Genomic DNA, 343,884 nt, shown 5'->3' on the forward strand with positions numbered 1-343,884 from the left:
GAGCGTCGCGCCGCCCGCGTTGTCCAGTCCCACGTACGGCACGTCCTGCGCGCAGGTGCGGTTGAACGAAGCCAGGGGCAGGCCCATTCTGGCCAGCGCGGCCGGCAGCGGGTCCGTGCCGTGCAGGGCCACGAGCATCACGCCGTCCACGTGCCCGCCGGCCACGTAGCGCTCCACCCTGGTCCGGCTCCGGTCGGATTCGGCGAGCATGAGCACGACCCGCTTCCCCGCGGCCTCCAGCTCCCTGCTGACGGTGCGCACCACGGTGGAGAACAGGGGATCGTCGGAGACCACGCCCTGCGGCGGGTCGGAGACGACCACCGCCACGGCGTCCGTCCGGCGGGTGACCAGGTTGCGGGCGGCCGCGTTGGGCACGTACCCCAGTTCGCGCACGGCCCGCATGACGACGTCCCGGATCCGCGGCGCGACCGTCGTCTCGCCGTTGATGACGCGCGAGACGCTCGACTTGGACACCCCCGCACGCGCGGCGACCACTTCCAGGGTGGGGCGCTTCATCCCTTCCCGTCCCGGCCGCCGGCGCCGAGGACGGTGCTCGGGGAGCGCTTTCTCACCAGGACGACCTCCGGCTGGATCTCACGGCCACGCCAGCAGGGTAGCGGCTGCCCCCGGGGGACGGAGGCACCCGGGCACGCCGCTTCCCGCCCCCGTCGACGTGGTGTCCGTCGCAGGGACGCCCCGTGAAACCGCTCCCCGGGGAGACGGTGTGGAGTCAGCGGCTTTCCTGCCAGATGAACCGATCCCTTGACAGTCCGTACGGGCCCGCCCATCCTCCCCTCAGGGAGCGCTCCCTCGCCCACCCCCACCCGAGGAGTCGCCCGTGCATCCGCTGCCCCGCCGCCTCGGTCCCCCCTTCGCCGCCGCGGCCGCCGCACCCGCGTCCACCGCTGCGTCCGTTTCCCCCGCCGGCGCCCCGGAGGCCCCGCGGCCCCGGGAACACGTCCGTCACCGCCTCCGGTGCCCGAACCCCTTCCGGTGCGCGGGGCCGGTGGCGGCAGTCCCGGCCCCGCGCCCGTAGCGCACCCGCACGTGCGGGTGCGGCGGTCACTCGTGCGACTGCCGCACCCACGGGTGTGGCCACCGCACTCGTGCGCGACGGCCGGTGCCCGTCCCGGGGCGTCCGGGGTCCCCGGGCGTCCCCCCACCCGAATCCCACCTCCGTGAGGAAGCGACATGCGCAGACACACCCCCCACCTCCACCCCCTGTTAGCGGGAGCGCTGGCGATCGTGCTGGCCGCCGCCCTCGGCATCGTCCTCACCGCCCAGAGCGCGCGGGCCGCCACCGTCACCGTTCGGGCCGAGTCCTACGCGGCGCAGTCCGGCGTCACCCTGGAGGCGACCGGGGACACCGGCGGCGGGCGGAACGCCGCCTTCCTCGCCGACGGCGACTGGATGCGCTTCGACGGCGTCGACCTCGGCCCCGCCGGCCGCCTGACGGTCTCGGCCCGCGTCGCCTCCGCCACCGGCTCCGGCTCCGTGGAACTGCGCACCGGCTCACTGACCGGCCCGCTGCTCGCGGCCGTCCAGGTCTCCCCGACCGGCGGCTGGCAGAGCTGGGCGACCCGGACCGCCGACGTCACCACCCACCCCACCGGCCCGCAGACGGTGTTCGCCGTGCTGCGCAGCGCCTCTCCCGGCGACTTCGTCAACATCAACTGGTTCTCCTTCGTCGGCGGCAGCGGCGAGGCCGCACCCGGCTGGGTCGACGTCGACCAGGCCGAGTGGGGCGCCCAGCTGGCGCAGTTCCGCGCGATGACCCCGGCCGCGGTGCCGTCCAACGCGGTGCGCGTCCCCGAGTTCAACGCCACCTGCACCTACGACCACTCCAAGCCGGACGACCCGATCGTCTCCCCGGGCCTGCCCGGCGCGTCCCACATGCACAGCTTCTTCGGCAACAAGAGCACCGACGCGTTCACCACGCTCCAGAGCCTGTCGGCCGGTGCGGGGACCAGCTGCACCCCCGCCAAGGACCTCTCCGCCTACTGGATCCCCACCCTCTACGAGCAGGGCAGGGCCGTCGAACCCGACGGTGTGATCGTCTACTACGGTTCCCGGCTCGTCGATCCCACGGCGACGGTGCCCTTCCCCCGGGGCTTCCGCATGATCGCGGGCGACGCCAAGCTGCAGGCGTCCACCCCGGCGGGCTCGCCCAACCAGTTCTTCTGCGCCGGACCCGGAGGTGAGACCGGCCGCAGCTCCGACGGCAACTGGCCGGTGTGCGCCCCGACCGCCAAGCTCGTCCACCAGTTGCTCTTCCCCGACTGCTGGGACGGCAAGCACCTCGACAGTCCGGACCACAAGTCGCACGTCGCCTTCACCCACGACGGCACGTGCAGCGGCGCCTACCCGGTCGCCATCCCTTCCGTCTCGTTCGTCATCAGCTACCCGACCAGCGGCAGCGCCGCCGGTCTGTCGTTGTCCTCGGGCATGGCGTCGTCCATCCACGGCGACCTCTTCAACGCCTGGGACAACGCGGCCCTGGGACAGCGGGTGAAGGACTGCATCGTGCAGAGGGCCAAGTGCAACTCCGCCGGCGCGTTCTGATCCTGCGGGCACTGGGGGTCCTGCTCGCGGCGCTCCCGGCCGCCGGCTGCACCGCGCAGCCGGCGGCCGGCCCGCCGCGGGCGGCGGCCTTCAATCCCACCGACACCGCCTGGATCCAGCTGATGATCCCCATGGACGAGCGGGCCCGGCTCCTGACCGGCCTGGCCCCCGCACGGGCCGGGGACCCGGCCCTGGCCCGGCTGGCGGCCCGGGCCGACGCCGGACTGGAGGACGACCTGGCCGGTCTGCGCCGGCTCATGGAACTCTCCGGCGTCCCCGACACCCGCCCCCACGAGGGGCACGACATGCCGGGCATGGTCACCCTCGGCGCCGTCAGGAGGGCGGGCACCGCGACCGGAAAGGAGTTCGACCGCATCTTCACCGACAGCCTGCGCGCCCACCTCGCGCAGTCCCGGAAGCTCTGCGCGAGCGAACGCACCTCGGGCGGGGCCGAGGAGGCGGGGAGACTGGCCGCCGCCATCGGGGGGAGGGCTGCCGAGCTGATCACCCGGCTCGACGCGCTGCGCTGAACCGGTCGGTGTCACCGGTCTTTGGCCATCCGCCACTGGATCCCGACCGGCGGCGGTTCGTGTCATGGAGGACGGATCGCGCTCCGGTGGGGCCGGCCCCCGCACCGACACCGGGCTCAGGGGGCCACCCGCCCCGCGTGGACCAGCCCGTGGGCCGGGAGGGCGAGCCCGCTGACCGACAGCAGCAGCCCGGCCGGGGCCGGCGGACGCGGGACGGAGCTGCGGGAGTCCGGGAGCAGCAGGGCGATCCCGATCAGTGACAGCACCGCGACGGGGACGGCGACCAGGAAGGCCGAGCCCCACCGGGTTCAGCGGCGCGCCCCGGAAATGCCTTCCAGCCACTCACGGATCGCGACGCGCTGCTCGGGCGTGAAAGCGGATTCCAGTTCCTCTTCGCAGCGGTCGACGGCCTTGCGGGCACCGACCAGGCGCGCCCGGCCGGACTCGGTGACGAAGATCTGGTGGCTGCGCCGGTCGGTGGGGTTCGTCCGCCGCTCGATCAGGCCCTCCTGTTCGAGTCCGACGAGCATCTCGTTGGCGGCCTGCCGGGAACTCGCCACCTCGCGGGCGATGTCCGACGCCGACATCCCCGGCTGCGCCGCCGTCATCAGCAGGGTGGCGTACTGCGAGGTCGACAGCCCGAACGCCGTGAGTTCCCCGGCGATCGCCGACCTCATGTTCAGCCAGACCTTGCGGACCAGGAAGGTCAGCGAGCCGACCGGGGCCCTGCGGGGATCCAACGCTCCGCCTCCTCGACCAGTGACAGGTTCTTGACGATGACCCGAGGCGGTCGGAATTGTCAAGTCCTTGTCGATCGGGCCGGACTCCCGGCCGCCGGGGCCCTGGGTGCGGTCTCACGGTCTTTGGGTCGGTTCCGGACCGGACAGCGGCGGCTCCCGCATCCGACTGCGGTCCGGAGCGCGGTCGTTCCCGGCGGGCGGCAGGTCCGTGCGGCCACGCCGGACGCTGCCGCGGAACACGTCACCACTGACGAGGCGTCGCCATCGTCGGGCTGCGGATGCCGTAAGGGGACACCGGAGGCCAGGACGGCGCGCAGGACGCGGGAGACGGGCTCAGGCGGATCGCCGCCCGGCTGGGTGTGCGGATTGCACCAGCCGTGGACGTGATCCGTGTGTGCGGAGGCGGTCTCGACGGGGCCGGCCCGCCGCTGGTGTCCGAGGACGGCGGCGCCGACCCGGTGGCGGCGGTCGTCGTCGGGACGTCGATTTCACCCGAGGGGCGGTTCCGCACGCCCGAGGAGCCGGGAACCCCCGTTCGGGTCAGCACTGATGGCGGCGGCGGCAGGATCCGGTCAGGGTGGGGTGGTACGCGACGTCGTCGTCGGCCCGCCCCTGCCCCCTTGTGAAGGAGCACCGCCATGTCCGAACGCAACACCTTCATCCGTAGCCTGCACGATGTGGGTCTGGCCGCCTGGTTCGGCGGTTCACTGATGGGCGCGGTCGGCCTCAACGGCGCGGCCAGGGACGAAGGCGGAACGGAGACGGCCACGGACCGGATCTCTTCGTCGGGGTGGGCGAAATGGACTCCGGTCAACGCCGCCGCCATCGGCGCGCACCTGTTCGGCGGCGGCGGGCTGCTCGTCGCGAACGCCCATCGGGTCGCCACCCAGGAGGGCGTGGCCGCCTCCACCACGGCCAAGACCGTCGTCACCGCCGCGGCTCTGGCCGCCACCGCCTACGCCCGGGTCCTGGGCAAGAAGGTCGAACTGGCCTCCTCGTCCGACCCCGAGGACACCGAGAAGGCGGAGAAGCACCCCGTCGACCTCGACAAGGCTCGGCGGCAGCTGGCCCGCGTGCAGTGGATGGTGCCGGCGCTGACCGGATGCCTGGTGGTGCTCAACGCCCTGCACGGTGAGCAGCAGCGTCCCGTCGAGCAGGCTCCTGGCATGTGGGGGCGGGCCCGCTCCGCGGCCCACTTCGGGTCAGGACGGCCCGCCGGGTGCCGGGGATGAGCCCTGACTGGGCACTGCTCGGGCGGGCGCGCGGGGTTCGCCGGCCGTGGACGCGGCCCGTGCGTGCGGCGGCGGGCGGAACGGGGGAGCCGTCCGGCCCGACGGGCACGTGCGGGCAACCGGACGAGGTCGGGCGGAGCGGGCGGTCCGGGCACACGACGGTGCCTCCGGGCCGCCGGTGAAGGGGCGGCAACGCCGGGGCGCCGCGACCGGCCGGGAAGGCGGGGCGCGGCGCTGTGGGGCGGCGGTGTCGGCGAGGAGCTGGCCGCTGCCGAGGTCCGTGACGACCCGGGCGTCGACCGCCCGGGTCCTGCCGGGCGGTTGCGTCAGCCGTGTTGCAGGGGCCGTGTGCCGGTGCCGGTGCCGTCGGGCGCGCGCCCGGGCCGGTGGTTCCCGTCCGGCCCGGGCGGTCATGCGTCACGCGGGGACGTGGCGGTGTCCGCGCTCACCCGCTCACCTTGCTGACCAGCTCGACGAGGGCGTCGGCCGCGGGGCCCGAGGAGGCCGGGTTCTGTCCGGTGATCAGCAGGCCGTCCTGGACGACGTAGGGCTCCCAGTCGCCGATCTTGGAGTAGACGCCGCCCAGGCGCTTGAGTTCGTCCTCGACGAGGAAGGGGACGATCTCGGTGAGCGCGACGCCTTCCTCCTCGGAGTTGGTGAATCCGGTGACCTTCTTGCCCCGTACCAGGGGCGTGCCGTCCTCGTCGAGGACGTGGCGCAGGACGCCGGGCGCGTGGCAGACCAGTGCGAGGGGCTTGCCCGAGCGCAGGGTCGTCTCGATCAGGCGCGCGGAGTGCGTGTCTTCGGCCAGGTCCCACAGCGGGCCGTGACCGCCGGGGTAGAACACGGTGTCGAAGTCCTCTGCCGCGACGGTGTCCAGGCGCACGGTGTTCGCGAGTGCCGCGGTCGCCTTCGCGTCCGACTCGAAGCGCCGGGTCTGGTCGGTCTGGTTGGCGGGCTCGTTGCTCTTGGGGTCCAGCGGCGGTCGGCCGCCCTTGGGGGAGGCCAGGGTGATCTCCCAGCCGGCTTCCTCGAAGCGGTAGTACGGCGCCGCCAGTTCCTCCAGCCAGAACCCGGTCTTGCGGCCGGTGTCGCCGAGCTCGTCGTGCGAGGTCAAAACGATGAGAACCTTCATGTCACTTCTCCCTTGATCAGTAGGCCGGTCGTCTAATTGAGGGTGAGGGGAAACCGCGTTCCCCGTCCGGGTGTGGAACCGCCGGCCTTCACGGGTGGAGGAGCCGCCTGGTCACGGCCGTGGCGGTGTCGAGTGGTGCGGGACTGCGGTGGATCTTGGTCATGACGCTTGCGCCGAGCCGCATCTCGTACAGGGTCTGCGCCGTACCGCGGGGATCGCCGCCGACCGCGATCGATCCGTCCGCGAGGCCACTGGTGATCGTGCGCTCGATGCGGTCGACGATCGCATCGGTGCCCTCCTTCAGGGCCAGCCGCATCGCCTCCGACAGGTCGGCGGCTTCGGCGCCGAGCTTCACGGTGGGGCGCTTGCCCTGGCACTCGTCGACGCCCTGCGTCTGCCGCCACTGCCGCCACTGCCGCCAGTAGGCCGTCAGCCGCTCGGCGGCCGGCTCGTCCGGCTGCGCGAGGACGCGGTCCGTGCCGGAGGCGTACTCGTCGAAGTGGCCCCTCGGGAGTGCTTCACCGAAAGCGTCCTTGGAGGGGAAGTGGTGGTGGAAGGACCCCTCGGGCACGCCGGCCTCCGCGAGCACCTCGGTGATGCCGACCGCGGAGTGGTCCTTGTGGGCCGTGATCCGCCGGGCGGCGTCGAGAATGCTTCGGCGGGTGTCGGTGCTGCGTGCGGTGACTGGCATGACGATGACTCTAGCGTATGAATAGACCAGTCGTCTACGCGCTGGGGGGAGGGTCCCGGGCCGTGGCCGGTGGATGCTGGGCACCGCGTACGCCGACGGGTGGTCTCCCTCCGCCGGGCAGGGGGTCGGCACGCGGGGCCCGGCCGGCCGGCGCGTACGGCCGGCGCCGGGACCGAAGGGGATGCGGCCGACCGGAACACGGCGCGAAGTCGTCCGGGGTGGGGCACCCCCCTCTGTCCGGTGTCGGCGGCGACATCCCTGACCGTCCTGGTGGCCGGATCCGGCGAGGGGTCGAGTACGCCAAGGACGGTGCCTCGCCGGCCGTTGCCAGCTGCCGCGTCCCGGGCCCAGCGGTTGGTGGAGGGGGCACCCGGGAGCGGGGCGGGGGTTCCGCAGCCTCCCGGGACGGCCCGGGCGGGGCGGGCGGAGGTGACGGAAGGCGGATTGGCATCGGCCGGTGTGCGGGCCCAGCCGAGCACCACCGCACCGCTCGCCGCGTCCGCCGTGCGCGGCGGGACGGGCACCGCGGCGGGGAACGGGCGGACCGCCCAAGGGGGCGGAGAATACTGGCCGGTGCGCTTGTCCTGCACAGGATCGCCGTCGGGATCCTCGATGAACCACACCAGCGGGCCGTTGTCCGACAGCCGCCGCCGGCCGGCGAAGGAGCCGTAGCGGTAATGCACCAGGCTGCGTGCGGCGCAGGGCTGGTCGGACAGGATCCGGGGGCCGGCCGGTTCCGCCGTGGCCCGGTGCAGCTCCTTCGCGAGCCGGGCCGCGTCGGCATCGGAGCGCGGGTGGACGGTGATGAACTTGCCCGAGCTTCCCCGGGGCGTGGCGCGGGAGTTGAGCGCGCCCACCTGGTCGAGCGACCGGGCGAACTTGAACGCCCGATCCTCCCGCAGCAGTACGTCCAGGGCCTTCGCGAGGACCGTCGGCGCGGAGGCGGTCGTTGCCGACAGGCGCAGCTTCCAGCCCTGCTCGCGTCGCGAGCCGGACCGGGGTGCGGCGCGGCACCACATCCCGTCCGTGTCGGCCGGCCAGCGCTCGCCCGTGCCCGTGGCGTGCAGTGCCTGCTCGAGCAGGCGCTGCAGTTCGACTTCGGTGGCGTGACTCGTCATGCGCGTCCCTCTCAACGGTGAGCCGCTGACGAAGATTCGTCCGATAATGAGAATCTAATTACTCCTTATCCTGATTCATGTTATTCGATAAGTGTGTGGGGCTCTTGTCCCAAGCCGAGGAGCGCGTCCGGCGCGGAAGGAAACGAGGACGCGTGCACGCCCCTCCTCGGCAGTGCCCGTCCAGCCGTCCAGCCGCCCATCGGCCCGCGGTCAAGGGGAGGTGTGACACGTGCGCCCGTCCGCGTTCGCACCGGTCACCGGTGCGTCTTCCTCGACCGGGAGTCGCGCCGAACGTTCCACGGTCCCCGTCGGGCGAGCACGTCAGCTCTTTGATCCGCCGCCGGGCGGCGCCTTCGGGATCCAGCCCGGGGGTCCCGGAGGGCCGCCCACCACCAAGTCGTACGTCAACGACTGGACCGACGTCGACAGGGCCACGGGCGAGGTGCTCTCCGTCGACAGGGCGAAGTACCTCGCCTTCGTCGCCACCCGGGCCACCCTCAAGACGACTCCCGCCTTCGACGCCGTGGGCGTCAACGGGAACACCGCCAGACGGCACCCGCGACCGGGACACCTCGTTCATCGTCTCGCTCAACCTCGACCGGGCGCTCGCTGCGGACAAGCAGGTCGAGGACGTCGACTGCCGGCTCGCCTGGAACCAGCCGCACGCCGGCAACTACGACGTGCCCGAGGCCATGGCGTGGATCCCCGAGGTGGTGCGCACGGCGGGCGACCCGCTCGCCCCCGGCCGCCACGGATGAGGCCGGCGGGGCACCGCGACCCGCCACGGCAGAACGCCCGACAGCCGCCTCACCGGACTCCGCCTCCGCGCAGCGGCCACGTGGATCAGCCACCCCCGGAAAGCCCGTCGGTCACGGCTAGGCCGGCTCCACGGGGTGCTCCGGCGGCGAGCGCGGTGCGTCATGAGCGGCCGCGGGCCGGTTCCGGCTCGTGCCGGGCCGTCCGGTCGCGTCGGGGAAGCAGGACAGGGGTGGCCAGGATGAGCAGCCCAGCGGCCGTGAGGGCGGCGCGTGGGCCGGTGACGTCGGCGAGCAGCCCGGCGAGCGTGGTGAGGACGGCGATGGACGCCTGCTGGCCGATGGACCAGGCCGACAGGGTTCGGGCGACGAGGTGCTCGGGGGTGTGTTCGAGCCGGTAGGTGGCGAGCACCGGGGTGTACAGGCTCATGTTGATGATGATCGCCAGCTCGACGGCCATCACGGTGACGAGGCCGACGACGCCGGGACGGACGAAGACCAGGCCGATCAACCAGACGGCGCGCAGGGTGCCCACGGTCCGGAAGACCGCGTGCTTGCCGTGGCGGGCCACGACACGGGCGGCCAGCCGGGAGCCGATGAGTCCGCCGACGCAGGGGGCGGCGAAGGCGAGGCCGTACTGCCAGGGCGGGAACCCGAGCTGGCGAAGGAGGAGCACGGCCAGCAGCGGCTCGGTGGCCATGATCAGACCGGCGACGAGCACCTGGTTGAGGTAGAGCGCCCGCAAGCCGGGATGGCCCAGGATGTGCCGCCAGCCGTCAAGCACTGCGCCCGCCCGGGCCGGGCTTTCTCCGGTTGCCCGCGGCGCTTCTTCCCCGCCGCGGATCGCGGTGATGCTCAAGGCGGAGAGCAGGTAGCTGAGCGCGTCGGCCACCACGGTGGTGACCGGCCCGAACAGGCCGATCGCCGCCCCGCCCAGCGGCGGCCCGACTGCGATGGAGCTCCAGTTCGTGGACTCGAACCGCGCGTTGGCGACGAGGAGGTCGTCCGGCCGCACGAGGGCCTTGAGGTAGGCGCCGCTGGCCGCGTTGAAGGCGATCTTGGCTGCGGCGACCACGGCCGAGACCACGAGCAGTTGGACGAAGCTGAGCCATCCGAAGCCGTAGGCGACGGGGATCGTCCCCATGGCCGCGAACCGGGCCAGGTCCATCATGATCATGACCGGGCGCTTGCGCCGGAACTCCACCCACGGCGCAAGGGGCACCGCGATCAGCGCGCCCACCGCGGGCCCCACCGCGGACAGCGCGGACACCTCGGCGGGGCCGGCATGCAGCACCAGCACGGCGATCAGCGGCAGCGCCCCGAACCCCAGCCCGGACCCGTACGCGCTCACCGCATATGACGCCCACAGCCAGCCGAACTGCCGGCCCAACCGTCTCCTGCCCACCATGCGCAGCGCGCCCCCTCGATGTCCCACCCGAACAGACCGACAGACCGACAGACCGACAGACCAGCGGGCCGGCGTCGACCAGCGAGAGCTAAGCGAGCGGCGGAGCACCGGGTCAAACAACCGCCCTGCCGGCGATCCACAACCGTTCGTTGTTCACTAAGGTGGACCGGCGTGGATCTCGAAGCCGTACGCACCTTCGTGGCCGTCGCGGAAGCGGGTCAGTTCCGGAAAGCCGCCGCCGACCTGTCGATCACCCAGCAGGCCGTCTCCAAGCGCGTCGCGGCGCTGGAGCGCGACCTCGGCGTGCGGCTGTTCACCCGCACGCCGCACGGCGCCGAACCCACCATCGACGGGCAGGCGTTCCTGCCCCACGCGCGCGAACTGCTGCGCGCCGCCGAGCGCGCGGTCGCGTCCGTGCGCACCGGCCGCCGTCCGCTGCGCGTCGACGTGATCAACTCACGCGGCGCGGCGTCGGGCCTGATGCGCGGATTCCACCGCGCCCGCCCCGAGATCGAGCTCGACGTGCTGATGCTGTTCGACATCGAGTCGGCCGTCACCGCCATCCGCTCCGGCGCGCTCGACGCCTCCTTCCGCGCCGTCGCCGCGCCCGGCCGTCCCCTTCCCGAGGACGTCGAGTCCGTCCGGGTGCTCGACGAGCCGCTCCAGCTCCTCACCGGCCCCGCCCACGCGCTGGCGGGTGCCCGGTCGGTGACCCTCACCCAGCTCGCCGGGCACCGGATCTGGATTCCCGGCATCGTCCCCGGCACCGAGTGGGCCGCCTACTACGACGACCTCGTCGCCGAGTTCGGCCTCACCATCGAGTCGACCGGCCCCAACTTCGGCTCCGACGCCCTCCTCGACACCGTCGCCGACACCCCCGCCCTGGCCACCTTCATGGGTGAGCACACCCGCCTCATCTGGCCCGCCGATCACGGTCTGCGCCGCATCCCGGTGACCGACCCGACCCCCGTCTACCCGCACTCGCTCCTGTGGCACCGCGACAACCCCCACCCGGCGCTGGCCGACCTGCGCGCCCACCTCGTCGCCACGGGGAGCGGCCACGACGCCGCCGGGACCTGGACGCCGGGCTGGGTGACTCCGCGCTGAACGGCTCCGCGCGTTCGGTCATCGCGGCCGGACCGACGGACGGTGAGCCGGGGTCAGGGCCCGGGACCGCCCGGCGCGACGAAGCACCACCGGGAAGTCTCGTCCGAACAACCGGTCGTTGGTCCGGGGGCGTTGCCGGATGCGCAGTGGGCGCGGATCGAGCCGTTGGCGCCGGAGCGGGCGCCGGAGTGGAGTGGCCGCTGCGGAACCGTCATGGGGTGGTCGACGTGATCGCCCGCATGTTCCGGACCGGGACGCAGTGGGTGCACCTGCCGGGGGAGTGCGGCAGGTGGAGGGGCGTCTGCGACCGGCTGCGGATGCGGGTCGTCGACGGCATGCGGGAGAGGGTGTCCACCGCCCTGGTGGTCCGGGCCGATGCGGACGGGGAACCGAGGCGGGCCGTTTCGTCGACTCCACGATCGTACGGACCCGTCGGCACGCGGCCGGCGCCCGCAGGAGGTCCCCCGGCCGGCGAACCGGACCACCACACCATCGGCCGGTCCCGCGGCGGACCGGCCACGGAGGTCCACCTCGCGTCCGGACCGCCCGGCTGACTTGCAGGCCCCAAGTGGCTGTACCAGTGTGGGGAGAGGTGGGGGTTCCTCGGGGACGTCGGGCCCGTTCGCAAAGGCAAGTACTCTTCCGTTCAGGGTGGTCCCATGTTCACACGTACGTTCCGCAGGTTCCGCGCGCTCACGGCCGGGATACCGCTCGTCACGGCGGCGCTGGTCGGAGGTGTCCTGACGGCAGGCCCGGCATCGGCGGTCGACACCGGAGAGGTGACCTACAAGGGCACCGTGACCTGTGACAAGGCTTTCCCCGCCCCCAACAAGTCCGTCCCCCAGCGGGTGGCGCTGGACAGCGACGAGGACGATGCGGCCGTCAAGGTCACGGGGGTGGAGGGCCGTCGGGCGAGGTACGAGATCACCAAGCTGGAGGTCCCGCTCGACTCGAACTTCAACCTCGCGGTCACGGTCACGTGCAAGCCGCCGAGAACGCAGGCCCAGGTGTTCACCAAGTCGCTCCCGCAGGCCGACCTGACGGAGAATCAGACGATCAGGCTGAACATCAAGTAGGTGTTCCCCGCCCCGTCGGCCCGTCGGCCCGGCGGGGCGGGCGCCCGCTCGGAGCGGAGATCCGCCTCGCCCGCCCCGCCCCGGCGGCGGGCACGGCGCGGCAGCCCGGTGGGGTGGAAGGAGGCTGTGGCCGGTGCCGAGGGGCGGATATGTGATTTGTGTGGAGGGGGCCGGGGCGGTGCCAGGGAGGGGAGCGGGGCTGCGAGACTGGCCGGTATGGAAATCGGTCGCAGGAGCGACGTCACCGTCGCCGGCAACCCACTGGGGCGGCCAGTGGTGCCGGCTCACGGGTTCGGCTGTGATCAGGACACGTGGCGGCCGACGATGCCCGCTCCGGGGCGTGACCACCGGGTGGTGCTGTTCGACCACGTGGGGTCGGGCCACTCGGACCCGGCCGCGTTCCCGGAGGACCGCTGCGCTTCCCCGGATACCTGTGCCCGCGACGTGGTTGAGGTGGGCGAGGCGCTCGACCTGCGGGATGCGGTGTTCGTGGGAGCACTGCGATGATGTGCCGCACCGGGCAGCAGTCCGACCCCCATGACGCCGACGGGGGGAGGACATCGGATGCGGCGTTCGCCGCACTGCTGGAGGACGACGTAGAGGAACTCTACGAGAGCGCGCCGTGCGGATACCTGTCCACGCTGATGGACGGCACCATAGCCAAGGTCAACACCACGCTGCTGGGCTGGCTCGGCCTGGAGCGGGACGCGGTGGTGGGCCGGATGCGGTTCACCGACCTGCTGACCGTCGGCGGCAAGCTCTATCACGAGACGCACTTCGCGCCACTGCTGCGGATGCAGGGCGAGATCAGCGGTATCGCCCTGGAGGTCAAACAGGCCGGCGGCGTCCGGATGCCGGTCCTGGTCTCCTCCGTGGTCAAGCACGGCAGCACGGGGGAGCCGCTGCTGATCCGTACCACCGTCTTCGACGCCCGGGACCGGCGCACCTACGAGGAAGAACTCCTGCGGGCCCGCAAGGCGGCGGAGGAAGCGCGGAAGCAGGCGGAGGCCGACCGCGCACGGTTGCAGGACGCTCTCGCCGTGCTCCAGCAGTCGCTTCTGCCCGACACGCTGCCGCCGGTCCCCGGGGTGGAGACGGCCGCCCACTACCGGACGGCCTCCCCCGACCGGCTCGGCGGCGACTTCTACGACCTCTTCCCCCTCGACGGCAAACGCTTCGCCTTCTTCCTCGGTGACGTGTGCGGCAAGGGCCCCCAGGCCGCCGCGCTCACCTCGCTCACCCGCTACACCCTGCGCGCCGCGGCCCTGCACGACCCCGACCCCGTTGCGGCCCTGTCGACCCTCAACAAGGTGCTGCACGAGCGGTACACCGGTGGCGATCCGCGCTACTGCACCGCCATCTTCGGCATCCTCGAACCCGACCCCGTGATCGGACGGGGCACCGTCCACCTCGCCTCGGGCGGCCACCCCCCGGCCCTCGTCCTGCGCGCGGACGGCACGGCCGACTTCCTGCCCACCCCCGGCGGCCTTCTCGTCGGCGTCCTGCCCGCCCCACGCTTCACCGCCGCCACCACCGTGCTCACCCCCGGCGACACCCTCCTGCTCTACACCGACGGCATCACGGAAGCACGGACCGGCAAGGACCGCACCACCCTGTACGGGGACCAGGCCCTGCGCGCCTTCGCCGCCGGCCACGCCGGCGAGCCCCCGCACGCCGTCATCCGGGCACTGACCGGTCTGCTGGACGACTTCGGCGACGGCCTCGACGATGACACCGCCCTGCTCGCCCTCGGCGTCCCCGCAACCGACCCCAGGACGAAGAACACCACATGAGCCCGTTGAAGATCACCACTCGAGACGCCGCAACCGGTCCCGTCCTGGCGATCCTCGGCGAACTCGACTACGACAACGCCAGCCAGTTGCGGGAGCTGCTCACCACGCTCGCCCTCCGGCCGGGCCAGCGCCTCGTCCTGGACCTGGCGGAGATGGAATTCTGCGACTCCAGCGGCATCACCGCCCTGATCGCCGCCCGCAACCTCGCCCACGCGGCCCAGGCCGACATCGCGCTCGCCGCAGTCCCCGGCCACACCCTCCGTGTGCTGCGCATCGTCGGCCTCGACCAGGTCTTCGCCCTCCATCCCGACAGCACCGCCGCCACCCGGGACTGACCCGTAAGGGCGAGGCGCACGCATCGTCCCCCGGCGACTCCGTGCCCGGGCCGGAGCGGTTCCCGGGCCGTCGGGCCGGGCCGTCCCCGGCCGCCGCACCCCGTCGTGCTCCGCGCGCACCGGCCGCGCCCTGCGCGCCACCGGCCGGGGACGGTTCCACCCCGCGCTCCCGCGACCGGCGGGTCCTCCACCTCAGAGGGTTGACATGGGCGCGTCATGGAAGTGTTCTATGGGAAATTTCGTTCGGCCGTGTTGGATCACGTGCCATTCACCTCGCTTGGAGCCGCATGCGCCAGACCGGCGACGCACCTTCGGGCAGCGCCTCGCGGCATCGGCCACCTCCCTCCTCCTGGCCGCGGGCGGCCTGGCCGGTGCCTCGGCGCTGACCGCGGGGGCGGTGCGCCGGAGGCGCAAGCGACCGCCCGCGGTCGGGGGGCGGGGGCGGCGGACGGGCGCGGCTGAAATCCGTTCACCTGCCGGGAACCGTGGAGTCACGGGCCCTTGCGGTTCAGCAGGGGGCGGCGGTGCGTCACTCGTGGAGGCGGCGGGTCCCTCGGAGGGGGCGGTACCCGGCTACGAGCCGGCCGGCGGGGTGAGGGCGGTGCGGTCGAACGGCCCGCGTCGCGGTGCGCGAGCAGCGCCTGCCGGTAACGGCCGGCTCCCGGGCCCTTTCCGGGGACTCGGCCGGCAACTCGTCAATTACAAATTGACGACCCTCGATCGTCAACTTAATATTGACGTATGAGTCCACTCGACATCAGCCTCGCCGACCTGATCGCCCGTCTCGACGAGGAGCTTCCCGACGCCAACGAACTGGCCCGCGTCAGCGAGGCGCGACTGCGCGCCCAGACCCTGTCCGACCTCGGTGACCAGCTCATCGACCACTACGTCAGCAAGGCCAAGCGGAACGGCGCGTCATGGACCGAGATCGGCGATGCCATCGGCGTGTCCAAGCAGGCCGCCCAGCAACGCCACGCCCCCGGTCCCTTCGAGCGGTACACCGACCTGAACCGGCACAGCATCGTGCTGGCGCAGGAGGCCGCCCGGACCCACAAGCACGACTTCATCGGCACCGAACACCTCCTGCTCGGCCTGCTCGGCGAGCCGCGGGGCCTGGCGTACGAGGTGCTGATCGCGAAAACCGGGTCGGAGCAACGCATCCGCGACGCGGTCGAGGAAGCGATGCCGCCGGCCGGGCGGAAGGCGCTGCGGGGCCACATCGCGTTCCGGCCGGAGAGCAGGGAGGCCATCGAGCAGGCACGTCGCGCGTCGGCCGACCTCGGCCACGACTGGGTCGGTACCGAACACGCCCTGCTGGGCCTGATCCGCGTCGAGGAGAGCCCGGCCGCGCGGATCCTGCGCAACCTCGGCTTCACCTCGGAGGAGTTGGGCGAGACGGCCAAGACAGGGATCGCCGAACGGTCCGCCACGCGCGACAAGCGGTAGCGGAACGACCGGTCGCAGCGACTGGTCCGCCGACGCGCTTCCCGGCGAGCCGGTGGTGCCCTGCACCCAGACCGCCGACGGCCGCGCGGCGCGCCCCGCGGCGAAACTGGGGTCCTGGCTGCCGCAACCCGACGGATGGGGCGAGATGTCCGTCGAGGCGCAGGACGCGGTCCCGGGGTTCCCGCTGGAGCTGTACCGCGCGGCACTGCGGCTGCGGCGCGAACTGGTCCGCGGCGAGGACCTGACCTGGATCGAGGAGGCGGGCGGGGCGACGGCCGGGGCCCTCGCCTTCGACTGCGGTGGCTGGCGGTGCGCGGCCAACCTCTCCGCGGTGCCCGCCCCGCTTCCCGCGGGCGAAGTGCTGCTCGCCTCCAGTCCCTGCGACGGGAGGGAACCGCCGCCCTGGACCACGGTCTGGCTGCGCGGCACCGAGACCGCCGACGCCACCGTGGGGTAGGCCACGGCCGGGGTGCGCTGCCGCGGCGGACCACCGCCACCGCCCGGACCGCCCCCCGGCCAGCTCCGGTCCGATGGACGGGTTACGCAGCCTCGTCCTGGAGGACCGTCAGGCACTTGGGACCCCCGACCGGGCCGGGGCTGTCTGTTCCACCCGCCCGGCGACGGCACGGGCGGACGGCCCGAGGTGCAGTGCGGCGAGCTGCGGCGGATCACCGCCGACGCGCTCAAGGAGGGGTACTCCCAGGACGGCGGCCGCCGCGCCGGCGGTCTGGAGGAGATCCGCTCCACCGACACCGAGCACCTGGAGTTCGACCCGTAGCCCACGCTTTCCGCTGTGGGGAGGGGACCCGTCCCGGGGCCAAGCCGAGGGAACCCGGTCCGGTGGCCCGGTGGACCTGGGCAAACAGCGGACGGCTTCCTGGAACGTCCCGCGAGGGCGCGCCCCCTGAGCGTCCTTGGCCGGCGGGGACACGGTTCTCACCGGCATCCCCCGGTGCCGGTGCATGACGCCGGCCGGACCCGGGAGGACCCCGGAGTTCCCCCAGCGGCGTCAGGGGCCACCACTGTCCGGCCGTCAGCCGAAACGGGTGCGGCACAGCTGCACGATCCAAGGATCGGCCACGCCGTCCGCCCGACGGCACAACTCCTGCAGCTGCTCGATTCCCTGACGGGGCGATACCGGTCGCGGTCGTACCGAGGGCCTCCGGTTGGCCGGCCGCGGGTGGGGGTGCGGCGGCCGCGGAACGACCGGGCCGGCCGCGGGGGCGGGATCAGCAGGCGCCCGCGGCGTCGGCCGTCGCCGGGACTTCCCCGGCCCGGCCTGCTCCAGTCCTCGCCCCAGCTGCGGCTTCCGTCCCGCAGTGCGGACCAGGGCCGAGCGTCCCTGCGGGGGCACGGCCGAAGCCGGCCCGGGCGCCGACGCGTGTGCTCCGTCCGGCGCGACCGGGCGGCCGGGGGCCGGGGCGGAAGGGGAGGACACGCCGGGGGCGACCGTCGTACAGCCCGCCGGGCCCAGGAGGAGGACGAGCAGCAGGATCAGTGATCGGCCAGACACCGGACCACTGTGCCGCCTTCGGTGCGGCCGCCGCCTCCGCCACGCGGCCCGTCCACTCCTACGAGGGAACCAGCCGGTGCGGCTCAGTACACGACCGGGGACGGCGGGCCCCCTCCCGGGGGGCCGGCGCGCGGCCGGCCCCCCGGGAGGGGGAAGAGGGAGAGAGGGGGAGAGAGGAGGGGACGGAGTGCGCGACCGGGTCGCCGTCTGGCCCGGCGGGCTCCTGCCCGTTCCACGGGATTCCAGGAACTGACCGAAAAAGAACGCAACCTTTCGCCTAATTGGGAACGTTGACTGTTTTCCGGGAGATTCCGGAACCGCGGTACGGCGCACGCGGTCTTAGCAGCCACAGCGGGCCGGGCAGTACCGGCCGTCACATCCCAGGGGGACCACCCGCATGTTCCAGCGTGTCCGCAACCGTCGCACCGCACTCGTCGTCACCCTCGCCGCAGCGGCGCTCTCCGTGGCCGCCGTGACCCCGGCCGTGGCCGGCGGCACCAGCGCCGCCGCGCCCGCCGCCCGGACGGTGTCCGGCACGGTCACCCAGGGCGACCCGCGCGGCACCGTCCAGCGGGTCGCCGACTTCTACGGCGCCTACATCGACGCCGTCTGGGACGGCGAGGACCCGTCGTCCGCCGCAGCGCAGAACGCGCTGCGCGGCTTCTACCTCTCCGCCGGGGCGCAGAAGAAGGTCGCTGCCTACGAGGCCGAGCAGCACGCCAACGGCATCCTCTTCGCGCAGAACGTCCCGGTGAAGTGGAGTGTGGCCTACACCGGCTCGGGCGCCGGCCACGCCACCAGCCGCGTCACCCTCACCTGGAGCGACGGCGCGAGCCCCGGGGTCACGGCGATCGACGTCCAGTCCGACCTGGCCACCCGGAAGATCACCGACCTGCGCCCGGTGAACTGACCGGGCCCGGCCTCCCGCCGAGCGCCGGTCACGCTCCGTCGCGCTCACCGCGGTGAGCAGGGGCCGGCCGCCGGGACCCGGGCCGAGGGCGGGCGCGGTCCCGCGGGCGGCAGCCGGTCCGCACGAGCCGGTTGCCCGGCCGGTGGCGATCGGGGTTCTTGCCGGCCGGGGAGACCACCCTTCTCCCGACCCGCACCTGGTCTCCCGAGTCAGGAGCCGTGCTCAGGCGCAGGGGCCGCGGGGTGGCCACGGGGTACGACCGGCCTGCCGTCCGCTACGGGACGACCGTGCCGGTAGCAGTGCTCGGCGCCGGCGGTCACCGCGAGACCGCGCAGGTGCGGACGGGCCGGCGGCCGTGACGACCGCCGCGCGCCGCTGCCCCCTGGGGACGCCGGCAGGCGGCGGCGTGCTCCCGCCTCCCGCCGGTGCACGGCACCAGCCACTCGCCGGGCCGCGGGTTCAGGCCGGGGACGGGGCCGATCCGTGCCGCTTCACGGCCAGGACGGTTCGTTGCGGGGCACGACGACCACTTCCGGCATGGCGCTGGTGGCGGGCACGGACAAGGCGCACAGCACCGCGTCGGCAACGATGCCGGGGGCTTGCAGCTTGGAGGTGTCGGCGTCCGGGAAGCGCTCCGTGATGAACGGTGTTTCCATGCCCCCGGCGACGATGCCGGTGATGCCGACGCCCAGGCAGTCGCGCTGGGCCTCCTGGAACAAGGTGTGGGTGAAGGCCCGCAGACCTGTTTTGCTGGCCGCGTAGGGACCGGCCTCGGTCCAGGTCCGGTTGGACGCGGTGGACAGGATGTTGACGATGTGGCCCTCCCCCCTGGCCACCATGCGCCGGTAGAGGGCCAGGCACAGGTACATCGGGCCCAGGAGGTTCGTGGTGACCACGCGGGTGACTTCGTCGGCGGTCAGGTGCTCGATCGGCTTGGTGACGTCGACGGCGGCATTGTTGACCAGGATGTCCGGCGACCAGCCGTCCTGCTCAAGGTCCTGGACCACCGCGGCCACGGCGTCGGCGTCGCGGACGTCGAGCTCCACGAACCGCGCCTCGTGCCCCTCCGCGGTCAGGGCGGCACACACCTTCTCGCCGTCCTCGCGGCGTACGTCGGCCAGGCACACGCCCGCTCCCGCGCCGGCCAGGCGGCGGGCGATGGACGCCCCCAGGCCGCGGGCCGCGCCGGTGACCAGGGCACGTCTGCCGGACAGGTCCGCGTGAATGCTCGATGTCAAGATCGTGCCTTTCGGTTGTGCCGCCGACCGGGTCGGTGCCACGCCGGACGGTCGAGCCGGTGGGTGGCTTCCTGTTCCCTCCCCCGAGGGGCGGGGCGTCGGACCGGGACCGGCGCGGACAGCACCCGGTTGGCGCAGACCCGTTCGGGGGCGCCCCTCGTGCCGGCGAAGCGCGTCCCGCGCGGAGGGGGCGACGGCTCCGGTCCGGCGCGCAGGGCCCCCACGGCATGACGGTGCCGACGAGCCGCCCGCTCCCGGCGGGGCGCGGTGGCGGCCGACACCGACGGCCACCGGACGCTGGCCCCGGTGGCCGTCGGTGGGACAGCGTGTGCGCCATGGCGTCGGAGACCGCCCGGATGACGGGCTCGGGGGTCCGCGTGCCGCCGGACCCGTCGAAGTGGGCCGTGCCGGTGACCCGGGCGGGGGACCCGGAGCGGAGGACGGCGGCGCCGTACGTCACGGAGTGCTTCCGCCGGACCGCGTGAGCACGGCGTTCCCCCGGCTGTTCAGCCCGCCACGGCGGTCCGCAGCAGCTCCGGTGGGCCCGGGCCGCGGTCATCAGCCCGTCCGGCGCCGCCCTGCCGACCAGCAACGCCCTGCTCGTCACTCTGCTGGAGCGGCAGCTGGTGCAACAGGTGGACGACCGCCTGCGCACCGCTGCCGCGACGACCGCGCGGCTGCCGAACCCGGCGGACGCGCCGGGCGGGACCGCACCGCACGCGCGCGACACGGTGGAGGGCGAGCCGACCGGCGATGTCTACGTCGCCCACGTCGATGCCGCGGGCCGCGTCCAGCACACGCTGCGGCCGGTCAGGGGCAGCGCCCCACGGCTCCCGGTCCTGAACGCCGCCGCGGTCCCGGCCCGCGACCGCACCCCCTTCCAGGTCCCGGACCGGGGCGACGGCGACGAGTGGCGCGTGATCGCCGTCCCGCTGCACCCCGTCCGGGGAACGGATGCGGACACCGCCACCGGCGGCAGCGTCGTCGTGGCCGTTGCGCTGGCCACCGTCGGTTCCACCATCCGGCACCTGGGCGTGTGGACGCTGGTGATCGATTCCCTGGTGCTCGCCCTCCCGGGCGTCATCGCCTGGTTCGCCGTGCGGGCCGGCCCGCTCCCGCTGCGGCGCATCGAGACGACGGCAGCGGCCATCGCCGGCGACGACCTGCCCAGCCGTGTCCCGCAGCCGGCCACCACCCGCACCGAACTGGGCCGCCTGTCCGCCGCTCAACGGCATGCGGGACCGCATCGAAGCCGCGACGCCGCCCGCGCCGCCACCAACGAACGCATGCGCACCTTCAATCGCCGACGCCAGCCACGAACTGCGCACCCCACTGTTCGGGATCAAGGGCTTCACCGAGCTGTACCGGATGGGCGGCATGCCCCTGCGGGAGGACGTCGGCGCCGCCATGAGCCGTGTCGAACGCGGAGCGGCCCGACTCGTGCGCATCGTCGAGGACCTGCTGCTCCTCGCCCGTCCCGATGAACAGGCCACCGCCGAGGCACGCCTGCCGCTTCGCCCCACACCGATGGACCTGCGCACCTTGGCCGTCGACGCCCTGCACGACCTGCGAGCCCTGGCTCCCGAACGTCCCGCCACCCCGTTCGCCCGTGGACCCGGTGCTGCACGAATATCCCGTTGTGGGGCCGGGGACCCGGCCATAGGGTCCCGGCATGTCCCTACGTGTTCGTATGCGTCAAGCCCTCCCGGAAGCGATGCGTGCCCGCGACAAGGCCGCGGTGAGCGCCCTGCGCTCAGCACTTGCCGCGCTGGACAACGCGGAGGCGGTGCCCGTGGGCGAAGCCGGTTCGCACGGCCTGGCCATCGAGCAGTCACCGGTCGGTGCCGGTGCCGCCGAAGCAGCGCGGCGTGAGGTGGGCGAGCACGGTGTGGTGGACATCGTGCGGGCCGAGGCCACTGAACGACTGGAGGCCGCAGCGCAGCTGACTGCGCCCGTGCACGCCGACCGGGTCGCGCGGCTCCGTGCGGAGGCCGCTGTGCTGCTGCGCTTCCTCGACGGCCACGGCACCCCGTAGGACACGGCGGAACCGCCGGTCCGCGCAACGGATCACGTCATGCCGGCTCCAGGGGCCGGGTGCCCCGCCGCGGGGCCGTCAAGGAGGTGATGGGGGAGGAAGGGAGGGTCGGCCTGCGCGGCCGGGGAGCACGGCCAGGGCCTGGGAGCGCTGTGCGACGAGGCCGTCGTAGGTGCCGTCGCGTTCGGCCCAGCGGTGCATGAGGACGCCCCTCACGAGGATTTCGTGAGGGGTGGGGTCCTCCGAGAGCAGTTGCACGACCTCGGTGGCGAAGTCGTCGAGCGGCAGCGCGTGCGGGTTCGCCTTTTCCTGGCCCGCCGTGGCGACGGCCGGGGGGACGAGCTCGACGACGTCGACACCGGTGCCGTCGAGCTGCGCGCGCAGTGCCTCGGAGTAGGCGTGCACCGCGTCCTTCGAGGCGGCGTAGGTGGGCATGGGCGGGAACGGCAGGAAGGCGATGCCGGAGGTGACGGTGATGGGTGATGGAGGTGCCGGCGCCCCGCCGGACCAAGTGGGGGGTGAAGGCGTCGATGACCCGGATGGTGCCGACCAGGTCGGTGTCGATCGTCGTCTCCGCCGCCTCGAAGTGCGCGGGGTCGTGCAGGTCCGCCAGGAGCATGACGCCCGACATCGTCACCACGGTGTCCAGCTCGGGGTACCGGGCGAGTACGGCGTCGCGGAGAGATGCGACGGAGGTACTGTCGGTGACGTCGGTGCTGAACGTGCCGAAACCCTCCCCGGCGAGTTCCGGGAGTGCCTGCGGGCCGCGGCCGCCGACGGCCACGGTGCTGCCCGCCGCGGCGAACCGCCGGGCCGGCTCCCGCCCGATACCCGAGGTCCCGCCGACGAGGAGGGCGGTGCGGTTGGAGAGATCCATGAGATCTTCCCTTCGTTCCAGGGCGCCGACGGCGTTCAGGCCCGCGGCGCAGCCGGTATGTCCGCTGCCCTTCTCAAGGCAGTGCCACCGCAGTCTTGACGTAATCCACAGAGTGTGATGTAGCTCCCGTCTTCCCTGGTCCTGCCAGGGCCCCCGCTGAGGCACACGCACCGCATTACGGTGTCGGTATGAAGGATGAGGAATCCGGCAACCGACTCGGCAGCTACCTGCGCGCCCGGCGTGAGCTGGTCTCCCCGGCTCAGGCGGGACTCCCGCCCGGCGGCAACCGCCGCGTGCCCGGCCTGCGCCGTGAAGAAGTCGCCCTGCTCGCCGGAATCAGTTCCGACTACTACCTGCGTCTGGAACGGGGGCGCGACAAGAACCCCTCACTCCAGGTCCTCGAATCACTCGCGCGCGTCCTGCGGCTCGACGACGTCGAGCGGGCGTACCTGCTAGGCCTCGCGGCGGCACGCCCCAGGGTGCCGCGCCGCAAGCGGCCCGAACACGTGCCGGCGCGGGTGCACGAGCTGCTCGCCCACCTTCGGATCCCCGCGTTCGTCGAAGGGCGCGCCTTCGACGTCCTGGCCTCCAACCCCATGGCCGTCGCACTCTCCCCCCGCCTGCGACCCGGCCAGAACCGGCTTCGCTCCCTCCTCCTCGATCCCGAGGAACAAGCCTTCCACCAGGACTGGGCGAGAGCCACCGCCGATTTCATCGCCACCCTTCGCACCACCATCGGCGACGACACCGACAACCCCCGGTTCGTCGAACTCGTCGGAGAACTCGCACTGTCCAGTCAGCGGTTCCGCACCCTGTGGGCCCGCCACGACGTCCGCAGTCTCGACGGAGGCACGACCACGGTCCACCACCCAATCGTCGGTGAACTACGCCTCCACCGGGACAAACTCCCCGTCGACGACGTCATCCTCGTCGTCTACTACCCCGACAAGGACAGCGACAGCGACGAGAAACTGCAGCTCCTCGCCGCACTCCCACACACCGAGTCCGCCGACACGGCACACGACAAGCCGGCGAACGATGCCCGCCCGAGGACACCCTGACGGACACACGCCGTCCCGGCGTCGCGACCGCGAAGCCCGCGCCACGGGTTCCGTCACCCGCGAGCTCCGCACCACCAGCATCATCAGCTTTTCCGGTGACAAGGACGCCACCACCGTCGCCGTACCGATCGAGCCCGTCCAGGGCGAGGCCGGCGTCATCGTGCCGCCCGACGTCTCCTACCACACCTTCACCCTGTTCTCCATCACCTACGTCACCCAGCAACTGGACCTGGACCTGGACCACTCCCCGGTGCTGAACGGCGTCATCGTGGCCTCGCTGCTCCAGCTCGTGGCCATCCCCGCCTTCGCCACCCTGCCCGACCGCGTCGGCCGGCGACCCGTCTACCTCGCCGGCGCCACCGCCGTGGGCGTCTGGGGCTTCGCCTTCTTCCCGCTCCTGGACACCGGAGCACCCGAGGCGGTGATCCTTGCGATCGCCGTCGGACTCGTCGGCCAGGCCGCCGTGTTCGGTCCCATGGGCGCCCACATCACCGAACCCTTCCCCACCCACGTCCGCTACAGCGGCTCCTCCACCGGCTACCGGCTCGCCGGCGTCGTCGGCGGCGGCGTCGCCCCCTCATCGGCGTCGCCCCGCTGAGCGGCTTCGACAGCGGCTACGCCGTGGCCGTCTACGCCGCGCTCGCCTCCCTCGTCACCATCGCAGCCGTCCGGTGGTCCAGGAAGACCCGCCACCAGCAGCTCCAGCGGCGCATCGGGGCACCCGGCCCCTGCCCGGGCAGGCGCCCCCGTACCCGCTCGGTCCGAGCGCCGTTGCCCAGCGGCTCCCAGGCCCCGGCCGCCCGCACCGCAGGGCGGCCGGGGCCACGCCGTGCGGTCGCGCGGACCGTCACGGCGGACGGTGTGCGGCCGCCGTGACGGGCTGCCCACTGCTTCGGCGACCTCGCACGGCGGTGCTCACCGCCGCCCGCGCCGCCCCGCCGAGGAAGCCCGCCCCGCAGCGCGTCCACCCGGCCGTCACGTCCCCCGACCCCGCCGGCGAGACCGCGCCCGCCGGACCATGCGCCGGAAGACCGCGCTGAACGCCTTCGGCGGCCGGCTCCCAGCACCCGCCAGTAACCACCAACCACTCCGGTTGCGCCGCTCATTTGACAGACCCCGATGGCCAAAGACGTCCTCACCGAAGGAGCCCCGCCGGTGAGCTTCGGCGGATAGAATGTCGCGCGCTGCTCGCGATGGCGGTCGGTGAGGTCGGTGGGGGGCGAGGATACCGTGGTTGACCTGCGAAAACGCACATTCCGGGGCGGCTCTTGCCGAGGGTCTGAACGCGTGTTCGCTTTTCCTGTCCCGCGACGCTTACGGCTCGCCCGCAATATCCTCACGCGATCACTGTAAAGCGGTCCACCCAGCAGCGGTGGGCCCTTTTCTTTGCCCCGGCGTCCGCGTTTTCAAGACAAAAGAAGTGTGGAGTGTGATGCCATGAAACGAGTCGGTGAAGACTCGCACCGGCCCGCCCGGAGGCTCGTGGAACCGCTGGCGCGCGTGGGGTTGTCCGTCCTCCTGCTGGCAGGCGGCGCCGTCGGAGCACTGGCCGCACCGGCCGCCGCTTCGACCGCCGACGGCACGCTGACGATTGAGGTGCTGCGCGACTTCTTCGGCACCGGCGTGATCAACGCGACGATGGACGTGCCACAGCGGGGCATGGAGGTGAAGATCTCCGACCCCGCCGGGCACGAGATCACCGGCGTCACGGATGCCACCGGAAAAGTCGCCGTGTCGGGGTCGACCGCGCTGAGCGGCGGCCGGTACCGCATCGACGTCAGCATCCCGGCACCGTACAGCGGCCATCTGCGGGCGGCGCCTGCGTCGACGGCGGAGAACCACTTCGACAGCTTCACGTCGTTCGTGGACGTGTCGGACGGAAAGAAGGCCTCGGTGGTGACGGGGGTGTGGGATCCGGCCGACTACACGCTGCCGGACTCACGGTACTTCGTGCCGGTCCAGAACGGCGCCAACGGAACCGACACCCGGGCCCTGGCGGCGTTCGGGACGGGGGCCCGGGGCACGTGTCCCACCGATGTGTCGTGCCCGGCCACGCTGGCCACGCAGGACCAGGTGGGCACGACGTTCGCGTTGGCGTACGACAAGTACCGGAGCCGGCTGTTCCAGAGCGCGTTCGCCCGCCGCTACGCCCCGTACGGGCCGCAGGGCGGGGGCGCGATCTACACGGTGCCGGTCAGCGGCTCGGGCGCGCCGGAGCTGTTCGCGCGGGTGCCGGACGCCGCGGTGACGCGGCACGACACCGCCCACATGATCAAGGATCCCGGGTTCACCGACGCGCCGGGCAAGGAGAGCATCGGTGGCCTGGCCCTGTCGGAGGACGGTTCCACGCTGTACGCGGTGAACCTGCGGACCCGCAGCCTGGTGAGTTTCGACGCGACAGGGGCCACCACCGCGGCGCCCAGGTCGACGGTCCCGATCCCGGACCCGGGGTGCGCGAGCCCCGACGACTGGCGGCCGTTCGGTCTCCAGGTCCACGACAACACGCTGTACGTCGGCGGCGTGTGCAGCGCGGAGAGCACGCAGCAGCGTGCGGACCTGAAAGCCTTCGTCCGCACCTACGACGGCAAGCGGTTCACCACGGTGCTGAGCCACCCGCTCACGGACAAACGCGGCAGCGTCTACGGTTCCAGCGACCAGGCCACCCACTGGAACCCGTGGAACACCAGCCTGGACACGTGGGACGAACGGAAGTCGGGCAACGTCTTCATCGATCCGCAGCCGGAGCTCGCCTCCCTCGCCTTCGCCCGCGACGGCTCGATGATCCTGGGTTTCCGCGACCGGTTCATGGACGTGCTCAGCTGGGGAGGGCTGGACCCCCGCCCGGGGAACGACACGGTGGAAAACGGCATGTCCGGTGGTGACATCACCATGGTCTGCGCCACTCCCGCCGGCGGATACGCGTGGGAGGGCACCGGGAACTGTCCCAACCACGCCACTCCCGCCAACAGTGGCGGCCAGGCCGCCGACACCGTCGAATACTTCCCGGGCGACTTCTACCGCGGCGCGCACCAGGAGACCGCGCTGGGGTCGGTGGCCTATGTCCCGCAGCAGCAGTGGGTCGTCAGCACGGAGTTCGACCCGGTCGTCAACGTCGCGACCTCAGGGACCGGGTACCACGACGTCACGACCGGTCAGGGCCCGGGCAACGATCCGACCGCCAACGGATTCCAGTTCGTCAGCCAGGAACAGGGGGGCGGGTTCGGCAAGGCCGGCGGGCTCGGTGACGTCGCGTACGCGGCGGCCAACGCGCCGGTCCAGATCGGCAACGTCGTGTGGTTCGACGGCGACCACAACGGGATCCAGGACCCGGGACACGTGCTGCTGCCGGGGGCGACGATCAACCTGCTGGACGCGGACGGCAAACAGGTCGCCACGACCCGGACCAACGCCGCCGGCGAGTACTACTTCGGCGGTGTCGGCGCCGCGTACGAGCTCACGCCGGGCGCGAAGTACACGGTGCAGTTCGACGTGTGCACCGCGGACACCAGCGAGGTGCCCGAGCAGCCCCCGGCGAGCGAGCTGAGGTTCACGCTCCCGCGGGCCGGCGCCAACCGTGCGCACGACTCCAACGTGACCCCGCCGACCACCGGACCGTCGTGCAACGGCTACGCGCCGGTCACGGCGCCGGACAAGCCGGGCGGCGTCGATCACACGATCGACGCCGGGGTGTACATCCCGAAGGAAACGCCGACCCCGACGCCGACTCCCACACCGACGCCCACGCCGACGCCGACTCCGACGCCGCCCGCAGTCTCCACGCCGCCGTCGCCCGCGCCGCCCGCCAACCACCCGGCCCCGGCCGGCGGAGGCGGGGGTTCGCTGGCGGACACCGGCACACCCGGGCTGACGGAGATGATCGGCATCGTCGGTCTGCTGGTGGGTACGGGCCTGGCCATCGTGTTCGTGACCCGGAACCGTCGCGCCCGGCAACACTGAACGAACCGCACAACGGTGATCCGCCCGTCCGCGATCCGGACGGTGCGGACGGGCGGATCACGTCTCGGCCGGTCCACGAGGGCCGGCCCCGGCGTGGTCTGCCACCGGACTGCCGGATGCCGCCGCGAGCCCGCGGCGGCCGGACGGCGTGGTGATCGAAAGGACGAACCGGAGAGTGTCAGCGTCGAACCGCGTGCGCAGCGTGAGAATCCGGCGGGTCCCACCGGGCCGTCCGGCTGACCGGCGCCGGCGGCCGCGGTCGCGCCGGGCCGCGGCCGTCATCGGCATCGCGGCCGTCGCGGTGGCCGCGGTGGCCGCGTTCCTGGTCGCCGACGACGGTTCCGGCGCCGGCGGTCCGCGCCCGCTGACGACGGACGAGGCGAACCGGCTGGCGGTCACGCGGTTCCGCAACTACGAGGCGCACGGCCGCGCGGTGACCGTCACCGTGCCGGGCACCGCCGGCTGGCTGACCGTCACCGGGTCCGTCGACTACCGGCGCAAGATCGGCTATGGCGTGGTGCACGGCACCGGGCGCGGCACGTCCAGCGACGGGCTGATCGAGTGGACGGCCACTTCGGTGTTCGTCCACCCGATGCCGGACGCCCCGGTGCACGCACCCGCGTCGCCGCCCCCCTCGGGCTGGTACGGCCGGTCGCTGCTGTCGTCCGGCAGCGCCCTGGACAGTTCGCTGGCCATCACGCTCGGTCTCGGCAGCGACCGGCCGGACAACGCCCAACTGCTGCCGCAGAACGGCGCCGCCTGGCGGGGACGGGACGAAGTGAACGGGCACCGGGTGGACGTCATGACCGGGCCGTCCTCCCCTGACCGCTCCGGTACGGCGGGCAACGTGCGCTACTGGGTCGGCTCGGACGGCACCATGTACCGGGTCCGCGTCGGCGTGGGTTCCGAACCGCAGCCGGTGGTCATCGATTTCGACACCCAGAAGTACGTTCCGGTCAAGCCGGTGCCCGGAGCCACCCCGCCCCGGTAGCCGCTGTTCAGGACGTCTGCACCCGTGCGTTCGCGGCGAGCAGGGACGCCGACGGCAGCCGGATGCCCGCCGTCTTCGGCAGGGCCGGGACGGCTGGGACGGCGGTGGCGCCCGTAGTGACGGGGCCGGGGAACTGCGGCTGCGGAGCGGGCGCCGCGACCTCGGTGAACGGGATGCCACCGGGCGCCGCCGGCGTCGCCCACTCGCCGGCCGGCGAGGGTGACCCGGCCGGAAGCGGGCAGGACGCGGTTGTCGCGAGCCGGGCGGGCACCGTGGTCCGCAGATCGTTGCCACGCAGGCAGTTGCCCCGCCCCCGCGCGGCGGTGGGGAACGTCCAGGCGACGTCGACACCGTTGCCGGTGAACGTGTTGTCCACGATCCGGTTACCGGCCGGAGGCAGGTCGGCGGTCGCGGTGATCACCAGTCCGGCGCGGCTGTTGTCGGTGATGCGGTTGCGGGTGAACTGGTTGTCGCTGCCGCCGTCGATGCCGATGCCGGTGCCCCATCCGCCGTCGGCCTGCTCCGGGGTGGCCGTCTGCTGGTTGGCGGCGATCAGATTGCCCGCGACGACGGCGCCCTGCTGCGGGAGCAGCTTCTCCTGGTGGTCCGAGTTGGTGGTCAGGCCGACCCGGTTGCCGACCAGGCGGTTGCCGACCACGTACATGTCACCACTCGCGTTGGTGCCTTCGTAACCGACCGCGTTCAGTTCGGCGACGTTGTCCCGCACCACGATGTGACAGGGTTTGCACTGTCCGACGTAGATGCCCGAGTCGGCCCCACCCGACGCGTACGAGTGCTCGATGACACCGTTCTGCGCGGAGAACGCGTAGATGCCGTACAGACCGTTGCGGGTCGCGGTCACGTACGAGACCAGGAACGACTTCAGGAAGGTGACGGGCTCCTCGCCGGTGTCGTAGCCGCCGCCTCGCCCCGGCAGACCGGCGGCCGCCTTCGCCGAACCGGTGACCAGGATCCCGTTCTGCGTGTTGTTCCGCACGGTCAGGTTCTCCACGGCCACCCCGGGCGCCGTGACGACGACACCGTTCGGCTGCTGCAACCGCCCGTCGATGACGACCTTGGCCCGGGACACACCGCGAAGCGTGACGTGCGCCGTGTCGATCCTCACCGACTCGTGGTAGACCCCGGGGGCGACCAGTACCAGGTCACCGGGCCGAGCCAAGGACACCGCGGCCGAGACCGTCGGGGCATCGGCAGGCACTCGGATCGTCACCCGCGCACCGGCCGGCCGCCGGCCCCTGCCCGATCCGTCATCGCCACCGCCGCAGCCGACCACAAGTGTCAGCGCGCCCAGTGCCGCCGCCAACACGCGAAGAGCTAATCGAGGCATGATCCCAGTCTGGCACGACGCCCAATTCCACGCCACGAGCCGGAGATTGACCGGCATGAGCGATTCGGTTGTGACACTCTGCACACCATGCACCGAGCCGATCACCGTCCGTCGCGCCGCACGTTCCTCGATGTCACGGGCGCCCTGGTGGCCGCCGGTCTGACCGCCGGGTGCACACCGGATCCCGCCCGGCCGGGCCCGCACGCCCCTTCCGCAGCGGCCACGCCCGTGCCGGTCGCGGCCACGGGCCGGCACCAGGCAGGCGTCACGCTTCCCCAGCCGGCCCAGCGCAACCTGCTGGCAGTGGTGGCCGACCTCGGTGCCGCCGTGGCTCCCGGCCCGTTACTGGCCGAACTCGGCCAGGCCATCCGCACCCTCGTCGCGGGGGCCGACCCGCGGCTGCTGGGCCTGCCGCCGGGCGACCTCACCGTGACCGTCGGCGTGGGTCCCCGGCTGGTGCGCACGGCCGGTGCCCCGTTGCCCGGTGCGGTCGACCTCCCGCGCTTCTCCCGCGAGCGGATCGCCCCGCGAGCACGCGGCGGTGACCTGCTGATACAGATCTGCGCCAGCGACGCGCTGCTCCCCCCGGTCGTCGCCGCCGCGCTCCTGGACCAGGCCGGTGACCGCATCCGCGAACGCTGGCGGCAGTCCGCACACCGCGGTGCGAACGTGCCCGTCGGCAACGGCCTGAGCGCGCCACGCAACCCGCTCGGCTTCATCGACGGCATCGTGGGCCCGCACACGACCGCCGAACAACGGCGCGACCTGTGGCTGGCCGGGCCCCCCGCGGTCGCCGGCGGCACCCTCGCCGTGCTGCGACGCATGGAACTCGACCTACCGCGGTTCGCCGCCCTGTCCGTGGCCGAGCAGGAAGCGGTCTTCGGACGGCACCGGGCCAGCGGCGTCCCCCTCTCCGGCGGCACGGTCGCCTCGGGCCCGGAGCTCGGCGCCAAGACACCGGACGGACGCTATCTCGTCCCCGTGGACGCCCACGTGCGCAGGGCGAACCCCGCCGTGGTCGGGGTCGGGCTCATGCTCCGCCGCTCCTACAGCACCGACGGGCCCGCCCCCGGCCTGCTCTTCATCGGCTTCCAGAACGACCTGCGGACCTTCACCGCCACCCTCACCCACATGGACGCCTCCGACGCACTGCTGCGGTTCACCACCACGACCGCCAGCGCGACATTCCTGATCCTCCCCGGCTTCGACCGGCAGCACCCGCTCGGTTCCACGCTGTTCGGCTGACCGCACCGCGCCCGCCGCCCCGGCCTGCTTCCCGCAGGAGGACAGCACCCTGCTTCGGCGGCGGACTCCTCCGAACCCTTTGAGCGGGGCCCTTCCGCTGCACCGGTCTCCCGTACGGCTGTCCGCGCGGGACCCGACCGCCATGGCGGTGCCGCGTCCCGCACTGCGCCGCTGCGAGCCCTGGCCTCCAGCGGACCCCGGGCATCCGCCCGCGCCCCCGCCCCGCCGTCTCCCGGCGGCTGGGCCGGTGCGCACCTGGGGAGCCGGCCGGTGTCCCGCGCCCCGACACCGCCGAACCGACTTCGGCCGACCTGCCCACCCCGCTCCCTGCGGCTGCGCGACGCGGCCACCCCGGACGGCCACCGGGTGCACACCGGGTGCGCGGGGGCATCGGCACCCCCGAGGCCGCCGGTGCCGTGTTCCTGCTCGGCGCCGACTTCGTGCCGACCGGCTCGGTCAACCAGTGCTCCGTGGAGGCGGCCACCAGCGCGGAGGTGAAGGACATCCTGCAGGAGGCCCACGAGTACGACGTGGACAGCGCCCCCGGGGAGAGCTGTTCGACCTCGGTGTCCAGGCCCGCTACCTGAAGCGCGGGCTGTTCTCCCCGGCCCGGGCGTCCCGGCTGCACGATCTGTGGCGCCGGCACGGCTCGCTCGCCGACCTGGACGCCGAGAGCCACCACGGCACGACCGCGCCGCGCGACCCGGGGGCCGAGGAACTGCTCACCGCTGTCCGCGAGCTGCGCGCCGACCTGGCCCGGGTGCGGGCCACCGACCGGACCGCGGAGCTGGACGCGGCCCTCGCCGACACCGAGGACGAGATCATCCGCACCGGACAGGCGACCCCGACCCGCCGCGAGCGGCTGCCCGGACTGCTCGGCGACTCCCAGGCACTGCTCGGCGTCCTCGCCTCGGCGGCCACGCTGGCCGGCCTGGTGGGGCTGTGAGAGGACGGCGATGAGCGGGGGAGCGCGTCACTGGAACGAGGAGACCCAGCGCTGGGAGGACCGAGGGGCTCCGCACACCGGCGCGCCGGCGACACCGCCGCCGCCCTTCATACCTGACGGCCCCCCGCCGGTGCCGCCCCCGACCGGAGACCGGACGGCCGCACCACCAGCGTCCGAGCCGACCCGGCCACCCGCGTCCGGCCCCACCGGCGACGGCTGGTCCGTGCCGGAGTGGTCCCCGCCGCCCGGCCCGGCGCCCGTCCGCGCCAGTGGCCTCAGTCGGCGGACGGTGTGGTCCGTGCTGGCGGGGGCGGCCGTGACCGGCGTCGCCGTGAGTCTCGTACTGACCCTCGTGACCGGTGAGGACCACCAGGGGGAGCACCGGACGGCGGCCGGCGTGAGCGGCTCGCCCGGTGCCTCCGCACCGTCCCCGGGGGACCCGGCGCCGACCGGTTCCCCCTCCGGGGCGCCGTCCGCGACCGACGACGCGGTCTCCCCGTCCGCCTCGGTGAGCGTGCCCGCGGGCTGGGAGGTGTACGAGGACGCCGAGCGGTTCCGGATAGTCCGCCCCGAGCACTGGACGCGTTCCTCGGTGGACTCGTCCTACGGGATGGCCGTCGTGAACTACCGCAGCCCGGACAAGAAGCACCGGCTGCAGGTCTACCAGGTGGCCGAGGCGTCGCCGGACGCGTCGTTCGAGCAGTTCCTGTCCGACCGGACCCCCAAGCCCGCGGGCTTCCGCGAGCTGGACCTGGCCGACCTGGACCAGGACGGGTTCACCGGCGCCCGCCCGGAATATCTGGCCGACCGCGTCAAGGGCGAACCCGACGTCGGCACCTGGCACGTCTACGACGAGCGGTTCACGGCCGCGGACGGAAACATCTACGCCATCGCCTCCTACGGCCCCGACGGCGACGGCCGCGACGACGAACTGCACTTCCTCGACACCGCGCTCAGCGGCTTCCGCCCGCCCGACACGAATGGTGACGGACCTGTGGACTGAGCGTGGACGGGTCCAGCGAACCGCCGCAGGACACGCTCGGCCATGGGGCAGGCGCAGCCGCGGCGGCGATCGGGCCGACAGCTCGCTTCACCGGCACCCCGTTCCGCCGGCGGTGACCGCCGGGTTCATGGGCGTTGACCACGACCGTCCGGTCGGCTCAGTCCGGCGATCCCGCCGGCGCACCGTCCCGCAGGAGGTGACGCCCCCGCTCGGGCATCAGCTCCCCGACCTCGCGGAACGGCAACGGAGAGCGGTGGTGCAGCCACACACAGTGGGTGATCACCTCGGCCGGGCACCGGTGCCCCCTGCGCGACGGCGACGCGGCCCCCACGGACAAGCCCCTCCAGGGTGCCGGTCACCCGCCCCCGCCGACCCGCCGGGGGCGGGCGGCCCGGTCCAGTTCCGGCTGGAGCATCCGCCGGAGGCGGGGGCCGGCCTCCGCAACGGCAGCGGGGCTCGGGGCCGGCAGGGGCGGGGCACGTGCTGCCGATGCCCTGGTGGGCATCGGAGCGTTCCCGGCGTGGTGCGTGCTACCGCGCCGTACCGCTGCCGTATCACTTGTTTGGAGGAGAGAGTATCGGGCATATGGCATTCATCCGGTAAACCCGGACGGACGGTACATTACGGCTGGAGGCGCATCTGCCATGTCGGCTGGTGAGAAGGCCAGGGCCAAGGCCGAGCAGGCCAAGGGAAAGCTGAAGAGGGCCACGGGGCGGGCCGCCGTCGACGACTCGACGGCCGCCAAGGGTCAGACGGAGAAGTCCAAGGGCAATGCACGCCATGCCAAGGAGAAAATCAAGGACATGTTCAAGCGCTGATCCCGGGCGCCGCTCATGAGCGCTGGGCCTTCACCCGCGACCAAGGGGGAAGGCCCTTCCCGTCTGCTGCCGGGTCTGATGCGGGATCCTGCAGCCGTGAGCCGTCTCCTTCAGCCGGTGGCGCTCGGTGGCGGTCTCGGAGGCGGTCGGCACGACGGGCACACTGGGCGCGAGGGGCGCGGGAGGAAAGCGACCGGCCCCTCGGGGCGACGAGGAACGGGCCGACACCGTGCCGCACCCGCCCCCTCCTGCGGCGCCCCGGCAACGCCCCCGGGTCGCCGGGGAAAACCGCTGGGCCGTCCGGCACGCCTCAGACATGATCAACTCGTGGACACCTACCTGGAGACCGAGCGCCTGGCCCTGCGCCACTTCACTGCCGATGACGCGGACCTGCTGATCGAGCTGGACAGCGACCCGGCGGTGATGCGCTACCTGACCGGTGGCGATCCGACCGCGCCGGAGCTCGTCCGTGAGTGCCACCTGCCGAACATCCTCGCCGGCTACGAGAAGTGGGGCGGCGACCTCGGCCTGTTCGCCGCACACGAGAAGGACGGCGGTGCGTTCATCGGCTGGTTCATCCTGCGTCCCGAGCCGGAGGGTCCGCTGGACGAAGCCGAACTCGGCTACCGGCTGCGGCAGGTGGCCTGGGGCAAGGGCTATGCCACCGAGGGGTCGCGGGCGTTGTTGGGCAAGGCGTTCACGGAACTCGGTGTGCGCATGGTCTGGGCCGAGACGATGTCCGTGAACCACGGTTCGCGCAACATCATGGAGAAGCTCCGGATGACACTCACGGGCACCGTGTCCACTCCCCCCGGCATGGAGATGATCGAGGGCTCCGAGCGCGGAGGCGTACGGTACGAGATCACCAAGGAGCAGTGGGAGCGGCAGTAGCCACGGTGCGCACGGCCTTCCGCACCCACGCCCACCGGAGCGGTCGGTGGGCGGCAGGAGTCGTACCAGGTCGAACCCGGGGCCCGTCATGGACCGCTGGCCACCGTCAACGGCCACCCCGCCCTGTCCGCAGCCTCACCCTGCGGCCAGGTCCGAATTCCGCAGCGGCCCTGGCCCGCAGTGCTGGTCCGGCAGGACAGGAGGCGAGTGGACCCGAGGTCCGCTCCTTTCCGGCCGGGGAACCGTACGCCGGTCCCGGCCCGGTCGGCGTGTGCGGCGAGCGGTGGCCAAACCGCAGCCTCCGAGCCCCATCACGATGACGGACAGCATCAGAGCCGTGACCGGGAGGATCGCGGCGCCGTCACGCGAAGAAGTGGCTGAGCTGATGAGCGCCGCCAAGCCGGCAAGCAGTACGACCGGCGCGTGCGGTCGGGCGGGGGAACGAGCTTCGAGCGGGTGTCGCTCACGCTTGCCTCCTCGGGTGGCCGACGTCGTCAGCTGCGCGCACGGCTGCCCCTGATGGAACCGATCACGCAGCCAACGCGAGCCATGTGCAGCGCAGTTGAGCCGCTCGAACACGGCGCCGGCCGTGGCGCCGTCCGCACGCCCGGCGCCGACCTCGTGCCCGGGCACACCGCCGCCGACGAGGACGGCCCGGCCCCGGAGCCGCCGGTCGCTCCCGACGTGCCGGACGAGATCGCCGGCTTCCCGTCCACCACCAGCTCCTCGCCCGCTGCCGGTCCCCCGGCGGCGTCGAGGGCGTCCCGGTGGTCCCGGCCCGGTGAAGGGCCGCCACGGGCGCGAGAACCGCGTCACCGCCCCACGCCGATCGGATCACGGCCGTTCCCGGCGCCAACGGCCGTACCGGCGGTGTTCCCGAGGCGGGACACCGACGATGTCTGACCGGAGTCCACGAGCTTTGAAAGTTTCGCCGAGTGAAGCGACCGATATCGCTCGTCGTCTGATTCCGTTGACACCGGGTCCGGCGCACGAACAAGGCCAAGGTGGGTCGTGTGCGCGCTTCTGATCACACATTCGAAACATTCGATAATTGACCCCGTCCAATGAGTTGCTAATTTCGAAGAAGTTTCGGAAACACACTCATTGACCGTCGTTCGGAACCGGGAGCATACTCACCAGCGATCGGCCTCTTCCGCAGCGGAAACGGCTCGTCGCGTGACATGACACGAACATGCCATTGCCGCGTCCGTCGGCCTCCGTTGTGGCCGTCTCGGTCCCGCCGTGCGTGTCTCGCCACCCGGCCTCCCCGCCACCCCTCACCAGGAGGAAGCATGGACATGGACACCCCCCTCGCCCACCCGATGAGCCGCAGGGGCTTCATCGCCCGCGCCGGCGCCTTGACGTTGGCCACGTCCGGACTGCTGCTGCCGGGCACAGCGCACGCCGACACGACCATCACCACCAACCAGACCGGCACCAACAACGGCTTCTACTACTCGTTCTGGACCGACGGCGGTGGGTCGGTCTCCATGACCCTGGGATCCGGTGGCAACTACAGCACTTCGTGGAGGAACTGCGGGAACTTCGTCGCCGGCAAGGGGTGGAGCAACGGTGGGCGCAGGACCGTGACCTACTCGGGCAGCTTCGCCCCGTCCGGTAACGGATACCTGGCGCTGTACGGGTGGACCTCCAACCCGCTCGTGGAGTACTACGTCGTCGACAACTGGGGCACCTACCGGCCCACCGGGACGTACAAGGGCACCGTCACCACCGACGGCGGCACGTACGACGTCTACCAGACGACGCGGTACAACGCCCCCTCCGTGGAAGGCACCAAGACCTTCAACCAGTACTGGAGCGTCCGGCAGTCGAAGAGGACGGGCGGCACCATCACCACGGGCAACCACTTCGATGCGTGGGCCCGCTACGGAATGACGATGGGCAGCTTCAACTACTACATGATCCTCGCCACCGAGGGATACCAGAGCAGCGGGAGCTCCAACATCACGGTGAGCGGGTGACCGTACCGGCCCCGGGACCTGGGGCAACGCCACTCGGCCCTGCGGCCGGACACCCGTCGCCGGGCGCAACGGCATCGGCGGCGCCGGCGATCCGGCCGCTCGATGAACCCCGACCGTGCTCACACCGCGGGCACAAGGAGGATCCACCCCGCATGCGAAACAAACCGCGTTTCCTGGTCATGGGACTGGCCGTCGTCGCGACGGCCGTGGCGAGCACCGTCACGTCCGCCGTCGACGCCACCCCGGCGCACGCCGCCACGTGCACCGGGTACGTCGGACTCACCTTCGACGACGGTCCGTCCAACGACCACACCCCCGCCCTGCTCGCCGCGCTCCGGCAGAACGGGCTCCGGGCCACGATGTTCAACGAGGGCCAGTACGCGGCCGCCTACCCGGCCCAGGTGCAGGCCGAGGTCAACGCCGGCATGTGGGTGGGCAACCACAGCTACACCCACCCCCACCTGACCCAGCAGAGCCAGGCCCAGATGGACTCCGAGGTCTCCCGCACCCAGCAGGCCATCGCCGCCGCCGGCGGCGGCACGCCCAAGCTCTTCCGGCCGCCCTACGGGGAGACCAACGCCACCCTGCAGGCCGTCGAGGCCAGGTACGGCCTCACGCAGGTCATCTGGGACGTCGACTCGCAGGACTGGAACGGCGCGAGCACCGACGCGATCGTGCAGGCCAACGCCCGGCTCACCAACGGCCAGGTCATCCTCATGCACGAGTGGCCCGCCAACACCCTCGCCGCCATCCCGCGCATCGCCCAGACCCTGGCCGCCCGGGGACTGTGCGCCGGCAGGATCTCTCCGCAGACCGGCCGCGCCGTGGCCCCCTGACGGGGGAGCCGGCGGCACCGTGATGCTCTCCGCCGGTCGCGGAGCCGGCGCCCACCCCGTGACGGCTCGGGACGGTTCACCGTCCCGAGCCGTCACGTGTTCACACCGGCGCCGGTCCCGGTCCGAGCCGGCCGGATGCAGGGTGGGGACGGCTTGGACGAGGCCGGTGGTTCGGGTGGTCGGGCATGGCCGCTTCACGGCGGGGCGCGAGCCGCCGTCCGAAGAGGGGGACGGCAGGATCGCCAGGAGCCGTTCGGTCCGCACGGCCGTGCCGTCCGGACCGAACGGCACGGTCGTGATCGACGGCCGCGCAGCTGTTCGCCCGCCGGTCCGTCCGGGCGCGGGCGGGCCGACCCGCCACGCTCCCGTGCGGTGCCGGCGCGTCCGGGGAGGGTTCCGGCAGCACCACGGTGTACGCCTCGAAGATCATGCCGTGCACCCTGGGACCGGACACCGGCGAGCGGGCCGGCCCGGGCGCGCGAACCGCTCCGCCGGGGTGCCGGGATCGGTTTGAATGGCCGGGTGGCGCGGATGGCGAACATGCAACTGGGTTCCACAGAAACGGATTCGAAGGACGCGGCAGGGCCGCTGCCCTTCGGCCGCGGCGAGGATTACGCGGGGCTCGCGCCGCTGAGGCAGTCGACCGGCGACCGGGCGTACCACGGGGTCGCCCGGCTGCTGCGCGGCATCCGCGCCTGCCATCAACGACTCGGCACCTCCGAGGAGTTCTCCGACATCTAAGCTGGCGCGGTGACTGACGAGCAGGAGCGGGTGCGACCGTCGGGAGTGTGGGCCACGGCGGTGGGGGTGGCCAGAGTGCGGGCGCTGGAGACCGAGCGGGAGAACGCGCTGTTCCGCGACCCACTGGCACGGGCCTTCGCCGCCGCCGGCGGTCTGTGGCCCTCCTCGCCGCCGCTGCCCGACGACGAGGCCGCGCGACGCCGTCGGCTGGCCGTGTCGTTCTCCATCGTCATCAGGACGAAGTTCCTCGACGACCTGTTGGAGCAGGCCTGCGCGTCCGAGGTCCGGCAGGTCGTGCTGCTCGGTGCCGGCATGGACAGCCGGGCCTTCCGGATGGACTGGCCCGAGGGCACCCGGCTGTTCGAGGTCGACACCGCCGCCCCGCTGGACTTCAAGGCTTCGGTGCTGCGCCAGGAGCGGGCCGTCGCGCGCTGCGAGCGGATCACCGTCGCGGTGGATCTGCGTGAGGACTGGCCGGGCGCACTGGCCGCCGCGGGGCACGACCCGGCCGTGCCGACCGCGTGGGTCGCCGAAGGGCTACTGATCTACCTGCCCGAGGATGCGGTGGAGCTACTGCTGGCCCGGATCGGCGCGCGGTCGGCGGCAGGCAGCCGGATGGGGCTGACGTTGGGCTCGCGCGGCGTGATCGAGCGCTTCGGCGCGGACGCCGCGCCGGGATCGGCGGCGTCCATGTGGGTCTCGGAGATGCCCGACGACCCGGTTGGCTGGCTGGCCGGGCACGGCTGGGAGGCCGACAGCCACACCCTGCGCGAGCGCGCTGCCGCCTACGGCCGCCCGGTCAGCACCCCGCCGCGGCGCGAGGAGCGGCCCGGCGGACTGATCTCGGCGGTCCGCCGGTAGAGCGCCGAAGTGGCGCGGTGCGCGGGACCGGGACGGCCCGTGCGTCATGCCGGGGACCGGGTTGCACCGGCCGGGGGGCGGCGGGAGAGGAGCCGCTGGGCGAGCAGCGCGAGGACGGAGAGGGCGGCGACCGTCGCGGCGTAGCAGCGCCGACCGCGCAACCGTCCCGTCGGCCCCTCAGCTCCTCCTGCCCGCCCGCGTCACGAACGCACAGCCCGACTGCGGCAAGCGCTGCCCCTTCCGGGGGCTTTCTCACACCAGCCAACTCAATTCAGGGGAAGCCATGATCTACCGCGCCCATGTGGCCACGGTCGGTGCCCTGGCCGTGGCGCTGCTGGCGACCGCGCCCGCCGTCGCGTTGGCGACCGACGCCGCAGAGCTGTACACCTGGACCGTGACGGCGCATGCCCTCTCCCCGGGCATGGCAGTCGGATCCGACGCGGCGCTGGGACCTGCAGGTCGCGCCCGCACCTCGTCCGCGTTGAACGCCGGCGTTCGCAGGACCGAGCGACCGCGTCGGGAACAGCCGGTCCGATCGGCACAGTTGTACGGCCGAGGGACCGGCGCCCACGGGCGGGGAACACGGAGACCACCAGGTCCTCCGCCCCACCGGGAGCCGGGCGCCGGGACCGCGGTACGCCCGCCGCACACTCGGACCAAGACGTATTTCCGCAGGAGGACTGTTCCATGACACACCGACCCCTGACGCTCATGGCGGTACACGCCCACCCCGACGACGAGGCCACCGGAACCGGCGGGGTCCTCGCGCGGTACGCGGCGGAAGGCATCCGCACGGTTCTCGTGACGTGTACCGACGGTGGTTGCGGCGACGGACCGGGGGGTGTCAAGCCGGGCGATCCCGGGCACGACCCGGCGGCGGTCGCCCTGATGCGCCGTCAAGAACTCGAGGCGAGCTGTGACGTCCTGAAGATCAGCGATCTGGAGATGCTGGACTACGCCGACTCCGGGATGATGGGCTGGCCGAGCAACGACGCCCCCGGATCCTTCTGGCGGACCCCCGTGCAGGAAGGCGCGGCCCGACTCGCCGAACTCATGCGGCACTACCGCCCTGATGTGGTCGTCACCTATGACGAGAACGGCTTCTACGGCCACCCCGACCACATCCAGGCCCATCGCATCACGATGGCGGCGCTGGAGATGACCACACTGGTACCGAAGGTGTACTGGACCACGATGCCCCGCTCGATGATGCAGCGGTTCGGCGAGATCATGCGCGAGTTCCGCGAGGACATGCCGGAGCCGGATCCTGCCGAGGCCGCCGCGCTGGCCGAGATCGGCCTGCCCGACGATGAGATCACCACGTGGGTGGACACCACCGCGTTCAGCGGTCAGAAGTTCGACGCGTTGGCCGCGCACGCCAGTCAGGGCGAGAACATCTTCTTCCTCAGGATGGGCAAGGAGAGGTTCGGCGAGTTGATGGGCGTGGAGACCTTCCTGCGTGTCCAGGACGCCACCGGCGCGGTCATCCCCGAGAACGACCTCTTCGCCGGACTGCGCTGACCCGCCTGTCCGACCGGCCGGGAAAGCGCATCGACCGCACGGCGTGACCGAGCGGGTCACACACCCGGAGGCTCGTCCACGCGAGTTCCGCTCCGGCGGCTCGGTCAAGGGGACCGGGCTGCCCCGGGGGCCGCCGCGGGGCAGCCCGGCGGAGTGTCCGATCTGTTGCGGGACGACGTCGAGTGCCTGTTGACCCTGATGAGATGGGACCGCTGCCGGAGGCGCGTGTTCCTGACGCCTCGGTGGCGGACTGGCAAGCGGTCCCCGGTCCCATCGGCGAGAGCGGCTGGAAGCCGCGGCCCGCCGCCCGGGGCGCACGGTCTCCGGCACAGCCGTCCGGTCGAACTTCCGGATGTCCCGCGGACCCTTTCACGAGTGGTGGTCCGGTTCGCGCACACTGGCACGATCGTGCGTTTGCTTTTATGGCTCGGGAACGGCTCGTCGCCGGACGTCCCGGGGCGCGCCGGTGATCCGGCCCGGCCCCGGGACGTGGTACGGCCGCTTCAGGCCGGTCCGGCCGCCTCGAGGGCCGCCGCCTCGATGAACCGGGCCAGCCTGCGCACGCCCTCGACGATGCGGTCCGGCGCCGGGGAACTGCACGAGAGCCGGAGCTGGTGCTCTCCGCCGCCTCCCGCGTAGAAGTCGCCCATGGGCGTCCACAGCACGCCGAAGGCGCGCGCGGAGTGTTCGAGGGCCTTGGCGTCGGCGGCGAACGGCACGTCGACGACGAGGAAGAAGCCGCCCGTCGGCTCGTTCCAGCGCACCCCCAGCTCACGGCGGCGATCTTCGGGGAAGTGCCGCTCCAGCTCGCCCAGCAGGGTGGCCAGGCTGGTGCCGTAGGAGGCGATGGCCTCGGCGTTGGCCGCGCGCAGCCGGCAGTCGCACTCCACCAGCAGTCCGCCGATGACGGCCTGGGCGACGGCCGAGGTGTTGACGGTCGTCATGCTCTTGATCTTGGACAGCTCGTCGGCCAGCAGGGAGCGCCGGTCGCCGGGGCCGACGACCTCCTGGTCGGCGACGACGTATCCGACGCGTGCGCCGGGCAGCGCGGTCTTGGCGAAGGACCCGAGGTGGAGCACCCTGCGGTCGCGGTCCATCGACTTCAGCGTGGGGCGGGCGGACCCCGCGCGGACGAAGAACCCGTACGGGTCGTCCTCCAGGATCAGCAGGTCCGCCTCCGCCGCCACCCGGAGCAGCCGCTCCCGCGCGGCCACGGTCATGCTCTTGCCCGACGGGTTGGCGAAGTCCGGCACCAGGTACAGGGCGCGCGGCCGGCCGCCCGCCTCCCGCACCCGCCGCGCGGCGGCCAGGAAGGCCTCCGGGTCGGGGCCGTCGGCGCCCTCCGGGACGGGGTGGACGGCGATGTCGAGCAGGCGGGCGGCGCCGGTGATGCCGACGGCGCGGAGCCCTTCGCACGGGCGGTCTGGCGCCCGACGACATCGGGTACGTCAACGCGCACGGTACCGCCACCAAACTGGGCGACGTCGCCGAGACCAGGGCCGTGCGGGCCGTGTTCGGGGACCGCTCGCCGGCTGTGAGCGGCACCAAGTCCATGACCGGGCACCTGCTCGGCGGCTCGGGCGCGGTGGAGGCCGCGATCTGCGCACTGGCCGTCTCGCGCGGCCTGCTGCCGCCCACCCACAACCTGGACGAGGTGGACCCGGCCTGCGACCTCGACCACGTGCGCGGCGGAGCCCGGCGCACCCCGGTCGAGGCCGCGATGTCCAACTCGTTCGCCTTCGGCGGCCACAACGTCAGCCTGCTGTTCGGCACGGCCGGCACCCGCATCAAGCGGTCGGAACAGGGAGAGAGCACGTGAACATGGAAGCCGTGGACCACGTCGAGTTCTACGTCGGCGACGCCCAGCAGTCCGCGTTCTACCTGTGCACCGCGTTCGGCTTCCGGGTGCGCGGCCAGGCGGGCCCCGAGACGGGCCGAGCGGACAGCCGGTCCCTGCTGCTGGGCCAGGGCGGCACGGACATCCTGCTCACCTCCGCGCTCACCCCCGACCACCCGGCGGCCCAGTACGTCTCCCGGCACGGCGACGGCGTGGCCAACATCGCCTTCGGGGTGAGCGACGCCGCCAAGGCGTTCGAGACGGCCGTCGAGCGGGGGGCGCCGCCCGTGGAGGAGCCCGTCGCGCACGGCCGGTGCGACGCCGAGGTCGTCACGGCGTCCGTGCTCGGCTTCGGCGACGTCGCGCACCGCTTCACGCAGCGGACCGGGGACCGGGACGATTTCCTGCCCGGCACGATGGACATCTTCGCCCGCGATCCCGGCCAGGGCGAGCAGATGCTGCACACCGTCGACCACGCGGCGATCTGCCTGCCGACGGGCCGGCTGCGGCCCACGGTCGCCTTCTACGAGGAGGTCCTCGGGTTCAGCCAGATCTTCGAGGAGTTCATCGAGGTCGGCGAGCAGGCCGTGGACTCCAAGGTGGTGCAGAGCCCGTCCGGCAAGGTCACCTTCACGCTCATCGAGCCCGTGGCCGACTGCCGGCCCGGCCAGATCGACGCGTTCCTGGCACGCCACGGCGGCGCCGGTGTGCAGCACCCGCCCTGCTCACCGACGACATCGTCGCCACGGTGCCGGCCATGGAAGCCCGCGGCGTCGGCTTCCTGGAGACCCCCGGCACCTACTACGACGAGCTGGCGCAGCGCATGGGCGAGCCCGACCTGCGCATCGAGGACCTGCGGCGCACCAACGTGCTGGTCGACGAGGGCCACTGGGGCCAGGTCTTCCAGATCTTCACCCAGTCCATGCACGTGCGGAAGACCTTCTTCCGGGAGGTCATCGACCGGCGCGGTGCCCGCACCTTCGGCAGCGGCAACATCAAGGCGCTGCACGAGGCCGTGGCCCGCGAGAAGGCGATGGCCTGACGCCGCGAGCGGCACCGCACGAGAGGGCGGCGTCGATCCCGGCCCAGCCCGCCCCGCACCCCCGCCCGTCCCGACCCCGACCGAGGCACCGAAGGAACACCGTGACTGCTCAGGACCTCACCCACTTCGCACTGACCGACGAGGAGCGCGCGCTCCTGCCCACCGACGAGGAAGTCGGCTTCTACGCCGAGCACGGCTGGTACCTGTCCAAGAAGCTCTTCAGCGACGAGGAGATCGACCTCCTGGAGTCGGCCCGCGAGCGCTTCCACGCCGGCCACCGCGACCGCACCCTGCCGGTGCGCCCGCCCAAGCTGGCCTACTGGGAGCCCGAGCACGGCCCGGTGCAGCGGCACAACGACTACATCCACTACGAGGACGAACACCATCGGCCGCGTCCTGCGCAAGCCGCTGCTCGGCGCGGTGGCCGCGCGGCTCGCCGAGGCGGCGGAGACCAGGGTGTTCCAGTCCACCCTGATCTACAAGCCGCCGGTGGCCGAGGAGCAGTCGAACATCGTGCCCTGGCACTTCGACCGGCACTACTGGGCCACCTCCACCTCCGAGCGGATGCTGACCGCGTTCATCCCCTTCCACGACTGCGACGAGGAGATGGGCACGATCACCATGGTGGACGGCAGCCACCTGTGGAAGGAGACCGCCGCCAACGACGCCACCTCGCTGCACTTCGCCGAGCGCGCACGCGGTGAACTCGAACCGGATGCTGGAGGAGAACGCCGCCTACAACAACGCCGAGGTCCGCAAGGTCCCGATGGTGATCCCCAAGGGCCACGTCAGCTTCCACCACTGCCGCACCCACCACGGCAGCGGTCCCAACCTCAGCGACCGGCCCCGCCGCGCCATCTCCTTCCACCTCCAGGACGGCGAGAACCGCTACCGCGCCTTCCGCCGCTCCGACGGCACCCCCGTGGCGTACAACCACGACGTGCTCGTGCGCAGGACCCCCGAGGGGCTCCCGGACTACGCGGACCCCGAGTTTCTGCCCGTGCTGTGGCGCACCCGCTGATGCGCACCGTCGTGGTGGTCGGGACGGGTCCGATCGGCACGTCGATCGCGCTGGCGCTGCGGAGCCGGGGCTTCACCCCCCACCTCCTCGACGAGGACCCCGGGGCCGCGCGCACCGCGGCCGCCCTCGGCGCGGGGGTGGTGGGAGCGCCCCGCGCCCCGGTGGACCTGGCCGTCCTCGCCGTGCCCCGCAGCACGTCGCGCCGTCCCTGCACCAGCAGCAGATGCGCGGGCTGGCCCAGGACTTCACCGACGTCTCCAGCGTCAAGGCGTGGCCCCAGCGGGAGGCCGCGGAGCTGGGCTGCGACCTGGCCCGTTTCGTGGGCGGGCACCCGATGGCGGGCCGGGAGCAGTCCGGGCCGCTCGCGGCGCTGGCCGACCTCTTCCACGGCCGGCCGTGGGTGCTGACCCCGGCCGGCAGCGCCGGTGAGCGGGCGGTCGGCCGGGTGACGGCGCTCGCCGAACTCTGCGGGGCGCGCCCGGTGGTGATGGACCCCGCCCAGCACGACCGGGCGGTGGCCCTCGTCTCGCACACCCCGCACCTGGTCGCGAGCCTGCTGGCCGGCCGGCTGCTGGACGGCGACGAGTCCCACCTCCAGCTCGCCGGACAGGGGCTGCTCGACGCCACCCGGATCACCCGGCGGCTGCCCCGGCCGGCCCCGCTCGCCGAACTCGACGTCCAGGACAAGGGGCACCTGGACAGCCTGGCCGACCGGATAGGGGAGCGGGTGGGGGGCGGTGCCCGCCTGGACGGCGTCGTGCACTCCATCGCCTTCGCCCCGCAGGACGCGATGGGCGGCAACCTCCCCGCCACCGGCTGGGACTCGGTGGCGACCGCGGTCGAGGTGTCCGCCTACTCCCTCAAGGCGCTCGCCATGGCGTGCCTGCCGCTGATGGACGAGCGCGGCGGGTCGATCGTGGGCCTCGACTTCGACGCGGGTGTGGCCTGGCCCGCGTACGACTGGATGGGTGTGGCCAAGGCCGCCCTGGAGGCCACCTCCCGCTACGTCGCCCGCGACCTCGGGCCGCGTGGCATCCGCTGCAACCTGGTGGCGGCCGGACCCGTCAAGACCATGGCGGCCCGGCACATCCCGGGGTTCGAGACCTTCCGCGAGGTGTGGGAGACCCGCGCCCCGATCGGCTGGGACCTCTCCGACCCCGAACCGGCGGCCCGCGCGATCGTCGCCCTGCTGTCCGACTGGTTCCCCCGTACGACGGGGGAGATCGTGCACGTCGACGGCGGTGTGCACGTCATCGGGGCATGACGGCGGACGCGGGCACGAAGGGCGGCGGCCTGCTCGGAAGAGCAGGCCGCCGCCCTGGTCGCCGGTGCCGGAGCCGGCCGTGGCGTTACGGAGCGGCCGGCAGCAGCGACGGGTCGGTGGTCTCCGACCGCAGGCGGTTGAGGATGGCCCTGGCCGCCTTGTCGTAGCACGTGAACTCGTTGTGCAGGACGGACTCGGCGTTCGCCATCTCCAGGAACGCCACGATCTCGAAAACCAGTTGCGGGATGTCGGCGTCCGGCGCGAGTTCGCCCGCCCGCTGCGCCTCCCGCGCGGTCTGCTCCAGGTACGAGAACCAGTTGACGCGGGCCGCGGCGAGCGTGTCGTGGACCCTGCCCTCGCGGGCGGCGTACTCGGCGGAGACCGAGTAGAAGAAGCAGCCGCCGGGGAAAACCCGGTCCTTGGAGTAGGTGAGCCAGCCGGTGCACAGGCGCCACAGGCGGCCGAGGCCCGCCGGCAGGTCCCGTGCGGGCTGGACCACGTGCTCCAGGTACACCGTGATGGCCGTGCGGATGGTGGCGAGCTGGAGGTCCTCCTTGGAGCCGAACAGGGCGAACACGCCACTCTTGCTGAGGTTCAGCTCGTTCGCGAGCTGCCCCATGGACAGCACCGCGAGACCGTCCACGGAGGCGATCTCCACCGCTCGTCTGAGAATGAGCCGGCGGGTCTGGTTTCCGCGCGCGATCCGGCCGTCGGCCTGCGTCCCTGCCACGCCCATGAGCACCCCCACTCTCCTGGAACCGGAATTTCCCGGCGCCGTTGAGGTGGTTCCAGTGTAGCGAATGCACAGACGTTCGTGCGGTTAACGTGCGACGAAGCGGAAGAGATCAGTCCACGGCGAGGGCCCGCGGATCCGCCCCGCCGCCGGTGTCCGAGGCCGCTCGTGACGACGAGCCGGGCCCGGTCGCCGAAGGCCGCGGCCAGTCGGCGGCCCTGGGCCGGCGCGATCCCGGTGTCGTCCTCGTCGTGGACCACGAGCAGGGGCGCGCGCACGATCCGCGGCATGTCCGTGAGCGAGAACGGCACCTCGTCCAGGGGCAGGTCGGGGAAGAGCCGCCCGCGGATCTCGTCGCGCAGACGTGCCTTGAGCCGGTCGCGCGCCTTCAGCTCCGTGCAGAACTCCTCGGCCGGGTGGTCGAGGTCGCAGACGCCGCTGATGGTGACGATCTTCCGCGTCTCCGCCCCGTGCTTCCGCCCGAAGAACGAGTCCGGCACGCCCATCGAGTGGGCGATCAGGCACTCGAACGTGCCGTACCGGTCGTGCGGCGCGGTGACGACGTCCCGGTACCCCAGGATCGTGGCGCTGCGGCCGCCGGCGTCACCGTGGCCGGGGCGTCGACGGCGATCACGCTGTGGCCGCGGTCGAGCAGCCGGGGCGAAGCCGGACAGCCGTGAGGCGTGCGACTGCCAGCCGTGCACCAGCAGCACGGGCCGGCTGCCGTCGTCCCAGCGGTACGCCACCGCGTGCTTGCCGCCGCCGGCGTCCACGCGGTCGACGTGCGCCTTCCCCGGCAGTTCGCGCTCGGCGGACCGCGGCCGGCTGCGCGCGAGCGGCATGTGGAACAACGTGAACGCGCCCCTGCCCACCAGCCGTCCCGGGACGAGGGAGGCGGCGTTGAGGACGGCGCTCGCGACGGCCTCGGTGGGTTTCACGCTCGCTGCTCCTCGGTCCGGCATCGGAAGCCTGATACATTAGCACGCACGATCGTGCTTTTTTGTATTCCCGAAGCGAAGTTTCGAGAGCCGCAAGCGTCCCGGAAGCCCCGGAAGCTTCGATCCGGCGCCGGTGCCGGCGCGGACCCGGTCCGGATGGCTCCGAGTCGTGTCCCGACCACCGGAACCCCGGTTCCGCAGAGGAGTCGCCGTATGCCGGTGTCCATCTGGTTCGCTCCGTGGAAGCCCGGCCCGGCCGGACGTACGGCCCCGGGCGGGGACCTGGGGGCGGGGCCGTAGTGAGCGTCACCGGCTTCGCTCCGTACCGCCCCTGGGCCGCCTTCGGCGTCGGCGTCACCGGCATGGCGCTGCGCCGCACCTGGGCCGGCACCGAGGGGGCGGCCGGACTGTGGCTGTGGAGCACTCCCGGGCTCCCGTGCCCGCGCTCCGGGTCCGTCTCCGTGTGGCGCGACGAGGAGCACCTGCGGGGCTTCGTCGCCCGCCCCGACCACGTACGGATCATGCGGGCCTACCGGGGCCGGGGCGAGCCGCACTCGGCGACCTGGCGGACGGACCACTTCGACAAGGAGGCGACGCGGGAGGCGGCACGGGCCCTGATCGGGGAGTGGTCCGCGCAACCGGCACCCCGGAGGTGAGGTCCTGCGTTCGGACGGGGATTTCGGTCCGGGAGTGCCCGCGCATCAGGTACGGCCGGCGCGCCGTCCCCACCCCGCGTGGTCCAGCAGCAGCCCGAGGTCGTCGTCCTTCACCCGGGTGACCCCTTGCGGGTGCCGGTTGGACAGGGCGTGCAGCGGGACGGGGTCGCGGTGCAGCCGACGGGTCGCCGCCGCGTCCAGCTTCGCCGTGAAGCGCCACGGCTGGCGCTGCCCGGCCGCCACCTCGTACGGCTCGTCCTCGATCTCGGCCACCGCGGCGATCTCCCGCAGCGGCGCGGCGAAGTAAATCCACAGGCGGTCGCCCGGGCCCATCCGCCGCCACCGCGACAGACACCACTCGCGGCGCGGCGCGGTCTCGGCGAGTTCGAGCATGCGGTCCCTGGCACGGGCACCCCCGTCCGGGGCGGTGTCGGCGGGTTTCACGATGAACAGCCAGTCCACGGGTACTCCTTCCCCCTGCGTGCCGGGTGCGTCCCCTGCCCGCACGGGTCCTGTGTGTGCTGCCCCGTACGGGCGCCGCCATGCCCGGCCGCCGGCACGCGTGAGGGCCCCCGGTGGCGCGGGCCCCCGCACCCGCCGTGCGTCCGGGTGCGTGCGCCGCCCGCCGTCGGCGCGCAGGCGGTGGACGCCCCGCAGGACGCCGACGAGGGCCTCCTCCGCCCCGCCGGAGCACGCCGGGTTCCCCCGTGCCGCGCCCGGCGTGCAACTGGGCGCCGGGCGCGTACCCGCCGTCATCACGGTGGCGAAGGCGACCTCCCGGCCCGGCGGCAGCTCCTCCGCCCGGGGTGCGCAGACCGGCGGCGGTCGCCGCACCGGGCGGCACGGCCGTGCCGCGTGCCCGCGCGTTCCCCCGCAGGAGGGCACCGCCCGGGGCGGGCGGCTCACCGGCTCGCCGCAGGCACCTCGGCCGGTCCGTCCTGAGCCGCCGTCACGAAGTCCAGGATGCTCTCGACCACGGCGGGACCGGACAGGATCCTGCGGTGACCGAGGCCCCGGGTGGTGACCAGGTGGGCCTGGTCGCCGAACACCTCGGCCGTCCTCCGTGCCTGGTCGACGCCGACCACGCGGTCCTGCCCGTCGTGGACGACCAGGACCGGCACGGTGATCCGCCCGGACGCGTACGTCGTCGAGAAGTCCCGCCAGAGGTCCTGCTCCCGGGGGAACAGGCGCTGCTCCACACGGGTGCGCAGTTCGCCGCGCACCCGGCGCCGCAGCGCGAGCCGGCCGCAGAACTCGTCGAAGAGGTGGGTGAACTCCCCGACCTGCCTGATCGTGACGAGCCGCCGGGTCCGCACTCCGGACCGCAGCGCCAGCACGGAGGCCAGCGCGCCCACGGAGTGGCTGATGACCGCCTCGAACGCGCCGTGCTCGTCGGCCAGGTGCTGGATCACCTCGCGGAAGGCCAGCACCGTCGTGGTGGCGCCGGCGGCGTCGCCGTGCCCGGGTGCGTCGTAGGCGACGGGGCTGTACCCGGCCTTCAGCAGCCCCGGCACGAAGTGCTCGAAGCAGGTGCCGCGCGACTGCCAGCCGTGGGCGAGCAGCACGGGCCGGGTCATGCCGGGGGCGTGCCGCTTCAGGGCGGTGGCCAGCCGGTCCGCCCAGGACTGGTCGAGGTAGCCCGGCACGGGGTCGCCGAGCCCCTCCGCCACGCTGTCCTCGAAGAGGGCGAACCGCTTCCAGGGGTGCCCGGCCAGCAGCCGGTCCGCCTCCCCTTCTTCCAGGCAGTACGGATCGACGCGTTCCGCACGGGCGCTCTCGCTGTCGCCGACGGGCATCACGTGTGCCGCAGTCCCTTCTGAGGGGTTTCGAGCCGTCAGATCACACACCGAACTGACACCGAACCGGACATCGTCGCGCTCGACCGCACCGCCGTGCAGGAGGCGACGCGCCTCGTCGACCTGGCGCAGGACAAGGACTGGGAGCGGGACAGCCCGTGCGCGGGTTGGTCCCTGCGCCGCCTCGTGGCCCACATGACCGCACAGCACCACGGATTCGCCGCGGCCGCCCGGGGCGCCGGGCAGGAGCCGGCCCACTGGCGCGAGTCCGAGAACCCGAGCGAGCCCGCAGCGCTGCACCGGGCGGCCGCGGCCTCCGTGCTGGAGGCCTTCGCCGAGCCGGGCGTCACCGGCAGAGAGTTCGCCCTGCCCCCGTTGGGCGGCGACTACCCCGGTCGGATGGCCGTCGGTTTCCACTTCATCGACTACGTGATCCACGCCTGGGACGTGGCGGTCGCGCTGGGCGTCGACGTGGAACTGCCGGACGAGGTCCTGCAGGCGGCGGTGGGCGTCGCCCGGCTGGTTCCGCGGGACGCCGACTACCGCAAGCCGGGCTCGTTCTTCGCGCCCGCGCTGGAGGTGCCCGCGGGCGCCGGCCCCCTGCAGGAGGCCCTCCTGCTGCTGGGCCGCGTGCCGGAGCGGTGGTCCAGCCAGGTCTTCTGACCAGCCCGCCGGTCGACCGGTGCCCCGGGCCGGCGGCCGGCCCGGGGCACCGGTCGACCGGCGGGCGGCGTCCGGCCGTGAGGCGGGACAGGCCAGGTGCGCCTGTGGGCCACAACGATGGACAGTGGCCGCGTTCAACGTGCCGACACGCCGATGAAGATCCACCACGAGAAGCACCAGGCGCTCACGGAGGCCACGCGAACCCGGTCGGTCCACCGCGTCTCAGATCCCTGCGCCGTCGAAGCGCGGATTCGGACCGGAGCAAGCGACGAGACCGTACGGACCTTCGCCCGGGAACTGATCGGGGACGGCTCGGAACGCGGGGCGGGGCAAGGTGATGTGACCGTGTGGCCTGAGGAGCCGTTGCTCCGTCGATCTCGGTGGGCGCGAGTCCGAGGTCGTCGGCCCCGGTCGGTGATCCGGTGGCCGGCCGGGCATGGAAGCGGGCCTCATGCACAGCTCGTGGGTGTCGAATTCATTTGAGGAACTGGTGTGCGTTCCAGGCGTACACGATCGCGGGCCGGACTACGGCTGGAATACCAGGTCGTGCTGGTACCAGCTGCCCGGCTTCCCGTCGAGGTCGTCCGGTTCGGCCGGGCCGACCCGGACGAACCCGGCTTTGGTCAGCACCTTCTGGGACGCGGCGTTCCCGTGGGCGGTGGCCGCCCGCAGTGTGCGCAGCCCGTGCCGCGACGCCCCCAGCCGGCACAGCTCCCGAACGGTCGCGGTCGCCACGCCACGGCCGGTGACCTGCTGCGCGACCCGGTAGCCGAGTTCCGCGGTGTGATCCTCGATGTCGGCCAGGTTGAACCTGCCCAGTACCGAGCCGTCCTCGGCGGCGAGCACGTAGCAGGCGCAGGTGCCGGCCTCCTGCTCGGCCAGCAAGGCGTTGTAGCGGTCGGTGAACTGGCCGAAGAAGTCGTCGCCGCGGTCAGAGACCCGGGCAGCGAAGGAGGCGCGGTTCGCCAGCTCGAAGGCCAGGACCGCCGTGGCATGACCGGCATGCAGCTGCTTCAGCGCGGGCACCGCCCGACTCTACCCAGACGGTGCACCGAGGCCACCTGGGTTTCCGCCAGTGGCGGACAGCCCCAATGCCAGGGCAGGGCACATGACGATCCACGTGTGAACAGACATCGGAACAGCGGTCCCGGGCGCGGGGTGTGAGAGTCCGGCAGTACCCGGCTTTCGCCGTACGGCGGGGAACAACGGTCCGCCCGGCGGTCCTGGCGCCGCTGCCGGTGTCCGGCCGCGGGCCTCCCGTCGGTGCGTGTGCCGGCGGTTGCCTGTGCGTGGGGGAAGGGCGGGGCGCCGGTGGGAATGCCTCTGGGGACCGGTGCGGCCCTGGATCAGAACTGCTTCGAGCAGGTCCCGCCCGCCTTGGCCCTGCGCTGGAACGGGTTCCGGGCGTTGGCCCTGCGCGAGGACGAGTCCCGGAGGCGACGGCGTGGCGTTACGTGCACGAGACCGCCGAGGGGCCTGGCTGTCGGGCGTCGGGCCTGCACGGGGCCCCGGCGGGCCTGGGCGGGGACAACACCGTCATGGTGGACGGCACTCCCCTCACTTCCGACCGCCTGGCGGCGGGCATTCGTACTCTTCGTTGAAACACCGCGGGCACGGGACGAACGTGCGGGCCGCCGCCCGCCCGGACGGCGCTCCGCTTACCCGGAAGCGGCGTGGGGCGAACGGGGAGGGCGGGGCTGCGACGGTGCCTGCGGGAGCCGGGAGCCGTCGCAGCCCAACGGGTTGTGCGGTGCCGGGTGGTGTGTCAGGCGGTGTGGAGTTGCAGACCGTAGCGGTTCAGGATGGGGTTGATGGGCTGGTAGAAGGACTGGCCTCCGCTGGTGCAGTTGCCGGATCCGCCCGAGGTGACGCCCTGTGCTTGGTCACCGCTGGTGTATGAGCCGCCGGAGTCGCCACCCTCGACGCACACACTGGTCTGCGTCATCGAGTACACCGCGCCCTGGGCGTAGTTGACGGTGACGTTTTTCCCCTGCACCACGCCGCAGTGCCAGTGCGTGGTGGAGCCGGAGCGGCAGATCGAGGCGCCGACGGGTGCCTCGTTCGAACCGCGGACCAACTGATCGGGGACCTGCCCCCAGCCGGGGACGACGGGTACGGTCCACCAGCCGCTGCCGACGCTGACCCAGGCGTAGTCGTTGCCCGGAAACGTGGAGCCCTGGAAGTTGCCGACGTAGGAGTGGTCCCAGCCGTACACCGCGGATCCGGTGCTGCCGCAGTGGCCTGCCGTGACGAAGCCGCCGTAGGCGGAGAACCCGATGGAACAACGGACGTTCCCGGTGTAGTACGGATCGCCTCCGACCGTGCCCGCCGCCATGGTCCGCGGAGTCCCAGCCTCTTCACGGACGGTGACCGGGCCCGCTTTGCCGGCGCGCGAGAGGAAGGCCCGGACGTCTTTGCCGGCGCGCTGTGCGGCGTTGACGTTGACGACGACGCGGTTGGTGCGCTCGTCGACCTGCCAGCCGTTGATTCCGCGGGGTGCCGGGTACCCGTCGATCCTCTTCTTCGCTGTGTTCAGCTCTCGGAGGGAATGTCGCACGAGGTGGGGCGTGGCGCCGGCCTCTCGGACTGCTGCTGCCTTCGCCTTGTTGGTGACGGCCACGGTCAGGGTGCCGCTGCGGGGGTCGAACCACGAGCCGCCGTAGGCGGACCCGGCGAGGCGTTTGACCCGGGACCCAGTGGCCGTGGCCTTCTTTTCCGCGGCCAGCCGCTTCACGGCCTGGGACTTGGTCAGGCCAAGGTCATGCTGCATCGCGGCGAGCATGTCGGCGGATGCGGGGGCTTCCGACGTAGGGGATCGCACCGGAGTCGCCGAGGCGGTGTTCATACCGGCGGAGACCAGGGCACCAAGGAGCAGCAGGGCGAGTCCGGCGCGGGCCGCCAAAACCTTTCTCACAACGTCGGCCTTTCTGCGGGGGGTGCCAAAGGCGTACGGGCCATCGGTGAGAGCGCTCTCAAATCAGTTCCGGCGTAGCCTGACCGAGATGGAATGGCAGGTGCATGCCAGTGAGTGTTTCCCAACCCGCAGATTGAGCAGGAAAGTTGGGCTGAAAGGCGGGTAAAGCCCTTGGTGAAAGGGTTTTCGACCCAAAATCCGTCCCCACCCGAGGCCTCGTGTGCTCGTCTGCCCGTCCGGTGTCGAGGTGCCCGGCCCCGCCCTGTGCTTCCCGTCCGCCGAGCTCCGTCGGGAGTCCGGTACTCGCCGGCGCGCCTGAGTGCCGGCCGGCAGGCTCTGCTCGCACCTCGAGCACGGAAGGACACGGAACCAACGGAGCCCCTCGGCCGCCGGTGTGACGGGTGGGATCACCACGCCGACGACCGAGGGGTTCTGCCGCGTCGCCACCCGCGCTGAACAGCTCATTTCATCCCTGCAGCACGGGATGGAAAAGGTCCGAGGAGGCCGGGCCGGCAGTTACGGAATCAAAAATTCCAGCTCGGGCCGGTCCCACGCCACCACGGGTGGGTTCGCGCGGGCGGTTCCGGTAAACAGCGCGCCCACGCTGCGGTAAAAACCCTCAGCCGGAGGATGCGACACCACCCGGACGCGGACCAGCCCCGCCGCGCGCGCCTCGGACTGCATGTGCTCGACGAGCAGACGCCCGATTCCGCGGCCCTGCGTCCCATCCTCGACGAAGAGCAGGTCGAGCTCCGGCGGCACGAGGACCAGCGAGTAGAAACCGAGCACCCGGCCCGCTGGATCATCGGTGTCGACGGCCACGAAGACTTGGTGGGCTTCGATGTAGTCGGGCCCGACGCGGTAGGCCGCGACCATCGCTGCGTACTGGCCCTCGTAGGCACGCGAGCCGCGCACGAGTCGCGTGAGCCGCTTGGCGTCCCGGGCGACGGCCCGCCGTATGACGATCTCACCACGCCCGGGCGTCGTACTCGACTGCATATGGAGCATGTTACGCACCCGTGAAGAGAGCTCACACTGGACGCGGAGGGCGGGGCGGCCCCCCGCCATGACCGCCCCGGGGCGGATCACCGCAAGCTGCTGGTCATGGATGAGCAGGGTGCCGGGCGTTGGCGCATTGGCTGACCGGCGTGGGACGGTCCTCGTGGAGTTCGTACCGGGGAGGGGGCCGCTCGTGTCGTCCGGGTCGTCCGTGCCGCTGTCGTACCGGGGACCGGTCACCCCGCCCCTGCCCGACGGGCGCCATGCGCTCCGGCTCCTTACCGACCCCGTGGACGAGGAACTGGTGTGCTGGTCGTGCAACACCCCGGGGAACCGCTCCACCGTGCGCGGCTTCCGGCTGGCACCGGCCGCGCCGGACCTGTTGCCCGTACTCGGATCCGGTGAGCAGGCCACGGAACGCCAGGCGCTGACGGCCGACGATCCGCGGCCGCTGTCCGCCCTGCTCACGTCACCCCTGGTCACGGTGCTCGTCGCCTCGGGCCCGCGGGCCCCGCTGATCGTCCCGGCCGGTGAGCTGTGGCGGGTGCCGTGGGGCGCGCTTCCCCTGGGAGGCGGCCGACTCCTGGGCGAGGCCGCACGGTTCGTGGTCTGTCCGTCGTTGACGATCCAGCGGCAGTTGGCCACCCGGGCGGGCGTCAACCGTTTCCAGCCGGACGCGGAGGAACCCTACGGGCCGCTGCGTGTCGTCCCGGGTGTCGAGACCCGGCAGGCGCGGCGTCTGGCCGGGCTGCGGGCCGGGCGGGCCCGCGGCGCCGTGGTCCTGGCCCTGACCGCGCTGGAGGAGGTGGGGGATGGCAACGTCCTGTACCCGACGAAAGGCGCACTGCGGGCGAGGACCACCGCGGAGTAGGCCCGCGGGACGTGTGGGGGAGTCACGTGCCGGGCGACGCGTTCTGGGGAACCGCACCGGACGCGATGTCGTACCCCGTGCAACACTCCTTGCCATGCTCGGCGTCATCGATCTCCCCACCTACCTCGCAGGCCTCGCCCTGATCGTCCTGCTGTCCGGCCCCAACTCGCTGTACGTGCTGTCCGTGGCCGCCCGCCGCGGCGTCCGGGCGGGATACACCGCCGCCGCCGGGGTGTGGTGCGGGGACACCGTGCTGATGACCCTCTCCGCCGCCGGAGTCGCCTCGCTGCTGCAGGCGAACGCGGTGCTGTTCGGGATCGTGAAGTACGCCGGAGCCGGGTATCTGGCCTGGCTGGCGGTCGGCATGCTGCGGGCCGCGTGGGGGATGTGGCGGACCCGGCGGGAGCCGGCCGTCGCGGACGCCGCGCCCGCCACGCCCACTGCGGTCACCGAGGAGCGGCCGTTCCGCCGTGCCCTCGTCGTCAGCCTCTTCAACCCCAAGGCGATCCTGTTCTTCGTCGCCTTCTTCGTGCAGTTCGTGGACCCCGGTTACGCCTATCCGGCCCTGTCCTTCGTCGTCCTCGGAGCCTTCGCGCAGCTGGCCAGCTTCCTCTACCTCAGCGCACTGATATTCGGCGGCACCCGCCTCGCCGCCGCCTTCCGCCGCCGCAAGCGGCTGTCGGCGACGGCCACCTTGGCGGCCGGCGCGCTGTTCCTCGGGTTCGCGGTGAAGCTCTCACTGGCCGGCGCGTGACACTTCGCTGGGACAGGACCGACAAGGTGAGGTCCGATTCCGGGCGCGGGCGCGTCCTGGCCGCTCGCGTGCGGCGGAGCCGGGGACTTGATCCAGCCACAGCAGGCACCGTGCCTCCTGCTCCGGGGCGGTGAGGCCGGCACGGACCGCTGCCCAGGACCGTTGGTCCCGGGGCGGAGGCACCTTCTTGCCCGGTGTGCGGTGCACGATCCGGCCGGTCGTCGCGGGCGCGTCCGACATGACCACACCGCGATCGAGTCTTCCCGGAAGGGCGCGGACTTCGGCACGGCCGCCGGCTTCTTCCTCCCCACGGCTGCCTTCCCTTCGTTCAATGCCACGGACCACGTCCCCTCACGTCCGGCCCGGCGTCGTCCGATTCGGCGACGCCGGGCCGCGGCATCGCCGGGAGCCGGCAGGAGCGCCGCGCCCGGTCGGCGGCCACCAGCCGTCCCGGACCTGCCCCCAACCGCTTCTCCCGACCAAGAGACCCATTCCGGCCTGCGATCATCACGATTCGTGATCGGGGTCAGAGTGGATTGCGTCTTGGCCGGTCCCGGGCCCGGTGCTGGACTGGACTCCACGACGGCCTCCCGGCTCATCACCACGGGGACCGTACGTCATGGGTACCACCTCGATCCCCGGAGAACGCGATGCCTCTCATCCACGTCCAGCAGACCCCCGGAAAGACGGCCGAGCAGAAGGCCGAGCTGGTCCGCGAGCTGACCGACGCCTACGTCAAGGCGACCGGCAGCAAGCCGGAGAGCGTCTGGGTCACCGTGCAGGAGATCGCCACCGATAGCTGGTCCATCGCCGGCGAGACGCTCGCCGCCCGCGCCGCCAAGCGCTGACCGCGGCGGCCCGTCCCTCGCCGCAGGGGGCGACGGGCCGGCCGCCAAGCCGCCGTTTCCGGACCGAACACTCCCCTCTCCGTCCGGAAACGGCTTCCCCGCCGGGGGCGTGCCGGCCGCGTCCCCGCACCCGGGCAGGGGCCGGTGGACCGCCGTGGGCGCCCCCCGCCACCGTCGCTCGTGCGCCCAGCCCGCCGTCGGCCGGTTCACCGGTCGGTACGGCGTGGCATCCGCAACCCGGCCGGTCCGCCTCCTCACCGTGCGCCGCCCCCGGCCGGCGCCCGCCGCGGCCGACGCCGGGCTCGTGGACCAGCACGTGGCGGCGGGAACGCACCGGGCCCGACCGCGGACCGGCACGACGACGCCCGCTCACGGGTGCCGCGTGCCGGCCGGGTGAGTCCCCCACCGACCCGTCCTTGACCGAGGAAGTTGCCACGTGCCATGAAGACCGCATCGACACGCACGCCCTACGCGGTGCTGCTCGCCGTACTGTGCTCACTGAACGCGGGCGGGCTGTTCGCCTCCGACATCAACCTGCCGGGCGTTCCGGCCACCGCGCACGCCTTCGGCACCCCGGTCGCGTCCGTGCAGTGGACGTTCAGCGCGTTCATGATCGGCATCGCCGTCTCGCAGGCCGTCTACGGCCCCATCTCGGACGCCTACGGCCGCAAGCGCGTCATCGTCTCCGGGCTCGGCCTGTTCGTCCTCGCCTCGCTGGTGTGCGCCGCGGCACCGACGGTCGAGGTCTTCGGCGCCGGACGGCTCCTCCAGGCGCTGGGCGCCGGCTCGGGCATGGTGCTGGGCCGGGCGGTGATCAGCGACCTCTACGAGGAGAAGGAGGCCGCCCGGATGTTCGCCACCGTCATGCCGATCGTCGGTGTCTCCCCGTCCGTCGCCCCGCTGGTCGGCGGCTACCTGACCACCTACGTCTCCTGGCGCGCGCCGTTCGTGGTCACTGCGCTGACCGGACTGGCGACCCTCGTGGTGATGGCCACCTCGATCCCCGAGAGCCTGCCGCCGGAGCGGCGCAGCAAGCACCTGGGCGCCACGCTCAGGGGCTACCCGAAGCTGCTGACCCGCCCGCTGTTCTGGGCCTACACCGTCAACCTGATGGTGGCGTACGGAGGTTACTTCGGCTACTTGGCGGCCTCCCCCCTGGTGTTCGAGAAGATGGGGCTGGCCACCGAGACCACCAGCTACTGCTACATCACCGTCTCCGTCGCCTACGTCGCGGGCAACCTCACCTCGCGCACCCTGGTCCGCACCCGGTCCGTCAACCAACTGCTGTGGACGGGCCACGGGTTCTTCCTCGTCGGTGCCCTGATGATGCTCGGACTCGGCCTGAGCGGGGCCGGTACCCCCTGGGGCCTGCTGGTGCTGGTCTTCATGCCGGTCATGACGTTCGGCAACGGCTTCCTGCTGCCGTTGTCGATGAGCGCGGGCGTGACGACGTTCCGCGCGACGGCCGGCTCGGCCTCGGGCCTGATGGGCGCGCTCCAGCTCCTGGCCGCCTCACTGGGCATCTTCCTTTCCAGCCGGCTGCCGGCGGGGGACCTGTTCGCCCTCGGCTGGTTCGTCCTGGCCGCCGCGCTGCTGGGCGTCTGCGCCTTCGCCCTGTTCCTGTCCCTGGCCCGCCGGCAGGCAGCCGCCGTGCCCGTGGACACCACCGCACTTCGCGTCGGCAAGGCCCGGGCCGTCGAATTGGAGGGAGCCGCCACGGAGTAAGGCCGTGGGAGCGGCGGCAGCGGGCCCGCCCGGATTACGGGTGCCGCTGCCGGGTGTGCGAGGATTCCTCCCGCGGAGCGGTTCCGACGGTGAACATTCCACTTTTCAACAGGGGTGGACACGTCTTTCTTTCGCAGGAACCGCCCGCTCTGGGGATTGGGGGATCCTGTGGAACTGCGCCAGGTTCAGTACTTCGTCGCCGTCGCCGAGGAGTTGCATTTCGGCAGGGCGGCTGAGCGGCTGCACATCGGCCAGCCCGCCGTCAGCCAGCAGGTGCGCCGGCTGGAACGGGAGCTGCGGACCCAGCTCTTCGACCGTTCCGGCCGCACCATCGCCCTCACCGCGGCCGGCCGGGCGCTCCTGCCCGAGGGCCACGAACTGCTGAAGGCCCTCGATTCCTTCGTCGTCAAGGCCCAACGGCTGGCCGAACGGAACGAGGCCACCATCCGCGTGGGGATCAGCTCCGCGCTGGGGCAGCGGCTGGACGACTTCCTGGACGCGGTGCCCGACTCCGGCGCCGGCTCCGGCACCCGCTTCGAATTCCAGACGCTCGATGCCCACAACCGCCTGGAGGAGGTGCGGGCCGGGCGGCTGGACGCGGCGTTCGTCCGGGGTGTCGAAAGCGCTCCGGGACTGCGTCTCCTGACGCTCTGGTACGACCCCCTGGTGGCCGCGCTCCCGGCCGCGCACCCCCTGGCCGGACGGGGGAGTCTGCACCTCAGCGACCTCGCGGCCGTGCCGCTGCGGATCGCGCCCCGCACCGAGAACCCGGTGCTCTTCGACGCCGTTCTCGCAGCCTGCCGGAAGGCGGGTTTCGAGCCCGCTTTCGGGCCGCCCTTCACCAGGCTCCAGGACACCCTCGCCGAGATCGGCGCGAGCGCCGACGGCTGGACGCTGATGTACCCGACGGCCGCCGACACGGTGTCCTCGCGCCGCATCGCGCTGCTCCCGCTGGACGGGGAGCCCATCACCATGCGGATGTTCCTCGCGCTGCGGGACAACGCCGACCCGGTGCGCCTGGAACTGCTCACCGCAACGGCCAGACGGGTGCGCCGGAAGGTCGCGGGAGAGGGCCGGCGGCGATCGGCCTGACCGAAGCCGTGTCCCGGCCCCCGCCGACGCACAGGTGCTCGGCCCGGCCGGCGCGGCCGAACTCCTCCATCCGCCGTGACCATTCGGCTGCCCGACGGTCAACTGCCGCCGGTCCCTTCCCGGCGCCGGCGACTGCACCACTTGTCGCACGGCTGGTTGTGAATGGCGTCCGTCGGACTCGCCCTTGTCCGGCGTGCTCGTGACGGTGGCGCTTCCCGGTGCCGTCGCACCGGAGAGTTCGGGGTCACCGGTCGTTCGCCCCTCCGGCCGCTGGGGCGACGACGGGGCGGACCCGGACACCGGGCCCGCCCCGGGCGGAGGAACGCGGTCCGCCGCCGTCTCACACGCGGAGCATCCCCAGGGGCGCGTCGCGCAGGATCTCGGTGACCCTCGCTTCGCCCAGGCCCGCCTGTGCGAACCAGTTCCGGCTGCTCACCATCCACTCCCCGATGTCCATCTGGGAGGTCTGCCCCAGGTCGGAGCTGTAGACGACCCGCGGGACACGGGCGAGGACGGCGGCGAAGTCGTCCCAGCCCTGGTAGCCCAGCAGGTGCGTCAGCGCGGTCTGCTCGGTGTAGACCTGTTCCGCCGTCGCGATGTCGAGGAGGTCGGAGCAGGTCAGACCGGTCATCGGGTTGGCCGGCTGGTTGAGCATCAGGCGGGGGACGTCGAGCTTCACCGCTTCCTCGACCAGCAGGCGCACCTCGCGTCCGTCGGCGTGGCCGGTGGAGACCACGATCGGCAGGTCGCGGGCCATGTGCAGGATCTCCCGCACCTCGGCGCGCAGCGTGCCGTCCCCGGTGGTGACGGTGAGCGGACGCAGACCGCCCCGGGCCAGCAGCGGGTGGGCCGGGGTGCGTGCAAGACGGCTCTTGTGGGTGCGGCCGGTCGCCGTCGGCAGATGGACGATGAGGCGCAGACCGCTGTCGTCCCCGTGCTGGATGACCGCCTGCTCCACCGCCCGGGGGTCCAGGCCGCCCGCGATGTCGTTGAGCACGATCGACCCCGAGACGGGCCGGCCCTGCCGACGGGCCTCCCACGCCTGCGCCGCGGTGGATCCCAGGTGGTTCTTCAGCACCACCCATCCGCCGAGTTCGGCGTAGCGGGCGCCGGCCGAGGCCGCGGTGTGCCGTCGTACGTAGGCGTCCGGGCCGACGTGGTAGTGGACGTCGACGAAGGCGGCCTGCTCGGCGGTGGCCGTGGGCCGTACGTCAGTGAGCGTCATCGTGCCCCTCCTCCCACGGGCGCGCGTAGCCGAAGCGGGCCCGGGCGTCGTCCAGCCGGGCGCCGTCCAGGGCGGCCTCCCGGATGCGCCGTTCCGTACGCTCCACCGCTTCCGCCCGGCGGACGACCTCGTCGACCAGGCCGGCGGGGATGCGCAGCGCACCGTTGTCGTCCGCGAAGACCAGGTCGCCGGGGGCGACGGCGGTGCCGGCGATGTCCAGGGCGACACCGGTGCGGTCCAGCACCACCCGGTTCTTGCCGCTGACCATGGTGACGGCGGTGCTGAAGAGCGGGTACCCGGTCTCGCGGGTCTCCCGCACGTCGCGCACGGAGCCGTGCACCACGGTGCCCGCGACCTCCCGGCGCAGTGCCACGGAGGTGAGCAGGGATCCCCAGTTGGTGCACGCCGCGGTGCCGCCGTTGTCGACGACCACCACGGAACCGGGCGGTACGTCGTCCAGGTAGTTGGCGGCGTTGCGGAACGTGCCGTCGTCCTCGACGGGCCGGTAGCGCACGGTGAACGCCGGACCGAACGCCACGGCTCCGGGAGTGCGTGCCGCGATGCCCGGCAGCACGCACGGCGCCGCCCGCAGACTGTCGACCGCGTCCGAGAGGGCCGCGGTGTCCAGCCGTGCCAGACGCGCGCGCAGGGTGCCGCCCAGGAAGGGGACGGCGGGTGCGGTGGTCATGCGGTCTCCTCCGTAAGGCGGCGGACGATGGTCCAGGCGGCGAAGTGACCGGCGTACCCGGCGACTTCCGGTCCCCGGTTGGGGACGGTCAGCTCACGGGTGTGCTCCTGTGCCCGGTCGCCGACGCCGCACAGCAGACGGACGGTGCCGGTGCGGCGCTCCGGGCTGCCGCCGTCCCAGGTCGCGTCGAGGGTCACGGGGATCCGGCCGGACTCCGTTCCGGTCCGCGCCGTCTGCCGTTCCGCGGCAAGCTCCGCCGTGAACCGGCCGCCGGTGACGCGGTCGTCCACGTCGAGGGCGAGGCCGCGGTCGTCGAGCAGGACGGCCAGCTCCTGGACGGCGGTGCGTTCCCGGCTGGTGACCACCCACGTCCCCAGCGCCTCGTCGAGCCGCTTGGCGAGTTCCGCGGCGCTGTCGGGAGGGCAGTCGATCCGGACGTCCACGTAGGGGTAGTGCCAGCGGTACGCGGGCTTGACGTTCAGCCCGAGGTCCTGCACGAGGGCGTCCACCGCGGCCGCGGCGTCCGCCTCGATGACGCCGAGGGTACGGCGGAACACCGTGGTGACCGCCTCCGGCTCGGGAAGGTGACCGAGGCCGTCGCGCAGTACGGTGTCGAGCATCGGCAGGCACTCGCGCGGCGGGCCGGGGAGCATCACGACCGTGGTGCCCTGCAGATCGATGCGGCAGCCCCAGGCGGTTCCGTTGGAGTTGGGCAGCAGGTCCGCGCCGCGGGGAACAGTGCCTGGCGGCGGTTGTCCTCGTGGACGGCGACCCGGAAACGGGTGAGCCGTTCGACGACGGCCTGCCAGGCACTCTCCCGGTGCTCCAGCGGGAGGCCGAGGGCGCGGGCGACTCCGGCCCGGGTCACGTCGTCCGAAGTGGGACCGAGACCGCCGATGACGACGACCACGTCGTCCCGGCCGACGGAGGCGCGCACGGCGTCCGCGATCGCGGCCTCGTCGTCGCCGACGGTATGCCGGATCCGGACCGGTACACCGCGGGCGGCGAGCCTGCGGGAGGCCTCGCCCGCGTTGGTGTCCTCCAGTGCGGCCCGCAGCAGCTCGTCCCCGACCGTGACGACGGCGCCGCTGTGGGCGCGCGGTACGGCACGGCAGGCGTCCAGGACGGACGCGGCGCACTCCGCGGTGGTCGCGGTGCCGCCGAGGTCGTACGTCACCCGGTCACGGCGGCGCGTGACGTGCGACACCGCGCTGCGCACCTCGCCCGCGGCCTCGCCGAACCCGAGGTGCTCCAGCAGCAGTCCGATGGTGAGGAAGGCGGCGAGCGGGTTGGCGCGGCCGGTGCCGGCGAGGGCCGGAGCGCTGCCGTGCACCGGTTCGAAGTAGTTGCCGTTCTCCCCGATGTTGGCGCTGGGGGCGAGGCCGAGCCCGCCCATCACCCCGCCGCCGAGGTCGGACAGGATGTCGCCGAACATGTTCTCGGCGACGACGACGCCGAAGCGCTCGGGGCGCCGGGTCATCCACAGTGCTACGGCGTCCACGTTGAGGATCTCGTACTCGATCTCCGGGTACTCCGCGGCGATCTCCTCCAGCCGCCCGCGGGCGAACGCGCTGCTGTGCCGCAGGACGTTCGGCTTGTCGGCGAAGGTGACCCGGTGGTGCGCGTGGGCGCGGGCGTGCTCGAAGGCGAAGCGCAGGATGCGGTCGAGGCCGTGCCCGGTGAGCATCCGCACGCTGGCCGTGGTGGCGTCGCGGCCGCTGCGGCGGGCGTTGGGATGGCCGGCGACGAGTGGCCACAGCTCCTCGGGCACCCGGTCCCAGTCGAGGCCCGCGTAGAGGCCTTCGGTGTTCTCCCGCACGACGCAGAAGCGGTACGGCGTACCGCCGAGGTGGTTCTCGACCGGCCGCAGGTTGGCGAACAGGTCCAGGCGCTGGCGGAGCTGGATGATCGGGGACACGTAGGCGGGGGCCCGCTCGCGCAGGCCCGGCCCGAGGTCGGCCAGGGCCTCGCGCCCCGGCTTGCTGGTGGTGGCGCCGAGGAGCACGGCGTCGCTGCGGCCGATCAGGTCCCAGGTACGCCGGGGCACCGGATCGCCTTCGGTACGCCAGCACTCCCATCCGATGTCCCCGTGTTCCAGGGTGACGGGCAGACCCAGTGCGTCGATCACCGGGAGGGCCGCATCGAGTACTTCGGGGCCGATGCCATCGCCTGGAAGCACTGCGACGGTCTTACTTGTCATGGGTCCTCTTCGTTAGCGGTGGTTCCAGGAACGCGGCGACGGCCCGCCGGGTGGCTTCCGGCTGGTCGGCGTGGGGGCGCATGCCCGCCTGCGGGACGCCGACGCACTCGTGTCCGGGGCCGGCGGCGAGGTGGTGGCGCCGGACGAGGTTCGACTGGGTGCCGTAGACGTGCAGCAGCCTCCCGGGGAAGGCCTCCACGCGGTGGCGGGCGTCGGCGTGGCGCAGTAGGCGCAGCCCGGTGGCCAGTCGCCATCCGGACAGCGGGTCGTCCACGAGGTGGTGGAGGTCTCCGGACGCCGGGCCGGCTCCCGCCGGACCGCGCACCACGTCGTGGAGCAGGCGCAGGGCCGCCGCCGTGCCGTGTGTCGCCACGGTGGCGGCGATGCGTTCCAGCGTGGCGTCGAGCAGATCGTCGGCCACCGTCGGGCTGGAGAGCAGGACGACGTCGGCCCGGCGGGTCCACGGGTGGGCGAGGAGGTGCTGGACGACGGCGCCGCCCAGGGCGTTGCCCACGAGCAGATCGGGTTCCTCGGCGCGGAGGATCTCCGCCCACCGGCCGGCGAGCGCCGCCAGGTCGTCGCCGTCCCGCAGCAGGGACAGGGTGTCGTACACCGTCACCCGGTGGCCGGTCGATGTCAGCGCCCCCACGACGGGTTCGAGGAAGGCGCCGCGGTCCCACTGGGCCATGACGGGGGCGAGCACCGACGCGGTGCGCGGTGCCCGGTCGTCGCCCAGACTCACGGCGACCGCCGGTGCCGGCGCGGTGGTCCGCGCCGGCACCGGTGTCGCGAGGTGCGAGGTCACGCCGCGACCGCCCTGGAGGTGAGCTCGCGTGCGGCGCTGAAGGCGGCGCCGATGTGGTCCGCGGGCAGCTTGCCCCGCTCCTCCACGGAGAGGTCGAAGTGACCGAGGACCAGGTCGGGCAGCGGCAGTGAGGGCTTGGCCTCGGCGATCTCGGACTCCATGCGGTGGGCGAGGGTGAGGATCCGGCCGAGGTCGTAGCGGTCGGCCCGGCCGGTGCGCCCCAGGTAGGCCAGCCACTGCTCGGTGATGAGGTTGCCGGGGCCCTTGCCCATGCCGAGGACCGACGAGTCGATCCAGGTGGCGCCGGCCTCGACCGCGGCGATGGAGTTGGCCAGGGCCAGCCCCAGGTTGTTGTGCGCGTGCAGGCCGGTGGCGGAGTCGGTGACCGAGCGCACCAGGGTGACCAGCCGCGACACCTCGTCCGGCAGCAGGCTGCCGTTGGAGTCCGCCAGGTAGATCACGTCCGCGCCCGCGTCCTCGGACAGCGTGGCGAGTTCCACGAGCCGCCGGCGGTCGAGCTGGCTGACGCGCGTGATGTTCACGGTGGTGGTGAAGCCGGTGTCCGCCGCCTTGCGGAGCATGGCCAGCCCCGGTTCGGGCGCCTTGGACGGCAGGCAGAACCGCACCAGTCGCACGCCCGCCTCGAACATCGCGGTGAGGTCGTCGTCCTCGATGTTCCTCGGGTGCAGGATCATGCAGATCCGCTCGGGAGGTATGACCGAGGCCACGGCCCGTATGTAGTCGTCGGCGCCGGCTCCCGTCAGTCCTACGCCCGGCTTGGGCTTGAAGGAACCCTTGCGGTATCCGATCTCGACCCACTCGACACCGGCCGCGGCGCTCTCACGGGCGTGGTGCAGGGCGTACTCCAGCGAGAAGTCGAAGTTGTTCCTGTACCCCCCGTCCCGCAGCGTCACATCAAGATTGGTGACCATGTCTCCTCCGTTGGGTGTCCGAGGTGGCGGCTGCGAGGGTGAGGGGTGCTCGGCATTGAGCACTCGGTCGCGAGCGATGGATTGCACCGTGGAACCGCGACGGAAAACCGGTGTCCTTCCGGTACTGACACATAGCGGCGATGTCCCCCGTGCCTCGTCGCCTTTGTTTGTGCTTCAACAGGCCCGTATGACACATCGGCAGATTCTCACGTGGAACAACTGCCGGACGGACCCTGATCTCTCCGGGTGCAGCGCTCATGCAAGGACGTTGCCGGCTGCGACTCCGGAAGGTGAAGTGAACGCTATCGTCGTTGGCCTGAGCGGTGCAAGACGCGCTTGTTTACGACCACGTGAAATCGAATTCCCCGCATTGGAGCCCGACATGAATAGTCGAATGTTCAACTGCTCCGTGCGCTCGGGAGCATTCCGCCGAGAATGACGACGCGGGTGTCCCGCAGGTCGGGCAGCGGTTCGCTTCGACCCGTGGCCGTACGGCCGACACGACTGTGACCAGCGTCTCGTACCGCTGGAAGGGTGACGTCACCCCCGGTGTGCCACGCGCGCCCAGGACGGGCGGGGCCGTGGCCTCGGCCCAGGAACCCGCAAGGTACTTTCGGCCGCCGAGTGTCCGGAATGCAATGCAGGTGTTTTCCCGTGCCGGCCGCAGGTGTTCGGAAACCGGCGGCTCGAGGAGTTCGGCCGCCCGCGGAATAACCCGCCCCCCAGCCTGTCCGGCGTCCGGCCGCTCGGTGAACCTCCCGCAATGCAACTTCCTGGTCGCGGTCGCGGCGTGTTCGGTCTTCCGCAACTCCATCCGATCCCCCCGTGTGTCCCCGTCTGACGCGAAAACGCCCGCGCGGCGTCGAGGTCCGTCCCTCGACGCGCAGGAGCTGCTGTCGCGAAAGCGATCCTCTCATCATGCACCGCATTTGCGGCAGGAATTTACCATCCATATACGTCGGGCCGTCCGGCGAGGCTCCGGGCATCCGGTCCCGGGCCGGCACGGGGGATTCCTGGCCCGGAACCGGCGGACGAGGCGCGCCGCTGTCCGTGGTGCGCTCCGCCACTCCCAAGTCCAGCATCCGAACGCGAGCCGTCCAAGACCCAATCCGTTCCGGTACCCATCATGATCGGTGATGAGCCGAGCCCGCGGCGGTGCCGGCCGGCCCGCTCGTGCCGGGGAAGGGTCCCACGCCGCACGATCGCGCCGTGCCCGCCGCGCAACGTCGATCCGCACGCCACCGACCCCGGTCTCCGGCGCCGATCGATCAGCGGGCGGCGAGGAGGCCCGTCGGACCGTGCGGCACGCTGGCGCCGTCGGTGGCGACACTGCGCGTCCTGTGCTCGACGGGATCCGTCCTCGTCCGGGCAGGAGAGCCGATGCCCAGCTCGATCTCCAGGCCCAGGGCCGTGGAACAGCGTCGTTCCGCGATCGCTCCCCACGGCCGGGTGAAGATCGGTGCGCCCAGCCCGAGGTCCGAAGCCCGGGCGGCCTCAACGAGATACCGGGACTCGTCCGTGGTGGGCGGGACGAAGTCGACGCCGGAGTCCGGTCGGGCGGTGTCGCGGGCGCAGGATCCCGCCGGGAACAGGCCGACGACGTCTTCGCGGCCCTTGACCACCGCGCCGAGATGACCTGTTGCTCCACCAACTGGAACGACGTCACCGGGTCGCCCGTGGCAGCCCGATCACAGAACCACCGCCCCCGGCCCACGGGCCGGCTTCGACCCACCCCACCGTGTTCGGAACAACGAAGCCGACCAGCTCGGGCGACGGTGCCAACCGGAGTACTAGTCGACGTTCACCGGGCCGTCGCCCGGCTTCCTGTCGTCGCCCGGGCCCAGCCGGAGCGGGGCCTTGTCCTTGCGCTCCCCGGAGTCCTGGCCGCCGAGGTTCTGCCGGACGGAATCGAGGATCGTCAGGCCCTGGGACACCAGACCGGCGGCGATCTCACCGAGGCCGTCCGCGCCGTTCAGGACGTTGACATTGGCACCGGCCAGGCCGCCGGCGGCCTCCTTCACGATCTGCGGGAGCTGGTCGATCAGCATGCGGTCCAGCGCCACCCGGTCGTACGAGGCGGCCGCCTCGGCCTGGATCTTCATCCGCTGCGCCTCGGCGGCGGCGACGATCCTGACCCGCTCGGCCTCGGCCTCGGCGGGCTTCACGACCTCGGCCACGAGCTGCTGCTGGCGCAGCTCGGCCTGGCGCTGGGCCAGCTCCGTCTGAGCGGCGAGCACCTCCTGCTGGGCATGGGCCTGGGCGAGCGGTCCGGCCTGTGCGGCCTCCGCCTGGGCGCGGTCCACCTCGGCCGAGTACTCGGCCTTGACGATGGCGGTCTGCCGGGCGTACTCGGCCTGCTTGCGGGCCGCCGCCTGCTCCGCCTCGACCGCGGCCTGGGTGGCCTGTGCCTGGGCTATCTGCGCCTGCCGCTGGATGGCCGCCTTGTGCGGCGCGGACATCGCGTCGATGTAGCCGGTGTCGCCGTCGTCGATCGACTGGATCTGCAGGGAGTCCACGATCAGGCCGATCTTGGCCATCTCCGTCTTCGAGGTGTCCAGGACCTCGGCCGCGAGCTTCTGCCGCTCGGTGACGATCTCCTCGACCGTCATCGAACCGATGATCGCCCGCAGGTGTCCCGCGAAGATCCGGCCGGTGAGCACGGACATCTGGTCCTGGTCGGAGAGGAACCGCTGACCGGCGTTGATGATGCTCTCGTGGTCGTTGCCGACCTTGAAGGCGATGACCGCGCGGACGTGCAGCGCGATGCCCTGGCGGGTCACGCAGTTCTCGGTGACCTCCGACTCGCACATCGACAACGTGAGGAAGCGGACCTTCCTGAAGACCGGCAGCACGAACTTGCCGTGCCCCGTCACCACTCGGAACGGCGCGCCCCCCAGTCCCCGCCTGCCCCCCGAGATCAACATCGCCTCGTCGGGAGCGGGAACGCGGTATCCGAACATGCTTGACTCCTCAGCCTGCGCCGACGGTACCCCCGTCGAGCGTGTCCAATGGATCCACCCACTCGATGACGCCGACTTCGCGGCATCCCCGTGATTCGATCACGAGGACCGTCGTGCCCACCGGCAGGGGCTCCTCCGACCAGGCGAGGAAGGTCTCGGAACCGCCGCGTACCCGTACCAGCGCCTCACCGGGGCCCGTGGAACCGCGCGTTCCGATGAGCAGCCTGCCCGTGCGGCCGATCACGGCCTCGTCCTTCGGCATCACCGGCCGTCCTCCTCGTCCTGGCCCCAGGATCCAGACGATAGACCAGGAGGACCGGCGGCCCGGTGCGGGAGCCCGGTGCTCCGCCCGCCCGGCCGCCACGGGGACTGCAGGGAGCGGAAGGGGGCGCCCTGGACGAGGCGAGTCGTCCCTCGTCCAGGGGACCCACCGGTGGCTGCCTCCGGCTGCTCCGTCCACCCTCACGCCGCGGCGTGGTCTCACGGCGGGGACCACCCGCCGCCGCGCCGTCGTGCCGACCGGCACAGGTCCACGCCGTCCCCTCGAGAGGAGGTACCCGTGCCCTCGGCCCCCACCGAAGCCCTCATCCGCACCACGTCCGGTGCCGACCGGTCCGGGGCCCGTCCGACGACGCGTCGCGCACCAAGCTGCCGGAGGTCCACCATGGTCGGCGGTGACAAGAAGAACCTGGCCGGCGAGGTGAGTGAGTTCCCGCGCACCCGGCGGGACATGATCACCCCGGGGCAGGCCGGGCCGCCCGTCACCGCAGTCGGTCGAATGCCCGGTCGGCGTCGGCCACGGCCTCGGGGTGGACGTCGCGGGCGGTCCGACCGTCGGCGATCCTCTGCCAGTTGGTCCGGGCGAGCACCCGTTGGACGGCGAGTACCTGGGCGGCTCGCAGTCGTGCCTGGACGCCTTCGCCGAGGGCGTCCGCCAGTGCCTCCTCGTCCTGGAGCTGGTACCGCGTGAGCCGTCCCGCCAGGCTCGGCGTGGTGAACACCAGCCGATGGAACGCCACCACCTCCGGATGATCGTTGAGGCCGGTGACGGGGTCGTACCGGTCGAGGCCGGCCCGGAAGTGCCGGTGCAGCGCCGTCACCGGCTTGATGCCGGGCCCGCGGTCGCGTACGACGCGTGCTGCTTCGCCCTGGTGGTCCGCGAACCGGTGCAGCACCAGGTCTTCCTTGGTGGGGAAGTACCGGAAGAGGGTCGGCTTGGAGATCTCGGCCGCCGCGGCGATGTCGTTGACCGAGACGCGGTCGAAGCCGCGCTCGAGGAACAGTGAGACGGCCGCGTCACCGATGGCGTCGCGCGTCCGTTCCTTCTTGCGGGCCCGCAGACCCGTCGGCTCACTCATCCGACCACCGTAACATTTATAACTGAGTTGCTTTTTTAACCGAGTAACGTTTCCCTGGGCGGGTGAATCACACACACATTCCTCCCGTGCTCGTAACCGGGGCGACGGGCCGGGTCGGCCGTGTCGTCATCGACCGGCTCCTCGATGCGGGCGTGCCGGTCCGTGCCCTCACCCATCGCTCCGAGGCGGCGGCGACGCTGCCGGCGAAGGTCGAGGTCTTCACCGGCGACCTCACTGTGCCCGGGACGCTCGACCCCGCATTGAACGGCGCCGGGGCGGTCTTCCTCGTCTGGACCGCCCCGCCTCGGACCGCCGCGGCGGTCGTCGATCGACTGGCGGCCAATGTGCGGCGGGTCGTCTTCCTCTCCTCCCCGCACCAGACGCCGCACCCCTTCTTCCAGCAGCCCAACCCCATGGCGGTGCTACACGCCGACATCGAGCGGCTCATCGCGGCCACCGGACTCGAGTCGACGATCATCCGGCCGGGGATGCTCGCGTCGAACTCGCTGGCCTGGTGGGCGCCCGCGATCCGGGCCGGCGAGGTCGTCCGGTGGCCTCACGGCGCTGCCGAGACGGCACCGGTCGACGACCGCGACGTCGCAGCCGTCGCGGCGCGCATGCTCCACCAGGACGGATGCGTCGGGGGCGACCACGTCCTCACGGGCCCCGAATCGCTGACCCAGGCTGCGCAGGTGGGCGTCATCGGCGACGTCCTGGGTCGCCGGATCGCCTTCGAGGAGATGACGCCGGACGAGTTCCGGAGCCTGTCGGAGGGTGCGGCGCCCGGCCCGGTCGTCGACATGCTGCTCGCCGCGTGGAGCGCGGCGGTCGGACAGCCCGCGTACGTCACCACTGCGGTGGCCGACATCCTCGAAACGGCGCCGCGAACGTTTCGCCGGTGGGCCGCCGACCACGCCACCGCGTTCACGGAGGGTTCGTGACCCCGTCGACCGCGACCTGCGCTCCCGGCCGCGGCCCTCAGTCCGCCGTCGTCCCGGCCCCGTCTTCGGGACGTGCCGGGCGCGTGCGCGTGAGGCTCGGACGGGCCGGGGCGTTGAACCTCCTTCCTCACCCTGGTTGCCAAGCGGTCCCACTGGGGTGGGTGGCGGCGACGGTCCGGCCGTTCCGGTTGGTGTTGCGGTGGGCTCGCGGAGGACCCGCCGTCGCTTGAGGTGGGGGAGGACTCGTTCTCGTGGTGCCGGCAGCCGGGTGTGGTCGGCAAGCCGTGGTCACTGAGTGTGATCCGTCTGCTTTCCCGCTGACGGCCGTGGCGAGAACGACGGCGGCGGGGCTGTCCGGTGAGTTTCCGGGTGACCCCGCCTGTGGGTGCCACTCGGGCCGGGACGGCGGCGGTCGCCGGCCCGGCCCCTGCCGCGCCACGGGCGGCGAGGCGACGCTCGGCATCCGGCGCCGCGGCCGCGCCGGTGCCGGCGGCAGTGATGGCCCGCCGGCAGGTGCGGTCGACGACGTCGCGCATCTCGCTCACGCCGTCGTCTCCGGCTCGGCCGGGGCGATCTCGGCGATCAGGCCCTGGACGAGGCCCTTGATCTCGTCGCGGATCGGGCGGACGGCCTCGACGCCCCGGCCGGCCGGGTCCTCGAGCTTCCAGTCGAGGTAGCGCTTGCCGGGGAAGACGGGGCAGGTGTCGCCGCAGCCCATGGTGATGCAGACGTCCGACTCGCGGACCGCATCGATGGTGAGGATCTTCGGCGTCTCCTGGGAGATGTCGATGCCCACCTCGGCCATGGCCTCGACGGCGGCCGGATTGACCCGGTCACCGGGGTGGGAGCCGGCGGAGCGGACCTCGACGCGGTCTCCGGCCAGGTGGGTCAGCCAGGCGGCGGCCATCTGGGAGCGGCCGGCGTTGTGGACGCAGACGAACAGGACGGACGGCTTGTCGGCCATGGTGGTCGTTCTCTCTCGTCGCACGGCGGACCCCCCGCCAATGACATCACCTCCCGCTGATATCAGCGGGAGGTGATGTGACAGTATCAGTGCATGCTGACTTCAGTCGATCCTGATGTGATCCGGGTGCTGGGCGATCCGCTCCGCCTGAAGATCGTGACCCTGCTGGCGTGCGAGACGCTCTGCACGACGCACCTGGTCGAGGAGACCGGAGCCAGGCAGACCAACCTGTCCAACCACATGAAGGTGCTGCGCGAGGCCGGGATCGTGGAGACCGAGCCGTGCGGCCGTTTCACCTACTACAAGCTCAAGCCCGAGGTCTTGACCGGGATCTCCCAGCAGTTCGCCGAGCTCGCCGCCTCTGCCCGCACCGCCGCCGAGAACAAGAGGGCCTGCCCGTGACCCCCACCGAGCCCACCACCGCCCGCTCCCAGGGCGCCGGCCCGGCCGGGGACGACTCGATCGTCAAGAAGCTCTCCACCCTCGACCGCTACCTCGCGGTGTGGATCGTGCTGGCCATGGCCGTCGGACTGGGACTGGGCCGGGTCGTCCCGGGCATGAACGACGCGCTCGCGAAGATCGAGATCGGCGGGATCTCCCTGCCGATCGCGCTCGGCCTGCTGGTCATGATGTACCCGGTCCTCGCCAAGGTCCGCTACGACAAGCTCGACCGCGTGACCGGCGACAAGAAGTTGATGGTCTCCTCGCTGGTCATCAACTGGATCGTCGGGCCGGCGGTGATGTTCGCGCTGGCGTGGATCTTCCTGCCGGACCTGCCCGAGTACCGCACCGGACTGATCGTCGTCGGCCTGGCCCGCTGCATCGCCATGGTCATCGTCTGGAACGACCTCGCGTGCGGAGACCGCGAGGCCGCTGCTGTGCTCGTCGCGCTGAACTCGGTGTTCCAGGTCCTCGCGTTCGGCCTGCTGGGCTGGTTCTACCTCGACCTGCTGCCGCGCTGGATGAATCTCGGCGACGGCCAGGGGCTGGACGTGTCCGTGCGGCACATCGCACTGAACGTCGCCGTCTTCCTCGGCATCCCGCTGCTGGCCGGCTTCCTCACCCGCCGCATCGGCGAGCAGAAGCTCGGCCGTACCGACTACGAGGCGAAATTCCTGCCGAGGATCGGCCCGTGGGCGCTGTACGGGCTGCTGTTCACGATCGTCGTCCTCTTCGCCCTGCAGGGTAAGACCATCACCTCCCGGCCGCTGGACGTCGTGCGGATCGCGCTGCCGCTGCTGGTCTACTTCGCGGTCATGTTCTTCGGCGCCTTCCTCCTCGGCAAGGGACTCGGCCTGGCCTACGACCGCACCGCGACCCTCGCCCTCACCGCGGCGGGCAACAACTTCGAGCTGGCCATCGCGGTCGCCATCGCCACCTTCGGTATCACCTCCGGCCAGGCCCTGTCCGGCGTCGTCGGACCGCTCATCGAAGTGCCGGTCCTCATCGGCCTGGTGCACGTCGCGCTCGCCTGGCGAAAGGAGTTCGCCCCTGGCGCGGTGACGACGGCCCCGTGACGCAGCATGCGGATGTGGTGGTGGTCGACGGCGGCCAGGCAGGACTCGCCGTCGGCCACCACCTGCGCCGCCAGGGCCTCGACTCCGCGATCCTGGACGCCGATCCGGCGCCGGGCGGGTCCTGACAGCACATGTGGCACTCCCCGCACCTGTTCTCCCCGGCCGAGCACTCCTCACTGCCTGGCCGGGTCATGCCCGCCCAGGTGAGCGAGACCTACCCCGGCGCCGGGCACGTGGTGGACTGCCTCACCGGCTACGAGAAGCGCTACGGCCTGTCCGTCCGGCACGACGCCCGCGTGCACGCCGTACGTCGCGGCGGCGACCGCCTGCTGATCGAAGCGGACACCGGCCCCTGAAGGTCGCTTCGGGAGGCACCTCGCGCGGGAGGGCTTGATCGATGTCAGCGGGTTTTGATGTCGCTCAAGCGTTTGGGAGTGATGTCGTCGTCCGCGGTGTGCACGGCGAGCGGGCCGCCTGACGGCCTTCGGGGTCAGTGGTGGGCGTGGACGACCGCGTGACCCTTCCCCCGGCCGATCATCCACTTGTTGACCGGGGTGGTGAGCAGGAAGGCCACGGCGAAGCCGCCCAGGAGCGAGGTCCAGAACAGGTGGTCGGACAGGTGGGCGTCCATGGCTCCGGGAACCAGGGCGATGATGCCGTTGTCGACGAGTTCCATCACGGCAACGGAGACCGTGTCGGCGGCGAGCGTGACCTTGATGGCGGTCTTGAAGTCCAGGCCGGCGCGGCGGACGGTGAAGAACGTGAAGGAGTAGCCGAACACGAACGCCAGGACGATGGCCAGGGCCATGGTGGGCACGTTGCCCCACATCAGGGCGGTGCCGATGACCATGCCGAGAATCTCGCCGATGGCGCAGCCGGTCAGGCAGTGCAGCGTGGCCTTCGCCGCCGTCGACCACGAGGCACCGGCGGGGCCGCGGTGTGCGGCCCGGCCGTGAAGGTCGGCGTGGTCGTGCACGGTGCCGGAGTGATGCGTGCTGTGGTTCATGGCCGTCTCCCCATTCCCGTCCAGTGTGGTCCGTCATCGGGCCCCGCACCCGTGAACCGTATACCCCCTGGGGGTATTCCGGGGTTCCGGAACCTGAACGAAGTGCCGCGCAGCGCCAGGTTCACGGCGGGGGCGGGCCGTCCGGGTCCGCCCCCGCCGTGGGAAGGGTCCGCTCTTGTCGAGGAGCCGGCTCATGGCGCCCCCGGCGGGCACGGTCCCGCCCCGGGACGTCAGTCGTTCCGAGAGGGTTTCGATCTCCGGGGCCTGGGCCTTCTTGACGTCCGCCGCCGGCGCCCTCACCTTCTCGGACTGGGCACGGCCGGGCGCCGGCCGGTTCGGCTGGCTCCGGGACTCCGGATCGATGCGCCGTTCCGCTTCGGAAGGGTCCAGCGGGGCCAGGTGCTGGTCGAGGCGGTCCGAAAGCTTCCTGATGTCGTGGGTGCGCAGACGCTTGTCCCACTGGCCGGGGCCGAGGTCCTCTTCTCCTGCACGGCCCCCGCGCGGCGCGCGCGGGGCGGCCTTGCGGATCAGCCGCTTCAGCGACAGCTCGACGCTGTGCCGGTAGTCGGAGGGGATCGGCAGGGGCGGCAGGTCGTCCGGGCCGTGGGCGATCCAGTGGCGGGCGGCGGTCTGGGCCACTCGCAGACGGCCGCCCGCGAGGGCGAGGTCGTCCCCGCGGACACCTCCCCGGACGGCGATCTCGGCATCGGCCCAGCGGGGCGGGGTCGGGGCAGGCCCAACCGGTCTTCTGATTCCTCCGTCCCGTCAGGGTGGCAACCGCCCGCCTCGTCCACCACCGCTTTTGGCGACTGCCCACCGCCGCGGCGTCCCCGGGTGTCGCGGCTCGAGTCCGGATGTGTCATGCCGTGGCCGAGGCACCTGCCAGCAGTTGGCCCATGGCGGCCAGCACGGACGGCTCGACGCGGTAGTACACCCAGGTGCCGCGCCGCTCGGAGGTGAGCAGCCCGGCCTCCTTGAGCTTCTTCAGGTGGTGGGAGACGGTGGGCTGGGAGACGCCGACGTCGGAGATGTCGCACACGCACGCCTCGCCGCCCTCGTGTGAGGCCACGGCGGAGAACAACCGCAGGCGGACCGGGTCCCCGAGCGCCTTGAACATCCGCGCGGCGGTCTCGGCCTCCTGGGCGGTCATCGGGCGTTCGGCCAGCGGCGGGCAGCACGGCGCCGCGCCCTGACCGTCGGCCGGCTCGAGAAGCGGCAGCACCTTCGCATTCGACATGCGTCTATGTTGACACGCGTCGAACCAGTGCGGGGGTCCGTCACCGGCGCGAGATGGGCGGTCGGGTGCTGGGCGGCGCGGTCCGCGTCCCGGCCCACACCGCGCGGCGGGTTCGACGGCAGGCTGCGCTCGCGGAGACGCCGCCGGTGCGGCGGACCCCGGTGATGCGACTGCCGGTGCGGATTCCGGCGCCCAGCCGGCCGGCGTGGGCGGTGAGGTGGGCGACGACCTCGTCGCGGTGCGGGGAGCGGTGCCCCGGGCAGGGAGCTGTACCGGGCGGGCGAAAGGAGCGTGAGGCTGTCGTAGTGGCGCGGCCGTGACCCGGCCGGGCGGCCGGACGCTTCCAGAGCGGCCGACCGCACCCCGTGCCGCGGCGGCGCCCCGGGGGTGGTGGGTCCGGACCGACCACCGCCGATGACGGTGACGTCGACGTGCTCCGTCGACAAACCCCCCGGTTTCGATAAATGTCTATGTTGACGCTTATCAATACAGATGTCATGGTGGGGCGCGCAAGCCATCGACGGATGTCGAAACACGCAAGGAGTCGCCGTGAACGCGCCCGCCACCGCCGAGCTGCCCGTTGTCGTGATCGGGGCCGGCCCCGTCGGCCTGGCCGCCGCCGCCCACCTGATCGACCGGGGCGTCGAGCCCCTGGTCCTGGAAGCCGGCTCCACCGCTGGCGCCGCGGTGCGCGAGTGGTCGCACGTGCGCCTGTTCTCCACCTGGGGCGAAGTCGTCGACCCGGCCGCCGGAAAACTCCTCGCCCCCGCCGGCTGGACACGCCCCGACCCGGCCACCTACCCCTCCGGCGGCGACTGGGTCGACCTCTACCTGCAGCCGCTCGCCGACATCCTCGGCGACCGCGTCCGTCTCGGCGCGACGGTCACCGGTGTCTCCCGGGCCGGCCGGGACCGCATCGTGGACGCCGACCGCGAGCAGCAGCCGTTCGTCGTGCACGTCGCCCACGCCGACGGCCGCGAGGAGCGCGTCTTCGCCCGCGCCGTCATCGACGCCTCCGGTACCTGGGCCACGCCCAGCCCGGCCGGCGGCAGCGGCCTCCCGGCGCTCGGCGAGAAGGCCGCCGCAGACCGAATCACCTACCGCGTCCCGGACCTGAAGGACCCCGCTGTCCGCGCCCGGTACGCGGGCAAGCACACCGCCGTGATCGGCTCCGGTGCCTCCGCCCTCACCGCCCTCGCCGACCTCGCCAACTCCGACAACGGCGCGGGAACGAAGGGCGTGTGGATCCTGAGGCGGGGCATCTCGGGCTCCACCTTCGGCGGCGGTGAAGCCGACCGGCTCCCCGCCCGCGGCGCCCTGGGCCTGGCGGCAAAGGCCGCCGTCGACGCCGGCCACGCGGACGCGGTCACCGGGTTTCGCACCGAGGCAATCGAGCGGGCGGACGACGGCCGTCTGATCCTGGTCGGCGAGGACGGGCACCGTCTGGACGCGGTCGAGGAGGTGGTCGTGCTGACCGGCTTCCGCCCCGACCTGTCCTTCCTGGACGAGCTGCGCCTGGGCCTGGACGAGCGACTCCAGGCGCCCGCCGCGCTCGCGCCGCTGATCGACCCCAACCAGCACTCCTGCGGCACCGTCTCCCCGCACGGCCACCGCGAGCTCTCCCACCCGGAGACGGGTGTGTACCTGGTCGGCATGAAGTCCTACGGCCGCGCCCCGACCTTCCTTGCGATGACCGGCTACGAGCAGGTCCGCTCGATCGCCGCCGCCATCGCCGGGGACCTCGAGTCCGCCGACCGCGCGGAACTCACCCTGCCCGAGACCGGAGTCTGCGGCGGCGCCGGAGTGTTCGACACCCCGTGACGGCTGCCAGCGCCTGCAATGCGGTGGTGCCGCCCGCCAGGCATGCGGTGGCGAGGAGTGCACCGGCGCCCAGGCCGGCGTTGCGCAGGGCGCGGTCCCCTGCGGGGGCGGCGTCGCGTTCCCGGCCGTGGGCGACCGTGGTCACGAGGGCGGCGTGGGCGGCCGGCCATGCCTGGTTGCCGATGCCGAGGAAGAGCGCCGCTGCCGCACGAGCCGGCGGTAGTGCTTGAAGTGCTGTCGGCGCGGCCACGTGTCCAGGTCGATCGGGGCAGGAGCGTCCATCCGCTCATCATGCCGGCCGTCGAGCTTCGGCCCGGAACGGTTGCCGGGACCGCCGGGCGCTGTCACGTCGGCTGGCGGGGTGGAGTGCTCTTCGGGTTGATCATGCCGGGAGGGGGCGTCCGTGGGAAGCACGTCGCCGTCGTACAGGGGCACCGGTAGCCGGTCGAGGTGTTCTCCCACTGCGTGTGGCTGCACCGCCGATTCCCGCTCGGCTTCCGTGAGGTCGAGGAGTCCGTGCTCCAGCGCGGTGTCATCGTCTCCTACGAGACCGTCCGCCGCTGGTGCGCCAAGTGCGGCCAGGCCTACCCGAACGGATTACGCCGTCACCGGCCCCGGACCGGCGGCAAGTGGCACCTGAACGAGGTCTTCATCAGGATCAACGGTGGGCTGGAGTACTTGTGGCGGGTCGCCGGCCAGGACGGCAACGTGCTCGGGATCCTCGGCAGAGCCGACGGGACAAGGCCGCTGGCGGGTCGAGACGTCGAGCACCTCCTTCAACGGTACGGGAGCCTCGTGCGTCGCGGTCCCTCGTCCCCTGCAACACCGTCACCCGTTCAGTAACCACACTGAAAAAGCTCACCAACGGGCTATCGGGGACAATTCCGACGCCGTAATCACGCCGGTCACGACAAGGTCGGCTCGCTACGGGCCGGCGGTCACGGGACGGCCTTTCGAGCAAAAAGCGCAGCAACCGGATGAATGGAGGCCGACTGGCGGTTCGGGGGAAAAATCTGGCGCCGATGAAGTGGTCGACCGGACGGTTCGTGTCCTGTGGGGGAGGATGGCGACCTTGGCGCAAAAGTGCTGCGCAACCATCGTGAGCCACCTGTAACTTGATCAAGGGCAATCGCTCGGCGTATGTGCCGAGCGGTTTGCCTCACGTTGGCAGCGACGGGGATGACTACCGTATAGAATCCGGGACGGCCTGACGTTTCCACGTACTGAAAATCCAAGGCCTCGAAGACTTTCGAGTGATCACACCCAACCGGATGAAATTCCGTCCCGGCGTGAACCTCTCGGAGGCGGGACCGTAGGCATTGAAAATAGCAGAAGAGTGGCTACTCGTCACCGGTCGATGCTCCACCCTGGGTGTGCCGGCCTGGTCGATGTGCCGGTCAGGCTTTATCCTGCATTGTCGGATCGCATCCCCTTGGAGGCGGAAATTTACAGGTCGACCGCCCTGTTTTCTGCTTCGATCGAGCGCTCCCGCCTCTTCGGGGGTTCCTGCAACTATGGTTTCCGCTGCACGTTCACTCCCCTGTACGGCTTTACCCGGATGGTTCGGCTTGCTCGAAGTAACCAACGAGGAAGGGCCTTCTTCGGCCGTGGATGCTTGGTTGGAGCGCACCAAGCGATTCCAGCGGGGCGGTCTTGCGTCAACCGGTCCCTCGCTTTCCAGGGTGAAAGTCGATGTTTACCGGGACATCTACGACTGCGCAACTGTCCGGCGAGGCCGCCGGTCGGGTCGTTCGGGTCCGGGATCCAGAAGGCGACTGTACGGCGATGAACCCGCGGGTGCATTCGCCGGCAGAATTCCAGATGTGTAATGAAATGTCACTGATCCATCGCCATTCTTCCCCTGAAACGAAGGGCGACCGCCATGACCGCGTCTGCCGTCAACACCGCTGTGGATACCGAACCCTGGCTCTCCCTCAACGGTCGTGAATTCCACTCCCGCCTCATTCTCGGTATCGAGCAGTACACCGACCCCGCCCTGGTCGCCGACGTCCTGCGGGCCGGCTCGTGCGACGTCTTCATCACCACCTTCGATCTGGAGCAGACCAGGCCGAGCCTGCTGATGTCGGACCTGGACGAGGCGGTGGAGCTTGACGACTACGTGTGGATCGGGACCACGTCCTTCGCCCGCTCCCGGAAGGACGCCCTGCTCACCGCACGCCGACTGCGCGAGTCCTACGGGATCGACATCATGAAGCTCGACGTCCGGCCCTCGGACAACCTGCCGCACAACGCCCAGACGGTCACGGCGGCGGCGGAACTGATGGCGGAGGGGTTCGAGGTCCTGCCGTTCATCCTGCCCGACCCCGCTACGGCCAGCGCGCTGGAGGAGGCCGGCTGTTGCGCCGTACGGATCATGTGTTCGCCCGTGGCCAGCGCCAAGGGTGTGGTGGACGAGCGTGCGGTGCGCGAGACCATGGCTGCCGTGTCCGTCCCGGTGATCCTGGAAGGCGGTCTGGGCACTCCCGCTCAGGTCGTCCGTGCGATGGAACTCGGCGCTGACGCCGTGCTGGTCAACACCGCGGTCGCACAGGCCCCCGAGCCCGCCAGACTCGCTACGTCCATGCGGCTGGCGGTGGAGGCGGGGCGGCTCGCGGCCGACCAGGGCCTGATCGGTCCGTTCGACAAGTAAGTAAGCAAAGAAGCACAACGGAGGTACCACCCGTGCAGTTCTCTGCCGTGCTGTTCGACATGGACGGTGTCCTCGTCGATACCGACCGGGCCATCGCCGACCTGTGGCACCGGTTGGCCTCGGACTCCGGACTGGTACTCAGCGACGGTGACTTGAAGGCCCATGCGTTCGGCTGTGCTCCCGAGCACACCGTGGAGACGCTCTTCGCTCCGCTGACGGAGCAGGACCGGGCCGAGGTGCTGGCACGGGTGCGTGCGGCCGAGCCGGACCTGGCGTGTGAGCCGGTTCCGCACGCCACCGACCTGGTGCGGGCACTGGCCGCCGCGGATGTCCCGCTGGCCCTGGTCACCGGCGCCTCAACGGTCCGTGCCTCACGGGCGCTGGACACACTGGGGCTGGCGGGCCTGTTCGACACCACGGTGACCTGGGGCGAGGCGGCCCGCGGCAAGCCCGCGCCGGACTGCTACCTGCTCGCCGCGCGCCGCCTGGGCCTGCCTGCCGCCGAGTGCCTGGTCTTCGAGGACACCTCCAGCGGGGTGCGAGCAGCCACTGCTGCCGGCGCCACCTGCCTCGGAGTGAGCCGCGGCGATCGGGGAGCCCTGCGTAGCAGCGGCGCCCGCCACGCCGTGCCGGGCTTCGAGGCGGTGTCCTTCCGTGGCAACCCGGCCGGTGCGGTGCTCACCGTGGCGGACGCCGAGGAGTTCTGCCTGCGCTCCACCGCGCACCAGCTTGACCCTGTCGGGGAGCCTGGACGGTCGGGCTCAGCTACCGAGGGCTCGTCACTGCTTTGACCGGGGGATCTCGTTCTGGTCCAGGAAGATCTGGAAGGTGTCCGGCGGTCTCGGCGAAGAGGGTGCCTCGGCCGCTGACCGACCGCTTCCCATCCTGAGTGCCAGGCGATCCCGGTGGCGTGAACGGCAACGACCGTGCGCCCGATGCGGTTGGTGCTGCACCGGGCCTTGCGGAGGATCCGCCATTGCTTGAGGCGCGCGAAGGCGCGTTCGCCCGGTGCTCGCAGCCGGGCGTGGTCCTGGCCGTACTGCTGGTAGTGCTCGGGAAGCCCGTGGTGGCGGTGGTGGGGAGCGCACACAGTGGCACCGGCGCCCTGGTGGGCGCGGTCGGCCAGGACGAGGAGCCGACGGGGCGGGCGGGCTTGGATCACACCGTGTGCGCGGGCTGCGGTCAGGTCGTGGGTGCGGCCGGGCGACGCTCGGCGGGGTGTGTGGGCGCGGTCGAGGGGATACGCGCTGGCGAGGTCGGTGGCCAGCGGCCACAAGGCGTGGCGGGCGGAGTCGCCGACGCTGTCGTTGGCGGCGTGGGCGAGGGCGGCGAGCACGGGGTGGGCGCGGGGCGGGCTGTCGGTGAAGCGGCCGGTGGCCAGCAGGGCGGCGGACTCCATCAGGCAGACGCCGCCGTCGGGGTGCAGACGGGCGAAACGGGCGGGCGCCGGAAGACCGTCCGGCAGTCCGGTTCGGGGTGGCGTGGGCATGGTCGGCCTCCTGCGCGAGTCACAGGCCGGTGACGGCGTTGCAGGATGAGGTAGGCCGCCGCTGAGGGCAGTCCGGCCCCTGGGAAGGCGAGGATCCAGGCGGTGAGGATGGAGCGCACCACCTGCCAGCGTACGGCTGAGGCGCGCCGGGTGGCACCGGCGCCCAGGATGGCGGCGGTGATGGTCTGGGTGGTGGGAAAGGGGGCTTTGAGCAGGAACGCGGTGGTGTAGAGGACGGCTGCGGCTGCGGTCTCGGCGGCGAAGCCGCGCGGAGGACCGAGGTGGACGATGCGCCGGCCCAGGGTGGTGGTGATGCGGCGTCCGCCACTGTGCAGGTGCCGGCCGCAATGGTGACCGGCCACAGCGGCGATTACCCGGACGCGCACGGCGAGTCGTCCTGCCGGCCTGCTGTGACCAGGGCGAGCACGATCACACCCATGGTTTTCCGTGCGTCCTGCAGCCCGTGGCCCAGACCCATGGCAGCGGCGGAGACGGTCTGCGCCATGCGGAAGTGCCGGGTCGTGCGGCGGGGCGTGGCGCGGCGGAACGTCCACAGGATGAGCGCGTGCAGTGTGTAACCGAGGGCGATGCCCACCAGGGGGACAGCAGCATGGGCAGCAGGACCTTGTCCACGGTGCCGGACCATCGCACGGTGGGGGAGGCTCCGGGGGCCGCACCGACCAGTCCGCCGATCAGGGCGTGGGAGGAGGCGGTCGGCAGCCCACGCCACCAGGTGAAGACGCTCCATCCGATTGCGACGATGAGTGCGCACATCACCAGCAGTAGTCCCGAGACCCCCCTCGGATGCGCCGATGATGCCGCTGCCGACTGTTTTGGCGACCTCGGTGCCCCAGGGTCTTTGAGGAGTGATCTTGTGCCCGGATGCGTCAGGTCGGCCCGAGGGCGGTGAGGGGCCGCAGGCGGTCGCGGGCGGTGTGGCGGAGGGCGGCGGCGGTGTTGGTGTGGCCGTCCTGGCGGTGGGCGCCGACGCCGAGGTTGCGCAGGCCGGCCATGACGCGGGGCAGGTGGCGGGTGCGGATTTTCGGGGCGTCCTCGCGGAGGGTGCGGTCGCGGACGTGGTGGAGCTGGTTCTCGGTGTGCCGGTGGCCGCGGGTCCAGGCGGCGGGTGCGCTGCCGGTGGCCGCGCCGGGCGGCAGGCTCGTGACCGGGTGGATCCGCTCGATCGTCGGTTCGCCCGTGCCCAGCTTTCGTCTCCAGCGCACGACTTGGAGGGCCTGGCGGGCGTATGGGTGGTCGAGGTGCGCGAACGCGGCCGACTTCGGACGGCGGATCTTCTCGCGGTGGTGGCCCCGTCCGCGTTCGTAGGGGTCCAGGCGAACGTCTCGCCAGGGCAGGCGCCGGACGCTTTCGTGGAGAGCGGGGTGGTTCCGTTTGGCCGCGGCCAGGTCGTGCGCTTCGCGTTCGTGCGGGTAGGTGGCGTGGTCGTGCTGCGTGTGCAGGGCGTCCGCGGTGACAGCGGCCCCGGTCGGGTCGGTGCCGTCCAGAAGCGGGGCGAAGGCGGGGATCTCGTTGCTCTTGCCGTCGACCTGTCGCTGGGCGAGGGCCTGGCCGCTGCGGGTCATCGCGGCGATCAGGGCAACGGCAAGACACTGCGCGGTGCAAGAGCCGCGCAGTGTCTTGCCGTCGACGCTGATGACCCGTCGTCCTGCGGCCGGGGCCGTGCGTTCCTGAGGGAAGTCGCCGATGGCCCGGTCCGGGGCGTCGCCGTGCGCGGCGGCCAGGACGAGAGGGATGGTCGTGGCGTGGGGCGGCCGGATCAGGCCGGTCAGCGGGTCGGGCCGGAACCCGAGTAGGGCCAGGACGCGCTGCGGCGCATCGGCGACCCACTCTGCGATCGCTGTGACTGGGGCGGCGCCGGCCACAACGGCGGCGGCCGCCGCGGCGAGCAGGGCCGCCCATGGGTGACGGATGCCGCGGCGTCCTCGTGGGTCAGGCACCGCGGCCAGATGATTCCGCAGGTCAGCTGCCGTCTCCACCGGGGAAGGGCCGGAGGTGTCCCCCAGTTGCCGCAGGCACAAGGGCGTGCGGGAAGACGGGGGCGCAGGCATGGACTCGCTTGGTGCTCATACGGACTCGACACCCACATGATCACCAGCGGCCATGCCCGTTCCGCGTCCAGGGTCGCCGCCGGCAGGAGTCGACAAGCCGTCGCATCCGGCACTCAGCAGGCGAACCGCCCACCTCGCGACTTCTCAAAGACCCCGCTCGGTGCCCAGGAAGGCGCCGCAGAAGTTCATCACGGCGGCCATGGCCAGCGCCACGCGGAGAGTGAGGGCTCTGGTGGAAATCGAGGTGGCGATCGTATTCGCGGCGTCGTGAAAGCCGTTGGTGAAGTCGAAGGACAGTCCCACGATGACGATCAGTGCCACCAGAGTGAGCTCCATGGCCGGATCGTCTTTCGCCGCGCAAGGTCAGGCGCCGGGCAGGCTATAGGTGCCTGCGGGCGCTTCTACGGTGCCGCGGAAACGCCGTCGGATCCGCGCACGCCGTCCTCGGCGTCATCACAGCTTTCCGCGCCACGGCGCGGGATCAACAACCTCGGCGACATCGCCGTGTCCGTTGCGTCATCGGCGCGTAGGTTGTCCGCCCGCCTGCTGCGCCGGGCGGACGCCGGTGCTGTCCACACACGGTTGCCCGGCGGGTGGTTGTGCGCATTCGGCGGTCACCTTGCGGGAACACCGGTCGGCGGCTCGGGGGGATCGCCTGGGTGGGCGCCGCGTGTGATGTACAGGAAAGGACGCCGGACGGGCCAGCCGGCAGGAACGTCCTGGAGTCGCCCGGTGCCGCGAGATGCCGCAGACTCCTGTGTAAGGGTCCGCGTACGGCGTACGGCCGCAGAGAGGATGACCGGCATGCTCGAGGTCCCGCTCTGGCTTTGGGGAGCGTTCGCCGCGACGGTGGTGGTGTCGCTGGCGGTGGATCTGCTGGCCCACCGCACCGCGCATGTCATCGGTTTCAGGGAGGCCGCTGCATGGAGCGGCGTGTGGGTGGGGCTGGCTCTGGTCTTCGCCGCCGTGGTCTTCCTGGTCCTCGGCACGACGGCCGGCACCGAGTACACCACCGCGTGGCTGTTGGAGAAGAGCCTGTCGGTGGACAACCTCTTTGTCTTCGCCGTGATCTTCGCCTATTTCAAGGTGCCCCGTGCCTACCAGCACCGTGTGCTGTTCTTCGGCGTGATGGGCGCGCTGGTCTTCCGCGGGATCTTCCTCTCCCTCGGGGTCGCCGTCGTCAGCCGCTTCACCGCAGTGCTGTTCGCGTTCGCCGCGGTCCTCTTCTACAGCGCCTACAAGCTCCTCAAGGACGAAGAGGACAGCTTCGACCCGGGAAAGAGCTTCGCACTGCGGCTGCTCCGCAGGATCGTCCCGGTTCGGGACGAGTACGCGGGCATGCGGTTCTTCGTCAAGGAAGCGGGAAGGCGCGTGGCCACCCCGCTCCTGGCGGTGGTCGCCGCCATCGAGGCGGCCGACCTGATCTTCGCCGTCGACAGCGTGCCTGCCGTGCTCGCCGTCAGCGACGACGCCTTCATCGTGTACACCAGCAACGCGTTCGCCATCCTGGGGCTGCGTGCCCTGTACTTCATGCTCGCGGGCCTGCTGGACCGTTTCCACTACCTGAACAAGGGCCTCGCGGTCATCCTCGCCTTCATCGGCGTCAAACTCATTTTCCAGGCGTCCCACAAGTTGATCAGCCCCGGCATCCCGGAGATCCCCTCACCGGTCAGCCTCGCGGTCATCGTCGTCGTGCTGGCCGCGTCCATCGTCCTCAGCCTGCGGCGGCCCGTGCCGCCGCATCCTGCGCCCGCCGGGGTTGAAGAGGAGGAACCACAACCTAATATTAAAGAATGAACAAAAAGAAGTATGGAGACGGTGGTGGAAGGGAGCTTGCGTGCCCGATCTGCAAGCATCCCGTAGGTGTGACAGTCCAAAGACGCCGAAAGAGCTTCGGGGTCTTCGTTCCCGTGTGGGGACCGGGTTCTTGCCACAACCCCGATTGCCCCGAGTACCTGGTGAAACCGGAACGCAGTTTCCACCGCCGCTGACGCGGCGGCGTCAGCCCCGAGAAGGCAGGCGGCTCGCTGGACAGCGCGCGGGAATCCTTCGGCGTGCCGGATACATCTTTTCCGAGCGGGAGGCGGTGGAGTGCCACGGTGGTGAGCGAACCAGGTAATCCGCCGGCAGCGGGCGATGCCGGTGGCAGCCCGCCACCGCCGGCTGCGGCCGCTGTCGAGCCCCTCGCCTCGCCGGTCTGTTCGCACAATGAGTGGGACCCGCTGGAGGAAATCATTGTCGGACGACTCGACGGGGCGACGATTCCCTCCAGCCATCCGGTGGTGACGTGCAACATTCCGCCGTGGGCGGCGCGGCTGCAGGGGCTTGCCGCCGGCTTCAGGTACCCGCACAAGCTGATCGAGCAGGCGCAGCAGGAGCTGGACCAGTTCATCGCGCTCCTGCGGTCCCTGGACATCACGGTCAGGCGCCCGGACGCGGTGGAGCACAGGCGACCCTTCGGTACCCCCGACTGGTCGTCGCGAGGGTTCTGCAACACCTGCCCACGTGACAGCTTGCTCGTGATCGGCGACGAGATCATCGAAACTCCGATGGCCTGGCCGTGCCGGTACTTCGAGACCCACTCCTACCGCGAAATCCTCAAGGATTATTTCCGGCGTGGAGCGCGCTGGACGGCAGCCCCCAAACCGCAGCTCACCGACGCATTGTTCGAAGCGGATTTTCGCGCCCCCGGAGAAGGTGAGCCCATGCGCTACATCCTCACCGAGTTCGAGCCGGTCTTCGATGCAGCGGATTTCGTGCGCGCCGGACGCGACCTGTTCGTGACCCGGAGCAACGTCACCAACCGCATGGGCATCGACTGGCTCCGACGCCACCTGGGGCCCGGTTACCGCATCCACGAAATCGAGAGCCGCTGCCGCACACCCATGCACATCGACACGACGTTCGTCCCGCTCGCCCCTGGCAAAGTACTGGTGAACCCCGAACACGTCGACGTGGACCGCCTGCCCGCCATCCTGGACTCCTGGGACGTTCTGACCGCCCCCGAACCCACCCCGATCAGCGAACGCCTGCTCAGGATCACGTCGATGTGCGGAAAGTGGCTCAGCATGAACGTCCTCATGATCGACGCCGAACGAGTGATCGCGGAAAGGCATCACACCGGCATGCTGCACGCACTCGAGCGATGGGGATTCGAGCCGATCCCGTGCGATTTCCTGCACTACGCGCCGTTCGGCGGCTCGTTCCACTGCGCGACACTCGATGTCCGGCGTCGCGGCCCCCTGCCCTCGCATGCCGATTGACCGGCCCACCGCGCATGAACGCCACAGGGCCAGCGTGTACTGACCCGTGAGGTCGGGGACGCGGCTGGCGGGTGGGTGGCCTTTGAGCGCGGTGTGTCCGCGGTGGTGATGGTAGGTGTGCAGTCGTTGGGAGAACGCTTCCGGCGCTCGCTTTCCAACGGGTGGGGGCGGGCGTAGGCCCACTCCTGCAGCGGGGTGCGCTCGAAACCTGACCTGCAAGTACACCGGTCGGCTCACGCTGTGAGCGCGCCGGGGTGAGCCCGCAACCGGCTCCGCACCGCCGACCTCGACTGGCCGGTCCCGGCCCGGCGCGCCACATCCGCCGATCGGAGTCTGTCCGGCCGAGGTTGTCGCGTGCCTGGGCTGCGGCGGCTGTGACCGGTGCGCAGTGCGCGGCGTTCCTGGAGTGGGGGCGCCGGACCTGCCCGCCTGCCGTGGTTCCGGCAATGGGGCATCGCTGCCGGTGGCCCCCGCGGCCGTGGGCGAGGTCGGCGACGGCGGCTGGGTCAGGAACCGCGGGGGCGGCGAGCCGACGGAATCAGTGGCGTAGCCGCAATCGGTCTCGCCAGGAAGGGAGGCGCGCGTCGCTCTCGTCCGCGTCCGGGTCCTGTTGAGAAGGAGCGGGCTCCGTGAAGTAGGCGCTGTCCTTGGGCCGCTGTCGGTCTGCGGCCGGGCGGGGGCGTGGGGCCGGCTCCAGGTGGGGGATGTGCTTGGAGCAATGGACGTAGGCCTCGTCGACGGTGAGGTGGACCCACAAATGGGGCTGGCGACCGGGCGCGGTGTCAGTCGGCAGGTGCGGGTACCACGTGCGTAGTTCGCGGTCGGTGTACAGGCGTACGGTGCCATTGACGTGAAGCCCTATGTGATCATGAGTGAAGTCCATGAACAGCATGCCGAGATGGGGGTTTTCGGTCATGTTCCCCGCACTGGCCAGAACACCGTTGCCCCGGTATTCGGGGTAGACCAGAGTGTGGTCGTCGAGGGAGATGCAGAATCCCGGCAGCCCGGAGCGGAAGCTGCTGTCGCAGGCTCCCCGGGAGTCCGCGGTCGACAGGAACACCATGTTCTGCCGGGATATGAACTCCCGCATGGCGGGCGTCAGGTACGGGTGGACCTGGCGGTCATAGAAGTCGGCTGCTCGGTCGGTGGTGCCGAGCTGCTGCTGCAGCAGTCGTTCACCGAGAGAACCGATCGTCTCGGGGCCGTTCACAGCTCGTCGGTCTCCTCTTCGGACGGGGGCGGCCCCAGGGGGGCAGTCAGGACGGGGACGTCCCAGGGGTCATAGTGGATGTGGTGAGGCGGGACACCGTGCCTTCGCAGGGCGTGCACGGCTTCGCCGAGCATCTGCGGCGGGCCGCACAGGTAAGCCTCGTGCCGGTACCAGGGGCCGAATTCCGCCAGTACCTCGGGCAGCGTGCCCTCCAGGCCCACGATGCGCTCGTTGGACACCGCAGCCCGGACGCGAAGCCAGTGGTAGCGCTGGGACATGCGCAGCATGTCATCGAGCCCGTACAGTTCGTCCGCGGTTCTGGCGCCGATGAACAGACTGACTTCCTGGCCGTTGCCGATGCCCTCCCGGGCCGCCTGTTCGATCAGGGCGCGCATCGGAGCGAGGCCGGTGCCGCCGGCCACGAAGAGCAGGTCCCGCTTGGCGGTCGGACGTAGCACCATGTCGCCCTCCGGCGGGCCCAGCCGGACGGGATCTCCTGGACGGGCGTGGTGGACCAGCGCATTACTGACTGCGCCTCCGGGCACGGCACGGATGTGGAAGGTCAGCTGGGAGTTGGGCCGTGGGGCGTGCGCGGGGGAGTAGTGCCGCCACAGTCTCGGTGCCCAAGGCGTCTCGATGCTCACGTACTGGCCGGCCACGAAGGGATACGGCAGTTGTGGCTGGACGGTGATCTCCGCGATTCCCGAGCCACGGTGCACGTGCTCGACGATGTGCGCGTGCCACACGGCCGGCCGGTGACGCGCGTCCTCCTCGGCGGCGCCGGCCATGACGCTCGCGGCAGCGGTGTAGGCCCGGTGCCATGCCGCCGCCGCCTCCGGGCTCCAGGCCGGCCCAGCGTAGTGAGAGAGCGCCTGCAGCAGGCATTCGCCGACGGCCGGGTAGTGCGCGCTCTGCGTGCCGAACTTCCGGTGGCCGCGCCCCAGACGGGAGCAGAACGCCACGAGGTTGGCGGGATCGTCGACCAGTTCCACGATGCGCAGCAGACCACGCACCAGCCGTTCCCGCTGGACGTCGAGTTCGGCCGGGAACAGGTCCCTGACCTGGGGGTAGCGAGCGAAGAGGATGTCGTAGAAGTACACGGCCAGCTCGGCGACGTGAGGCGCGACAACCGCCAGGCTGGCCCGCACCAATGCGACGTCCTCAGCGCTGACAGGAGGCTGTGCGGTTGCGGTGTGCTGGGCCATCGCGGCGGGGACGGGGCCCGGTGGAGCGGTCTCCCCCATCCGTCTGCCGGCCCCGGCGGCCTGTCTGTGTCCCAGGTGTGCTGCATGGATCTGAACCCGCCCGTCACCGTTGATCCCAGGCGTGCCCCGCCGACGCGCCACTGCCGTCAAGACAGAGCCCTTCGTCCAGTTCGGTGATGCGTGCAAGGCACCTCGGCCCAGTCCGCATTGCCCCGGGACGGACTCGCCCGTCCGGTCCGCTCGCTCGTTTCCGCGGAGAGAGGACGACACCCAGCCCGGATGAGCCACCGAAGTCCCGCGGGGCCACCCCTGAGGCCAGGCGAAGCCGACCGGACCCGGTCCGGATCCTGGACGGGTGCCCCGGGAGACGGCTCGTGGCGTGAATCTTACCAAGGTGCGGCTTGGGTGCGACAAGCGTGGTACCAATGCGCTGGCGAGCGCTGTACATGGAACACACGTACCTTTCTCTCACCACGTCGGCGCGCTCGGCAGGAGCAGGGCGACGTCGTCGTCGGGCGCTGGACCGAAGTTGCTGAAGGATCCTGTACGTGTGCGAACAGATTCTTTACGGACAACCTGGCCGCCTGGGACGGGCAACCGTCAGGCGCCTGTCACCCTAGCGTTATCCTCGCGCTTTCATGAAGCGAGCTGTCCGACAGGCGGTCAGACAGGAGAAAAGCGCCTCTGAGCAGCGAGAACGAGGATTGCCGAAGTCCTTGTTCCCGCCCCTGCGGAGGCGCTTTCCAAGCGGAGCAGCCCACCGGGTCCCACCTGCGTGTCCGTGTCCGGGACCACGGCCGAGCCGTGGTCCCGCAGGCCGGTTCGGTCCTGCTGGTCGAGACGGCCCGCAAGATCGGCCTTGACCGGGCCGTCTCCGCGGCACTCGCCCCCTGGCACAAGCCGCGGGCCGTCCACGATCCGGGCGAGGTCCTCCTGGACCTCGCGCTGGCGGTCGCGCTCGGCCCGGTGCCCATCCGACGCGGCACCCGGGCCGCCAACATGCCCATTATCAGCCACGGAAGGCGAAACGGTGCACCGACTCCTCCGGCGGACCGTCATGCAAGATCGAGGCTGGTGAACCGCGACCGGCAGCACCGGGTCCTCCAAGGACAGGCCCCACGGCCGAGCCCTGCGGACCGTGTCCGCACCCTTGCGTCGCAGCGCGGTCACCAGGTGTGCTGGCTGCCCATCCGCATCGCTCCCTGAAACGTAGGCCACCGGTTCGGCGGATCGGGAGACCGGACGATACCGGCACCGCGAACTCGGCAGCCACGGAGTTTTCGCACCCTGGTCGGCTCCATGACCGGTAATTACGGGACAGCCCCCGGGCAAGCGCTGATTCGGAGCACATGCTCGGCCGAAGGCCGCTTCCGTGCAAGGCAGTCACCGAACCTGGTGCCCGACAGACCGGGTGCCTCAGTCGGGACCGGTCAGGGAGGACTGCACCTGAGGATGGTCGACGAGCCAGTCCTGGAGTTCCCGGTGACGGAACTGGTAGGCCATGCCAGAGATGCGCAGAAGTCCCGTTTGGTAGGCCTGGTGGAGGAAAGTGCCGAGTCTCCAGGGGAGTCGGCCTCTGGGGCAACACAGGAACACCAGATAGCGGCGGCCGGCGCCCCCTTGCAGGTACATGCCCCACGTCAGCCCAACCGCCAGCCCGCCCGTTACGCCGCTCGTCGGCCCGAGTGTTGTCCCGAACGTCAGTCCGCCCGTCAGTGCAGCCCCCAGCATGATCATCAATCCGAATTGGAGATCGTCTCTGACGGGGTGGCGGGGGTCGGTGGGCGGCGCGATGCTGGTACGCGAGGCGGTGTTTGCCGCGGAATCGGTCAGCCCCAGCATCAGTCCGCTCGTTACAGCGCCGGCCAGCCCCAAGGCGAGCGCGCCCGCCAGCCCGAACCTCACCGTGCCCGCCAGCCCGCTCGTCAGTGCACCCGCCAGCCCGAGGTCGGCGGGATCCCGGAGGCAGGCGAGGGTGTCGGGGTGACGTTGCTCGTAGACGGTGACGGCCAGGTTGAGCCGCCACGGGGTGTCCAAGGAGTGGGCCAGGATGCTGTCGGGATCTGTGGCCAGGGTGTTGTAGACGGGTTGCCAGCGCCGGGGATTGGTGGTGCGGGCGGTGAGGTAGGCGTTGGCCTGGTTGTGATCGACGGGGTCGATTTGGACGCGGGCGGCCTCGCGCAGGCGTACGTCCACGGCTGCCAGATCCGTGTACTGCGCGGTGCGGCAGGTCAGGATGACCGGCGCGCTGCTGAGGGCGTTCTGGTAGGCGTTGAGCTGGTCCATGACCCGGGCGGCGCGGCGGCGGCCGACGGGGGTGCCGTCGGGGTCCATCTCGTCCAGGCCGTCCATGACGGGCAGGATCCGATGCTGGTCGACCAGGGCGCGGGCATCGGCGGGGGTGATGCCCCGGGCACGGAAGCGTTCGCTGATTTGCTCGGCGATCCACCAGCGCAGCGGTTGCACGGTGTCCCAGCTGGTGAGTGAGAGACGGACCGGGACTGGATCGGTGTTCGTGCGGGCAGGGTCGGCCAGGACGGCGAGTAGCAGGTGCAGGGCGAGCAGAGTTTTGCCGGCACCGGGTTCGCCGGTGATGACCAGTCGGGTGGGCTGCAACCGCCGGTAGTAGCGCAGTACATCGCTGAGACGACCCTGGGGCTCGGCGCCGGACGCGTTGTTGGCCGGGTCCGGATGGTAACGGAACGCCAGATCGATACGGTGGCCGCCCAGGCCGAGCAGCTGCTGAACTTGGTCCGTCTCGGAAGCGAGGACCGCCGCCGCCAGGACTCTGGCCTTCGCGTCCAGGTCCGAGGCCGCCTCATCGCGGTCGCCGCGGTAGGCGAACCAGGCCAAGACGGTGCCGGGCGCGGTGAGCACTACCCCCATGAGGGTGACGGCCATGGACGCCGCATGGAAGTGTTTGGACAGCCACAGTGCCAGCGTCAGGCTCGTGATCAGCGTCCCAAGAAAGATCAGACCCACGCGGCGCGTACGAGATCTCACCATGGGGGGCATCCTCCCCACACCATGCTGCCCGGTCAGGCACTCACTCCGACTGCCACCGGACCGTGACGATCCGGAGACAAGTCACGTCGATGAAGGAGCCGGTCCTTCAGGAGTCGTCGAGGACTGCCGCGTCATCGGGTGACAGTCGGGGTTCATGCAGCGACTGCTGGGTGAGGGGGCCATGGGGGTTTCGTACTCGACGGGTGTCAATTGGGCCGGACGCGCTGCGCCGCAGGCCTGGTGACACACGGCACCCGGACGAGGTCTTCATCAAAACCCATGGAGAACAGAAGTACCTGTGGCGGGCCGTCGACCAGGACGGCGACGTCCTGGACATCCTCGTGCAGGACCGCCGGGGCAAGGCCGCGGCCAGGTGATTTCCGCGCAGGCTGATGAAGAGGGCCGGTGCGGTGCCGCGAGTGGTCGTCACCGGCAAGCCCGTTCCTACGGCGCGGCCCACCGCGAGGGCATGTCTTCGTCGAGCACCGGCAGTCGAGGTACCGAACAACCGGCGGAGAACAGCCACCAGCCAACGAGGCAGCGTGGACGGGCGATGAAAGGCCGGGCGCTCCGTGGGCGCAGCACAGCGGTCTCCATCCGCGTCCAGTGGAATCTCACCCCACTTCCGGCCCGCCGCCTGGTGCCCGCACCCGAATGTCGAGCCGGGACGACCAGCCGCTTCGCGATCGGGGAGTAGATCAACGGCGTCACCAGCCCGGCCACCGGGCCGTGAGCGCACAGCCGGGACCCGGCTCCACCACGCCCCGGCACACCGTCGGCCCACACACGCCCGACAACGTGACAATGCCGTCCCGCCGCTTCTGTACGGGGCCGGGAGGTGCGGGAAGAAGGTACCGGGCGCGCCGGGGACGGGAGGGACGCGGTCACAGCCACGTGTGGACCACGGCGGCGGCCTCGTCGAAGCCGACGCGTTCGGTCAGCTGCCGTTCCGCGGGGATGTACGAGTGGCGGAACAGGTCGTAGACACCGCTGGAGCCGACCGACAGCAGGTCCTTGACCGGCGCGTTCAGCACCGACTTCACGTACTGTTCGGACACCCCGCCCTGGCTGAAGACGTCGGCGGCGTACAGGGTGCGGACCTTCGCGCCGGCGCGTGCGAAGAACATGGGCGTGCCCGCGATCATGCCCCCGGTGTCGATGCCCGCCACGAGGTCGGCTTCGGACGGCTGGCCGTGCCGCCGTAGCAGATCGGTCCAGCCGTCCCTCAGCCGGGTGGTGTAGACGAGGGAGCCGGGGCCCACCAGGGGCTTGACGCCGGCGTGGAGCAGGACGCTCACGCAGAGCGCCACGGACGGGATGATCTCCTCACGTCGCAGGTGGTCGCAGAGGGCCGCGCGCTCCAGCGGCACCCTGAGATCGCGGAACCGGGCGTCGGCGGGTACGAGGTCCGGTCCCTCGACGTACATCCTGAGCAGTTGCCGCCGGCCGGGGCGCCGGCGCCAGAAGAAGTGCGTGCCCTTGCCGGCGGCCTCGTCCCAGGCGACCGTGATGCCGCGGAAGGCGTCCAGGACCCGGCCGCGGAAGGAGGCGTCGAGGAGCGCGGCGGAGAGGGCGTTGTCCTCCGGGAGCAGGTCGAGCAGGCACTCACGCGTGACGTCCTCCATCGTGGCGTACAGCAGCTCGGGGAGTCGCGGTCGCAGCGCGGGTGAGAACAGCAGCGGCCAGGTCGCCCGTAGGGCGACGGCGAGCTGGTCGCGGTGCCGGTGGGTGTGCGCGTGGTCGAGGCCGTTCAGGGTGGCCTGGTACCCGGTGAGGAACTCCTGCTCGTCGGGGCCGAAACGGCTCCAGCGCTTGAGGGCGCGCAGCCGCTCCACGAAGTCGAACGGCCGCACGGGAGCGTAGTACATCGCGTCCCGGTGTTCCTTGGCGGCGAAGTACGCGACCGTTTCCCCCCGGTACCGGAAGCCGCCGCGCATGTAGTGGTTGCCGGGGGCCACGTTGCTGCACGACAGCGTGATGACGGGGCGCCGGGGGCCCGCTCCGGTCAGGCGGTCCGCGTTCGCGATGATGTTCGTGCCCAGCAGCAGCGGGTGGTTGAGCAACTGGTGGTGGTCGACGATGTTCACGGCCCGCACGTCGGCGGCGGTAACCGGGTTGGCCGGCGCGGCCGGGCCGAACGCCTGGGCCAGGACGCGGCCGACCGCCGCCGCGAACCGTCCCTGCCGCGCGGCGTGCACCGGGTCGACGTGTGCCGGGTGCAGTTCGGCCGCGTACTCGCCCAGGCTCGCCCCGATCTCGAAGTACGGTGCCATGCTCGGCACGTACCGCCGGATCTGCCCGACGATCTCGTCGAGGCTCGCCCGTACCTGCTTCTCGTCCATGTCCGCCTTCGTCATGCGGAGGCACGGGCCCGGGCGGCGGCGACCATCGCCTGACCGACCGAAACGCCCCCGTCGTTCGTGGGGATCCGGCTGTGGGTGTGCACCCGCAGGCCGGCCCCGGTCAGTTCCTGCTCACACCGGATCAGCAAGTGCTGGTTCAGGAAGACGCCGCCGCTGAGGACGACGTCCCGGATCCCGCTGTCCCGGGACAGGCGGAGACACACCTCGACCACCGCGTGCACCACGCTCTCGTGGAAGGTGCGGCTCACCTGTGCCGCGCTCAGTCTACGGTCGCCCACGTCCGCCAGAAGGCCTTCCAGCCACGGTCGGTGGTCGACGACGAGCCGGTCGTCCTCCTCCCGCAGACGCAGCGGCCACGGGGCCGCCGAGCTGTGGTCCCAGGCGATCAGCTGCTCGAGTTCGATGGCTGCCTGGCCCTCGTACCCGACCTCCTCGCAGACGCCGAGCAACGCCGCGTAGGCGTCGAACAGGCGGCCCATGCTGGACGTCTCGGGAGCGTTGATGCCGCGCTCGGTCATCTTCACCAGCACCTCGACCTCGAAGGGGTCGCGACGGCTCAGCAGGTCGAGCCCGAGGTCCGCCATGTCAGCGCCGAAGTGCTGGGCCAGCAGGGCGATCGCGACCCGGGCGGGTTCCCGCACGGCCCTGTCGCCACCGGGCAGCCGGAAACGGGCCAGGTGCCCCCGTCGTTCGAAGCCCCGGTAGTCGCCGATGAGGAACTCGCCTCCCCAGACGGTCCCGTCCAGGCCGTATCCGGTGCCGTCGAAGATGACACCCAGGACGGGTCTGTCCAGCCCGTTGTCCGCCATGCACGATGCCATGTGGGCGTGGTGGTGCTGGACGGCGACGGTGTCCACGGCGCAGGAGCGGGCGTAGCGCGTGCTGTGGAAGTCGGGGTGCAGGTCGTGCGCGACGTACGCCGGCGTGACGCCGAAGATGTCCCGCAGGTGGTCGATGGTGTCCGCGAAGAAGCGCTGGTTGCCCGGTGACTTCAGGTCGCCGATGTGCTGGCTGGGGTACAGGGAGTCGCCACTGCCGAGGCAGACGGTGTTCTTCAGTTCGGCGCCCACCGCGAGCACGGGGGGCAGCGGGAACGGCGCGGGGACGGGGTCGGGGGCGTAGCCCCGGGCCCGGCGGATGAAGGTGACCTTGGGCTCGGTCGTGCTGTGCACGACGCGCGCGATGGAGTCGTCGACGCGCATGTGGACGTCCCTGTCGTGGACGAGGAAGGCGTCGGCGAGGCCCCGCAGCGCGCCCAGTGCCTCCTCCTCGGTACGGGCCATGGGCTCGTCGGGGGCGTTGGCGCTGGTCGCGATGAGGACGGGCGCGACGGCGTCGAGGAGGAGGTGCTGCAGCGGTGTGGCCGGCAGCATGAAGCCGAGGGTCGGCGAGCCGGGGGCGACGTCCGGGGACAGCATCGTGTCCGGACGGGCCCTGAGCAGCACGATGGGGCGTCCGGGCGACTCCAGCAGCCGACGTTCCTCGTCGTTCAGCACGGCGTGGCGGGTGACGGTCGAGGCGTCCCGCGCGAGGAGGGCGAAGGGCTTGGCGCTGCGTTCCTTGCGGGCGCGCAGCTCGGTCACGACGGCCGCCTGGGACGGGTCGGCCATCAGCTGGTAGCCGCCCAGGGCCTTCACCGCGAGGATGCGTCCGTCCCGGAGCATCGCCGCCGCGGCGGTTACGGGATCCTCGCCGGACGCGGTGCCGTCCGGCAGCAGCAGGCGGACCCGTGGTCCGCACGTCCAGCAGGCGTTGGGCTGGGCGTGGAAGCGGCGGTCGGCGGGGTCCTCGTACTCGGCGCGGCACCGGGCGCACATGGTGAACGGAGCCATGGTGGTCCGGGGACGGTCGTAGGGGAGGCCGTGGATGATGCTGTAGCGCGGTCCGCAGTTGGTGCAGTTGATCAGCGGGTAGCGGTGGCGGGGGTCGCCCGGGTCGAACAGTTCCCGGACGCAGTCGCCGCAGACGTGGCTGTCCGGAGTGACCAGGGCTCCCGTGGCGCCGTCCGAGCGACTGTGCCGGATGGTGAAGGAGGCGGTCCAGTCGCCCACCGGTTCCTCGGAGAGCAGCGCGCACGAGTCGATGCGCGCCAGTTCGGGCAGGTGCTCGGGCAGGCTCTCCGTGAACCGTTCCGCCGCCCGCCGCGGCCCCTCGACCAGGATGGTGACGCCGCGGGTGTCGTTGAGCACCCAGCCGCCCAGCATCAGCCGGGTGGCCAGGCGGTACACGTACGGTCGGAAGCCGACTCCCTGTACGAACCCGGTCACCCGGAGGGTCCGGCGCACACCCGCGGCCATCAGCACAGCCTCGGCAACTGGGCGCCGTACAGCAGGTCCACGGGACGGACCCTGCCGTCCGTGCCGGTCATGGCCACGGTCCCCGGCTCTCCGGCGACGACCTCCCCCACGACCGCGGCCCGTGCGCACGGCGGGTGGGACCGCAGTGCCGCCAGTGCCGCGTCCGCGCGGTCCGCCGCCACGACCAGGCAGAGGTTGCCCTCGTTGGCGAGGTACATCACGTCGACGCCGAGCATGTCGGCGGCCATGGCCGTCTCCGGCCGCACCGGCAGGGCCGGTTCGTCCAGGAGGAGGGAGACCGACGACGCCTGGGCGAACTCGTTGACGACCGTTCCGAGACCGCCCCGGGTGATGTCGCGCACGCAGCGCACGCCGTCGCCGCACGCGTCGAGCACGTCGGCGACGACGTGGCTGAGCACCGCGCAGTCGCTGTGCACGCGCTGCTCGAAGCCCAGGCCCTCCCTGAGGGAGAGGATGTGGATGCTGTGGTCTCCGAGGTGGCCGGTGACGATGACGCGGTCGCCCCACCGCAGGTTCCGGCTGGACAGCACGAAGGGACGTTCGAGCAGTCCGACACCGGTGGTGTTCAGGAAGATCCCGTCGGCCTCCCCGCGCCGGACGACCTTCGTGTCGCCGGCGACGATCTTCACGTCCGCAGCCCGGGCGGTGTCCCTGACGGACCGCAGGATGCGGCGGAAGTCGTCGAGGGGGAAGCCTTCCTCCAGGACGACGGCGAGGGTGAGGAACAGCGGCCGGGCACCGCTGACCGCGAGGTCGTTGACCGTGCCGGCGACCGCGATCTTGCCGATGTCGCCGTTGCCGAAGAAGACGGGGTCCACGACGAACGAGTCGGTGGTCATGGCTATCCGGGTCCCGGACAGTTCCAGCAGGGCGCTGTCCTCCATTTGTCCGACGTAGGTGTCGCCGAGGATCGCGGCGATCGTGTCCGTGATGAGTTCCTGACTCATCCCGCCGCCGGCTCCGTGGTCCAGGAGCACCTTCTCTGTCACGCGCGTGGCCTCTCCGCTCGGCGTGGGGATGGGGTCAGGCAGGGGTACCGACGCGCTCCGGCATGGCCTTTTCCAGCAGGGCGTCCCACCACACCCGCATCACCTCGATGGCGTCCAGGGCTCCCCGGCGGACCCGCTCGCGGTCGATGGCCTCGCCCTCGGGGAACTCCTGGCCGCTCTGGTCGAGGTCGACGAAGGCGGCGAGGCCGTCCTTGTGCCCCTGCTCGATGCCGTCGTCGAGGTGGATGTCGTGGAACCGCTTGATGAGGCTGCCCTCGTAGGCGTGGCCGCGGCGCTCGCTGATCTCGCGGCAGATCTCGAAGAAGGTCTCGTGTTCGAAGATCGCCGCGGTCTCGGTCGCGTAGAGGGCGCCGAGGGAGCGGGACGGGTCCGGTGAGCACAGGTCCGCCACGTCGGACAGGAACGCCGTGGTCGCCGGGAACTCCACGCGCCGGTCCATGTCGGTCCCGACGTCGAGCATGCCCTGCTTGTACATCGGGGCGTGGCCGTCCTCCTCGTCCACGTTGCGCTGCAGTTCGGCGGACACCCCGTGTTCGGCGAGCTTCTTGGTGCACTCCACGGCGGTCAGGAGGAGGTCCTTGTTGGCGAAGGAGAACTGGTAGTGCTCCATGACCAGCCATTCCAGGGTTTCCGTGTCGAGGCTGGAAAGACTGTCGAGGATCTTGGTCTTCACCGCGCTGGTGAACGCGTCGTTCACGGCGTCGATCTGGGCTGACAGACGCTCGGACATGCTGCACCTCTGGTGGATTGAGGGAAGGGCACGGGATCGCGCCCCGATGAGCCCGCCGAGTCCGGCAGTTGGGCGCGACAGCACAGAAGTCGTGCGAGCCGAGGCGAGACTAGTCATACGCATGACCGTGCCGCAAGGGTCGGATTGCTCCTGTTCTCCCACGGCACTTCATGCGTTACAGTCGGGCTCGCTCATACGCATGACCAGCAAGCGTCCCGGGCGCCGGCAATGGGCGGGCGCCCCTTCTCCACGGGCGGAAGTGAGCATGTCCCGATACGCGATCCTGACCAATGACCTGCAGCGCGATCTGGTCGACAAGAACCCGCAGCGCAAGGCGAACGTGGAGCGGATGACTCCGCATTTCGTCCGGTTCCTGGCGGAGCTGCGCGAGCTGCACGTGCCGGTCATCCACCTGCAACTCGTCTACGACGTGGGTGACAAGAAGGTCGAACTGCACGACGGTCGGATTCCGGTGCTCCGGGGCACGGAAGGGGCGGAGCTGCTGCCTGAGTTCGTGCACCCCTCCGACGTTGTCATGGAGAAGAAGAAGGACAGTGGCTTCTTTGAGACAAAGTTGCACGAGTTCCTTCAGGAGCACGGCGTCGACACGGTGATCATCACCGGCATGCAGGCCCAGGTGTGCATCCAGACGACCGCCGCCGACGCCCACTTCCGCGGCTACAACGTGGTCGTCCCGTCCGACGGTGTCGTCTCCACCCGGGACGAGGACCGGGCGCGGGCCCTGGAATGGCTCGCCTCCTACTGCGCCGTGATCCTTCCCATGGCCGATGTGGTCACCCGTGTCCGGGAGGGCGCGGGCTTCGACTTCTCCGTGCCCGCCCTGCCGTAGCCGACCGTGTTCCCGAGGGAGTTGACCGCGTGATGGACAGCATCGGCCGCCCCGGCGCACGGATCTGGAACGGACTCGCCCTGCCGGCCGGCGCGGCGGGGAACCCGGACGTGGTGGTGGTGGGCGTGCCCTTCGAGGGCGGTGCGGGAGGTGCGGGTGGCGCGTCCCTGGGGCCGGCGCGCGTGCGCGAGCTGTCGGTGCGGCTGAAGACCACCGACCGCCGCGGCCGGGACGCCTCCCACCTGGACCTGCTCGACCTCGGCGACGTGGAGACCTGGCGTTTCGACCTCCCTCGCAGCATCGAACAGGTGGGCAAGACCTACCGGTCGCTGTTCGACGAGGTGTCCGTCCCCGTGCTGACCTTCGGCGGCGACCACTCGGTGACCTATCCGATCGTCCGTTCCGCAGCGCGCGGGCGCGACCTCGGACTGGTCTGGTTCGACGCCCACCCGGACCTCCTGGACGGCTATCAGGGGTCGCACCTCTCGCACGGGTCCCCGCTGCGCCGGATCATCACGGACGGCGCCGTCGATCCCGCGAACGTACTGCTCGTGGGGACGCGCGCCTATGACCCGGGCGAAGTGGAGTTCATCCGCGAACACGGGATCGGCGAGGTGTCGGCGGCCGCCTTCACGGACGACCCGGCCGCCGCCACCGCGGCGTACCGCCGCCGTCTCGAGGACATCGCCGGTCGGGTCGACGCGTTCTACGTCACGGTGGACATCGACGTCATGGACGCCTCCTGCGTGCCCGGCACCGGTACCCCGGTGGCCGGCGGCATCGGCAGCGGGCAGTTGCTCGGTCTGCTGGAGGCGCTTCCCGAGCCGGTCCTCGCCTACGACGTGGTCGAGTTCGCGCCGGCCCACGACGTCGGCGGTATGACCGGCCATGCGGTCCTGGCCCTCACCACGGCGGTCCTGGCCCGGATCGCGGCCGCCCGCGGCTGACCTGTGTGCGCGCACCGACCCGACATCCGCTCATCCCTTCGCTGAGGAGCCTCGCCTTGGACGTCGTGACGGCCGTCCTGACCCGTCGCAGCATTCACACGCTCCGCGACCCCGCCCCGTCGGACCGGGAGTTCACCTACCTCCTCAAGTGCGCCGCCGCGGCACCTGACCACGGCAGATTGCGTCCCTGGCGCTGGGTGCTGCTGCGGGACGCGGAGCTGGAGGCGCTCGGTGCGCGTCTGGCCGCCGACGCGGAGCCCGGGGAACGGGCCCGCGTCGCACAGGGGGCCAGGCGGGCACCACTGAAGGCGGTGCTCATCTTCTGCCCCCTGACGGACCACAAGGTCCCCGAGTGGGAACAACTGGCCGCGGCCAGCTCCGTCGCGTACGGCTTGATGTTGCTCCTACACGCTCGGGGTTTCGGCAGCATGTGGCGCACCGGACGGCTGTGCCGGAGCCCGGCGGCGCGTGACCTGCTGGGCGTCGGTCCGGCAGAACGGCTGCTGGGCGCTTTGGACATCGGGACGTCCGACTCCTCGGAGCGGCCCGTGCGCCGGAGCGTCGGGGACGTCGCCGACCGCGTGCGGCGCCTGGGCCCGCTCGCGGTGACGGGCCCGGTCGCCTGAGCCGGTGAGCCCGGACCGGTTCGGCCCCGCAGTCCGTGACGCCGTCCGCATCCCGGTCACCCAGCACGGAGGAGAACACCGATCATGCGTTCGCGGACAGGGGATTCACCCGGCGCGGCGGACACCGCGCCGGGTGCGCGGAACGGCCGCGGACGGGCCGGCCGGATGCTGGGCTGGCTCCCGGACTCGCGGGCGGGGAGGGCCTTCCTGCTCGTCGCGTTCGTCGACGCGTTCGGGAAGGGGTTCTTCCTCGCCGGGTCGACCCTCTTCTACACCCAGGTGGTCGGGCTGAGCGCCTCTCAGGTGGGGCTCGGACTGTCCGCGGCGGCACTGCTGGGTGTGTTCTGCGCCATTCCCATCGGCTGGCTCGCCGACCGGATCGGGGACAGCCGTACGCTGATCCTGTTGCAGGTGTGGCGCGGCTGCGGCTTCCTGGTGTACCCGTTCGTGACGGACTTCGGGACGTTCCTCGCGGTCGCCTGCCTGATCGGCACGGTCGAGCAGGCGGTCGGACCGATCATCCAGTCCGTCGCGGGCACGACGGCCGGGGAACGATCGCTGGTGCGGGCCATGGCCGTGATCGCGGCCGTGCGCAACGTGGGGTACACGCTGTCCGCCGTCATCGCCACCGCGGTCATCTCACTGGCCGGCACGCACACCTACGTCAGCTTCGTCCTCGCCAACGCCGCGGCCCTGTTCGGCAGCGCCGCGCTGCTGACCCGCCTGCGGACCGAGGCACGGTCCCCGTCCTCCGCCGGGCGCTCCCGGCCGGGCCTGCCGCTGCTGGTACCGCTGAGGGACCCGCGCTTCCTCCTGCTGTCGCTGGCCAACGGGGTCCTGTACCTGCACGTGCCGATCCTGTCGGTGGCGCTTCCCCTGTGGATCGTCAGCCGCACCGACGCGCCGCGCGGCGTGGTCGGCATCGCCCTGGCGGTGAACACGATACTGGCGGTCGTCCTGCAGGTGCGGCTGAGCAAGGGCGGCGAGAGCGCGACCGGAGCGGGCCGCAAGCAGCGCGCCGCGGGAGTGGCACTGGCCGTGTTCAGCGTGCTCACGGCCGTCACCGCCTCGATGGACGCCCGTGGGGCGGCGGCACTGCTGCTGCTCGCGGCCGTACCGCTCACCCTCGGGGAGCTGTGGCAGTCGGCCGGGGGCTGGGGCATCTCGTACAGCCTCGCGCCCGAGGCGCAGCGCACCTACTACCTGAGTGTCTACCAGCTCGGCGCCACGGTCCTCACCGTGGCCGGCCCGGCAGTGCTGTCCACCCTCGTCGTGGGCACGGGCGCGGCGGGCTGGTTCGCCCTCGCCGTCGTCTTCCTGCTGGTCGGCCTGTCCGTCCCCTTCCTCGCCCGCGCACCCGAGCGGGGAACGGACGGCGACCTCGCGTCCGCCGACTGACTGCCGCCCCGGTCCCGCCCCTCCTTCCACGAAGGGAATCCTCGTGCACGACACCACGGTGTACCGCGGTACCTCACCCGGACGGCGTCCGTGTCCCCGGTCCGGCCACGGCCGTGTCCGCGCACGCCGGCGCGGTGGGCCGCACCGGCCGCCCCTGGTGTGAGGGCGCCATGACACTTCCGCACGGCTGCCCCGACGACGAGCCGGAGTGGGCGCCGACCGCGCTGGCGGTCTTCGACATGGACGGCACCCTGCTGCCGGGCACCACGGCCTGCCGGCAGATCGCGCTCGTGGCCGAGGACCCGCTCGTGGTGGAACGCCTGGAGGGCGACTACCGCGACGGCCTCATCGACAGCACCGAGTTCGCCCGCCGCGCCCTGGCCTCGTGGGCACACGCCGGCCCCGGCCTGTACCGGCGGGCGTTCGACGCCTGCCCCAAGATCGGCGGAGTGGAGCGGACCCTCGCCTGGCTACGGGCCCGCTCGGTCGTCACGTGCCTGATCACCATGGCCCCCCGCCCGTTCGCGGAGTGCTTCACCGGCTTCGACCACGTGTTCGCCTCCTCGTACCCGGACGACATCCTCAATCCCGAGGACAAGCCGGAGGTGGTGCGCCGGCTGCAGCGACGGCTCGGGATCGACGGGATGCGGACGATCGCCTTCGGCGACTCCGACTCCGACATCCCGCTCTTCCGCGCCCTGACGCGGACCGTGGCGGTCAACGCCACCCCGAACCTGGCGGCCATGGCGGCCCGCCGCTACGACGGCGACGACCTCTGGGAGGCGTTGCGCACCCTGTACGCCCTGCGGGAGCGGCAGCCGTGACGCCCGCCCGCGTCATCGTCGGCGTCTGCCGCGCCTTCGAAGCCGACTTCCCCGGTCAGGCGCGCATCGTCGCGGGGGCCCTGCACCGGGCCGGCTGGGAGGTGGCAGTCCACCGTGACCTCGAGAGCCGGTTCCCGGACGGGGAGCTGCGGGTGGACCTGCCGGACGATCCCGCCGGCCGGACCGTGCTGCTCTGCCAGTCCACGACCGGCGACCACGGCCTCTCCGACCTGTCGCTCATGAGCCTGCTGGCGACCGCCCGGTGCTACCGGGAGCACGGCGCGGGCCGGGTCGTCGCCCTGCTGCCGCACCTGGCGTACGCCCGGCACGACCGGCACGTGCCGGGCCAGCGCAGGCCCGTCATGGCCGGCCTGCTCGCCGACCTCGCGACCGCCGCGGGACTCGGGGACATCGTGACCCTCGGGTCGGGCGCGCAGGACCTCGTGCGCGACCTGTTCGCCGGGGGCCGCACCCGGCTGACGTTCCTGCCCGTGCGCGACCTCCACCTGGGCATGCTCCGTGGCCTGGCCGGTCCGCGGACCGTCCTCGTCGCCCCCGACCGGGGCGCCGCCGCGCACGCCGGGGCGCTCGCCGCGGCACTGGGCCGCCCCGTATTGGTGGCCGACAAGCACCGCACCGGACCCGAACACGTGGACGTCGCCCTCCGGCTGGCACACGACGCCGACGAGGTGCGGCCAGCCGGCGGTGAGCGGGCCGGTCACGGTCCGTACGGGTCGGCCGGGACCGGGCCGGTGGAGTCCCGGACCACCAGCCGCGCCGGCAGTTCGACGGGAGCGACGCTGTTGCCGTTGCGCAGCTCGATGAACATCTCCATGCCGCGGCGGCCGAGGTCGCCGAGCGGAAGCCGCACCGTGGTCAGGGAGGGCACGACCAGGGGCGCGAAGGGCAGGTCGTCGAAGCCGACCACGGACAGGTCCCGGCCGACGGCGAGTCCCGCGGTCCGGGCCGCGACGTAGACCCCCATGGCCATGGTGTCGTCGTCGCAGATGACGGCGGTCGGCCGCCCGGGGGACGACAGCACGGCCGTCATGCGGTCCTTGACCTCCCCCAGGAGGAGGGGGGAGACGACACGCGTCCCCTCCACCCCGGGGTGGCCGAGCACGCACTGGTCGAAGGCCCTGGCGCGCTGGGCGAACGTCCAGGCGGGGCGTTCCGCCCGCAGGTGCGCGATGCGGCGGTGGCCCAGGGAGACCAGGTGGGCCAGGGCGTCCGCCATGCCCTGGCCGACGTCCATGCAGACGGTCGGTGCCCGCGGGACCGAGGCGTCGTCGAGGACGACCAGCGGAAGTCCCCTGGACAGATCGGCGACGGCATCGGCGGGCATCGAACAGGCGATGACTCCGTCGATCGCCTGTTTCGGAGCGGGAAAGGGCCCGTACCCGTCCTCCGCCGCCAAGGGGAAGACCACGACGCCCATGCCGCTCGCCGTGCCGACCGTGGCTATTCCGGTGTACACGTCTGCGAAGGCGGAATTGCCCAGTGTCGGAGTGACCAGGAGGACAGTTCCGGTGGCGCCGAGGCGCAGGCTGCGGGCGGCCTGGTTGACCCGGTACCCGAGGGTTTCGGCGGCGAGCGTCACGCGCCGGGCGGTTTCCTCGCGGATCCTGCCCTCCCACTTGCCGTTCAGGACGAGCGAAACCGTCGACTGCGACACCTGCGCCATGCGCGCCACGTCGTTGGCCGTGGCGGCACGGGACGGCGAACGGTATGCACTCATCCTGGTACCGACCCCTTGCGGTGACTGGGCCCCCGGCGCCGGAGCACGAGTGGTCGCAGCGAGGCGGAGCGCTCGGACATTTCACACCAGTGCTGCTGAACCATTTCCAATGACACGGGTGCCTGGAGGCGCGGAGGACGAATGCGTTCCAGGCGCGCCCCGCCGGTTCGCACGTCACCGGCGAAGAACGCGTCGATGATCCCTCCCGTCACAATGGCGCGTCAAGTCTCGGCTTTCGTGCACCGGGTACGGCCGGAGTTCCGCTCCGGACGCCAACGGAGGTAATGCACCGGTATTCCTACGACTCGGTGGGAAACGCGGCGACGACGCTCGCGCCGGGGAAATGGCGCGCACCGGAAACGGCGACGAAGACCCGGGGCGGGGAAGGTACCGGGTCCCGCCCGCCCGGTCCGGCGGGGGCGCCCGGTCCGGGGGAGGGCGCGCAGGCGGGCGGCCAGGTGGGGGCGGCGCCCTCCATCAGGGTGCCGGCGACGGCCTCCAGTGTGCGGGCGGTCCAGGGCCCCGGGTGTGTGCCCTGGGCCAGGGGCACTCCGTTCAAGGTGACCACCACCGCCGCCGCCAACGTCAATGACGTCACCCGGACCCTGGCCCTGGTCGACGGCATCCCGCCCGTGGCCGGCAACCCCGGCAACCCCGGCAACCCCGGCAACCCTGGCAACCCTGGCAATCCCGGCAGGCCGCGATGCCGGCCCGACGCCGTGCCCGGCGACGAGAGGTACGGCTCCAGCTCCAACCGCCGTGGACTGCGCAAACGCCGGATCCTGCCGGTGATCTCCCGCAAAGGCGCCCCGGACATCCGGGGCCCGGGCAAGCTCCGCTACGGCGTCGGGCAGGCCTTCTCGCTCCTCCTTCGTCGTGGTCACGTGCACCTTGGCCGGAGCACAGGATCAGACGAAGGCCGCTCCCATGTCCGGCGAACCCCCAGGTGGGCGACCCAGTACGAGACACCGTTCGAGGCCGAAAGGAGAAGAACAAGCTCAGCAGTCGGCCGGCGCGACGGCGTCGATCCGGCTCAGGAGCGCCTGCCGGGACGCGTGAGGCAGGAAGGAGGCGCGGACGCTGTTACGGGCCAGTTCTGTCAACGTTCCCCGGTCGAGGCCCACACCCTCGGCGGTCGCCGTGTACGTGTCGGCCAGGCCGCTCCCGAAGTACGCGGGATCGTCCGAGTGGAGCGAGACGTTGAGCCCGGCCGCCAGCATCCTCGGCAACGGGTGCTCGGACAAAGACGGGACCGTCCGCAGGCGCACGTTGGAGATCGGGCACACGGTCAGCGGAGTTCCGGCAGCTGCGACCTCGCGCACCAGATCCTCGTCGTCGAGGATCGTGATGCCATGGTCGACACGGTCCACGCCCAGCAGTTCGACGGCCTGGCGCACGTAGTCGGCCGGGCCCTCCTCGCCGGCGTGAACACAGGTCTTGAACCCCTGCCGTCGCAGTTCGGCGAAATACCGGACGAACTTCTCCGGCGGGTTGCCCACCTCCGCCCCTCCCATGCCGAAGCCGGCAATCCGGTCCGCCCAGGGCCCGACGCTGTCCAGCAGGGCGAAGGCGTCGTCGTCTGTGCGGTGCCGGTGGGCACTGACCAGGAGCGACGCGCTGATCCCGGTCCGCGCGCCGGCGTCCGCGACCGCGTCCAGGATGCCCTCGAGCTGGACACCGACCGGGATACCGCGTTCGATGAAGGTCTGCGGACCGAAGAAGAGCTCGGCGTGCGCGACCCCGTCCTGGTGAGCACGGTCGAGGTAGGCGGTGGTCAACTCGTAGAAGTCTCGCTGATCGCACAGCACCTGGCAGCCAGCGAAGTACAGGTCGAGGAAGGACCCGAGGTCGCGGAACCGGTACGCCTCCCGCAGCTGCTCCGCCGTCTCCCACGGCACCGCAACCTCGTTGCGCCGGGCGAGTTCCAACAGGAAGTCGGGCTCCAGACACCCTTCGAGGTGGACATGGAGTTCAGCTTTCGGCAGGCCCCGGCAGAACTGCCACAACGGCATACGCTGAGATTCGATGTCCCTGGTCCTGTTCACTCGGGTCGCCGGTCCCGCAGGAGAACGGCGGCGCTACCCCACCTGGAAGATGGTAACCACCACGCTCCGCGGATATGGGAGTCGGGCTTCCCCGCGCCGCACCCGACCCCGACGGCACACCGCCGGGCCACCGCGTGGCTGGAGCTGGCCCTGACCGCCATCGACCTACTCGCCTGGACCCAGACCCTTCTCCCGGACGCCGAGTTGGCCACCGCCGAGCCGAAGAAACTCCGCTACCGACTCCTCCACGCAGCAGCCCGCCTCACCCGCGGAGGCCGCCGCCTCCACCTGCGGATCTCCGCCACCCGGCCCTGGCGCCACGAACCGACCAGGGCCTTCACCCGCCTCGCGGCCCTACCCCGACCAGCCACCTGACAGACGCCACCGCCCCTGACCGCCACGGCCCGAGGAACCCTGGAGCACCCGACCCAGCGTCGCGTTGTGTCGTCCGTGTCTTGCGTGAGATCGGCTTTCACGTCGCTCCGCTTCAGATCTGGCTGTGCAGCATTCGCAGCAGGCGGTCGAGGACACGTCCTCCACTGGCGCGAAGCCCGTCGTGCTCGTACTCGTTGGTCGCCCACAGCCGTAGGCCCCTGATGGTCTCGGCGGTCTGCAGCGAGTAAGCGGCATCGACGTACATGTCGTCGAGGTAGACGGCGGCGGCCACGGGGACGTCGTTCGCGGCCAACCGCTGAGAATCGTAGAGGTCGGGCCAGTCCTCGCGGGCGAACAGCATCTCGGCGGGCCCGCGCAGGGGCGCGAGACAGGGTTGGTCGAAGTGGCACGGGTAGGTCATCTCGCCGGTGAACAGCATCGGGTCGTCCCCGGCCAACGCCGTGCGCGCGTCGAACTGGGGGAACTGGCCGCGCACGCGCTGAGCCGCCCAGTTCGTCGCGCCGGTGCCGCTCTGGGCATAGGTGAGTTCGTGCATGAGCGGGTTCAGCGGCAGTTGGGCGTAGCTGAGGAAAGCCGCGGCGCGGGCGAGGAAGCTGTCGGACAGCTCCGCTCCGGCCCAGGTGTCTTCGAGCAGGTAGTGCAGCACGTCCGCGCCGTCGCCCATGCCGAGCATCATCCCGAGCGACTGGAAGGCCTCGACGGTGAGCAAGGATCCGTCCGGCATTGGTGCCGGGCGCTCGATCAGGTGTGCGGCGATGCGGCGGACCGAGGCGGCGTCCTGCGGGTACCGGCGATAGTACGCGGTGTTCTTGCGGTGCACGCGCGGATAGGTGGCACGGTAGACCTCGTCGGCGGTGACGCGCAAACCGGGAAGACCGCCGGTGATTATTGCCTCGCGCAGGCCCTCGGGCGCGAACGAGAGGTATGTGACGGTGCACATGCCGCCGAAGCTCTGGCCGAGCACCGACCACGGTTCGTCGGTCAGTTCGCGCCTGATCAGTTCGGCGTCGCGGACAATGGCGTCGGCGCGGAAATGGGTGAGGTAGTCGGCCTGCGCGGCGGGCTCGCCACGGACCGGGAGCGTTTGGCGGGTGATCGGGCTGGAGCGGCCCGTGCCGCGCTGGTCGAGCAGTAGGACGCGGTAGTCGTCGAGTGCGCGGTCCAGCCAGGAGTCCCGGCCGACCGGCCGCGGCGACCGCATGCCGGGGCCGCCTTGCAAAAACAGCAGCCAGGGAAGCCGCTCGCGCTCGCGTCCGGTGGCCACGACCTCGCGAGCGTAGATCTCGATGTGCTCGCCATCCGGCCGATCATGGTCTAGGGGGACGGAGAAGAAATGATCGGTCAGCGTGACACCGGGCATGGAAGGCTCCTTTGCGGCAATGGAGTGATCTTGATACGGGTGCTGCTTCGGCGTGCGTTAAACACCGCCGCGACGTCAAGCGCGCCTCGGCTGTGCGAGGATGCTGATGGCGTTGGCCGCGATGATCGCCGCGATGCTCAACCAGGCGGCCACGTCGAGCTTCTGTCCCAGAACGAGCGCACCAACGGCTGCGGCGAGCACCGGGTTGACGCTCATGAACAATCCGAACGCCTCTGCGGGAACGCGGCGCAGCGTGAACAGGTCCGCGAGGAACGGCAGGGCGGAGGATAGCAATCCGGCCGCAACAGCTGCACCGAGCGCCCCGGCGGAAGGCGTGTGGTGTACCGCGACGCCGGCTCCGATGGGCAGGAAGACCAAGGCGGACAGCACCGCTGCGGCGGCCGTGCCCTGTGCCCCGGGGATGCGCTGCCCGATGGAACGATTGAGAAGGATGTAAGCGGCCCAACCGGCAGCGGCGAGCAAACCGAGCCCCATGCCGAGGTAATCGGCGGTAGGACGCGGGCGCATCAGTGCGACGACTCCCGCCACGGCGAGTACGGCGCAGCCCAGGTCCACGCGTCTGCGCGAGCCGGACAGCGCGATCGTGAGGGGGCCGAGGAACTCCAGGGTCACCGCCAGGCCGAGACCGATCCGGTCGATCGCGGTGTAGAGCGACAGGTTCGTCACACCGAAGTCGGCCGCGAGCAACAGCACCAGCCCCCACTGGCGCCGCGTGAAGGACCGAAGGCGGGGCCGACCGAGGATGAGCAGCACCGCCGCCGCGACGTACTGGCGGGCCGCGACGACGCCGACCGGGCCGAGCAGCGGGAAGGCCAGTGACCCGATCGCGGCGCCGAGCTGGGTCGAAAGGCCGCTGGCGAGCATCATGCAGACCCCGGCTATGGGCACGGCGCCCCGCTTCGTGGGCAGGACGGCGCGGTCTGTTGGGCGAGCGGGGGTTGCTTGCATGCATCGATCCTGCGCCGCGCCGGACCGTGCGCAAAATGCATGGAGCCCGCCCACTATACGATTCGGTTATGGATGTCGAGCTGCGTCAGTTGCGCTGCCTCACCGCGATCGTGGACGAGGGCACGTTCACCGACGCCGCGATCGCTCTGGGTGTCTCACAGCCTGCGGTCTCCCGCACACTTTCGGCGCTCGAGAAGCGTCTCGGCGTACGGCTGCTGCGACGTACGTCCCGCGAAATTTCGCCGACTGCGATCGGACTACGCGTCGTGGCGCACGCCCGGCGCGTGCTGACCGAGGTCGACAACCTGGTACAGGAAGCCACATCGGGCCACGTCGAACTGCGTATCGGCCACGCCTGGTCGGCACTCGGCCGACTCACACCCACCTTTCAACACCGGTGGCTGGAATCGCACCCGGAAACGCGACTGCACCTGCTTCGCAACAACTCCCCGAGCGCCGGCCTGGCCGAGGGCACCGCGGACCTTGCGGTCGTGCGCAGGCCGCTGGAGGACCGCCGCTTCGAGGGCGCCATCGTGGGTCTGGAAACACGCTGGTGCGCGATGGCCGCCTCCGACCCCCTGGCGCGGCGCCGCTCGGTGCGTCTGGCCGATCTCAGCAGCCGCGTCCTGCTCGTTGACCAGCGCACCGGGTCGACCACTGCGGAATTGTGGCCCGCGGACGCGCGCCCGGTGACACAGGAGAGCCGCGAGATCGACGACTGGCTCACGATCATCGCCACCGGCCGCTGCGTGGGGGTTACCGCGCAGTCCGTCGTTGACCAATATCCACGGCCCGGCATCGTCTACCTGCCGGTACGCGACGCCGAACCGATCGCCGTACGACTGGTCTGGTGGCGCGACGACCCCCACCCGGCCACCCGTACCGTACTCGAGCTTCTTACCGAGCTTTACCGCACATGACGGGACTGTAAGACGTTCGGGTCTGTTCCGTAGTCGTTGGTGACGGTGAGTGCTTGCCTGTGATCATTGAGCGTGCATGATGCGAACGCGCTCGTAGGAACGGTGTTTTCGGGGTTGTCGGCGTTGGTCATCGAGGATGTGGCGGACGGTGGCGAGATGGTCCGGGTTACGGCTCGGACCCGGGATGTTCCCGTTCCCTGTCCGGTGTGCGGGGTGGTGACGGGGAGGGTCCACGGGTATCACGGCCGGACGGTGCGGGATGTGCCGGTCGACGATCGGCAGGTCGTGGTCCGGGTGAGGATACGACGGCTGGTCTGTCCGGCCCTGCGCTGCAGGCGGCAGACCTTCCGAGAGCAGGTCCCCGGGCTTTTGGGGCGCCGTCAGCGCCGCACCACAGGTCTGACCAGCCAGCTCTTTGACCTGGTCAAGAAGTTGTGCGGCCGGGCGTCCGCCCGACTCGCCCGATCGCTGGCCGTGCCCGTGTCGTACGCCTCCGCCCTGCGGCTGCTGCGGCGGCTGCCTGTGCCGGCGGTGCGGATCCCGCGGGTGACCGGGGTCGACGACTTCGCCCTGCGGCGCCGGCACAGCTACGCCACGATCATCATCAACGCCGGGACCGGCCAGCGGATCGGGGTACTGCCCGGCCGTGAAGCCGCCACTCTGGAAGCCTGGCTGCGCGGACATTCGGGCATCGAGGCCGTGTGCAGGGACGGATCGGCCACCTACGCCGAGGCGGTCCGCCGAGCCCTGCCCGACGCGGTCCAGATCAGCGACCGCCGGCACCTGTGGCACAACCTCGCCGAGGCCGTCCGCAAAGAAGTCGCCGCGCACAGCACCTGCTGGGCGAAAGCGGGTCCACCCGCGGCCGGGGGAGACAGGCCGCCGCCACCCGCGAGCGCTGGCAGCAGGTCCATGCCCTGCGCGAGCGTGGAGTCGGACTTCTGGAGTGTGCACGGCGCCTCAACCTCGCCTTGAACACCGTCAAGCGCTACGACCGTGTCGCCGAGCCCGAGCGCCTCATCCGCGCCCCCAAGCACCGGCCCACCCTCGTGGATCCCTACCGCGATCATCTGCGCAAACGCCGACTGGAGAACCCGGCCGTCCTCCTCACCCATCTCCTCCGGGAGACCAGGGAGCTGGGCTACACCGGCAGCTCGAACCTGCTGGTCCGCTACATCAACCAGGGCCGTGTTGAGGCCGACCGGCCCGCCCTCTCGCCCCGGCGCCTGGCCCGCTACCGGCTCACCCGCCCCGACCGCCTCAAGGACCACCAGCGCGAACGTACCGAGGCCGCCCGCACTGCCTGCCACGGGATGACCGCTCTGGCCGACCCCATCCACCACTTCGCCGTGCTGCTGGATCCCGGCGACGGCAATGCCGCCCTGCTGAGCACCTGGACCACCTCGGCCCAGGCCGAGGACCTGCCCCACCTGCATGCCTTCACCCGGGGCCTCGAGAAGGACCACGCCGCAGCCGACGCCGCCCTCACCCTGCCGCACCACAACGGCGGCACCGAAGACGTGAACGACAAAACCAAGCTGATCAAGCGCCAGATGTACGGCCGCGCGAGCTTCCCCCTCCTCCGCCACCGCATCCTCCTGGGCCGACCACACCCTCCGTCACCACCGACTACGGAACAGACCCAGGCGTTCGGTGTAACTCCCGAGCATGGAAGATGCATCGACGACCAGTGAGAGCGTGTCCGGATCCGAGGATGTCGAGGAACCCGGAGATGCCGAGCCGGTAGTTGAGGGTGACCAGGACGACGCCGTCGCGGGCGAAGGCGGAACCGTCGTACCGCGTCGACCCGGCGACGAATCCGCCGCCGTGGACGAACACCATGACGGGCGGGTTGCTGTCACCGACAGCGGGCTGGAAGACGTTGACGGTGAGGTAGCCCTCGCCGCGGCTCCAGCCGGCGCCGAGGTAGGGGGCCATGTCGATGCTGCCGGGATTGCGCTCGGGCTGCGGAGCGCTGGGGCCGGGCGCGGTGGCATCCCGTACGCCGTCCCAGGGGTCGTGCGGCTGCGGCGGGGCGAACCGGCCGGCGCCCAGCGGAGGAGCGGCGTAGGGGATGTTCAGGAAGGTGGCGGTGCCCTCGTCCTGGCGGAGACCACGGACGGTTCCCTGTGCGGTGGGGACGACGGGTCGGGTTGGTTGCTCACAGCGATGCCTTTCCGTGGGTATCAGCCCTGCTCGGAGTAAGGGGCGAAGGGCGCCCAGCCCTTGATGTCGAACGTGTCGCCGTTACGCGTGATTTCGGCGGCGCCATGGCCACCCAGGTGCGCGGGGATCAGGAGCGCGTTGTTGTCGGCCGCCCAGCCCAGCACCTTGCGGCGGGTGGCGCGGGCGCCCGCGGGGTCCTCGCAGAAGCAGCTGTTGGCGTCCGGCTCGACGATCTGCACCGGGTTGTGCAGCATGTCACCGACGAACACCGCGCGGTCCGTCCCGGAGCTGAGGGTCAGCACGGAGGAGCCGGGGGTGTGCCCGGGGGCCGCGTCCAGGCGCAGGTTGGCGTCGATCCGGTGGCTGTTCCCCCACAGCAGCGTCTGGCCGGCCTCGTGCACCGGGGCCACGCTGTCCTCGAAGACGTTCTGGTTGCCGCGGCCGAGCACCGACTGGTGGCCGTTCGCCGGGTTCCAGAAGTCGAAGTCGTCCTTCGGCATCAGATACGTGGCGTTGGGGAACGTGGGAACCCACTGCCGCCCCTCCAGGTACGTGTTCCAGCCGACGTGGTCGACGTGGAGATGCGTGTTGATCACGATGTCCACGTCCTCGGGCTGGACGCCTGCCCGGGCGAGGTTGGCCAGGAAGTCCGTCTCCAGGTGGCTCCAGACCGGCGCGTACGGGCGCTCCTTGTGGTTACCCACACCGGTGTCGACGAGGATGGTCTTGCCCCCGCTGCGCAGCAGCCAGGTCTGGATCGCGGAATTCACGATGTTGGTCTCGGAGTCCAGGAAATGCGGGGCCAGCCAGTGGACTCCGTCCTTCCAGACTTCCTGCGAGCTTTCCGGGAAGAAGGCGTGGGGATCCATTCCGACGGGCCCGTAGTATTCCCAGACGCGGGTGATGGAGACGTTGCCGAGCATGATCTGTTCCATGGGGCTTCCCTGAGGATTCGGAGGCATTACCGGAACGGTAGGAGGGGCCCGGCGGGCGCGGTATCCGTCAGGTGACTGCACCTGCACGTACGGCTCTGAGCAGGGGCGTTTCCTCTTGTAGGCCCGGCGAAAGGCGAGGCGGCTGTCCGTTCCGAATTCTTTTCCCGGATACCTCGCGGACGAGCACATGACTATCTCGCCGCGTTCACGAGACGGCAGACGCATCCGTGTGCCCGCTTGTCGGCCGTGTCGAGTGCGGTGGCCGTCCCCGCCTTTCACGTCAGCGGCTTTGATGCCTGTCGATCAGCGAAATGCAACGGCGTGCGGTCACCCCGCGATGCGTTCTGGCGGGGTGTCAGCCGACTTGGGCACCTTCGCACTGGTCCTCAAGATCGGCGCAGCGCACCGCGGCAGCCGGGGCCGGCCCGTGCGGCGACGGGATATCGACGTTCTCGGACGGAACCATGGTGGTACGGCCGGGGCCCGAGACGAGCAGGTCCAAGGCTCGCACAAGCGCGGTCAGGGCGCACCGAGACGATCGACGTGCAGCAGGCGATACTTCGGCGACGGCCGGCTGCGGCTCACACGCCGCTCCTCCGAGAGCAGGGACAGTGCCCTGACGACTCCGGGGCGTGCCGTGTGCGAGGAGATTCCCGGTCGATGGCCGGTGGCGCGGATCAGGTGGGCCACGGTCTCGTGCGCACGGTCGGCCGTGGCGGTGAGGCGGGGGCGCACTCCGAGACACGGCCCGCCGGGAGGCGCTCGGCCGTGGCGGCCGGGATCCGTGCGTGGTACCCGCCGGCCTCAAGAAGTTCCAGCAGGTGGCGGACGTGGTGACGTCGGCCGCGCAGCGGACTGAGCGGATGGGTGAGAGTCAGACAGGCCTTGCGGAGGGACTCCAGCGCCTGGTTCGAGGTCGTGTGCCGCGCGCGCCCAGCTCGTCGGGGTTTCCGCGTCCCTGCTTCCTGACGCAATAGCCCGAAGGAGGCGGTCGGGTGCTGTCACGTTGGTTGACCGGGTGGGATGGTCTTCGGGTGGTCATGATGGAGGGGGTCCGCCCGTGGACGGTGCGCCGTCGGACAGGGGGCATCGGTACCCGGTCGAGGTGATCTCGCACTGCGTGTGGCTGTACGTCCGCTTCCCGCTCGGTTTCCGCGAGGCCGGGGAGCTGATGCTGGAGCGCGGCGTGATCGTCCCGTACGAGACCGTCCGGTGCTGGTGCCGGGAGTTCGCTCGGCAGTACGCCAACGGCCTGCGCCGCCGGCCGTCCCGGCCCGGTGGCAAGTGGCATCCGGACGAGGTCTTCATCAAGACCAACGGTGGGCGGAAATACCTGTGGCGGGCCGCCGGCCGGGACGGGATGGTGCTGGACATCCTGGTGCAGAGCCGCCGGGACACGGCTGCGGCCGAGCGCTTCTTGCGCACGCTGCCGACGAAGACGGGCGAGGTGGCGCGGGTGATCGTCACGGACAGGCCCCGCTCCTGCGGCGCGGCCCACCGAGAGGTCATGCCCTCCGCCGAGCGCCGTTGCCACAAGAGCCTGAACAGCCGGGCCGAGAACAGTCACCAGCCCACGCGGCAACGCGAACGGGCGGTGAAAGGCTTGTGCAGCGTGGGCGCCGCGCAGCGGTTCCTGTCCGCGTTCAGCGGCATCCCGCCCCGCTTCCGGCCCCGCCGCCACCTGATGACCGGCATCCAACAAAGGAGCAGACCGGGCGTCGTGCGTCCGGCAGGCGGCCACATCCGGGCGCTCGAAATCCTGCCGGCAGAAGAGGCGGCACTCGTAGGTGAGCTACCGGATTCGCCCGTTGAACGTTCGGACAGCCATCGGTCGGCTGTTGCTACTCGGCCGCAATGCAACGTCGGCAGATCGCCGATATCACCGGTCGCGCGTCGCTGACCAGCTCGTCGGCCCTTGTGTTCAGGCTCGGACGAGCCTCGGGCAACTCGAGCACCAGAAGCGCTAAAACTCTGGCAAAGGGGTCTGGGGCGACGGCCGGGCCTCATGCCATCGTGCCTGCCATGTCGACCGATCACCTCACACAGAACCGGCCCGCGGGCCGCACCCGTCACGCGGCGAGCAAGGTGCCGGAGGTGACCGTCTACTTCTGGATCATCAAGGTACTCACGACCGGCATGGGCGAGACGGCCTCCGACTGGCTCGCCCACCTGCTCGGCCCGATCCCCGCCGTCGGCCTCGGAGGTATCGCCCTGGTGGCCGCTCTAGCGGTGCAGTTCGCCGTCCGCCGGTACGTGGCCTGGATATACTGGACGGCGATCGTCATGGTCAGCGTGTTCGGCACGATGGCCGCCGACGTCCTGCACGTCGGCCTCGGTGTGCCGTACACGCTCTCGACCCCGGTCTTCATGGCCGCGCTGGCCGCCGTCTTCGCCCTCTGGTACCGCAGCGAACGCACCCTGTCCATCCACAGCATCCACACCCGGCGCCGCGAGACGTTCTACTGGGCCACCGTGCTGGCCACGTTCGCGCTGGGCACCGCCGCGGGCGACCTCACCGCCACGATCGGCCTCGGCTACCTGGGCTCCGCAGTCATGTACGCCGCCGCCATCGCCGTTCCGGCCGCCGCTCACCGGTGGGGGAACTTGAACGCGGTAGCCGCCTTCTGGGCCGCGTACGTCATCACCCGCCCGCTCGGCGCCTCCGTCGCAGACTGGATGGCCGTCGGCCGCGACAGGGGTGGACTCGACTTGGGGCTCGGACCGGTCACGCTGTCCTGGACGGTGGCCATCCTCGGCTTCGTCGGCTACCTGGCCGCCTCCCGCAAGGACGTCCAACGCGACATCGCACAGCGATGCGCCGGTAGCGCCTAGTTCTGGCCGGGAAGGTTCGCCGGGGCGGTGGTCGCTTCGTCGGTCTTGGAGCCAGCCGTGCACTCCCCTTTTGAGCGGCGGTAGCAGTCCCGAAGAAAATGGATCGCCTTGGGGACAGCGCTCACGTTGGCTGGGCAGCATGGCTGAACTGCGCACCGACCGCCTCGTGCTCCGTCGATGGCAAGACTCCGACCTTGAACCGTGGGCGGCGATGAATGCTGATCCCGAGGTTCGGGAGCACTTGGGCGGCCTGCTCACCCGTGAACAGAGCGATGCCTCCGTGGCGCAGTTCCAGGCCGAGTTCGACCAGCGAGGCTACGGATGGTGGGCGGTTCAATTGCAGGCCACGGGCGAGTTCATCGGCTTCGCGGGCTTGGACCAAGTGGACGATGGCACGCCGTTCACGGGGGTTGAGATCGGTTGGAGGCTCGCTCGCTCGGCCTGGGGCCAGGGTTACGCCACCGAGGCCGCCCTGGCTGGTCTGGCCTTCGGCTTCGAAACGCTTGAACTCCCCGAGATCCTTGCAGTGACGACTGCTGCAAACCTCCGTTCCCAAGCAGTGATGCGCCGGATCGGCATGACCCGCGATCCGGCTGATGATTTCGACGACCCCACCGCGCCCGAAGGGCCACTGCGTCCGAACGTGCTGTACCGAATCGCGCGTGGTGTGAGGATCTGACGCTCTCGGCTCGGTCGCTTGGTCAGGCTGCGGCGGTGAGCGGGCGTCCGCCCCAGCGGATGCCCTTCTCGCTGCGGATGCGGGCGCGTTCGCGACGCTGCGCCGTGAGTCGGATCACACGGCCGTGCACTTTCCGCGGGTAGGCGGCGGGTTTGCGGAGGGATCAGCGGGTGAAGGGCCGGCCGAGCTTGATCGGGCGGGTGGTGGCCGTCTGGACGACGAAGTCCTCGTCGTCAGGATCGAGCAGACGGGGACGGCCTCCCGCCCAGCGAGGGTCCAGGCAGGTCAGGCCGATCTCGTTGAACCGGTGGATCACGTCGCGGACGGTGTCCTCGTCGGCCTGGACCAGCCTCGCGATCACCGGGACCCGGTTTCCGCCAGCTGAGGCCAGCGGCATCATCGCGCGCCGGTAGTGCACCGAGCCGGTGCTGCCCCGGCGCACGATCTGCTGCAGCTTCTGCCTCTCCTGGTCGGTCAACCTGCGCACACGGACAGGCTCAGCCACCACACCCCCAACAGGAGGAGCGGGCTGACGATGCGTTCGAGGAGGGCGGGCGGGGCGCCGGCCACCAGAGGTGGTCCATCGGCGGTGACCGTCAAGTGGATTGGTAGGGCACGAGCGGGTTGACCTCGACGAGGACGGCGTCCTCACGAACCGGCACTTCCCACAGGCGTACGAGGACGTCGACGGTCTGCGGTGGCGGCCCGGCCGTCCCGGCGATCTCGGCGGCCCTCGCCGGGATGACGTCGCCGGCCGGGTCGATGTGGATAAGAACGACGGCTTCCGGCCGGTTGGCGGCGAGCCCGGCGCCGCCCGCCTTGTCGCGGCTCCCGGCCTTCACCTGGGCTTTCACCACGACACAGTCGCCCAGCCCACGAGGGATCTCGTGCGCTTCCTCGGACGAGTCGGCGGCCTCGGCTCCCGGCACCAAGGTGCCGTGTTCCTCGGAAAGTTCCCTTGCCTGACGTTCGGACAGGTCCATCTGGGCCCCCCTCTGCAAAGTCGTCTCGAGGCCGAACTCCGATGACCGAAAGTGCCGCACGCCCCCTGGACACCACCCACCGGATGCGGGATAACGAGCTTCATACAGTATTCGTCGACTGTATGCAATTTACCGTGAGAGTGTTCCAGCCCCCTACGAAGGGACAGGGCTTCGCCATGCCCGACAACACCCAGAACGTCATTTCCGGTGGTCATCTCGTTGCCAAAGCGCTGAAGGCCGAGGGGGTCGACCGCATCTACACGCTGTGCGGCGGCCACATCATCGACATCTACGACGGCTGCGTCGACGAGGGCATAGAAGTCGTCGACGTCCGCCACGAGCAGGTCGCCGCCCATGCCGCCGACGGCTACGCGCGCATCACCGGCAAGCCCGGCTGCGCGGTCGTCACCGCCGGCCCCGGCACCACCGACGCCGTCACCGGGGTCGCCAACGCCTTCCGAGCGGAGTCCCCGATGCTGCTGATCGGCGGCCAGGGGGCCCTCACCCAGCACAAGATGGGATCCCTGCAGGACCTGCCGCATGTCGACATGATGACCCCGATCACCAAGTTCGCGGCGACCGTGCCGGACACGGCCCGCGCGGCGGACATGGTGTCCATGGCGTTCCGCGAGTGCTACCACGGCGCGCCCGGCCCCTCCTTCCTGGAGATCCCCCGCGACGTCCTCGACGCCAAGATCCCGGCGGCCAACGCGCGCGTACCGAAGCCCGGCGCCTATCGCGCCTCCACCCGCTCGACCGGTGACCCCGGGGCCATCGAAAAGCTCGCCGACCTGCTGGTGCGCGCAGAGAAACCGGCCATCCTGCTGGGCAGCCAGGTGTGGACGACCCGGGGCACCGAGGCGGCCGTCGGGCTCGTCCGCGCCCTCAACATCCCCGCCTACATGAACGGTGCCGGCCGCGGCACCCTGCCGCCCGGCGACCCGCACCACTTCCAGCTGTCGCGCCGATACGCCTTCTCCAACGCCGACGTCGTCGTCATCGTCGGAACCCCGTTCGACTTCCGCATGGGCTACGGCAAGCGGCTCCCCCCGGGCACGACCGTCGTGCAGATCGACCTCGACTACCGGACCGTCGGCAAGAACCGCGACATCGACCTGGGGATCGTCGGCGACGCCGGCCTGGTACTGAAGTCGGTGACGGAGGCCGCCTCCGGGCGCATAAACGGCGGGGCGTCCCGGCGCAAGGAGTGGCTCGACGAACTGCGGGCCGCGGAGCAGACCGCCGTCGAGAAGCGGCTGCCCAGCCTGAGGTCCGACGCCTCACCGATCCACCCGTACCGACTGGTCAGCGAGATCAACGACTTCCTGACCGAGGACTCCATCTACATCGGCGACGGCGGCGACATCGTCACCTTTTCCGGGCAGGTCGTACAGCCCAAGTCGCCCGGGCACTGGATGGACCCTGGCCCGCTGGGCACCCTCGGCGTCGGCGTCCCCTTCGTTCTCGCGGCCAAGCAGGCACGGCCCGACAAGGAGGTGGTGGCCCTCTTCGGCGACGGCGCCTTCTCCCTCACCGGCTGGGACTTCGAGACCCTCGTCCGCTACGACCTCCCGTTCGTCGGCATCGTCGGCAACAACTCCTCCATGAACCAGATCCGCTACGGCCAGGCCGCCAAGTACGGCCAGGAACGCGAGCGGGTCGGCAACACCCTCGGCGACGTCCACTACGACAAGTTCGCCCAGATGCTGGGCGGTTACGGCGAGGAGGTCCGCGACCCCGCCGACATCGGCCCCGCGCTCCGACGCGCGCGCGAGTCGGGCAAACCGTCGCTGATCAACGTCTGGGTCGACCCGGACGCGTACGCCCCCGGAACCATGAACCAGACGATGTACAAGTGAGGTGGCTCCCATGACCGGCACGCCGACCAAGGCTCTCGAAGGCATCCGCGTCCTGGACATGACGCACGTCCAGTCCGGCCCCTCCGCGACCCAACTCCTCGCCTGGCTCGGCGCGGACGTCGTCAAGCTGGAGGCGCCGACCGGTGACATCACGCGCAAGCAGCTGCGCGACCTACCGGACGTCGACTCCCTCTACTTCACGATGCTCAACTGCAACAAGCGGAGCATCACCCTCAACACCAAGACCGAGCGCGGCAAGGAGATCCTCACCGAGCTGATCCGGCGCTCCGACGTCATGGTCGAGAACTTCGGGCCGGGCGCGATCGACCGTATGGGCTTCACCTGGAACCACATCCAGGAGATCAACCCGCGGATCGTCTACGCCTCCATCAAGGGGTTCGGGGACGGGCCGTACACCGACTTCAAGGCGTACGAGGTCGTCGCTCAGGCCATGGGCGGGGCGATGGCGACCACTGGTTTCGAGGACGGGCCGCCGCTGGCGACGGGGGCCCAGATCGGGGACTCAGGCACGGGCATCCACGCCGTGGCGGGGATCCTCGCGGCGCTGTACCAGCGGGAGAACACCGGACGCGGTCAGCGGGTCAACGTGGCCATGCAGCACGCCGTGCTCAACCTCTGCCGGGTGAAGCTGCGCGACCAGCAGCGCCTGGCACACGGCCCGCTCGCCGAATACCCCAACGACGACTTCGGCGACGAGGTTCCCAGGTCCGGAAACGCGTCCGGCGGCGGCCAGCCCGGCTGGGCGGTCAAGTGCGCGCCGGGCGGCCCCAACGACTACGTGTACGTCATCGTGCAGCCGGTCGGCTGGAAGCCGATCAGCGAGCTCATCGGCCGGCCCGAGCTGGCGGAGGACCCCGAGTGGGCCACTCCCGAGGCCCGCCTGCCCAAGCTCAACAAGATGTTCCAGCTGATCGAGGAGTGGTCCTCGGCCCTTCCCAAGTGGGAGGTGCTGGAGAGGCTCAACACCCACAACATCCCGTGCGGGCCGATCCTGTCCACGAAGGAGATCATCGAGGACCGGTCGCTGGTCGCCAACGAGATGGTCGTCACCGTGCCGCACCCCGAGCGCGGCGAGTTCGTGACCGTGGGCAGCCCGCTCAAGCTCTCCGACTCCCCCGTGGACGTGACCAGCTCACCCCTGCTGGGCGAGCACAACGAGGAAATCTACGTCGGCGAGCTCGGGCTCGACGACGAGGAACTGCGCCTGCTCAAGTCGAACGGAGTGATCTGACGTGACGGCAGAAGACCACGCCCTGAGGGTGCGCGCGCTGCTCGACTCCGTGCGGGCCGAGGGACGCAGCGCGCTCACCGCACCGGAGGGCAAGGTGATCGCCGACGCGTACGGGATCGCCGTACCCGGTGAGGAACTGGCGATCGACGTCGACGAGGCGGTGGCGTACGCGGCACGCTTCGACGGGCCGGTCGTGATGAAGATCGTCTCTCCGGACATCCTGCACAAGACCGACGCCGGCGGGGTGATCGTCGGGGTCGAGGGCGCGACGGACGTACGGGCCGCGTTCCACAAGATCATCGAGGACGTGCGCGCGTACGACGCGACGGCCCGTATCGAGGGCGTCCAGGTCCAGGAACTGCTGCCGAAGGGGCAGGAGGTCATCGTCGGCGCGGTGACGGACGCGACGTTCGGGAAGGTCGTGGCGTTCGGGCTCGGCGGGGTGCTGGTCGAGGTCCTCAAGGACGTCACGTTCCGGCTGGCACCCGTAAGCGCCGACGAGGCGCTGTCCATGCTGGACTCGATCCGGTCGGCGGAAATCCTGCGCGGGGTGCGCGGCGCGCCGGCCGTGGACCGGTGGGCGATCGCCGAGCAGATCCGGCGGGTGTCCCACCTCGTCGCGGACTTCCCGGAGATCGCGGAGGTGGACCTCAACCCGGTGATCGCGACGCCTCGGGGCGCGGTCGCTGCCGACATCCGCGTGATCCTCGCCGAGAAGCAGCCGCCTGTCCGGCGCACCTACACGCGCGACGAGATCCTCATCTCCATGCGCCGCCTGATGCAGCCGAGTTCGGTCGCGGTGATCGGTGCCTCCAACGAGCAGGGGAAGATCGGCAACTCGGTGATGCGCAACCTCGTCGACGGCGGTTTCGCCGGGGAGATCCTTCCGGTGAACCCCAAGGCCGATGGCGTTCTGGGCCGGAAGGCGTACAAGAGCGTCACCGACGTTCCCGGTGAGGTGGACGTGGCGGTCTTCGCGATCCCCGCCAAGTTCGTGGCCTCGGCGCTGGAAGAGGTGGGACGCAAGAAGATCCCGAACGCCGTACTCATCCCCTCCGGGTTCGCGGAGACCGGTGAACACGCCCTCCAGGCGGAGATCGTGGCGATCGCCGAACGGCACGGTATCCGGCTGCTGGGACCGAACATCTACGGTTACTACTCGACGTGGCAGGACCTGTGCGCCACGTTCTGCACGCCGTACGACGTCAAGGGCGGGGTGGCGCTGACCTCGCAGTCCGGCGGCATCGGGATGGCCATCCTGGGCTTCGCACGGACCACGAAGACGGGCGTGTCGGCGATCGTCGGCCTCGGCAACAAGTCCGACCTGGACGAGGACGACCTGCTGACCTGGTTCGGCGAGGACCCGAACACCCAGTGCATCGCGATGCACCTGGAGGACCTCAAGGACGGGCGCGCCTTCGTGGAAGCCGCGCGGGCAACCGTACCGAAGAAGCCGGTGGTCGTCCTCAAGGCGGGCCGTACGGCGGCGGGTGCCAAGGCCGCCGGGTCACACACCGGGGCTCTGGCGGGCGACGACGCCGTGTACGACGACATACTGAAGCAGGCCGGTGTCATCCGGGCGCCGGGATTGAACGACATGCTGGAGTACGCGCGCGGGTTGCCCGTGCTGCCCGCCCCCCGGGGCGACAACGTCGTGATCATCACCGGGGCCGGCGGCAGCGGCGTACTGCTCTCCGACGCGGTCACGGACAACGGCCTCACCCTGATGGAGATCCCGCCGGACCTGGACGAGGCGTTCCGGAAGTTCATTCCACCCTTCGGGGCAGCGGGCAACCCGGTGGACATCACGGGGGGCGAGCCGCCGTCGACGTACGAGGCGACGATCCGGCTGGGCCTGGAGGACCCGCGCATCCACGCGCTCGTCCTCGGCTACTGGCACACCATCGTCACCCCCCCGATGGTCTTCGCAGAGCTCACCGCGCGCGTGGTGGCCGAGTTCCAGGAGCGGGGCATCGAAAAGCCCGTGGTGGCGTCGCTCGCGGGCGACGTCGAGGTCGAGGAAGCGTGCCAGTACCTCTACGAGCGAGGGATCGTGGCGTACCCGTACACGACCGAGAAACCGGTCGCGGTGCTCGGTGCGAAGTATCGCTGGGCGCGGGCGGCTGGGCTCCTGTGAGGTCCGGGACGCGCACGGCGTCGGCCGGGGGTCCGGGGGCTGCCCCCCGGGTGCAGCACAGCCCGCTGGGCGCGGGCGGCGGGGCTGTTGGAGGCGGTTCATGAGCTGACCCGGTGCGGGCCGGCCGACGGTGCGCGTCGGCCGGCCCCGGGACCCGTGCGCACACGAAGGGCATGGGACAGGAGACGCCGGCCTTCGGCGAGAACAACAACGCTTCCCACCACGGCATGGTCTACAGCTCGAAGCTGATGTCGGGGCTCGTGGGCCCCGGGTCCAGCTCCATCGTGCTCGGCGCCTGGGACCACGGGGGGCGTTCGCCCTGGCTGGATCCACCGGCCTGGCCGCCACGGTCCTGGCCCTCTTCCCGAAGGCCCCGGCAGGCCCCACCCCCGTCGCCCCATCGTCCCCAATTCGCACCCGCTCGGCGAGGAAATGGTGTGATATGACGGCAGATCCCTACGCAGTCAACAGCACGTCGGCACATCCCGAGACCGCGAACCATCCCTACCGTGAAGTGACCGACGCGCGCGGCCGCGTCTACCGGGTCGGCGAGACCGACCGGGACATCCTCGGCCACTCCCGCAAACTTATGGTGTATCTGCCGTGGATCGCCATGATGGCCATCAGCGTCTTCGAATACGCGTACGGCTCGGCGGAGGACACCCTGTCCCACGCGCACGGCTGGGCGCAGAGCAACACCTTCTGGATTCTCAGCGTCTGGGTCTTCTCCCAGGCCGGCATCGCCTTCCCGGCCGGCTGGCTGCGGGAGAAGGGCATCCTGACGGCCCGCAAGGCGATGTACGCCGGTTCCCTCATGTGCGTGGTCGGGTTCCTGGCCCTGTCGCACCTGGGCAACGTGTGGCTCGCGATCCTCGGGTTCGGCGTCGTCGGCGGTGTCGGCGCCGGGCTGGTCTACGCGACCTGCATCAACATGGTCGGCAAGTGGTTCCCCGAACGACGCGGCGCCAAAATCGGCTTCGTCAACGGTGGGTTCGCGTACGGGTCGCTGCCGTTCATCTTCCTCTTCAACTACGGCTTCGACACCGCCGACTACCACTGGGTGCTGGACCTCATCGGCTGCTACATCGTGATCGTGGTCTTCGGCTGCGCGTTCTTCTTCAAGGACCCGCCGAAGAACTGGTGGCCCGCGGACATCGACCCGCTGACGGTCGCCGGCGTCAGGAAGAACGCCACGAGCCTCTCCAAGAACCCCCCGGCGGTACGGCAGTACACGCCGAAGGAGGCCATCAGGACGGGCATGCTGCCGCTGATGTGGCTGTCCGTCGTGCTGACCGCCGGCGTGTCGATCTTCGGGATCTCCTTCCAGGTCGACTTCGCCAAGGAGGTCGGCTTCGGCCCGCTGGTCGCGGCGTCGTCGATGGGTGTCATGGCGGTCATCAACGGCGTCGGCCGCGGGGTGATGGGCTGGCTGTCCGACAAGTGGGGCCGCAAGCCCACCCTCGTGTTCGTGATCGTCGTCCTGGGCCTGGCCCAGTTCGGCGTGATCTGGGCCGGGGACGTCAGGAGCCAATGGCTGTTCCTGGTGTTCGCGTTCCTCTCCGGCTTCGGCGGCGGCGCCTTCTACCCGCTGTTCGCGGCGCTCACGCCGGACTACTTCGGGGAGAACTTCAACGCCACCAACTACGGGTTGGTGTACAGCGGCAAGCTGATCAGCGGACTCTTCGGCGGCGGCCTGGGTTCCATGGTCGTCACGGCCTGGGGCTACAACGGGGCGTACGCGCTGGCCGGCGGCGTGTCGATGGTGGCGGCGACGACCGCGCTGCTGCTGCGACAGCCGGGACGGACCTCCGGGGTCACCGTAGCCGCCGAACCTCAGCCCACCGACTGACTGCCGGGCACACGAGAGGTCCTTCCCGTCCTCGGGGGAGGACCTCTCCTGCGTCCGGCGGCTCCAGGCCGGCACTTCTCCCGCAACGAGTGCGGGTGGGCACTCGAACGGCGGACGAAGGTGAGGAACCCGGTGGGGTTATCGCGCTCGGCGTGCCGGTGATGCCTGGTGGCCGTCGGGCTCACACACGAGGAGACCCGCGCCGAGTTGAAGGCCGTGATGCCGGAGCCGTACGTCGACGCGTTCTTCTTCCTCGACGGCGCCCTGGACGAGTCGCAGGTGCTGCCGACGGTCCAGGAGGTCACGGCCGGCCGCTCCGCACGTTCGCCGAGTGGGCCCGGGCGCGCTCGGACGCCTTCTGGTCAACGGTCCCCGGCCGGGCTACGACCGCTGGCGCGCGTGGTACGAGCGGCGCGTGTGCTCGGTGTGCTCCCGCATCAGGTCGGTCGCGCGCCGCTCGTCCTGCTCGGCGATCGCGTCGATCAGCTCCCGGTGTTCGACCCAGGACTGGTTGCCGCGCTGCCGGGCGACCGGCGTGTAGTACCAGCGCACCCGCCGGTCGACCTGGGCAGCGAGCTCCGCGAGGACCGCGTTGCCCGCGAGCTCCATGATCTTGGTGTGAAAACGGGCGTTCATGGCGACCGCGCCGTCCACGTCGTCCGTGGTGACGGCCTTCTCGCCCTCCGCGCACAGCTCCTCCAGCGCGGCGACGCCCGCGCTGCCCGCGTTCACGGCGGCGAGACGGGCGGCCTCGGCCTCCAACAGGGTGCGTACGGTGAGGAGCTGGTCGGCCTCCTCTTCCGTGGGCTCGTGCACGAACGCACCCTGGGCGGGCCGCAGGTCGACCCAACCCTCGGTGTTCAGCCGCTGCAGCGCCTCACGCACCGGCTGCCGGGAGACCCCGAGGTGTCCGGCGAGTTCGCTCTCTACGAGGTGCTGGCCGGGCTGGAGGGCGCGCGTGGTGATGAGTTCCAGCAGCGCCTCGTAGACACGGTCTCGCAGCGGACCGGGCCGTTCGAGCCTGGGTACTGCTCCCTGCGGCAGTCCTGTCGACAGCATCGCGGTCCCCCTCCTCGACGGGCCGTGCGCCGTAGCCGTGAAGCCACTGCCACCGGGCACCCGGTAACGTCAAGTATGAATTGTCTTTCGTCTACAGTCTACGGCCCGCAAGGACCAGAGATACAGCGGGTCGGCCTCGTCACATCACGCCGCACCGGCCCGCTCAGGGCCGGCGCACGACCTGCCCGGCGTACCACAGGTCCCCCCGAACCCGAAGAGCAGCACCGGATCCCCGGTGACGATCGTTCCCTGCTGAGCACAGCCGCACCTCCCCGCGCAGGCTCGCCCGGACGCTGCTGACCAGGCCCGACAACCTCAGGAGCGAGCAATGCGAACTCCCGTCCAAACTCACCGCCGCCTGCCCCGAGACGCCCAGCCGGCAGCGGCCATCAAACACTTCGCCCCGCCCCTTGCGCCTCACGCCGACAACGGCGACGCACTCACGCACCGGGCCACCCCGGTCCGCAGCGCCGACCTGCCCCACCCCCGCTCCTTCACCCAAGGCCTGGACCAGGACCCGGAGGCTGTGATCGCCGCACTCACCCTTCCGTACAGCAACGGCCCCACCGAGGACGTCAACACCAAGACCAAGCGGATCGCACACCCGATGCACGGACGAGCAGGCTCCCCCTCGCCGCCCCATCCCCCTCGGACTGGAGCACGCGCCGTCACCACCGAAAGTGAGACAGGGCCGCTCGATCGACGGACCTGTTCACGAAGTTCGGCGTCGCCCGGGCCTGTCGCAGTGCACTGACCATCGCCGACATCGGCATCGCCCGGCTCCGCAACCTGGCCCTCACCGGATAACTCACACCCCATACGGGACAACCTCCAGGGTCCGACGCAGGATGTCCACCGGGAAGCCCGACAGGGCTGCGAGCCGGTCGAGATGGGATTGGGGGAACACGAGGGACCGCCCGGAAAGGCCTCCGACGGTCTCCGGCGGGCAACCGATCCGCCTCCGATGACCTCGCACCGGCAATCGGTGTCGACACCGGCACGGGGCTCACGGCGCCCGACAGGTGTGGTCACAAGGCGGAGGAGGCACTGGCCATGTACATGTGAGGGCCCGCCTTCGGCTTCTGGGCAACCCAACTCCGCGAGCGTGCCAGGGCGTACCCGAGGGATTCCGGGCCGGCTGGAGCGCTTGGCCGAGGTACCCGATCCCCGTGCCACTCGTGCGGCGTGAGGGGCAGACGCTCCCTGACGGTGTCGGGGACGGTGACACCAGTGGGGTAAGCGCCGAGGGCGAGCCGAGTCAGAGCTGGACGAGGTGCGCGCCGCCGTCGATCTGCACGACCGTGCCGGTCACCGACTCGTTCGTGGCGAGGAACGCGATCGCCTCGCCGATCTCCTGCGCGGTCGAGACGTGCCGGACCGGCAGGGCGGCTTCCGCGGCGGCGAACCGCTCAGTGCGCGCCTGCTCAGGCATGAAGTCCCACCAGGGTGTGTCGACGAGCCGGGGTGCGACGGCGTTGATCCGGCGTGGGGCGAGTTCGACGGCGAGCGGCCTGACGAGCGCCTCGACCGCGGCGTTGACGGCGCCGATCGCGGCGGTGCCCGGCGCCGCGGCATGTGCGGTGGACCCGCTCGTCAGGGTGATCGAGGCGCGCTCGGCCAGGTGCGGCAGCGCTGCCTGCATCACGGCGAGCATCGCGATGACCTTCTTGTCGGACCCCTGGCGCACCGCGTCGAGATCGAGTTCGGCGAGCGGCCCCATGCTCGTGGCGCTGGGGATGGTCAGCACCAGGACGTCGATGGGCGCGAGGCTTGCCGCGAGCTCGGTGACGGCGGACTTGCCGCCGCCGTCGACGCGGTGGGCGACCAGTTCAGGCGCGATGTCGGCGATGGAGTCCACCCGCGCGGCGCTGCGGCCGGCCACGTGCACGCTTTGACCGCGCGCGGCGAGCAGGCGGGCCGCTGCCCGAACTTGCCACACCACCGCCGCACCGTCTCATGGGAGACGGTCACACCGCGCTCGAGCATCAATTCCTCGACCTCGAGGAGCGACAGCGGGAAGCGGTGGTACAGCCACACGCAAGGGGAGATGACCCCGACCGGGTACCGGTGCCCCTTGCACGATGGCGACGCATTCTCCACGAGCGACGCCCTCCTACAGCATGATCAACTCGAAAATCATCCCACCTCTTTCAGTCAACGTGGCAACACCTGCGGGCGAGGCTGGGCGTCAGGACGACGACCCGCCCGACACCCGTCACGGCCACGGATCGGGCCGGCTCATGGTGGGACCGGATCGAGCCGCTGGTGCCGGCCGATCCGGTCCGTGGACGGAGGTGGGCCAACCACCGTCAGTTGATGATTTCGGCGCGCTCGTCCACACGGATCGCGGCCAGCCGGTCTCGCCACATCTGGAGCGCTTCGGGTGTCAGTCGCGTCCAGTCGGTGACCTCGCCGACGATCCGGAGCGGTTCCCTGCTGCGGTAGGAGCGGGTGGGATTGCCGGGGAATTTCCTGTCGGTGACGTTCGGATCGTTCTCGAACTCCCCGGTCGGTTCGACGACGTATACGCGCGGAGTCCTGTGGCCGGAGGCGAGTTCGGCGGCGAGTCCCGCGCCGTCGCGCAACGCGGTGAAGTAGATGTGGTTCATCACGACTTCGGGCCGGTAGTTGGAACGGAAACCGGCGGTGAGGTGATCTCCGATTCGCAGATCGGCCTTTGTGCCGTGAAAGAAAGGGCCTTCGTCCAACACCTCGTCCATCGTTACAGGTTATCCCACCAAGGTGTCATGACGACAAGCTTTCCAGGACGGCTGGGACGTCACGAGTAGGCGCGGTCCGCCAAGGCCGGGACTGTAAATCGTTCGGCTCTGGCCCGTAGTCGGTGGTAGCGCTGGGTGTTCGTCGGGGCAGGAGGATGCGATGGCGGAGGAGGTCGGATCCGGCGCGTCCGTGTATCTGTCTCATGATCCTTTTAGTGCGGGTGTTGATGCCTTCGGTGCGGCCGTTGTGGTAGGGCAGGGTGAGGCCGGTGTTCACGGCGGCCCGGTCGGTTTCGAGGCCGTTGGTGAAGCTGCGCAGGTGGGGCAGGCCGACGGCGCGGGCGGCTGTGATCCACTCGGTGAGTTTCGCGTCGCTGCCCTCGACCGGTTTGAGCGGGGCGGCGAAGCCGCCTACGAGATCCGCGAGTTGAGTCGTCTCCGGGCAGGCCGTGGTGGTCTTCTCCAGCAGGGCCGTTTCCTTCGGGCGCAGGTTTTCGGGGTCGGTGAGCAGGAGACGGCTGGCGTGGCGCGGGGTGGTGACGGGGCGGTCGCCTTCGGCGCGGCCCTGGTTGAGGTAGCGGACCAGGAGGTTCGCGCTGGCGGTGTGGCCCAGCTCCCGGATTTCCTCGCGGAGGTGGGTGACCGCACCGGCCGGTTCCTCGGCACGGCGGCGCCGTGGGTACTCGCGGTAGGGGTCGACGAGTGTGGGCCGGTAGTTCGGAGCGATGCGCAGTGCCTGGGGTTCGGGCATGCGGGCGTGGCGTTTGACGGTGTGCGGGGCCATGCCGAGGCGGCGGGAGCGGTCGAGGAGTCCGACGCCCTGGCCGAGGAGGCCGTGGATCTTGTTCCAGCGTTCGCGGGTGGTCTGCTCCCGTACTTGGCCGGGGCGGGCGGGGTTGATGGTGGCCCAGCAGCCGGCGTGCGCGCGGACCTCGAGCTGTACTTTGCCGCGGAGGTCGTGCCAGAGGTGCCATCGGTCGCTGACCTGCACCGTGTCGGGCAAGGCGCGACGGATGGCCTCGGCGTAAGTCGCCGAGCCGTCCCGGCGCACGGCCGCGACACCGGGATGCTCGCACGGCCAGGTCTCCGGGGTGGCCCTCTCGCGGCCGGGCAGGACTTCGACGCGTCCGCCGGTTTCGGCATCCGTAACGGCCGTGGCGTAGCGGTGGTGGCGGCGCAGAGCGAAACCGTCCACACCGGTCACCCGCGGGACCGCCTGCTGCGGCAGCGGCAGGCGCCGCAGTCGGTGCGGCGCGGTGCTGCGGGACACGGGCACGGCCAGCAGACCGGTGAGGCGTGCAGCTGCCCGGCCGCACCACTCCCGCGCCACCTGGGATATCTGCCACACGAGGCGCACGGTGCGTCGCTGATGACGCTCCAGCAGCCCGGGAATCCGCTCGCGGAAGGTCTGCCGCCGGCGGCCCAGGACCGGACAGACCAGCCGCCGTACCCGCAGGTGGACGACGACCGGGCGGCCGTCGACCGGCACGTCCGTCACCGTCCGGCGGTCATACCCGTGCACCTTCACCGTCGCAGTCCCGCACACCGGACACGGCACCGCCGCATCCCGAGTGCGAGCCGTGATCACCACCGCATCACCGCCGTCCCACAACCCCTGGACATGGGCAGAAATGCTGTCGGTGATCCGGCGAGCAGTCAGTTCGGCGCCTGGTTCCGTTTGCGGTCGGCCGGAGCCTGCTACCGGCGAGGCGGCTGCGCTAGACGCGGGCCGTGTCCGGGTGCAGGCCCGTCGCGTTGGTAACGCACGCGTTGGTGCGTCCCGGTGCCGCATGCGGGACGACCTGCGCGTATACCCGGATCCGGTGCGCGGTAAGCCCTAAGCGGTACAAAGCCGTTGACTGGTTGGGCGGAACGCAGCGAACGGCGACGCGCGGCATGCTGTCACCTTGCTGTCACCTTCGGCCCCAGCCCTCTCTACGGCACCACACGCCTATAGAATCTGGAAAAGCTGATCACAGAAAGTGGAGGCACGACATGAAGAAGCACCCCTTCATTGCCATGGCCATGACGGCGGGACTCTTCGCCGGATCGGCTGCTCTGGCACAGCCGGCTGCGGCGTCGGCGTCGGACTGCTCCGGGTACGAGAACGTCCGGACCCTCCCGGCACGTGCGGGACAGACGGAGGTGCCCTTCCAGTACCTCATAGCCCTGAAGCCTGGCCCGATCGAGGTCTGCCTCGACGGCCCGGACGGCACCGACTACGGCCTGGTCCTGGACCAGATGGTCTCGGGCGGAACGAAGACCGTCGCTACCGCGACGGGCGGCGGAGCCGACAAAACGCTCTCGTACACGGGGCCGATCAGCGCCTATCAGGTCAAGATCCTCGCCGACACCGCAGGCACCTACACCGTGGGCGTCAACCTTCCCTGAAACAAATCGAGAACCGCACTGACGCCTGCTACTGCCATACAGCGAGGTCGAGTTCGGCACCGCAGGTGAGCACCCGCTCGGCCCAGGGCTGGCAGCCTTGGGCCGTTCCTCTTGACGGGACACGCCCGTTGCCCGCTGGGCAGGGACCGCAACAGACTTCCGACGACCGTCCAGCATCAGTCCGCGCAGACAGCGGCCGCCCTTGGCCCGCTGGTCGTTGCGCGGCAACGAGGCAGACAACGACAAGCACCAGCTCAGGACACAAAACGCTGCTGGAGTACTGGACGGGAACTCTCCATGCCCGCAAGAACTGGCGGGAGGCGGCGTTCTCGTCCGCCCCCATGGTCCGCCCGTTCTGGCGGACGGTCGAATCGTGCCGCCGTCTCCGCGAATTCTGTACCGATGCCCTTCTGAGCTGCGGCCCACAAAGCCGCCCAGCATGCTGTACGCCAGACGGCTCCAAGTCCTACTCGGTGGACGCTGCCGCTGTGCCGGAAGGCTGGACGTGTTGCGCGGGTGTTCTGGTCCCGGGAGGTTGTGGGCGGTGACAGGGCTCAGAGCTGATCGATCTGAAATGGGTGAGGGCCTTCTGGCCTGGTGTGGATTGCGACGTCCGCACCACCAACGGAAAGGCCATCGTGCCCCACCGTAATGCACCTCTGGCCGACGAGTAAGTCCGAAGTCCGCGGGCGCATGAAGCGAGGGTCGCGTTGATCCGTTCGTGGCGGCAGACCTTGAGACCCTCGCGACAGCACTGTGCGTGAGGACCGATGACTCTCTGGCAGGAACGCGGCGATGGGGCCGTCCACCAAGGCCGACGGATGCCGAGCCGTTGACGCTCGCGGTCGTGCGGGCCGTCCTCGGCTCCGCCTCCGAGACCCGCTGGCCACGGTTCGCCCACCGCCACCCGGCCGCTGAGTCCCCCTACCCGCCCGGGCAGCCCGGCCACAACAAGCGCCCGCGGGCCGCGAACCCGCTGATCAGCCGGTTCATCCGCACCCTGGCCCGGGACACCGACCTGTGGCACGACGACGTACGGACCGTGCACTCCACCCCGGTGGAGTGCGCCCGCTCCCGGCCCACCGTCAAACGCCCCGCCCTGGCCGGCGGGGCCGGATACGGCCACCGCCCCTCGCCCTCCCGCTTCTTCCGGGGCCTGCGCCCGCACCTGCTCCGCACACCCGGCGGTCTGCCGATCGCCTGGGCACTGGCCCACCCCGGGGCCGGTGAACGCGAGGTCCTGGCCGACGTGCCCACAGACGACCAGGACCTGTTGACCACGCACCCCGGGCAGACGATCGTCGGCGACGAGGGGTACCTCTCCGAGCACCTGGACACGTTCACGAGCGAACACGGCCTGGTCCTGCTGCGGCCGAACTGCCGCAACCGCAGGGCCCGGCCAGGCGAGCACCTGCTCAAGCCGATCCGGCAGCTCATCCCGCGTCGGTGAGCCTCAACTGCGCTCCGGGGTGCGGCCGTTCCTTGCGGATGATCAGTCGCATGCCTTTGGGGCGGCCGTGAAGGACGCCGCCGGTGAGTTCGGCGACCCAGGCCCCGTCACGGATCTCTCCGTCCGCCTCGACTGCCGGCGTCCAGGCCGATGCCGGAACCTGCAGAACATGCTGGTGGATCGCCTCGGTGATCACCATCCCGACCGAGTAGGACAGCCACCGTCCCCGCTGGGCGAGCCAGTCAGCAAGTCCTATCGTTGCGGGTCAAGAGCACTTTCTGCGTTTCTGATCAGCCTGCGGACAGGCCACCTCCTGAAAGCGCGAGGCTAGGAGCGCAGGAAGCCCCGTCGGGGCAGGGTGACCAAAAAGGTCCCCTGCCCCGACGGGGCTCGGTCGGCCGGGCGGCGGGTTGCCGACGCCTGGCAGAGGCCGGTGCCGTGTGCGGCGCCCCCGGCTCAGCCGAAGTTCACGTCGCTGCACCACATGTAGGCCTGGTCGAGGTGCGAGGCCTGCCAGATCACGAACAGGATGTGGTGTCCGCTGTAGCCGGAGGTCTGGACGGGGAACGTGATGTCCTGCGCCGGGGCGAAGCGGCCGGTCTGCGTGATGAAGTCGAGGTTGCCCCAGCCCAGGGTCTGGGTCTTGGGGTCGAAGCCTTGCTTGCTGACGTAGACCTTGAAGTAGTCGGCACCGTGGGACGCCTGGTCGTACAGGTGGACCGAGAAGTTGTTGCCGACGGTGGTGGTCTTCCACTGCCCGGGCTTGTTCAGGCTGGCGTTCCTCGAGAGGTTGTTGCTGCAGAGCGTCCCGTCAGGGGTCCGCGCCTGGAACTGGCCACCGAGGCCGTCGCGGAGCGCGCTCATCCAGTTCCACATGGTGTCGGGGTTGGCCTGGAAGGCCTGCCAACACATGGGGTCTTCGGTCTGCATGGCCGGGTTCGTGTGGTTGCTGCCCCACGTCTTCCAGCACTGGTACGCGCGGGAGGCGGGGTCGACGACGGTGCCGTGAGCCTGGGCAGGGGCCGACCAGGTCAGTGCGCCGACAGCCACGGCGAACAGCATGACGAGCGCCTGGAGAGGCCGGCGGAGGGGCGACCTCGAACGCCCGGTTAACGGAATCCGTTTGCGCATGTGGGGGAACTCCTTCCAGTTGCAAGGCTGTTGTGGGAGCGCTCCCAACGGTACGTCTGCTGAGTCAAATGTCAATGAAACAAACGGAGTTGATTACGAAGGTGGGCGGTGAGCAGGATCTGCCGTGAGCCGGCAGGCAGGCCGTTCCCGGGACCGGAGACCACGTCACCCCGCCTTGACCTGCTAGTCAGCCACTCCCGCGCAGCGGGGGAACCTCAATTCACATGATCACCGGGGCCGTACCTGTACCGCGCCCCCCTCTGCCCGAACAGGACGTCCGACGCGACTCCCAACCGGTCCGAGGATCCGGACGAACCCCGATCATGCAGCGAACCCTGTCACGGAAGCTGAGCGGGAACCGGAAGTACAGCCATGCACAGGGGAAGATCACCTCGGCAGGGGACCGGTGTCCCCTGCGCGACGCCGACGCACTGCCCACGGATGATCCCCCTCCCACCGTGATCAACCCGAAGATCATCCCACCCGGTCAATCAACGTGGCAGTGCCGATCTCGGAGCTGACCAGTCTGCTCGCACCTGGCGACAGCCGCCGGTGAATGTGCGGTGCTGCCGTGGCCGGAGCGTATCCGCGTCCGCGTCTCCACCGGTCCGATGCGGGGCGTGGCTAGGACTGGGGGCACTTGCTATAATCCACGAGTTGGCCTTCGACGCCCCAGTTGGGTGCGCGCGAAGGCTTTTTTCATGGGTTCTGACACATCTGCCTCCGGCACTCCTCCCACCACCTACCGTGACCTGCTCCGCAACCGTGAATTCGTCGGCCTGTACGCCAGCTTCACACTGACGGTCGCTGCGAGCACCTTGTCGGGCTTCGCGCTCGGCACGCTGGTCAACCAGCAGACCAAGTCCCCGTTCCTGACCGCTGTGAGCATGTACGGCGCCACCTTCGCGACGGTACTCGGTGCGCTGACGCTGATGTCGGTCGCGGACGGAAGCCGTCCTCGCCGGACCCTCGTCGCGCTCCAGTGCGTCTCGCTCGTAGGTGTTGCCGCACAGGCGGTTCCAGGGCTGCCGCTCGCCGCCCGGTTCGGTCTGCTCCTTGTACTGGGGTTCTTCCAGTCCCTGGGAACGGGCGCACGGATGGGGCTGCTCGCCGAGGTGGTGCCGACCTCCGCCTATGCACTGGCACGTTCGCTGATGAACATCACCTCGGGAGGCATGGCCATCCTCGGCTACGCCATCGGCGCCGTACTGCTGCGGTACCTGAGCCCACAAGAGGTCTTCGTCGTCGCGACAGCCTTGATCGGCGGTGGATTGATCATTGTGGCGGTGATGGTCCGGGAACACTCGATCCGTCTGACCCGTCGTCCTGGACTGCGCCAGACCTGGACGACGAACATCGAGCTTTTCTCCCACGCCGGCCAACGCGCGCTGATGCTGAACCTATGGGTCCCCAACGGTCTGATCGTTGGCTGCGAGGCCCTGTTCATCTCCTACGCCCCCCATCACGCCGGCGTCTTCCTGGCCACCGGATCGGCAGGCATGCTCCTCGGTGACCTTGCGGTCGGGAGGCTGTTCACCGCCGAGCAGCGGCGCCGTTATGCATTCGCCCTGCGACTGCTGCTCGCCGTCCCTTACCTGCTGTTCGCCATCCACCCGCCCGTGCTGGTGGCGACAGCCGCGGTGCTCATCGCCAGTGCCGGCTTCGCTGCCACCCTGCCGCTCCAGGAGCAGCTTCTGGAGCTGACCCCTGATCCGGTCCGTGGCCAGGTCCAGGGAGTTGAGTCCGCCGGCCGGATGACGTGGCAAGGTATCGGAGCCGCGATCGCTGGCGGCATTGCCCAGCACTTCACTTCTGGCACGGCCATCACCCTTGTGGCCGCCGTCTCCATCGCCATCACCGTCTTCTCCCGGCCCTTCGTGGTCCGCGCCCGAGCCGTCCGCGTCCAGGCGGCCAACGCATAGGTTCCCACGACGGTGCGAGCGGCGGGCGCGGCCAGGCGCGACCGCCGCGTCTCGCTACCCGTCGACAGCGTCCGGGGCACGGAGGGGCCGCATTCCGCCCGGCAGGTCGGGGTCTGTACGGTCTTCGGCTCTGTCTCACATTCGGTGGTGACGGAGAGTTGTGAGGGTCGTTGACCTTTGTGTGAAGGACGTCAACGAACTTGTACGGATGATGTTTTCGGGTCTGTTCCCGCTGGTCATCGGGGATGTGCTGACGAGGGTGAGCGGATCGTGGTGCGGACGCGGACTCCGGAAGGCACCGCGATCTGTCCGGTGTGCGGGGTGTCGACGAGGCGGGTGCACGGCTACCACTAGCGGACGGTGGCCGACGTGCCGGTGGACGACCGCCGGGTGGTGGTCCGTGTGCGGGTGCGGCGCCTGGTGTGTCCCACACGCGGCTGCCGGCAGACCTTCCGTGAGCAGATGCCCGGGGTGCTGGAGCGATACCAGCGCCGCACGGCCCGTCTGACCAGGCAGGTCAAGGCCGTGGTCAAAGAGTTAGCGGACCGGGCTGGATCGCGTCCGCTGGCGATACTCGCGGTGGGCCTGTCGCGTCACACGGCCCCCTGCGCACCCTGCTACGCATCCCGTTGCCCACCGCGCGGGTGCCCCGCGTGATCGGCGTCGACGACTTCGCCCTGCGCCGGCGGCCCCGCTATGCCACCGTGGGGCGCTGTCACGTTGTTGGGTGGGTAAGTGTCTGATGCTGCGTCGCGGCGTGGTGGAGCCCGGTTCCGGGTTGTGCTCAGGCCGTTACGGCGAGGCCGACGACGCCGGTGAACTGGTCCCAGATGGCGAAGCGGACGGTCATCTCGGCGCGGTAGTCGTGTGCGGGCATCAGGTGGCGGCGGGGACGGAAGTGGGGTGGGATGCCGCTGAACGCGGCCAGGAACCGCTGGGCTGCGTCCACGCTGCGGCAAGCCTTTCATCGCGCGTTCGCGCTGCCTGGTGGGCTGGTGGCTGTTCTCCGCCCGGTTGTTGGGGTACTTCGGCTGCCGGTGCTCGACGGAAGGCATGACCTCGCGGCGGGCGGCGCCGTAGGAGGGGAGCTTGCCGGTGACGATCGCCCGCGGCACCGTACGGGTCTTCTTCGGCAGGCGGCGCAGGAAGCGCCCGGCCGCGGCCTTGTCCCGTCGGCTCCGCACGAGGATGTCCAGGACGTTGCCGTCCTGGTCGACGGCCCGCCACAGGTACTTCAATTCACCGTTGATCGTGATGAAGACCTCGTCCAGGTGCCATGTGTCACCAGGCCGGGGCTGCCGGCGGCGCAGCGCGCCTGCGTACCGCTGCCCGAACCTGGCGCACCAGCGGCGCACCGTCTCATAGGAGACCACGATCCCGCGCCCGGCCATCAGCTCCTCCACCTCGCGCAACGACAGCGGGAAACGGAAGTACAGCCGCACACAGGGGGAGATGACCTCGACCGGGTACCGGTGACCCTGGTACGACAGCGACGTGCTCCCCACGAACAACCCCTCCCAGCCTGGTCAGCCAGAAGATCATCCCGCCCGCCAGCCAACGTGACAGCGCCCGCCCACCTCATCGAGGCCGATGGCGGCGAAGCCCTCACCCTCACCTGCGACGTCACCGGCGAAGAAGACGCCCAGGCCGCGGTCGATCGGAGCGTCGAACGCTTCGGAAGCCTGGACGCGGCCTTCAACATCGCCGGCGTCGAGCAGCCCGTCCAGTCGGCCGCCGACACCGCCAAGGACGACTGGGACCGCATCCTGGGCGTCAGCCTCACCGGCGCGTTCCTGTGTACCCGGGCTCAGCTCCGGCAGATGCTCCGGCAGGACGGCGGCGGCGCCATCGTCAACGTCTCCTCCGGCGCCGGGGTCAAGGGCTTCAAGGGGCAGGCCGCCTACGCCGCCGCCAAGCACGGGGTCATCGGCTCCACCCGCTCCGCCGCCCTCGACCACGCCGTCGTCGGCATCCGCACCAACGCCGTCTGCCCCGGCATCATCGACACCGGGATGATCCGCCGTTTCGGCGATACCCGCCCAGGGGGCCACGAAGGACTCATCGCCGACGAACCCGTCGGCCGCCTCGGCAAACCGGAAGAGATCGCCTCCGCCGTGCTCTGGCTGTACTCCGACGACGCCGCCTTCACCACCGGCCCCGCCCTCGTCGTCGGCGGCCAGACCACCTGACCCCCTCGATCCCTTCCTGGATCTTCGGCCGCTCGCTGCCGAGGCACTCGACCGGGTGGTCGCCGAGAAGTCCGAGCTCGCCGAACTCTGGGACGGGACACCCAGTGGCCCACAGTGGCGGCAAAGCATCAGCCGGCTTCGCGCCGTCCTCGCTCCCGCGTTTGCCTGCACCCGCAGGGTGGGTGCGCAGGCGGTGGCACAGCCGGGTCCGGGAGCCGGGGCGCATGGCGATCAGCCCGGCCACGGACAGGCGTCCCGAGTGTCGCCCGCTGATGATCACGACCGGGGTGCGGCCGCGTCGGCCCCAGGTGCGTCCCCGGGGCGGCTTCCGGGTGATCCCTGCCTCGTCCTCGAAGCAGATGTAGCCCCCGCGGGCCGCCCTCGCTCCTCCACCTCCGCCCAGGTCGCCTTCCACCCGGTGACGGCCTGCTCGTCGCGCTCGGCGACCCGCCGCGCGGGGACCTGCGGGCTGAAGCCGAGCCGGTGCATCAGTCGGGCGGCACCCGAGACGCTGTAGGGGACGTGGAACTTCCTGCCGATCAGCGTGGCCACCCGAGCGGCGGTCCACACCTGATCCTCCACCCAGCCGTGCGCGGCGGGTCCTGGAAGACGTACTGGATCACGCCCCGGCGGCGCAGGGCGCGCCACTGGCGGGGGCCGTACGCGCTGACCTGTTCGTCGCCGACGGTGATCGACCCGGCGGAGGCGCGCACCAGGCCGAGCGCGGCGCGGGCGAGGGTGAACTTGCCCGAGCCGGTCTCGCCGATGATGCCGACGGTCTCCCCAGGGGCGACGCTCAGGGAGACGTCGGTCAGGGCGCTGCGCCGCCGTCGGCGCGGTCCGTAGTGCACGGACAGGCCCTCGATGCGCAGGACCGGCTCGGTGGCCCGCGGTGCCGGCTCGTCGCTCATGCGTCCTCCTTCGGTGCGAGGAACTTTTCCAGGCCGTACTGCTCGTGCTCGGCGATCAGCAGGCGGGTGTACTCGTGCTGCGGGTCGTGCAGGACCTGCCGGGCCGAACCCTGTTCGACGACCTCGTCCCGGCACAGGACGAGGACCTCGTCGCAGAGCTGGGCGACGACGGCCAGGTCGTGGGAGACCACGACGAGGGCGAGACCGGTCTGCTCGCGCAGGTCGGCCAGCAGGTCGAGGATCTCGGCCTGGACGGTGACGTCGAGCGCGGTGGTGGCCTCGTCGGCGATCAGGATCCGCGGGCCGGCGGCGATCGCGACCGCGAGGAGCACCCGCTGGAGCATGCCTCCGGACAGCTCGTAGGTGTACTGGCCGTACACCAGCTCGGGGTCCCGCAGGTGCATGGCGCGCAGCAGTTCGACCGCCTGTCGGCGGGCCTCGCGCCGCTTGACCCCCTTCTTGACGCGGATGACCTCGGCGACCTGCGCGCCCACGCGGAGGGAGGGGTTGAGGTAGGAGGCCGGGTCCTGGAAGACCGCGCTGATGGTGGTGCCGCGCAGGGCCGTCCACCGGGCGGGGGAGAGGCCGGCGATGTCGTGGCCGTCGATCTCGATGGAACCGCCGGTGATCTCGAAGTGGGCGGGGAGGATGCCCAGGGCGGCCCGGCAGGTGAGGGTCTTGCCGCTGCCGGACTCGCCGACGATGCCGACGGTCCGGCCGGGGGTGAGCGCGAAGCTCACGCCGTGGACGATCTCCCGGCCGCCGACCCGGTCGCTGATGCGTACGTCGCGCACGGCCAGCACCGGCGCCTCGGCGGAGGCCGTCTCCCCGGTCTCCTCGGCCCGGGCGGGCAGCTTCTCGGACAGAGCGGTCATCACGCACCTCCGGCGGGAGCGGGGTCGGCCTTGTCGAACCGGTTGGCGCGGGCCTTGCGGTGGTTGACCAGTGCGCGGCCGGCCTCGCCCGAGATGTCGCGGATGGCGTCGGCGAGGAGGTTGCAGGCCCAGACGGTGATCATGATCAGGAGGGCGGGGTGAGGGGCGCCCACGGCCGGTGGCTGAGGTAGCCGAGGTCCGAGGCGAGCAGACCGCCCCAGGTGGGAGCGGGCGGCTGCACGCCGATCCCGAGGAACGTCAGGCTGGAGACGATCACGAAGCCGACCCCGATGGTCTGGGCGAGCGCGACCGCGATGGGCGGGAGCACCTTGACCCAGACGTGACGGCGGACGACCCAGCCGATGGAGGCCCCGGAGATGATCGCGGCCTCGACGTACTGCGAGCGGGCCACCGACAGGGTGGCGGCGCGGGACACCCGGTAGAACAGCGGGGACACCAGCGCCCCGGTGACGAGCATGGCCTGGGTGAGGCCGTTGCCGAGCAGGGCGATGACCGCGACGGCGAACAGCAGGAAGGGAAGGGCGACCAGGGTGTCGGCCAGCCGCAGGGTGATCCATTCGAAGGTCCGGCCGAGGTGGACCGACAGGATACCCGGGACGGTGCCCACCACCAGTGCGGTCAAGGCGACTTCGAGGGAGCCGAGGACACTGATCCGGGAGCCGTCCAGGAGCCGGCTCAGGACGTCCCGGCCCAGGTAGTCGGTGCCCAGCCAGTGGGCGCCGGAGGCGGCGGCGAGGGTGTTGCCGCTGGTGGCCAGCGGATCCCGGGGAGCCAGCAGCGGGCCGAGGACGGCGAGGAGGGTGATCACGGCGAGAACGACCACGGCGATCCGGCCGGAGGGCAGGGCGAGTACACGGCGCAGCACGGTTCACACTCCCCGCTGGGACGCGGGCGTCACGCGCGCCAGCACCAGGTTGACGACCAGGTTGAACAGGACGACCAGGACGATCGACGCGACGAGCACTCCCTGGACGGCGGGTACGTCACCGGCCTGTGCGGAGTCGTTGGCGAACCGACCGAATCCCTGGAGGCCGAAGATCCACTCCGTGACGACGGAGGCGCCGACGAGGGAGGGGAACTTCAGGCCGAGGGTGGCGAGCGCCGGACCGAGGCCGTTGCGCAGGACGTGGCCGAAGAAGATCCGGCGCCCGCTCAGGCCCCGTACCACCGCGCCCGTCACGTAGTTCTCGCGATAGGCCGCGACGAGGCTGGAGCGCAGCTGACGGGCCACGTCGGCCACCACGTCGAAGCTCAACGCGACGGCCGGCAGGGTGATGTGGGCGAGCCAGGGGCCGAGCCCCTGCTCCGCCGGGACGTATCCGGCGGAGGGGAAGAGGTGCAGTCCCACCGCGAAGACCGCGACCAACACGATGCCGACGACGAAGGCCGGCATCACCGAGATCACCGTGACGAGTCCGGTGACGGCGCGGTCCACCCACGTGGTGCGGCGCAGCGCCGCGAGCGTGCCGAGGGCGAAGCCCGCGGTCACGCCGACGAGCAGGGCGAAGACCGCCACCGACAGGCTCACGCCGAGGCCGAGGCCGATGAGGGTGGAGATGTCGGCGCCGTTGGTCCAGCTCGTTCCGAGCCGTCCGTGCAGGACGCCGTCGAACCAGTCGCCGTACTGCACGAGGAAGGACCGGTTCAGACCCCACTCGGCCTCGATGCGGGCGATGGCCTCGGGTGTCGCCTCCTCGCCCAGCTGGATCCGTGCCGGGCTGAGCCCGCTCAGCGACCGCAGCGCGAACGTCACGAACGTCGCGATCAGGAAGACGGGCACGAAGATCGCGGCCGACCGGGCGAGGGTGACCAGGATGCGGCCGAGTGCGTGCCGCGTCCTGGCCGCGGCGGCCGTACGACGGACGTCGGGTGTGGCAGGTGCCTCTGCCGTCGTCATGGGTTGCCCCCTCTCAGTGGTGGACGGGATGTCAGTTGCCGCCGATGGTCACGCCGGTCCAGTCGATGTGGGCCGGGTTCTTCGGCAGGCCGGAGACGGACTTGCTCTTGGCGATGAGGTTCGGCTGGGAGTAGGTGAAGATCAGTGCCTTGCTCTTCAGGCCGGCCCGGGTCGCAGCCTGGAGCACCTTGGCGTAGTCCGGCGAGTCCAGCGGGGTCTGGCATACCTTGGCGAGGTCGGGCACCGCCTCGCCCGTGGCGTTGGTACGAGTCAACGACGCGTACACCAGGGCGAGTTCGCGGAACTGGGCGCCGCTGCCACTGACCACCGGGTCCCAGTGGGTGGGGAAGTAGGAGGACGTCCACTTCAGGGTGGCGTTGCCGCTCGCGGAGGCGGCGTCGCCGCCGCAGGCGCTGAGGGCGGGGACGAGCACGGTCGCGAGGGTGGCTCCCAGGGCCGCGGCGCGCAGTCGGCCGGGTCGCAGGTGCAGTCCGGGGCGCTGGGGTGTGAGTCGTCCGGGCATCTCGGTTCTTTCTTCGAGGGAGCCGACCCGCGGCAGGACCGCGGGTTCGGGCAGGGGCGGTTCCCTCCGCGGGGCATGCCGGCGCATTCCTGGGCCGGGCATGCCGGGGAGGCGGGCGGTGGGCCCGGGCATGCCGCGCTCAGGGCATGAGGCGTCGGCGGTCACGCGGGGGAGTGCCGGGAGGCATGGGGAAGGGAGGCGACGAAGCGCGAAGGGGGCGGCGCGAGGTGACGGCTGCCGGGCGGGTGGGTGACGGGAAGCCGGTGCCGGCGGAAGCGGTCAGGTGCCTGTGGGCCGGGGCGGCGGGCGGTCAGCGACAGAGAGCGCTGCAGGTGCGCCGCAGGTCCACGTAGCGGCACACCACACCGGGGTGCGTCGTAAGCATGGTGCACATCCTGGGGGCAAGCGATCCGCTGCTGTCAATGGACACCATTTGGTGTCTCATACGGCGGGACGGCTCCTGACCGCTGGTCAGCGGCCCGTCAGGGCCCGGTGGGAGTGCCGCGGCCGGTGACCGGGTGGGTCGCGGCCTCCTCGGGGTGCAGCCACAGGGGGCCGTTGCCGGTCTCGACCCGGACGGCGGCGACGGGCGGCCAGGCGCCGTGCGTCAGGAGCGTGCGCTCCGGATCGGTCAGACTCCGGTACCGCTCCAGCGCGGTGGCCGGATCCAGTGTCACGGGGGCCGACAACAGCCCCGGCCCGGACGCTTCCAGTGCCGAGGTGTAGTCCTCGTAGGACCGCCAGCCGGGCACCGCGCGCACACCGGCGGACGAGTGGACCAGCAGCGTGGGCAGCGCGTAGCGGTACCCGCCGTCGGCGGTCTCCTTGGCGGCGCCGGGATGCGGGGACCCGCCGGGCGCGGACAGCACCTCGCGGACCGGGCGCCGCGCCTCGGCACGGTCGGCGCGCACCCGGTCGCGCACGGCGGCCGACGCCGCGTCGGCCGCCAGCCGCTCCAGGTCCAGGCCCGGCAGACCCCACGCGGCCGACAGCGCGAGCGCGGGGGTGTCGGCCGGTTCCCCGAGGACGAAGACGGTCTCCCGCAGCCGCCGCAGGACCCGCTCGGCAACCTCGCGGCCCTGCAGTTCGGCGGCCTTGGCGACGAGCGAGGACGGCCACGAACTCGCCGCCACCCGGCTGAGTCGACCGGCCCGCGGCGCGTGCGTGTGGCCGCTGATGTCCTTGACGTATCGGGAGTACCAGGCCGTCTCCGCGGCCGGATCGGGTGCCGGGTCGTCGTCCTCGTCGAACAGCACGCAGTACACGCGGCGCCAGCGGACGCGGCCGGACAGGGCCGCGCGCAACCCGCGCAGCACCGGCTCCGCTCCCCAGGACCAGGGGCACAGCGGGTCGGTGTACTCCACCACCTCGACCGACACTCCGTCTGCCGCGACCGTCACGCCGCTCCCTTCCGGCTCAACTCCCGCCCGCCGTGTCGGGCAGCAGCGAGGTGAGGCTGATCCCGCGCAGGAGCGCGGCGGCGTCCGCCTCGATCCGGCGCCACACCCCGGGCAGCCCGGAGGCGGGACCGGGGTAGTCGAGACCGGTCAGCGGCTCGCCCCGCAGGGTGATCAATTCACCGTCCACGGCATGGGCCACGTCGAGGAGCGTGATCTGTTCGGCGGGCCGGCCGAGCCAGTACCCGCCCTCGCAGCCGCGCTGGCTGCGCACCAGGCCGGCCTTCCGTAGTTCGCCCACCACGGACTTCAGGAAGCGGAACGGGATCTGTTGCGAGGAGGCGATGGCCTCGCACGTCAGAGGGCGGTCGGGTTCGCGGGCGAGCTCCAACAGGGCCCGCGTGGCGTAGTCCGCCTTCGCGGAAATATGCATGCGCACATGATGCCCGACAAGCTGCCTCCGGCGAGGGTCTCCACAGGTCCTGCTCGAACATTGCGGAAACATTACCGCAGGTGAAGCGCAATGGACACCTCTTGACATCCTTTTCCGGGCGGCTCTAGCGTCCCCACCATGAGCAAGCCGTTGACAACCCCGGGTGAGGGATTCCACCCGCACCTGCACCCCACCGACGGGCAGCCGGTGGCACCCCTGCGCACGCGCCTGCACCACATCCGCGCCGACGCGCTCGACGGCGACACCGCCCAGACCGGAGGCATGCGCCGCTTCGCCGCGGTCAGCGGCACCACGGTGGGGTCCGAGAAGCTCTGGATGGGCCAGACGCACGTGGCTCCCGCCACCTCCTCCTCCGACCACCACCACGGTGAGTCCGAGACCGCCATCTACGTCGTCAGTGGGCACCCCGAGTTCGTCTTCCTCGACGACTCCGGCACCCGGCCGGAGGAGGTCCGGCTGCGGACCTCCCCGGGCGACTACATCTTCGTGCCCCCGTTCGTCCCGCACCGCGAGGAGAACCCCGACCCCGCCGAGGAAGCTGTGGTCGTCATCGCCCGCAGCACGCAGGAGGCGATCGTGGTCAACCTGCCGCAGCTGCACGCCCTGCGGTCACCGCAGTCCTGACGCGGGTCACCCGCGCGGGCCGCCGGCCGCCGCGCCGGCCGGCGGCGTCCGTGTCCGCCGACCGGCAGCGCCGGAGGCGTGACGACGAGCCTCGGAGCGGGTGGAGGCGGGCCTTGAGCGGGCAGCCGCATCGCCTGCGGGGTCGGCCACGACATGCCGCTGCCCGAACTTTCCGCACCAGCGGTGGACCGTCCCGTAGGAGACGACGATCCCGCGCTCGAGCAGGAGCTCCTCGACCTCGCGCGACGACAGCGGGAAGCGGTGGTACAGCCACCCACAGGGGGAGACGACCTCGACCGGGTACCGGTGACCCTGGTACGACAGCGACGCGCTCCCCACGGACGCCCCTTCCCAGGTTGATCAACCCGAAGGTCATCCCACGGGGCAGCCAACGTGACAGCGCCCACCCGCCCGTCGGCGTCCGGTGCCCGACCTGCAGCTGACTTCCAGACGTGGCTGCGCACTTCGGCCCAAGCCGCGCCGATCGCGGTCAGCGCCTTCCCACCGGCGGTGGCGAGGGTGTCGGTCAGGCGGGAGACCGTCGGGTTGGAGGCCACCGGTCCGAACACGGCCGGCTCGGACCGCAGCAGTGCGACGTCGGCGAAGCCGTCTCCGCCGAGCGCGACCGCCGCATCAAGATCCATGACAGGTGGTTCCCGAGGAAGCGGATGAGCCCGCCATGAACGCTGACAACGGTGCGCAGTCACCGTCTCTGATCGCAGTGCCGCTCAACCGTAGGAACGTCGATGCGGTGCACACGGGTGAGTGCTGGGCTGCGGCCAGGAGTGGCCGGTGCCGTCCGGCGACCCGGCAGCAGGCGGTCGAGGCGCTGCGCCAGCAGGTCCCCGTGTGCGTCCGCCGCCGACCCGACACGGCTCTCAGCATCTTGGGCTGAGCCCCTGCGGCCTCGCGTTCCGCCGCCGACCGCCGCCGGATGCCCCAGGTGATGTCTGCAGGGGGCTCCGTCCTGTGATGGCCCCGCCGGGGTCGTCCAGCAAGGTGATCTGGAAAGTGGCGTGAGCTCTCCGCCGGAAGGTCCCCGGCCAGCAGTCGGCTCGGCGTCGTGCGGGGCGTCCGATCGGACGCCCCGCACGACGCCGGTCGGTTCACGGTCGCGGGTCAGCCGGCGGTCACCGTGAAGCTCTGTGCGGCCGAGCCGTCGCACGTGCGCTGTGCGAGTTGCGCACTGTTCGTGGCGGCGGTCGCCGCAGTCAGACACTTGCCGCTGTGGCGGGCGGTGAAGTGGTAGCGTCCGGCGGCTTCTTTCACGGGGAGCCACTGCTGGTTCTGGCCGCCTCCGTACGCCCACAGTTGCAGCGGTGCGTTGTCGGCGCTCGACACATCGGTCACGTCGATGACTTGCTGCGGATTCGGGCGCACGCCGATGCGTCGGTATCCGCTGTCGGCCGCGGCGAGCTGGAACTGCTGGGCCTGGGTGCCGTTGCAGGTGTACTGCTGGATCGCGGTGCCGTTGACGGTGGCGGCGGCGCGGGCGTCGACGCAGGTGCCGTTGCCGACGTTCTTCAGGGAGTACCAGGACGCCTCGGAGAGCGTGTCGTCCGGTGGGGTGGCGCCGTCGGCGCCGCCGAGCCACTTGAGCCCGTCCAGCAGGAAGCGGTTCTGCGTCGCGCTGGCGAACGTCGACGACGTGCGGGTGTTCGTGTCGTAGTTCATCGCGTTGTGGCCGAAGTTCGCGTACAGCATCTTGTACTTCGTGTTGGTCCACAAGATCGGGTAGTAGCCGCTGTACCAGGACTGGTTGGGGTCGGTGCCCAGCGGGAAGCTGCTGGGGTCGACCGAGGCGAGGATTTTGATGTCCGGGTTCTGCCGCAGGTCGTTGGACCAGCTGTACCACTCGCTGACCGACGACGTGAAAGTGGCGGGCAGGTTCACAGTGGACGGGTGCGTCCGGTCCTCGACCTTCAGGGTCGCGGACGTCGGGCCCCAGGTGTTGGACTTGAAGTTGCCGCTGCCCAGGAACTGGTTGTGGTACCACGACCAGCTCGCCGCGTCCGTGGTGAAGGCGGAGACGTGGAAGCCCATCCAGGCTCCGCCGCCGCGCATGTACTGCTCGAATCCGGCGCGCTGGGCGGCGGTCTGCGGCAGGTCATCGAGGAACAGGACGACCTGGTAGGCGTTGACGCCGCCGTTGGCGAGGAGATTCCAGTCGTTGCTGGCGGTGTAGGTGAAGCCGTTCGCGGCCGCCTGCCGGGGCAGCCAGTCGTTGGCCTCCTTCTCGAAGTCGATGTGTGCCGCATCCCATGTGCCGCTGTAGAGGCCGAGCACTTTGAAGGGGATCGCCGCGGTGCCGGCGTGTGCGGCGGGTGGTGCGGCGAGCCCGAGGAGGGCCGCGAGCAGGAGGAGGATCCGCAGGGCGGTGCGGGCGGATCCGGATCTGGTGGTGTGCGTCGGGTGCATCTGCCGATCGGTCCCTTCGCCCCGGTGTACGGGTAGGTGGTGAGGTAGGCGACGTTGTCGGTGATGACTGCGGGGTGGGTGCTGGAGTAGCGGTAGCTGCCCGGTCCCCACGCCTCGTGGCTGGTGACGGAGTCGGCGAAACACGAGAGTCTCCTATGGGGAGCCGTACACGGGGCCGTCGGGGCCGTCAGCCGGTGTACTTGGCGAAGATGCCGGTGAACTGCCAGGCGCTCTGGGCCACACCCGAGCAGGTGTCGTCGTTCGGGTAGCCGCCGGCGCAGGGCCGGTCGCGGTTGGCCGACCAGAACGTGAGGCGCGCGAGGTGGTGCTGCTGCGCGTAGCCGAGGATGGTCTGGAAGTCGGCCGGGGTGACGGTCTCGTTGACGTCGGTGATCCCGTTCATGGACGAGATGCCCATGCTCCGGTACGCCTGGTCGTCGCTGTAGCCGTAGGCGCTCTTGAGGGCGTTCTTGAGGCCCTCGGCCGCCTTGGTCGTCAGCGTCCCCATGTTCTGGCCCGCGCCGCCGAAGTCGAACGGCATGATCGTCCAACTGTCCACGGCCAGACCGGAGTTCGCGGATCGGTTGATCAGGCTGGTGTCGGGCCCGGACTGGCCGGTGCCGATGGTGACGTACACCTTCAGGCCCGGGTTGGCGGCCTTGACGGCCTTGAGCGCGTCGACCGTGCGCTGCTGCACGGTCCCATTGCTGTAGGCGTCGGCCTCCAGGTCGATGTCGATGGCCTTGAGCCCGTAGGCGTCGATGACCTTCTGGTACGCGTCGGCGAGCGCGGAGGCGCTGGTACAGGAGCTCTCCAGCTTGTTGCCGCTGTAGCCGCCGAAGGAGGGGATGACGTCGCCGCCGTTCGCCCGGATGGTGCTGACGGTCTGCTGGTCGACGCCGCCGGTGAGCGGGCGGCCGCCGTCCCACTGCGGGTTGCAGGTGCCGTTGCTGAGGACGAAGGCGAGGGTGAACCACTTGACGCCGGTGGCGTTCATGATGGTGACCGGGTCGGGCGGGTTGCCCCAGCCGTTGTAGAGATAGGGTGCGACGGCCATCGGGGCGGCGGCAGGGGGCGTGCCGCCGCCGGTCGGCGCGGTCCATTTCTGGTTGGCGGCGCCGGTGCAGCTCCAGATCTGGATGGGAGTGCCGTTCGCAGAAGTGTTGCCGGTGACGTCGGCGCACTTGCCGGACTGCTGGCCGACGAGGTCACGGGCCGCGGTGGCGGTCCATTTCTGGTTGGTGCTGCCGGTACAGTCCCATATCTGGAGTCTGGCTCCGTTGGTGGTCGCATTGCCGGTGACGTCGAGGCACTTGCCGAGTGCGCGGATCGTGCCGTCGGTGCCGACGGTCCACTGCTGGGCACTGGTGCCGTTGCAGTCGTAGAGCTGGACGGCCGTGCCGTTGACGGAGTTGGCTCCCGCCACGTCGAGGCACTTGCCGCCGAGTCCGGTGATGGTGCCGGTGGCCGCGGCGGCGGGGACCGCGGCGAGTGCGCTCGCCGATCCCGTGAGCAACGCGGTGGCGAGGATGGCCCGCAGAGTGGCCTTGCGGGCGAAGGCGGGCCTGGGCAGGGGGGTCGTGGGGAGCATGGGGTTCACAGCCCTTCAGGAAAGGCCATCAGTGGGGGTTATTGGCGTTCACATATATGAACATCAGGTGTATTCATGAAGCTGCAGCGAACAGGAACCTAAAGGTCTACGCCAAAGCGGTCAAGAGGTGAAGTCGAGGTGACCGTCAACGAAGGTGCGTCCGCGAGGACTTGAACACAGCAAAGTCCCTGGTGGGCCTCCCGGGGGAGGCAACACTACTTAATTCAAGGTGTGCTAAAAAGGGGGCTGCCGCAGTGATCACCCTGGTGACGGGCAGGCAGCGAGTCGGCATCCACCAGGCACTGGCCGGCCGGGCGCTGACGGTCTGGGCGAACCACCGCAGTGTCCACTTCTCCTCGACGGGCATCTCGTCACCACGGTCCCGTCCCGGCTCCGGCCGGAGGACATCGCCTACCTGACCATGCGCTACGGCGCCCGCCCGGCCGGTCCCGAACCCGCACCGCAGGCCCTGCCCAGGGCCCGTGGCGGCACGGCCATCCTTGCCGCCGGCGAACCCGTCGAGGCCGAGCGCAAGGTCCACCGAGACGGGATCGTCTGCCTGGCCGGAGGCCGCCACCAGGTTGGATTCGCCCTCGCCGGACGCACGATCACCCTCCGTCTCGACGGACACCTCATGCACGCCATCGCCGAGAACGTCCTGATGGGAACATGGCCCTGCCCCGTTCCGACCGACCGTCTGGGGCGGGTCGACGGGGCTCGGACGGCGACGTCCCCGCTGCCGCCTCCGCCCCTGCCTGCTGGTGCCGTCCGGGCCCAGCGCAAGGTGCATGCGAGCGGCCGCTTCATGATCAACGGCCAGTTCATCGAGCTCGGCCCGCGCCATGCGGGAAGGATCGTCACCATCGTCATCGAGGACACCCACTACCGGATCCTGCACGGAGAGGACGAACTCGCTGTCAGGCCCCGCAAGAACCTCGGACCGATCACCAGGCTCTAAGTCAAAGGCACGAGAACCCAGAAGAACCGTCAAGGATCTCCTGACGACAAACCGTCAAGGAAGTCCTGAGACCTCACATCGAGACGAGCGGGGACCTGTAGCCCAACGGGGAGTTCCCCGCTTGATGAGAGGGTTGCTGTGGCCGAAGCGTGGCGATTCATCAATCGACCGGTTCGCACCGACGCACGCCGTAATCACCACGCGCTGGTCGCTGCGGCCGGTGAAGTCTTCGCCGCGCAAGGTCCCGAGGCACCCCTCGACGTGGTCGCGCGACGTGCAGGCGTCGGCAACGCGACGCTGTATCGGCCATTTTCCGACGAGACGGGACCTCATCGTCGCGGTGTGTGTCGACGAGGTTGAGACGCTTTGCGTACTCGGCGAAAGCCTCCGGAGGCGTTGCCGCCCGCACGATGCGCTGATCGAAAGAACCAACGGGGAGCGGCGGTACCTGTGGCGGGCCGCCGACGCCGGCGGCAACGTCCTGGACGTCCTCGTGCAGAGCCGCCGGGACGCCGCCGCGGCCGGGCGTTTCCTCCGCCGCCTGAGGAAGAAGACGCATGCGGTCCCGCGAGTGGTCGTCACCGACAAGCTCCGCTCCCACGGCACCGCCCACCGCGAGGTCATGCCCTGTGTGGAGCACCGCTCACCCAAGGGCCTGAACAACCGGGCGGAGAACAGCCACCAGCCCACAAGGCAGCGTGAACGGGCGATGAAGGGCCTGGCGCTCGGCGGGCGCCGCCCAGAGGTTCCTGCCCGCGTTCAGCGGTATCCCGCCCCACTTCCGGCCCCGCCGCCACCTGATGAGCGCGTACGGCTACCGAGCCGAGACGGCCACCCGCTTCGCCACCCGGGGCCAGATCACCAGCACTGCCGGCCGGCCCGCCACGGTCTGAACACAGAACCGGACCGCAAGCCCACCACACCCCCGGCACGCCGACGGACACCGACCTACCCAACAGCGTGACAGCGCCTCGTCGTGGCGTGTGCGGTGGGCTGCTGGCTGTCAACTGCCAGCGGGCTTCACACCGAACATCAGGGTGTGGCGTGGGGCGTCGTATTGGACCGTGTCATTGTGCTCCAGCAGATCTTTCAGCACGTCGGCGTCGTCGGCGTCGACCGTGAGAACTTCTTCCCCGGCGCCTTCGTCCAAGACCAGTTGCAAGGTGAAGGTGCCGTGCTGGCCGGGCTCTCCGGCCACCCAGCTGAACTGGTAATGGTTGACTTGGCGCACTTTGATGGCGGCGTCTGTCAGGGGCTGCTCGACCTGTGTCATGAGGACCGACTCCTTTTCTGTTCCTGTGTTGAGTGCCCGCGCCGTCCCGGCCACCTGAAGTCCGCTGTCCGAGGGCAGCGCCTCGAGGTCGCGGGGCGGGCCGTCCGGTAGCCGCTGGCCTGCCGGACCCCTCTTCAAGTTCGCCGAGCGGCAGTGCACGGGCGACGCAGGCTCGGCTACCTGTCGCGCCGGTCTTCGTCGACGCCTTCGGTGTCGACCTGCTCCTTGCGGACCTGGCCGCGTACCGTCTCCTCGTCCGTCTGTTCCTCAGTCGTCATGCGCACCCGCTCCACCGGCACCGTCTCGGTCCCTGTCACAGGGCGTTCCTCGTGCAGGATGACCTCGTGCTCGGCCTCGCTGATGTCGGGTCCGGACAGGGCGGCATCGCGGTTCTCGTCCGTGATCGGCTCGCGTTCGATGCGGACCTCTTCCCGGCGTACCGGCACGGTCTGCTGCACCTCTTCGGTGACGACGTACTTGCGTAGCCGCGCCCGGCCGACCTCCCGGCGCTCGGTGCCGACGTGCATGCGTTCCTCCGAGCGCGTCATGGCGTCATCGCCGCTGACACCGGTGTCCGCGGAGCGGGGCATATCAGTCGTCTCGCTGGTGTCGGTGTGGGCCCAGCCGCCCTCGCGGGGCTGGTTGGCCTGCTGCCAGGCCGCGTCCCAGTCGATGCCGTAGTGCTCGTACAGGCGGTGTTCCTCGTCTTCGGAGAGGTGGCCACCTGCGTCGACGTCGACGTTGGGTGCGTCCTTGACCGTGTTCTTGGGGTAGGGGACCTCCAGGTGGTCCTCCACGAGGGAGGCGTCGTGGATCGGCACGAAGGACTCGCTGGTGCCGAACAGGCCAGTTTTGACACTGACCCACTCGGGCTGACCGGTGGCGTCGTCGAGGAAGACGTGTTTGGCGTCGCCGATCTTGTTGCCGTCCGTGTCGTAGATCGGGTGGTCGAGCACAGTCGGGATCTGCTCCTGGGTGATCACAGTCTGCTCACTCTCTTCCTGTATGCGGCTCGCTCTATTTCCGGCTCACCATCTCAAAGGGTGTGAAACAGGAAAAAAGCTGTTTAATCGGAGACAACAAGTGCGTTCCGGAGGCAGCTCTCACTCCGGGCTGGACCAGGTGGCGTCCATCTCGCCAGGCTCGTACACGCGTTTGGTGGCAGGTGGTGGGGCTACTCGCACCTGCAAGCCCGCGTCGCAGCGAGGAACAGCGCCGACGGGACCGCGCAGAGCCGACGACAAGGGGTTGGTCGCGATGACCGTCGCGACACAGCAGGGCGGCGGGGGCGGTTCCAGCGGCCTCTACGACGTTTTGGAACTCATTCTCGACCGCGGGCTGGTGATCGACGCATACGTGCGGGTGTCCCTTATCGGCATCGAGATACTCACGATCGACATACGGATCGTGGTGGCCAGCATCGACACCTACCTTCGCTTCGCCGAGGCGTGCAACCGCCTCGACCTGGAAGCGGAGCCGCGCAAGCTGGCCGGGCTTACCGGGCTCACGGGGCAAGCGACTGAGCCCGGCGGGCGCGGCAAGACCAAGGGAGCCCCGTCCGGCGCCGCCGAGACAATCTCCGGCGCCTTCCAGCAGGCACGTGACGATGGCGGCGAACGTCAGGCCGAGCGGCCCGCCGCGCGCGGCAGAGGGGAATGAGGGATGAGCACCTACGTCTACGGGATCACCCGCACCTCCCACCCCTCCCTCCGCGAGAACCCGGACGGGCACTGTCACGTCGGCTGCCCGATGGAATGATCTTCGGATTGATCAACCTGGGAAGGGGTGTCCGTGGGGAGCGCGTCACCGTCGTACCAGGGTCACCGGTAGCCGGTCGAGGCCATCTCCCCCTGTGGGCGGCTGTACCACCGCTTCCCGCTGTCGGAGCAATTGTCAAAAGTTGTGGATCAGTAGCTGTTCACACGGTCTCGTGGTTCAGATGGATGAGCCCTTCGATGGAGGCCAGGCGGGCCTGCAGGGCGGGTTCCGCAACCGGCGTGGTGGTGAGCAGCAGCACTTGGGCCGCCGAGTGTCGCGGAGCGTAGCGGTCGTCCTCACCGTCGTCGCCGGGGATCGGGTTGGGCTGGATCTCGATCCGCCTGTTGGGGCTGCCGGCGAGGTGGTGGATGCCCCGGTAAGCGCTGTCGCGCTCGGTGAGGACCAGCCCCAGGCGGTCGCTGACGAGCCGGACCAGCTCGCCGACGGTGTGGGTGCTGGTGCCGTAGGTGTGGTGGTCGGTCATGGTGCACCAAACCCCATGCCGCAGCGATGGCGGGACGCTCGACCAGTTGGCCGCGTTCGAAGCGGGCCCCGGCACGGACGAGTGCGACGAGATGTGGGGCGTTCACGGCCCGCCACCGCTGCTGGGCGGACTCGACCAGCTTGAAGACCATGGCCAGGGCCGCGGTCACCGGTCCTGCTCGGTGACCTATCGATCAATCACACGGGAAGGTACGTCCTCCCCGAACTGATCCACCGGTCCTGAGCATTGCTCTCGCCGGCCGGCTTCGAGATCTGCGCCGGCACCGCCCACGCCACAGCCGTCATCGACCTGCTCGCCGACCGCGCACCCGACCTGCTGCGTGTCCTGCGCGAGGCCGACCCCGACTACGTCCTGCTGGACGGCACCCTCGCGGAATGCGACCGGGCCGGCGACAGCCGGGCCGACTACTCCCACAGACATCGCCGCCACGGGATGAACGTGCAGGTGGTGACCGGCCCTACGGGAGGGCTTCGGTACCACCGTGCAGCAGGCGGGCCGGTCCACCGCCGACGGCAAGGGCATGTGGCGGGACTCGGTCCTCGAGGACCTGGTCCGGTACGACGACGGCTTCCGCACGGGCCTGATCGGTACCCCCGAGCAGAGTGCCGAGTGCATCGTCGCCCACCGCAGGCTCGGCGTCGACCTCCCTCTCCTCGGTTTCCCGCACCACTGCACGAGGAGGTCGCGTACTTTGGCAAGCGCGTCCTGCCGCTCGTACCCGAACTGCAAGCACGGCCTCCCGGCGCGCCCCGCTCCGTCCCCGCGCATGCCTGACTCCGCATTCCTCTCCCCGCGTCACACTCCACACCGCTCCATACAGCGAAAGAGGTCACCCGCATGAGCATCACCCCGCCCACCGCCTGGCAGACCCGCCCCGCCCCAACGACCGCCCAGGACTGGATCGCACGCGCCGCCGAGGTAGCGGCGGTCCTCGCCACCGACGCCGTCGCACGCGACCGCGCCGGCGCCACCCCGTACGCCGAGGTGCAGCTCCTCAAAAACTCCAGCCTGGTCACCCTGCTCGGCCCGACCGAACACGGCGGCGGGGGCCAGGACTGGTCCACCGCCTACCGCGTCGTCCGCGAGGTCGCCAAGGCCGACGGCTCCATCGGCCAACTGCTCGGCTACCACTACCTGTGGAACTGGGCCGCCCGTCTGGTCGGCACCCGCGAGCAGTGGGAGCACGTCGAGGCCGAGGCCGCGCGCAACCGCTGGTTCTTCGGCGGGGCCGTCAACCCGCGCGACAACGACGTCGTCGTCACCGAGGACGGCGACGACCTGGTCTTCACCGGCCGCAAGACCTTCTCCACCGGCAGCAAGGTTTCCGACGTCACCGTCCTCGAAGGTGTGCTGGACGGCACCGACCAGCACGTCTTCGCGATCGTGCCGTCCGACAGCGAGGGCCTGACCTTCCACGACGACTGGGACAACATCGGCCAGCGGCTCACAGAGAGCGGGAGTGTCACCATCGACGGTGTCCGCACCCCGTGGTCCTCGGCGGCGGGCTACGTCGACAAGCAGTTCAAGCCGCGCACCTACAACACCCTCAACGTGCCCACCATCCAGCTCGTCTTCGTCAACTTATACCTCGGCATCGCCGGAGGCGCGCTGGAGACGGCGGCCACCTACACACGGAGCAAGACCCGGCCCTGGCTGCACGGCGGTTACAAGCGCGCGGTCGACGAGCCGTACGTCATCGATACCTACGGTGACCTCACCGCGAAGCTCTGGGCGGCCGAGGCGCTCGCCGACGCCGTCGCCGCCGAGGGACAGAAGCTGCACGACGACCCCGATGCGGTCACCGAGCAGGACCGCGGCGTCTTCGAGGTGCGTGTGGCGGCCGTCAAGGCCCGCGCCACCGACGTCGCCCTGGACACCACCAGCCGCATCTTCGAGGTGGCCGGCGCCCGTTCCACCACCACCGCCGAGGGCCTGGACCGCTTCTGGCGCAACGTCCGCACCCACACCCTGCACGACCCCGTGGCCTACAAGCGCCGCGAGGTCGGCCGCTGGGTCCTCGAAGGTGCACTGCCCGAACCCACCTGGTACTCCTGAGGGCACTGTCACGTTGATCGACCGGGGGATGATCTTCGGGTTGTGACCACGGTGGGAGGGGGGATCGTCGGTGGGCAGTGCGTCGGCGTCGTACAGGGGGCACCGGTACCCGGCCGGGGTGATCTCCCCCTGTGTGCGGCCGTACTTCCGGTTCCCGCTCAGTTTCCGTGAGGTGGAGGAGCTTGATGCTCCTGCGCGGTGTGACCGTCTGCTGTGAGACGGTCCGGCGGTGGTGCGCCACGTTCGGCCAGGCCTGCGCGAACGGACTGTGCCGCCGGCCCCGGTCCGGCGGCACATGGCATCTGGACGAGGTCTTCATCAAGATCAACGGCGCGCTGAAGTACCTGTGGCGGGCTGCCGACCAGGATGGCAACGTGCTGGACGTCCTCGCGGTGGGCCGGCGGGACAAGGCCGCGGCCCGGCGTTTCCTCCGCCACCTGATGGATGAGGACCCGCGTGGCGCCGCCGGTGGTGGTCACGGACAAGCCGTGCTCCTGCGGTGCCGCCCACCGCGAGGTCACGCCCTCGCGGTGGGCACCGCTCCCACAAGGGATTGGACAACCGGGCCGAGGACAGTCATCAGCCCACGCGCAGTGCGGACACGCGATGAAGGGCTTGCGCAGCGTGGGTGCCGCGCAGCGGTTCCCGTCCGCGTTCAGCGGCATCCCGCCCCACTTCCGGCCCCGCCGCCACCTGATGAGGGCCTCCGGCCACCGAGCCGGGACGACCGTCCGCTTCGCCATCTGGGAGCAGATCACCAGCACTGCCGGCTCGCCCACCACGGCCTGAAGACCCACCCGGCCCCAGGGCCCACCACGCCCCGACGCGCCGCCAGGCAGTCACGCATCCAACGACGTGACAGTGCCCTCCGCCTCGATCCGGTGCTGGGCACCACCCGCGCAGGCCTGGACGCACTCCGTCGCCACATGACCGGCAGCGTCGAAACCACCCTCAACGCCCTCGCCGAATGGCTCGCCGAAGAACGCTGGGACCGCGAAGCTGTGCGGGACCAGTGATCTGTGACGTTCCGCAATGGGTGACTCGACGCTCAGCCCTGGACGCCAGTACCCGACAGGATGCCTTCGACCACGTCGCGGAGGTGTGAGCGGGCGGTGATGCCCAGCTTGGGGAACACCCGGTAGAGGTGCGAACCGACCGTGCGCGGTGAGAGGAACAGCTTTTCCCCGATCTCACGATTCGTCAGGCCGCGGGCCGCCAGCTGGACGATCTGCTGCTGCTGGGGGCTGAGTTCGGCGAAGGCGCTGGGCACGACGTCGCCGGCCTTGATGCCGGCGGCGCGCAGTTCCGCCTGTGCCCGCTCGGCCCACGGCCGCGCGCCCAGCCGCTGGAAGGTCTCCAGGGCGGCACTCAGCAGCGGACGGGCCTCGGCGATACGGCGCTGCCGCCGCAGCCATTCCCCGTAGTCAAGCTGTGTCTGCGCCCGTTCGAACGGCCACTGCTCACCTGCGGGCTCCTCGAGCGCCGCCCGGAAGAACGGCTCCGCGTGCTCGGGATCCGCCAGCAGGGCGCGGCCCCGGTCGATCAGTGTGCTCACGCGTGCCGACATGCCTGTGCCGAGGCGCCGCGCCGATCGTTCCAGCAGCTTTGCGGCGTGCTCCTGCTGCCCTCGGCGGACGGCTGCCGCCGCCAGCTCGGCCAGGACGGTGTAGGAGACGTGGTAATGGACCGGGTCACCGTCGTCGGTGAACGCGGAGCGGAACCGGGTGTACGCGGTGTCATGGTCGCCCTCGGCCACGGCCGCCATCCCCAGGGCCCGACGGGCGAAGACCGCGACGGAGCGGCTCTCCAGCGGATCGACGAGAGCCAGGGCTCGCCCGGCGAGCCGACGCGCGGTGGCCGGGTCGCCGAGCAGGCCGACCACGGTGGCGTCGAGTGCCTGAGCACACGCCTCGGCGTGGTCGAGTCCGGCCGACGACGCCATGGCCGAGATGTCGGCCGCCACCGAGCGGGCCTCGGCCCATCGTCCCTGCTCCAGGCGGGTCCAGCCGACCGCGCATCCCAGTCCGTCCGGGAGCGATCCACGGGCCTGCCACTGGTCGAATGCCTCGTCGAAGGTCCTGGCGGCGAGGGTGGTCCGGTCAAGCAGCCAGGCGACGATGGCCAGCGCGGTCAGGCGACTGGCGTCGCCCTTGGCCGCGGCGATGAGCCCGGGCAGCAGCGGCGCGAGGGAGGCTCCTGCGCTGCTGGGGTCGGAGACGGCACGTACCCAGGCGTGCAGGGCCGCTCCGGCGGCACCGCCGGGCATGCGGGAGAGCAGGCTCTGGATCTGTCGCTGTTGGGACTCCTCTCCCGAGTAGTAACGGACCACCGCCGCCGCGGCCAGCGCGTCGAGTACGAGGGGCGACCGGGCGTCCGCCGCCTCGTCGGCGACACGCATGAGCAGGGCGAAGGCTGCTGTGTGATGGGGGCCCAGGGACATGAGCTGTCCGGTGGCCAGCGTGGCTTTGCCCAGCAGCGCCTGGTCGTCGGTGCACTCGCGGACTGCGGCGGCCAGGTGTTCCACCCAGCCGAGTTGACCGGTGAAGACGGCGGTGGCAGCGGCTTCGGTCAGAAGGCGTGCCCGGTCCTCGCGGCGCGGGCTGAGCTCCGCGGCGCGCTCCTGGGCCGCGGCAGCGGCCGCGAAGCCACCGCGGCGCCGGGCCCGGTCGGCCGTCTGCTGCAGGGCGGCCGACACGTCCTGGTCGGGGCGTACGGTCGCGGCGGCGAGGTGCCAGGCGCGGCGGTCGGGCTCCTCGCGCAGCAACTCCGCGAGAGCGAGGTGGGCCCGGCGGCGTTCCTCGAACGACGCGGCATGGTAGACGGCGGAGCGGACGAGCGGGTGCCGGAAGGAGATCCCGGATCCGTCCTGGCGTACGAGACCGGCCCGGTCCGCGGGGACCCATGCCTTGTCGTCCGCTTCGGGAAGTCCCACGGCCGCCGCCTGAGCGTCCGCCGCGTCGGCGGCCGCGAGCAGCAGCAGGATGCGGCGGGTCGGTTCCGGCAGGTCCGCCGCGTGCCCCGCGAAGATCCGCTCCAGTCGGTCGGTGACCGGCAGCGGGCCCTCCACGCCGCTGCCCTCGGGGCGCCGGATGGCGGTGGCCTGGGCGAGTTCCACCAGGGCCAGCGGGTTGCCGGCCGCCTCCTCGAGGATTCGCACCCGGGTCCGGCCGGTGGGCGGCGCAGGCTGCAGGTCCAGCAGCCGGTTGGCCGCCTCAGCCTCCAGCGGGCCGAGTTCGAGGCGCTCGTATCCCTTGTCGAATCCAGGCAGTGCGGCCGCGGTGCGGACTCCGACCAACAGTGTGACAGGCTCGCAATCCATGCGTCGCGCCACGAAGGAGAGAACGTCCAGTGATCCGCGGTCGATCCACTGGGCGTCGTCGACCACGACCAGCAGCGGGGCGGTTTCCGCCAGGGCCGACAACAAGGTCAGAACCGCCAGACCGACGAGCATCGCGTCGGGAGTCTCCGCCCACTCCTCGAGCCCCAGGACGGCGCGGAGTGCGGAGCGCTGCCGCGACGGCAGGCCCTCCGCTTCACCGAGTACCGGGCGCAGCATCTGATGAAGACCGGCGAATCCGAGGTGCGCCTCGGATTCGCTCCCCACCGCCCGCAGCACTCGGCCACCCGCACCCCGTGCTCCATCGGCCGCGAGGTCGAGCAGCGTGCTCTTTCCGGCACCGGGGTCACCCGTGACGACCAAGACGTCGCTGTGGGACCGGTCAGCGCCCACACGCTGGATGATTTCTGCGGTCTCGGTTTCTCGGCCCACCACCGCCAGACCGGAATTCCGCATCGAGGACTGGTCCCCACGGGCCCTTCCATCGTTTTCCACGGATGCTCCAAGGAATCGAGATGCTCCCAGACACTAGCCTCGACCTTTCGTGACGGTCTGCCGGTGGAGTTGGCGGACCGTTTCGCGCTCTGTGTCTGATGGTGGGCGGGTTGGGGGCCGGCTGGTCGCGTCGGGTGTGCGTCGGGTTCCACGGCTCCGGTGGGCTGGTGCTGCTCGCAGGGACGGGAAGATGCTGCTCAGCCGGGGTCCGGGAGGGCGTGGAGCCGGTCCAGGGCATCGGCGATCACGTCGGCCCAGGACCAGTGCCTGGCGAGGCGGAGGCGGTGGTGGCCGGTGGTGATGAGCTGGGCGGCGGTAGGGAAGAGCCGAAGCCGCAGGCGGCGGGGCTCCCGGAGTCGGGCTGGGCCGGTCAGGGCGAGCAGGGGCATCCAGGCGAGCAGGTCAAGGGCGATCTGGACGATCTCCAGCCGGATCTGGTTCTGCGCGGTGTCGTGGAGGGGGAGGTCACGCAGGCCGGTGGCGCGGGCGGCGCGGATGCGGTCCTCGGCCCGGGCCCGCCGCCGGTGGCGCAGTTCGAGGGCGGCGAGTGCCTCACCGGCCGTGTTGGTGGCGCAGCATGTCAAGTGCATGCCGTCGGCGTCGGTGAAGCGCAACTGGGCGCCGGGGTGCGGCCGTTCCCTGCGCATGATCAGCCGCAGGCTCTTCGGCCAGTCGGCCAGTCGGCCAGCCGGTCGCCGGCGAGTTCGGCGATCCAGGCGCCGTGGCGGATGTCGCCGTCGGGTTCGACGGCCGGCGTCCAGGCCGAGGCCGGGACCTTCAGGACGGCCTGGTGGAGGGCGTCGGTGATGGTCATCCCGACCGAGTACGACAGCCACCGTCCGCGCTGGGCGAGCCAGGCGACGAAGTCGTGGGTGCCGCCGCCGGAGTCGGTGCGGATCAGCGCCTGACGGCCGCGCCGCAACCGCTTCGGCAGCTGGGTCAGGGCCAGTTTCGTGGCCTCGATGTGGTCCGCGGCGGTGTTGGAGCCAGCGTTGCCGGGCCGCCACAGGCCCACGACCGGCTCTCCGGACCCGCCGCGGCCGTGGCCGACGAATCCCATCAGCGGGTGGTGCCCGAACGTCTTCTTCCAGGTCGCGGCTGCGTCCTGCTTTTCGCAGCGCGCCACGACGAGGACCCCGTCGATGTCCACGATCACCTGCCCGCCCGCGTCCGGCGCCGCGGCACCGGCCTGCGAGACCACCGCCCGGCCGCCGCCCTCGACACGGACACGCGGGTAGGACCCGATACGCTTCCCCACCTGGAAAGTGCCTCCGGCGGTGGCGGGAACAAGGACCTCAGCAATCCTCATTCTCACTGCTCAGAGGCACTTTCTGCTTTCCTGACCACCAGGCGGACAGTCCGCCTGGTGAAAGTACGAAGCCAGGCGTCGACCTCGCGCTGGGCGAGCACGATGCCGTCGCCGCGCAGCGCGGAGATCAGGTGGACACGGCGGCCATCGGTGCGGATGGCGCCGCGCAGGGATTTGCCGTCCACCGCGACCGCCGCCCGCACCGGGCAGGACGGCGGGTGTTCGTCCTGCCCAGCGGCGCGGGAAGCGTCCGCGCGGGCGGTGAGCCAGCCGCCGATCGCCGCGTCGAGCGCGTCGCCGTCGATGCGCCGCAGTACCCGGCGCACGGTCGCCTCGCCGGGTGCACGATACGACCGGTCCGGATCGTGGGGCGCGGCCCCGCAGTGAAGAAGGAGCCGGTCGGGGGCATCGGCAGCCCACTCGGCGATCGCGGTCAGGGACTTCGTTCCGGCCAGGACCGAGCAGGCGGCCAGGGCCAGGATGTACGACAGCGAGTGGCGCCGGCCCCGGAGCCGGCGCGGGTCGGGCAGGCGTCGCAGCCGGTCCAGCAGGTCAGGCAGTTGGCAGTTCGTCGGAGCGGGCCGGACCGGAACCAGCGAGTTGGCTCAGTCCGGCGGGGACGGGCGATGCTGACGCAGCAGACACGGTCTTCCGTTGTGGTGATCAGGGAACTCGACACCCCATGATCATCGGGAGCCGTGCCTGCGCGTGTACCTGCCGGCCCACCACGGCCGAGGTGGGGCATCAGGACCATACCGGCTATGTCGGGCCAACCGCGAGAACGGCGAAGCCCTGACTGGACCCGGCAATCGTGACCACGCGACACTTCGACAACGGGGCCCCTTGCTCCTCGCTGGACTCGACATCCGCGAGCTACCAAGAGGCCCTTCTTCCACGCATCCGCACCGGCCGACTCACCCGGGCCAGGCCCCTGTTCGAACCCCACCGGCCACCCGAGCGGATAGAGAACAGCCAGTCAGAATTTGGCATCTCGCCATCATCGAGCTTCAACCAACCCGAAGGTCAACATCGACGTGGGGCGCCACCAACGCCATGGCCAACAACAACTAGGAAGACCGGGCGTCGGCGGTGCCAGCGCCGGTACTGGTGAGGCCCATCTGCCGCAAGCCCGCATTGTAGGTGCTGTAGGCGGTGCCGTGGGCCTCGGAGTCGCTCACCAGGAGTAAGGCGAGTTCTTCCCAGGAGGCGCCGTGGTGGCGGTGGGCGACGGTCAGGTGTCGCACGCGTCGGGTTAACTCGTTGGCGAGGGCGGCGGTGTGGCGGAGCAGCTTGGCTCGCTGGGCCTTGGGCAGGGTCGCCAGGTCGTAGTAGTCCTGCAGGCCGAGGACGGTCAGGGCGGCTTCCAGGTGTCCGCTCTCGACGGCCTGGGCGATGTAGCTCTGGGGGTCGTCGGTCCGGGTCCAGGTGAGCGTGGTGACTTTGGGAGTGCGATTGACGGAAACGGTCATGGGTCCTCCTGAGATCTGCTGTGCGTTTTCCGCACGCCCTTACTGAGCGCTTTCCGCACATCTGCAGTCAACCCGCTTTGGAGAAGTTTTATGCGTTCATGTTCGTGAGGCTATGACGTCATTACGTCTGTGTTGCAATGTGCGCGGCGTCGCGGTGCGACCGAAAAGATTGAAACCAGGAGAGGTAAAGAGCGCTCCATTATGCTGACTACACAGAGAGAATGCAGTGCTACTTTGAGGGAAGGAGAGGGAAAGCGGAGCGACGCCATCGGCGACAGGGCGGTTGCAAGTTCCGGGGTCGTGCGGCTGGTCGGGTTGTGACCCGGGGCTTCGTCGTTCTCGCGATCGGCCGGAAAGGCGCTGAGCGTTTTCGGCGTTGCCTCTCCAGGGTGAGGACGGCTTTGGCGATGACCGTCATGTGGTTGGGGCTGCGGCGGGCTCTGCGGAGGATGCGCCAGGACTTCAGGCTCGCGACGCTTCGTTCGACTGGCGCCCGCGCCGCCGACAGGGCCCGGTTGATCGTCCGCTGAGTCGCGGTGAGGTCCTGGTGCGGGAGTCGTCTGATCGGCGTGGTCACCCAAGGAAGGGCCGGCCCCGATGTAGGCGCGGTCGGCGAGAACGGGAACGCCCTGGCGTTCGCAGATTTGGATGACACGGTGGGCGCGGGCCGCTGTCAGGTCGTGGGTGCGGCCGGGCAGTGCCGGCGAGATCCACCGCAGTCTGCCCGCAGAGTCGGCCATGACCTGCAGGTTCACGCCGTGGCGGCGGTGCTTGTGGGAGAAGTCGGTCCGGCTGTCGCCGACGCGGTCGCACTCGGCGAGTGTGCCGTCGGGCAGGACGTGCTCGGGATCGATCTCCCGCAGGGCCCGCAGCAGGCCGGGCGCCCGCCGGAAGAGGTGGTCGACAACGGCGGTGACGTAGGCGTGGGCGGTGCCGACGGATATGCCGAACCCGGCGGCGATCTGCGCGAGCGTGTCGTGCCGGCGAAGATGGACCAGGCCGACGAGAGCACGCTGGTGGGGCGGGAGTTTGCGGCAGCGGTCACCCTCACGGGTGACGGTGAGCATGGTGGCCCACTCGACCAGGGCGTGAGGCAGGTCGGGTGCGGCAGGATAGGGAACCGACGAGGCTCCTGCGCTGATGAGTTGAGACGTCGAACACCTTTCTCAACGGCACAGGAGCCTGGTGCGTTGCGGGACACCAACCCGTCACCCGATCAGTGGCCACTCCGAAAGAGCTCACCGTCACGTCGTTGGATGCGTGACTGCCTGGCGGCGCGTCGGGGCGTGGTGGGCCCTGGGGCCGGGTGGGTCTTCAGGCCGTGGTGGGCGAGCCGGCGCCACCGGCCAGCCCGCCACGGCCTGAACACAGGCCCGAACCGCGGGTCGCCATGCCCCGACACACCATCACACACGTGCACACCCAACAACGTGACAGCACCTGCCTCAGGCCGCTGAGCGGGTGCTCAGCCGCCTTCGACGATGCTCCACAGCATCGCGTGGAACTTCGCGTGTTCGGAGGCGGGAATCGTGGCCAGGCGGCGGCTGATCGCTGTTTCGCGGGCTACGGCGACCCGTTCCTTCACCTCGACGCCTTTCTCCGTCGCCTCGGGGATGCGCACTCGACGGTCGCGGGCAGAGAGCCGACGAACGATCAGTCCGTCCCTCTCCAGGCGATCGAGGATCGACACCATCGTGGTCTTGTCGATGCCGAGTTCAGTGGCGATCTGCAGTTGCGTCCGCGCCGGGCCGTCAGCGATCAACGCGAGAACGAGCCAGTGGCGCAGATCGGACAGTCCCGCCTCGCGGGCGACCCCGTTGAAGGCGTCGCCCAGGGCTGCCGCAGCTCGATGGGCCAGCCAGACCAGATCGGCACTCGCGGCACCTGCGGGCACCGTGCCCGGCGGCTGCACCGGACCTCCCTGTTCCTTCTTCGAAGACATCTTCGGAGCGTACCATCTACACCACACCCATCCTGGCAAATATTAAACGAGTCAAGATGATCCGAGTCCATACGATATGGTGAAGGTCAATCGCGATTACTGGAGGATCGAAGTGACCACTGGCTTGGAAGCCCGCGTACGCCGACTGGAGGACCGCGTTCTCATCGTGGAGCAGGTCATCAAGTACGCCATGGGCGTGGACCGGCGCGACTGGCAGATGTTCGCCGACTGCTTCACGGACCCCGTCTACGTCGACCACTCCGAGCAGGGTTTGCCGGCAGGTCCGTTCGCTCGTGCCGATTTCGTCGCCGTAGCCAGCCAGGTACTCAACGGCTTCACGAAGACACAGCACATCAGCCCCAACCACGTGATCGAGTTCGACGGGAACGATTCGGACCGCGCGGTCTGCCACTCCTACATGTACGCACAGCACCTGCTCGAAGGCCCCGAAGGCGGCGACTCCTACCTTCTGCGGGGCACCTACACGAACCACATGCTCCGCACCCCCGATGGATGGAGGATCGAGCGCAACATTCAGCACGTCGGTTGGTCCGACGGCAACGGCAATGCCGTCGCCGAGGCGGCGACCCGCACCACAGCGGCGCAGCAGGCGTAGCGCCCCTGAAAGCGATGCCAGAGCCCTGTCACTTTGGCTGACCGGTGCCGCCCAGCGGTTCCTGTCCGCGTTCAGCGGCATCCCGCCCCACTCCCGGCCCCGCCCTCATCTGATCCCCGCATCCGACTACCGCGCCAAGACGACCGTCCGCCTCGCCATCTGGGACCAGGCCACCGGCACCACCGGCCTGCCCGCAACACTCTGACCCAGAGCCGGCACCTGGCCCCACCACACCCCAGCACGCCGTCAGGCGCCCACGCATCCGCGCCGTGAAGACTTCCTGCGGTTCGACGGCGTCCACGAGACCGATCAGCGGGGTGCGCACCACCGCGTGCTCGTGATCCGGATGCGTGGGCGCACGCGAGGGCAGGACGACCTGACCCACGGTGGCCGCTTCTTCCAGGCGCTCGAGGATGCCGTCACCGACGATCCCTCCCAGCGTGCCGCAGGCACGCTGGACGTCCGACAGCAGCCCGTCGACGGCCGCGGCCAGGTCGGCGGCGAACTCAGCCGGAGTCCTGGCTCCTTGATCCGTGGTGATGCCGCTCGCCGGAACCAGCAGGTTCTGTGGAGTCGTGCACATCTGCCCGCTGTACAGGGACAGAGAGACGGAGAGATTCCGCAGCAGCCCCTTGTAGTCGTCGGTGGAGTCCAGCACCACCGAGTTGATGCCGGCCCCCTCCGTGTAAACGTGGGCCTGCCGGGCGTCGTCCTCCAACCAGGTGCCGAACTCGGTGGAACCGGTGAAGTCCACGAGCCGGACATCGGGGTGGGTAGCCGGCCTGGAAGGCCATGAGGAAAGGCTGTCCGGTGGTGTGCTGGACGGCGTGCGCGATCTCGAAGCTGGTTGCGTTGAGCCTGACCAGGATCTCCGCAGCCACACCGGCGCGGGTGTCGGGGTTCGCCTCGCGCCATGCGATGCCCGCCGCCTTGGCCGCCTGGATGGCGTCCTCGGGCGAGACGTGCGGATAGCGCGTACCGAGGGGGAAGCCGTACGGCGATACCTCAAGCGGGCTCCGCACGCCGACGGACAGGTGATCGCGGACCACGACGGGGTGCTGGTTGACCGCGCACTCGCAGAGGGAGGACACCCCGCCCTGGAAGGAAGACCTGCGGCCACTGTCCGCTGGTGGCCTTCGTCGACTACGGCGCGGCCGGCACGGGGGAGTCGGCGGCCGCGCCGTTCCGGCCGGGCAATGCCGACTCCCACACCGTCGCCGAGCATGCCTGGCCCAGCTGCCCAAGCGCACCGGCGCGGGCGCCGCACGCTGATCCGCACCGATTCGGCCAGCGGTACTCACGGCTTCCTCAACTGGCGCTCCCAGCACGGCCGGTGACTGTCGTACTCGGTGGGGATGACCATACCGAGTCCATCCACCAGGCCGTCCTGGCCGTCCCCGCCTCCGCATGGACGGCCACGATCAAGCCGGAGGACACCGTACGGAAGGGGCCTGCCTCGGCGGCCGAGCTGACCGATAGTCCGCTTACTGATCTTTTCGTAAGTTCGGTGGGTGTGGTGGGTGGATGGTCAGGTCGGTGTGGGCGAGGAAGGACCATGGCAGTTGCTGGTTATGGTTGATGCGGTGGATGCCTTGTTCGGTGGCGTCGGCGAGGTTGGCGAGTTCGCGCTTCTTGAGCGACGACCACAGCAGCTCTACCGGGTTCAGTTCGGGTGCGCAGTCGGGTAATCGCTCGATAGCGAGCCGGTCTTGTTGCGCGACCCAGGCTCGCATGGCCCGGCTCCAACGGGCGGACAGGCCACTCCGGACCAGGATCACCCTGTCTCCGCGGTAGAACGCCTTGACCGCTTCGAGGACCTCGATGAGGGCAGTGGTGTCGTAGGCGCCGGGCTTGAGATGGAAACACAGCCGGGGATCGCGGTCGGGGTCGGTGGAGTGGTAGCCCAGGGCGGCGGCCATCGAGGCACGCTTCCGGTTCAGTCGGTGCCGCAGAAGCGGCGTGCGGCCTCGAGGTGTGTAGGTACGGCGGACCTGGGGACAGGAGAAAGACGCCTGATTCGTCGAGGAACACGACCAGGCACGTGTGTTCACCGTCCCTTTTTTGGATGCGTGGCCACCCGTGCGCGATCCAGCGGGCGATCTCGGACTCGTCCCGCTCCACCGCCCGCCGCCCGGCCCGCTGCAGACTCCCCCAGCCGGCCGGTCAGCAGACGCCACACCGACGCCCGCGACAGCGACACCCCCCGTCACCCGCTCGACCACCACGCCGACCCGTTCCAAGGTCCACGGGTCGGCCTCGAAACCATGGGCCCGGACTCTGCTCCAACGCGGTCCGAACCGTCTCGACCTGGGCGTCATCCAGCTTGGGCGAGCGGCCGGTGGCCGCATGACGACGCAGAGCCGAAGCGCCACCCTTCTCCCACATGCGCCCCCACCGCCCGCGCGATCTCCGCATGCGAGGCGTCCTCCTCAAACAACTCGACCGCCCGCACACGGCGCGCCTCCGCCGACTGCGGCCGCGACAAGGGAGGAATAGAGGAACCAACCACAGAGGACGAGGGCCGATAAGCCACCCCGACACCCTCCCACCCACGAGGTCACCACACCCACCGAAGTTACGAAAAGATCAGTAAGGTTCTGGAGTTGACTGCGCTCGGCTTCGGCCGGGTGTCGCGCACCACGGTGCAGCGGATGCGACTTACCTGTCGCAAGCAGGGCATGTGGGCGCTGCTCGACCACCGCATCACCCGCGCCTCCAGCCCCACCGGGCGGGCCGCCTCCTCGTACACCAAAAAGCCCCTCCGGGCGTCAGTCGTACTCCTCAATCCCGCTTCGACGAGACCGCTTTCGCCTCCAGCCACATGTTGGTCGACCGTCCAAGACGCTGCGATACACTACTGATACGTATTTCGATCTCACGGAGGAAAGCGGACTGTATGTCTCGCATGGCGGCGAAGGACCGACGGGAAGAGCTGATCGCAGCGGCGTTCCGAGTCATGGTCCGCGACGGAGTTACAAAAGCGACAACGCGCGCAATCGTCAATGAAGCGAAAATGCCCTTGGGTGTTTTCCATTACTGCTTCAAATCTCGAGAAGAACTCCTTCAGGAGGTCCTTGCCCGCTTCACGGACAGGAGCACCGAAGCGGCACGGAAGGCCTTCCAGGAGGGCGGCGACCTGAGCACAAGGATTTCCAAAAGTCTGGGGGCTTTCTGGGACGGCGTGGAACTTTTCCCGGGAGAGCACCAAGTGAGCTATGAGCTCACGCATTACGCCTTGCGGCAGGCTGGATTCGAGGAGTTGGCTCGCCAGCAATATCAGAGTTACTTGGAAGCCCATCAGGGGCTCCTTGCAGAAGCCGCCAAGAACGAGGGGATCCGTTGGACTGTTCCTGTTCAGGTCCTCGCACGCTATCTCAACGCGGTATTGGACGGTCTCACACTGTGCTGGCTGGTCGACCGCAACAGTGAGGACAGCCGAGAGGTTCTCCGTCTGACCGGCGAACATCTGCTGACCTTCGTCGGCAAGAAGGAGTAGCTGCAGGCTCAGGGTTCTCGGGTGGCGGCGCGCTCCGGTTCGCACCACTACCGGTGAGCGCCGCCGCTTCGGTACCGGCCGCGGCGGCCCACTTCGCCGAACACGGGCAGGAATTGGCCGGTGGTGTGCAGCCGGTATTTCAGTCGAACAGGTCGGGCTGTTCCGCGGTGATCTGGTCCCACAGCGGCCGGAACTGGAACCAGCCGGGCAGCGCGCCGGAGATCTGCGCACGGACCGTCCGCGCCGCGTCGGCGTCGATGACCTTGGGCGTTCCGGCGGCCATGGCCAGGAGTTGGGCCTGACAGGAGCGTTCCATGGTGATGAAGTACCAGACGGCTTCGGCGACAGACGCGCCGACCGTGAGCAGTCCGTGGTTCTGCAGGACAACGGCCTTGCCACTACCCAGAGCCAGACCGATGCGCCGGCCTTCCTCGGTGTCGTTGACCACGCCCCGGTAGTCGGAGTAGACGCCGTGGTCCTCGAAGAACGCACAGGCGTCCTGGGTGATGGGTTCCAGGCGGACGCCGAGGCTGGAGAATGCCTTGCCGTGGAGGGAGTGGGTGTGTGCGGCCGCGACCACGTCCGGCCTGGCGCGGTGCACCTCGGAGTGGATGCAGAACGCGGCGTTGTTGACGGGGCGCTTGCCTTCCAGGAGCCTGCCGTTGTGGTCGACGAGGATCAGGTCCGAGACGCGTATCTGGCTGAACGACATGCCGAAGGGATTGACCCAGAAGGCTGAGGGGTTCTCGGGGTCGCGGGCCGTGATGTGCCCGGCCACGCCCTCGGAGAATCCGAAGCGAGCGAAAAGCCGGAAGGCCGCGGCGAGTTCCTGCTTTCGGACCCGGCGTTCCTCCTCGATGCTCAGGTCGTGGCGCGGCAGCGGCAGGTGGACGCCTTCGGGCATGGCGCCGATGGAGGCGTGCGGTGGTGCGGCGGGGGTCACGGTCATGGGTGCGGTCCTCTCGTGATGCGATGGCCGGGCGATGCGCGCTACTTGTTGCGATGACCTCGGCGGGTGCCGTACATGACGTCCACCAGGCGCAGGATGAACCGGTAGGCCGAGGGGTTATACGGGATCATGTGCATGTCCCGGCGCAGCGGGAACCGGTTGGCGCTGATCGCCTGGAGCTTGGTGTACTTGCGGATGCCTTCGGCGCCATGGCGGACGCCGAGACCGGAATTCTTCCAACCGCCCATGGGCAGGCCGAGGGCCATGTAGTTGGTCTGGGCGTCGTTGATGGTGACGCAGCCGGCCTCGAGTCGCTCCGCCAGACGGCGAGCGTGCTTGATGTTCGATCCGATGATCGAGGCCTGGAGCCCGTAGGAGCTGTCGTTGACCAGGCGGACGGCCTCCTCCACGTCGGCGACCTTCATCACCGGCAAGGTGGGACCGAAGGTCTCCTCGCGCATGCACTTCATCGTGTGGTCGACGTCGACGAGCAATGTGGGCTCGAAGAACCGGCCGGGTCCCGGCGTGGTGTGGCCTCCCGCGAGGATGCGTGCACCCTTGCTTACGGCGTCGTTGACATGGTCTTCGACGGTGGACAGTTGGGGAGGGAAGGTCACGGCTCCCACGTCGACGCTGCCCAAACCGGCCGGTTTGCCCGAGGTGACCTGCTGGAAACGTTCGCGCAGCAGGTCGACGTACGCGTCGTAGACGGGCTCCTCTACGTATACGCGCTCCACCGAGGTACACATCTGGCCCCCGTTGGACAGGGCCCCCTGGATCGTGACGCTCACGGCCCGTTCCAGGGGGGCGTCGGCGAGGACGATGAGGGCGTCCTTGCCGCCGAGCTCCAGTGAGCAGGGGATGAGTCGCTCGCCCGCCCTCGCCGCGACCAGCCGGCCCGTCTTCGTCGATCCGGTGAACATCACGAAGTCTGCGGTGTCCACCAGCGCCTGGCCCGTGGCGCCCGCGCCGGTGACGACCTGGAAGACATTCCCGGGCCAGCCGCACTCGCGGGCCATCCTCTCCATGAGCAGCGCGGTCAACGGCGTGTGCTCGGACGGCTTGAGAACGACCGCGTTGCCGGCGGCCAGGGCCGGTATGACGTCCCCGAACGTATTGAGCAGCGGATTGTTCCACGGACCGATCACCCCGACCACTCCGAGCGGCACCCGGCGGGTGTACATGCTTCGTCCGAGGACGAACGGTGACGAGGAGCGGATCTTCGTCTGCGCAAGGAGCCGCTGCGCCTGCCTCGCCCAGTAGGCGAAGGCACTGGCGCAGTAGACGATCTCGGCGATCGCGTCCTCCTGCGCCTTGCCGTTCTCCTCGACGATGCAGTCGGTGATCTCTTGCCGGTGGGAGAGCAACCATCGACGAGCGCGCGCGAAGAAGTCCGCACGTGACCGGACGTCCAGTTCTGCCCAGCCCGGCTGTGCCTGCCGGGCCCGGCCGATCGCCTGCGCCACCTCTTGTGCCGTCGCGTCGGGGACGTGGCCGACCACCGCCCCGGTGGCCGGATTGTCCACCGCGATGCGTGCACCTGCCGGGGTGCCGTCTGCTTTGAGGGTCTGGGCCACCGAAACTCCCGTCGGAACGTTGACTTCTCTTGGTCCAGGATGAGACGGTCGCTCGTACAAGTCAAGCGTCTTGTACAAGTGTCCAAGTCATGGTTGCGGTGGATGAAGAGCCTCCGTCAGCCGGTCGCTTAGGGAGTGGCTGAATGCAAAGGGCGGCAGTGCTCGCGTTGAGCGGCCTCGGTGTTCCGGAGTCCCTGCGCTGGCACGAGGGAGCTTTGTGGTTCTCCGATCTGGCGCACGGCACGGTGCATCGCTGGGACGGCAGGGGGGAGCCGGAGACGGTCTTGAAGGTTCCGGGCCGGGCCGGCGGGCTCGGCTGGCTTCCCGACGGCCGTCTGCTCGTGGCGTCCATGGACGAGGGCCGCGTGTACCGGCTGGAAGCGGACAACGCGTTGGTCGAGCACGCCGACCTGCGCCACCTCGTCGGCGGTCCGGTCAACGACATGCTCGTCGACCTTCAAGGGCGGGCGTATGTCGGAAACTTCGGTTTCGACTACCACGCCTTCTCGCGTAAGCATCCGAACTCTTTGCTCTACGCACCTCCCGGGCCTCCGAAGGCCCCGATCGCATGTCTGGCTCCGGACGGGAGTCTGCTCGGTCTGACGGAGCCGCTGCTGTTTCCCAACGGCACTCTCCTCACGGCCGACGGCACGGCCTTGGTGGTGGCCGAAACGCTGGCTATGCGGCTCACTCGCCTTTCCGTCAACGCCGACGGCACGCTTGCAGACCCACGGCCCTGGGCCGCGCTGATCTCACCGATCCTGTGGCGCCTGGTGAACCATCCGGGGCTGCCCGGACGCATCACCCGCAGGATTTCCGCACTCCTGGATCATCCCTCCCTAGCCAAGCGTTCCGCGGCACCCGTCGCACCGGACGGCATCGCGTGGGACATCGACGGCGAGACGATCTGGGTGGCGAACGCCCTGCGTGGCGAATGCGTGCGCGTGGCGGAGGGCGGCCGGGTCCTCAACCGAGTGGCGACGAGCCAGCACACCCTCAGCTGCCTGGTGGCCGGGCACGACGGCCGCACTCTTTTCGCTGCCACGGTGCCGACGGACGATCCCGTCCGCGCCGCCGCCCTCAACGGCGGCCGCATCGAAATGTTGCGGCTGTGACGCATCCATTGACGAACGACGCCGACCTGACGTAGTCGAAGGAGTTTGTGGCCATGGGCCCAGTAATCGAGCAGGAGAAGGTCGTCCTCGTGACCGGCGCGGCCAACGGCATCGGGGCCGCCGTCGCGGAACTCGCCATCACGCGCAGCCATCGGGTGGTGCTGAGCGACGTCGACGAAGTGGCTGTTCTCGACCGCGCCCGCAGCCTGGGCCCCCGGGCTGCGGCCTGCGTGCTGGACATTCGCAGTTCCGAAGGCTGGGCCAGGGCCTTCGAGGCTGCGGAAGCCGCCTTCGGCGGCGTCGACGTACTGGTCAACAACGCAGGCATCACCCACACCGGAGTCGCACGCGACCTCCGGCCCCAACAGCACCGTGACATCGTCGAGGTGAACCTACTCGGCACCATCACCGGTGTCTGCACGGCGCTCGAGCGGATGACCGCACAGGGCCACGGTCACATCATCAACGTCTGCAGCATGACCTCGTTCCTGCCACTGCCTGGCTACGCCACCTACTGCGCCACGAAGTACGGTCTGCGGGCCTTTCACCACAGCGTCGCCATCGAGGAGCGCAACGGGCCACTGGACTTCACCATCATCCATCCGCCGTCCACCCGGACGGGCATGCTCGACCAGGAAATGGCCGACCCGTCCTGCGCCATCTCCTTCGCGGAGAGGTCCTACGCCCCGCAGGAGATCGCCCGGGCCGTCGTCGACGCCATCGTCACCAAACCGGTCGAGGTGGTCTTCCCGCCCCTGGCAGGCCGGGTCCAGAGGGTCGCCGGTGTCTTCCCCCGGCTGATGCGCCGTGTCATCCCCATCGCCGAAGCCAGGGGACGGCGGCAGCGGGAGCGCCTCCTGCCCCAGCCGGGGACGGACCGATGAGGACCACCGGCGCCGTCGGCCGATCCGTCTGACCTCCCGAGACCATCGCCCCACCCGATCACCGCCATTACGGCCGGTGATGTGAATTCCCCAGAAAGGATACGGATGTGAGTACGCACCTGGCGTCCCGGCCGGACGTGAAGAAGGCCGCCTCCGCCGGTGCCGGCCCGAGCGAGGTCCGGATGGCACAGCTGAACCGAGCGACGGAGCATCTCGATCCACCCTTCGCCGTGGTGGACCTCGACGCCTTCGACACCAACGCTGCGGATTTGGCCCGCCGGGCGGCGGGCCAGGCGACCATCCGCCTGGCCAGCAAATCGGTCCGCAGCCGTACGCTGATCCGCCGGGCCGTCCGGCAGCAGGGATACCAGGGCATTCTCGCCTTCACCCTGCCCGAGGCGCTGTGGCTGGTCGAGGAGCACCCGGACGTGGTCGTCGGATACCCGACGACGGACCGCACCGCGCTCAAACGACTCGCAGCAGACGAGCGGTCGGCCTCCCGCATCACCCTCATGATTGATTCCACCAGTCAACTGGACTTCATCGACGAGGTGGTGGGCACCTCCCGGCCCGCCATCCGCGTCTGCATCGATCTGGACGCCTCACTGGAACTAGCCGGCGGCCGCCTCCACCTGGGCCCGTACCGCTCCCCGGTGCATACCCCACGGCAAGCGGCGGCACTCGCCCGCGCCATCCAGGACCGCGCCGGATTCCACCTGGCCGGGGTCATGTCCTACGAGGGCCAGATCGCCGGACTCGGCGACAACCAGCCCGGCCCCCTCCTCAAACGAGCCGCGATCCGCACCATGCAGCGGCTCTCCGCCAATGAGCTGGCCGACCGGCGGGCCGCCGCCGTCGCCGCCGTCGAAGCCGTCGCACCACTGGAGTTCGTCAACGGCGGTGGCACGGGCTCCATCGAGCAGACCGCCGCCGAACATGTCATCACCGAAATCGGCGCCGGATCAGGCCTGTACGGGCCGGGCCTGTTCGACTTCTACCGACGCTTCCGTCCCCGGCCCGCCGCCTACTTCGTCATGTCCGTCGTGCGCCGACCGAGTGCCAAGATCGCTACTGTGCTGGGCGGCGGCTGGATCGCATCCGGCCCGCCGGGCCTGGACCGTCAGCCCGTCCTGAGCTGGCCCAGGGGACTGCGGATGAATCCTATGGAAGGCGCGGGAGAAGTCCAGACTCCGGTCCTGGGCACCGCGGCACACGCACTGCGGCTGGGGGATCACGTGTGGTTCCGCCACGCCAAGGCGGGCGAACTGTGCGAACGCACCAATACACTACATCTGGTGTCGGGCACCGAAATCGTCGAGCAGGTCACGACCTACCGCGGCGAAGGTCACGCCTTCCTCTGACCCACCGCTCAAAGCCCCTGCACGTCCCCTCGGAGGCCCGATGTCCACAGAGTTCCACAATCCGGTCCGTGCGTCAGTGGGCACCGCGGGGGCGGATGCCGGCCATGGGCCGACCGAATCCGTCTCGCGCGGATGGACCATCCTGTTCGGCCTGGTGTGGTTCGGCTACTGGATGGCGAATCTCGTCCCTCTCCAACTGCTGCTCCCCCAGCAACTGGAGGCGATAGACCCGTCATCGAAGGTGCACGACTTCGCCGTCGTCAACGCCGTCTCCGGGCTCGTCGCCCTGTTCGCCCTTCCGCTCTGCGGCGCGTTGTGCGACCGCTCCCGCAGCCGCTTCGGCCGCAGACGGCTCTGGCTCACGGCCGGTTCCCTGTCCCTCGCGGCGGGGCTGGCCGTCACCGCCCAACAGACAACCGTGGCGGGAGTGACCGCTGCCTGGGCAGTCAGCATGACCGGACTCAGTGCAGCCACCGCCGGACTGACCGCCATGATCGCCGACCGTGTTCCAGTCAACCAGCGCGGCATGGTATCCAGCGCGATCTACGGACCCCAGGCCCTCGGCGTGGTGGCCGGCATCGCCCTCGTCTCTGCCTTCGGACTCTCCACTTCAAGCGGTTACATCGTCATCGCGGTCCTGCTGATCATCTGCGCGGTGCCGTTCCTGGTGCGCTACCGCGACCCTGTCTACAGCTCAGAGCCCTCCCTGCGCCTGCGTGCGCTACTGGCCCTCGTGGGAAACTCTCTGCGCAGCCGCGAGTTCGCCTGGGCCTTCGGCGGCCGGCTCCTGGTCAACCTGGCGAACTCCCTCGGTGTCTGCTACACCCTGTACTTCCTGACCGACGACCTGAAGGTCCCCGACCCGGCGAGCAGCCTCCTGGCTTGTACCGGCCTGTACCTCGTGGCCGGAATCCTGGCCACCTCCGTCGTCGGCGTGCTCTCCGACCGCCTGGGCAGACGACGGGTCTTCGTCGCGCTGGCGGCACTTCTCCAGGCGGTCGCGGGGTTTCTCCTGGCGGCCTTCCCGAACCTCACCGTGACCCTGGCGGCATCCGCGATCATGGGTGCCGGCTTCGGAGCGTACATGTCCGTCGACCAGGCCCTGATCACCCAGGTCCTGCCCGATGCGGAGAGTCGGGCCCAGGACCTCGGCATCATGAACATCGGCTCAGTGGTCCCGCCCACCCTGGCCCCGCTGATCGCCAGCCTCATCATCACCTCCGACCGTGGCTATCCGGTCCTGTTCGCCCTCGTGGGTGCCACCGCGTCCGTCGGCGTCCTGCTCGTGTACCGCGTACGGTCCGTCCGATAAAGGCGCCCAGGCCCGGGACTGTAAATCGTTCGGTGTAACTCCCGATCATGGAAGCTGCATCGATGACCAGTGAGAACGTGGCCGAGCGGGAGGCTGTCGAGCCGGCAGCGGCTCCGTCGGCGAAGGCCGTGGACGACCAGTTGATCGACGAGCCGGTGAGCCGGGCCCGGGCCCAGGGCCTGCAGCTGACCGGCGAGGGCGACTGCTCCAGCAGCTGACCAAACGGCTTCTGGAGCCCGCCCTGGAGGGCGAGATCACCGACCACCTCGGCTAGGACAAGCACGATCCGGCGGGCAAGGACGGCGGCAACTCCCGCAACGGCACACGCTCCAAGAGGGTGCTGACGGACGTCGGGCCGGTGGAGATCGTTGTGCCCCGTGACCGGGACGGCTCGTTCGAGCCGAAGATCGTCAAGAAGCGAGTGCGTCTAACACGGCCATCATGTCGCTCGATCCCACCGGCAAGGGCCAGGCCCGCTGGACCATGCGCTGGAAGACCGCGCTGAACGCCTTCGACATCACCGTCGACGGCCGCCTGACGGCGGCCCGCCAGTAACCCCGACCAACCTGGTCACACCGTTCGTTTGACAGACCCGGCGGCGACTGGCGCAGACCAGGGGGTGACCGGTCCGGAGGCGGTCGCACGAACTGTCGACAAGCTGCTGAACTCAGGAGAGAGACCGGCCACCTTCCCTGTTCACAGAGTGTGAACCACTCGTGACGGGAACAGGGATCCGCCTTCCGGGAACGAGGACGGGTCCTTCTGTTCCTTGCAGTGGCATTGAGCTTTTCCAAGCTCATGTTCATGCTGGTCAGCGGTCTGTCGAGGGCTGAACGCATCGGTCGGGAGTGCGAGGCCTTGACCAGCAGGTCCGTAGTCGGTTACAGCGTTTCGGGTGCTCCGCCGGGCGTGGCTGGTAGTGCTGCTGGCCAGGTTGGAAAAGGCTCCCTGACTATCCCGACCCCCGGCCCCCGCCCACTGCGCGGGGGCCGGGGGCTGCTGTCATGCCCGACCGCGCAACGTGGGCCCAGGCTGCGGCCACCCCGCTGGACGGCTGGCACTCAGCGGCTCGACCAGGTGGAGCGCATAACGAGCCTCGAGCACCCTCAGCTCTCCGGGCTGGGGCGGAACCCGGCAGCGATCAACTCGTCCAGGTCTTGATCTGAGCGGCGACCTCACGCACCGGGAGTCCGTCCCGAGCGGCGCGGGCCAACGGGAGAACGGTGTCCAGGCCAGAGCTCACCGGCATACCGCACGCGGACAGGTAAGCCGCGGTCACCGTGGCTGCGAAAAGCAGGTTCCGCATTTCCAAGCTCGGATTTCTCGCCAGCTCGCACAGCAGCGCCGCGGCCTTGTGATGGGGTTCGGGGTAGACCTCGTGGTCAAGGATCTCCGCCCGGTGACGTGCTTCCGCCGCGACCGGGACACCGTAGTCGACGACCTGCGGATCTCCCGGAATCTGCTGCGCCACTGCCAGGATCCACCCGAGATCGATGCGGAGGTTCACGCGGCGTCCCTCGGTGCCGTCTGCGCCGGCTTGTCAGGGAGGCCGGGGTAGCGGTCCTCACCGACTTCCGCATCGAATACGTCCGTGTACGCGGCAAGGAACGATGCAGCGCCGGCCATGAAGGCAGCACGGGACTGGTTCACGTCGGCCTCGATCAGATCAGCCACGTACCTCTGCAAGCTCAGGCCGCGGCGCTTGGCCCGGTCCTCGGCTGCTGCCTTGACCTCTTCGTCCAGGCGAATGTTCGTCTGCTTCCCCATACCCCCACTGTAGCTATGTTCCGGTACCAGCACATAGCAGATGAGTAGGATCGGTCCGGGACCTCGGACCTCAAAGGGGGAGATGGGGTCATTGCGGGGACAAGTGCCACCCGCACCGGCCCGCACGGCGAGCTGCTCCTGCTGAAGGACCAGAACCGCCGCTGCTGGAACCGCATGCCCATCGCCCGCGGCATCACGGCACAGCACCGGGCCGGGGCCGTGGCCGCCGGCGCCCCGGGCCCGTATGTTCCCCAGGCGGCCCGGCCACCGCCGCCTGCCACGTGCACGCGTACACCTACGAGGAGACCGACTGGCGCGGCATCGCGCCGCTGCACGGACTGCTCGCCGTCCGCGCCCCGTCACCCGTCGTCGTGCTCAACCGCGCGGTCGCCGTGTCGATGACCGAGGGACCGAGGCAGGGGCTTGCGATCGTCGACGCCCTCGTCGCCGAGTCCGCCTTCGCCGGCCACCACCCGCTGCCCAGCGTCCGCGGCGTCCTGCTCGCTCGGCCCGGGCGTGCGGCGGAGGTGCGCGAGGAGTTCACCCGGGCCGCAGGCCTCGCGCGCAATAAGCGGGAGCGGCAGCTGCTGCTGGGCCGCGCGGCCGTATGCGAGACGCAATCTTCCAGCCCCGAAACCCTGTTCCCATGCGTCTGGGTGGGATCTACAGTTACTCAGCCCCTGCGCGGGGCCTGTGTTCGTGATCCATGGAGGGTCGACCACTTGAGACTGTTCACGCGCCGCCGTGCTGCGGCGCTCGCGACCGCGGCGGCGCTCGCCGCGGTGGGTGCCCTGGCGAGCGCTCCGGGCGCCGCCGCGGACGACGCCGGGCCCTGGCCGGGCACCGAGGGCAAGATCCTCACCGACGGCCCGACGCTGGTCGATCCGGCCACCGGGACAGCCACCCAGGTGGGCACCCACATGGGGAGCTACGCGGCCTGGGCCCCGGACGGCAGCCGGATCGTCTCCGAATGGGGCCCGCTCGCCAGCGAGCGGCCTGACGGCAGCTCGCGCTTCAGCCTGCCCTGGGCGACGGGCGTGCGCTCCAGCGCCGAGCAGAAGGACATCGCCTTCTGGTGGGGCGGCCGGTACGTCGTCTACTCCACCGGCGGCCAGCTCGTCTACGGTCCCTCCGACGCCTCGTGGGCCCCCAAGCCCCTGCTGCCGGCCGCCCAGGAGCCGTCCACCGTCTGCGACGAGGACCCGACGGTCAGCCCGAACGGCCTGGTGGCCTTCTCCCGCCGCATCAACTACGGCTGCTACGACAACGACGGCGTCTGGGTCCACGACTCGTCCGCGAAAACGGTCAAGCGCGTCCTCACCGACGCCGCACAGCCCGCGTTCTCCCCGGACGGCACCAAGCTCGCCTTCGTCCGCAACGTCGGCGGCGGGCTCAGCCAGCTCTTCACCGCGAACGCCGACGGCACCGACGTCGAGCAGATCACCACCGACGGCCGCGGCTACGCGAACCCGTCCTGGTCGCCGACCGGCACCCGGATCATCGTCGACGTCCACACCTCCGGCGACAGCTCCGACGTGCACACCACGGAGTACGTCGACGTGGCCACCGGCGCGACGACCACGGTCCCCGGCACGCCGGAGGGCAGCAACCCGAGCTGGCAGCCGCTGCGCAAGAACTCCGCCGGCCGCGTCTGGGGCTCCGACGTCTACGCCAGCAACATCGCCTCCTCGCGCTGGACGTGGAACACCTACGGCGGCACCAAGGACCCGGGCCTGATGGACGCCAAGGCCGCCGTCCTGATCAACCGAGACGACTCGGCGTACTCGCTCACCGCGCCCGCCCTGGCCGCCAAGAAGCACGGCCCGGTCCTCGGCACCACCAAGAGTGGCCTGACGACCGCGGTGAAGAACGAGTTGAAGCGCACCCTGAAGCCGGGCTCGAACGTCTACCTCATCGGTGGCACGTCCATCCTGACCAGCACGGTCTCCTCGCAGGTCACGTCGCTCGGCTTCACCCCGAAGCGGCTGTCCGGCACCGACCGCTACGCCACCTCGGTCGCCGTCGCCAAGTCGGTGACGAGCAGCCCGAAGTACGTCTTTTTGGCCACCGGCACCGACTACCACTCGGCGCTCGCGGCTGCCTCCGCGGCCGGTGCCGACGGCACGAGCAGCGCGGGCAGCGTCGTGCTCAACAACGGCAACTCGCTGACCTCGTCGGTGAAGTCGTACCTGAACAGCCTGAACCCGAACAACTCCATGATCATCACGGTGGGTTCCTCGGCGAAGTACGCGCTGACGCACACGGCCTTTTCCAACTGGCCGTCGACGTACTCGTACTACCCGATCACGGGCTCGACGAACGAGGCCACCTCGGTCGCCGTCGCCAAGTTCTGGTGGACCGCGCCGAGCACGGCAGCGCTCGCCTACACCAACTCCTGGGGCGGCGGGGTCTCCGCGGGCGCGGCCATGAACGTCTTCGGCCCCGTCCTGTGGACCGCCAAGGACAGCCTTTCCAGCGAGGTCAAGAGCTACCTGCTGCGCGAGTCGGCGAGCACGAACTCGGTGATCGCGTTCGGCGGCACCGGTTCGGTCGCCAAGGCCGCGCTGGACACCGCGGGCGCCGCGATCAGCGCGAGCGCGAGCCAATTCGTGTACCACCCGTACTACGACGGCGTCGTCCCGACGGCCTCCCAGCAGAGCACCTACGCGGCCCGCACCAACGGCGGCCAGCCCGCCACGGTCGCCCGCACCGGCCCGACCGGCGCGGACCCCCACCTGGACTCGCTCAAGACGGTCCAGCACCAGTAGTGCGACTAGTACTCCAGTCTGGTTTCACGATCTGGGTCGGACCCGGCTGGGAACGGGTACGGCCACCGCGTGATCATCGGGTGGTGTGTGGACAGACGAAGATCGTGCGGTGGCCGCGGGCCATGGCGTAGACCCTGCCCGCTGGCGGGTGATGTTCGACCAGGTCACGGCCCGGATCGCGGGTCGGTCCGGCCGAGTTGAACCGAGGGCGGGTGCCCGCGCCTATCTGCTCGGGCTGCTGTCGAAGGCAGAACGGAAGAACTGCTGGCAGTTGGCCGAGCAGGCTGGTCACGTCCGGGCGGGGCCGCTGCAGCGGCTGCTGCGCTACGCCCGCTGGGACACCGATGCCGTCCGTGATGGCCTGCGCGCCGACGTCGTCGAACACCTCGGCACCGACGGCGGGGTGCCGATCGTGGACGAGACCGGCTTCGTGAACAAGGGCCGCGCCTCGGCGGGGTGCAGCGGCGGTACACCGGCACCGCCGGGCGCATCGAGAACGCCCGGGTCGCGGTCTTCCTCCTTCGGCCCCCGAATCCATCAGCGGCCAGGCTGCTGCACTGGTCCACCCGCCCCTGACGTGCCAGCAGCCAACTACACTCCCCACGATGCCTCTGGCCAGGCCAGATAGCGAAACGCTGTTGGAGTATTAGCCGACAAGTCTGCCACTGCTCCGCTGCTGTGTCCCGAGGATGTCGACGATGCCCTGCTCGCGCCCGGTCATCTCGGTGAGCTATCCCGCTACCTTCCGGTCGAGCTCGTGGACGCCGCAGTGGAAGAACATCGGGCCATGGAACAGCGTCGGCGACTGCTGCCGTCCCGGATCGGGGTGTACTTCGTTTTCGCCCTCTGCCTGTTTCCTGTCCTCGGCTACCGGCGCATCTGGAGCAAGCTGGTCTGCGGCCTGGGACGCCTGTGCTCCGTCTCGCCCAGCGAGAAGGCGCTGAGGTGCCTGCGCAGGCGCTTGGGCCCCGGTCCGTTCCAGGCGCTGTTCTCGGTGGTCGCCGGCCCCCTCGCCCAACCGTCCACGCCCGGAGTGTGCTACGGGAGTCGAGATTGGTAAGCGTCGATAATCCTGAGCGCTGTATCGGGTAGTCGGACGCGGTTGACCTTCGCGCTCCGTACAGTGAAATGTGCTGGAGCGCGTACGGAACGTGCTCATAGGATGCGCAGGCACTGCATCGACCACCTGTAGGGGACGTGTTGAGAGAGTTGGCCTGCGTCGCGCCAGAGGTTCGGGATCGGCTCGTCGTTCGGTTCGGCGCTGATGTGCTCGGTTGGTGTGACGGGTTGCCGACCCTCGTCCATGAGCTCGCTGTCCGTTGGCATCTGGATCTTGTTGCGGCGAGCGGCGGAGGCACCTCGCGGGTCTTCCGCTGCCTGCAGCGGAACACTGGTGCCTCGGTGTGGCTGAAGCTCACGCCGGAGCCCTTGATCGCGCGTGAGGAGGCCGAAGCCCTGCGCGCCTGGGCAGATACGCCGTCGGTTGTCACTCTGCTGGCAGTGGACCTCGCAGCCGGGGCTCTGCTGCTGGAGAATGTAGAACCTGGAGTGCCGGTGCGGCAGCTCGTTTGGAATCTGCCCGAGGTCGCGGCCCTGCTGCGAGATCTGCGGGCCTCACCTCCCGGGCCGGGGGAGCACTCGGTACTGCGGCCGCTCTCGCACCGGACCGACTTCCTGTTCGACTTGACTGAACGCAGGTTGGCGGCGGCCCGCGCAAAGGGCCTGGTTGTTGCCCCGACGATGCTTAGCCAGGCCCGGGCGGCGGCCCTGGAGCTTGCAGACAGTGGGCCTGTGGGACTCGTGCATGGTGATCTCCATCCGGGCAACGTGCTGTCTGGTCCGGGCGCCCGCATGGTGGCGATTGATCCGAGGCCGGCGTGGGGCGATCCGGACTTCGACGCTGTGGACTGGGTGCTTGAAGGAGTTGCAGTTCCAGCCATGCTGGAGGAGAGGATCGAGGAACTAGCAGCGCTGGTTCCTGGCCTGTCTCCTCATCGTGTGCTGAATTGGTGCCGGGTCCTGGCCGCCCTCAACGCGGTTCCCAGACTGTGTGCGGGACGGGACGACGCGGAGACCAAGTTCCTCGTGGCCCTGGCCGACGGCTGATCCGCCCGGTGGCTCTCGCAACCGGCTCAAGCGCCTTCATTACCGGCCAGACACCCTCGACGGCTTCATGGCCGGAATCGGCCTGACCCTCGACGACCCAGCTTCACCCTGACAGCCCGAACGGGGCGCCTGACATCGTCAGGCGGATCTTTTTGGTCATCCACGGCCAGCCTTCTTCGCTAAGAACCGGGCCGGTCACAAGGGCGGACATCCGCTTACGTGCGTGATTCCTGCTTGGGCAGTGCCACGCTTCAGGCCTGAAGTGCAAAGTGATGGTTGTGTCACGGCAAAGGCTTCTCTAATCTGCCACCGCCAGGCTGAACAACGGAAACCGGGTGCCCTCTGTGACGAGGACACCCGGCCTGCCTGGTGCGGAACACACCGCGCGGCCAACGGCTTTGGCGGGCAGAAGGCCGCAGCGGCACACAGCCCACGCACCAGTTCCACGGAGGATACCGTGAGTCACCCCAACCGGCTACGCGACGCCATCCACGCCGACGGCACCACCCCTCTGATCGGCGTGTTCGACATGTTCTCCGCGTCCGTCGCGGCGCAGCACTACGACGGGATGTTCGTCTCCGGGTTCGGCTTCGCCGCGTCGCACTACGGCCTGCCCGACATCGGCTTCATTGCCTGGCCTGACATCATCGGCTTCGTCCAGCGCCTGCGCTTGGCCTTCCCAAGGCAACACCTGCTCGTCGACATCGACGACGGCTATGTCGACCCGGAGACCGCCTGCCACGTCGTGCAGAACCTTGAGGCCATCGGTGCCTCCGGCGTCATCCTCGAGGATCAGAAACGGCCCCGGCGCTGCGGCCATGTCGACGGCAAGCAGGTGCTGCCGCTGGAGGAGTACTTGGAGAAGTTGAACCTGGTCCTCCAGGCACGCCGGGAGCTGGTCGTGGTGGCCCGCACCGACGCTACCGAGGAAGACGAAATCCTGCGCCGTGCCAAAGCGCTCGCTGCGACCGACGCCGATGTCGTGCTCGTCGACGGGGTGCGCAGCATCGACTGGATCCACAAGGTGCGGCGCGTCATCGGCGGCAAGCCCTTGCTGTTCAACCAGATAGCCGGCGGTAAGTCACCCCGGCTGTCCTTGGGCGAGCTGACTGAGCTGGGCGTCGACATCGCCATCTACAGCACTCCCTGCCTGTTCGCGGCGCAGACCGCCATCGACCGGGCCCTGACCGAGCTGAAAAACGCCGACGGCCGCCTACCGCAGGCCGGCCCGGACACCGTCGGTGTCGCTGAGTGCCTGGGACTGCTGGAGAAGAACATCAGCCGCCACCACGGGCACGTCCCGGTCTGACCTACGGCTTCCCGGGGGGCCGCGTGTGACCCGCACGCCACACGCGGTCCCCGCCCTCCCGGACTTGGCTCCGCCAGGTCCTTCCCATGCCACCGGCTTCAAGGCGGGAACGCATGCCCCCGACACTCACTGGCGCGCTCCGCGACCTGACGCGCCGCGTCGACTGGTACATCGTTGCGCTGTTCGGCGCCATCGGCATCGCCGCTCTTTTCCCTGCCGAACGGGAGACGGCCGCGGCCGTCTCCTGGCTGACCCGGCTGGCGATCGGCCTGCTGTTCTTCCTCTACGGCGCCCGGCTCTCTCCGCGTGCTGCGCTCGACGGCGCACGGCACTGGCGGCTGCATCTACCCGTTCTGGCGTTGACGTTCGTCGCCTTCCCGCTGCTCGCGCTGGCCGCCGGGCTGATGCCCGACCGGATGCTCGGCGCCGAGTTGACCGCCGGCGTGCTCTTCTTGGCCGTGCTGCCGTCCACGGTCCAGTCCTCGATCGCCTTCACCTCCATGGCCCGCGGCAACGTGGCCGCAGCCCTGTGTTCCGCATCGTTCTCCACGGTGCTGGGCGTGGTGCTCACGCCCGCTCTGGCGGTCGTGCTGATCGGGCGCAGTGAGGACGGAGGCGTCCCCTTCGGGTTGAGCCAACTCAGCGATATCAGTCTGCAGTTGCTGCTGCCGTTCCTCACCGGGCAGGCGGTACGGCGCTGGATCGCGGACTGGCTCGGCCGGCACCGCACCGTGATCGGCCTGTGTGACCGGGGCTCGATCCTGCTGGTCGTCTACGCGGCCTTCAGCCGTGGCATGACCACGGGCATCTGGCAGCGCGTGTCACCGGGACGGCTGGCCGTGCTCAGCGTACTGGTTGCGTTGCTACTGGGCACCGCCCTGCTGCTGGCCGACCGCTGCGCACGGATGCTGCGCCTGCCCCGCGAGGACCGCGTGACCGCAATTTTCTGCGGCGCCACCAAAAGCCTGGCCAGTGGGCTACCCATGGCCTCCGTGCTGTTCCCGGCAAAGGAGGTCGCCATGACGGTGCTGCCCCTGATGCTGTACCACACCCTCCAGTTGGTGGTGTGTGCCGCGCTGGCCCGCCGGCTCAGTCGACGAACACTGCCACCCAGCCCGACCAGCACTCCTACATCCGCGTCGGCTAGAGCTTCGTAACGTTCTCTGCCTGGGGCCCTTGGAACCCTGGATCACGTCGTACTCGACCAGGTCATCCTCGCACAGCTCCTTGAAACCGGTGGACTGAATGGCGGAGAAGTGGACGAACACGTCCGGGCTGCCGTCGTCCGGGGGTCTGTCCTAAGGAGGCCTACTAGTCCTGGGCCGGTGAGCTGGGGGTGGGGCCCGGCTCCTGGACGGGAACGGCGTACACCAGTAGGTTCCGCTGGTAGCCGCCGCGTTCGCGGTCGTACGGGGGTGCGCAGGTGACCAGGGTCAGGACCGGCCGTCCATAACGCCGGAACACCTCCTTGGGGAGGCTGTCCCCGTCGACCACCTCGCGCGCCGTCACCTCGTACCGCATGGTGGGCGCGTCCCGGCGGGCGACGGTGACGGCATCGCCCTTGCGGACGTCATACAGCTTGGCGAAGGCGCCCAGGCGGCCGGTGCGGTCGTCCACGTGGCCGATGAGGACGGCGGATCCGGCCCGCGCGCCCGGCGCGGGGCCGTATCGGTACCAGCCGGCCTGCCGGGCGTTGCCGGGGATCTCCACGGTGCCGTCGTCCTCGACGCCGACGCTCAGGACATGGGCGTCCAGAGAGACCCGTGGGACGCGCAGCGCCGTCGGCTCGGGTACCGGGCCGGGCGGGCTCTCCGCCTCGCCCGGTCCGCCGTCGTTGGCTTCGGAGGAGTGCCCGGCCGTGGGCTCCTGGGCTTGCGGCCGGGCCCCGAAGTTTGACGGCACCGAGTCCCCGGACGGCCACAGCGACCAGACCAGCAGCGCCGCCAGGACGACCGCGGCGGCCGCTACGGCCGCCGCGGAGGATCGCCCGCCCCCGCGCGAGGACCGCATGGGCCGGCCGTCAGTCTCTCCGGCCGTGCAGGCGGCGGGCGGCCAGCAGACCGGCGACCGCGACGGCGCCCGCGGCGCCCCAGGCGAGCCAGGCGGTGGCGGAATCGTTGTCGGCGGCCATCGCACCGCTCTCACCGGCGTTCACACCGTTCGGCGCGGAGTCCATGCCGCTGATCGTCTGTGTCGCCAGCGCGAGGTTCTTGTCCTCGGCGCTACCCCAGGCGTAGACGACCGTGCTCCCGCCCTCGGCCAGATTGAGGTCGGCGGGGCCGATGGCCACGGTGCTGGTCCCGGTCAGGACGACGTCGGCGTTCACCGTGCCGGCGGGCACCTCGAGCGACTTTTCGTTCGGATTGGTCAGACCCTCGATGACCGGCTTGCCGTCCGCGCGGATGTCCACGGCGGGTGCCGCGGCCACGTGCCGGACGGTCAGCCTCGACCGACCGGCCGGGACCTTGGCGGTGTCGTTGACGAACGCGGTGAGCGTGGGGTTGCCCTTCGCGTCGAGATGGGCTGCGAGCGTGGCGTTCGCCCCGGCCGGGACGTCAACCCTCTTTTGGATGGCGGGTTTGCCGTCGGGGCCCTCGCCGTCGGCGAAGATCTCGATGTCGTAGGTGCCACCGTCCAGCGGCCGGGGCTCGGTCACGGTGCCGGGCTTGAAGTCGGGGACCAGTTCGTTCCCGTTGGCGTACACGTCGACGGTGAGGCCGGGAACACCGTGGAAGACGGACACGGATGCCTTGCCGTCCTGTTGCGCCGCAGCGTCCGCGGAGGCGGGAACGGCTACGGCCAGGGACAGCACGCAGGCACTGGCGGTGGCGGCTGCTGTTTTCCTGCTGCGTGTGCTCATCAGCGGAATTCCCTTCGTGGGGGACCCGGGCGCACATCGGGGCCGGCTGCCAGGGGGAGCGGCTTTCGATGCACGCAATGAGGTCGTGGCTCGGATGCCCGGTCGGCCCTTTACCGGCCCCGCACCGGCATCCGTCGGGCTGTCGCTCAGCCAACGCGGTGGGAGCTGCCTGTCGCGGAAAAAGGGGACGGCTCCTGGTGCCCTGAACCGAGCCCAGCACGTCGAGCCCGGCCGGTGCGCGGCAGACGCTCTTCATCGAGCGACTGTTCCCGCTACGCCTGATCCACTGTGCATGCCCTTTAGGTGTTTCGCCACTTGCATCCCCTTATGCCGCGCATGCCTCAAGCGGGAACGGCGCACCGACCTGGTCGGCCCCAGCTGGATCGGGTGGTGGTGAGGACGGCTATTCGTCGGGGGTGAGTGGTCGGCAGCGACCCGTCCTGCTGGACTGACTGTGCGGTGTCGGTCGACGGATAGGCTCCTGGCATGGACATCCGTGTGGAGATCACCCGGGCGGCGAGTCAAGAGCTCGTCGACGCCTTCAGCAGGTTGCTTCCGCAGTTGTCTTCGACCGCCAAGCCCCTCGACTACGAAGCGCTCGACCGGATGGTGACCTGTGATGCCAACACAGTGCTCGTCGCACGAACGCCTGACGCGATCATCGGCACCCTGACGCTGGTGCTGTTGCCCTTGCCGTCCGGCTTGCGGGCCCGCGTCGAAGACGTGGTCGTTGACAGCGCGGCGCGAGGCCAGGGAGTCGCGGGCCTTCTCACCCAGGCGGCCCTGCGGCTCGCCCGGGAAGCCGGTGCCCGGACGGTTGATCTCACCTCCCGACCGGATCGTGCGGCGGCGAACCGGCTGTATGAGCGTCTCGGCTTCCAGGTCAGGCAGTCCACGGTCTACCGCTTCGCGATCGACGCGTAGGCCAGATAGTCGGTGCCGGCTCGTTCCGCGTAGCGCATCGCCGTGGCGACGCTGATGCCCAGGGCGTCCGCGAGGACGGAGGGCGGGGCCTCGCGGACCATCTGCAGCCAGGCGCGCGACCGGGCAGCCAGGGGCCGACCCGAGCGTACCCGCCGCACCCCGGCCTCCGGGCCTGGGGCCGGGGGAGTGGGAGATACCCCGCGTGCCGTTGCAGTACGAACGGGCCGTCCTCACCGGCGCTGCGGTCCGCGAGAAGCCGCGCTCCACCGTCGCCACACGCGGCCGGGCGTACGACGTCGCCCGTCACCAGCAGGCGGCGATACCCGAGCAGCTGCTCGCGCGCGAGGCGGCCGACCCCGAGCACGACGACCAGGAGCCGGAGCCCGGCCGACACGAGGCGGTTTTCTCGAACAGTGCTACGCCGGCGAGGCTGCCCCGACGAAGCCTTGACCAAGGGGCGTGTCCTGCGGGTTACCGCTTCTGCTGGGACGGTGCCGGCTCGGCGGTGTGTGTGGGCGGTCATGTCGAGCAGGAGCATGGCGTCGTGGTCGGGTGTGCCGGGTTCGGCGGTGTAGACGCCAAGACGGTGACCGGGGGCGCCTTCGAGGGTCATGCCCTGGAAGGCGAGGGTGATCTTGCCGACCTGGGGATGCTGGAAGGTCTTGGTGGCGATCTTGCGGCCGGTGACGTCGTAGCGGTCCCAGAGCTTGGCGAAGTCGGGGCTCTTCAGGAGCAGCTCGCCGACGAGCTGGGTGAGGTCGGGGGCGTCGGGGTCGGTGCCGGCAAGGGCGCGCAGGCGGGCGACGCAGTGGCGGATCTGGTTGTCCCAGTCGGGGAGGACCTCGCGGGCGGCGGGGTGGAGGAAAAGGTAGCGGCCGAGGTTGCGCTGGGTGGCGGGCCATTCCTCGATGCCCGCGTACAGGGCGAGACCGCCGGGGTTGTGCGCGAGGACGTCCATGCTGCGGCTGACGACGTAGGCCGGGTTCGGGCGCACGGTTTCCAGCAGCGGTTTCAGGTGCGGGCGCACGGTGCGGCTGGGAGCGGAGGTGGTCTGGGGTGCGTATCGGGCAGCGCGGACGGCGAGGTCGCGCAGGTGCTGGTGCTCGGCGTCGTCGAGCTGCAGGGCGCGGGCGAGCGCATCGATCACGGCGGGGCTGGGGCGGGTTTCCTTGCCGCGCTCCAGGCGGGTGTAGTAATCGATGCTGACCCCGGCGAGCGTGGCCAGCTCCTCGCGGCGCAGACCGGGGGCGCGGCGCACGCCGGGACCGGGGGTGAGCCCGGCCGACTGGGGGCTGGTCTGGGTACGGCGGGCGCGCAGGAAGCGCGCCAGCTCGTCGTCGCTGTTGTGCTGCTCGGGGGCCATAGCGCCAGTTTCTCTCCACCTTCGGTGGGACATGCGCAGCGAGAGGGGTCCTCCAGGCCGGCCCCGACGGGTACCCGGGGGCGGACGCTGCCTACCGGGAGAAGTACGGGCACTACACGAGCATCGTCGAGCACGTCCTGAGCGACCGGGCCCGCGTTTCCCCCTGCGCCTCGAACCGCGCTGACGCCCCTGAGTGCAGAGCTACCGACAGTTACGAAAGGCGAGATCTTCCATGCGTGCCACCTTCATGTACGGCCCCGGTGATGTCCGCGTCGAGAACGTTCCCGACCCGCGGATCGTCGAGCCCACGGACGCGATCGTCCGGATCACCCTGGCCTGCGTCTGCGGCTCCGACCTGCACCCCTACCACTCGATGGACACCACCGGCGAGGGCGTCCCGATGGGCCACGAGTTCCTCGGCATTGTCGAGGAGACCGGCTCCGGGGTCCGCGGTCTCAAGCGCGGTGACTTCGTCGTCTCCCCGTTCGCGTTCGCCGACAACACCTGCGCGATCTGCCGGGACGGCTTCCACACCGCCTGCCCGCGCGGCGGCTGGTACGGCGCCGGCGGCGTCGGGGGCGCCCAGGCAGAGGCCATCGGCATCGCCCTGATCGGCACCCGCGACGGCACCGTCTACGAGGCCCACCCGGGTGAGACGGTGACCTGCCCGCCGGGCGAGGAGCACTGGCACGGCGCCACCGAGGACCGTTTCATGCAGCACCTCGCCCTGTGGGATGCCACCGCCCCCGACGACGACCGGCCGGAGACCGCCTGGCTGGAGCACATCACCGAAGAGCAGTACGACGCCCCGCGCGCCCGCGCCCACTGACCCCGCACCCCCGAAGGGGGACTCGCACATGGCCGAGACAATGATCGCCCTGTTCGGCGGCACCGGACCCGACTGGACCACCCGCCAGATCCCCCTGCCCCGACCGGGCCCCGGGCAGATCGTGGTGCGCGCCCGCGCGGTCGCCCTGAACAATGCCGACACCGCCATGCTCGCCGCCGCTGATCCCACCTCCGGCGGTACCGGCAAGGAGTATCAGGCAGGCTACGAGTTCGCCGGCTAGGTCACCACCGTCGGCGACGGAGTGGACACCCCGTGGCCGGGGACCGGGCGATGGGCACGACGCCAGGCAGCTTCGCCCAGTACGTCCTGGCCGACCACCGTCACGTCCTGCCCATCCCCGGAAAGCTCGGCTACGACGTGGCATGCGCGCTGCCCACAGGGCTGCTTACCGAACACGGCGCCCTCATGACCGCCCGATTCCAGGCGGGATAGTCGGTGCTGATCACCGGGGGAGCTTCCAGCATCGGCTTGATCGGCGTCCAGATCGCCAAGACAACGGGTGCCAGGCAGGTCGTTGCCACCACTCGCAACGCCGCCAAGCGTGACCTGCTCACAGGGGTCGGTGCCAACACCGTCGTGATCACCGGCGAGCAGGACCTCGCCCGGGCGGTAATGGACGCCACCGGCGGTGACGGTGTCGATGTCGTCCTTGACCATGTAGGCGGCGAGACCTTCACCGCCTGCCTTGCCGCTGCCCGCACCGACGGGACGGTGATCAACATTGGCCGCCTCGACAAGGCCCGATCCACCATCGACCTCGACGCCCTGTCCTACCGTCACCTGCACGTTGCCGAAGTCTCCTTCGGCTTCACCCGGCCCGCGGAACTCGGCGCGGTCATCGCAGCGGCCGGCGAGGATCCGCTGGTCGCCGTCGCCGGCGGCCGGGTACGGCCACTGATCGACGCGGTCCTGTCTTTTGATACCGCCGCCCAGGGCGCCCAACGGCTCCGCTCCCATCAGGCACACGGAAAGATCATCCTCACCGTCCCCTGAGAGCGCCGTCCAAGCCACGGACTCGACAGGCTGCAACCGGTGTGGAACCAGAACGCGGCACGTGACTACGGTGCCGTGCGCGCCTTCTGCACGGTGTCCAGTGGGGTCGCCGGAGCGGCGCCCGGTTAGGTCGGCTGCGAGTGTGAGCCGGTGATGGACCAGCCGCCGGGCTGTTGGTCGAAGTCGATGGTGGAGCGCATCCGCCAGGTTCCCCGCGAGCCGGCGGTCGTGACCTCCACGAGGGCCTCGACGGACAGCACCGCGGTGCGGTCGCGGACGTCGGCCGAGAGGTCCAGGTCCTGGATGCGGGGCGTTGTCACGTTGTTAAGTTGCGCCTGTTTGCTGGTGCGTCGGGGTGTGGTGGAGCACGGTCCTGGGCGGGTGTCGGGCCGTGGTGGTCCGGTCGGCGGCGCTGGTGAGTACCTGCTTAGCACTTCCAGTGCTGGTCGCTCAGTTGCCTGTCGCAGGTGGCTGGTTGAGATCGTGTGATCCGCGCGGCGTCCTAGAGTTCATGTTCATGGCGATCACGTCGGGAAGGTCAGCGCTATGGCTCGACCAGCGGTTTGTTCTGCTCGCTTCAGCTCGGACCATCTCGGTTCTGGGCAATGGGTTCGCTCGGGTGGCCTTGGCCTTCTCCGTGCTGGCCCTTCCCGGCGCCAGCCCCGGGAAGCTGTCGTTGGTACTCGCCTGCCAATCGCTGCCCCAATTGGTGTTCATCCTGCTCGGGGGTGTGATCGCTGACAGGATGTCACGGTCTCGCCTCATGGCCATTGCCGACGGTGTCGGGGCATTCGCCTATGCGGGCTTGGCGGCAATGACCCTGGCCAGGTATGCACCCTTGGCTCTGATGTGCGCGCTGGCGGTAGTGGCGGGCCTGGCGACCGCACTTTTCGCACCGGCCATGGATGGTGTCGTGCCGCTCGTGGTCCCCGCGGACCGATTGCAGCAGGCCAACGGTCTCCTGCGGATGAGCACGAACGCGTGCCTCTTTCTCGGGCTAGCGCTGTCGGGCGTGGTCGTCGCCTGGGTCGGTGCGGGTTGGGCATTGGCACTGAATGCGATCTCTTTCGTGGTCAGTGCGGTGCTGACGGGACGGCTGCGGTTGCCCGCCAGACCGGTAGAGGCGTCCTCCGTGTGGACAGACCTGCGTGCCGGCTGGCAGGAGTTCACCTCGCGGCAGTGGCTGTGGGTGGTGGTCGCCCAGTGCACGGCCGTAGTCGCCGTTTTCAGCGCGACCCTCGGAGTTCTCGGCCCGTTGGAAGCCCAACAGCATCTGGGTGGGGCCAGGTCGTGGTCGATCATCGTGGCCGCCCAAGCTCTGGGAGCCATTGCCGGAGCCGGACTGGCTGCGCGGGTCCGGGTCACCCGACCGATCCTGCTTGCGGTTCTAGCCACGTTCCCGGCAGCGCTGCCCATGGTCTTCCTGAGTATCTCGGCACCGGTCTGGCTGATCGCCGCCGCCACCTTCTGCGCTGGTGTGGCCAGCGACGTCTTCAACGTGCTGTGGGCCAGCACTTTGCAACGCGAAGTTCCAGAACAGGTACTTTCTCGCGTCAGTTCCTACGACTTGTTCGGATCCCTGGCCTTCGCCCCGCTTGGCCTACTCGCCGCTGGTCCCGTTGCTCAAGCTGTCGGTTCGGGCACAGCTCTGGCCGGCTGCGCAATTGTGGTCGTACTTGCCACTCTTGCAGCCTTGGCGTCTCCCCAAGTCCGGGCACTTCGACGCTCTACCTCCCCGCTTCAGGAATCCGTAGCTACAAGCGATCAGACCGGCGAAGAAGTCGCCCGCTGATTCCTGCCCGCCTGAGGAACCGTGCGCTTGAGACACCCGTGCAGGTCACATAACGCCGTCCAGCGCGGTCGCGTCCGGCAATTGCGCGGCCCGGTCCCAATCTCAGGAAACACCGGCAGCATCCCGGTGCCGCACCTGGAGCGCAGCACCACCCGGCCCGAATCGACGGAAACTAGTGGTGCTTGGTCAGGTGCGTTCGGTGGTGGCGTGTCCGTTTGATGGGGTGTGTCGTTGACCGGATGTGCTGGGTGGGGAGTTGGCCGCGGTCCGGAGTGATCTGGAGGACTTCGCGGCGGAGATGTTCGAGCCGTTCGCGCGGGCGGATCAGCGCCGGTGGGGCCAGGTGTATCTGCGGGGCCTGCTGCCGGACGGGCGGCGCAAGTCGGTGGAACCGATGGCCGCCCGACGGGGAGAGGACGGCAACCGGCAGGCCCTGGCCCACTTCATCACGACCGGTCCGTGGGAGGCGGCGCACGTGCGTGCCCGTCCGGCCTGGCGGATGCAGCAGGTGATCAAACCGACCGCGCTGATCGTGGACGACACCGGCTTCCTCAGGGACGGGGACGCCTCGGCGTGCGTGGCCAGGCAGTGCACCGGCACCGCGGGCAAGGTCACCAACTGCCAGGCCGGGGTGTCGCTGCACCTGGCCTCCGACGCGGCGTCGGCGGCCGTCGACTGGCGCCTGCTCCCGCCCGAGAGCTGGGACCCCGCTTCGCCGAAGGCCGATCCGGCCAAGGTGACCCGCCGCGCCCCGTGCGGCATCCCCGAACAGTCAGCACCTGGCCCGGCTGCGCCTGGCTGGCCTGGTCACCACCCGCAAAGACGGCCGCCGCGTCATCTGTGACCTGCGCCACGGTCATCTGCGCCGCTTGGTGGAGGAGACGATGAGCGTCGCTGACCACCAGCTCGGCCACCTGCCACCTCACGACTGAGATCGCCGCGGGGGATGCGGGCGTTCGAGCGCTACCCGAAGAGCGCGGACGCGGAGGGCATTTGACTGCCGCCGTTAGCCGCAGCCGGGCGCTCCTGATCGAGGGTGCGGCGCTCGGGCTGTGAGGTTCAGCGGCTCGTGACCGGCGGCGCCTGATGCCGCCGCTCGGTGCGGGCTCGGCCGCGAGTGCGCGGCGTCAGGCGGGGTGTCGGTCCGTCGTGGCGGGCTCGGGCGGGCCGGCTAGGACGTCGCGGACGCCGAGGCGCAGGTGTTCGACGTGATAGAGGGCCTGGTCGAGGAGTTCGGCGACGTGGTTGTCATAGAGGGCGTAGACGATTGAGCGCCCGTGCCGCTCGCCGGTGACCAGTCCGAGGTTGCGCAGCAGACGGAGCTGGTGGGAGCAGGCGGAGGCTTCCATGCCGACGGCCTCCGCGAGGTCGCTCACCGAACAGGCGCCTTCCTGGAGTCGGGCCAGGATGTAGAGCCGCGAGGGCGTCGCGAGGGCCTGGAGGGTGGCGGCGACGTCGGCGGCGCCGACGGCGTCGAGGCGCTCTCGGGTGGTGACGCTGCTGGCGGTGTCGGTTCCGTGGCCCATGCGGTCATCATACCCATTACACCTGAAGACCTGTTCAGGCGTTCCTGTATGGTGAGTGTGTATCCCCGTCGCCCGTGAAGGGTTGTTCTGTCATGTCTTCTGTCCTGGATCAGCGGCCCGCGCCGGCTGCGGCCGGTCCGCGGCCGGCTCCGCCACGGCGGCGTACCCGAGTGCTGGCGCTGCCGGAGGCCCGGTGGGCGCTGGCCGCGCTGGTCCTGTTCCTGGTCGCCCTCCCGCTCAACCTGCTCGGCGCCCCGGCGTGGGCGTGGGGTCCGCTGTTCGCCGCCACCTACATCACAGGCGGCTGGGAGCCCGGTTGGGAGGGCCTGAAGGCCCTGCAGGCCAAGACCTTGGACGTGGATCTGCTGATGGTGGTGGCCGCGCTCGGCGCCGCGGCCGTCGGGCAGGTCCTGGACGGGGCGCTGCTGATCGTCATCTTCGCGACCTCCGGGGCCCTGGAGGCGGTGGCGACCGCCCGTACGGCGGACTCCGTGCGGGGGCTACTCGATCTCGCGCCGACGACGGCGGCCCGGCTGCTGCCCGGAGGCGGCGAGAAGACGGTCGCCGCCGAGGACCTGACGGTCGGGGACATCATCCTGGTGCGGCCCGGCGAGCGGGTCGGCGCCGATGGTCAGGTACTGGACGGGGCGAGCGACGTCGACCAGGCCACCATCACCGGCGAGCCCCTGCCCGTGGCCAAGCGGACCGGGGACGAGGTGTTCGCCGGCACCGTGAACGGCACCGGCGCCCTGCGCGTGCGCGTCGAGCGGGATCCGGCCGACTCGGTGATCGCCCGGATCGTGAAGATGGTCGGGGAAGCATCCGAGACCAAGGCCCCCACCCAGCTGTTCATCGAGAAGATCGAGCAGCGGTACTCGATCTGCATGGTCATCGCGACCCTCGCCGTCTTCGCGGTCCCGCTCGCCTTCGGCTCCGCGCTCCAGCCCGCCCTGCTGCGCGCGATGACGTTCATGATCGTGGCCTCTCCGTGCGCGGTCGTGCTGTCCACGATGCCGCCGCTGCTCTCCGCCATCGCCAACGCCGGCCGCCACGGTGTCCTGGCCAAGTCCGCAGTCGTGATGGAGCGCCTGGGCCAGGTCGACGCGGTCGCCCTGGACAAGACCGGCACCCTGACCGAGGGCACGCCCCGCGTCACCGAGATCCGGCCCCTGCCCGCTTCTGGCCTGGACGAGGACGGTCTGCTCGCGCTGGCGGCCGCGGCCGAGCTCCCCAGCGAGCACCCGCTCGCCCGAGCTGTCGTCGACGCCGTCCGCGAACGCCGCCTGTCGCTTCCCGAGGCGCTCAACTTCACCTCCGCCCCCGGGCAGGGCGTGAGCGCCAGCGTCGAGGGCCGTACCGTCCAGGTCGGGTCGCCCACCCGCCTTCCGGCCACCACCGGTCCCGCGTCCGCGGCCGTGGCGGAGCTGGAGGAGACCGGGCAGACCGCGGTCCTCGTCCTGCGCGACGGCAGCCCGGTCGGGGTGATCGGCATCGCCGACCGGCTGCGGCCGGACGCCGCCGCCACCGTGACGGCCCTGACCGAGCTGACCGGCCGCACCCCGGTCCTGCTGACCGGCGACAACGAACGCGCGGCCCGCCACCTGGCCGCCCAGGTCGGCATCACCGACGTCCGCGCCGGAGTGCTCCCGCAGGACAAGGTCGCCGCCGTGCAGGAGCGGGAGGGCCAGGGCCGCAAAGTGCTGGTGGTCGGCGACGGCGTCAACGACGCCCCTGCGCTGGCCGCCGCGCACACCGGCATCGCCATGGGCAAGGCGGGCTCCGACCTCGCCCTGGAGACCGCCGACGCCGTCGTGGTCCGTGACGAACTCGCCACCATCCCCACCGTCGTCGCCCTCTCCCGCAGCGCACGCCGCCTCGTCGTCCAGAACCTCGTCATCGCCGGCGTCTTCATCACCGCCCTGGTGGCCTGGGACCTCCTCGCCACCCTCCCGCTGCCGCTCGGCGTCGCCGGACACGAGGGCTCCACCGTCATCGTCGGCCTCAACGGCCTGCGCCTGCTGCGCGAAACCGCCTGGAAGAACCCCGTCCGACGAGGTGCCGCATGAGCAAACGCTCCCGCCGCGCCGCTTCCGCACCGGGCGCCGGGGCGGGAGCGGCCCGGCCCACGGTCACGGTGTGCCGCGGCTGCTGCTGCGGCACACCGAAGGTCCCCGGCCTCGACCATGCCGCCCAACTCCGTGACCTGAGAGGGGCCTTGGACGGCACCGCGACCGTTCGGGTCACCGACTGCCTCGACGCCTGCGAGCGCGCCAACGTCGTTGTCGTCCAGCCCTCCGCCACCGGGCGCCGGGCCGGCGGCCGGCCCGTCTGGCTCGGCCTGGTCAACGACCGCGACGCCACCGCCGACATCGCCGCCTGGGTCGAAAGCGGCGGCCCCGGCATCGCCGAGCCGCCCGGCATCCTCGACCTCTACGCCTTCAGCCCCTCGCGCCGGGTACGCGCCGAGCTCGACGAGTAGGACGTGTCGCCGGGCACGAGGAGCGGGGCGTCCGGCGTGGGAGCCCCGCTCCTCGCCGCGCGGGGTCAGGTTCGACGCCGCCGGGTGAGGTCGGGGACTGCCGAATGGGCGGCCAACTACCCGCGCAGGCTCGCGTTGGCCTCCTTCAGCTGGTGGTTCTCGACCTCCAGGACTTGGACGATCCGGGCCATGAACTGAAGTTGAGTGCGCAGGTCGTCCCGTTCGGCGCGGACTCGGGCCAGGTCCTGCTGCTGCTTGGCCGCGCGGTCCCGGACTCCGACTCCGGGAGGGGCGCGCGGGCTTTGACGAGGGCGTTAGAAGAGGCCCTTGAGCCCGGTGTGCTTGGGGGTGAGCTTGTTGCGCCGCAGGCCGGCTTCTGCGGCCAGTGAGACGACGGTCAGTTTGCCGTCGGAGTGCAGCGGGGCGCCGATGAGCAGGCGCACCATGGCGTCGGTGATGGATCGCACCTCCGCGGCGTCCCTGGAGTCCGCGTCGTGGGCGCTGGCGAGGGCCGTGCCGACGAACTGGGCCAGGGCAGCCTCGCCGACCGGTCGGGGCCGGGGCCGTCGGGCGTGCTCATCGCGGTTCCTCGGGGTCTGCTGCGTCCGGCTGCTGTGCGTCGTGACGGCGGATGATCTCGGTGAGGTGGGCCCGGCGCTGCTGTGCGCGGGCCGCGATGGGGTAGGGGTCGAGGCCGGCCTCGGCGGCGGCGTCGATCCGGGTGACCTCGGCCCGTAGGGCGGTGATCTGGCTGTCGATACGGCTGATGTTCGCGCACGCCGACTGGCAACGGGAGTGGTCCGGGGCGCTTCGGCCGCCGTCGCGCGCCCGGTCGCGGTCCGGGTCGCACAGCGTGGTGAACGCGTCGTGATTGCAGGTCAGGAAAAATTTCGGGTCTTCGTAGACCTGGAGGCGCGGGCTGTCGACCAGCGTGCGCAGCTCGCGTTTGCCGAGGTGGGTCCCGGCGTATCGGTCGGAGAACTCCGCGGCCGCGGCGCGGTGGCGGTCGGCGGCCGGTCCGCTGACCGTCTGGCCGGCGGCGATGCGCTCGCCGGCCTCGGTGAGCGTCTCGGCCAGGGCCAGACCCTTGTCCTGGTCCAGGACCTCAAGCATGTCGGCCTTGGAACGGCCGGCGTACGACTCCGACATGGCGGTGGCCGCGTGGCCGTACTGCACCGCGAGGACGATCCGGCGCACAGTTCGACTTTGGCCGGCTGTCCCGTCGGCCGACGTTCGCGACGGGCCTTTCTCCAGGCCGTCAACGTCGGCTCGATCAGGGCCCATCGGGTGTCGGACAGGTCGCTGGGGTACGGCTTGCGCTCGCTCACGGCGCAGCGTGATCATGAATGCGACGAAGGGGCGAGTTCCGCTGGAACTCGGGCGATTCCATGGTGTTTTCAAATCAGACGGGTTTTCGGGTAGGAAGCCGCACGAGACGGACGGTCGAGTGCTCAGCCCTGCGGAGTGCGAATAGTTCCTACCTGACGAAGACATCCAAAGCAAGATGTTGACAAAACTCGCATACCGAAAATCCTATATGAACGTCAACTGAGGGTGCAGAATCGGCGGTTGTCTTCCTGTGGGTGCGGGTGCGGGTGCAGTCCAGGCCGGTACTGAAGGCGGCGATCTGCTCGTCCAGGTGCTTGGCCAGCGCGCTGACCTGTGACTTCGACAACTGGGTGACGCCGGGGGACTCAGCGGGCTTCTCCACTCGGCGGGTGGAGACCCCGAGCAGGTAGGCGGTGGCGACCACGCTGACGAGGGCCTGCTCGGCGCGGCGGCGACGCTCGAGGAGCCAGTGCGGGAAGCAGCTGCCGGACCGGAGCTTGGGAATGGCCAGCTCGACCGTGCCCGCCCGGGTGTCCCGCTCGCGCGGGCGGTAGCCGTTGCGATGGTTGGCGCGCTCGCCGCTGACCCGCCCGTATTCGGCGTTGCAGAGAGCGTCGGCCTCGGCGGACATGAGGGCGTCAGCGAACGTCTTGACCATCGCGCGCAGCAGATCGGGACTCGCCGCGGCGAGGTTCTCCTCGGCGAGGGCGTGCAGGGGCAGACTGTCGGATGCGGTCATCGTGCTGATCTCCTTCAAAGACTTGGTGGTCTTGAAAGGTCAGACGGTGGCCGTTCCCATATCCGGGCACTCACTCCGACGCCGGACCGAACGCCCGGATCAGGCGGGAGCCCGTACACCACCTGCCAGGACGCGACCAGGTGCCGCCAGGCGCACCCGCTGGTGAGGAGGCAAGACCGGTCCGGCGTACTGGCGTGGCCGCCAAAGCTGAGCGGGGAGGACGGCGCGCTGTGTAGCCCGTGCGGCTTGGGACCGACGGCAGCGCCCCGTGCGGCTTCAGCGCACGACAGTGTTCGGTCAGTGCCCGTGGAACTGCGGCGTCGTCTTGCCCAGGAAGGAGCTGACCCCGGTGGAGAAGTCCTCGGTGTGGGCGGTGAATCCGCTGGCGATGCTTTCGAGGATGGCTGACGGTGCGCCTTGGGCGGTGGCGTCGACCAGTTGCTTGGCCACCTGCTGGGCGATCGGCGCGCTGCCGAGCAGGTCGGTGACGTACTGGTCGATCTGGTCGTTCAGCTTCTGGTCGTCGGCGACGGTGTTCACCAGCCCCCAGGTACCCGCGGTGGCCGCGTCGATCTGGCGGCGGGTGAGGATGAGTTCCTTGGCCCGTGAGGCTCCGACCAGCGCGGTGAGTCGTTCGGTGCCGCCCCACCCGGGGATCGTGCCCAGGCCGACCTCGGGCAGGCTGAATCGGGCCTTGGTGTCGGCGATGCGCAGGTCGCAGGCGAGGGCGAGTTCGAGGCCGCCGCCGGCCGCGAGGCCGTCGACGACGGCGATGGTGGGCTGGGGCAAGCGGGCGAGACGGTTGAAGACGCGGTGCCCGATGCTGATCCAGCGCCGCCACATGTCGGCGGGGGAGAGCTGGGAGAAGGCGGCGATGTCGGCGCCGACGCAGAACGCCTTCGAACCGCTGGTCCGCACGAGCACCACTCGGGCCTTGGAGGCGGCGACGGTGTCGAGGTGCTCTTCCAGATCGGCGAGCATCTGCAGGGTCAGTGCGTTGAGTTTCGCGGGCCGGTCGATCAGCACGGTGGTGACCAGGCCGTCATGGCTGTGGCTGACGGTGACGGCGCCGGGGGCGCCGGTGGGGGCCGCGCTGATCATCAGGAGGCCTTCTGCGAGTGCGGGTCGGCGGTGAGGGCCGCGATCCGGGTGTGGGGGGCGACAGGGAGCAGGGTCAGCCCGAGCGGGCTGTGGGCGAACAGAGTGGAGTCCATGGTGGTGAGGTCGTCGCTGACGTGCAGCGGGAACTCCGAGCGGGCCAGGACGTCGTGCTCGAGGTCGACACCCGGGGCGAGTTCGGTGACGGTCAGGCCTTCGGGCCGCAGCCGCAGAACGGCGCGCTCGGTGACGTAGGTGACCTTCTGGCCGTTGGCCAGTGCCCGCTGCCCGGAGAAGGTCGGGGAGGAGACCTTCTTGACGAACTTGGTGTGGGGGCCGTCCTCGCGGATCTGCAGTCCGGAGTCGGTGAGGGCGATGTCGCGGCGACCGGCGGTGAAGGATCCGACGAACACGATCTCGGGGGCTGCCGAGACGATGTCGGCGAAACCGCCGACGCCCGCGGTGACGTGCCGGCGGGCGGCCAGGTGGTGGACGTTGACGGAGCCCTGCTCGTCGATTTCGAGGAAGGAGAGCATCGTGCGGTGGAAACCGCCGCCCTGCAGCAGGGTGAACTGGTCGATGCTCGGCATGATGGCGTCCGGGTTCTGCGCGACTCCGAAGACGAAGTCCAGCAGGGGCACACCGCCGACAGCGCCCTGCTCGATCACCCAGCTGACCGAGCCCGCCAGTCCCTCCTCGACCAAGATGTGCGGCACCAGTGCGGAGACGCCGAAGCCGAGGTTGACGATCTCACCGGAGTGAAGTTCGTGGGCCGCGCGACGGGCGATGACCTTCTCCAGGGAGAACGGGATGGGTTCGAGCTCAGACAGAGGGCGGCGCAGCTGGCCGGAGACGGCCGGGTCGTACCGGGTTTGCGTGGTCTGGAGCTGGTCGGGGGCGAGGACGAGGGCGTCGACGAGGATGCCGGGCACGCGCACGGCCTGGGGGTTCAGACTGCCACCAACGGTGAGCCGCTTGACCTGCGCGATGACGATGCCGCCGTTGTTGTGGGCGGCGTAGGCCAGGTCCAGGGCCCCGAGCGGGGAGGCCTCGTCCTCGAAGGTGAGGTTGCCATGCTCGTCGGCGGTGGTGGCCCGGATGATGGCGACATCGGGGGTGATGGCCTCGAAGTACAGCCATTCCTCACCGTCGAGTTCGGTGCGGCGCACATAGCCGGCGGGGGTGCTGTCGTTCATCCGGCCGCCGGCGATGTCGGGGTCGATGAACGAGCCCATGCCGACCTTGGTGAAGACGCCGGGCTGTTTGGCCGCAGCGGCGCGGTGCATCTGGTAGACGACGCCCGAGGGGAAGTTGTAGGCCTCGACCTCGCCGTTGTCGATCATCTGCCAGATCCGCGGGGGCTCGGCCCGGGAAGGACCGGAGGGGTAGGAGCCGGCCACGACGCGACGGAGCAGACCCGGGCGGGCGATGTGGTCGATCCCCTTGATCCCCGACATGTCGCCGGCCGCGATGGGGTGCAGCGTGGTCAGGTCCCGGGGGGTGGCGGTCTCGGCGAACCGCTCGCCGATGCCGGCCAGGACGGTGTCGGGGCAGTTCAGCCCGGAGGAGGAGTTGACGGTGACGACGTCGCCGTCGGCGATCAGGTCAGCCGCTTGGCGGCCGGTGAGGACAGGGGGGGTGCGCATGGGGTACTCCGTCAGTAGCTATCGGGTTCGTGCAGGTTTCCTGCCCTAGCAGCTTTCGGCCGGCGTCTCTGGGTCAGGCTGCTGACCGGCCCGTTCAGGGATCTGCCGCAGCGCCTCGGCGGCGGCCTGGGCGACGTCGGCCGGGGGAGTGGCCCACCAGCGGTCGCTGAGCACCTCCACCTCGATCATGCCGCCGTAGCCGACCGACCGGGTGAGCTCGACGAACCCGGGCATGTCGATGTGGCCGTCGCCGGGCATGCCGCGGCTGGAGAGCTGGCCCTGGATGGGTAGCACCCAGTCGGCGAGCTGCACCGAGTACAGAGAGTCCGCGGCCCGCTTGAGCAGGTCGGGCAGCGCGATGTCCCACCAGACGTGGTAGGTGTCCACGGTCAGGCCGACCCAGGGGGAGGCGAAGCGTTCGACGAGGTCGACGGCCTCGCCGAGCGAGGTGATCGCGGATCGGTCGGCGGCCATCATCGGGTGCATGGGCTCGATGGCCAGACGTACGCCGGCGCCGCCGGCATGGTCGAGCAGCGCGGCGATGCCGTCGGCGATCTGCGCGCGGGCCCCGGCCTGGTCACGGTCGTGGGCGGGGCCGCAGACCAGGACCAGGCAGTCGGCGCCAAGGGTGTGGGCCTCGTCAATGGCGCGCAGGTTGTCGTCGTGAGTCCGGGCGCGTTGCTCGGCGGTCGGCTGGGGGAACATACCGCCGCGGCATACGCTGGTCACCCGGAGGTCCGCGGTCCTGGCGTGGCGGGCGGCTTGGGCGGCGCCGATGCCGGTGTAGCTGTCGCGCCACAGCCCGATGCCTCCGAAGCCGTGTGCGGCGGCGAGTGCGACCAGCTCGGGCAGGGACGCGGAGCGCACGGTGATCGAGTTGAGGCTGCAGTGGGTCAGGTCCATTGTGATCAGCCGATTCCGTGGGCGGAGAAGTACGCGGCGGCGCGGCGGGCGGTGAAGTCGGGGTCGGTGAAGTAGCCGGTCGCGTCCGCGGCACGGACCAGGTCGCCGAGGTGACCGAGGCTGCGGCCGGTCTCGAAGCCGCCGATCATCCGGAAGTGGTCCTGTGCTCCGTTGAGATAGGACAGCCAGGCGACACCGATCTTGTAGAAGCGGGTCGGGGCGGCGAAGACCAACTGCGACAGAGGCTCGGTGGGCGCGAGAATCTCACGGAAACCGGGTTCGTCGCCGGCGTCGAGGCGGGCCAGGGCTGCGGCGGCATGTCGTCCCACGACGGCGAACGCGCCGAGCAGGGCGTCGCTGTGGTGGTGGCCGTCACCAGCGATCAGGTCGGTGTAGTGGTAGTCGTCTCCGGTGAACAGGTGCACGCCGGCGGGCAGGCGGCGGCGCAGCTCGCCCTCCAGGTCCGCGTCCAGCAGCGACATCTTGATACCGCGGACCGTTCCGGCGTGCGCGGTGATCAGGTCGGTGACCACGTCCATCGCTTTGAGGGGGTCGCTGTGACCCCAGTAGCCGGCGAGTGCGGGGTCGAACATCTCCCCCAGCCAGTGCAGGACAACGGGGCGCGTCGCGTGCTTGAGCACCGCGTCGTAGACGGAGACGTAGTCCTCGGGTCCTGAGGCGGCACGGACCAGGTTCCGGCTGGCCATGAGGACTACTTCTCCGCCGAGACCCTCGATCTCGCTGAGCTGCTCCAGGTAGGCGTCGCGGACCGTGGACAGGTCGTCCGCCTCGGCCGGGAGCTGGTCGGTGGCGATGCCGACGACGACCTTCGCACCGCGGGTGCGAGCCTCGGCGACGGTGCGGCGGGCCAACTCGCGCGCCGCGGGCCAGTCCAGGCCCATCCCCCGCTGGGCGGTGTCCATCGCCTCGGCGACCCCCAGGCCCAGGTCCCACAGCCGGTGTCGTAGGTGCAGCGTGGCGTCCCAGTCGATCTGGTCGGGGCCGCCCGTCGCGTCGGCCCGCAGCGGGTCGGCGACGATGTGGGCGGCGGCGTAGGCCAGCCGACTGGTCGAGGGATCGGCATGCGTCGGCAGTGCCTCGGGCTCACCGAGGATGTGCCGTCCGATGCTCCCGTCAGCGGAGGGCAAAAAGATGATCGACATAAATCTCCAGTAACCGGTTACTTGTACCGACCTCAGTGACGGTATACGGTCCCGGCAACCTCTACAAGGGGTCGACATCTGGACGCTCATACGCGAGTATCCGGTTACTTGACCCGCGTGGGGCCTGCTGATTTCGTCCCTGTAAACGCGCCACGGAAGGTGTGAATCCATGACTTCCAACCCCGATGTCACGCGCCGCACGGCGGACTCGCCCGGCAGCGGAGGCCTGGCCGGCCGCACTGCGGTGGTGACCGGCGGCTCGGGCGGCATCGGCTCGGCCATCGTGCGCGCCCTGGCCCGTCAGGGAGTGACGGTGGCCGTCGCCGACACCGACGAGCAGGCCGAGGCACTGGCCTGCGAGGTCGGCGGATTCGCCGTCGTCGGCGACCTGACCGACCCGGAGATGCCCGGTCGGCTCGTCGACCAGGTGACCGAGCGGACGGGATCGCTCGACATACTGGTCAACGCCGCCGGCATCCAGGTCCGCACGGCCGCGGTCGACATCAGTGCCGAGGACTGGGACCGGCTGGTGTCGATCAACCTGACCGCCGCCTACCGGCTCGTCCAGGCCGCGGCCAAGCCCCTGGCTGCCATCGGCGGCTCGATCGTGAACATCGTGTCGCTCTCGGCCGACCGGGCGGTCCCCGGCATCGTGCCCTACGGCGCGACCAAGGCCGCTTTGCTGCAGCTCACCAAGGGCCTCGCCGTGGAACTCGGGCCTTCGGGCATCCGGGTCAACGCCGTCGCACCGGGCTATGTGACCACGGCCATGACCGCCGCGGTCCTCGACCAGCCCGACTTCCGCGAACGCGTCCTGACCCGTGTTCCGCTGGGCCGCCTCGCCGACGGCGGCGACATCGCCGACGTCGTCGCCTTCCTCGCCTCCGACGCCGCGCGCTACATGACCGGGACCGTGCTCCCCGTCGACGGCGGCTACTCGATCACATGAGTGCCCCGCCCGCACCGGCACACAGCCGCAGCGGCGCGCTGCGTGTGCTCATCGCGCCCGACTCCTTCAAGGGCAGCGCGGACGCAACCGAGGTCGCGGCCGCACTCGCCGAAGGATGGCGCCGCGAACGGGGCGACGACGAGCTGATTGTCCTGCCCCAGGCCGACGGCGGCGAAGGCACCGCCGAGGCAATCAGCGCCGCAGTGCCCGGCGCTGTCTGGTACGACGCAGGGCCTGTCCCGGGTCCGGACGGTGCGCCTGTCGCCGGCCGCTGGCTTCAGCTGCCCGACGGCACCGCGGTCGTCGAACTCGCCCAGATGTGCGGGCTTCCCCTGCTGCGCTCCTCCGACCCCACCGGGGCGACGACCCGGGGACTGGGCGACGTCGTCCGGGCCGCGATCGAAGCCGGCGCAAGAGCGGTGTGCATCACGCTGGGCGGCTCCGCCTCCACCGACGGCGGTGCCGGAGCCCTCACCGGACTGGGTGCCCGGCTGCTCGACCGGCACGGACAGCCGGTGCCCGCCGGCGGTACCGCGCTGGCCCAGCTGCACCGGGTCGACGTCCGCGATCTCGTACCACCCCCGCCCGACGGCGTCGAACTACTCGTCGACACCCGTGCCGTGCTCACCGGGCCGTCCGGGGCCGCGCACGTCTTCGGACCGCAAAAGGGCGCCACACCCGCACAGGTCGCCGAGCTCGACGCCGCCCTGACCCACTACGCCCGTGTCCTCGGCACCGTCCTGCACGCCGATCCCCGCCAACCCGGCAGCGGCGCCGCCGGAGGAAGCGGCTTCGGGCTCGCCGCATGGGGCGGCTGCATCGTCGACGGCGCCACCCGCATCGCCGATCTCACCGGCCTGGCCACCATATTGCCCACCTGCGACGTCGTCGTCACCGGCGAGGGCTGCTACGACCGCACCTCCGCCACCGGCAAGCTGGTCGGGGCTTTGCTGGAACGCGCCGACCGGCACGGTGTGGCCAGTGTGGTCGTCGCGGGACGCCTCGACGCAGCCCCACCCGGTCTCGGCGTCGACCTCAGCCGGCTGGCCGGCTCCGGCCGCGCCGCCATGGACGACCCCACACGGTGGCTCCGCCGGGCCGGCACCGACGCCGCCCGCCGCACCAGCACCGGCCGCAAAGCCGCGAACACCCCGCAGCCGGCATCCGACACGCCTGCTGAACCCCCCGCGCTCGCCGTTCGAACGACCCACGCACAGAGAGATCAATGACGATGACTCAACCCGTTCAGGTCGACGCCCACGACTCACCACCCCATGACCACCAGGTCACCACGACCGACCTTCGCCGGGCCGCCTGGGCCAGCTCGATCGGCAGCGCTTTGGAGTACTACGACTTCGCGCTCTACAGCCTGGCCTCGGCCTTGGTCTTCAGCCCGCTGTTCTTCCCCAGCGCCAACCCCACCACCGGGCTGATCCTCAGTTTCAGCACCTACTTCATCGGCTTCGCAGCCCGCCCCCTGGGCGGCATCATCTTCGGCCGTCTCGGCGACCGCTTGGGCCGCAAATTCGTCCTCATGGCCACGGTGGCCATGATGGGAGCGGCCAGCACACTCATAGGATTCCTGCCCACCTACCACGACAACCCCGACGACTGGTACGGCGGAGCCGGCATCCTCGCACCCATCCTGCTGATCCTCCTGCGCGTCGTGCAGGGCCTGGGCGCGGGAGCAGAAATGGCCGGTGCCTCGATCCTGATGACCGAATACGCCCCACGGCACCGCCGTGGCTTCATCGCCTCCCTGCCCTTCATGGGCGTCCAGATCGGCACTGTGGTCGCCGCAGCGATCTACTTCCTGCTCTACCACGCCGGCAAGGACACCGTCACCACCACGTGGCTGTGGCGCATCCCCTTCCTGGCCAGCATCCTCATCATCGCCGTCGCGATCTGGCTGCGCCTGCGCCTCAAGGAATCCCCCACCTTCCAAAAGCTCGAGGCTCGCGACCAGGTCGCCGAACGTCCGCTGCGCGAGCTGCTCACCCACTCCTGGCCCACCCTGCTGCGCGGCATCGGTCTGCGCATGGCCGAGAACGGCAGCTCCTCGATCTACCAGGCCCTCGCCATCGCCTACGTCACCACCGCCGCCGTCGGCGTCGAAGGACCGATCGGCGCACTGTCCCTGGTCTTCGCCGCCACCCTCGGCGCAGTAGTCGTCCCCATGGCCGGTGCGCTGACCGACAAGTTCGGCCGCGTGCGTGTCTACCGCGCCTTCGCGCTGTTCCAGCTGCTGGCCGCATTCCCGATCTGGTGGGCCCTGAGCAAGGGATCCACCGTGACCACGATCGTCGTCCTCTCCCTGGCACTGGGCATCGGTACCTGGGGCATGTTCGGCTCCCAGAGCGCCTTCATGACCGAGCTGTTCGGCGCGCGCCACCGCTACCTCGGCGTCTCCGTGGCCCGTGAGGTCTCGGCCGTGCTCTCCGGCGGGCTCGCCCCGCTCATCGGCGCCGGCATCATGGCCGCAGTCGTCTCCACCGACGGCGGCTCCTCCGCCGACGGTGCCGGACTCGGCTCCTGGGTGTGGCTCGCCGGCTACACCGCCCTGCTGTGCGCGATCACCGTGGCTACCAGCTTCGTCACGCCCGAACCGGCCGGCCGCGACCTCGACGATCCCCGCGACGCTCTCGCCGCTCAACGCGAGTCGTCATGAGCACCATGACTCACGCACGTCCCCACTTACGAAACAACAGCGCCCCACCGACGCACCAGCCGGTGGGGCGCTGCACCGGCACACGGCCCAGCATCCCGAGGTGAGCGATGTCTCCAGCGAGATACGATTCCGGCGGGGCGGGACAGGCACCCCGCCGGACAGTCAGAGGGAGGCAGCGCGTGACAAGCGGTGCGACGCAGCCCGAGGAGGCGCGCAAACCCACCATCCGCACCGTCGCCGCTGCGGCAGGCGTGTCCACCGCCACCGTCTCACGCGTGATGAGCAACGTCTCCACGGTCAACCCCGAACTGGCCGAGCGTGTACGCCGCGTCGCTGAACAGCTCTCCTACCGGCCTAGCGAAGCCGCACGCAACCTCGCCCTCGGAGCCCTGCGCAACATCGGCGTCCTCATGCCCGACCTCCGCAACGCCTACTTCCACGACATCGTCAAGAGCATGCACGACGTCGCCACCGACTCCGGCTTCCGCATGCTGATCGCCGACCACTCCGGCGATCCCCGCGACGAGTACGCCGCGGCCCTGGACCTGATGGGGCACATCGACGGCCTCGCGCTGCTCTCCTCACGCATCGCATTGCCTGAACTGCGTGCACTCGCCCGCCAGTCCATACCGGTCGTCCTGGTCAACCGAGTCGAGCCCGGTGTCGACCTGCCCATGGTCGGCGTCGACGCCTTCACCGCGATGCTCGAGATCTGCGCCCACCTGGCCGGACTCGGTCACCGCCGGGTCGTCTACCTGTCCGGGTCGGAGCTGTCCTGGATCGACCGGGAGCGCTGGCGCGGCGTGCAAGCCGGCGAGCGCGTCCTCGGCCTTCGCGCGACCCGGGTCGAGTCCGACGGGACCATCGAGACCAGCTATGAGGCCGTCGAGCAGGCCCTTGAGCACAACCCCACCGCGGTGATCTGTTTCAACGACCTCTCTGCCATCGGAGCCATCTCCAAACTCCGTGAGCTCGGACTCGACGTACCCGGCGACATCTCCGTCACCGGTTTCGACGACGTCGTCATCGGACAACACATGCTCCCCGCCCTGACCACCGCCAGCAGCTCCCGGATCGACCTCGGCAGACAGGCGTGGAAACTGCTGCACGCATCTCTGCAAAAGCGCGACCTCAGCGAAACAACCCTCCTGCTCCCAGCGAAACTGGTGGTCCGGCAATCCACCGGCACGGCCAAAACCGGCTCCTGAAGTTTCCCCGTGATCTTGGACATGTGATCGTTGTGCCGCGAGGGTGTGCTGGTGTCGTTGTCCGGTCCCGGCCGGGGTGAGGTAGCCGAAGGTCTTGTGTTTGCGCAGGCGGTGGCGGTTGTGGAAGGTCCCGATGAGGGAGAAGACCTCGGCGCGGGCGGTGGCACGGCCGGGCCGGGTGCCAGTGCCGATCCCTTCCTTGAGCAGGGCCCAGAAGCTTTCCGCGGCGGCGTTGTCGAAGCATGATCCGGTGCGTCCGCAGCTCTGCCGCAGCCCCAGCTTCCCTATTCGGTCACGGAGCTGGGCCGACGTGTACTCACCGCCGCGATCGCTGTGAACCACGCACCCGGGCTCGAGTCCGCTCCGGCCGTGGGTCATGTCGAGCGCGTCGACGACGAGTTCGGCACGGCGATGGTCGGCCATGGCGTAGCCGACGGCTCGCGGGTGGCCAGGTCCGGCCGGCGGGCGAGGGAGAGCCAGCCCTCCGCGGCGGGCCAGGGCTGATTCAAAGTCCTGGTGATCACGAAGCGTTGCTGGTCACGGAGGTGTGACGGGGTGGCCGGTGGGCCGTCACGAAGACAACGAGGCTCCAGTTGACGGGGTGACCTACCAAGTCGCCCTGTATCACCGGAGCCTCGATGTGCCGCCAGTCTGCCACTGTCTGCCTGACCAAGTCGCCCTCGCCGCGCCAGCGTGAACTGCCCGACGTCGCCGAGCGGTTGGCGACACTGCTCGACCTGCGCGACCGCCGTGGCCGTCGGCACTCGCTGGTGTCGGTCCTGCTCACCGCGGCCTGCGCGGTGCTGGCCGGGGCCCGCTCCTACCTGGCCATCGGCCAGTGGGCGCGCAATGCCCCGCAGGACTGTCTCGCCCGTCTCGGCATCCCGTCCCGGGGCCCGCTCGGCATCCGGCGCGCGCCTGCCACATCCACGATCCGCCGTGTGCTCACCCTGGTGTGCCCCGGCGGGCTGGCCGATCTGCTCGGCTCCGCCCCGGTCGGCGCCGAGCAGGTGGCCGTGGACGGCAAGACCGCCCGCGGCTCGCGCACCGACACCGACGACGCCGTTCACCTGCTGTCTGCCCTGACCGGCTCCGGACGCGTGGTCTCCCAGCTCCCGGTGCCGGACAAGACCACCGAGGTCACCGCCCTGCCCGCGCTGCTGGCGCCCTTCGACCTGATCGGCTGCACGGTCACCGCCGACGCGCTGCACACCAGCCGCGAACAGGCCCGCTACCTGGTACAGGAGAAGAAGGCCCATTTCGTGCTCGTGGTCAAGCGCAACCAGCCGCGCCTGCACACCGCGCTGCGCGCCCTGCCGTGGAAGGAATGCACCGCGGTGCGCCACGACCGCGAGCAGGGACACGGCCGGCACGAGACCCGCTCGGTGCGTGCGCTGACCGTCACCGGCCTCGGCCTGGACTTCCCGCACGTCGCGCAGGCCGTGAAGATCCACCGTTACCGCACCGACGTCAAGAGCGGGAAGACCACCCGGCAGACGGTCTATGCGATCACCGACATGACCTCCCGTCAGGCATCCCCGCAGCATCTCGGGCAACTCGCCCGCGCACACTGGGGCATCGAGTCCGTGCACCACGTCAGAGATACAACCTTCGCCGAGGACGCATCCAAGGTCCGCACCGGGCACGGCCCGGCGAACATGGCCACACTGCGGAACCTCGCGGTCAACACGCTCCGCGACGCCGGTCACCGCAGCATCGCCGCCGGGCTACGGCAGGTTTCCTACGCGCCCTTCACTCACCCGCTCGACCTGCTCGGACTCGCTTGACCTGCACCGATACATGATCACCAGGACTTTGAATCAGCCCTGCGCGGCGGGCAGGTGGGTGATGTCTCCGGCCGGCCTGGTCCCGGGGCGCTTCGGCGTGGAAGTCGCGGCCGGTCAGGTCCGGAGCCGGCTTCGCCTTCGCATCCGGCCGGGTCAGCGAACGCCGCCCGTGCCGGGTGACGCCGCGGATGTCGCGCTCACGCATCACGGGGGCGGCGCGCTTGCGGTTCACCCGCCGGCCCGGTCGGCGCAGTTCGGCGTGGATGCGCGGGACACCATGGGTGTGCCGGGAAGCGATGTGCGGCACGGTGATCTCGTGCGCGAGCGTGTCATCGGCGGCCTGCCGGGCACGGCGGGCGGCCTCGCCCTCGCACCGGGCGTAGGAAGAGGAGCGGACGGCCTTCAGCACCCGGCACGGCAGGACGATCGGGTAATTCGCCTTCTCCACGTGGGTCAACCGGTACAGCTCGCTCACCGGCCATTCTCCCTTACGAAGAAGGCCGTCGCTTTTTTCAGGATCTCGATCGTCTGCTGCTGTTCGCGGACCTGGACGTTCACCGTCGGATGGACATCACGCCGTACTCGATGACGATTGCCTCGCGAGGGGGCGAGTGGGCGGACGGGCCGCACCAGGCACCAGAACGGGCTTGTCGCTCCTGAGGGCGTCCACCGCTGACTGTCGGGAAGTTGCGCAGGCTGTGGGGGTGACGGTGGCCAGGGGGTTTTCAGAGCGGCGGCGCGCACCCCCTTGACGCGTGTGCACCGTCCGCGCCCTGTGAACGCCCTCTGGAAAGTCGGGTGGCGTTCCTCGGTAGCGGGCGTGCTCCAACTCCCCTCCTTCTCGGTGTTTTACAGAGACACAGTGCAATGTACCCAGAATATTCGCCCGACTCCTGCTGGAAGTTGGGTACGCCGTCGAGGCGTATGTTGCCTTCTGGGTGAACAGTGCACCCGGCGGCGAGGGAGGTCTTCGCCGCGTGTTGCCTTGTACGAAGGAGCGGACATGGCAGGGTTCATACGCGGGCGCCGACAGTGGCGCCTTGCGGCGGGGACGGCGGTGGTGGGCGCGATCGCGGCGGTCACGCTGGCGCCGGCCTCCGCATCGGCTCAGGAGGATCACCAGTCTACGGCGGCCCACAAGATCGGCCACGTGTGGACGATCATCCTGGAGAACAAGTCTTACGAGGCCACCTTCACCGGCCTGAACCAGAACAGCTACCTCTGGAAGACGCTCCCCTCCTACGGTGAGTTGCTGACCCAGTACTACGGAACCGGGCACTACAGCCTGGACAACTACATCAGCCTCGTGTCGGGACAGGCGCCGACGCCGGACAACCAGAACGACTGTCCGCGGTACAAGGACGTCACGCCCGGCACCCCGGCAGCCGACGGCCAGGTCAACGCCTCCTCGGGCTGTGTGTACCCGTCCTCGGTGAAGACGCTGTTCAACCAGCTCGACTCCAAGAAGATCCCGTGGAAGGTGTACGCCCAGGACATGGGCAACATCCCCAGCCGGGATAACGCCTACCAGTGCGGCATCCCCGGCAACCCGGCCGGCGACGGGGTGCCCGCCCCGGGCGCCGCCACCGCTGCCGACCAGTACGTGCCCAAGCACAACCCGGCGGCCTGGTTCCACTCGCTGACCGACCACCCGAGGGACTGCGCCAACGTCGTTCCGCTGGACGGCCTGCCCGCCAGTGCCGGCCACGCCGCGAAGTCCGGCCTGGCACAGGACCTGAAGAGCGAGAAGACCACACCGCGCTTCTCCTGGATCAGCCCGAACAACTGCTCCGACGCGCACGACGCGACCTGCAAGGGCGACAACCTCTCCGGCGACCCGGACAACCACCAGGGCGGCCTGTACGCCTCGGACAAGTTCCTGGAGAAGGTCATCCCCGAGATCATGGCCTCGCCGGCGTACCAGCACGACGGCATGATCCAGATCGTCTTCGACGAGGCGTTCCCGCCCTACAAGATGTACGGCAACTCCATCGCCGACTACACCGGCAACTCCGACACGTCACTGAACACCCCCACCGACACGGCACAGTCGGTCGTGGCGTGCTGCAACGAGCTGCCCGGTCCGAACACCACCCAGCCCGGCTTCCAGGCGTTCGGACAGGACACCACACCAGGTGGCGGCATCACCGGCGCGGTCTTCCTGTCCCGCTACATCAAGCCCGGTTCCGTCAGCGAGCAGCCCTACAACCACTACTCCTGGCTGCGCAGCATGGAGGACCTGTTCGGCATCCGCCACGGCGGCACGGACGGCCACGGCCACCTCGGCTACGCCGCCGCCGACGGGCTGCGGCCCTTCGGCGCCGACGTCTACAACAACCCCTCGGGCAAGGCCCTGCCCCCGGCGGCGTCGGGCAGCATCGTCTACCCGGCCGTGGCCCGGATCGACGACCCCGAACACCCCATCGTCCACACCAAGCCCTGACCCGGGCACCCGCTCCCGAAGGAAATGACCCGCCGCTGATGACCGCTGTGCGCTCCGCGGCACCACGCCGGGCCGGCAACCGCCGGCCCGGCCCGTGGCGCCCCCGCCCCACCTGTCCCCGGACCATCCTGGCCACGCTCGTCTGCGTCGCCTTCGCCTTGACCGGCTGCAGTTCCCCCAACAGGCCGCAGACCGACGACGCGGCGGACACCGTCCACAAACTGGGCGCCGTCCCCATCCCCAGCCCCCCGACCGCCCAGGCCACCCCCACCGCCGGCGAAAACCACCTGCAACTCGTGGTCATGGGCGACTCCGTACGTGCCGAACTGCCCGGCACCACCGCAGTGGTGACCGCCGGCGGCCCCAGCGAGGAACCGATCGCCAAACCCAGCGGCGTACCCGACCACGCCGTCGGCACCATCACCGTCACCGTCCGCGACGCCACCAGGCCGCTCACCCTGCACACCACCGACTTCAGCTCACGCGACGAGAACGGCACCGCCATCCATCTTGCCGCGCGCGGCCCCGCCACCGTCACCGCCCGCCCCGGACAGGCCGTGACGCTGACCCTGGTCGGCACCTACGAGGCCGGCGCCGCCGAACTCACTTGGCGCCACGCCGGCAAAGCCGTCGCCATCTGGGATTTCAACATCGAACTCGACTGACCGTTACCCCCCGGGCCATCCCGAGCCTGAAGGAGATCTACGCCGACGTTGCGCCGGATCCCGACGTCGATGAGGCGCGGGGGAGGTCCGGCCCGAGTTCCACCCGGGTGACGGCTCGTGGCCGTGTCGCGGTGCACTGCCAGTGGTCGCTGGCTTCGAGATGGACGACAAAACCGGGGCCGGAGGACTGAGAGCCGGGCCCAAGCTCGGCTCAAGCTTGTTGCGGGCAGGCGCCGAGCGCGTCCCCGCGCGTGTGGACCGGGGCCATCCGGCACGGTGGCGGCGTGGAGCTCTCTTGGGCGGAGCATTGCGTTACCCCGGTATCCGAAAAATTCGGTTCCCGAGTACCCGGAGGAGTTCCGGAGGGAGGCCGTCGCGCTGTATCGCGCGGGCGGCGGCAAGCGCGCGTACGCGGCCGTGGCTGCCGAGTTCGGGATCACCGGGGAGACACTGCGCACGTGGGTCCGCAAGGACACTGGGGCGGGCGTGTCGGCCGTCCGGGGCGGAAATGGCCCGGAGAGTCAGGCCGATGAGCTGGCTCGGCTGCGGGCCGAGAGCTCCAGGCTGCCGAAGGCCGAGAAGGAGTGGCAGGTGGAGCGTGAGATCCTGCGCCGGGCGGCCGCCTGTTTCGCCAGGGAGGTGAAGTGAAGACCCGCCGCTGGGACTTCATCTCCGGCCACCGCGCCGGCTTCGGCGTCAAGCGGCTGTGCCGGGTCCTGAAGGTCTCTCGCTCCGGCTACTACCGGCATCGGGCCACCGAAGAGGTCCGCGTCGAACGCCGGGCCCGCGAGGCGGCGGTCGCCGAGATCCGTGCCATCCACCCCGAGCACCGGGGCGCTTACGGCGCCCCGCGGGCCCACGCCGAGCTGAGGGCCCGGGGACGAAGATCGACCGCAAACGCGTCACACGGCTGATGCGCACCCATCAGATCATCGGACGCCGCCCGCGCCGCACCAGGCGAACGACGATCGCGGACAAGACGGCCCCGCCGCCCGCCTCTTCGGCGCCCAGGAGCAGGGTGCCAGCGACGCCCGGTTCCAGGAGATCACAGCCGAAGGACTCAAGGAGGTGTACTTCCAGGACGGCGGCCGCCGCGCCGGAAGCCTGGAAGAGGCCCGGTTCACCGACATCGAACACCTCGAGCTAGACCTGTAGCCACTGCGCCCCGAACAGCACGCGAGCCCTGGATGTGACTGAGGGCTTCACTTGGCGGGTGAGCACTTGGGTGGCGAGGCTGAGCATCGTGCCGCGGTCGGGGAAGGGCTGGGGTGCGGCGGCCGTCAGGTGCCGGCAGGTCTGGCCTTCTCGCGCTCGCGGCGCCCGGCGTTCGGGCCAACGCGCCGTATTTCAGAGGCACTTTGTTGGGGACTGTGCTTTCTTGGTCGTGCGCCGCATCTCCTGGCAACCCACCCACGTTTTAAGGAAGTAGCTCCATGGACTCCGCTCATGGCCCCCGCATCGTGGTCGTCGGCGCCGGACTCGGCGGCCTTGCCCTGGCCCGCGTTCTGCAGCTCCACGGCCGCTCCGTCACCGTCTTCGAATCGGAGGCTTCCACCGGAGCCCGCCTCCAGGGCGGTAGCCTCGACATACACGGCGGCACCGGTCAGGCCGCCCTGCGTGCGGCGGGCCTGCTCGACCGGTTCCACGCCCTGGCCCGCCCCGAAAGCCAGGAGTGGCGCGTGGTGGACCCCGTCACCGCCGCCGCCTTGCCCTTCCCGGGGCTCGTCCACGACGACGACAGCCCGGAGATCGACCGCGGCCAGCTGCGCGGCCTGTTCCTGGAATCCCTCGCCGAGGGCACCGTCCGGTGGGGCTGCAATGTCACCGGTGCCACCCCGCTCGGGGACGGTACCTGGCGCTTACTCCTGGATGACGGCACCACCGAGGACGCCGACCTGGTGGTCGGCGCCGACGGCGCATGGTCGCGCATCCGCCCAGCCCTGTCGGACGCCACGCCCGGCTACACCGGTGTCACCTTCATCGAGACCGGTCTCGGCGACTGCGACACCCGCCACCCCGGCCTCGCACGCATGGTCGGCCACGGCACCCTGCTGGCGACGGCCGACGGCAAAGCCCTGCTCGCCCAGCGCAACAGCACAGGCCACATCCGCGTCTATGCCGCCTTCCGCGCCCCGCGGAACTGGCACGTGGCCGCCGACGTGGAGCCCGACGACACGGCGGCCGTGCGCGCACACCTGCTGAAGATGTTCGATGGCTGGGACGACAACCTGCTCTCTCTCCTGAGGCACCATGACGGCGGGTTCGTACACCGGCCCGTGTTCGTGCTGCCTGTCCCGCACACCTGGGAACACGTCCCTGGCATCACCCTGCTGGGCGACGCCGCGCATCTGATGCCCCCCGTCGGGCTCGGTGCCAACCTCGCCATGCTCGATGGCGCCGACCTGGCCTACGCCCTCATCACCGAATCCAGCATCGACGACGCCGTGCGCGCCTACGAGAACCTCATGCTGCCGCGCTCGGCCCGGGCCGCCCGGGACTGCGCCAAGGCACTCGACGACCTCATTCCCCCGACGGACCGCTGAGCAAGCGCCACCACCACACCGGCCCTGGGCCCAACGCCGCCCGGAGCCGGTACGGGCCCCCGGCTCCGCAAACCGGTCCGTCCCCGAACCGGTCGCCCCAGCAGGTCCGCCCCTATCAGGCACAATCCGCCAACGGGAACGCTCAGCCACCAAGTGAAGCGCCTCAATCACAGCGGCGGACACATCGCCAGCACCCGCCTGCCGCCTACAGGTCGAACTCCAGGTGTTCGACGTCGGTGAACTCCACCTCCAGGCCGTGGGCGCGGCGGCCGCCGTCGCGGAAGTACATCTCGCCGAGGCCTTCGGCGGCGATGGCGCGCAGTTGCTGTTCGGTGGCGCCGGCGCCCTGGGCGTCGAAGAGGCGGGCGGTGTGGTGGGGTGGCAGGGCGATGGTGAGGTGGCGGATGCGGGCGTCGTCGGTGGTGCCGGGTGCGGCGGTGAAGCCGAAGCGGGCGCGGGTGTCGACGATGAGGCCGGTGCTGGTGGCGGTCTGGCGTCGGGCTTGTTCGCGGATGCGGGGTTGCCAGCGGGTGCGGACGGCGTCGGCCAGGCGGGCGGCGAGGTCGGCGCGGGGCCGGCGGATCCGGTCCTTCGCATAGCGCTCGACGGTGCGCTGGGAGACGCCGAGTGCGTCGGCGACCGCGCGGGTGCCCTTGAGCTGCTTGACCAGGTAACGCATCTGCGCGCCCGCGGACTTCGGGATCGGGCGGGTGAACGCCTGCTGCACGGCGCGGTCCAGGCCGTCGAAACGGAAGCCAGCGAGGGCGGTCCTTCAAGATCGGCTGTACGGGGCTGTGGGGGCCGATCACCCGGCCCGGCGGGGGAATATGACACCGGCCCAGGTGATCGGCCGTGAGAGGAGCACTCAGGGCGTGTACGGGGTTGTAGGATCTCGCCGCCCGTGGCGTAGCCCGATGCTGTGACCTGCAGCTTCTTTGGTTGTCCCATGGCTTGGGCAATCAGTTCCGCCTCACCGTCGTGTCATTTCCTCTGTCGGGTCCTCCCGGCCGCAGCGGCCACGCATTTCCCGCTGCGCCTCACCATCAGGGCAGCAGGACGACCTTGCCGAGGTTGGCACGGGCTTCGATGATCTCGTGCGCTCGTGCCGCATCAGCCAGCGGAATTTGGGCGTGGACGACCGGCTGCAACTGTCCGGACATGGTCAGCTTCCACAGCTCCTCGCCATGCTGGTCATAGAGTTCGCGCTGAGTGTTGGCAAACCTCGCCATGGTGAGCCCGGTGATGGTTTTCGATCCTGCCAGGAGGTCGAAGGCGGGAACGGTGCCGCCGCCCGAGTTGAAGAAGACGAGTCGCCCGCCGGGTGCAAGGGTGGAGATGGCGCGTGGGAGTAGATCTCCGCCGACTCCGTCCAGGACGACGTCGACCGGCTTCCCCCAGTGCTCGCTGCCGTAGGTCACGATCTCGTCGGCGCCGAGACCGCGGAGGAACTCCGCCTTGGTGTTCGAGCTCACGGCCGCGACGACCCGTCCAATGCCCTGAAGCTTGGCCAGTTGGACCGCGAGATGTCCCACTCCGCTCGCGGCGCCCGTGATCAGGACCGACTCGCTCGCAAGGGGGCGGGCCGTGGCGAGGGCGGCGAAGGCGACGTGTCCGCTGCGCACCAGCGCGACGGCTTGGACGGCGCTCGCTCCGTCCGGTATGCGGCTCGCCATGAAACCGGGGGCGATTGCCAGTTCGGAGTAGGAACCGCCGCTGAAAGTGAGCGACGTGATGCGGTCGCCGACTTCGAAATCCGTCACGTCCGGGCCGAGTCCGATCACCGTTCCGGCGACCTCGCCTCCAAGGACTCCCGGTAGCGGCGTCCTGCCGTCTTCTCCGCGCACCTTGCGTACGGAGGGAAGGGTCACGCCGATGGCTTCCGTGCGAACCAGCAGTTCCCCAGGGCCGGGCTTGGGAGCCTCCGCGTCTTCGACGCGGAGCACTTCCGGACCGCCGTACTCATGGAAACGGACGCGCTGCATGCAGACCTCCAGGTCATTGGGACCCCCAACGATACTGAAGGGTCGTAGGGGATCCCAATGATTTTCTGGCTAGTGTGGCTCCATGCCCGAGACCACCCGCGCTCCCGCCCGTATTCGCTCCCTCCCCAGCTGGCTCCTGGGTCGTGCCGCAGCTCGGGGGCACCGGCTCGTCGCCGAGGCCCTCGCCCAGGTGGGCATGCGGATGATGCACCATGCCGTCCTGTCGGCCGTCGCCGAACTGGGTCCCGTATCGCAGGCCGAGCTGGGCCGCAGCCTGAGTATCGATCCCAAGGACATGGTCGCGATCCTCAACGACCTCCAGAACGACGGCCTCGTGGCCCGTGCGCCGGACGTCAAGGACCGTCGCAAGAACGCCATCTCCCTTTCGCCGAGCGGAAAACGTCGCCTGCTTCAGACGGAGAAACTGGGCCGTGAGGCGAACGATGAGCTGACCGCCGCCTTGACGCCTGCCGAGCGGACCCAGCTCATGGGTCTCCTCTCGCGGATTGTCCAGCAGGAAGAGCCCCGTGCTGGGACCGCCCCAGGGGGCGAGTAGCAGCTCGTCACGCATGCCTGGGAAGACAGCGAGGCAGCCGTCCCACCCTCAGGCCATGAAGCCTCAGCATCGTGTCCAGATTCTCGGCCGACGCTTCCATCGTCATGTTCCGAAGTCGGACTGTGGCACGGCTGCGGCAACGCTCCTGCCGAACCGGGTCGGCCGCGTTCTGCGGCCGCGTTCGGCGCGCTCGATCAGGGACTGCCCCAGGTCTTTCTCCAGGCGGTTGATCTGGGTCACCGGTGTCGACTGATGAACGCCAAGGGCGCGGGCGGCTTCAGTGACAGTGGGGTAGGGCAGGGCGGCGACGAAGCGTTCGAGTCGCTGTCGGCCGTAGACTCGTTAGAGCGTCACGTAAGACGGCAGGGACGCTGCTGGCTTGCTCGCCGGCGCGGAGGACGGCGTCGTGGCTTGCTCCTCCGCGGGGGCGGAGAGGGATCTTGTGGGTGTGTGCCCAGCGGGCCATGTGCGCGGGGCTCATTCCCTTCTCCTGAGCGAGATCAGGCAGGGTCCGGCGGTGAACGACGTACTGCTCGATCAGCCAGTCGCGGTCGATGGTGCCGCGGCGCTTGTAGTCCTGTGGGCCTTCGCGGAGCGGGATGCCGTACTCCTTGGCGAGGTCGGTCAGCAGTCTGCGGGAGAAGCCGGTGAGGGTGGCGATCTGCTGGAGGGACTCGTGTTCGTCTAGGTAGAGCTGGGTGAAGCGCTCTGCCGGGATACTTTGCCGGGCTTGCTGTCGGATGCGGCCGGTGGCTCTGGCCGTGTTCTTCGTCAGCGGGGGTGCGGGGGCTGGATGTTCGTCGAGGACATGCCGGATAACGTCGACGGTCGTTCCCAGGACCTGGGCGGCATGCTGAACGGGGTGCTGACGTTCTCGGACGAGCTGGTGCAGGCGGGGTAGGCCGACGTGTGCTGGGTCGGGCCCGGGAAGGGAGGGTCCGGTCGGCAAGGTGGTGGGAGGCTGCCAGGTCACGGGCTCGTCGTGGATGTGGCGTGAGGCCAGGAAGTTGAGGGCTTCCTGCTGGAGGGCATGTGCGAGTTCGGGGATCTGAAGCGCGGTGAAGCGCAAGGTCGTCGCCCGGAACTCTGCGCTGTCGAACCCCCCCAGGTCGTCGGGGGCGGACTCGGCAGGCAGGCCGCCGAGACGTTGCAAGAGCTGGCTGCGTGCGATGCGTTCGCGCCGACCGGTCCCTGGCGGTGTTCCGGTGCGGTGGCAGGCCTCCAGCCGGCGGTCATGGGGAAGCCGGCCGGTGTAGTCCAGGAGTCGGCGCAGGCCGTAGTCGATGGGGGTGCCGTTGGCGTCGAGGCGGCCGGCGAGCCGGTCCAGGGCGGTGACGATGTCCGGTCATCGCGGAAGGTCGTCGAGTTCCTGGAGGAGGCATGAGATCTCGATGCCGTCGGTGACGTCGCCGACCGGCCCGGCGGCCTGGTCCAAGGAGGTGCGGCTGTCGGGGATCAGCGGGGCGTCCATACCGGGAGGCAGGACCTGGCGGGTGGTCACGACGTCTTCCCGCCCAGTAGGGCCGGGCGCTCCGTCCCGGGAACACCGTCATCGCAGCACTGCCCGCACGCCAGCCGCAGCCGGTTGGGCTTTTCCGGGAGCCGGATGTCGTAGGGGAGCCGGGCCTTCTCCTTGAAGTCGCGCAGGTCGTAGTCGCACTCCGTGCAGACCAACCCGGCGGAGCGGGCCTGCTTCTTCGACCAGGCGGGCCAGTCCGCCGACAGTGCCAGGTGAGGATGGCCGGGGCGTCGTGGAACAGGGGCCACCGCTCTTTCTGCGCTGAGTGTGTGAGGCCGGGTGCCCTTACGGTGTGGCGATTTCGTTGCGCGGCGGGGCTGCCCGAGGGTGGTGCTGCTTGACACCCCACGCACGCGTGCCGCACGCACGGTCAGAAACGAGCCGGCATTGATCCCACCACGCGCGGACCGACCCGTCGGCGGTTGTGGCACTCACCCGAACTGTCGGCGGAAATCACATTGGAGAAGGGCTGAAGCATGTACGGAGCAGGAAACACACCGGCGGGCTGCAGTAGGGGTACCGCCGTTTTGCCGCCTCGGATGCGGCGCAGGGCACGGGGGGCGTGGGGGCTGGGGGTCCTTGCCGCAGCGATGCTGCTGGGGACGTCGTTGCCGGGAAACGCTGCCGCAGCGCAGGGACAGCCCGCCGCAGCGACACTGGCCACGGCAGCGTTCGACCCGGAGTGCATCCAGCCGGGGAACGCGTGGCTCAACCCGCAGTTCTACTGGCGGAACGTCTTCGGTACCCGGTTGGGAGAGGGCGTGATCCACGAATCGTCGTCACCTAACCCGTTCGGTGGGCGGATCGCGCCGGGGTCGACATTCACGTTCAGGTGGCGTCCGGAGACCACACGCAACCCTGTGGGGTCGCAGTACCACATCCACCGGGTCAATCTGGCTTCTGTCATGGCGGTAGCCGACGTCGAGTGGGTGACAGGGCCGGGCAGTCTCGCCGGGACGACACTGAGCGCCCAGGAGACGCCGCCGCAGAAGCTGGGAGACACCGTGGTGAAGTTCCGGATCAGGCCGGGGACGGAGGGACGGACGGCCACCCTGTCATCGGCCGACCATAGCCTTACGACGAAGTGGTTGTTCGCCAACATCAACAATCTCTGGGAGAACTACGGAAGCATCTCCTTCACGGTCGCCAGCCGCGCCAGCCTCGGCTGCACATCGTCCTCGGTTCTCGGGTAGCGGGAAGACGGGGTGACGCGTCGGTCGGCGTGTCGCCGGCCGACGCGCAGCAGCCGCGGACCGAGCCACTGCTGCCGGATCAGAGCCGATGTACCGCATACAGCGAAGCCGAAGCCCCCGCCCGCCCGGCGGGGGCACACGCGTACGCACGGAAAGTCCCCCGGCCACCCGCCGTTCGGACTGCTTCCCCGGGGAAGGACCATCCCCGCCGGCCTGAAGACCGCCTCCTGCGGGCTGGGACTGCCGGCGCGGGAGATGGGCAGCCGGGACCACAAAGCAGGCCGCGCCGGCGCCTCGATGGTGGTCCAGGGCCAGGGCCGTGCCCGAGCGGAAGGCCGGTGGAACCTGCCTCCCCCGGCTTCCCCGGGTGACGCGACCGCACCCCGGCTGTCAGCGGCGGCCGCCAGGCTGAACGGGCGGACCGTGATGGCGAGCGGCTGCTATGCCGCCGGGTCTACGGCGTCGACCACGAGCATCCCGGCCCGCGGCCCGGCCGGGCACTACGCCGAACTGGTCGGCGGCCCGCTGGATGGCTGCTGCTCGGCATCATCGGCTTCACGCCCGACGGGGCCGGCACCGTCGTCGCGCCGGCCACCGAGCTGGGGCAGTCGGGCACCGGCGGCCGGACCAGGTGCGACGAGCGCCTGTCGAAGACCGTCGCCTTGCACAGTGAAATGCCCCTGCTCGAGCGTCAACTTCGCAGGCAGCTGTTTCACCCCGAGTAAGGGTGAGTGCATAAGGCGCACCGGCGGTATCCGGCCATGACGGGTCGGGCAGGAGAGTACTGAGAGGGGTGTGGGGTGAGAGAGGTGTGCCGACGACGTAGTGCGTGACGCCGCAGCGAGGCCCGACCCGCTGCGGATATCGCAAACCTGCCCGGCGGGGTTGACCGAATGCCTTCGCGCGTCACTTCACGTACCTCTGTAATCACGCTGTGCTACCCGGTGTTTCGGTACCGCCACGGCGCGCAGAGCACGGCTTGTCGGCGGTGCAACCAGCAGCGCCGCACCCGAGGGGAAAAACCATGGCCACGCCTCCCGCTGCTCCGCTTCGTGTCGCCTTGGTCAACGGCGGCTTCGAAGAACCCCCCGTAACCAACTATGAGATTTTGCCGGACGCCTCCCAGACGCAGGCGGCCAAGCGGGTCCCGGGCTGGCGCACCACCGCATCCGACCACATGATCGAGCTGTGGCGTTCGGGCTTCAACGGCGTGCCGGCAGCCGAAGGCTCACAGTTCGCCGAGCTCAACGCCAATCAGGTCTCCACGCTGTACCAGGACCTGCCGACGACGCCTGGTACGAAGCTGTACTGGCGGCTGTATCACCGAGGCCGCCAGGGGGATGACACCATGGTGCTGGACATCGGCGCGCCGGGATCCACGGTGGAGCAGAGGCGCTTCACCGACGGCAACACCGCCTGGGGTTACTACACCGGCACCTACATCGTCCCGGCAGGCCAGACACTGACGCGCTTCGCCTTCCGTTCCGTCTCCGCCGCCGGCGGAAACCGTGCCGTCGGCAACCTCCTGGACGGCATCTTCTTCGGTACCGCTCCCTACGTGGTGCTCGCCAAGACAGCGATTCCGGCGGGACCGCTGGAGGTGGGCGACGTCGTCACCTACCGCATCACCGCCAGAAACGAGGGCGGTGGCGGGGCCGAGAACCTCGTTCTGACCGACGTCGTCCCGGAGGGCACGACGTACCTACCGGGTTCCCTGCACATCGTCGACGGCCCGAACGCCGGAGCGAAGAGCGACGTGAGAGGGGATGATCAGGCGTACTACGACGCCGCGGCGAACAAGGTCGTGTTCCATCTCGGCAACGGCGCTTCCGGCGCGGCAGGGGGCAGCCTCCCCAGCACCGAAACCCAGCCTGCGGGGACCACGGTGGAATACCGGGTCACCATCGATCGGGCCAGCGGCGGCAAGCAGGTCGCCAACACCGCTGACGGCTCCTACGAGAACCGGCTCGGCGATAGGCCGGAGTCACTGACCTCCACCTCCAACGAGCAGGTCACGCAGGTCAAACCGGCTGCCGACCTGTCCGTGGCGAAGGCAGCCGACGAGACAACCGTCACCGTCGGCCAGACGGTGGCCTACCGCATCGCCGTTCACAACGCGGGCCCGAACCGTGCCACCGGCGTCACCGTCACCGACCAGCTTCCCGACAGCCTCACCTTCCTGTCCGCCGACGGCACATCCGGAGACTATGACCCGGCCACCGGGCGGTGGGCGGTGGGCGACCTCGGCGAGGGCGCCACCGCCACGCTCGTGTTGCGGGCCAAGGCCACCAAAGCGGGCCTGATCAGCAACACCGCCACCGCCACCGGCAACGAGAAAGACCCCGACACCACCAACAACACCGACACCGTCACCGTCTGCGTCGAACCGGCCCCCTCCTGCTGCGACCCCTGCTCCGCCGAGAAGTAACCCTGCGGGCACGCTTCGGCCGAGGTCGCGCAGTCGTGCCTGTGCGCTGCCGCCGATGCGTTGCTGAGTCTGCCGCGTGCCCCGCCTGAGCCGGGGGCCTGAAGGCCACGGCCGCAGCCCTGCTCGACGCGATAGACAGCTGCCCCCGGGCCGGGCCCGTCCTGGGTCCGGCCGCGGCGCTGGACGACGAGCCCGCCGCCGCTCCGTACCGCCCGGTGCCGGCGGGAGAGACTGGTGCTGCTGGTCGCGCCCCGGCCGCCGATCCCCCACGACCCGCCGCCGTACCGCGGCAGTCCGCCGCCCGCCCGCGGCCACCTCCGCCGACGGGGCGGGCAGAACGGTGACGACCCCGGGGAACGACTCCGGCTGCGGCAGACGGCCGGACGCATCGCTTCCGCACTTCCGGCTGATCGAGGATCTGCGCGCCCGGACACCCGTGCGGCTCGGGCCGTGTCCCGTCGAGTCCGGCACGTGGGACTCCGTGCTGGCCGCCGAACCGGACCTGCCCGACGTCCTATGGAACGTCTTCGTGCTGGACCAGCCGAAGGCCCATCTGCGCTTCGGGAGCCCGGCGCACGCACTGGCCGCCGCGAAGACACTGCGCAGCGTGGCGCCGGCCGGGACCCACCGGTTCATCGCCGAGGGCGAGATCATCGCCCTGCTGTGCGCTGGCCGAGCCGAGGAGGCGCTCGAGACGGCGGTCCGGTTCGTGCCTCTGACCATTTCGGACGAGATCGCTTTCCTGCTGCACCAGGTCGCTGCCGCGACCGCTGCGGGAAACCCGGCCACGCGCAGCGCCTCGCGACCGGCCTCGCGGCGGTCGTGACCCAGTCGGCCGTGCCCTCCGCGGAACCGGCCACGTTCCTCCGCCGGACCAAGCATCTGGCGGTGCTCCTGGAAACGCTCGACGCGCCGCGCTTCGCACTCGCCGTACACCTGCACGGAATGGACGCGTGCCGCGAACACCCGGACGAGCCGTTGTACCTGGCCTTCACCGAGGGCGCCCTGCGCATGGCGCCGGACCACCAGCACGCGAGCCGGTGGCGGTTCGTGCGGGAGAAGCTTCTCGTCGGCTCGCGGTACGCCGAGGTGGGGGGCAGACGGCGCCCGGGCGACAAGCGCGGGCACCCAGCCGTCCGCGAGCTGATCGCTGCGGTCGAAGCGGCAGCGGTGAGGGTCGGACTACCGGCCCGGGTGACCAAGGACATCTGCGAAGCCCTCGACCACAACCTGCTGCCGAAGAACATTGAAGGCACCCGAGTCAAGTTGAAACGCCTGGTCAAACTCGGCATCCTCACCGAGGTCGACACTGGCAGCTTCGCCAGGAAGCAGTAACCGGCCGAGCCCCGATTGGCTTCGTTCACGTCAAACAGCAGCAGTATGGCCGCCTGTGCTCGTAAGAATGGCGGTCGTGCGGGTGGTGGGGATCAGTGGGCCTTGTCAGCCAGCCCATGGGGTGAGGCTGGTGCGGTCGAACGGGCCACCGTGCGCGGCGGCGTACGTGATGGCGTCGTTGACGGCCTCGAGGCCGAACGACCGGACTCGTTCGGGGGCGAGATCCAGGGTGCCCGAAGCGAGGAGCCGGATGATGCCGACATTGGCTGAGCGCGGGTACATCCACTGCCCGCGCACGGTGATCGAGTTGCGCATGATCCATGGGTACGGGAGTGCGAGGTCGTCGCCACCGAGCATGCCGACGCCGCCCATGAGGACGACGCGGCCGTACTCGCGGACGGTCATGGCCGCCGCGCGCGACACCGAGCTGGGTGCGCTCGGCGGGAGCAAGTCGATCACCATGTCGATCGGACCGTCGGCCGCCGCGTACATCGCCGCGCGGTCGGTGGTCTCGTCTCCGGTCAGCGGGACCGGGCGCAGACGCGGACCGAACCGGTCGGCGAGGAGGTCGAGCGCGGCCTGGTTGCGGCCCGGGGCGACCACGCGGCCCGCTCCCATCGCGAGCGCGACCGCGACCGCGCTGCTGCCGAGATTGCCGGTGGCCCCGCTGACGAGCAGCGTCTCGCCGGCTTCCAGCCCGCCTGCGAGCAGCCCGCCGTAGGAGATGGCGTGCACGGTGAGTGCGGCCCAGCGGGCCGGATCGTCCCCTGCCACGGTGGGCAGCGGGAAGACGTTCTCCGTCGGGACCCGCATGAGCTCGGCGAACGAACCGTCGTGCAGGTACCGGGCGAGCCGCGCGCCGCCCTCGCCGCGCGAACTCCAGCCCTGGAGCGTGATGTCGGGCGTCAGGGCGTCGTCCCGCGAGCGCACCGTCGAGTCGCACCACACCAGGTCGCCGACGCGCAGCCGGGTGGCGTCCGGGCCGACGTGGATGATCCGCCCCACGCCGCCGACACCGGGCACGACAGGAGGGACAAGGGGGTAGTTCCGCTTGCCGCCGAAGACCTCGGCCGCGTACGGCGCCACGCTGGCGGCGAGGACCTCGACCACCACCTCACCACCCCCGGCCTCGGGGTCGGGTACCTCCCGCACCGTGAGCGGGGCGCCGAACTGCGTCAGAACTGCTGCTCGCACCTGATGACCTCCGTGTTCGTCCGTGCTCGTGGGATCGACACTAGGAGCTGGGCGGGTATGCGGGAAGCGATGATCTGGCATCCATGGTATGCGTATGCCGCATGGACATCTCCAGCACGGGACTGCGGGTCCTGCGGCAGATCGCTGAGTCCGGCAGCTTCACCGCGGCAGCTGCCCGACTCGGCTACACGCAGTCGGCCGTCTCACGCCAGGCCGCAGCCCTCGAACGCAGCGTGGGCACCACCCTGTTCGAACGCCGCCCAGACGGGGTACGGCTCACCCCCTCCGGCTTGACCCTGCTGCGGCACGCCCACACGGTCCTGGCCTCGCTCGCAGCGGTCGAGCGTGAGCTCACCGGCACCGTCCCGCGGACCGAACTGGTGCGGCTCGGGGTGTTCCTGAGCGCGGGCGCGGCGATCCTGCCCGTCGCACTCGCACACCTCGCGGCGGCCGACCCGCAAATCACGGTCATCACTAGCGAGGGCACCACGCCCACTCTGATCCGGGCGCTGCGCGCGGGCTCGCTCGACCTCGCCGTGCTGACGTCCCGTCCACCCCACCGGCCCTTCGACGGCGACTCGCCGCGCCTGCACGTCGAAACCGTCGCGGACACCGAACTGGTCGTGGCGGTGCCGTCGACCGGGAAGTTCGCCGGACGCACCACGGTGCACATCGACGAGCTGGTCGACGCCGCGTGGATCGCCACCCCGTCATCGAGCTCCGAGCCGCTGCTCGGCGTCTGGCCCGGCCTGCCCGGACGGCCTCGCGTCATCCACTCCGCGCGCGACTGGCTGACGAAGCTCCAGCTGGTTGCCGGCGGCTTCGGTGTGACGACGGTGCCGTCCCGGCTCTCACCGGTGCTGCCGCCTGGGGTGAGCCTGCTGCGCGTCGACTGCGCACCCCCCGAGATCCGCCGGGTGCTCGTGGCGCGCCTCCCCGGCCACCCCGCCCCGGCGATCACGGCCGTCACCCGAGCGATCACTTCGACCGCCTGAACCGCCGCCAAGGCCGCGCACGATCGCGTGTACCGCTTTCCCCCTCACGGGTGGGCACCGCGGTCACCATCGGCCTGTTCTTCGCGGTACTGGCGATCGGCTTCGCCGTCGTCACGGCCCTGCACGCACTCCTCGCGCCCCGCGGCCGCGCAGAACGGCCGCCGGCAGCCAGCCTTCCGCCGAGGCAAGCGGACTCGTTGCCGGTGGACAGCGTCGCACTGGTCGGGGTTTCGTGTCCGATCTCCTACCAAAATTCCTCAAACCGCCCCCTCAGGCACCAGCGCCGCACGCTCTCGGTCGACGCCGGCGGCAACGTCCTCGACATCCTCGTGCACAACCGCCGCGACCAGGCCGCAGCCAGACGCTTCTTCCGCAGGCTCCTCACAAAGACCCGCACGGTGCCGCGGGTGGTCGTCACTGACACGCTCCGCTCCTGCGCCGCGGCCCACCGCGAGGTCATGCCCTGCGTCGAGCACCGGCAGTCGAAGTACCTGAACAACCGGGCCGAGAACAGCCACCAGCCCACCCGGCAACGCGAACGCGCGATGAAGGGCCTGGCGCTCCGTGGGCACAGCCCAGCGGTTCCTGTCCGCCTCCAGCGGCACCTCACCCCACTTCCGGCCCCGCCGTCATCTGATCCCCGCATCCGACTACCGCGCCGAGACGACCGTCCGCTTCGCCGTCTGGGACCAGGTCACCGACACCGCCGGCCTGCCCGCAACGCTCTGACCCAGAGTCGGCACCCGGGCCAGCCACACCCCAGTACGCCATCAGGCACCCGCGCACCCAACAACGTGCCAGCGTCCTCGGGGGACAGTCCCGACGCCACAAGCTGCATCGCACGCCGCTGCTGCCACGCGAACTGGGCGTTGAACGTCAGACCGACGTGGTTCGTCGGAGTGGAGAACCACCGCCGCCGTTCAACCTCGTACTCGCTGCCGGGCGGCCCCCACCGGGCCAGAGTACGCTGCTCGTCGTCGAGGTCGGCCAGCCGGCCGTCGCGGCCCGTGACATGGCCTGGGCGCCCGTCTTCGGCGCTGTGCCCGGCTCAGAACTCCTATCGCAATGACGTCAGGCGCCTCCAGCAGATGAGCGCGCATCCGAGGGTGAGGAAGGCTTCGTGGATGTCGTCGCGGATCTCCCAGCGGATCCGCAGACGGCGGAACCAGTGCAGGTGGGCGAATGCGCGTTCCACGACCCAGCGTTGGGTGCCGAGTCCGGAGCCGTGTTCGGTGCCGCGTCGGGCGATCAGTGGCTTCACGCCCAGGTCCCGGACGAGCCGGCGGTACTTGTCGTGGTCGTAGCCGCGGTCGCCCAGCACCACGTCCGGGCGGCGTCGGGGCCGGCCTCGCTTGCCCCGCACCGGCGGTATCGCCTCCAGCAGAGGGATCAGCTGGGTGACGTCGTTGCGGTTGCCGCCGGTCAGCGTGGCGGCGAGCGGGATGCCGGTGGCGTCGGTGATCAGGTGGTGCTTGCTGCCGGTTCTGCCCCGGTCAACAGGGCTTCGTCCGGTCTTGGGACCCCCTTTAGCGCGCGGATGTGGGAGCCGTCGACGGCCGCTCGGGAGAAGTCCAGGGCGTTCGCGCTGCGGAGCTTGGCAAGGAGGACCTCGTGCAGTCGGGGCCACACGCCGGCCCCGGTCCACTCGGCCAGGCGTCGCCAGCAGGTCATGCCCGAGCCGAAGCCGAGTTCCTGCGGCAGGTGTTCCCAGGAGATCCCGGTGTGCAGGACGAACAGGATGCCCTGGAACACCAGCCGGTCCGGATGCCGCTTGCGCCCTGGGTGCCGGGCCCGACGCTCGACCTTGGGCAGCGGCGGTTCGATCACCGCCCACAGCTCGTCATCGACTTCCCACGGCTTCGGCCGTGCCACTTCGCACCCCCAGATCATCGCTGCCGTAATGATCCAACCACCTCGAAAATCATTTCGTTAGGAGTTCTTAGCGCGCGGATGTGGGAGCCGTCGACGGCCGCTCGGGAGAAGTCCAGGGCGTTCGCGCTGCGGAGCTTGGCAAGGAGGACCTCGTGCAGTCGGGGCCACACGCCGGCCCCGGTCCACTCGGCCAGGCGTCGCCAGCAGGTCATGCCCGAGCCGAAGCCGAGTTCCTGCGGCAGGTGTTCCCAGGAGATCCCGGTGTGCAGGACGAACAGGATGCCCTGGAACACCAGCCGGTCCGGATGCCGCTTGCGCCCTGGGTGCCGGGCCCGACGCTCGACCTTGGGCAGCAGCGGTTCGATCACCGCCCACAGCTCGTCATCGACTTCCCACGGCTTCGGCCGTGCCACTTCGCACCCCCAGATCATCGCTGCCGTAATGATCCAACCACCTCGAAAATCATTTCGTTAGGAGTTCTCAGTCGGCATCTGCCTCAGCGCTCCAAGGTCCGCACGCATACACGCTCCTGTCGCGTCAGTAGAAAATCGGTCCGGACAGGCCGCCGCCGGCAGCGACGGCCTCCCCGTTGATCGCAACGCTCAGAGGCGAGGCCAAAAAGGTGACCACGTGCGCGACCTCGGACGGTTGGATGAGGCGGCCGACGCTCACACCGGCGGCGAGTTCCTCGGCGATCTCGGCCTCGGTCACCCCACGTGCGGCCGCGCCGTCGCGGATCATGGTTTGCACGCCCTCGGTCTGCGTCACCCAGGGGTGGACAACCGTTACGTTGACTCCCACCGGGCCGAGTTCGTCCGCCAGGTTCTTGGTCATCGCGGCGACAGCGACGTTACGCACGGAGCTGAAAACGGATCCTGTGCGCCGCAGCGCAAGCCCGCCGATGTTGATTATCCGGCCCCAGCCGCGCTCGATCATCTGGGGCGCGACGGCTCGCGCGCAGCGCAGATAGCCCAGGACCTTCGTCTCCATCTCGAAGCGGAGGTCGTCGTCGTCGAGGGTCAGGAAACCTGTCGCCGGGCCTCCAGCCGCCTTGGCCGCTCCGTTCACGAGGATGTCCACGCCCCCGAATCGATGCGTGACTGCCGCTACCGCCGACTCGACCTGCCGGTCCTGAGTCGTGTCCGCCACGACGCCGATGGCGTCGTACCCCGCGGCGCGCAGCCGACCCGCCGAGGTCTCGACGGCGTCGGCGTCCCGGGCGAGAAGCGCGACCTGTGCTCCCTCACGGGCGAGTTCTGTGGCGACTGCGTACCCCAGCCCCCGGCTTCCCCCGGTTACGAGCGCCCTCTTGCCATCAAGCTTCAAGTCCACTTTTGTTGCTCCTTGTTGATCCGATGATGATTCTTTGTGCCGCTACGGATGCGGCAGCACCTGTCAGCAGGGACGGTATTGCTCGCGATTGTCGGTCCGGAGGACCGGCGAGGACTCCGTCGAGCGAGCGACGCGGTGGGCACACCAATCGGCGCCCGTCCGGTCAGGTGTTCCTCCGACTTCGAGTAGCGCTCGGCACCGACCGCGGCATCGAATCGGTGCCGCTGGAAGCGGATGGCCACGTCGACGAGGTCTGGATGGTGGAACCGGGGCGCCGACAGTGCAGCAGGCGGCCCTGCCCTCAGTCGTAACCGGCGACGGCGGCGCGCTTGATGTGCAGGGCGTCCTGCGGTTGCGGCAAGTCCTGGCCGAGCGCGGCTCGTTGACTGGAGCGCGGGGTTGTCCGCCGGCGGAAGCGCGTGGGCCGGAAGCTCCTCGGACGGGCGATGTCGAGGACGTCAGTCGTCGCCATGCTTCTCGTGGTGCGTGCGGCGGCGACCCGGGCGGCCGGGGTCACAGTGCCGCCTTAAGCGCGGTGCGGGCGGCAACAGCGAGGAGGACGAGGGCGAGTCCGGTGGCCACCGCGCCCATCCAGATGGGGGAGGTGTAGCCGAGCCCGGCCGTGATCATGAGCCCGCCGATCCACGAGCCGAGGGCGTTGCCGAGGTTCACCGCCGCGATCGGGGCGCCGGACGCGATCGCCCCGGCGGCGCGCGCGTGTCGCATCACCTTCTGCTGGTAGCCGGGCGCGGCGGCGAAGCCGAACATTCCCATGAGGCCCAGCGAGATCGCCGCTACGACAGGATGGCCGGCGAGCAACCCGAGGAGGACTTGCACGGCCAACAGGCCCACGAGCGACCCTGCCAGGGTGGCGTCCAGGGCGCGGTTGACCAGCCGGCCGCCCAGCGCGTTGCCGATCATGAGGCCGATGCCGAAGAGCACGAGCAGCCAGGGAACAGCGCTGGTGGGGTAGCCCGAGACCTTCGTGAGCGTCAGCGCGACATAGGTGAAGGCGCCGAACATGCCGCCGAACCCGAACGTCGCGATGCCCATCGCCAAAAGAGCCTGCCGGTTGAGGAGATGCCGCAGATCGGCGAGGGAGCTCGTGGGCGTGGGCGCCACGTGGGGGACGACCGCGAGGATGGCCAGGGTTGCGACGACCGCGAGGGCCACGATGACGCCGAAGACGACCCGCCACCCGAACTGCTGCCCGAGCACGGTGCCAAGCGGCACGCCGAGCACGTTCGCGAACGTCAGGCCGCCCAACATGGTGGCAATGGCCCGGCCTTGATTTCGTGCGTCGGCGAGGCTGACGGCGACGACGATGCCCATGCCGAGGAACGCCCCGTTGGTCGTCCCGGCGATGATCCGCCCCGCGAGGACGACCTCGAAGTTCGGTCCTAGCGCGCAGAGGAGGTTACCGATGACGAAGACGACACCGATCTGCACCAGGGCCGACTTCGGCGGAATACGGCTGAGGGCCGTGGTCAGGGCGAGGGCGCCCACGATGATGCCCACCGCGTACGTCGTCACCAGAATGCCCGCGCTGCCGTCACTGACCGACAGATCATCGGCGACGTCCGGCAGCAGGCCGGCAATCACGAACTCCGCCAGGCCGACGGCGAAACTGGCCAGAGCGAGCGCGTACAGCCCGAGGGGCGTCCTGGGGGTCCGAGTGAGCGCCTCGTGGGGTGTCTCAGATGTGGTGTGCACATGTGTCATGACGAGCAGAACCTTCAGGCATCACCTCAGGATTCCTGAATTCATGGCCCTGATCCATCCAAAGTTTTGATGTCATCCGCTTCGGATTTCGATAGGTGCAGGTCAGAGGCTGCGCAGATAGGAGCGGTGGTGCGCCCCGTTATCTTCTTCACGGTCCTGCAAGAGAGCCGCCGGCCTTCGGGCCCGGCACTACTGCTGCCCCCTGTCGATCGGATGACCGTGGGGGTGGTGCCACCGGGCTCGAGAGGTGCCGTCGGAGACGCTGATCAGAGGCCCGACCACCGCCTGGCCGGGCGCAATGCCCGGCCAACTGCGGGCGGCAGGTCTGCATAACGTGGATGCGCGCGAACGAACCCACCGCCGGGGCCGGCACCGGATCGAACGATGTGAGGGCACCGTGACCGAGATCGACGGGGTGGGCGTCTTCCTCGGCCTGGACGTCGGCAAGAGCACACACCACGGCCACGGGCTGACCCCGGCCGGGAAGAAAGTGTTCGACAAGCAGCTGCCCAAGAGCGAGCCCAGGGCGGTTCGGTCAGCCACGATGGCAGGACGGGCACAGGTCTCTCCGGTGATCACAGAGCGTCGCAACTCCAGGATCACCAAGAATCTGTGCCTGCTTCGTTGATGGGGGGCGCCCCGCCCCCCATCTGCGCGGCCTTTGGACGGCCGCAAGGCAACGATGTGATGAGGAGCCGCGTCTCGGGTCCTGCCGGTCTCAGAGTGTCCGTGGTCACTCGCCCGCGACCACGACTCCTTCGTCGAGCTGCGTCTGTACGCTGCGGGGAACCCGCACTCCGTGACGGCGCAGCCCCGCGATGAACCGCGCGACGAGCGGATCGGGTCCGGCGGAGGTCACCGCCATCAATTGTCTGGTCCACCGCGGTGAGAACGGCCGGACCACGCCTGGAAAGCCCGCACCGACCGCACTCACCGGACAGACCGCGACGCCCAACCCGGCGGCGGCGAGTTGGGGTGCCGCAGCAGAGACGGACGTCCGCATGACCGCCTCCGGGCGGACCCCGGCCCGGGCGAAGGACTGGTCGAGCCATGCGCCGAGGGCGTTGTCCGTCGTGAAGTGCACGAGTGGCGCGCCATCGAGGTCCTGGATCCGCAGTGCGGCCCGCTGGGCCAGCGGGTGGCCGGTGGGCGCGGCCAGCACGATCTCCTCTTCGGCGACGGCAGTGACCTGGAAACGGTCGGATGGGGGGTCCGGCAGCACCGCGACGTCAACGTCGTCGGACTCGACCAGTCCCAGTGCCTCGTCCATGACGGCGAGCTCACGCAGAGCGATGGCCACTTCCGGGTGGCGCCGGCGCCAGTCGCGGAGCACCGGGGCGAGCAAGGCGACGGTAAGGCTTTGCGCGCAACCGATCCGCAGCGACCCGCCCCCGGCTTTTCCCACCGCCCGCGCCGACCGTACGGCGGCGGTAGCCGCCTCGACCGCCCGCCGGGCGTCCGCGACCGCGACCCGCCCCGCGGCGGTGAGCCTGACCCCCCGTGCCTCGCGACGCAGCAGGGCCGTGCCGGTCTCGCGCTCCAGTGAGGCGATCTGATGGGACACGGCGGGTTGCGAGGAGTGCAGCAACAATGCGGCCTGAGTGATCGATCCGGTGTCCGCGACAGCGACGAGGCATTCCAGTGCGCGAAAAGATGGCATCCACAGATTCTATGTCAAACTTTTGAAGCATCAACATTTAGAGGGTGCCTCACGTGGCGAGTTCTGCGAGCTTCTTGTAACAGGTCAGGGCCGCCGCGAGTCCGAGGAAGCCAAGGAAGTGGGAGCCCTTTCGCTCGTATCGCACGGTGAGTCGGCGGTAGCCGAACAGTCAGGCGATCGACCGTTCGATCTTCCAGCGGTGCCGCCCGAGCCGCTCGCCGGACTCGATTCCCGGGCGGGCGATCCGCGGGACCAAGCCTCGACCGCGGAGCCAGGCGACGTGGTCGGCGGAGAAATACGCCTTGTCAGCGCGTGCCTTGACCGGTCGCCGCCGGCGCGGACCGCGCCTGGAGCGAACGGTGGGTATCGCCAGGATCAGCGGCTTGAACGCCTGGCTGTCGTGCAGGTCCGCCCCGGACACCGCAACGGCCAGCGGGATGCCCCGGGCGTCGGACAGGACATGCAGTTTGCTGCCCTTCTTGCCGCGATCGACCGGATTCGGCCCGGTCAGGGTCCCCCCTTTCGCCTGGACAGAGGCCGCGTCGATGATCGCCGAGGTCCAGTCGACCTCGCCCCTGGCGCCGGGTTCGTCCAGCACCGCCCGGTGCAGCCGGCGCCACAGGCCCGCCTCGGTCCACACCGTGAACCGGCGATGCGCCGTCGCGGGAGACGTACCGAACGTCGGCGGCAGATGCCGCCAGGCGCAACCGCTGGTCAGCACGTACACCACGGCCGTGAACACGGCCCTCTCATCACACGGAGCGGTCCCGCCGCCCTGCGGACGAGCAGCGAACGACGGGTCTGTCAAACGAACGGTGTGACCAGGGCAGTCGGATTACTGGCGGGCCGCCGTCAGGCGGCCGTCGACGGTGATGTCGAAGGCGTTCAGCGCGGTCTTCCAGCGCATGGTCCAGCGGGCCTGGCCCTTGCCGGTGGGGTCGAGCGACATGATCGCCGTGGAGACGCACTGCAGGACGGCCTGCTCGGTGGGGAAGTGGCCGCGGGCCTTGACCTCCCGGCGGATCCGGGCGTTGACCGACTCGATCGCGTTCGTTCGTGCAGACGATGCGGCGGATCTCGGTGTCGAACCGCAGGAACGGGGTGAACTCCTCCCAGGCGTTCTCCCACAGTTTGACGATCGCCGGATACTTCCGGCCCCAGGCGTCGGCGAACTCGGCGAACCGCTCCAGGGCCGCTTCCTCGGCCGGCGCGGTGGAGACGGGCTGGAGGAGCTTGGCGATCTCGTCCCGGCCCCGGCGGGCGGCACAGCGGAAGGAGTTCCGCAGCAGATGCACCGCACAGGTCTGCACGATCGTCTTCGGCTAGACGGTCTCCACCGCTTCGGGCCGGCCCTTGAGGCCGTCGCCGACCAGCATGAGCACATCGGTCATGCCACGGTTCTTGGTCTCGGTGAGGAGGTGCAGCCAGTGCTTGGCGCCCTCGCCGCCGTGGCCGGCCCACCACCCGAGGATCTCCCGCCGGCCCTCGGTCGTGACGGCCAGGGCCATATAGACGGGCCGGTTGGCGACCGCGCCGTCCCTGATCTTGGTTCTGTCGACGATCTTGTGATCCGGGCGGGCTGGACTCATCGCGCGAGCAGGACGCGTTTGCGAAGGAGATCGAGGCTGGCCCGGCCGAACATCTGCCGTTTCAGCATCTTCAGCCGGTTGATGTTGCCTTCGACGGCGCCGGAACCGTGGGGGAGGGAAAGGCCGTTGCGGACGGCGTCGAAGTCGCGGCGGAGGTGGCGGGCGAAGCCCGCGAGTGGGGCGAGGGAGTCTCGTTCGACCTCGGTGATCCAGTCCGCGAGGCGGTCGCCGTGGCGTGCGGTCATCATGACGGCGAACTTCCTGACGTGAAGAGTGAGCCGGTCCAGCTCGGGATCGCGTTCACGCAGCCGGTGAAGCTTGCCGGCGTCCTCGTCCCGCAGGTGTTCGGGGTGAGTCATGATCCATGAGGTGACCTCGCGGACCGACGGAGGCTTCGGCCCCGGGTCGGGTGCGTGTCCGCGCCCGGTGCGGTACTGCCGCAGATGACGTTGGACGGCCAACTCACCTCCGGGGTAGCCCTGTTCCTGAATCTCGCGGTAGAGCTGGGTGGCGTTTCTGACGCCATCGTCCCAGCGCCGGTGCAGGTAGCCGACATACGGGTCGACGACGTGCGCCCGCTGCAGGCTTTTGGCGACGACGTCGTCCGCGGAGGGGGCGTTAACGAGTTTGCGGACGGTGGCCTGGTGCAGTCCGAGTTTCCGGCCGATCCCCGCCTTCGACATCCCCTGCTGCCATAACTCGTGGGCGGCGGCATGCTGTTCACGGAGCCGAGTCACGATCTTCAGCTCTGTCGGCAGCTGGACTACCTGCGGTTCGTCGGGGGTGTCTGCGCGTTCCGAAGGCGGTTCGGCCAGACGGAAGCGATGACCGTTCACTGTCTTCTCGACGATGCCGACCGCGGAGGCCAGGCAGGCTCCTGCCCGGCCGGCCAGGGCCAGTCCGATCCGCGCCAGCACCCCGCGCAGTAGCGGGTCTGCCGACTGTGCGGGATCGCCAGTCCCACGATCTGTTCGGCGAACGCCACCGCCGTGCAGGCAGTGTTCTCGCAGCGGAACCGACGTATGCGTACTCGATCACCACGCCCAGCCCGCCCACGGCGACGTCACGCAGCTTGCGTACGTACCGGCCGTGCACCCGAGCAGGCCCGCAGCGCCTCCCGTAGCGCGGCGGCTGCCTCGGCGGGCCGGCCTGCCCGCAGTTCGCGCAGCGCCGCACCCCGCCCCTGCTCGAACCGGTGCACGTCCACGGTGCCGTGCCGGACGGTCAGGACGTAGCCAGTGCCGGTGGACCCGATCGCGGCGCATCCGGCGAGGACCGGGCGCGGCCGGTACACGTACGTGTGCACGGTGCCGCGTGCGCCGCGCGGCTCGTGCTCGCCCCACAGCACGTGGTGCACCACCGCGGTCTCCACCGGGCGCCCCTCGTGCAGCAGGAGGGCCAGCAGGGCCCGCTGCTGCGGCGTCCCGAAGGCGACCTCCGTCCCCGGCCGCCGCGCCCTGACCGGGCCAGCAGCTGGAACCGCATCCCGTCGTCGATCACTCGCCCGTCCCGTCCGTCGCCGTCACCACTCCGCCATCGTCGCGCGCGGCCGGGAGGGGCACCGCGCTCCGGGCCGAGGCTTCGCAGGATCATCTCGTCCACGAGATCGTCGGTGGGCGAGACGATCAGGGGGAACCGAGCCCGGGCGCCGGTCTGGTCGTCGGCGACCTCGTCGTCCAGGTAGCCGTCCAGGACCGTGCCGTCGATTGTCATCGCCTCAGCCCGCCCTCGGCAGCGTGGACGGCCGGCGGCGGAGCCGTAGGCGGCGACCACTGGTCGGCGTTGGCGGGCTCACCAGACGCGCGTGGTGGGCCTTCAGTTCCTCTTGCCGACCACTTGAGCCACCGGGCAGATCGCCGGCTACGGAACGGCGCTGATCGTCCCGTGGCTCTTTTCACGTCCACTCCCCGTCGCCGGATCCGAGCCGCCGGTGCCCGAGTTCCGTGATCGGTACGGCCGCGAGGCTGGTGAAGGCGATGTCGATAAGGGTCGAGCGGGGCACGCCGGAGCCGCCGAGGGTGGTCATCCCCTCGATCAGCGCGCAGAAGAACGCCCCGAGTGAGGCCGCGTCGGCGCCGGGGTCGATCTCGCCGGCGTTCTGCGCCTCGGCGATGCAGGCTGCGTAGTGCGTCTGTATCGCCGCGAAGGCGTCGGAGACCGCGGAGGCCACTTCGGGGTCACGGGCGGAGAGTTCCACAGCAGCCTTGGTGAACAGCGAGGGCGGGGTCTGCGCGGAACCGTACGTGACGGCGACCTTGACCAGCTGTGCTCGGATCCGTTCGATGGGGGTGTCCGCGCCGTGCCGGATCGCCTCGACCGCCTCGACGGCTTCCGTGGCGTCGCTGAGGAAGGCGCGCATGAACAGCTCTTTCTTCCCGCCGAACGCATTGTAGAGGCTCTGCCGTGCGAGCCCGGTGGCTGCGAGAAGGTCGTCGAGCGAGGTCCCGGCGTACCCGGTCTCGGCGAACGCCCGTCCCGCCCTGGCGACGACGTCTGTCTCGTCGAACTTGCGAGGTCTCGGCATCGTTGTCCTTCCATCTGTTCTTGACCGACGGGTCCATTATGGTCTAACGTTCGAGACTGATCAGTCCAAAACTAAGAAGGAGATCCATCATGAGCGGAGCGCTGCAGGGTAAGACGGCCCTCGTGACCGGGGGTACCTCGGGAATCGGGCTGGCGGTCGTCCGCCGGTTCGTCGACGAGGGAGCGCACGTCTTCATCACAGGGCGTCGGCAGCAGCAACTCGACGCGGTCGCCCGCGAGTTCGGCGACCGGGTGACCGCGGTGCGGGCGGACGCGTCCGTTCCGTCGGAGGTGGCGGCCCTCTTCGAGGCCGTGGCCGCCCGTGGACAGGGCCTCGACGCGGTCCACGCCAACGCCGGCGTTGGCGGGTTCAAGGCCCTGGCCGAGGTCACCGCCGAGGACATCGACCTCGCCTTCGCGACCAACGTGCGCGGATCCATCCTGACGGTGCAGGGGGCTCTCCCGTACCTCAACCCGGGGGCCGCGATCGTCGTGACCGGTTCCACGTCCGCATCCGGGACCGAACCGCACCTGGGTCTGTACGGTGCTTCGAAGGCGGCGGCGTCCACGTTGACACGCACGTGGGCAGCCGAACTCGCACCGCGCGGCATCCGGATCAACACCGTCGTCCCCGGGCCCACCGAGACGCCCGGCCTCGCGGGCCTCGCGCCGAACGACCCCGACGCGCTCCTGAAGCAGCTCGCCGGAGCCGTTCCCCTCGGCCGTCTCATCCGGCCCGAGGAGGTCGCCGCGGCGGTGCTGTACCTGGTGTCCGACCAGAGCTCGGGGACCACGGGAAGCGAGCTGTTCGTCGACGGCGGCATCTCCGCCGTCTGACCCCAGGGCGGGCTCGGCGACGCCGCATCGCTCTCCCACGGCACTGCGGCGGATGACACAGGCGCGGTGATCGATCCGGACGCCCGAGCCGACCGTGCCGGTGCCGGTGGCGTAGCTTTCGGCGGTGGTGCGGCGGGTGGTCCACGACCAGTCGGTGCGGCGTGCGGGCACGCTGCCGCGCCAGAGTTCGAAGGGGCCGGCGGAGCGTGGAGCGGGCCGGGCGTCGGCCGTGCATCCGGCTGCTGTGAAGAGGCGGCGCCACGCCGGGTGGCCGAGGGCGGCGTCCGGGTACTCGGCCACGCTCCACACCCGGCCGATGTGCGCGGCCGGGGCGTGGGTGTCGATCGCCCCACTCGACCAGGCGGCGTGCAGCAGGGCGGGTTCCTCGAGCCGCCCTGCCAGCAGGAGCAGGTCATCCAGCCGCCCGGTGTCGAGTAGCTCGCCGCGCCGGGCAGCCTCGGCGACTGAGGCGAAGGCTTCCGCGGCGAGGTCGTGCGGCACGCCTTGGGGGAGCGGGGACGTGGAGCTTCCCCTTGTGAGTGGACACCTGGAGACTGGGACGTGAGGTTCCAGAGGAAGTAGTGCCAGGTGGGTAGTCAGTACTCGAAGTGGTATTCGGAGGAGTTCAAGCGGGACGCGATCGCGTTGGCCCGCTCCTCCGGCAAGACGATCACGGAGGTCGCGCGGGATCTGGCCGTGAGCCCGGAGAGCCTGCGCGGCTGAGTCAAGCGCGACCGGATCGACCGCGGAGGGGGCACGTCGGGCGAGCTCACGAGCGCGGAACGCGAGGAGCTGAAGCGGCTGCGCCGACAGAACGCTGAGCAGCAGGAGACGATCGGGATCCTGGGAAAAGCGGCGGCCTTCTTCGCCAAGGACAGTGACCGGTGAGTGAGGTCTACCGGTTCATCGCTGCGGAGAAGGCCGTCTATCCGGTGGCCTTGCTGTGCCGTGTCCTGGGCGCGGTCCGCTCCTCGTTCTATGCCTGGCTGGAGACGGAGGAAGCCCGACAGGCGAAGACGCGGGCGGACGACTCGCTCGCCCATGAGATCACAGGGATCCACCTGGCCTCGAAGGGGGCTTGCGGTGTTCCGCGCGTGCATGCCGAGCTGCGGCGGCTGGGCCGGCCGGTCAACCGCAAGCGGGTGGAGCGGGTCATGCGTGAACGCGGTATCGCCGGCGTCACCCGCCGAAGACGCCGCTCGCTGACCCGTCTCGACAAGCAGGCACGACCGGCCCCGGATCTGATCGGCCGGGACTTCACTGCTGTCCGGCCCGGCACCCGGCTGGTCGGGGACATCACGTATCTGCCCACCCAGGAGGGCTGGCTGTATCTGGCCTGCTGGCTGGACCTGGCCACCCGCGAGGTGGTCGGCTATGCGATGGCCGACCATCACCGCGCCGCCCTGGTGGTCGACGCGCTGCGGATGGCCCACGGTCGCGGCGGCCTGGAAGGCGGACGTATCGCGCACAGCGACCGCGGAAGCGAACTTGGACTCAATCGGTCGTCGCAACACCAGCTGGCCCTGCTCAGGGGGCGGTTTGGCCAGCGCGATGAAGATGCCGATGGCCCGGTCGATCGGAGTCCAGGCGCGCATCGACTCTTTGAGTCGGGCGCTTTTTTCAGGATCTCGATCGTCTGCTGCTGTTCGCGGACCTCCTTGCGCAGCCGCTTGAGCTCCTCGCGCTCGGCGCTGGTCAGCTCACCGGACTCGCCCTCTCCCCGGTCCGCCTTCGCCCGGCGGTACCAGCCGCGCAGGGACTCGGAGCTGATGCCGAGTTCCCGGGCAACGGCGGTGACCGTTCTGCCTGAGGAATCGACGAGCGCGATCGCGTCCCGCTTGAACTCCTCGGTGTACCGCTTCGTGTACGTGCTTCCCACCTGGTGCTACTTCCTCTGGAACTTCAAGATCCCAGTCTCCAAATGTCCACGATCAAGGGGAAGCTTCAGGGACGTCCACGGCCGACACTCCGACCTCCGGAACCCGGAGAGCCAGCCCCGACGGGCGGCAGGAACCTCACGAGCCATCCGATCCGGCGTCCTACGCAGACGCTACGAGCGGCCAACTCGACCGCGCTCCGCTACAGCCATACAAGTCGGAGCCTCATTAACTACCCGGCCTTGGGTCAAGGCTTGCCCCTCCGGTGGCCATGGCATCCCAACGCAGGCAAAATTGTTTTCAGCTTGTGTGACTTGCTCGGCACGCGGCCATGCCAGCTGGTTCAGTCGGAATGTGAGCGCTGCTCGGAGACCCTGGGCGGCGGTAGGGAGGTGCGTCATGCGCAAGGTTCTCATCACGGGGTGCGGTACGGGGTTTGGCCAGGAGGTTGCGATGCGGCTGGCGGAGAAGGGGTTTGACGTTATTGCGTCGGTGGAGATCTACGCACAGGTGCAGACGCTGAAGCGCCAGGCGGCCGAGCGTGGTGTGTCGCTGCAGGTGGAGAAGTTGGATGTGACATATGAGGGGGACCGTAGGAAGGCGCTGGGCTGGGGTGTCGAGATCCTGGTGAACAATGCCGGTGTGGGTGAGGGTGGCTCGACGGTGGACGTGCCGGCGTTTAATATTCGCCGACAGTTTGAGGTCAATGTGACCGGGCCGCTGCTGCTGACGCAGGGGATCGCCAAGCAGATGGCCAAGCGTGGTGCCGGTCGGATCGTGTGGGTGTCTTCTCGTGAAGGCATCAACGTCAACCCCTTCACCGGTATCTACTCGGCGTCCAAGCACGCGGTCGAGGCGATCGCAGAGTCCATGGCGGACGAGCTCCAGGAATTCGGTGTCGAAGTCGCGACGGTGAACCCGGGTCCTTTCCTGACGGGCTTCAACGACCGCATGTTCCAGACGTGGGAGAGCTGGGAGGACGAGCCGTCGGATCGTCTGTTCGACTACTCCGAGCTCGCTTTTCCGCGGGCGCAGTTCGACCCCGAGCCTGTGTACGCCACGCTGACGGCAGTTGCCGCGGGTGAGGTGGACACCTACCGCAACCTCGAGCCCAAGTCCATGATCGAGGAAACCAAGAGCCTCATCGATGCTCCCTGGGACCGCAAGGTCAGGGAAAATCTGGGCAAGCGCCCGCCGAAGCTCCAGGCGTCGTTTGACATGGAGCCGGAAACACCGGTCTCCGACTAGTCGCATCAATGCGTCAACGTGTTCATCGGCCCGGCTGCTCCGAAGGAATCACATGACCACTGACAGTGTGCTTCACGATCGACGCCGTAATCGCGGGACTGCGTTTACGTTGGAACAGCGGGCCGAGCTCGGTATCACAGGGCGGCTGCCTTCTGCTGTCGAGACCCTCGATCAGCAGGCAGCCCGTGCCTACGCGCAGCTCCAGCAGCAGCCGTCTGATCTGCAAAAGTACGTTTTCTTGAACGCAGTCCACAACCGGAACCAGGTGCTCTACTTCAAGCTCCTGACCGATCACCTCCCCGAGCTCCTCCCGGTCGTTTACGATCCGACGGTGGGCCAGGCGATCAAGCAGTGGTCAGACACCTTCCGCGACTCGCAGGCCATCTATGTCTCCATCGACAGGCCCGACGACATTGAGGCATCGTTCAAGTCCCTTGGGCTCGGGCCCGAGGACGTTGACCTGATCGTGGTCTCTGACGCGCAAGAAATCCTCGGGATCGGGGACTGGGGCGTCAACGGAACCGACATCTCGATCGGGAAGCTGGCCGTCTATACCGCCGCCGCCGGTATTGACCCCGATCGCGTCATCGCGGTGAACCTCGATGTCGGCACGGACAACGAGCAACTGCTCAACAAGCCGGACTACCTCGGCAACCGCCACGCCCGCGTGTCTGGCAAGCGCTACGACGACCTCGTGGACCGGTACCTTCAAACGGCTGCGCGACTGTTCCCGAACGCGCTCCTGCATTTTGAGGACTTCGGTCCATCGAATGCGCGGCGCATTCTTGTCAGTAACGCAGACAAGTATCGGATCTTCAACGATGACATGCAGGGCACCGGAGCGATCGTGATGTCCGCTGTCTTTTCGGGCCTGCGGATCACCGGGGGGCGGTGGGCCGACCAGCGCCTCGTGGTGTTCGGTGCGGGAACGGCCGGCACCGGCATGGCGGATCAGATCCATGCCGCCATGGTCCGCGACGGTGCGAGTCCTGAAGAGGCTGCACGCCATATCTGGCTCATCGACAAGCACGGTCTGGTCACCGACGACATGGCTGGTCTGCCGGACTACCAGCAGCCCTACGCCCGGCCACGGTCCGAAGTCTCATCCTGGGCTCAAGGAGAAATCGACCTGCTCACGACGATCAAGCAGGTCAAGCCCACCATCCTCATTGGGACGTCGACTGTCCCAGGCGCCTTCACACAGGAAGTGGTCCGGGCCCTGGCTGACGGGGTCGAGCGGCCTATTCTGCTGCCGCTCTCCAACCCGACCAGCCAGATCGAGGTCATGCCGTCCGATGCGGTGCGGTGGTCCGACGGACGTGCCCTCATCGCCTGCGGCATTCCGGTGGACCCGATCGAGTACAACGGAGTCACCTACACCATCGGACAGGCCAACAACGCCTTGCTGTACCCTGGGCTGGGGCTGGGGACCATCGTTTCGGGAGCCAAGCACGTCACCGACAACATGCTTCTTGCCGCCGCCGAAGCAGTGGCCTCGCAAGTCGATGTGGCTGCACCCGGCGCCGCCCTGCTCCCCCCTGTGGAGAACCTCCGGGCCTCCTCCGCCACCGTCGCTGTGGCCGTAGCACGCGCTGCAGAAAAAGACGGCGTGGCCACACAGTCACACGAAAACCTCATCCAGGCCGTCCAGGATGCGATGTGGCAGCCCGTCTACCCGAGCGATGACGTGATGCCGGCGGAGAAGGAGCAGTCATGAGCGACACTACCCCCGAGGTCAGGGACGTTCCGATCGGCATCGACGCGTCAGGACAGCGCGACGAATTCGACAGCATGGGTCAGGTAGCGGTCCCCGCCGACCGCTACTGGGGCGCTCAAACGCAACGTTCCTTGGTGCACTTCTCGATCGGGGACGATCGCATGCCCAAGGCGGTATATCACGCCTACGGCTACGTCAAGAAGGCTGCAGCCCTGGTCAACGGCGAAGCGGGGCGACTGCCGGAGTGGAAAGTCCAGTCGATCGCTCAGGCCGCGGAAGAGACGATCAAGGGGCTGCTCGACGACCACTTCCCGCTCTACGTGTGGCAGACCGGGTCGGGAACGCAGAGCAATATGAACGTCAACGAGGTCATCGCGAACAGGGCCTCGCAACTTCTCGGCGGAACGCTGGGAACGCAGAAGCCGGTAGCCCCCAACGACGACGTCAACATGGGGCAGTCCAGCAACGACAGCTTCCCGACCGCCATGCATATCGCCTCGGTTCAAGCCATTGACGATCAGCTGCTGCCCCAGGCGGAAAGACTCGCCAAAACCATCGAGAACAAGGCAGAGCAGTGGAAATCCGTCGTGAAGATCGGCCGTACCCATCTTGAGGACGCGGTCCCTCTCACCGTGGGCCAAGAATGGCTCGGCTACGCGGCACAGTTGCGCGCCTGCATCAGCGAGATCGAACACGCGCGAGAAGGACTACTAGAGCTGGCCCTGGGCGGAACCGCCGTCGGTACCGGCCTGAACGCGCCAAAGGGATTCAGCCGCGATGTCGCCGCTCGCATTGCACAGTTGACAGGAAAAGACTTCGTCACCGCTCCCAACAAGTTCATGGCACAAGGATCGCTGGATGGCATGGTTCGTGCTCACGCCGCACTGCGCGGCCTGGCGGTTGCCCTCATGAAGATAGCCAACGACATGAGGTGGCTTGCGTCCGGCCCGCGGACCGGACTGGCAGAACTGCTCCTGCCCCAAAACGAACCAGGCTCCTCCATCATGCCTGGGAAAGTGAACCCGACCCAGTGCGAAGCGATCGTCATGATCGCCATCCAGGTACTCGGCAACGACTCCGCAGTGGCGTTCGCCGGCAGCCAGGGCAACTTCGAGCTCAACGCCATGCGCCCCGTCATCATCAACAACTTCCTGCACTCCGCCCGCATCCTCGCCGACGGGATGGAGAAATTCCGGACCTTCTCCGTCACCGGCACCGAACTCAACCAGGACAAGATTACCCGCTACGTCAACGACAGCTTGATGCTTGTCACAGCTCTGAGTCCCCTCATCGGATACCAAAACGCAGCGCACATCGCCGAATCCGCACTCGCCAACGGTCAAACGCTCAAAGAGGCGGCGCTGGCAAGCGGGCGCGTCGATGAAAAGACGTTCGATTCCGTTGTCAATCCGCTCTCCATGGTCGGGAATGGCGTTTCCGGCGCCTGACCCGCGGGCTCTGGCGAGCATTGACTGTGGATGGTGACTTTGTCCTTTCCAACCCCGCTTAAATGACCACACGGAATAGGTAGAAAGCAATGCGAAGAAAACATAAAAGTTGACACTTGCTTGCGGTCCTGGCCACCATGGTTAGTGTCGTTTCGGGCACAGCGAGCCATGCGCAGGCTGCGAAATCGGCTGCTATCGCTCGTCCGCCGATCCGTTGCACAGCCCCAGGCCAAAGGCCGATCACGGTCGTATTGGTCCACGGTGCGTGGGCGGATAACGAAAGTTGGTCTGGCGAGCTGAGCGAGTTGCAGCGCGACGGGTGTGCGGTACGGGCCGCCGATAATCCTGTCCGGAATCTCAAAACCGACGCGGCGGCCGTCGCCAACTTCGTGCGTGCCATTCCCGGACCAGTGCTGCTCGTCGGCCACTCCTACGGCGGCTCGGTGATTACTAATGCCGCAGCGGAGGTGCACAACGTCGTCGGGCTTGTATATGTGGACGCCTTTGCGCCCGCCGTCGGCGAGTCCGCGAGCGAGCTGGGCGGAGAAACCTCGGCTGTTGCCGCCCACCCCGCCTCCCAGCTCTTTGATGAAATCCCGGGAGCACCGAAAGACGCTGGGAATATAATCCTCAAGAAGAACGCTTTCCTTCGATATTTTGCCAGCGACGTGCCGCGCCCACAAGCGCTCTCCCTGTGGGCCTCACAGACCGTGGCCTCAAGCCAGGCCCTTGGGGCCCCATCGCAATACGCAACGTGGAAGACGCTGCCGTCCTGGTATTTCATCTCCTCTGCCGACCAGATCATCACGCCGCAGTCCATGCTCGCGATGGCCCACCGCGCTCACTCGCAAATCACGCTCTTCCACGGCGGGTCGCACCTGACCCTCATCTCGCACCCAGCGGCAGTAACGGCAGTGATCGCCGAGGCGCTCTCATCTCTGCTCGCGGTCGGCAAGTGACCGTCCAGTTCGGGGAGTCTGGTGGGTCCAGAAGAAGGTCCACGACACCAGTGCCTCCGCACCTCGCCTTGGCGGCCGCTGATCTGATCGAGGCGGGGGCCAGTGAGCTCTTCCAGCGTGGCCACTGATCGGATGATGCTCGGGGAGGGGCTGGCGGCGCAACGGACGAGGCTCCCAGGCAGTTGAGGGAGGTATCTGACATCTCATCTCGGTTGCCCGGGAGCCCCGTTGATTACGTATCCTGCCGCACTGGACCTGCCGCATGCCCTCATGGAGACGGTCACGATGCTGATCGTCCTTCGTGAGGGTGACCGCCGGTGCAAGCTCCCCCGTCCGCGCGGGCGCTGGTCGCACTCGTGTACTTGCGCCAGCACACCACTTCGGCCCAGATCGCCGCCGGTTTCCGCATCAGTGTCGGCACCGCGCATGCCTATGTCCGTTCCGTCGTGAGCCTGCTGGTGCGCCGGGCTCCGGGGCTGACCCGGGCCCTGCGTGAAGTGAAGGCCAGGGCGCAATACGTGCTGGTCGACGGCACTCTCGCAGAGTGCGACCGGGTCGGTGACGGCTGCGGCGACTACCCGGGAAAGCACCGTCGGCACGGGGTGAACCTGCAGGTCATCACCGATCCGGGCGGCACTGTCGTGTGGATCTCCAAGGTGCTGCCGGGCCGCACCCACGACCTCACAGCCGCACGCAGACACCGCATCATCAGCACCTGCCAGCGGCTCGGCATCCCGGTCCTGGCTGACCTGGGCTACCTCGGCGCCGGCGGCACCTTCGCCACCGGGCAACGCCGCCGTCCCGGCAAAGACCTCAGCCCTCGCCAGAAGTCGTTGAACAAAGCCCACGCCCGCCTGCGCTACCCCGTCGAACGCGGCATGGCCCGCGTGAAAACCTGGCGGATCTTCCGCAAAGCACGTTGCAGCCCCACCTGGCTCACCACCGCAGCACGAGCCGTTCTCACTTTGGAGAGTTACCGCTGAAAATGCTCAGTGATCGCCCGCGCCGCCCCCGACCCTCCCGCCGCGCCGTGCCGCCTTCGCCGCGTCTGCGCCTGGGCCGGCCTTGCGGTCCAAGGACCCCGACTTCGTCCCAAAAGGACTCGGATCATCGGCCTCTACACCCAGCCGCCCGACGACGTGACAGTGATCTGCGTCGATGAGCTGGGGCCGGTGATCCCGCGGACCTTCCCGCCCGCCCCCGCCTGGTCGCCTGACAGCCACCGGATCAAAGCCGAGCTCGACTACAGCCGCGGACCCGAGAAGACCTGGGTCTACGGTGGCCTGCGACCCTCCGACGGCCAAACCCTCACCTTGACGGCTTCCTCCCGCAACAGCGTCTTCCACCAGCAGTTCCTGCAACAGGTCGAGGACGCCAACCCGGACGGGGAGATCTGGATCGTCACCGACAACCTGTCCTCTCACAACAGTCTTTCCACCCGGACCTGGCTCGAGGACCACCCCCGCATCCACCAAGCGTTCATCCCCGTCGGTGCATGCTGGCTGAACCTCCAGGAAGGCTGGTGGCGCACCTTCCGCAAAGCGGCCCTCGCCGGCCGCTCATTCGCTAACCCCGACGACATCGCGTACGCCACCACCCTCGCGACCAGCCAACTCAACTCCCTCGCCCGCCCCTGGATTTGGGGTAGGCCCGCACCGCCGCCCCGACGACTACGGCGCCGATATGTGCACACCGTTTGAGGCACCCAGCGCTAACGCACGCGGCGATGGCCTTGTCGACGTCGATCACCCCCGGCCGCGTCGTCGGACGGCATGGGCGCCGCAGCCCCGCAGGCCAGCATCCCCCTCGGTGAGCGTGTGGGCCAGTTCAGAGTCTAGCGTTGGGCCGACTGGTCTAATAGGGTTATGGTGGTTCCACGGCCGGGAAGCTGCCGACCGATTTCCGTAGGCGACATCGGTCGCTCAGGACAGAGAAAGAAGTCTCAAATGCCGCTCGCACGAATCGACCTCCTCGAAGGCAAGTCGGAAGAGTACAAGCGCACCATCGCCGATGTCGTCTACGACCAGATGATCATCCACCTCGGGGTTCCGGAGGACCGTTTCCAGACCATCTCCGAGCACAAGCCCGGAAACCTCATCGCCGACCCCGACTACCTGGGGATCCACCGGTCGGAAAACGTCGTGTTCATCCAGCTCGTGTTCCTCGACGTCGCCACTCCCGAACAGAAGGGAAACTTCTACAAGGGCGTCGTCGGCGAGCTGAACAAGCGCCTGCACATCCGTACGGAGGACGTCTTCTTCAACCTCCAGACGGTGCAGCCGGCCGACTGGTCGATGGGCAACGGTGAGGTCACCTACGGCAAGGGAGTCCCCGCCGACCGACTGGACCCCAACAGTGTCCCGGCTGACTTCAAGTGGCCCGACTCCATCCGCGCCTGACGCGGCGTCGGCATTCTGGCGGGCACCTGAACGGCCCGCCGGACTGCCGGACCAACAATCGACCAAGCTCCAGGATCATGACAATCGAGCCTGCATAAATCAATACCCGCCAGCGCATCATCGACGAGGCGCAGGAGATCATCATCCGCAGGGGTTACGCCGCGGTGGGAATCAGTGAACTCCTCAAACTAGCCCAAGTCCCCAAGGGCTCGTTCTACCACTGGTTCGCTTCCAAAGATGCACTCGGTGTCGCCGTTATAGAGAATTACTTCACCTGCTACCTTCGAGACATCGACGAGGTCGTAGCACAGCCGACCAGCGGTGCAGACCGGTTGTTCAAGTACTGGCAGCTTTTCTACGAGATGCAGTCCTACGAGAACTGCCTCGGGAAGTGTCTCGTCGTCAAATTCGGTGCCGAGGTTGCCGATCTGTCCGAACCGATGCGACTGACCCTGATCGACGGCACCGACAGTGTGGTGGACCGCATCGAGCGCATGATTCGGGACGGCATCGACGATGGATCACTCACCGCGGTCGGCGAGCCACGTGACACCGCTCGGACGCTCTACGAAAGCTGGATCGGTGCCAGTGTGAGCTGCCCCGAGTTTCGTAGAGTTCGGTGATCTTGTTTCAGGCGGACTGCGGGGTGGCTTGCTGTTGTCGCCACCACTCGCGTTCGTACTCGGCGGGCGGTACGTAGTCGAGGGCGGAGTGGAGCCGTTCCTCGTTGTACCAGGTGACCCATTGGAAGATCGCCCGCTCGACCTGGTCGGCGTCCCGCCACGGGCCTTGCATCTCGATCAGCTCGGCCTTGAAGGTGCCGTTCAGCGCCTCGGCCATCGCGTTGTCATACGAGTCCGCGACCGAGCCGACGGACGCGGCGGCCCCGACCTCGGCGAGCCGGTCGGTGTAGCGAATCGACACATATTGCGACCCTCTGTCGCCGTGATGGACCAGCCCGGAGTCCTTCTTGATCCGGCGTCTCCACAGCGCCATCTCCAACGCATCCAGCGGAAGTTCGGTCCGCATGCGGTTCGCGACCTGCCAGCCGACGATCATCCGGGAGAAGACGTCCAGGACGAACGCCACATACACCCAGCCCGTCCAGGTGCGGACATAAATCATGTCGGCCACCCACAGCTGGTCGGGCCGGCTCGCGGTGAAGTCGCGGTCGACCAGGTCCGGCGGCCCGGGTGCCGACGGCTCCGGCACCGTGGTGCGGTGCCGCTGACCGCGGATGACGCCCTCCAGACCCAGCTCGGCCATCAGCCGCTCGACGGTACAGCGTGCCACGAGGACGCCCTTGCGCCGCAGCGCGCGGGTGATCCGGCGGACGCCATAGGTGCCGCCAGACTCGGCATGAACCTGTTCGATCAGCGGCATAAGCTGCTCGTCACGCAGCCGACGAGCAGACTTCGGCCGCTTCTTGCGCGCGTAGTACGCCGACTCCGACAGTCCCAGCACCCGGCAGACGAACCCGACCCCGAGGCCCTTGTCCCTGAGGCGCTCGATCACCTGGTCGGCCTCGTCCGGGGACGGTCGAGTTCGGCCGCAAAAAACGCGCTCACGGCCTTCAGAATCTCGTTCGCCCGCCTCAGCTCCGCTACTTCTCTACGAAGTCGCTTCAGTTCCTCGTGCTCGGCGGTGGTCAGCCGGCCGTCGCGTTCGCCGGCGTCCGCCTCGGCCTGACGGACCCAGCCGCGCAGGGCTTCCCTGTGAATGCCCAGGTCCTTGGCGACGTGCGCGATCGGCCGGCCCGTCGTGCGGACCTCGCGGACGGCCCGCTCGCGAAGCTCGTCCGGGTACCTGCGTAGTGCTGGCACAGCTCGTGGTTCTCCTTCGGGCCAGGATCATAAGCCTGGCTTCAGGGACTCCACGAAACCGGGGTCAGCTCAGTCGGTGACTTCGACCGGCAGGGGGATGGTGGCGGGCGGCATGCCGCAGAAGATCCGGGTGGTGGGGTCGGTGAAGATGATCCGCCGACGCTTCAGGGGCCGGAGGATGTGCCGCAGGCCCTGGAGCATGTTGGCCCGCGCGGTTCCGCTGTCGGGCAGCACCTCCAGGGGCGCTGTCGCGTTGGCTGGGCGGATGGGATGGTCTTCTGGTTGATCGTGGTGGAGGGGGCTGTTCCGTGGGGGCCGTGTCGCCGTCGTGCAAGGGGCATCGGTATCCGGTCGAGGTCGTCTCCCACCGCGTGTGGCTGTATCACCGCTTCCCGCTGTCGTTGCGCGAGGTGGAGGAGCTGATGCTCGGGCGCGGGATCGTCCTCCCTACGAGACGGTGCGCCGCTGGTGCGCCAGGTTTGGGCAGCGATACGCCGATTCGCTGCGCCGCCGTCGGTCCCGGCCTGGTGACAAGTGGCACCTGGACGAGGTCTTCATCAAGAGCAATGGGGAACGGAAGTATCTGTGGCGGGCGGTCGAGCAGGGCGGCATGGTGCTGGACATCCTGGTGCAGAGCCGCCGGGACACGGCCGCGGCCAGGCGCTTCTTGCGCAGGCTGATGAAGAAGACCGGTGCGGTGCCGCGGGTGGCCGTCACCGGCAAGCTCCGCTCCTACCGAGCGCCCCACCGCGAGGTCATGCCCTGCGTCGAGCACCGGCTCCCACAAGGGCCTGAACAACCGGGCGGAGAACAGCCACCGGCCCACCCGTCGGCGCGAACGCGCGATGAAGGGCTTGACGCTCGGCCGGTGGGGCGCAGCGGTTCCTGTCCGCGTTCAGCAGCATCTCACCCCACTTCCGGCCCCACCGCCATCTGATGACCGCCACCGACTACCGCGCCGAGACGACCGTCCGCTTCGCCGTCCGGGACCAGATCACCGGCGCCGCTGACCTGCCCGCCGAGGCCTGAGCGCCGGCCCGAAACCCGACCCACGCCACATTCCGACGCGCCGTCAAAGACCCAGGTACCCAACAGCGTGACAGCGCCGTCAGGGCCACTTTTGCGAGTATGCCGACAGTCGGCATCGTGGCTCGGCGCTCGCCGCGCACATGCAGTCGGCTGATCAACGCGTGGGTCGGATCAGTTGTGCGTGGTGGCCGGTGAGCCGGCGATGGCGGTCAGTCGGAGCTTGGTCTCGTCCTCGCTGCCGGGCGCGGCGGTCATGATGACGATCTTGAGTTCGCGGTCGCCGTCGGTCAGGGTGTCGCAGTCCACCGTGACAGGTCCTACCGAGGGGTGGTCGATCGTCTTGTGGTCCTCGCGGTGCGCGGCCACCTCTCCGGTCGCTCACAGCTCGGCGAATCCGGTGTTGCCGGCGATCAGGTCGCGGATCAGAGAGGCAAGGCGCGTGTCGTGGGGGAAGCGGCCGGTGGCGCGGCGCAGGTCGGAGACGACGGCGTCGGTGGCGTGCCGGCCCGTCTCGGTCACTGGCCACAGTGCGAGGCGGGCGGGGCTTTCGGCGACCGGGAATCTGTCGCGGGCGAAGTTGCGCAGGCGCGGCGGCGAGGCGGAGGGATCGCCGAGGAGTGCGGCCCATCCGTGATTCCACCAGATCAGCTGCCAGTCCGCGGCGAAGACGGCGACCGCGACGTCCCCGAGGCGGGCGAGTACCCGCTGAACGCCGGGCGGGAGATGGTCAGGGACTGTTCCGTGCGACGGTGGGACCAGGTCGGCCAGCCGGTACAGGTGGTCTCGCTCGGCGGTGGACAGTTGCAGGGAGCGCGCCAGGGATGCCACCACGCTCGCTGAGGGTGTGGTGGCGCGTCCTTGTTCCAGGCGTACGATGTAATTGACCGACATTCCTGCGAGGTCGGCCAGTTCCTCGCGCCGCAGCCTGGCCGTGCGGCGCCCTCGTGCCGTCGGCAATCCGGCGGCCTCCGGGGGCAGCCGGTCACGCCACGTGCGGATCATCGCGCCCAGTCCGCTTCCGGGTCTTGCCGTCATGTTTCTCATTCTCGTGCGTTCATGGTCGCCGGGGCGGGCGCGAGGGTGGTACTGCTTTTCCTAACGTCGAAGTCTCCCTGGTCCATACCTCCCAGCCGCAGGAGGATCGAAGGCATGACGATTACCTTCATCACCGGAGCCAACAAGGGTCTCGGCCGCGAGACCGCCCGCCGCCTGATCGAGCACGGCCACACCGTGCTCGTCGGAGCCCGCAACCGTGAGCAGGGCGAGGAGGCCGCCGCAGCGCTCGGCGCACGCTACGTTCCCATCGACGTCAGGGACGACGCGTCCGTGGCCGCCGCGGCCGCGAACGTCGCCGAACACGAGGGCAGGATCGACGTCCTGATCAACAACGCCGGTGTGCACGGTGCCGCCGGCGATCCCAGCGACCTCACCGCCGCCGATGCCCTCGCCGTTTTCGACGTCAACGTCATCGGCGTCATCCGCACCACCACCGCGTTCCTGCCGCTGCTGCGCCGTTCGGATGACCCTATGATCGTCAACGTCAGCAGCGGCATGGGCTCCCTCGCCCTCACCCACGACCCCGACCGGCCCGAGTCGCATGTCGTCGCGCCGCTGTACACCTCCTCGAAGGCGGCGCTGACGATGCTGACCACGCAGTACGCCAAGGGACTCAAGGACATCCGCGTCAACGCCGCCGATCCCGGCTACACCGCGACCGACCTCAACGGTCACAGCGGCCCCCAGACCGTCACCGAGGGCACGGACGCGATCGTGGCCCTCGCCACCGAGGGGCCCGGCGCCGCAACCGGGCGCTTCGTCTCCCGCCATGGCGAGATCGCCTGGTCCTGAACCTGTTCGGGCTGGACCAGCCGTTCAAGGCGACCACGAAGACGTCGCAATTTTCGGGTGGGTCCGCGGCACAGATCGCACTGGGGCGCTGTCACGTTGTTGGGTGGGTAGGCGTGTGATGGTGCGTTGTGGTGTGGTGGAGCCCGGTTCCGGGTGGTGCTCAGGCCGTGGTGGAGGGGCCGGCGCCGCCGGTGATCTGCTCCCAGGTGGCGAAGCGGAGGGTCATCTCGGCCCGATGGCTGTGGGCGGTCATCAGGTGGCGGCGGGGCCGGAAGTGGGGTGAGACGCCGCTGAACGCGGACGGGAACCGCTGGGCTGCGCCCATGCTGCGGAAGCCTTTCATCGCGTGTTCGCGCTGCTTGGTGGGCGGGTGGCTGTTGTCCGCCGTGTTGTTCGGGCCCTCGTGACAGCGGTGCTCGACGGTAGGGCATGACCTCGCGGTGGGCCGCTCGGTAGGAGCGGAGCTTGTCGGTGACGGCCACCCGCGGCACCGCACCGGTCTTCTTCATCAGCCTGCGCAAGAAGCGCCTGGCCGCGGCCGTGTCCCGGCGGCTCTGCACCAGGATGTCCAGCACCATGCCGCCCTGCGTTGTCACGTTGGCTGACCGGCCTGGAATGATCTTGGAGTTGATCGTGCCGGGGAGGGTTTCGCTCGTGTCGTCCGCGCCGCCGTCGTACAAGGGTCACCGGTACCCGGTGGAGATCATCTCCCACTGAGTACGGCTGTACCACCGCTTCCCGCTCGGTTTCCGCGAGGCTGAGGAGCTGATGCTCGAGCGCGGCGTCATCGTCTCCCACGAGACGATGACGCCGCTGGTGCGCGAAGTTCGGGCAGGGCTACGTCAACGGCCTGCGCCGACGGCGGCCCCGGCCCGGCGACACATGGCACCTGGACGAGGTCTTCATCAAGACCGGCGGCGAGCGGAAGTACCTGTGGCGGGCCGTCGACGCCGGCGGCAACGTGCTCGACATCCTCGTACAGAACCGGCGGGACACCGCTGCTGCCCGCCACTTCTTCCGTAAGCTGCTCAAGAAGACGCGCACGGCGCCCGGGGTGGTCGTCACCGGCAAGCTCCGCTCCTACCGAGCGGCCCACCGCGAGGTCATGCCCTGCGTCGAGCACCGGCAGTCGAAGTACCTCAACAACCGGGCAGAGAGCAGCCACCAGCCCACCCGGCAGCGCGAACGCGCGATGAAGGGCTTGGCGCTCGGCCGGCGGGGCACAGCGGTTCCTGTCCGCGTTCAGCGGCATCTCACCGCACTTCCGGCCCCGCCGCCACCTGATGACCGCCCACAGCCATCGCGCCGAGATGACCCTCCGCTTCGCCATCCGGGAGCAGGTCACCGGCGTCGGCCGGCCCACCACGGCCTGAACACAGGCCCGGGCCGCGGGCCCACCACACCCCGACACACCATCAAACAGTCACGCACCCAACAACGTGACAACGCCCTTGGATCCGCCTTGGCGGCGGACGACAAGTAGGTGCCCCCTCCCGTGGGCCGCGCGACAGACTGATTTCACCTTGCCGGGCATCCTGCGCGGTGGGTCGGTGCATGTCTGCGCCGGCTCAGTCGACCGCCCGCCGCGTCCCCGCATGTGCGAGTGTCCGGCGGTCGTCCGCGGGCACCATAAGCTCGAACCAGACGGTTTTGCCGCGCCCGCTGGGCGAGTTGCCCCACCCGGAAGCGAGAGCAGAGACGATGAGCAGGCCCCGGCCGCCCTCGGCCTGATCCTCCGCCCGGGGCAAGGTCACGGGCTCGGCCGGACGGGGGTCGCTGTCGCGTACCTCTACCCGCAGACAGGTCTCGTACCGCCGGACGTACACATTTACGTCACTGTCGCCATGGACGAGGGCGTTGGTGACCACTTCTGAGGCCAGGAGTTCCGCGGTGTCCGCCAGTTCGGGCAGTTCCCAGGCGACCAGCCATTTCCGCAGCTGCTCTCGCGTGCGATGGACGCCTTGGAGGTCGCGACGCTGGATGACGTACTCGCGTACATTCGCCTGCGCCCTTTCGCGGGCGCCCTCGTAGCGCAGAAGCAGCATCGCTGCATCGTCACCGCGGGAGCGCAGTCCCACGGCGGTGGCGACGATCCGGTCGGCCAAGGTCTCCAGCTCCCCCTCCGACATCCCGACGGCGGAGCCCAACGCGTGGGCAAATTCGTCGTCGGAGCCAGCAAGCCCGTCGGTATAGAGGGCGATCAGGGTGCCGGGGGTGAGGGGAACGTCCGTGACGCGGTAGTCCGGATTCTCCTGCACTCCGAGCGGGACGCCGATCTCGGCCTCTGCCGACAGCGCATGGCCGTCCGCCGTACGGATGAAGGGCGGAAGGCTTCCCGCGGTTGCAACGCGCATCTTGTCCGCGGCGGGGTCGAACAGAACACAACAGCACGTAGCGAACAGGTCGGTCTCCAGCTCAAGGAGCAACCGATTGGTCCGCTTCAGTACTGTCACGGGATCATGTCCCTCCGTGGCATAGGCCCGCACCGCACTGTGCAACTGGCCCATTACCACGGCCGCCGTCGTGTTGTGGCCCTGAACGTCGCCGATGACCGCAACCACGCTGCCGTCGGCAAGACCGATCAGGTCGTACCAGTCGCCGCCGAGATCAGCTCCGGCCACAGCCGGAACGTACCTGCTGGTGGCGACAACACCAGGCGGTTGGGGCAACATACGCGGCAGAAGAGCCTGCTGCAGCTTCTCGGCAAGGGCGTACTGTGCGTCGTACAACTGTGTGCGTTCAAAACTCTGGCCCAGGAGAGTGGACAGAGCCGTGAGCACCGCATGGGTGGTCTTGACGTCCGGGCTGTCGGCACTGAGCCCGAGGGAGCAGACGCCCACGACGCGATCGCTGGCGGTCAGCGGCAGCACCACCCACGTACAGTCACGGTCACCGTGTTCGGTCGATTGCGTTTCGAGCAATCTGCCGCGCGTCGCCTCGCTCGTCCCCGGATAGACAAGTCGGCGCCGCTGGGAGATCGCATCCGTTTCCGGCGTATCCCTGCTCAGGGGCAAGCCGTCGAGTGTACGGAGGTACTCGCGCGAGCAGCCTGACGCCCCTGCGAGATGCAGCCGGTCCCCTTCGATGAGGCTGATGGAAATCGCCCTCGCCCGGAAAGCGGGCGCAATGCGTTCAAGGGCCAGGGTCGTGGCTTCCCTGGTATGCCTCGTTGAGGTCAGAAGAAGAGTGAGCTTGTGCAGGTGGTAAACGAGGGGAGCGGTCCGCGGTGCGATCGGGTACTGGGCTGAGCCGTCCGTCCCGCTCTCCGGCGGTTCGGCGGACACGACGAGGGGCAGCGGTGCCGGAGCCATAGAGACACCGTTGGCTGCAAGTGCATCCAGTCGGCGGGAAAGCAGGTCCGCCGTGCGCAGCAGGTAGGCCCTGTCCTCTTCAGGAAGGGCACGAAAGGGCTCGGGCCAAAAGGCGGTGAGAGTACCGAACCGGCGCATACCGGAAGCCAGGGGCGCGGCCGAGACCGTGGACGGGAACGACACCGAGACGGCCAATGAGATCGCGAACTCCGGGTGCTTGCCCTGAATGTCGATCGAGTGGCGTGTAGTTACTTCCCCCGACCGGTAGGCGGCTGCGGAGGCGTAAGCGTCGTCGGCCACCGCCAAGCTCTCCAGAGAGGCTACGCCCAGCGGCGATACGGCCATTACGGCAGCGTTCAGTGTGGACGTCGCCTCAGCGTACAGATAGATCGCGACCGAAGACGCGCTCAGGTCATGCAGGCACTGCCGGACACACTCGACCAGCGCCTCGTCCCGCTCCGCCACGCCGGGCCCGGGTTGGTGGAGCAGCACGCGCTCGGGCTCGAAAGGATCTGTGAAGTTCATAGATCACCGAACCGCGGAGCCGGTGCCGACGCGGTATCCACCTTTCTCCTTCACGCCATCGTAACGCGGTCGGCGCGTCCCGGCGCTGTATGGGAGGACTCGAGTGAAAGTCAGGGGATCATCCCCCATGCGAACGGTCCCAAGGGCGTTGTGACGTTGTTGGGTGTGTGGCTGCCTGGCGGTGCGTGGGGGCGTGGTGGGTTGGGGAGCCGGGCCTGTGGTCAGGCGGTGGCGGCAAGGCCGGCGGTGCCGGTGATCTGGTCTAAGATCGTGAAGCGGGTGCTCGTCTCGGCGCGGTGGGTGGTGGCGGTCATCAGGTGTCGGCGGGGGCGGAAGTGGGGCGGGATGCCGCTGAACGCGGACAGCAACCGCTGGGCTGCGCCCCTGGAGCGGAAAGCCTTTCATCGCGCGTTCGCGCTGCCTGGTGGGCTGGTGGCTGTTGTCCGCCGTGTTGTTCGGGCCCTTGTGACAGCGGTGCTCGACGGTAGGGCATGACCTCGCGGTGGGCCGCTCGGCAGGAGCGGAGCTTGCCGGTGACCAGAACCCGCGGCACTGCACCGGTCTTCTTCAGCGGGCGGCGGAAGAACCGCCTGGCCGCGGTCTTGTCCCGGCGGTTGTGCACGAGGATGTCCAAGATCGTTGCCGTTTTGGTCGACGGCCCGCCACCGGTACTTCTGCTCACCGTTGACCTGGATGAAGACTTCGTCCAGGTGTCACTTGTCCCCGGGCCGAGGCTGTCGGCGGCGCAGCGCGCCTGCGCAGGCCTGCCCGAACTTCGCGCACCGGCGGCGGACCGTTTCGCAGGAGACGACGACCCCGCGCCCGGGCATCAGCTCCTCCACCCCGCGCAACGACAGCGGGAAGCGGTGGTACAGCCACCCACAGGGGGAGACGACCTCCACCGGGTACCGCTGACCCTGGTACGACAACGACGCGCCCCCCACGGACCACCCTTCCCAGACTGATCAACCCGAAGATCACCCCACCGGTCAGCCAACGTGACAGCGCCCTGCACCGTGCCGCCGCGCTGGGACAGCGGCACAGGTGTGCGGCGCTCCAAGATGTCGGGGTTACCCAGTACCGGTTTGGAAGGGAATCACAGGTCCGATGACACACTCGCCATCTCTCACTCCCGCTTCGGGATCATGACCGCTCCCGCGCAGGTCGAATACCACGACCTCCTGCGGATCTGGCGCGAGGCCGACGCCATCCCGGAGATCGAGCACGCGTGGTTGTTCGATCACCTGATGCCGATCGGCGGCGATCCGAAAGGCCCCGCATACGAAGGGTGGACGCTGCTCTCGGCCCTCGCCGCACAGACCCGGCGACTCCGTCTGGGTGTACTGGTGACCAGCAAACGCATCCGGCCGCCCGCCGTACTCGCCAAGATCGCCGCTACCGTGGACGTCATCTCCGGCGGACGCCTCGACTTCGGTATCGGTGTCGGCTCACGCCCTAGCCACCCCGTGGCGCGGCGCGAGTACGAAGCCCACGGTCTTCCCTTCCACGAAACAGCCCACGCCCTGGCCAGCCTCGCCGAGGCATGTACGGTGATCCGGCGGCTGTGGACCGAGACCGAACGGTTCGACTTCCACGGCACCTACATCCAGCTGACCGGTGCATTTGGCAACCCGAAACCCGTTCAACGCCCTCACCCACCCATTCTGATCGTCGGGCGCGCGTCCTCGACGCTGCGCGTGGTCGCCGAACACGCCGATCTCTGGAACATCCCCGGCGACGACATCGACGACGCTGTCCAGCACAACGCGCTGCTGGACCGCTACTGCACCGACATTGGGCGCAACCCCTCCTCGATCACGCGCTCCATCCTGCTCCCGGTCTCCTACGACGCCCCCCGACGTAACCCGGGGCACGATCCGCAGGGCGACCGACGCCGGCTTCCGGCACATCGTCCTAGCCTAGCAGCGCCCTACCCCGACAACGTCGCACGGTGGGTCACCGAGGAACTCATCAACGCCTACGCCTCGGCCCCTCAATGACTTTCGGCCGGTCCTTCGCCGCCGGCTAGCCACATCCGAGCATCGACAACCGACGACAATGGCGCGGATTCGGGCGCCGGGCCAACGACCGATAAGGGGTCAGGGCTGCCCTCCCCGCTCCAGGGGAATCCTCTCGCCCGCCTCGATTGCGATGGGCAGCCGATTCTCCGAGGGCGGCAGCGGGCAGGTCGCCAGATCGGTGTAGGCGCACGGCAGGTTCCCTGCGCGGTTGAAGTCGAGGTTCACCCGCCCCTCCGTGTCCGGGGCCTCGATCTGCAGGGAACGGTTTGCCGCGTACGTCGTCACGCCCGAGGTCCGGTCGGTGAACAGGACCATCAGGCTTCTGGGGGTCTTGCCGTTGAACGCGGTGAGCCGGTGAACCGCACCGTCGAACTCGAACTCGACCTGGCCGGGCGAGACGTACACGTGCTCCAGCCCTTCCACCGTGGCACCGACCGTCACCGGGCGCGGTTCTGCGAAGGGGAGGAAGCGGCCCTCACGCACCCAGCGCGGGTCAGGAGTATATGCAGGGGTGTACCTGAACGCCGTACGCAGGGCGTTGCTGGGATGACGGGGACGCAGTATGTCATGGCCGCCGCGCTTGGCGATCTCTATCCGGGCTTCGCCGACGCCGGCGAATTGGCTGTCCCGCTCGGCGATCACTCCGAAGTCGTGCCGACCGTACACTGTCTCACCGTCGACAGTCAGTTGCTCGTGCTCGGCAAGTTCGACCACTACTCCCCGTGCGGTGCTCGACCAGGCTCCAGGGGCGTCCTCGAACCGAGTCGGCTCTTCGCTGAGCCAGTGCAGGCTCGTGATCGCGAGAAAGCCGTGGGGACTAGCGAGGTTTCGATCCTTTCGCTCATGCCACTGCTTCCATGCTTCGGTGAAGCTCTGCTGGTCGACACCCTGGGGCATGTGGACTCCTCCTACAGGACTTAGAGGTCATCTCATTTGGTGAGTCGGCGATAGCGGATGAGGGTGCAGGCGATGCTGGTGAAGGCCAGGAGATGCTCCGCCTTGCGCTCGTGGCGGCGGTGCAGGCGACGGCATCCGGCGAGCCGGGCCATGGTCCACTCGATCACCCAGCGGTGACGGCCCAGCCGCTTGGAGGACTCGATGCCCTTGCGGGCGATGCGGTGCCGGACGCCGCGCTCGCGCAGCCGTTTCCGCGGATGAGCGTAGTCGTATCCTTTGTCGCCGTGGAGCTTGGCGGGCTTGCGCCGACGTGGGCCGCGGCGGGAGCGGATGGGCGGGATACCGCGCACGAGTGGCTCCGGGGCCTGGCTGTCGTGCAGGTTGGCCCCGGAAATCCCGACGGGCAGGTGCAGTCCGGTCCGCTCGGTGATCAAGTGGATCTTCGACTCCTCCTTGCCCCGGTCCACAGGATTCGGACCCGTCGGGTCCCCCCTTTCCGGGCCCGCATGTTCACCGCACCGATCGCGCACCGCGACCGGTCCAGCTCGCCCCGCGAGCCGGGCTCGTCCAGCACCAGCCGGTGCAGCTTCGCCCACACCCGAGCCTTCGACCACTCCGTGAACCGGCGGTGGGCCGTCGCACCGGACGGTCCGGACACCGGCGGGACCTGCGACCACGTACAACCCGATGTCGCCACGAAGATGATCGCGGCCAGCACCTCACGGTCGCCGTACCGGCGCCGGCCACCACCCTGCGGGCGTGACGGTACCTCCGGCACCGCCCGCTGGAACAGTTCCCACAACCCGTCCGGGACCAGATGCTCAACCATCGGCACCCCTCCAGGTTACTGCTGGCTCCAAATGAGATGACCTCTTAGAGGGAGCGGGCAGTGAGGGAGTCGAGGCGTCGGTGACTGTAGGCAGCTTCACGGCGCTTGGCTGCAGGCCGAGATAGAGGTTCGGTCCGCTGCCGTGCTGGGGACGGCCGATCCGGCCGCCGAGGTGCTGTGAGTGGTGTACGGCACCGTCGTCCCTCAGTCGGGCCCGCAGGATGGGAGCATCCTCTCGGGCACCGTGGCTCGCCACGGTGCCCGGCATCACCACTGACGCGGAAAGCCCGGCGGGGACTCCGTCCTGACCGCAGACTGCCAGATGGTGACCACGTTGGGCGTCAGCGCCTGTACCAACCTCAAAATCCCGCACCGTCAACGCTGCGGACGATCCACGATGGTGTCGAACACCGCTCGGTCACCGCATGACTCATCCGGCCGTTCATGACGACGCGCTCGAACAACGCATCGAGCGGCAGCTACGTGCGGCTCGACCTAGGCGGATGCCAGATCGGTCAGAAGCTTTGCGGTGTCTTCGGGCGACTCGACATGGAAGTGGTGAGTTCCCAGGTCGACTGGCACGATACGGATGCGGTCACCGTAGCGGTCAGTGGCTTCCTGAGTAAGGATCGAGCGAACCGCGAACACTGTGATCGGCTGCTTGACCTCGTTCAGCGCGGCGTCCATGTCCCAGCGCACCAGGCCTTCGATCGCCCGCACTCCCGCGGGCTGCCGCACGGCCACCATCTTCTCGAAGTAGGCGTCCTTCAGCGCCGGGTCGGTGTCTTCGAGCGATCCGCCCTCGACCAGGCCCCGCACCGCTGTGGCGAAGTCGTCATTGAAGGCCTGCACGACCGCGTTGACCGTCTGCTCGTCCTGTGCGGGGAACAAGGCGAGGTAGTGCAGGGAGTCGAGCGCGACCACGTGCGAAACGACGTCGGGGAGTATCCGGGCGACTTCGACGGCCACGGCTCCGCCGAGAGAGTGCCCGACCACCACGCAGTTGTCGACCGACTCGGCTTCCAGTACGGCCTTGACGTCGTGGGCGAACTCCTCCATCGTCCAGACATCTCGCGTGGAGCGGGACTCGCCGTGCTCGGCGAGATCGATTGCGAGGATGCGGTAGTCCGCGGGGAGGAAGCCGGCGATCTCGTCGAAGTCGGTGCGGTTACAGCCCCAGCCGTGGATGAAGGCCAAGACCGGACCCGTGGCCGGGCCGCTGATGGTGTAGCGAATCGTCGTGTCGTTCGTGCGCTGAACCTCGCGGTCAGCGGAAGTCCTGTCCGTCACAGTCATTCCAGTCTTCTTGTCGTGTTCTCAGGCGGCAGATCGGACGTTACAACGCCCGGTGGTACTGAGTCGGCCAAGCCGTCGGGTCGCTGGAGCGGTTGCGCAGGGCGAAATACGGGTCGCGCAGCAGGGCGCGCCCCAGCAGCACAGCGTCCACATGTCCACTGGCCAGGACCTTGCCGGCCAGTGACAGGTCGGCAATCTGTCCGACCGGGGCGACCGCGAGCCCTGATGCCTTCTTGAGAGTGTTCGCGAACTCGACATTGACCCCTTCCCGCTCCGGCGGGCGGGCTGCCAGGTCCCGCACCAGCACTCCGGATGTGACGTCGAGGAGGTCGATGCCCACGGCCGCGAGTTCCTTGGCGAACGTCGTCGCCTCGTCGATGGTGATGCCACCCTCAACCCAGTCCGTGGCGGTGATGCGGACGAAGACGGGCTTCTGGTCCGGGAAGGCTTCGCGGACGGCGCTGGCTACGCGCAGCGGCAGCCGCATGCGGTTCTGCAGGCTCCCCCGTACTCATCCGTCCGGTGATTGGCCAGAGGGGAGAGGAACTGGTGCAGAAGGTATCCATGTGCTGCGTGGATCTCGACCACCTCGTACCCTGCGAGATGGGACATCCTGGCCGCCTGGGCGAAGGCTTCGACGACCTCGTCCATGTCGGCTTCTGTGGCTTCCCGGGGCACGCTCAGGTCACCGAACGGAGAAGCTGACGGTGCGATAAGGTCCCAGCCGCCGTCGGCCACGCTCACCGGGCCGTTCTGCCCCTCGCCCTCCCAAGGAACCTGGTGGGATCCCTTCCTGCCCGCAGCCAGCAGTTGGACCGCCGGAACCGCGCCACGTTCGGCTATGAACGTCGTCAGGCGCCGGTGCGCTGCAGCTTGGTCCTCGTTCCAGATGCCGAGATCCGCAGAGGTGGTCCGGTGCAGCGGACCGACGGCGTTGGACTCCACCATCACCAGGCCGACCCCGCCGACCGCACGCGCGCCGTAGTGCACGAGGTGCCAGTCGGTCGGCTTACCGTCGGTGCCCGCGGCGTACTGCGCCATGGGGGACATCCACAGCCGGTTGGGGATCATGACTCCACGTAGCCGCAGCGGGGTCGATTCCGGGCTCCCGAACTCTGTGCTGGACACAACTGGACTCGCTTTCTCGCAGCGTACGTATGGCCGGTAGTGCGGACGGTTGACATGCAGCGTACCGCACCGCGATACTCCGTGCCAACCCGCGGCCCGGTGTCGAGAGAGGGGCACCACGCGAGCCGGACGTGGATCCGTTGTGACGCAGGCGGCCGATATGACGCGATCAACCGCCGCAATAGGGGTCCGACGCTGCGCCGAAGGTGTGTTTACAAGCGCCTCACCCGCAACAGCGCCCTCCTCTCCCGTCGGCATTGTCACAGGCACCGTCTGGTCCACCTCGCCGCTGCGTATACCTGAAACCGACCGCGTCCTGGCTTGACGGAAACCTCCCCCTCCCTCCGATCAAAGGAGTAGTCGTGTCAGCAGAAGAGCACACCGTCGTGGTCGAATGCGTCGACAGTCGCGTGCCCTCTACGAGGATGACCCGCGAACAGAAGAAGGCGATCTTCGCGGGCTCGCTGGGGAATGCCGTCGAGTACCTGGACTGGGGAATCTATGCTGCCCTCGCCCCGGTCTTCGCGGGTCAGTTCTTTCCTAAAGGGGATCCCACCACTGCGTTTCTCTCCACTCTGGCCATCTTTGCCGTGGGATTCTTCATGCGCCCGCTCGGCGGTCTCGTCCTGGGCGCCTACGCCGACCGGTACGGCCGCAAGAAGGCCCTCAGCTTGACCATCAGCCTGATGTCGGTCGGTGGTCTCGCCATCGCTGTCTGTCCCACCTATGAGCAGATCGGCGTGTTCTCGCCCCTGGTGCTTCTGATGGCCAGGTTGGTGCAGGCGTTCTCCGCCGGCGGAGAGTGGCCGAGCTCCGTGTCATACATCATCGAGAATGCGGCGCCGGGAAGGCGGGCATTCGCCGGGTCCTTCCAGCAGGTGTCGACGGCGGGCGGCATGCTGCTCGCTTCGCTGATCGCGCTTGCCGTGACGTCGGTTCTGAACGACCAGCAGATGCACGCGTTCGGATGGCGGATCGCTTTCGCGATTGCTGCCGCTATGGGCCTGGTCGTCCTGTGGCTGCGGGTTCGCACGCAGGAGAGCCAGCACTTTGACGACGCAGACCTGTCCGGTAAGACGCACAAGCCGGTCACGAAGCTGTTCGCGGAGCACAAGATGAGCATGCTCCGTGTCATCGGGATCACGGTTCCCGGAGCGATCATCTACTACCTGTGGATCACCAGCATGCCGGGGTATGCCAGTACCACAACCGGACTGGATCTCGACATGGCGCTCCTCGCGAACTCCATCACGGTCTTCCTCTTCATGTTGCTGCTCCCGCTCGGCGGCCTACTGTCCGACCGCTTCGGAAGAAAGCCTACTTTCCTTGCCTTCCTGATCGGTTTCATGCTGTACGCCTGGCCGGCCTACCGCTTGATCGAAAGTGGCGGCTTCTGGACGCTGTTGCTGGTGGAGCTGATCGGAGTGGTTCTGCTTGTCGGTAACTCAGCGAATGTAGCTGCCATTTACGCCGAGCTCTTTCCCACTGCAGTACGCACTACCGGTACAGGCCTTCCCTATGCGTCGGCCGTCGCGCTGTTCGGCGGTACTGCCCCGTATTTCACCACGTGGCTGGCCAGTATCGGACACCAGGACAAGATTTGGATCTACATTGTCGCCTCGGCGTTGATCGGCATGGTCACGATCCTGACCATGTCCGAGGGAGCCAAGAAGGGAACACTTGACTGATGAGTGCAAAACCAGAGGCATCGATCGAACAAGAACCATGGCAGTGGGAGGAAGCTACATGGCGGGGATACGCCGAGCGCGTCCGCGCAGGGCGTGACCTGACGCCCCGGGCGTGGCCGGGCGGTGCTCGTATGGCCGTGGCCCTCTCATTCGACCCTGACCACGAGACCCTGTCGCTTCGGGAAGGGGATACTTCGCCCGGCGCGATGGGCAGGGGCGAGTTCGGCTCCCGAGTCGGGTCCCGCCGGATCCTGCGGCTTCTCGACGAGCATCAGATCCCGGCCACCTTCTTCATTCCTGCTGTGTCTGCACTGCTGCATCCGCAGGAGGTGAAGGCCTACGCCGCAGCGGGCCACGAGATCGGTGCGCACGGGTGGATTCATGAGCGGAACGCGCTGCTGAGCAGGGAAGACGAGTACGAGCTCACCCGCCGCAGTGCCGATGTGTTGGAGAGCCTCGTCGGCCAGCGGCCGATCGGAATCAGGACGCCGAGTGCCGACTTCTCCGACTCGACTGTCGAAATCCTCCAGGACCTCGGGTTCAAGTACGATTCGTCACTCATGGCCGACGACATGCCTTACGAGATCCTCTCCAACGGCCAGTCCACGGGCTTGGTGGAAGTGCCCATGGAATGGATCCGTGACGACGCGCCCTACTTTATGATGACGCGGTTCGGCCCGCACCGGCCGTACACGACACCTCGTGCATGGGTTGAGATCATGAAGGATGAGTTTGATTCAGCCTATGCCGACGGGGCGGTCTTCCAGCTGGTCTGCCACCCGCACATCATTGGGCATCGCTCCAGGATGCTCGTGCTGCGTGAGCTGGTCGAGCATATGAAGGCTCACGAGAACGTGTGGTACGCCACGCATGGCGAGGTCGCGGACTACGTGTGGCGGAACGCTGGCGTGGCCGCGTAGGGGTTCGCAGCCCGGTAGGTGAGGCCAGCAGGGGTCTCGTCCACCGGGCTGCGGCCGGGTTGCCCCGGTGTTACGTTGACTCCTTGAGTGGCGCGTCGGCGAGGGTGCTTCCTGGCCGTTGGGAGATGGCTGGACAAGCGCTCCGGGACAGTGACCGACCGGGCGGACGGCCTTCCCGCCGCTTGGGCGGAAGAAGCCGGGCTGCCGATCAGGAAGAGGAGATCAGTTTGCTGATCTCGTCTGCGGCTGCGACGACCAACTGCGCCAGGGCCTCTTCCTGTGCGTTGTCGTAGCGCATCTGCGGAATGGACAAAGTGAGTCCTGCAATGGGTTGTCCAGTCGAGTCAGTGATGGCCGAGGCGATCGAAGCGACGTGCGGACGAAACCAGCCCGACACGTTAAGGGCGTAACCGCGCCTGGTGGTCCGCTCGATCTCCTCGCGGATCTCTTCGGAACTCGGCACGGGAGCATGCGCGAACTCCCGGAGCTCATGTTTCAGCAGCTCATCCACATCGGCAGGCTCAAGGTGCGACATGATCGCAACGCCCGCCGAGGTGGCCCGCAGAGGCACGCGCGTGCCGACTTCGAGGAACACGCGGACCACTTGCGTGCTGTCCTGTGTCGCGACGATGACGTAGTCCTCTCCGTCGCGCAGACCGAGCTGAACCGTCTCGTCAGTCTCTGCGGCGAGGCGTTTGACGACAGGCACTGCCAGATCTCGAAGGTCCTGCTCGCCGGCTCCTCGCAGCCCGATGGCGAGAGCCTTCATGGTCACGCCCCACCGCGCATGCTCGCGGTCGACGACCCTCAACCAGCCAGCCTGCTGAAGTGTGACCAGGCACCGCTGGACCGAACTCTTCGGTATCTGCGTCGCGCGTGCCAGTTCCGAGACGCCGATCGGCTGGCGCATGGCGACTTCCTCGAGGACGCGAAGTGTGCTGAGAACGCTGTTCATCGAGCGAATACCGTTGCTCGGCTTGTCCTGCGCGGTCACGTCTCCCCCGCCTCTTTCCAATGCCTGACCTGGGCTAGGAGCGTACCACCCGGTGCATCGGCATCTCGCATGGCGGCACAGACCCCTTGTCGCGGCAGTCTGGTTGAACTACGATGTGGCACACTGTATCGCATAGTGGAACGAGGTTTCATGGATCTGACCATCGTGGGGGATGTCGTCGTATCCGGCCTGCCGAGGCGTCCGATGGTGGAACCGGCTGAACCGGGCGACTCGGCGTTCGGTCTCCTGAAGGCAGGTGATCTGACGATCGGCAATCTGGAAGTACCTCTCACGGAGTCCGGTGAGCGAGCTGAAAAGCTCGTTGCGATGCGGGCGCCAACGACCGGCGCAGCGGAACTGGCGGAACTCGGCTTCGATCTGGTGTCGCTGGCTATGAACCACGCCATGGACTTTGGAGCCGATGGCATGCGTGACACGGTACGTGCGCTGGACTCGGCTGGCGTCCTCCATGCCGGGTTCGGAGAGTCGGTTGCCGAAGCGACTCGGCCCCGAGTGGTATCCGTCGGTGACAGCACGCTGGCCTTCTTCAGCTTCTGCTCGGCCCTTCCGCTGGGCTACAACGCCACTGCGGACCGGGCGGGAATCGGGGCGATCCGTGTGCGCCAGAACTTCGAGTTCGACAGCACCTTCCTGGATGAGACACCCGGTACGCCTCCCTTTGTGCACTCGAGCGCGCATGAGCCGGACGTCCAGGTCGCGGAAGCCCTGATTCGTGAGGCCAAGCAGCACAACGACGTCGTGGCCGTCGCCCTGCACTGGGGCGTGCCGTTCTGCTATCTGCCGGATGTCCAAGGCCCGCTGGCGCAGTACCAGCGGCCTCTGGCGCGGCGGTTGATCGACGCGGGCGCGGACCTCATCATCGGCAGCCACCCGCACTGTCTCCATCCCGTGGAGTTCTATGGGAACGGGCTCATTCTCTATTCGACGGGGAACTTCGTGTTCGACTGGTGTGACGGTTGGAGCCCGGACTCGATGGTCGCCAAGGAGGACGCTCACCCTGCGCCGCCTTACCAGCCGGCACTGTTGAAGGGCCCGTGGTACGAGAGTGCGGTGTTCCATGTGCAGCTGGACGGGCACGAGGCACCCGAACTGCGCGTCGAGCCGATCGAGCTTGACTCGGACAGTCAGCCGATCATCGCTCGACCCGAAGTGGCTCAATCGATCCTGGCCCGCTTCGCGGAAGCCTCGAGGGCGCTGGGCCAGGCAATCGCGGTGGACGTCGATGGGACTGTACGGCGCCAGGTGACATCACCAACCGCCGAGGCGCTGAGGGTCTCATAAGCGATCACGATTGCTCACAGGTGCGACAACACTGAAGTATCGTGCCATATCGTAGAACGCCATGCTATATTGCAGCACGGTGGGAGTGTGTCAGTCAGATCGCCGTGTGACGAACACCGGAGAGGGGTTGCTGCAGGTGCCCGGTTCTGTCGCCAGGCCGTCCGACTACGAGTCGTTCCCCTATGTGGAGCGCGGAGCGGATTTTCCAGCCATCGAACTGTGTGATCCCCGGCATCGGCGAAGCACCTTTGCTGCCGCCCTGGACGAGGAGCAGGCCAAGCGGGTCGAGCGGCTGCTCGCAGAGAATATGGTCATCAGCTTTCACGATCATCCGCAGCTGCTCCCTGCGGAACCGGGTGAGACCTTCTCATATCTTCGGACCAGGCGTGAGTTCACGGCCTTCGCCGAGCTGCGGAGAGCGGGTCTGACAGCCGTTTTCGACAACCTGTTCGGTGCCATAGGGTCCATGACGCCGTCCGGTTGGAAGTGGGACGACCTGATCACGACGCTCGGCATGCGTCTCGCCGACCTGGCCCATCAGGAAAGTGCGGTGGTGGCTCGGACGGTCAAGGACATCCTCGATGCCAAACGAAACGGCGCCGTCGCCTTCATTATGGGTACCGAATCCGCCGGGGCCATCGAGAACGAACTCGACCGCATCGACGTTCTCTACGGATTCGGAATCCGCCAGATGGGGTTGGTGTATGCCGACTCAAACGCGCTTGGAAGTGGCCAGAAGGAACCCCGAGACGCGGGTTTGACGACGTTCGGTCGTCGGGCTGTGGAGCGCATGAACGCCCTGGGCATCCTCATCGATGTTTCTCATGCCAGTGACCAGACCTCCATGGATGCGATTGAGGCGTCGTCCAAGCCGATCGCCATCACGCATGCCGGTGCTCGCGCGGTTTGGCCCACCCCGCGGATGAAACCCGACGACGTACTCAAGGCGTGTGCCGAACGCGGAGGAGTGCTGGGCATCGAGGCAGCCCCGCACACCACGATCTCCAAGGCCCATACGAAACACACGATTGAGTCCGTGATGGACCACTTCGAATACGCGGTCGAACTGATGGGTGTCGAGCACGTCGCTTTTGGGCCTGATGCGTTTTATGGCGATCACGTGGGCTTCCACCACGCAACCAGTGTGAACTTGGGACTCGCAGCCATGATAGACGCTGGAGAACTTGAATACGAAAGAGTCTCTCACGTCGACGGTATGGAGAATCCGAGCGAGAACTTCCGTAATGTCGTCGGCTGGCTCGTCGAGCACGGGTACAGCGACAGCGACATCCGTGCCGTACTTGGCGGCAACATCCTTCGACTACTGAAAGAGGTATGGCGATGACGGATATCAACGAGCGCATCAAGCAGGAATTCGACAAGAACCTGAAACTGGTCACAGACCTCTCGCACACCATCCACGCCACCCCTGAGCTGGCTTTCGAGGAGCACCAGACGTCTTCGGCGATCATCTCGGTCCTCGAGGCGAACGGCGGCTTTACAGTGGATAAGGGCGTAGCTGATCTGCCGACAGCGTTTGTGGCGTCTGCAGGCTCCGGTGACCTTGCGTTCGGCCTTTGCGCGGAGATGGATGCGCTCCCCGATATCGGCCACGGCTGTGGCCACAACGTCATCGCTGCGGCGGCCGTGGGTGCCGCACTGGCGCTGGCCCCGTTCGCCGATGAGCTGGGGCTGACAGTGCAGGTCTTCGGCACTCCAGCCGAGGAAAGCGGAACCGGTAAGGAAATCATGGTGAACCGGGGCGTCTTCGACCGGACGCATGCGGCCATGATGGTGCACCCGCAGTTGAAGGACGTTGTCACTCCCCATCTGCGCGCCTCGCGGTCCTGGCGGGTCACCTACACGGGTCGCGGAGGACACGCGTCGCGACCGTGGAGTGCGCTCAATGCCGCCGACGCAACGGTGCTGGCCCAGACCGCCATCGGACTGCTGCGGCAGCAACTGCAGGACGGCATCAGGGTGCATCACGTCGTGAGGGAGGCCGGCGCGGCTGTCAATGTCATCGCGGACCATGCCGTGGTCGACTGCATGATCCGATGCGACACGATCGCCGAAGTCGACGACGTGTGGGAGCGGGTACGACTGTGCTTCGACGCCGGAGCCGTGGCTACCGGAACGGCAGTGGAGTACAGCTTGCTGCCGTCCATCTACCGAGAGTTCCGCCACGACCAGGACCTGGCCCCCCTCTTCGAGAAGAACGCCCGGGCCATCGGCCGGACCTTCCCGGACTACCCGGACAAGATGTTCGGTTCGACCGACATGGGAAATGTCTCGCTGCGGATCCCCGCGCTGCATCCCATGCTGTCCTTCGATGGTCTCCCGGCTGAAGCCGGGAACCACACTGCCGCCTTCGCTGCTGCCGCCGGCGGTCCGCAGGGCGACCGGTTCGTCAGGGACGCCGGGCTGGCCATGGCGCTCACGATCGCGGACGCCGCACAATCCAAGCCCGTCCGCGCTCGCCTCTTGGCTTCCTGACGAACAACAGGGGCTGTGGCTGCCTGCTTTCGCCGGTCACCGTACTGGAGCCAGTACCCCACGGTGACCACCGGCTGCTTCGGCCGGGTCGCCCGCCTCGAACGCAGCAGACCACAGCCACTGCGTCCCTCACCGCTCGGCCGGTCGGCGGAGATCGTGAACGTCTTCCCATTCCCACCTACACCGAGGAGAATTCCCCATGGCATCCGGGAGCAACAAGGCTTTGTCACGCAAGGAGGACAGAGCAGACGGCGACCCACTTCTTGACGGTGCCGCTCTGGTGAGAGACCTCCTGCCCGCCGACCTTCGCCGGCTTTACATCGGTGGGAGGTGGCGCGACGGCGGCAGCGGCCGGCACTTCTCGGTCTATGATCCGGCAACCGGCGGAAGCATTGCCGAAGTCTCCGACGGCACGGTGGACGACGCCGGCCTCGCTCTCGATGCGGCGGTGCAGGCACAAGCCGAATGGGCCCGCAGCGCGCCCGGCGATAGGGCTCGCTTGCTGGCCGAGGCGGCGCACATCGTCCGTCAACGTGAGGACGACTTCGCCCTGCTGATGACGCTGGAGATGGGCAAGCCGCTCGCAGAAGCCCGTGCTGAGGTGGCCTACGGAGCCAGCTTCCTGTCGTGGTTCGCCACAGAGGCCACTCGGATCACGGGGAGACTGCAGACTTCGCGAGACGGGCTCGCCGACCTCGTGGTGGAGCCCGAGCCCGTGGGCCCCTGTCTGCTGATCACGCCTTGGAACTTCCCGCTCGCGATGGCTACCCGCAAGATCGGTCCCGCAATCGCGGCCGGTTGCACAATGGTGGTGAAGCCCGCCGCCCTGACACCCCTCACCACCCTTCTCCTCACCCGCATCTTTGAGGAAGTGGGCCTTCCTCCTGGCGTCCTCAACGTAGTTACCACCACCAACGCGGCCGGCGTGACATCGCCGTTGCTCGCCGACTCCCGGCTGCGCAAGGTGTCTTTCACCGGTTCGACGTCAGTGGGCCGCACGCTGCTCAGGGCCGGTGCGGACAATGTGCTGCGGACCTCCATGGAGCTCGGCGGCGATGCCCCCTTCATCGTTTTCGACGACGCCGACCTCGAACAGGCTGTCGATGCCGCTGTTGCGGCGAAACTGCGCAACATGGGCGAAGCCTGTACAGCGGCCAACCGTCTGCTCGTCCAGGAGGGCATCGCTGCGGACTTCGAGCAGGCGCTGGCACAGCGTTTCTCCGGGCTCACGCTGGGACACGGCGCACTCGCCGACAGCGACGTGGGTCCGCTGATCACTGTGGCGGCCCGTCAGGAGATTCACGGCCTCGTCGAGGCCGCCGCGGACTCCGGTGCTCGTGTTCTCACGGGAGGGCAGATTCCCGAAGGCCCCGGTGCCTTCTATCCGCCGACCGTCGTAACCGACGTCCCCCGAGATTCGAAGCTGTGGCAAAGCGAGATCTTCGGTCCTGTGGCGGCGATCTCCACCTTCGGTACAGAAGACGAGGCCGTCGACCTCGCCAATGACACCCTCCTGGGACTTGCCGGTTATGTGATCTCAGGCGACACGGCACGGGCGGTGCGGGTCGCACGCAAGCTCCAGTGCGGGATGGTCGGCATCAACACGGGCGTGGTCTCGGACGCGGCTGCCCCATTCGGTGGCGTCAAGCAGTCCGGACTCGGCCGCGAGGGGAGTCTCGAAGGCATCGAGGAATACCAGACACTCAAGTACATGAAGGTTCCACGACAGAGTTGACACTGATGACCAGTACGTGACCGGTCCAGAGGTGCGTTCCCGGATTCGGGGACAGGGAACGACCGAGCCGGTGGAGGCCGGTCCCGGGAGTTGCGTGGGGGAGGCTTGCCCGGGCTTCGGTTCGAACGCGGCAACTCCACCGACGGCACACGTCGGCCACCTCTGCTGCACAGTTCCCTTCAGGTCGTCCGGGGATTGACCACTGGAAATTCCCCGGCGAGGGGGCGCACGTCGCTTGGTTCCGGAGCTCTAGAGTATGAAGTAATACTGTATTGCGATAATTTGGAAACCGATTGAAGGAGTGCTGATAGCTACGGTTGATGACGCACAGCAGTACATCGACGAGATGGCGCGTAAGCGAGGCTATGTCCTCGACTACCACAAGGTGATGGCCAAGCATGACTTCCCCGTGCTGCAGGCTGCCAATGATCTCGTGGGCGCCGCGTATCTCAATCAGCGTGCACTGGACCGTAAGACGAAGGAACTCATCTTCATCGTGAGCCTCACGGTGATGCGCGCTTCCAAGGGGCACATTCAAAGCCGTATCAAGGTCGCGCTCGATTTGGGGGTCAGTCCGCAGGAGATCCTCGAAGCGATCGAGATCAGCCTTCCCGAAGCCGGTGTCGTGGCTTTTCAGGCCGGTTTCGAGGCCTGGTGTGAGGTCGTGGGCGCTGAGGGTCTGAAGCCGACTGTGGAGGCTTTCCGCGGAGGTTCGGGCGCTTGACGCGCTTCCGGAAACCCGGCGTCACCAGTACCCATGACCACGCTGCGATTGACCCTTGAAGGGTCCCCGCCGACGCTCCCCTTCCGGGACTTCGGTCGGGCCGGGTCTCCTTTGATCAAGTGCAGACAAAGAAAGCAGGGCAGACATGACGGACGCAGTTACCTTCATCGGCTTGGGCACGATGGGACAGCCCATGGTCCGCAACCTCGCGCGATCTGTGCCGGTAGCGGTCTACGACGCCGCCCCTGAGGCGATCGCCGTCGCCGCCCGAAACGAGGGCGTGACGGCATTGGCGAGTCTCAACGACGGGGTCGGCGCAAGCGTCGTGGTCCTCATGCTCCCCAACAGCAAGGTCGTCGAGCGTGTGCTTGGTGATCCGGGGGACCCCGAAAGCTTCGCCGGCCGCTTGCGTCCGGGCACGCTTGTCATCGACATGGGTTCTTCGGCGCCCCGCGTCACTCAGCAGCTGGCCGAGCGACTTCGGGAACGTGAGGTGGGCATGGTCGACGCGCCGGTCTCCGGTGGTCCACGCAAAGCGGCGACGGCAGAACTGACGATCATGGCGGGCGGTCCGGTCGACGCCTACGAGCAGGCCCTTCCGCTCCTGCGCGCGATGGGTACGTCGGTGACGCATGTCGGCCCGGCCGGGTCCGCGCACGCTTTGAAGGCGCTCAACAACCTGCTGTCGGCTATCGGTCTGGTCGGTGCGCTTGAAGTGCTCAGTGCAGGAGCAAAGTTCGGTTTGGACCCTCGGACCATGCTCGACGTCATCAACCGGTCCACCGGTCGCAACCAGTCGACCGAGGTCAAGATCGGGCCGGAGGTGCTGGACGGACGGTTCCAGGTCGGGTTCTCGCTCCCGCTGACCGTCAAGGACATCACCACCGCCCTGGACTTGTCGACGTCACTGGACCTGTCACCGGAGGTGTCGCAGGCCTGTGTCCGGTTCTGCCAAGCGGCGCTCGCCGATCTCGACGGGGAGAACCCGGATCAGTCCGAGATCGCCCGATACATGGCGAAGACGACGGGTGTCGACCTGACCCGGCGGTAAGGGAAGGTGGGCTGCCCGCCGAGGTCGGCGCCCGTCCACAGTGTCACTCCTGACCGACGGATTTCACATCACCGTATTACCGTACGGTAGTTGAAATCGGCTACCTGGGGAGGCTGTCGCATGGCAGGGCAACGAGTGCAGCGTGCGGCCGCACCACTGCGTGCCCAAGTGCTGGAACTGTTCCCTCAAGGCATCCTCGCCGCGAAGTTCCTACCCCGGGGAGCGGCTGGTCGAGGCGCGGCTGTGCGCACGGTACGAGGTCTCCCGGACGGTGACCCGCGAAGTCCTGCGGCAGTTGGAAGCCGAGGGGCTCGTGAGCATGGTGCCCAACCGCGGTCCGGTCATCACCGAACTGACGGCCTCTGACGCCGAGGCGCTCTACGAAGTGCGATGTGCGCTGGAGGACCTGGCCGGGGCCCTTTTCGCCGAGCGGGCCACCCCTGAACAGCGTGAGCAGGTGGGTGCGGTGGTGCGCCGGTCCTCACGCGCGTACCAGGAGGCCGGCTTGAGTGGGCGGCTCGCGATGAAGGACGAGTTCTACGACATTCTCACTGCCGGGGCGGGGAATCCGATCATCGATTCCACCCTTCGCGGCATCCACGCCCGCGTGCAGATGCTGCGCGGGCTGTCCATGCAGGCTGAGGGGCGAGGGCCGGAGACTGTCCGGGAACTCGCGGCCATCTATGATGCCGCGGCCGTGTGCGGTGATGCCGGTGCCGCACGTGAGGCGTGCGAGACACACGTCCGCAATGCCGCAGCGGCCGTACTGGCCCGGCTCTCCACAGAGCTGTCAGACCACCAGGGAGCCGACGTCGGCTGACGAAGGTGAAGCCCGTCACCGTTCCATCCGGTCCTCCATCGACTGTCTATGAGTGGCTCCATGCGGTCGGCTCCCGAACCCCTCAGGGCACCGCCGGTTCTCGATCCTCGCCGCCTGTTGCACGCGCTCTGGCGGACCGGGTGAGGACCGGACGCCGGCGTTTGGATCCGGCGCCCGCCTCGCTGGCCCGGGCCGCCCTCGGTGCCTTCGAAGACCAGGTGGCCACTGCCCATCGACCATGGTGACGAAGTGGGCGGTGAGCACAGTGCCTGCCCCATGCCCGGTGGTGCCGACGCGAAGCAGCGCGGTCCCAGCCCTGCTGGACCAGGACAGAACAGCCGGGTGCTGGTGAGGAGGCCGGTCACGACGGTCTGGACCGAATCCAGCGGATGCTGAACCGGATGGAGTGGGGATCCCGACGAGGTCTTCGATGACGTGCGGGACTACGTAGAGCACTCGGCGACCGGAATGCCGTCCTGATCGTCGACGACACCAGCTCTGGGACATCCTGCACTGGCCACACTGGTAGGCCAGGCCAAGACGACCAGCGATCGTTCGGCTGCCAGATTTGCGTGATGTAGGCTCTGCCGTCACGCTTCTCGGGCTCGGTGTCCGTGAAAGGGGCTTGATCTTGGACGATCGCACATCGCGGCTGGTCACGACGATCGTCTTTGCTTCGATTCCGGTGAGGGCGTGAGAAGGAATTGTCAGGAGGGGTGGTGGTCGCGCACCTCGACTTGGATCTCGATTTCCACTGGGGCGTCGAGGGGCAGTGCCGCCACACCGACTGCGGAGCGGGCATGCACGCCGCTTTCACCCAGCACCTTGCCGAGAAGCTCACTCGCGCCATTGATGACGCCCGGCTGACCAGTGAAGTCCGGCGCGGAGGCGACGAAGCCGACCACCTTCACCACCCGCACGATTGTGTCGAGGTTGCCGACGACAGACTTCACGGCGGCGAGTGCATTCAGTGCGCTGACCATTGCCAGCTCTCTGGCCTGCTCCGCGCTTACCTCGGCTCCGACCTTGCCGGTGACGGGTAGCGCACCATCAATCATGGGCAACTGGCCGGCGGTGAAGACATGAGCACCAGAACGCACGGCGGGTTGGTACGCGGCCAGCGGCGGCACGACCTCCGGCAGTTTCAAGCCCAGAGCCGCGATCCGCTCCTCTACTGCGTTGACGCTCTCATAGGTACTGAGCTCCACGAGGTTGCCGTCAGGGTCACGAATATAAACGCTGGTGATGGGCCCGCTGGCTCCTGTCCTTTGTACGGGCCCTTCCTCGACGTCCACGCCCAGCCGCCCGAGCTCCGCCAGAATGATGTCAACGGGATCATTCACGATCAAGCACACGTCAGCGCTGCCCGGCGTGGGGCGATGAGCCTTGGGCTCAAACTCCTTCCCTGCCTGATGTAGGTTGATCTTGCTGGAGCCGAAGGCGAGTGCGCGTCGTCCGCCGCCGAACGTCACGGCCTCCATGCCGAGAACGCGAGTGTAGAAATCCGTTGTGATGTCAAGATCGCGAACAACCAGAACGATGTGATCAAAGTGATCCACGCGCATGGTGGCCTCCTATTGGTCGGGTCGGCTCCCCGATGTGAAGAGTGGGTGATGGCGATGCTTGTCCCCGGCGACTCCGCTCAGGGCAAGGAGATGACCATAATACCGTATGATAGTGCGTGGGGTGGGTGCGTTCGCATCTCGGCCGCTCTCGTGATTGCCGAACGCTGTTGGCTGACGAAGAGGGCGCGCGCAACCGCGCGGGTGCGCAGTCGCAGCAATCTGAGCAGGTTGGGGAAACGTGGCCGTAGCGCAACCTGATGTGAGCGTGATCATCGGGGCGCACGAAGCGATGCCGTACCTGATCGAGTGCCTCTCGTCCGTCGAGGCACAGACCATCGATCCGGAGCGCATCGAGGTCATCGCGGTGGACGACGGTTCGACGGACGGCGCGGGGGAGTACCTGGAGGAGTTCGCCGAGCGGGCTCCCATGCACGTCCTGGTGATCCGGCAGGAGAACTCCGGCGGCCCGAGCGGCCCGCGCAACGTCGGCCTAGGCAAGGCGAGCGGGCGCTACGTCTTCTTCCTGGACGCCGACGACCGGCTGGGCCCCGAGGCGCTGGAGCGGACGGACGTCTTCTCTTCCAACATCAAATTCACGCTCAGCGCGCAGAAGCGGTTCCGCGGGGAGCTGCTGGAGCGGTACGGCATGCGCTTCGACGAGTCGCTGTTCAGCGGCGAGGACGCGCTGTTCACCATGGAGGCGTACCTGTGGGCGGACGGCGTCTCGATCGTCGCCGACCACACCTGCTACCACCTGGTGGGCCGCGACGACGGCAAGCACGTGACCAAGAGCGGCGGTTACACCCTGCGCTTCGACTCCGCGCGGGCCCTGATGAACCTCACCGCGGAGCATGTCCCCGCGGGCGGCCGGCGCGACCAGCTGATGATGCGGCCGTTCCCGGTGACGCTGCTACCGCAGTTCGGGCCCACGTACCTCACGGACAGCGAGGAGGTGCGGCGGCACAAGTTCGAGCTGGCCGCGCCGCTGATGGACGCCCACTGGGCCGAGGGTGTGGCCCGGCGCCTGAAGGTGCACGAGCGGCTGCGACTGCACCTGGTCGCCGAGCAGCGGCCCGACCTGCTGCTGGACGTGGTGGAGTTCGTCAAGGCCAAGAAGCAGGCGGCCGCCCTCCTGGAGAAGAAGGGCCGCCGCGTCTACCTGGCCTACCCGCATTTCCGCGACCGCGCCGCGGGCATCCCCGACGCGGTCTACCTCGCGGGATCTCACGAGGCCCGCGCCTTCCCGGGCTACCGGGAGGGCGGTGTCGACACGTTCGTGCGCCGGGCCGTGAGCACGGCGCGGCGGACGCGGTCCTGAGGCGAGAGCCGGACGGACACAGCAGACGGCAGTGCCACAGGCCGCGACCCTCCATTTCCGGGCGGCCGGCGCGGCGCTGTCTTGAGCCTGGTGAGACCCGAGGCGGGACACGAAGATCAGCGCACTCGCCGGAGGATGCTCAGGGATTCGGCCTGACGGAATCGACGAACAAGGTGTTGACATGAAATCGGGCCACTCATGTACCTTAAGTAGGCACGCTGTACCGTAATGTGGCACGCTATATACTGTTCTGGCACTGCTCTACGAGGTGTTCGTGACTTCTTCAGCTGGCACGGCCGTCGGCCCCTACGACCCAGGCGCGTACGTGGGATTGCGGTTCTACGCGGCGGTGAGGTGCTTCCAGGAGGGCACTGACACGCCGCGCGACTACCTGGAGCGTTGCCTTTCGAGAATCACCGAGCTCGAGCCGACTGTGCGAGCCTGGGTCATCCTCAATGAGGCGGGCGCTCGCGAGCAGGCTGACGCGAGCACTCGTCGCTACCGCCGAGGAGAGCCTCTCTCACCCATCGACGGTATGCCGATCGGTGTCAAGGATGTGCTCGAAACGAAAGACATGCCCACTGAGTACGGCTGCGCCGCATACGCGGGGAATTTCCCCAAGCGGGACAACGCCGCGGTGTGGGCACTGCGACAGGCGGGCGCTGTTCTGATCGGTAAGACCGTGACGACGGAATTGGCAGGGCCGGAACCGGGCCCGACAACCAACCCGTTCAACCCGGAGCACACCCCGGGTGGATCTTCGTCCGGCTCGTCGGCGGCCGTCGGAGCGTCGATGGTGCCGGCTGCGATCTCCACGCAGTCCGGCGGGTCGCTCATGCGGCCGGCCAGCTATTGCGGGAACTGGGGCTTGAAACCGTCACGTGGTGCCATCAACCGTGGTGAGCGGCAGACCGCGAGCACGACGGCCCACGGCGTAGTGGCAGCGTGCCCCGAGGACATGTGGCAGGTGGCCATCGAGATAGCCCGTCGCGCGGGTGGTGATCCCGGTTGGCCGGCGCTGCGCGGTCCGTCCGTACCGCCACCGGCCCGAAAGCCCCTGACGCTCGGCGTCATGGAGACCGAGGGCTGGGGTCGGCTGGATGAACGCAGCCGCGAAGCGTTCGAGAGGGTCGTTCTGCAGATCGAGTCCTGCGGAGTGACTGTACTCCGGCGATGCGACGAGCCGCTGCTCGAGCGGTTCGAGCAGACGCTGACCGGTGCGACCGAATTGACCAACCTGATCCTCGCGCGCGAGCACCTGTGGGCCTTTCGTGACTTGGCAGAGGCGCACCCGGACCGCATCTCCGCGCGAAGCAAGCACTTCTTCATCGACGCTGCGGAGAGGTTGGGGGCCGCGGGTTACGAGCGAGCGCTGCAGGATCGTGAGGTCGTGCAAGCAGCCTTTGCGAGTCTGGGCAAGGTCCTGGACGCCGTCGTATCGCCGACATCCACCGGCTCGGCCCCGGAACGGTTCGGCAGTGGCACCGAAGATGCGACGACGCGGTGGCCAACAGGAGACCCCGTGTTCAACACGCCGAGCTCACTGCTGGGAGCGCCAGCCGTGAACGTCCCGCTCATGGCGGTCGGTGGGTTGCCGTTCGGTCTGCAGGTGATGGGCCAAGCGGGCACTGATGCCCGTACGGTTGCGTTCGCGCGCTGGCTCGGTGAGGCGATTGCGCCGGTCATCGTGTGAGCTAGAAGTTGTCCCGTAGGGGTGTGAGTTGTCCGGTGAGGGCCGGTTGTGCTGCTGGGCGATGCCGAGCATGGCTCGGTGAGCACGGTTTCCGCCTCCTGGTAGGGGCTGTGATGTGTCTGACCGCTTCGCTGGCTGGTGCCGGGACAAGCTTGCTCTGACCTTGGAGATCGTCAAGCGCACCGGCGACATGACCGGGTTCGTGGTGCTGCCCAGGCGTTGGGTGGCAGAGCGCACGTTCGCGTGGCTGATGCATTCGCGTCGTCTGGCCCGGGACTACGAGACCCTGCCCGCCGCCAGCGAGGCGATGATCCGGTGGTCGATGGTCACGCGGATGAGCCGGCGCCTGGCACGGCCACGGGTCGCCGGCCGGCACTGAAGGCCCCCGACGCCTCCAGCAGGAGCCACTCGCGCTCCGCCAGGCGCCGGGCCTTCGACCGCACCGCCTCGACCTTCGCCGGCGTCGCGTCAAGGCCCAGCTCCACCGCGATCTCCTTGGCTCGAAGCGGCCCGTGACCCGTGGATCGCTGCTGCTCCAGCACGCCCAGAATCCGCTGACAGTCCGGCGCCGGAACCGTCACCGGCAGCCCTTCCCGCCAGGGCGGCACCGCCGAGCCCGGCACCCGTGCGAGCGACGGCGCCGGGCTCCTCCTCCGCCTCGGCCGTGGTCACGGCGGTGGACTCGGCCGCGGAGACCGCCAGGGCCTCGAGCAGTTCCTCCCGCGCGATCACCCGCCGGTCCAGCTCGATCTCAGCGGCCTCCAGCACCTCAGCCAACCGCGCGGCTTCCTCCCGCAAACCCTCCACCCGCACCCGGGCAGCCGCCTCCCGCTCCTCCAGCATCCCCAGCACCGACGCCACCGCGCACCCCTCGACCATGAAGCGGACACAAGACGCCGGCATGCCTCCCTCAACCCGAGCAAAACCATGCCTGACCAGCAGAAATCAAGGAACCACGTTCGGTTGAGATACGGCTTCTCGCCGCGGGTTCCTGATCTGGTCGAGAGCCGGTGTGTGGGGCCGCCTGCACGAGGCGGTGCTGCACCGGCTCGACGACGCCGGCCTCATCGACGTCACCCGCGTGGTCCTGGACTCCGCCCACGTGAGGGCTGAAAAGGGGGCGGACACACAGGTCCGAGTCCCGTGGACCGGGGCAAGCCGGGTTCCAAAAGGTACATCCTGTCGGACGCGAACGGACTGCCCCTTCTCGTCGGCGTCTCCGCCGCGAACGTCCACGACGGCGAAGGGCTGAAGCCCATGGCCGAGGGTCACCAAACGAGACACGACCCCCACCGCGGCCGCCACTTCAAGCCCCAGCCTCTGCATGCGGACAAGGCTTACGATGTGCCTCACCTGCGTAAACGGCTACCTGGCAAACGCATCGGCGTGCGGATCGCCCGCAAAGGGATCGAGTCCAGCGAACGACCGGGCCGCCGCGGGGTCATCGAACGGACCCTCTCCTGGCTGTCCGGCTACCGCCGCCTGAGCCCTCGCTACGAGCGCGATCCCCGCGACCACCTGGCCTTCCTCGGCCTCGCCGCCGCCCTGTGCTGCTACAAACGACTCATCCGCCTCACCACATAGGACACGCTCCAGATACGCGAGCCCACCAGTACCAACCCCCTAGTCACGCGCGTGCAACGCCTGTGAGAGCGCGCCGACGGTCACGTTCACTATGGCCTGGAGTTGTGCGGGGCTCGCCCCGGCTCTGCTCATGACGGCGAGGGACTGGTTCACGGCCGCCACGTGGACGGCGAAGGTCTCGGCGTCCTGGTCGGTCAGTCGGCCGGCCTTTAGCGCGGCGCGCAGGCGCGTGAGCTGGAAGTCGAGCGCCTGCCGGGCGTGCGCCGCGACGGCCGGGCTCAGCACCGGAGTCGCCATGGCCGACTGGGCGATCAGACAGCCGTCGGGCAGTCCGGGATCGGCGATGCGCCTGAGGGTGACGTCGAAGAACGCGCGGACCGCTGCCAGGGGCTCGGTGGCCGCACCCGATAGGGCGGCGTCGTACTTGTCGCCGTAGCGCGCGGCGTAGCGGTCCAGGCAGCGCAGGAACAGCGTGTCCTTGTCGCCGAGCGAGGAGTAGATCGAACTGCGGTTCAGGCCGGTCGCCCGGGACAGGTCGTCGACCGAGGTGTCGGCGTAGCCGGCGCGCCAGAACTGGATCATCGCGGCGTCGAGCACCGTGTCCATGTCGAACTGTTTCTTGCCCGCCACGTGCCACTTCCCTGCCGGTGTTTCGGTATGCCGGTGTTCCGGGTGGTGCCCACCGATACTGCCCATCATCTCATCTTGAACTGATTGTTTCAAGATGTGTTAGCCTTCGGAGCATGATCAGGGCCAGGCGTCCCCCGTGCATCGAGACAGCGCGACGAGCGCGCCACGCGCCCCCGGCCGGCGCCACCGCCGTCGTCTTCCTCTACACCGTCGTCATGGCCGGCGGGAACCTGACCATCCCGCTCTACAGCCTGTGGGCGTCGCAGTTCGGCTTCGGGCCCGTCACCACCACCCTCGTCTTCATCGCCTACGTCGTGGGAGTCGCCGGCACGCTGCTCGTGGCTGGCTCGCTGTCCGATGCGATCGGGCGCCGTCCCGTCCTCGCGCTGGCACTCGCGCTCGCGGCGCTCAGCACCCTCGGATTCGCGCTCGCCGAAGGCCTGCCCGTCCTGCTGGCCTCACGGGTTCTCAGCGGCATGGCGACTGGTCTCGTCACCGCGGCGGCGACCTCCTCGATCGCGGAGGTCGTGCCCGGCCGCAAGACCGCGTCGGTGCTGGCCACCGCCGCCAACGTCGGCGGTTTGAGTCTCGGTGTGATCGCCGCGGGCCTGCTCGCGCAGTTCGCCCCGGCGCCGACCCGCACCGTGTTCTGGTGCTACCTGGCCGTCTGCGCCGCAGCGGGCATCGCCTGGTCGGCAGTCTCCGAGACTGCCGGGTCAGGGACGCGCTGGCAGCCCCGGATCCGCCGCCCCGCATTTCCTTCCGGCGCGGGCCGGGCCCGCTCGTTCCTCGCCTCCGGCGTGCTCGCCGCAGCCGCCTCCGGCGTGAACGGATTCTTCTCGTCCCTAGCCCCCGCATTCCTCCGCGATGACCTGGGCATAGCGAACCTGGCCGTCATCGGCGCAGGCATCGGAACCCTGTTCGCCGGTGCACTGCTGTCTCAGGTCGTCGCCCCGCCGGCCCTCCTGCGACGCGACACCGGGACAGCCCTGCTGGTCATCGGGGTGACCGTCATCGAGGCGGCGCTCTGGATCCGCTCCGCGCCTGTCTTCGCCGTCGGCACCGTCCTCGCCGGGGCAGCCGTGGGAATCCTGTTCCGCCACGGCCTCGGCGTCACGGACGCACTGTGCGATCCCGGCAACCGGGCCGAGCTCAGCGCGACGTACTTCCTGTTCATCTACTCCGGGCTCACCGTCCCCGTCCTGCTGCTGGGCCTCGTCGATCAGGCCGCCGGGACCCGGATCTCCAGCACCATCCTGGCCGCCCTCGTCATCTGCATCGCCCTCGCGGGCCTTGCCCTCGGGCAGACCGCCGGACCAGCACACCCCCACACGCACACCAACAACACCGATAACACCGATGGAGAATCCCATGACCGTCTCCGCAAGTAACCCCGTCCCCGGCCTGCCCCTGGACGACCTGACCGGATTCACCCACCGCTGGGTCGACGCGGACGGCATCCGCCTCCATGCCGTCGAGGGCGGCCGGGCGGACGGCCCGGCTGTCGTCCTGCTCGCCGGGTTCCCGCAGACCTGGCGGGCCTGGCGGAAGGTCATGCCCCGCCTCGCCGACCGGTCCCGCGTCATCGCCATCGACCTGCCGGGCCAGGGCCACTCCGAGCGCCCGGAGCGCAGCTATGACACCCACACGGTCGCCGCCCACGTCCACGCCGCCGTGCAGGCCCTCGAAGTGCCGGCCTACTGGCTGGTCGCCCACGACATCGGCGCCTGGGTGGCCTTCTCCCTCGCCCTGAGCCACGAGAGCCGACTGCGCGGGCTCGCCCTGCTCGACGCCGGGATTCCCGGCATCACCCTGCCGGAATCGATCCCCACCGATCCGGCCCGGGCGTGGAAGACCTGGCACTTCGCGTTCCACCTGGTGCCCGACCTGCCCGAGAGCCTGCTCGCCGGCCGCGAGCGGGAGTACGTCGACTGGTTCCTGAACGCGAAGGCCCATGCTCCCGGCACGTTCGACGACGCCGATCTCGACCACTACGCAGCGTCCCTCGCCGCCGACGGCGGCCTCCGCGCCTCCCTCGCCTACTACCGGGACGCCGCCGAGTCGGCGCGCAGGAACCACCGGGCGCTCGACCGGCAGCACCTGACCGTGCCCGTCCTCGGCATCTCCGGCAGCCACGGCTCCGTCCCGGACATGGCGGCCTCCCTCAACCCGTGGGCCGACCGCACCAGCGGGGTTACCGTGCCCGGCGCCGGGCACTTCATCCCCGATGAGCAGCCCGCAGCCGTCGCTGCCGCGATAGCCGACTTCATCACCGGCACCGACTGACACCACTCAGGCCCGCACCGCCGGGTCCGAACTGCCGGGTCCAGGACCGTGCGCGCCCCGGATGCGCCTACCACCGCGGCCGTTCCGGAACATGTGGCGGCACATCCGGGCCTGGCGGGGGACGCAGACGGGCCGCACCACTGTCGCAGCTTCCACGGCGCAACTCCGCGACTGCGACCCCGGGGTTCCTGAGGCGTCGGACCGCGCCGGGCCGGCCACCACCGCCGAGAACGCCGGCGTCCGCAAGACCGCCACCGGCGCCCCTCCCACCCCGTCCGCGAACGTCGCCAAGCTCCGCCCCCGCGCGGCCCGCATCCTGCCCGACGCATGACCCGCCCCTACGCCACCGACGAACAGTACGAACGCGGGTTCATGGCCGTTTGCTGCCGATGTGGTCCCCGCAGGCACAAGGTCGGCACCTGCTCGGACCGAGCCGCCAGGACACGAGGCGCCTGCCCGGGATGCGGCCAGCCCCTCGGCCCCAACCACCTCTCCACGCTCCTGAACCAGGTCGGAATCCCGATCGCCGCTGCCCGGGATGCCGCCATCCGGCAGCAACTCCTCGAACTGCCCGCACCCATCGTCGCGGACGCTCTCGGCTACCACGACCAGACCACCAGCCGCCTCCGCAACGAGACCGCCGTAACCCGGAACCATACACCGCTCGCGATCACGCACTGTCATGACCGGTTGGAATCCTGGGCGAACTCGTGACAGTTGAATACGAGAGCCCACCAGTACCGAAGGCCACAGCGCCCGAGACCGGACTGGCAGCCAGGAGAGCCGACGGCTGTCCGGGCGCCAAGGTGCCGGCGGCCATGGCCTCGACCGGCGCCCCCGAGTGGTGACGGACGCCAAGGAGATATTCATAGACGACCGGTCTGATTCCTCTAGCCAACCGGTCTACTCAGATGCTACGGTTGCGACATGCCAGTCACCAAGGCGGAAACACGCCAGAGCCTGCTCGACGCCGCACGACGACTCGTAGTCACCAAGGGCTACACCGCCGTCGGCATCAACACGATCCTGACCGAGGCCGGTGTCCCGAAGGGGTCCTTCTACCACCACTTCGATTCCAAGGACGCCTTCGGCGAGGCGATGCTGCAGAGCTACTTCGACGAATACCTCACCACCATGGACGCGATCGTCGCCGACAGTGGCAAGAACTCCGCGGAGCATCTGCGGAAGTACTGGCAGAACTTCTACGACACTCAAGTCGTGGACAACTGTCAGGGAGGGTGTCTGGTCGTCAAGCTCAGCGCCGAAATCGCCGACCTCTCCGAGGTGATGCGCCTTGCCACCAAGGCCGGCACCACGGCGATCGTCGACCGGCTGGAGCGGATGATCATCGCGGGCACCGCGGAGGGGTCCGTGTCCGTCGACGACACCCCTCGCACGACAGCCGAGGCCCTCTACAACCTGTGGCTCGGGGCGAGCGTGATGGCGAAGATCCACCGAAGCGCCGCCTACCTCGACCACGCCATGGCACTCACACTAAAGACCCTTCACCTGCCCTCCTGACGCCCTCGCCCGCGCATGGCGGAGACATCACCTGCAAAGTAGACCGGTCTAGGAAGGACCGTCATGACTGCCGACCTCATCCGTTCCGACGCGACGGAACTCGCCGAACTGATCCGCACCGGGAAGGTGACCTCCGTCGAGGTGGTCCAGGCGCACCTGGACCGCATCAAGGCCGTCGATCCGCAGATCAATGCCGTCGTCACGCTGGCGGACGGTGCTCTTGAGGCGGCGAAGGCCGCGGACGAGGCGCTGGCGGCGGGCGTGGAGGCCGGGCCGTTGCACGGGGTGCCGTTCACGGTCAAGGACTCCTTCGACACCGCCGGGGTGCTGACGCAGCGCGGTTCCCCGATCTTCAAGGGCCGCATCCCGGACACCGACGCCACCAGCGTGGCCCGGATGAAGTGCGCCGGCGGCATCCTCATCGCGAAGACCAACCTCCCGGAGTTCTCCTACTCGACGGAGTCGGACAATCTGCTCACGGGCAGGACGAACAATCCCTGGAACCTGGAGCGCACGCCCGGCGGCTCCAGCGGAGGGGAGTCCGCGGCGATCGCGGCGGGGATGTCGCCGCTCGGCCTCGGCAGCGATCTGGCCATCTCGGTACGCGGACCGGCCGCCCACACCGGCATCGCCGCCCTCAAGCCCACCCACGGACGTATCCCCATGACGGGGGTCTGGCCGCGGGCGCCGCGCCGTGACTGGCACGTCGGACCGATGGCCCGCACCATCCGCGACCTCGCACTGGCCTACTCGATCCTCTCTGGCCCCGACGGCGCCGACGGCTTCGCCACCACCCCGCCCGCCTTCGACACCGGCCTCGGCACATCGCCCGACCGGCCCGTGCGCGTCGGCTGGCTGGTCGACTCCGGACTCGGCCCCATCGACCCTCAGGTCGCCGCCACCGTGCAGAACGCCGCTGAGGCGCTGAAGGGCGCCGGAGTCCAAGTCGAGGCCGTGAGCATCCCGGCGTTCGAACGGGACAATCCCCTCGACCTCTTCTACCGCCAGCACGTCATGGAGGTGAAGCCGGCCTTCCGGGACGTCACCACCGGCTACGAGGACCGGATGGGCAAGGTCTCCACCGCCATGCTCGCCGGCCCCGACACCTCCATCGAGGACTACGTCCTGGCCGAACAGGGCATCGAACGCCTCCGCGACGCCTTCACCGACTACTTCACCCGGTACGACGTCCTCCTCCTCCCGGTCCTGCCCATCCCCGCCCACGAACACGGACTGACCCACTTCACCATCAACGGCCAGACGGTGGACGCCGCCCACATCCAGACCGCCACCATCCCCTTCAACCTGACCGGCCTACCCGCCCTGTCCATGCGCTTCGGCACCAGCAACGACGGCCTGCCCATCGGCGTACAACTCGCAGCCACCTGGCACGCCGAATCCACCATCCTGCACATCGCCGCACTCCTGGAAACCCTCAGCCCCGTCCGCGACCAGCACCCCACCCTCTGACGGGCAGACAACAGCACCACGGCGGTTTCGAAGAGCATGGCCCTCGCGCCCCTCGAAGCCGCCGTGTCCGCTGAGCGGATGACGTCGTCTCCCGACCGCGACGTTCCCCGCCTCATCCACTGAACATGCCAACGAAGGAAACCGCATCATGAAGACGTTCATCATCGGGATCGCCGGCGGGGTCGGGTCCCTGCTGGCACGCGAACTGATCGCTCGGGGCGACGACGTCAGCGGCCTCGTCCGACGACCGGAGCAGCAGGAGGCGCTCGGGGGGACCGGGGTCCGCGGCGAGCTGGGCGATCTCACAGAGATCTCGGCAGCTGAGCTGGCAAAACTGATCGGTCCGGCCGACGCTCTCGTGTTCAGCGCAGGTGCCGGCGGCACGGGCAAGGAAGCCACCACCGCCATCGACGGCGACGGAGTCGTCAAGGCGATCGAGGCCGCACGTTTCGCCGGTGTCACCCGTTTCGCCCTGGTGTCGGTGTTCCCCGAGGCGTGGCGCGAGCGCAACCTCGGAGAGCAGTTCGATCACTACATCGCCGTGAAGAAGTCTGCCGACATCGCCCTCACCCAGAGCGGACTCGACTGGATCATCCTCCGGCCGGCCGTTCTCCTGAACCGTCCTGGTCAGGGAACCGTCGCCCTCGGCCCCGCCCAGCGACACGAGGAGATCTCCCGGGCGGACGTGGCCGCGACCCTCGCGGAACTCCTCCACGAGCCGCGGATCACCGGTCAGATACTCGAGCTGACCGCCGGTGACACCCCGATCCCGGACGCCGTGCGCGCGAACGTGCGCGACCGCTGAGACGCACAAGTCCGCGCCAGACCAGGCGGCCGGCCGTCACCCGCGTCGGAGTGCTGCACCGGGCGCCCGTCGACCACGCGGGTGGCGGCCCGCTTGAGTCTGCCGAGCAGCGGGACGGTCTCCGCGTGGATCACGCCGGGCAGGGAACCCAGCTGTTCGGTGACATAGCTGAACAGCTCGTCGCCGGCACGGCAGGTCGCCGCGGCCGCGATGTTCCCGGGGCCCGTGACCGCGGCGACCGAGCTGGTCCGCCGGTGCGAGGAAAGGGCCTCGGCGACCGTGGGCATGAAGTTCGGCATGCTGGAAGCGTTCGGCTACCGCACCTCGGCCACACTGTTCCGCAGTGCGCCCCTCCAGGAGATGCCGTTCCGGCGCTGTCACGTTGTTGGGTGTCTGGGTCTTTGACGGCGCGTCGGAATGTGGCGCGGGTCGGGTTTCGGGCCGGCGCTCAGGCCTCGGCGGGCAGGTCAGCGGCGCCGGTGATCTGGTCCCGGACGGCGAAGCGGACGGTCGTCTCGGCGCGGTGGTCGGTGGCGGTCATCAGGTGGCGGCGGGCCGGAAGTGGGGTGAGATGCCGCTGAACGCGGACGGGAACCGCTGCGCCCCGCCGGCCGAGCGCCAAGCCCTTCATCGCGCGTTCGCGCCGACGGGTGGGCCGGTGGCTGTTCTCCGCCCGGTTGTTCAGACACTTCGACTGCCGGTGCTCGACGCAGGGCATGACCTCACGGTGGGCGGCACCGTAGGAACGGAGTTCATCGGTGACGACCACTTGCGGGACCGCACGTGTCCTCTTCGTCAGGCGGCGGAAGAACCGCCTGGCCGCGGTCTTGTCCCGGCGGTTGTGCACGAGGATGTCCAAGATCGTTGCCGTTTTGGTCGACGGCCCGCCACCGGTACCTCTGCTCACCGTTGACCTGGATGAAGACTTCGTCCAGGTGTCACTTGTCCCCGGGCCGAGGCTGCCGGCGGCGCAGCGCGCCTGCGCAGGCCTGCCCGAACTTCGCGCACCGGCGGCGGACCGTTTCACAGGAGACGACGACCCCGCGCTCGAGCAGGAGCTCCTCCACCTCGCGCAACGACAGCGGGAAGCGGTGGTACAGCCACCCACAGGGGGAGACGACCTCCACCGGGTACCGCTGACCCTGGCACGACAACGACGCGCCCCCCACGGACCACCCTTCCCAGACTGATCAACCCGAAGATCACCCCACCGGTCAGCCAACGTGACAGCGCCCGGTTTCTCGTTCGGCCGGCCCAGGCTGAGCCACGGCGGCTCCCACCAGCGGCCTCGTCGTTTGCCGGGGCGGCCCCCGGTACTGCGCTTCGAACCCCTTCCGGCTACTCCCTGACGAACCAGACCGTCCCGTCGGCCGGTAGTTCGTCGCCGACCGTCGTGGAGGCGATCAGCACCCGGGCCCCGGGCGGCAGCGGTACCGGTCCGGTGGTGAGGTTGGCCAGCACCTCGACGGGGCCGTTGGTGAAATGCAGCAGCCCGGGTGGGGACTGCACCCAGCGAAGCTCTCCCGCGCCCAGCCCGTACCGGCGTCGCAGTCGCAGCAGGTGGCGGTAGAGGCTGAGGGTCGAATCGGGGTCGCCGCGTTGGGCGTCGGCCGCGTAGGAGGCGTAGCAGGAAGGTTGCGGCAACCAGGTGTCGGGGGTGCTGCTGAAGCCCAGGGCGGGGCCGTCGGCGGTCCAGGGCAGGGGGACCCGGCAGCCGTCGCGGCCGCGGATGCGGTGGCCGGAGCGTTCCCAGACGGGGTCCTGACGGGCGGTGTCGGGCAGGTCGGTGGCTTCGGGGAGGCCGAGTTCCTCGCCCTGGTAGACGTAGGCGGAGCCGGGCAGGGCGAGCATCAGTGCGGTCGAGGCCCGGGCGCGGCGCAGGCCGAGCGCGCGGTCGGGCTGGGGGTCGTCGGCGCCGACGCCGTGTTCCAGGGCGACAGGACCGTCGTAGCCAAAGCGGCTGGCGTGGCGCATGACGTCGTGGTTCGACAGGACCCAGGTGGTGGGGGCGCCCACGGCGTCGTTGGCGGCCAAGGAAGCGTCGATGACACGGCGCACGGCGGCCGGCTGCCACGGGGTCTCCAGGAAGCGGAAGTTGAAGGCCTGGTGCATCTCGTCGGGGCGGACGATGCGGGCGGCGCGCTCGGGGGGCAGCCAGGCCTCGGCGCACAGGATGCGATGGCCGTCGTAGCCGTCCAGCAGCCGGCGCCAGGCGCGGAAGATGTCGTGGATGCCGTCCTGGTCCCACATGGGCGGCATCACACCGTCGACCGGTTCGATGACCCCGTGGGTGGGGTGCGGCCAGTCCGGCAGGCCGGGGGCTTTGACGAGGGCGTCGCAGACGTCGACGCGGAAGCCGTCGACACCTCGGTCGAGCCAGAACCTGAGCGTCGTCTCGAAGTCCTCGCGCACGGCGGGGTTGTCCCAGTTCCAGTCGGGCTGGCCGGGGTCGAACAGGTGGAGGTACCACTGCCCGGGGCTGCCGTCGGCCTCGGTGACGCGGGTCCAGGCGGGGCCCTCGAACATCGACGTCCAGTCGTTGGGCGGCAGGTTGCCGTCCGGGCCGCGGCCGTCGTGGAAGTGGAACAGGGCCCGCTCGGTGCTGCCGGGCGGCGCGGCCAACGCCGCCTGGAAGGACGGGTGCTGTGTGGAGCAGTGGTTCGGCACGAGGTCGACGACGACACGGAGGTCCAGCGCGTGGGCGCGGGCCAGCAGGGCGTCGAAGTCGTCGAGGGTTCCGTACCGCGGGTCGACGCCCCGGTAGTCGGCGACGTCGTAGCCGCCGTCCACCTGCGGGGACGGGTAGAACGGCGAGAGCCACAGGGCGTCGACGCCGAGGTCGGCCAAATGGTCCAGACGGGCGGTGATACCGGGCAGGTCGCCGGTGCCGTCGCCGTCGCTGTCGGCGAAGGAGCGCGGGTAGATCTGGTAGATGACGGCGGTGCGCCACCAGGTGTCGTCCGCCGCGAGGCGGGTGTGCGCCGGCGCGGGCGTGGTGTCGGCTGACGTCATAGCCGGGGGCTCTCCTGGGCGTAGAGGTCGGTTCGGCGGTCGCGGAGCAGGTCGTTGTGCGGAGAGAGGGACTTGTCCCGGGCCAGGTGGAGGAAGAGGTCGGTGACGGCCCGGTGCCGTGTGGCGGAGGTTGCGGTGGCGGTGATCCAGCCGTACTGGTTGATGACGGCCGTGCCCTGTGTCCAGACCTGCCCGCGTTCGGTGCCGCTGCGGTCCGTGCAGGCGATGTAGACGCCGTTGGCGCGTGCGGCGGCCTGGGCCTGGACGATCTCGGCGGGGCGTTCGCCGGCCGGGTGCTCCTCCAGGGGCCAGTTGGTCGGTACGGCGATCAGGTCGGCGCCCGCCGTGGCCAGTCGGCGGGGCATCTCCGGGAACTCCAGGTCGTAGCAGATCAGTACGCCGATACGGCCGTGCGGTGTGGCGACGACGGGGGCCATGTGCTCACCGGGGGTGAAGAACAGCGTCTCGCGGTCCCACAGGTGGGTCTTGCGGTACACGGCACGTACGCCGTCGGCGTCGACGACGGCGGCGCTGTTGTACAGGGTGTGGCCGCCGTCCTCACAGAAGCCGAGCACGACGACGCTGCGGGTGCCGGCCAGCAGACGGGTGAGATCGGTGAAGAAGGCGTCACCCGGGGTGATCGACAGGTGTCGCGCCTCGTCCGTATCGGTGAACACGTAGCCGGACGTGGCGAGTTCGGGCAGGACGACGATGTCCGCACGCTCGGAGCGGGCGCGCCGGACGGCGTCGAGGACCAGTTCCTTGTTGTGGGCCAGATCGCCGACGCGGGGTGCGAGTTGTTCGCACACGACGCGTGTGACGCCGCTGTCCGGGGCGAGGGCGGGCGAGGTCATTTGACGGCTCCTTCAGTCAGGCCGCTGATCAGGCGCCGCTGCAGGAAGACGTAGGCCAGCAGCACCGGCAGGGCGACAAGGACGGCGGCGGCCGCGGTCACGGCCGGGTCACTGGAACGGGCGGCCCCGGAGAAGAAGGACAGCGCCAGCGGCACGGTCTGCACCGCAGGGTTGTCGGGGACGAGGATGAGCGCGAGGAGGAACTCGTTCCATGTGAACAGGAACAGCACGGTGCTCAAGGTGGTGATCGCGGGCCCGGCGATGGGCAGGACGACCAGGCGCAGGCTCTGCAGGCGGCTCGTGCCGTCGATGCGCGCCGCTTCCAGCAGCTCCACCGGGACGGAGGCGAAGAACGACCGCATCCACAGCACGCCCAGCGGCACCGACAGCGCGATCTGCGGCAGGATCAACGCCCAGTAGGTGTCGACGAGATGCCATCCGGTGAGCAGCTCGTACAACGGCAGCACGGTCACCTCGTAGGGCAGGACCAGTCCCAGGAGCAGCAGCGCCACGATGATCTTGCCGCCAGGCACCCGCATGGTGGCGAGCGCGTAGCCGGCCAGGGCGGCCAGCACCACGGTGGCCACGACGACGGTGACCGAGACCAGCGCGCTCGACAGCAGGGCGGAGCCGAAGCGGCCCTGGGTCCAGGCCGTGGAGTAGGCGGCGAAGGACAGCCCGCCGGAGGAGCCGGCCACCCCCTGCAGCGACGAGACGACGATCGACGCCAGGGGGAAGACGGCGATGACGGACGCGAGGACGAGCAGCGCGTGGGTGGCGATGCTCTCGCTCCGGGCGATCCTCATGACGACTGCACCTTCCTGTCCGGCGTGCGCGGCCTGGTGAACCGGCGGCGCGGGCCCTCGCGTTCGCGCAGCGCCAGCTGGACGACCACCACGACCAGGAGGATGACCAGGGTCAGCACGATGGCCAGCGCGGAGGCCCGGCCGAGCATGCGGTTCTGGAACGCGTCCTCGTAGACGTACAGGCTGGGGACGGTTGTGCTGCTGCCCGGGCCGCCCCGGGTGGTGTTCCAGATCAGGTCGAAGTTGCGCAGCGCGAAGGTGATCGTGAGGATCAGCGCGATCGAGATCTGCGGGCGCAGGGCGGGCAGCGTGATGGCGAAGAACTCCCGCACCGGCCCGGCGCCGTCGAGACGGGCCGCCTCGTAGGTGGAGCGGTCGATGGCGACGATGCCGCTGAGGAAGAGCACCATGCACAGCCCGTACTCCACCCAGGTGCCGATCACGCCGATCGACGGCAGGGCGGTGTCGAAGTCGCCCAGCCAGCTGGTGGCGAACCGGCCCAGCCCCACGGCCCGGAGCACCGCGTTGACGGGGCTGTCCTCGGCGAGCAGGTTCCGCCAGGCGACCGCGACGACGACGCTGGACAGGATCTGCGGCAGGAACAGCGCCGCCCGCAGCACCGTCAATCCGTACACCCGGATCCGGGACATGGCCCCGGCCAACAGCAGGCCGACGCACACCGGCAGCGCGGCGTAGAAGAACAGCAGGACCAGTGAGTGCAGCAGCGCTGTGCGCAGATGGCTGTCGGTGAAGACGGCCGTGTAGTTGCCCCAGCCGACCGGCGTGCCCACGCTCAGACCGTCGTAGGCGTAGAACGAGTACCAGACGGAGATGCCGATGGGGTAGAGCACGAAGACGCCGAAGAAGAGCAGGGCCGGGGCGACGTACAGCAGCGAGGTCCAGGACAGGGACGACAGGCGGGCGATGGGGGAGGGGCGGCGCCGGCGGCCGGCGCCGCCGGTGGCGGGCGGCGCGGGGGTGGCCGTGCCGTGTCGGGTGGTGGGGACGGCGGTGCTCATTGCGCCTGCCTCGCCTTCCGCCAGGACGCCTGGACCGCCTTCAGGAACTCCGCGCTGTCGGTGCGGCCGGCCATGACCTCCTGCAGCTTGCCGCCCATGACGTTGAGCATGTCGGTGGCGGTCCAGTCGTAGTAGCCGACCTGGGTTCCGGCGGCGATCGTGTGCTTGAGCGCGTCGAGGGTCTGGCTCTGCAGGCTGTTGCCGCCCTTCACACCGTCGGTGACGACGGGCAGCCGGCCGGTGTCGAGGATCTTCTGGCCGGTCTGCGGGGTGTGCAGGGCGGCGAGGAAGGCGACCGCGGCGGGGGTGACCTTCGAGGAGGCGGAGATGTGCCAGGGCGAGGCGGTGGCGCCGGCGCCACCGGTGGTCAGGGCGCCGAAACCGAACTTCTCGGGGGCGAGCGTGGCACCGTTCCACGAGCCGCCGACGAAGAAGACGCCGGCGCCCTTGGCGAAGCGGGAGATGGCGTCCTCGTTGCTCAAGCCGTCGTAGCCGGAACCGAAGTACCCCTTCTTCGCCCAGTCGGCCATCGTGTCGGCCGCCTTCGCGTTGCCCGGGGTGACGAAGGTGGTGCCCGCCTTGCCGCCGATCCAGTCCCGGATCGAGGCCGGCGACTGCTCGGTGACGGCGAGGTCGGAGAAGATGTGGGTGGCGGCGTACTGGTCGCTGTTGCCCAGCATGATCGGCTGTTTGCCGGCCTTCTTGACGAACGGCAGGTCCTTCTCCAGGTCGGCGAGGGACCGCGGCGGCCGCAGGCCGAGTTCCTTGAGTTGGGCCTTGTTGTAGTAGATGCCCTGGACCTCGCTGATGGGCGACATGCCGTAGAGGTTGCCGTTGCCGAAGGCGGTGCCCGAGCCGTTCCAGCGGGCGGGGGCCAGGGTGCTGGCACCGGTGCCCGTGATCCAGCCGTAGGCGGCCGCCACGTCGTCCAGCGGCCGGACCAGCTTGGCCTTGACCAGGGCTCCGTCGACCGCGTAGCCGATATTGCCCTCGAACAGGTCGGGCGGGTTGGTGCCGGAGGCGGCGTTGACGACGGTGGCGACGAGGTCGTCGAAGCTCTTGTAGGTGATGTCGACCTTGACGTTCGGATACCGCTTCTCAAAGGCCGGCACCACGGACTTCATCAGCGGCTTCTCCGCCTGGTCCGCCCACATCCGCAGCGTGACCTCGCCGAGCCCGGCGACCTGCTCGGGCGTCACCGGATCGGTGACGGCCGGCTGGTTCGCCCCGGCGGGGCCCTTGTCCGCCCCGGGCGGGCTGCATCCGGCGCAGGCCAGCAGGGCCGCCAGCGCGGCGGCCGTGGCGGTGACGGGGACGAACCGGGGCGGGCCCGCCCCTTGACGACGTACGGATCTCATGGATGTACCGGTTCTCTGTACGGGATGTCTGGGTCGGGGGTGGGGGGTGTGAGCGGGCCGGACCGTCCGGGGGCGGCGAGGGTCCGCTGAGAGCGGGGTACGGCGTGTCGCCGGACGGGACGCGGCGGCGGGGATGCCCAGGGAGGGGAGGGATCCCGGCGCGGCGGAGCGGGCGGGGTCAGCCCGCGTAGGTCCGCAGCCGCAGGGCGGCCGTGGCCTCGTGGGCCGACATGCCTTCACTCGCGGAGATGACTTGCACGGCCTCGGCGAGGAGCGGGGTCGCCTCGCGGGTGACGCGCTGGTAGGTGAGCGGCTTGAGGTAGCGGGAGACGGACAGCCCGGCGCTGTGCTTGGCACCCCCCGCGGTCGGCAGGGTGTGGTTCGTGCCGGCCATGCCCTTGTCCGAGTAGGCCACCGTGCTCCAGTGACCGAGGAAGAGGGAGCCATAGTTGTGCAGCGCGTCGTGGTACCAGTCGTCCTCGGCCGTGTGCACCTCCAGGTGCTCGGGGGCGAGTTCGTCCATCACCGCCACGGCGTCCTCCCGGCTGCCGACCAGGATCACCGCCCCGTAGTCGCGCCAGGCGGGGCCGCAGATGTCCCGCGTCGACAAGGTCGTCAGCTGGCGTTCCACGGCCGCGATGACGTCTCGTCCCAGCCGTTCGGAGGTGGTGACGAGGGCGGCCGGGGACGTCGGGCCGTGCTCGGCCTGACCGAGCAGGTCCGCCGCGACGGCCTCGGCGTCGGCTGTCCCGTCCGCGATGACGGCGACCTCGGAGGGGCCCGCGAGCAGGTCGATGGCGACCGTGCCGAACAGCTGACGCTTGGCCTCGGCCACGTAGGCGTTGCCCGCGCCGACGATCATGTCGACGGGCGGCCGGTCCAGCAGGCCGAACGCCATGGCGGCCAGGGCCTGCACACCTCCGAGGACGTAGAGGTGGTCGATTCCGGACAGGTGTGCGGCGTAGGTGACGGCGTCGTTGGCGCGGCCGTCCGGCTGTGGCGGGGTGCAGCCCACCACCGTCGGGACGCCCGCGACCTTGGCCACGCCCACCGTCATGAACGCGCTGGCGGTGAGCGGAAAGCGCCCGGCCGGCAGATAGGCGCCGACCGCGCCGACCGGTACGTACCGCTGTCCGACCCGCAGCCCGGGGGCTATCTCCTCCTCGAAGTCCGTCAGGTGCGCGCGCTGGAGCGCGGCGAAACTCCGGGTGCGCTCGGCACCGAGTTCGATCGCCTCCCGCAGGGCCTTGGGTAGCCGGTCGCCGCTGCCGGCCACCTCCGCCGCGCCGAGTTCGACCGGACCGTCGGACTGGCCGTCGAGGGAGCTCGCGTAGCGGCGGATCGCGTCCATGCCGTGGCACTCGATGTCCGACAGCATGCGGCTGACGGTCTCGATCACCTCGGGGTCGCGCTGGGCCGGGGGAGCGTCCACCTCGGCAGCCTTGAGCAGGGTGAAACGGTCGGCGAAGGCGGTGGTGAAGCGGTGGCTCAATTTCATACAGCCGAGCCTGAAGCAGCACCTTCTCTAGGACAACCCCGAATTGTCCTCGATCCCTCATAGGGTCGCCCTATGGGAGGATGTCCGGCATGCCTGCTTCCCCCACCGCTGTGATCACCCTCAACCAGTTGCGCGCCTTCCTCGCCTCTGCCCGGCTGGGCACGTTCTCCGCCGCGGCGACCGAGCTGCGGACCACCCAGCCCTCGGTCTCGGAGCTGATCAAGCGCATGGAGGAGCACTACCGGGTGCCCCTGTTCACCCGCGGTCCGCGCCGGCTGGTCCTGACCACCGCCGGTGAGGAACTCCTGCCCTACGCCCAGCAGGCGATCGAAGCGGCCGACGGCGCCGACCGCGCCCTGCGCTCACTGACCTCTCTCGACGGCGGTGTCGCCACCTTCGGACTGCTGCGCAACGCCGACTACTACTTCCTGTCCGAACTGCTGGACACCTTCCACGCCCGTCACCCCAAGGTGCGGCTGCGGATCGTCGGCCTGAACTCCGTGGAGGTCGCGGAAGCCGTCAGCGCCGGCGACCTGGAAGCCGGGCTCGTGGTGCTGCCTATCGACGCCGAGGGCCTCGACGTGACCCCCCTCATGCGGGACGAGGTCGTCTACACCTCCGCCGACCCCGGACGCACCGCACGGCCCGTCACCATGACCGATCTCGCGGCGGCCAACCTCATCCTTTACGACGCCCACTACGGCTGGCGGGACCCCACCCGCCGCCAACTCGCCGAACGTGCCCAGGTGGAGGGCGTCACCCTCTCCGCGGCCATCGAGGTCGAGCACGTCGAATCGGCGCTGCACATCGTGGCCCGGGGGGCTGGCGACACGATCGTCTCCCGCGCGGTCGCCCGCAGCCGCGCCTTCCCCGACACTCTCCATACCGTCGGCTTCGCCGAGCCCCTCTACGACACGATCGCGGTGGTCCGCAGACAGGGCTCGGTGCTGTCACCGGCGACGCGAGAGATCACCCGCCTGGTCCGGCGGATGCTGCTGGCGCACTGAGCCCGGTGTCTCCGTCCGCTGTTGCGGGCGTCGCGTGCAGGTGGCCCACGACGTCGGCGTGCACGATGCTCAGGCGTGGCGCGAGGTGCCCGTACAGGGGCACTGTCACGTTATTGAGTGGTTTTCTGGCAGCGCGTGAGGCATGGGGCGGGGCCGGGTTTCGAAGCGGTGTTCAGGTCCCGGCGGCGCTGGTGGCCTGGTCCCAGATTGCAAAGCGGATGGTCGTCTCGGCTCGGTAGCCGGGAGCGGTCATCAGGTGGCGGTGGGGCCGGAAGTGCGGTGAGATGCCGCTGAAGGCAGCCAGGAACCGTTGGGCCCCACCGGTACTGCGGAAGCCTTTCATCGCGCGTTCACGCTGCCTTGTCGGCTGATGACTGTTCTCTGCCCGGTTGTTCAGGCCCTTGTGCGAGGGGTGCTCAACGGAGGGCATGACCTCGCGGTGGGCCGCGCTGCAGGAGCGCAGCTTGTCGGTGACGGCCACCCTGGGCACCGTATGGGTCTTCTTCAGCAGCCTGCGGAAGAAGCGCCGGGCCGCAGCGGTGTCCCGTCGGCTCTGTACGAGGGTGTCCAAGACGGTGCCGTCGGCGTCCACGGCCCGCCACAGGTACTTCCGCTCTGCGTTGATCTTCATGAAGACCTCATCCAGGTGCCATTTGTCCCCGGGGCGGGCAGCCGGCGACGCAGGCCGTTGGCGTAGGTCTGCCCGAACTTGGCGCACCAGCGGCGGACCGTCTCATAGGAGACGAGCACGCCGCGCTCCAGCATCAGTTCCCCGACCCCGCGAAAGCTGAGCGGGAAGCGAAAGTACAGCCACACGCAGTGCGCGATCACCTCGACCGGGTATCGGGGCCCCTTGTACGACGGCGGCGCGCTGTCCACGGACGACCCCTCCCGGCATGACCAACCAGAAGATCATCTCACCCGGTCAGTCAACGTGACAGTGCCGTTCAGACGACTCCGCACCCGCTACGAGCGCCGCGCCGACCTCCACCAGGGTTTGCTCGGACTGGCCTGCAGCCTCATATGCCTCCGCCGCCTCCGAATCTCATTCTGAAACGATCAGTAACTGAGCGTTTGAGTTGGCCCCTTTGAGCGTCACAGTTGGCCGGCGGACGACGCGAGCCTCGGCACTCGCGGTGATCCCACGGTGTCGATCACACGCGAGGCCGGTTCAACAGCCGGGAGAGCACGATGGCGCTCTCGGTCCGTTCGACAGGAGCGGTGGCGCGCACGCGTTGGATGGCCTGTTCCAGGTGGTGGATGTCTCTGGCGAGCATGTGGACGACTGCGTCGGCGGCGCCGGAGACGGTACAGGCTTCGACGACCTCGGGGATGTCCTTCAGGGCTTGGCAGAGTTCGGCGGGGGTGGGATTGCCGATGCAGTAGACCTCGACGAAAGCCTCGATATGCCAGGCCAACGCCTGAGGATCGATGAGAGCGGTGAAACCGCGGATCGCGCCGGTGGCCACCAGGCGGTCGAGACGCCGCTTGGCGGCGGGTGCGGATAGCCCGGCCGCCTTGCCGATCTGGGCGTACGTGGCACGCGCGTTGTGCAGCACGCAGCGGATGATCGCTTCATCGATGGCGTCCATGACCTCACTCCAGACGTCAGAGCCTGCTACGCAGCGCAAGAAGTAGCCATGAACCCGCTGACATTGCAAGAAAGTGACAGTAACTAGCAGCAAATGGCGATTGCTTGCATTGTCTGCCGAACATAGTCTCCGGCTTGTCCTGATGTCACGTGCCGGGAGCAGTGTGAGATGACAGCAAGCCTGAGCGATGTGGAAGCCTCGGCACTGGCCGCGGTGGACGAGGCGGCCATCGCCCGGTTGCTGCTGGAACTTCTCGCTGTTCCGAGCGTGACGGGGAGCGCCGCGGAGTCCGAGCTTCAGCACGTCCTGGCCCGGCATCTGGAGCGGATGGACCTCGATGTCGACCTGTGGTCCATGAACCTGCCCGAGCTTCGTGCCCACCCCGATTTTCCCGGCAGCGAGGCCCCGCGCACGGAGGCGTGGGGCCTGGTGGGCGGCACGCGGCCCCACGGCGACGGGCCGACCCTGGTCCTCCAAGGGCACGGCGACGTCGTCCCTCCCGGGGACCTGGCGCAATGGGAGGGTGACCCTTTCCGCCCCCGGGTTACCGGGGACGTGGTGCACGCACGAGGAGCGTGCGACATGAAGGCGGGGATGGTGGCGATACTCGCCGCCCTGGCCGCGATACGGGAGACGGGCGCAAGGCTACGCGGCCAGGTGTCCGCGCACTTCGTAGTCAGCGAAGAGGACGGAGGACTCGGAGCGTTCGGCACCCTCCAACGCGGCCACACCGGTGACGCCTGCATCATCACCGAACCGACCAGCGGCACGCTCATGACTGCGAACGCCGGCGCCCTGACCTTTCGCATCCAAGTAGCCGGCCGGGCCACCCACGGCAGCACCAGATACGTGGGAGTGAGCGCCATCGACGCATACCTGCCCATCCACCGCGCGCTCGCCCATCTGGAAGTCCACCGCAACGCCGGCGCCGACCCGCTCATGTCCCAGTACCCCATCCCCTACCCGCTGTCCGTCGGCACCGTCCATTCCGGCGACTGGGCCAGCAGCGTGCCCGACCTGCTGGTGGCCGAAGGAAGACTGGGCGTCCGGCTGGGCGAGGACCCGGCCCAGGCACGCACCGAACTGGAGGCGTGCGTGGCCGACGCCTGCGCGGCCGACCCCTGGCTGCGCTCCCACCCCGCCACGGTGACGTGGCCCGGCGGACAGTTCGCCAGCGGACGGCTGCCGGCCGGGCATCCGCTTGTGGCCCAGGTCGGCGACGCGCACGCCGACGTCACCAGCGGCCCGCGGCCTTCTGAACGAGGCGCCCCTTACGGCAGTGACCTGCGACTGTACTCCGGGGCGGGCATCCCCACGCTGCAATACGGCCCCGGCGACGTACGCCTCGCACACGGTCCACAGGAACAGGTCCGCGTGAGCGAAGTCGTCACCGCCACCCAGGCACTGGTGCTCGCCACACTGCGCACGGTCGGCACCAAGTAGTAACCGCCAGGGCGCTGTCACGTTGGCTGACCGGTGGGGTGATCTTCGGGTTGATCAGTCTGGGAAGGGTGGTCCGTGGGGGGGCGCGTCGTTGTCGTACCAGGGTCAGCGGTACCCGGTGGAGGTCGTCTCCCCCTGTGGGTGGCTGTACCACCGCTTCCCGCTGTCGTTGCGCGGGGTGGAGGAGCTGATGCCCGGGCGCGGGGTCGTCGTCTCCTGTGAAACGGTCCGCCGCCGGTGCGCGAAGTTCGGGCAGGCCTGCGCAGGCGCGCTGCGCCGCCGGCAGCCTCGGCCCGGGGACAAGTGGCACCTGGACGAAGTCTTCATCCAGGTCAACGGTGAGCAGAAGTACCGGTGGCGGGCCGTCGACCAAAACGGCAACGATCTTGGACATCCTCGTGCACAACCGCCGGGACAAGACCGCGGCCAGGCGGTTCTTCCGCCGCCCGCTGAAGAAGACCGGTGCGGTGCCGCGGGTTCTGGTCACCGGCAAGCTCCGCTCCTGCCGAGCGGCCCACCGCGAGGTCATGCCCTACCGTCGAGCACCGCTGTCACAAGGGCCCGAACAACACGGCGGACAACAGCCACCCGCCCACCAGGCAGCGTGAACGCGCGATGAAAGGCTTTCCGCTCCAGGGGCGCAGCCCAGCGGTTGCTGTCCGCGTTCAGCGGCATCCCGCCCCACTTCCGCCCCCGCCGACACCTGATGACCGCCACCACCCACCGCGCCGAGATGAGCACCCGCTTCACGATCTGGGACCAGATCACCGGCACCGCCGGCCTTGCCGCCACCGCCTGACCACAGGCCCGGCTCCCCAACCCACCACGCCCCCACGCACCGCCAGGCAGCCACACACCCAACAACGTGACAATGCCCCCGGGCATGCAGGCATCCAGTCACAGAGGCCGGTGAACACAGGGCCGGTGCGGGTGCATCCCGGCGTATGGCGAAGCGCGCCCGGATGTGTGCGGCCAAATTCCGGTCAGCGGGCCGGCATGTGTCGGCGGTCTCTGAACCTGTACCCCTTTGGGGTTGATGACTTTTGACCCCATATGTGCAGTTGTTCACCCGGCTGCCGCACTCGATGTGCGGCCGATGTCGCGGTCTTTGAGCCGGTAGGAGTCTCCCTTCAAGGAGAGCACATCGGTGTGGTGAACGAGGCGGTCAATCATGGCGGCGACGGTGTCGTCACCGAAGACTTCGCCCCAGCGTCCGAAGGGCTTGTTGCTGGTGACGATCACGGACGCGCGTTCGTAGCGGCCGGAGATCAGCTGGAAGAACAGGTTCGCCGCTTTTGGCGACAAGCGCGTGCACCCGCATGAAGCGGTGATGGGCATGCTCGCTCTGCTGCATGTCGCCTCCAGCTCCGAGGTGCGGATGCTGAAGGTCGACGTCATCGACGAGCAGACCCATGTTGTCCGGCGAGGGAAGCGGCCCCATCCCGTCCCCCTGGACCCCGCTTCCTGGACGGTGCTGCAGCGGTGCCTGGCCCACCGTGAGGCATGGCGGACGGACAACCCGCACGTCATGGTCACCAAAGGAACAAAGGCCGGACGAAGCCCGGCCTCAACTGTCTATCTTTCCCACATCCTTGACGACTGCGACTTCCCGCCCCGCATGATCCGCAGCCCCCGTCTCGTCGACCTGGTGAACACCATGGACCCCAAGCTCGTCGCCGCGGCCTTCGGCATGGACCCGCAAGCCACCCTGATCTATCTCGCCGACCACGTCGACCCCGGGCGCCTGCCCGATTGCTGAGCGTCGGCCGGCGTCAAAGAATCCGCTGGTCAGCGCTCTCGCCATCCCTCAGACTCGGATGGTGCGCGGAGCCCTCGGTGATCAGCGCAGGGAACCCATGACTGGAGGAGGGGAACGACGATGGCCCACCTACGACTCGCCTGGGTCCTGTCCGGACGTGGTTGGGCCGACTGCATCGTCAGCGACCACCAGGCGGAAGCCGAAATCACTGAGGGTTTTCAGCTCGGCCGCTGATCGGGTGACGTTGGTGGCGTGCGCAACGCACGAGGCTCCCGTGCCGTTGGGAGGAGGTGTTCGAAGTCTCAACCCACAGGCACAGGAGCCGCGTTGATTCCGTATTCTGCCGCACTCGACCTGCCCCACGCCCTGGTCGAGTGGGTCACCATGCTCATCGTCACCCGCGAGGGTGGCCGCCGCTGCAAGCTCCCGCCGCACCAGCGTGCTCTGGCCGGCCTGGTGTACCTGCGCAGGCACGACACCCTCGCCCAGATCGCCGCGGGTTTCGGTATCTCTGTCGGCACCGCCCACGCCTACGCGTCGGCCGGCATCAATCTGCTCGCCGACCGAGCGCCCGGCCTGCCGCGTGCCCTGCGCGAAGCCGACCCGGACCACGTCCTGCTGGACGGCACTCTCGCGGAGTGCGACCGAGTCGGCGACAGCCGGGCCGACTACTCCCGTCAAGCACCGCCGGCACGGAGTGGACGTGCAGGTGGTGACCGATCCAGCCGGCGGGCTGCTGTGGCTCTCGCCCGCATTGCCCGGCCGGGCCCGCGACCTGAGGGCGGCTCGCACCCACCGGATCATCCGGATCTGCGAACGCCAGGGCTCCCCGGTCCTCGCTGACCGGGCCTACATAGGTGCCGACCCATGGGTGACGCCACCCCTCAGACGCCCACCCGGCCGCGAACTGACACCAACCCAGCAAACCGACAACCGCACGCTGTCCGCGGCACGAGCACCAGTCGAGCGTGGCGTCACACGACTGAAGTCGTGGCGGATCTTCCACCGGTCCCGATGCAGCCCGAATCGAATGACGTCAATCTCCGCCGCCATCCTCACCCTGGAGCGGCAACACTGAAAGAGCTCACTAATTGAAATACAAGCCCTACCTGGGCACCGGAGCTGACGCCGGCACGTCGGCGGCCGTCCTCTGGGCTGTCACGCCGCACAAGCTGATCGAGTCGTTTCCCCATCCCCTTCGGCAGACTCGACGCGGCCCCGGGCAAGGCTGGTGATGGCACGCCGTCAGGGACCCGTCAGCGCAGAACCTGCTCGCGGTAGCGCGCGACCTGTGCGGCGTCCCACCACTCGGCCGACACGTACTGTGGCGCGCATCGCGGGAGCCGGTGACTCACCAGTGTCGAGATGTGCCGGCTCTGTTCCGTCGCGATGCTGGTTGCCGCGACTCCGACCGGGATCCGCACGAAGTCGCCCGGCTGGAGTTCGACGCTGCCGTGCTGGGTCACCAGCAGGCGGGTGCCCGACACCTGGAACTGGATGTCGTCGGCGTTGCGGTGTCGGGTGTAGACGAGCCCGGGGTCGCGGTCGAGGTCGACCACCTCGATCAGGGCTGTCGCCCCTCGCCAGATCACCGACGTGGCGCATGTGCCCGTCGCCGGTTGCGGTACCCGCAGGACCGCGAGGCGTTCCTTCTCCTGATGGACCTGCTCAAGGATCAGCCGCTCGTCCGAGCGGTGGGCGGCCACGTCATGGTCCGGTTCGCTGCTGCCGAGACAGTCGGTGATCATTTCGTTGACGATCGCAGGCTCCCAGCCCTCGAACGGCGGGATCCTGGCCTCGGAGACCGACACGGGCTCGCGTTCCTCGGTGTAACCCTCGGGCAGGTACCAGATCACATGGATGTCGTTGCGGCCCCAGTTGTCGTGGCACACCCCGCAGGGGATGCGCACGAAGTCGCCGGGTCGCAGCTCGGCGGTACCGAGCTCCGTCATCAGCGTGCGGTGGCCGGTGACCTGGTAGGCCATCTCGTCGACGTCGAGATTGCGGTGGTAGATCGGCTGACGGGAATTCATGTTCGTCCACTCGATGCGGCCTCCGGGCCCCTGGTAGATCCACCGCGGGGGCGCGAACTCCTGGTCACGGAAGGTGGCCCCGGCGCGCACGACCTGGACGAGCTCGACGTCGGACCACATGGCGCCGTGCGGCCCCGGGCCCGGCTGCGCGCGCTGGAGCAGCAGCCGCTCGCTGCGCCGCAGCGTGCGGGCCGGCGTGGTGTAGGGGAACACCGCGAGACGCTCCTGGACGATGGTGTCCTCGGTATCGGACATCGGTCAGCACACCTTTCCATGAGTGCGACCAGTCGCCGACGCGCACGCCTGTCCTGCGCGCGGCCTGCGGATATCGGTCATGGGAGTGGAGCGGCGAGTCGCATGAGGGGGCCGCCGCGGGACATACGTCGATCACTCGTACCCGCATCCGGGCAGCGAGGCTTGTCGCGTGTTCATGCCTCCGTGTGCAAGAGCCGGAGAATGTCCTGGAGGCTTTCCCAGATCATGTCGCCCCTCTCCCACGGTGCCGCGTGTCCTTCCCTGCACCGGTGCCCCTCGACGAGGCGAAGCCCGTCCACGTGGCCGAGATGCGCTGCGAACCGCTCTTTCTGGTTCATGGGCACGAGCATGTCCTCGGAGCTCTGGTCCAGCACGATCAGCTGTGGTGCTCTGCCCTCTCGGATCCGCCGGGCGATGTCCGCCGGGTCGAAGCGCGCCGGGCTCGCGGCGGCCCACGTCGTCCTCTCGGCACCGAAGGCGTTCGACAGCAGCGTCCCGTACTCCTGACGGAGATGCTCGTGCGAGTCGCCGAGTCCGTCGGTCAGCTCCGGAAGGTCGTACAGGCCGTTGAGGCCGACCAGCGCGGCCGGGCAGGGAGCGTCAGGAAGCTCCAGCCCGTGATGGAGCGGTGCCTGGAGGATTGCCTGGAACGCGATGCAGGCGCCACAGCTGTGGCCCGAGAGGATGTACGAGCGGTCGGTGAGGCCGAACGAACGCAGCAGAGCCAGCCCATGCAGGACGTCGCTCACGTGGTCGGGGTGGACGGCCTCACGGGCGGGATCCGCGTGGTTGTCCCTGACGGCGTCGTAGGGCAGGGAAGGGTGCGTGGGGAACTGCGAGACCCGGTAATTGAGCGAGGCGACGGCGGTGATCGGCTGTGCCGGGCCGGAGAAGGCGTGGGCGACGGTCGGCTCGATCGACGCGGAGGTGAGCTGGGGGTCGCGCCAGGCACCTCCGTGGATGTGGACGTGGTAGCGCGGCACGGCAGGGCCGGGGGCCGCCACCGGAAGACGCTCGGCCGCGGTGCCGACCAGGTCCAGCGTCTCCGGCGTCCTGGGCAGATAGATGCTGAGGGTCTGGAAGCGATCGGCATGAGGGAAATACGGGATGTCCTCGGCCACGACAACGGGTACTTGCTGAGCAAGCAGAGGGCTCGTAACCTCGGCGAGTCGCCATTTCACCGGCCCGGAGCCTTCGACGTTCATTGCGGTGCCCACTTTCTTCGAGGTGTTCGTCAACAGCGCGGAAACGACGGTTGTGGCGTGCTCGGGAAGATTCCGTCCGTCTCGCGGTGCCTGGCACGCCCGGATTTCACGGGCGCGCCCATCAAACGGCGGTTGCCGACCGGAATCAGAATCCGGCGGGCAGCTTGAAGGCGTTGCCGGTGAACGGGGACGTGTCGAGCCAGAGGTACTGGAAGGAGCGGCTGGTGAAGACCCAGCCGTTTTCCGAGCGCCTGAGGCGGTCCACGGCGACGCTGTGGTTCCGGTAGTACGTCTCGCCCGGTCCGCGCGCGGCCTCGTGGCAGATGATGCTGGTGGTCGCCTCGTCGCCGTGGATCTCGATCGGGCCCGGTACCGCGAACTGCACGAAGAAGTCCCGCTCGTCTCGCAGCTTCCGGAACGTGGAAACGATGTCGTCCACGCCGACGGCATGCACGCGCTCGCCGATCGTCCACTCCGCGTCCTCGGCCCAGGTCGCGCGGAAACGGTCGGTGTCGCCCCGGGTGGCGGCGTCGGCGAAGCGAGCGACGGTGTCCCGGATTGCTGCTTCGTCCAGCAGACGAGACAGTGCGTTCTCGATATCTGTCGTGGTCATGAGTTTCTCCTGCATGGTGGACAGCTGGTCCGGCCGGGAAGTCCGAGAAGGCCCGGGTCCGGTGTTCGTCGTGTTCTTCATGGTGAGGCCGCCGTGGCATACGCACCAGAGACGCTTCGACGGTAGGAAGAGCCGTACCACCCTCGCGTTACCGGAGTGACCGGCAATGAGGGAAAATCGGTGACCATGACGACGACACCCGACAGCGGCCTGGGCGCGATGATCCGCACGTGGCGCGACCGGCTGCCTCCGTCGGCCGCCGGACTGCCGGCGGCCCCGGGGCGCCGTGCCACCGGACTGCGGCGTGAGGAACTGGCCGACCTCGCGGGCATGTCGGTCGACTACGTCGTGCGCCTGGAGCAGGGAAGGGCCACCACCCCTTCGGCGTCGGTGGTGGCGTCCCTGGCCCGTGCCCTACAGTTGTCCACCGCCGAACGGGACCACCTGTACCGGCTGGCGCAGCTCGCCCCTCCGGCGGACGGCATGATCTCCGACCACCTCCCGCCCGGCGTGCAACGGGTCCTTGCCCGGCTCGGGGACGTCCCGGTAGCCGTCTTCGCCGCGGACTGGCAGTTGGTGTGGTGGAACCGCGGATGGGCGGGCCTTCTGGGTGCCCCCTCAGCGTCGCCGACGCATCTGCGCAACTTCGCCCGCGACAGATTCCCCGTGGACGAGGGGCCCGCCCGGCTCGCGCTGTGGCCGGTGACCGAGGCGGACCGTGAGGCCACCGACGCTGCCGTCGTCTCCGACCTGCGCCGCGCCACCGGCCGCTACCCCGGGGAGAAGCGTCTTGCCAGGCTGATCCGTGATCTGAGCGAGAACGCGAGGTTCGCCAGGTTGTGGGCGACCGGAGAAGTGGCCGCACACCGTGAGGACGCGAAGACGATCGACCATCCCACGGTGGGCCGCGTCACCGTGGACTGCGACGTCCTGACCGACGGCGACCTCGACCTCAAGATCGTGATCATGACTGCCGCGCCCGGTAGCGAGGACGAGACCAAGCTCCGGCTCACCGCCATCGCCGGCCAGCCGGCTACCACGCCCGGATGACCCGGATGCCGACCGTCGGCAGGCGACCGCACGGCGGCTCGTTGCCGGCGGCCGGTGGGGGGTCTGTCAAACGAACGGTGTGACCAGGGCAGTCGGATTACTGGCGGGCTGCTGGGAGCCGGCCGTCGACGGTGATGTCGAAGGCGTTCAGCGCGGTCTTCCAGCGCATGGTCCAGCGGGCCTGGCCCTTGCCGGTGGGGTCGAGCGACATGATGGCCGTGTTAGACGCACTGTAGGGCGGCTTGCTCGGTGGGGAAGTGTCCGCGGGCCTTGACCGCCCGGCGGATCCGGGCGTTGACCGACTCGATCGCGTTCGTTCGTGCAGACGATGCGGCGGATCTCGGTGTCGAACCGCAGGAACGGGGTGAACTCCTCCCACGCGTTCTCCCACAGTTTGACGATCGCCGGATACTTCCGGCCCCAGGCGTCGGCGAACTCGGCGAACCGCTCCAGGGCCGCTTCCTCGGCCGGCGCGGTGGAGACGGGCTTCAAAAGCTTGGCGATCTTGTCCCGGTCCCGGCGGGCGGCACAGCGGAAGGAGTTCCGCAGCAGATGCACCACACAGGTCTGCACGATCGTCTTCGGCTAGACGGTCTCCACCGCTTCGGGCCGGCCCTTGAGGCCGTCGCCGACCAGCATCAGCACATCGGTCACGCCACGGTCCCTGATCTCGGTGAGGAGGTGCAGCCAGTGCTTGGCGCCCTCGCCGCCGTCGCCGGCCCACCACCCGAGGATCTCCCGCCGGCCCTCGGTCGTGACGGCCAGGGCCACATAGACGGGCCGGTTGGCGACCGCGCCGTCACGGATCTTGGTTCTGTCGACGATCTTGTGATCCGGATGGTCTGCCTCATGGTGCGAGCAGGACGCGTTTGCGAAGGAGATCAAGGCTGGCTCGGCTGAACATCGGACGCTTCAGCATCTTCAGCGACCCGACCGAGATCGCTTACTACGTGTGCCACGGCCCGGTCGGCACGCGGCTGAGGGACCTGGCCCGGGTGGCCGGGGCCCGGTGGCAGGTCGAGGAATGCTTCCAAGCCGCGAAGAACGAGTGCGGCCTGGACCACTACCAGGTCCGACGTTACGACGCCTGGCACCGGCACATCACCCTGTCCATGGCCGCACTCGCCGCACTGACCGCCCTCCGTGCCCAGGAACCGTCAAAGGGGGCAGCGATCTTGGGCAAACCCGCCTGATACCCCTGTCCCTCGCGGAGATCCGCCACCTGACCGGGCTGCTCCTACGCCCACGACACCTCACCCCGACGCACCATCTGCGCTGGTCATGGTGGAGACGGCTCAGTCAGGCTCGCACTCGCCTCAGCCACTACAATCGGCGAGGCCAAACCCCATAACTGTGATTGCAGTACTAGAAGCCGTATCTCAACCGATCTTGGAACGTGTGGGTCGAACGGAGTTCCTGGTCGGGTGATCTTCCGGCCGTATGCGCATGAAGGCAGGGCCTCCTGGTAGCTCGGGGGTGCGATCCCATTCCGAGCGGTTCCCGGAGGCGCTGTTGTCGTTGTCGTACGCGCCCGAGCCCGTTGACTTCAACTCGTCCGCCCTGTCGTGCGATTGCCTCGCGCACGTGCACCCTCGGTCTGCTCCTGGTCGTCTGCGTCACCGCCGCGAACATCGGCGACCGGGACGCCGCCACGGGCCTGCTGGACCAGCTGCGCCGCCTGCACCGCGACATCACCCTCGTCTGGGCCGACGGCGGCTACACCGGCTCCCTCGTCGACTGGTACCGTCAAAAACTGGCGCTGACCTTGGAGATCGTCAAGCGCACCGGCGACATGACCGGGTTCGTGGTGCTGCCCAGGCGTTGGGTGGCAGAGCGCACGTTCGCGTGGCTGATGCATTCGCGTCGTCTGGCCCGGGACTACGAGACCCTGCCCGCCGCCAGCGAGGCGATGATCCGGTGGTCGATGGTCACGCGGATGAGCCGGCGCCTGGCACGGCCACGGGTCGCCGGCCGGCACTGAAGGCCCCCGACGCCTCCTGCACGAGCCACTCGCGCTCCGCCAGGCGCCGGGCCTTCGACCGCACCGCCTCGACCTTCGCCGGCGTCGCGTCAAGGCCCAGCTCCACCGCGATCTCCTTGGCTCGAAGCGGCCCGTGACCCGTGGATCGCTGCTGCTCCAGCACGCCCAGAATCCGCTGACAGTCCGGCGCCAGAACCGTCACCGGCAGCCCTTCCCGCCAGGGCGGCACCGCCGAGCCCGGCACCCGTGCGAGCGACGGCACCGGGCTCCTCCCCCGCCTCGGCCGTGGTCACGGCGGTGGACTCGGCCGCGGAGACCGCCAGGGCCTCGAGCAGTTCCTCCCGCGCGATCACCCGCCGGTCCAGCTCGATCTCCGCGGCCTCCAGCACCTCAGCCAGCCGCGCGGCTTCCTCCCGCAAACCCTCCACCCGCACCCGGGCAGCCGCCTCCCGCTCCTCCAGCATCCCCAGCACCGACGCCACCGCGCACCCCTCGACCATGAAGCGGACACAAGACGCCGGCATGCCTCCCTCAACCGGAGCAAAACCATGCCTGACCAGCAGAAATCAAGGAACCACGTTCGGTTGAGATACGGCTTCTTACAACGGTGTCAGCGCAGTAGAGGAAAGGATCGCGGCACTGGGCCTGAAGCTGCCCGAGGTTGTGCCGCCGCTGGCCACATACCAACCCGCCGTCCGCTCGGGTGCGTATGCCTTCACTTCCGGCCAGTTGCCCATGGTCGATGGCGTGGTGCCCGTCGCCGGCAAGGTCGGCATCGAGGTCAGTGCGGAGCAGGCCAAGGAACTCCCGGCGGTCAGCGTGCTCAACGCACTCGCCGCCGTGAAGTCTGTCGTCGGTGACCTCGACAGAATTGTGCGGGTGGTGAAGGTAGTCGGTTTCGTAGCCTCCGCGCCGGACTTCACCGGCCAGCCGGGCGTCGTCAACGGCGCGAGTGAACTGCTCGGGAAGGTGCTGGGCGAAAGCGGCGTACACGCCCGCTCCGCGGTCGGTGTGGCCGTGCTGCCCCTCGACGCCCCGGTGGAAATCGAGGTCCAAGTCGAGGTTCGGGACCATGAGCTGTCCGACGGTTCACCCTCGCATCCCTAGCCGGATCGAGGCGGGGTGATCGTTCCCGTGCACAACGCAGGGACGCGCCACCTTTGCCGAGCGTGACCATCCCCGCCGATGTGCGAATCGCCTCGGCCCATCGGCCACGTACTTCACACACCTGCGATGTTCACGCCTCCAGACCTCCTCGCTTGACCAGCTGGCTCGCGATGACGTTGCGCTGGATCTCGTTAGTGCCCTCTCCGACGATCATCAACGGGGCGTCACGGAAGTAGCGTTCGACGTCGAACTCGGTGGAGTAGCCGTAACCGCCATGGATGCGGACGGCGTTGAGAGTGATCTGCATGGCCGTCTCAGAGGCGAACAGCTTCGCCATCCCCGCCTCCATGTCTACTCGCCGCCCGGCGTCCGCCTCGCGCGCCGCGTACAGGGTCAGCTGCCGGGCAGCTGTCAGTGAAGTCGCCATGTCCGCCAGGTAGTTACCGATCGACTGGTGCTGCCAGATCGGCTTGCCGAACGACTCCCGCTCCTGGGCGTAGATCAGCGCGTCCTCCAGCGCCGCACGGCCGACCCCAAGCGCGCGGGCTGCGACCTGCAACCGCCCGGTCTCCAGGCCCTTCATCATCTGCCCGAAGCCCTTGCCCTCCACCCCGCCGAGCAGGGCGTCGGCCGGCGCCCGATAGTCCTTGAAGGACAGTTCGCAGCTCTCCACACCTTTGTAGCCGAGCTTGGGCAGGTCACGGGAGACTGTCAGCCCCGGCCCGTGCTCGACCAGGAGGATGGAGATGCCCCGGTGTGCGGGAGCGGCCTCGGGGTCCGTCTTACACAGCAGGGCGATCAGCTGCGAGCGGCGGGAGTTAGTGATCCACGTCTTGGCCCCGTTGACGACATAACCGTCGCCGTCCCTGCGGGCGACCGTGCGCATCGCCTGCAGATCCGAGCCGCCGCCCGGCTCCGTCAGGGCCATGGTCGCCCGGATCTCGCCGGTGGCCATTCTGGGCAGGTACCGCCGCTTCTGCTCCTCGGTGCCAAAGTGGAGCAGCAGCTTGGACACGACCGTGTGGCCTCCCATCGCGCCGGCCAGGCTCATCCACCCGCGGGCCAGCTCCTCGGTGATCAGCACATAGCAGGGGCCGGAGACAGGGGTGCCGCCATACTGCTCGGGGACGGCAAGGCCGAAGATACCGAGCTGCTTCATCTGCTCGATCAGGGCTACGGGGTAGGTGTTGGCGTGCTCCAGCTCCTGGACGACCGGTTTGACCTCCTTGTCCACGAAGTCGTGCACCGTGCGGACGATGAACCGCTCGTCCTCGGACAGGGTGTCGAGAGTGCTCATGATGTGTCGCTCCTGAAAGTGGGGGCCGACGTCAAAGGACGCGGTCGGCTCGTAGGTCCTGGATCTCGGCCGGGCCGTATCCCAGTTCGGCGAGGAGAGGCTCGGTGTGCTCGCCCGTGGCAGGCACGGCGTCCATGCGGGGTGTCACGCCTGCCAGGTCGGCCGGGGGAAGCAGGGCCGGCACCACCATTCCCCCAGGAATCGGCACGTCCCGCCAGCGGCCGCGTGCGGTGAGCACCGGGTGGGCGAGGAAGTCCTCGATGTCGTTGACTCCGGCGTTGGCGATGGCGGACTCGTCCAGCAGTCTCATCGCCTCGGCGCTGTCCGTCTCCGCGAACCGTTCGGCCACGATCGCATTCAGTTCCTCGCGGTGGGTGACGCGTGCCGAGCCGGTGGCGAAGCGCGGGTCGTCGACCAGGCCGGGGGCGTCGAGGAAGCGCTCGCACAGCGCGGCCCACTCGCGTTCGGTCTGGACGGAAACCAGGACGTCCTTGCCGTCGGCGCAGGTGTAGGCGCCGTAGGGGGCGATGGTGGCGTGCTGGGTACCGACCCGCGGGGGCTGGGTGCCGCCGAAGCGGGTGTAGTACGCGGGCTGGCCCAACCACTCCGCCAGCGCCTCGAACAGCGACACCTCCACAGGTCGGACGGCACCCGTGGTGGCCCTGGTGAACAGAGCCGTGAGGATGCCCGAGTAGGCGTACATGCCGGCCGCGATGTCGGCGATGGAGATGCCCACCCTGGCGGGCGCCTCCGGGCTTCCAGTGAGGGTGACGAGTCCGGTCTGGCACTGCACCAGCAGGTCATACGCCTTGCGTTCGGCCCAGGGTCCGGTGGCGCCGTAGCCGGAGATCGAGCAGGGGATCAGTGACGGGAAACGCTCGCGCAACGCGTCTGCTCCCAGACCCATCCTCGCGGCCGCTCCGGGCGTCAGATTTTGCACGAACACATCGGCTCGGGCAAGGAGTTGTTCCAGGATGTTTCGTCCCCGCCCGGACTTCAGGTCGAGGGTCAGGGACTCCTTCGAGCGGTTGAGCCAGACGAAATAGCTGGACTCACCGTGCACGCTTGTGTCGTACCGGCGGGCGAAGTCACCTCCTCCCGGGCGCTCCACCTTGATCACCCGGGCACCGAGGTCGGCGAGTTGTCGCGTGGCGAAGGGGGCCGCCACCGCCTGCTCGACACTGACGACGGTGACACCGGACAAGGGGAGGGTTTCGGGGTTCTCGGGCATGCGTTGGCCTCCGGGAGTGGACTCGAGCCGCCGAAGTACCATCATGAGCACTCATGACAATAGGAGTGAAATATCAAACCGTGATGGCATCATGCCGGGTGCGGATGGTGAGGGGAGAGCCGTGGACGTCAAACAGCTCAAAGCGCTCGTCACGGTCGCCGAGGTAGGAAGCGTGACCCGGGCTGCGGAGCTGCTGCACCTGGTGCAGCCGGCCGTAACCCGGCAGATCCGCACCCTGGAGCAGGAGCTCGGCGTCCCACTCTTCGAGCGGACCCGACTGGGCATGCGCCCTACTGAGGCCGGCTCGATCATGGTGGACCGGGCACGGCGGGCGCTGAACGAGCTGGAGCGGGCCCGCGTCGAGGTGCGGCCCGCACCCGACGCTGTCACGGGCATCGTCAACGCCGGCCTACTCGAGAGCACGACCGATCTGCTGGCCGAACCACTGGTCTCCACCCTCGCCAGGGAGTACCCCGGTATCGAGCTGCGCCTGATGACGGCCTACTCGGGGCACCTCCAGCGATGGCTCGACGACGGGGACCTGGACCTGACGCTCCTGTACAACCTGGACAGCACCCCGTCGCTCAACACCCGGCCGCTGGTGCGCGAACACCTGTGGGTGGCAGCCCCGCCCTCCGCCGGCCTGAATGTCGATCATCCCGTGCCCTTTGCCGAGGTGGCCGACCATCCAATGGTCCTGCCCACCTCCGGCCATGCCCTGCGCGCACTGATCGACGCCGCTGCGGCGCGCGCGCAGGCCGACATGGACGTCGTCGTCCAGACCAACTCCATGCGGGTGCAGAAACAGCTCGTACTGGCCGAGCACGGCTGGACCGTGCTGCCCGGGGTCGGCATCGCCGAGGACGTCGCGAACGGCACGCTGAGCGCCGCGCCGCTCACCGAGCCGGCTGTGTGGCGTTCAATCGTCCTCGCGACCCCGAGGTCCGGCCGGACGCCACCCGCCGTGGAAGTCGTCGCTCGGGAACTTGTGCGACAGATCAGCGTGGCCGTGCATGAGGGCCGATGGCCGTCCGCGCAGCCCCAGGGCGAGTGACGTTGTCCAGCCCCGTGCCAGTCCCGGACCGGACAACGTCCCCCTGCTGGCCGTGCAGTCATACAGGCCGGGCATACCTGCATCATGCCTTTCTATTGTTCAGCCCCATCCATCAGCACTCATGATGTGCGGCATGAACGAGACACCCGCTCCCGCGCCACCCTCCCGGGCGGCACCTGCGCCCCCCCGTACGGCCGCCGCGCGCTGGCCCTGCAGGTCACCCCGATAAGAGGAAACCATGCCCCTGCCTGCGCCCCTCGCCTCCTATGTGGAGTCCTGGCATCCCGAACCGGTGACTGACAAGGACCTCCTGCCGCCCATCCCGGCGGCGGCCCTGTCGAACCTGCTGGACCTCCCCGGCACCGCCGCCGAGTCCGGCGATCCGCTGCCCCCTCTGTGGCAGTGGCTCTACTTCCTGCAGTGGGCTCCCCAGCAGGGCCTCGGCCCCGACGGACACCTGCGCGACGCCCGCAATCTGCCGCCCATCCCGGACCGCCGGCGCATGTTCGCCGGTGGACGCTGTGAGATCACCGAGCCCCTGCGTCTCGGCGAGCCGGCCGAACGCACCAGCAGCCTGGCCGCCGTCACCCCCAAGCACGGCCGCAGCGGCGAGCTGCTGGTCGTCACCGAGCGCCAGGAGTTCCGGCAGCACGGCCGCCTCTGCATGGTGGAGGAGCAGGACATCGTCTACCGGTCGGGCGACGGCAACGCGCCCCGGCACCCGGCCACGCTCGACTTCTCGGCTGTACCAGAGGCGGAGGGGGCGTGGCAGCTGCGGCTCCGGCCGGCCGAGACCTTGCTGTTCCGGTTCAGCGCGCTCACCGCGAACGCCCACCGCATCCACTACGACACTCCGTACGCGCGAGATGTGGAGGGTTATCCGCGTCTCGTCGTCCACGGCCCGCTGCTGGCCCTGCTCATGCTGGAACTCGCGCGCAGAAACGCCCCGGAGCGGCAGGTACGGTCGCTTTCCTACCGGCTGCACCGGCCGGCGTTCGTCGGCGAGCACCTCCTCGCCGACGGCACACCCACCGAAGGACAGGCACGGCTGCGCGTCGCCACCTACCGCGAGGCCCGGCACGCCACCGCCGAGGTGACCTTCGCATGAGCCAACCGGACAGCGACCGCATCACCGCCGCGCGAACCCTGCTTTTTGTTCCGGGCAACCGGCCCGACCGCTTCGACAAGGCAGCCTCATCCGGCACCAACCTCATCATCATCGATCTGGAGGACGCCGTCGCCCCGGACGACAAGGACAGTGCCCGCGACAACGCGAGCGCCTGGCCGGCCGTTGGCACCACAGCCGTCGTACGCATCAATCCGCCCGGCACCCCCTGGTTCGAGGCGGACTTGGCACAAGCGGCCGCCCGCGGCTGCCCTGTCATGGTGCCCAAGGCCGAGGACCCGTACGTCCTGGCAGAGATCGCCGACCGTGCGGCCGGACGCTGTCCGCTGATCCCGCTGGTCGAGACGGCTCTCGGCATCGAGCGGGCCCATGAGGTGTGCTCCGTCCCCGGAGTCGTGCGCGTCGCCTTCGGCAACATCGATCTGGCCGCTCAGCTGGGCGTGGCACCAGACGACCATGTCGCCCTCACCCATGCCCGTTCCCGACTGGTGCTCGCCTCCGCGGCGGCCGGCCTCCACCCGCCCGTCGACGGTGTCACCACCGCCGTACGAGATGCCGGTGCGCTCGATGCCGACATCGCGCACGCCCGGCGCCTGGGCTTCACCGGCAAGCTGTGCGTCCACCCTGCTCAGGTGCGGCCCATCGCCGACGGGTTCGCTCCCACCGCCGACGAACTGCGCTGGGCACGCAGTGTCCTGGGCGTCGGCGATTCGGTCACCGTGGTCGACGGACAGATGGTCGACCGGCCGGTACTAGAACGGGCAAGGGGCGTCCTGGCCCGGGCAGAAGAAGCGCACACCGCACCTTGACACCGACCCCGGCGGACCCGGATCCGCCGGGCACGTGCGGTGTGATGCGAGGACCGGGGGCAGGTGGTGACTGAGGGAGTCCCGGAGCCGACCGGATGACGCTCGAGCCTGGCCGTGCTGGAACGTTCATGGGCAGTCGAGCAGAAGGCCGCGACGGTGATGGGTCCGGCTTGGTCAGCCGACGTCGGTTCTCTGGTGCTCGGACCGCTGTGCGGCGAGCTGGGCCAGTGCGGTCGCCGCGGCATTGCGGACGTGGATCTCGCACGCTTCACGAGCGGCACCGGCATCACCGCGCACGGCCGCGGCATCGTAGATGGCGGCAAGTTCCCGGACGGTCTCCGGTTCCCGCCCCTCAGCCTGCATGGACAGCCCACGCAGCATCTGCACGCGTGCGTGGATGCCGCGGAGGGTCGAATCAATGATCGGATTCCCCGCCCCGGCGGTGAGGATGTCGTAGAACTCGTCCTTCATCGCGAGCCGCTCGCTCAGGTCGGCCTTGCGGTAGGTGCGTGAGAAACGGCGAACCAACTCACCCATCTGCTCACGCTGTTCGGGGGTGGCCCGCTCGGCGAAAAGGGCCCCGGCCAGGCCCTCCAGCGCGCATCGCACCTCGTAGAGCGCCTTGGCGTCGAAGGCCGTCAGTTCGGTGATGACCGGACCGCGGTTCGGTACCATGGTCACAAGTCCTTCGGACTCAAGCTGTCGCAAGACCTCACGGATCACCGTCCGGGAGACCTCGTACCGTGCGCACAGCCGCGCCTCGACCAGCCGCTCCCCGGGCGTGAACTCCGCTGCCAGGATGTCTTGACGGAGCAGTTCGAGCACCTGGGACCGCAGTGGCGCGGCTACACGCTGTACTCGCTGCCCTGCCACGCGGCCGCCTCCTTCTCGTCACCGATTTCAATCATAGTACTGTAATACAACGGTTCCGCGAAGCTGGTCACGACACTGCCGCGCTGTTCGAGGAGACCTACGTAGTGCTTGGTCAGGTGCGTTCGGTGGTGGCGTGTCCGTTTGATGGGGTGTGTCGTTGACCGGATGTGCTGGGTGGGGAGGTGGCCGCGGTCCGGTGTGATCTGGAGGACTTCGCGGCGGAGATGTTCGAGCCGTTCGCGCGGGCGGATCAGCGCCGGTGGGGCCAGGTGTATCTGCGGGGCCTGCTGCCGGACGGGCGGCGCAGATCGGTGGAACCGATGGCCGCCCGGCTGGGAGAGGACGGCAACCGGCAGGCTCTGGCCCACTTCATCACCAGCAGCCCGTGGGGTGCGGCGCATGCGCGCGCCCGCCTCGCCTGGCGAATGCAGCAGGTGATCAAACCGACCGCGCTGATCGTGGACGACACCGGCTTCCTCAAGGACGGGGACGCCTCGGCGTGCGTGGCCAGGCAGTGCACCGGCACCGCGGGCAAGGTCACCAACTGCCAGGACGGGGTGTCGCTGCGCCTGGCCTCCGACGCGGCGTCGGCGGCCGTGGACTGGCGCCTGTTCCCGCCCGAGAGCTGGGACCCCGCTTCGCCGAAGGCCGATCCGGCCAAGGTGACCCGCCGCGCCCCGTGCGGCATCCCCGAAGAGGTCGGTCATGTCGAGAAGTGACAGCTGGCCCCGGACATGACCGACGAGACGAAGTCGTGGGGCATCGAGGTTCCGCTCGTCGTCGCCGACGGCGGATACGGCGTTGCCGCAGCCTTCCACCTCGACCTGGAAGAACGCGCCCCTGAGTACGTGGGGGGCATTTCCACCACGACCACTGCCCAGCCGGAGGAAGCCAGGCCCGCATCCCGACCTATGGCGGTCGCGGGCCCCGGCCGCAGCCCGTTTACCCCGAGTCGGCCCAAGCCGTGAAGAAGCTGGTCATCGAGGCCGGCAAGCGGGCCGCGAAGCCGCTGCCCGGGCGGGAAGAGGCTCCCGCCCGGGCAGCGGCCACAGCGGCGTCAAGCGGATGTACTCGCGCTTTGTGGCCTGCGCATCCGACCCGCCGGACGCGAGATCCGCAAGAGCATCGACGGCCCGGAACTGCCCGTGCGCCGGCTGCTGGCCGAATGACCCGCCGCCGAGCCCGAACCCGTGCAGTTCTGGCTGTCCAACCTGCCCGCCGACACCCCGCTGGCCACCCTCGTGCGCACCGCGAAGCTGCGCTGGCGCATCGAGCACGACTACCGCGAGATGAAGCAGGTCCTGGGCCTGGCCCCCTTCGAGGGCCGCACCTGGAGGGGGTGGCACCACCACGTCACCCTCGTCTCCGCCGCCCACGCCTTCTGTACTCTCCAGCGCATCACACGGCCCCCAAAAGAGACGGCGCCAGCCTGAGCCTCTACCAGGTCACCCGCGAACTGCAGCTACTCCTCGCGCTCTGGACCGGCGCCTGCCCCACCTGTCACCGCGACATGCCGGAACCCATACCGACATGACCAAGCGCTACTAGACGGGCAGCTCACGTCGGCGGCGCGTCATCGGGTGAGGTCGACACCGGTCGTCGTCGCCATGTATCGGGCGATTTCGGACTGATCCGGGTTCTCCCCGTCGAGGCCGGCGAGCGCCGCTTGGCAGAACCGGACACAGGCCTGCGACACCTCCGGTGACAGGTCCAGTGACGTCGACAGGTCCAGGGCGGTGGTGATGTCCTTGACGGTCAGCGGGAGCGAGAACCCGACCTGGAACCGTCCGTCCAGCACCTCCGGCCCGATCTTGACCTCGGTCGACTGGTTGCGACCGGTGGACCGGTTGATGACGTCGAGCATGATCCGGGGGTCCAGGCCGAATTTGGTTCCCGCGGTGAGCACCTCGAGCGCCCCGACCAGACCGATGGCCGACAGCAGGTTGTTGAGCGCCTTCAATGCGTGCGCGGACCCGGCCGGGCCGACATGTGTCACCGACGTACCCATCGCGCGCAGGAGCGGCAGGGCCCGCTCGTAGTCGTCGACCGGCCCACCCGCCATGATCGTCAGCTCGGCCGTCGCCGCTTTGCGCGGGCCACCGGATACCGGCGCGTCGACCATCCCCACTTCTCGCTCCCGGAGCCGCTCGGCCAGCTGCTGAGTGGCCCGGGGCGCCGACGAGCCCATGTCGACGACGAGTGCGCCCGGACGCAAGCGGCCGGCGAAGCTTTCGGGGTCTTCCGGATCGCCGAGCACGCGCTCGACGACCGTGCTGTTGGGGAGCATGAGGATCACAACGGCGGCGCCGACCCCACCGTTGAGACCCGTCAATGCCGTCACGCCGTCGTTCCGGGCGGCGACGGCGATCGCCTCGGGGTCGGCGTCGTAGACCGCTACCGGCACGGATCGCGCGAGGTTGCGGACCATGGGCTGTCCCATCGTGCCCAAGCCGATGAAAGTGACGGTGTCCGTCATGTCTGTCCTACTTCCTTTTCGGTCCTGGACGGGAGGGAAACCTGGCCGCCAGGAGCTGTCTGACCACTCGACCGCAGGCGGGAATGCACGACGCGATCACTGCGGGCGTCGGCGAGGGGCCTTCAAGGAGCCAGGCGCAGCGTGGTGATCGACGCAGGTGACCCTGGATTCCAGGACGTCAGGCGGCTCCCGACCCTCCCTGGAAAGCCTCCACGGTCGGCTCCAGACCGTCAGCCCCCACGACCTCACGCCAGGCCTCGAAGCCAGTCTGAAAGGCTACGACGCCGGCCTCGGGCAGGCTGATCTCAATCGCTTCGAGGATCTCCTGCGGAGTGATTCCCAGGTCGAGCGCGACCCTGATGTGACTCTGGATGTGCCCCTTCGAGGCACGCATCACCGTGAGACTGACGATAAAGATGAGTTCCTTCGTCTTACGGTCCAGCGCCCGCTGGTCGAGATACGCGGCACCGACGAGACCGTTGGCGGCCTGCAGCACGGCGAAGTCGTGCTTGGCCATCACCTTGTGATAGTCGAGAACATAGCCCCGCTTGCGCGCCATCTCGTCGATGTACTGCTGCGGATCATCAGCCGTGGTCATGCGTGCTCCTTCGTTCGGCGACCTCGATTACCGTAATACAGTATTATCAGATGTGCTAGGGCTCCCAGTCCCAGCGATGACAGGGCGACGCCAGGCGCAGTTGCCCGCCCGGCGACGGCTCGAGTCGTAGAGGAGGAGGCAGATCGCCCCGAGAAGGGGGTGCCAGGACCAAGTGAAGCGGCAGTCACCCAACCGCAACGACGTCACGCGACTCATCCCCCGCCGGAGATGGTGTCGTCACCGCACCGAAAGCGGGGCAGGCCCCGCTGCCGGCCGGATGCGGTTCCCGCAGCCTGCGGCTACGGCCACGCCACATACCGGCGCCTGGCGCGCGGGCAGCGGCGTCCGTGCGCGTGGATCTCGTTCTCGGATGACGGGGTCGCTGGGTGGCGGCGTCATGGACTGCCGATGGTGAGGATGCCGTCAGCCCGGGAGCAGGCGGGACACGAGGGCGCGTGTCCATTCGGGGGTGAGGGGGAGGTTGGTGAAGACGGCGCGGTAGTACAGAGGGGCGAGCACGGCGTCTGTGGCGTGTTCGAGGGTCGGGGTCTGATTGCCCCGGGCCTGCTCCCGTCCGAGTACGGCTTCGAGCTGTTGTTGGCGTTCTCCGCGACATGCGGCGGCGCCTTGTTCTCCGCCCGTGCCGATGGTGGCGCGCACCAGGGCGAGGGTGTCCGGGTCACTGAGGTCCTTGGCGAGGTCGGATGCATAGCGTTCGAGATCCCCGCGAAGGCTGCCGGTGTCCGGCACCACGATATCGCCGGAGAAACGGCTGGTCATGACATCGGCGAGCAGGTCGGCAACGGAGCCCCAGCGGCGGTAGACCGTGGTGGCGTGCACTCCCGCGCGGGCTGCTACGACCGGGATCGTGAGTTGTTCGCCGGCCCCCTCGGCGACCAGTTCCTTGACGGCCCGGTGGACGGCTGCGCGCACTCGGGCGGAGCGGCCGCCTGGGCGGCTGCCGACATGGGGCGATGGGGAAGCCATAGCGGTCATGCGACCAGTATTGCACTGATCACTGCTTTTTTGTTGCATCGATCACTGCGTTTATTTTGCATCGATCACTGCGTTTGTGCTACCTTCGAGTCGCTAACGCAACGATCACTGCGAGGCCAAACATGTCTGTGCAATCTACCGCCCCCACGCCACCATCCCTTGGCGACCTGCATCGCGTGCCACCGAAGGGTGCCTTCCCCGCAGTGGCCGCCCTTCTCGTCCTCTTCCTCGCCGCGTCCAGCGCACCGTCCCCGCTCTACGTGATCTATCAGCAGCAATGGCAGTTCACGGCGTGGGTGCTGACCGTCGTCTTCGCCCTTTACGTGGTCGGCCTGCTGGGTTCGCTGCTCGTCATCGGGGCACTGTCGGACCACCTCGGCCGCCGCCCGGTGCTCGCCGCGGCGATCGGACTGGAGATAGTGGCGCTCATTTTGTTCCTTTCCGCCGGGAACGTGTTCGTATTGGCCATCGCCCGGGTACTGCAGGGCGTCGCGACCGGCGCGGCGACGACCACCCTGAGTGCCACCATCGTCGATCTCGAACCGTCGCACGCCCGCGGGCGCGCAGGCGTCATCACGTCGGTGGCTCCCCTGACCGGGCTCGCTCTCGGAGCCCTCGGCTCCGGAGCGCTGGTGCAGTTCGGTCCCGCTCCCACCCGGCTGATCTACGCGCTGCTGCTCGGCGCAATGGTGCTGGCGGCAGTGGTCGTCGCCCTGATACCGGAGACGTCGCCGCGCCGGCCGGGAGCCGTCGCCTCCCTGCGCCCACGGGTCGCGATGCCGGCGTATCTGCGCGCAGACATCGTCCCGGTGGTGCCGGCGATGATCGCCGGCTGGGGCCTGGCCGGGCTCTACCTCTCGCTCGGCCCGTCCGTCGCGGCCGAGTTGCTGGGGCTGCACAACCGCCTGATCGGCGGCGTCGTCGTGATGCTCCTGGCAGGCACCGGAGCGCTCGCGATCGCCCTGCTCCGCTCCCGTCCCACGACCTCGTTGCTGGCTCCTTCGTCCGCACTGCTGGGGCTCGGCACCCTGATATCGCTTGCCGGTACGGCGGGGAACCTCGCCTGGCTGGCCGCCGTCGGCACCGTCGTCGCAGGTCTCGGTTTCGGCGCATCGGTACTGGCAACGTTCGGTACCTTCGCCCGGATCGCCAAGCCGCACGAGCGCAGCGCCATCTTCGCCCTGGCCAACATCATCGGCTACCTCGGAAACAGCGTGCCCGCCGTACTCGGAGGAATCGCCGTCACCGCCCTGGGCCTGAGGACCGCCACCGAGATCTACGGGCTGGCGATCGTGGTACTCACCTTCTCCGCCTTCGCACTGCGCCTGAACCAGATGCGGATGCAGCGCCGTGCCGTCGTGACCCCGTCGCCCCGGTGACGCGCCGGCCACGGCAGAGGCCCCGGTCGGCCACGCTTCCCGCCAGACCGGCTCAGAACCGACATTCCGCCAATGCGGAACAAAAACTCAAGAACTATGGAGGCATCCTGATGCCTGCAAGCAGGAACAAGAAGAACCTCCAGGTCCAGCGATCTGACCACACGACGATCTGGTACACGGTCAGCGGTCCGGCCGAAGGTCCGACCCTGGTCCTCATCCACGGCTGGGCCTGCAACCGCGGCGACTTCGACGCGGTGACCGACCATCTGCCCGCGAACTACCGCGTCCTCGCGATCGACCTCGCCGAGCATGGCGAGTCACGGTCGACGCGAGACGTCTGGACCATGGAAGAGTTCGCTCGTGACGTGGCGGCAGTGCTGGAAGCCGAGTCGGTGGACACAGCTGTCGTAGCCGGGCACTCCCTCGGCGGGGCGGTCGCCGTCGAAGTCGGCCGACTCCTCCCCGACAACGTCTCACATGTGGTCGCACTCGACTCGCTCACCTATCTGTCCCTCTTCCCGGCGCAGAGTCAAGAGCAGACCGCCGCGATGGTGCACATGTTCCGTGAGGACTTCGCTGCCGGAGTGCGAGGCCTCGTCGAAGGAGGCTCGCCGGCAGGCTTCGACTCAGCTCTCAAGAACTCGTACTTCGAGAAGATGGTCGCGGTGCGGCAGCCCGCTGGTCTGCGTTCCATCGAGGGCCTGGTCCACTGGGACATGGACGCAGCACTGCGCGAGACAAAGCAGCCGATCACCGTGTTCGCGGTACGTGCCTTCGCGACGCAGGAAGCGATCGATCGCTACGGGGACCGATTTGACATCGTCCTCGTCGACCTGGGCAGCCACCACTTCCCGGTGGAAGCACCTGAGGGCACGGCGAAGCTCCTGGCCAGCGTGACAACCGAGTAAGGACCGACGCGATTCGGCTCGCCCACCTCCGGCACCGGAATCCCCAGCGGAGACCCGATGAGACGACGGTGCCGAGATGGGAGAGCCGGGCGTTGTCAACTTGGTTGGTGGGCTGAGTCCCTGGGATGATTCTCGGGTCGTTGGGCATCGGGAGGGGGCGCCGTGGCGCCGTCGTACAAGGGGTTCCGGTACCCGGCGGAGATCATCGCGCACTGCGTGTGGTTGTACCACCGCTTCCCGCTCAGCTTCCGCGAGGTCGAGGAGCCCATGCCCGCCTGCGGCATGGTCGTCTCCCATGAGACGGTCCGGCAGTGATACGCGGCGTTTGGGCCCGGATATGCCCGTGAACTGCGGCACCGGCGTCCCCGGCCCGGCGACAAGTGGCATCTGGACAAGGTCTTCATCACCATCAACGGGGAACGGCAATACCTGCGGCGGGCGGCCGACCAGGACGGCAACGTGCTCGACGTCCTCGTCCAGTCCCGCCGGGACACGGCCGCGGCCAGGCGTTTCTTCCGCCCACTCCTCAAGAAGACCGGTGCGGTGCCCCGTGTGATCATCACCGATGAGCTCCGCTCCTACGGTGCCGCTCACCGCGAGGTCAGGCCCTCGGTGGAGCACCGCTCCCACAAGGGCCTGAACACCCGGGCGGAGAACAGCCACCAGCCAACGAGACAGCGCGAACGGGCGGCGATGAAGGGCTTCCGCTCCGCCGGCGCGGCCCAGCGGTTCCTGCCGGCGTTCAACGGGATCTCACCCCACTTCCGTCCCCGCCGCCACCCACACCCGCACCCACATCACCAGCAAGCTCACCCCGTTCGACCGGGTGCACACGGTGAAGACGACCTACGACGACTACGGCATGGCCGACACCGTCGAGGACGAAGGCGACGACTCGATCGCGGGCGACGAAAAGTGCACCCGCACCTGGTACGCACGCAACGACGACATGGGCATCAACGCCCTCGTCTCCCGCACCCGCACCGTCGCCGCCGGCTGCGCGACCACGGACGCGGCACTCGACCTCCCAGCCGACTCCACGCGCCCCGGCGACGTCATCTCCGACACCGCCGCCGTCTACGACAGCACGACGGCCACCGCCTGGACCGCATCACAAAAACCGGTCAAGGGAGACGCCAACTGGACCGGGCGCGCAAAGGGATACGGCACTGACGACGCCCCGGCATGGCAGAAGACGTCCACGACGACGTACGACACCCTCGGGCGTCCGCTGGTCGTCAAGAACACCGATGACCTGGCGGTCTCCACCACCACCTACGTCCCACCGGCCTCGGGCCCTGTGACGTCGACGGCGGTCGCCGACGCCAAGACGTACAAGACCACCACGACAGTGGACTTCGCGACCGGTGCCACACTGAAGATCACCGACCCCAACAACAAGGTGAGCGAAAGCGAGTACGACAGCCTCGGCCGCATCACCAAGGTCTGGCTGCCCAACCGCTCCAAAGTCCTGGGCAAGACCCCCAACTACGTTTACGACTACCACGTCACCAGCGCCGACATGTCCTGGGTGGCGACCGGAACTCTCAAGAACGACGGCTCGGGCTACAACACCAGCTACGAGTTCTACGACTCCCTGCTGCGCTCGCGCCAGGTCCAGGCACCCACCCCGCAGGGCGGCCGGATCATCTCTCTGACGCTCTACGACTCACGCGGCCTCGCGGTCAGCCAGCAGACCGACATCTGGGACAGCACCTCCCTGCCCAGCACCCAGGCCGCAGAGGTATCCGGCGGCCAGGCGCCCATCCAGACGGACACGACGTACGACGGCGCCGCCCGCCCCAAGACGGCGGTGACCAAGGTCCACGGGGTTACCCGCTGGACCACCGACACCACCTACACCGGCGATACCGTCGCCACCACCGCCCCGACCGGCGGCCAGGCCACCGCCGTCGTCACCAACGCACTGGGCCAGACGACACAGCGCCGCGAGTACGCCGGCCCCACACCGACCGGCACGGACTACACCGCCACCGACTACACCTACACCCCCGCAGGCCAGCCGAAGACCGTCACCGGCCCCGACCAAACCAAGTGGACGTACACGTACGACCTTTTCGGCCGGCAGACCGCGACGACCGACCCGGACAAGGGCAAGTCGAGTACCGAGTACAACAACCTCGACCAGGTCGCCAGCACCACACCGAACGACGACGCTTCCAAAAAGCTGCTGTTCGAGTACGACGATCTGGGCCGCAGGACGGGCATGTGGCAGAGCGACAAGAGCGACGCCAACAAGCTCGCCGCCTGGGGATTCAACTCCGTGGCCAAGGGCCAGCAGGATATCGCCACCCGCTACGACGGCGGCGTGAGCGGCAAGGCCTACACCGAGAAGGTCACCGCCTTCGACTCGATGTACAACGCGACCGGCAACCAGCTGCTCCTGCCCGACACCGAGCCGCTGGTCACCGGCGGCTACGTGCCGAAGACGCTGTCGTTCACCACGGGCTACAACCTGGACGGCACCGTCAGCCAGTACTCGGCCCCAGCCGCGGGCGGCCTGGCGGCCGAGACGGTCTCCTACACCTCCGGTGCCCTGGGCCAGCAGCTCACCGCCAAGGGCACCACCGGCTACCTGCAGGGTGCCGCCTTCTCCCCGCAGGGTGACCTGCGCCAGCTCACCTTGGGCATGGACGGCTCGTCCTCGGCGAAGAAGGCCTACCTCAACTGGAACGAGGAGGGCACCCGCCGCCTGACCCGCTCCTATGTCACCGACGACGTCCACGGCTACATGCCACAGGAACTGAAGTTCACGCAGGACGACGCCGGCAACGTCACCTCGATCTTCGACGCCACCACCCAAGGCGGCACGGCCAAGGCCGACTACCAGTGCTTCACCTACGACGGCAACCGCCGCATGACCGAAGCCTGGACCCCGAAAACCGCCGACTGCGCCACCACCGGCCGCACGACCGCCAACCTCGACGGCGCGGCCCCCTACTGGACGTCCTACACCTACACCGGCGCCGGCCAGCGCAAGACGGAAACCCAGCACACCACCACCGGCGACAGCTCCACGACGTACACCTACGACGACACCACCAAGGACAGCAAGCCGCACACGCTGGACAAGACGACGGGCGCCCGCGCGGCCGCCTACTCCTACGACACCAGCGGCAACACCACCTCCCGCCCCGGCTCCACGGCTCAGCAGACGCTCGCCTGGAACACCGAGGGCGACCTGTCCAAGCTCACCGAGGGCACCAAGGAGACAAGCTACCTCTACGACGCCGACGGCGAGCTGCTCATCCGCCGCGCCAAAGCAGACGGCGAGACTATCCTCTACCTCGGCGCCGGCACAGAACTGCACCTCACGACCAAGGGCACCACCAAGACCGCCTCTGGCATCCGCTACTACACCGCCAACGGTCAGACCATCGCGGTCCGTACCGCAACGTCCGGAGTCACCGGAACCAAGCTGAGCTTCCTGGCCAGTGACCACCACGGCACCTCCAGCACCGCCCTCGACGCGACGTCGTACGCGATCACCAAGCGCTACACCACACCCTTCGGCGCACCCCGAGGCGCCAAACCAGCCTTCTGGCCCGACGACAAGGCATTCCTCGGCAAGCCCGCCGACGACGCAACCGGCCTCACCCACGTGGGCGCCCGCGAATACGACCCCACCACCGGCCAATTCGTCAGCGTCGACCCGGTCCTGTCGACCGACCAGCACCAGTCCCTCAACGGCTACAGCTACGCCAACAACACACCCGTCACCATGTCCGACCCATCTGGCATGTGCATGGCCGATGCATGCGGCGTCGGCGTGCCCAAGGGCCGCGTGGTCTTCGACGACGACAAGCCCGGCGAAATCATCACGGACGGCCCGATCGACCCAGGCAACAATAGTGCCGGAAGCTGCCACCACGGAAGCTGCGGCAAGGTTCACTACAACAGCACGGGTACCGCGCACACCAGCAGCAGCGGCAACACCTCAAGCGGTGGTGCCGGGGGCTCTTTCACGGGCTGGCTGTCAGGTGCCAAGGACACGTTCGTCAATTACGGCAGTGCGGTCGTCTCCCAGCCCGACATCTGGATAGGCAGCGCCGAAACCGTCGGCAGCATGATGCTGATGGGCCTCGGCGGAGACGCCACCATCACCGGCGCCGGCATCTGCCTCACCGGAGTCGGCTGCCTCGCCGGCGCCCCTATCGCCGCGGGCGGCGTCGCCATGATCGGCGCCGGAGCATACGGTGTAGGGGACGGCATCGGGCGGATCAACGATGGTTTAGGGAAAGCGCTCCGTGAAGCGGACGCGGAAAAAGGCACCTCAACCAATAATGGTATGGGTTCGCTGGTGAAGGTCAATAAACCAGATCCGTCGGCCGATGCCCTGGCGGAACGTCTGAATGGTGAATCTCGGGTCAAGTTTGCAAATGACCCCGAGGGGCGTGAGTTCGATGCCGTCAGTGATACGTATGTCGCACAGGCTAAGCCTGCCAACTTTCAATTGGGTAAGGCCTTTCGGCGACAGGATCAGGCAACATTCAAGATGGCTGGCACCACCGGTCGCGTTCCCTATTTCCAGTTCGATGGTTCCCCGGGGCCAGGTATAGTGGACGCCATCAAGCGTTATTCGCAAAGGTATCGCATGCCGGCAGTGATCGATACGCAACCGATCGTTCTGCCTTAACCGTTCGCACGCGCGGACGTCACTGCTATGATCGACAGGCCAGGCATCGTGTAATGATGCCTGGCCTGTCGCAATAATGGCTAATGATTGGGTGATTCAATGGCTGTGTATGTGTCAATCAGGGGTTGGTTGGAGTGTGATCGAGAACAGCTGACCCAAATTAAGGGCATTATATCAAAAAATGCTGAAGGCCATTATTCTGGCGGCTGGGCCTTCCCGGGGCAACCGTTCAATTGGACCTCGTATGTGTTTTACGGTGGCGACATTCAAGAGGGTGATACGTCCTGGCTGCATGGTCAATTGGAAGAGATTTCCAGGATTTCTTCAAGTGACAGTTCAATGGGCGTGCAGGGGTTGTTCATTGCAACGTCCGAGGTTGATGGTGCAGTCGAGTGGCAAATCCGTGACGGTGGCATTCACGTTCTACCCATCCCTGGTGAACTTCAGTATCTAGGTCCTGAATAATCCAATCAAAATTAGTACTGCAACGACACTTCGTGATTTCCTCTGCGTTTGTGGTGGCTGATGCGGGCTCGTGCTTGGCTTCTTCTTCGCCATAGTGACCATGCGAGTACGTGTCGGATGTGGTGGCGGAGGGGAGAGGAGATGCGGGTGAAGAGCCGCCGGGCTTCGTTCGTGGTCAGGGGTATGAGGGGTTGATCACTGCCGGTGTCCGGGTCCCCTTTTTTGCCTCTGCCCGCAGGATGGCGAGGAAGGCGAGGGCGGCCATGGACAAGGTTATGTGCCGGTACCAGGCGGTGTAGCCGCGGACTTGATAGTGATCGAGTCCGGTTTCGTTCTTCGCGGTCTGGAAGCATTCCTCGACCATCCACCGGGACCCTGCGATCCGCGCGAGTTCCTCCAACAGGGTCCCGGCCGGGCAGAAGCAGATGTGGTAGGCGAGGTCCGTGGGATCGGTGAGGCTGCGCCGTGCCAGTACCCAGTGGTCCCAGCCTTCCCGCCGCCAGGGCCGGATCGGGGCCGCCGCCCAGTCGTACTCGCGCGGCCCGTGAGCACCGTCACCGCAGCTCAGACGCGCCCAAGCGTCGCCGGGGAGTTCGCTGACCAGCTGGTGTGCGCGGGCCTGGCCGAAGAATTCCATGGTCATGACCATCTGGGATTTCGGGACGGCCAGAACATGGGGGATGTCATGTTCTTCCAGCCACATCCGGATCCGGCTCCTCTGGCCGTAGACCTCGTCGGCGGTCACCCACCCGAAAGGGATCCCCGACTCCACAGCACGCTGGAGCATCCGCAGGCCCAGGTCCGGCTGGGTGGCGAACTCGACATCGTCACCGATGCCTGCGGCCCGGCACCGCTCGCGGTCCGGTATCCAGCCCTTCGGGAGATACAGCTCGCGGTCGATCAGGGCCCGCCCCCGGTCGGATCCGTAAGCCAGGAAAACTCCGATCTGGGAATTCTCGATCCGGCCGGCCGTCCCCGAGTACTGCCGGGCCACCCCCGCCGACTTGATGCCCTTCTTCAAAAAGCCCGTCTCATCGAGGATCAAAATTCCCCGGTCGGGACCTGCGATGTGCTCCACGACCGCGTCGCGGACGTCGTCCCGCAGAGCATCGGCATCCCACAGGTAGTAGTTCAGCAGCCGCTGCATCCCCTGAGGACCGTCATCGCCGGCGGCTTCGGCCAGGGTCCAGCCGTTCTTCCGTTCCGCCTCGCTGAGCAGTCCCCGCAGATAGGACACCATGCACCGTCTCGGCTCCACCCGCCCGAAGCGTCCCGCGAACCGCGCCACGAAGTCACCGAACACACCTGACCAACCGTCAGCTATTGATCAGAAACTTATGGGGTTCTCGTCCAGGACGTAGCGGACGTGCGGGCCGCCGAAGTAGTCGCGGACGATGTGCGGCTGACGCTGGCGTCGGCGGAAGAAGTGGCGGGTCTCGGCGGTGAGTTCGGCCTGATCACGGGCTCGGTGCTGCCGGGGCAGGCTGTGCTTGAGGTCGGCGTTGACCAGTTCGTCGGGGTTCAGCTCGGGTGAGTACGGCGGCGGGAAGTGCAGTTCGACGTCGTCGGGGTGGGCGGCGAGCCAGTCGCGGACTTTCTTGGAGCGGTGGGCGCGGTGCCCGTCGGCCACGAGGTGGACCTTGTGGTCGAAGTGGCCGGCGAGCCGGTCCAGGAAGCGGCACGGCCTGTTGCGAAAGTGCTGGTCACAGCCATTCGTTGATGGCCGCGACCAGCACGGTCGCTTCGTAGCGGACGGCGAGTTTGTCGTACCTGGTGGCGACGGCCCGGTGGCGCTTGAGGCGGTTGATCCCGCACTCGACCGCATGCCGCTGCTTGTAGTCGTCCCTGTCGAACTTCGGCGGCCGCCCGCCGCGCGAGCCGCGCTTCTGCCGGTTACGGACGCGGTCCGCCGGGATGGGGATCGTGGCCTTGATCCCGCGTCTGCGCAGGTAGGAGCGGTTGACGCGGGAGTCGTACGCCTTGTCGGCTCGTACCCGGTCCGGCCGCTTGCGTGGCCTGCCGGGTCCGATCCGGGGCACGCGGATCGCCTCGAGGACGGGCCCGAACTGCGGCGAGTCGCCCCGCTGCCCGGCCGTGACCACGACGGACAAGGGCTTTTGGCCCTGCTCGACCGCGAGGTGGATTTTGCTGGTCAGGCCGCCCCGGGAGCGTCCGAGGCCGTGGTCGGCCGGCTCGGCGAAGACACCGCCGGGCGGCTCCTTCTGGAGGTCCCCCTTTTCGCCGCCCCTGCGGCGTGCTGATGGGCCCGGCAGACGGTGGAGTCGACGTTCACGTCCCAGGTGATCAGGCCCTTCGCATCGGCCTCGGCCTGGAGCCGGGTGAGGATGCCAGCCCAGGTGCCGTCCCGCTGCCAGCGCCGGAACAGGTCATAGACCCGGTCCCATGGGCCATAGCGCTCGGGCACGTCACGCCACGGGGCGCCGGTCCGGGTCCGCCACCGTATGCCGTCTATCAGCTGCCGCCGCGTCCACACCTGCGGCCGGCCCGGCTTGATGCCCCGCGGCAGCAGTGGCTCAAGCCGGGCCCACTGGCCGTTCGTCAGATCCCCACGTCCCACAGGACATGATCATGAACGAACAAGATCCACTTTCGCAACAGACCCTAGTGGCAGGCTCTTCCATGCGAAGTGCTTCAGGTCGGACATGAACTTGGTGAACACGTCTGCAGTCGATCAGGTATGCAAACCGGTACAACCTTGTGCAGTTGCTGGATAGATATGTCCCACCAAGGGGTACACCGTTTGCTCAACGCAACGGCCAGCGTAACCGATCGATTCCCGAAGGAAATTGAACAGACCGCGCCACGGCCCGTTCGCTCCGTCAAAATCAAGACAACCTGATCAAGACGCTCTACGGGTAGGCAAACTCCGCTTTCCTGGCACACTGCTGCAAGGGCTTACTGCGCGGTGCGGAATGAAGATTCCGCTTGACCGCGGCGTGCGGGACCGATCCGGCCAGGCGCATTCTCGGCGCTGTCTGACCCGTGACTAGTGCAACTACAGTGACCGGAGTGACACGGCGGAACATCCTGCCTCGGTGCACGCATAGAGGTCACGGACCGAAGACCGTCTCACGCTCGGCGCTCATCTGGGGGGATCGTGTTTCCGAGAAGCACTGCAAGGCTGTCAAACAGCCACGCCCTTACACAGGCACCTGCACTGCGATTTCTTCGAGGCAGCACTGGGTTCGCGACCGGTTGCGGTTCCACGGCATGGTGATCGTGCGTCTCACCCAATGCGTTGAAATCCCCTGACCTATCGTCCTCTGCTCAGCACCGGGATATCGACTGCCCGGTCGCAGTCCCTCATCGCCAGCTCCTGGAGAGCAGTCGGGCAACGGCCCTCTCCTTCCCATCCGGCCAGCTCACGCTGTCTGATCAAATCGACTACTTCCCAGGGAGATCACACGTGCGCATTCGCCATCTCGTTATTGCCGTTGCCATCGTGCTCGCGGCCACCACGGCCCCCGCCGTTGCGGCAGACACAGAGGAGACACCCGCTGTGATCACGGATGTCCTCTCACCTGAGGAGGAGGCCGCAGTGCATGCCGCGGCCGATCCGGATCTCAAGGTGGACATGTACTACAACGGCGAGAAGATCGATCCGGCCGGCGACTGGGGGGGCGCCCAGATCTGCGCCGAGGTCGACGAGGACGGCACCATGGAGTGCTTCGACGACAACACCGAGGCCAACAGCCGTCTGGCCAGCGTCGCCCCCACCAAGGAGGCTCGACAGGGAGCAGCCGCTGCCCTCAAGGGGCAGGCGAGACAGGCCACGGACAGTGCCTCCGTGCTCGCCTATGACGACTGCCGCACTGGGTGGGTCTGTCTGTGGCAAGACTCCAACTACAAGGGACGCCGCCTGCAGTGGCCCACCTACGACACATCCAAGACCCGCCACCTCGACATATACTCGCCCTCCTTCCGGGACAAGGCGTCCAGCGCGGCCGTCATGCGCTCCCAGCGCGGTGTCACCCTGTACGACTTCCGCTCCGGTCTGCCGGACCCGCGCCTGATCCTCGCTTCCGGCTACACCCTGTGGTCCAACTTCAGTAACTACGACTACACCTACGGCGGCAGCTGGAACGACAAAGCCGACGCCATCCTGTTCTGACACACTGAGTCCTGCGCCCTTCCGGGCTTCGGCATCGGAAGGGCTCTTCTCGTCCCCCACGCTGGAGAGACCATGCGCGCAATGATCATCCCGCTGTTGGGCATCGCAGCTACGGCCGCGCTACTCACCGGATGCAATCTTCAAGACGACTCCGTCGAGCCTGGCCCCACCGGCGTGGCCACGAAACTCCCCCAGGACAGTGATCGAGCCAAGTCCTCCAAGCAGGCGCAGGAGTTCCGGTCGTGGGTGGATAAGCACGGCAACGCGAGTCAGCAGAAGGCAGCCTCACGAGTCCAGAGAATCATCGGTGACTCGGACGACAAATCCGGAACAGTCTTCATCTCCACCGACATCAACGGCGGCCCAAACCCAGTCACGGATCCCACGTCCACGGCGGAGGCCATCGTGAAGACGTTCACCGCTTACACAAAACCGCAGAGAACCCGCGTCAGCGTCTACGACGTCTTCGGTCAGGTGCTTGCCGACAACGCAGGGACCTGAGCTCGGCATCGTGTGCCGGGACCGCACCGTTCAGGGATGCGCCAACCTACGGTGACCCAGACACCGGCGTACAAGCCAGAGACCGATAGCGCACATCCAAATCCCGCCACTGCAAAGTTCCGGCCGGGCTGAGGTCATGTCCGCCACGGAAGCCGGCACAACGATTACTCGCCCGCTTGTGGCAGGCACCCTCTGCCCACAAGCGTTCTGCTGCACCCGATTCCCAGATCGGTACGTCACCACCTAATCGTCCATCAAGTATGTGGCGTGAACATGGTCGCCTGCACCCCCTGGCCAGATAGCGTGCACAGTCCAGTTGTCGAGCCGGAAGAGGCCAGAGTGCGGAACGTGAACCATGAACAGCGGCGACGGACGTGGGGGCTGGCAGTGGCCGTTTTGGCCGTCACGCTGACAGGGTGTTCGACGGTGACCGAGCCGACCCCCGACGCCAGCGGCGTCACACCTGCAGGCGCCGCCGCTCCCACTGAAGACAGCGCCGCAGGAGCAGAAGGTAGGCAAACGGAGACAGCGTCGAGGCTACCCGGGCTTCCAAGCGCTGAAGAGGCCCGCACCGCGCTGGATAGTCTGAGAGTGGCAATTCAGGGGTCGATGGCGGGCTACAGCCGCGCAAAATTCCCTCACTGGGCCGCCCAAGGGGAAAGCTGCGACACTCGCGAAATGATCCTTCAGCGCGACGGCACCGGTGTACAGCGCGACGCCGAGTGCAGGGCCGTGTCCGGGAAGTGGGTGAGCGTCTACGAGAACAAGACCTTCACCGTTACTGCCGACCTCGACATCGACCACACTGTGCCCCTAGCCAACGCCTGGCGCTCTGGCGCCGACGCCTGGAAACAGGACGAGCGCGAAGCATTCGCCAATGACCTCACCCATCCGCAACTGCTGGCCGTATCCGCCGCCACGAGCCGCTCGAAGGGCGACCAAGGCCCGGACGAGTGGCAGCCACCGAATCGCTCCTACTGGTGTACCTACGGCCGCTCCTGGGTCGCCGTCAAGGCCGCGTACAAACTGACCGTCACCCAGGATGAGAAAGCCATGCTCACTAAGATGATCGACACCTGCACGCTATGAATACGCCCTCGGCGCCGGACAAACCGGAGCGGCTGGCAGACACTGTGAAGGCTGGCCCCGGCGGAGCCATGACCGACGAGGTCGGCATCGTCACCGGTGACCTCACTGTCGCCACCACTCTCCAACCCGGCGGTCGCGCCGCCCTCACCGTCCAGTACGCCGACGCCGAGGACTGGTACCACCTCACCGGCAGCCCCGCTCCCCTACCGCCCGCAGGGCTCGCTGCCCTCCACTGCGATGTCCTTAAGCGCATCCGGGCAGGCGGTGGAGCTCAGGCACCAAGCTGAAACCCGCCTAAAGTTCCCCCTGCCAGTCGGACAGCTTGATACTGGGACGGATGGTCCCGGAGGAAGCAGTCACAGGTGGTGGGCAAGAAAAGCGCAGAGCATGGGCGGGGCCGCTGTGCGTCAGCGCGTGGGACCATCCCCGCGCCCGCGGGGATGGTCCCCTATTCAAGCTCCTAACCTCGATCTTTCTTGAGGGTCCGCCGACGGAGTCGGTGGACCCTTTTGCTTTCCGGAGCTGATGGTGGGCAGGCCGGTGGCCCGGCTATCGCGTCGGGTGGGCGCCGGGTTCCACTGCCCGGGGCGGGTGATGCTGTCGCAGGGACGGTGGGTTGCTGGTCAGCCGGGGTCGGGCAGGAGCGCGAGCCGTTCGAGGGCGGCGGTGATCTCGCCGGTCCAGGGCCAGTGCCGGGCGAGGCGGAGAATCCTGCGCCAGCCGGTGGTGACGAGCTGGCCGGCTGCGGAGAACAGGCGGAACCGCAAGCGACGCGGTTCCCAGAGCCTGGCCCGGCCGGTCAGGGCGAGCATGGGCATCCAGGCCAGCAGGTCGAGCGCGATCTGGACGATCTCCATCCAGACCCGGTTCTGGGCGGTGTTGTGCAGAGGCAGGTTGCGCAGGCCGGTGGCACGGGCGGTCCGGATCCGGTCCTCGGCCCGTGCCCGGAGCCGGTGGCGCAGTTCGAGCTCGGCGATCGGTCGGCCGGTGGTGTCGGTCGCGAAACACGTGATCCGCATGCCGTCTGCGTCCGTGATCCTCAACTGGGCGCCGGGATGGGGCCGTTCTTTGCGGACGATGAGCCGCATGCTCTTGGGCCAGCCGTGAAGGAGCCTGCCGGTGAGCTCGGCGACCCAGGCCCCGTCCCGGGCCTCAGCGTCGGCCTCGACGGCCGGGGTCCAGGCCGAGCCGGGGACCTTCAGCACGTGTTCGTGGATCGCTTCGGTGACCGTCATGCCGACCGAGTAAGACAGCCATCGGCCCCGCTTCGCGAGCCAGGACACGAAGTCGTGGGTGCCGCCGGCGGAGTCCGTGCGGATCAGCGTCTGCCGTCCTCGTCGGTAGCGCTTGGGCAGTTGGGCCAGGGCGAGTCGGGCGGTGGTGGTGTGGTCGGCTGCGGTGCTGGAGCCCGCGCTTCCCGGTCTGAGGAGGGCTGCGACGGGCTCTCCGGTTCCGCCCGGTCCGTGGTCGACGAAGGCCGTCAGCGGGTGATGGCCGTAGGTCTTCTTCCAGGTCGGGGCCGCGTTCTCCTTGTCGGAGTGCGCGATCACGAAGACGCCATCGAGGTCGACGGTGACCTGGCCATCGGCGTCCGGGGCGTTCTCGCCGGCCAATGACCAGGCACAATGGCGGACTTCGGAGCGTGCGGACCGGATGGCCTGCAGGGCTTTGTCGCCGGAGGCGGCGAGGGTGTCGATCAGGCGGGAGACGGTCGGGTCGGGGGCGACCGGGCCGAAGACGGCCGGCTCACACCGCAGCAGGACGACGTCCGCGAGGCAGTCTCCGCCCAGTGCGACCGCCAGGGCGACGTCCAAGAGGATCTTGCCGGGATCGTGGACGGCCCGCGGCTTGCGCCACGGAGCCAGAGCTGCAGATATCGCCTGGTCAAGGCCCGTTTTGCGGACCGTCTCCAGCAGCAGGACCGCACCGGCCTGTGAGACCACCTGCCGACCGTCTTCCTGGACACGGACACGCGGGTACGACGAGATAGGCTCTCTCACCTGGAAAGTGCTCTTTTCCTTGCAGCCAACAGGCCCCTCAGCAAATCCTATCGTTGCAGGTCAAGGGCGCTTTCAGTGTTTCTGATCAACTCTCGGACAGCCCACCTCGTGAAAGCGCGAGGCTAAAGAGGGCTTGGCTACCCCTGCCCCGGCGCGAACGCTGCCCGCACACATGGACTGCCTGGAGGCCGGACAAAGCAACGACTCTCTGTACCTGACCCAGCCCGATGACCGCGTCCACCGCATCAAGTATCCCCACCCTTCACCGGCTGTAGGGGGCGAGCTGCGGGGCTTCGACGGGGATGCTGGCGGACTTGCACCTCTGGCGGCCCGTGGCCGTTTCTGGTCCCTAGCCGCCGTGCTGCGCTCTTCAGGTGTGCGGGGGAATGGGGGTGAGCCCCGGAGCGGTGTCCGGGGCTCACCTCGTCATGGCCGCCGGCCCGTGGATGCGGCGGCGGTCATTCCGCTCGGACGGAGGCGCCGTAGTCGTCGCGCTGGCGGAGTACCGCAGTCTCCTGGGCTGGTGCGGGCCATACCTGGATGAGGTACCGCTCGGTGACGTCGTCCGGGGCGAGGTCGACGGCGCTGTCGCGGCCGCGCGCGTGGATGCGCAGCCGGTAGTCGCCGGGGCCGGCGAAGGACAGTGCGGGCAGTTCCTCGTCGAGGTCGGCCATCAGGCCGCGCACCATCAACTCGCCCGATAGCGAGTGCAGCGAGATTTCGACGATTTCCTCCATCCGGTGTCTCCCGGCTGGGGGGCGTTGGTGTGGAAGGTGACGTCGACGTCGCCGGTGTGGATGCCGGTGAGGATGGTGGCGATGCCGTCTTCGGTCTCGACCAGGCCGTTGTGCGTGCGGGGCAGGTAGGGGCCGGCCTCGTCGCTAATCCTGAACTGGTGGTAGTGCACGGGCACGAGCTGCTGTGCGTGCACGGCCTGTTCGGTCATGGCATGTCCGGGCCTGCTGCATGATCGGGTGACAGCGGGGTTTATGCAGCCAAGGCTGCGGCTGGGGTCATGATGGTCTCGTACTCGACGGGGGTCAATCGGGCCAGGCGTCTTTGACGCCGGCGTCGGTGATAGGTGCGCTCGATCCAGGTGACGATCGCGATCCGCAGCTCCTGGCGGGTGGCCCAGGCACGGCGGTCGAGGACGTTCTTCTGCAGCAGCGCGAAGAAGCTCTCCATGGCCGCGTTGTCGCCGGCCGCACCGACCCGGCCCATGGAGCCGACCATGTTGTGACGTACGACAACGGACACGAACTTCCGTGAGCGGAACTGCGACCCGCGGTCGGAATGAACAATGCATCCGGCGACCTGGCCGCGACGGGCCACTGCGGATTCAAGGGCTCTCACCGCGAGGCTGGATTTCATTCGGGCGTCGATGGAATAGCCCACGATGCGGCCGGAGTACACGTCCTTGATGGCACACAGATACCAGGGCTGATTCAAAGTCCTGGTGATCACGAAGCGTTGCTGGTCACGGAGGTGTGACGGGGTGGCCGGTGGGCCGTCACGAAGACAACGAGGCTCCAGTTGACGGGGTGACCTACCAAGTCGCCCTGTATCACCGGAGCCTCGATGTGCCGCCAGTCTGCCACTGTCTGCCTGACCAAGTCGCCCTCGCCGCGCCAGCGTGAACTGCCCGACGTCGCCGAGCGGTTGGCGACACTGCTCGACCTGCGCGACCGCCGTGGCCGTCGGCACTCGCTGGTGTCGGTCCTGCTCACCGCGGCCTGCGCGGTGCTGGCCGGGGCCCGCTCCTACCTGGCCATCGGCCAGTGGGCGCGCAATGCCCCGCAGGACTGTCTCGCCCGTCTCGGCATCCCGTCCCGGGGCCCGCTCGGCATCCGGCGCGCGCCTGCCACATCCACGATCCGCCGTGTGCTCACCCTGGTGTGCCCCGGCGGGCTGGCCGATCTGCTCGGCTCCGCCCCGGTGGGCGCCGAGCAGGTGGCCGTGGACGGCAAGACCGCCCGCGGCTCGCGCACCGACACCGACGACGCCGTTCACCTGCTGTCTGCCCTGACCGGCTCCGGACGCGTGGTCTCCCAGCTCCCGGTGCCGGACAAGACCACCGAGGTCACCGCCCTGCCCGCGCTGCTGGCGCCCTTCGACCTGATCGGCTGCACGGTCACCGCCGACGCGCTGCACACCAGCCGCGAACAGGCCCGCTACCTGGTACAGGAGAAGAAGGCCCATTTCGTGCTCGTGGTCAAGCGCAACCAGCCGCGCCTGCACACCGCGCTGCGCGCCCTGCCGTGGAAGGAATGCACCGCGGTGCGCCACGACCGCGAGCAGGGACACGGCCGGCACGAGACCCGCTCGGTGCGTGCGCTGACCGTCACCGGCCTCGGCCTGGACTTCCCGCACGTCGCGCAGGCCGTGAAGATCCACCGTTACCGCACCGACGTCAAGAGCGGGAAGACCACCCGGCAGACGGTCTATGCGATCACCGACATGACCTCCCGTCAGGCATCCCCGCAGCATCTCGGGCAACTCGCCCGCGCACACTGGGGCATCGAGTCCGTGCACCACGTCAGAGATACAACCTTCGCCGAGGACGCATCCAAGGTCCGCACCGGGCACGGCCCGGCGAACATGGCCACACTGCGGAACCTCGCGGTCAACACGCTCCGCGACGCCGGTCACCGCAGCATCGCCGCCGGGCTACGGCAGGTTTCCTACGCGCCCTTCACTCACCCGCTCGACCTGCTCGGACTCGCTTGACCTGCACCGATACATGATCACCAGGACTTTGAATCAGCCCTGACACAGATACAGCTTGCCCTCGCCGGTTGGGTGCTCGGTGATGTCTGTCAGCCACAACCGGTTCGGCCCGTCGGTGGTGAAGTTCCGCCGCACCAGGTCATCGTGGACCGGTGGCCCGGCTTTGGCGTTCTTGCCGCGGCCTCTTCGCTTGCCGAAGGCGCTCCACCAGCCGTTGTCCCGGCAGATCCGCCAGGCGGTCCGCTCGGCCATCGCCTCGCCGGCGGCGCGGGCCTCGTCGAGCAGGAAGCGGTGGCCGAACTCTGGATCGTCGCGGTGCGCGTCGAACAGGGCGTTGGCCCGGTATGCCTCGGCCATCTCGGCGTCGGTGACCGGTCTGGTCAGCCACCGGTAGTAGGGCTGGCGGGCCAGCCCGAGCACCCGGCACGTCACCGCCACCGGCACCCGGTGAGGGGCAGCGGCGACGGCCAGCTCGCGGACGAGCGGGTACATCATTTTGCCGGCAGGTTCGCCTGCGATAGATACGCCGCTGCCCTTCTGAGGACCTCGTTCTCCTGCTCCAGCAGCCGGATGCGCTTGCGGGCCTCGCGCAGCTGGGCCGACTCACCCGACGCCGCTGCCGGCCTGGCGCCCTCGTCGGTGTCGGCACGGCGCAGCCACTTCGACAGAGTGATCGGGTGGACGCCGAAGTCGGCGGCGATCTGTTCCAGCGTGACGCCGGGCTCGCGGTTACGCGCGACCCGCACGATGTCCTCGCGGAACTCCTTCGGATACGGCTTGGGCACTGCGACATCCTTCCAGGCCGCCTCTCAGCAAGCCAGGTCAGGTGTCACCTATCCGTGCAGCAGTCCCTCCCACATGCTCATCGCCCTGGGCACCGAGGCCGCCATGAAGGGCTACCGCGTCCGCTACACGCTGGCCACCAAGCTCGTGAACGAGCTGGTCGAAGCTGCCGACGAGAAGCAGCTGAACAAGACCATCGCCCGCTACGGACGCGTCGACCTCCTCTGCATCGACGAGCTCGGCTACATGGAACTCGACCGGCACGGAGCCGAACTCCTCTTCCAAGTTTTGACCGAACGCGAGGAGAAGAACAGCGTCGCCATCGCCTCCAACGAGTCCTTCGGCGGCTGGACCAAGACCTTCACCGACCCCCGCCTCTGCGCGGCCATCGTCGACCGCCTCACCTTCAACGGCACCATCATCGAAACCGGCACCGACTCCTACCGCCTCGCCAGCACCCGAGCACGAACCGAGGAGCCCGCCAAGGCCGGCTGACCGCTGCCGCTACCTACCTCGATGTGCAGCCGCCCTGGCAGGCGGCTGCACATCTCGCCTCAAACTGTCTCAGCTGATCTGATCCGAAGTTACGCGTCGGTCGGCTTCCTGAGCTGCATGCTCCAGCCGGCTCCGATGGTTCTCCCACCACGCCGAGTCGCCAGGCGCCATGCTGTCGTTGCCCTTGTTCATCCCCACGGCACCATCCATGAGCTCCCGGATGATGTCGGCATGACCGGCGTGCCGGTGCGTGTCAGCGATCACGCGCACCACGGCGTGGTGCAACGTCACCTCGTCCTTACCGCTGGGCCACCACGGCACCTTGCCGATCGTGTCCAGCGCCAGCGCGTCGAGCGTCGCGTCCGCGTGGGTCCACGCTCGGCGGTAGAGCTCAACGATGTACTCGCGTGACTCGTCGGCGGTGACCCACATATCCGCGTTGGGCTCGGCACCGTCTTCTAGCCAGGGCAGCGGTTCACCGGACGGCCGTCCGAAGGTGTCGCCGAGATAGCCCAGCTCCACGCTCGCCGCGTGCTTCACCAGGCCGAGAAGGTTGGTGCCGGTCGGCGTCGACGGACGGCGGAGGTCGTACTCCGAGAGCCCTTCGAGCTTCCATAGCAGGGCATCACGGGCGGACTGCAGATAAAAGTGAAGATCAGCCTTGGGATCTGATGCGGTCATGGGGCAAGTCTGCCGCGCGCATGATCTCTATCCACCACCGGCGGCGAACCAGATCGTCTTACGCAACGAGCGAACCGGACATGCGCCGTCGTTTCTCCTCAACATTCGCGAGCCGCTTGATCATCAACTGCCTTCGCAACCCACCGACAAACGCTGTTCCTAGACATCAACGAAGCCAGTACACCAGATCGACCGGCCCCAGCACCGCCAGCCCACCGACGCACACACCTCGCCGACCACCGCCGCGAGGGACCGCTGCCGCCGAGAAAGCTCCCCTCTGGCGGTGCAGTCCGCCAAGACCCCCTGGCCGTCGGTGAGCCGGAGCATCACCTGCGGGACATGCGTACGCACCCCGTCCGGCGCACGCCACCGCAGTTCAAGCGGCCGACTGGCCAGGCCTTGGACGCGTGGATCGCGGTCGAGCAGCATCAGATGCAGCCGCATCGCCCCAGACCCGTAATGCACGAGCCGTCCGGTGGTCGCCGACCACCACCATCCCGGCGCCATGCGCTTGCCCTTGCGGGCTGAAAACGGCCTCAGAGGCGGACACTGCTCAAAGGGCACTTCGGCGGCCGCCGCCTGCCACGACGAACACTCCGTCGTCCCGCCCGCAGCCAAGAACCGTACGTCCACAGCTCTGACATCGGCCGACCCGGCCTTTGCCACATCCCATTCCGCGCTCCGCACACAGAGCCAAACGTCTTTTCGGCTCATCCGGTAATGGGCATAACAAGCCAAAGGGAACCAGAGACCAGATCCAGGTTCTGCCAGGCGTCCCTGACACCGCAGACGTGCTGTCAGCTGCGCTCGGGCTGCTCTTCGGCCCAGGCGTAGCCCAGCTGAGCGAAGGCTGCTCGTTGCTCGGCATCCAGCCGGTCACGCCTGGCTTTCTGGTTACTCAGAAACACACCCAGCTTGATCGCCGAACCGTCCGGCAACTCCTCAATGTGCGCCCTTCCAACGACGGTTCTGCCTTCCCGCTGGATGTACTGGCTGAGGGCCGCGAGACCGCGCTGGAAGGCTGATACCTTCCCGGTGCCCTTCGCGGCCGGGGCCGGTGCGGGCGGTTCGGCTGGTGTTACCCCCAGCGCGGTCAGCCGTTGCTGCTGTTCCTCGGAGAGTTCCGCCCAGCTGCGTCGTTGCCGCTGGAGCCATTTGCCGAGGTCGTCGCCTTCGAACTGCACGCCGGGCTCGATGGCCGGGAGGGTGCCGTCGGGTTCGTCGGCGGTGAGGTCGGCGAGGACGCGGTAGTGGCGTTGCCAGTCCAGGGGCCAGGGGCAGTTCCAGTCAGGGTCGATCGCGGCCAGCTGCGCGGCCCGCGTTGCGGCGCGCTGCGGGTTCTTGCCGAGGCCATCTTTTCGGCGGAGGTTGGCCATGTGTTCCCCGACCGGGACCAGTTCGCTGTCGGCGGCGCCCCATACGGCGTCGCGTCTGGGGGCGAGGTGGCCGTGGGCGCGGTGGAAGGAGCGCAGGGCTGCGAGTTTGTTCTCCCAGGCTTCGTCGCCGGGTTCCCACACCATCCCGGCCTCGTCGAGCAGTGTCTTGCGGTGGGGATCGAGTTCACCGGCACGGTAGGTGCGGCGCTGCTGGTGGACCCAACGCCCCAGCGGGAACGCCTTGGTGACGCTGGCCTCGGTCTCGGTGTCGTAGGGGACGGCGTACAGGCCGGTGATGTGGTTGTCCTTCCGCCAGCGGAGCAGGGCCTGGTAGCCCTCCAGCCAGACCAGGGTCTCGGGCCGGTACACCCGGGCGCGCAGGAACGCCGCGATCGTCGCCGCGTCCCTCGGGGTGGAGAAGTGCAGCAGCGCTGACTCCACCGCGCCCTCGCTCTCGTCCTGCCCGCCCTCCTTTTCGGCCGTGGCGCCGATGATCCGCCCGTCCTCGTCCCGCTTCACGTGCACCTGCCGCCGCCCGCTGCTCAGCGCCCGGCTGGCGAGCTGCTCGACGAGGCGTTCGGAGTGTGAGCGCAAGCCTTGGAGGACCGCTACCAGGGGTGCGAACGAGGCGGAGGCGACCATGCCGGTCGGGTCCTCGCCGGGCTTAAGGAAGACAGGCACGATGATCCTGGCCACCTTGTTCGTGCCGTCGGGGTTCGGGCGCAGGGCCCGGCCGATGTTCTGCACGATCTCCACCTGAGAGCCGCGGGTGTCGGCGAAACACACCGCCTCCACACCCCGCTCGCCGACGATGTCGACGCCCTCGCCCAGGACCCGCACGCTGGCCAGGAACGCCCGGTGCACGCGCTTGTTGCCGGCGTCGAGGCCGTCGGCGAACTGGCGCAGGACCTCCCGGCGTTCGGCGACGAGGTGGTCACCGCACAGCCACGCCGCCCACACTCGGTCCGGGGGCACGTGGCGGCCGGCCTCCAGCGGGTAGAACTCTGCATCGATCGACGACTTCGGCAGCAAGTCCGCGTCGGCCAGGGCCTTGTCGGAGACCTCGGCCGCGTACAGCTCGGCGGCCGTCTGGGGCATCGTCTCCGCGAACGCCATCGCCTCCTCCACCCGTTGGTGGAAGGTCATGACCGTGCGCAGGTTCCGCGCGGCGGCGTGCTCCAGGAGCGCAGTCTGCAGCAGCGCCAGTCGCCGGCCCCGCTGCGCCTCCTCTGATAGTGCCTGGGCGGGGGAGGGGTCGTGGATCTCCAGCACGTCGATCTCGAACCCGGCGAGGATGCCGCGCTCGATCGCCTCGGACAGTTCGAGCTCGTAGATCCACTCGCCGTACGGGCCGTCCGGATCGGACGCCATGGTCGCGATCTCCAGCTCCTGCCCGTCCCTGCCCTTCTGCGGGCGAGGGGAGGCGAGGATGCGCGGGGTGGCGGTGAGGTAGAGCCGGAAGTCCGCCGGGATGCGGGTGTTGTCGTGGATCGCCGCCCACGGCCGCCCAAGATCACCCGTGGTTGAGTGGGCTTCGTCGACGACGGCGATGTCGAACGGGGCCATCGTCTGTCCGTACAGCCGCTCTCCGCCTGCCAGAGCAGCCTCCAGCGGCCCGCGAACGCGTCCCTGACCCAACGGGTCCTCCGCGTCGTCGCGGTCCACGAGAGAGGCGTACGTGGCGAACACGACCACCGGCCCATGCCCCGCCCACAGCGCCAACTGGATCGCGTTCGTAGTGGTCCGTACGCCCAGCTGCTCCAGGACGTCGTCCTTCTCCAGCGAGCACACCCCGACCATCGGCCCCCTGTGACCGACCCTCCGCCACGCCTGAACGGTCTGCACGAGCAGATCGAGGGTAGGGACCATGACGAGGATCCGCCCGCCACGGAAGCACTCCAGCGCAGCCCACGCAGCCGTGATCGTCTTGCCAGACCCCGTGGCGGACACCACTGTGGCGCGCGCCCCTTCCGCGGGCACAGAGGACCTTGCAGGGAATCCGACCCAGTGACGGATACGCGCAGTCGCATCCACCTGGTGCTCTCTGAGCACGATTCTATGCATTCCAAACTGTCCTGTCATCAGTTCCTCTTGCCGAGAGCGACGCTGCAGCCCGATGTCTCATCGATGGCAGGTGATCTCTTAAACGCCGAGTCCTTTGAGGCCCCATTCATCGAGCCCGGAGTAGACCGTTGCCGTCCGGCACTGCGGTGCCAACATGCACTCAGCTTCCCCGCGGTAGACGGCCACAAGAGAGTCAGCTCCTCGCCACCAGGTGTCTGCGCGTCCGGCAACCTCCAAGACCGGCTCGAAACCCTCGAGTTGCAGCGCCTCCACGGCTTCACCAGTCACCGTAGTGGTAGTGCGGGCGCACCGGCGGGCGTGATCTGCGAGAGCCACCGACTCCACCCATCCCTCGATGCTGCCGTGCAGAGGCACCCAGGTGCCGGCATGGATGCCGAACTCTCCCTCGGAGCCAATCATGAAGGCGTAGGG

At 69.4% G+C, this 343,884-nt stretch carries 283 protein-coding genes and 96 pseudogenes (1 of these 379 only partly in view); 202 read left to right on the forward strand and 177 right to left on the reverse strand.

Annotated features, from left to right (window positions below; all coding sequences use genetic code 11):
• Positions 1 to 516, reverse strand: partial view of a LacI family DNA-binding transcriptional regulator gene (locus tag QQY24_RS29920; RefSeq protein ID WP_301975832.1) — the 5' portion only. 477 nt of this gene lie to the left of the window's left edge; 516 of the gene's 993 nt are visible here — the first part of the coding sequence; its start codon is at positions 514 to 516; its stop codon lies off the left edge, out of view.
• A gap of 675 nt (positions 517 to 1,191) precedes the next feature.
• Between QQY24_RS29920 and QQY24_RS29925 the strand changes: the two genes are divergently transcribed.
• Positions 1,192 to 2,562 carry a DUF1996 domain-containing protein gene (locus QQY24_RS29925; RefSeq protein WP_301975833.1) on the forward strand — a complete coding sequence of 457 codons (1,371 nt, stop codon included), beginning with the start codon at positions 1,192 to 1,194 and terminating at the stop codon, positions 2,560 to 2,562.
• Positions 2,538 to 3,092, forward strand: coding sequence for a DUF305 domain-containing protein (locus QQY24_RS29930; RefSeq protein ID WP_301975834.1), 555 nt, complete (start codon positions 2,538 to 2,540; stop codon positions 3,090 to 3,092). The genes QQY24_RS29925 and QQY24_RS29930 overlap by 25 nt, the downstream gene beginning before the upstream one ends.
• A gap of 116 nt (positions 3,093 to 3,208) precedes the next feature.
• Here the strand turns inward: QQY24_RS29930 and QQY24_RS29935 are convergent, their stop codons facing one another.
• Complete coding sequence (locus tag QQY24_RS29935; protein WP_301975835.1) at positions 3,209 to 3,358, reverse strand: hypothetical protein; 150 nt, start codon at positions 3,356 to 3,358, stop codon at positions 3,209 to 3,211.
• A 42-nt stretch (positions 3,359 to 3,400) separates the two neighbouring features.
• Positions 3,401 to 3,832: a MarR family winged helix-turn-helix transcriptional regulator gene (locus QQY24_RS29940; protein WP_301975836.1), complete on the reverse strand. Its 432-nt coding sequence runs from the start codon at positions 3,830 to 3,832 to the stop codon at positions 3,401 to 3,403.
• Positions 3,833 to 4,470: 638 nt separating this feature from the next.
• Here QQY24_RS29940 and QQY24_RS29945 point away from each other — a divergent pair.
• On the forward strand, positions 4,471 to 5,064 hold the full coding sequence (locus QQY24_RS29945; protein WP_301975837.1) for a hypothetical protein: 594 nt from the start codon (positions 4,471 to 4,473) through the stop codon (positions 5,062 to 5,064).
• Between the two features lie 445 nt (positions 5,065 to 5,509).
• Here QQY24_RS29945 and QQY24_RS29950 read toward each other — a convergent pair whose 3' ends face one another.
• The 4 genes and pseudogenes from QQY24_RS29950 to QQY24_RS29965 form a co-directional block, all read right to left on the reverse strand.
• The gene (locus tag QQY24_RS29950) at positions 5,510 to 6,199 is read right to left on the reverse strand and encodes a type 1 glutamine amidotransferase domain-containing protein (RefSeq protein WP_301975838.1); all 690 of its coding nucleotides are present in this window, start codon (positions 6,197 to 6,199) and stop codon (positions 5,510 to 5,512) included.
• 88 nt (positions 6,200 to 6,287) lie between these two features.
• Complete coding sequence (locus QQY24_RS29955; protein ID WP_301975839.1) at positions 6,288 to 6,890, reverse strand: TetR/AcrR family transcriptional regulator; 603 nt, start codon at positions 6,888 to 6,890, stop codon at positions 6,288 to 6,290.
• Positions 6,891 to 7,360: 470 nt separating this feature from the next.
• Positions 7,361 to 8,008: pseudogene (locus tag QQY24_RS29960) on the reverse strand (hypothetical protein); the annotation flags it as partial.
• 918 nt (positions 8,009 to 8,926) lie between these two features.
• Complete coding sequence (locus QQY24_RS29965; RefSeq protein ID WP_301975840.1) at positions 8,927 to 10,171, reverse strand: MFS transporter; 1,245 nt, start codon at positions 10,169 to 10,171, stop codon at positions 8,927 to 8,929.
• 171 nt (positions 10,172 to 10,342) lie between these two features.
• On the opposite strand from QQY24_RS29965, the gene QQY24_RS29970 reads away from it, so the two are divergent.
• The 9 genes and pseudogenes from QQY24_RS29970 to QQY24_RS30010 all read left to right on the forward strand — a co-directional run bounded on the left by QQY24_RS29970 (position 10,343) and on the right by QQY24_RS30010 (position 18,351).
• Positions 10,343 to 11,278, forward strand: a complete 936-nt coding sequence (locus QQY24_RS29970) for a LysR family transcriptional regulator (RefSeq protein ID WP_301975841.1) — start codon at positions 10,343 to 10,345, stop codon at positions 11,276 to 11,278.
• 659 nt (positions 11,279 to 11,937) lie between these two features.
• A complete protein-coding gene (locus QQY24_RS29975; protein WP_301975842.1) occupies positions 11,938 to 12,354 on the forward strand; it encodes a hypothetical protein in 417 nt (138 codons plus the stop codon).
• A 216-nt stretch (positions 12,355 to 12,570) separates the two neighbouring features.
• Positions 12,571 to 12,849, forward strand: a pseudogene (locus QQY24_RS29980) (alpha/beta fold hydrolase); the annotation flags it as partial.
• 11 nt (positions 12,850 to 12,860) lie between these two features.
• Positions 12,861 to 14,147 (forward strand): PP2C family protein-serine/threonine phosphatase, encoded by a 1,287-nt coding sequence (locus tag QQY24_RS29985; protein ID WP_301976392.1) that lies wholly within the window; start codon positions 12,861 to 12,863, stop codon positions 14,145 to 14,147.
• On the forward strand, positions 14,144 to 14,482 hold the full coding sequence (locus QQY24_RS29990; protein WP_301975843.1) for an STAS domain-containing protein: 339 nt from the start codon (positions 14,144 to 14,146) through the stop codon (positions 14,480 to 14,482). Before QQY24_RS29985 ends, QQY24_RS29990 begins: the two co-directional genes overlap by 4 nt.
• Positions 14,483 to 15,223: 741 nt before the next feature.
• Positions 15,224 to 15,928 (forward strand): Clp protease N-terminal domain-containing protein, encoded by a 705-nt coding sequence (locus QQY24_RS29995; RefSeq protein ID WP_301975844.1) that lies wholly within the window; start codon positions 15,224 to 15,226, stop codon positions 15,926 to 15,928.
• Between the two features lie 55 nt (positions 15,929 to 15,983).
• Entirely contained in the window at positions 15,984 to 16,385 is a 402-nt protein-coding gene (locus tag QQY24_RS30000) for a DUF3459 domain-containing protein (protein WP_301975845.1), read from the forward strand.
• 186 nt (positions 16,386 to 16,571) lie between these two features.
• On the forward strand, positions 16,572 to 16,706 hold the full coding sequence (locus QQY24_RS30005; protein ID WP_301976432.1) for a hypothetical protein: 135 nt from the start codon (positions 16,572 to 16,574) through the stop codon (positions 16,704 to 16,706).
• A gap of 1,132 nt (positions 16,707 to 17,838) precedes the next feature.
• Positions 17,839 to 18,351: a hypothetical protein gene (locus QQY24_RS30010; protein WP_301975846.1), complete on the forward strand. Its 513-nt coding sequence runs from the start codon at positions 17,839 to 17,841 to the stop codon at positions 18,349 to 18,351.
• Between the two features lie 491 nt (positions 18,352 to 18,842).
• Here the strand turns inward: QQY24_RS30010 and QQY24_RS30015 are convergent, their stop codons facing one another.
• The gene (locus QQY24_RS30015; RefSeq protein WP_301975847.1) at positions 18,843 to 19,589 is read right to left on the reverse strand and encodes an SDR family oxidoreductase; all 747 of its coding nucleotides are present in this window, start codon (positions 19,587 to 19,589) and stop codon (positions 18,843 to 18,845) included.
• 335 nt (positions 19,590 to 19,924) lie between these two features.
• Between QQY24_RS30015 and QQY24_RS30020 the strand changes: the two genes are divergently transcribed.
• The gene (locus QQY24_RS30020; protein ID WP_301975848.1) at positions 19,925 to 20,074 is read left to right on the forward strand and encodes a hypothetical protein; all 150 of its coding nucleotides are present in this window, start codon (positions 19,925 to 19,927) and stop codon (positions 20,072 to 20,074) included.
• 21 nt (positions 20,075 to 20,095) lie between these two features.
• On the opposite strand, the gene QQY24_RS30025 is transcribed toward QQY24_RS30020, so the two are convergent.
• On the reverse strand, positions 20,096 to 20,824 hold the full coding sequence (locus tag QQY24_RS30025; protein WP_301975849.1) for a hypothetical protein: 729 nt from the start codon (positions 20,822 to 20,824) through the stop codon (positions 20,096 to 20,098).
• Here QQY24_RS30025 and QQY24_RS30030 point away from each other — a divergent pair.
• Both QQY24_RS30030 and QQY24_RS30035 read left to right on the forward strand, forming a co-directional pair.
• Complete coding sequence (locus tag QQY24_RS30030) at positions 20,823 to 21,461, forward strand: HAMP domain-containing sensor histidine kinase (protein ID WP_301975850.1); 639 nt, start codon at positions 20,823 to 20,825, stop codon at positions 21,459 to 21,461. The two genes, QQY24_RS30025 and QQY24_RS30030, sit on opposite strands and share 2 nt — an antisense overlap.
• Positions 21,358 to 21,624, forward strand: coding sequence for a hypothetical protein (locus tag QQY24_RS30035; protein ID WP_301976393.1), 267 nt, complete (start codon positions 21,358 to 21,360; stop codon positions 21,622 to 21,624). The genes QQY24_RS30030 and QQY24_RS30035 overlap by 104 nt, the downstream gene beginning before the upstream one ends.
• Positions 21,625 to 21,702: 78 nt before the next feature.
• On the opposite strand, the pseudogene QQY24_RS30040 reads toward QQY24_RS30035, so the two are convergent.
• Positions 21,703 to 22,501: pseudogene (locus tag QQY24_RS30040) on the reverse strand (SDR family oxidoreductase).
• Positions 22,502 to 22,689: 188 nt separating this feature from the next.
• Here QQY24_RS30040 and QQY24_RS30045 point away from each other — a divergent pair.
• The 4 genes from QQY24_RS30045 to QQY24_RS30060 all read left to right on the forward strand — a co-directional run bounded on the left by QQY24_RS30045 (position 22,690) and on the right by QQY24_RS30060 (position 28,510).
• Positions 22,690 to 23,562, forward strand: a complete 873-nt coding sequence (locus tag QQY24_RS30045) for a helix-turn-helix transcriptional regulator (RefSeq protein ID WP_301975851.1) — start codon at positions 22,690 to 22,692, stop codon at positions 23,560 to 23,562.
• Positions 23,540 to 24,160: an MFS transporter gene (locus QQY24_RS30050; protein ID WP_301975852.1), complete on the forward strand. Its 621-nt coding sequence runs from the start codon at positions 23,540 to 23,542 to the stop codon at positions 24,158 to 24,160. Before QQY24_RS30045 ends, QQY24_RS30050 begins: the two co-directional genes overlap by 23 nt.
• 839 nt (positions 24,161 to 24,999) lie before the next feature.
• Positions 25,000 to 27,519: an SdrD B-like domain-containing protein gene (locus tag QQY24_RS30055; RefSeq protein WP_301975853.1), complete on the forward strand. Its 2,520-nt coding sequence runs from the start codon at positions 25,000 to 25,002 to the stop codon at positions 27,517 to 27,519.
• Between the two features lie 310 nt (positions 27,520 to 27,829).
• Complete coding sequence (locus tag QQY24_RS30060) at positions 27,830 to 28,510, forward strand: hypothetical protein (protein ID WP_301976394.1); 681 nt, start codon at positions 27,830 to 27,832, stop codon at positions 28,508 to 28,510.
• A gap of 7 nt (positions 28,511 to 28,517) precedes the next feature.
• Here the strand turns inward: QQY24_RS30060 and QQY24_RS30065 are convergent, their stop codons facing one another.
• The gene (locus tag QQY24_RS30065; RefSeq protein ID WP_301975854.1) at positions 28,518 to 29,858 is read right to left on the reverse strand and encodes a nitrous oxide reductase family maturation protein NosD; all 1,341 of its coding nucleotides are present in this window, start codon (positions 29,856 to 29,858) and stop codon (positions 28,518 to 28,520) included.
• A gap of 87 nt (positions 29,859 to 29,945) precedes the next feature.
• Between QQY24_RS30065 and QQY24_RS30070 the strand changes: the two genes are divergently transcribed.
• The 3 genes from QQY24_RS30070 (at position 29,946) to QQY24_RS30085 (ending at position 33,052) form a co-directional block, all read left to right on the forward strand.
• Complete coding sequence (locus QQY24_RS30070) at positions 29,946 to 31,103, forward strand: Dyp-type peroxidase (RefSeq protein ID WP_301975855.1); 1,158 nt, start codon at positions 29,946 to 29,948, stop codon at positions 31,101 to 31,103.
• Between the two features lie 463 nt (positions 31,104 to 31,566).
• A complete protein-coding gene (locus QQY24_RS34890) occupies positions 31,567 to 32,049 on the forward strand; it encodes a hypothetical protein (protein ID WP_367658023.1) in 483 nt (160 codons plus the stop codon).
• A gap of 331 nt (positions 32,050 to 32,380) precedes the next feature.
• Positions 32,381 to 33,052, forward strand: coding sequence for a hypothetical protein (locus tag QQY24_RS30085; protein WP_301975857.1), 672 nt, complete (start codon positions 32,381 to 32,383; stop codon positions 33,050 to 33,052).
• 202 nt (positions 33,053 to 33,254) lie between these two features.
• Here the strand turns inward: QQY24_RS30085 and QQY24_RS30090 are convergent.
• Positions 33,255 to 33,383 (reverse strand): annotated as a pseudogene (locus QQY24_RS30090) (IS6 family transposase); the annotation flags it as partial.
• A 313-nt stretch (positions 33,384 to 33,696) separates the two neighbouring features.
• Here QQY24_RS30090 and QQY24_RS30095 point away from each other — a divergent pair.
• From QQY24_RS30095 to QQY24_RS30125, 7 genes and pseudogenes are all read left to right on the forward strand, one after another.
• Positions 33,697 to 33,870, forward strand: a complete 174-nt coding sequence (locus tag QQY24_RS30095; RefSeq protein WP_301975858.1) for a CsbD family protein — start codon at positions 33,697 to 33,699, stop codon at positions 33,868 to 33,870.
• Between the two features lie 327 nt (positions 33,871 to 34,197).
• Positions 34,198 to 34,761: a GNAT family N-acetyltransferase gene (locus QQY24_RS30100; RefSeq protein WP_301975859.1), complete on the forward strand. Its 564-nt coding sequence runs from the start codon at positions 34,198 to 34,200 to the stop codon at positions 34,759 to 34,761.
• A 1,292-nt stretch (positions 34,762 to 36,053) separates the two neighbouring features.
• On the forward strand, positions 36,054 to 36,743 hold the full coding sequence (locus tag QQY24_RS30105) for a glycoside hydrolase family 11 protein (RefSeq protein ID WP_301975860.1): 690 nt from the start codon (positions 36,054 to 36,056) through the stop codon (positions 36,741 to 36,743).
• Positions 36,744 to 36,895: 152 nt separating this feature from the next.
• Positions 36,896 to 37,595: pseudogene (locus QQY24_RS30110) on the forward strand (polysaccharide deacetylase family protein); the annotation flags it as partial.
• Between the two features lie 515 nt (positions 37,596 to 38,110).
• Positions 38,111 to 38,320, forward strand: a complete 210-nt coding sequence (locus QQY24_RS30115; RefSeq protein ID WP_301975862.1) for a hypothetical protein — start codon at positions 38,111 to 38,113, stop codon at positions 38,318 to 38,320.
• 45 nt (positions 38,321 to 38,365) lie between these two features.
• The gene (locus tag QQY24_RS30120) at positions 38,366 to 39,181 is read left to right on the forward strand and encodes a class I SAM-dependent methyltransferase (protein ID WP_301976396.1); all 816 of its coding nucleotides are present in this window, start codon (positions 38,366 to 38,368) and stop codon (positions 39,179 to 39,181) included.
• Positions 39,182 to 39,868: 687 nt separating this feature from the next.
• Positions 39,869 to 40,702 carry a PIG-L family deacetylase gene (locus QQY24_RS30125; RefSeq protein WP_301975863.1) on the forward strand — a complete coding sequence of 278 codons (834 nt, stop codon included), beginning with the start codon at positions 39,869 to 39,871 and terminating at the stop codon, positions 40,700 to 40,702.
• A 503-nt stretch (positions 40,703 to 41,205) separates the two neighbouring features.
• Here the strand turns inward: QQY24_RS30125 and QQY24_RS30130 are convergent.
• Complete coding sequence (locus QQY24_RS30130) at positions 41,206 to 42,093, reverse strand: aminotransferase class I/II-fold pyridoxal phosphate-dependent enzyme (RefSeq protein WP_367658058.1); 888 nt, start codon at positions 42,091 to 42,093, stop codon at positions 41,206 to 41,208.
• Between the two features lie 23 nt (positions 42,094 to 42,116).
• Here QQY24_RS30130 and QQY24_RS30135 point away from each other — a divergent pair.
• From QQY24_RS30135 to fabI, 7 genes and pseudogenes are all read left to right on the forward strand, one after another.
• Positions 42,117 to 42,521: pseudogene (locus QQY24_RS30135) on the forward strand (beta-ketoacyl synthase); the annotation flags it as partial.
• Positions 42,522 to 42,523: 2 nt separating this feature from the next.
• A pseudogene (locus QQY24_RS30140) lies at positions 42,524 to 43,150 on the forward strand (VOC family protein); the annotation flags it as partial.
• Between the two features lie 146 nt (positions 43,151 to 43,296).
• Positions 43,297 to 43,581, forward strand: coding sequence for a hypothetical protein (locus QQY24_RS30145; protein ID WP_301976433.1), 285 nt, complete (start codon positions 43,297 to 43,299; stop codon positions 43,579 to 43,581).
• Between the two features lie 420 nt (positions 43,582 to 44,001).
• Positions 44,002 to 44,196 (forward strand): annotated as a pseudogene (locus QQY24_RS30150) (phytanoyl-CoA dioxygenase family protein); the annotation flags it as partial.
• 85 nt (positions 44,197 to 44,281) lie between these two features.
• On the forward strand, positions 44,282 to 44,602 hold the full coding sequence (locus tag QQY24_RS30155) for a phytanoyl-CoA dioxygenase family protein (RefSeq protein ID WP_301975864.1): 321 nt from the start codon (positions 44,282 to 44,284) through the stop codon (positions 44,600 to 44,602).
• Between the two features lie 223 nt (positions 44,603 to 44,825).
• A pseudogene (locus QQY24_RS30160) lies at positions 44,826 to 45,191 on the forward strand (prephenate dehydrogenase); the annotation flags it as partial.
• Positions 45,192 to 45,230: 39 nt separating this feature from the next.
• A pseudogene (gene fabI, locus QQY24_RS30165) lies at positions 45,231 to 45,866 on the forward strand (enoyl-ACP reductase FabI); the annotation flags it as partial.
• 85 nt (positions 45,867 to 45,951) lie between these two features.
• Here fabI and QQY24_RS30170 read toward each other — a convergent pair.
• Entirely contained in the window at positions 45,952 to 46,509 is a 558-nt protein-coding gene (locus QQY24_RS30170) for a TetR/AcrR family transcriptional regulator (RefSeq protein ID WP_301975865.1), read from the reverse strand.
• A complete protein-coding gene (locus QQY24_RS30175) occupies positions 46,461 to 47,537 on the reverse strand; it encodes an alpha/beta hydrolase (RefSeq protein WP_301975866.1) in 1,077 nt (358 codons plus the stop codon). Before QQY24_RS30175 ends, QQY24_RS30170 begins: the two co-directional genes overlap by 49 nt.
• A gap of 299 nt (positions 47,538 to 47,836) precedes the next feature.
• Here QQY24_RS30175 and QQY24_RS30180 point away from each other — a divergent pair, with 299 nt between their 5' ends.
• On the forward strand, positions 47,837 to 48,193 hold the full coding sequence (locus QQY24_RS30180; protein WP_301975867.1) for a hypothetical protein: 357 nt from the start codon (positions 47,837 to 47,839) through the stop codon (positions 48,191 to 48,193).
• Between the two features lie 45 nt (positions 48,194 to 48,238).
• Here the strand turns inward: QQY24_RS30180 and QQY24_RS30185 are convergent, their stop codons facing one another.
• Together QQY24_RS30185 and QQY24_RS30190 are read right to left on the reverse strand one after the other, a co-directional pair.
• Complete coding sequence (locus tag QQY24_RS30185; RefSeq protein ID WP_301975868.1) at positions 48,239 to 48,655, reverse strand: hypothetical protein; 417 nt, start codon at positions 48,653 to 48,655, stop codon at positions 48,239 to 48,241.
• Positions 48,656 to 49,095: 440 nt separating this feature from the next.
• Positions 49,096 to 49,989, reverse strand: a complete 894-nt coding sequence (locus QQY24_RS30190) for an alpha/beta fold hydrolase (RefSeq protein WP_301975869.1) — start codon at positions 49,987 to 49,989, stop codon at positions 49,096 to 49,098.
• Between the two features lie 96 nt (positions 49,990 to 50,085).
• Between QQY24_RS30190 and QQY24_RS30195 the strand changes: the two genes are divergently transcribed.
• Together QQY24_RS30195 and QQY24_RS34895 are read left to right on the forward strand one after the other, a co-directional pair.
• Positions 50,086 to 50,652, forward strand: a complete 567-nt coding sequence (locus QQY24_RS30195; RefSeq protein ID WP_301975870.1) for a TIGR03086 family metal-binding protein — start codon at positions 50,086 to 50,088, stop codon at positions 50,650 to 50,652.
• Between the two features lie 153 nt (positions 50,653 to 50,805).
• The gene (locus QQY24_RS34895; protein ID WP_367658024.1) at positions 50,806 to 51,135 is read left to right on the forward strand and encodes an SsgA family sporulation/cell division regulator; all 330 of its coding nucleotides are present in this window, start codon (positions 50,806 to 50,808) and stop codon (positions 51,133 to 51,135) included.
• A 42-nt stretch (positions 51,136 to 51,177) separates the two neighbouring features.
• Here the strand turns inward: QQY24_RS34895 and QQY24_RS30200 are convergent, their stop codons facing one another.
• The 3 genes from QQY24_RS30200 to QQY24_RS30210 form a co-directional block, all read right to left on the reverse strand.
• Positions 51,178 to 51,678: a GNAT family N-acetyltransferase gene (locus QQY24_RS30200; protein WP_301975871.1), complete on the reverse strand. Its 501-nt coding sequence runs from the start codon at positions 51,676 to 51,678 to the stop codon at positions 51,178 to 51,180.
• Positions 51,679 to 52,417: 739 nt separating this feature from the next.
• Entirely contained in the window at positions 52,418 to 53,497 is a 1,080-nt protein-coding gene (locus QQY24_RS30205) for a S1 family peptidase (RefSeq protein ID WP_301976398.1), read from the reverse strand.
• Positions 53,498 to 54,082: 585 nt separating this feature from the next.
• A complete protein-coding gene (locus QQY24_RS30210; RefSeq protein ID WP_301975873.1) occupies positions 54,083 to 54,565 on the reverse strand; it encodes a GNAT family N-acetyltransferase in 483 nt (160 codons plus the stop codon).
• Positions 54,566 to 55,217: 652 nt separating this feature from the next.
• Between QQY24_RS30210 and QQY24_RS30215 the strand changes: the two are divergent.
• The 5 genes and pseudogenes from QQY24_RS30215 to QQY24_RS30235 all read left to right on the forward strand — a co-directional run.
• Positions 55,218 to 55,480: pseudogene (locus QQY24_RS30215) on the forward strand (methylmalonyl-CoA mutase family protein); the annotation flags it as partial.
• 50 nt (positions 55,481 to 55,530) lie between these two features.
• Positions 55,531 to 56,190: a leucine efflux protein LeuE gene (gene leuE, locus QQY24_RS30220; protein ID WP_301975874.1), complete on the forward strand. Its 660-nt coding sequence runs from the start codon at positions 55,531 to 55,533 to the stop codon at positions 56,188 to 56,190.
• Positions 56,191 to 56,840: 650 nt separating this feature from the next.
• Positions 56,841 to 57,038 carry a 4-oxalocrotonate tautomerase family protein gene (locus tag QQY24_RS30225; protein WP_145486504.1) on the forward strand — a complete coding sequence of 66 codons (198 nt, stop codon included), beginning with the start codon at positions 56,841 to 56,843 and terminating at the stop codon, positions 57,036 to 57,038.
• A 441-nt stretch (positions 57,039 to 57,479) separates the two neighbouring features.
• Positions 57,480 to 58,763 carry a multidrug effflux MFS transporter gene (locus tag QQY24_RS30230; protein WP_301975875.1) on the forward strand — a complete coding sequence of 428 codons (1,284 nt, stop codon included), beginning with the start codon at positions 57,480 to 57,482 and terminating at the stop codon, positions 58,761 to 58,763.
• Between the two features lie 168 nt (positions 58,764 to 58,931).
• Positions 58,932 to 59,855: a LysR family transcriptional regulator gene (locus tag QQY24_RS30235; protein ID WP_301975876.1), complete on the forward strand. Its 924-nt coding sequence runs from the start codon at positions 58,932 to 58,934 to the stop codon at positions 59,853 to 59,855.
• A 340-nt stretch (positions 59,856 to 60,195) separates the two neighbouring features.
• Here the strand turns inward: QQY24_RS30235 and QQY24_RS30240 are convergent, their stop codons facing one another.
• From QQY24_RS30240 to QQY24_RS30285, 10 genes are all read right to left on the reverse strand, one after another.
• On the reverse strand, positions 60,196 to 61,080 hold the full coding sequence (locus QQY24_RS30240; RefSeq protein WP_301975877.1) for a DUF6282 family protein: 885 nt from the start codon (positions 61,078 to 61,080) through the stop codon (positions 60,196 to 60,198).
• Positions 61,067 to 61,768 (reverse strand): RraA family protein, encoded by a 702-nt coding sequence (locus QQY24_RS30245; protein ID WP_301975878.1) that lies wholly within the window; start codon positions 61,766 to 61,768, stop codon positions 61,067 to 61,069. The genes QQY24_RS30240 and QQY24_RS30245 overlap by 14 nt, the downstream gene beginning before the upstream one ends.
• Positions 61,765 to 62,421 carry a hypothetical protein gene (locus QQY24_RS30250; RefSeq protein ID WP_301975879.1) on the reverse strand — a complete coding sequence of 219 codons (657 nt, stop codon included), beginning with the start codon at positions 62,419 to 62,421 and terminating at the stop codon, positions 61,765 to 61,767. The genes QQY24_RS30245 and QQY24_RS30250 overlap by 4 nt, the downstream gene beginning before the upstream one ends.
• The gene (locus QQY24_RS30255) at positions 62,421 to 63,968 is read right to left on the reverse strand and encodes an isocitrate/isopropylmalate family dehydrogenase (RefSeq protein WP_301975880.1); all 1,548 of its coding nucleotides are present in this window, start codon (positions 63,966 to 63,968) and stop codon (positions 62,421 to 62,423) included. Before QQY24_RS30255 ends, QQY24_RS30250 begins: the two co-directional genes overlap by 1 nt.
• On the reverse strand, positions 63,958 to 64,773 hold the full coding sequence (locus QQY24_RS30260) for an alpha/beta fold hydrolase (RefSeq protein ID WP_301975881.1): 816 nt from the start codon (positions 64,771 to 64,773) through the stop codon (positions 63,958 to 63,960). Before QQY24_RS30260 ends, QQY24_RS30255 begins: the two co-directional genes overlap by 11 nt.
• The gene (locus QQY24_RS30265) at positions 64,770 to 65,705 is read right to left on the reverse strand and encodes a hypothetical protein (protein WP_301975882.1); all 936 of its coding nucleotides are present in this window, start codon (positions 65,703 to 65,705) and stop codon (positions 64,770 to 64,772) included. Before QQY24_RS30265 ends, QQY24_RS30260 begins: the two co-directional genes overlap by 4 nt.
• A 1,268-nt stretch (positions 65,706 to 66,973) precedes the next feature.
• Positions 66,974 to 67,327, reverse strand: a complete 354-nt coding sequence (locus QQY24_RS30270) for a nucleotidyltransferase domain-containing protein (RefSeq protein ID WP_301975883.1) — start codon at positions 67,325 to 67,327, stop codon at positions 66,974 to 66,976.
• Between the two features lie 168 nt (positions 67,328 to 67,495).
• Positions 67,496 to 68,665, reverse strand: coding sequence for a flotillin family protein (locus QQY24_RS30275; RefSeq protein WP_301975884.1), 1,170 nt, complete (start codon positions 68,663 to 68,665; stop codon positions 67,496 to 67,498).
• 10 nt (positions 68,666 to 68,675) lie between these two features.
• Complete coding sequence (locus QQY24_RS30280) at positions 68,676 to 68,927, reverse strand: NfeD family protein (RefSeq protein ID WP_301975885.1); 252 nt, start codon at positions 68,925 to 68,927, stop codon at positions 68,676 to 68,678.
• A gap of 499 nt (positions 68,928 to 69,426) precedes the next feature.
• Positions 69,427 to 70,023: a TetR/AcrR family transcriptional regulator gene (locus QQY24_RS30285; protein WP_301975886.1), complete on the reverse strand. Its 597-nt coding sequence runs from the start codon at positions 70,021 to 70,023 to the stop codon at positions 69,427 to 69,429.
• A gap of 86 nt (positions 70,024 to 70,109) precedes the next feature.
• On the opposite strand from QQY24_RS30285, the gene QQY24_RS30290 reads away from it, so the two are divergent.
• Entirely contained in the window at positions 70,110 to 70,964 is an 855-nt protein-coding gene (locus QQY24_RS30290; RefSeq protein ID WP_301975887.1) for an NAD(P)H-binding protein, read from the forward strand.
• A 541-nt stretch (positions 70,965 to 71,505) separates the two neighbouring features.
• Here QQY24_RS30290 and QQY24_RS30295 read toward each other — a convergent pair.
• On the reverse strand, positions 71,506 to 71,928 hold the full coding sequence (locus tag QQY24_RS30295; protein ID WP_301975888.1) for an arsenate reductase ArsC: 423 nt from the start codon (positions 71,926 to 71,928) through the stop codon (positions 71,506 to 71,508).
• Between the two features lie 93 nt (positions 71,929 to 72,021).
• Between QQY24_RS30295 and QQY24_RS30300 the strand changes: the two genes are divergently transcribed.
• From QQY24_RS30300 to QQY24_RS30310, 3 genes and pseudogenes are all read left to right on the forward strand, one after another.
• On the forward strand, positions 72,022 to 72,330 hold the full coding sequence (locus QQY24_RS30300) for a helix-turn-helix transcriptional regulator (protein ID WP_301975889.1): 309 nt from the start codon (positions 72,022 to 72,024) through the stop codon (positions 72,328 to 72,330).
• Positions 72,327 to 73,445, forward strand: a complete 1,119-nt coding sequence (arsB, locus tag QQY24_RS30305; RefSeq protein WP_301975890.1) for an ACR3 family arsenite efflux transporter — start codon at positions 72,327 to 72,329, stop codon at positions 73,443 to 73,445. The genes QQY24_RS30300 and arsB overlap by 4 nt, the downstream gene beginning before the upstream one ends.
• A pseudogene (locus QQY24_RS30310) lies at positions 73,442 to 73,798 on the forward strand (pyridine nucleotide-disulfide oxidoreductase); the annotation flags it as partial. The gene arsB and the pseudogene QQY24_RS30310, both read left to right, overlap by 4 nt.
• Positions 73,799 to 73,935: 137 nt before the next feature.
• Here the strand turns inward: QQY24_RS30310 and QQY24_RS30315 are convergent.
• The 3 genes from QQY24_RS30315 to QQY24_RS30325 all read right to left on the reverse strand — a co-directional run bounded on the left by QQY24_RS30315 (position 73,936) and on the right by QQY24_RS30325 (position 75,688).
• Complete coding sequence (locus QQY24_RS30315; protein WP_301975891.1) at positions 73,936 to 74,451, reverse strand: DUF4396 domain-containing protein; 516 nt, start codon at positions 74,449 to 74,451, stop codon at positions 73,936 to 73,938.
• Between the two features lie 33 nt (positions 74,452 to 74,484).
• Positions 74,485 to 75,090: a hypothetical protein gene (locus QQY24_RS30320; protein WP_301975892.1), complete on the reverse strand. Its 606-nt coding sequence runs from the start codon at positions 75,088 to 75,090 to the stop codon at positions 74,485 to 74,487.
• Between the two features lie 220 nt (positions 75,091 to 75,310).
• Positions 75,311 to 75,688 carry a helix-turn-helix transcriptional regulator gene (locus QQY24_RS30325; protein ID WP_301975893.1) on the reverse strand — a complete coding sequence of 126 codons (378 nt, stop codon included), beginning with the start codon at positions 75,686 to 75,688 and terminating at the stop codon, positions 75,311 to 75,313.
• Between the two features lie 549 nt (positions 75,689 to 76,237).
• On the opposite strand from QQY24_RS30325, the gene QQY24_RS30330 reads away from it, so the two are divergent.
• The 4 genes from QQY24_RS30330 (at position 76,238) to QQY24_RS30345 (ending at position 80,950) form a co-directional block, all read left to right on the forward strand.
• Positions 76,238 to 77,509, forward strand: a complete 1,272-nt coding sequence (locus QQY24_RS30330) for an NAD(P)-binding domain-containing protein (protein WP_301975894.1) — start codon at positions 76,238 to 76,240, stop codon at positions 77,507 to 77,509.
• Between the two features lie 450 nt (positions 77,510 to 77,959).
• Entirely contained in the window at positions 77,960 to 78,352 is a 393-nt protein-coding gene (locus tag QQY24_RS30335) for a hypothetical protein (protein ID WP_367658025.1), read from the forward strand.
• A 1,039-nt stretch (positions 78,353 to 79,391) separates the two neighbouring features.
• A complete protein-coding gene (locus QQY24_RS30340; protein ID WP_301975895.1) occupies positions 79,392 to 80,159 on the forward strand; it encodes a HisA/HisF-related TIM barrel protein in 768 nt (255 codons plus the stop codon).
• A gap of 32 nt (positions 80,160 to 80,191) precedes the next feature.
• Positions 80,192 to 80,950 carry an HAD family phosphatase gene (locus QQY24_RS30345; RefSeq protein WP_301975896.1) on the forward strand — a complete coding sequence of 253 codons (759 nt, stop codon included), beginning with the start codon at positions 80,192 to 80,194 and terminating at the stop codon, positions 80,948 to 80,950.
• Between the two features lie 158 nt (positions 80,951 to 81,108).
• Here the strand turns inward: QQY24_RS30345 and QQY24_RS30350 are convergent.
• The 6 genes and pseudogenes from QQY24_RS30350 to QQY24_RS30375 all read right to left on the reverse strand — a co-directional run.
• A pseudogene (locus tag QQY24_RS30350) lies at positions 81,109 to 81,372 on the reverse strand (transposase family protein); the annotation flags it as partial.
• A 185-nt stretch (positions 81,373 to 81,557) separates the two neighbouring features.
• Positions 81,558 to 82,034, reverse strand: coding sequence for an inorganic phosphate transporter (locus QQY24_RS30355; RefSeq protein ID WP_367658026.1), 477 nt, complete (start codon positions 82,032 to 82,034; stop codon positions 81,558 to 81,560).
• Positions 82,019 to 82,243, reverse strand: coding sequence for an inorganic phosphate transporter (locus QQY24_RS30360; protein WP_301976434.1), 225 nt, complete (start codon positions 82,241 to 82,243; stop codon positions 82,019 to 82,021). Before QQY24_RS30360 ends, QQY24_RS30355 begins: the two co-directional genes overlap by 16 nt.
• Before the next feature lie 56 nt (positions 82,244 to 82,299).
• Positions 82,300 to 82,422, reverse strand: a pseudogene (locus QQY24_RS30365) (inorganic phosphate transporter); the annotation flags it as partial.
• 113 nt (positions 82,423 to 82,535) lie between these two features.
• Positions 82,536 to 83,717 (reverse strand): ISAs1 family transposase, encoded by a 1,182-nt coding sequence (locus tag QQY24_RS30370; RefSeq protein WP_301975897.1) that lies wholly within the window; start codon positions 83,715 to 83,717, stop codon positions 82,536 to 82,538.
• A gap of 159 nt (positions 83,718 to 83,876) precedes the next feature.
• Positions 83,877 to 84,053, reverse strand: a pseudogene (locus QQY24_RS30375) (inorganic phosphate transporter); the annotation flags it as partial.
• A 468-nt stretch (positions 84,054 to 84,521) separates the two neighbouring features.
• On the opposite strand from QQY24_RS30375, the gene QQY24_RS30380 reads away from it, so the two are divergent.
• On the forward strand, positions 84,522 to 85,514 hold the full coding sequence (locus tag QQY24_RS30380; protein WP_301975898.1) for a TerC family protein: 993 nt from the start codon (positions 84,522 to 84,524) through the stop codon (positions 85,512 to 85,514).
• Positions 85,515 to 85,939: 425 nt separating this feature from the next.
• Complete coding sequence (locus QQY24_RS30390; protein ID WP_301976400.1) at positions 85,940 to 86,980, forward strand: amidinotransferase; 1,041 nt, start codon at positions 85,940 to 85,942, stop codon at positions 86,978 to 86,980.
• Between the two features lie 33 nt (positions 86,981 to 87,013).
• On the opposite strand, the pseudogene QQY24_RS30395 reads toward QQY24_RS30390, so the two are convergent.
• The 3 genes and pseudogenes from QQY24_RS30395 to QQY24_RS30405 form a co-directional block, all read right to left on the reverse strand.
• A pseudogene (locus tag QQY24_RS30395) lies at positions 87,014 to 87,165 on the reverse strand (IS481 family transposase); the annotation flags it as partial.
• A gap of 353 nt (positions 87,166 to 87,518) precedes the next feature.
• Positions 87,519 to 88,190 carry a pyridoxamine 5'-phosphate oxidase family protein gene (locus tag QQY24_RS30400; RefSeq protein WP_301975900.1) on the reverse strand — a complete coding sequence of 224 codons (672 nt, stop codon included), beginning with the start codon at positions 88,188 to 88,190 and terminating at the stop codon, positions 87,519 to 87,521.
• Positions 88,187 to 89,338 carry a globin domain-containing protein gene (locus QQY24_RS30405; RefSeq protein ID WP_301975901.1) on the reverse strand — a complete coding sequence of 384 codons (1,152 nt, stop codon included), beginning with the start codon at positions 89,336 to 89,338 and terminating at the stop codon, positions 88,187 to 88,189. The genes QQY24_RS30400 and QQY24_RS30405 overlap by 4 nt, the downstream gene beginning before the upstream one ends.
• Before the next feature lie 828 nt (positions 89,339 to 90,166).
• Between QQY24_RS30405 and QQY24_RS30410 the strand changes: the two are divergent.
• Positions 90,167 to 90,484 (forward strand): annotated as a pseudogene (locus tag QQY24_RS30410) (transposase); the annotation flags it as partial.
• Between the two features lie 327 nt (positions 90,485 to 90,811).
• Here QQY24_RS30410 and QQY24_RS30415 read toward each other — a convergent pair.
• Positions 90,812 to 92,377, reverse strand: coding sequence for an NACHT domain-containing NTPase (locus QQY24_RS30415; RefSeq protein WP_301975902.1), 1,566 nt, complete (start codon positions 92,375 to 92,377; stop codon positions 90,812 to 90,814).
• A 245-nt stretch (positions 92,378 to 92,622) separates the two neighbouring features.
• On the opposite strand from QQY24_RS30415, the pseudogene QQY24_RS30420 reads away from it, so the two are divergent.
• Positions 92,623 to 93,098, forward strand: a pseudogene (locus tag QQY24_RS30420) (DDE-type integrase/transposase/recombinase); the annotation flags it as partial.
• Positions 93,099 to 93,285: 187 nt separating this feature from the next.
• Here the strand turns inward: QQY24_RS30420 and QQY24_RS30425 are convergent.
• The 4 genes from QQY24_RS30425 to QQY24_RS30440 are packed head-to-tail and all read right to left on the reverse strand — an operon-like array spanning position 93,286 to position 98,822.
• Positions 93,286 to 94,758: a hypothetical protein gene (locus QQY24_RS30425; protein WP_301975903.1), complete on the reverse strand. Its 1,473-nt coding sequence runs from the start codon at positions 94,756 to 94,758 to the stop codon at positions 93,286 to 93,288.
• Complete coding sequence (hypF, locus tag QQY24_RS30430) at positions 94,755 to 97,061, reverse strand: carbamoyltransferase HypF (RefSeq protein WP_301975904.1); 2,307 nt, start codon at positions 97,059 to 97,061, stop codon at positions 94,755 to 94,757. The genes QQY24_RS30425 and hypF overlap by 4 nt, the downstream gene beginning before the upstream one ends.
• On the reverse strand, positions 97,061 to 98,071 hold the full coding sequence (gene hypE, locus QQY24_RS30435) for a hydrogenase expression/formation protein HypE (protein ID WP_301975905.1): 1,011 nt from the start codon (positions 98,069 to 98,071) through the stop codon (positions 97,061 to 97,063). Before hypE ends, hypF begins: the two co-directional genes overlap by 1 nt.
• A gap of 34 nt (positions 98,072 to 98,105) precedes the next feature.
• Positions 98,106 to 98,822, reverse strand: coding sequence for a hypothetical protein (locus QQY24_RS30440; protein ID WP_301975906.1), 717 nt, complete (start codon positions 98,820 to 98,822; stop codon positions 98,106 to 98,108).
• Between the two features lie 265 nt (positions 98,823 to 99,087).
• On the opposite strand from QQY24_RS30440, the gene QQY24_RS30445 reads away from it, so the two are divergent.
• The 6 genes and pseudogenes from QQY24_RS30445 to QQY24_RS30470 all read left to right on the forward strand — a co-directional run.
• The gene (locus QQY24_RS30445) at positions 99,088 to 99,672 is read left to right on the forward strand and encodes an isochorismatase family cysteine hydrolase (RefSeq protein WP_301975907.1); all 585 of its coding nucleotides are present in this window, start codon (positions 99,088 to 99,090) and stop codon (positions 99,670 to 99,672) included.
• A gap of 32 nt (positions 99,673 to 99,704) precedes the next feature.
• Positions 99,705 to 100,619: an arginase family protein gene (locus tag QQY24_RS30450; RefSeq protein WP_301976401.1), complete on the forward strand. Its 915-nt coding sequence runs from the start codon at positions 99,705 to 99,707 to the stop codon at positions 100,617 to 100,619.
• Between the two features lie 65 nt (positions 100,620 to 100,684).
• Positions 100,685 to 101,245: a nitroreductase family protein gene (locus QQY24_RS30455; protein WP_301976402.1), complete on the forward strand. Its 561-nt coding sequence runs from the start codon at positions 100,685 to 100,687 to the stop codon at positions 101,243 to 101,245.
• 84 nt (positions 101,246 to 101,329) lie between these two features.
• On the forward strand, positions 101,330 to 102,643 hold the full coding sequence (locus QQY24_RS30460; RefSeq protein WP_301975908.1) for an MFS transporter: 1,314 nt from the start codon (positions 101,330 to 101,332) through the stop codon (positions 102,641 to 102,643).
• A gap of 170 nt (positions 102,644 to 102,813) precedes the next feature.
• Entirely contained in the window at positions 102,814 to 103,467 is a 654-nt protein-coding gene (locus tag QQY24_RS30465) for an HAD family phosphatase (protein ID WP_301975909.1), read from the forward strand.
• Positions 103,468 to 103,568: 101 nt separating this feature from the next.
• A pseudogene (locus QQY24_RS30470) lies at positions 103,569 to 103,856 on the forward strand (ribose-phosphate pyrophosphokinase-like domain-containing protein); the annotation flags it as partial.
• 329 nt (positions 103,857 to 104,185) lie between these two features.
• Here QQY24_RS30470 and QQY24_RS30475 read toward each other — a convergent pair.
• The 3 genes from QQY24_RS30475 to QQY24_RS30485 form a co-directional block, all read right to left on the reverse strand.
• Positions 104,186 to 105,205: a LacI family DNA-binding transcriptional regulator gene (locus tag QQY24_RS30475; RefSeq protein ID WP_301975910.1), complete on the reverse strand. Its 1,020-nt coding sequence runs from the start codon at positions 105,203 to 105,205 to the stop codon at positions 104,186 to 104,188.
• 298 nt (positions 105,206 to 105,503) lie between these two features.
• The gene (locus tag QQY24_RS30480) at positions 105,504 to 105,764 is read right to left on the reverse strand and encodes a hypothetical protein (protein WP_301975911.1); all 261 of its coding nucleotides are present in this window, start codon (positions 105,762 to 105,764) and stop codon (positions 105,504 to 105,506) included.
• Positions 105,765 to 106,203: 439 nt separating this feature from the next.
• Complete coding sequence (locus QQY24_RS30485; RefSeq protein ID WP_301975912.1) at positions 106,204 to 107,217, reverse strand: adenosine deaminase; 1,014 nt, start codon at positions 107,215 to 107,217, stop codon at positions 106,204 to 106,206.
• Positions 107,218 to 107,382: 165 nt separating this feature from the next.
• Between QQY24_RS30485 and QQY24_RS30490 the strand changes: the two are divergent.
• Positions 107,383 to 107,625, forward strand: a pseudogene (locus tag QQY24_RS30490) (transposase); the annotation flags it as partial.
• Between the two features lie 112 nt (positions 107,626 to 107,737).
• On the opposite strand, the gene QQY24_RS30495 reads toward QQY24_RS30490, so the two are convergent.
• Both QQY24_RS30495 and QQY24_RS30500 read right to left on the reverse strand, forming a co-directional pair.
• Positions 107,738 to 109,006 (reverse strand): alpha/beta fold hydrolase, encoded by a 1,269-nt coding sequence (locus QQY24_RS30495; protein WP_301975913.1) that lies wholly within the window; start codon positions 109,004 to 109,006, stop codon positions 107,738 to 107,740.
• Between the two features lie 75 nt (positions 109,007 to 109,081).
• On the reverse strand, positions 109,082 to 109,894 hold the full coding sequence (locus QQY24_RS30500; RefSeq protein ID WP_301975914.1) for a DMT family transporter: 813 nt from the start codon (positions 109,892 to 109,894) through the stop codon (positions 109,082 to 109,084).
• A gap of 149 nt (positions 109,895 to 110,043) precedes the next feature.
• Here QQY24_RS30500 and QQY24_RS30505 point away from each other — a divergent pair, with 149 nt between their 5' ends.
• Both QQY24_RS30505 and QQY24_RS30510 read left to right on the forward strand, forming a co-directional pair.
• On the forward strand, positions 110,044 to 110,895 hold the full coding sequence (locus QQY24_RS30505; protein WP_301975915.1) for a LysR family transcriptional regulator: 852 nt from the start codon (positions 110,044 to 110,046) through the stop codon (positions 110,893 to 110,895).
• 102 nt (positions 110,896 to 110,997) lie between these two features.
• Positions 110,998 to 112,496: pseudogene (locus tag QQY24_RS30510) on the forward strand (ISL3 family transposase); the annotation flags it as partial.
• Between the two features lie 103 nt (positions 112,497 to 112,599).
• On the opposite strand, the pseudogene QQY24_RS30515 reads toward QQY24_RS30510, so the two are convergent.
• Together QQY24_RS30515 and QQY24_RS30520 are read right to left on the reverse strand one after the other, a co-directional pair.
• Positions 112,600 to 113,082, reverse strand: a pseudogene (locus tag QQY24_RS30515) (carboxylesterase family protein); the annotation flags it as partial.
• A complete protein-coding gene (locus tag QQY24_RS30520) occupies positions 113,082 to 113,996 on the reverse strand; it encodes an MBL fold metallo-hydrolase (RefSeq protein ID WP_301975916.1) in 915 nt (304 codons plus the stop codon). The gene QQY24_RS30520 and the pseudogene QQY24_RS30515, both read right to left, overlap by 1 nt.
• 1,060 nt (positions 113,997 to 115,056) lie before the next feature.
• On the opposite strand from QQY24_RS30520, the pseudogene QQY24_RS30525 reads away from it, so the two are divergent.
• The 3 genes and pseudogenes from QQY24_RS30525 to QQY24_RS30535 form a co-directional block, all read left to right on the forward strand.
• A pseudogene (locus tag QQY24_RS30525) lies at positions 115,057 to 115,686 on the forward strand (IS6 family transposase); the annotation flags it as partial.
• A 332-nt stretch (positions 115,687 to 116,018) separates the two neighbouring features.
• Positions 116,019 to 116,828 (forward strand): hypothetical protein, encoded by an 810-nt coding sequence (locus tag QQY24_RS30530; protein ID WP_301975917.1) that lies wholly within the window; start codon positions 116,019 to 116,021, stop codon positions 116,826 to 116,828.
• 139 nt (positions 116,829 to 116,967) lie between these two features.
• Entirely contained in the window at positions 116,968 to 117,507 is a 540-nt protein-coding gene (locus tag QQY24_RS30535; protein ID WP_301975918.1) for a GNAT family N-acetyltransferase, read from the forward strand.
• A 166-nt stretch (positions 117,508 to 117,673) separates the two neighbouring features.
• On the opposite strand, the pseudogene QQY24_RS30540 reads toward QQY24_RS30535, so the two are convergent.
• Both QQY24_RS30540 and QQY24_RS30545 read right to left on the reverse strand, forming a co-directional pair.
• Positions 117,674 to 118,012: pseudogene (locus QQY24_RS30540) on the reverse strand (transposase); the annotation flags it as partial.
• Between the two features lie 109 nt (positions 118,013 to 118,121).
• Positions 118,122 to 118,490: pseudogene (locus QQY24_RS30545) on the reverse strand (ATP-grasp domain-containing protein); the annotation flags it as partial.
• A 176-nt stretch (positions 118,491 to 118,666) separates the two neighbouring features.
• Here QQY24_RS30545 and QQY24_RS30550 point away from each other — a divergent pair.
• From QQY24_RS30550 to QQY24_RS30570, 5 genes and pseudogenes are all read left to right on the forward strand, one after another.
• Positions 118,667 to 120,349 (forward strand): thiamine pyrophosphate-binding protein, encoded by a 1,683-nt coding sequence (locus QQY24_RS30550; protein WP_301975919.1) that lies wholly within the window; start codon positions 118,667 to 118,669, stop codon positions 120,347 to 120,349.
• A 10-nt stretch (positions 120,350 to 120,359) separates the two neighbouring features.
• A complete protein-coding gene (gene frc, locus QQY24_RS30555; RefSeq protein ID WP_301975920.1) occupies positions 120,360 to 121,601 on the forward strand; it encodes a formyl-CoA transferase in 1,242 nt (413 codons plus the stop codon).
• Between the two features lies 1 nt (position 121,602).
• Positions 121,603 to 123,738, forward strand: coding sequence for an acetate--CoA ligase family protein (locus QQY24_RS30560; RefSeq protein ID WP_301975921.1), 2,136 nt, complete (start codon positions 121,603 to 121,605; stop codon positions 123,736 to 123,738).
• 194 nt (positions 123,739 to 123,932) lie between these two features.
• Positions 123,933 to 124,179 (forward strand): annotated as a pseudogene (locus QQY24_RS30565) (MFS transporter); the annotation flags it as partial.
• 1 nt (position 124,180) lies between these two features.
• Positions 124,181 to 125,587 carry an OFA family MFS transporter gene (locus QQY24_RS30570; RefSeq protein ID WP_301975922.1) on the forward strand — a complete coding sequence of 469 codons (1,407 nt, stop codon included), beginning with the start codon at positions 124,181 to 124,183 and terminating at the stop codon, positions 125,585 to 125,587.
• 381 nt (positions 125,588 to 125,968) lie between these two features.
• Here the strand turns inward: QQY24_RS30570 and QQY24_RS30575 are convergent, their stop codons facing one another.
• Positions 125,969 to 126,646, reverse strand: a complete 678-nt coding sequence (locus tag QQY24_RS30575; protein WP_301975923.1) for a GntR family transcriptional regulator — start codon at positions 126,644 to 126,646, stop codon at positions 125,969 to 125,971.
• Positions 126,647 to 126,897: 251 nt separating this feature from the next.
• Between QQY24_RS30575 and QQY24_RS30580 the strand changes: the two are divergent.
• Positions 126,898 to 127,271, forward strand: a pseudogene (locus tag QQY24_RS30580) (ISL3 family transposase); the annotation flags it as partial.
• 633 nt (positions 127,272 to 127,904) lie between these two features.
• Here QQY24_RS30580 and QQY24_RS30585 read toward each other — a convergent pair.
• The 4 genes and pseudogenes from QQY24_RS30585 to QQY24_RS30600 form a co-directional block, all read right to left on the reverse strand.
• The gene (locus QQY24_RS30585; RefSeq protein ID WP_301975924.1) at positions 127,905 to 128,588 is read right to left on the reverse strand and encodes an SDR family oxidoreductase; all 684 of its coding nucleotides are present in this window, start codon (positions 128,586 to 128,588) and stop codon (positions 127,905 to 127,907) included.
• Positions 128,570 to 128,695: pseudogene (locus QQY24_RS30590) on the reverse strand (IS6 family transposase); the annotation flags it as partial. The gene QQY24_RS30585 and the pseudogene QQY24_RS30590, both read right to left, overlap by 19 nt.
• A gap of 260 nt (positions 128,696 to 128,955) precedes the next feature.
• Entirely contained in the window at positions 128,956 to 129,366 is a 411-nt protein-coding gene (arr, locus tag QQY24_RS30595; RefSeq protein WP_301975925.1) for an NAD(+)--rifampin ADP-ribosyltransferase, read from the reverse strand.
• 148 nt (positions 129,367 to 129,514) lie between these two features.
• A pseudogene (locus QQY24_RS30600) lies at positions 129,515 to 131,011 on the reverse strand (ISL3 family transposase); the annotation flags it as partial.
• 350 nt (positions 131,012 to 131,361) lie between these two features.
• On the opposite strand from QQY24_RS30600, the gene QQY24_RS30605 reads away from it, so the two are divergent.
• Entirely contained in the window at positions 131,362 to 131,757 is a 396-nt protein-coding gene (locus QQY24_RS30605; RefSeq protein WP_301976435.1) for a hypothetical protein, read from the forward strand.
• Positions 131,758 to 132,589: 832 nt separating this feature from the next.
• Entirely contained in the window at positions 132,590 to 133,207 is a 618-nt protein-coding gene (locus QQY24_RS30610) for a hypothetical protein (RefSeq protein ID WP_301975926.1), read from the forward strand.
• On the opposite strand, the pseudogene QQY24_RS30615 reads toward QQY24_RS30610, so the two are convergent.
• The 3 genes and pseudogenes from QQY24_RS30615 to QQY24_RS30625 all read right to left on the reverse strand — a co-directional run.
• Positions 133,197 to 133,448, reverse strand: a pseudogene (locus QQY24_RS30615) (IS1380 family transposase); the annotation flags it as partial. The gene QQY24_RS30610 and the pseudogene QQY24_RS30615 sit on opposite strands and share 11 nt — an antisense overlap.
• Before the next feature lie 215 nt (positions 133,449 to 133,663).
• Entirely contained in the window at positions 133,664 to 134,269 is a 606-nt protein-coding gene (locus QQY24_RS30620) for a lytic polysaccharide monooxygenase (RefSeq protein WP_301975927.1), read from the reverse strand.
• Positions 134,270 to 134,675: 406 nt separating this feature from the next.
• Positions 134,676 to 134,816 (reverse strand): annotated as a pseudogene (locus QQY24_RS30625) (IS6 family transposase); the annotation flags it as partial.
• A gap of 223 nt (positions 134,817 to 135,039) precedes the next feature.
• On the opposite strand from QQY24_RS30625, the gene QQY24_RS30630 reads away from it, so the two are divergent.
• Both QQY24_RS30630 and QQY24_RS30635 read left to right on the forward strand, forming a co-directional pair.
• Positions 135,040 to 136,260 carry an MFS transporter gene (locus QQY24_RS30630; protein ID WP_301975928.1) on the forward strand — a complete coding sequence of 407 codons (1,221 nt, stop codon included), beginning with the start codon at positions 135,040 to 135,042 and terminating at the stop codon, positions 136,258 to 136,260.
• 211 nt (positions 136,261 to 136,471) lie between these two features.
• Positions 136,472 to 136,967 (forward strand): annotated as a pseudogene (locus QQY24_RS30635) (transposase family protein); the annotation flags it as partial.
• Between the two features lie 77 nt (positions 136,968 to 137,044).
• Here the strand turns inward: QQY24_RS30635 and QQY24_RS30640 are convergent.
• A pseudogene (locus QQY24_RS30640) lies at positions 137,045 to 137,765 on the reverse strand (IS6 family transposase).
• Between the two features lie 54 nt (positions 137,766 to 137,819).
• Between QQY24_RS30640 and QQY24_RS30645 the strand changes: the two are divergent.
• Both QQY24_RS30645 and QQY24_RS30650 read left to right on the forward strand, forming a co-directional pair.
• The gene (locus QQY24_RS30645) at positions 137,820 to 138,449 is read left to right on the forward strand and encodes an SDR family oxidoreductase (protein ID WP_301975929.1); all 630 of its coding nucleotides are present in this window, start codon (positions 137,820 to 137,822) and stop codon (positions 138,447 to 138,449) included.
• 16 nt (positions 138,450 to 138,465) lie between these two features.
• Positions 138,466 to 138,561, forward strand: a pseudogene (locus QQY24_RS30650) (DUF4259 domain-containing protein); the annotation flags it as partial.
• Between the two features lie 164 nt (positions 138,562 to 138,725).
• Here QQY24_RS30650 and QQY24_RS30655 read toward each other — a convergent pair.
• The 8 genes and pseudogenes from QQY24_RS30655 to QQY24_RS30690 all read right to left on the reverse strand — a co-directional run.
• Positions 138,726 to 139,052 (reverse strand): annotated as a pseudogene (locus QQY24_RS30655) (winged helix-turn-helix domain-containing protein); the annotation flags it as partial.
• Positions 139,037 to 139,360: pseudogene (locus tag QQY24_RS30660) on the reverse strand (ATP-binding cassette domain-containing protein); the annotation flags it as partial. The pseudogenes QQY24_RS30655 and QQY24_RS30660, both read right to left, overlap by 16 nt.
• Positions 139,357 to 140,235: an ABC transporter ATP-binding protein gene (locus QQY24_RS30665; protein WP_301975930.1), complete on the reverse strand. Its 879-nt coding sequence runs from the start codon at positions 140,233 to 140,235 to the stop codon at positions 139,357 to 139,359. The gene QQY24_RS30665 and the pseudogene QQY24_RS30660, both read right to left, overlap by 4 nt.
• Positions 140,235 to 141,121 (reverse strand): annotated as a pseudogene (locus tag QQY24_RS30670) (ABC transporter permease). Before QQY24_RS30670 ends, QQY24_RS30665 begins: the two are co-directional and overlap by 1 nt.
• 3 nt (positions 141,122 to 141,124) lie before the next feature.
• Entirely contained in the window at positions 141,125 to 142,153 is a 1,029-nt protein-coding gene (locus QQY24_RS30675; RefSeq protein ID WP_301975931.1) for an ABC transporter permease, read from the reverse strand.
• 226 nt (positions 142,154 to 142,379) lie between these two features.
• Positions 142,380 to 142,676: pseudogene (locus QQY24_RS30680) on the reverse strand (peptide ABC transporter permease); the annotation flags it as partial.
• 482 nt (positions 142,677 to 143,158) lie between these two features.
• The gene (locus QQY24_RS30685; protein WP_301975932.1) at positions 143,159 to 144,076 is read right to left on the reverse strand and encodes a DsbA family protein; all 918 of its coding nucleotides are present in this window, start codon (positions 144,074 to 144,076) and stop codon (positions 143,159 to 143,161) included.
• A gap of 16 nt (positions 144,077 to 144,092) precedes the next feature.
• A complete protein-coding gene (locus QQY24_RS30690) occupies positions 144,093 to 144,506 on the reverse strand; it encodes an Rrf2 family transcriptional regulator (RefSeq protein ID WP_301975933.1) in 414 nt (137 codons plus the stop codon).
• Between the two features lie 138 nt (positions 144,507 to 144,644).
• On the opposite strand from QQY24_RS30690, the gene QQY24_RS30695 reads away from it, so the two are divergent.
• Positions 144,645 to 145,151, forward strand: a complete 507-nt coding sequence (locus QQY24_RS30695) for a cupin domain-containing protein (protein ID WP_301975934.1) — start codon at positions 144,645 to 144,647, stop codon at positions 145,149 to 145,151.
• Between the two features lie 162 nt (positions 145,152 to 145,313).
• On the opposite strand, the pseudogene QQY24_RS30700 reads toward QQY24_RS30695, so the two are convergent.
• Both QQY24_RS30700 and QQY24_RS30705 read right to left on the reverse strand, forming a co-directional pair.
• Positions 145,314 to 145,475: pseudogene (locus tag QQY24_RS30700) on the reverse strand (IS6 family transposase); the annotation flags it as partial.
• Positions 145,476 to 145,555: 80 nt separating this feature from the next.
• Positions 145,556 to 145,798, reverse strand: a pseudogene (locus QQY24_RS30705) (IS1380 family transposase); the annotation flags it as partial.
• A 32-nt stretch (positions 145,799 to 145,830) separates the two neighbouring features.
• Here QQY24_RS30705 and QQY24_RS30710 point away from each other — a divergent pair.
• Positions 145,831 to 146,046 carry a DUF6233 domain-containing protein gene (locus tag QQY24_RS30710; RefSeq protein ID WP_301975935.1) on the forward strand — a complete coding sequence of 72 codons (216 nt, stop codon included), beginning with the start codon at positions 145,831 to 145,833 and terminating at the stop codon, positions 146,044 to 146,046.
• 224 nt (positions 146,047 to 146,270) lie between these two features.
• On the opposite strand, the gene QQY24_RS30715 is transcribed toward QQY24_RS30710, so the two are convergent.
• Both QQY24_RS30715 and QQY24_RS30720 read right to left on the reverse strand, forming a co-directional pair.
• Entirely contained in the window at positions 146,271 to 147,569 is a 1,299-nt protein-coding gene (locus tag QQY24_RS30715; protein ID WP_301975936.1) for a ThuA domain-containing protein, read from the reverse strand.
• Between the two features lie 187 nt (positions 147,570 to 147,756).
• Positions 147,757 to 149,160: a lectin gene (locus QQY24_RS30720; RefSeq protein WP_301975937.1), complete on the reverse strand. Its 1,404-nt coding sequence runs from the start codon at positions 149,158 to 149,160 to the stop codon at positions 147,757 to 147,759.
• 421 nt (positions 149,161 to 149,581) lie between these two features.
• Here QQY24_RS30720 and QQY24_RS30725 point away from each other — a divergent pair, with 421 nt between their 5' ends.
• The 3 genes and pseudogenes from QQY24_RS30725 to QQY24_RS30735 form a co-directional block, all read left to right on the forward strand.
• Positions 149,582 to 150,118: a hypothetical protein gene (locus tag QQY24_RS30725; RefSeq protein ID WP_301975938.1), complete on the forward strand. Its 537-nt coding sequence runs from the start codon at positions 149,582 to 149,584 to the stop codon at positions 150,116 to 150,118.
• 138 nt (positions 150,119 to 150,256) lie between these two features.
• Complete coding sequence (locus tag QQY24_RS30730; RefSeq protein ID WP_301975939.1) at positions 150,257 to 150,478, forward strand: TetR family transcriptional regulator; 222 nt, start codon at positions 150,257 to 150,259, stop codon at positions 150,476 to 150,478.
• A 73-nt stretch (positions 150,479 to 150,551) separates the two neighbouring features.
• Positions 150,552 to 151,011 (forward strand): annotated as a pseudogene (locus QQY24_RS30735) (transposase); the annotation flags it as partial.
• A 110-nt stretch (positions 151,012 to 151,121) separates the two neighbouring features.
• Here QQY24_RS30735 and QQY24_RS30740 read toward each other — a convergent pair.
• Together QQY24_RS30740 and QQY24_RS30745 are read right to left on the reverse strand one after the other, a co-directional pair.
• Entirely contained in the window at positions 151,122 to 151,391 is a 270-nt protein-coding gene (locus QQY24_RS30740; protein WP_301975940.1) for a hypothetical protein, read from the reverse strand.
• Between the two features lie 176 nt (positions 151,392 to 151,567).
• A complete protein-coding gene (locus QQY24_RS30745; RefSeq protein WP_301975941.1) occupies positions 151,568 to 152,374 on the reverse strand; it encodes a PRC and DUF2382 domain-containing protein in 807 nt (268 codons plus the stop codon).
• A 274-nt stretch (positions 152,375 to 152,648) separates the two neighbouring features.
• On the opposite strand from QQY24_RS30745, the gene QQY24_RS30750 reads away from it, so the two are divergent.
• Entirely contained in the window at positions 152,649 to 153,050 is a 402-nt protein-coding gene (locus QQY24_RS30750; RefSeq protein WP_301975942.1) for a gas vesicle structural protein GvpA, read from the forward strand.
• A 259-nt stretch (positions 153,051 to 153,309) separates the two neighbouring features.
• Here the strand turns inward: QQY24_RS30750 and QQY24_RS30755 are convergent, their stop codons facing one another.
• Both QQY24_RS30755 and QQY24_RS30760 read right to left on the reverse strand, forming a co-directional pair.
• Positions 153,310 to 153,633, reverse strand: coding sequence for a hypothetical protein (locus tag QQY24_RS30755; protein WP_301975943.1), 324 nt, complete (start codon positions 153,631 to 153,633; stop codon positions 153,310 to 153,312).
• 31 nt (positions 153,634 to 153,664) lie between these two features.
• Positions 153,665 to 153,796, reverse strand: a pseudogene (locus tag QQY24_RS30760) (IS256 family transposase); the annotation flags it as partial.
• Between the two features lie 98 nt (positions 153,797 to 153,894).
• On the opposite strand from QQY24_RS30760, the pseudogene QQY24_RS30765 reads away from it, so the two are divergent.
• From QQY24_RS30765 to QQY24_RS30780, 4 genes and pseudogenes are all read left to right on the forward strand, one after another.
• A pseudogene (locus tag QQY24_RS30765) lies at positions 153,895 to 154,119 on the forward strand (IS5/IS1182 family transposase); the annotation flags it as partial.
• Positions 154,118 to 154,428: pseudogene (locus QQY24_RS30770) on the forward strand (dimethyl sulfone monooxygenase SfnG); the annotation flags it as partial. The pseudogenes QQY24_RS30765 and QQY24_RS30770, both read left to right, overlap by 2 nt.
• Positions 154,429 to 154,491: 63 nt before the next feature.
• Positions 154,492 to 155,709: an acyl-CoA dehydrogenase family protein gene (locus QQY24_RS30775; protein ID WP_301975944.1), complete on the forward strand. Its 1,218-nt coding sequence runs from the start codon at positions 154,492 to 154,494 to the stop codon at positions 155,707 to 155,709.
• Positions 155,710 to 155,779: 70 nt separating this feature from the next.
• Positions 155,780 to 156,498: pseudogene (locus QQY24_RS30780) on the forward strand (IS6 family transposase).
• A 259-nt stretch (positions 156,499 to 156,757) separates the two neighbouring features.
• Here QQY24_RS30780 and QQY24_RS30785 read toward each other — a convergent pair.
• The 6 genes and pseudogenes from QQY24_RS30785 to QQY24_RS30810 all read right to left on the reverse strand — a co-directional run bounded on the left by QQY24_RS30785 (position 156,758) and on the right by QQY24_RS30810 (position 164,261).
• On the reverse strand, positions 156,758 to 159,502 hold the full coding sequence (locus QQY24_RS30785) for a LuxR family transcriptional regulator (protein WP_301975945.1): 2,745 nt from the start codon (positions 159,500 to 159,502) through the stop codon (positions 156,758 to 156,760).
• A gap of 236 nt (positions 159,503 to 159,738) precedes the next feature.
• A pseudogene (locus QQY24_RS30790) lies at positions 159,739 to 160,748 on the reverse strand (IS1380 family transposase); the annotation flags it as partial.
• Between the two features lie 104 nt (positions 160,749 to 160,852).
• Positions 160,853 to 161,446: a transposase family protein gene (locus tag QQY24_RS30795; RefSeq protein ID WP_367658059.1), complete on the reverse strand. Its 594-nt coding sequence runs from the start codon at positions 161,444 to 161,446 to the stop codon at positions 160,853 to 160,855.
• Positions 161,447 to 161,917: 471 nt separating this feature from the next.
• Positions 161,918 to 162,319, reverse strand: a complete 402-nt coding sequence (locus tag QQY24_RS30800; RefSeq protein WP_301975947.1) for a hypothetical protein — start codon at positions 162,317 to 162,319, stop codon at positions 161,918 to 161,920.
• 373 nt (positions 162,320 to 162,692) lie between these two features.
• Positions 162,693 to 163,386 (reverse strand): annotated as a pseudogene (locus tag QQY24_RS30805) (transposase family protein); the annotation flags it as partial.
• Positions 163,387 to 163,784: 398 nt separating this feature from the next.
• Positions 163,785 to 164,261, reverse strand: coding sequence for a MarR family winged helix-turn-helix transcriptional regulator (locus QQY24_RS30810; RefSeq protein WP_301975948.1), 477 nt, complete (start codon positions 164,259 to 164,261; stop codon positions 163,785 to 163,787).
• 112 nt (positions 164,262 to 164,373) lie between these two features.
• On the opposite strand from QQY24_RS30810, the gene QQY24_RS30815 reads away from it, so the two are divergent.
• Complete coding sequence (locus tag QQY24_RS30815; RefSeq protein ID WP_301975949.1) at positions 164,374 to 164,877, forward strand: nuclear transport factor 2 family protein; 504 nt, start codon at positions 164,374 to 164,376, stop codon at positions 164,875 to 164,877.
• A gap of 43 nt (positions 164,878 to 164,920) precedes the next feature.
• Positions 164,921 to 165,082: pseudogene (locus QQY24_RS30820) on the forward strand (IS6 family transposase); the annotation flags it as partial.
• An 87-nt stretch (positions 165,083 to 165,169) separates the two neighbouring features.
• Here QQY24_RS30820 and QQY24_RS30825 read toward each other — a convergent pair.
• A pseudogene (locus QQY24_RS30825) lies at positions 165,170 to 165,884 on the reverse strand (aldehyde dehydrogenase family protein); the annotation flags it as partial.
• Between the two features lie 21 nt (positions 165,885 to 165,905).
• On the opposite strand from QQY24_RS30825, the pseudogene QQY24_RS30830 reads away from it, so the two are divergent.
• A pseudogene (locus tag QQY24_RS30830) lies at positions 165,906 to 166,351 on the forward strand (transposase); the annotation flags it as partial.
• Positions 166,352 to 166,361: 10 nt separating this feature from the next.
• Here QQY24_RS30830 and QQY24_RS30835 read toward each other — a convergent pair.
• Complete coding sequence (locus tag QQY24_RS30835) at positions 166,362 to 167,225, reverse strand: transposase (RefSeq protein WP_367658060.1); 864 nt, start codon at positions 167,223 to 167,225, stop codon at positions 166,362 to 166,364.
• A 557-nt stretch (positions 167,226 to 167,782) separates the two neighbouring features.
• On the opposite strand from QQY24_RS30835, the gene QQY24_RS30840 reads away from it, so the two are divergent.
• Positions 167,783 to 168,373: a TetR/AcrR family transcriptional regulator gene (locus QQY24_RS30840; protein ID WP_301975951.1), complete on the forward strand. Its 591-nt coding sequence runs from the start codon at positions 167,783 to 167,785 to the stop codon at positions 168,371 to 168,373.
• A gap of 139 nt (positions 168,374 to 168,512) precedes the next feature.
• Here QQY24_RS30840 and QQY24_RS30845 read toward each other — a convergent pair whose 3' ends face one another.
• Positions 168,513 to 169,322, reverse strand: coding sequence for a class II aldolase/adducin family protein (locus QQY24_RS30845; protein ID WP_301975952.1), 810 nt, complete (start codon positions 169,320 to 169,322; stop codon positions 168,513 to 168,515).
• 41 nt (positions 169,323 to 169,363) lie between these two features.
• Positions 169,364 to 170,899, reverse strand: coding sequence for a succinic semialdehyde dehydrogenase (locus QQY24_RS30850; RefSeq protein WP_301975953.1), 1,536 nt, complete (start codon positions 170,897 to 170,899; stop codon positions 169,364 to 169,366).
• A 143-nt stretch (positions 170,900 to 171,042) separates the two neighbouring features.
• Between QQY24_RS30850 and QQY24_RS30855 the strand changes: the two genes are divergently transcribed.
• The 5 genes and pseudogenes from QQY24_RS30855 to QQY24_RS30875 form a co-directional block, all read left to right on the forward strand.
• On the forward strand, positions 171,043 to 172,014 hold the full coding sequence (locus QQY24_RS30855; protein WP_301975954.1) for an SMP-30/gluconolactonase/LRE family protein: 972 nt from the start codon (positions 171,043 to 171,045) through the stop codon (positions 172,012 to 172,014).
• Between the two features lie 53 nt (positions 172,015 to 172,067).
• A complete protein-coding gene (locus QQY24_RS30860; protein WP_301975955.1) occupies positions 172,068 to 172,898 on the forward strand; it encodes an SDR family oxidoreductase in 831 nt (276 codons plus the stop codon).
• 107 nt (positions 172,899 to 173,005) lie between these two features.
• A complete protein-coding gene (locus tag QQY24_RS30865) occupies positions 173,006 to 174,259 on the forward strand; it encodes an amino acid deaminase/aldolase (protein ID WP_301975956.1) in 1,254 nt (417 codons plus the stop codon).
• A 40-nt stretch (positions 174,260 to 174,299) separates the two neighbouring features.
• Positions 174,300 to 175,571, forward strand: a complete 1,272-nt coding sequence (locus QQY24_RS30870; protein WP_301975957.1) for an MFS transporter — start codon at positions 174,300 to 174,302, stop codon at positions 175,569 to 175,571.
• Positions 175,572 to 175,633: 62 nt separating this feature from the next.
• Positions 175,634 to 175,998 (forward strand): annotated as a pseudogene (locus QQY24_RS30875) (transposase); the annotation flags it as partial.
• A 714-nt stretch (positions 175,999 to 176,712) separates the two neighbouring features.
• Here QQY24_RS30875 and QQY24_RS30880 read toward each other — a convergent pair.
• Together QQY24_RS30880 and QQY24_RS30885 are read right to left on the reverse strand one after the other, a co-directional pair.
• Positions 176,713 to 177,078, reverse strand: coding sequence for a hypothetical protein (locus tag QQY24_RS30880; RefSeq protein WP_301975958.1), 366 nt, complete (start codon positions 177,076 to 177,078; stop codon positions 176,713 to 176,715).
• Positions 177,075 to 177,338, reverse strand: a complete 264-nt coding sequence (locus QQY24_RS30885; RefSeq protein WP_301975959.1) for a hypothetical protein — start codon at positions 177,336 to 177,338, stop codon at positions 177,075 to 177,077. The genes QQY24_RS30880 and QQY24_RS30885 overlap by 4 nt, the downstream gene beginning before the upstream one ends.
• Positions 177,339 to 177,440: 102 nt before the next feature.
• Between QQY24_RS30885 and QQY24_RS30890 the strand changes: the two are divergent.
• The 8 genes and pseudogenes from QQY24_RS30890 to QQY24_RS30920 form a co-directional block, all read left to right on the forward strand.
• Positions 177,441 to 177,940, forward strand: a pseudogene (locus tag QQY24_RS30890) (RNA polymerase subunit sigma-24); the annotation flags it as partial.
• A gap of 180 nt (positions 177,941 to 178,120) precedes the next feature.
• Positions 178,121 to 180,106: a cell wall-binding repeat-containing protein gene (locus QQY24_RS30895; RefSeq protein WP_301976404.1), complete on the forward strand. Its 1,986-nt coding sequence runs from the start codon at positions 178,121 to 178,123 to the stop codon at positions 180,104 to 180,106.
• 151 nt (positions 180,107 to 180,257) lie between these two features.
• Positions 180,258 to 180,734, forward strand: coding sequence for a transposase (locus tag QQY24_RS30900; RefSeq protein WP_301976405.1), 477 nt, complete (start codon positions 180,258 to 180,260; stop codon positions 180,732 to 180,734).
• Positions 180,735 to 180,809: 75 nt separating this feature from the next.
• On the forward strand, positions 180,810 to 181,166 hold the full coding sequence (locus QQY24_RS30905; protein WP_301976406.1) for a transposase domain-containing protein: 357 nt from the start codon (positions 180,810 to 180,812) through the stop codon (positions 181,164 to 181,166).
• 206 nt (positions 181,167 to 181,372) lie between these two features.
• Complete coding sequence (locus QQY24_RS30910; protein WP_301976407.1) at positions 181,373 to 182,212, forward strand: aminoglycoside phosphotransferase family protein; 840 nt, start codon at positions 181,373 to 181,375, stop codon at positions 182,210 to 182,212.
• Between the two features lie 16 nt (positions 182,213 to 182,228).
• A pseudogene (locus QQY24_RS34900) lies at positions 182,229 to 182,324 on the forward strand (IS630 family transposase); the annotation flags it as partial.
• Between the two features lie 345 nt (positions 182,325 to 182,669).
• Positions 182,670 to 183,521, forward strand: coding sequence for an oxaloacetate decarboxylase (locus tag QQY24_RS30915; protein WP_301975960.1), 852 nt, complete (start codon positions 182,670 to 182,672; stop codon positions 183,519 to 183,521).
• A gap of 113 nt (positions 183,522 to 183,634) precedes the next feature.
• Complete coding sequence (locus QQY24_RS30920; protein WP_301975961.1) at positions 183,635 to 184,678, forward strand: bile acid:sodium symporter family protein; 1,044 nt, start codon at positions 183,635 to 183,637, stop codon at positions 184,676 to 184,678.
• Between the two features lie 21 nt (positions 184,679 to 184,699).
• Here QQY24_RS30920 and QQY24_RS30925 read toward each other — a convergent pair.
• The 3 genes and pseudogenes from QQY24_RS30925 to QQY24_RS30935 all read right to left on the reverse strand — a co-directional run.
• Positions 184,700 to 184,798, reverse strand: a pseudogene (locus tag QQY24_RS30925) (cold-shock protein); the annotation flags it as partial.
• Between the two features lie 34 nt (positions 184,799 to 184,832).
• Positions 184,833 to 185,531, reverse strand: a complete 699-nt coding sequence (locus QQY24_RS30930) for a class F sortase (protein ID WP_301975963.1) — start codon at positions 185,529 to 185,531, stop codon at positions 184,833 to 184,835.
• Between the two features lie 10 nt (positions 185,532 to 185,541).
• Positions 185,542 to 186,381 (reverse strand): DUF4397 domain-containing protein, encoded by an 840-nt coding sequence (locus tag QQY24_RS30935; RefSeq protein ID WP_301975964.1) that lies wholly within the window; start codon positions 186,379 to 186,381, stop codon positions 185,542 to 185,544.
• A 486-nt stretch (positions 186,382 to 186,867) separates the two neighbouring features.
• On the opposite strand from QQY24_RS30935, the gene QQY24_RS30940 reads away from it, so the two are divergent.
• Positions 186,868 to 187,305, forward strand: coding sequence for a GNAT family N-acetyltransferase (locus tag QQY24_RS30940; RefSeq protein ID WP_301975965.1), 438 nt, complete (start codon positions 186,868 to 186,870; stop codon positions 187,303 to 187,305).
• A 514-nt stretch (positions 187,306 to 187,819) separates the two neighbouring features.
• Here QQY24_RS30940 and QQY24_RS30945 read toward each other — a convergent pair.
• Positions 187,820 to 188,668, reverse strand: a pseudogene (locus QQY24_RS30945) (helix-turn-helix transcriptional regulator); the annotation flags it as partial.
• A 232-nt stretch (positions 188,669 to 188,900) separates the two neighbouring features.
• On the opposite strand from QQY24_RS30945, the gene QQY24_RS30950 reads away from it, so the two are divergent.
• Genes QQY24_RS30950 through QQY24_RS30965 form a run of 4 tightly spaced genes read left to right on the forward strand, consistent with a single transcriptional unit; the run spans position 188,901 to position 190,511 of the window.
• Positions 188,901 to 189,497, forward strand: coding sequence for an alcohol dehydrogenase catalytic domain-containing protein (locus tag QQY24_RS30950; RefSeq protein WP_301975966.1), 597 nt, complete (start codon positions 188,901 to 188,903; stop codon positions 189,495 to 189,497).
• A 28-nt stretch (positions 189,498 to 189,525) separates the two neighbouring features.
• Positions 189,526 to 189,738: a hypothetical protein gene (locus QQY24_RS30955; protein WP_301975967.1), complete on the forward strand. Its 213-nt coding sequence runs from the start codon at positions 189,526 to 189,528 to the stop codon at positions 189,736 to 189,738.
• 50 nt (positions 189,739 to 189,788) lie between these two features.
• Positions 189,789 to 189,950: a hypothetical protein gene (locus QQY24_RS30960; protein WP_301975968.1), complete on the forward strand. Its 162-nt coding sequence runs from the start codon at positions 189,789 to 189,791 to the stop codon at positions 189,948 to 189,950.
• Between the two features lie 3 nt (positions 189,951 to 189,953).
• The gene (locus QQY24_RS30965; RefSeq protein ID WP_301975969.1) at positions 189,954 to 190,511 is read left to right on the forward strand and encodes a zinc-binding dehydrogenase; all 558 of its coding nucleotides are present in this window, start codon (positions 189,954 to 189,956) and stop codon (positions 190,509 to 190,511) included.
• A 125-nt stretch (positions 190,512 to 190,636) separates the two neighbouring features.
• On the opposite strand, the gene QQY24_RS30970 is transcribed toward QQY24_RS30965, so the two are convergent.
• Positions 190,637 to 190,831: a hypothetical protein gene (locus tag QQY24_RS30970; protein WP_301975970.1), complete on the reverse strand. Its 195-nt coding sequence runs from the start codon at positions 190,829 to 190,831 to the stop codon at positions 190,637 to 190,639.
• A gap of 197 nt (positions 190,832 to 191,028) precedes the next feature.
• Between QQY24_RS30970 and QQY24_RS30975 the strand changes: the two genes are divergently transcribed.
• The 3 genes and pseudogenes from QQY24_RS30975 to QQY24_RS30985 all read left to right on the forward strand — a co-directional run.
• Complete coding sequence (locus QQY24_RS30975; protein ID WP_301975971.1) at positions 191,029 to 192,303, forward strand: MFS transporter; 1,275 nt, start codon at positions 191,029 to 191,031, stop codon at positions 192,301 to 192,303.
• Between the two features lie 241 nt (positions 192,304 to 192,544).
• Positions 192,545 to 193,072, forward strand: a pseudogene (locus QQY24_RS30980) (transposase); the annotation flags it as partial.
• Position 193,073: 1 nt separating this feature from the next.
• A pseudogene (locus tag QQY24_RS30985) lies at positions 193,074 to 193,235 on the forward strand (transcriptional regulator); the annotation flags it as partial.
• A 195-nt stretch (positions 193,236 to 193,430) separates the two neighbouring features.
• On the opposite strand, the gene QQY24_RS30990 reads toward QQY24_RS30985, so the two are convergent.
• On the reverse strand, positions 193,431 to 193,829 hold the full coding sequence (locus tag QQY24_RS30990) for a metalloregulator ArsR/SmtB family transcription factor (protein WP_301975972.1): 399 nt from the start codon (positions 193,827 to 193,829) through the stop codon (positions 193,431 to 193,433).
• A 92-nt stretch (positions 193,830 to 193,921) separates the two neighbouring features.
• Here QQY24_RS30990 and QQY24_RS30995 point away from each other — a divergent pair, with 92 nt between their 5' ends.
• Positions 193,922 to 195,895, forward strand: a complete 1,974-nt coding sequence (locus QQY24_RS30995; RefSeq protein WP_301975973.1) for a heavy metal translocating P-type ATPase — start codon at positions 193,922 to 193,924, stop codon at positions 195,893 to 195,895.
• Positions 195,892 to 196,308: a (2Fe-2S) ferredoxin domain-containing protein gene (locus tag QQY24_RS31000; protein ID WP_301975974.1), complete on the forward strand. Its 417-nt coding sequence runs from the start codon at positions 195,892 to 195,894 to the stop codon at positions 196,306 to 196,308. Before QQY24_RS30995 ends, QQY24_RS31000 begins: the two co-directional genes overlap by 4 nt.
• Before the next feature lie 314 nt (positions 196,309 to 196,622).
• Here the strand turns inward: QQY24_RS31000 and QQY24_RS31005 are convergent, their stop codons facing one another.
• The 8 genes and pseudogenes from QQY24_RS31005 to QQY24_RS31040 all read right to left on the reverse strand — a co-directional run bounded on the left by QQY24_RS31005 (position 196,623) and on the right by QQY24_RS31040 (position 203,186).
• Positions 196,623 to 196,775 (reverse strand): hypothetical protein, encoded by a 153-nt coding sequence (locus QQY24_RS31005; protein WP_301975975.1) that lies wholly within the window; start codon positions 196,773 to 196,775, stop codon positions 196,623 to 196,625.
• A gap of 109 nt (positions 196,776 to 196,884) precedes the next feature.
• Positions 196,885 to 197,505 (reverse strand): hypothetical protein, encoded by a 621-nt coding sequence (locus QQY24_RS31010; RefSeq protein WP_301976436.1) that lies wholly within the window; start codon positions 197,503 to 197,505, stop codon positions 196,885 to 196,887.
• Positions 197,505 to 197,636: pseudogene (locus QQY24_RS31015) on the reverse strand (transposase); the annotation flags it as partial. The pseudogene QQY24_RS31015 and the gene QQY24_RS31010, both read right to left, overlap by 1 nt.
• 287 nt (positions 197,637 to 197,923) lie before the next feature.
• Positions 197,924 to 198,376, reverse strand: a pseudogene (locus tag QQY24_RS31020) (transposase); the annotation flags it as partial.
• 297 nt (positions 198,377 to 198,673) lie between these two features.
• Complete coding sequence (locus tag QQY24_RS31025; RefSeq protein WP_301975976.1) at positions 198,674 to 199,477, reverse strand: enoyl-CoA hydratase/isomerase family protein; 804 nt, start codon at positions 199,475 to 199,477, stop codon at positions 198,674 to 198,676.
• Positions 199,477 to 201,120, reverse strand: coding sequence for an acyl CoA:acetate/3-ketoacid CoA transferase (locus QQY24_RS31030; RefSeq protein WP_301975977.1), 1,644 nt, complete (start codon positions 201,118 to 201,120; stop codon positions 199,477 to 199,479). The genes QQY24_RS31025 and QQY24_RS31030 overlap by 1 nt, the downstream gene beginning before the upstream one ends.
• A gap of 45 nt (positions 201,121 to 201,165) precedes the next feature.
• Complete coding sequence (locus QQY24_RS31035; protein ID WP_301975978.1) at positions 201,166 to 202,023, reverse strand: sugar phosphate isomerase/epimerase; 858 nt, start codon at positions 202,021 to 202,023, stop codon at positions 201,166 to 201,168.
• 5 nt (positions 202,024 to 202,028) lie between these two features.
• Positions 202,029 to 203,186, reverse strand: a complete 1,158-nt coding sequence (locus tag QQY24_RS31040) for a dihydrodipicolinate synthase family protein (RefSeq protein WP_301975979.1) — start codon at positions 203,184 to 203,186, stop codon at positions 202,029 to 202,031.
• A gap of 169 nt (positions 203,187 to 203,355) precedes the next feature.
• Here QQY24_RS31040 and QQY24_RS31045 point away from each other — a divergent pair, with 169 nt between their 5' ends.
• From QQY24_RS31045 to QQY24_RS31060, 4 genes are all read left to right on the forward strand, one after another.
• Positions 203,356 to 204,135, forward strand: coding sequence for an SDR family NAD(P)-dependent oxidoreductase (locus QQY24_RS31045; protein WP_301975980.1), 780 nt, complete (start codon positions 203,356 to 203,358; stop codon positions 204,133 to 204,135).
• Positions 204,132 to 205,364: a glycerate kinase gene (locus QQY24_RS31050; protein WP_301975981.1), complete on the forward strand. Its 1,233-nt coding sequence runs from the start codon at positions 204,132 to 204,134 to the stop codon at positions 205,362 to 205,364. Before QQY24_RS31045 ends, QQY24_RS31050 begins: the two co-directional genes overlap by 4 nt.
• Positions 205,365 to 205,366: 2 nt before the next feature.
• Positions 205,367 to 206,803, forward strand: a complete 1,437-nt coding sequence (locus tag QQY24_RS31055) for an MFS transporter (RefSeq protein ID WP_301975982.1) — start codon at positions 205,367 to 205,369, stop codon at positions 206,801 to 206,803.
• Between the two features lie 179 nt (positions 206,804 to 206,982).
• Entirely contained in the window at positions 206,983 to 208,011 is a 1,029-nt protein-coding gene (locus QQY24_RS31060; RefSeq protein WP_301975983.1) for a LacI family DNA-binding transcriptional regulator, read from the forward strand.
• A gap of 300 nt (positions 208,012 to 208,311) precedes the next feature.
• Here QQY24_RS31060 and QQY24_RS34905 read toward each other — a convergent pair.
• Positions 208,312 to 208,434, reverse strand: a pseudogene (locus tag QQY24_RS34905) (IS3 family transposase); the annotation flags it as partial.
• On the opposite strand from QQY24_RS34905, the gene QQY24_RS31065 reads away from it, so the two are divergent.
• Both QQY24_RS31065 and QQY24_RS31070 read left to right on the forward strand, forming a co-directional pair.
• The gene (locus QQY24_RS31065; protein WP_301975984.1) at positions 208,381 to 208,515 is read left to right on the forward strand and encodes a hypothetical protein; all 135 of its coding nucleotides are present in this window, start codon (positions 208,381 to 208,383) and stop codon (positions 208,513 to 208,515) included. The pseudogene QQY24_RS34905 and the gene QQY24_RS31065 overlap by 54 nt on opposite strands.
• Positions 208,516 to 208,649: 134 nt before the next feature.
• On the forward strand, positions 208,650 to 209,798 hold the full coding sequence (locus QQY24_RS31070; RefSeq protein WP_301975985.1) for an ISAs1 family transposase: 1,149 nt from the start codon (positions 208,650 to 208,652) through the stop codon (positions 209,796 to 209,798).
• Here QQY24_RS31070 and QQY24_RS31075 read toward each other — a convergent pair.
• Positions 209,764 to 210,273: an IS3 family transposase gene (locus tag QQY24_RS31075; RefSeq protein ID WP_367658027.1), complete on the reverse strand. Its 510-nt coding sequence runs from the start codon at positions 210,271 to 210,273 to the stop codon at positions 209,764 to 209,766. The two genes, QQY24_RS31070 and QQY24_RS31075, sit on opposite strands and share 35 nt — an antisense overlap.
• Before the next feature lie 528 nt (positions 210,274 to 210,801).
• Here QQY24_RS31075 and QQY24_RS31080 point away from each other — a divergent pair.
• The 5 genes and pseudogenes from QQY24_RS31080 (at position 210,802) to QQY24_RS31100 (ending at position 215,449) form a co-directional block, all read left to right on the forward strand.
• Positions 210,802 to 212,241, forward strand: a complete 1,440-nt coding sequence (locus tag QQY24_RS31080) for an alkaline phosphatase family protein (RefSeq protein WP_301975986.1) — start codon at positions 210,802 to 210,804, stop codon at positions 212,239 to 212,241.
• A gap of 38 nt (positions 212,242 to 212,279) precedes the next feature.
• Positions 212,280 to 212,906, forward strand: coding sequence for a hypothetical protein (locus QQY24_RS31085; protein WP_301975987.1), 627 nt, complete (start codon positions 212,280 to 212,282; stop codon positions 212,904 to 212,906).
• Between the two features lie 306 nt (positions 212,907 to 213,212).
• A pseudogene (locus tag QQY24_RS31090) lies at positions 213,213 to 213,894 on the forward strand (IS3 family transposase); the annotation flags it as partial.
• Positions 213,894 to 214,061, forward strand: a pseudogene (locus QQY24_RS31095) (XRE family transcriptional regulator); the annotation flags it as partial. The pseudogenes QQY24_RS31090 and QQY24_RS31095, both read left to right, overlap by 1 nt.
• Before the next feature lie 278 nt (positions 214,062 to 214,339).
• A complete protein-coding gene (locus QQY24_RS31100) occupies positions 214,340 to 215,449 on the forward strand; it encodes an NAD(P)/FAD-dependent oxidoreductase (protein WP_301975988.1) in 1,110 nt (369 codons plus the stop codon).
• A 205-nt stretch (positions 215,450 to 215,654) separates the two neighbouring features.
• Here QQY24_RS31100 and QQY24_RS31105 read toward each other — a convergent pair whose 3' ends face one another.
• Positions 215,655 to 216,176 (reverse strand): helix-turn-helix domain-containing protein, encoded by a 522-nt coding sequence (locus QQY24_RS31105; RefSeq protein WP_301975989.1) that lies wholly within the window; start codon positions 216,174 to 216,176, stop codon positions 215,655 to 215,657.
• Positions 216,177 to 216,492: 316 nt separating this feature from the next.
• Complete coding sequence (locus QQY24_RS31110) at positions 216,493 to 217,431, reverse strand: zinc-binding dehydrogenase (protein ID WP_301975990.1); 939 nt, start codon at positions 217,429 to 217,431, stop codon at positions 216,493 to 216,495.
• Between the two features lie 82 nt (positions 217,432 to 217,513).
• Between QQY24_RS31110 and QQY24_RS31115 the strand changes: the two genes are divergently transcribed.
• Positions 217,514 to 217,987: a MarR family winged helix-turn-helix transcriptional regulator gene (locus QQY24_RS31115; protein WP_301975991.1), complete on the forward strand. Its 474-nt coding sequence runs from the start codon at positions 217,514 to 217,516 to the stop codon at positions 217,985 to 217,987.
• Between the two features lie 102 nt (positions 217,988 to 218,089).
• Here the strand turns inward: QQY24_RS31115 and QQY24_RS31120 are convergent, their stop codons facing one another.
• Complete coding sequence (locus QQY24_RS31120; RefSeq protein ID WP_301976410.1) at positions 218,090 to 218,287, reverse strand: LysR family transcriptional regulator; 198 nt, start codon at positions 218,285 to 218,287, stop codon at positions 218,090 to 218,092.
• Between the two features lie 217 nt (positions 218,288 to 218,504).
• Here QQY24_RS31120 and QQY24_RS31125 point away from each other — a divergent pair, with 217 nt between their 5' ends.
• Positions 218,505 to 218,675 carry a hypothetical protein gene (locus tag QQY24_RS31125; protein ID WP_301975992.1) on the forward strand — a complete coding sequence of 57 codons (171 nt, stop codon included), beginning with the start codon at positions 218,505 to 218,507 and terminating at the stop codon, positions 218,673 to 218,675.
• 657 nt (positions 218,676 to 219,332) lie between these two features.
• On the opposite strand, the gene QQY24_RS31130 is transcribed toward QQY24_RS31125, so the two are convergent.
• Both QQY24_RS31130 and QQY24_RS31135 read right to left on the reverse strand, forming a co-directional pair.
• Positions 219,333 to 219,488, reverse strand: a complete 156-nt coding sequence (locus tag QQY24_RS31130; RefSeq protein WP_301975993.1) for a hypothetical protein — start codon at positions 219,486 to 219,488, stop codon at positions 219,333 to 219,335.
• Positions 219,485 to 219,754 (reverse strand): hypothetical protein, encoded by a 270-nt coding sequence (locus tag QQY24_RS31135; RefSeq protein WP_301975994.1) that lies wholly within the window; start codon positions 219,752 to 219,754, stop codon positions 219,485 to 219,487. The genes QQY24_RS31130 and QQY24_RS31135 overlap by 4 nt, the downstream gene beginning before the upstream one ends.
• Positions 219,755 to 220,096: 342 nt before the next feature.
• Between QQY24_RS31135 and QQY24_RS31140 the strand changes: the two genes are divergently transcribed.
• The 4 genes from QQY24_RS31140 (at position 220,097) to QQY24_RS31155 (ending at position 224,462) form a co-directional block, all read left to right on the forward strand.
• Entirely contained in the window at positions 220,097 to 220,699 is a 603-nt protein-coding gene (locus tag QQY24_RS31140) for a hypothetical protein (protein WP_301975995.1), read from the forward strand.
• 1,024 nt (positions 220,700 to 221,723) lie between these two features.
• Positions 221,724 to 223,127 (forward strand): hypothetical protein, encoded by a 1,404-nt coding sequence (locus QQY24_RS31145; RefSeq protein ID WP_301975996.1) that lies wholly within the window; start codon positions 221,724 to 221,726, stop codon positions 223,125 to 223,127.
• Between the two features lie 481 nt (positions 223,128 to 223,608).
• Complete coding sequence (locus QQY24_RS31150; protein WP_301975997.1) at positions 223,609 to 223,953, forward strand: hypothetical protein; 345 nt, start codon at positions 223,609 to 223,611, stop codon at positions 223,951 to 223,953.
• Positions 223,954 to 224,015: 62 nt separating this feature from the next.
• Entirely contained in the window at positions 224,016 to 224,462 is a 447-nt protein-coding gene (locus QQY24_RS31155; RefSeq protein ID WP_301975998.1) for a hypothetical protein, read from the forward strand.
• Positions 224,463 to 224,567: 105 nt separating this feature from the next.
• Here the strand turns inward: QQY24_RS31155 and QQY24_RS31160 are convergent, their stop codons facing one another.
• The gene (locus QQY24_RS31160) at positions 224,568 to 225,656 is read right to left on the reverse strand and encodes an alcohol dehydrogenase catalytic domain-containing protein (RefSeq protein ID WP_301975999.1); all 1,089 of its coding nucleotides are present in this window, start codon (positions 225,654 to 225,656) and stop codon (positions 224,568 to 224,570) included.
• Positions 225,657 to 225,757: 101 nt separating this feature from the next.
• Between QQY24_RS31160 and QQY24_RS31165 the strand changes: the two genes are divergently transcribed.
• Both QQY24_RS31165 and QQY24_RS31170 read left to right on the forward strand, forming a co-directional pair.
• Positions 225,758 to 226,651 carry a LysR family transcriptional regulator gene (locus tag QQY24_RS31165; RefSeq protein ID WP_301976000.1) on the forward strand — a complete coding sequence of 298 codons (894 nt, stop codon included), beginning with the start codon at positions 225,758 to 225,760 and terminating at the stop codon, positions 226,649 to 226,651.
• 293 nt (positions 226,652 to 226,944) lie between these two features.
• Positions 226,945 to 227,380: pseudogene (locus QQY24_RS31170) on the forward strand (transposase); the annotation flags it as partial.
• Positions 227,381 to 227,708: 328 nt separating this feature from the next.
• On the opposite strand, the gene QQY24_RS31175 reads toward QQY24_RS31170, so the two are convergent.
• The 5 genes and pseudogenes from QQY24_RS31175 to QQY24_RS31195 form a co-directional block, all read right to left on the reverse strand.
• A protein-coding gene (locus tag QQY24_RS31175) for an IS5 family transposase (protein ID WP_301976001.1) occupies positions 227,709 to 228,541 on the reverse strand; the annotation gives its coding sequence in 2 pieces (ribosomal slippage) (positions 227,709 to 228,194 and positions 228,197 to 228,541; 831 coding nt in all).
• A gap of 50 nt (positions 228,542 to 228,591) precedes the next feature.
• Positions 228,592 to 228,954: pseudogene (locus QQY24_RS31180) on the reverse strand (transposase); the annotation flags it as partial.
• 106 nt (positions 228,955 to 229,060) lie between these two features.
• Positions 229,061 to 229,855, reverse strand: a complete 795-nt coding sequence (locus tag QQY24_RS31185; protein WP_301976002.1) for an SDR family NAD(P)-dependent oxidoreductase — start codon at positions 229,853 to 229,855, stop codon at positions 229,061 to 229,063.
• Positions 229,856 to 230,156: 301 nt separating this feature from the next.
• A complete protein-coding gene (locus tag QQY24_RS31190) occupies positions 230,157 to 230,327 on the reverse strand; it encodes a hypothetical protein (RefSeq protein ID WP_301976003.1) in 171 nt (56 codons plus the stop codon).
• Between the two features lie 41 nt (positions 230,328 to 230,368).
• On the reverse strand, positions 230,369 to 231,577 hold the full coding sequence (locus tag QQY24_RS31195; RefSeq protein WP_301976004.1) for an MFS transporter: 1,209 nt from the start codon (positions 231,575 to 231,577) through the stop codon (positions 230,369 to 230,371).
• Positions 231,578 to 231,974: 397 nt separating this feature from the next.
• Here QQY24_RS31195 and QQY24_RS31200 point away from each other — a divergent pair.
• Positions 231,975 to 232,109, forward strand: a pseudogene (locus tag QQY24_RS31200) (IS110 family transposase); the annotation flags it as partial.
• 201 nt (positions 232,110 to 232,310) lie between these two features.
• Here QQY24_RS31200 and QQY24_RS31205 read toward each other — a convergent pair.
• From QQY24_RS31205 to QQY24_RS31230, 6 genes and pseudogenes are all read right to left on the reverse strand, one after another.
• A complete protein-coding gene (locus QQY24_RS31205) occupies positions 232,311 to 233,237 on the reverse strand; it encodes a LysR family transcriptional regulator (RefSeq protein WP_301976005.1) in 927 nt (308 codons plus the stop codon).
• A 169-nt stretch (positions 233,238 to 233,406) separates the two neighbouring features.
• On the reverse strand, positions 233,407 to 234,045 hold the full coding sequence (locus QQY24_RS31210) for an IS5 family transposase (RefSeq protein WP_301976006.1): 639 nt from the start codon (positions 234,043 to 234,045) through the stop codon (positions 233,407 to 233,409).
• Between the two features lie 27 nt (positions 234,046 to 234,072).
• Positions 234,073 to 234,784, reverse strand: a pseudogene (locus QQY24_RS31215) (IS256 family transposase); the annotation flags it as partial.
• Positions 234,785 to 234,822: 38 nt separating this feature from the next.
• Positions 234,823 to 235,743: a transposase gene (locus QQY24_RS31220; protein ID WP_301976007.1), complete on the reverse strand. Its 921-nt coding sequence runs from the start codon at positions 235,741 to 235,743 to the stop codon at positions 234,823 to 234,825.
• Between the two features lie 146 nt (positions 235,744 to 235,889).
• Positions 235,890 to 236,198, reverse strand: coding sequence for a BTAD domain-containing putative transcriptional regulator (locus tag QQY24_RS31225; RefSeq protein ID WP_301976008.1), 309 nt, complete (start codon positions 236,196 to 236,198; stop codon positions 235,890 to 235,892).
• A gap of 522 nt (positions 236,199 to 236,720) precedes the next feature.
• Positions 236,721 to 237,350, reverse strand: a complete 630-nt coding sequence (locus QQY24_RS31230) for a TetR/AcrR family transcriptional regulator (protein ID WP_301976009.1) — start codon at positions 237,348 to 237,350, stop codon at positions 236,721 to 236,723.
• 89 nt (positions 237,351 to 237,439) lie between these two features.
• On the opposite strand from QQY24_RS31230, the gene QQY24_RS31235 reads away from it, so the two are divergent.
• From QQY24_RS31235 to QQY24_RS31245, 3 genes and pseudogenes are all read left to right on the forward strand, one after another.
• The gene (locus QQY24_RS31235; protein WP_301976010.1) at positions 237,440 to 238,186 is read left to right on the forward strand and encodes an SDR family NAD(P)-dependent oxidoreductase; all 747 of its coding nucleotides are present in this window, start codon (positions 237,440 to 237,442) and stop codon (positions 238,184 to 238,186) included.
• 588 nt (positions 238,187 to 238,774) lie between these two features.
• Positions 238,775 to 238,909 (forward strand): transposase, encoded by a 135-nt coding sequence (locus tag QQY24_RS31240; RefSeq protein ID WP_301976011.1) that lies wholly within the window; start codon positions 238,775 to 238,777, stop codon positions 238,907 to 238,909.
• A gap of 161 nt (positions 238,910 to 239,070) precedes the next feature.
• A pseudogene (locus QQY24_RS31245) lies at positions 239,071 to 239,667 on the forward strand (IS3 family transposase); the annotation flags it as partial.
• Here QQY24_RS31245 and QQY24_RS31250 read toward each other — a convergent pair.
• Positions 239,577 to 240,065 carry a transposase gene (locus QQY24_RS31250; RefSeq protein ID WP_301976411.1) on the reverse strand — a complete coding sequence of 163 codons (489 nt, stop codon included), beginning with the start codon at positions 240,063 to 240,065 and terminating at the stop codon, positions 239,577 to 239,579. The pseudogene QQY24_RS31245 and the gene QQY24_RS31250 sit on opposite strands and share 91 nt — an antisense overlap.
• Positions 240,066 to 240,462: 397 nt before the next feature.
• Between QQY24_RS31250 and QQY24_RS31255 the strand changes: the two genes are divergently transcribed.
• From QQY24_RS31255 to QQY24_RS31290, 8 genes and pseudogenes are all read left to right on the forward strand, one after another.
• On the forward strand, positions 240,463 to 241,311 hold the full coding sequence (locus QQY24_RS31255) for an SDR family oxidoreductase (protein WP_301976412.1): 849 nt from the start codon (positions 240,463 to 240,465) through the stop codon (positions 241,309 to 241,311).
• Positions 241,312 to 241,363: 52 nt separating this feature from the next.
• Positions 241,364 to 243,028 carry an NAD-dependent malic enzyme gene (locus tag QQY24_RS31260; RefSeq protein ID WP_301976012.1) on the forward strand — a complete coding sequence of 555 codons (1,665 nt, stop codon included), beginning with the start codon at positions 241,364 to 241,366 and terminating at the stop codon, positions 243,026 to 243,028.
• Entirely contained in the window at positions 243,025 to 244,476 is a 1,452-nt protein-coding gene (gene fumC / locus QQY24_RS31265; RefSeq protein WP_301976013.1) for a class II fumarate hydratase, read from the forward strand. The genes QQY24_RS31260 and fumC overlap by 4 nt, the downstream gene beginning before the upstream one ends.
• Before the next feature lie 116 nt (positions 244,477 to 244,592).
• Positions 244,593 to 245,435, forward strand: coding sequence for an alpha/beta fold hydrolase (locus tag QQY24_RS31270; RefSeq protein ID WP_301976014.1), 843 nt, complete (start codon positions 244,593 to 244,595; stop codon positions 245,433 to 245,435).
• 228 nt (positions 245,436 to 245,663) lie between these two features.
• Positions 245,664 to 246,418: pseudogene (locus tag QQY24_RS31275) on the forward strand (transposase family protein).
• Positions 246,419 to 246,580: 162 nt separating this feature from the next.
• Positions 246,581 to 247,135: a transposase gene (locus QQY24_RS31280; protein ID WP_301976015.1), complete on the forward strand. Its 555-nt coding sequence runs from the start codon at positions 246,581 to 246,583 to the stop codon at positions 247,133 to 247,135.
• A 246-nt stretch (positions 247,136 to 247,381) separates the two neighbouring features.
• Positions 247,382 to 247,834: a tautomerase family protein gene (locus QQY24_RS31285; RefSeq protein ID WP_301976016.1), complete on the forward strand. Its 453-nt coding sequence runs from the start codon at positions 247,382 to 247,384 to the stop codon at positions 247,832 to 247,834.
• 119 nt (positions 247,835 to 247,953) lie between these two features.
• Entirely contained in the window at positions 247,954 to 248,457 is a 504-nt protein-coding gene (locus tag QQY24_RS31290) for a TetR/AcrR family transcriptional regulator (RefSeq protein ID WP_301976413.1), read from the forward strand.
• A gap of 7 nt (positions 248,458 to 248,464) precedes the next feature.
• Here QQY24_RS31290 and QQY24_RS31295 read toward each other — a convergent pair.
• Both QQY24_RS31295 and QQY24_RS31300 read right to left on the reverse strand, forming a co-directional pair.
• Positions 248,465 to 249,657, reverse strand: a protein-coding gene (locus QQY24_RS31295) for an IS3 family transposase (RefSeq protein ID WP_301976017.1) whose coding sequence is annotated in 2 segments (ribosomal slippage) — positions 248,465 to 249,387 and positions 249,387 to 249,657 — 1,194 coding nt in all. Because the reading frame shifts where the segments join, the coding sequence is not laid out codon by codon here.
• Between the two features lie 69 nt (positions 249,658 to 249,726).
• Positions 249,727 to 249,891, reverse strand: a complete 165-nt coding sequence (locus QQY24_RS31300; protein WP_301976018.1) for a hypothetical protein — start codon at positions 249,889 to 249,891, stop codon at positions 249,727 to 249,729.
• Positions 249,892 to 249,965: 74 nt separating this feature from the next.
• Here QQY24_RS31300 and QQY24_RS31305 point away from each other — a divergent pair.
• Positions 249,966 to 250,686 (forward strand): annotated as a pseudogene (locus tag QQY24_RS31305) (IS6 family transposase).
• A 171-nt stretch (positions 250,687 to 250,857) separates the two neighbouring features.
• Here QQY24_RS31305 and QQY24_RS31310 read toward each other — a convergent pair.
• Positions 250,858 to 251,721: pseudogene (locus tag QQY24_RS31310) on the reverse strand (helix-turn-helix transcriptional regulator).
• 114 nt (positions 251,722 to 251,835) lie between these two features.
• Between QQY24_RS31310 and QQY24_RS31315 the strand changes: the two are divergent.
• Positions 251,836 to 252,534, forward strand: coding sequence for an SDR family NAD(P)-dependent oxidoreductase (locus QQY24_RS31315; RefSeq protein WP_301976019.1), 699 nt, complete (start codon positions 251,836 to 251,838; stop codon positions 252,532 to 252,534).
• Positions 252,535 to 252,694: 160 nt separating this feature from the next.
• On the opposite strand, the pseudogene QQY24_RS31320 reads toward QQY24_RS31315, so the two are convergent.
• Positions 252,695 to 253,121 (reverse strand): annotated as a pseudogene (locus tag QQY24_RS31320) (transposase); the annotation flags it as partial.
• On the opposite strand from QQY24_RS31320, the gene QQY24_RS31325 reads away from it, so the two are divergent.
• Positions 253,006 to 253,251 (forward strand): hypothetical protein, encoded by a 246-nt coding sequence (locus QQY24_RS31325; protein WP_301976437.1) that lies wholly within the window; start codon positions 253,006 to 253,008, stop codon positions 253,249 to 253,251. The pseudogene QQY24_RS31320 and the gene QQY24_RS31325 sit on opposite strands and share 116 nt — an antisense overlap.
• Before the next feature lie 6 nt (positions 253,252 to 253,257).
• A pseudogene (locus tag QQY24_RS31330) lies at positions 253,258 to 253,907 on the forward strand (IS6 family transposase).
• A 195-nt stretch (positions 253,908 to 254,102) separates the two neighbouring features.
• Here the strand turns inward: QQY24_RS31330 and QQY24_RS31335 are convergent.
• Positions 254,103 to 256,370 (reverse strand): ATP-binding SpoIIE family protein phosphatase, encoded by a 2,268-nt coding sequence (locus QQY24_RS31335; RefSeq protein ID WP_301976020.1) that lies wholly within the window; start codon positions 256,368 to 256,370, stop codon positions 254,103 to 254,105.
• A 221-nt stretch (positions 256,371 to 256,591) separates the two neighbouring features.
• Positions 256,592 to 257,314, reverse strand: a pseudogene (locus QQY24_RS31340) (IS6 family transposase).
• 201 nt (positions 257,315 to 257,515) lie between these two features.
• Here QQY24_RS31340 and QQY24_RS31345 point away from each other — a divergent pair.
• Positions 257,516 to 258,370: pseudogene (locus tag QQY24_RS31345) on the forward strand (LLM class flavin-dependent oxidoreductase).
• Positions 258,371 to 258,469: 99 nt separating this feature from the next.
• On the opposite strand, the gene QQY24_RS31350 reads toward QQY24_RS31345, so the two are convergent.
• From QQY24_RS31350 to QQY24_RS34910, 4 genes and pseudogenes are all read right to left on the reverse strand, one after another.
• The gene (locus QQY24_RS31350) at positions 258,470 to 259,288 is read right to left on the reverse strand and encodes a DUF1684 domain-containing protein (protein WP_301976021.1); all 819 of its coding nucleotides are present in this window, start codon (positions 259,286 to 259,288) and stop codon (positions 258,470 to 258,472) included.
• 32 nt (positions 259,289 to 259,320) lie between these two features.
• A protein-coding gene (locus QQY24_RS31355) for an IS5 family transposase (RefSeq protein WP_301976022.1) occupies positions 259,321 to 260,117 on the reverse strand; the annotation gives its coding sequence in 2 pieces (ribosomal slippage) (positions 259,321 to 259,779 and positions 259,782 to 260,117; 795 coding nt in all).
• A 495-nt stretch (positions 260,118 to 260,612) separates the two neighbouring features.
• Positions 260,613 to 261,413: an alpha/beta fold hydrolase gene (locus tag QQY24_RS31360; protein ID WP_301976023.1), complete on the reverse strand. Its 801-nt coding sequence runs from the start codon at positions 261,411 to 261,413 to the stop codon at positions 260,613 to 260,615.
• 40 nt (positions 261,414 to 261,453) lie between these two features.
• Positions 261,454 to 262,799: pseudogene (locus QQY24_RS34910) on the reverse strand (NADH:flavin oxidoreductase/NADH oxidase).
• A gap of 104 nt (positions 262,800 to 262,903) precedes the next feature.
• On the opposite strand from QQY24_RS34910, the gene QQY24_RS31375 reads away from it, so the two are divergent.
• Positions 262,904 to 264,229, forward strand: coding sequence for an MFS transporter (locus QQY24_RS31375; protein ID WP_301976026.1), 1,326 nt, complete (start codon positions 262,904 to 262,906; stop codon positions 264,227 to 264,229).
• Complete coding sequence (locus QQY24_RS31380; RefSeq protein ID WP_301976027.1) at positions 264,229 to 265,149, forward strand: polysaccharide deacetylase; 921 nt, start codon at positions 264,229 to 264,231, stop codon at positions 265,147 to 265,149. Before QQY24_RS31375 ends, QQY24_RS31380 begins: the two co-directional genes overlap by 1 nt.
• Before the next feature lie 208 nt (positions 265,150 to 265,357).
• On the opposite strand, the gene QQY24_RS31385 is transcribed toward QQY24_RS31380, so the two are convergent.
• Positions 265,358 to 266,143, reverse strand: coding sequence for an IclR family transcriptional regulator (locus QQY24_RS31385; RefSeq protein WP_301976028.1), 786 nt, complete (start codon positions 266,141 to 266,143; stop codon positions 265,358 to 265,360).
• A 150-nt stretch (positions 266,144 to 266,293) separates the two neighbouring features.
• On the opposite strand from QQY24_RS31385, the gene QQY24_RS31390 reads away from it, so the two are divergent.
• The 8 genes and pseudogenes from QQY24_RS31390 to QQY24_RS31425 all read left to right on the forward strand — a co-directional run.
• A complete protein-coding gene (locus QQY24_RS31390; protein WP_301976029.1) occupies positions 266,294 to 267,445 on the forward strand; it encodes a CapA family protein in 1,152 nt (383 codons plus the stop codon).
• A gap of 106 nt (positions 267,446 to 267,551) precedes the next feature.
• Positions 267,552 to 268,790 carry a dipeptidase gene (locus QQY24_RS31395; protein ID WP_301976030.1) on the forward strand — a complete coding sequence of 413 codons (1,239 nt, stop codon included), beginning with the start codon at positions 267,552 to 267,554 and terminating at the stop codon, positions 268,788 to 268,790.
• Positions 268,787 to 269,941 carry a M20 family metallopeptidase gene (locus tag QQY24_RS31400; protein ID WP_301976031.1) on the forward strand — a complete coding sequence of 385 codons (1,155 nt, stop codon included), beginning with the start codon at positions 268,787 to 268,789 and terminating at the stop codon, positions 269,939 to 269,941. The genes QQY24_RS31395 and QQY24_RS31400 overlap by 4 nt, the downstream gene beginning before the upstream one ends.
• Before the next feature lie 199 nt (positions 269,942 to 270,140).
• On the forward strand, positions 270,141 to 271,676 hold the full coding sequence (locus QQY24_RS31405) for an NAD-dependent succinate-semialdehyde dehydrogenase (RefSeq protein ID WP_301976033.1): 1,536 nt from the start codon (positions 270,141 to 270,143) through the stop codon (positions 271,674 to 271,676).
• A 301-nt stretch (positions 271,677 to 271,977) separates the two neighbouring features.
• A complete protein-coding gene (locus QQY24_RS31410; RefSeq protein ID WP_301976034.1) occupies positions 271,978 to 272,400 on the forward strand; it encodes a carboxymuconolactone decarboxylase family protein in 423 nt (140 codons plus the stop codon).
• 145 nt (positions 272,401 to 272,545) lie between these two features.
• Complete coding sequence (locus QQY24_RS31415; RefSeq protein ID WP_301976035.1) at positions 272,546 to 273,451, forward strand: NAD(P)-dependent oxidoreductase; 906 nt, start codon at positions 272,546 to 272,548, stop codon at positions 273,449 to 273,451.
• Between the two features lie 160 nt (positions 273,452 to 273,611).
• Positions 273,612 to 274,271: a GntR family transcriptional regulator gene (locus QQY24_RS31420; RefSeq protein ID WP_301976414.1), complete on the forward strand. Its 660-nt coding sequence runs from the start codon at positions 273,612 to 273,614 to the stop codon at positions 274,269 to 274,271.
• A gap of 350 nt (positions 274,272 to 274,621) precedes the next feature.
• A pseudogene (locus QQY24_RS31425) lies at positions 274,622 to 274,765 on the forward strand (IS701 family transposase); the annotation flags it as partial.
• A gap of 213 nt (positions 274,766 to 274,978) precedes the next feature.
• On the opposite strand, the gene QQY24_RS31430 reads toward QQY24_RS31425, so the two are convergent.
• Both QQY24_RS31430 and QQY24_RS31435 read right to left on the reverse strand, forming a co-directional pair.
• Positions 274,979 to 275,479, reverse strand: a complete 501-nt coding sequence (locus tag QQY24_RS31430) for a RidA family protein (RefSeq protein ID WP_301976415.1) — start codon at positions 275,477 to 275,479, stop codon at positions 274,979 to 274,981.
• Positions 275,480 to 275,482: 3 nt separating this feature from the next.
• Positions 275,483 to 275,836: pseudogene (locus tag QQY24_RS31435) on the reverse strand (VOC family protein); the annotation flags it as partial.
• A gap of 238 nt (positions 275,837 to 276,074) precedes the next feature.
• Between QQY24_RS31435 and QQY24_RS31440 the strand changes: the two are divergent.
• The 3 genes and pseudogenes from QQY24_RS31440 to QQY24_RS31450 form a co-directional block, all read left to right on the forward strand.
• Entirely contained in the window at positions 276,075 to 277,154 is a 1,080-nt protein-coding gene (locus tag QQY24_RS31440) for a glycosyltransferase family A protein (RefSeq protein ID WP_301976036.1), read from the forward strand.
• 274 nt (positions 277,155 to 277,428) lie between these two features.
• Positions 277,429 to 278,847, forward strand: coding sequence for an amidase (locus QQY24_RS31445; RefSeq protein ID WP_301976037.1), 1,419 nt, complete (start codon positions 277,429 to 277,431; stop codon positions 278,845 to 278,847).
• Between the two features lie 151 nt (positions 278,848 to 278,998).
• A pseudogene (locus QQY24_RS31450) lies at positions 278,999 to 279,226 on the forward strand (transposase); the annotation flags it as partial.
• Positions 279,227 to 279,315: 89 nt separating this feature from the next.
• Here the strand turns inward: QQY24_RS31450 and QQY24_RS31455 are convergent.
• Complete coding sequence (locus QQY24_RS31455) at positions 279,316 to 279,750, reverse strand: hypothetical protein (RefSeq protein ID WP_301976039.1); 435 nt, start codon at positions 279,748 to 279,750, stop codon at positions 279,316 to 279,318.
• 67 nt (positions 279,751 to 279,817) lie between these two features.
• Between QQY24_RS31455 and QQY24_RS31460 the strand changes: the two are divergent.
• Positions 279,818 to 280,431, forward strand: a pseudogene (locus tag QQY24_RS31460) (IS5 family transposase); the annotation flags it as partial.
• 39 nt (positions 280,432 to 280,470) lie between these two features.
• Here QQY24_RS31460 and QQY24_RS31465 read toward each other — a convergent pair.
• Positions 280,471 to 281,061 (reverse strand): TetR/AcrR family transcriptional regulator, encoded by a 591-nt coding sequence (locus QQY24_RS31465; RefSeq protein WP_301976040.1) that lies wholly within the window; start codon positions 281,059 to 281,061, stop codon positions 280,471 to 280,473.
• A 113-nt stretch (positions 281,062 to 281,174) separates the two neighbouring features.
• Here QQY24_RS31465 and QQY24_RS31470 point away from each other — a divergent pair, with 113 nt between their 5' ends.
• From QQY24_RS31470 to QQY24_RS31505, 8 genes are all read left to right on the forward strand, one after another.
• A complete protein-coding gene (locus QQY24_RS31470; RefSeq protein ID WP_301976041.1) occupies positions 281,175 to 282,452 on the forward strand; it encodes an MFS transporter in 1,278 nt (425 codons plus the stop codon).
• Entirely contained in the window at positions 282,421 to 283,347 is a 927-nt protein-coding gene (locus QQY24_RS31475) for an alpha/beta fold hydrolase (RefSeq protein WP_301976042.1), read from the forward strand. The genes QQY24_RS31470 and QQY24_RS31475 overlap by 32 nt, the downstream gene beginning before the upstream one ends.
• Before the next feature lie 91 nt (positions 283,348 to 283,438).
• Positions 283,439 to 283,678, forward strand: a complete 240-nt coding sequence (locus tag QQY24_RS31480) for a hypothetical protein (protein ID WP_301976043.1) — start codon at positions 283,439 to 283,441, stop codon at positions 283,676 to 283,678.
• Positions 283,675 to 284,061 (forward strand): hypothetical protein, encoded by a 387-nt coding sequence (locus QQY24_RS31485; RefSeq protein WP_301976044.1) that lies wholly within the window; start codon positions 283,675 to 283,677, stop codon positions 284,059 to 284,061. The genes QQY24_RS31480 and QQY24_RS31485 overlap by 4 nt, the downstream gene beginning before the upstream one ends.
• 213 nt (positions 284,062 to 284,274) lie before the next feature.
• Positions 284,275 to 284,868, forward strand: coding sequence for a TetR/AcrR family transcriptional regulator (locus QQY24_RS31490; RefSeq protein ID WP_301976045.1), 594 nt, complete (start codon positions 284,275 to 284,277; stop codon positions 284,866 to 284,868).
• Between the two features lie 63 nt (positions 284,869 to 284,931).
• Positions 284,932 to 286,338, forward strand: coding sequence for an amidase (locus QQY24_RS31495; RefSeq protein ID WP_301976046.1), 1,407 nt, complete (start codon positions 284,932 to 284,934; stop codon positions 286,336 to 286,338).
• Between the two features lie 148 nt (positions 286,339 to 286,486).
• Positions 286,487 to 287,143, forward strand: coding sequence for an NAD(P)H-binding protein (locus tag QQY24_RS31500; protein ID WP_301976048.1), 657 nt, complete (start codon positions 286,487 to 286,489; stop codon positions 287,141 to 287,143).
• Positions 287,144 to 287,368: 225 nt separating this feature from the next.
• Entirely contained in the window at positions 287,369 to 287,548 is a 180-nt protein-coding gene (locus QQY24_RS31505) for a hypothetical protein (RefSeq protein WP_301976049.1), read from the forward strand.
• 43 nt (positions 287,549 to 287,591) lie between these two features.
• On the opposite strand, the pseudogene QQY24_RS31510 reads toward QQY24_RS31505, so the two are convergent.
• The 7 genes and pseudogenes from QQY24_RS31510 to hisD all read right to left on the reverse strand — a co-directional run bounded on the left by QQY24_RS31510 (position 287,592) and on the right by hisD (position 295,690).
• A pseudogene (locus QQY24_RS31510) lies at positions 287,592 to 288,312 on the reverse strand (IS6 family transposase).
• 169 nt (positions 288,313 to 288,481) lie between these two features.
• Positions 288,482 to 290,155 carry a glycoside hydrolase family 13 protein gene (locus QQY24_RS31515; protein ID WP_301976050.1) on the reverse strand — a complete coding sequence of 558 codons (1,674 nt, stop codon included), beginning with the start codon at positions 290,153 to 290,155 and terminating at the stop codon, positions 288,482 to 288,484.
• Complete coding sequence (locus tag QQY24_RS31520) at positions 290,152 to 291,009, reverse strand: nitrilase-related carbon-nitrogen hydrolase (protein WP_301976051.1); 858 nt, start codon at positions 291,007 to 291,009, stop codon at positions 290,152 to 290,154. Before QQY24_RS31520 ends, QQY24_RS31515 begins: the two co-directional genes overlap by 4 nt.
• The gene (locus QQY24_RS31525; protein WP_301976052.1) at positions 291,006 to 291,815 is read right to left on the reverse strand and encodes a carbohydrate ABC transporter permease; all 810 of its coding nucleotides are present in this window, start codon (positions 291,813 to 291,815) and stop codon (positions 291,006 to 291,008) included. The genes QQY24_RS31520 and QQY24_RS31525 overlap by 4 nt, the downstream gene beginning before the upstream one ends.
• Entirely contained in the window at positions 291,812 to 292,834 is a 1,023-nt protein-coding gene (locus tag QQY24_RS31530) for a carbohydrate ABC transporter permease (RefSeq protein WP_301976053.1), read from the reverse strand. Before QQY24_RS31530 ends, QQY24_RS31525 begins: the two co-directional genes overlap by 4 nt.
• Complete coding sequence (locus QQY24_RS31535) at positions 292,831 to 294,192, reverse strand: ABC transporter substrate-binding protein (RefSeq protein WP_301976054.1); 1,362 nt, start codon at positions 294,190 to 294,192, stop codon at positions 292,831 to 292,833. The genes QQY24_RS31530 and QQY24_RS31535 overlap by 4 nt, the downstream gene beginning before the upstream one ends.
• Before the next feature lie 178 nt (positions 294,193 to 294,370).
• Positions 294,371 to 295,690 (reverse strand): histidinol dehydrogenase, encoded by a 1,320-nt coding sequence (hisD, locus tag QQY24_RS31540; protein ID WP_301976055.1) that lies wholly within the window; start codon positions 295,688 to 295,690, stop codon positions 294,371 to 294,373.
• 89 nt (positions 295,691 to 295,779) lie between these two features.
• Between hisD and QQY24_RS31545 the strand changes: the two genes are divergently transcribed.
• Entirely contained in the window at positions 295,780 to 296,697 is a 918-nt protein-coding gene (locus tag QQY24_RS31545) for a LysR family transcriptional regulator (protein ID WP_301976056.1), read from the forward strand.
• 172 nt (positions 296,698 to 296,869) lie between these two features.
• On the opposite strand, the pseudogene QQY24_RS31550 reads toward QQY24_RS31545, so the two are convergent.
• Positions 296,870 to 297,576: pseudogene (locus tag QQY24_RS31550) on the reverse strand (IS6 family transposase).
• A gap of 67 nt (positions 297,577 to 297,643) precedes the next feature.
• On the opposite strand from QQY24_RS31550, the pseudogene QQY24_RS31555 reads away from it, so the two are divergent.
• A pseudogene (locus tag QQY24_RS31555) lies at positions 297,644 to 297,751 on the forward strand (IS5/IS1182 family transposase); the annotation flags it as partial.
• Between the two features lie 100 nt (positions 297,752 to 297,851).
• Here the strand turns inward: QQY24_RS31555 and QQY24_RS31560 are convergent.
• Entirely contained in the window at positions 297,852 to 298,289 is a 438-nt protein-coding gene (locus QQY24_RS31560) for an Lrp/AsnC family transcriptional regulator (protein ID WP_301976057.1), read from the reverse strand.
• A 168-nt stretch (positions 298,290 to 298,457) separates the two neighbouring features.
• Between QQY24_RS31560 and QQY24_RS31565 the strand changes: the two genes are divergently transcribed.
• Together QQY24_RS31565 and QQY24_RS31570 are read left to right on the forward strand one after the other, a co-directional pair.
• Positions 298,458 to 299,732: an ArgE/DapE family deacylase gene (locus tag QQY24_RS31565; RefSeq protein WP_301976058.1), complete on the forward strand. Its 1,275-nt coding sequence runs from the start codon at positions 298,458 to 298,460 to the stop codon at positions 299,730 to 299,732.
• A gap of 118 nt (positions 299,733 to 299,850) precedes the next feature.
• Positions 299,851 to 300,531: pseudogene (locus tag QQY24_RS31570) on the forward strand (IS6 family transposase).
• A 266-nt stretch (positions 300,532 to 300,797) separates the two neighbouring features.
• Here QQY24_RS31570 and QQY24_RS31575 read toward each other — a convergent pair.
• Positions 300,798 to 301,031, reverse strand: a pseudogene (locus tag QQY24_RS31575) (ATP-binding protein); the annotation flags it as partial.
• 31 nt (positions 301,032 to 301,062) lie between these two features.
• Between QQY24_RS31575 and QQY24_RS31580 the strand changes: the two are divergent.
• Entirely contained in the window at positions 301,063 to 301,491 is a 429-nt protein-coding gene (locus QQY24_RS31580; protein WP_301976059.1) for a hypothetical protein, read from the forward strand.
• Positions 301,492 to 301,818: 327 nt separating this feature from the next.
• Positions 301,819 to 302,569: pseudogene (locus tag QQY24_RS31585) on the forward strand (transposase family protein).
• Between the two features lie 178 nt (positions 302,570 to 302,747).
• On the opposite strand, the gene QQY24_RS31590 reads toward QQY24_RS31585, so the two are convergent.
• The 3 genes from QQY24_RS31590 to QQY24_RS31600 all read right to left on the reverse strand — a co-directional run bounded on the left by QQY24_RS31590 (position 302,748) and on the right by QQY24_RS31600 (position 305,597).
• Complete coding sequence (locus QQY24_RS31590; protein ID WP_301976060.1) at positions 302,748 to 303,779, reverse strand: hypothetical protein; 1,032 nt, start codon at positions 303,777 to 303,779, stop codon at positions 302,748 to 302,750.
• Positions 303,780 to 303,952: 173 nt separating this feature from the next.
• A complete protein-coding gene (locus tag QQY24_RS31595; RefSeq protein ID WP_301976061.1) occupies positions 303,953 to 304,900 on the reverse strand; it encodes a hypothetical protein in 948 nt (315 codons plus the stop codon).
• A gap of 229 nt (positions 304,901 to 305,129) precedes the next feature.
• The gene (locus QQY24_RS31600; protein ID WP_301976062.1) at positions 305,130 to 305,597 is read right to left on the reverse strand and encodes a nuclear transport factor 2 family protein; all 468 of its coding nucleotides are present in this window, start codon (positions 305,595 to 305,597) and stop codon (positions 305,130 to 305,132) included.
• A 186-nt stretch (positions 305,598 to 305,783) separates the two neighbouring features.
• Here QQY24_RS31600 and QQY24_RS31605 point away from each other — a divergent pair, with 186 nt between their 5' ends.
• On the forward strand, positions 305,784 to 306,647 hold the full coding sequence (locus QQY24_RS31605) for a helix-turn-helix transcriptional regulator (protein ID WP_301976063.1): 864 nt from the start codon (positions 305,784 to 305,786) through the stop codon (positions 306,645 to 306,647).
• Between the two features lie 97 nt (positions 306,648 to 306,744).
• Here QQY24_RS31605 and QQY24_RS31610 read toward each other — a convergent pair.
• A pseudogene (locus QQY24_RS31610) lies at positions 306,745 to 307,457 on the reverse strand (IS256 family transposase); the annotation flags it as partial.
• A gap of 113 nt (positions 307,458 to 307,570) precedes the next feature.
• On the opposite strand from QQY24_RS31610, the pseudogene QQY24_RS31615 reads away from it, so the two are divergent.
• Both QQY24_RS31615 and QQY24_RS31620 read left to right on the forward strand, forming a co-directional pair.
• A pseudogene (locus QQY24_RS31615) lies at positions 307,571 to 307,840 on the forward strand (transposase); the annotation flags it as partial.
• Positions 307,841 to 308,187: 347 nt separating this feature from the next.
• On the forward strand, positions 308,188 to 308,628 hold the full coding sequence (locus QQY24_RS31620; protein WP_301976064.1) for a transposase: 441 nt from the start codon (positions 308,188 to 308,190) through the stop codon (positions 308,626 to 308,628).
• 89 nt (positions 308,629 to 308,717) lie between these two features.
• Here QQY24_RS31620 and QQY24_RS31625 read toward each other — a convergent pair whose 3' ends face one another.
• Positions 308,718 to 309,152 carry a hypothetical protein gene (locus QQY24_RS31625; RefSeq protein ID WP_301976065.1) on the reverse strand — a complete coding sequence of 145 codons (435 nt, stop codon included), beginning with the start codon at positions 309,150 to 309,152 and terminating at the stop codon, positions 308,718 to 308,720.
• 106 nt (positions 309,153 to 309,258) lie between these two features.
• Between QQY24_RS31625 and QQY24_RS31630 the strand changes: the two genes are divergently transcribed.
• A complete protein-coding gene (locus tag QQY24_RS31630; protein ID WP_301976416.1) occupies positions 309,259 to 309,735 on the forward strand; it encodes a RidA family protein in 477 nt (158 codons plus the stop codon).
• 130 nt (positions 309,736 to 309,865) lie between these two features.
• Here the strand turns inward: QQY24_RS31630 and QQY24_RS31635 are convergent, their stop codons facing one another.
• Complete coding sequence (locus QQY24_RS31635; protein ID WP_301976066.1) at positions 309,866 to 311,032, reverse strand: acyl-CoA dehydrogenase family protein; 1,167 nt, start codon at positions 311,030 to 311,032, stop codon at positions 309,866 to 309,868.
• A 31-nt stretch (positions 311,033 to 311,063) separates the two neighbouring features.
• Complete coding sequence (locus tag QQY24_RS31640) at positions 311,064 to 312,263, reverse strand: CaiB/BaiF CoA-transferase family protein (protein WP_301976067.1); 1,200 nt, start codon at positions 312,261 to 312,263, stop codon at positions 311,064 to 311,066.
• 121 nt (positions 312,264 to 312,384) lie between these two features.
• Between QQY24_RS31640 and QQY24_RS31645 the strand changes: the two genes are divergently transcribed.
• The 3 genes from QQY24_RS31645 (at position 312,385) to QQY24_RS31655 (ending at position 315,252) form a co-directional block, all read left to right on the forward strand.
• Positions 312,385 to 313,317, forward strand: coding sequence for a LysR family transcriptional regulator (locus QQY24_RS31645; protein ID WP_301976068.1), 933 nt, complete (start codon positions 312,385 to 312,387; stop codon positions 313,315 to 313,317).
• Positions 313,318 to 313,555: 238 nt separating this feature from the next.
• Entirely contained in the window at positions 313,556 to 314,425 is an 870-nt protein-coding gene (locus QQY24_RS31650) for a hypothetical protein (RefSeq protein ID WP_301976069.1), read from the forward strand.
• Positions 314,422 to 315,252, forward strand: coding sequence for a CoA ester lyase (locus tag QQY24_RS31655; RefSeq protein WP_301976070.1), 831 nt, complete (start codon positions 314,422 to 314,424; stop codon positions 315,250 to 315,252). The genes QQY24_RS31650 and QQY24_RS31655 overlap by 4 nt, the downstream gene beginning before the upstream one ends.
• A 174-nt stretch (positions 315,253 to 315,426) precedes the next feature.
• Here QQY24_RS31655 and QQY24_RS31660 read toward each other — a convergent pair whose 3' ends face one another.
• Entirely contained in the window at positions 315,427 to 316,077 is a 651-nt protein-coding gene (locus QQY24_RS31660; protein WP_301976071.1) for a GntR family transcriptional regulator, read from the reverse strand.
• 272 nt (positions 316,078 to 316,349) lie between these two features.
• Between QQY24_RS31660 and QQY24_RS31665 the strand changes: the two are divergent.
• Together QQY24_RS31665 and QQY24_RS31670 are read left to right on the forward strand one after the other, a co-directional pair.
• Positions 316,350 to 317,093, forward strand: a pseudogene (locus tag QQY24_RS31665) (transposase).
• Positions 317,094 to 317,315: 222 nt separating this feature from the next.
• A complete protein-coding gene (locus QQY24_RS31670; RefSeq protein ID WP_301976072.1) occupies positions 317,316 to 317,558 on the forward strand; it encodes a transposase in 243 nt (80 codons plus the stop codon).
• 140 nt (positions 317,559 to 317,698) lie between these two features.
• Here QQY24_RS31670 and QQY24_RS31675 read toward each other — a convergent pair whose 3' ends face one another.
• The 3 genes from QQY24_RS31675 to QQY24_RS31685 all read right to left on the reverse strand — a co-directional run bounded on the left by QQY24_RS31675 (position 317,699) and on the right by QQY24_RS31685 (position 320,132).
• On the reverse strand, positions 317,699 to 318,601 hold the full coding sequence (locus QQY24_RS31675; protein ID WP_301976073.1) for an NAD(P)-dependent oxidoreductase: 903 nt from the start codon (positions 318,599 to 318,601) through the stop codon (positions 317,699 to 317,701).
• A gap of 178 nt (positions 318,602 to 318,779) precedes the next feature.
• Positions 318,780 to 319,199 carry a carboxymuconolactone decarboxylase family protein gene (locus tag QQY24_RS31680; RefSeq protein WP_301976074.1) on the reverse strand — a complete coding sequence of 140 codons (420 nt, stop codon included), beginning with the start codon at positions 319,197 to 319,199 and terminating at the stop codon, positions 318,780 to 318,782.
• A gap of 423 nt (positions 319,200 to 319,622) precedes the next feature.
• Complete coding sequence (locus QQY24_RS31685; RefSeq protein WP_367658028.1) at positions 319,623 to 320,132, reverse strand: TetR-like C-terminal domain-containing protein; 510 nt, start codon at positions 320,130 to 320,132, stop codon at positions 319,623 to 319,625.
• Positions 320,133 to 320,398: 266 nt separating this feature from the next.
• Here QQY24_RS31685 and QQY24_RS31690 point away from each other — a divergent pair, with 266 nt between their 5' ends.
• The 6 genes and pseudogenes from QQY24_RS31690 (at position 320,399) to QQY24_RS31715 (ending at position 327,604) form a co-directional block, all read left to right on the forward strand.
• The gene (locus QQY24_RS31690; RefSeq protein WP_301976076.1) at positions 320,399 to 321,574 is read left to right on the forward strand and encodes an MFS transporter; all 1,176 of its coding nucleotides are present in this window, start codon (positions 320,399 to 320,401) and stop codon (positions 321,572 to 321,574) included.
• Between the two features lie 110 nt (positions 321,575 to 321,684).
• The gene (locus tag QQY24_RS31695; protein ID WP_301976077.1) at positions 321,685 to 322,482 is read left to right on the forward strand and encodes an alpha/beta fold hydrolase; all 798 of its coding nucleotides are present in this window, start codon (positions 321,685 to 321,687) and stop codon (positions 322,480 to 322,482) included.
• A gap of 162 nt (positions 322,483 to 322,644) precedes the next feature.
• Positions 322,645 to 323,262, forward strand: a pseudogene (locus QQY24_RS31700) (IS6 family transposase); the annotation flags it as partial.
• Positions 323,258 to 326,245, forward strand: a pseudogene (locus tag QQY24_RS31705) (RHS repeat-associated core domain-containing protein); the annotation flags it as partial. The pseudogenes QQY24_RS31700 and QQY24_RS31705, both read left to right, overlap by 5 nt.
• A gap of 567 nt (positions 326,246 to 326,812) precedes the next feature.
• Positions 326,813 to 327,139 (forward strand): annotated as a pseudogene (locus tag QQY24_RS31710) (restriction endonuclease fold toxin); the annotation flags it as partial.
• A gap of 99 nt (positions 327,140 to 327,238) precedes the next feature.
• Positions 327,239 to 327,604 carry a hypothetical protein gene (locus tag QQY24_RS31715; RefSeq protein ID WP_301976078.1) on the forward strand — a complete coding sequence of 122 codons (366 nt, stop codon included), beginning with the start codon at positions 327,239 to 327,241 and terminating at the stop codon, positions 327,602 to 327,604.
• 175 nt (positions 327,605 to 327,779) lie between these two features.
• Here QQY24_RS31715 and QQY24_RS31720 read toward each other — a convergent pair whose 3' ends face one another.
• From QQY24_RS31720 to QQY24_RS31730, 3 genes and pseudogenes are all read right to left on the reverse strand, one after another.
• Complete coding sequence (locus QQY24_RS31720) at positions 327,780 to 328,928, reverse strand: IS701 family transposase (protein WP_301976418.1); 1,149 nt, start codon at positions 328,926 to 328,928, stop codon at positions 327,780 to 327,782.
• A gap of 3 nt (positions 328,929 to 328,931) precedes the next feature.
• A pseudogene (locus QQY24_RS31725) lies at positions 328,932 to 329,285 on the reverse strand (transposase); the annotation flags it as partial.
• Between the two features lie 22 nt (positions 329,286 to 329,307).
• Positions 329,308 to 330,182 (reverse strand): annotated as a pseudogene (locus QQY24_RS31730) (IS5 family transposase).
• Positions 330,183 to 331,124: 942 nt separating this feature from the next.
• Between QQY24_RS31730 and QQY24_RS31735 the strand changes: the two are divergent.
• From QQY24_RS31735 to QQY24_RS31750, 4 genes are all read left to right on the forward strand, one after another.
• Positions 331,125 to 331,736, forward strand: coding sequence for a peptidase inhibitor family I36 protein (locus tag QQY24_RS31735; protein ID WP_301976079.1), 612 nt, complete (start codon positions 331,125 to 331,127; stop codon positions 331,734 to 331,736).
• Positions 331,737 to 331,817: 81 nt separating this feature from the next.
• Positions 331,818 to 332,237, forward strand: a complete 420-nt coding sequence (locus QQY24_RS31740) for a hypothetical protein (protein WP_301976080.1) — start codon at positions 331,818 to 331,820, stop codon at positions 332,235 to 332,237.
• Positions 332,238 to 332,828: 591 nt separating this feature from the next.
• On the forward strand, positions 332,829 to 333,326 hold the full coding sequence (locus QQY24_RS31745) for an HNH endonuclease family protein (RefSeq protein WP_367658029.1): 498 nt from the start codon (positions 332,829 to 332,831) through the stop codon (positions 333,324 to 333,326).
• Positions 333,323 to 333,613, forward strand: coding sequence for a hypothetical protein (locus QQY24_RS31750; RefSeq protein ID WP_301976081.1), 291 nt, complete (start codon positions 333,323 to 333,325; stop codon positions 333,611 to 333,613). Before QQY24_RS31745 ends, QQY24_RS31750 begins: the two co-directional genes overlap by 4 nt.
• 336 nt (positions 333,614 to 333,949) lie before the next feature.
• Here the strand turns inward: QQY24_RS31750 and QQY24_RS31755 are convergent, their stop codons facing one another.
• The 4 genes and pseudogenes from QQY24_RS31755 to QQY24_RS31770 form a co-directional block, all read right to left on the reverse strand.
• A complete protein-coding gene (locus QQY24_RS31755; RefSeq protein WP_301976082.1) occupies positions 333,950 to 335,326 on the reverse strand; it encodes an IS1380 family transposase in 1,377 nt (458 codons plus the stop codon).
• A 458-nt stretch (positions 335,327 to 335,784) separates the two neighbouring features.
• Positions 335,785 to 336,063: a hypothetical protein gene (locus tag QQY24_RS31760; protein ID WP_301976083.1), complete on the reverse strand. Its 279-nt coding sequence runs from the start codon at positions 336,061 to 336,063 to the stop codon at positions 335,785 to 335,787.
• Complete coding sequence (locus QQY24_RS31765; protein ID WP_301976084.1) at positions 336,015 to 336,272, reverse strand: hypothetical protein; 258 nt, start codon at positions 336,270 to 336,272, stop codon at positions 336,015 to 336,017. Before QQY24_RS31765 ends, QQY24_RS31760 begins: the two co-directional genes overlap by 49 nt.
• A 41-nt stretch (positions 336,273 to 336,313) precedes the next feature.
• Positions 336,314 to 336,760: pseudogene (locus QQY24_RS31770) on the reverse strand (transposase); the annotation flags it as partial.
• A gap of 144 nt (positions 336,761 to 336,904) precedes the next feature.
• On the opposite strand from QQY24_RS31770, the gene QQY24_RS31775 reads away from it, so the two are divergent.
• A complete protein-coding gene (locus tag QQY24_RS31775) occupies positions 336,905 to 338,053 on the forward strand; it encodes an ISAs1 family transposase (RefSeq protein WP_301975985.1) in 1,149 nt (382 codons plus the stop codon).
• Positions 338,054 to 338,086: 33 nt separating this feature from the next.
• On the opposite strand, the gene QQY24_RS31780 is transcribed toward QQY24_RS31775, so the two are convergent.
• Entirely contained in the window at positions 338,087 to 338,548 is a 462-nt protein-coding gene (locus QQY24_RS31780) for a hypothetical protein (protein ID WP_301976085.1), read from the reverse strand.
• Entirely contained in the window at positions 338,545 to 338,838 is a 294-nt protein-coding gene (locus tag QQY24_RS31785; RefSeq protein WP_301976086.1) for a transposase, read from the reverse strand. The genes QQY24_RS31780 and QQY24_RS31785 overlap by 4 nt, the downstream gene beginning before the upstream one ends.
• Positions 338,839 to 338,905: 67 nt before the next feature.
• On the opposite strand from QQY24_RS31785, the pseudogene QQY24_RS31790 reads away from it, so the two are divergent.
• Positions 338,906 to 339,331: pseudogene (locus tag QQY24_RS31790) on the forward strand (ATP-binding protein); the annotation flags it as partial.
• A gap of 69 nt (positions 339,332 to 339,400) precedes the next feature.
• Here the strand turns inward: QQY24_RS31790 and QQY24_RS31795 are convergent.
• The 4 genes and pseudogenes from QQY24_RS31795 to QQY24_RS31810 form a co-directional block, all read right to left on the reverse strand.
• A complete protein-coding gene (locus QQY24_RS31795) occupies positions 339,401 to 340,012 on the reverse strand; it encodes a DinB family protein (protein ID WP_301976087.1) in 612 nt (203 codons plus the stop codon).
• A 159-nt stretch (positions 340,013 to 340,171) separates the two neighbouring features.
• Positions 340,172 to 340,726, reverse strand: coding sequence for a TnsA-like heteromeric transposase endonuclease subunit (locus tag QQY24_RS31800; protein WP_301976088.1), 555 nt, complete (start codon positions 340,724 to 340,726; stop codon positions 340,172 to 340,174).
• Positions 340,727 to 340,809: 83 nt separating this feature from the next.
• Positions 340,810 to 343,452 (reverse strand): DEAD/DEAH box helicase, encoded by a 2,643-nt coding sequence (locus tag QQY24_RS31805; RefSeq protein WP_301976089.1) that lies wholly within the window; start codon positions 343,450 to 343,452, stop codon positions 340,810 to 340,812.
• 78 nt (positions 343,453 to 343,530) lie between these two features.
• A pseudogene (locus tag QQY24_RS31810) lies at positions 343,531 to 343,884 on the reverse strand (hypothetical protein); the annotation flags it as partial.

It is taken from the genome of Streptomyces sp. TG1A-8 (assembly GCF_030499535.1).
Lineage (GTDB): Bacteria > Actinomycetota > Actinomycetes > Streptomycetales > Streptomycetaceae > Streptomyces.

Excerpts from the sequence above, each read along its gene's own strand:
- QQY24_RS30775 (WP_301975944.1), top strand. The coding sequence starts at position 154,492 with ATGAGCATCACCCCGCCCACCGCCTGGCAGACCCGCCCCGCCCCAACG.
- QQY24_RS31110 (WP_301975990.1), bottom strand. The coding sequence starts at position 217,431 with ATGCAGCGCGTCCGTTTCCATGAGTACGGCGGTCCGGAAGTGCTCCGC.
- QQY24_RS30740 (WP_301975940.1), bottom strand. The coding sequence starts at position 151,391 with ATGACACAGGTCGAGCAGCCCCTGACAGACGCCGCCATCAAAGTGCGC.
- QQY24_RS30810 (WP_301975948.1), bottom strand. The coding sequence starts at position 164,261 with ATGTCTTCGAAGAAGGAACAGGGAGGTCCGGTGCAGCCGCCGGGCACG.
- QQY24_RS31455 (WP_301976039.1), bottom strand. The coding sequence starts at position 279,750 with ATGCCGGCGTCTTGTGTCCGCTTCATGGTCGAGGGGTGCGCGGTGGCG.
- QQY24_RS34895 (WP_367658024.1), top strand. The coding sequence starts at position 50,806 with ATGAAGATCCACCACGAGAAGCACCAGGCGCTCACGGAGGCCACGCGA.
- QQY24_RS30240 (WP_301975877.1), bottom strand. The coding sequence starts at position 61,080 with ATGACGCTCACTGACGTACGGCCCACGGCCACCGCCGAGCAGGCCGCC.
- hypF (WP_301975904.1), bottom strand. The coding sequence starts at position 97,061 with ATGGCCGCGGGTGTGCGCCGGACCCTCCGGGTGACCGGGTTCGTACAG.
- QQY24_RS31475 (WP_301976042.1), top strand. The coding sequence starts at position 282,421 with ATGGAGAATCCCATGACCGTCTCCGCAAGTAACCCCGTCCCCGGCCTG.
- QQY24_RS29955 (WP_301975839.1), bottom strand. The coding sequence starts at position 6,890 with ATGCCAGTCACCGCACGCAGCACCGACACCCGCCGAAGCATTCTCGAC.
- QQY24_RS30275 (WP_301975884.1), bottom strand. The coding sequence starts at position 68,665 with ATGTTCGGATACCGCGTTCCCGCTCCCGACGAGGCGATGTTGATCTCG.
- QQY24_RS31565 (WP_301976058.1), top strand. The coding sequence starts at position 298,458 with ATGACAGCAAGCCTGAGCGATGTGGAAGCCTCGGCACTGGCCGCGGTG.
- QQY24_RS31580 (WP_301976059.1), top strand. The coding sequence starts at position 301,063 with ATGGGCATGCTCGCTCTGCTGCATGTCGCCTCCAGCTCCGAGGTGCGG.
- QQY24_RS31605 (WP_301976063.1), top strand. The coding sequence starts at position 305,784 with ATGACGACGACACCCGACAGCGGCCTGGGCGCGATGATCCGCACGTGG.
- QQY24_RS31405 (WP_301976033.1), top strand. The coding sequence starts at position 270,141 with ATGGCATCCGGGAGCAACAAGGCTTTGTCACGCAAGGAGGACAGAGCA.
- QQY24_RS31070 (WP_301975985.1), top strand. The coding sequence starts at position 208,650 with ATGTGCCGCCAGTCTGCCACTGTCTGCCTGACCAAGTCGCCCTCGCCG.
- hisD (WP_301976055.1), bottom strand. The coding sequence starts at position 295,690 with ATGAAATTGAGCCACCGCTTCACCACCGCCTTCGCCGACCGTTTCACC.
- fumC (WP_301976013.1), top strand. The coding sequence starts at position 243,025 with ATGAGCGACACTACCCCCGAGGTCAGGGACGTTCCGATCGGCATCGAC.
- QQY24_RS30960 (WP_301975968.1), top strand. The coding sequence starts at position 189,789 with ATGGGCACGACGCCAGGCAGCTTCGCCCAGTACGTCCTGGCCGACCAC.
- QQY24_RS30465 (WP_301975909.1), top strand. The coding sequence starts at position 102,814 with ATGACACTTCCGCACGGCTGCCCCGACGACGAGCCGGAGTGGGCGCCG.
- QQY24_RS30255 (WP_301975880.1), bottom strand. The coding sequence starts at position 63,968 with ATGACAAGTAAGACCGTCGCAGTGCTTCCAGGCGATGGCATCGGCCCC.
- arr (WP_301975925.1), bottom strand. The coding sequence starts at position 129,366 with ATGGACGAGGTGTTGGACGAAGGCCCTTTCTTTCACGGCACAAAGGCC.
- QQY24_RS30630 (WP_301975928.1), top strand. The coding sequence starts at position 135,040 with ATGGGTTCTGACACATCTGCCTCCGGCACTCCTCCCACCACCTACCGT.
- QQY24_RS31145 (WP_301975996.1), top strand. The coding sequence starts at position 221,724 with ATGGCCACGCCTCCCGCTGCTCCGCTTCGTGTCGCCTTGGTCAACGGC.
- QQY24_RS31590 (WP_301976060.1), bottom strand. The coding sequence starts at position 303,779 with ATGTCCGATACCGAGGACACCATCGTCCAGGAGCGTCTCGCGGTGTTC.
- QQY24_RS30860 (WP_301975955.1), top strand. The coding sequence starts at position 172,068 with ATGGGCCCAGTAATCGAGCAGGAGAAGGTCGTCCTCGTGACCGGCGCG.
- QQY24_RS31350 (WP_301976021.1), bottom strand. The coding sequence starts at position 259,288 with ATGCCCCAGGGTGTCGACCAGCAGAGCTTCACCGAAGCATGGAAGCAG.
- QQY24_RS30935 (WP_301975964.1), bottom strand. The coding sequence starts at position 186,381 with ATGAGCACACGCAGCAGGAAAACAGCAGCCGCCACCGCCAGTGCCTGC.
- QQY24_RS30055 (WP_301975853.1), top strand. The coding sequence starts at position 25,000 with ATGAAACGAGTCGGTGAAGACTCGCACCGGCCCGCCCGGAGGCTCGTG.
- QQY24_RS30870 (WP_301975957.1), top strand. The coding sequence starts at position 174,300 with ATGTCCACAGAGTTCCACAATCCGGTCCGTGCGTCAGTGGGCACCGCG.
- QQY24_RS30070 (WP_301975855.1), top strand. The coding sequence starts at position 29,946 with ATGCACCGAGCCGATCACCGTCCGTCGCGCCGCACGTTCCTCGATGTC.
- QQY24_RS30295 (WP_301975888.1), bottom strand. The coding sequence starts at position 71,928 with ATGGCCGACAAGCCGTCCGTCCTGTTCGTCTGCGTCCACAACGCCGGC.
- QQY24_RS30855 (WP_301975954.1), top strand. The coding sequence starts at position 171,043 with ATGCAAAGGGCGGCAGTGCTCGCGTTGAGCGGCCTCGGTGTTCCGGAG.
- QQY24_RS31055 (WP_301975982.1), top strand. The coding sequence starts at position 205,367 with ATGACTCAACCCGTTCAGGTCGACGCCCACGACTCACCACCCCATGAC.
- QQY24_RS31560 (WP_301976057.1), bottom strand. The coding sequence starts at position 298,289 with ATGGACGCCATCGATGAAGCGATCATCCGCTGCGTGCTGCACAACGCG.
- QQY24_RS30975 (WP_301975971.1), top strand. The coding sequence starts at position 191,029 with ATGGCGATCACGTCGGGAAGGTCAGCGCTATGGCTCGACCAGCGGTTT.
- QQY24_RS30835 (WP_367658060.1), bottom strand. The coding sequence starts at position 167,225 with ATGCGGCCACCGGCCGCTCGCCCAAGCTGGATGACGCCCAGGTCGAGA.
- QQY24_RS30605 (WP_301976435.1), top strand. The coding sequence starts at position 131,362 with ATGAAGAAGCACCCCTTCATTGCCATGGCCATGACGGCGGGACTCTTC.
- QQY24_RS29995 (WP_301975844.1), top strand. The coding sequence starts at position 15,224 with ATGAGTCCACTCGACATCAGCCTCGCCGACCTGATCGCCCGTCTCGAC.
- QQY24_RS30500 (WP_301975914.1), bottom strand. The coding sequence starts at position 109,894 with ATGATGCTCGCCAGCGGCCTTTCGACCCAGCTCGGCGCCGCGATCGGG.
- QQY24_RS30665 (WP_301975930.1), bottom strand. The coding sequence starts at position 140,235 with ATGACCGCTCTGTCCGAGAAGCTGCCCGCCCGGGCCGAGGAGACCGGG.
- QQY24_RS29990 (WP_301975843.1), top strand. The coding sequence starts at position 14,144 with ATGAGCCCGTTGAAGATCACCACTCGAGACGCCGCAACCGGTCCCGTC.
- QQY24_RS30755 (WP_301975943.1), bottom strand. The coding sequence starts at position 153,633 with ATGACCGACCACCACACCTACGGCACCAGCACCCACACCGTCGGCGAG.
- QQY24_RS31715 (WP_301976078.1), top strand. The coding sequence starts at position 327,239 with ATGGCTGTGTATGTGTCAATCAGGGGTTGGTTGGAGTGTGATCGAGAA.
- QQY24_RS30145 (WP_301976433.1), top strand. The coding sequence starts at position 43,297 with ATGGAAGCCCGCGGCGTCGGCTTCCTGGAGACCCCCGGCACCTACTAC.
- QQY24_RS30245 (WP_301975878.1), bottom strand. The coding sequence starts at position 61,768 with ATGACCACCGCACCCGCCGTCCCCTTCCTGGGCGGCACCCTGCGCGCG.
- QQY24_RS31035 (WP_301975978.1), bottom strand. The coding sequence starts at position 202,023 with ATGGACCTGACCCACTGCAGCCTCAACTCGATCACCGTGCGCTCCGCG.
- QQY24_RS30995 (WP_301975973.1), top strand. The coding sequence starts at position 193,922 with ATGTCTTCTGTCCTGGATCAGCGGCCCGCGCCGGCTGCGGCCGGTCCG.
- QQY24_RS30720 (WP_301975937.1), bottom strand. The coding sequence starts at position 149,160 with ATGCTCCCCACGACCCCCCTGCCCAGGCCCGCCTTCGCCCGCAAGGCC.
- QQY24_RS31485 (WP_301976044.1), top strand. The coding sequence starts at position 283,675 with ATGACCCGCCCCTACGCCACCGACGAACAGTACGAACGCGGGTTCATG.
- QQY24_RS31335 (WP_301976020.1), bottom strand. The coding sequence starts at position 256,370 with ATGAACTTCACAGATCCTTTCGAGCCCGAGCGCGTGCTGCTCCACCAA.
- QQY24_RS31235 (WP_301976010.1), top strand. The coding sequence starts at position 237,440 with ATGAGCGGAGCGCTGCAGGGTAAGACGGCCCTCGTGACCGGGGGTACC.
- QQY24_RS31625 (WP_301976065.1), bottom strand. The coding sequence starts at position 309,152 with ATGCCGGCGTCTTGTGTCCGCTTCATGGTCGAGGGGTGCGCGGTGGCG.
- QQY24_RS31545 (WP_301976056.1), top strand. The coding sequence starts at position 295,780 with ATGCCTGCTTCCCCCACCGCTGTGATCACCCTCAACCAGTTGCGCGCC.
- QQY24_RS30535 (WP_301975918.1), top strand. The coding sequence starts at position 116,968 with ATGGCTGAACTGCGCACCGACCGCCTCGTGCTCCGTCGATGGCAAGAC.
- QQY24_RS30325 (WP_301975893.1), bottom strand. The coding sequence starts at position 75,688 with ATGTCGAATGCGAAGGTGCTGCCGCTTCTCGAGCCGGCCGACGGTCAG.
- QQY24_RS30230 (WP_301975875.1), top strand. The coding sequence starts at position 57,480 with ATGAAGACCGCATCGACACGCACGCCCTACGCGGTGCTGCTCGCCGTA.
- QQY24_RS30250 (WP_301975879.1), bottom strand. The coding sequence starts at position 62,421 with ATGCTCCCCGGCCCGCCGCGCGAGTGCCTGCCGATGCTCGACACCGTA.
- QQY24_RS31480 (WP_301976043.1), top strand. The coding sequence starts at position 283,439 with ATGTGGCGGCACATCCGGGCCTGGCGGGGGACGCAGACGGGCCGCACC.
- QQY24_RS31195 (WP_301976004.1), bottom strand. The coding sequence starts at position 231,577 with ATGACACATGTGCACACCACATCTGAGACACCCCACGAGGCGCTCACT.
- QQY24_RS30205 (WP_301976398.1), bottom strand. The coding sequence starts at position 53,497 with ATGAACACCGCCTCGGCGACTCCGGTGCGATCCCCTACGTCGGAAGCC.
- QQY24_RS30115 (WP_301975862.1), top strand. The coding sequence starts at position 38,111 with ATGGCGAACATGCAACTGGGTTCCACAGAAACGGATTCGAAGGACGCG.
- QQY24_RS30750 (WP_301975942.1), top strand. The coding sequence starts at position 152,649 with ATGACCGTCGCGACACAGCAGGGCGGCGGGGGCGGTTCCAGCGGCCTC.
- QQY24_RS30530 (WP_301975917.1), top strand. The coding sequence starts at position 116,019 with ATGTCGACCGATCACCTCACACAGAACCGGCCCGCGGGCCGCACCCGT.
- QQY24_RS30285 (WP_301975886.1), bottom strand. The coding sequence starts at position 70,023 with ATGAGTGAGCCGACGGGTCTGCGGGCCCGCAAGAAGGAACGGACGCGC.
- QQY24_RS30065 (WP_301975854.1), bottom strand. The coding sequence starts at position 29,858 with ATGCCTCGATTAGCTCTTCGCGTGTTGGCGGCGGCACTGGGCGCGCTG.
- QQY24_RS30280 (WP_301975885.1), bottom strand. The coding sequence starts at position 68,927 with ATGCCGAAGGACGAGGCCGTGATCGGCCGCACGGGCAGGCTGCTCATC.
- QQY24_RS30690 (WP_301975933.1), bottom strand. The coding sequence starts at position 144,506 with ATGCATATTTCCGCGAAGGCGGACTACGCCACGCGGGCCCTGTTGGAG.
- QQY24_RS30940 (WP_301975965.1), top strand. The coding sequence starts at position 186,868 with ATGGACATCCGTGTGGAGATCACCCGGGCGGCGAGTCAAGAGCTCGTC.
- QQY24_RS31495 (WP_301976046.1), top strand. The coding sequence starts at position 284,932 with ATGACTGCCGACCTCATCCGTTCCGACGCGACGGAACTCGCCGAACTG.
- frc (WP_301975920.1), top strand. The coding sequence starts at position 120,360 with ATGACCGGCACGCCGACCAAGGCTCTCGAAGGCATCCGCGTCCTGGAC.
- QQY24_RS29985 (WP_301976392.1), top strand. The coding sequence starts at position 12,861 with ATGTGCCGCACCGGGCAGCAGTCCGACCCCCATGACGCCGACGGGGGG.
- QQY24_RS31800 (WP_301976088.1), bottom strand. The coding sequence starts at position 340,726 with ATGAGCCGAAAAGACGTTTGGCTCTGTGTGCGGAGCGCGGAATGGGAT.
- QQY24_RS29945 (WP_301975837.1), top strand. The coding sequence starts at position 4,471 with ATGTCCGAACGCAACACCTTCATCCGTAGCCTGCACGATGTGGGTCTG.
- QQY24_RS31415 (WP_301976035.1), top strand. The coding sequence starts at position 272,546 with ATGACGGACGCAGTTACCTTCATCGGCTTGGGCACGATGGGACAGCCC.
- QQY24_RS31085 (WP_301975987.1), top strand. The coding sequence starts at position 212,280 with ATGACCGCTGTGCGCTCCGCGGCACCACGCCGGGCCGGCAACCGCCGG.
- QQY24_RS31470 (WP_301976041.1), top strand. The coding sequence starts at position 281,175 with ATGATCAGGGCCAGGCGTCCCCCGTGCATCGAGACAGCGCGACGAGCG.
- QQY24_RS31115 (WP_301975991.1), top strand. The coding sequence starts at position 217,514 with ATGCCCGAGACCACCCGCGCTCCCGCCCGTATTCGCTCCCTCCCCAGC.
- QQY24_RS31535 (WP_301976054.1), bottom strand. The coding sequence starts at position 294,192 with ATGAGATCCGTACGTCGTCAAGGGGCGGGCCCGCCCCGGTTCGTCCCC.
- QQY24_RS30710 (WP_301975935.1), top strand. The coding sequence starts at position 145,831 with ATGAACGCTGACAACGGTGCGCAGTCACCGTCTCTGATCGCAGTGCCG.
- QQY24_RS31205 (WP_301976005.1), bottom strand. The coding sequence starts at position 233,237 with ATGCCATCTTTTCGCGCACTGGAATGCCTCGTCGCTGTCGCGGACACC.
- QQY24_RS30020 (WP_301975848.1), top strand. The coding sequence starts at position 19,925 with ATGGCGTCGGAGACCGCCCGGATGACGGGCTCGGGGGTCCGCGTGCCG.
- QQY24_RS31140 (WP_301975995.1), top strand. The coding sequence starts at position 220,097 with ATGCTGCTGGGGACGTCGTTGCCGGGAAACGCTGCCGCAGCGCAGGGA.
- QQY24_RS30105 (WP_301975860.1), top strand. The coding sequence starts at position 36,054 with ATGGACATGGACACCCCCCTCGCCCACCCGATGAGCCGCAGGGGCTTC.
- QQY24_RS31190 (WP_301976003.1), bottom strand. The coding sequence starts at position 230,327 with ATGGCGACGACTGACGTCCTCGACATCGCCCGTCCGAGGAGCTTCCGG.
- QQY24_RS31530 (WP_301976053.1), bottom strand. The coding sequence starts at position 292,834 with ATGAGCACCGCCGTCCCCACCACCCGACACGGCACGGCCACCCCCGCG.
- QQY24_RS30505 (WP_301975915.1), top strand. The coding sequence starts at position 110,044 with ATGGATGTCGAGCTGCGTCAGTTGCGCTGCCTCACCGCGATCGTGGAC.
- QQY24_RS31520 (WP_301976051.1), bottom strand. The coding sequence starts at position 291,009 with ATGACCTCGCCCGCCCTCGCCCCGGACAGCGGCGTCACACGCGTCGTG.
- QQY24_RS31655 (WP_301976070.1), top strand. The coding sequence starts at position 314,422 with ATGAGCCAACCGGACAGCGACCGCATCACCGCCGCGCGAACCCTGCTT.
- QQY24_RS30125 (WP_301975863.1), top strand. The coding sequence starts at position 39,869 with ATGACACACCGACCCCTGACGCTCATGGCGGTACACGCCCACCCCGAC.
- QQY24_RS31315 (WP_301976019.1), top strand. The coding sequence starts at position 251,836 with ATGACGATTACCTTCATCACCGGAGCCAACAAGGGTCTCGGCCGCGAG.
- QQY24_RS31795 (WP_301976087.1), bottom strand. The coding sequence starts at position 340,012 with ATGACCGCATCAGATCCCAAGGCTGATCTTCACTTTTATCTGCAGTCC.
- QQY24_RS30520 (WP_301975916.1), bottom strand. The coding sequence starts at position 113,996 with ATGGAACAGATCATGCTCGGCAACGTCTCCATCACCCGCGTCTGGGAA.
- QQY24_RS31750 (WP_301976081.1), top strand. The coding sequence starts at position 333,323 with ATGAATACGCCCTCGGCGCCGGACAAACCGGAGCGGCTGGCAGACACT.
- QQY24_RS30885 (WP_301975959.1), bottom strand. The coding sequence starts at position 177,338 with ATGGGGAAGCAGACGAACATTCGCCTGGACGAAGAGGTCAAGGCAGCA.
- QQY24_RS30010 (WP_301975846.1), top strand. The coding sequence starts at position 17,839 with ATGTTCCAGCGTGTCCGCAACCGTCGCACCGCACTCGTCGTCACCCTC.
- QQY24_RS30840 (WP_301975951.1), top strand. The coding sequence starts at position 167,783 with ATGGCGGCGAAGGACCGACGGGAAGAGCTGATCGCAGCGGCGTTCCGA.
- QQY24_RS31740 (WP_301976080.1), top strand. The coding sequence starts at position 331,818 with ATGATCATCCCGCTGTTGGGCATCGCAGCTACGGCCGCGCTACTCACC.
- QQY24_RS30190 (WP_301975869.1), bottom strand. The coding sequence starts at position 49,989 with ATGCCCGTCGGCGACAGCGAGAGCGCCCGTGCGGAACGCGTCGATCCG.
- QQY24_RS30485 (WP_301975912.1), bottom strand. The coding sequence starts at position 107,217 with ATGCCGTTGTGGCAGTTCTGCCGGGGCCTGCCGAAAGCTGAACTCCAT.
- QQY24_RS31680 (WP_301976074.1), bottom strand. The coding sequence starts at position 319,199 with ATGACCACGGCTGATGATCCGCAGCAGTACATCGACGAGATGGCGCGC.
- QQY24_RS30955 (WP_301975967.1), top strand. The coding sequence starts at position 189,526 with ATGGCCGAGACAATGATCGCCCTGTTCGGCGGCACCGGACCCGACTGG.
- QQY24_RS30340 (WP_301975895.1), top strand. The coding sequence starts at position 79,392 with ATGACCGCGTCTGCCGTCAACACCGCTGTGGATACCGAACCCTGGCTC.
- QQY24_RS30380 (WP_301975898.1), top strand. The coding sequence starts at position 84,522 with ATGCTCGAGGTCCCGCTCTGGCTTTGGGGAGCGTTCGCCGCGACGGTG.
- QQY24_RS31805 (WP_301976089.1), bottom strand. The coding sequence starts at position 343,452 with ATGCATAGAATCGTGCTCAGAGAGCACCAGGTGGATGCGACTGCGCGT.
- QQY24_RS31080 (WP_301975986.1), top strand. The coding sequence starts at position 210,802 with ATGGCAGGGTTCATACGCGGGCGCCGACAGTGGCGCCTTGCGGCGGGG.
- QQY24_RS30845 (WP_301975952.1), bottom strand. The coding sequence starts at position 169,322 with ATGACCGTGACCCCCGCCGCACCACCGCACGCCTCCATCGGCGCCATG.
- QQY24_RS30800 (WP_301975947.1), bottom strand. The coding sequence starts at position 162,319 with ATGACCGTTTCCGTCAATCGCACTCCCAAAGTCACCACGCTCACCTGG.
- QQY24_RS29965 (WP_301975840.1), bottom strand. The coding sequence starts at position 10,171 with ATGGTGGGCAGGAGACGGTTGGGCCGGCAGTTCGGCTGGCTGTGGGCG.
- QQY24_RS30315 (WP_301975891.1), bottom strand. The coding sequence starts at position 74,451 with ATGAACCACAGCACGCATCACTCCGGCACCGTGCACGACCACGCCGAC.
- QQY24_RS30495 (WP_301975913.1), bottom strand. The coding sequence starts at position 109,006 with ATGCCCGGTGTCACGCTGACCGATCATTTCTTCTCCGTCCCCCTAGAC.
- QQY24_RS30045 (WP_301975851.1), top strand. The coding sequence starts at position 22,690 with ATGAAGGATGAGGAATCCGGCAACCGACTCGGCAGCTACCTGCGCGCC.
- QQY24_RS30450 (WP_301976401.1), top strand. The coding sequence starts at position 99,705 with ATGGACAGCATCGGCCGCCCCGGCGCACGGATCTGGAACGGACTCGCC.
- QQY24_RS31165 (WP_301976000.1), top strand. The coding sequence starts at position 225,758 with ATGGACATCTCCAGCACGGGACTGCGGGTCCTGCGGCAGATCGCTGAG.
- QQY24_RS31765 (WP_301976084.1), bottom strand. The coding sequence starts at position 336,272 with ATGACCGAACAGGCCGTGCACGCACAGCAGCTCGTGCCCGTGCACTAC.
- QQY24_RS30550 (WP_301975919.1), top strand. The coding sequence starts at position 118,667 with ATGCCCGACAACACCCAGAACGTCATTTCCGGTGGTCATCTCGTTGCC.
- QQY24_RS30715 (WP_301975936.1), bottom strand. The coding sequence starts at position 147,569 with ATGCACCCGACGCACACCACCAGATCCGGATCCGCCCGCACCGCCCTG.
- QQY24_RS31400 (WP_301976031.1), top strand. The coding sequence starts at position 268,787 with ATGACGGATATCAACGAGCGCATCAAGCAGGAATTCGACAAGAACCTG.
- QQY24_RS31025 (WP_301975976.1), bottom strand. The coding sequence starts at position 199,477 with ATGATCAGCGCGGCCCCCACCGGCGCCCCCGGCGCCGTCACCGTCAGC.
- QQY24_RS31000 (WP_301975974.1), top strand. The coding sequence starts at position 195,892 with ATGAGCAAACGCTCCCGCCGCGCCGCTTCCGCACCGGGCGCCGGGGCG.
- QQY24_RS31600 (WP_301976062.1), bottom strand. The coding sequence starts at position 305,597 with ATGACCACGACAGATATCGAGAACGCACTGTCTCGTCTGCTGGACGAA.
- QQY24_RS30570 (WP_301975922.1), top strand. The coding sequence starts at position 124,181 with ATGACGGCAGATCCCTACGCAGTCAACAGCACGTCGGCACATCCCGAG.
- QQY24_RS31525 (WP_301976052.1), bottom strand. The coding sequence starts at position 291,815 with ATGAGGATCGCCCGGAGCGAGAGCATCGCCACCCACGCGCTGCTCGTC.
- QQY24_RS31285 (WP_301976016.1), top strand. The coding sequence starts at position 247,382 with ATGCCGCTCGCACGAATCGACCTCCTCGAAGGCAAGTCGGAAGAGTAC.
- QQY24_RS30025 (WP_301975849.1), bottom strand. The coding sequence starts at position 20,824 with ATGCCGTTGAGCGGCGGACAGGCGGCCCAGTTCGGTGCGGGTGGTGGC.
- QQY24_RS30620 (WP_301975927.1), bottom strand. The coding sequence starts at position 134,269 with ATGCTGTTCGCCGTGGCTGTCGGCGCACTGACCTGGTCGGCCCCTGCC.
- QQY24_RS30440 (WP_301975906.1), bottom strand. The coding sequence starts at position 98,822 with ATGTCCGAGCGTCTGTCAGCCCAGATCGACGCCGTGAACGACGCGTTC.
- QQY24_RS30095 (WP_301975858.1), top strand. The coding sequence starts at position 33,697 with ATGTCGGCTGGTGAGAAGGCCAGGGCCAAGGCCGAGCAGGCCAAGGGA.
- QQY24_RS31100 (WP_301975988.1), top strand. The coding sequence starts at position 214,340 with ATGGACTCCGCTCATGGCCCCCGCATCGTGGTCGTCGGCGCCGGACTC.
- QQY24_RS31780 (WP_301976085.1), bottom strand. The coding sequence starts at position 338,548 with ATGATGTACCCGCTCGTCCGCGAGCTGGCCGTCGCCGCTGCCCCTCAC.
- QQY24_RS30675 (WP_301975931.1), bottom strand. The coding sequence starts at position 142,153 with ATGACGACGGCAGAGGCACCTGCCACACCCGACGTCCGTCGTACGGCC.
- QQY24_RS31500 (WP_301976048.1), top strand. The coding sequence starts at position 286,487 with ATGAAGACGTTCATCATCGGGATCGCCGGCGGGGTCGGGTCCCTGCTG.
- QQY24_RS31760 (WP_301976083.1), bottom strand. The coding sequence starts at position 336,063 with ATGGAGGAAATCGTCGAAATCTCGCTGCACTCGCTATCGGGCGAGTTG.
- QQY24_RS30785 (WP_301975945.1), bottom strand. The coding sequence starts at position 159,502 with ATGCGGAATTCCGGTCTGGCGGTGGTGGGCCGAGAAACCGAGACCGCA.
- QQY24_RS30920 (WP_301975961.1), top strand. The coding sequence starts at position 183,635 with ATGCCCCCGACACTCACTGGCGCGCTCCGCGACCTGACGCGCCGCGTC.
- QQY24_RS30425 (WP_301975903.1), bottom strand. The coding sequence starts at position 94,758 with ATGACGAAGGCGGACATGGACGAGAAGCAGGTACGGGCGAGCCTCGAC.
- QQY24_RS30370 (WP_301975897.1), bottom strand. The coding sequence starts at position 83,717 with ATGCCTGCGCCCCCGTCTTCCCGCACGCCCTTGTGCCTGCGGCAACTG.
- QQY24_RS30990 (WP_301975972.1), bottom strand. The coding sequence starts at position 193,829 with ATGGGCCACGGAACCGACACCGCCAGCAGCGTCACCACCCGAGAGCGC.
- QQY24_RS31360 (WP_301976023.1), bottom strand. The coding sequence starts at position 261,413 with ATGACTGTGACGGACAGGACTTCCGCTGACCGCGAGGTTCAGCGCACG.
- QQY24_RS30300 (WP_301975889.1), top strand. The coding sequence starts at position 72,022 with ATGCTGACTTCAGTCGATCCTGATGTGATCCGGGTGCTGGGCGATCCG.
- QQY24_RS31490 (WP_301976045.1), top strand. The coding sequence starts at position 284,275 with ATGCCAGTCACCAAGGCGGAAACACGCCAGAGCCTGCTCGACGCCGCA.
- QQY24_RS30210 (WP_301975873.1), bottom strand. The coding sequence starts at position 54,565 with ATGCAGTCGAGTACGACGCCCGGGCGTGGTGAGATCGTCATACGGCGG.
- QQY24_RS31635 (WP_301976066.1), bottom strand. The coding sequence starts at position 311,032 with ATGAGCACTCTCGACACCCTGTCCGAGGACGAGCGGTTCATCGTCCGC.
- QQY24_RS29950 (WP_301975838.1), bottom strand. The coding sequence starts at position 6,199 with ATGAAGGTTCTCATCGTTTTGACCTCGCACGACGAGCTCGGCGACACC.
- QQY24_RS30575 (WP_301975923.1), bottom strand. The coding sequence starts at position 126,646 with ATGCTGTCGACAGGACTGCCGCAGGGAGCAGTACCCAGGCTCGAACGG.
- QQY24_RS30900 (WP_301976405.1), top strand. The coding sequence starts at position 180,258 with ATGTTCGACCAGGTCACGGCCCGGATCGCGGGTCGGTCCGGCCGAGTT.
- QQY24_RS30460 (WP_301975908.1), top strand. The coding sequence starts at position 101,330 with ATGCGTTCGCGGACAGGGGATTCACCCGGCGCGGCGGACACCGCGCCG.
- QQY24_RS31515 (WP_301976050.1), bottom strand. The coding sequence starts at position 290,155 with ATGACGTCAGCCGACACCACGCCCGCGCCGGCGCACACCCGCCTCGCG.
- QQY24_RS31040 (WP_301975979.1), bottom strand. The coding sequence starts at position 203,186 with ATGTCGATCATCTTTTTGCCCTCCGCTGACGGGAGCATCGGACGGCAC.
- QQY24_RS31045 (WP_301975980.1), top strand. The coding sequence starts at position 203,356 with ATGACTTCCAACCCCGATGTCACGCGCCGCACGGCGGACTCGCCCGGC.
- QQY24_RS31255 (WP_301976412.1), top strand. The coding sequence starts at position 240,463 with ATGCGCAAGGTTCTCATCACGGGGTGCGGTACGGGGTTTGGCCAGGAG.
- QQY24_RS30225 (WP_145486504.1), top strand. The coding sequence starts at position 56,841 with ATGCCTCTCATCCACGTCCAGCAGACCCCCGGAAAGACGGCCGAGCAG.
- QQY24_RS31380 (WP_301976027.1), top strand. The coding sequence starts at position 264,229 with ATGAGTGCAAAACCAGAGGCATCGATCGAACAAGAACCATGGCAGTGG.
- QQY24_RS30930 (WP_301975963.1), bottom strand. The coding sequence starts at position 185,531 with ATGCGGTCCTCGCGCGGGGGCGGGCGATCCTCCGCGGCGGCCGTAGCG.
- QQY24_RS30030 (WP_301975850.1), top strand. The coding sequence starts at position 20,823 with ATGCGGGACCGCATCGAAGCCGCGACGCCGCCCGCGCCGCCACCAACG.
- QQY24_RS31230 (WP_301976009.1), bottom strand. The coding sequence starts at position 237,350 with ATGCCGAGACCTCGCAAGTTCGACGAGACAGACGTCGTCGCCAGGGCG.
- QQY24_RS31390 (WP_301976029.1), top strand. The coding sequence starts at position 266,294 with ATGGATCTGACCATCGTGGGGGATGTCGTCGTATCCGGCCTGCCGAGG.
- QQY24_RS31775 (WP_301975985.1), top strand. The coding sequence starts at position 336,905 with ATGTGCCGCCAGTCTGCCACTGTCTGCCTGACCAAGTCGCCCTCGCCG.
- QQY24_RS31640 (WP_301976067.1), bottom strand. The coding sequence starts at position 312,263 with ATGCCCGAGAACCCCGAAACCCTCCCCTTGTCCGGTGTCACCGTCGTC.
- QQY24_RS30475 (WP_301975910.1), bottom strand. The coding sequence starts at position 105,205 with ATGAGTGCATACCGTTCGCCGTCCCGTGCCGCCACGGCCAACGACGTG.
- QQY24_RS30725 (WP_301975938.1), top strand. The coding sequence starts at position 149,582 with ATGCGCTACGGCGCCCGCCCGGCCGGTCCCGAACCCGCACCGCAGGCC.
- leuE (WP_301975874.1), top strand. The coding sequence starts at position 55,531 with ATGCTCGGCGTCATCGATCTCCCCACCTACCTCGCAGGCCTCGCCCTG.
- QQY24_RS31695 (WP_301976077.1), top strand. The coding sequence starts at position 321,685 with ATGCCTGCAAGCAGGAACAAGAAGAACCTCCAGGTCCAGCGATCTGAC.
- QQY24_RS31030 (WP_301975977.1), bottom strand. The coding sequence starts at position 201,120 with ATGCGCACCCCCCCTGTCCTCACCGGCCGCCAAGCGGCTGACCTGATC.
- QQY24_RS31650 (WP_301976069.1), top strand. The coding sequence starts at position 313,556 with ATGCCCCTGCCTGCGCCCCTCGCCTCCTATGTGGAGTCCTGGCATCCC.
- QQY24_RS31260 (WP_301976012.1), top strand. The coding sequence starts at position 241,364 with ATGACCACTGACAGTGTGCTTCACGATCGACGCCGTAATCGCGGGACT.
- QQY24_RS30445 (WP_301975907.1), top strand. The coding sequence starts at position 99,088 with ATGTCCCGATACGCGATCCTGACCAATGACCTGCAGCGCGATCTGGTC.
- QQY24_RS30050 (WP_301975852.1), top strand. The coding sequence starts at position 23,540 with ATGCCCGCCCGAGGACACCCTGACGGACACACGCCGTCCCGGCGTCGC.
- QQY24_RS29925 (WP_301975833.1), top strand. The coding sequence starts at position 1,192 with ATGCGCAGACACACCCCCCACCTCCACCCCCTGTTAGCGGGAGCGCTG.
- QQY24_RS31050 (WP_301975981.1), top strand. The coding sequence starts at position 204,132 with ATGAGTGCCCCGCCCGCACCGGCACACAGCCGCAGCGGCGCGCTGCGT.
- QQY24_RS29975 (WP_301975842.1), top strand. The coding sequence starts at position 11,938 with ATGTTCACACGTACGTTCCGCAGGTTCCGCGCGCTCACGGCCGGGATA.
- QQY24_RS30695 (WP_301975934.1), top strand. The coding sequence starts at position 144,645 with ATGAGCAAGCCGTTGACAACCCCGGGTGAGGGATTCCACCCGCACCTG.
- QQY24_RS31675 (WP_301976073.1), bottom strand. The coding sequence starts at position 318,601 with ATGACGGACACCGTCACTTTCATCGGCTTGGGCACGATGGGACAGCCC.
- QQY24_RS30950 (WP_301975966.1), top strand. The coding sequence starts at position 188,901 with ATGCGTGCCACCTTCATGTACGGCCCCGGTGATGTCCGCGTCGAGAAC.
- QQY24_RS30265 (WP_301975882.1), bottom strand. The coding sequence starts at position 65,705 with ATGGTCACCAATCTTGATGTGACGCTGCGGGACGGGGGGTACAGGAAC.